Here is a 459,918-nt window from a genome sequence, read left to right on the forward strand (position 1 = left end):
CTTCTCCCAGTTGGTGATCTCGCGCAGTTCGATGATCTTGATGGCGAGGTCGTCGGGGCCGGTCCAGTCGGGGTGCCTGCACGCTGACCGCTGATCCACACCCATCGGGAGGGTGCGCATCCCGGCGACACGTTCGGTGATCTTCTGCCCCAGCAGCATTCCGCCGCCGCCGGGCTTGGCGCCCTGCCCGAGGACGATCTCGATGGCGTCGGCCTTGCGCAGATCGTCCGGGTTCATCCCGTACCGCGACGGCAGGTACTGGTAGACGAGGTTCTTCGACTGCCCCCGTTCCTCGGGCGTCATGCCGCCGTCACCGGTGGTGGTGGACGTGCCGACCTCGCTGGCGCCGCGGCCGAGCGCTTCCTTCGCCTGCCCGGACAGCGCACCGAAGCTCATGCCGGCGATGGTGATCGGGATGTCCAGGTGCAGCGGGAACTTGGCGTTGCGGTCGCCGAGCACGACGTCGGTGTCGCACTTCTCGCGGTAGCCCTCGAGCGGGTACCGCGACATCGACGCACCGAGGAACAGCAGATCGTCGAAGTGCGGCAGCTTGCGCTTGGCACCCCAGCCGCGGATGTCGTAGATGCCGGTCTCGGCGGCCCGCTGGATCTCGGAGATGACGCCGCGGTCGAACGTCGCCGATTCGCGCAGGGCCGGGTTCGGGGTAGTCATGACGGTTCTCCTAGTACGCGCTGGCGTTGTCGACGTGGAAGTTGTAGAGCTTGCGGGCGGAGCCGTAGCGGGTGAACTCGGACGGGTCGGCGTCGAAACCGGCCTGATCCAGCAGCTCCCGCAGTTCCGTCAGGTGCTCCTCGCGCATCTCCTTCTTGATGCAGTCGGCGCCGAGGGAGGCGACGGTGCCACGCACATAGATGCGGGCCTCGTACAGCGAGTCGCCGAGGGCCTCACCGGCGTCGCCCAGGACGACGAGCCGCCCCGCCTGACCCATGAACGCGGACATGTGGCCGATGTTGCCGCCGACGACGATGTCGACGCCCTTCATCGAGATTCCGCAGCGGGCGGCGGCATTGCCGTCGATCACGAGCAGGCCGCCGTGGGCGGTGGCGCCCGCGGACTGCGACGCGTCACCCTTGACGTGCACCGTCCCCGACATCATGTTCTCGGCGACCCCCACCCCGGAGTTGCCGGTGACGGTCACCGTCGCGTGCTGGTTCATGCCGGCGCAGTAGTAGCCGACGTGTCCGTCGATGGTGACGTCGATGTCGGAGTCGAGGCCGCAGGCCAGTGCGTGCGCGCCCTGCGGGCCGGTGACGGTGACCTTCTTCGGGGCCTCCGGCGAGGTGAGCCGCTCGTTGATGGCACGGGTACTCGACGTCTCGAGGTTCAGGACAGTCGCTTCGGTGGTGGCTACCGGTGCCATACGTACACCTCTTCCGGTTCGGGCTCGAAGATTCGGGCGTTGTCGACGCCGGGCAGGTTCGCCAGGGCGCGGTATTCGGACGCCATCGCGACCCACTGGTCGGTCTCGGCGATGACGGCGGGTTTGCAGGAGATGGCGTCCCGGACCACGGCGAACGAGTCGGCCGTCGAGACGAGCAGGGTGTAGAAACCGTCGAACGTCTCGTTCAGCATCAGCAGCGCCTTCTCCAAGTCGCCGCCCTCGGCGAGCTGCCTGGCGACGAACCGCGCCCCGACCTCGGTGTCGTTGGCGCTGTCGAACACGACGCCGTCACGTTCGAGCTGATGCTTGATGCTCATGTGGTTGGAGAACGAGCCGTTGTGGACGAGGCACTGGTCGGGGCCGACGGAGAACGGGTGCGACCCCTCGGCGGTCACCGCGGATTCGGTGGCCATGCGGGTGTGCGCGACACCCTGCCAGCCGCTCGCCGACGGCAGCCCGAACCGGTTCGCCAGGTCGATGGGGTTTCCGACCCCCTTGAGGACGGTCAGGTCGTCGCCGAAGCCGATGACCCGTGCCGACGGCACCACGCTGCGCACGGCCGCCGCGAGATCTGCCGCGCCGACGACGCCGTGCAGGATCGTCGTCGGGTCGAGGTCGATTCCGGTGACGGTGGTGTCGAGTGACGCCGACAGCGTTGCGGCGAGTTCCGTTGCGGGGACAGGGCAGTCGAGTAGCGAGACCGTGGACTCACCGACCGGCGACCAGGTCCGGTCGCCGTAAATCGCCATGCCTGCGGAATCGGGTCCGCGGTCGCACATCTGACCGAGCATGTCGGTGAGCAGGGCGCCGAGTTGTGGGTAGAGGGACGGCTCACGCAGGTGAAGTCCGACGATTCCACACATGGATGTCTCCTTTCGGGAGGTCGTTCAGAACGCTGTCAGGTAGTGGTCGAGTTCCCAGGGGGAGACGGTGTTGTGCCAGGCGAAGAACTCCTCGCGCTTGAGTTTCGCGAAGTACTCGGCGACCCCGGGGCCTGCGACGTCCAGGGCGCCCGTGACGACCGGATCCGATTCCAGGGCGTCCATCGCGTGCAGCAGCGTCATCGGCAGCATGTCGCTGGGACTGTCGCCGGAGCCGGGGGTGCCGGGGTCGAGATCCCGTTCGATGCCGTCGAGGCCGGCGGCGATGGCGGCGGCCGCGGCGAGGTAGGGGTTGGCCGAGCCGTCGCCGCCGCGCAGTTCCACCCGGTTCCTGTCCGGAACCCGGAGGTAGTGGGTGCGGTCGTTGCCGCCGTACGTGGCGTAGCGCGGCGACCAGGTGGCACCGCTGCTGGTGGACGTGGCCCCGGTGCGTTTGTACGAGTTGACGGTCGGCGCGATCACTCCCTGCAGCGCGCACGCGTGCTCGAGGATTCCCGCGATGAACGCGTACGCCGTCCTCGACAGTCCCAGCCCCTTGGGATCGTCGCCGTCCGGGAACACCGAACCGGCGTCGTTCCACAGCGACAGGTGCAGGTGCATGCCGGAACCGGTGCGATCGGAGAAGGGTTTGGGCATGAACGTGGCTTTCATGCCACGCTTCTCGGCGATCACCGACAGCAGGTACCGGGCGGTGATCACCCGGTCGGCGGTGGTCAGGGCGTCGGCGTAGTCGAAGTTCTGCTCGAACTGCCCGTTGCCGTCCTCGTGGTCGTTGGCATAGTTGCCCCACCCGAGCGCGTTCATGGCCGCGGACACCTCGGTCAGATGGTCGTACATCCGGGTGACGTCGCGGGCGTCGTAACACGGCTGACGGCTGACGTCGGCCGTGTCCGCGGTGGTGAGGGCGCCGTCCCCGGTGCGGTGGACGAGGAAGTACTCGATCTCCGCGCCGACGTTGACGGACAGGCCGAGATCGGACGCCTTCCTCAGCGTCTCCTTCAGGATCACCCGCGGCGCATACGGCCAGGGCTTTCCCTCCACGTGCGGGTCGCAGTGCACGATCGCCAGTCCGGGCTTCACGAACGGGATCGGCGTGAACGACGAGACATCGGGCACGGCAACGAGATCGGAGTCCTTGGGCTCCTGCCCCATGTGCCCGGCCGCGTACCCGGCGAAGCCCACGCCGTCGTCCTGAAGCTGCTCGACGGCCTCGATCGGGACCAGTTTGGCGCACGGCTTGCCGGACAGCGTCACGAACAGGGCGAGGATGAAGGTGGTTCCGGTGGCCCGGGCCACCTCGGACAAGGTCTGCGGTGGGGTTGTCACGATGTTCTGCGCGGTGAACGCGTCGGCAGTGTCGACAGCCATGGGTAGCTCCTGAACTGGTGGTCTACGGGGTGAGGGGGTCTGTGGGTCAGCGCATCTCGCCGGCACCCTCGTACGGGTGCAGGCTGAACAGGAGGTCGCCCTCCTCGAAGCGTGAGTAGCGGAAGTCGGACGGCTCGACGTTCGGGAGGCCGGTCTTGCCGTCGTCGAGCAGCATGTCGGCGACGAGGCGGCCGACCGCCGGCGAGATCTTGAAACCGTGACCGGAGAACCCGGTGGCCAAGAAGAGTCCGTCGACCGGTGCGGGCCCGATGATGGGGTTGTAGTCGGGTGTCACGTCGTACGCGCCGACGTAGCTCGAGGTGATCCGCGGGTCGGGCATGTCGGGCAGACGGTTCCCGAGCTTGCCGATGTTCTTCTCGATGGTGCTGTCGTCCGCGCGGTTGCTGTACTTGTCGGGGTCGATGTACTCGGGCGCGGCGTGGTCGCTGTTGCCGACCAGCAGTTCGCCGTTCGGCTCGCGGCAGATGTACTGCAGGCCGGCCAGGTCCGACAGCACCGGCACCTCCGGCGTCGGAACACCCTGATCGATCAGGACGAGTTGTGCCCGTTGGGCTTTGACCGGGATGTCGACACCGACGCCGGCGCCGAGTTCGGGGGCCCACGGACCGGTCGCGAGGATCACCTGCTCCGCGTGCACTTCGTCGCCGTTGGCGAGCGTCACCCCGTAGACGCGGCCGTCCGCGTTCTGCAGCAGCGATGCCACCGGCGTGCTCTGACGGATTCTGACGCCCAGCTTGCGGGCCGATGCACCGAACGCCATGCCCGCCATGTACGCCTCACCGCGGCCACCGAGGGGCTCGTACGCGAAGGCGGCGAAGTCGTCGAGGTGCAGCCCCGGCCACAGTTCGGCCATCGTGTCGTGGCCGATGTAGTCGACGTCGATACCGAGGCCCTGCATCATCGCGACGTTCGCCTTCAGCGGGTCGATGTTGTTCTCGCCGACGCCGACGACATACCCGCACTGCCGGAACGCCATGTCGTCGCCGAAGATCTCGGTGGCCCTGGTGAAGATGTCGACGCCGTACCACGACATCGCCGCCAGCGACGGCGTCCCGTAGTGGCACCGGACCACGCCACTGGACTTTCCGGTCATGCCCGAGCACAGGGTGTCACGCTCGAGGACCAGCACATCGGTCTCGCCGCGGTCCGCGAGCGACCAGGCGATGGCGAGACCTTCGAGTCCCCCACCGACGATCACGAACTTTACTGTCTGTGTCACGTTGCTTCCTTCATTCGGCCGGATGTTCGGGCGCTGCGGCTTGGGTAGCGGTTCGTTTCACCTCATGAATCGCTGTTGTTCATTATGAAACAGTTCTACTATGTCGATCGTGTTACAGCAACGTTGTTGGTGCATCACCAAATCCCGCCACTCATATGCGCTTTGAACATCGATCACTGTGCTGATCTGCATGTTTTCAGCAGCGCCGCATTGATTTACGTCATCGAAATATGCCTTGTGGTTTCCTGTTGCTACTCCTTGTTTCATACCGAGGAGGTTGCGAACCCAGTCCCCACGCCTTCAGGGAGATCCCATGACCACGACCGACAAGCCCACCGCCGTCCCGTTCCGCGTCACCGCCGGATTCCACGAGAACCTGCCTCAGATGCCGGTCTCGGAGTACCCGGGCACCAAGGGATACATCGACGACGTCTTCGCCAACCCGGACGGATCGGAGATGTCGGCCGGCTACTTCGAACTCCAGCGCACCGACGCCCCGCTCGACTACTACTACGCCTACGACGAGATGAAGGTCGTCCTCGAAGGGGAGTTCACCCTCGAGAACCTCGACACCGGCCAGGTCGAGGTGGCGAAGGCGAAGGACGCGATCTTCTTCCCCAAGGGTTCGCGTATCCGCTTCACCACCCCCGACCGCGCGCTGGCCTACTTCGTCGGCCACCGTTCCTTCGCTCCCTGATCCGCGATGGCGGTATCGATGAGGTCGACCAGCGTCCCCCGGTGGCGATCCGACTACTCGGCCGTCGACGACCTCGCAGCGGGCGCTCTCGTCACCCGCTACGTACTGGTCGCGGAGCGTTCGGTCAGCGCCCAGGTCCTCCGCGCGCTGTCCGAGCGCGTGGCGCCCGTTCCCACTCGCACGGTGATCGTCGACGACGCGGCCGGATCCGGGTTCGGCGGTCTCGGCGAACTGCTGTCCGAGGCGCGCATCGGGTGGCGGTTCGTCGTGGCGGGCCCCGAGCACATGGTGGGGGCGGTGCGTTCTCGGCTGATCTCCGCGGGCGCGTTGCCCGCCGAGATCGCCGCGATGCCCCACCCCGACGCCCCGGTGCGCGACGTGTTCTGCGCGCACTGCCACACCACGTCGTCCTCGGTGCCGGTAGCCATCGGCGGCCGCGCGCCGTGCGGCGGTTGTTCCGCCGAACTCACCGTCTACTACCACTACTCCCGGCGCCACAGCGCCTACCTGGGATATCGAGCCGACTCGGAGGAACTTCCATGACCACGGCACTCGAAACAGTTGCGGGCGAGAGCATCACCGGAGGGCTCACTCTGACAGTGCGCGAGGCACGGCTGCTGTGCCCGGGCATCCGGCACATCGTGCTCGCGGACCCGGCGGGCCGCACCCTGCCGTCGTTCACCCCGGGCAGCCACATCGCCGTCACCTGGGCCGAGGGTCGGCACAATTCCTACTCGCTCACCGGCCCCTCGATCGAGCCGGACCACTACGCGATCTCGGTCCGGCTCGACGAGAACGGCCACGGCGGTTCGCGCTGGCTCCACGACCTCCAGCCGGATCAGCGCATCCGCGTGAGCCTTCCGCGCAGCGCATTCGCTCCCGCGCTCACTGCGCGGCACCACCTCCTGATCGCGGGTGGAATCGGCGTCACGCCGATCCTGTCGCACGTCCGGGCGGCCCTCGAGTGGGGTCGTTCGTTCGAAGTGATCTACTCCTTTCGCGATCAACTGGGAGCGCACGCCGACGAGTTGGCGGCGCTGTGCGGCGACCGGTTGGTCACCGTCTCGGCGCCCGAAGAACTCGCGGACCGCCTCATTCCCACACTGGCGGACCAGCCACTCGGCACCCACATCTACACGTGCGGGCCTGCGCCGATGATCGCGGCGGTGGCCGAGTGGGCCCGCAATTGCGGCTGGCCGCCGGGGCGCGTGCACTCGGAGGCGTTCGGTGCGGGCCCGCTGCCCGAGGGTGCGCCCTTCGCCGCCACGCTCGGGCGCACCGGAATGATCGTTCCCGTGCCGTCGGGGACCACCCTCCTCGAGGCGTTGCTGGACAAGGGAATCAACGTCCCGAACCTCTGCCGGCAGGGGGTGTGCGGCGAATGCCGGCTGTCGGTCCGCGGCGGCGAGATCGAACACCGCGACCTGTTCCTCACCGACGAGGAGAAGGCCTGCGGAGATTCGATCATGCCGTGCGTATCACGTTCCGCAGGAGACCGATTGGAGCTGGATCTGTGACAACCACCGAATCGCGTGCCGACCACATCACCCGCTTTCCCTTCCCCTTTCCCCGCGACCAGTACCGCTACAGCACCAACGTCGAGCCGGCCGGACACTCGACCGACACCGTGGCCGGCAGCTGGGGTGACACCCGCATCGCCATCGACGCCCACTACCACCGGGAACTCGCCGAACGCGAGCGCATCCTGGCGGAGGATCCGTCGCGGCACCAATGCCTGCCCCACATGGTCCCCGCCGCCTGGGACGCGATGCTCACGCTGATGCGCACCCTCGCCGACGAATACCCCGACACCATGACCCTCGAGCGGCGCGAAGACGGGTGGTTGTGGAAGAACGACCTTCTCGGCATCGAGCACACCTTCGTGTTCGGCGACCTCGACACGTTGCCGGCGCCGCCACTGGTGTACATCTGCGGCCAGATCCAGGAAGACGTCGTGCTCCTCGACCAGCGCGAGGGCGCGTTGTGGGGCGACGCCGGACTGGTGACCTTCGCGGCCGACTGGTCATTCGGATTCGACGTGGGCATGAGCTTCCTCGAGATCCACGGCCCCGTCCCGCGTATTCACAGCGAGAAGATCATCACCCGCGCACACAACTTCCTGATGCGGCTCGAGCCCGGCCAGAGCTACCGGCGCACCAACTGGACATTGACCGTCGACGGCAAACTCGACACATCGACCGAGACCTACCCCGAGTGGGGGAAGGACCGGCGCACCCTCGCCGACGGCCCGCTCGACGAGGTCGGGGACCGCCTGTTCCTGAGAACCGAAGTGCAGCATCTCATCCGGCTCGCTCACTCGGGCGCCGTCATGTTCCTGATCCGGACGTATCTGCTTCCGTTCCGGGACGTCGCGACCGTTCCGGAATGGGGCGAACGACTGTACCGGGTGCTCGAGGACCTTCCGGTGGACATGGCGGAATACAAGGGCATCAGTCGTACCCGGGAACCCGGCATGAGATGGCTGCTGAACCACGGGAATGTCGAACTGTGACGCTCACCGACGGGCGGCGGCGGGCAGCGCCCCACAGCGATCAGGTGGCTCTCGATCTCGTTCTCGCGACGGTCTCCGTGATCGCCCGCGACGGCCTGCGTGGGCTGACGACGCAGGCCGTCGCCCGGGAGGCCGGCGTCTCGGACGAGGCCGTCCTGCGCAGCGCCGGGTCGACGGACACCCTCCTCGACGCCGCGCTCCGCTACGCGCTGGACAAGAGTGCGAGCGTCTTCGCCGACATCGCCGCCGGATCGTCGCTCGACCACTTCGTCGAGCACCTCACCGACCTCGTCGCCCGCGACCCCGACCTCCAGGTCTTCCAGTACGAGCTGATGCTCGAGTCCCGGCGGACCCCGCGCCTCGACCCGCACGTGAAACTGCTGTACGCCACGTACATCGAGGCGACGTCGCAGGCATTGACCCGGCTGGGCATCACCGCCGACGAAGACCTGACCCTGCTGGTGTACTCGGCGATCGAGGGATTCGTCATGCACCAGCTCGTCGCGAAGGATCGTCCCGCGACCGAGCGCGCGATCGAGCGGCTACGCCGAATCCTGTCGACCGCGAGGTAGTCCCCGCACGTGAGTGGCAAAGTGTGCCCCGGCACGCTTTGCCACTCACGTGCGGGCGAGGATCTTCGCCACCACGACCGACGCTTGCCCGGACAGCCGCACCGATCCCCGCTCGACGAGGAGGCAGTCGCCCGGATCGACGGGACCGAGGTCCGTCGTGAGCCGCCCACCGAGGACCAGGACGAGGACGGCCAGCCGCCCGTCGGCTGTCACGTCCTGCGCCGCTCCGATGTCGACGATGTCCACGGACGCCGCGGTGGTGGACCTGTGGACCATGACGTTGAACGCCTCGGTCGGACCTTCCGCCACGCAGTCGGGGCTGCGCTCACCGGCGAAGGCCGTCGGACTCAGGCGCGGAATCAGGGTGTGGACGCCGCCGAAGTCGAGTGACACGGGATGGTCGCCGATCACCGTGAATATCCGATCGATGTCGGGAAACGGCGAGAACGTCGAGCTCGCCTCGAGCGTCGCGACGCTGAAACGCCACCGCGACGCGGCACCGGCGGCGATCTCCGCAGTGGTGCCCGCGCCGTTGGCCCACGGGATGGTCCGGCGATCCGAGCGCCGGACGATGCGGGCCTCGCGACCTGTGGTCACTCTTTCTCCTTACCTAGCCAGTCCACTGTCACGACACTGTTTTTCGCAAACCGAAACGCAGGCGCATACCGAATTCCGTTACGCAGTTGTCACGCGGCGAACTATTTCCGCAATCTCCGCTTTGGTTCACTGTCACTAGACATTGATTCCCAAAGGCGGACACTACAGGTGTCACGCCATCTTCGATCAAGGTGGACGACTATGAACGAAGCAGTCGCTGCGGCCGATACCGCCTGGATTCTGGCGGCCTTCACGGCAGTGAGCCTCATGGTGCCCGGTCTGGCCATGTTCTACGGCGGAATGGTCAGCGTGCGCAACACCCTCAACATGGCCATGATGACGTTCGGCGCGTTCGCCGTCGTCGGCGTCCTGTGGATCGTGTTCGGCTACTCCGCCGTGCTGGGTAACTCCCTCGGCGGTCTCGGCGTCCTGGGCGACCCCCTCGAGTACTTCGGCTCCAGCTCGCTGCTGGAGGCCCCCGCCGAACCCGGACTGCCGCCCGCGCTGGTCTCCGGATTCCAGCTGTTGTTCGCCGGCATCACCGTCGCGCTCATCTCCGGAGCGCTGGCCGACCGGATGAAGTTCGGTGCCTGGATGGTGTTCGCCGGACTGTGGGCCACGTTCGTCTACTTCCCCGTCGCCCACTGGGTGTTCGCGTTCGACTCCGAGGACGGGTCGGTGATCGGTGGATGGATCGCAAACACGCTCGGCGCCGTCGACTTCGCCGGCGGCACGGCCGTGCATATCAATGCCGGCGTGGCCGCTCTCGCGGTCGTCCTGGTCCTCGGGGCCCGCAAGACGTTCCCCGTCTCGCCGCGCCCGCACAGCCTTCCCCTGACCATGCTCGGCGCGGGAATCCTGTTCTTCGGTTGGTTCGGGTTCAACGGTGGCTCGGCTCTGTCCGCCGGAAACAGTGCATCCGTCGTCATCCTCAACACGGTCGCCGCGTCGTGCGCCGGTATCTGCGCCTGGCTCGTCGTCGAGAAACTGCGCGAAGGCCACGCCACGTCGCTGGGCGCCGCGTCGGGTCTGATTGCGGCGCTGGTTGCCATCACGCCGGCCTGTGGCGCCGTCTCACCCCTCGGCGCGCTCGTCGTGGGAGGCGCGGCCGGCGCGGTCTGCTGCTTCGCGGTCTCCTGGAAGTACCGGCTCGGCTACGACGACGCACTCGACGTCGTCGGCGTGCACCTGGTCGGCGGCATCCTCGGTACCGTTCTGATCGGTTTCCTCGCAGATCCGGCTGCTCCCAGCGGCGCCGCGGGACTCTTCTACGGCGGTGGCGTCGACGTCCTGTGGCGCCAATGTGTCGCCGTGGCAGCCGTTCTCGCGTACTCCTTCGTCGTCACGCTCGTGATCGTCCTCGCACTGAAGAAATTCATGGGCATTCGCGCCGACCAGGACAGCGAATACGACGGCCTCGACGTGTCCGTCCACGGCGAGACGGCCTACGTACTCGATGCCGTCGGCCTCACCGGCGCCTCCAAGCACGGCGCCGACGCGGTTCTCGGCGCAGAAGCGATCACGACCAGGGCTGCGGACCCTGCCAAGGCCTGATTCCGCGCACGACACAGACAATGGCCCTGCCCCGCAGCACTCCACGGGGCAGGGCCACTGGTGTGCCCAGCTAGGTCAGGCTCTGAGCCAGACTCCGAAGCCTCGCGCTGTAATTGTTCGGCTGAGCGGACAGGAACTGACTCAGCACGATCGTGTCGAACTCCTCCATGGCGGCCGAATCTGCGGTAATCGCGGCATGATTCGCCACTTCGTGCTCCAGAAGTTCGACCGACTCACGCCACCCGCGGATCGCGGGTCTTCCGAGTTCCATCTGCGGCTCGAATCTCAGCGGTTCACCGAGTGGGCTCCCGAGAATTTCCTGCAAGTGCTCCTCGAGACTTCGGCGCGCAAGCCGGATGATCAGCTGAGATTGCCCTTCGTGCCACTGCATGGTGGCGGAGCGTCCCGGCTGCAGAATCGACGCGACCGACATGGTCGAATCGAACTCCTCTGCGCCAGAAGTAATTCGGGCCGTACCCGACAGCGGGATCTGAACGACGTAGAAGTCGCCGAGATCATCCGAGTTCATTCGCGCATCGGTGCCGTAGTCGAAATAGTAGACACCGATCGTGCCCGCGGTCGCCAGGTGAACCGGCTCGAGGCGGTCGAAGGGCAGCGCGGACTGGACGTCGGACGCTATCTGCACTGTCGCTATCACCGTAACCACGACCTTTCGAACCAACCGCCACTCTACGCCCGGTGTGGAGGCGGAGGAAGGTCGAAATCCCGATACCGCCGTCAGTCCTCGTGGTGATCGGGGTAGGCAGTGACGGCGAGAAAGCGGATGGGCAACCGCACGAGATCGTTGGGACCGTGCAGACCTTCACCGTCGAGAAGCAGCGAATCTCCTGGTCGCAGCGTGTACTCGGCCTCGCCGTGCCCGTAGACCATGACGCCTTCGAGCATGTAGAGCAGTTCGGTGCCGGCATGCTGGAACAGCGGAAACGTCTCGCTGGAGTCGGTGAGCGTGACCAGCACCGGCTCGAGTCGTTTGTGCTGCCCACGCAGTGCGCCGAGCAGTTCGTAGTGGTGGCCCACCCGGGTGCCTCGCCCGACGATGACCGCACCGTGGCCCGCCTCGACGTACACGGCGTCGCGGGCGGTGTCGGCGCCCCGGAACAGAGAGGTGACGGGCACGTCGAGTCCGGCCGCCAGACGCGCCAGCGTCGACAGACTGCAGGAGGTCTGCGAGTTCTCGATCTTGGACAGCATGGCCTTCGAGATTCCGACCTTGGCCGCCATGTCTCCGACGGAGAGTCCACTGGCTTTGCGGAGCGACCGCACCTGCCTGGCGATCACCTTTTCGAGATCGGGCCCGGTGGGCGTATCGGACGGCACCTCACGCTCGACGGGGGCGGGGTCTCCCGTGTCGCGGTGGACCTCGGTCTCGGGTCGAGTGGTCACGTCCGCATCGTAGCAGCGCCGTTTACTGTCAGGAAACCGCGACTCACTACGCCGGACGGCGAATCGGTGCGCATACGAGCAACAACCGTGCGCTTGCGTGCAAGACGGCGCCGCGCCCGCGCCCGCATGCTTGTGACAGCCATCACAACACCACCGGGAGAGTTGACGCTATGACCGCAGTACACGAGAACGTCAGTGCCACAGGGCTTCCTGATGGAGCCGCTACGCAGCTGTTCATCGGCGGACAGTGGCGCCCGGCGTCGGACGGCGGAACGTTCACGGATCTGAACCCGGCCACCGGCAAGCCGCTCGTCGACGTGTCCGCCGGAACCGCGCAGGACATCGACGACGCGGTCCGCGCCGCCCGCACCCAGCTGAACGGTGAATGGGGATCGCTGCCCGGTGCCGCCCGCGGACGGATCCTGAACAAGGTCGCCGATCTCATCGAACGCGACGGCGAGATCCTGGCCCGGCTCGAGGCCCTCGACGTCGGCAAGCCCGTCGGCCAGCCCACCATGCTCGACATCCCGATGGCCGCGGGCACGTTCCGGCACTTCGCCGGCTGGGCCGACAAGATCACCGGCCAGTCCATCCCCACCGCCGGCTACTTCGGCCAGCCCACCCACTCGTACACCGTCCGTGAACCGGTCGGCGTGATCGGCGCGATCGTCCCGTGGAACACCCCACTGATGATCTCCGCGTGGAAGATCGCCCCCGCCCTGGCCGCCGGGAACACCCTGGTGGTCAAGCCACCGGAGGACGCACCGCTGTCGATCCTGCACCTCGCGACGCTGCTGGAAGAGGCCGGACTGCCCGCCGGCACCGTCAACATCGTGCCCGGCCTCGGCGAGGTCGCCGGCGACGCGCTCGCCGGCCACCCCGGCGTCGACAAGATCAGCTTCACCGGCAGCCCCCGCGTCGGCCGGATCATCGCCAAGCGCGCCGCCGACACGTTCAAGCGCACCACCCTCGAACTCGGCGGCAAGTCCCCGCAGATCATCCTCCCCGACGCCGACCTCGAGGCCGCCGTGGGCGGCACGGCGATGGGACTGTTCTTCAACCAGGGCGAGGTGTGTGCCGCGGGCACCCGCATCCTGGTGCACCGGTCGCTGTACTCGCAGGTGGTCGACGGTCTCGCCGCCGCCGCGTCCGCGCAGGTCCTCGGCGACCCCTTCGACCCGGCCACCACGATGGGCGCCCTGGTCAACGCGAAGCAGCGCGACACCGTCCTCGGCTACATCGAGGCCGGACGCAGCGAGGGCGCCCGGGTCGTCGCCGGCGGTGGCCGCCCGGACGGGGACGGATTCTTCGTCCAGCCGACCATCTTCGCGGACGCGAACAACGACATGAAGATCGCCCGGGAAGAGATCTTCGGACCCGTCGGCACCGTCATCGCGTTCGACACCACCGACGAGGCGATCGCGATCGCCAACGCCACCGACTACGGGCTCGCCGCCTCCATCTGGACCCGCGACGTCTCCCACGCCCACACCCTCGCCGGCAAGGTCCGCGCCGGGGCGGTCGCGGTGAACGGCTGGGCACCCATCGACCCGGCCCTGCCTTGGGGCGGCATGAAGACCAGCGGCACCGGCCGCGAACTCGGCTGGGCCGGAATCGAAGCCAACACCGAGGAGAAGGTCGTCACGATCATCCTCTGATCGCCCACAGCATCGACGTCGTCGGACAGGAGCAGGACCTATGAAGACCCAGGCCGCAGTGTTGTGGGAGCCCGGTCAGCCGTGGCAGATCGAAGAACTGGAACTCGACCCGCCGAAGCACGGTGAAGTGCTTCTGCAGTTGGCGGCGTCGGGAATGTGCCACTCGGACGAACATGTCCGTGACGGCAGCCTGCCGCTCGAGTACTACCCGTTCATCGGTGGCCACGAGGGCGCCGGCGTCGTGCTCGAGGTCGGGCCCGGTGTCACCAGCGTCGAGAAGGGCGATCACGTCGCCCTCGGATTCATCCCCGCGTGCGGCCGATGTCGGCAGTGCGCGACCGGCCAGTCCAGCATCTGCGACCTGGGAGCCCACCTGCTCGAGGGCTGGCAGATCTCGGACGGCACGGCCCGGCACCACGTTCGCGGCAAGGACGCCGCCATCCAGTGCCTGATCGGGACGTTCTCGCCGTACACGGTGGTCAACGAGGCTTCGTGCGTCAAGATCACGAAGGACATCCCCCTCGACAAGGCGGCGCTGGTCGGCTGCGGCGTCACCACCGGCTGGGGGTCGTCGGTGTATGCGGCCGGCGTCCAGGCCGGTGAGACCGTCGTCGTGATCGGCATGGGCGGCGTCGGGTGCGGTGCGGTTCAGGGTGCTGCGCTCGCCGGGGCCCGGCACGTGGTGGTCGTCGACCCGGCGGAATTCAAGCGGGAGCAGGCCAAGATCTTCGGCGCGACCCACACCGCGGCGAGCATCGACGAGGCGCTCCCCCTCCTCCAGGATCTGACGTGGGGCCAGCTCGCCGACAAGGTGCTCATCACCGTCGCGAATGCGAGTGGCCGCATCATCGCCCCGGCGATGAGCCTGGTGGCCAAGGGCGGCACCTGCGTCCACGTGTCGGTCGGCGACGTCACGCAGAACGACGTCGATCTGAACCTGTTCGATCTGACGGCGATGCGCAAGACCCTCAAGGGGGCGTGGTTCGGCAACGCGAACATCCGGTTCGACATCCCTCATCTGCTGCGCCTGTATATGGAGGGTCAGCTGAAGCTAGACGAGATGATCACGAGGACATACACACTCGATCAGATAAACGACGGCTACGAGGCGATGCGGAAGGCCGAGAACGTCCGCGGCGTCATCATGTATTCGTAGATCGGCACAGTCGGGAGCGGTGGGGCGCTGCACGCCTCTCCGCTCCCGGCATGGTTCCCTGTCCCCATGCCGTACGTGTTCCTGATTGCCGCGATTGCCGCCGGTCTCGTCGTCTCGGGAGTGGTCGTTCTCAATCTCGGCGGAGCACATTGATACCGTGGTCGCATGATCGCTGGTGGGGCAGGTACGCGTCGTGCCTAAGCTCGTGGATCACGACGAGCGTCGGCGCAGCATCACCGCCGCCGCCTGGCGGTTGATCGCCGCTCGCGGTATCGAGGCTGCCAACATGCGCGACATCGCCACCGAGGCCGGATACACCAACGGCGCCCTGAGCCACTACTTCGCCGGCAAGGACGAGATCCTCCGTACCTCGTACGAGCACATCTCCGAGGCCACCGACCGCCGGATCGCCGAGGCGCTCGGCGACGCGACCGGCCTCGACGCACTGCGCATCCTCTGCCGCGAAGTGATGCCGATCAACGAGGAGCAACTCCTCGAGGCCCGGATCGCCGCCTCGCTGTGGCCGCGGGCCATGTACGACGAGCAGATGGCCGCGACCAACCGCCGCACCATGGACAATTGGCGTGAGCAGATGGCGATCTTCCTCGAGCAGGCGCGCGAGGAGGGCTCTGTCGGCGACATCGACGTCACTATCGTGGTCGAGCAACTCCTGAACATGATGATGGGCATGCAGATTCTGGGTGTCCTCACGCCGGGCGAAACGTCGTCGGAGCGTCAGCTGGAGATGCTCGAGCAGTTCGTCGCCGCACTCTGATCTTTCCGTCGCCCGGCCAAAGCCGTTGCCGCGGAATCCGATAGAACATCTTTTTTGACCGAACGGTCAGTATGTTCGGGCGTGAAACTCACTGTTTACACGAGGGCACCTCGGCTGTAACGTACGTCACTAAGCTTTTTATTCAACACCCGTAGAACCAAAGGATCGCGACATGCCCACCCTTTCCCCTGCGCGTATCGACCACCCGCTGTCGCTGCCGACCGTCGAAGAAATCGCCTCCCTCCGCGAGATCCTCGAGGCCGCCGACGCGCTGACCGAGCAGACGAGATTCGTCTACGTCGGCCTCGAGGAACCGGACAAGTCGGCGCTGTACACGGCGGAGACCCCCGAGACCGATCGCCGATTCCGCGTTCTGCTGCACGACATCTCGTCGCCGAACGCGGTGGACGTCGTGGTGTCCGTGACTCAGCGGTCGGTGATCAGCTCGGTGACCCTCGACGCCGCCCGCGACGGTCAGATGCCCGTCCTGGACGAGGAGTTCGAGCTCGTCGAACAGGTGCTGGCCGCCGACGAACGCTGGCTCGCCGCGCTCGCCGCCCGCGGACTCGACGTCGCCGACGTCCGGGTCGCTCCCCTCTCGGCCGGCGTCTTCGACTACCCCGGCGAGACGGGCACGCGGATCCTCCGGGGGCTCGCGTTCCGCCAGGACCACCCGAAGGACCACGCCTGGGCCCACCCGATCGACGGGCTCGTCGGATTCGTCGACGTGATGAACCGGACCGTCACCGACGTTCTCGACCTCGGCGCCGTCCCGATCCCCGAGGAGTCGGGCAACTTCGACGACGTCACCGTCACCGGCCCCCTGCGCACCACCCAGAAGCCCATCGAGATCACCCAGCCCGAGGGACCGAGCTTCGTCGTCGACGGCAACCACGTCGACTGGGAGAAGTGGTCGTTCCGCGTCGGCTTCGACGCCCGCGAAGGTCTCGTCCTCCACCAGCTCGGATTCGCCGACGGCGACCGGGTCCGCCCCATCATCCACCGCGCGTCCATCGCCGAGATGGTGGTGCCCTACGGCGACCCTTCGCCGGTCCGGTCGTGGCAGAACTACTTCGACACCGGCGAGTACATGGTGGGCCGGTACGCGAACGCCCTCGAACTCGGCTGCGACTGCGTCGGTGACATCACCTACTTCGACGCCGTCATCGCCGACGAGTTCGGCACCCCCAAGACGCTGAAGAACGCCGTGTGCATGCACGAGGAGGACTTCGGCGTGCTGTGGAAGCACACCGACCTGTGGGCCGGCTCCGCCGAGACCCGCCGCCAGCGCCGTCTCGTCATCTCCTTCTTCACCACGATCGGCAACTACGACTACGGGTTCTTCTGGTACCTCTACCTCGACGGCACCATCGAATTCGAGGTCAAGGCCACCGGCATCGTCTTCACGTCGGGTCACCCGGGCGGCGACTACCCGTACGCCTCGGAGATCGCTCCCGGCCTCGGCGCCCCGTACCACCAGCACCTGTTCAGCGCCCGCCTCGACATGATGATCGACGGCGACCGCAACTCCGTCGAGGAGGTGCAGACCAAGCGGGTGAAGATGGGCCCCGGGAACCTGCACGGCAACGCGTTCACCCTCGAGCGCACGCCGCTGACGAAGGAATCCGAGGCGCAGCGCCTCGCGGACAACAGCGTCGGGCGCGTGTGGCACATCAGCAACCCGAACAAGCTGAACCGTCTGGGCAAGCCGGTGGCGTACGCACTCCACCCGGATGGTCAGCCGATCCTGCTGGCCGACGACGACTCCTCGATCGCGGCGCGGGCGACGTTCGCCACCAAGCACCTGTGGGTCACCCGGTTCGACGAGAAGGAGCGTTACGCGGCAGGGGATTTCGTGAACCAGCACGCGGGTGGCGCCGGACTGCCGAGTTTCGTGGCCGGCGACCGTGATCTGGAGAACGAGGACGTCGTCGTCTGGCACACGTTCGGCCTCACTCACTTCCCGCGGCCGGAGGACTGGCCGATCATGCCCGTCGACTACACCGGATTCACGTTGAAGCCCAACGGCTTCTTCGACCGCAACCCCGCACTCGACGTTCCCCGCACCGTGTCGAAGCACTGCTCGACCGGTGGCGGCAGCTGCCACGCGGACGGGGGATCGGATGTCTGACACCACCACGGGTTCGGGAGCCGGCAAGTTACGCGGATCCATCGGCGTCGTCGGGATCGTCTTCCTCGTCATCGCCGCGGCGGCGCCGCTGACCGCGATCGGCGGCGCTCTGCCCGTCATGATCGCGATCGGCAACGGCGCGGGCGCCCCGACCGCCTACCTCATCGCCGCACTGGTCCTGCTCGTCTTCAGCGTCGGATATGCGGCGATGAGCAGCCACATGGTCGACACCGGCGCGTTCTACGCCTACGTCGCCAAGGGGCTGGGCGAATCGTGTGGGCTCGGCGCGGCCGGCCTCGCTCTGCTGACCTACACCGCCATCCAGGCCGCCGTATACGGTCTGGCCGCCGCTACGATTCAGGGCCTGGTGGTCCAGTACGGCGGACCCGACCTGCCGTGGTGGATGTGGGCGCTGGTACTCATCGCTCTCGTGGCCGTGCTCGGATACCGCAGCATCGACCTCGGCGCCAAGGTCCTGGGGGTGCTCCTCGTGCTCGAGATCGGCATCATCCTCGCGCTGTCCTTCGGCGTGCTGGTGCGGGGCGGGGCCGCGGGTATCGACTTCGCGTCGTTCACCCCGACGTCGTTCTTCAGCGGATCTCCCGGTGTCGCATTGATGTTCGCAATCGCGTCGTTCATCGGCTTCGAGGCGACCGCGATCTACGGCGAGGAGGCCCGCAACCCCCGGCGCACGATTCCGATCGCGACGTACGCCGCCGTGATCGTCATCGGACTGGTGTATGCGCTGGCGAGCTGGGCGGTGGTGCTCGCGTTCGGCAGCGACAACGTCTCGGCGGCGGCCGCCGCCGACCCTGCCGGGCTGACGTTCGCCGCTGCCGCGCAGTTCCTGGGCGGACCCGCGGCCGATGTCATGGCGATCATGCTTGTGACCAGCCTGTTCGCCGCGCTCCTGGCCTTCCACAACGCCATCTCCCGGTACGTGTTCGCCCTCGCCCGCAAGGGCGCGGCACCGCGCGCACTGTCCCGCACCCACGCCAAGCACGGTTCCCCGCATATCGGCTCGGTCGCCCAGACGATCTCCGCGACGGTGGTCGTGGGGGTGTTCGCGCTCGTCGGCGCGGACCCGGTGCTGGAACTGTTCACCTGGATGGCGGGTCTGGCCACCGTGAGCATCCTGGTGCTGATGGTGCTCACCAGCGTCGCGATCATCGCGTTCTTCGCCCGCACCCGGCTGGATACCCGGCTCTGGCACACTCGCATCGCTCCGGTGCTCGGATGCGTGGGCCTGGTGGCCGTCACCGGGTTGGTGCTCGACAACTTCACCACGCTGATCGGCGGGTCGGAACTGCTCGCAGACATCCTGCTGGCCGTGATCGCTCTGTTCTTCGTCGCCGGACTGGTCGTCGCCCGGGTCACCCGGCAGAGCCGGGCGGATGTCGGGCAGCGTCGCGAACTCACCCCCACGATCTGAGTCCGGCGATGTTCGAGATCCCTGCCGTGCACGCGGCGATGCTCGTCGGAGCGGTCGGCGCGATCGTGCCGATGTGGCGGGCACACGGCACGGACTGCCGGGTGCGCATCGCGCACGGCGCGATGGCGGTGTCCATGGTCGCGATGATGATCCCCGGCGTGCCGGCGGGGATTCACCTGCTGGGGGGTGCCGTCCTCATCGCCCTCGCCGTGTTCGTCACCGGTGAGACCATGCACCGCCGGACCGCCGTGCCCTGCGCGGTGGACCTCACCGCCATGGGGGTGCTGCTGCTCCTGGCCCCGACGTCCGCTCCCGCCCCGGCGGCGTCGGCGCCGGTGCCGTCGGGCCACCACCACGGTGGCGCTGGATTCTCGACGGGCTTGCTCCCACTCCTCGTGCTCGTGTGCTGGGCACTGTTGACACTGCATCTCTTTCGCTCCACCCCGCGCCGCGAGCGCCGGTCCGGCGTCAGGACCGCGGCGGCGGGATCCGCACTGATGATCCTGGGCATGGCCCCCATGGCCGTCTGACCGCTCTCGCAAAAAAGCAACCTGGAGGAACCGATGAGTTACGCCGATGCCGTCTACATCCACGGCAAGGTCTTCACCGTCGACGCGAATTTCACGATCACCACCGCCCTCGCGGTGCGTGACGGACTCGTCCACGCGGTGGGCAGCGATGCAGAGATCGAAACCCTGATCGGACCGGACACCGTGGTCACGGACCTCGGGGGGAAGACGATCCTCCCGGGTATCAACGACTCGCACCTGCACGCCATCGCCTACGGGCTCGACACCCCGCCGCTGTCGCTGGACGTGTCGTTTCCTGCTGTCCGGTCGATCGCGGACGTCCGTGAACTCGTGCGGGAGGCCGCCGCTGCGGCCGAGGACGGCGAGTGGATCATCGGAACCGGCTGGGACGACGGGTATCTCGACGAGTGCCTCGCCGAGGCCGGTCGGACGCCGAACCGTTGGGATCTCGACGAGGTGTCCCCGAACAATCCCGTGTTCCTGCAGGACTTCTCGCGGCACACGTCGTGGGTGAACAGCGCGGCGCTGGCGCTCGCCGGGGTGGACGAGACCACGCCGCTCCCGCCAGGCAGCCTCATGCCCGTCGGCGAGGACGGCCTGCTGACCGGCATCGTCATGGAGGGTGCGCAGGCCCTCGTGCAGCGTGTTCTCCCGGCCCTCACCCGGGAGCGCCGGGAGGAGGCACTCCGCTCGGCGATCTCGATCCTGCAGAGCGAGGGCATCACCAGCTTCACCGATCCCGCGATCGGCCCCGGCGGCGAGGCCCTCGCCGGTGGGGCGATGGGCGCCGAGGGTCTCGCGGTGTACGCCGATCTCGCCATCCGCGGAGAACTGGGCGCCCGCGTCAACCTTCTCCTCCTGCCCACCGGAATGTCCGGATCTGCAGAGGATTTCGGACAGAACCTCGCGAACATCGACGTTCCGGAATCGGTGGACCCGAAAATGTTCCGGGTTCTCGGGGTGAAGGTGTTCGCCGACGGCATCCCGCCGAGCAAGACCGCGTGGATGCACGAGGAGTACATCGGCGGCGGCTGCGGCTCCCTCTGCGTCGGCGGCGACACCGACGAGCGTCAGGTGTACGAGGTGACCGAGATGGTCCGCATCGGCCACGAGGCCGGCTACCAGATCGGTGTGCACGTCACCGGTGACCGTGCCATCGACACCGTCGCCGACGCGATCATCGCCGCGCAGAACGCGCACCCCCGCGAGGATGCCCGGCACTACCTGATCCACGGCGACTTCATCAGCGAAGCTACCCTGAAGCGACTGGCCGAGAACGGCATCGGCGTCAACATGAACCCTACGATCAAGTGGACGATCGCCGACCTGGAGGTCGGGGTGGTCGGGACCGAACGAGCCGCCTACGAATGGCCGTATCGCAGCGCCGTCGAATCCGGGGTGCACCTGATGAGCAGTTCCGATGCACCGGTCACACCGCCCGATTGGCGTCAGGGCATCTCGACGATGATCCTGCGCGAGAGCAAGGCCAGCGGTGCGGTGAGCGGGCCCGACCAGTGCATCGGCCTCGCCGACGCCGTCCGCACCTACACGATCAACGCGGCCTGGCAGGACTTCGCCGAGGACTGGAAGGGATCCCTCGAGGCCGGCAAGGTGGCCGACCTGTGCATCCTCGACGGCGACCTCGAGACCATCGACCCGCACGACATCCCGGCAATGCAGGTCGTCGCCACCGTGCTGGGTGGGGAGGTCGTGTTCCAGCGCGTCGCCGAAAGCGTCGCGTAAAGCCTCTATCGATACGTCAGAACTGCCGGTTCGCCGCTCGGTCGGCGAACCGGCAGTTCTGCGTCCTACCCCATCTGCCGGTTCACTGAGCCCATGCTGCCTCCGCGATCCAGTACTCGCTTCCGTCGGCGCTGATTCCGCGTTGCCAGTCGGTGGTCCGTCTCAGGTTCGGTTCGACGCGCGCGGTGGCCGCGTCGGCGCCGTCCGGTCCGTCCTCGCGGGTCTGCCAGTGGACCCAGTTCACTTCGTTGCCGTCCTCGTCGTGCACGAAGAGGTCGACGTGGTGCCACCCGTAGCGGTGGGTGTCGGCGTAACAGGTCAGGAATGTTCGGTGATGATGCGAATAGTCCACGAGGTACCTCCGGGGCCGCGGTGGTGTTTCCCACCACGCTAGAACCGGATCGCGCCCAACGGAATCCAAGAAACCTTTAGCTGCGTGAGGGTCGGTCGCTCAACGGTTCGGATCGGCGGGCAACGTAAACGTGAAGACCGCCCCGTGCGGATCGTTCTCGCGCGCGGTGAGTGTCCCGCCCTGGCGGGAGATGATGCGGTGGCTCAGCGCGAGCCCGATTCCGTGACCCGTGGACTTCGAGGTGAACGCGCCGTCGAAGATTCGGCCGTCCGGGATGTGCGAGAGACCCTTGCCGTGGTCCTCGACGCTCACGACGCCCTCCGTCTCGGTGATGTCGGTGCGTACCGTCACGATGCGGTCGGCTGCCGGCCATTCCGCCATCTCGTCGATGGCGTTGAAACACAGGTTCAGAATGACCTGCCCGGTGAGCACACGTTCGCACACGACGGCAACCGTGTCGTGCGCCCGGAGGTACTCGACGTGAACTCCCTTCTGCCGCGCCCGGATGTCGATGAAATACGCGCATTCGTCGACGATGTCGTTGAGATCGACGATCTGCTGGGACTCCTCGAGTTGTGTCACGTATTCACGCAGACTCCGGACGATCTGATTGGCCCGGTCGATCTGCTTGCGCGCCTCCCCGAGGCCCCAGCTCACCTCGTCGTGACCGCTCCGGCCGTCGTCGAGGCGGCTCTGCGTACCGGCGATGAAATTGGTGGCGGCCGCGAGCGGCTGGGCCAACTCGTGGGCGATGGCCATGGCCATGTCGCCCATCGCGTTGTAGCGGGCCAGGTAATTGAGGTACTGCGAGTCCCGTTCGTGCTCCTGCTCGGTGCGGACGTGTTCGGTGACGTCGTGGAAGAGCAGGAGGTGGCCGCTCAGATCGTTCTCGATACCGATGTGCTGGCAGCTCCCCGCATGCCACCGGCGCTCGCCGGGTGTCAGTTCCACCTCGTAGCGCAGGCTCTGGGAACCCCCGTCGGCGGTCGTCAGTTCCAGGGCGCGTCGCACGCTCTCCCGTGACTGACCCGCCCGGCAGAATTCCGTGAAGCGTTCGCCGACAAGCGATGCCACCGGAACCTTCAGGAGCTCCGACGCCGCCTCGCTCGCATACGTGATCCGGCTGTCGTCGTCCAGGACGAGGATTCCTTCGGCCATGTTCCGCAGGAACGCGGCCAGCCGGGCCTCGGTACGGGTGAGGTCGGCCTCGGTGCGAGTGAGGTCGCGGCGCATCGACGTTTCCTGCTCGATGTCGCGGAACTGCACCATCACCACGGTCCGGGCATTCAACTCGACCCGGATCGCGATCGCCTCCGTCAGGACTTCTCGCCCGCTCTTCGCGCGATACGCCCATTCGATGACCGCCGCCCCGTTGTCGACGGCCTCCTGCAGCCACCGCCGTCCCACCGACCTGCGGTACCGCTTCGCCGGGGAACTCATATCGGGCGCCTTGAGCGGTTTGAGCTCTTCGACCGTGAACTCGAGCAGTTCGGACGCCGCCCGGTTCGCCCAGAGGATGTCCTTGGTGGCCGCATCGTGGACCAGGACGCAGTAGCGAAGGGACTCGACGAGTCGTTCGTAGTCGGACGGCGCGAGATCGGACAATGCAGCCTCCTTCGGCTCATCTCGAGTCTACTGAGCGGTCGGACCGGGAGCGCGATAGGGAAATCCTTTACTCCGAGGCGACATCTCTGCACGTCCGCGGGAGGAAGCACCGATTGAGTGATGCCCGCCACCGCAATAGCGTCAATTCGACACGAAAAACGCCACACCCCTTCTACTTCGCGTCGATCGGAGTATTTGATGACCAACGCACCGACCCTCGACACGACAGATGCCGCCGCGAACGGGACGCTGTCATTCGAGGACGTCCTCGAGCACGTCGCATTGCGGCGGGAAGAGTTCGCTCGCCAGAAGTTCGTGCCTCGCGACATGATCGACGAGTTCAAGCAGATCGGCATCTACCGCGCGGCGACACCCCGCCAATTCGGCGGCGACGCGCTCCCCCCGAGCGAGTTTCTGCGGATGATCGAACGCATCTCCGCGGTGGACGCGTCGGCGGGCTGGGTTGCCAGCTTCGGCTCCGCGCTCGTCTACCTGGCGGCACTGCCGCTCGCGACGCAGGCGGAGTTGTACAAGGACAGCCCCGACCTCGTCTTCGCGGGCGGGCTGTTCCCGGTGCAACCCGCCGAACAGGTGCCCGGAGGTCTGAAGATTCACGGGCAGTGGAAATTCGCCAGCGGATGCAAGGGCGCCGACATTCTCGGCGTCGGGATTCGCGGCGGCGACTCCACGGCGGGGAAGCCTCGCACCGCCCTGCTGTGGCCGAAGGACGTCGAGATCGTCGAGAACTGGGACGTGGTCGGTCTGTCGGGTACCGGAAGCCACGAACTGAAGGTCCACGGCGTCGTCGTACCCGAGGACTGGACGTTCATCCGGGGCGGGACCCCCACCGTCGACGAACCCCTCTACCGCTACCCCTCCATCGCGTACGCCGCCCAGGTCCTGGCCGTCGTCAATCTCGGAGTGGGCCGTGCTGCGCTCGACTACGCGATCAAGGTCGGAGCGGGACGCACGGGAATCACCGGAGCGCCCAAGCTCGCCGATCGCGCCTACTATCGCATCGACCTGGCCAAGGCGGAAGCGACACTGAGGTCCGCCCGTGCCTTCTTCTACGAGGTCACCGACGAGGCGTACGCCACGGTGGTCGCCGGCGACCCCGTCCCGGACAAGCTTGCGGCACTTCTTCGCCTGTCCTCGACGCACGTGGCCAAGGCGGGCGCGTCCGCCGTGCACACCGCATTCCAGTTGTCGGGCACCGGCGCGATCTACGACGGCAACGCGATGCAGCGGTACATGCGCGAGGCCCTGGTCCCGCCGCAGCACGCCTTCCTCGGCGACGGCATCTACGACAGCGCCGGTGCGGTGCTCATGGACATCCCGCCGTTCCCCGGCTTCATCTGACCACCCCGTTCGAATCGAGGAGACCATCGTGAGTGACACCAAGACCGCACCGCTGCGAGTCCTGTTCTGCATCGGCATCAACCAGAACTTCTTCGACCTCCCGACCGGCCAGGGCGGGCTGGTGTGGAAGGCGTTCTCCGGGATGATGGACGCGGTGGCCGACACACCGGGCGTCCGGGTGATCGGGGACATCGACGACGACAGCCACATGGTCGGACCGTCGGACGGCTGGCCGTGGACCTGTTACATCCTCGCCGACGTCGACACCCAGGAGACCGTCAAGGCCGTCTGCAACCTCTTCCGCACCACCCCGGTCGGCGAGTACACGCTGTGGCGATACGCGAAGATCGAAGCCCGCATCGGCCGTGCACTCACCGTCCGCGAGGACGTCGACCTCGGCGCGTGAGCAGTATGCACTCTACGACCGCGGCCGAGCTCGTCGAGAGCCGTGCGGCCGTGCACCGCGTGATGTGCCGCTACATGGAACTGTGCGATGTTCCCTCCGTGGCGTTTTCGGTCGAGGAACTCGCCTCGCTGTTCACACCCGACGCGGTGTGGGAAGGCATCGGTACCGAGTACGCGCACAAGTTCGGCACGCGTCGGGGCCTGCCGGAGATCGTCGGAATGCTCACCGCGTACCTTCCACCGAACTCCCATTTCCGCGCAAATGTGCACTTGCTCGGCAATGAGCAGATCGAGGTGGACGGCCCCGAGGCCCAGGGGCGGTGGATCATGCAGCAGCTGTCGCGATACGAGGACGGATCGGCCGAACTGCTCGTCGCCCGCATCACCGCCGAGTGTGAGGTCCGGGGCGGTACCGCCCGAATCAAGCACTTCACGACCGAGAAGCTGTTCGTCACTCGCCTCGACGAGGCGACACGACTGCTCGAATCGAATGGAAAGAGAACGTGATGACCACTTCGCTGGATCCCACCAACTTCGCGGACCTCGCCACGGACGACCGCGTGGACGGATCGCTGTACACCGACCCCGATATGTTCGAGGTGGAACTCGAGCGGATCTTCTACCGCACCTGGGTATGGGTTGCCCACGAGAGCGAGATCCCCGAGGCCGGAAGCTACAAGATGGCGACCATCGGCCGGCAACCGGTGATCGTCAACCGCGACCGCAAGGGAAACTTCAACGTCCTGCTGAACCGGTGCCGCCACCGCGGGGCCAGCGTCTGCGAGGTCCCCAAGGGCAAAGCGAACGGGTTCACCTGCCCGTATCACAGCTGGTCGTATGCCCTCGACGGTCGTCTGCGCGGAATTCCGTACCCCGACGGTTACGACGAGAACCTCGACAAGAAGGACCTCCCCCTCCAGAGTCTGCGGGTGGAGTCGTACGCCGGCATGATCTTCGCCAGCTTCAACCCCGACGTCGAACCCCTCGACGACTTCCTCGGCGACGCGAAGGTGTGGATGGACCTGTTCATGAAGCAGGGCGCCGGATACCCCGTCAAGACGCAGGGCGAACATTGCTTCCGCTTCCGCGGGAACTGGAAGATCCAGTTGGAGAACACCACCGACGGATACCACTTCCCGATCGTGCACCGGTCCTGGATGTCCTCCGTCGACGCCGAGACCGCCGACATGCTCTCCTTCATGACCGACGACAACGCCGTCACCCACGCTCTCGGAAACGGCCACAGCGTCGCGATCATGGTCCCGGAGCACGTCGACCTGGACCACGACGACGGCACCGAGAAGATTCAGGCGCGTTTCGACCACATCGTCGAAGAACTGTCGAAGACGATGCCCGCCGACAAGGTCCGCCGCATCGTCCGCTCCATGCACGGCGCCGGGTTCAACCTGAACATCTTCCCCAACGTCGCGATGTCGATGTCGTTCTTCCGGGTGCTGCGACCGATCTCCGTCGACGAGACCGAGATCCGGCACATCGCCCTCGGCATGGACGGCGGACCGGAGATCGTCAACCGCGAACGCCTCCGCATCCACGAACATTTCCAGGGCCCGTTCGGGTTCGGCAGCCCCGACGATTCCGAGGCCTGGGACCGGGTCCAACGCGGGTCCCGCGGCGCACCCGGAATGCCGATCATGGTGAACCGCGGTCTGGGTCGTGAAGCGCTCGACAGCGACGGACACCGCACCTCGCACGTCACCGACGAAACCGGGATGCGCGAGGCCTACGCAATGTGGAAGAGGATGATGACCGATGAGCACTGACCTGATGACCGCCCAACTCGCCGACACCCGCGTACTGCAGGCGATCGAACTCATCTGGCACGAAGCGGCCCTCCTCGACGCCAAGGACTACCAGACCTGGGACGCCCTCTGGACCGACGAAGGCCGGTACGTCATCCCCATCGACCCGGACACCGACGACTTCGACGGATCGCTGAACATGGTCAACGACGACACTCGCATGCGGCGCATGCGTATCGAACGCCTGACCTCCGGCTACTCGATGTCCGCGCTCGCCGCCGCCCGGACGGTCCGCACCGTCTCGCGGTTCACGGTCGAGGAACGGACCGAGGACTCGATCACGGTGAGGTCTGCGCAGATCCTCGTGGGCTTCAAGCGCGACGACCAGCAGACCCTCGCCGCCGACGTCACGCACCGCGTTCGCTACACCGAGAGCGGGCCGCGGTTGGACCTCAAGGTCATCCGGCTCGTCAACTCCCAGGCAGCGGTCAACGCCTCCGGCTACCTACTCTGACCAGCACTTTCCGAACCTTATCGATCGAACAGGAGCTCGACGTGGATTCTGTCGCAGTAGTCACCGGCGGCGGACGCGGCCTCGGTGCCGCGATCGCACAGCAATTGCACGACCGCGGATACCGCGTCGCGGTCACGGACATCGACAGCGGTGCCGCGAAAGAGACTGCGGCGGAGCTGGATCCGGACGGCGACACGGCCATCGGCGTGGAACTGGACGTTCGGAAGAGGACGAGTTTCGAAGCCGTCCGTGACCGGGTGATCGCGGAGTGGGGCGGCATCGACGTCCTCGTCAACAATGCCGGCCGGTCGCAGACGGGCTCCTTGATGGACATCGCGCCGGAGGAATTCTCCGACATCGTCGAGATCAACCTCAACGGGGCCTTTCTCGGCTGCCAGGTGTTCGGAAGCTACTTCGCCGAGAAGCGATACGGCAGAATCGTCAACATCGCGTCGCTGGCGGGACAGAACGGTGGCACGGCGACCGGCGCGCACTACGCCGCGGCCAAGGGCGGCGTCGGCACACTGACCAAGGTCTTCGCACGCGAACTCGCCCCGTCGGGTGTCACGGTGAACGCGGTCTCCCCGGGACCGCTGGACCTGCCGGTCGTGCGCGAGACGGTGCCCGCGGAGAAGCTGGCCGCCATCCTCACAACGATTCCGGTGGGCACCCTGGGCTCGCCCGATTTCATTGCCGAGACCGTTGCCCTGCTCGCATCGCCGACGGCCGCGTCGGTCACGGGTGCCTGCTGGGACGTCAACGGCGGCCTGTACATGCGCTGACCCCCGCCCGCGGGCGACGGGTCGCAGCACCGGAGGAAGAATCACCATGAGCATGTTCACTGTCACTGTCACGGACATTGTCGAGGAAACGCCGGACATCAAGTCGTTCCGGGTTGTTCGGACGGACGGGTCACCGTTCGACCCGTACCCGGCCGGCGCCCACATCGACATTCTCGGTCCCACCGAGGTCCTCACCCAATACTCGCTGTGCAGCCCGCCGCACGAGTCCGAATCGTACGTTGTCGCCGTCAAACGCGAGACCGGCCCGCGCGGTGGCTCGGCCGCGCTGCACGATCGTGTGAGGATCGGCAGCGAGTTGCAGATCAGCCGGCCCCGCACACTGCTCACGCTCGCCGAAGACGCGGACCGGCACATCCTCGTCGCGGCGGGGATAGGGCTGACCCCGATGCTCAGTCTGGCGTTCGCGTTGCACCGGCGGAGACAGCAGTTCGACCTGCACTACTTCGCGCGGACGAGGGCGCAGGCCGCGTTCGTCGACCTGCTGGAGAGCGCGGATTTCCGCCGGGACGTGCACCTGCACTTCGGCCTGACGAGGGACGATCAGCTCTGCGCGCTCGAGAAGATCGTGGCGGACGCGTCGGCCGCCACCCACGTCTACACCTGCGGCCCCGAAGGTTTCATGGATCGGGTCCGCGGGCTGGCCGAACCCGCGGTCGGTGAAGACGCGGTCCACTTCGAACACTTCGAGGCGGCGACGCCTGTAGCGACCGGGTCGGACACGGCGTTCGAGGTGGAACTCGACACGGGCGAGGTGTTCGAAGTGCCTGCCGGAAAATCCATCGCCGACGTACTCGAAGAGAACGACATCGGGATCGACACGTCCTGCAGGGAGGGTATCTGCGGCACATGCGTCCTGGACGTGCTGGAGGGCGAACCCGACCACCGCGACAATTGCCTCACCAAGAGTGAGAGAAAGGCGGGAGACAGAATTGCCGCGTGTGTGTCGCGCGCGAAATCCGACCGGCTCGTCGTCGAACTTCCCTGAAAGTGCCGAATAATTTCAGGTCACGGCAATTCCGGCCTGCAGAATATCGCGGACGAGAACGGCGATGCTTTCTGCTCCGGTCTTTTCCTTGATACGGGTGCGATGCACGTCGACCGTCTTCACGCTGATACCCAGCTCCTTGGCGATGTTCTTGCTGGGCAATCCGTCGAGGACGAGTGCGAGAATTTCCCTTTCGCGCACCGTCAGCGTGTCGATCCGGCCCTGCAACTCTGTTCTGTTGCGTCGCTCGCCGAATCGTTGACGCGCGACCCGGAGCGCATCCTGAATCACGTCGAGCATGTGCTGCGGATCGTAGGGCTTTTCGATGAACGTCAGCGCACCCCGCTGCAGCGCCCGCACCGACATCTTGATGTCACCGTGTGCCGACACGAAGATGATCGGGATCGGGGATTCGTCGGCGAGGAGTGCCTCCTGGAGCTGGAATCCGCCGACTTCCGGCATCCGGACATCCAGAACGAGGCAGGCCGGGATGTCGCGACGGTACTCGTCCAGGAAGGACTGCACCGAGAAGTAGTACTCCGACGTGATGTTGACCGAATCGAGCAGCCACGCAAGCGATGCGCACAACTCCTGATCGTCGTCGACGATGTAAACCCGTGTTTCCTGCTGATCCATCGAATCCTGCCTCGCACAGATGACTTGCTTCCTCGTCCAGTGAACACCGACCGTAACGGAAGCGGTAGGCAACTGAAGGAATCCCCTACCCGGGTAGGCGACTTACTGCGAGAAAGTAGCGTCGCCGCCAATGTTCCCACCCAGGTGATTCGTCCTATTCTTCTCGGGGAACGCGGGCGCACCACGAAAGACACGACTTCCTGTTCCAACTCACGGAGGCTGAAAATGCCCGAACTCACTACCATGCAATTGAGCTTTCGCACCGCCATGGCGAACCTGCCCGCCGCGGTCAACATCGTGACGACCGACGGCCCTGCCGGGCGCTGCGGAATGACGGTGACCGCCGTCTGCTCGGTCACCGACTCCCCGCCCACTGCCCTGGTGTGCGTGAATCAGAACAGTGCGATGCACAACGTGTTCCGGAACAACGGCCGAGTCGGAATCAATGTTCTCTCCGGCGACGACGAAGAGCTGGCCATGCATTTCGCGGGCGCAACGAAAGTCGCGATGGCGGACCGCTTCCACTGGGACATCTGGGAGGAAGACACCGGCGACGGTGTTCCGATCCTGCGCGCCGCCCACGTGGTGCTCGCCGGCCGGATCGCGGACAGCAAGACCGTGGGTTCGCATTCGGTGCTGTTCGTCGAACTGGACCGCGTGCAGACGCGCGAACACGGCGACAGCCTCGTCTACTTCCAACGCAAGTTCCACCGTTTGTCGGTTCCGGTCGAGTCCCCCGACTGGCTGTTCTACGACGAATGGTCCGACCCGATCACCGTGACGCCCACCCTCGTTCCCGCCGCAGCCGGAGGTAAATAGCCATGGTCACCTCGTCACCGCCCGAACAAGTCCCACAGAACTCCGACCTGCAGGTGCTCGCAGACACGCGCGCCGCCTTGACCTTTCGTCTCAGCGCCCTGGTCCTCGCACTGTTCCTGCCCCTGCCGATCCTCGGTGGGTTCACCTCGCTGCTGGACGGCGTCGTCTTCAGCGGTGTCACCGTGGCGTGGCTCTACGCGGTCGCGCAGTTCGTCGTCGCCATCGTCGTGGCCCGGTATTACATGGCACGGGCAGCCGAACTCGACTCCCGGACCGCCTCGCGGGCGAAAGGATAACAGCCATGAACCTCGTGTCCGCATCGCTCTTCGCGGCCCTCGTCGCCGTCACTCTGATGATCACCGCGTGGGCTTCCAAGAGGAACAAGTCCGCCGCCGATCACTACGTCGCGGGCGGCAGCCTCACCGGCAGGCAGAACGGTGTCGCCATCGCCGGCGACTTCATCTCTGCCGCCTCGTTTCTCGGAGTCACCGGTGCGATCGCCCTGACCGGTTTCAACGGGTTCTATCTCGCGGTCTTCGTGCCCGTGGCGTTCGTCCTCGCGATGCTCCTGATCGCGGAACCCCTGCGCAACCTCGGCCGCTTCACGCTGGCGGACGTCCTCGCCACCCGGTTCCCCGGCAAGGACGTGCGGTCGATGATGGCCATCAGCACGGTGGTGATCAGCGTGGTCTATCTCGTGTCGCAGCTGGTCGGGGCCGCGCTTCTGGTGTCGCTGCTGTTCGACCTCGACTACGCCGTGGCCGTGTTGATCATCGGAACACTCACCACCGCATACACACTGGTGGGTGGAATGCTCGCCACCAGCTGGATCCAGATCATCAAGACCGGTCTTCTCATGGTCTGCGCCGTGGTGCTGTTCGTTCTCGTGCTGGTGCGGTTCGATTTCAACCCCTTCGGCCCGTTCAGCACCGCGCTCGCCGAGTTCGGGCAATCGTTCGTCGCGCCGCAGCGCACGTCCGGTGCCGCGTCGTTCGATCAGTTGTCGCAGACCGTCGGGCTCGTCCTCGGCGTGCTCGGCCTGCCGCACGTCATGATCCGATTCCTCACCGTTCCGGACGCGAAGCAGGCGAGAACGTCCGCCTACACGGCGATCTGGATCTTCTTCGCCTTCTACCTGCTGGTACCCGTGCTCGGCTACGGCGCCGCCAAGCTGGTCGGTGTCGAGGTGATCAAGTCCGAGAACAGGGGCGGCAACCTCGCGGTCGCCCAGCTCGCCGAGACGGTCGGCGGCGGCGTCCTGCTGGCGTTCGTCGCGGCCGTGGCGTTCGTGACCATTCTGGCCGCACTGTCCGGCCTGGTGATCGCAACCTCGGGTGCGATCGCACACGACCTGTACGGGCAGGTGATCAGGAACGGGTCGGTGTCGGCGAAGGCTCAGCACCGCGCAGCCCGGGTCGCGACGGTGGCCACCTGCGTCATCGGTGTCGCCATCGCGTTCGCGGCGCAGAAGCAGAACGTCGCGTTCCTCGCGTCACTGGGCATGTCCATCGCCGCGTGCGCGAACCTGCCGGCGCTGCTGCTGACCATGTACTGGAAGCGCATGACGGCGCGTGCCGTCATCTCCGGCATCGTGGTCGGGCTCGTCCTGTCGGTCACCGTCATCCTGCTCAGCCCGGTCGTGCAGGGACCGGACTCCATTCTCGGATTCTCGAACCCGGCACTCGCCGTGGCACCCCTCTCGCTGGCGGTGTCCATCATCGTCGCGCTGGTGTCGGCGCCGTCCGGGGAGACGAAAGCGCGAGCAGATCGACTCTTCTCGGTGATGCGCACCCGAGCGCTCACCGGGCAGACCGAGACGACGGACGACGACACGATGGTGGCGATGCAATGAAGACGGAACTACGGTCACCGAGCCCACTCCGGGACCTGGCGGAGCAGCTGGCGACGGGCGCGACGACGCCCATCGACGTGGCGGAGGCGGCACTCGCACGGATCGCGGACCTCGATCCGGAAATCCACGCCTGGGCCCACCTCGACGCCGACGCGGTGCGGTCCGCGGCCGCCCGGATCCAGGACAGCGGCCCGGACGGCGCACTCTGGGGCGTCCCTGTCGGCGTCAAGGATCTCATCGACGTCGCCGGGATGCCGACGCGCTGCGGTAGTGAGCTGCGGAGCACGGATCCGGTGACGACGGACGCCGACTGTGTGGCACGGTCGCGCGCACTCGGCGCGCTCCCGTTCGGCAAGACCGTCACCACCGAGTTCGGGTACTTCAAGCCCGGCCCGACCCGCAATCCCCGCGCCCTGGACTACACGCCCGGCGGGTCGTCGAGCGGCTCGGCGGCAGCGGTGGCCGCCGGCATGGTGCCGCTGGCGTTCGGCACGCAGACCGCGGGGTCGCTGACGAGGCCGGCGTCGTTCTGCGGAGTCGCAGGTTTCGTCACCGCCCACGGCGAACTCCCCACCGCGGGCATCACCGGGTTGAGTCCCAGTCTCGACACGGTGGGACTACTGGCACGGACCGTGCCCGATCTCCACTTCGCGTGGACAGCACTGCGCGACGGCACGCGGGCGCCCGTCCTCGTGCCTTCCGCGCCGCGCCGGCTTCGCCTGTGGAGTGGGTTCGAGCTCGGCGAGCTGTCCCGAGAGATGACGGCGGCGCTCAGGGCGACCGCCGATTCCGCAGAGTCGGCGGGGATCGAGTGCCGTGAGTTGGACGCCGCCGCAACGATCGTGGCACTGACGGAACATCACCACACGGTGATGGCGTACGAGGCGGCCGGGGAACGTGCCGCCGAGGCCGCGCAGACCGACAAGATCAGCACACCCCTCGCCGAATTGTTCGCCGTGGGGGCGGCGGCCACCGAGGCGGACTACCGTGCCGCCCTCGCCGGCATCCGCGAGACCCGACAGCTGCTGCTCGCGGCGTTGGACGAGGACGAAGCCATCCTCGGGCCCGCGGCTCTCGGCGCCGCTCCACCCGGGCACGGCGCAACCGGGACGCCCATCCTGAGCCGACCGTGGCAGGCCCTGGGACTGCCGGTGGTCACGATCCCCGGGAAGCGTGACGGCGCGGGCCTGCCCCTCGGATTGCAGCTGATCGGACGTCCCGGTGCCGAGCAACGCCTGTTCGAGACAGCCGCGTGGCTGGAATCCGTGCTCTGACAACGACAGGAAGGCGTCAGTCGACGAAGATCGACGGCTGGCGTTCCTTCCACGGCGCCGCCTGCTCCAATTGCGCGGCCACCTCCAGTAACAGATCTTCTCTGCCGGTGGCCGCGACGAGTTGGATCCCGATGGGGAGGCCCTCCGGGCTCAGCGCGAGCGGCAGGCTGATCGCGGGGTTTCCGGACACGTTGAACGGTGCGGTGAACGGCCCGAACTCGAAGATGCGGCGTAGCCACGAGCGCACGCTGTGCCGGGGGTCGTCGTAGTCGAGGGTGCCGTGCGGCACCGGCAGCCACGCAACGGTCGGTGTCACGAGCAGATCGAATCGGGTGAAGAACAGGTGACCCGGTGCTGCGCGTCGAGTGCAGCCGCGACGTCGAGTGCGGTGAACGCCTGGGCCTCCTGCAGCACCGTCCGCGAGACCGCCTCGAGCAGAGCGGGATCGGGCCTGCGTGGAGCCCGCAGGATCGCCGCGTCCGTGGCGATCGCAGTGAGTGTCGACGCTTCGACGACGTCCTCCGCGTCGAATTGCGGGCGCGTCTCGGTGACGGTGTGGCCGATCCATTCGAGGATCGTGCCGGCGACGACCGTGGCCTCCGATACCTGCGCGTCGACGGCACCGACACCCCACGGCTCGGTTGTCAGTGTCACCCGCAGGCGGCCGGGATCGGCGCGCACCGCGTCGGCGTAAAGACCGGACGGCGTGGGGGCGGTGTACTTTTCACCGACCGCCGGGGCGGCAACGGCGTCCAGCAGATGGGCCGTGTCGCGGACGATTCGGGTGAGGGCGAACTCGTAGATGTGCCCGAACCCGGCCTCGCCGACCAGTGGGCCGCACGGGATTCGGCCGCGGCTCGGTTTCAGGCCGATGAGCCCGCAGCACGAGGCAGGCACCCGTGGCGAACCGGCGCCGTCGTTGCCGTGCGCCAGCGGAACCGCCCCCGCGGCGACGAGCGCGGCGGATCCTCCGCTCGACCCGCCGGTTCCCCGATCGAGTGCCCACGGATTGCGCGTCGGCCCGTACCGCGGATGCTGCGGCTACCGAGTGTGAACGGCACGCCCTTCGCGAACGGGCCGCTGTCCTTGATGACGAACGGCACCCCGCCAGTGGACCGTCGGTCCGGTGGTCGAGGGCCGGATCGAACATGGGCAGGGTCAGTGCCCCGAGGTCGGCATCGGCCTGCGCGATCGCTTCGCGCGCAACGGATTCGACCTCCGTCGCCGTCACCTCACCGGCCCGGATCAGCTCACTCAGGCCGACGGCGTCGAACCTGGTGTACTCGTGCAGTTCCAGCGGTCCCACTCCTCAGGTCGCGACGACCGTTTCAGTCTGACCTGGAGGGGCGGTGCGGCGCGACCGAATTTCTGCCGCCGTCACGTCGGTGGTCGACAGCAGTTCCTGTTCGCGGAAGGCTCGCGGCGAGACCCCGTACGTCTCCTTGAACAGCCGCGAGAAGTGCGACGAGTTGACGAGACCGTACCGGGCACAGATGGTTCCGATGCTGTCGCCGCGGAATCGGATGTCCTTGAGATCGCGGCGGCACTTCTCGAGCCTGCGGTGGCGGATCCATCCGGCCACCGTGTGTCCGTCCGCCTCGAACATCTTCTGCAGATGCCGCGTCGACACGTGGTGGTGGGCCGCCACTGCGGCCGTGTCGAGTGTGGGGTCGTGCAGGTGCGCGTCGATGAACGACTTCACAGCGAGCAGCAACGACGCGCCGGGAGCGGTGGCGTCGGCGGGCGCCTCCGATTGCACCGCGGCACCGAGCAGGTCGAGCACCGCGTCCTCGACGAGGGGGGTTGTCGGCATGGTGCCGGTCACGACGGAGTGGTGGAGGTTCGTCAGGAAAGGCGAGACGAGCGCGCCCATCCCGGTGCTGCCGCGGATGCGGCGCGCCGAGACGGTGCCCAGTTCCCGCGAGGCGATGCGGAGCAGTTCGCGGGGAAACATCAGCACGAACATGCTGAAGTCGCCCGCGAAGTGCAGGTCGTACGGCTTGCTGGTGTCGTAGACGGCGAAGTCGCCGGGCCCGAGCACGGCCTCGCGGTCGTCCTGGACGATGACGCCGCTGCCCGACAGTTGCAGGCCCACCTTCACCAGGCCTGGATCGGACCGCTTGATCGACGTGCGGGTCCGGCGGACGTCGACCGCGTGTCCCCCGACCTCGCTGAGCTGCAACCCGCCGAGCGCGGTGGTGCGCAGGGTCCCGGTGAAGCGCCCCGGTCCGTCCTCCGCCGTGGACACCACGGCGAGCGGGACGAACGCCGTGGAGACGGCCTGACGCCAGTGCTCGAACTGCCCGTCGTCACGCGCGGGCCCACCACCGAGACGCACCTTCGATCACCTCACAGAGCGGAGCGGTTGTCGATCAGTCGACGTGCCTTACCGAGTGAGCGTTCGAGGTCGCCGGGAGCGACGACGTCGACCTTCACGCTCACGCCGATCCTATTCTTCACCAGCTTCTGCAGTTCACCCGCGGCCCGCGCGTGGTCGTCGGTCACGGCGTCCGGACGCGATTCCACCCGCACGGTCAGCTCGTCCATGCGGCCCGGGCGGTCGAGGATGCACTGGAACTGGGGGGCCAGCGCCGGCACCGCCAGGATCAGCTCCTCGATCTGGGTGGGGAAGAGGTTCACCCCGCGCAGGATGATCATGTCGTCGGTGCGCCCGGTGACCTTCTGCATCCGCCGCACCGACCGCGCCGTCCCCGGCAGCAGCCGGGTGAGGTCGCGGGTGCGGTACCGGATGATCGGCATCGCCTCCTTGGTCAGCGACGTGAAGACGAGTTCGCCCTCCTCACCGTCGGGCAGCACCTCCCCGGTGACCGGGTCGATGATCTCCGGGTAGAAGTGGTCTTCCCAGATGTGCAGGCCGTCCTTGGTGTCGACGCATTCCATCGCGACGCCCGGGCCCATCACCTCGGACAGTCCGTAGATGTCGACGGCGTCCATGTTCAGCTGCTTCTCGAGTTCGGTGCGCATCTCCTCGGTCCACGGCTCCGCCCCGAACACACCGGTCCGCAGCGACGTCTTCGACGGGTCGATGCCCTTCTTGATCATCGCGTCGACGATCGTGAGCATGTACGACGGCGTCACCATGATCGCGTCGGGTTCGAAGTCCTCGATCAGCTGGATCTGGCGGTCCGTCATGCCACCGGACATCGGGATCACCGTGCAGCCCAGCCGCTCGGCACCGTAGTGCGCCCCGAGGCCACCGGTGAACAGCCCGTACCCGTACGCGACGTGCACCTTGTCCGTCGGCTTCACGCCACCCGCCCGCAGGCTCCGGGCGACCAGATCGGCCCAGTTGTTCAGGTCGCCCGTGGTGTACCCGACGACCGTCGGGCGCCCGGTGGTCCCGGACGACGCGTGGATGCGCGAAACCTTCTCCTGCGGCACCGCGAACATCTTGAACGGGTAGTTCGCCCGCAGGTCCGCCTTCGCCGTGAACGGGAACTTCGCCAGATCGGACAGGTCCTTCAGGTCACTCGGGTGCACACCGGCGTCGTCGAACGCCTTCCGGTAATGCGGAACGTTGTTGTACGCGTGGAGAAGTGACCACTGCAGACGTTCGAGTTGCAGCGACGAGATCCGGTCGCGCGTGGCGAACTCGATGTCCTGCGAGGGGGTGGCGATACTGGTCATTCTAGTCTCCGGGGTGTGCGGGCTGGGTATGGTCAGGCGTCGAAATCGACAGTCACGTTGTCGCTGACCGGGAAGGTCTGGCACGTCAGCACGAAGCCGGAGTCGACCTCGTAGTCCTCGAGCGCGTAGTTGCGGCGCATGTCCACGTCACCGCACGTGATCTTGGCGCGGCACGTTCCGCAGACGCCGCCCTTGCAGGCGAACGGAAGGTCCGAGCGGTACTTCTCGGCGGCGTCGAGGATCGACTCGTCCCGCGGCAGCGTCGCGGTGGTCGAGCGACCGTCCAGGACGAGCGTCACCTCACTGCTCGGCCCGGTGACGCCGGGTTCGCGGTGGGTTTCCATGGGCGGGGGCACGTCGTCGACGAAGAACAGTTCGTGATGCACGCGGCTCTTGTCGATCTGCAGGTCGCCGAGAACGGTCTCGGCGTCGGTGACCATGCCGTACGGGCCGCAGAGCCAGAAGTGATCGATGTCGGCCACCGGGACCACGGCGTCGAAGATGGCCCGGAGCCGGTCGGCGTCGAGACGGCCGGTGAACAGTTCGACCTCGCGGGGCTCGCGGGACAGGACATGGATGATGTCGAAGCGCGACCCGTACGTGTCCTTGAGGTCGGCGATCTCCTCGGCGAACATCACCGAGCGGGTGCGCCGGTTGCCGTACAGGAGAACGACTTCGGCCTCCGGGTTGGCGAGCATCGACGCGGCGATCGACAGCATCGGCGTAATGCCCGATCCGGCGGCGATCAGTACGTGGCGACCGCCGGCCGCCGGGTCGGCGACGAACGTTCCGCTCGGACCCTGCACCTCGATCCGATCGCCGGGGCGGACGTCGCGCACGAGCCACGTCGAGAACAGACCGTCGGACACCTCGCGCACACCGACCCGCGGCGCGGAACCGGAAGGCGCGCAGATGGAGTACGAGCGGCGGTGTTCGACGCCGTCGATCGTCCGCCGCAGCGTGAGCGACTGTCCGGGACCGAACGCGAACTCGTCGGCGAGCTCGGCCGGAACGTCGAACGTGACCGCGACCGCGTCGTCGCACAGGGATTCGACGTCGGCGACGGTGAGGGTGTGAAACGCCCTGTTGCGCAACGCCGCACCGGGTTTCGGGGAGACCGCTGTGGTCATGGTCAGATTTCCTTCACGTGATCGAAGGGCTCGAGGCAGTCGAGGCACCGGTAGAGCGCCTTGCACAGCGTCGCCCCGAATTCCGAGTCGAGCCGGGTGTTCGCCGAGTGGCACTTGGGGCATGCCACGGGTCGCGGCTTGACGGTGAGCGTCAACGGCACCGGACCCGATGTGCGTCGCGGCGCGGGACCGGGTGTCGAGTAGCCGTTCTCGCGGAGCTTGCGCAGCCCGTTCTCACTGATCCAGTCCGTGCTCCACGGCGGCGACAGAACGGTCCTGACCTCGACGCTGCCGAACCCGGCGTCCTGCAGGGTGTGCTCGATGTCGTCCCGCATGGTGGCCATCGCGGGGCAACCGGAATAGGTGGGGGTGATGGTCACGACCACCGACCCGTCGGCGTATTCCTCGACGTCGCGCAGCACACCGAGATCGGCGAGCGTGAGCATCGGCATCTCGGGGTCGAGCACGGATTCGGCGAGGCGACGGGCGTCGCTGCGCACGGCGGTGGTCATGTCACCACACTCCTTCGGGGTGCGCCCGGGCCACGCTCTGCATCTCGGCGAGCAGCAGTCCGAGCGACTCGGTGTGCAATCCCTGCCGTCCTGCCCGGCCGCCGACGGTGCCGACGGTCCGGCCGGTCGGTGCGGTGAGCTCGGCGGCGCGCAGCACCTGTTCGAGCACGGAATCGAATTCCTCACGCACGTCCCGCGGGTCGACGCCCACCCCCACCGCCGCGAGCGCGAGCTCCTCGGTGGTCGGGACGAACAATTCCTCGACATACGGCCACACGTGGGTGAGCGCCGCTTCCATCCTGGTCTTCGACTCCTCCGTGCCGCAGCCGAGCGTCACAACCCAGCGGGCCGCGTAGTCGCGGTGGTAGGTGACTTCCTTGACGCCCTTCACCGCGACCGCCGCGAGGACCGGGTCCCGGGACGTGCGGAGACGATCGAACAGCGCGAGACGCCACGTCGAGAACACCAGCAGTCGCGTGATCGACTGAGCGAAGTCGCCGTTGTCGAGTTCGGCCAGCCGGGTGTTGCGGAACCGATTCTCGTCCCGGAAGAACGCGAGCGCGTCCTCGGCGGGAATGGGGCTCGTCTCCGAGATGTACGGCACCACCGACGCGTCCGCCGCGGCCGCCCGGGCGAGCAGCAGTCGCGCCTGACCGAGCAGGTCGAGCCCGACGTTCGCGAGCGCAACCTCTTCCTCGAGTTCCGGTGCGCGCGTGCTCCACTCGGCGAGACGCTGTGAGCTGATCAGTGCATCGTCACCGAGCATCAGGCAGTAGCCGGCCAGCGCGGAGAGGTCGACGTCCTCCGGAACCGTGGTGTCGACACCCGCGAGGGGGTCGTCGAAGCTGGTGCCGAACGCCCACTGGCCGTGGCTGTCTTCGTCGACGAGGCCTTCGTAAGCATTGTCGTGGTCGGTCATCGTCAGCCTCACATGTGGGGAACGTTGTCGGGGATCTCGTAGAACGTGGGGTGCCGGTACACCTTGTCGCCGCTGGGCGCGAAGTAGGGATCCTTCTCCGACGGGCTGGAGGCCACGATCGAACTGGACCGCACCACCCAGATGCTCACGCCCTCGTTGCGGCGGGTGTAGACGTCCCGGGCGTGCCGGACGGCCATCTCGTCGTCGGCGGCGTGCAGGGATCCGACGTGAACGTGGTTGAGTCCGCGCTTGCCGCGCAAGAACACCTCGTACAGGGGCCAGTCCGCGCGTACTGCGTTGTCGTCCGTGCTCATCGTGCGTTCTCCTTGCTGCTCTCGCGGCGGGCGAAGGCCGTCGCGGCCTCCCGCACCCACGCCCCGTTCTCGTGTGCTGCCCGCCGGTTGGCGACGCGCTCGACGCTCGATGCGCCGTTGCCCTTGATCACCTGCATGAACTCGCTCCAGTCGGGCTCACCGAAGTCGTGAGCGCCGCGCTCGGCGTTCCACTTCAGGTCCGGATCCGGGAACGTCACGCCGAGCACCTCGGCCTGCGGGATGGACATGTCGACGAACCGCTGACGGAGTTCGTCGTTGGTGTGCCGCTTGATGCGCCACTTCATGGACTGCTCGGAGTTGGGCGACTGATCGTCCGGCGGACCGAACATCATCAGCGCCGGCCACCACCAGCGGTTCACCGACTCCTGCACCATCTCGCGCTGGGCGTCGGTGCCGCGCATCATCGTCATCAGCAGTTCGAAGCCCTGACGCTGGTGGAACGACTCCTCCTTGCACACCCGGATCATCGCCCGCGCGTACGGCCCGAAGGAGCTGCGGCACAACGGGACCTGGTTGCAGATCGCGGCGCCGTCGACGAGCCAGCCGATCACGCCGACGTCGGCGTAGGTCAGCGTCGGGTAGTTGAAGATCGAGGAGTACTTCTGCTTGCCTTCGATCAGCTTCTCGGTGAGGTCGGCGCGATCGGCTCCGAGCGTCTCGGCGGCCGAGTACAGGTACAGGCCGTGCCCGGCCTCGTCCTGAACCTTCGCCATGAGGATCGCCTTGCGGCGCAGCGACGGCGCGCGGGTGAGCCAGTTGCCCTCCGGTTGCATGCCGATGATCTCCGAGTGCGCGTGCTGCGCGATCTGCCGGATCAGCGTCTTGCGGTAGCCGTCGGGCATCCAGTCCCTCGGCTCGACCCTCTGGTCGGCCGCGATGGTGTCATCGAAGAGCTCTTGCAGCTCATCGGAAGCGTTTGACGTGGTCATATGTCCTACCTCTATTACCGAATGATCGGTTGGTATCAAGTATGCATGTCAGCCCCCGCCCACACAAGGGCGGGAGCCGAATTACGTCAGTGGCCTTCGAAGGCGGGCGTGCGCTTCGCGAGGAACGCGTCGACCGCGCTGCGGTGATCCTTCGACCGGCCGAGTTGCTCCGCGGCCCCACGCTCCCGCTCGAGCGCCTCCGACAGCCCGGTCGACGCCGCCGAGACCAGCGCCTTGACCTGCGCATACGCCGCCGTGGGACCGTCGGCCAGCTTCCGCGCCAGCGCGGCGGCCGCGTCCCCGAGTTCGGCATCGGGCACCACCCGGTGCACCAGCCCCCAGTCCAGCGCCTGCGCCGCCGTGAACCGGTCGCCGAGCATCATCAGCCCGGTCGCCCGGCTCGGTCCGAGCGCCTGCACCAGGGTGTGACTCAGCCCGGAGTCACCGGCCAGCGCGATCCCCGTGAACGCCGTGGCGAACTTGGCTCCCTCCCCCGCGATCCGGATGTCGGCGGCCAGGGCGATGCCCAGCCCCGCCCCGACACAGGCGCCGCCGACCGCGACGACGACCGGGACGCGGACCGCGGCCAGCGCCCGGAGCAGCGGATTGTAGTGCTCGGCGACGGTGTCCATCGCGTGCGCTGGGTCCGCCTCCAGCCCGGCGACGTGCTCGGCCAGGTCCTGGCCGACACAGAAGTTCTTCCCCTCCGCCTGCAGCAGCAGGGCGCGCACGCTGTCGTCGGCGGCGACCTTTTCCACCGCCGCCAGCAACTGTTCCTTCACCGCGCGGTCCAGGGCGTTGGACGCGCCCGCACGGCGCAGGGTGATGGTGGCCAGTCCCGCGTCCACGGAAAGTCCGACCACGTCGTCAGTGCTCATGAGAATGTGCCTCCTGCTGGTTGTGGTGTGGGTGGCCCGTCAGGACCAGGTGAAGAACCCCTGGCCGGTCTTGCGGCCGAGTTCGCCCTTGGCGACCTTCTCGCGCAGCAGCGCGGGCGGCGCGAACCGGTCGCCGAGCGTCTTCGCCAGGTGCTCGGCGATCGCGAGCCGGACGTCCAGTCCGACCAGATCGGTGGACCGCAGCGGTCCCATCGGGTGGCGATAGCCGAGTTCCATGGCCCGGTCGATGGACTCGGCGTCGGCGACGCCTTCCTCGAGCATCCGGATCGCCTCGAGCCCGAGGCACACGCCGAGACGGCTGGTCGCGAAGCCGGGAGAATCGTTGACCAGCACCTCGGTCTTGCCGAGCTGGGCGACCCACTCCCGGACCTTCTCGACGACGCCGGCATCGGTGGCCGGGGCGCGGACGATCTCGACGAGCGACGACGCCGGAACCGGATTGAAGAAGTGCATGCCGATCAGCCGGGCCGGGTCGCCGAGGGCACTGCCGAGTTCGGCGATCGAGATCGAACTGGTGTTGCTGGCGATTACCGTCGTGGGCGACACCGTCTTCTCGACGAGCGAGAGCACGGATAGCTTGAGGTCGACCAGTTCGGGCACCGCCTCGACCACCAGATCCAGGGCCGGCGGGAGCGCATCGGGGGCGGCCACCGTGGAGACCCGTCCGAGGATCGTCGCGGGATCGACGTCGCCGAGCTTGCCGCGTTCGTGCGCGCGGTCGAGTCCGTCGGACACCCGCTTCACGGCCGCCTCCCGGTCGCCGCTCTCGGCGATGATGACGGTGGAGCCGAGGGTGGCGAAGACCTGTGCGATACCCGCGCCCATCCGGCCGCCGCCGACCACTCCGACGTTCTTCGGTGCTGTGCTCGTCATTTCTTCTTCTCCAGAAAGGCAGTCATGCGGTCGTGTTTGTCGCGGCTCTCGAACAGCACCGCCTGCGCGATGTCGTCGGCGAACGGGTGCGAGCCCGGTGCGTCGACGATCATCTTCGTGAGCTTGAGCGCCAGCGGCGCCGATCGGGTGATGCGGTCGATGACCTTGTGCGCTGCATCGATGTGCTCGCCGGGTGCGACGACACTCATCACGAGTCCGCTGCGCAGCGCGTCCTGCGCGTCGAGGTTCCGGCCGCCGAGCAGAACCTGCTTGGCGACGGACGTGCCGACCAATTCGGGCAACCGGTAACTGGCCCCGGCCGCGGCCATGATGCCCAGCCCCGGCTCCGGGTTCCCGAAGACCGCGGTCTCGGTGGCGATGCGGATGTCACAGGCGTAGGACAGTTCGGCGCCGCCGCCGAGCGCGTACCCGCTCACCGCGGCGACGGTGGGCATCGGCAGCTTCGCGATGCGGTCGAACAAGTTGCGGTTGATGCCGGCGAACGCCTCGTCGCGGCCGCGCTCACGCAGTTCGGCGATGTCTGCGCCGCCGGCGAAGTGATCGCCCTCGCCGGTCAGCAACATCGGCTTCGGCGTCGCCTCCAGCGACGCGCACACCTGGTGCAGTTCGCCGATCATCTCCGCGTTGATCGCGTTGCGCTGTGCGGGACGATGCAGCGTGACCACCATGCGGTCGTCGCGGTCCTCGATCTTCAGTGTGTTCACGGCGCCTCGATCAACATCGCGACGCCCTGGCCGACGCCCACGCACAGCGTGGCCAGTCCGCGGCGGGCGCCTTCGCGTTCCATCCGGCCGAGCAGCGTCAGCAGGATCCGCGCACCCGAGCAGCCCAGCGGGTGGCCGAGCGCGATGGCGCCGCCGTCCGCGTTGACGATCGACTCGTCGAGCTTCAACTGCCGGATCACCCCGAGCGACTGCGCCGCGAAGGCCTCGTTGAGTTCGGCGGCGCCGAGGTCGGAGATCGACCAGTTGGCGCGGGCAAGGGCCTTGCGGGTGGCCGGGACCGGCCCCAGACCCATGACGTTGGGGGCGATACCCGCGCTCGCACTGGTGACGATGCGGCCGCGGACGGTCAGGCCGTACTTCTCCACCGCCGCCTCGCTCGCGACGACCAGGGCCGCGGCGCCGTCCGAGAGGGACGACGACGAGCCGGCGGTCACGATGCCGCCGGTGCGGAACACCGGTTTCAGCGAACCCAGCTTCTCCAGAGTGGTTCCCCGCCTGGGGGTTTCGTCGGCGGCCAGTTCACCGTCGCGCACCGGCACGGGCACGATCTCGCGCTCGAACCGGCCGGCGTCCACCGCCGCGATCGCCCGCTCCTGGCTGCGCAGCGCGAAGGCGTCGCTCTCGGCGCGGGTGACGCCCTCGAGCGCGGCGACCTCCTCGGCCGTCTCGCCCATCGACAGCGTCACCTTGCGGACGTCCGGTCCGGCCCCGGCCGGAACGTCACGGTCTGCCGCGGTGAACCGCGGGTTCGTGAACCGCCAGCCGAGCGAGGTGTCGGCCACCTCCCCCGGACGTGCCCACGGGGTGCCGGGCTTGGCCATCACCCAGGGTGCGCGGGTCATCGATTCGACGCCGCCGGCGATCACGATGTCGGCCTCGCCGCTGCGGATGGTGTGCGCGGCGGACGCGACGGCGGTCAGACCGCTCGCGCACAGGCGGTTCACCGTGTAGCCGGGAACGCTGTCGGGCAGGCCCGCGAGCAGCACGGCCATGCGGGCGACGTCCCGGTTGTCCTCGCCGGCCTGGTTGGCGGCCCCGAGGATCACCTCGTCGACGGCGTCGCCCGGGATTCCGGCCCGGCGGGCGGCCTCGGCCACGACGAGACCGGCAAGGTCGTCGGGGCGCACTCCCGCGAGCGCTCCGCCGTATCGACCCTGCGGGGTACGGGCTCCGTCCACCAGAAACACTTCGGCCACAGTCTTCTCCTTCACGGGGGTGCCGTCTATTAATAACCGAATCTTCGGTCGGTACGCAAGGGGAGGTAGCGCACGAAAAGTTGCGATCCTCCCTTGACAACCAGCGGCGGAAGCGACGATTCTGTTAACCGACCGAACGTACGGTGAAATGGAGTTGTCGTGAGCAAGTTACTGGAAAGCTACGCCGCCGGACGCTGGTACACCGCGCCGGACGAGGGAACGCCGCTGCTGAGCGCGGTCGACGGCTCCGAGGTGGCGCGCATCTCCGCGACCGGACTCGACCTGGGCGAGATGGTGACCTACGCCCGCGAGGTGGGCGGAGCGGCGCTCGGGAAGCTGACCTTCCACGAGCGTGCCGCTGTCCTCAAGGCGCTCGCCCTCACCCTCATGGCGGGCAAGGAGGAGTTCTACGCCCTCTCCACCTCGACCGGCGCCACCAAGCGCGACTCCGGCGTCGACATCGACGGCGGCTTCGGCACCCTCCTCAGCTATGCCGGCAAGGCCAGGCGGGAACTGCCCAACGACACCGTCTACCTCGACGGCGCGTTCGAGCAGCTGGGCAAGAAGGGCACGTTCCTCGGCCAGCACGTCTACACCTCGCGCCGCGGCGTGGCCGTCCAGATCAACGCGTTCAACTTCCCGGTGTGGGGCTTCCTCGAGAAGCTCGCCCCCGCGTTCATCGCCGGCGTCCCGTCCATCGTCAAGCCTGCGAGCCAGTCGGCCTATCTCACCGAACTCGTGTTCCGTCGCATCATCGAGTCCGGGCTGCTGCCCGAGGGTTCGGTCCAGCTGCTGTCGGGCAGCGCCCGCGTGCTGCTCGACCACCTCGGTGGGCAGGACTCCGTGGCGTTCACCGGATCCGCCGACACCGCGGCCACCCTGCGAGCGCACCCGAACGTCGTCGGTGAGGGCGTCCACTTCAACGCCGAGGCCGATTCGCTCAACGCGTCGATCCTCGGCTCCGACGTCGAACCGGGCAGCGAGGAATTCGACCTCTACGTCAAGCAGCTCGTCACCGAGATGACGGTGAAGGCCGGCCAGAAGTGCACCGCCATCCGGCGCGCCTTCGTGCCGTCGGCGTTGATGGACGACGTCATCGCCGCTGCCGAGGCCCGGCTGTCGCGCGTCGTGGTCGGCGCCCCCGACGCCGAAGGCGTCACGATGGGTGCGCTCGCCAGCCTCGAACAGCGCGACGAGGTCCTGAAATCGCTCCGCGGCCTGACCAAGTCGGCGCAGATCGTGGTCGGCGACCCGGAGAACTTCGACGTCGTCGGCGCCGACAAGGCGACGGGCGCGTTCCTGCCGCCGATCCTGCTGCGCTCCGACGACAAGGACGCCACCGAACCCCACGACATCGAGGCCTTCGGTCCCGTCAGCACCGTCATCGGATACGACAGCACCGACGAGGTCATCGAACTCGCCGCCCGCGGCAAGGGCAGCCTCGTCGCCTCCCTCGTCACCCGTGATTCCGCACTCGCCCGCGACATCGTGCTGGGCCTCGCCCCGTTCCACGGCCGCGTCCTCGTCCTCAACCGCGACGACGCCAAGGAATCCACCGGCCACGGCTCACCCCTGCCCGTCCTCGTGCACGGCGGCCCCGGACGCGCGGGCGGGGGCGAGGAACTCGGCGGTATCCGCGGCATCCTGCACCACATGCAGCGCACCGCGGTCCAGGCCACCCCCGACATCCTGACCGCGGTCGGAAACAAGTGGGTCACCGGTTCGCAGCGCAACGACGACGGCGTCCACCCGTTCCGGAAGAACCTTGCGCAGTTGCGGATCGGCGACACCATCGTCGGCGGCCCCCGCCAGGTCACCCTCGCCGACATCGACCACTTCGCCGAGTTCACCGGCGACACGTTCTACGCCCACACCGACCCCGAGGCGGCGGCCGCGAACCCGCTGTTCGGCGGCATCGTCGCCCACGGATACCTCGTCGTCTCCCTCGCCGCCGGTCTGTTCGTCGAACCGAATCCCGGCCCCGTCCTCGCCAACTTCGGCGTCGACAACCTCCGGTTCCTCACCCCCGTCAAGGCCGACGACAGCCTCACCGTCACGCTCACCGCGAAGCTCATCACGCCGCGCAGCAGCGCCGACTACGGTGAAGTCCGTTGGGATGCAATCGTCGTCAACCAGGACGGCGATCCCGTCGCAACGTACGACGTACTCACCCTCGTCGCCAAAGGAGAAAACGCATGAGCTTCAAGGTCGCCGTCTGTTACGGCCAGCCCGATGACCCCGAGGCGTTCGACGCCTACTACCGCGACACCCACATGCCGCTGGCCCGCAAGATCCCCGGCCTGACCGACTTCACGTGGGGCAAGTGCAGTGCCCTCGACGGCGGGACGCCGCCGTACTACGCGGTCGCGAGCCTCGTCTTCCCCGACGCCGACACCATGAAGTCCGGGTTGCAGTCCGAGGAGATGAAGCAGGCAGGCAAGGACGTCCCCAACTTCGCCACCGGCGGCGTCACCATGTACGTCCAAGAAGAAGAATCCGTCTACAACCAGTAGGAGAACCATGACTGTCGACGCGTCCGCGGAATGCCGCATCGCGCGGAAGATGTTCGAAGCCGACAATGCGTCCCAGGCGCTCGGCATCGAGATCCTCGAGCTCAGCCCCGGCCACGCAGTCGCGTCGATGGTCGTGGGTGAGACCATGGTCAACGGCCACGGCATCACTCACGGCGGGTTCGTGTTCACCCTCGCCGACACCGCATTCGCGATGGCGTGCAACGGATACGACACGCCCGCCGTCGCCGCCCGCGCCGACATCCGGTTCCTCACCTCCACCCGCCTCGGCGACACGCTCGTCGCCGAGGCCGTGGAACGGGCCCGCTACGGGCGCAACGGCATCTACGACGTCACCGTCCGGCGCGGCGACGACGTCATCGCCGAGTTCCGCGGCGACAGTCGTGCGCAGCCGCGCCCGTGAGTACTTGTTAACCGCGGGACGTTAACAAGTACTCACGGGTGCGCAGCGCTTACGGGGGCCGCGTGCTTTCCGCGCTCGGACGCGGCGGCGTCGCGCGCTGCCCGCTCGGCGGCGGCCGCCTCGATGGCGATCGCGTGATCCACCGCGTGCGGCGCGATGCCCAGGTTGTCCAGCGTCTCCCACAGACTCGACAGGGCCGCCTTCGGGTCGAGGTAGTACTCCGACTCGCGGACGCGCCAGAATGTCCAGCCGCACCGTTTGAGTTCCTGCTCGCGTTCGAGGTCCGCGATCCGCTGTTCCGGGGTGGTCGAGAACGCGTCGCCGTCGCATTCGACGGCGAGTCTCATGGTGCCACCGGTGACGACGAGATCGATGCGCCGATTGTTCACCTCGACTTGCGAATTGACGTGGTAGCCGCGTTCGGCGATGTCGTTGAACACGCGCTGCTCGAGCAGATTGTCGAACGGCGGGATCCGGACGTCGCGGTCGACGTCCTGCGGCATGGGGTCGGCCGGCGCCGGCGACGTCGACATCATGTAGCTGAGCAGGGAGTTCCGCAGGTCGGCCCGCTTCAGTTCGTCGACGGTCACGGAGTGGAACAGCCACAGCTGGTCCTGCGCGCGTGACGCCGCGACGTTGAACCGTCGCTTGTACTGGTTCGCTGTCAGCGGTGCGAAGTTCTGCTCGGGTCCCACGACCATCGACAGGAAGACGACGCTTCGTTCGTCGCCCTGGAAGTCGGGCGGCGTCCCGACCCGCAGTCGCCGCTGCTCCCACTGTTCGATGCCGATGCGTTTGACGAGTTCGGTCCGGATGGCATCGACCTGGGACTGCCCCTGCAGCACGACGATTCCGAACGTCTTGCCGTCGTAACGGGGGTCGACGAGGCATTCGATGAGCTGGTCGACGAGAGCGGCGGCCTCGACGTGGTTGGTGAGCGTCGCATCCTTGCCCGACACGGTGGCGTCGGATACATACGTATGTTTCAGCGGCGGAAGCCGGTCCGCGCCGAACTGCCGCACCGGGACCAGCGGCAGTTCGCCGTAGAACTGGGTGCTCGACCAGTTGATGATCTCGGGCATCGAGCGGAAGTGCTCGCGGAGCCGGACCACCTGCCCGAAGCTGGTGCGCAGGATCGAGAACAGGCTCGACCGCGGCGTGAGCGTGGCCTGGACGTACTCCGGAAGGTCCGGCAGGTAGGCGTCGAGCCGGGTGAACACGTCGTCGAGGGTGCCGGTGGTGGGGATGTCGGCGGGTGCGCACTGCTTGTCGTCGCCGACGACGATCACCCGCGGCGCCAGCCACAGCAGGAACAGGTTGGTGATGTCGGCCTGGCTCGCCTCGTCGACGATGACCACGTCGAAGCTGCCCGGCACGGGCGGGATCGACGCGAGGACCTGTTGCAGCGGCATCACCCACGCGGGCACCGCGCCCTGCGCCTCACCCATCGCGGATCGTGCTGCGCTGCGGTACTTCTCGGCGTACTTACCGGCGCCGGCACCGATGCTGGAGATGTGCTCGCGGTACGTCTGCAGCGCCCGCACCTGATCTGCCGTCAGGTATTCGAGGCAGTCGCGCCAGGCGGTGGCCGCCGCGAGCCGCGCCGTCAGGTGCGCGAGATCCGCGTCGACGGCGTTGAGTTCGGCTTCCAGTTCCTGTTCACGACCGGCACGGTGCTGCTCGGTGACCCATTGGCGGGCACGGCGCCACGCCCAGGCCTCCGACATCTGCCAGCTCATCTCGTCCCACTCGGTGAGCGCCGCCGTCCTGCGCACCAGTTCGTACAGCGCCGGGGCGACGGGTGAGAGTTTGTCGGACAGTTCGTCGAACAGCCGCTGATCCTGCTGCTCGACGCGGGCGACCGCGTAACGGCTGAGGGCATCCGACAGGGCCTCGTTGTCGGCCTGATCGAGTGCCGCCACCAGGGCGGTGCCTTCCGGCGACGGTCCCGCGTCGACCTCCGTGGAGACGGCCGAGACGATGGCGTCGAGTTCCGCACGGGCACTGTCCACGTCGGCTCGGGTGGTGATCGCCTCTGCGGCCCCGGCCACCGCGACGGCGTCCGAGAGAGTGCGGATCCGCGGCGCGTTCGGGGACAGCGCGAACAGTTCGCGGGCCAGCGCGTCACGCGCGACGAGGAGGGCGCGCACGCGGGCCACCCGGCCGACGATCATGTTGAGGCTGTCGACCTGGACGGCACGGGAGCCGTTCATGTCCACCGGAATCCGAAGGTCCGCCAGCAGGGTGGCGGCGGTCTGCGCGGCGTCGTGGGCGCGCAGGTGCTCGGTCACGAGCCGCACGGTGGCGGCGGTCGTGGCGGATACACCGTCGACGGTGGCGTCGAGGCCGAGTTCTTCGACGGCCTTCTGCTCGTCGCTGCGACGGAAGCGCGTCTTCCATTCGACGGCGCCGGACTCCATCGCGACGGCGAGTGCACCGATCGCCTGCAGGGCGGGTCGGGTCATGACGGCGCACTGGACGTCGTGCGCGCCGATGTAGCGGTCGGCGGCCGCAGCCGCCTCGACGATCGCGGGCAGGGCGTCCAGACGACCCCACAGGTGCGTCACCCGGCCGGAGAGGACGGTGTCGGCGAGGCTCTGGAACTGGCCGTCGAGGTCGAGGACGTCGTATGCCCGCGCCTGCAGTTCCTTGCAGTGCCGGCGAACCGTGTACGCGGTCCCGGGGTCGACGCCCCCGAGGACCTCGAGCAGATGCGCCGTCTGCGGGGTGTCGATGGGGACACTGGTCGAGGCCCGCGAGCAAAGCCGTTCGAGTTCGGCCCGGTTGGGCAGCAGCGAGTCGAGCGCGGGAAGCGTCTGACGGGACCGCTGCGCCCGTTCGGGGGACGCCGTCACCGACAGCCGGCGCAGTGTCTCGACCTCGGTGCCGGTGAGGGGCGGCTGCTCGCTCAGCAGCGGACCGGGAAGCCACTCGAAGGCGTCCTGCAGGCCCATGACCTTGCGGACGATGGTGGCGGCGGTGCCCTCGTAGCCGTCCGCGACAGCGTCGTGGAGGTAGGTCTCGGACTCGCGCAGCGCCTTCACCTGCTCGAGCACGACGGCCCGCTTCTGCACGGCCTCGTCCCGCTGGGCACGGAGATCGGCGATCTTCTGGCCCTCGCTGTGCGGGTTGAACGACGACTTCCGTTCGGCGATCGTCGCGACACTGCGGGTGAGCTCGTCGGAGCCGCCGCGGGACAGGTCGGTGATGGAGACGCACAGTTCCTGCATCTCGGGCGGAAGCTTGTCCCTCAGCACCCGGAGCGCCTGCGCCTTCTCGCTCGTGACGAGCACCCGCTGGCCGCGCGCGAGCAGCGCCGACACCAGGTTGGCGATCGTGTGAGTCTTGCCCGTGCCGGGCGGGCCTTCGACCACAACTCCGCTGTCCCCGCCGAGCCGCTCGATGATCTGCGACTGCTCGGCGTTGGCCGGGAGCGGGAAAAGCGGGTCTTCGGCGAGCGTCGACGAGGTGGCGGCGCCGGTGCGCTCGAGCCACGACAGCCGGTCTGCCGGTTCGATCGCCTCGACCAGCTGCGCGAGCCCGAGCGGAACGGTCGCGCCGTCGCGTTCGAGGTGGGAGATCATATGCTCGTAGTACTCGACCAGCGCGAAGGCACTGCGTTTGCGCAGGACCAGGGCGGGCGACAGCGTGAGGGTGCCGTCGGCGTCGGCGTCGGCGTCGGCGTCGGGCGGCCGGACGGTCTCGCGCGTCGTGACCGTCGTCATCAGCGACTTCGGCGCCCACTCCGCGAGCAGTGCGCGAACGCCGTCGCCCAGGGGCGACGCGGCGGTGTCCTGCAGTTGCTTCTGCAGCGGCATCGCGTGCGCGCTGTCGTAGACGTCGAGTCCGGTGAACAGCTGGGAGTCTTCGAGCCGGGGCTGGGAGCCCGCGATCAGCCGCACCAGCAGGTCGCCGGTCCGGGGATCGCGGTGGATGCTCGCCGACTGGGTGACCAGGTGGGTCTGGACGCCGTCCGGGCCTGCGCCCGTCAGGGTCAGCAGACCGGACGCGACGACGAGTTCGATCGACTCGGGTCGGGCGTTCAGCTCCTGCAGCATCCGCTGCAGCGACTGGTACAGATCGGCGTGCGGGCGACGCTCACGGTCTGCCTTCGCCCACGTCTGCCAGCGCGGCACGTACGCGTCGAACGCCTGCCGGACGTCGTACGCGCGGCGCACGTCGTATTCCTCGTCGGAGTCCTCGGCGTAGGCGTCGGACGCGTTCAGTTCGAGGTCGGAACGCGAGCTGTCGGAGCGGGCCGCAGCGTCCACCCAGCCGGCCAGGACCGTGGGCAGTTCCGGCGGATCCTCGACGCCGATGAGGGGCACGCGCAGAACGATGTCGCCCTGCGCGGCGTCGGAATCGAGTTGGATCGTCCGACCCTCCTGATGCAGCCATTCGACCTGTTCGTGCTGGTCGACGCGGAGAACCGGCTTCGTGCGAGCCCTGACGATCTCGCGCAGGAACTGCAGCAGGCGCTGGACGCGGCCTGCGAGCTCGGCGTCGTTTTCGGGACTCGACAATGTAAACCTCTGCGAATTCTCGGTGATGACGTGCGCTTGCCCCCGCCGTGCACACTATCGGGTCGAGGGGGTGAAGTTCGAGGCGTCATCCCCTGGCAGAGGGACTGGACGGTCGCTCGAGGTGCCGGGACGGACCGCTGTTGGTACCGACCGGTCTCTACTATTCATCCAGGACGGGTTCCGCGGATCACGACCCTCGCCGCGGTGATCGCGACCGTCGCACTGACTGCGGGGTTCACCGGCGGCGGCCAGTGCGGAACCCGGGGCGACGAGTACCAATTCGTTTCGGCGTCACCGTATGTCGACGTCGCGCAGTATCACGACTACGGCGCCGACGGCGTTCCGCTGCCCGGCGATCAGTGGAACGGCCTCGCCCGGCGCCTCGAACAGGCTGCGGCACTGGGCGAACCGCTCCTGTGGGCGTTCGTGCCCGGCCCCCGGCCCGCCGACTGCACCTATGGTCTCCGCCCGCCGACAAGGGGCGTGGTGGGCCAGTTCGGGAGCTGGGGATCCGGCACCGCCCCCGACGACACGTAGACGTGGATCGTCAGGCCCAGGAGACGGATTCTTCCGGGTCGAGCCTGGGCAGCCGGTCGAACCAGGGGTTCTCGCCCGGGTGGCCGATGTTGACCACGAGGGTCGAATGCCACTGGCCGTCGGGGAAGAATTCCTTGTCGATACCGTCGGCGTCGAATCCGGCCATCGGGCCTGCCGCCAGACCCAGCGAGCGCACGGCGAGGATGAAGTAGCCGGCCTGGAGGGCGGCGTTGAAGTCCCCGGTCTGCTTGCGCATCGGTTCGTTCGCCTCGAACACGTCGCGGAGTTCGGGACGGAACGGCAACAGTGCCGGGATGTGGTCGTGGAAACGTGGGTCGACCGCGAGGACGGCGACGGCGGGCGCCGAGGCGGTCTTCGCCCTGTTGCCCTCGTTCATGTGCTCGACCAGACGAGCGCGGCCCTCGTCGGTGCGCACGAACAGGACCCGGAGCGGCTGCGTGTTGGCCGCCGTGGGCGCCCAGCGCGCGAGTTCCCAGATCTGCGCGAGTTCCTCGTCGCTCACCGGCGTCGGAGCGAAGCTGTTGGCGGTGCGCGCCTCCGTGTAGAGCAGCGCCCGTGCCGCCTCGTCGAGTCCTCTACCTGTAGAGATTGCGTGGCTCATCTACTCCCTTTCTGCTTGTTACTTCTAAAATACTAGTTGCAGGGCCGATGCTAGCACCATTGATAGGGTGGAGGTGTGGCTGACGACGGCGAAGTGACGCACGAACCCCGTGCCTGCGACGCGGCACTCGCTCGCGCCTTCACGTTCCTCGGCAAGCGCTGGAACGGTGTGATCCTCGGCGTGCTGATGGAGGGACCGTCCACGTTCTCCGAGTTACGCCGCGGAGTGGGCGGTATCAGCGATTCGGTGCTGTCCGACCGGCTCGCCGAATTGGCCGCGGCCGGACTCGTCCTGCGCTCGGTGGAGGAGGGCCCACCGGTCTCGGTCGCGTACGAACTCACGCCGGCGGGCCGAGCGCTCCTGCCGTCCCTGAACGCCCTGACGGCCTGGGCGCGCGAGAATCTGCCGGCATAGCCGGATTCAGACGAGGACGCGGACGGTCAGCGTCCGCCGCGTCGCAGGGTCACGCGATAGGTGTAGTGCTCGGGCAGGAAGTAACTGACCGCCAACTCGACGGTCCGCCCCTCCGAATCGGAGTAGAGACGGTCGACCCGCAGCATCGAATGGCCCTCGGGGCAGCCGAGTTCGCGGGCCACGTCCGCGGGGGCGGGCGCGACCGTGATCGATTGAGCCGCCTCGACGATGGGGCTGCGCAGGTGCGGCTCCAGCAGACCGATGATCGTGTACGCGCTGACGGCGCCCTCGGACATCTCGGGCGCGTCGACGACGAGCCGGGCGATCTCGTCGGGAAGGTACACGGTGGTCAGCACGAACGGGGTGTCGTCGTGGCGTCGCCGGAACACGACCGTGTGGACGAGGTCCGTGTCGAGGCGGAGCCTGCTCGCGGCCTCGATGTCGACCCGGCGGCGCAGCGGGGAGACCACCTCCATGGTCGTGTCCGTGGACAGATTCATCAGATCCTCGATCGACCCCAGCTGACGCAGGTATCGGCCGTCGGATTCCGCGGCGAACGTCCCGCGCCCCGGGACCCGGTAGACGATGCCCTCGGCTACCAGGTCCTGGAAGGCGCGTCGCACGGTCTGCCGGCTCACGCCGTGCTGTTCCGCGAGCTCGAATTCGGTAGGGAGCTTGAGGCCGCCGCGGTACTTGCCCGCGGCTATGTGCTCACGGAGCTGCTTCGACACCAGCTGGTACGCCGGCTCCGTCTCTCGTTCTCGTTCCCTACCGTTCATCGCGCACCGATCCTACGTGCAGGTTGCCGGACTACAGACCGCCCCGCGACACGAGTTGCGAGACGATGACGTTGCGTTGGATCTCGTTGGTGCCCTCGCCGACGATCATCAACGGGGCGTCCCGGAAGTACCGCTCGACGTCGTACTCGGTGGAATAGCCGTAGCCGCCGTGGATGCGCACCGCGTTCAGGGCGATGTCCATCGCCACCTCGGACGCGTACAGCTTCGCCATCCCGGCCTCCATGTCGCACCGGTCACCGCTGTCGTACTGCTCGGCCGCATGCCAGGTCAACTGCCGGGCCGCGGTCAGCTTGGTCGCCATGTCCGCCAGGTAGTTGCCGATCGACTGATGCTTCCAGATCGGCTTGCCGAAGCTCTCCCGCTGCTGCGCATACGCCAAAGAGTCCTCGAGCGCCGCCGTCGCCACACCCAGGGCCCGGCAGGCCACCTGGATGCGGCCGGTCTCGAGGCCCTTCATCATCTGCGCGAACCCCTTGCCCGCGGTGCCACCCAGGACCGCGTCCGACGAGATCCGGTAGTTGTCGAACGACAGCTCACACGTCTCGACGCCCTTGTAGCCGAGCTTGGGCAGATCCCGCGACACCGTCAGGCCGGGACCGTGCTCGACCAGGACGATCGAAATCCCCTTGTGCTTGGGGGACGCGGCCGGATCGGTCTTGCACAGCAGCGCGATCAGCCCGGACCGGCGGGCGTTGGAGATCCACGTCTTCGACCCGGAGATCACCAGATCGTCGCCGTCGGTCTTGGCGTTGGTGGACATCGCCTGCAGATCCGACCCGCCGCCGGGCTCGGTCAGCGCCATCGTGGCCCGGATCTCGCCGGTCGCCAACTTCGGCAGATACTGCCGCTTCTGCTCCTCGGTGCCGTACAGCGACAGCAGCTTCGCCACGACGGTGTGCCCACCCATCGCCCCGGCCAGGCTCATCCACCCGCGGGCCAGTTCCTGGGTCACCTGCGCGTAACAGGGCATCGACACCGGAGATCCGCCGTACTCCTCCGGGACCGCCAGACCGTAGATCCCGATCTGCTTCATCTGCTCGATCCACTTCTCGGGGTACTCGTTGGCGTGCTCCACCGCCTGCACCGTCGGCTTCACGTCGCGGTCGACGAAGGCGCGCACCGTCTCGACCAGGTACGCCTCTTCCTCGTTCAGCTTGCCCATCACTCCACCTCGCACTCGCACAACATTTGTACGGCCATAATCCGACAATGTCTGTTTAATGTCAACGATCGGTCTTGACATGACGGCTACGCCGCTGCCAGCATCAGCAGCGCAGCCCTACCGGGCTGGCCGTACATATCCAGCCCGAACCGGGCTCCCGGACCCTAGGAATGAAGCATCGTGCAGAACCTCACCCGCAGGCGCGCCGTTCTGGTGGCCCCCGGATCCGACGAACGCAAGGCCGTCAAGGCGCTCGCGTCGACCGCCGACGAGGTGGTCCTCGACCTCGAAGACGCCGTCGCCCCGGCCAGGAAGGCCGACGCCCGCGACCTCGTCCGCCGTCTCGTGCGCGAGTCCGCCGGTTCCCGCGCCGTCTCGGTCCGCATCAACGCGCTGACCACACCGTGGGCCGAGGACGACCTCGCCCTGTGTGCTTCCCTCGGCGCCGCCCTCACGAGCATCGTGGTTCCCAAGGCGGAGACGGCACAGGATCTGGCCCACGCCGATCAGGCTCTCTCCGGTACCGACATCGGGTTGCAGGCTCTCGTCGAAACTCCGGTCGGGGTGCAGAACATCGGCGACATCACCCGGTCCGTGGCCCGGCTCGAATCCGTCATCATCGGCTACGCCGATCTCGGGGCGGCCCTCGGCCGTTCCCGCTCCGCCCTCCCCGAACACTGGCTCGCGATCCAGGACGGCGTCCTCGTCGCCGCCCGCGCAGCCGGCATCCAGGCGATCGACGGACCGTTCCTCGGTATCGCCGACGACGACGCCTTCCGCCACTCGGCCGCATGGACCAGCGCGCTCGGGTTCGACGGGAAATGGGTCATCCACCCCGCCCAGGTCGAATCGGCCGCGTCGGCCTTCACCCCCACCGACACCGCAGTCGAGGACGCGCGCCGCGTGATCGACGCACTCGCCGCCGCCGAGGCCGCGGGCAGCGGGGCCGCGCAACTCGACGGGCAGATGCTCGACGAGGCCGTCGCGGTGGCCGCACGACGGGTCCTCGCCCAGGTAGGTGCGCAGTGACGATCACGCAGACGTACGTCGGTGGACCGTACTTCGACGAACTCGAGGTGGGGCAGGTGTTCGACACCGCCCCCGCCGTCACCCTGACCAGCGGCCTCGCCGCCGCGCATCAGGCCATCCTCGGCGACCGCCTGCGGCTGCCCCTCGACGCGCACCTGTCCCGGGCCGTCACCGGATCCGGGGACGCCGTGGCGAATCCCGGCCTCGTCTGCGACGTCGCCATCGGACAGTCCACGCTCGCCACGCACCACGTGAAGGCCAACCTGTTCTACCGCGGCCTCCGCTTCCACCACTTCCCGCACCTCGGCGACACCCTGTACACCCGCACCGAAGTAGTGGGCCTGCGCGAGAATTCGGCGAAGCCCGGACGCAAACCCACCGGGCTGGCGGCACTCCGGATGACGTCCACCGACCAGGACGGCCGCACCGTCCTCGACTTCTACCGCTGCGCCATGCTCCCGCTGAGCGAGAACCCCGACGAGGACCGCGTCCGCAAGTCCGACGACCTGTCCGCGATCGGTCCGCAGACGGAGCAGTCCTTCGCCGCACCCGAGGGCTGGGACCTCGACCGCTACCGCGACAAGGTTCCCGGACAGCACTTCTCGACCGACCTCGCCGGCACCGTCTTGCGGAGCAGCGGCGACGTGGTCTCGAGCGCCCCCGAACTGGCGCGCCTCACCCTCAACATCGCGGCCACCCATCACGACGAACGGGTCGGCGCGGACGGGCGGCTCGTCTATGGCGGGCACACCATCGGCATCGCGCTCGGGCAGGCCACGCGCGCGCTGCCCAACCTCGTCACGGTCCTGGGCTGGAAGTCCTGCGACCACACCGGTCCCGTCCACGAGGGCGACACCCTCACCAGCGAACTCGAAATCGAGAGCGCCGAGGCGTTGCCCGGCGGTGGCGGAGTTCTGCATCTGCGTTCACTCGTGTTCGCGCACAACGCCTCAGCGTCCGACGTTCCCGTCCTCGACTGGCGTTTCACCGCCCTCATGGCCTGACCTCCACCATCAAGGAGCTTCTCTCGTGACTGCCCACACTCCCCTTGCCGGACTTCGGATCGTCGAGGTCTCCAGCTTCATCGCGTCGCCCCTGTGCGGGCTGACGCTGTCTCAACTGGGGGCCGAGGTGATCCGGGTCGACCCCATCGGCGGCTCCGCCTGCTACAAGCGCTGGCCGGTCACGAGTGACGGTGAGAGCATCTACTGGACCGGTCTCAACCGCGGCAAGCGGTCCGTGGCCGTCGACATGCGCAGCCCCGAGGGGCAGCAGCTCGTCCAGCAACTGGTCGCGGCCCCCGGTGCGGGTGGCGGAATTCTCGTCACCAACTCCGGTGGTCGTGACTGGCTCGCCCACGACGCGCTCAGGGCCCTGCGCTCCGACATCATCACCCTCGAAGTCCTCGGTGGCACCGACGGTTCCCCCGCCGTCGACTACACCGTCAATGCGGGGCTCGGTTTCCCGTCCATCACCGGTCCCACCGATCATGCCGGCGTCGTCAACCACGTCCTGCCCGCGTGGGACGTGGTGTGTGGGCTGTATGCCGCGCTGGCCGTCGCGGCCGCCGTCCGGCACCGCGACGCCACCGGCGAGGGCACCCACATCCGCCTGCCGCTCGAGGACGTCGCGCTCGCCACCGCCGGCACGCTCGGTTACCTCACCGAAGTCCAGATCAACGGCACCGGCAGGCCGGCGACCGGAAACTCCGTCTACGGCACGTACGGAACGGATTTCACCACCAGCGACGGCGAACGGTTCATGATCGTCGCCCTCACCCCCCGCCACTTCCGTGACTTGGTCGCGGTCACCGGAACCACCGCCGCCGTGGAGGCACTCGCAACCGCACTCGACGTCGACTTCGCGCGCGACACCGATCGCTTCACCCACCGCGACGTCCTCACCGCCCTGTTCGCCCGCTGGTTCCGCGAACACACCGCAACCGAAGTGGCCGAGGCACTCTCGAAGACGTCCGTGCTCGCCAAGCGCTATCGCACCTTCGAGGAAGTCGTGAAGTCCGGTGAACTCGAGAAGAACCCGATGTTCGCCCCCCTCGACCAGCCGCGCATCGGCACCTACCTCGCCTCCGGGCACCCCGCGTCGTTCGACGGCCACTACGCCACCGTCGCACCCGCCTCCGCAGTCGGCGACGACACCGGCAGCGTGCTCCGGGACCTCCTCGGGAGCTCCGACTCCGACATCGCCAAACTCCTCGACAGCGGCATCGTCGGGGGGAAGTGACTCAGGGACGTTTGTCGTACCGGACACTCGCAGGCGGTCGCGCGTCCCGCGGTGTCTCGCGTTCGTTCGGATGTACCGGTCGGGGCTTGCCATCGGCCCGCGTCCGTACGGCCTAGCTCCGACCTCTACGAGCGTCCTTCACTTCTCGTGGCACCGGCCGCGGTCGGCGCCGGGCCCGGCGCGGTCGTGGCCCGGTGCGATCCGGACGAGCGCCGCGGGATCAGGGTGGGCATCGCGCGCCGGATCGGATCGTCGACGGGGGTGGTGGCGAGCATCAGATCGAGTGCGGTGGCTGCGATCTGGTCGAACGGGGTGCGCACCGAGGTGAGCGGGACCGGAAGACGTTGCGACAGTGGGATGTCGTTGTAGCCGACCAGGGCGACGTCGTCGCCGACGGTCAACGAGCTTCGGTGCGCGGCGGCCATGACTCCGAGCGCGAGGTTGTCGTTGGCGGCGAAGACGGCGGTCGGACGGGACGCGGAGCGGAAGAGCCGGTTCCCGGCCTCCTCGCCGTCCTCGATGCCGAACGTCGTTTCGACGATCCACTCGGGCACTTCCGCGATTCCCGCTTCCCGCAGCGCCTTTCGTGCCCCGGCCAGACGACCGACGGCGGTGGACGCGAACAACGGGCCCGACAGGACGGCGATGTCGGTGTGCCCGAGGTCGATCAGATGGCGGGTGGCGAGATAGCCGCCCGCCTCGTCGTCGCCGACCGAGGACGGACTGATCCCGTCGGTCCTGAGCACCAGCGCGTGCGGCACGCCGCGCTCCCGGAGCTCGCGCGGCAGGGGGTCGTCGCGCCGGCTCGAGGCGACGATCAGGCCGTCCACGTTCCGGGCGAGCAGCGTCCTCGCCGCGTCGGACTCGTCGGCGGGGTTGTCCCCCGTCGTCGCGACGACCGTGAAGTAGCCGAGGCGGGTCGCGGCCCGGCTGATCGCCTCGTACATCAAGGCCATGACGGTGTCGCTCAACCGTGGGACGAGGACGCCGATCGTCGCGGTCTGCCCGCGGCGCAGGCTCGACGCGAAGGTGTTGCGCCGATAGCCCAGCTGATCGGCCACCGCCCGCACTCGTTCGGCGGTCGCGGAGCGGGACGGCGGCACGCGATCGTCGAGCACTCGGCTGACGGTCGAGGTACTCACACCCGCTGCATCCGCCACTTCACGCAGCGTCACGACGTGCTTACCGTCCCGCGCCCGCTGGGGCGCGCTCCCATTGGCTTCCATGGTCTTCCTCTCTACCGCCTCGGCCCGGCCCTCCGCGCGTGAGGTAAGGCCTGATCACATCCGATTCGGAACGTGACCCTTGACACAGACACGATCGTATCGCACGATGAAATCGTTCACGGGAACGTTCCCGGGAACGTTTGCAAAAGTCTCCTTCGATGGAAAAGAGCGATCATGAGCACACTCGACCTCCGCGGCCTCACCCCGGCGCCGGTGACGCCCTTCACCCGTGACGGCGACGTCGACTACGACGCCATCCAGCGCCTCGGCTCGTGGCTCGGCAGTGTCGACGGCGTCAAGGGCCTCGTCGTTCTCGGCCACGCCGGCGAGGGCACCTTCCTCACCCAGGACGAGCAGGTTCGCGTCATCGCCGCTTTCAAGGACTCCGTCGACGGCCGGCTGCCGATCATCGCCGGCATCACCGGCGAAGGCACCGCCGTCTCCGTGGAGGAGGCCCGCCGCGCGGTCGACGCGGGCGCCTCGGCCGGCCTCGTGTACCCCTCCCACGGATGGCTGCGGTTCGGTTACCAGGACGGCGCCCCGCAGGATCGGTACAAGGCGATTCACGAAGGGTCCGGGCTGCCGCTGATCCTGTTCCAGTACCCCGACGCCACCAAGGCCACGTATAACCTGGACACCCAGCTCGAGATCGCCGCCCAGCCCGGTGTGTTCGCCACCAAGAACGGTGTGCGGAACATGCGCCGCTGGGACCGTGAGATCCCGGTCCTGCGCCGCGAGAACCCCGACCTGCAGATCCTGAGCTGCCACGACGAGTACCTTCTGCACACCATCTTCGACGTCGACGGCCTGCTGGTCGGCTACGGCGGACTCGCGCCCGAGCCGCTGGTCGAACTCATCGCGGCAGGCAAGGCCAAGGACTATCCCGCGGCCCGGGCCATCCACGACCGCCTCCTGCCGGTGACGGCGAACGTCTATCACCGCGGCTCGCACATGGAAGGCACCGTCGCCCTCAAGGAAGGCCTCGTCGCCCGCGGAATCCTCGAACACGCCACCGTGCGCTCACCGTTGTTGCCGCTCGCCGAGGGCGCTGGTGCCGAAATCGCCGCCGCGCTGCAGTCGGCCGAGCTGACCTCGGTCGCCGCCCACGCCTGACCCCGCTCGATATATCACCTCGGATTCACCGAATCCGCCGCACGCGGTGCCACCGCGCCGCGTGCCGGTTCTGCCGCCCGGCCCGGACACCCCGGGCCGGCCGGCACTGCCCGCAGCAGACCCGGCCCACTCCCGGCCGCAGGTTCGTCGCCCCTTCCGAGCCGGCAGCGTCGGATGCCCCATCGTCAGTTGCGCCACACTCCTCGTCTGCGGTTCGAACACCAGAAAGTAGGCTCATCGATGAGTACATCAGCCGATCCCGTCGGAGGCGGTTCAGTGGTCGCAGACACCCCTCCGCCGCCCGGAGGTCGCGTCCGGCCCCAGCGCCGGTACTGGGTTCGGACCCTGGCCATGGCCGGTCCTGCGTTCATCGCCGGAGCGTGGCAGTTCGGGCCCGGCAACCTTGCCAGTGCCGTCCAGGCCGGCAGCGAGTACAGCTACTCGCTGATCTGGGTGATCGCCGTCTCGACCATCTTCATGCTCGTCTACGCCGACATGAGCGTCCGCCTCGGCATCCGCACCCCCGCGTCCATGATCAGCTCGGTCAAGGACATTTTGGGCCGACGCGTGGGCGTCTCCGCCGGCGTCGGAGTCTTCATCATCACCCTGTGCTTCTCCGTGGGCAACGCCGTCGGATCCGGCCTGGGACTGTCGATGGTCTTCGGCGGGTCCCCGATAGTGTGGTCCGCTGTCTGCACAGTCTTCGTCGGACTGATCCTGTTGTTCCGCAACGTCTATCGAACCGTCGAACGCGTCCTGCTGGTGATCGTCGCCCTCCTCGCGGCCACCTTCGTCTTCAGCGCCGTCATCGCCCAGCCCGACTGGTTCCAGGCCGTGCACGGACTCGTCCCGAGCATCCCGCCGGGTGGACAACTGCTCGTCGTCGCCCTCGTAGGCACCAACTTCTCCCTCAACGCCGCTTTCTTCACGTCCTACGGCACCCACGAACGTAAGCGCACCGCAGCCGAATACCGGCAGACCACCATCGCCGACACCATCCCGGGCATCGTCGCACCCGGCATCATGACCTCGCTCGTGATCATCGTCGCCGCCGCCGTCCTCGGCCGCCAGAACACCGAAGCAACCACCCTCGCAGGCCTGGCGAAGATCTTCGAACCCATCGCCGGCCCGATCGGATCGACGATCTTCGCGCTCGGGCTGTCCGGGGCCGCGTTCTCCGCGATGGTCGCCAACGCCACCGCCGGAGGCACCATGCTCTCCGACGCGCTCGGCAAAGGACCGTCCCCCAGCACACCGACAGCCAAACGCACCAGCGCCGTGATCCTCGGCTTCGGACTCCTGATCACGATCCTGTTCACGAAATCCCCTGTCCAGCTGATCATCTTCGCCCAGGCACTGACCGTGCTGATCGCACCGTTCCTCGGACTACTGCTCTTCGTGATGAGCAACAACCGTCAGCTGATGGGCAACCTCCGCAACACCTGGTGGAAGAACATCATCGGCGCCCTCGGATTCCTCTCGATCCTGTCCCTGTCCGGCCTGCTGATCTATGAACTGCTCGGCTGACACCGACACTGGGCGGCACACTGCACACCGCAGTGTGCCGCTCGACTGCTGCATCCACCCCCTGACGCAACCCACGAGGAATCAGAACCCATGCCGCTCTTCGTCGTCGACTACACCTACTCAGCCGAGACCGCCGCAGGCCGTGACTCGCACCGATCCGAACACCGAGCATGGCTCTCCGAACTGGTCGACCGCCAGATCGTCATCGCCTGCGGTCCGTACGCCGATGACGGAGGTGCCTTCATCCTCGTCGAGTCCGATACGACCGACACGGTGGCACTGCTCTTCACGCACGATCCCTTCGTCATCCACGGACTCGTACCAGAACATCGAATTCTCGAATGGACGCCGGTGATGGGTCGCCTCTAAAACGACGATGGAGGAGGGAAGGATTCGGAATCGGGTCGGTCGATCATCCACGGAGAATTACCCCGGTATCCAGTCAGACGAATAGCTAACTCTGCGCGAGGAAGTCAGCGAGAGCCTGCGCCACGAGGGCGGGCTCGTCCTCGGTGAGGAAGTGCCCGGCGCCGGGAACGAGTGTCGCTCGCGCCCCGGGGATGCGGCGCGCGAGATCGTCGGCGAACGACCGGTCCAGCCATTCGTCGTCCGCACCCCACACGATCTGCACCAGCACCTTCACGGTGCCGAGTTTCTCGACGACGTCGGCGGTGTCGCGTTCGTCGAAATATTGGACCTGGTCGAGGTAACGCTGCTGCCCGCTCGCGCCCGCGAAAGGACCGAGGTAGGCCTCCGCGACGGACGCCGGCAGCCGACGACGGGTCGCGGTGTCGAGGTGTGCCTCGGTGATCCGCTGGAAGATGTGCGTCGGCATCGTGCGGTACACGTCGAGGTGGCGTTGCATGTGCTGCGCTACCGGCGTCACCCACGGAGAGAGCACCGCCGCGTCGAGGAGTGCGATGCGCCGGACCGGGACTCCCTCGACGAGGTGTGCGCGGAGCACCGTCGCCGCACCGATGTCGTGGCCGACCAGCACAGGCCGGTCGAGCCCCCAGTGTTCGACCAGCCGGGCCAGCACGCGAGCATGCGTGCGGATCGCCACCGGCTCGCCGGGAACCGATGGGGAGTCACCGTAGCCGGGGAGATCCCAGACGTACACCGTGTTCTGCTCGGCGAGCCGGGGAATCACCGCGCGCCACAGATACGACGACGAGGGCGTGCCGTGCACGAGAACGACGGGTGGTCCGTCGCCGAAGACTCCGGCCGCGATGGTGGCGCCGTCCACCGTCAGGCGGTCGGGCAGGTGCCACCGGTCGGTGTCGGCCGTGCTGGAGATCTGCTGTCGAGTCATGATCATCCTCCCGAGACGTAACGGTTAAACTGACTTGGTAACCATTACGCTAGGCGGAGGCTGTAAGTGATGCAACTGACTTTCACCGATTACACCTTCGGGGCATCGGTAGCGACGGCGCTCGTCCTCACTGCCCCGGAGGTGCTCGTCGCGACCGGTGACGCCCTCACCGACGGCGAGTCGCTGCACGCTTTCCTCACCGAGCACGGCATCGCCCGCGGAGACCGGCCCGCAACCGGCACCGATCTGGACGAGGTCCGTGCGCTGCGGACACGGGTGCGCGACGTCGTGGCCGCGCCGAACGAGGAGGCGATCGTCGACGGGGCCAACCAACTCCTACGCGTCGCCCACACCGTCCCCTTCCTCGGGCGCCACGACGGCACATGGATGTGGCACCTCGAGACCGCACCCGAGTCGACGCTCGCCGACGACCTGGCCGTCGTCATCGGAACGGGCCTGCTCGCAACAGTGGCTTCGCTGGGACCGAACCGGTTCCGGTCGTGCGAATCCCCCTCGTGCAACGGCATTTTCGTCGACACCAGCCGGGCTGGGCGGCGCCGGTTCTGCATGCCCCAGGTGTGCGGAAACCGTGTCAACGTGGCGAACTTTCGCGCCCGACGCCGTCGCGAACAGCAGGATCGCCCCGGTTCGGGCCCCACAGACGCCGGGTGAGGAGTCGATGACGATCCGGCGAAGGGTCCATTGGCTGACCTGGTCGTTCGGCCGACCGGTGGTGGCGGTCAGCAGCTGACTGCCACCACCGGCGCCCGATCATCGTGCGGGACAGCGAGGAGTTGCCTAGGCTCGGGCCGTCGCCGGTGACGCGGTGAATCCGGCGCTCGGCGCGAACCGTGCCAGCACGTCCTCGGCCGGTTCCCCGGCCGCGGCGGCGATGAACGCGAGAACGTCCTCCCGGGTGTCGAGACCGATCAACGTGTCGGGTTCGGAGAGGAACCCGAACAGGGCCGCGGCAACGGGTTCGCTCACGGTCGCCGCCGGGAACAGCAATTCGGCGTGGACCGCGTACTTCGGATCGCCGAGGAACAACCGGGTGACCTCGGCAGCAGCGTGACCCCTTGTGTGCCAGTGCTTCTCGAACTGCTCGGACAACCAGTCGGCGGTGAACTCGCCGTCGTGCGCACGTGCCGCGTCGACGAGCGCGGCCACCTGCACGGCGGTGTTCTGGGCCCCCTGTCCGGCGAGGGGATCGAACGCGATCGCGGTGTCACCGATCGCCGCGACCACGTGGCCGTTACTGGTCGTCCCGACCGCGCGGCGCACCGTCGGGGTGACCGCCCCTTTCAGCCACGAGTGCGGGTCGGACTCGATCACCTGCAACCGCTCGATCTCGGGGGCGTCGTGCGGGAAGTAGTCGCGGTAGAAGTCGACGACGGTCTGCCGCGCGGAGTGCACGTCGGTGACCGCTTCGAACCGGTCCTCCCAGGGGCTGCCCGGCTTCGCGAAGCCGAGGAAACTCCACGTCGCGCCGGCGTCCTTGTGCAGGTACGGGCCGAGCCAGGCCTCACCGAAGTCGGTGTGCAGGTTGAAGAGATTGTGCGCGCCGCCCGCCGCGGACCGGTAGCCGAAGGTGTCGGCGCCGTGTCCGAGGCCCTGCAACGTCACCAGCAGCAGTCGGCGCTGCGGTTCGCTGTACACGGTCCGTTCGGTGTCCACCGGGAACAGCGTGGACAGCCCGCCCTTTCCGGTCGCCACGAGCGTCAGGTCGTGGTCGGCGGCGATCGCGTCGAGGTCGTCGGGATTCACCGCCCGGACCTCGAAGCGGCCGCCGCGGTCCAGGAACCGGCCGAGCCGGTCGTCGGCCCGCAACCGCACGTCGACGCCCTGCGCGACGTACCGGAAGTCGGGGTCGAACTCGAGGACGTCGGCCCGGGTGTCGCCCTCCCCCGTGTGCAGGCGGGTACTCATCCCGGTCGAGTGCGGACCGTCGGCGTAGAGGTCCTCGATGATGCGGGCGTCGGCCTCACGGGACTTACCGAAGTAGACGGCGGTGCCGGTGGCCGGGACGTCGTTGCGCAAGGCGTCGCGGTCGCGGTCACTGTAGAGGGTGACGGTGAAACCGGCGTCGACGAGACCGAGCGCGGCGGTGGTGCCGGCCAGTCCGGCTCCGACGACGGCGGCGGTGCGGGGTGTACTCATGGGTCCTCCCGGTGGTTGTGGTGGTCGTTCAGTTGTTCGTGTACGCGCGGTAGCGGTCGGTCCGCGTCGAGAGGTCGCCGCCGAGGCGGTACCGCGCGCCCCGGTGGTCGGCGGGAAGCCGGTCGCCCTTGTCGAACAGCTTGTGGCGCAGGGTCCCGTCGGTGTAGCCCGTCGGGTAGGCACCCCGGGCCTGCAGCGCCGGCACGACGTGGGTGACGACGTCCTCGAACGAACCCGGCGTGATCGCGTACGCCAGGTTGAACCCGTCGACGTCGGTGTCGGCCACCCACTCCTGCAGCTGCGTCGCGACGGTCTCGCCGGAACCGACGAACCGCGGCCCGAGACCGCCGATGCTCGCCCACTCCGCGATATCGCGCACCGTCCACTCGCGACCGTCGTCGGAAGCCTCCTGGAATGCGGCGACGGCCGACTGGATCGCGTTGCTCTCGACGTTCCCGATCGGGTCGTCGAGGTCGTACCGCGACAGGTCGATCCCCATCCAGCCGGACGTGAAGACCAGTGCGCCCTCGAGGTCCGCGTATCGCCGGTACTCCTCCTGCTTCGCGGCCGCGGCCTCGTCGGTGCTGCCCGTGATGACGGTGGACAGCGCGTAGATCCGCGCCGAATAGGGGTCGCGGCCGGCGTCGACGAGGGCCTGGCGGATCCGTGCGACGGTGTCCTTCAGCACCCGCTTCGACGGCGGCCCCACGAAGATCGCCTCGGCGTTCTCGGCGGCGAACCGGACACCGCGCGGCGACGCCCCCGCCTGGTAGATCACCGGCGACCGCTGCGGCGACGGTTCCGACAGGTGGATGCCCGGGACCGTGAAATGCGTTCCGCGGTGGCCGATGTGGTGCACCTTCTCCGGATCGACGTATACGCCGCGCTCGGTGTCGCGCACGACGGCGTCGTCCTCCCACGAGCCTTCCCACAGCTTGTAGAGCACCTCGAGGTACTCGTCGGCGTGGTCGTACCGGGTGTCGTGGTCGAGTTGATCGGCGTCACCGAAGTTCCGGGCCGCGGACGGCAGGTAACCCGTCACGACGTTCCACCCGATCCGACCCCCGGTGAGATGGTCGAGGGTGGAGAGTCGGCGCGCGAACGGATACGGGTGCTCGAATCCCGTCCCCGTGGTGATGCCGAAACCGAGGTGTTCGGTGACCGCTGCCATGGCCGAGACGAGCAGCAACGGGTCCGCGACCGGGATCTGGGCGCCCTGCCGCAGCGCGGCCTCGTCCGTTCCGCCGTAGACGTCGTAGGTGCCGAGCACATCGGCGATGAACAGGCCGTCGAACAGCCCGCGTTCGAGGAGCCGGGCGAGGTCGGTCCAGTAGCCGAGGTCGGTGTAGCGGTGCGACTGGTCGTCCGGGTGCCGCCACAGCCCCGGCGACTGGTGGGCGACGCAGTTCATGTCGAAGGCGTTGAAACGGATCTGCCGGGTCATGCCGACGCGTCCGCATCGCGCACGCTCTGCCGCTGCCCGGCGCTCCAGGCGTACGGCAGCGGGTCACCGTTCAGGACGTACGCCCCCACCGACTGCTGCTTGTAGATCAGGGGGTTGTGGGCCGAAATGGTGCGTGCGTTTCGCCAGTGCCGGTCGAGCCCGAGTTCCGAGGAGGTGATCGACGCGCCACCCACCTCGAACAACTGCGCGGTCGCGTCGAGGACGAGGCCGATCACCACGGATTGCGCGCGGGCTGCGGCGGCCTCGGCGCCGTCCAGGAGTTCAGGGTCCTCACCACCGGCGTCGAGCAGGCGGTCGAGTTCGTCGGCGACGGCGAGCACGGTCGCGCGGGCGCCGTACGCGGCGGCGGACAGCTTGCCGATCACCTGCTGCACGAGCGGGTCGTGCCGGGGCAGGTCGGCGGCGGCGTGGGTGAACGTGCGGGTACGGGCACGAACCCATTCCGCCGTGTCCGTCTCCGCGCGGCGGGCGATCCCGGCAAGGACGGCCAATTGCACGAGTTGCAGGTAGGACGTCGCGTAGGTGCGGCCGGGCGCGCCGTATCCGGGCCCGAGGATTCGCTCCTCGGGCACGACGACACCCGAGAACGTGGTCGTGCCGCTTGTGGTGAGCCGCTGTCCGAAACCGTCCCAGTCGTCGGTCTGGGTCACGCCCGGAGCGTCGGCGTCCACCAGCACCGACACCCGCTCGCCGTCGCGGTCGGCCGCGACGAGGATGTGATCGGCGTAGAGACTGCCCGTGCTGTAGTACTTCACGCCGTCCAGAACCCAGGTGCCGTCGTCGCCGCGGCGCAGCGTCGTCTGGTACCGGTCTGCGGCTCCCACCCCGGGTTCGGTGATGGCGTTGCCGACCAGTGTTCCCTCCGCCGCCGCGCGCAGCCACTGCTCACGGTTGTCGGTGGGCGCGGCGAGGCGCTGGTCCTCGACGAAGCTCCAGTGCACCCGAAGCGCCTGGGGCAGATTGGATTCCGCGGCGGCCAGGTCGATCAGCAGACCGAACAGTTGCCGGACCGACGCACCGAACCCGCCGAACTCGACGGGGACGCGCAGGGCACCGAACCGCGCGTCGCGAAGCAGACCCACCTCGTCGAACGGCAACCGGCGATCCCGTTCCCGGCCCAGCGCCCCCTCGGCGATCCGGTCGAAGATCGGATGGAACCGGTCTTCGAGTTCGCTGTCGGTTACTGCCTCGGCCTCGATCGTTGAACTGCTCACGTGCGTGCTCCTCGGTGCGTCGACTATGTCGACACCACGATGGGCGAACGGGCCGCGTGGGGGCACTACTTACGATCGCGCAGAGTCGAACGCTCGCTCGCGAGTCTGAGGTGCCGCTCTGCCCGCACCGTGTACGTCGAGCCGACCGATCATCGACGGAGGAACCGACAGTCCCGGTGAAATCGGTTGGAACAGTATCAATATCCGCAGCATCGCTAGCTTCCCGGCCCGACGTCGATCGGCACACGAGGCGCCGAACGGTGATCACTGGCGATGGTTACCACGCATTCCACTCGCGTACCGAGAAGTGAACGAACGACGGTGGGCTCTTCGATGCTCTGCTCGTCGAGCGACTGCTCCTCGATGCTCTGCTCGTCGAGCGACCCGACCTCTTCGGAAACTTCGACGGGTGCCTTCGGTCCGCGCGTCGCCAACCAGCACAGGATTGCCCCGAGGCACACCACGGCAGTTCCCACCCAGAACGTGAGGCCGAGTGCCGTGGCCAACATCAACGACGAGAATGCGGCGGACAGTACGGGCGTGAAGTACGAGGCAGCGGCGAGCAAGGTCATGTTTCCGCGCAGGATTCCGACATTCCACAAGGCGTAGCCGAAGCCGATCGCGCAGGCCGCCACCACCGTCGCCGCGACCGCGGTGAAGCTCAGGTGCATCGGCTCGCGACCGGACAACAGGTACATGCACCAGAACGAGACGGCCGTCAGCACGAAGAACGGGGTGATGCCGTTGTTCCCGTTTGCGAACATCTTGGTGACGGTGCAGTAGCCCGACCAGATCATTGCGCCGGCGAACGCGAGCCCATAGCTCAGAGGATTCGAGCGCACGTTGTCGACAGTGCCTGCGACGTCCAGTCCGGCGTCACCGCCGAGAACGACGGCAATGCCGACTACCGACAGCACGATGCCGGGCAGTATCAGGCGCGAAGCCTTCTGTCCGGCGAACACGATCGCGAACACCACCGTCAGGCTCGGCCACAGATAATTCACGATTCCGACTTCGATTGCCTGCCTCGGAGTGTCCGCCAGTCCGATTGCGAGGGCAAAGCACACCTCGTACGCGGCAAACATCACGGCACCGGTGACGAGATACGTCCGACTGAAGTCTCTGAGCTTGGGCCATCCGACAGTCACCGACAACAGAATCGCGCAGCACGAGTAGATCATCGCGGCGCCGCCGATCGCCCCCAGGCTATCGGTGACCAGACGGATCATTCCGACCATCGAACTCCACAACACAATCGCCAACAGCCCCGCCGCGGTGGCACTTCCGCTCGACTTGGTCGCTCTCACAACAACACTCCTCCTTTACCGTGCTCGTGAACTCTCGGTGACACCGTCGCTCGTACCGATTCGACCGGAATGCAACGAGTTTCGTGCCCTGTCGCGCAGGGAGATGACTACCACTGCAGCCGAGGGTCTCGGCTGCAGACCGACAGTCGATGACACCGCCGCTTACATTGCGGTAATACGAATGTAATCTGTGATCACATATGCGACAAGTCGGTTGATGCGTGAGACACACCACTGTCGGGGCACGGGACGTTCAGACCGATTGAACTCGCACAGATTTCGGCGCTCGAGCGCCGGGTGAACACTGAATCCGGGCAGGACAGAGTGCTGAATGTTGTTGGCACGTCCGCGTAGCCGGCGGTAGGCGTCATCTGACAGGACACGCGTGTAGCCGGCGCGAACGGCCGGATCGGCGTCGCACGTCGACACTCACGAACAGTCGCGCCCCGACCATCGGCCGCAAGTGCTCGCGGTTGGACACGGTGACAAAGTCGTCCCCGAGGATGCGCGCGTCCCACCGAAAAATGAGGTCGTGAACTTGTCCGCGACCTTCCCGAAAATCGTCTACCGCACGGGGAGATCGCTGCCGTCGGGAGAGAACGAGCCGACGGCATGCACGATGCCCGAACGCTCCGGACAACTGCGCGTGAGCGTGCAGGTCTGGCGCATTTCATCTCCTCAGAGTGTTGATATATCAGTACAACACTACATGGCTATCAGCATCATGCAAGGTAGTGGGGTTGGGGAGGCGATACCGGGGCCGTCGTATCGACCCGCGTCCCGGGCACGAGAAATCACATTCAGGGTTGTGTGATCTGTGATCTCATCCTATTCTGTGTGACGAGACGCACATCACATCGACGTGAAGGTTCGAACCACGATCGCCGGCTCGGACGGTGATCGATCTTCATCGCGTCTCACGGTGCAGATACCGCTGCCCTTCAGTGCATCGGGATTCACCAGAGCGCCAGTGCAGGACCGTCGCGCTCGAGGCTCGACTCATCTCTTTTCACACCGACCACGACAGGCACCCCGAACACGTCTTACAGGGGTCCACGTCAAGCCAGACCAGAAACGTCAACGAGGAGCTCGATATGGTCACCAATCCGCTGGACGACGCGCCGCTGTCCAGGTTTCACAAGAAGCTTGCCGTGTTCTCGTCGGGAGGACCGTTCCTGGACGGATTCGTCTTGTCCATCATCGGTGTCGCGATGATCCAGATCGCGGATCAGTGGGGCCTGTCGTCCGTGGAGCAGGGACTGGTCGGCGCATCGTCGCTGATCGGTATTCTCCTCGGTGCATTCGCCGGCGGTTGGTTGACCGATCGTTTCGGGCGAGAAGTCTTGTTCACGGTCGATTTGATCGCGATCGCCGCATTTTCGGTCGCACAGTTCTTCGTCCAGGACGTGATCTGGCTGATCGTGCTCCGCCTGCTCATCGGCATGGCGGTCGGCGCCGACTACCCGATCGCCACGTCGCTACTGACGGAGTTCACCCCTCGCAAGTACCGCGGGCCGTTCCTCGGCGCATTCGTCGCCATGTGGTTCGTCGGCGCTGCAGCGGCGTACGTAGTGGGCCAGGTACTTGCCGAAACAGGAAACGACAACGCCTGGCGCTGGATGCTCGCCAGCGCCACGGTGCCTGCGGTGCTGATCGTCGTAGCCCGCGTCGGCACTCCCGAGTCGCCGCGTTGGTTGGTGGGCAAGGGCAGGATCGACGAAGCCAACAAGGTGCTGCGTAAGGTGTTCGGCCCCGGCGTCTCCGTCGCCGACCTCCCCGCGGAGGACGAGAACAGCGTCAGCGTCAAGGAGCTCCTCCGTTCCGGATACGGAAAGCGGATGGCGTTCATCACCCTGTTCTGGACCTGCTCGATCGTCCCCCTGTTTGCCGTCTACGCGTTTGCGCCTGCCATTCTCGGCGCCCTCAAACTGGAAGAGGATGCGGCACATATCGGTTCCGCTGTCATCACGATCCTGTTCCTGGTCGGATGCATCATCGCCCTGTTCCTCGTCAACCGCATGGGACGCCGCCCCCTCCTCATTCACAGCTTCCTGTGGGCCGGTCTGGCACTGCTGCTGATGGGAGCGTTTCCCGAGGCACCTACCACGATCATCATGGTTCTCTTCGCCGCATACGCCGTACTGATCGGCGGCACGCAGATCCTGCAGTGGGTCTACCCGAACGAGCTCTTCCCCACCGAGATTCGTGGCACCGCAGTAGGCATGGCCTCCTCTCTGAGCCGCATCGGTGCAGCAATCGGAACATTCCTCGTACCACTGTCCCTCAGCGGCCTCGGGATCGGAGCGACGATGCTCATCGCAGCGGTGATCACGTTGCTCGGAGCGGTTCTGTCCCACTTCTGGGCACCGGAAACCCGAGGACTGTCCTTGACCGAGAGCGCCTCGCTCGGGATCGCCAGCTCACCGGTATCGCCCGCACGAGCGTCCCGGTCGTAACATCTACGCCTGATCTCGGTGCTGCGCTTCGAGGAGAGCCCGGATTCGATCGGTCGCATCGACGAGCGAATCGTGATTGACGCTCGCTGCCGCGACGTCGTCGCCTCGAAGCGCAGCCTCGACGAGACGCTCTTGAAAGACCACCAACGACTCGACGTCTCCCGAGTCCAGCGTGCCCCGGGCACCGACGATCTTGTAGGCCCTGCAGTGGTGCCACAGATTGCGAATCATGTTGACGAGCAACGGGTTATCACTCGCACGGTAGAGAATCGACAGCAGTTCCTCGTCGTGTTCCAACAGTTCCACGACCCGGCCCTCGACGATCGCGACCCTCATCGCCTCGAATTCGGTCTTCATTCGCTCGGCGTCGGCGCGGGTGATTCGAGTGGCACCGAGCCGGGCAGCCTCGACCTCCAACAACAGTCGGACGTCGTAGACATGGACCAACTCTGCGAAGCTCAGTCCCTTCACGACAGCACCCCGGTGCGGGACCCGCTCCGCGAGACCTGCCTCCTCTAGTCGGCGAATTGCCTCTCGAACCGGCATGACACTCGTGCCGACCTGGGCCGCGAGGTCGCGGATGCGCAATCTCGTCCCGGCAGGCATATCGCCATTCATGATCGATTGATGGATCATCGAGTACACCTGATCCGTCAGGAGAGTCGGCTCGACTTTCTGCGGAACGGTCACCGGGGCGATCCCAGCGGGGCCTGAGCAGGACTCTCCCGGGCGTTTGGTCGCACGGCTCGCAGACCGTTCGCCCTCACGAGTCACCGGTTCCGTCGCAGTCATATGGCCCTCGCCCTTCGCCCTGATCTCGACGTAGCCCGAACCATCGCTGTCGGGCCTTCGCGCACGATGCGCCGCCGATCACATCATCCGCTTGTGTGATCTGTGATCACACTTTATCCTCAATGGAGCGGGTATGACCGGCATCACTGTTTTATCCCAGAGAACGACGCGTCCGGACTGCGTGCATCGCACGCAACCACTGCACGGCAGGTGCGCGCGTCCCGAATCACAACTTGCCACGAACACGCCACCACTCCCCGGCGAGCGACATGGCCCCAGTGAAGGAGATATCGAAGTGCGAGATGTAGTTGTAGTCGGTGCCGGCCTCGCCGGTCTGTCAGCGGGCTGGCGGTTGCGTCACTGGGACACACTTGTCTTGGAGTCCGAGGAGCGCGTCGGTGGACGCATCCGTTCCGAACGTCGCGGGTCGTATTGGCTGAACTGGGGTGGCCACGTCTTCGCCGGCCCCGGATCGTCCACGGAAGCCCTGCTCAACGAGGCCGGGGTGATGTCGGTCGACATCCCCGGGTCGCTGCAGGCCCTCTCGATGAACGGGAAGTTCCTCCGCAAGGGGCACATCGCCACCTATCCGTTCCGGATCCCGATGTCGCTCTCGGCTCGGGTGGCAACCATGCGCGCCGGCATGAAGATCGTTGCGGGCGTCGGAAAGTACACCGGAGTGGTACGCAAGCGCGCCGGTGAGTCCGGAGCGATGCGCCAGCAGCGGATCTACGACTTCGCGAACGACGAATCCTTCCTCGACTTCGTCGGGGACTTGCCGGAGGACGCGGCCGCGCTGTTCAAGACCACCGTCACCCGGTCCGCCGGAAACATGGACCAGATCTCGGCGGGCGCAGGCATCGGATACTTCAGCCTGGTGCTCGGGTTCGGGCAGGGCCTCAGCCGCGGCATCGTCGGCGGGCCGTCCACACTCACCGAAGCCCTCGCCGCGTCGCTGGGCGACCGCGTTCAGCTGGGTGCCGCCGTGCAGGAGGTCGTGCACAAGAAGGACTCGGTGATCGTTCGCTACCGCCAGGACGGACGCGACCACGAAGTCGAGGCGCGAACGGTCGTGCTGGCCACCACCGCGGACGTGTCCCACCGGGTCGGGGTCGACCTGCCGCAGGACCTGCGCGACGCGCTCTCTCAGATCAAGTACGGCCCCCACGTCAGCTCGGCGTTTCTCACCGACGAAACGACGGCGCGGCCGTGGGACGACATCTACGCCATCGCCGCCCCCAAGCGTTCGTTCGCCATCGCGCTCAACCAGGCAAGCATCGTCCGCGGCACCGAGTCCGTCCGGCAGCCCGGCGGCAGCTTCATGACGTTCTCGCCTGCGGCGTTGGGTAGCGCACTGCTCGACAAGAGCGACGACGAAGTGGTGAACACTCACCTCGCCGACCTCGAGCAGATCCTGGGGCCCGGATTCTCCGACACCGTCGTGGAAGCCAAGGCCGCACGGTGGAAGAACGCGTCGCCCTACAGCTTCCCCGGTCGCGCAAAGCTTCAGCCCACCTTGACGCGCGGTGCCGGCCGAGTCTTCCTGGCCGGCGACTATCTCGGAACGCTCTACACGGAAACGTCGATCACCTCGGGGTTCTCCGCTGCTCAAGAGGTCGCCAGCGTGCTCGCCACCCATCGCCAGACTCGTCAACCGAAGATGCTCACCGTTCAGCCCGCCAGCGCCTGACCTTCCCCACACCAAACACTCGTCAACGATCTAGGAGTCATTTCATGTCCAAGCAACTCAGCGGTGTCCTCACAGCATTGACCACCCCGTTCGACGCCGACGAACTCATCGACACGGACAAGCTGAAGCTCGTGGTGGACCGCTCGATCAAGGCAGGCGTCGACGGTGTCGTCGCGGCAGGATCGACCGGTGAGGTCGGGGCGCTGTCGTCGGACGAGCGCCTGCGTCTCGTCGACACGGTCATCGAGCACACCGACGGCCGGGTTCCCGTCATCGCCCAGACCGGTGCCACGACGACCGCAGAGGCCATCCAGCTCTCCCGCGCCGCCGAAAAGTCGGGCGCCGACGTGCTCATGCTGATCACACCGTTCTACGAGCCGCTCTCGACCGAAGAGACGGTGGCATACATCAAGGATGTCGCTTCCGCCGTGGAGCTGCCGGTCATGCTCTACAACATCCCCGCGGTCACGGGTGTGAACCTCGACCCGAGCACTGTTCGCTCCCTGGCCGAAGAGGTCGACAACATTCGGTACATCAAGGACTCGAGCGCGAACTGGGAACAGGCACTGCAGCTGATCCACCACCACAGCGACGTGATCGGCACCTTCATCGGCTGGGACTCCTACATCTACAGCGCGCTGGTCGAGGGCGCTGCCGGGGTCATGGCAGGTGCCGCAAACGTCGTTCCGGACGAGATCGTCGCCGTGAACCGGCTCATCGGCGAGGGCGACCTGCACGGCGCGCTCGCCAAATGGAAGAACCTGTACCCGGTGATCGACGCGATGATCTCCGTTCCCTTCATCTCCGCCGTCAAAGCCGGTCTCGCTCTGCAGGGAGAACCGGTAGGAGCGCCCCGCCGGCCCACCGCAGAACTCCCCGCAGAGCAGGTCGAAAAGATCGGACAGGCACTGAAGCGGCTCGCAGAGGGGACTGCGTAAATCATGGCAGGCCTGGACTGGGCCGAGATGCTCACGACCGTGGCGGACGCCATCTGGGGACCGATGGCCTACGTGGTCCTCGGCCTCGGGGTGGCGTACACCGTCGCCACCAGAGGCATTCAGTTCCGACGCATCCCGGACATGATCCGACAGCTGAAGGAATCCAGCGAAGGCGAAGGAGGACTGTCCTCCTTCCAGGCGCTTGTCCTTGCGCTCGCCAGCCGTGTGGGTGTCGGGAGCATCGCCGGTGTCGCAACAGCAGTCGGCGGTGGTGGACCGGGTGCCCTGCTGTGGATGGCCGTGACAGGACTGGTCGGCTGCACCGTCGGGTACGCCGAGGCAACCCTCGCGCAGGTGTTCAAACGTCAGGTCGAGGACGAGGACCGGAAGAAGGCCAACGAGGATATCGGCGGCATGCCGTACTACATCAAGTACGGACTGAAGCTTCCCAAGGTCGCGGGCCTCGTCGCGTTCCTCGGGCTGGTCGGCTACGGATTCATGTTCCCCGGATTCCAGGTCAGCACCATTGCCTCGAGTGCGGAGATGGCATTCGGAACACCGACCTGGGTGCCGGCAGTGCTCATCACCGTGCTGATCGCTCTGGTGATCTTCGGTGGCACTACTCGAATCGTCAAGGTCACGCAGACTCTCGTACCGATTCTCGCAATCGGATACCTGACGTTGGCGCTGGCGGTGATCGCGGCGAACATCGAAAATGTCCCGGAAGCGATCACGCTCATCGTGAACTCGGCGTTCGGTATCGACCCTGTGCTGGGCGGCATCGCGGGCGCTGCAGTTGCATGGGGAGTGCGCCGGGCAGTCTTCGCGTCGGCGAACGGAATCGGTGAGGCGACGTTCGCCGCGGCGGCGGCACGGACGTCCCACCCCGGCAAGCAGGGTCTCGTCCAGACGTTCAGCATCTACATCGACGTGCTGCTGATCTGCATGGCAACAGGGCTGATGATGGTGGTCTCCGGACAGTACAACGTCTCCGATGGTTCGGGTGGTTACCTTGTCCAGAACCTTCCGGGTGTGGAGGCCGGTCCGAACTGGGTCCAGAAGGCCATCGACACGTTGGTTCCCGGGTGGGGCGCGGCGTTCATCGCAGTAGCCGTGTTCCTGTTCGGCTTCACCTGCCTCATCGTGTACTTCTACGTGGCCAACTCGAACCTGTTGTTCCTGCTCAACGGGCGGAAGGGGCCGGTATCCAAGCTGGTCCTCAAACTCGGCACGCTCGCGATCGTATTCGTCGGCTCCGTCGTGAACGCAGGACTCGTCTGGGCGATCGGCGATATCGGGCTCGGGCTCATCGCCTGGGTCAACCTGATGTGCCTGGTACTGCTCTTCCCGCTCGTCTACCGGGTGTACCGCGATTACGAGCAACAGAAGAAGCGTGGACTCGACCCCGCGTTCGATCCCACAGCGCTCGGCATCGACGGAGCCGAGTTCTGGGAAGCGAACACCGTCACCGGACACAGCGTCTCCCGGTGAGGAGTTTGCCGCAACTGTCCGTCACGCCATAGCGGATCATCCAGCGCAACCCGTTGCGGGCCGGCGCTTCTCGCGCCGGCCCACATCATCCCAGTCGATCTTGGAGGTTCTTCCAGATGCCCAACACCACCCTCACCGGACATGTCGCCGTCAGCCGAGCACCCGGAGGTTCCTTGAACGTCCGGGACGACCTGCCTCCGACCCAGCACTACATCGCAGGAGCGTTCGACGCCGTCGACAACTCCGGTCCCCGCACCGACGTCGTCGACCCGAGTACCGAACAGGTCATCGCCGCGGTACCCCAGGGGACCGCGGCCGATGTCGACCGAGCGGTCGCAGCCGCGGTCGCGGCCAAGAACGACTGGGCCAGACTCGTTCCGAAGGAACGCTCCCTTCTGCTTCACCGCATCGCGGACAGAATCGAACAGAACTCCGAGGTACTGGCGCGGCTCGAATCCGCCAACACCGGAAAACCTTTCGAAGTCTCGAACGACGACGTCGCAGGCACTGTGGACACCTTCCGGTTCATGGCGGGCGCACTGCGTGCGACCACGTCGATGGCCGCCGGAGACTACGCCGAGAACCACCTGTCGGTCATCCTGCGTGAGCCGCTCGGTGTGGTCGGCGTCGTCACCCCGTGGAACTATCCGCTGCTGATGGCGGCGTGGAAGATCGCGCCGATCCTCGCAGCCGGAAACACGGTGGTGATCAAGCCGTCCGAGCAGACCCCCTTGACGACACTGAAATTCGCCGAACTCGTCGGTGACCTGCTTCCGGTGGGCGTGTTCAATGTGGTGTCCGGACTCGGGCCGACCGTGGGAGCGCGGCTGACCGAGCATCCCGACGTCGACATGCTCGCCCTGACCGGATCCGTGGGCAGCGGCAAAGCCGTCGCACGTGGGGCCGCAGACACGCTCAAGCGCGTCCATCTCGAACTGGGCGGCAAAGCACCAGTGGTGATCTTCGCCGACGCCGATCTCGACGACGCCGCGGTGTCATTGCGTGCGGCGAGCTACTGGAACTCGGGCCAGGAATGTGGCGCAGCATGCCGGATTCTCGTGCACGAGTCCGTCGCCGAGGAGTTCACCCGGAAGCTGGTCGAACAGGTGAGCACGTTCGTGGTCGGCGAGCCAGGAGCAGGTGACACCGTGGAAATCGGCCCTCTGGTGTCGAAGGCGCACTTCGAGCGGGTCACCGCATATCTGGAACGTGCGGCGCAACAGGGAATCACCGCCGCAATCGGTGGATCTGCACTGGACGGACCGGGGTACTTCGTCGCACCGACCGTGCTCGTCGGCGTACCCGACGGCGCCGAATGCGCTCGCGAGGAGATCTTCGGCCCGGTGGTCACCGTCGAGACGTTCACCGACGAGGACGAGGCGACCCGCCGCGCGAACGATGTTCCGTTCGGCCTCTCGGCATCGGTCTGGACCGAGAACGCCCGCCGCAGCCACGAAGTTGCCGCGCGGATCGACGCCGGAACGGTGTGGGTCAACTCCCACCTCGTGCTGGCCAACGAAGTTCCGTGGGGTGGGTTCAAGGGATCCGGCTACGGACGCGACCTGTCGATCTATGCCCTCGACGACTACTCACGCACCAAGCACGTCATGCACAACCACGGTCGATAGTTCATCCCGAGGTTCGTCCTGCCCGGCGTCGACCGTCGTGCGAAACGTGGCGCCCGCCCTGTTCTCTGCACAGGGCGGGCGCCGCAGTCCTCTGCCGGCGTCGTCCACACGGGAGGGGAACCCACCGTCGATATTGCTGCCGCTCACACCCTCTGGACAAGATCGGAGTAGTCATGAAGTCCACCGCCCTGACCACACACCTCTACGCGCCCTCGACCGAACTGTGGGATTGGCAGATGAACGCCACGTGCCGGAGCATGGGAACCGATCTGTTCTTCTCCCCCGAAGGTGAGACACGGGAGGCCCGGCGATACCGGGTAGACTTCGCCACCCGGATCTGCCAGACCTGCCCGGTCCTCGAGCAATGCCGCACTCACGCGCAGACGGTGCGCGAGCCGTTCGGGATCTGGGGTGGTACCACGGAGTCCGAGCGCCGGTACGGTGACGCCGGCAGGCCCGGATCGGTGAAGGCGGACGGCGCCGCGGGTGGGCGCACAACCCGTCCGGCCGCAGGGCGCCTGACAGTCTCCGGCCGGCACCCCGGGCCGGGAAGACGTCACCGGCAGACTTCGTCACCGTCGACGGTTCGATGACCATTCCGCGCGGACAGCCGTGTTCGTCGATTCCTTCGGTGCCACGATCTCGATGGTGTACTCGGTGAGCGCCGTCGCGCAGATCCGGCTCCGCTCGGGAATGGGACGGGAGCAATCCGGAAACTCCGCTTCAAAATGTGGCTGTCCCCGACGAGTCGGTCGTGCTCACTGTCATTGTGGCTGCTCCTGGACGGACTAGTTGATGCGTGGCCCCCGGGCGCGTTCGGCCTTGCGCGGCGGGAAAGGTTCGCCGTTGTTGTATGTGCGTTCGAGAACGGCGAGGTAGTGGGCGAGGGCTTCGTCGACGAGGGTGGACCAACTGTTGGGGGCGCCGGCGATATGGCCGATGGCGGCGACGGCATTCTTGCCGTTTTCGGCCTTGGCGCGGTTGATGTAGACGGATTCCTGCTTCTTGTCTGCGGGGACCCGTCTGGTGGTCTTCTTCTCCTCGCCGAGGGCCACCGGTTCGGCGATGGTGGCTGCTTCTTGTGCGACGTCCACGCCCTGTTCGACGAGATTCGGCAGTCGTCTCTTGCGGCGTTCGAAGGGGTTGTTGGCGAGCCCTGCGACGTCCACGCCCTGTTCGACGAGGTTCGGCAGTCGTGGCTTGCGGCGTTCGAGGGGGTTGTTCGCGAGTCCGGGCTTACGTGTCACGCTCGTCAGGAGGTCCGTGCGACGAGTGCTCGCGTGCGTCCCGTCCTGGTGCGCGCCAGTGCGGGGCTGGGGGCGGCGTTCGAGCGGGTTGTTGGCGAGTCCGGGCTTACGTGTCACGCTCATCGGATGTCCCTTTCGACGAGTTCTTGGGCGGCGTCGCGGTAGGCGCGCGCTGCGGCGGAGGACGGTGCCCACCTGACGACGGGTTCTTCGGCGCTGTAGCTTTCGCTGACGCGGACGGACTTCGGGATGATGGTGCGCATCGTCTGGTCGGGGTAGGTCTCGCGGAGCGCGGCGAGGACCTGCTGGTCGATGACCTGGCCGAGTTCGACGCGGCCGCACAGAATGTGATTGAGCCGCGCACTGGGATTGAGCAACTCGACCTGCTCGGTGATGTAGTTCTCGATCCGCATGAGCGCTTCGAGTTCCATGGCTCCCGTCATGACAGCGGCGAGCACTTCGGTGCAGGCGACGAGTGCGCTGATGGTCAGGTGGTCGAAGTCTCCGGGGCAGTCGAGGAGGTTGAAATCGACGTCGGGGGCGCCCGCGAGGGCTTTGCGCAGGACGCCGTGCGCACCGGGCTTCTTGAGGAAATAGGGCCCGACGGAATCGAGTTCCTTGGTGGCAGGAACGAGGTGGATCCCGGACGCGGTGATGGTGGTGGCATCTTCGATGCTCGCCACCATCATGAGCACCGACAGGACATCGTTGTCGACGGCTTCGGGCGTGGCGCCGAGCCAGGTGGTGGCGTTGCATTGCGGATCGAGGTCGACGACGCGGACGGTGTAACCGGCTTCGACGAGGGCTTGGGCGAGGTTGACCGCGCTCGTGGTTTTGGTGGAGCCACCTTTATGGTTGACCACTGCGATGGTGCGGGTCATATGGGCCTGTCCCTTCGTGTACATATAGTGACGTAGCTCAAGATACTGAACTTGGCCGAGGCACGCGGATGACCCGCCGATCTGAGCGCTGAACCCTCAACTTCTGTGACGGCGACTACACGCAGGGGAACTACAGCCGCGTTGGGCGGGAGTGCGGCCTGACGATTCGGCCCGCACCGCCGGCCCGCTCCCCTATAGACCGAGTACCAACGCGGCCAGTGTGAATATGCAGGGCTACCGATAGACCCGCATTTCATCGGATGCAGATGTCGGGAACTGCCGCACACAAGTCGAGTGGCGTGTTAGAACGAACGAGTGGCACTCGGCGAACAGATCGAGATCGATGTTCGGACACGCATGATTGTGGGTCAAGAGCTAGATATGGCCGCTCACCAGCCAGACGTGGGCAACGTGATCGTTCACCGAGCCGGAGATCTCCTGGTGCTCGTCGACAGCGGGGTGACAACCGTGGTCCGGGACGCGATCCGATCCGCTGCCGACGACCTCGCTCCGTGGTCGAAGATCCTGCTGCTCACCACCCACGGTCACCCCGACCATGTCGGGAACAACGACATCATCACAGACCTCGGCGACGGGCTCGACCCCTCGAACGTGCACCATTTCGTCAGCGCGCACGACGCGAGCCAGTACCACGATCACGGGCTCCCCTACTGGACAACGAGCCTTGAACGCGTGTCCGGCCTGGTACCAGGTTTCGAGGATCCGGCTGCGGCAGCTCGCCGTCTCCTCGCCATGTACCGGCCCTACGTTCCCATCACCAACATCACCCGAACCTACGAGGAACTCCCGCTCGAGCACCTCGTCATCGGCTCTCAACACATGTCGGGTTGGTCGTTCGACGACGGTGCCGTTCAGGTCATCCGCACCCACGGCCACTGCGCCGGCCAGGTCGTCGTCCACCTTCCCGAAGCGCGGTTGCTGCACCTGTCCGACGAACCGAACGGCCCGTGCGGCGCGATGCACGACGCCAACCAGATGAATATCTTCGCCGCGCTCGCCCAGGCACTGACGCTGGTCGAGACCGATGCTGTCGACATCGTCACCGAAGGCCATGCGTTCGAGGTGTTCGATCGCCCGACCGCAGCCGAGCGTCTGTCGACGCTGCTCGATCAGGCCTCGGCGCTCGACGGCGCCGCACAGGCACTGCTCAGCGGTGGCATCGACGACCTTCCGGCGTTCGTCGCCGCCTTCATTGCACGCTCCCAGGCGCTCGGCGTCTCGGGTGCGAACCCGAACCCCATGTTCAACACCATGATGACGGTCGCCAAGCTGCGCGAGCTGAGCCTCGTCGCGAAAGGCGAAGGTCCGCAACAGACATGGAGCCGACCCGTGCTCGACGACTCGATGGGCGCACCATCGTCACCGGTTGAATGACCCCTCGACCGATGTAGTTGCCGTGCCCCTTCCCATCCCACTTGCCTCGACGAATTTGCACGAGTCGAATACACAGGCTCACCAGTAACTGTTCGGAATTGCATCAGATAGCCGATTCGAGGTAACGGACTCTTCGTTTGGTGAAACTTCGGTAAGCGTGCAAGGGCCGTCGTTGGGTCTACCTGAGACGACAGATCTACCTTCGACGGTCGATCTGCATGCCGGTAAGGGGTGACGCGGCAGATGCGGGATCCGCACAGAACCGCAACCTTCGCTTCGATGGGCCAGTGGCGTACGACGGGGTTCCGTATTCGACCCGGACGATCCGCATTCCCTTCAGGTGTGACTGAGCGATCCCGGTCTACAGGTGGTCACCGAATTCGGAGCGCGGACCGTCCTACTCGCGATGTAAACAGGGCGACGCGCACAGGTCATCGAGTTGACGAAGGTTCGGACACTCCGTGACGTTGTCGCCCATGCACTGGTGTTCGCCTGTATGACCGTGAAGAACCGCGAAAGCACGTAGGGCGGACGACCAACGATCTGCGACGACATCCAGTAGAGGAACCTGGTCCGCCCGATCGGAGACCGACCGACGGAAAAGAGGTCGCCGGACGCGAGATCCAATTAGATTTGATGCAGACCGTGTGGGGTGCGATGTCAATCGCAGGGATGGCCAGATCATTCTTCCTCAACCTGACTGAAGAAAATTGCTCGCCCTCCGGGAGAAAGCACGGTGACCGGCGTGGGAAATGTTGCTGCTTTCGACGTCTTACTCACGTCGTGACGGACGGTGCGATGCCGTGGGGGCTGGCGAAGGCGTCGCGTTGGGCTCGGCGCCGCTGCCGAGCTGACTCGAATCGCTGTGTGTCGAGGTCGGTGTGTAGAGGGCGGGGTGCAATGGTCACGGGTTTGCCGTCGGAGTCGACGGCGACCATGGTGAAGTATGAGCTGTTGGTGTGGCGGCTGGTTCCTTCCTGGATGTTCTCGGTGTCGACCCGGATACCGATTTCCATCGAGGTGCGTCCGGTGTAGTTCACCGATGCGGAGAAGGTGACCAGTTCTCCGACATGGATGGTGTCGCGGAAGTGGACGCGGTCGACGGACAGGGTGACGACGTAGGTGCCGGCGTAGCGACTCGCGCAGCTGTAGGCGACCTGGTCGAGCAGTTTGAGCAGGCTGCCGCCGTGGACGTTGCCGGAGAAGTTGGCCATGTCCGGGGTCATCAGCACGGTCATCGACAGTGACGTCGGGCGGGTGATGGGGTCGTTCGCTGGCATGCGTTCTCCGTGGGTGTGGTGGTGGCAGGAGGGCGGTCCGTGGCCGAGCGCGGTGTTGTAGCGATACTGCGTTGTAGCGCTACAACACCGCGTGCCCTGGCTTCTTGGCTCCGTCCGCAGTGCACCGTTGCGGGCGTGGTGCGACACGGGTGAAAGTACCCGCAGCGCACTTTTCGTGCGGCTATTTCAGAGGGTCAGCTCCGCCCCCAGAGCTGCGATTGCCCGGCCGGCGAACGTTTTTGGGGAATGCTCCAGGGGTTGGCGTCCTGCAGTGGCTCGGGGAGCCAGGAGTCGAAGTAGTTCTGGAAGGCGACGGGCCGGAGGAATCGCTCGACGGCTGCGGTTCCGACCGCGGTGTGCAATGGTGATGTCGTCGAGGGGAAGGGTCCGCCGTGGTGCTGTGCGGGTGTGACCGATACTCCGGTCGGCCACTCGTTGAGGAGGATTCGCCCGGTTCGTGTTTCGGCCAGGCGGAGGAGGTCGGCGAGTGTGTCCGCGTCGGCTTCTTCTGCGTGCAGGGTGATGGTGAGCGAGCCGTGCAGGCGACTGGCGGCGTCGGTGAGCTGCTTGACGTCGGTGTACTCGACGATTATCGAGAACGGGCCGAAGGCCTCGGTGAGTACGTTGTCCGCGTGCTCGACGAAGGTGGGGTAGTCGATGGACAGGAGTGCAGGCTGATGGCAGCCGTCGACCGTTGTCGGTTCGACGAGCATCCGTCCGCCGATCTGGTCGCCGATCTCCTGGAGCCGGTCGGCAAAGCCGGAGGTGATGGAGTCGGTAAGTAGTGCGCCGGTGCGTTTTCCGCCGATCCGCTCGGTGAGGATATCCTCCAGGCCGTGGTCTGCGGGCAGGAATACGATGCCCGGCTTGGTGCAGAACTGGCCGTTGCCGAGGGTGAAGGAGTCCACGAAGCCCTCGGCGATCGCGTGTCCACGCTCGTCGATTGCGGCCTGGCTGACGAACACCGGGTTGATGCTTCCCAGTTCTCCGTAGAACGGGATGGGTCGCGGTCGGTCGGCCGCGATGCCGGCCAGGAACAATCCTCCGCGCACCGATCCGGTGAAGGTTGCCGCGTCGACGCGTTCGTCGCGGAGCGCGTCGATGCCGGCGTCACGGCCCTCGATGACGTGGAAGGCTCCGGCCGGGGCTCCGGCGGCGTCGAGTGCTGCGGAGACGAGTCTTCCGGTGAGCTCACTGAGTTTCGGGTGCCCTTCGTGGGCTTTCACGACCACCGGGCACCCGGCGGCCAGCGCCGACGCGGTATCGCCTCCCGCAACCGAGAAGGCGAATGGGAAGTTGCTCGCGGCGAAGTTGAGGACGACGCCGATCGGGATCCGCATGCGGCGGAGGTTCGGCCTGGGTCCGGAACCGAAGTCCGGATCGGGGTCGTCGATGCGGGCGTCGAGGAACTCGCCGGTCTGTGCTTGTTCGGCGAACAGGCGCAATTGCATCGTGGTCCGGGCGAGCTCTCCCCGCAGGCGGGGCTCCGGGAGGTGCGTTTCTTCCATCGCGACCGGTACCAGCTCGTCGGCTGCGGCGTCGAGACGGTCCGCGATTTCTACCAGTTGCGCGTACCGCTGCTGTGGGGTCTGACGGGCAAACTCGGCCGTGGCGGCTGCCGCCTGTCCCAGCACGTTGTCCAGGTCCATGTCTGTATCGGTTCCTCTCATTTGCGCCACTCCGGGATCCTGGCGGCATTCCGGTGCGGCAGTTCGATGAGTTTCGCCGCCCCGTCCGGGGAAGCGATGAGGATTTCGTGGGCGATTCCGGTGAACAGCCCGTTCTCCACGACGCCGGCGATCCAGTTGAGGTTCGTGTCGAGCAGGGCTTTGTCGGTGATCGCGACCATGTGGGCGTCGAGGATGAAGTTGCCGCTGTCGGTGACGACAGGCTGCCCGTTCCGGTGTCGCTGAATGATCTTGACATCGGTGTAACCGAGGTCGGTCAGCAGCGCGGAGATCGATCGCCGAGTCGCCTTCCACCCGAACGGGATGACCTCGATCGGAAGTGGGAAGGAGCCGAGTTGCTCGACCAGTTTGGTGTCGTCTGCGATGCACACCATCTTCGACGAGGCCTCGGCGACCATGCGCTCCCACAGCAGGCAGGCGCCGCCACCCTTGATCATGTCGCCGTCGTGGTCGACCTCGTCGGGTCCGTCCAGCGTCACATCGAGTGGGCGGTCGAGGTCGTTGAGATCGACGAGGGTGATACCGACCGACAGGGCCAGGTCGCGGGTTGCGGTGGAGGTGGGGACACCGACGACGTCGAGGCCGTCGGCGACCTTCTCGCCGAGGGCGCGCACGAACCACGCGGACGTCGTTCCGGAGCCGAGTCCGAGTTGGGCGCCGTCGTGCGCGTAGCGCTCCACCGCGGCCCGGCCGACGGCGTATTTCGCCGCGTCCTGGGGGGTTTCGGTCGTGTACATGTGGAGGAGTTCCTTTCGGGTGGGTCAGATGAGGGCGAGCAGGTCGTCGAACGAGTCGAGCCGGAAGTCGGCCTCGATATCGGGGTGTCCCCAGCTCACATGGGCATAGCGGATGCCTGCGGCCGCCGCGGTGTCGCGGTCGATGTCGGTGTCACCGACGTAGAGCACTGTCGAGGGGGCGCCGAGGGCGGCGATGGTGTCGGTGAGATGCCGGGGATCGGGCTTGGGCCCGTCGGTGGCGTCGGAACCTATGACCGCCCCGATGATCTTCCCGAGCCCCAGTGCATCGAGGACCGCGTGGGCGATCGGTGTCCGCTTGTTTGTGCATATTCCGAGCTGGATGCCCCGGGCGTCCAGCTCGGAGAGCACTGCGGCGGCGGTGTCGATCAGGCGGGTCTTTCTCGCCGGGTTCGCGCGGTAGCGCTCGGAGTAGGTCGCCAGGACGTCGTCGACGATCGGTGCGGTGACGGGCAGTCCGGCGACCCGCAGGCACTGTTCGACGAGTGCGCGGGGGCCGCCGCCGAGTGCGTCGGCGACCTGCCGGACGGTGACCCGGTGATCACCGTGAGAGGACAGTGCCTCGTTCATGGCCGCGGCGATGTCCTCGCTGCTGTCGACCAGGGTGCCGTCGAGATCGAAGACGACTGCCGTGAATTTCGTCTGCGTGGTGCTCATGTCTTCCTTGCGATGTCGATGTCGGAGAACACGTCGGTGAAGTGCCCGAACAGGTTTCGGTAACCCTCGAAGATCCGGGTGTAGCGGGTGGCTTCGGTGGGACCGGGGAGATGTCGCGAGGACACCTCCAGGTGCCCGTAGGCGTCGTCGAAGGATTCCCAGGTGCCTGCCCCGACCCCGGCGACGATCGCGGCACCGTACGCGCCGCCTTCGCTGCTGCCGGTCATGGTAACGACCTCGGTGTCGAACACGTCGGCCATCGTCTGCAGCCAGAAGCCGTCGCGGGTGGCGCCGCCGGAGGCGATGATCCGGTCGCACGGTATCCCCAGCTCGGTGAATGATTCGAGGATCTGACGCATGTTGAGCAGCGCGCCCTCGATCACGGCACGCACGAGATGCCCGAGCCCGTGCATGCGGGTCAGCCCGACCATGGCCCCGCTCGCGGAGGGGGCGTAGTGCGGGGATCGCTCGCCGGCCAGATACGGCAGGAACAGCAGGCCGTCGGCGCCGACGGGCACCTTTTTGGCCAGGTCGATGAGTTCGGTGAAGCTGACGTCCTGTGCTCCCGGTAGTTGGTGGACAACGTCGGCGAGCCATTGCAGTCCCCCGGCGGCGGACAGGGACACTCCCATGATGTGCCAGTAGCCGGGCTGGTTGTAGCAGGACACCTGCACGGCGCCGGTGACGTTGTCCGGGCACGATTGGGAGACCGCGGCGACGATGCCGGCTGTGCCGAGGGTGACTCCGATGTCGCCGGGCCGGGCGATGCCCATCGAGGCCGTTTGGACGACCGCGTCCCCGCCTCCGCCGTAGACCTGGACGTCCTCTCGCAGGTTCCAGGCGTGGGCGATGTCCGGGAGCAGGGTGCCGGTGGGTTCGGGGGACTCGACGACCTCGGGGAGCATCGACTCGCACACCCCGACCGCCGCGAGCATCGCCGGGGACCACGTGCGGTTGGCGACGTCGAACAGACCTGTTCCGGATGCCTCGGACACCTCGGTGACGAACTGTCCGTTCATCCGCCAGCGCAGGTAGTCCTTCGGGTTGAGGATCCGGTGGGTCCGCGCGAAGGACTCGGGTTCGTGGTCGCGTAGCCAGGCAACCTTGCCTGCGGTGAATCCGGTGATGAGCCGGTTGGCGGTGGCGTCGAGGACCGCGTGGGGGCCACCCACGGTGTCGGTGATCGCGACGCATTCGGCTTCGCACCGCTGGTCGTTCCAGAGGATGGCGCGCCGGATGACCGTGCCGGTGTCGTCGAGGGCTACCAGGCCGTGCATCTGCCCGCTCAATCCGATGGCGACGATCTCGTCACCGCGGCGGGGCAGCTGTGCGGTGACCTCTCGAATGCAGGCATCGGTGGCCGCCCACCAGTCGTGCGGGTCCTGTTCGGACCAGCCGTGACGGTCGGAGAACAGCGGGTACTCACGCACGGCGGTGGTCATCACCGCCCCGGTGTGGTCCACGGCGACGACCTTGCAGGACGAGGTCCCGATGTCGACGCCGAGGTGCACTCGCGCGGCGGTGGTCATTACCGTGTCCCGTACTGGATGCGGAGGTGCTTGTACTGCAGATACCCCTCCAACCCGGCCTTGCCGTGCTCGACGCCGAAGCCGCTGCCCTTGCGGCCGCCGTAGGGGGCGTTCATGATTCCGGCGTCGACATTGTTGACGGCGACATTGCCGAAATCGAGGAGCCGGCCGAGGTCGTGGGCCTGCGCGAGATCACCGGTGTAGACGTAGGCCGCGAGACCCGCCTCGGTGCCGTTGGCGAGGTCCACCGCGTTCCTCAGGTCGCTGAAGGGCATGACGCCGACGACGGGACCGAATGTCTCCTCGTGCATCACGAGCATGTCCGGGTTGCAGCCGGCGATGACCGTCGGCTGATAGAAGTTCCCGGGCGCGAGCGTCTCGATCCGCGTGCCGCCGGTGGTGACGGTGGCACCGCGGGCGATGGCGTCGCGCACGTGCTGGTCGACGACGTCGAGGCCGGCGCGAGTCGCCATCGGTCCGACGTCGACCGTGGGGTCCATGCCGTTGCCGACGGTCAGCTCGGACACCTTCGCGGTGAGTCGGTCGACGAACTCGGAGTACACCGTTTCGTGCACGTAGATGCGGTTGATGGCGATGCAGATCTGTCCGGCGTTGCGGAACCCGCGGCGCGCGGCGCCGGCGACGGCGGCGTCGATGTCCGCCCGGTCGGTGACGATCATCGGGCACGAGCCGCCCAATTCCATCGTCAGGGGTTTCGCGGCGGGCACGCCGCGGGCGATCTTGCCGCCTGTCGCCGTCGATCCGGTGAACGCCAACTTGTCGAATCCGGGATGGCCGGCCACGGCCGGGCCCGTCTCGCCGCCACCGAGGACCAGGTTCGCCACGCCGGCCGGCAGTCCTGCTTCGTCGATGCAGGCGAACAGCAGTGCCGGTGACAGCGAGGCGTACTGCGACGGCTTGATCACGATCGTGCAGCCGGCCGCGAGTGCGGCGCAGAGCTTCCACCCGACCAGTTCGAGCGGGTAGTTCCACGGGGTGATCGCCCCGATGACGCCGATCGGTTCCTGGACGACCATGCTGGCGAAGCCGTCGACGTCGTTGGGGATCACTTCCCCGTGGATCCGTGTGGCCTCCTCGGCGTAGAAGTGGAACGCCTTGGCGAGTTTGTCGACCTCGCCGGTCGCCTCACCGATGGTCTTGCCCATCTCGGTTGTGATCGCTTCGGCGAGTTCGCGTTCGCGGGTCTTGACGATGTCGCCGATGGTGTGAAGGTAGCGGGCTCGCACGGTCGGGTTGACGTGTCGCCAGTCGGCGAAGGCGCGGCGGGCCGCGGTGACGGCGGCGTCGACGTCGGTGGCGGTCGAGGCGGGGACCTCGGCGATGACCTTCTCGTCGGCCGGGTTGAGCGCCTTGAAGGTCGTCTCGCTCGGGACCCACCCGCCGTCGATGTAGTTGTGCAGTGTGGTGATCGTCATGGCATGCGCCTTTCGCTCGGGGGTGATCAGTTCAGCGGGCATCGCAGCGGCTCGCCCCGGATCGCCCGGGACGCCTCCTCGGCGGCGAGGCGCTGGAGATCGCGCAGCGACTGTTCGGAGTAGAACGCTGCGTGCGGGGTGAGGACGGCGTTCGGGTGCGCGCGCAGCCGGTGGTCGGGGGCCAGAGGTTCCGGATGGAAGACGTCGAGTCCGACCCCGGCCAGCGCGCCGGAATCGAGTGCGTCGAGCACGGCGTCCTGCTCGACCAGGGCACCACGTGAGGTGTTGACCAGGAACGACCCGAACGGCATCTTGGCGAGATTGTCGGCGTTGACGATTCCGCGGGTGTCCGCGGTGGCGGGGGCGTGCAGCGAGAGCGCGTGGGACCGTCGGAACAGCTCGTCGAGATCGACGAGGGTGATGCCGTGGTCGGCCGCGACGTCGGGGTTCGCGTACGGGTCGTGGGCGATCAGATCGAACCCGAAGGGCTGCAGTCTTTTTGCGACGGCAAGCGCGATACGTCCGGTGCCGAGCAAACCTACCGTCGTCTCACTGGTCGAGCGGATCGGGGCGAGTTCGGTCGCGGACGGCCAGCCGCCGGCGGCCAGTGCGCGGTCGAACTGGGCAACTTTGCGCAGGAGCATGAGCGTGAGGGTGACGGCATGATCGGCGACGGTGTCGGCGCCGTAGTCCGGCACATTGCACACCCGCACCCCCAGCCGGGTGGCGGCGTCGAGGTCGACGTTGTCGAAGCCGATTCCGTAGCGGACGACGACCCCGTTCGGGTTCATGGCGGCGAGCGCAGCGGCGGTCATGGGGGCGAAGTTGACCAGTGCTACGTCGGCGCCGCGGACTGCCTCGATCGCCTCGGTCTCGGTGGTGGCGGCGAAGGTGGCGAAGTCGGCGTCGAGTTCTTTCGCGGCGGCGCGTTCGAAATCCTCGCCGGCGAAGTTGTGGTCGGTGATCACCATCCGCATCTCAGGCACCGACCTTCCCGACCAGTCCGCGCCCGTGCAGGTTGGCGATGAACGACCGCAGCCCGAACTCCCAGCGCTGCGCCTTCTCGGAGTGGTTGACGCGGTTGACGAGAGTGCCGAGTTTCGGGCTCGAGATCCGCACCACGTCGCCGATGTGGTGGGTGAATCCCATGCCCTCGCCGCCGCGGTCGTGCGTCGGAGAGAACAGGGTGCCGGTGTAGAGGACGATCCCGTCGGGGTACTGGTGGGCGTCGCCCACGGTGTATTCGGCGAGGGTGCTGATGTCGCGGGAGATCTCGCGCATGTAGCTCACGTCGTCGAGAACGAAGCCGTCGTCCTCCCCCAGTACCTGCAGGCGCACCTCGGCGGCGCGGACGTCGTCGAGGGTGAACGATTCGTCGAGCAACCTGATGAACGGTCCGAGCGAGGCCGAGGCGTTGTTGTCCTTCGCCTTGGGCAGCAGCAGCGCCGAGCGGCCCTCGACGTCGCGGAGGTTGACGTCGTTGCCGAGCATCGCACCCACGATGCGTCCGGTGGAGGTGACCGCGAGGGCGACCTCCGGTTCCGGGTTGTTCCACGACGAGACCTGCGCGACACCGATTTCGGAGCCGCACCCGACCGCCGAGAGGACCGGCGCCTTGGTGAAGACCTCCGGGTCCGGTCCCAACCCCACCTCGAGGTACTGGGACCACTGGCCGCGAGCCTTGAGGTCTTCCTTGAGCCGGGCCGCGTCCTCGCTGCCGGGTTCGATGGAGGACAGGGTCGTGCCGATGAGCCGCTCGAAGTCGCCGCGGATGGCGTCGGCCTGTTCGGGGTCGCCGCCGGCGCGCTCCTCGATGAGCCGTTCGAGCAGCGACGTCGCGAACGTCACCCCGGCGGCCTTGAGCACCGACAGGTCGACCGGTGCGAGCAGATAAGGGGCGCTGGTGCGGGCGGCGAGGGAGCTGGCGAGGACGTCGGCGATGGGCCAGGAGCGGGTGCCGACCGCGCTGCGGACGGCCTTGACCGGGTCCGGTGATTCGAGGAGATCGGTCATGGTCGGGAAGGCGTCGGTGATGTCGACCACCGCACCCGAGCGCAGGGTGACGATGCACGGGCCGCCGATGGCGTCGTCGTGGACCCGGCCGACGAGGGTGGCATTCGCCGCGTCGGCGGGCAGGACCGCTGCGTGCTGATCGATGAGGTTCATGGTGTCGAGATCCGTTTCGTTTCTATTGTGGTGGAAGTGCGAGTGCCGTAGTTGGTCAGCGGAGGCTGTAGCCGCCGTCGGCGACGAGTTCGCTGCCGCAGAAGTAGCCCGACTCGTCGCTGAGCAGGAACGCCACCGCGGCCGCGATCTCCGAGGGTTCGGCCATCCGCTGCTGGGGGGTGGCATCGAGCCATTGCCGGAACTGGTGCGCCTTCCGGGCGAGCAGCGGTGTGGCGACGTAGCCCGGGGAGACGGCGTTGACGCGGACGCCGCGGTCGGCCCATTCGGAGGCCAACGACTTGGTCAGCGCGGTGACCGCCGCCTTCGAGGCGTTGTAGGCGCACTGTTTCTGGGGGACGTTGACCACGTGATTGCCGCTCATCGAGGAGATGTTGACGATGGCGCCGGACTTCTGCTCCAGCATCCGTCGACCGAAGGCCTGGTTCGTGATGAACAGTCCCCGCAGGTTCACCCCGAGGGTGCGATCCCACTCGTCGAGGGTCATCTCCTCGGCGGCGATGTCGTCTTCGACGACGCCGGCGGCGGCGACCAGTCCGTCGATGCGGCCTTCACGTTCGGCGATGCGGGTGGCGACTTGCGCCATCGCGTACGGATCGGTGATGTCGACGATCGTCGATTCGCCGAGCGGTGAAGCCGTTCGGTCCAGCGCATACACGCTCGCGCCTTCGTCGATCAACCGGGCGCACACGGCCTCGCCGATGCCGCCGGCCGATCCGGTCACTGCCACGACTTTCCCGTTCAATCCGCGCATGGTGTTTCCCTTCTCGGTTTCTAGTGCACGCCCACCGTGGCCACGGTGGGCGTGGGCGGGGCTGTGGGGGTGCGCGGGCGGGCTTTGCGTGCCCGGGTCTTGAGGACGCCGACCTTGGCCGCGAGGATCGCGCCGATCAGGACGACACCGTTGAAGACCGGCTGCACCCAGGTTTGAGCGCCGAGCATGAACAGTCCGGTGGTGCCGGCAGCGACGAGCACGACGGCGGTCATGGTTCCCCAGACGTTGTAGTAGCCGCGGCGGATCGACGTCTCACCGAGGAAGCAGGCGGCGATGGCGGGGAGCAGGAATTCCGAGCCGCTCGTCGGTGCTGCCGAACCGACCTGGGCGACCTGCAGTACACCTCCGATTGCCGCGAGGACCGCGCCGCCGACGAACGCGCCGACGGTGAGCTGGTCGACCTTGATGCCGGTCAACCGTGCGGCGTCCCGGCTGCCGCCGATGGCGTAGAGCCGTCGGCCCACCGGACGGAAGTACAGCACGTACCAGAGCACGATGCCGACGGCGACGGCGAAGATGAACGGCAGCGGGATACCCAGGGGGCGGCCCTGCCCCAGATCCTTGAACGCCTGCGGGATACCGCTGTAGATGACCGCGCCCTTCGAGTACCACAGGATCGCACCGAAGAGGACGGACTGCGTGCCGAGGGTGACGACAAGTGCGTTCAAGTTCAGGTAGGCGACGAGGAATCCGTTGATCAGCCCGACGACGACGGCCACGACGACGACGATCAGCACCGCCAGTGGCCACTGTGAGACGGTGCCGTTGGACATCAGCCCGGTGGCCAGGACGCCACCGAACCCGGCCATGGCGGCGACCGACAGGTCGAAGTGACCGACGATCAGCGGGAGCATCAGCCCGAATGCGATGAACATGATCGACGCATTGGCCTGCAGGATCGAGCCGAAGTTCGCGATGGTCGGGAAGGTATCGGGACGCATCACCGAGAAGAATCCGATGATCGCGATCAGGGCGATCACGATTCCGTAGTCGGTGAAAATCCTTTTGAACGCTCCCGCCGGGCGACCAGGCGCTCGTTGAACGGTCATGGTGTACTCCAAGATTCGATGATGGCCGCTAGGCCGTGGAAAGGTCCTGAACCGCGTAGCTCGCCGCGGCGATTCGTTCGGTGGTGATCTGTGCGCCGACGAGCTCGGTCGCGATACGCCCACGACGCATCACGAGCACCCGGTCGGCGTAGCGGGCGACCAAGTCGATGTCCGAGTCCAGCAGCAGCACCGACAATTCACGCCGGGCAACCTGTTCGAGGACGGCCTCGAGGATCGTCTTGCGGGCGCCGACATCGACGCCGTAGGTCGGTTCGTCCAGGATGAGGACATCGAGGTCGAGTTCGAGCCACTTGCCGAGGACGATCTTCTGCTGGTTTCCGCCGGACAGCTCACCGAGCAGACGTTCGGGGTCGGCCGGGCGTACGTCCAGGCGCTCGATCGCGCTCGCGGTTACCGTCCGCTCGCTGCTGCTCGACAACCGGCCGCCGCTCATGTGCTTGTCAAGGCTCGCCAGGCAGAGGTTGTCCGCCAATGTGAAGGACGGGATCGCGCTCTGCTTGCGGTCCTGGGGGACGTATCCGATGCCGCGTTCGATGCTGAGCTTCGGCGAGATCCGGTGCAGCTGCCTTCCGTGCAACCGGACCTCGCCGGCGGTGACGGCCTGGGACCCGAAGATCAGTCGGCCGAGTTCGCTGCGGCCGGAACCGACCAGACCCGTGACCGCCAGCACCTCCCCCGGCCGCAGGTCGAGATCGACATCCTGCACGAACGTTCCGCACACCCCTCGCAACGACAGTTTCGGCGCCGTTCCCGGTTCGACGGCCCGTCGGGCAGGTGCCGGGATGTCGGCGGTCTCGCTCGCGGCGGCCCCGCCGGTGATGATCTGCGTCAGATGCTGGTCGTCGGTGGCGGCGATGACGTCGTCGAAGACGAGTCGGCCATCGCGCAGCACCGAGACCCGGTCGGCCATCGCGAACACCTCGTCGAGGCGGTGTGAGACGTAGATCAGGGCGATGCCCTGATCGCGCAGCAACCGGCAGCGGCTGAGTAGTTCGTCGACCTGCGCGTTGGGCAGTCGTGCCGTGGGCTCGTCCAGGACGAGCACACCCTTCCCCGGTTGCAACCCTCGCAGGGCGCGGGCCATCGCGACGAGGGTTTGCTGGACGGGCCCGAGCGCACCGACCAGGGTGCGGGGGTCGAGGTCGTCGAGTCCGACCGCGGCCAGGTCGGCGATCGAGGTCGCGCGCTGGCGGCGCCAGTCGATGGTGGCGGCGCGCCTTTCGTAACCGAGGGCCAGTGCCAGGTTGTCGGCGATCGACATCGATTCGATCAGACCGAGGTCCTGGTGGACGAAGCGCACCCCGGCGTCGTGCAGCACCGTGGGGTCGGCGGGCAGTGCCAGTTCCTCCCCGTGCACACGGATACTTCCGGTTGTCGGGGTGTGGTATCCGGCGAGCAGCTTGATCAGGGTCGACTTCCCGGATCCGTTCGCGCCGAGCAGGGCGTGGATCGAGCCCGGCCGAAATTCCAGATTCACATCGTCCAGAACCCGATTTACTCCGAATTCCTTTGACAGTCCGATGATTTCGACACCCGGTGACGAGTCGTTCGATGTCATTGCGGTTCTCGTTTCTCGGTCGGTGACCATGTGTTATCCGATCCCCCACAGCTGCTCGAACTTCGCGCGGAAGTCGAAGTTGCCCTGCCATCCCTTGGTTTCGAGTTCGGCCGACCGGTCCGGCGGGAGCTGGGACAGCGAGTCCTTGTCGAACAAGGCGACCGGGATGGATTCGGTGAAGTCGAACGCGGGTAGGCCGTTGGTCATGCGGTTGACGTTGTCGATTGCCGCGTAGGCCAACCATTCTCGCGGGTCGGCGAAGCACACCTTCTGCACGCCGCCGGCGCGAATGATGTCCAGGTTCTCCGGGTTGCAATCGAAGCCGGCGCCGGAAACGGAGTCGGTGAACCCTGCGCGGTTGAGGCCGTTGCTGACGCGGAAGAGGCACGAGTCGAAGCAGGAGACCCAGTTGAGCTGGGGGTTCGCCAGTCTGGTGGCCACCGCTTGCGCGGCGGGACCGATCGTCGGATCTTCGAAGGTCGCCAGACTCCAGTCCTGGGTGACGACGTCGCATCCCGGGCAGTTCTCCGGGGTGTCGAGGTAGTCCTGCGAGCCTTTGTACTGGCCGTTGACCACGATGTACAGGTCGGCGTTGCGCATCTGCAGCATGCCGAGATCGCCGTCGCTCTTCCACACCGCGTACTGCGCGACGGACTCTCCGGCACGCACCCAGTCGAAGGACACATCCGGGACCGTGTCGGGGGTGTTCTTCAGTGATCCGAGGGTGACCACCTTGACGCCCGCCGCAAGGGCACGCTGGAGCGCGGACTGGACGCGGGTGGTGTCCACGAAGATGAGGATGACGGCATCGACCTTCTCGTCCACAGCCGTGTTCAACGCGTTGAGCTGGACCTCAGGCTTGCCCTGGCCGTCGGAGATCTTCGGCACCCAGCCGAGCTTCTTGACCTCCGATTCGATGGCCTTCGCCGGTCGACTCGACCCGGTCGAGGCCATTTGCTCCGGGATGAGGGTGATCCTGAGGCCTGGCCGGGGCGGCGGGCTGGTTTCCGGTCCCGTCCACTGGTTGTCCTGCATTCCTGCGTCGAGGAGTTCGGCCGCGCCACCGCGTGCTTTCTCCACCGCCGCCTCCCGTGCGGCCGGGTCGACTGCCGATCGATCCGAAGGTGCTGTCGAGCAGCCCGTCAGCAGGAGAATCACGCCAATGATGGCGACTACGACTCCGCGCCTTTGCGAAGCGGTCCGTGCGATTGCCATGTCGTTCCTTCTGCGTATACCACCCGTCGGCGTCACCGAGAATGGACGAGTTGAGTTGTGCTGCAGGCATATGCGGTCACTGCAGCGCCCCGGAAGGTGATTCGGGGCATGTTTGGCCGCCACGATCACTTCGCAGAGTGATCGAGTACGTGTAGGTAAGGCGGGAGGGGGCGATCCGCCCCGTCAGCGCGTGGTGTCGGTCATTCCCTCTGGCGCGAGGACGTCAGCGTGGCCCGGTGGCGCACGATTCGGCGGAGGTGGTTCTCCGCGGCGAACCGGGCCCGAGCTGGATCGCCTGCTGCGATCGCCTGGGCGATCTCGAGATGTTCCTGGACGGTGTGGCCGGCTTCGGACGGGTACCCGGCGCCGGCGCTGTACGAGTCACTGAGGTAGTCGTTGACCGGCCTCATGACCAGGAGGAAGAAGGGGTTTCCGCTTGCCTGCGCGATCTGCTCGTGAAAGGCCAGGTCCGCGTCCAGGAACTCGGATGTCGACGGGTCCGCCGCCTCCAACCGCTCATTCAGTCGCGTCAGCTCGGCCAGGTGGTCGTCGGTGCGCCGAGCGGCAGCAAGAGCGGCCATCTCGAGTTCCAGAACGAGCCTGAGCTCCATCAGCTGTTCGAAGGAGCCCTCACTGAGCCGGAGCAGAAGGCCGTACTGTTCGGCGATCACGCTGCCGTCCACCGCAGCCACGGCCATTCCCCGCCCCGGGCTCACCGTGACCAGACCACGCTGAACGAGCAGTCGCGTCGCCTCCCGGACTACCGTCCGGCTGACCTCGAACCGCTCGGCCAGTTCGGCCTCCGTCGGAAGCCGCTCGCCGACAGCAAGACCCAGGATTTCGTCCTGAAGTGTCTGAGCGACGACATCAGAGAGGCGTTGCTTCGAGCGAGTGGTTTCCGACATGAGAGAAATGTACGACAAAGTCTGCACTGTGGTCAAGCTCACGTCAGAAATCAATGGTCGATTTCGGAACAAAGCGCAGGTGAAGAGCAGCCGGTGGCAGAACCTTGCCATCTCAACAGGTGCTGGTGTCGATCTTTGTATGATGATTGAGGTCCACAGAGCGCCGCAGAATACGGTGAAGAAAAGATGCCCATCACGACGCCTCTTCGGGCTCCACCTCACGGACGCCGACAAGCGCCATGTCGACGCATCGGTGCGCCGGTCGCCATCGACGAGGGAGCGAACACGGCCTCGGCGATGCAGCCGCAGAAGTGGCTGAACTGAGTACGAACCGGACAGAACGGGTTCACACGATTACCCAGCCGCGCAGACCCTGCCGCTCGCCGCGCCAGCGGTGCCCTTGTGTCTACGACCTCACCGCTGCTGGGCGATATCGCCGGCAAGAATGGGGGTCCTGTGGTGGTGGGAGGCCGGCCACCTGCAGAAATGGCTATGAAGCACCGGGTTTGGACGACATCGGGGCGGCAGCAGCGGCATACTGCCCCAATCTGTACAGCTACTTCCCGAGGTAGGCGGATCTGCTGGAGGCGACACTCGAACGTGGCACCAGCGCTCTGTGGTTCCTGCTGCACGCCGTGTTGCGGGAGAACGACGACCCGCGACCGAACCTCCCGGCACCGGATGTCGATGGACGGAATCGAAGCCGTTGCACACCCTCAGGTGATCGAACGAAGATGGGACTGTGATCATCGAACGCAGTTCCGTCGTCGGCGCACCGATTGGACAGGTGTGGGCGAGGGTCGTCGACCCGGAGGGGATCAACGACGAAATGCGTCCGTGGATGACGATGAGCATCCCGCGGGGCCGGGAGTCGATCACCATCGACTCGGTCCCGGTCGGCGAACCGCTCGGTCGGGCGTGGCTGCGGCTGTTCGGGCTGGTCCCGTTCGACTACGACGATCTGACCATCGCCGAGCTCGAACCGTACCGGCGGTTCCACGAGAAGTCGACGATGCTGAGCATGCGCCGGTGGGAGCACGAACGGACGCTGCGGCCTTTCGATGACGGGAGCACCGGCGTCCACGACCGGATCACGTTCGAGCCGAGGCTGCCGCTGATGCCGCTGACGCCGGTGCTCGCCCGCGTCCTGGGCGCGTTCTTCGCCCACCGGCATCGCCGTCTGGTGCGGCATTTCGACTGACGGGCTCGCCCAATGTCACACCGGTGCAGTCGGACTGAACCAGTGTGACATTGGGCGCGGCAAACGAGTCAGTGCGCCGTGTACCCACCGTCGACGACGAGTTCGGTGCCGGTGGTGAAGCCGGACTCGTCCGAGGCGAGGTAGAGCACCCCGTACGCGATCTCGTCGGGCTCCCCCTGCCGCGGGAGGGGGTTGCCCGAGACGAGTTGACGGTAGTACTCCTCCGATCCGATCGCGCTGCCCTCGGCCGACCGCCGGCTCATCGCCGTCCGCATCGACCCGGGGTGGATCGAGTTGACGCGAATGCCGTGCGGCCCGTACGTGACGGCGTCGGCCTTGCTGAGCAGCCGCACGGCACCTTTCGACGCGTGGTACAGCGGGACGTTGGAGCCTCCGGTCAACCCGTGGATCGACGAGAAGTTCACAATGCTGCCCTTCTTCCGGCCAATCATGTGGGGCACCACGTGCTTGGTGGTCAACCAGACACCTTTGACGTTGACGTCGAAGATCTGGTCGAACTCGGCGACCGACGCCTCGTGCGACGGCGCGGGCCGCCCGATGATGCCGGCGCAGTTGACCAGGATGTCGGGAACACCCACCGTCTCCACCACCGCTGCGACGGTCTCGGCGACGCCGGCCTCGTCGGTAACGTCGACGGCGAACGACGTGATCGCCGTCGAATCCCACGGCGCATCCGGCACTTTGAGGTCGAGGGCCGCGACCAGGGCGCCCTCTCGTGCGAGCATCCGCGCGGTCGCGCCGCCCAGGTCGCCGTTCGCCCCGGTGACGACGGCGACCTTCCCTGCGACTCGACCCGTCATGACCTACCTCCCACTGCTGCGACGGCCCACGGGCCGATCATCGGAATCCATTCGGTGATGTCGTACGACGCGACGAACCCGTGCGTCCGGAACGGGTCGGCGTCGACGACGTCGACGACGTCCTGCTTGCCTGCGGCCTCGTAGATCATCGCCGCGCCGGGTTCTTCTCCGGCCGCGAACGGTCCGGACCCGAGGATCAGCCCGCGGTCGGCGGCGGCCTGCAGGTGGCTTTTGTGTTCGGGACGGTGCTCGTCCCGGCCGGCCGTGTCGCCGGTGTAGGTGTAGCGGACGAGGAAGAACGGCATGTCAGACCTCTTCCAGAACGGTCGGCGCGACGGATTCGCTCCGCAGCGACGCGAGGATCTCGGCGTCCCGGCCGATGGTGTATCCGAAGACGAGGGCGGGCCCGATGTTGGCGCCGTAGCCCGGGTAGCCGCCGCCGAAGATGCTGACGGCCGCGGAACCGGCGGCGAAGAGTCCGGGGATCGGCTGGTTGTCGTCGTCGAGGACCTGGCTGTGCCGGTCGACGGCCAGACCCGAGTAGGCGCCGAGGTCGCCCATCTCGATCTCGCGGCGTAGTACGGCCCCTTGTCGAGCGGCTCGAGGTTCGGGTTGGGCTGGTGCTCCATGTCGCCCTTGAAGTGGTGGAACCAGTTGGATCCGCGATTGAACTTCGGGTCCTCCCCCTTGGCGGCGCCCGCGTTGAACTCGGCGAGGGTCTTCTTCAACCCGGCGACGTCGACACCGATCTCGAGGGCGAGTTCCTCGACCGTGCCGGCCTTGTGGAGGAATCCGGTCTTCTTGAAATAGCCCTGTGGGATCGGCCACGGCTTGGCGTAACCGATCCCGTACTTGTTCATGGCTTTCGAGTCGGCGATGATGTAGCCGAACGTCTCGTTCTGGCCGACGTTGTCCTGAATCATCGCCATGCCGAAGTCGTGGTAGGAACTCGACTCGTTGGCGAAACGTTCGCCCTTGCGGTTCACGGCGATCAGACCGGGGAGCCCGAATGCCCGCAGGTGCGGGAAGATCCGCTGCTGCCCGCGCAGACCGGTGAACACCGTCACCGGGGCCCACGCGGCCGGCTCGTGGACGTCGGTGTCGACGTGCCCGCCGAGCGGCGCGGCCAGACGCACATTGTCGCCGTCGTGCCCGACCGTGGGAGTGAAGTGGTTGTCCCCGTGCGGATCATGACCCCAGTACTCGGCTCGCAGCGCCGGATCCGACGAGTAGCCGCCGGCTGCGATGACAACGCCGAGCCGCGCCTCGACCGTTCCCGCGTGCACTCCCCCGAGCACCGCCCCGGTGACGACCCCGTTCTCCGACTGCAGAATCTTCGTCACCGGCGTCTCGGTCCACATCCGGATGCCGAGCTTCGCGGCGGACGACACCATCCGCACCATCAGCGAATTGCCGTTGGTCCGGTCGAACGATCGGCGGCAGAGCACCGTCTCGGCCCACGTCTTGAGGAGCTTCTTCGACACGTAGGCAAACGATTTCCACGACTGGTTGGCGTGGAGGAACTGGGCGATGTCGGGTCCGACCTCCGGCATGTAACCGAACACGGTGTAGGTGTCGAGGTAGGGGCGCAACCGCAACCGGTTCTCGCCGAGCGTGCGCGCGTCGACCACCTTGCCCGAGATCGCGCGTCCCGACGGTTTCGCGCCCGGCGCGTCCATCTGGTAGTCCGGAGCCATTTCCGGATAGACGAATTCGACGTCGGTGTCGCGTTCGAGCCAGTCGATGGCCTCGGGCACCTCGTCGAGGAACGTGTCGACCATCTCGGCCTTGTAGCAGTCCTTGGCGAGGGCGCGGATGTAGGTTTCGATCTCCTGACGGGTGTCACCCTGCGCGACGCCCTGCTTGTTGCCGGGCACCCACGCCCAGCCGCCCGAGATCGCGGTGGTGCCGCCGAGCCACTGCGACTTCTCGGCGACGATGACGCTGTGCCCTTCGCTCGCCGCCTTGAGTGCGGCGGCCATGCCTGCGGCCCCGGATCCGATGACCAACAGGTCGCATTTGACGGTTTTCGAGCTCATACGTGGACCTTCCCTGGAGAGTCGGCACTCGATCAGGCGTCGGCGAAAGGGCTGGTGTGCAGTGCCTTTCGGCTCGCGATGCGCGATCGGTGGCGGTGTGTTCGCGACAACCACTCTGACCGACCCGAGACCCGAGTCACAGCGCGACTCCAATGGATGGAAAGAGTTTCTGTCAGTGCCGCGATCCGCGCGTCATCGCCCGGGTAATGCCGCGCGACGCCGTCGTCAGCGCCGCGACCACCGACTGCGGGTTGGCCTGATCGTGCGGAATGACGACGGACAAGGCGGCGATCACCCGGCCGCCGTCGGTGTCCCGCACGGGCACGGCGACTCCCGTGGCACCCGGGGTGATGAGACCGGCGGCCACCGCGAAATGCTGGTGCCGCACCTCGGCGAGGAGACGTCGCATCTGGTCGGGATCGGTGACGGTGGCGTCGGTGTAGCGCTCGAGCGGCTGCGACAGCAGTTCGTCCTGCACGTCGCGGGACGCGTTGGCCATCAGGACCAGACCGGACGAGCAGGCGTGCACCGGAAGACGTCCGGCGATCTTGGTGACGTTGACGACGGACCCGCGGGTGGAGAGCCGTTCGACGAACAGCACCTCGTTGCCGTCGAGGATGCCCAGCTGGGTGTGCTGCTTGATCGCGGCGTTCACGTCCTCCATGAACGGCATCGCGGCTTCACGCAGGCTCAGGGTGTGCGAGCCGCGGGAGCCCAGTTCCCACATCCGCACGCCGATGCTGATGCGGGTGTCGTTGCGTTCGAGGAGGCGGTACTTCACGAGTTCCCCGACGATGCGGTGCGCCGTCGCGACGGGGAGGTCGGATCGACGCGCGATGTCGGACACCGACAGGGACGGTGTGTCCGCGTCGAAGGAGGACAGAACCCTCACGACGCGGGCAGTGACCGATTCTCCTGTCGGTGTCCGTGACATCGCCCTATTGTCCTCCGGCTACTCCCGCGGGGGCGACGGACGCCCGAGGTCGGCCAGCGGCACCCGGTACGTCTCGCGGGCGGTGAAGGCGGCGACGGACGAGACCAGCATGCAGAGGGCAGTGAACACCGCGACGGGGACCCACGCGTTCACCCCGGTACCGAGCAGCGCCCAGCCGATCGCCGGGGCGAATCCGGCGATGAGGAAGCCGATCTGCGTGCCGACCGCGAAACCGGAGTAGCGCACCGGCGCCGCGAACATTTCGGTGAAGAAGCTGGGCCACAGGCCGTTCACCATCGAGTAGAACAGGGTCATCGTGAGCAGAGCGGCGAGGAAGATCAGTGGAATGGAGCCGACGGAGATGGCCCAGAAGTACCCGAAGATCGTCACGGCGCACCCGAGGGCACCGGTGATCCAGACGGGGCGACGTCCGACGCGGTCCGACAGCTTGGCGAGCAGCGGGATCGCGACGATGGACCCTGCGATCGACACCGACGACGCCCACAGCATCGTGGTGCGGTCGATGCCGACGTCGGGTCCGGTGGCGTAGGCGAGCCCGAAGACCGTGAACACCGTCTGCCCGACCGCGAACAGCGAGCACAGCGCGATCCGCAGGACGTCCCGCCACTGGGTGGTCACGACGGTGACGACGGGCAGCTTCTGCACTTCCGCGTGCTCGCGTGACTCCTCGAACACCGGGGTCTCGTCGAGCTTGGTGCGCACGAAGTAGGCCACCACGAGCATCACCGCGCTGCACCAGAACGGAATTCGCCAACCCCAGCTGTCGAGTTGATCCTTCGGCAGCGCGGCCACGGGGATGAAGACGAGGGTCGCGAGGACCATCCCGGCGGCATATCCGGTCATCGTGAAACTGGTGAAGAACGCCCGTCGCCCCTCGGGTGAGTGCTCGAGCGTGAGGGTGCTGGCGCCGGCGGCCTCACCGCCCGCGGAGAATCCCTGTGCGAGGCGGCACAGCACGAGGAGTATCGGGGCGGCGATGCCGATCTGCTCGTACGTGGGCAGGAACCCGATCGCGAGACTGGACAGACCCATGATGAGCAGCGTCAGCAGCAGAATCTTCTTGCGGCCCAGCTTGTCTCCGAAATGTCCCAGCACGATTCCGCCGACGGGCCGGGCCACGTAGCCCACCCCGAACGTCGCGAGCGCGGCGACCGTCCCGATCGCGTCGTTGCCCGCCGGGAAGAACGTGTGCCCGAAGACCAGGGCGGCGGCGGATCCGTAGATGAAGAAGTCGTAGTACTCGAGTGCACTGCCGAGGAACGACGCGAGTGCCGCCTTCTTCGGCGTCTTCGCGACCTCGGTGGGTGTCGCGGTCGTCGGGCTGTCGTGCGTGACGGCGGATACGTTCATCGACTCTCCTGCGATCGGGCCTGGCGTTGTGTGACACAACGTGCCAACAGGCCCACGCGTGCGCAACGTCACATCCATCCATTGGAAAGCCGGCCTCACGCCCCGGACGAACGGGACGAACGAGCGTCCCGTTCGTTCGACAACTGCTACTGGTGCGCCGGGGACAACTCCCAGCCGGTGCTCATGTCGCGGGCCAGGTCGGGCACCCGCCGCAGCACCCGCTGGCTCTCGACGAAGTCGCGGAACGGGATGGCCAGCAGGGCCCGCAACTCTCCCGGACGACCCTCGGCGAGCCGCTGGTAGGACGACGCGATGTCACTGACGATGTACTGCCAGCGCGGTTCGCGATCGGCCCAGTTGAAACCCGGCAGGGGCGTGCGGAGGCGATAGGCCGAGCCGTTCACGTCGCCGTCGACCGACATCGGCGCAACCTGTCCCGGTGCGCGCGAGCCGGGAACCGACGGTTGCGCCGCGAGGGTCGTGGCGTAGGTGAGCGCGCGGCCGACGCCGTCGCGGGCTGCCGCGGTGACGTCCCACTGATCGGCGATGATCTGATTCTGCTCGCGCGACGCCATCCGGAACAACGCGTCCGCGTAACCCACCGGAGTGCCGGAGAAGATTCCGTTCCACGCAATCTCGGCGTTCTCGTCGAGCAGTCCGGCATCGGCCATCTCCTCGACAGCGGCCCGGCCCTCGTTCAGGTACGCCTCGTGCATGGGCACCATGTCGAAGTAGATGTGCTTCTGCATCATCAGCAGGCGCTTCTGGTACCAGTCCATGTCGTCGGCGGTCATCGCCGGTCCGACGCCGGCGAGCGTTCTCGGGTCCGCAGGCAGGAGCGTCATCGCCTCGCCGGGTAACCCACGGACCGTGGACGCGACGGCGTTGCCGAGGGCGTGGACGGCGTCGACTCCGAGCACGGTGCGGCCGAGGTCGAGGTCCCAGAAGCCGGCGGCGAACGATCCTCCCGCCAGCCCGGCCATGCCTGACCAGTAGAGCTCGGTGCGCTGGAGTTGGTACCGGCCGTAGTTCTCGTAGACCCGGTCGACCACCGCGGCGTTGGCGATCAGCCCGGCGTTCGGATCCCACGCGGCCAGGTCGATGCCGGACGCCTCGGATCCACGAGCGAGCCAATACTGTTGCAGAAGAGCGGAATACCGCGTGGGAGCTATGCCGTCGGAGCGGGCGGCCGACAGCGCGGCGCCGAGAACGGCGGAATCGATGGGCAGCCGGGGGTCGAGTCCGCCGATCGACTCCGCCGCCGCGTTCGCCGGCGTGATGTCGAGCAGCCGCTCGTAACCGGTGGCGTGCGCGACGATCGGCGGCGGCGCCGCGAGCGCGACCACCCCGAGCAGCGTGACGAGCACCGCGCGGATCGTCGTGGTGCGGACCCACGGCGATTGGCAGTGCACAGCACCGGGCATGTCAGGTATTTCACAACATATATGTGATGCCGTCAGGGGTTTGCCCGAATTGCCGTCGGCGCAATGCATCCCAGGTCAGCGCACGTGAGTGACAAAGCGTGCCCCCGGACGCTGTGCCACTCACATGGGCTGGGGACCGAGCTGGCCCAGGACGGCCGAGAGGATGGTGTGCGCGCTGCCGATGACGGACTCGATCGGCTGCGGGTTCTCCGACAGCACCCATTGCTGGGCGATCATCAGCACGGCTCCGACCAGGCCGGTCGCGAGGGTGCGCAGGTGGAAGTCGGGGAATGCGGTCCGGTCGACTGCCGGACCGATGACGACGAGAACTGCATCCACGAACGACCGGGTGACGCGGCGGTAGGCGTTGTCGACCTCCGGCCCGACACCGAGGACTTCCTGGAATGCGATCCGCGGGATCCGCGGGTCGTCGGCGACGGATCGGAAGAACGCGGTCAGCGCACCGCGCACCCGCGCGTCGAGATCGGCGCCGCCGTCCCTCGCGCCGCGCAGGACGCTGTCGCGCAGGCGGTCGGTCACGCTCGCGTACGCGGCCAACAGCAGGGCCTCGCTGTCGTCGAAGGACTCGTAGAAGTAGCGCTTGGTGAGCCCGGCCGTCGAGCAGATCTTTTCCACCGTCGCGGAGCGGTATCCGCTGGTCCCGAACACTTCGACGGCCGCGTCGACGAGGCGCACGCGACGCTCTTCCTGACGCTGACGGGGACCCGCACCGCGGTACGTGCGGCCCGTTTCGTCGAGGTTGGGCGAACTCACGCCCCCATATTGACACCGCGCAGTTCCAGTTACAAACTGACACCGAACGGTGCCAGATCACACGCCAGGAGATCCCATGCCCACGCTGAGGAACAAAGTCGCACTCGTCACCGGGGCCGCGCGTGGTATCGGCGCGGAGACGTCACGCGCCCTCGCCCGCAAAGGCGTCAAACTGGTTCTGATCGATCTGGACGCCGAACCGCTGAACGCGCTCGCCGCCGAACTCGGCGACGACGTCGCGATCGCCGCGACCGCCGACGTGTGCGACCTGGCCGCCGTGCAGAAGGCCGTCGACGCCGGTATCGCAAAGTTCGGCGGCATCGACCTCGTCCTCGCGAACGCCGGCATCGCCAGCTTCGGCTCGGTCCTGCACGTCGATCCGGCGACGTTCAAGCGGGTCATCGACATCAACATTCTCGGCGTCTTCCACACCGTCCGCGCTGCACTGCCCTCCGTGATCGAACGCAAGGGCTACATCCTCGTCGTCTCGTCACTCGCCGCGTTCGCGCCCGTGGCCGGGTTGACTGCCTACAACGCCAGCAAGGCCGGCATCGAGCATTTCGCCAACGCCCTGCGTCTCGAAGTCGCACACCACGGCGTCACCGTGGGCTCGGCCCACATGTCGTGGATCGACACACCGCTCGTTCAGGACGCGAAAGCCGACCTCACCGCGTTCAACCAATTTCTCGCCTCCCTGCCGGGACCGCTCGGCAAGACGACGTCGGTGGGCTCGTGCGTCGACGCGTTCGTTGACGCCCTGGCCAAGCGGAAACGCCGGGTCTACGTGCCCCGGTGGGTCGGAATCTTCGCCTGGCTGAAGGCGGTGGTGACGTCGCGGATCGGGGACCGCACTCTGCTGCCGCCCGTCCCCCGGATCCTTCCGCTGATGGACGAGGAGGCCGCAAAGCTCGGCCGGTGCACCAGCGCACGTAATGTCGCTCTCGGCGACGTCGCCGTAGACCCGAAGTAAGCACCCTTCCCCGCCAGCGAGAGAGCGTTCATGTCACACACCGAGACCGCCGCCGAGACCACCGGGGCGAAGACGCCCGTCGAACACGTCGACGTGCTGATCATCGGAGCCGGACTGTCCGGGATCGGTGCCGCATACCACCTGCAGGACAACTTTCCCCGACGGACCTACGCGATCCTGGAGAGCCGCGAGTCGATCGGCGGCACGTGGGACCTGTTCCGCTACCCCGGCATTCGCTCCGACTCCGACATGTACACCCTGGGCTACCGGTTCAAACCGTGGTCGGGTGAGAAGTCCATCGCCGACGGGCCGTCGATCCTCGAGTACGTCAAGGACACGGCGGCCGAGCACGGTATCGACCGGAACATCCGGTTCCGGCACAAGGTCGTTCGTGCCGAGTGGTCTACCGCGGATTCGCACTGGACGGTCGACGCCGAGCGCACCGATACCGGCGAGACGGTCCGGCTCACAGCCGATTTCCTGATGTCCTGCAGCGGCTACTACCGCTACGACGAGGGCTACACCCCCGAGTTCCCCGGGCTCGACCGGTTCGGTGGTCGCGTCGTCCACCCGCAGCAGTGGCCCGAGGACCTCGACTATGAGGGCAAGCGGGTCGTCATCATCGGCAGCGGCGCCACCGCGGTGACGCTGGCGCCGTCCATGGCTGCCGACGCCGCCCACGTGACCATGCTGCAGCGGTCGCCCACGTACATCATCTCCATGCCGGCGAAGGACAAGCTGGCCAACAAGCTGCGACGCCACCTGCCCGCCAAGCTCGCCTACGGCCTCACCCGCCTGAAGAACGCATCGGTCGCCACCGCGATCTACCAACTGTGTCAGCGGTACCCGGAATTCATGAAGGGCCGCATCCGGCAACTCCAGGAGAAGTGGCTGCCGAAGGGGTACGACATCGACACCCACTTCACGCCCCGATACAACCCGTGGGATCAGCGACTGTGCCTGGTCCCCAACGGGGATCTGTTCCGCGCCATTCGGAACGACGAGGTGTCGATCGTGACCGATCACATCGACACCTTCACCGAAACCGGGATCACGCTGAAGTCCGGTGAAGAGTTGCACGCCGATGTGGTCGTCACCGCAACCGGTTTGAACCTGCTCGCGTTCGGCGGGATGACGCTCGCCGTCGACGGCCACGACATCGACCTCACCGAAACCATGGCCTACAAGGGAATGATGCTCAGCGGGGTCCCCAACTTCGCGTTCGTCATCGGGTACACCAACGCGTCCTGGACGCTCAAGGCCGACCTGGTGTGCGAGTACGTCTGCCGTCTGCTCGCGCACATGGACGCGAACGGGTTCACGCAATGCGCCCCTGAGCGCGACAGTTCGGTCGAGGAGGAGCCGTTCCTCGACTTCGCCGCCGGATACGTGCTGCGGTCGGTGGAATCGTTCCCGAAGCAGGGTTCGAAAGCGCCGTGGCGGCTGCGGATGAACTACTTCCGCGACCTGGTTGCATTGCGGCACGGCAAGATCCTGGACGACGCCATGACCTTCAGCCGCCCGTGAGTACTTATTAACCGCCCGCGGTTAACAAGTACTCACGGGCCCGCGGCCTCGCTCTCGCGTAGCGCCTTGCCCTCCTGCACGTACTGCTCGTACTTCTCGGCGTTCTTGTCGGAGACGCGCGTATCGCGGGGCGGCAATTGCAGTTCGTCCTCGGCCGGAATGCCGGCCTGCAATTCCCGTCCGCGTTCGAGTTCGGCATCCAGTTCGGCGCCGAAGAGCAACGCCAGGTTGGTGATCCAGAGCCAGAGCAGGAACACGATCACGCCGGCCAGGGAGCCGTACGTCTTGTTGTAGCTGCCGAAGTTGGCGACGTACAGACCGAACAGGACCGACGCCACGATCCACGTCACGATGGCGAGGAAGGCGCCGGCGCTGATCCAGCGGAACTTCGGTTGCTTCACGTTGGGCGTGACGTAGTAGAGGATGGCCACGGCTACCACGACGATGCCGAGGACGAACGGCCAGCGTGCGATGTTCCACACGGTCAGAGCGGTGTCGCCGAATCCGATCGTGTCACCCACCGAGCGTGCGACGGGGCCGCTCAGGGCGAGCATCGCCGCAGCGGCCGCGACCAGAACCAGGCCGACGATGGTGACGGCCAGCATCTGGGGGCGGAGTTTCCACACGGGACGCCCCTCCTCGACCTCGTACATGCGGTTCATCGCGCGTCCGAACGCCCCGATGTAGCCGGACGCCGACCACACCGCACCCAGCAGGCCGAGGACGAGGGCCATTCCCGCGGTCGGTGCTGCGACCAGTTGCGCGATGGGGTCGCGCAACGTGTCCACGGCGGAGGACGGCCCGAGGTCGTCGACCATCTGCAGGACCGCGTCGGTGGTGCGCTGCCCCTGACCGAACACTCCCAGCAACGAGACCAGCGCCAGCAGCGCAGGAAACAGCGAGAGGACCGCGTAGTACGTCAGCGCGGCGGCCAGGTCGGTGCACTGGTCGCGGGTGAACTCGTGCGCCGTCTTCCTGATGACGTACCACCAGGACGGTTTCGTCAGGTCCGCGGGCGAATCCGGCTTACGCGGATCGTCGGGTTCCGGTTCGGCGTGTTGATCGTCGTTCATCGGTCACGCCTACCCGGAACGCAGGTCGGGGAAACTGGGGCCTTATTCGCGGTCGGTGCCTGCGGTGAAGTTCGCGACGACCTCTGCCGCGATCTCCCGAAGTTTGACGTTGCGGTTCTGCGAATAGGAGGCGAGTTTGTAGTCGTCGGCGCCGTGGTTCAGTCCGTCGATGGTCGACTCCGTTCCCGCTCGGGCGGTGAGCAGAACGACCGGCAGCCGGGCCGTCGACTGCTCCGATCGCAGCTCGCGGAGGAAGTCGATGCCGTCGCGACCGGGAAGCATGACGTCGCTGAGCACGAGATGCGGCGTGCGGACGGCGACGCGCTTCAGTGCGGACTCCGCGTCGGCGACGGCGTCGACGTCCCAGCCCTGCTCCTGCAGCAATCGTGTCAGGTACGCCCGCAGGTCCGGATGGTCTTCGACGAGCAGGATGCGGCGGCGGTCCGCCCCGGGTTCGGTCGACGGCGCGACCTCGGCGGACGGTTCGCGCTGGTCGATGTCGCCGAAGGACGTCACCGCGCCGACGGGTCGGTCGTCTGCGCGCGGGGTCACGCCGTCCGGCGCCGGGACCCGCGGTACGCGGACGGTGAAGGTGCTGCCCCGGCCCGGTGCGCTGTCGAGTTCGACGGAACCGCCGAGCGCAGCGGCGAAATCGGCCACCAGGGAAAGCCCGATGCCGACGCCGCCCGACCCGCCGGCCTCGACGCGATAGAACCTGTCGAATACGCGTTCCCGTTCTTCGGCGGGAATGCCCACCCCCGTGTCGGTCACGCTCAACACCAGCCGGCCGGCGTCCTGGCGGAGCGCCACGGACACGGATCCGGACCGCGTGTACTTGACCGCGTTCGACACGAGGTTCAGCACGATCTTCACCCACATCTCGCGGTCCACTTCGACCGGACCGGCGCCTTCGTCGATATCGGCCCGGAGCGCGAGTCCGGCCTGCACGGCGGCGGAATCGAACATGCTCACGCATTCGGCGGTCAGCCTGCCGACATCGGTCGGCTCCGGGCGGGGCAGCAGCTGGCCGGCTTCCGCCTTGGACAGATCGAGGAGGTCGTCGACGAGCTGCTGCAGCCGGACCGCTGCCCGGTAGGCGGCCGCGATCGCGTCACGCTGATCTGCGGGCAACTCGTCCCCGGTCCGCTCACGCAGAGTCTCGAGGGGGCCCAGCAGCAAGGTCAACGGGGTACGGAACTCGTGACTGACGTTCTGGAAGAACCGCGTCTTCGCCGCGTCGAGTTCCGCCAGCGCGGCGGCGCGGTCCCGTTCGAACTCGTAGGCCAGAGCGTCCGAGATCAGCGTCGACACCTTCGCCGTGACCAACTCGGCGAAACCCCGATACGCGTCGTCGAACGCGCGATACGGACTGATCCCGAGCACGAGCACACCCACCGGCTCCGCGTGACCCGTCACGATCAACGGGCACAGCCGCACCTCCGTCACCGCCTTCGACCCGGCGGGCTCGAACGATTCGCCGGGCGCCTGGACGCGGCGGCTGGTGACGTCGGTCGCCGGAATTCGGGCGGGCCTGAACTCGCCGTCGTCGTCCACCCCGGCGGCACCGACGAGCACCAGGTCGTCGGCGGCGTCGTCGCCCGAGCCACCGGCGACCTCCCGACGGAGGTATATCGCGGCCAGCGGAACGTCTTGTCCGCTGGCGCCGAGCACGCGCACGACCGCACGGCAGGCATCGACGAGCGGGTCGTCGCCGCCCGCGGTGGATACCGTGCCCAGTTGCCGCAGCGTCTCCAATCGCCGCTCCCCGAGCACGGTCGCGGTCACGTCGGTCGTCGCGACGAAGACACCGGCGACCTTCCCGTCCTCGTCCTGTACCGGACTGTAGGAGAACGTCCAGTACGTCTCCTCGAGGTACCCGTGCCGCAGCAGGTACAGCGGCTGATTCTCCGTGTAGGTCGCCGCGCCGCCCGACATCACCTGCTCGGCGAGCGGTCCCACCTCGTCCCAGATCTCCGCCCAACACTGGGCCCCGGGTTCGCCGATCGCGGCGGGGTACTTGGCGCCGAGGACCCGGGTGTACGCGTCGTTGAAGATCTGCACGAGCTCAGGACCCCACCAGAGCAACATCGGGACCTCGGAGGGCAGCACGGTGCGTATTGCCGCCCGCAACTCGACAGACCAGGTCTCGACCGGCCCCAGCGGTGTGGCCGCCCAATCGATGCGGCGTAGCCGCTCCCGTGTCTCGCCCGGCCCGGCGAACAACCGATCCGCCGACCAGGAATTACCGAAACCCGAGCCAGTCACATCCATGGACCCTTCCGCCCACTGCCGGTCGCCCGGACATGTCCGTTGTCAACAGGGAAATCATGGCCCAGTACCGCGTGCAACCGCCACTTCTCGTCTTCCGACATTCGGAAGCGAAGTTGGATTCGAGTGACCCGTCCGCCACGGTAGGTGAGTCGTGAGCCACATCACAGCCCACCTCCGAGGAAGAGCAGGTCCCGCGCATGCAATTCGACCTACGCGAACGCATCGACAGCAGTCCGATGACGCGCTACCAATGGGGCGCCATCGCCATCTGCGGTCTACTCAACGTGCTCGACGGCTTCGACGTCCTCGTCATGGCGTTCACCGCCCAGTCGGTGTCGCAGGAGTGGGATCTGTCCGGCTCGGTCGTCGGCCTCCTGCTCAGCGCCGGACTGTTCGGGATGGCCGCGGGTTCGCTGTTCCTGGCGCCGTGGGCCGACACCATCGGCCGCCGCGCCATGATCCTGCTGTGCCTGGCACTCGCGTCGACGGGCATGCTGCTGTCGGCGGTCAGCCAGAGCGCGTTGCAACTCGGCCTGCTCCGCGCCCTCACCGGCGTCGGCATCGGCGGAATCCTCGCCAGCAGCAACGTCATCGCCAGTGAGTACGCGTCGAACCGCTGGCGCGGGCTCGCGGTGAGTCTCAACTCCACCGGTTACGCCGTCGGCGCCACCCTCGGCGGAATCATCGCCGTCGTGCTGCAGAACTCGCTCGGCTGGCGCTCGGTGTTCCTGTTCGGCGGGCTGTGCACGGCGGCCATCATCCCCGTCGTCTACGCCCGGCTCCCCGAATCCATCGACTTCCTGCTCGTCCGGCGACCGGCCAACGCCCTCGACCGGATCAATGCCTTCGCCCAGCGGGTCGGCCAGCCGCGACTCGACGGACTGCCCGCACCGCGCGCCGCCGCCACGGCCGACGCCGGATTCGCGATGCGCGTCCTGCTGTCTCCGCAGCGCCGCCGCAGCACACTCCTGGTGTGGTTCGCGTTCTTCATGGCGATGTTCGGCTTCTACTTCGTCACCAGCTGGACCCCGAAACTGCTGGTCGAGGCGGGCATGTCCGCGAACCAGGGCGTCACCGGCGGAGTGCTCCTCAACCTCGGCGGCATCTTCGGCGCCACCCTGCTCGGGGCGCTGTCCGCACGCTTCGCCCTCAAGCGCGTGCTCATCGCCTACATGGCGATCGCGGGCGTGCTGCTCGTCGTCTTCGTCCCCGCCACCGCGTCCATCGTCATCGCGTTCGGGCTCGGCGCCCTGATCGGCGTCTTCGCCAACGGCTGCATCGCCGGGCTGTACGCAATCACGCCGTCGGTCTACTCGCCCGCCGTCCGGGCCACCGGCGTCGGCTGGGGCATCGGCATCGGCCGCGTCGGCGCCATCGCGTCCCCGATCGTCGCGGGCGCCCTCCTCGACCGCGACTGGTCGCCCACCCAGCTGTACATCCTCGTGGCCGCGTCCTTCGTGCTCGCCGGACTCGCCGTGTCGCGACTGCGGTTCGAGAAGACCGGCGTGGACGCCGGGGACGCCACCGCGGACGCGCCGCTGACCACTCACTGAGGCGGCTCCGCCACCCGTGCGTGGTTGACGAGTGTAGAGACTCGTTAACCACTCACGGGCCCGGAAGGCCTAGATCCCGACCTTCGACAGGATCGCCGTCATCGCCGCCTGGACGCCGGTGGACAGGGTGGGCTCCGCGACGGGGGCGAAGAACGGTGAGTGGTTCACCGGCACAGGCTTTCCACTCTCGAGGGTTTCCGCGGTGTGGCCACCGAACATCCAGAACACCGACGGAACGCCGATCACCTCGGCGAGCAGGCCGAAGTCCTCCGAGCCCATCATCGGAGTCGACGGCCTGACGTTGTTCTCGCCCAGCACCTTCTGCAGCTCGGCGACGAGTTCGGCGGTGGCGTCGGGATCGTTGTAGTTGCGCGGGAACGTGTACAGCTCCTCGATCAGCGGCTTCGGCGCCCCGGACGCGTCGGCCTCGGCGTAGATGATGCGGCGCAGCGCGGCATTGACTTGCTCACGCACCTCGGGGTCGAGGGTGCGCACGTTGATCGTGAACTCGGCCCGGTCCGCGATGATGTTCTCCTTCAGCCCCGCATGGAACGTGGCGACCGTGACGACCGCCGGCTTCATGGGGTGAACTTCGCGGGACACGATGGTCTGGATGCGGTTGATCATGTTGACGCCCTGGATGATCGGGTCGATCGAATCCTGGGGCTGGGAGCCGTGTGAGCCCTGGCCGTAGACGGTGACCTTCAGTGAATCGGCCATGGCCATCGCGTCGCCACTCGTGACGTGCACGGTGCCGGCCAGCATCGGCCCGACGTGCTGCCCGAAGACGATCTCCGGCTTGGGTGCCCGGTCCCACAGGCCATCCTCGACCATGGCCTTCGCTCCGGCGGCCGTTTCCTCGCCCGGTTGGAAGAGGAACACGATCGTTCCGGCCCACGCCTCGCGCGCGCCTGCGAGCAGTTCGGCGACGGTGAGCAGGGTGGCGACGTGTGTGTCGTGGCCGCAGCCGTGCATCACGGGCACCTCGGTGCCGTCGTCGAGGTGTCCGGTGGCGGCGCTGGCGTAGTCGACGCCGGTGTCTTCCGCGATCGGCAGCCCATCGGAATCGGCGCGGAAGGCCACCGTGGGGCCCTCGCCGTTGGTCAGGACACCGACCACTCCGGTGCCGCCGCAGACGAACGTGTCGATCCCGAGGGCGACGAGGGAACTCTGGATCAACTCCGCGGTCTTGTGTTCCTGCATGGACAGTTCCGGGTTCGCATGCAGGTGGTAGTAGAGGTCGTGCATCTTCGCCCGCAGCTCGTCGGTGAGCGCGATCGGGAGGTCGGTCATGGAGTCTTCTTTCGAATCATGTGAAGGTGAGATGTCTCCGCGCATCGATTCTTACTCGATGGTCGCGAGCTCGGCCGGGCTCTGGTCGTTCTTGTTCCGCAGGAACCAGGCGAGGACCGCCGTCACGATCACCGGATGGCGGTGGACGACAGCGCGAGGCTCGGCATCGCCGGAACCACCACGAACGTGATGACCGCGGCCACCAGCAGCGCGACCACCGTGGCCCGGGGCTGCTTCATCGACACGATCGCCTGGACGAGGACCGCCCCCAGGACCGAGGGAAGGATGTAGGAACGGGTGACGGTCACGATGTCGGTGGGAATCACGCTGATCAGCCAGGTGCCGAGCAGCCCCACGAACACGGCCAGGGACACGAGGTGCACCATCGCGGCGCCGCAGATCGCCAGGACCGCAGCCAGTTCGGCCCGCTTGGTTCCCGGTTTGGCTCCGATGTTCGTCTGCGCGATGAGCGCGGCAGGCAACAGCTTGTTCGCGATGTTGCCGATCATGAACGCCTGGTACATCGCGGCCGGACCGAGGATGGGGAAATAGGTCAGCGGTTCGACCAGCCAGATGATGAAGAATGTCCCGGCCACCGCGGCGAACGCGGTCCACAACTGGCCTCCGGTGACGTCCACCTCACCCGAGAACACCAGGTACAGGGGCGCACCGATCGACAGAAGCAGCCCCACGATCATCGTGATCCGACCCCAGCGGGACGTCGTCTTGTCGAACTCGGCGAGTGCACGCGCACCGGTGGACACCGTTACGGCTTCGTCGGTAGTCATCGAAAAGTCCTTTCCGTGCGAGTCGTGAATCAGGAAGTGACCAGGTAGGTAACGGTGAGGGCGGCGAGGATCGAAATGCCCAGCCCCCATTCACGGAGCCAGCCCTTGCCGAACGTCCGGGCCACGAAGAGGCAGATCCCCATCGCAACCGCGGAGGCGGCGAACGCGACGATGTGATAGCTGGACTTCGTCAGTTCCTGGAAGCCCAGCGACGCGAACGCGCCGATCAGGGCGGCAGACGGGACGACGGCCATCAACGCCGGATTCACGGTGCGGATCTTCGCGTCGCCCCGCTTGAGCAGCGGAGTGAGGACGAGCGCGGACAGCATCCACATCACACCGCCGATACTCATCGCGAAGAAGGCGACCACGAACACATTCTGGGTGTAGGTGTCGGCACCGAGTTTCGCGCCCATGGAGTCGGCGGCGATGCTGGCCGCGGACACGTCGTACGCGGCGGAACCGATCAGGCCGATGCGGGCCAGGACGGCGGGCGTCCCGAAGAGGGCGAGCAGGGCGATCGCCACGAGGCAGACCGCCAGGGACGGTCCGATCGCCGAGACGGCGCCGGAGCGGAACGACACTTTCATGTCTTCCGGCGACATGTCCGCGACGGGTGCCACCTTGCGGACCGCGGTCATGTAGATCGCCGACTGCACGACGATGACGACGAAGATGCCGGCAACGGCCACCCAGAGAACAGGCGAGTTGGCGACAGCCATGATGTCCGTGGATGTCCCACTAGCAGTCACATTCATGGATCTCCCAGGGAGCGTGAGTAACCGGCGAACCGATCGCTCGAGCGATGTGAGGGTGATCCGGTGGATCGCCTCGGCTGACACCCGCTCTGTTCCGTAACCTGAGAGTTTGGAGACACACTCGTGGGAGTGGTCATCGTGCCCCGTCGGTGAACGTGCCGTTACAGCCGACACGCTGCTCTCCAGAGTTCCCGACCCTGACTGTCCTGGTGCCTGAGAGTTTGTGGGTACTTGCTCCTTCGGCGTCCGGGACTCGGTCCCGGAACTCTCCAGCCAGGTTCATAGGGAGAAACCACCGTGATGGTTCCGAATCGAACTGACTCGGGACGTACTGTTCCGCAGACGTATTACGAAGGCATGACTTCGCCGTTCCGGCGTGTTAACTCACACTCCTGGGCGGAAATCGCCAGTGCGCGTTCGCATGCCGAACACCCCATGTGAGTGGCAAAGCGTGCGCCAGCACCCTTTGCCACTCACATGGGGGTCAGCCGTGGACGTGGAGAGGCTTGCCGGCCACTGCCATCAGTGCCTCACCGAGCGCCTCGCCCTGGGTGGGGTGGGCGTGCACGAACTTCGCCGCCTGCGCGGCATCGACCTCGAAGTTGTAGAGCAGCTGCGCCTCACCGATCAGCTCCCCGACGCGGTCGCCGACCATGTGCACGCCGACGACGACCCCGGTCGGCGCCACCACGAGTTTGACCGCTCCCGACGTCTTGAGGATCTGGCTCCTGCCGTTGCCGGCGAGGTCGTAGGTGACGGTCTCGACGTTCTCGCCGAACTTCTCCCGGGCGGCGGTCTCGGTCAACCCGACCGACGCGACCTCGGGGTGGGAGTAGGTGACCCGCGGGATCCCGGTCTCGTCGACGACGTCCGGACGGAGCCCGGCGATCTCCTCCGCCACGAAGATCCCCTGCTGGAAACCGCGGTGGGCCAGCTGGAGCCCGGGGACGATGTCGCCGACCGCGAAGACGTTCGGGACCGTGGTGCGCAGTCGATCACTGGTCACCACGAAGCCCTTGTCGAGCATCACTCCGGTCTCCTCGTACCCCATCGACGCGGTGTTGGGTCCGCGCCCCACTGCGACCAGCACGACGTCGGCGTCGAGCACGTCGCCGGAGTCGAGGGTGACGGACACCGCATCCTCGTCTTGCGTCACCTCCGTCACCCGCACACCTGTCTTCGCGGCGATCTTGCGACGACGGAATGCCCGCTCGAGGTACTTGGAGGTCGTTTCGTCCTCGTTCGGCACCAGCCGCGGCATCGCCTCGACGATCGTCACCGACGCACCGAACGACGCCCAGACACTGGCGAATTCGACGCCGATGACGCCGCCGCCCAGGATGATCGCTTTCTTCGGGACGGACGGCAACACGAGCGCCTGTTCGCTGGTGACGATCCGGCCGCCGATGCTGATGCCGGGCAGCGTCTTCGGCGACGACCCCGTCGCCAGGACGACGGCGGCGCCCGTGATCAGCTCGTCGTCGACCTCCACTCCGTTGGGTCCGACCAACCGTCCGCGGCCGTTGACGACGGTGATGCCGTACGAGTCGACGAGGCCCTGCAATCCTTTGTGCAGTCGGGTGACGATGGTGTTCTGGTAGCTCAGGACCTTCTCGAGGTCGACACCGTCGAACGTGACGTCGATACCGAACTGCGAGGCGGTGCGGGCACTGTCGGCGACCTCGGCGGAGTGCAGCAGCGCCTTCGTCGGAATGCATCCCTGATGCAGGCACGTGCCGCCGAGTTCGTTCTCCTCGACGAGGATGACCGAACGGCCCAGTTCGGCCGAGCGGATGGCGGCCGCGTAGCCGCCGGAACCGCCGCCGAGGATGACGACATCTGCTGATCGGTGGGACATGGGAACTCCTTGCTGGAACGGAAGAGGATGGGGTTCAGTGAACTGCGGTCGCGGCGACGGCCTCCGCGTGGAGGCGGCCGGCCCGATAGGAGGAGCGCACGAGCGGACCGGACAGGACGCCGAGGAAGCCGATCTCGCGGGCGATCCCGTCGAGCATGACGAACTCGTCCGGTTTCGCCCACCGCGCCACCGGATGGTGCCGGGCGGACGGCCGCAGATACTGGGTGATCGTGATCAACTGGCAACCGGCGGTATGCAGATCCCGGAGGGCCTGAATCACCTCGTCCGCGGTCTCCCCCATCCCGAGGATGAGGTTCGACTTGGTGATCAGGCCGTCCTCCCGGGCCCGGGTGATCACCTCGAGGGAACGCTCGTACGTGAAGGCAGGGCGGATACGACGGAATATCCGGGGAACAGTCTCCACGTTGTGCGCAAGCACTTCCGGACGGGTGTCGAACACCTCGCGTAGTTGCGCGGCGTCGGCGTTGAAATCGGGGATCAGCAGTTCGACGCCGGTGCCCGGGCACAGTTCGTGAATCTGCCGCACCGTCTCCGCGTACAGCCAGGCGCCGCCGTCCGGCAGATCGTCGCGGGCAACCCCGGTGACGGTGGCGTACCGAAGGCCCATGGTCTGCACCGACTCCGCGACCCGTCTGGGCTCTCCCCGGTCGAGTGCGGCGGGCCGGCCGGTGTCGATCTGGCAGAAGTCGCACCGCCGGGTGCACTGGCTTCCGCCGATGAGGAACGTCGCCTCACGGTCCTCCCAGCATTCGAAGATGTTGGGACATCCCGCTTCCTGGCACACGGTGTGCAGGTTCTCGCGTTCGACGAGAGCGGCGAGGTCCCGGTATTCGGGGCCTGTCCGCATCTGCACCTTCATCCACGACGGTTTGCGTTCGACCGGAGTCTTGGCGTTGCGGACTTCGAGGCGGAGCAGTCGGCGGCCGTCAGGCTGTGCAGTCATGTGGGGAACTCCTAGGACCGGTCGAAACCGGTCGGTATGCGGCGTCGGGCCCGCGCGGTGGACAGCGCGGCACCAGGGAAGGGTGATCGGGGAGAGCGAGCACACATCGACAACCGTTGGGGCTGCGGGCATCTGGGCTCTGATCGCCCGGCGTGTGCGGTCACGTCCGAGCGAAGATGCATCGAGGATGCCAAACGACGAGGACTCTTGGCAACACCGTCGGTCCGAGGAGACAAACCCGCGGCGTCTGTGTACTGTTTGGCCAACCACAACTGAAGACGCCGTTGACGCGCAGCGGGAGAACCTCCGTTTCGGAGGCGCCGTAGGAGCAACTTCCTCCCCGGGAATCTCTCAGGCCCCAGTACCGCAGCGCAGAGGCAACTCTGGAGAAAGTATCGGCCGTACGGCCGGAACTTACCGAAGGTGAAGAGCACACCGCAGTGGCGGTGCGCCCAAACTCTCAGGTTTCAGGACAGAGCGGGGAGGTGCCCCTTGTCGATGTCCGGTGCGGTCCGGACTCAACGAAACCGGAGTCACCTCGTGCCAGCAGAACCCCGCACCGCCATCCGCGGCGTGCCCCTCACCAGCGACTTTCCGTCCCGCCACATCGGTCCTGATGCCGCCGCGTCACGGCGGATGCTCGACGCCCTCGGTTACGACAGTCTCGCGAACCTGATCGACAGCGCGGTGCCGGACCAGATCCGCAGCTCACAGCCCTTGAATCTGCCCGCGGCGAGGTCCGAGCAGCAGGTTCTCGCCGATCTGCGGGCGCTGTCGGAGCGCAACGAGACCCGCGTCCAGATGATCGGCCTCGGGTACTCCGACACCATCACTCCCGCGGTGTTGCGACGGAACATGCTCGAGTCCCCCGCCTGGTACACGGCCTACACCCCGTACCAACCGGAGATCTCCCAGGGCAGGCTGGAGGCGCTGCTGACGTTCCAGACCGTCATCGAGGATCTGACCGCCCTTCCCCTGGCCGGCGCGTCGCTGCTCGACGAGGCGACCGCCGTGATGGAGGCGGTACTGCTGATGCGGCGCGCGAACAAGTCGAAGTCCGCCACCAACCGCGTCGTCCTCGACGCGGACTGCCTGCCACAGACACTGGCCGTCGTCCGGGGACGGGCGAAAGCAGTGGGCATCGAGGTGGTGGTCGCGGAACTGTCCGGGGAACTGCCCGACGGTGACATGTTCGGGGTGGTCTTCCAGGCGCCCGGTGCGAGCGGCGCGGTGCGCGACCTGGCTCCGATGATCGCCGCGGCGAAGGCGCGCGGCGCCCTGACCACCGTCGCGGCGGACCTGCTGTCGCTGACGATTCTGACACCGCCCGGCGAGCAGGGCGCCGACATCGCCGTCGGGTCGGCGCAGCGATTCGGTGTGCCCCTGTTCTTCGGCGGACCGCACGCCGGCTACATGGCCGTGCGCAGCGGGCTCGAGCGCATGCTGCCCGGCCGTCTCGTCGGAGTGTCCGTCGACGTCGACGGGAAGACCGCCTACCGGCTGGCTCTGCAGACCCGCGAACAGCACATCCGGCGCGACAAGGCGACCAGCAACATCTGCACGGCGCAGGCGCTGCTCGCGAACGTCGCCGCGATGTACGCCGCCTACCACGGTCCGGAGGGGTTGCGCGCCATCGCGAATCGGGTGCACACCCACGCGACGACCATCGCAGGAAGCCTGCGCGCCGCCGGTCACACGATCGTGCACGACAGCTTCTTCGACACGGTTCTCGTGCGGGTCCCGGCGGGTGCCGGGGCGATCGTGGAGTCGGCCGATCGGGACGGCATCAACCTCCGTCTCGTCGACTCCGATCACGTCGCGATCGCCTGCGACGAGTGCACCACCGACGACATCGTCCGGCGGGTGGTCGCCGTGTTCGGTGCGCAGCCGACGACCGTCGCGGTGCCCGAACTGCCGTCGGCACTCGCCAGGACGTCGAACTACTTGCAGCACCCCGTGTTCCACGATCACCGCTCCGAAACCGCGATGCTCCGCTTCCTGCGCACGCTGTCGGACAAGGACCTCGCGCTCGACCGCACCATGATCCCGCTCGGATCGTGCACGATGAAATTGAACTCCGCCGTCGAGATGGAACCGATCAGCTGGCCCGGATTCGCGTCCATCCACCCGTACGCCCCGGTCGCGCAGACGGCGGGCTACCTCGAACTCGTCGCCGACCTGGAACGCTGGCTCGGCGAGATCACCGGCTACGATCGGGTGTCGTTGCAGCCCAATGCCGGATCCCAGGGCGAGCTGGCCGGCCTGCTCGCGATCCACGGCTATCACGAATCCCGCGGCGACTTCGAACGCAACGTCTGCCTCATCCCCCAGTCCGCGCACGGCACCAACGCCGCATCCGCGGTTCTCGCGGGCATGAAGGTCGTCGTCGTCGCGACCGCGGAGAACGGCAACATCGACGTGGGCGACCTGCGCGCGAAGATCGCGGCGCACGAGGGCGCGATCGCCGCGATCATGTTGACCTACCCGTCCACTCACGGCGTGTACGAGAACGACGTGCGGACGGTCTGCGATCTGGTGCACGAGGCCGGCGGGCAGGTGTACGTCGACGGCGCGAACCTCAATGCGTTGGTCGGCCTCGCACAGCCAGGCAAGTTCGGCGGCGACGTCTCACACCTGAACCTGCACAAGACGTTCTGCATCCCACACGGCGGCGGCGGTCCCGGTGTCGGGCCTGTCGCGGTGCGCAAGCATCTGGCGCCGTTCCTGCCCGGTAACCCGTTGGGCGGCGACGACCTCGGCACCCCGGTGTCGGCGGCCAACTACGGATCGGCCGGCATCCTGCCCATCACGTGGGCGTACATCGCGCTGATGGGTCCGGACGGGCTGACGAGCGCCACCGAAACCGCGGTGCTCGCAGCCAATTACGTCGCCCAGTCACTGGATCGGCATTTCCCGGTCCTCTACACCGGCCCGTCCGGTCTGGTGGCACACGAGTGCATCCTCGACCTCCGGCACGTCACCAAGGCGACCGGCGTCACCGCCGAGGATGTCGCGAAGCGGTTGATCGACTACGGCTTCCACGCGCCCACCCTGTCGTTCCCTGTCAACGGCACCCTGATGGTCGAACCGACCGAGTCCGAGGACCTGGCCGAACTCGACCGCTTCATCGAGGCGATGGTGTCCATCCGCCGCGAGATCGACCTGGTCGGCGACGGCGTGTGGCCGCTCGAGCGCAGCCCGCTGCGTCAGGCCCCGCACACCGCCGAACAGGTGACCGCGGACGAATGGGATCTGCCCTACCCGCGCCACCTCGCCGCCTACCCCGTCGCATCGCTTCGCGCCGCCAAATACTGGCCCCCGGTGCGTCGCATCGACGGCGTCCACGGCGACCGCAACCTCGTCTGCTCGTGCCCGGCACCCGAGGCCTTCGAGAACACCACCGACATCGACACTTCGGCCATCGCCGAGACCCCCGAGGAGGCCTTCGCATGACCCTCACCACGACGCCCGCGTCCCCGCTGCTCGGCGAGCACGGCGCACTGGGGGCCCATTTCACCGACTTCGCGGGCTGGCAGATGCCGCTGAAGTACGACAGCGAACTCGCCGAGCACCACGCCGTCCGCAAGACCGCCGGACTGTTCGACCTCTCACACATGGGCGAGATCGCGGTCACCGGCCCTGAATCCGGAGCGGTCCTGGATTACGCTCTGGCCGGCGAACTCTCGAAGATCGGCGTCGGCAGGGCCAAGTACTCCCTCTTGTGCAATGCGGGCGGCGGAGTCATCGACGATCTGGTCGTCTACCGTCTCGCCAACGAGCATTTCCTCGTCGTGGCCAACGCGGCCAACGCCCCGACGGTGCACCGCGAACTGGCGGCACGCGTCGAGGGCTTCTCCGCCAGGGTCGACGACCAATCCTCGGAGACCGCGCTGATCGCGGTGCAGGGACCGGCCGCGCAGGACGTCGTGCAGTCCCTCGTTCCCGCCGAGCAGGTCGAGACGGTGGCGGAGTTGAAGTACTACGCGGTCACGCGCGCGGTGGTCGCCGGCATCGACGTCCTCCTCGCCCGCACCGGATACACCGGGGAGGACGGGTTCGAGCTGTACGTGCCGAACGAACTGTCCGTGCAGTTGTGGCGCGCACTGCTCGACGCCACCACCGCCCGCGGCGGCGTCCCCGCCGGCCTCGCGTGCCGCGACACCCTCCGCCTCGAGGCCGGAATGGCCCTGTACGGCCACGAACTGACCCTCGACACGAATCCGTACGAAGCCGGGCTCGGCAAGGTGGTCCGGCTGAACAAGGACTTCGTCGGCCGCGATGCGCTGCAGACGTTGTCGGATCAGGCCCCGCAGCGGGTGCTCGTCGGCCTCGCCGGAGGCGGGCGCCGGGCCGCCCGCGCCGAGTACACCGTGTTGGACGCGGCCGGTGAGTCGGCGGTCGGCACCATCACGTCCGGGGCGTTGTCTCCGACACTCGGGCATCCGATCGCGCTCGCCTTCGTGGACGTCGCGTTCCGCGAACCGGGCACCGAACTGACGGTCGACATCCGCGGCAAGAAGGAACCGTTCGTGGTCACCCCATCGCCGTTCTACCGCCGCTCCTGAACCGTTCCCGCCCACTTCAGCCCCGAAAGGGTCACACCATGTCTTCGCACGCCTTCCCCGACGACCGCAGCTACACCGACGACCACGAGTGGGTCCTGATCGAGCCGGGCGCCGCCCTCCCCGACGAACCGGTCCGCGTCGGCATCACGTCCGTCGCCGTCAACTCGCTCGGCGAGCTGGTCTTCGTCGACCTGCCGGAGGTCGGCGCGACCATCGTCGCCGGCGAATCGTGCGGCGAGGTCGAGTCCACGAAGACCGTGTCCGAGCTGTACCCGCCGGTGAGCGGCCGGGTCACCCTGATCAACACCGCCGCCGTCGACGACCCCGGACTGGTCACCTCCGACCCCTACGGGGAGGGCTGGCTGTTCGCCGTCCAGCCGTCCGCCGCCGGCGAGCTGCTCACCGCGGCCGAGTATGCCGAGAAGAACGGGGTGCAGGCATGAGTGTCCTGAACCGCGACCTCGCGGATTTCGACCCGGACGTCGCCGCACTGATCGGCAAGGAGCTGGAGCGCCAGCGCACCGGCCTCGAGATGATCGCGTCGGAGAACCACGCCCCGCTTTCGGTGATGCAGGCGCAGGGTTCCGTGCTGACCAACAAATACGCCGAGGGCTACCCCGGGCGGCGCTACTACGGCGGCTGCGAGCACGTCGACACGATCGAGCAGCTCGCCATCGATCGCGTCAAGGCGCTGTTCGCCGCCGAATACGCCAACGTGCAACCGCATTCCGGCGCCACCGCGAACGCGTCGGTGATGCACGCGCTGATCGAGCCGGGCGACACGATCCTCGGAATGTCCCTCGCCGACGGCGGCCACCTCACGCACGGCATGCGCCTCAACTTCTCCGGCAAGCTCTACAACGTCGCCGCCTACGGGGTGTCCGAACAGGACTACCTCATCGACATGGACGAGGTGGCGAAGGCAGCACGCGAGCACCGGCCGCAGCTGATCATCGCCGGCTGGTCGGCCTACCCCCGGCACCTGGACTTCGCCCGCTTCCGGGAAATCGCCGACGAGGTCGGCGCGTACCTGATGGTCGACATGGCCCACTTCGCGGGTCTGGTCGCCACCGGATTCCACCCGTCTCCCGTCCCGCACGCACACGTCGTCACGTCGACGACGCACAAGACCCTCGGCGGACCCCGCGGCGGCATCATCCTGACGGGCGACGCCGCCATCGCGAAGAAGATCAACTCCGCGGTGTTCCCCGGCCAGCAGGGCGGCCCACTGGAACACGTGATCGCGGGCAAGGCAACGGCATTCAAGATGGCGGCCGAACCCGAATTCGCGGAGCGTCAGGAACGCTGCCTGGACGGCGCGAAGGTCCTCGCCGAACGGCTCAGCCGACCCGACGTCAAGGAAGCCGGAATCAGCGTCCTCACCGGCGGCACGGACGTGCACCTCGTCCTCGTCGACCTGCGGGATGCCGCCATCGACGGGCAGCAGGCCGAGGACCGCCTCGACGCAATCGGAATCACCGTCAACCGCAACGCCGTCCCGTTCGATCCACGGCCACCGATGGTGACGTCCGGTCTGCGCATCGGCACCCCGGCACTCGCCGCCCGCGGCTTCGGCCGGGACGACTTCGCGACCGTCGCCGACCTGATCGCCCAGGCCCTCGTCGCGCCCGCCGACGCGGACACGTCCGGGTTGGCCGCCCAGGTCCGGGCGCTCGCGGACAAGTACCCCCTCTATCCGGGGCTGTAAGTCGGTGACAATGTTTCCCGCATCGATCCTTCCATCCGCTCCTCACTCCGTTCCTCGCTGCGCTGCGGTACTCGTTGCGATGCTCCGGAAGGACCTCGCGTGACGATCAGTGTGTTCGACCTGTTCTCGGTCGGTATCGGACCCTCGAGTTCGCATACCGTCGGGCCGATGCGGGCGGCGGGCACGTTCGTCGACGACCTCGACGCACTCGGCCTCCTCGGGGACGTCGCCGGTGTCCGTGTCGATCTGTACGGATCGCTCGCGGCCACCGGCGCCGGCCACGGCACCATGTCGGCGATCCTCCTCGGCCTCGAGGGGTATCGGCCCGACACCATCGCCACGGAGGAGATGGAGAGGCGACTCGACGAGGTGCGGGCGAGTCGGCGGATCCGCCTCGGCGGGACGGTCGACATCCCGCTCGCCGAGGACGAGATGGTGCTGCACCCGTTGACGGTCCTGGATTTTCACCCCAACGGCATGACCCTCACCGCCACCGGCGTCACCGGTCGCCAACTGCACGCGCAGACGTACTTCTCGATCGGCGGCGGATTCGTCGTCACCGGCGCCGAACCGGAACTGCCCGTCGACGCAGGCACGAATTCGCTGTCGTTCGGGTCGGCGCGCGAACTGCTCGACCTCAGCGAGCACTACGGGCTCACGATCAGTGAGATCATGCTCGAGCACGAAAGCGCCCTCCGGCCCGAGCCGGAGGTCCGGGCGCGGCTCCTGCACATCCGGGACGTGATGGTCGAGTGTCAGCGACGCGGAATCAGCCGGGACGGGTACCTGCCCGGCAGTCTGCGGGTACGCCGCCGCGCCCGCGGCTGGTACGAGCGGCTGAACGTCGAGGATCCCGATCGTGATCCCGCGTTCGCCGAGGACTGGGTGAACCTGGTGGCCCTCGCCGTCAACGAGGAGAACGCGTCCGGCGGACGGATCGTCACCGCCCCCACCAACGGGGCGGCCGGCATCATCCCGGCGGTCCTGCACTACGCGCTGCACTACACCCCCGCCGGAAAGGCGGACCCGGACGGCACGGCGGTGCGATTCCTGTTGACGGCAGGCGCAATCGGATCCCTGTACAAGGAACGGGCCTCGATCTCCGGGGCCGAGGTGGGCTGCCAGGGCGAGGTGGGTTCCGCGGCGTCCATGGCCGCCGCCGGCCTCGCCGAGATCCTCGGTGGCAGCCCGGAGCAGGTGGAGAATTCGGCGGAGATCGCGATGGAACACAGTCTCGGTCTGACGTGTGATCCCATCGGGGGCCTGGTGCAGATCCCGTGCATCGAACGCAACGCCATCTCGGCGGGCAAGGCGATCAACGCCGCCCGGATGGCTCTGCGCGGCGACGGCACCCACCGGGTCAGTTTGGATCAGGTCATCGAGACGATGCGGGCCACCGGCGCCGACATGAGCTCGAAGTACAAGGAGACCTCCACCGGTGGTCTCGCCGTGAACGTGTCGGTGAACCTCGTCGAATGCTGACGTAAGTCAGGCGCGGACCACCGCGGTCATGCGTGTGCGGGCTGCAACAGACCGATCCGGTCGAATCGCTCCGCACGGTCGGAGAGTCGCTGGGTGGTGTCTGCCGAATCGAGGAGCGACAGTTCGCGGTGGAGTATCGCACCCACCCGGGTGCAGAACGCCGTGGATTCGTCTGCCGCATCCGGGAATTCGGGGATCACCTCGTCCACGATGCCGCTCGCGAGGAGATCGGACGACCGGATTCCCTGCCGGGCGGCCATGTCCGGAGCGTGCGCGATGTCGTGGTGCAGGATCGCGCTCGCACCTTCGGGCGGCAGGGGTGAGAGCCAGCCGTGCTGGGCCGCGAGCACCCGGTCGGCCGGGATCAACGCGAGCGCGCCGCCGCCGGTGCCCTGCCCGAGCAGCAGGGAGATGGTGGGGACGTCGAGCGAGACCATGTCGGCGATGCAGCGGGCGATCTCACCGGCGAGACCGCCTTCCTCCGCCTCCTTCGACAACGCCGCTCCGGCGGTGTCGATGACCGTCACCAACGGCAGGTTCAGTTCCGCCGCCAGCCGCATTCCGCGGCGCGCCTCCCGCAGGGCGCCCGGGCCGAGTGGCGACCGCGTGGTCTGCCCTCGACGGTCCTGGCCGAGCAGGACGCACGGCATGTCACCGAACCGGACCAGGGCGAGGATCAAGCCCGGATCGACCTCTCCCTGACCGGTTCCGTTGAGCGGAAGAACATCCGACGCCGAGTGGAACATCAACTCCCGCACCCCGGGCCGGTCCTCGCGGCGCGAGGCGACCACCGAATCCCACGCGGGGACATCCGGGAGACTCTCGGGCACCGAGGCGTCGGCGAGCGACGGCCGGCAGGCACGACTGGAGGTGATGATGCGCAGCGCACGGTCGACGATCTCGGCGAGCTGATCCGGCGGCCGCACGGCATCGATGAGTCCGTGCGCGTGCAGGTTCTCGGCGGTCTGGACGCCCGCCGGGAACGGCGACTCGTACAGCGCCTCGAACACGCGCGGTCCGAGGAAGCCGACGAGCGCTCCCGGTTCCGCGATGGTGACGTGCCCCAACGATCCCCAGGACGCGAACACCCCGCCGGTCGTGGGACTCCGGAGGTAGACGAGATACGGCAGGTGCGCCTCCTTGTGCTTGATCACCGCCGCCGTGATCTTGACCATCTGCAGGAACGCGGTCGTTCCCTCCTGCATTCGCGTGCCGCCCGACGTGGGCAGGGCGAGCAGCGGAAGGCGCTCGCGCGTAGCGCGCCGGATCGCGGCGACCAGACGCTCGCCTGCGGCCACTCCGATGGAGCCGCCGAGAAAGCCGAATTCGCAGACGAGGATTGCCGTTCGGCGGCCACGGATGGTGGCCACTCCGGTCAGCACCGCCTCGTCGAGGCCGGTCTTCTCCTGTGCGCGAAGAAGTTCGTCGGCGTACTCGGGGTCCGCCGCGACCTGGATCGGGGGCGTGTCCCACGACTCCCAGGTGCCGGCGTCGACCACGAGGTCGAGCAAATCGGGAGCGGTCAGGCGAGCCATCAGCTGCACTCTTTCAGCCACGACAGCACGGTGTCGTTGTCCGCGCCGAGGACCGGTGGTGCGGTGTGCCGGGTCTCGGTGACCTCGGTGCCGTCCGGTTCGAAGAACCGCAGGGGCGGGCCGGGCAGGGTGATGTTGCCGAGTGTGCGGTGGTCGACGTCGATGAGCAGTCCCTGCGACTTGGTCTGCTCCCATTCGTAGACTTCGGAGATCGTCCGGACGCGTCCCGCAGGCACTCCGATGCGGTCGAGTTCGACGAGAAGTTCGTCGCTGGTGTACGCGCCGAACGCGTCCTCGACCAGTTCCAGGACCTGCTTGTGGTTCTCGACGCGCTCGGGATTCGTGGCCATTCCGGGGGTTTCCGGATCGAGGTGGAAGCCCGCGCAGAACCTCTTCCACAGTCCTTCGCTGCCGACCGAGATCTGGACGGCTCCGTCGGCGGTGCGGAACAGCCCGTAGGGCGAGATCGACGGATGGTGGTTGCCCTGCGCCTCGCCGACCTCGCCGGCGACGGTCCACTTCGTTCCCTGGAAGGCGTGCACGCCGACGACGCTGGCCAGCAACGACGTTCGCACGACGCGGCCCCGTCCGGTGCGCTCTCGTTCCTGCAGGGCGGCGACGACGCCGAACGCCCCGTACATGCCGGCGAGCAGGTCCGCGATGGGGACGCCGACGCGCTGGACGTCGTCGGGATTGGGTCCGGTCAGCGACATCAGTCCGGCCTCGCCCTGCGCGATCTGGTCGTACCCCGCGCGTCCGCCTTCGGGTCCGTCGTGACCGAATCCGCTGATGGACAGGACGACCAGGCGCGGGTTCAGCTCCGCGAGGCGTTCGGTGGTGAATCCCAGGCGGTCGAGGACGCCGGTGCGGAAGTTCTCCATGAGGACGTCGGCGCGCCGGATGAGGGATTCGAGGGTGGTGCGTCCGTCTTCGGCCTTGAGGTCGAGGGTGATCGACTTCTTGTTCCGATTCGCGGACAGGAAGTACGTCGATTCCCGCTCGGCGTCGGCCGGCTCCACGAAGGGCGGCCCCCATCCGCGGGTGTCGTCGCCGCCGTGCGGGGTCTCGATCTTGATGACGTCGGCGCCGAGGTCGCCGAGCATCATCGCCGCGTGGGGGCCCGCGAGTGCGCGGGTCAGATCGACGACGACCACTCCTTGCAGCGGACCTGTGCGCTCCATCGTGTTCGTGGACATGTGAAACCACCCGTTACTTCCTGGCAAGAGCCGCGAGAGCTGGACTGTTGGTACAGTGACCTAGTGGACTAGCCAATTAAATGAAACACCTGATCCGACCGATGTCAAGAGGTGAAAATCGATGCAACGACGCGGGGAGGCGCGGCCGGTCGCCTACCCGCCGGCCGTCAGAGCCAGCCGGGCACCACGAAGATCGCCCAGGCCACGAGTGGCCCGATGGCCACGACGAGGGCGCTGTACTTCAGGATCTGCTTGTAGAAACGGTCTCGATCGACGTTCTGCGCGTTCGCGAGGACCAGCGCTCCGTTGGTCGAGAACGGGCTGACGTCCACGATGGTCGAGGAGATGGCGAGGGCGACGATCACGCCCACCGCGCCCACCTCGCCGGCGAGGAGGAAGGGGACGGCGAGCGGAATGGTCGCTCCCAGAATCGCCGTGGACGACGCGAATGCGGAGACGATGGCGCCGATGTAGCAGAGCAGAAGGGCGACGAGGAGAGGCATCCCCAGGCTGGCCACCGCGTTTCCGACGTACTCGACGGTGCCCGCCTCCTGCAGGACCCCCACGAAGGTGAGCACACCGCCGATGAGCAGAACCGTCGACCAGCTGATCTGAGCGATCGCACCCTTCTGCGCCTTCGGCGAAGCGAGCGCCAGGATGACGGCCACCGTCATCGAGATGAATCCCACGTCCAGGTCGAGGATCAGCGAGAACACGGCCAGCGCGGTGAGGCCGAGCAGGGTGAGAGCCTGATCGAACGTGACACCGGAGCGTGCGGGTGCGTCCGCGAGGGTTGACGTCGGGCGCACCTTGGTCGCGGTGGCCCCTCCCGACCCCGAGTCACCCCCGGTCGCGGGCACTCCTGCGCCCGAGCCACCGGCACCAGTTCCTTCGGTGTCCTCGGCGCCGTCGTCGTGCACGCTGCGCCCGATCAGGTCCCGACCTCCCAGGAAGACGAATAGGAGCACCCCGATAGCGGCGTTGAACAGGAGGCTTCCGAGGAACAAGGTGAGCGGGCTGTTGGTCAATCCCGCCTTGGACGCGATGTCGTTGACCGTGACGCCGTAGATGCTGATCGGCGAGAATCCGCCCGCCTGCGCTCCGTGGACGACCATCATGCCCATCAGGAGAGCGTTGATCTTGTAGCGGGCGGCGAAGCCGAGAGCGATCGGCGCGACGATCGCCACGGCGGCGGGGCCGAGCGCGCCGATAGAGGTGAGTACCGCCGTGATCCCGAACATCACCCAGGGGATCAGCGCGACACGGCCGCGGACCAGCCGGACCGCCCCGCGGACCATGAGGTCGACGGTCCCGTTGTTCTGGGCGATCGCGAAGAGGTAGGTGATGCCGACCAGCGTCAGGAACAGGCTGCTGGGGAATCCGGCGATGATGTCGTCGCTGCTCATGTGCAGCGACAGGGTTCCGACGAAGAAGGCGGCAACGAAGCCGAGTGCGCCCATGTTCACGGGCAGCACGGTCGCCGCCAGGAACATGACGGCGAGCGCAAGTATGGGGATCAACTCGGTCGACATGAAAAGTCTCCGGTTCTGTGGCAGTGGCAACTGGTCTCGACCGCCGCCGGCGAGCAAATTGACTCAGTGGCAGATTGGCCTAGCCACTTCATACAAGCAGTGTCGTGGATCACTGTCAACAGGAAGTGTGGGTGCGGTTACATTCCTGTGCGAGATACCGTGGAGTAGTTTCAGTGGAATGGAGAGTGGGTGGCCCAGTGGCTGAGCAACTGCGTCCGGTAGCACGACCGCGGCTGTACGAGGTGATCGTCGAACAGCTCTGCGCCCATATCGCCGACCACGAGATGACGCCGGGCGACCGCCTCCCCGCCGAGCGTGAACTCGCCGCTCAGCTGGGTGTGAGTCGCGCTTCGCTGAGTCAGGCGCTCGTCGCCCTCGAGGTACAGGGTGTGGTGTCGGTCCGGCACGGAGACGGTGCCGTGCTCGTCCGCCGCCCCATCGAGGAACGAGCGGTCAAGGCGCTGCGGGAGCACGCCGATCGCCTCCCCGAGGTGATCGAGGCCCGCGAGGCGCTCGAGGTGAAACTTGCCGGGCTCGCCGCCGAGCGCCGGACCGACGCAGAGATGGCGGCGATCGATTCCGCACTCGCGACGATGGAAGCCGAGATCGCCGCGGGCGATCGCGGCGTCGTCGGCGACGAGCAGTTCCACGAGGCCATCACCGTCGCGGCGCACTCGTCACTGCTGGCCAAGCTGATGCACGAGATTTCCGGGCTGATCCGGGAGACCCGGATCGAATCCCTGTCCCAAGCAGAACGCCCGCGGGCCTCGCTCGAGGGGCACCGCCGCATTGCGACGGCGATTCGAGACCAGGACTCCGCGGGCGCTTCCCGTGCGATGGCCGATCACATCCGGATGGTGTCCGACGTCGCGCTGCTGCGCGAGGGCGGATAACCGGGTCTACCCGCCGACCACCGACTGCGGCCGGTGAGCACCGAGGATCTCGTCGGTGTCGGCGCCGAGTACCGGCGGCGCGGACGTCAGATGCGGGCGCTCGCCTGCGAAACTGACCGGGAACGCGATCTGCTGCAGGCTGCCCAGCGTCGGGTGGTCGACCGTGCCGATCATCCCGAGCGCGGCAGTGTGCGGGTCCGCGTAGATCTCGTCGAGGTGCCGGATCGGTGACACGGGCACGGCGTGCGCGGCGAGTGTGTCGCACCATTGCTCCACGGTGCCCGACGCGAAGGCCGACGACAGTTCCCGCTCGAGATCGCCACGATTCGCCACGCGGTCACGGTTGCGCTCGAATCGCGGGTCGGTCGTCAGGTCTTCGCGTGCGATCGCGGAGCACAGGCTCCCCCACTGATTGTCGTTGCCCACCGCGACGACGAAGTATCCGTCGCTCGCGGGAAATGCTTGATACGGAGCGAGATTGGGATGACCGGAGCCCAGCGCGCCGGGACGCTCGCCGGTCGCGAAGTAGTTGGTCGCCCAGTTCACGTGCAGGGCGAGCTGGCATTCGAACAGCGACGTCGTCACGTACTGCCCTCGGCCGGTCCGCGACCGCTCCACCAGGGCAGCGAGCACGCCGATCAGACCGAAGAGCGCCGCCCCCAGATCACCCATCGCGAATCCTGCCTTCATCGGCGCCCCGCCCGGCTCACCGGTGAGCGACATCAGCCCGCCTGCGGCCTGCGCGATCATGTCGTAACCCGGTTCGTCGCGCAGCGGACCGTCCTCCCCGAACGCGGAGATGTGCAGCACGACCAGATGCGGGTACCGCTCGGACAGCGTCCGATAGTCGAAGATCCGCTGCAATCCGCTGCCGGGCTTGAAGTTCTCGACTACGACGTCGGTCTCCTCCAGGATGCGATGGATGACGTCCTGTCCCTCTTCCGATTTGAGGTCGACGGTCACCGACTTCTTGCCCCGGTTGATCGCGAGGTAGTACGTGGCGTCGGGGCCGACGAACGGCGGACCCCACGACCGTGTCGGGTCGCCGCCGTCGGGGTGTTCGACCTTCGTGACGTCGGCGCCGAGGTCCGCGAGCGACATGGTGGCGTACGGTCCGGCGAGGATCTTGGAGAGGTCCAGCACCCGCACACCCGCAAGGGGCGCCGGACCGGTGTGGGTGGTGTTCACAGGAAAACTCCTGTCGCAGAGTCGGATCGGGGTGCGGTGGCCTGGGCGGCATCCGCCGCGACATCGGTGCCGTCGACGACGGCCGCGAGGTGGTCGAGGGCAGCCCCCGGGAGGTTCCCGGTGTCGCCGGACAGGTAGGCGTTCGCGACGAGCAGCGACCGGTAGCCGCTGCCCGAGGTGATCGCGAAGTCGGCGAGGTCGTAGAGCAGGGTGGCCATCGCCGCGCGGGCCAGCTCGTTCGCGTAGCGCGCGCATCCGGCCTGCGCGGTGTCGTCGTCTCCGGCGACGAGCAGATCGCCTTCCTCGACCAGGTCGTCCCAGCGCCGGCGGAGAACATCGGCCCCGGTGCCACAGTCGGGTCCGAGTCCGGCGAGGATGCCGTGCATCGTCTCCGCCAGCCGGCGATGCGCACCGAGTTTGCGCATGCACCGCAGCACGTCCAGGGCGATGACGTTGCTCGAGCCTTCCCAGATCGACCCCAGGTGGGCGTCGCGGACCAGGCGGGCGTGGGCCCATTCCTCGATGTAGCCGTTGCCGCCCCGCACCTCCATGGCCTCGCCGGTGACGATGCGCGCCCGCTTGCAGATGTAGTGCTTCGCGAGCGGGGTGAGGACCCGGATCAGGGCATGTGCGGAGTCGTCGCCGGCGTCCGCCGCCTGCAGGCACTGCGCACTGTATGCCACCAGGGCGAGCGCCGCCTCGGCGTCGAGGGCGAGCGGCAGCAGGGTTGCCCGCATCAGGGGCTGGTCGAACAGGGCCTTGCCGAACACGACCCGCTCCCGGGTGTGGTCGACGGCGTCCCGCACGGCTCGTCGCATCAGCGCGCTCGACCGCATCGCGTTCGACAGCCGCGACGTGTTCACCATCTCGGCCATCTGCCGGAACCCGCGGTCGAGTTCGCCGACCTGTTGGGCGTACGCACCGGTCAGCGACACCTCGCCGCTGGGCATCGAGCGGGTGCCGAGCTTGTCCTTCAGCCTGTCGATCGTGTAGCTGTTGCGCTCGCCGTTCGCCAGAACCTTGGGCACCATGAACATTCCGACACCGCGGGTGGACTGGTCGTCGCCACCGGGGAACCGGGCGAGGGTCACGATGACGTCGGCGTCGGGATTGGACGCGAACCACTTCTTCCCGGTCAGCCGCCACGCGTCGCCGTCACGCACGGCCCGGGTCTCCGTGCGGGCGATGTCGGTGCCGGCCTGCGGTTCGGTCATGAACATCGCACCGGTCATCGCGCCGTCGGGGGCCGTCGACGTCAGTGCGTCGATCCACGGTCCGAACACGTCCGGGTCGCCGAACATGCGCAGCGTGCGGGCGGCGGCATCGGTCATCGACACCGGGCACGCCAGCCCGAATTCGGCCTGCACGAACACGTATGACGCGAGGTACTTCACCAGGTGCGGTGGGACGTCGTCCCAGCCGTGCAGGCCGCCGCGATGCGACAGTGCCGACAGTCCGTATTCGCTGTAGGCGGCTCGGCACAGTTCCTGGTAAGAGGGGTGGTACGCGATCCGGTCGATGCGTTCGCCGTCCCGGTCGAACTGCTGCAGCACCGGTGGATTCTTGTCGGCGGTGGCGGCGAGGGCGTCGAGCCGGTCGCCTGCGTCGGCGCCCAGCCGGTCGAGCAGGGTGTTCAGCTTGTCGCGGTCCGATGGTGCGGTCCACCGGTCGACGACGGCGCGCAGGGCGGGATCGGTGTGAGCGAAATTCATGAGTGGGCAGCATCTTTCCGGGTCGAGGTGTGTTCGGGACGGGGCTCGGCGTCGGTCCGGTCCGAGCGGGCTTTGCCGCGGCGGAGCAGCAGTGTCATGCAGGCGAGCGAGAGCACGACGTAGCCGAGCCCGAGGGCGACCACCGGCCAGATCGAGTCGGTGTGGGTGAGCAGGAACTGGCAGAGCATCGGGGCGGTTCCGGCGAAGATCGCCGTCGACAGCTGATACGACAGCGAAATTCCGGTGTAGCGGACGTTGGTCGGGAAGACCTGGGCGAGGATGCCGGCGAGGGCGGCGTAGTACATCGCGTGCGGCGCGGTGGCCAGCACCATGCCGAGCATGGCCAGGGGCACCGACCCGGTCTGGACGAGGAGGAACATCAACGGCAGCAACACGAGTTCGGGCAGCAGCATCCACCGGACCGCACGCGACGGATCGATTTTCGTGGCCAGCACGGCGCCGAACGGCTGCACGAGTACCTGCGCGACGAGCGCGATCGTGATCACGAGCAGGAAGTCCCCGCGGTCGAATCCGAGGTCGGCGGTGGCCCACGCGAGTGCGAACGTGGTCTTCACGTAGGTGATGGCGACACCCGCGACCACGGCCCCCACGCCGAGAACGAGTTCGACCGGGTGCGAGCGCAGCACCTCGACGAGCGGCATCCGGGTGCGCTCCTGGGCGACGACGGCCTTCTTCATCTCCGGCGTCTCCGAGATCCGCAGCCGGATGTACAGCGCGACGACGACGAGGGCGGCGGACGCGAGGAACGGAAGACGCCAGCCCCAGGACTCGAACACGCTGTCCGACAACAGCGTCAGCGCCAGGAACGCGAGGGTCGCGAGCAGATTGCCGACGGGCGAACCCTGCTGCGCGAATGCGCCGTACAGCACCTTCTTGTTCGGTGGCGCGAATTCGGTGGCGATGAGCACGGCACCACCCCACTCACCGCCCATCGCGATGCCCTGGACCACGCGGAGCGCGACGAGGAGTACGGGTGCCCAGATCCCGATCTGCGAGTAGGTGGGGAGGCAGCCGACGCCGACCGTTCCGATCCCCATCAGGATCAGCGTGATGATGACGGCGTTCTTGCGTCCGAACTTGTCGCCGAAGTGGCCGAACACGATCCCGCCGAGTGGGCGGGCCACGAAACCGATCGCGAACGTCGCGAATGCAGCGAGGGTGCCCACCGCGGGCGAGGCGTCGGGGAAGAACAACCGGCCCAGCACGAGTGCGGAGGCGGTGCCGTAGATGTAGAAGTCGAACCACTCGATGGTGGTGCCGACGAACGCGGTGACACCGGCCTTGCGGGCCTGCCGCGTGCTGTATTCGGGTGGTGCCGCGTCGCGGCCGGGATTCGGATTCACGGTTCTCCCTGACTTTCGTGGGGCGTCACGCCGACGCAGAGGTGGTGTGCATCACTATGGTCGGGATTCCGTGTAGAGTCCAAGACTTAATTCAGCTTATTTAGGTGATTCAGACACATAGTCCCGGGGAGGGGTCGTGGAACTCCGTCACCTGCACGCGTTTCTCGCGGTCGCGGAAGAACTGCATTTCGGGCGGGCCGCCGAGCGTCTCCACGTGGCGCAGTCCCCGCTCAGCCAGACCGTGCGGGCCCTCGAACGGGAACTGGGAACCGATCTGTTCGTCCGCACCACCCGCTCCGTGCGGCTCACGGCCGCGGGCGAAGCGCTGGTGGGTCCGGCCCGGACCATCGAGGCGCAGGTCGGGATCGTGAAGGGCATCGCGCAGGCGGCTGCCGCCGGGGAGACCGGCCGCGTCACCGTCGGCTTCGGCGGCGCGGGCGGCTACACGGTGCTGTCCGTTCTCGCCCGCTCCCTCGCCGACGCCTACCCCGGCATCGAACTGGACCTACGCCCGCAGATGTACTCCGGTGAGGTGCTCGACGCCCTCACCCGCGGAACCCTGGACATGGGCATCGTGGGGTTGCCGGTCCCGCGGGGCTTCGCCACCCACACCGTGCGCGTAGAGGCACTGATGGTGGCGGTCCCGGCCGGGCACCGCCTCGTCGACGCGGGTGCCGTCGTGCCGCAGGAACTGGCGAGCGAACGGTTCGTGATCTACCCCGCCGAACACGGTTCCGTGGTCCGCGACGCCACGCTCGCCCTTTGTGCGGCAGCAGGATTCGCCCCGGTCGTCGCACACGAGGCGCCCACCCCGTACAGCCTGCTCGCAATGGTCGGCGCCGGGGTCGGAGTCGCCGTCGTAGTGGATTCGACGGCACACCTCGCGATGGACGGTGTCGAATACCTGCCCATCGCCGGCGACGCCCCCACCCTCCCCATCGCCATGGCCTGGCAGGACGCCAATCCCTCACCTGCGGTGCAGACGGTCACCCGGGTACTGCGCGAGGTGATCGGGGAGGTCGGGTAACCGCTGCCCGGCGGGACGCTCAGGCCGACACCGAGAAGACGTCGGCCAGGTGGGTGATTCGCAGGGCACGCGCGAGCTTCGGGCGATCGCTGCCGTCGGCGATGTTCTCGCCCTGCGCGCCGAGGTGTGCGATGACCTCGGCAGCCCAGGCCACATCGCTCTGTAGCGGGGACAGTTCGCGGTTGACGATCGCGGTGTGGCCGACATGCATGCAGAGTTTGCCGGTCATGCCCATCGACCTGGTGACGGCCAATGCCTCGGACAGATCGGGTTCGCCGGTCAGGCACGGGCCGTCGATGGGACCGGGGAGGCCTGCCGCCCGACTGGCGACGACGAGCCGTCCCCGCGCGTAGGCCAGCGCGTCGGGGTCGGCGCCCGCATTGGTGTCCCGGCGGAAGTCGCCGGTGCCGAATGCAATTCGGGTCGTGGCGTCGGCCGAGGCGATGTCGAAGGCGAATTCGACGCCACGCGCCGATTCGACCAGGGCGAGGATCGGGATGTGGGGCAGCTCGGCAGCCGTGCGATCGATGTGGTCCGCGGATTCGGCCTTGGCGAGCATCACGCCGCTCAGTCCCGGGAGCCCCCGGATCGCGTCCAGATCAGCGGTCCAGTCCGCGGTGGTGACGTCGTTGATGCGCACCCACCCGGTGCCCCCACCGGCGAGGAAACGCGCAACGGCTTCGCGGGCTTGTGTTTTCGAGGACGGAACGACACCGTCCTCGAGGTCGAAGATCACCGCGTCTGCCGCCGAGTTCGTGGCTGCGGCGAACTCGTCCGGACGTGAGCCCGCGACCAGGAGCCAGGAGCGCGCATGTGTCGCGGGGACTATGGCGGCGTGTGCCGGCGATGTGAGGGTCATCCGATTCTCGTTTCCTCTCGATGTGAACTTCTACTCGGGCAAGGACTGCGCTGTCCTGTATTCGAGGTGCTGGGTGTGAAGCGTCGATCAGTGCGCGGCGACACCGGTGAGATGGTCGAGTGCGGAGAATTCGCTGTCCACGGTGGGCGCGGTGAGCAGACCGGCGAGTCGCCGGGGGGACAGGATGTCATCGACCTGCGCGCGAGTGAGCAGACCGTCGTCGACGGCGAGGTCGCCGACGTAAGCGCCGGTCGCCAGGGCCCTCTTGGCGATATCCGCGCTGGCCGCATAGCCGATGAACGGCGAGAGCGCGGTGACGATGCCGATCGAGCGCCGAACACCCCGCTCGAGATGGTCGCGGTTGGCGGTGATCCCGTCGACGCACTTCACCGCCAGGGTGTCCGATGCCGCGGCCAGGTGCGTCGTCGAGCGCAGCAGGCTGTAGACGATCACGGGTTCGAACGCGTTGAGCTGGAGTTGCCCACCCTCGGCGGCCATCGTGACCGTCAGATCGTTGCCGATCACCTCGAACGCGACCTGGTTCACCATTTCGGGGATGACCGGGTTGACCTTGCCGGGCATGATCGACGAACCGGCTTGGGCCGGAGGCAGATTGATCTCACCGAGCCCGGCGGTCGGCCCGGAGGAGGTGAGCCGCAGATCGTTGCACGTCTTGGACAGTTTCACGGCGACACGTTTGAGGATTCCGGAGACCTGCACGAATGCTCCGCAGTCCTGGGTTGCCTCGATCAGATTGCCGGCCGGGACGACCGGTTCACCGGTCAGCTCGCGCAAGTAGTCGCAGGCGAGCGCGGAGTACTCGGGATGTCCGTTGATCCCCGTGCCGATGGCGGTGCCGCCGAGGTTCGATTCCAGCAGCAGAAGCGCTCCCTCGGAGAGCCGGGCGCAGTCCTCGTTCAGCATGATCGAGTAGGCGGCGAACTCCTGCCCGAGGGTCATCGGTACCGCGTCCTGCAGCTGGGTGCGACCCATCTTGACGATGTCGTCGAATTCGATCGACTTGCGCTCGAACGACTCCGCGAGCCGACCGAGCGACGCGATCAACATTCGGAGGTGCTCGACCAGCGCGAGCTTGATCGCGGTCGGGTACACATCGTTGGTGGACTGCCCCAGGTTCACGTGAGCGAGAGGGTCGAGTTCGGTGTAGGCGCCGCGCCCGAACCCGAGGATCTCGAGTGCGCGGTTCGCGATGACCTCGTTGACGTTCATGTTCGACGAAGTGCCCGCTCCGCCCTGGATCGGATCGATCGGAAACTGGTCGAGCAGTGCCCCGGCGCGAATTTCCGTGCACGCGGCCACGATCGCTACGGCCCGCCGGTCGTCGAGGAGACCCAGGTCCCGGTTCGCCAGGCAGGCAGCCTGTTTCACGGTCGCCAACGCCGCGACCAGTGCCGGGTACTGACCGATGGCAGACCCGGTGATCGCGAAATTGTCCATCGCCCTGGCGGTGTGGACGCCGTAGTACGCCCCCGCCGGTACCGCCAGATCTCCGATCGAATCGTGCTCGATCCGCACATCGCTGTCGCTCAACTTATCCACCAACACCCAATTCGCCGTTCTACTTGACAGGGACTATGACGTCGATCACTGTTGTCGAACAGTACACCACATCCAATATATTGGAGCTGTTGAATGACGACAACCCGAGCCATCCCCGCTGACTCCGCGACAGCACCCGAGGACGCCGACGCGTCTCGCACACCACGCAGGTGGTGGAAGTTCTGGAAGCTGCCGATCGGCGTGCAGTCACTGATCGCCGTCGGCGTCGGCGCACTCATCGGCACGTTCGCCCCCGCCGTCGGCGAGCAACTCAAACTGGCCGGCGACGTGTTCCTCAACCTGGTTCAGATGATCGTCGTCCCCTTGGTCTTCCCGCTCATCGTGCTCGGCATCGCGCGCATGGATTCGGCGAAGAAGGTCGGGCGCATGGCCGCCAAGGCGATCCTGTATTTCGAGGTCGTCACCACGATCATCCTGCTGATGGCCGTCGCGCTGGCGAAGCTGCTCGACATCGGTTCCGGCGCCCCCGTCGCCGGCGCCGACGGTGCGTCCGTCGAGACCCTCGAGCAGGGCATCGACTTCCACGAACTACTCCTGCACGCTGTTCCCAAGAACGTCTTCGCCGCCTTCGCGGAGGGGAACCTGCTGGCAGTGATCGTGTTCGCCGGGTTCGTCGGCGTCGCACTCGCCGCGATCGGTGAGCAGTCGAAGCCGATGACGGCCGTGCTCGACTCACTCGCCAGCGCGATGTTCAAGGTGGTCGGGTACGTCATTCGCCTCGCGCCTCTCGGGGTCCTGGGCTTCATCAGCTACGACGTCGCGCACTACGGGTTCGGGAACCTGTCGAGCCTGCTCGGCTTCCTCGCCGTCGTCTACGTCGGTATGGCGATCATCCTCGGCGTCATCTTTCCGATCATCGCCGCGATCTTCCGCGTCGAGTACATCACCATGCTCAAGGCCATCGGAAATCTGGTCGGCCTCGCGTTCGTCACCCGCAGCTCCGAGGCAGTGCTCGCGCCACTGCTGCTCAAGCTCGAGGGGCTCGGCGTCAGCCGCTCGACGACCTCGTTCGTCGTCCCGCTCGGCTACTCGTTCAACACCGACGGCTCCGTTCTCTACCAGGCTGTCGCCCTGGTCTTTCTCGCCAACGCCTACGGCATCGACACCTCGATCCCCACCCTGCTGCTGATGGTCGGCGTCCTGGTCATCTTGTCCAAGGGCATGGCCGGCGTTGCCTCCGCCTCGATCGTGGTGCTCATCGCCGCAGGTAACACCATCGGCCTGCCGGCCGAAGCCGTCGCGCTCCTGCTGGGGGTGGACTTCATCGCCGACATGGCCCGCACCGCGGTCAACGTCGTCGGAAACTCCCTCGCCGCGTCGGTGATCGACAAGTCCGAGGAGAAAGCCGAGGCCAAGGCCGGTCGGTCCGCCGAAACGCCTGGCGACGACCTCGGCGACAAGGTCCTCGCCGGGCGACACAACGCGGATGGGTAGCGGGGGGCCCGGACGATGGACAGTCGACGAAGGCATTCTCGGTATCCTCGCGACAAGGCACCAGGCACTCACCCACGCGGCCCCTGGGAACGTGCGGCGTGCAGAGTACAGTATCCAGTATGTTGCGTGATAATCCGGTGGAGCGCCCCCGCATGAGCGACGTCGCGTTCGAGCGGATCTGCGACGCGATCGTCACCGGTGAGCTCGCGCCCGGATCCAAGGTCAAGGACAGCGAGCTGGCCGAACATCTGGGGCTGAGCCGCACCCCGGTGCGCGAGGCTCTGACACGGCTGATCGACACCGGACTCGTCGAGGCGAAACCCGCCGCCTTCACCCGGATCACACCGCTGAACCGGGCCGATGTCGAGGCAACGCTGGCGGTGATGGAGGTCCTGGATCAACTGGCCGTCAAAACGGGGGTGCCCAACCTCACCGACGACATGATCGACGTGATGCGCACCGCGAACGACGACCTCGCGCAGGCGATCAAGACCGACAACATCGGTGCCGCACTCGCCGCGGACGACACCTTCCACGGCGTCATCGTCGACGCCGCAGGCAACCCACTGCTCAAACGGCTCATGCACCAGGTGCACCCGCAGATCCACCGGATCTACTACCGCAAGTTCTCCAGTCTCCGCGGCTGGCAGGACGCCATCGAACACCACGACAACCTGATCACCCTGTGCGCGGCCCGGGACGAAGCAGCGGCCGCCGAAATATCGTCGCAACACCGACGGTTCCTCGGCGGCCTGATCGGCGAACTCTTCGACATCGACGAGTCCTCCTCGTAACCAGCCGCTACGAACGGCCGCCGCGGGCATGATCGGTCATCACCCGCGGCGGCCGTTCGGCGCGCCGGACCAAGGCATCCAACTGCTCGGTGCCGATCGGGCTGCCGGGGAATGCCGCGACGCGGTTCAGCGGCATCGACGCGGCCATGCGCAGCAGTGACGGGTCGTCGAACACGCCCGACCCGGCGGTCTGCGCCAGCGCCGCCCCGAGAATCTCACTCCCCACCGGATGCGCCAGCCATTCACCGATCGTGGACTCCGCCGTGAGCACCGGAAGGGGTGCGTCACCCTCGACCGTCACGACCACCTCCCCGCGCAGGTCCCGCGACGAGGCGCCGACCCACACCCGATAGTCGCCGCCTTCGACGACCCACCGCGACAGCGCCGCATCGAAGTACGCCAGGTCCTCGAACGGAATCGGGATCCGGACGCATTCGCTCGCACCGGCCGCGATGTCGACGTTCGCGAAACCTTTCAGCTCGCGAACCGGCCTGGCCACTGCCGAACCGGGGACACCGACGTACACCTGGACCACCTCACGTCCGTCCCGGGGCCCGGTGTTCGTGACCGTCAGCGCAACCTCGACTCCGGCGGCGGTCCGTGTCGCGGTGGGGGCGGAATAGTCGAAGCTCGTGTACGAAAGGCCATGCCCGAAAGGGAAACTCACCGCCACGTCTCGACTGTCGTAATACCGGTAGCCGACGAACAGGCCTTCCCCGTACCGCACGTGGCCCGCCTCGCCCGGGAAGTCGAGGTACGCCGGGGTGTCCTCGAGTCGAACGGGAATCGTCTCGGCCAGCCGGCCCGACGGGTTGACCACCCCGGAGAGCACGTCGGCGACGGCTCCCCCACCGGCCTGACCGAGGAGCCAGCCCTCCACGATCGCGGGGACTCGCCCGGCCCGACCCGACAGTCGCACGACGCTGCCGTTGGACAACACGACGACGACGCGCGGGTTGGCCGCGAGCACCGCGTCGAGCAGTTCGGTCTGCGCCGCGGGCAGTTCGATGTGTTCCCGGTCGAATCCCTCCGACTCGTCCTCCGCGGGGAGCCCGAGGAACACGACGGCGACATCGGCGGAGGCGGCCAGCGACACCGCCTCGTCGACCAGTAGACCTGTCGCGCTGCCGGATTCATCGAGTGAGTATCCGGGCGCGAACGTGATCTCGGGGCCGACGGCGATCGTCCGAATCTCGTCGAGAGCGTTGTCGAGGCGGGTCGGGACGACCTGCGAACTGCCCGCACCCTGATAGCGCGGAGTGCGTGCGAACTCGCCGATCACCGCGATCCTCGTGTTCGCTGCGGGATCGAGCGGAAGGATTCCGTCGTTCTTCAGCAGCACGACACTGCGGCCGGCGACGTCACGGGCGAGGGCGTGGTGGGCGTCGCGGTCGTAGTCGGCGGAGGGATCGAAGTTCGACCGCACCTTCTCGACCAGCGCGAGCACCCTTTCCGCCGCAGTGTCGAGTGCGGACTGCGCGAGGGCACCGGACTCGACCGCGGCGACGATCTGGGCGTCGGTGACCCCGTTCGTCGACGGCATCTCGAGATCGAGCCCGGCGGAGAGCGCGGCAACCCGATTCGACACGGCACCCCAGTCGGAGACGACGAGCCCGTCGAAACCCCATTCGCCGCGGAGGACGTCGGTGAGTAGCCACCGGTTCTCCGACGCGTAGACGCCGTTGATGCGGTTGTACGAGCACATCACCGTCCACGGAGCCGCGTGCTCGACCACGTGCCGGAACCCGCGCAGGTAGATCTCGCACAGGGGCCGCGCGTCGATGTCGGCGCTCACCCGGAGCCGGTCGGTCTCCTGGTTGTTGGCGGCGAAATGCTTCAGCGACGCACCGATCCCCCGTCCCTGCAGTCCGTCGACGAGGGCGGCACCGAGCCGGCCGCTCAGAATCGGGTCTTCGGACAGGTACTCGAAGTTGCGGCCGCAGAGCGGTGAACGCTTGATGTTGATACCCGGCCCCAGCAGGACCCCGACGCCCTCGGCTTTCGCCTCGTCACCGAGGGCCCGACCGACCGTCTCGAGCAGGTCCGGGTCCCAGGTCGAACCCAGCGCGACCGCCGGCGGGAAGCCCGTCGCGGGTACGCTGTCGCCGATGCCGAGGTGGTCGCCGCCGCCGGTCTGCTTCCGCACTCCGTGTGGGCCGTCGGTGATGTAGATCGAGGGGACACCCACCCGGTCGAGCGCCTTTGTCTCCCAGAAGTTCTCACCGCTGGTGAGCGAGGCCTTCTCCTCGGTGGTGAGCGCGGTGGATGCGGACGAACGAGTGTCCATGGTCCCTCTCTCCGTGGCGGCCGGGTCGGGAGCATCGTATCGGTGGGACCGTCGGATTCGTGCGACTTTCCGCCGTGCCAATACATACGTACGTATGGTTTTCGCGCCTAGGGCAGCCGCACCTTGACCGGCACGGATTCCCACGACCGCAGCGTGTTGTTGAGGTGCCGGTGAACCGGCCCGGCAATCTCCAGTGAGTGCACCCGCGAGGCCAGTGCCGTCAGGAGCGCCTCCGATTCGAGCCGGGCGACGTGCTGGCCGACGCACTGGTGAATTCCCATCCCGTACCCCACGTGCCCCGACGGGTTGCGGCCGAGATCGAATACTTCCGGGTTCTCCCACCGGCGGGGATCCCGGTTCGCGGCGCCGAGGAACATCAGGATCTTCTTGCCGTCCGGGATGGTCGCGCCGCCGATCTCGGTGTCGCGGGTGGCGGTGCGGAAGAACGTCTGGACCGGCGACTCCCACCGGACCGCCTCGTCGAACGCCGTCCGGGCCAGCGTGCGGTTCTCGCGCAGCCTCGCCCACTGGTCCGGATGCGTCGCGAACGCGTAGAGCACGGCCGCGAGTCCGTTGACCGTGGTGTCCACCCCCGCCGTCAGCAACGAGCGCACGACGAGCGGCGCCTGCTCGTACGTGATGTCGCCGCGGTCCGCCGCCGCCCAGATCTGCGCACCGAAACCGTCGCCGGTGAGCGCGTCGCGGGCGCACTGCGCGTTGACCCAGCCGGACAGTTCGGCCACCCGCGGCGCCCCTTTCTCCACCAGACCGTTGGCGGGACCGAACGCGTTGAATGCATGGTCCCCGTACGGCAGCAGGTTCTCCCGTCCGGCGTCGGGAATGCCGACGGCATCCGGAAAGACCCGCAGCGGGAACGCGGCGGCGAGGTCGGTGACCGCGTCGAATTCGGTTGTGTTCGCGAGCAACTGGTCGACGAGGGCCTCCGCATCCTGAATCCACGCTGCCCTGAGTTTCTGCAGCGCGCGGGGGCCCAGAATCTTGCTCAGCACCGCCCGCGGAGCGTCGTGATGCGGCGGGTCGGCCTCGAGCAGGATGCTCGGCGGACGCCACGGGGTCTCGTACCGGAAGTTGCTCAGGCCGACCCCGGCAGCGGATTGGAACGACTGCCAGTCGGTCAGCGCGGCATGGACCTGCTCGTAGCGGCCCAGCGCGAAGACGTCGTACCGCCGCAGGTACACGACGGGGCCGGCGTCCCGCAGATTTGCCTGGAACGGCAACGGGTCCTGCAGGACATCGAGGGCGAACGGGTCGGCGTCGCTGACGGGCAACGCGGGAGCGGGGGCGAACATCGTCACGGTGAGTCCCTTCGGGTGGGTGTGTCAGAGGTCGAGCACGAGGCGGTCGGAGCAGGACCGGGAGACGCAGATGAGCATGCAGTCGCCGGCGGACCGCTCCTCGTCGTCGAGGACCGAATCGCGGTGGTCGGGGGCGCCGGCGAGGACGGTGGTTTCGCAGGTCCCGCACGTGCCCTCGCGGCACGAGGACAGAACGTCGACCCCGGCCGCCTGCACGGCGTCGAGGACGCTGGCGCCGGGCGTCACCGTCACCGCGAGGCCGGAGCGCGCGAGTTCGACCTCGAACGGTTCGTCGCGCAGCGGTACGCCGTTGTCCTTCGGCACGAAGCGTTCGGTCCTCAGCGTGCCGACGGGCCAGTCCGTGCAACAGTTTTCGACGGCGGCGAGGAGTGGTCCGGGCCCGCACACGTAGACCTTCGCGTCGGCGGCCTCCGCGGCGAGATGCGCCGACAGGTCGAGGTGGCCCTGCTCGTCGCGAGGCACGACGGACACCCGGTCGCCGTAGGCGGCGAGTTCGTCCCGGAACGCCATGGACGTGCGGGTGCGGCCGCCGTACAGGAGTTGCCAGTCGATTCCCATCAGCTCCGCCTGACGGACCATCGGCAGCAGCGGGGTGATCCCGATACCGCCGGCGATGAACAGGTACCTCGGTGCGGGGACGAGCGGGAAGTTGTTGCGCGGACCGCCGACCCCGACGAGATCACCCTCCGCGAGTACGTCGTGGACGTACGCCGACCCGCCCCGGCCCGCCGGTTCCCGCAGCACCCCGACCCGGTAGCTGTACGCGTCCCACCGGTCGCCGCACAGCGAGTACTGCCGCGTCAGCCCGTTCGGGAGCAACAGGTCGATGTGGGCCCCCGGTGCCCAGTCGGGCAGGCGCCGTCCGTCGGGGTGACGCAAGGTCAGCGCGACAACACTTTCCGCGACAACCTCTTTGGCGACAACCTGTAGCGCCGCGTTCGCTGGCGCACCGGAAGAAACCGGGTTCTGTGGCATCTCGACTCCTCGTTCTGGCGTTTGTTCGAGGATCTTCCGAGCCGGGGGTGAGCCGCCAGATCATTTTCAATAGTTGAAAGTCGAGATGTAACCGGGGTCACTCAACTGGGCAGAGACGGTCCGCCTGCCCGCTCGAGTCCGTCGAGAATCAGGTCGAGTCCGTATTCGTACTCGTCACCGAAGTCGTATCCGGGTGCCATGGCGTGCTGCCTCACGAACTCGGTGAGGTGGGGGTACTCGTCGGCCGGGACGCTGCCGAGGATCGATTCCGCCACGTCGGTGAGCTCGTCGGAGGAGCCGAACGGCAGGCTCGTCTCCTGCATCGCGAAGCCGTAGATGTAGCTGTCCAGGGCCGAGAATGCATGCGCGGCAGACTCGATGGAGAATCCCGCTGCCCGCAGAATGCCCAGCACCGCGTCATGGTGCCGGAGCGTCGCGGGGCCGGGGGTTGTCCGCGATTCCATCAGGACGGTGGCCCAGCGGTGCCGTGCGAGCACGTCCCGTACGGAGATAGCGCGCCGGCGCATCGCGGACTTCCAGTCGCGACCGTTCGGCGGCAGGTCGATCTCGCCGAAGACGACGTCCACCATGCCGTCGAGGAGGTCGTCCTTGTTCTTCACGTGCCGGTACAACGACATCGCCTCCACCCCGAGCGTCTCCGCGATCCGGCGCATCGTGAGTGCCTCGACGCCGCTGTCGTCGGCGAGGGCGACGGCGGCGTTCAGGACGCGCTCCCTGGTCAGGGGGACGCGGGGTTCTGCCTTCGGGTCGGTCTCGGCCGTCATCGCACATTCTCCACCGGCATAGTTTACGTTGTAAGCACTAGTTTACATTGTAAGCGTACGCTCTAAGCAGACGGCCGATCCGCCATCCGAATGGAGTCCGACATGGAGTCACCGACCCACGCCGACAGCCGCATGAAGGCCGTCGCCCAGGACGTCTACGGCCCGCCCGAGGTCCTCGAGCTGCGGGACGTCGAAAGACCGGTTCCCGCCGACGACGAGGTGCTGGTCCGAGTGCACGCGGCGGGTGTCGATCGCGGTGTGGCACACCTCGTGACCGGTCTCCCATATCCGTTGCGCCTCGCGGGCTACGGCCTCCGCCGGCCCAAGGCCGCTGTTCCTGGGATGGATCTGGCCGGACGCGTCGAAGCGATCGGTCGCGACGTCACGGGATTCCGCCCCGGCGACGACGTGTTCGGCATCGGCGCCGGAACCTTCGCGGAGTACGCGTGCGCACCGGCGGCAAAGCTCGCGCACAAGCCCGCCGATCTGACGTTCGTGCAAGCCGCGGCGATCGCGATCTCCGGGCTGACGGCGCTGCAGGGTGTGCGCGACCACGGCAGGGTCACGGCGGGGCAGGCGGTGCTCATCATCGGCGCGTCCGGCGGCGTCGGCACGTTCGCCGTGCAGGTGGCCAAGGCGTACGGGGCGGAGGTCACGGGCGTGTGCAGCACCGCGAAAGTCGACCTGGTCCGGTCGATCGGAGCCGACCACGTCGTCGACTACACACGCGAAGACTTCACCCGACTCGGGCGGCGCTACGACGTCGTCCTCGACATCGGCGGCAACTCGTCCCTTTCCCGCCTGCGTCGTGTCCTCACCCCGCGCGGCCGACTCGTCATCGTCGGCGGCGAAACCGACGGACGGTGGCTGGGCGGCACCGATCGCCAGCTGCGCGCACTCGCGCTGTCCCCCTTCGTGAGTCAGACACTGTGCGTGTTCGTCTCGAAGGAGGACGGTAACGACCTGCTCGTGCTCCGCGACCTCGTCGAGTCCGGCGACGTCACACCCGTCATCGACCGGACGTACTCGTTGAGCGAGGCCGCCACCGCACTCCGGCGGCTCGTCGACGGTCAGGTTCGCGGGAAGCTCGTGGTCACCGTGTCCGCCGGCTGAGTTAGGCGGTGTGCGCCCTTCGGCTGATGTCTTTGTCGACGGCGGTGGCGATGTCGTGGACGAGCCGCGAGTGCCAGAGTTTATGTGCCTCGAGGTCCGCGGTGAGCGCGTGGCAGTCCGGGCATTCCCGGGGGCTGGGTTGCGAGGTGCTTTCCATGATGCTGCGCTTTCTGGGAGAAGTGGTTCCGTTTCCACCGTGGCACGGGCGGGGCGGATAGTCCACCGCGCACAGTGTCACAGACATTGGTCAGCCGCCCGCGCAATTGCGTCGGATTCCGGCAAATCCGTGGGAATCTGCCACCTGGGCTTGCCTCACGTCGACGCCGCCGCCATCACGCGGGTGATGCCCTTCGCGGCCGCCTGCAGCGCGGGGATCTGCGCGTACGCCTTCTCGTCGTTCGGCACGATGACCGACAGCGCGGCGACCACCTTGCCGTGGCCGTCCCGCACCGGGACCGCGACGCCCGTGGTGTCCGGGTAGAGGTGTCCGGCGCAGAGGATGTAGCCGTGCCGGCGGACGTCGGCGAGCACTCCTCGCAGCTGTCGTGCGGTGCGAATCGTGTTGTCGGTGTAGACCTTCAACGGCTCGCTCAGTATGCGCTCCTGCAGCTCCGCCGGTCCGTGCGCGAGCAGGACCAGCCCGGACGAGGACACGTGGAGCGGCATCCGACCCGCGATGCGCGTGTAGTTGACCACGGCGCCCGGTGCCGTGAGCCGCTCGATGAACAACACCTCGTCGCCCTCGAGGACACCGAGCTGAGTGTGCTGCCCGACGACGGCGTGCAGGTCCTCCATGAACGGCATCGCCGCTTCCCTGAGCCCGAGGGTCGGGGACGCCCGCGACACGACCTCCCACAGGCGGACCCCGATCCGCACCTTCCGGTCCTCACGCTCGAGCCAGCCGCACCCCACCAGTTCGTCGATCAACCGCGACGTCGTGGAGATGTGGAGACCGGACCGTCGCGCGATCTCGGACACCGTGAGCAGCGAATCGTCCGAACGGAACGATTCGACTATCCGCACCGTCCGGGCCAGGACGGACTCGCCGGTGTGCACACGTGCCATGCCTTCAGTGTGCACACCGACCGGCGCTCAGCGCAGGTCGCGCCGCCGGAACGCCGCCACGCCCACCACGATCAGCACCACCGTGATCAGGAGCAGCCACACGATCGGCGTCGCCTCGAACTGCCCACCCGGCAGCTTCGGGGCGTGGCTGAACGGCTCCAGATTCAGCACCGCCTGCGGGAACTGCGCGATCGACCCGACCATGAAGATCAAGAGGAACGCGACGAGCACACCCCAGGCCACCGGCGTGAACCGCGGGACCACACCGAACAGGAGGACCGTCACGCCGGCGAGCATCCAGATCGCGGGAAGTTGCACGAGCGCCGCCCCGATCACGTCGGGCAGGGCTCCCCCCACGTCGTCGATGGATGCACCGTACGTGAGTCCGGCGGCCACTCCGGCCACGATCATCGCGACCGCAGGTCCGAGCATGGCGAACAGGATGTGGCTCGATGCCCACCGGACGCGGCCGACGGAACCGGCCGTAACGGGTTCGAGACGCTGGGCGTTCTCCTCGGAATACAGCCGCAACGACGCGGAGATCGCGTAGGCCGCGGCGGCGACCGCGAGCATGGTGAACGCGTAACCGATGAACGATTCCTCCAGCGACTGCGAGCCGCCCATCCGGGTGATGATGTCCCGGATCGTCTGGCTGTCGCCGACCTGGCCACCGATCCCCTTCGCGGCGCTGCCGATGAGCAGGCCGTACAGACCGAGCCCGGCCGTCCAGGCCGCGAGTGTGCCGCGGTGCATCCGCCACGCCAGTCCCAGCGTGCCGGCGAGCGCCGGCGACGCGTCCGTGGGGCCGGGGCGTTCGGCGATCAGACCGGCGCCGACATCGCGTCGGCGCAGGAGAGCGTATGCCGCCCAGGTGAGTACGAGTGCCGTGACGAGGCTGGGGACGACCACCCACCAGCGTTCGTCGGCATACGGACGGATCTGCAGGCCCCAGCCGAGCGGTGAGAACCACGACAGGGTGCCGGACCCGGCATCACCGACCGCGCGCAACGCGAACGCGATCCCGAGCACCGTCAACGCGACGCCGCGCGCGACACGGGCGCCGGTACTCACCTGCGCCGCAACGGCGGCGACCGCCGTGAACACCAGACCGGAGCAGGCCAGCGACGTCCCGAACGCGACCGAACCGCCCACCGGAAGGTCCCGGGCGAGCAACGCTGCCGCACACAGGATCCCGGTGACGACGGAGGCGCCGCCGGCGAGGAGCAGCGCCGCGGTCAGGCCCGAGTACCGTCCGACGGAGGTCGAGTCGAGAAGCTCCGCCCGGCCGGTCTCCTCCTCCGCGCGGGTGTGCCGGATGACCGTCAGAATCACCACCAGCCCGATCAGCGTGTAGTAGATACCGGCCTTCCAGACACCCACCGAGCCGAGGCTGGAGTTGAAGATCGGCCCGTACATGGCGATCTGCGCGGGGCTGGCCGCCGTGGTGGCCGCGAACTCCGCCAACTGGGCGTCGGAGGTGTAGATGTCGGCGATGCTCGCGACGTACAGCGCGGGCGCGAACGCGAAGATCAGGATCCACAGCGGCAGCGCGATCCGATCCCGGCGCAGGAACAACCGCAGAAAGTGCAGTGTCCCCGTAAAATCCGAGGAAGACACCGGCGCCGGCTCCACGGGCCGGTACCGGGACACCGTTGCGGTACTCATGCCCGCACCTTCTCCACCGCGTCGGACGACGTGGTCGTGCCGTCGTCGATCTCGTAGTGCCGCAGGAAGAGTTCTTCGAGGGTCGGCGGCTGACTGACGAGGCTGCGTACCCCGGTGTCGCCGAGCACCCGGATGAGCTCGCCGAGATGTTCGCTGTCGACCTGGCAGTGCAGCGTAGCCCCGTCGAACTCGATGTCCGCCACGCCGTCGATGCGGCTCAGATCGCCGGGGTCACCGAGAAGTTCGGCGGTGATCGACGTACGGCTGAGATGCCGCATCGACGCCAGGGTTCCGGATTCGACCGTCCGTCCGGCCCGGATGATGGTGACCCGCTCGCACAGCGCCTCCACCTCCGACAGGATGTGACTGGACAGCAGCACCGTCACACCGCGGTCGCGGGCCTCGGCGACGCACTCACGGAAAACCTGTTCCATCAATGGATCCAGGCCCGACGTCGGTTCGTCGAGCAGCAGCAGGCGAGCGTCGGACGAGAACGCCGACACCAATGCCACCTTCTGACGGTTGCCCTTCGAATACGCCCGACCCTTCTTCCGCGGGTCGAGGTCGAAACGCTCGATCAGATCCTGCTTGCGGGTCTCGTCCAGTCCGCCGCGCATCCGGGCGAGGAGGTCGATGGTCTCGCCGCCGGACAACGACGGCCACAGGGTCACGTCGCCGGGGACGTACGCCATGTCGAGGTGCAGGGCGACGGCGTCGCGCCACGGGTCGCGGCCGAACACGGTGGCCTCACCGCTGTCGGAGTGCAGGCTGCCGAGGAGGACGCGGATGGTGGTGGATTTGCCGGCGCCGTTCGGCCCGAGGAACCCGTGCACCTCCCCTTCGCCGACCTCGAGGTCGAGTCCGTCCAACGCCCGGGTTCGTCCGAACGTCTTCACCAGGTTGCGCACTTCGATGATCGCACTCATAGCTGCTCCTAGTTCGGGGAGTCGGTATGTTCTGCGGGTGCAGCGCCCGCCTGCGCGGCACCGTCTTCGGTGGCCAGATACGCCTCGAGGGTCGACGAATCCGGCAACAGGCCCTCGGTGTACATCTCGAGGGCGGGCAGCGTGACGTCGGTGGCGAGGTCGCGGATGGCCGTGGCGTAATCGAGCGGAGTTTCCTTGTCGGCACGCATCTGCAGGTAGAGCAGCATGGCACCCACGTTGTAGAGGGTGAGGTAGCGCGCCCGCGCCTTCGGGTTGCGGCTGGGCCGGACAGTTCCGGCCGCCACGCCCATCGCGAGATACTGCTCGGTGTCTTCGACCATGTGCTCGAAGAGGGATTCGCCGAGTCCTCCACCTGCCTGGAAACTGCGCACGATGTACGCGACGAGCGGGGCGTACTGTTCGATCTCGGCGAGGGCGTGCATGGCGCCCGCCGGTCCGGGCGTCGAAATCGCCTCCGCCTTCTGCTCCCGAATGATCCGCAGGACATGCTCGTCGCATTCGGCGCGCAGGCCGTCCTTCGAGCCGAAATGGTGGATCACCAGACCGGGTGACACCCCGGCGGCGGTGGCGATCGCCCGCACTCCGGTACTGAAACCGTGATTGCCGAACACCGTGATGGCCGCGTCGCGCACTCGGGCACGCGTGGTCAGATCGGGTTGCGGGACCTCGGAACCGGCACTGGTTGAACGCATGTTTAATACGCTAAACGCGCGTTCAATCGGGCGCAAGGGGTGAGGGCGTCAAGATTTCGTCAAGGCGCGGAGTCCCGGCTCTGCCGCGTGCCCGGTGAACACGACGCTCGGGCGGGGATACCGATTGCGGGCGCACGCCTCGTCCAGGGCCTCGTCGACGACCTCCCGCAGATCGACACCGTCTGCGCCATGGAGGACCAGTTCCGTCAGGATCACCCCATAGTCGCGCCGGACCTGTTCCATCAGCCCGATCGCCTCGTCGACCGCCCCGGGGCCGAGTGTGCAGCGGAAACCGATCAGCCGCAGTTGTGGCTGTTCCATCACCTCACGCAGCGCGTCCTCGATGCCCGGGCCGAGCGCCGAGAGGTCGAGCACGATGTTCTGCCGCGGCTGCTCGTGCACGAACGGGTGGGGAAGATGAAGCGTCATCGGAACCTCCTCGGGGATTCAGTTCCAGATCTACCCCCGCCACGCGAGGACGCGGCCCTTCTTGACGGCACCATGACTCCGATGGCCGCAATCCTGACGCGGTGTTGGCGCCGCGAGGGTGGTGTCGCGCGTTCTTCCCTATGCCGTTGCCTTCTCGACCGCGTCGCGTGTGAGACCGGCCAGTTTCTCGACGTTCTCGGTGGTCGCCGGATAGCCGGCCGAGGTCACCCCGATCACGTACTCGCCGGCGAGCGCGCCGTACCCGATATGCGTGTCCTCTCCCTGGGTCACGGAGCCGGCGAATGCCTTGTCGCCGACGTCGGCCGGCGCCGGTAGCGCCACGAACCCCGGGACGACTTCGCTGTTGTCGATCGCTTGCTCGAATGCGGTCGCGGCTGCGTCGACGCTGGGATATCGATCGACGGAGACGGTCACCCTTCTACCGCCCCCTTCGTAGATCACCATTCGCGTCGCGTCGGGAGTACCGGAAGCAGTGGAGTTCTCACTCGTCGCCGTCTGTTGTTCTATCTCCGGGAAGTACGTCTGGACGACGTCCAACCCCACCAGAATCTCCTGAGGCAACAGGATCGCCTCGGATGTCGTCGCGTCCTGCTGCGATTCGGCATCGGACTGCGTGTCCTGCTGCCCACACCCACCCGCGAACAGGACGCCGGCCAGGATGATCGCGAGGATGGCGAGAGGCGCGCCACTGCCGACCCTTCGCACGCGGCACCGCTCCGTTGGATGCACCATGCTCGATACCCCCTGTCGCTCGGGACAATGCCTCGTCGTGTGGCCAGCTGGTAGTTAACCGACCGGAACTCGCACGGCACCAATTCTCGCCGATCCGGAGGCCGTGGACACTCACTTCGCTACGTTCCGCCGTTCCGCCTCACCGGGGTCGATGTCACAACGCGTTGTAGATCCAGACACCGCGGTAGTCCCACTCGGTCGACCGGGACTGTCAGTCACGCGTTCGGGTGCGTCTGCGGGATGGGTTGGGGTCACGGAGAGAAGCTGTAGTTTTCGTGGCTTTCGCTGCCGGGGATGGCGGTGTAGACGAGAAGGAGGTGTGACTGGTCTGGGTCGAGAAGTGTCTGGCAGGTCACCCGTCCCAGCCTCGGATCGACAGGCCCTGACAACCGTCGACCGAGGTGAGCACCTCGGATAGGTGCCGAATGCGTTGAGGGAGTTGCTATCCGGCGAGATGGTCGAGCCTCTGCTGCCGCCTACGCGGAGTTCGTCGACCTGCCCTGCACGTTGTATGCCCAGATCGGCATTCTCGTTGCGCCGGTAGCCGCCGTCGATGTTGGGCATCGGCGGATTACAGCCCGCCGCCTACTCCCCCTCCACTGCTGTCGAAACGTAGTCCTCCGTTCCGTTCGGGCAGCGTCAATTGCCGAATGAAGCAGCGTGAGTGGCGGTCCAGTTCGCACGATTTGTAACAGATCCTGTCCCGCTTCCGAAATGGAATGGGGGGCGACGGACGTCTCAATTCTCGTGGTAACGAAGGAATGGAGCGCTCATGAACAAGCAGCTGGGACGACGGGTCTGTGCTGCGGCACTCACCGCTGTCGGACTGGGAACCGCGGTGGCGACCGGAGGAGGCGCTGTTGCGAGTGCTCAGCCAGCACCACCGACATCGACGACCATGACGTGCTCGAGTGCGAATCCCCTCGTCTGGGCACCGCCGTTCACGTGGACCATCAACGCCGCGTCCGGGGAGTCGCTGCGACCGGGTGGGTCTGCGCTGGAGCCGGCAATTCTGCTGAGCGGCGGCAACGAACTGCCGACGCCGCCCGGCGGTCTCATCCCGAGCATCGGCGTCAACTGGTACGGCACGAGGGTGTCGGTCGACTGGCACAACACGACAACCGGTGCGACCGGACACAGCGTCAGCGACGAGGCGGCCTGGCAGCAGAAGCCCGGCATCCCGATCAACCGAACCTGGACGGGAACCGGGACAGTCTCGTTCACCGTGACCGTCCAGACCGGCGCGGGATGGTGGTTCGTCAACTCGCAGAACGCCGTCTGCCAGGGAACGATTTCCGTGGTGCCCGGACGGTGACGTCGGACGCCCCTCGCCTACAGGTCAGGCGAGGGGCCGTTCGCCTCGGCGAGTTCGGCAAGCCTGTCGACAGAGGCCAAAAGCCTGTCCGACGTGGTGGCCCGGGCCCGCTCGAGGCGTTTCTCGTCGGTCAATCGCGACCAGTCGTAGGTATGCGTGACGCGGACGTGCGCCTCGTCGAGTCGGTCGAGTTCCCAGCGCCACAGATGCCCCGGCGGCTGAAGACCCTGCACCGAGGGCAGCCAGGCAATCAGTTGCCCCTCCTCGAACTCCACCACGTGGTTGTCGCGGATGCCGCCGGTGGTGAGCGTCATGGTGAACACGTCGCCGACGGCGCGTACCCGCTGCCCGGCGGCGGCCTCGGCCAGGTTGTCGTTGCCATCCCAACGCGGCTGTTGTGCCGGGTCGGCAATCAGTTCGAAGACCGTCCGCGCCGGGGCCGCGATGATGCGGCCGACGGTCACGACGGTGGGAATCCCATTCTTCTCGGTCATAACTCGATCAAACCATGACGAGCCCGCAGATCTGGAGCACCATGTCTCTTCTTACGCTTGGCAAGTCGATCGCGGTCAGTGGACTGGTGCTGGCCGGATTGTTCGGTGCCGCCGCCCCGGCTGCGGCGGATCAGACTCGAGACCGATGGGTGAACATTCCAGACACCGCGACCGTCGCTCACGGAATTGCCTGTGGCGGCCGAATCGGAGGAGTCACCGTTGCTACGGACAGCCTGCCCGGGCTGGTCTACGTTCGACTGAACGCGACGTTCGTCGGTATCTCGACGACGCCTGGCGTGCTGTGCTCGGTGTCCGCAACGCTGCACTGGCGCAACCTGGAGACCGGCGCTGCAGGATCGTGGTCCGCCGAGGTCAGTGGAGGGGTGATCGACTTCCCGGCGGAGCCGTGGACACACCTCGCGACGGGATCCGGGCGCGTCGAGGTCACGCTCACCACCGATCGTCCGCACATCCCCAGCGACACGAAGATCAACGTGTATTGAGCCGGCTTCCCCTGGTCCGGTCCGCTACTTCGCCCAGCGAAAGATCCGCGGGAAGCGCAGTCGTGGGATAGCATTCGGCTCGACTGACCACAATCACGCCGATGATCGGTCACCAGGGGGTGAACCCGGTGGATCCCACCCTGCTCGGCATCTGCGTGGCCGAGGTCACCGGGCTGGCATTCAATTCGGTCGTGGCGCTCGAACTCCACGACGGCAGCCCGATGAATCCCATGGCCGATGCCGGTGCGGTCGCCACCACCGCACTCATTCCCGCGAGCCGGCTTCCGAACCACCGCAGAGACGAAATCCCCGACCCGTCCATCGAACAGAGGAGCCAATCATGATCGCCATCGGAGTCGTTCTGATTCTCGTGGGGTTCATCGTCAAGATTTCGGCGATGTGGATCGTCGGACTCGTCATCGCAGCGATCGGGCTGGGATTGCTGCTTCTCGGCGTCAGCGGACGAAGCATCGGCGGCCGACGCTACTGGTACTGAATCCGGCTGCGCTGAGAGTCACGGCACGACGGTGCGGGTGACCTGCAGTGGCGTACGGATCGGGGCAATCCACACGACCGAGGAAGGGCACACCCATGCGCAATTTTCGACGTACGGCAGTGGCGGGGATCATGATCGCGGGACTGATGACTGCGGGGGCGGCAACGGCGTCCGCCGCCCCGTTCGGCTCCCTCGGCGACGGACCCGACCTCGTGATCACGCAGGCGAACGCCGAGGGGGTCAACGCGTGCGCCGTGCGTGTCACGAACGAGGGCGACGGGACCGCCCCCGGGGTGACGGTCCACACGCCGCTCACCTACCCGAGCACGAACCTCGGCGCGCTCGCCCCCGGCGAATCGAAGATCGCCGAATACTTCGATTGCGGATTCTCGGAGCGAATCTTCTACTTCGCGACGACCAGCGGCGAGACGAATTGGGCCGACAACTTCCTGTACATCGAACTCTGAGCGCCGCCGACAGCCCCGGAACGAAAGAACTGTCGGCATTCGTCCTGTTGGACATCTGTGCATGTGGCGGAAAGCGTGACTGTGCTGTAGAACATAAACAGCGAGACCGGTTTGTGATATGAACCACATCTAAACGTTACTTTGCGACACCACTACACAGACATGAACAACAGTTCCGGGGGGAGCGGATCCGCGCAGGTGGATCCGGGTTCGGGAACGGTAAGGACACCACATGCTGTTGCCGATGGCACCGACCGATTCACTGTTTCTGCTCGGCGAGTCCCGCGAGCATCCGATGCACGTCGGCGGCCTGGCAGTGTTCACGCCACCCGAGGGGGCGTCCGCGGCCGATGTGCGCGCGATGTTCGATGCCGCGCTGGTCGGTGACCAGGTGGCGGCGCCGTTCCGCAAGCGGGCCCGCCGCTCGGTGACCTCGTTCGGCCAGTGGGGCTGGGACACCCTCCCGCACCACGAGGTCGACCTGGAACACCACGTGCGCCGCGACGCCCTGCCTCAGCCGGGTGGAATGACCGAACTGATGACCCTGGTGTCGAGGCTGCACGGCACCCTGCTCGACCGCAGCCGCCCCCTGTGGGAGATGCACCTGATCGAGGGACTCGCCGACGGCCGCTACGCGATCTACACCAAGATCCACCACGCCCTCGCCGACGGGGCATCCGCGATGAGGCTGCTCCGAGACAGCATGAGCGAGGACCCCCACCGTCGGAACATGCCCACACCGTGGCAACCCCGCAACCCGCTGGCGGCCGTGCCGGACGCGGGCGTCGCGGTTTCGGGCGGGCTCGGCTCCGCACTGCCCGCGATGGCGTGGGACGCCGCCCGCGCGGCGGTCGGCGAGATGGCCGGACTCCTGCCCGCGGCGGTCAACACCGTGGATCGTGCCCTGCACGGCAAGGGTGGTGCGGTGTCGCTGACCGCACCGCACACCCTGTTCAACGTGCCGATCAGCGGAGCCAGGCACGTCGCCGCCCGGTCCTTCCCCCTCGAACGGATCCGCCTGCTGGCCAAGCACGCCGACGCCACCATCAACGACATCGTGCTGACGATGTGCGCGGGCACCCTCCGGGCCTACCTGCACACCCGCGACGCGTTGCCGGACAACCCCCTGATCGCGATGGTCCCCGTCTCCCTCCGCGCGCCGAATACCGGGGCCGGCGGCAATCGGGTGGGAGTGCTCATGTGCAACCTGGCCACCCACCTCCCCGACCCCGCGCACCGCCTCGAGACCGTCCGCAACTGCATGAACGAGGGCAAGGCCGCCCTCCAGGCGATGAGTCCCGCCCAGGTGCTCGCAATGAGCGCCCTCGGCGCCGCCCCGCTCGGAGTCGAGATGTTCCTCGGCCGCCGCGGTCCGCTGCGGCCACCGTTCAACGTCGTCATCTCCAACGTCGCCGGCCCCCGAACCCCGTTGTACTGGAACGGGGCCCGACTCGAATCCCTCTACCCGCTCTCGATCCCCACCACCGGGCAGGCACTCAACATCACGTGCACCAGCAGCGACGACCAGATCGTATTCGGCCTCACCGGCTGCCGCCGCACCGTCCCGGATCTGCACCCCATGCTCGATCAACTCGACGCCGAACTCGATCTCCTCGAGACCGCCGTCGGACTGTGATCTCGGCGGAGCATCCGCGCGATCACACCGTCACCGTGTTCGCGGGGGCCACGCGCACCTGAAATTCGAGGCGTGACATGGCCTCCCGGGCGGCGTCGAGCGCCTGCTCGGCGGTGTCCCCGACCGCGCGTGCGTATGCGACACGCGAATCGGACGACTCCAGGACGCTGACCGCCCCGCCCGGGCGGACCAGGAGTTGCGCGTCGGTCACGCCGTCGACGTTCCGGGCGTCGTCGATGCCGCTGACGTCGGTGAGAACACCCGCGACGGGTGCGGCGGCGAACCAGATCGCGGAACAGTGCGCGGGCCGCTCCACCGCGAGGACGGCCCGGATCCCGGGAAGGACCTTCTCCCCGATGGTCTGCCGCACGACGCAGTCGGCGAGGTCCACGCCGGTGGCGTCGACGGCGAGGCCCGGTATCTCGTCGCCGCCCATCCGCACGTGGGTTTCGATCACCCGGGGACCGGTTGGGGTGAGCACGATCTCGGTGTGGGTTGCACCGAACTCCACGCCGACTGCGTCGAGCACACTCGTCACGTACGTATGGATCCGTTCTTCCTGTGTCGTGGAGAGGGCTGCCGGTGCCACGTGCCCGAGTTCGACGAAGGTCGCCGGGTCGGAGAACTTGCGGGTGACGGCGACGATCTGGTGTTCGCCGCACTCCGAGAAGGCCTCCACACTGAATTGCGGGCCCTCGTGGAACTGCTCCACGAGCACCCCGCTGGTGGTCAGGCCGTCGAAGTCGCCCCCTGCGCGCGCGTACGCCGCAGCCAGTGCGCCCTCCTCCCGAACCACGGCCACTCCGGCACTGCCCGCGCCGCGCACCGGTTTGACGACGCACGGGAACCCGTGCTCGAACGCGAAGGTGCGCAACGCCTCCACGTCGGCGACGACAGCGGAGGCGGTGGCGTCGACGCCGGATTCGCGGAGCGCGGCGCGCATGGCGTTCTTGTCGTGGACCGACGTCACGGTGCGGCGTGAGTGGGTGGACAGGCCGAGGGCCTCCCCGATCGCGGCGCAGCGATCCTGGTCGCGTTCACCGAACGTGGCGATCCGGGTGAACGGATGCTCCGCATGTGCGGCCGAGGCCAGGGCGATCCATTCCTCGTCCGGCGCATCGTGCCGCACGGCGATCACCCGCGAGTGCTCGGTCAGACGGCGAAGCTTGGCGACGAATTCCAGTCGGCAGATCACCGAGGTCTGTGTGCCGGGGAGGGCGTCACGGACCCTGCCCGGGAGGTCGCGGCCGCTGCCGACGACGAGGACGTGTTCAGTCATTTCTTCACCTCGAGTAGCGAGAAGGGAGACAGTGCAGGATGGTCGCCGGCCGGGAGTTCCTTCGTCCGTGCGCGTTCCGCGAGACTGCGACGCGCCGCCGTCCGGGAGACCAGAGCCGCGGCCCCGAACGTCCCGGCCAGGACGGGCCACGCCAGGAGACCGGCCGGCAACAGGACGACGACCAGAACGGTGGGGCCGAGCACCTTCTGGCCCGTCATGCCGAGGCTGAACGCGCCGAGATAGCGGGCCACGGCCGGCTGCGGGGACAACTCGGCCGACAGTTCCCAGGCGGCCACGGAGTGGATGTTCTCGGCGATCGACAGTGCCACCACCGCAACGACGACGGCGGCGATCGCCGGACCGGTGTCGGCCGTCTGGCCGACGGTGAGTGCACCGCAACAGAAGGCCATCAGCGCCCCGGTCCACGTCAGGAGTCGGGTCGCTGCGGACATGCCGTCGGCGAACCGGGCGACGTAGACCTGCAGGACCACGGTCAGCACGGTGTTGACCGCCATGAGCACCGGCACCCACGCGAGCGGCACCGACGTGTACCCGATGACCCAGATCGGGAGTAGGACGATCAGCACGGTGTCGTACAGCGACAGCACACCGTTGCCGACCGTGAAGACCATGAACCACCAGTCGTGGAACGGCGAGCGCACCGCCGTTCCGCCCGGCCCGGGATCAGCGGGGAGAGGCGTGCGTTGCACCACCGTTCCCGTCCTCCGGAGTACGAGCCGCACGGCGAACGCGATGACCACGAACGAGATTCCGTTGCCGAGGAACAGCGCCGTGAACGCGGCGGACGTGCCGGTCACGAAGACGACGCCCGCCAGCAGGAACCCCGCGGTGAGACCCACGTTCCGGATGGCGCGGATGGTGGCCATCGTCCGGGTCCGGTCGCGGCCGCCGATCACCGCCGTCACGACGGCCTGCTGGATCGGGCTGCTCGCCCGGTCGGCCGCGGTGAGCAGCACGGTGAGCACGAGGTAGCCGGTGAAGTCGGATACGAGCGCGAAGCATCCGTATCCGATGCCGCGTACCAGCAGGAGGGCCACGTAGAACCGGCCCGGCCCAACCCGGTCGGCCAGCCTGCCGAGGGGCACCGGGGCGAGCAGCGCGAGCGCACCCGCTGTCGTGGTGGCCAGGGCGATCTGGTTCGCGGTGAGACCGACGACGCCGATGAAGTACAGGGCGAAGGACGCGAAGAACATCCCGGTGCCCAGCGAGTCGATGCCGGCGCCGACGGCGAGCGTGCGACCGGCCGGGCTGTCGGGGAGCAGCGCATCGCCCAGCCGCCGCACGCGGGCGTTCACGGGACGCTCCCCGGCGTCAGGAAGGCGTGCACCAGGTCGGCCGACCGCTGCACGTGGGTGGGTGTCGCCGCCTCGGGCGCCGGACGCCGCAGGTGGTTCCAGGCGTACCGCCGGGCCGCGTTGACGAGTAGTTCGGCGTCCTGAGCCGACTCGGCTGCCTCGGACTGCGCGACCAGCGCCGCCGCGATGAGGAGCCGGCTCATCCGGTCGACCAGCACCCACCCGGCGGCGGCGACGGTCGCGGGGTCTGCCCCCACCCATTCGTGGCGAGTTCTGTCCAGGGCACCGAGCGCATCGTGCACCATCTGCCAGGCCGCGAGCAACCTGCCCTGGGGAGCCGGTCCGAGAAGCTCCCTGGACCGGTGGGCGGCCGCGTCGAAGTGTTCGCGAATCGTCAGCAGTTCCAACGCATGGGTGGTCAGGGCCCAGCAGTCGGCCCGGGCGGTGCCGCTCCCGTCGGCGCGGGCGGTGTCCGCGGCAAGCGAGTAGGCGATGCAGCGCCGGGCCACTCTCCGGGCGCGGCCGTGCGACTGCTCCGGGAGCGCCTTCCACGCCCGGACGGCCATCACGTCGACCACCCGGTCGGCGATCTCCTCGCGACGCGCATTCGCCCATGCGCTGCCGTCGAGCAGGTATGCGGCGCTGGCGAATCCGGTGACGGCACCTTCCAAAATGCCGAGTCCCTCGGCATCCCAGATCGCCGCGACCCGATCGGGTACGGCCGAAGACAGCAGACGCGTGCTCATGCGAACTCCAGCCAGTGCCGGTAGGTGGGCTCACGCCCGCGGACCACGTCGTGGAAGACGTCGCGCAGTTGCTTGGTGATCGGGCCGCACCCGCCTGCCGCCACCGGTCGGTCGTCGACCGACGCCACCGGGACCACCTCGGCGGCCGTGCCGGTGAGAAACGCCTCGTCGGCGACGTAGAGCTCGCTGCGGGTCACGCTCTGTTCCCTCACCGTGATCCCCAGGTCGCGGGCGAGCGTGATCACGGTGTCACGGGTGAGACCGGGCAGGATGTTGTCGCCGACCGGCGGGGTGACCAGCTCACCGTCGCGGACGGCGAAGATGTTCGCGGCGGACGCTTCGGCCACGTGCCCGGTAGAGGTGAGCATCAGCGCGTCGTCGTAACCGGCGCGCAGCGCCCCGACCTTGGCCAGAGCCGAATTGACATAGGCTCCCGTCGCTTTGGCGAGCGGCGGGACCGAGTGGACACCGTTGCGTTGCCAGCTGCTGACGACGAGTCGGCAGCCTTCCTGGTCCGCGGTTTCGCCGAGGTACGAACCCCACGGCCACGCCGCGATGGCCACCCGGGCAGTGTCCAGCGCGGGCGCGACACCCATCGAGCCGTAGCCGAGGTAGACGATCGGTCGCAGGTAGCCGGAGTCCAGGCCCGTCCGGCGCAGCAGTTCGAGCGAGATCTCGGTGAGCTCGTCCACCGACCACCCGGGGTCCATCAGGTACACCCGTGCCGAGTCGTGCAGCCGTCGCAGGTGGTCGCGCAGCCGGAACACGGCCGGACCGCGGTCGGTCGCGTAGGCCCGGATGCCCTCGTAAACACCCCATCCGTAGTGCAGACTCGGTGTCAGCACATGGACCTGGGCCTGGTCCCAGGCAACGAATTCACCGTCCATCCAGACGGTGCTGGTCGGGATCAGTTCCATTGTTCTGCTTTCGGTTCGGTGGCGGCGGGCCGCCGGGACGGGACAGGGACTGCCGGTGCGCCGACCAGGTCCAGCCGCCGTTCGATGCTGCGCGACTGCAGTGTCAGAGCCTCTCGATACTTGTCGGCGCCTTCACCGCGGAAGGCGAACCAGCCCCAGCGGGGTCGCAGGCTGCAGCCACGGGCGATCTTGGCCTCGTAGGCGGCGAGGCCGTAGTGGACGCGACGGATGCCGTGCTCCACCGCCCACCGCGCGGTCTCGTGGTAGGTCAGTGTCAGGTAGCAGCCACGAATCCCCGGGGTGAAGCCCGCGGTCCTGGCGAACAACGCGTCGGGGGTGCGGAGGTAGAGCACGAAACCCACGAGGCGACCGTCGACTTCGGCGCCGAGCACCACACAGGAGTCGCCCAATTCCGCACGGACGGCGTCGAAATCGCGTCGTACGCGGTCCTCGCCGCCGGGCAGTCCGTACTTGGCCCGGTGCGCGACCTGGAGGGCGACGACGTCCTCGTCGATCGCCTCGGGACCCCAGCGGACCACCGTGCGCAGGCCGGCGGCGGTGTAGTCCGCGACCTCCTTGCGGAGCCGGGCGCGACGGCGTTTGCTGAGGCTCGCGACGTACTCCGGCCAGCTGTGGCCGCTCAGGTCCTGCACACCCTCGGCGCCCAGCAACGCCGCCGTGTACCCGGCGCGGGTGGCGGACCCGTCCACATCGTCGGCGTCCGGCGCTCCGACGTACAGCAATGCCACACTGCGGCAGCCGAGTTCGTCACCGGCCTGGTCGAGCAGGCCGGGCAGGGCCGCCATGACCGCGCGGCGCTGATCGTGCGAACGGCCGGGCGCGTGCGCGACACCGTGGTGGTTTCCGAACGTGGCGAGCGCCACCGACGGGTACTGATCCTCGCGGGCACCGGACAGCGCCGCGGCCAGCTCGGCCCAGCGCAGCCGATCGGGGTGATCGAGCAACTCCGGTTCGGCCATCGGCCCTGCGGTTCCCGCCAGCCGGGGCGCGTCGTAGAAGAGCAGGCCCCCTGGCCGCGCCGTGATCAGCAGCGGCGCGACCGCGACGGTCCGGCCGTCCGCACGCACCTCGAGGTAACGCACCTCGTGCAGGTCGGTGCGTTCGGTGAACCGCCACCACCGCGCATCCTCCCAAATGATGTCCGGGTCCGCGATGCCCGCGAAGTCGGCGGCGGTCGGGCGGGCGCCGCGGGGCAGGACGTGGCCGGTGAACCCGTCGATGTCGGTGTGGGTGGAGGTCATGCTGCGTCCTCGCTTTCGGCGCGGTCCCAATCGAATCCGGCGCTGACCTGTTCGGCGGTCGCGATCAGCCGGTTTCCCAGCGCCGTGAAATCGGAGTCGGTCACCACCCAGTAGGCCAGGAAGTCCGCCGACTTGCGCTCGTTGTACCGGGCATGGGTCCAGTCGTCCCCGATGTGGGTGTTCAGTGTGAAGTCGTGCACGCCCGGCGGTGCGTCCGGCAGTCGCAGCACCCGGCCCCGGCGCGGCGGCACGCCGTAGAACGCTGCGTGCGGGGCGGCCGCAACCCGGTCCCGGACCGCGTCCAGGTCGATCGGCAGCCCGCATTCCACCCGCGCCCAGAGATGCCGGGGGTCGATGCCCAGGACGTGGCGGAGCATCGTCGGGATGGGCCCGCCGCCGATTCGCGCGGCCACTTCGCAGAGCACGATGTCGCCGCCGGCGGTGACGAAGAACTCGGCGTGCACGCAGACGGTGGGCGGCGAGACGAGTGCATCGACGAGCTGCCAGGTCTCGTCCACCAGGCGCGCGCAGACCGGGTCGGTGGTGTCGACCGACCGGGAGCCGAACGGGGCGTTGGTCCAGTGCTCGAGGCACCCCTGGCCGGTGTAGCGGGATGCGATGGCGGCCACCGGGTCTCCGGCTACGCGGAACGCGTCCACGTGGTGCACCGCGCCGTCGACGAATTCCTCGACTTCGTACGGTGTGGCCGTGACGATGTCGGCGAGTCCGGTTGCCTCCGCGGGCGAATCGAGCACGTACACGCCGGTGGAGCCGGAACCGCTGCGCGGTTTGACGACGACGCGGCCCGGGTTGTCGGCCATGAAGTCGACGATGTCCGCCGGGTGGAGCACGGGCGCGAAGGCCGGGACGAGAAGCCCTGCGGCCTGCGCCAATTCCTTCATCAGGATCTTGTCGCGGTAGGCGCCTGCCGTGGCGGTGTCCAGGCCGGGGAGGCCGAGTTCGCCGCGCAGTCCGGCGGCCCGCTCCACGTCCACCTCGGCCAGGGCGAAGACCGCGGTCGGCCGGTGCCGTCGGGCGAGTTCCCGAGCGGCGGCCAGCACGGCGTCGTCGTCGTGATAGTCGCTGACCGTGACGATCTCGGCGAATCCCTCACCCGGATCCGTTCCGGCGGCACAGACCGCCACCAGCCGTCCGCGCATCTCCGGCAGCCACTGGGCGAAGGGCAGCCCGGCGGCGCGCGGGCTGATCAGTGCGAGAATCATCGAGAAGCCTCCTTTCTTGTCACGGCCAATCCGTCGAAAGTTGTTTCCAGCGTGGCGAAAATCTCCGCCGTCCGGGGGTCGAGCGGTATTCCCCGCACCCGCCGTTCGCGCTCGTGGGCGCGTTGCGGATCGCCCGGGGCCACCACCGGTGTCCCGGTGGCGGGCGTCGATCCGCGGACGGTGTCGAGCAGGTCTGCCAACCCTGCCGCGAAGTGCGCATGCCCGCTGAACGCTCCGGGATCGAGGGCGAGGACGAAATGGCCGACCCCTCGGCTTCGGCCGGGCGTTCCCTCACCGACCTGCTCGAGCTGCCAGTCGGGCGGCGACCCGGTCAACACGGCCCCCAGCAGAGTGACCGCCATTGCCAGGCCCTGTCCCTTGTAGCCGCCGAGGGGCGACAGCGCGTACGCCTCGTCGGGTTCCGCGGTGGGCAGCCCACCGCGGTCGGTGGCCCAGCCGCTGCCCAGTGGTCGCCCCTCCGCCCGGCGGTGCTTCACCTCGCCGAAACATACCTGGCTGGTGGCCATGTCGAGGGCGAGCCCGTCGTCCCCCGTACCCGCGGCCACGCTGATCGGGTTGGTGCCGAACAGCGGCTCGACGCCGCCGTACGGAGCGACCCGGGAGGCGGCGGACGTGACTGCGATACCGATCATCCCCTGCCCGGCCAGGTGCCGGGTGTACACCGACGCCGCGCCGAAGTGGTTGGAGTTGCGCACACCCACCGCCGCGACGCCGAAGGCCTTGGCGCGGTCGGCTGCCAGGCGGGTGGCGGCGAGTCCGGCGAGCACGCCGAGTGCGCCGTCCGCGTCCAGCAGCAGTCCGGCTCCACGGTCCCGGACCACGGTCGGGCACGCGGCCGCATTCGCGACTCCGGTCGCAAGTTCGTCCAGGTATTGCGGCAGCAGCCGCAGACCGTGGGTGTCGATGCCGCGCAGGGAGGTGTCGACGAGCGCGGCGGCCACCAGATCGGCGTCGTCCTCCGGCACTCCCGCCTCGACGAGTGCGGTGGAGGCGAGCCAGCGGGCCTCCTGCTCGTCGATCAGCGAAGTGGTGTTCGGTATCTCGTGGATCATGAAGCACTCCAATGCATGAAGACGTGGGGCCCGATGCCCGGGATGTCGAACTCCGGGCCCAGAATCCGGAAGCCCTGCTTGACGTAGAAGCCGGCGGCGGTGGTGCGGGCGTTGCACCAGACCGCGTCGGCGCCGGCCAGCGCGGCGTTCGTGAGGACGGTGCGCAGAAGTGTTGCCCCTGCACCGGTGCCGCGGACCTCCTCCAGGGTGGCCATGCCGCGGAGGCGCCACCCCCGGCCGGGGAGAAGACCCGGCACGGCGTGCGTTTCGGGGGGATCCTCGTGGTACAGCGAGGCCACGCCGACCGGGCGCCCCGCGACTAGGGTGGCGAAGTGCCGGGTGCCGGCGTGCGCGTCCTCGGGGTAGACGCAGGTCTCGGCCGGTTGACCCGGTCGGAGCACGGTGTGGCGGATCGGTCGCACATCGGCAGCGGGCACCGGCCGCACCCGCCAGCCGTGGGCGACCGGATCGGGGAGGTAGCCGGAACCGGGACGATCCGGGAGGGTGACGCGGCCGGCCCGGTCGAGTGTCAGTCCACTGCCGGTGTTCACCGCCAGCAGGTCGATTGCATCGACATCCAGGTGGTCGGCCAGTCCCCCGAGGTGGGCCGTGGCCGACACCCCGGCCGCGGATTCGGGCATGCAGCCGAGCATGGTGATCAGACCCCGTTCACGGGCCCGGCGCAGCAGCGCGAGGGACGGGGTGATTCCTCCGGCCTTCATCGGCTTGACATTGATGCCGTCGAACGCGTCGGTGCAGGCGTCCAGGTCCTGCGGCGACGCGATGCTCTCGTCCGCGATCACCGGGATCTGGCTGCGCTCTTTCAGGATCCGGGCGTCGCGCCACGCCGAGCGCGGAAACGGCTGCTCGATCAACTGCACGCCGAGTTCCTGCAGGCCGGGAAGGACGGGGAGCAGTCGGGACAGCTCCCAGCCGCAGTTGCCGTCCACGTAGAACGGTGCGTTCGTATGGCAGCGAAGCTCCTTGACGACGGTGAGGTCTCCCGGATCGGCGAGCTTGATCTTGTACGCCGACCATCCGGGCCGCTCACGGAGTTTGCGGACCATCACCTCGGTCTCGTCGAGCCCGATACTGAAGCTGGAGCGCAACTCGCGCGGACGTTCCAGTCCGAGGGCCTGCCACAGCGGCACACCGACCAGGCGTGCCCGCAGATCGTGCACCGCGGTGTCGAGGGCGGCCAGGACGAACGGCGAATCGGGAAGCTCCGCGGACAGGGCTCGCCACACGGCGAAGGGGTCGTCGGGACCCAGGTCGATCAGTAACGGCGCAATCCGCCGCAGATCTGCGTGCATCCGGTCCAGGCCGGAGTTGTAGCGGTCGGTCATGAACGCGGATGCCTCACCGAACCCGGCGAGACCGTCCTGCTCCACCTCGACCACCAGGCCCCGCTGCACCGGAATCGCTTCTCTGGCAGAGCGCCACAGATGCCGTTGCGTCAAGCTGATCTCGTGCGCGGTGACCTTCACGCGGTCCCTCCGGTACCGAAGAATTCGCGGTCGCGCGGGCCGTGCGGGCGGAGGTCGTCCCACCACTGCGCGTGCTCGTCGTATTTCGCGAAGAACGGCTTGCCGACCAGGTCCGGCCGGCGTGCCTGCAGGAACCGCAGCGCAAACGCACGTCCGCCGTCGAGGTCGACGACGCCGTCGACCACGACCTTCCCCGGTGACGCCGACATCACCGGACCCCGCGCGGTCCGCCCGAGTCCGGAGACCCGTTGCAGCGCTTCGCGGTAGATGTCGACCGCTCGCGCCAGCGGCAGACCGAAATACGGTCGCGCACCGGTGTCCCGCTCGACGAACATGTAGTAGGGCACGACCCGGTTTCGGACCTGCGCCTGCCAGAGGTCGGCCCACGTTCGCGGGTCGTCGTTGACGTGACGCACCACCGGCGCCTGAGCGCGGAGCACCGCGCCGGTCGACGCCAACCGGGCCAGCGCTGTCCGGGCAGCATCGGTCTGCAGTTCCGCGACGTGCGACAGGTGCAGCATCATCGCGACGTGTTTGCCCGCGGCGGTCAACCGCTCGAGCAACCGCAACAGGTCGTCGGCTTCCGGCCCGGCCAACAGCCGGTACGGCCAGAACGAGACAGCCTTCGTGCCGATCCGAATCGTCTCGACGTGTTCCCGCTCAGGTTCGAGCAGCGGCTCCAGATACGAGGCCAGCAACTCCGTCCGCATGACCAGCGGATCGCCGCCGGTCAACAGCACGTCGGTGATACCGGGGTGCAGGTCGAGGTACCGGGTCATCGCCTCCGGCCCGGACATGGCCATCTTCAGGTCGGGGGTGTCCACGAACTGGGCCCAGCGGAAGCAGTAGCCGCAATAGCTGTGGCAGGTCTGCCCCTGGCGGGGGAACACCAGCAGCGTCTCGGCGTACTTGTGCTGCATGCCCGAACCGTCGATGTCGTCGTGCTGCGGAACATTCATGCTCAGCTGGTCGCCGGGATGCGGGTTCAGCGCGGCCCGGACCGTGTCGACCGCCTGCCGGACGGTGCCCCGATCTCCCTGCGCCACAGCCCGTTCGATCAGGTCGAAGTGCTCGATCTCGAGCATGTCGCGGTGTGGGAAGGTCAGGCGGTAGATCGGATCGTCGGGCGCACGGCCCCAGTCGATCAGCTCGTCGACGACGTAACTGCTGACCTTGAACGGCAGCACCTGGGACACCACGTGTGCCTCGTGCCCCAGGATCGGGTCGCCGGTTCGTTCGGCGACGAGCTTGCGGAGCCGGTCGCCGCTGATCGATCGCGGAGCGAGGGCTGTGCGGGTGTCGAGATCGAGCACGGTCATTTGCCCGTCACCGCCAGGCCCCAGTCGAAGTCGACATCGCCCAGGACATTCATGTCCGACATCAGCGAATACAGCCCGCTGTAGTCGCGCACGAGCCGCGCACCGGACTTCTCGGCCCGCACGTCGGCGAGCATCTTCTCCCATCCGGTGACCTTCTCGATCCGGAAGATCGCCTCCCACGTCGAGTAGTCCGTGGCGACGAACGCGTCCAGTCCGGCGACCAGCATGTCCAGGAAGAATCGGCGTTTGACGGGGTCCAGCACGTCGTACACCAGCTTCGCCATCTCGTCGGAAATGGATGCGTGGCAGTACTCGTCCCGGTTGTGCAGTTTTGCGGTGGTGGAATTGACCACCTGGATGTCGTGATCGTCGGCGAGCAGATCGAGATACGCGTTGATCGAGATCTCGGACACCGTGGCGAAGGCCAGCGTGGTCAGGCTGCGCTGCCAGCGTTCGGCGGCATGGGCCCGCAGCCGACGGTGCGTCCGTGAGGTGTGCGATTCGGGTAACGCGCTGTCGGGGAACGGGTTCCCCCGTTTACGTCTGGTCAGCGCACTCGCATTGATGTGCATCAGGGTGTGATACTGCTCGTCGACCATGGCCTGTGCGAGGGCGATATCCATGTCCTGGCCGCCGAGACCCGGGAACTCCCCGTCCATGACGAGCGCGAACGCCGGGTTGGCGACGCGTTGCTCGGCGATCACCGTGTGCCGGTTGTACGCGATCCAGGCCCAGCTCAGCAGCCGCGACCGCATCGCGTCGGGCATCGCCTGCCACGTCGGATGGTCGCGGAACGGCACGATTCCCTCGGGGTAATCGGCCCGGCCGGCGTCGAACAACTCATCGAGGTCGGGCTCGTCGCGCTTCACCGTCGACCGTCGGTGCCAATTGCCGGCGAGGCGGCTGATAACGGCGTTCTCGGCTTCGTCGGCGGGGTCGAACGACGGCAGTCCGGGGAGGTGCACCAGCCCGTCGGCGTCGGAGCACTGCAGGTCGTCGATGATCATGCGCGAGTCCGGTCGCCGGCCCAGAAACGGGTGAGGTGACGGGCGCGGTCGGCGTACTCCGAGCGCGCGTGCAGCATGCGCTGGTTGTCCCAGATGAGCAGCGCGTTCTCGGGGATCAACACGCGGGTGCGCAGCTCGTGGAACAGGTCGCTGACGCGATGCGCCAACCTGCGACCGGCCCGGCCGAGCGGCAGCCGGACGTCGTCGACGTCAGCGTCGTGATGCGGGTCGTAGTCGGACGCGGTGAGCAGGTTGTAGCTGAAGCGCAGGGCCGTGCGGCCGGTGTCGTCCGCGTCCAGCATCGTGGTGCGCACACCCCCGTCCGGGCCCGGGAAGGTCAGTTCGGCGTCCGTCATGAGGGCAACCTCGGCCGGTTCCAGGGCGTCGACGAGCCGCCGGATGTCGAGCAGATCGGTGTGGCCACCGCCGCAGCGCGCCTGCCGGTGACAGAACAGCGCCAGGTACGCCGGGCTCGGATCCCAGCCCGGCGCTTCGGTGTGCGCCAGAATCGTGTTCGCGCTCTGCGAGTACGCCCGATGATCGTTGCCGGGACGGTACGTCACCTCGTGGGTGAGGAGACCGTTGTATTGCGGAACCAGATCACCAAGGGAGCCAACCACTTCCGCCGCGGCGATGCGGTCGGGTACGTCGTGGACGACGACGTACCCGTCCTCCTCCAGCCGGGACCGGTCGACACGGCCTTCCACCGTTCTCCCACCTACAGGCGCAGAGACGACATGACAATTCGGCGACATCTATTCCTCCATTCCGAAAACCCGACCGGGATGCGTACCCGTGACTCCGGTCGTTCGAGACCGGGATCGTGATCGGTTTCAAGAATGTGGTCGTGCCGCCACGTATTCCAGGCACCCTAGGGGAGCCAAAACGTCACCCGGACAAAACCGCCGGGGCTGTAACAACCGGGTGCGGGTGGGGTTGCGCCGCCGGAACATGCGGTTGTCGCTGCAGGGTTCTGCGATCGTTCTCGATGGCGGACACCGTGCAGATCCCCAGAGGGCCGTCGCGATCGAACATGGTTGCCGAGCCCACGGCGACTCCGTCGCACGCGCGGTGACTGTCAGCTTCCAGTCCGAGTTCGATCCCCGCCGGCAGCCTGGTCAGCGCCAGAGTGACGTCACCGTTGATGTAGCCGATGCCCTCGGTGCCCATGTTGGTCACCAAGTTGGTCAAGTCGGCGACCATTGCCGCACGCACGAACGGGGTGGTCGCCTCTCCTTCGATCACCGACCAACCTGTCGTCCAGATCCGTTTCCGATCCGAGGTTCGCCAAGCCGGTCCGCCTTGCGGCAACGGCTCCCAGTCGGCATCCACCCCACTGGTGCCGATCAACCGCTCACCGGGATGTTCGGTCGGCGAGGGAGGCTGCGGGACGCGGGAGTCGACCCAGTGCGCTCCTGCTGCGTTCCTCGATCTTCGGTAGAAGGCAACCGTGGCCCTGGCCACCAATTCACCCGACTGAATCAGTTCGGCTTCGACAAGTCGAATTCGGTTTCCCCACCGGATGATCCGTGAGCGAACATCGATCCGACACATCCTCACCGGACGAAAGAGATCCGCGGTCACTCGGGTGGCGAAGAACTCATCCTGCTCGTACTCACCCTCGATGGCGTAGGCAAGCAAGCCCAGCACCGCCGGACCGGACACCATGTCCGCCGACCATCCGCTGACGGCGGCCGCCCTCGGCTCGTACCCCGAACCTGCACGAGCGAAGAACGGTTGAGCGGTGTGTGCCGATCTGGCTGTCGCCTGTTCCGCGTCGAGCTGCGCGCCGGCAGTCACTTCAGCTCCACGGTGTGGCGGCGTCGACCGCTTCGGTGGCCGGCGGGCCGGGTAGCCCGGGCTCGCTGCGGGAGAATCGCGGCGCGGGCCGGTGCTGGGTGACCCGGTCCAGTTCGACGAGGGATCCGCGGGCTGCGATGTGCGGGTTCTGCGGTGCCTCGGCGAAGGTCAGCACCGGGGTGGTGCAGGCGTCGGTGCCGTCGAAGATCGCCGCCCACTCGTCGCGGGTCTTGGTGAGGAACACCTCGGTGAACTGTTTCTGCAGTTGCGGCCAGCCGCTCCGGTCGTTCTGGGCCGGTAAGTCGGCCGGGTCGAGTCCCAGGCCCTCCACCAGCAGTGCGTAGAACTGTGGTTCGACCGCACCGACGGCCATGTATCGGCCGTCCGCGGTCTCGTAGGTGTCGTAGTACGGCGCGCCGGTGTCGAGCATGTTCACCCCACGCTCGTCCGACCACCGGCCCAATCCGCGGAAGCTCCAGATCATGTGCGACAACGCCAGGGTGCCGTCCACCATAGCCGCGTCGACGACCTGGCCCTTGCCCGACGTGTGACGCCTCGATCAGCGCGGCGAGGATGCCGAACACGAGGAACATCGAGCCGCCGCCGAAGTCGCCGACCATGTTCAGCGGCGGCACCGGGCGCTCGCCCTTCCTGCCGATCGCGTGCAGCACACCGGTCAGCGAGATGTAGTTGATGTCGTGGCCGGCCGTCTGCGCGAGTGGACCTTCCTGCCCCCAGCCGGTCATCCGGCCGTAGATCAGGCGCGGGTTGTGCGCCAGTGCGACGTCCGGGCCCAGTCCCAGGCGCTCGGTGACGCCGGGGCGGAAGCCTTCGATGAGCACGTCTGCCCGCTCGATGAGGCCGAGGACGAGTTCGATGTCGGCGGGGTCTTTGAGATTCGCTTCCACGACGCGGCGGCCGCGGTGGGTCTGGTCGCGGGGCTGCCCGGCTGTCGGGAGCAGGCCGGCGCGCTGTACGCGGACCACGTCGGCGCCGAGGTCGGCGAGCAACGTCGCAGCGTGCGGGCCGGGACCGATGCCGGCGAGTTCGACAATGCGGACACCGGTGAGCGGTCCGGTGCCGGTGGTGGTCGCCATGAATTCTCCCTCTACTTTGGGCGATGGAACGTGCTGTGACGCCGAATGTTCAGCCGATTCGAGCGGGTTGCGTGGTGGACAGCAGGGTGGGCAATGCCCGGGCGAGGTTGCGCTCGTGGATCTGCGAGGCACCCTCGTAGATGCGCAGCGCCCGCACGTCACGCTACATGCGCGGCACCGGGTGTTCGCCCACGATGCCGGCTCCGCCGAGCACCTGGACCGCCCGGTCGGTATGGGCGAGAGCGCAGTGTCGAATGCGGCGATTGCCGACGCGGCGGAACTGCTGACGCAGAAGGCGGACATGCTGCTCGAACGTCTGGCGGACCAGGTGATGGCCGCTCCCACGCCAGGTTCGAGGGCCTGGTACGCGCACCGGAACACCGCCGCGGACTCGGTGAAGGAACGGTTGCTGGTGCGGATCGCGATCGCGCACCAGGCGCATTTCGACCTCGCCGAGGACATTGCTCGCGCCCGTGCGGCCGGCGCCGGGTGGGCAGAAATCGGCGAAGCCACCAGCCTGACCGCCCACCAGTCCCGCAAGCGGTGGGACACCACCCCGGCCGCATCACGCCGGCAGGAATCCGGTCAGCTCGCCATCTGGTGACCCCTGATCGCCGTGCAGGCTGGTTACGTAAGCCGCTATCTCACGGGACATTCCAGGTGCCCGCGCCGGGCAGTGCCGTGACGGCAACGCCGGACCGGCCGTCGACCGTCATGGCGGCAACCAGGATTCCCGAGCCGGTTACGACGGGAGTCGGCTTGACCGCCGGGACCACGGTTCCCCCCACTCCGGTCGACAGGTTGCGCCAGTGCACGGTGCAGGAGCAGTAGCCGACGAACTCGGTGATACCCCGCCTCTCCGGGTCGGTGCGCACCGTCACCTGCGTGTAGACGAGGGTGGGCAATCCCGTGGGCAGAGTCGTGATCCCGACGACTGGCACCGGAAGGGCGGTGTCCGCGGGCGCTGCGGTCGCGACCGGTGCGGCGCTGAGGAAGAGGGCACCCAGTCCGACCAGGACAGTGGTGATCGACATCCGGCGTCCGGGTAGGGCGTGCGAGGTACGACGTCGCATCGGATCCTTCCTCCCATCAGAACCCTCATTCGTTCGCCCGCGGACACCATCGGCGGCGCGCGAGGGATCACCGATGCCGTCGTCACGCTCTCGTCATTCGTTACTTTCCGACCTCACCGGGGACAGACCCGTACTCCGCCGGGGTGAGTGGCCTGATAGGTGCGGGCGGCCCTCTTCTTCGCGGAATTCTTCGTCATCGCGGTCCAATTCACTACTCGAGGACGACGCCCCGCATCCGCCGCCACGGTCAGTGACGGATCGGCTGTCGCAGATCCAGCGGACCTTGCCCTCGGGTGCCACCGAAAATGATGATGCGGGCATCACGGCGGCTCGGGGTCAGCCGTGCAACAACCGGCTCTGACCGATGAACCTAGCAGCATCCGACGACATCACCTGCGAAGCGGTTCAGCATCCACCACCCACCTCGACCGACCGACGGACCGCCTCGGATCAGACGCGTGAATCACGCCGCCGTCAGTCGGGCGGTGATGGATCCGAATGCCCAGATCAGTAGCGCCTCGATGGCGATGAGTGCTGCCATCTCGCCGTGTGTCGCGACACGACCGTTCCCGGCGGTGTTGACCTGGCTCGGAAACCACTTGTCGGCGTCAGCGGTGAAGGATGCCGCTGATCAGGGCACCGACGGTGAGCAGCTGGTGGTCCTCGAAGAAGCGGCCCTCGAGGCAGAGGCCCACCGACAATCCCTCAGCGGTCGACCGGCCGGGGACGGTCAGCATCGGGACCCCGGCGACCGAACCCGGCGCTGAGTTGCGGGTGACCGTGGGGAAGACCGGCTGGGGTCGCCCGTTGACGTCGATGGTGTCGTCCTGTCCGATGAGGGGCGGGCGAACGTGAACGGTGGGGGCGATCAGCGCGTGCACTCCGGTGGCGGCAAATGTCTCCTCGTACAGACGCCGAAGTTGCCACCGTCTGCGGCGGGCCTGCTCGTATGCCGATGCGGTGACCCGCGTGGCTGCGATGGACTCGAAGATCGCCCGCACGTCCGGCGACCCGATCGCGTCGATCAGATCCGCGACATCGACGGGGCCCGTTTGTCCGCGACCATTGTTCACCCGCGCCGCCAGCAGGCGTTCAGCCTCGTAGAACACCAATTCGATACCAGGCTCCGCGGCCAGGGACAGATCGTCGGGCATGCACAATTCCACGATCTTCACACCGCTCGCGCGCAGGTCGTCGAGCGCGAGGTGCGTCGCCTCGGCGACCGCGGGTTCCATGTCGTCGTATCGGCTCGGGACGGTTCCCAGTACCAGATCGGTTCGGTCGGGCGTGTCGATCGCCGGACTCGTTCTGGTGATGACGCGGTCGACGAGGCGCACGTCCTCGACGGTCCGGGCGTGAATGCCGATCGTGTCTCGCGACGACGACAGGTTGACGACGCCGTCGCTCGGGTAGCGGCCGGTGGTGGGACGGAATCCGACGATCCCGCAGAACGCCGAGGGGATGGTGACCGATCCTCCGGTGTCGGTGCCGAGGCTGAAGGGCACCGTTCCCAGTGCCACCGCCGCAGCGCTGCCTCCGCTCGATCCGCCGGCCACGCGAGCGATATCCAGCGGGTTCCGGACCGGGCCGTAGGTGGCGTTGTTGCTCGTGATCCCGAACGCGAGTTCGTGCAGATTGGTCTTGCCGACGACCACCGCTCCGGCCTCACGCAACGCGCTGACCACCCCGGCGTCGCACTCGGGGACGTCGAGTGCGAACAGCGGGCTCCCGCCGGTGGTGGGCATGCCGGCTACGTCGATGTTGTCCTTCACCGCGAACGGCACACCCGCGAGCTCACCGTCGGCGACCGCTGGATCTGTGTGGTCCACCACCGAGATGTAGGCGTTGTGCGAGCTTCGCACGGCCGCCGCCGCGCGGTGGCAGTCACCCAGAAGCGTTCGGCGCCTGTGTGACTCGAATCCGATCCATAGGCTGAGCGTGAAAGTCATCGGCTAGAACCCACGGCCGGGATTGAGCAGCATCTTCGGATCGAGTGCCCGTTTGATGCTCGCCTGCACATCGAGCGAGACGTCGTCGAGTTGACGGGTGAGCCACTCCCGCTTGAGTTCTCCCACGCCGTGCTCACCGGTGACGGTTCCGTCGAGGGCGAGCGCTGCAGCGCAGATGCGGTCGGCGGTGACCATCGCCCGATTGCGGGCGTCCACACCGAGGTCGGGGAGCAGGAGCATCGGGTGGACGTTGCCGTCACCGGCGTGACCGACGGTAGCGATGCGGACCCCGGTGTCCTCCGAGATGTCGGCGATGGTGGACAGGAGTTCGGCCAGCCGTGTTCGCGGAACACCGACGTCTTCGATGATGGTCGGGAATTGCTCCATCGTGGCCCACCCCGCGAGCCGCCGGGCCTGGAGCAGCATCTCCGACTCCGCGGGATCCGACGTCGACACGGACAGGTCGGCCCCGGCCTCGTCGCAGCACGCAACCATCCGATCGACCTGGGCGAGCGCGTCGGCTCCGTCTGCCTGCCCGATCACGAGAAGTGCCGCCTCCCGGTCCAGATCCATTCGCTGATAGTTCTCGACCGCGTTGATCGTGGCGTTGTCCATGATCTCGAGCATGCTCGGGGTGACCCCGGCGGCGAAGATGGAGTTCAAAGCCCTGCCGCCGGCGTCCAGTGTCGGGAAGCTCGCCACGAACGTTGCGGTGGCGGCAGGCTTGGGTCGCAGTCGGAGAGTCGCCGAGGTGATGATTCCGAGGGCACCTTCGGAGCCGACGAAGAGCTGGGTCAGGTCGAGACCCGCGACGTTCTTGACCGTCTTTCCGCCCGTGCGGAGTACGCGTCCGTCGGCGAGAACGACTTCGAGTCCGAGAACGGAGTTGCGGGTGACCCCGTACTTCACGCATCGCATGCCGCCGGCGTTGGTCGCGAGATTGCCGCCGATCGTCGACACTTCGAAGCTTCCCGGGTCGGGTGGGTAGAACAATCCGGCGTCCGCGACCGCCCGGCCCACGTCTGCGTTGACGACTCCTGCCTCGACCACCACGGTGTGGTTCGTCGCGTCGAACTCGCGGATCGAGTTCATGCGTTCCATGCTCACCACCACGCAGTTGTCGAGGGCGGTTGCTCCGCCGGACAACCCGGTTCCTGCGCCGCGTGGCACGACGACGGTGTCGGTCTGCGTGGCCCACGCCATGATGCTCGACACCTGGGCGGTGGTCCGGGGACGCAGGACGGCGATCGGCTTGCCTGCGGCCACCAGGTCGGCGCTGTCGCGGCGGTAGCCTTCCATCGTGTCGGGGTCGGTGACGACGATGTCGGCGGGAACGAGTTCCTTCAGTGTCTCGATGAGATTCATGCGTAATCCTGGTTCGTCGTTCACGATTCGTCGAAGTTCGTGCGCACTTCGATCAGGGTCGGCGCGTCGGCGGCCAAGGCGGACTTGAACGCGGTGGTGAAGTCTTCGGCGGTCGCGACCGCCGTGCCGCGCACGCCGTACCCTTCGGCGAGGTGGACGAAGTCGATTCCCGGCACGTCGAGGCCGGGAGTCTCGCCGGTGTTCAGGATCTTCGAGAAGCCGCGCAGCGCACCGTACGTGCCGTTGTTCAGGATGATGATGACCACGGGGATCTTGTACTGCGCGGCGCTCCACAGAGCGGTGATGCCGTAGTTGGCGGAACCGTCGCCGATCAGGCCGATGACCTGACGGTCCGGGGAGGCGAGTTGCGCCCCGACAGCGGCGGGAAGCCCGAAACCCAGACCTCCGGACGCGGGGAAGTAATAGCTGCCCTGGTGCGAGAGATCCATCTGCGACCAGAACGCGTCGGATGTCGACGTCGACTCGTTCACGTAGATCGCGTCGTCCGGAGCGCCCGCCCGGACCAGGGCGAACAACTGCGCGGGATCGAGGCCGGCACCGACCGAGACAGCCTCCTCGAAGTCCCCGAGCGGGGGAAGTGGGGAGCGGTCGCTGGGTTTCACCATGTTCGCGAGGATTTCGAGCGTGCTGCCGACCGGGGCGACGTACGCCTCACCGATCGGGGCGCGCGCCGCTTCTCCGCCGTCGTCGGTGACGTGGATCAGCCGCGCGCCGCCCGGGAGGTAGTTGCCCGGAACGTACTGGTGGTAGCGGAACACGGGTGCGCCGACGACGAGGATGAGATCGTGCCCCTCCAAGGTCTTCGACAGGTCAGCGACGCCGGCGGGCAGCACGCCGCGGAAGCTCGGATGGCGCGTCGGGAAGGGGCAACGTGAGGGGGACGGGGCGATCCACACGGGTGCGCGGAGTTTCTCGGCCAGGAGCACCGCATCGGCGTTGGCACGATCGGCGTCGACCGCCGGTCCGAGCACGAGTACCGGGTTCGTGGCCGACTCCAGAGTCTCGATCAGGTCGTTGATCTGATCACCGGACAGGGAAGCGGCACTGTGCACCTCGCGCGCGAGGAGGCCAGCGGATTCCGGGGGAGCCTCCGCGGCCCAGTCGTCGTAGGGAACCGACACGTAGACCGGACCCTTCGCGGGCAGCAGCGCGGTGTGGATGGCCTGATTGATTGTGCGCGGCACGTCTTCCGCGCACGTGGGCTCGCTGCTCCACTTGACCAGCGGCTTCATCAGCGTGCCTGCGTCGACGTTGGACAACATGACTTCCTGCCCGATCGTCGAGCGAACTTGCTGGCCCGCGGTGACGACGAGGGGGCTGTGTGAGTAGACCGAATTGGTCAGCGCGCCCATGGCATTGCCGGAGCCGGAAGCTGCGTGCAGATTCACCAGAGTCGCCTCACCGGTAACCAGCGAGTACCCGTCCGCCATCGACAGGACGGCACCTTCGTGCAGACCGAGCACGTAGCGGAAGTCGTCGGGCATTCCGGAGAGAAAGGGGAGTTCGTTCGATCCCGGGTTGCCGAACACGGTGGTGAGCCCCCGGGCCCGCAGCAGTTCGTACGTCACTTCACTCACCGTTGCCATCGGTTCTCCCTCGTGTGATCGGCGACACCGACTGTGTCTCCGCGTCCACGCTAACGCTGCTGGGACAATAGCTCCAATGAATGTTTCCAATAGGGGCATAGATGCTATTCATGTATTCGGTGAACGCAGTCTGCCGGCCGACTGCGGTGTGTCGCGATCGGCCGGCAGATCAGTGGGGTGCGTGAGTGTCAGAACGGGAACTGTTGGGCCACAGAGCGGCTGGTGCGCCACTGCCATTGGGTGAATTCGTCCCAGCTGCTCTGCGTTCCGAATCGCGTGCCGTTGCCGGACGCTCCGGTACCGCCGAACGGCGCATACGCGTCGTTGTTCAGGGTCTGGTCGTTGATGTGGACCATGCCCGTGCGGAGCTGATCGGCCAGCCGCTCCCCGCGTTCGACCGAACCCGTCTGAATAGCGGCGACCAGGCCGTACTCGGTGTCGTTCGCGACGGCGATCGCTTCCGCCTCGTCCTTGACGACCACGACGGGAGCGACCGGACCGAAGATCTCTTCCTGGAATGCCGGCATCGCCGGGGTGACGCCCGCGAGAACGGTCGGCCGGTAGAAGAGTCCGTCGAACGTTCCGCCCGTGCGTATCTCGGCACCGGCGTCGCGGGTTGCCCGGACGATGCGATCGACGTTGGCGACCTGGTGTTCGTTGATGAGGGGGCCGAGCGCGACCTGTCCGGTGTTCGGGTCCCCGACCGGGAGGTTGGCGGCGCGCGCCGTCAGCTTCTCGAGGTACCGATCGGCCACCGATTCGAGGACGATGTGCCGGCCTGCCGTCATGCAGACCTGACCCTGGTGGAGGAAGGAGCCCCAGGCGCCGGCCGAACTCGCGGCATCGAGGTCGGCATCGTCCAGAACGATCAGGGCGTTGTTGCCGCCGAGCTCGAGGGAGACACGCTTGAGCGTCCGTCCGGCGGTCGCGCCGACCTGGCGTCCGACGGAGGTCGAGCCGGTGAACGAGATCAGGGAGACGGCAGGGTGCTCGGACAGCGCCTGCCCGGGCTCGGCGTCCCCGGCGAGTACGTGCAGTACTCCCTCCGGCAGCCCTGCCGCCGCGAACAGCTGAGCGATCACGACGCCGCCGCTGATCGCGGTCTGCACGTCGGGCTTGAGGACGACCGCGTTACCGAGAGCGAGGGCGGGTGCGACCGCTCGCATCGCCAGGACCAGCGGGAAGTTCCACGGGCTGATGACGCCGACGACACCCAACGGAACACGGCGTCCGATGCTGACGCGGCCTTCCTGGCTGGTGGGCAGGAGGTGACCCCACGGCTGGGTGGGCAGGGCCGATGCTTCCCACAGCTCGGAGAGAACCAGGTCGACCTCGAAAGCGGCCTTGCCCGGGACGGCGCCGCCCTCGCGGATCAGCCAGCGTTCGACCTCGGCGCGGTTCGCGTCGAGTGTCATTGCGGCCTTGCGTAATACGTCCGCGCGGGCGTGACCGGTGCGGGCGGCCCAGTCCGGCTGTGCGGCCGCGGCGCGGCGGGCGGCGCGGTCGATGTCGGATGCGTCCGCTGCGCCGATTTCACCGAGTACGGCGCCGGTGGCGGGCTCGGTCACCTTGATGCTGCCGCCCGAAGCGGTGACCCAGTTGCCGTCGAAGATCTTGCCGGACCAGGTCTCGCCGCCGAGAAGGTCAGTCATGTCAGCTCCCATTCATAGAGTCGATAACGTCGATCACTTCACGGGAACGAAGCGATGTGGAACACACTGTGCCCTTGACGTGGGGGCCCGTGTTGTCCCGGAGCGACAGGATTGTTGCCGTCAGGCGACAGTGTGGGGGAGCGCCTGGTGACGGGCGTCCGACGGCGTCATCCCGTACTCGGCGCGGAACGCGCGCGTGAAGGCGGGTGCGTCGTAGAAACCGTATCGCGACGCCAGCGACGAGATGGTGCGGTCGTGCAGATTCGGGTTGGTGAGGTCCCGGTGCACGCTCGCCAGCCGTTCACGGCGGATGACCGCACTGAGGGTGTGGCCGTAGTCGGCGAAGATGCGCTGCAGTGTGCGCGGCGACATGTGCAGTGCCGATGCGATCGAGCCGACGCTGAGGGCCGGGTCGGCGAGATTGCGGCGAACATGGCGGAGGATCTGGTCCCGAACCGCGGACGAGGGCGGGGCCGGGCGGGTCTCCGGTGCGGTGAGTACCGCCGACACGAGGCTCATGCCGGCGTCACCGAGCAGGGTGGCGGCGGAGGGGTCCACGTCGGCCCCCTCCGCGACCGCGGTGGTGACGAAGTGCTCGAGGAGCGCGCCGGATCCGGCTCGCACGTCGTAGGTGCGTTCCAGACACTCCCGGATCTCGTTCGGCGTGAGAACGAACGAGTGTCGTGGAAACGTGACGACGGAGCACGACCAGGTGTCCGTGAAGGACAGTTCGTACGGCAGCGCGACGTCGTACATCACCGCACGACCTCGGTCGACGACGAGTTCCCGGTCCCCTTGATGCAGGACTGCGCGACCCGTCTTCACCGCGCACAGCTTCAACGACTCGGACGGGTTCCGCCGAGCGGCCCGGGGGCTGCGGCTCAGCACCTGCGGTGTCCCCGAGATCGTGAAGGCCTCCACGTTGCCGAGCAGGACCGCCTGCATCGCCCCCGTGACCGGGGCGTCCGAGGCAAGCCGAGGTGCGAGTCCACCGAATTCGGTGGACATGATCTCGCTCCAGGAGTCCGTCACTCGATTCACGTCGGCATCACCACACCACATCTTCGCCTGCACGACCGTTCCGCTCGAACATTATGACGCTAGGTGGGCGGGGCGCCTCGGGGCACCGGGCCGAGATCCACCGAGTCGCCGCTGTTCGCCCCGAGAAAACGTACGTGCTCCGGGGTGAGTTCGCCGATCGTCCGGACACCCGTCAACTGGAGAGTTCGGACGATGTCGTCGCGCAGGATCTCGATGGCACGTTCGACTCCGCGCCGCCCGCCCGCCATCAGTCCGTACAGGTACGCCCTGCCGACGAACGTGAAGTCGGCCCCGAGCGCGAGCGCGGCCACGATATCGCCACCGGTGAGGATCCCGGTGTCGAGGTAGATCTCGGTGTCCGAACCGGTGAGTGCGTCCTTCACCCGTGGCAGCAGACGAAGGGGCACCGGTGCACGGTCGAGCTGCCGGCCCCCGTGATTCGACAGGACGACGGCGTCGGCGCCGTGCTCGGCGCATCGGCGGGCATCGTCGACCGTCTGCACGCCCTTGACGACGAGCCGTCCGCCCCACTCCCTGCGCAGCCAGTCGAGATCGTCGAAGGTCAGGGTCGGGTCGAACATCTCGTTGATGAGCTGGGCGACAGAACCCGGATAGGAGTCGAGGGACGCGAAACTGAGCGGCTCGGTGGTGAGGACGTCGACCCACCACCCGGGGTGGCGCGCGATGTCTGCGAACGTGCGCGCGCCCAGGGCCGGAGGGACGGTCATCCCGTTGCGCACGTCGCGCAGTCTGGCGCCTCCGACGGGGGTGTCGACGGTGACGACGAGAGTCCCGTATCCGGCGCGGTGGGCGCGGTCGACGAGTGCCATGGACTTGTCGCGGTCACGCCACAGATAGAGCTGGAACCACCGCTGCGCGTCCGGCGCCGCGGCGCCGACTTCCTCGATGGACGCGGTGCCCATCGTGGAGAGCACGAACGGCATGCCGTACTTCTCGGCGGCGCGGACACCGGCGATTTCACCCTCCGAGTTCATGAGTCGGGTGAACCCGGTCGGGGCGATTCCGAACGGCAATCCGCTGACGTGCCCGCCGACCGTGGTCGAGATGTCCGTCGACGAGACGTCACGCAGGATCCCGGGCTGGAATTCGATGTCCCGGAAGGTGCTACGTGCCCGCCCGAGCCCGATCTCCTGCTCTGCTGCGCCGTCGACGTAGTCGAACACCATCCGCGGTACGCGCCTGCGGGCAATCTTTCGCAGATCCCCTATGGTGCAGGCTTTGTCGAGTGCCACCTGCCGGCGGTCCAGGCTCGGGCGTTCGAATCGAACGTAGGGCTTGACGCCCGCCCAGGAGGGGGTCTTCACGTCGTTGCATCCTGCCGCGCGATTCCGGGCACCGCTGCGGCCTGTCCGACGGCCGCATTGTTCCTCTGCCGAGGGACCAGCAGTGCGGCGATCGCGCCGATGACGGCGATCAACGCGAACAGATAGAAGGCGGGTGCGACATTCGATCCGTTGGCGATCACCAGACCGGTCAGCGTCGGACCCGTCACGCCGCCGAGCCTGCCAACGGAGGCAACCCACGCTGTTCCGGCCGCCCGGCTCGATGCCGGGAAATACGAGGCGGCGAAACCATAGATCAGCACCTGAGCGCCGATTGTTCCGGCACCGGCGACGAAGGCGAGGGCGAACAACAACCACGAGGACACGTCCGTGCTGAGGACCAGGATCGCCACCGCGGCACTCGCTAGTGACGCGGCGGTGACAGCTTGCGGGCCGATCCGGTCCGACAGCCGGGACGCGAACAGCGGCACGATGATGGCCCCGGCATTGAGGACCAGCAGGAACGTCAGTGCGGAGCTGCTGCCGAATCCGGACGACTGCATCAACTTGGGCAGCCACGTGTTCAGCGCATAGGTCAGCAGCAGCCCGCATGCACTGAGCAGCCCGAACAGCAGGGTCGCGCGCCGCAACTCCCGGGTGAACAGGGCCCGCGGCCCCACCTTCTCACCCGGGCGCGGGGGCTCCGGACGATCGATTCCGGCGCGGTCGGCGATGCGGTTCGCCTCGTCGACCCTGCCGCGGGCGAGCAGGAAGCTCGGCGACTCGGGCAGCAACTTCAGCATGATCGGCACGAACACCAGGAGCGGTACGAGGCCGATCCAGTACATGGCCCGGACACCGAACGCGTCCACCACCACGAGCCCGAGCAGGGACGCCAGAACACCGCCGCCGGGGAAACCGGCCCACACGATAGCGCTGTAGGTGTGGTTCTTCCCCTTGGGTGAGAACTCGACCGCCATGGCGGCGGCCAGTGGAATGAGTGCGCCGACCCCCACACCGACGAAGAAGCGTGCCACTCCGAACAGTGTGGCGTCGGGGGCTATGGCGCACACGCCCATCCAGGCCGAGAACCACCCGGTGGCCGTGATCATCAACGTTCGGCGCCCGAGACGGTCGGCGATCCCGCCGACGAGGATCGAGCCAACCAACATTCCGACGAGCGCGTAGCTCCCGATCACTCCGGCTCGTGCCGGGGTCAGGTTCCACGCCGGGTCGGCGAGCATCGACGGGAGGGTGGTCCCGTAGGCCACCATGTCGTAGCCCTCGAACACGACGGCCAGCAGGCACAGCAGAAGCACGACGCGCGCCGATGTCCCGGCCCCTTCTCGTTGTCCCGTGGCTGATTGATCGCTCATGTCGGCTTCTCTCTCGCAATGGTGTGAGGGTTCATCGGGGCGACTGGCGAGTGGCCGTCGGGTCTGGCTGCGCCACACCGAACCGGGGACCTACGCCGACCATTCGCCGGCTGAGTTGCCCCCGGAGGCGGCCCTCGCTGTGCTGCACGTCACGGTATCCGCCGGTCGGGAATAGCTCCAATGAATGTTTGACATACCCCCATCGATGGTGTCTATTGCAGTTCATGACCGACTTCGACCTGAATCTCGTGCGGACGTTCCTGCTCCTGTACGAGACACGGAGCGTCACACGCACTGCCGAACGCCTCTCGCTCACCCAGCCGTCGGTCAGCCACGCCCTGAGCCGGATGCGGAAACAGTTCAACGACAGCCTCTTCAGCCGATCGCCGTCAGGTCTGCAGCCGACGGAACTGGCGAGTGCGATGTATCCGAGGCTTCGTCAGGCGTTCGAGGTCATCGACACCACGGTAAGCGGTGTCGGCCAGTTCGATCCCGCGACGTCGCGCCGCACCTTCCGACTGCACGCCACCGACCTCGGTGAAGTGAGTCTGCTGCCGCCGGTGCTCGGTCTCGTCGCGGAGACTGCTCCCGGGGTCGACGTCCACATCATTCCGCTCAACTTCGCCGTGGTCGAGACCGAACTCAGGCAAGGTCAAGCCGACGCCGTCATCTGCACCCCAAGGATCACCGCCCCCGACTTCGAACGCGACGTCCTGCTCCGTGACAGCTACTGCGGAATCTGCAGCGCATCGCATCCGCGTGTCGGAACCGATCCGACGCTCGACGAATTTCTGAGCGAGCGTCACGTTGCCGTCGATGTGAGCGCCGGCCACACGGACGTCGACCGGTCGCTGTCCCTGCTCGGCCACTCGCGCGACGTCGCGTTGCGTATCGCGCATTTCGCGGCGCTACCGCAGCTGATCGAGAAGACGCCCCATCTCTCGATCATCCCCCGGTCGGTCTCCGACAAGTTCCGCCGGATGGCCGACGTGAAAACGTTCGAACTGCCGTTTGCCGTTCCCGCTGTCGAGATTTCGCTCTACACCTACAAGAGGGTCCTCCCGGACCCCGGCACCGAATGGTTCCGCGCCACCGTGCGAAAAGCCCTGGGCTGACTGCTACTCGACGTCCCGCTCTGCTCCGCATTCGAGAATGGGGATACGGGACAGCTCCAGGCGCTAAATATGGTGGTAGGAAGCGCTTTTCAAAGTATCGATAACGGTTATTATGTCAACTAAACTGCACCGCACTGCATCCGATGAGTCAAACGCGCCCCCTAACTCCGCACCGAAAATGTCGCCGGCTCGGCTTTCGTCGCGCGCGAGGATTTCAAGCTCATCCGGAATACGCTACCGGTGACTAGCGGCACAGGCCGACTTCGACAACGTCGCCGAACACTGGCAATCACGATCGCCACGGTGGCAACCGCACTCGCGGTTCCCTACCAGCGCGTACGACGTCTGGAGATCGGGCAACGCCTCGACCCCGATCTCTCCGCCCACTACTCGCGGTGGCTCACCGACCGCGAGCAGCAGTCCATCTCCCTATCCCTCGTCGACACGGCTTGACAGCAATAGGGAGCATCCATCTTCATAGACGCAACCGCATCTTGGGTCCGCGGCATGCACCGCATCGCCGATAAGCGTGATTCGGCCCCGTGACCAGGTCGGTAGCGGAAACCGGAATGGGAACCGCACTTGCGCTCGAAGATGGGAGGGACGTCGCCATAATGCTGGGCGAGCACCACTACCTCGATGCTCACTATCTGCACGCCGATCGGCGGAGCAGGCCGACAGCCTCAGCGAAGAGATCGACCCAAATCGCACCGATACCGATACCGATATCGGTTCGACGTCGATGGGTCGGGACGGATGACACAGCGATGGTCGCAGCCTCGGAGCGCACGCGAACTGATCGAAGTGGCGATGCGGACATGCTCGGGCATTCCCGCACCACCACTTCTGGATGTTCCATTGCTCGCCCGGCTAGTGGGCGGATAACCGACGGAGACGGTCAGTCGGTGATGGCGACGGTCTTGCCAGTGGCAGCCGATTCCGCGGCCGCGTTGGCGAGGACGAGTGCGGCCACACCGTCGTCGAATCCGGGTGAGCATGGGTCGCCGGTGCGGATGGAGAGGGCGAACGCGTCGAGTTCGGCGCGGTAGGCCTGAGCGTAGCGTTCGAGGAAGAACGGGAAATATGCGGGGGCTTCCTCGGTGCCGTTGCTGCCGTACCGGCGTACTGTCGTCGGAGCGACATTGCCGGCAGTCAGCATGCCGGTGGATCCGAAGGCTTCGAGGCGCTGGTCGTATCCGAAAGCGCAATGGCGCGAGTTGGTGATGTTGACGATTTCGCCGTCGCGTCCGCGCAGAATGATTGTCGCAGCATCGAAGTCGCCGAGCGCTTTGGTGTCGTCGTGGAAAGAATTGGTGCCCATAGCCGACACTTCGACGATGTTCGGGAGGAAGAAGCGCGCCATGTCCAGGTCGTGAATGGTCATGTCGCGAAAGATTCCGCCCGACGCAGCGATGTAATCCCGCGGTGCGGGTGCGGGATCGCGACTGGTGATCAGGAGTTGTTCGAGTGCACCGATCGCTCCGGCGGCGACCTGCGTGCGGATCGAGGCGAAGTGAGGGTCGAAGCGCCGGTTGAAGCCGAGCATGATCGGGACGGCATGTTCTTTGATGCGTTCGCGACAGTCGAGGACGGTGTCGATGTCGAGGTCGATGGGCTTTTCACACAGCACGGCCAGACCGTGCGCTGCAGAAGCGGACATGAGATCGACGTGTGTGGGCGTCGGTGAGGCGATGACGACGCCGTCGAGGGTCGAGTCGGCGAAGACCTCGTCGGGGTCTTGGACGGCGCGCCCGGCGGTTCGTGAAGCCAGTGCACGAGCACCGTCGATGAACGGGTCGGCGATCATGACCAGCTCGAGTTCGGGGTGGTCCGCGATGTTACGGGCATGTACCTGCCCGATGCGGCCGGAGCCGAACAGGGCGAGACGTAGTTTGGTGGAAGACACGTCGGTCCTTTATAAGTGGGTTCGGTCGTCCGCGGTGCGACGACATTCGGAAAATGCGATCGGGACGTCAGGACAGTCTGGCGGCCGCTTCGAACGAGGCGAGCGCGGTGGCGCGTGCCTTGATCAGGCCCTCTTCGACGGGCGTGCGGCGGTGTTCTTCGGAGATGATCTCGACGCCCCACTTGCCGGTGTAGCCGGCGTCGAGCGTGCGACGGATGAACGTCGCTGTATCGAATGCGCCTTCACCGCAGTACTTGCGGTAGTTGGTCGAGTCGTCGAAGACAGCGGCCAAGCCGGTGCGCCGCTCATCCGTTCCGTCGTCGATTTCCACGTGCACGACGCGATCGATCGGCACCACTTTGTAGAGTTCGTCGTGCGACAGGCCCGCTTTGTAGGTGTGCCATATGTCGACCAGAAGTCCCGCCGAGGGGCTGTCGGAGCCGGTCACCACGTCGACGGCTTCATGGGTGGTGCGCAGATGGGAGAACGGTGTTGCCTCGAGGGCCAGCCGGACTCCCGCTTCTTCTGCTTCGTCGGCCAGGTCGGAAAACGCGCTGACCAGAGTGGCCAAAGGCAAGGGTTCGTCGGTCATTCCTGCACCGGCTTTGATGTGACTGGCGCCGAGCGCGGTGGCAGCTTCGAACAGGTCTGCGCGTACGCGGTCCGCGGCGGCGCGTTCGGAGCCTGTGGTCCACCAGTTGTCGAGGAATTCGACCTCGACTGTTCCAATGCCCGCGTCGCGGATCAGCTGTGCCAGGCGGTCGTAGCCGATGGTGTCGCGCGCATTGATCAGGTCGGTGTGTACCAGGCCGATGCCGGCCCATCCTGTCTTGGCGACCAAGGCAATGCGCTCTTCGATGGGCACGGGGCTGGTTTCGTCGGGGAGTCCGGGTGCTGTGTTTCCTGCGCTGACCCAACAGGTGGCGATGAGTTCCGGTGTCATGGTGTCCTCGTTCTGGTTGTTCATGCAGACTCCACGTCGATGGCGGCGCCGCGCGACTTCTCGGAGCGGTAGCAGGCATCTACGATGCGAGCGACGGACAATGCGTCCGACACCGGTGCGACGTTGGGTGCGCCGTCACGAATGCTGTCGACCCAGCCCTGCATTTCGATGTGGAAGTTACTGATGTTCTCGAGTTCAGGGAGCTCGGAGAATTTGTTCGCTTCGGTGCGGGCGAAGGGCGGGGTGAAGTGGCTCTGTGTCCATTCTGTCCACCCGGCTCTGTATCCGCCTCGGTCTGCGTCGACGTAGACCTTCAGTCTCTGCGGAAGGATACCGACCTCGATCACGCCGTGGGTGCCGTGGACGATGATTCGCGAACTCTCGAACCATTCGAGCCGGTCGTGACCGTCGAAGCTGAACGTCATCGACATGTCCGGGTAGTTGAGCAGTACGGCAGCTGAATCCTCGCGGCTCTTCTCGTCCGACAGGCGAGCGCTCTTGTGTACTCGAGCGTTGACCGATTCGGGTGCACCGAAAACCCGTACCAGCGCGTCGAGCATGTGGCATCCGAGGATCCAGAGCACACCGCCCATGTCGGCGGGTTGATTGAGGTGCTGGGTGAGGTGTTCCCCGGCCAGTGCGGCTCCGCGTGCGGAGACGGTGACGACCTCGCCGATGACGCCGGACTCGATCAGTTCCTTGGCGCGTGTCACCGACGGGGCGAGCCGCACGTTGTAGCCGATCTGCACGATCTGGCCGGGCTGGGCGGCAACCTCGGCGTCGCGCAACGTCACAAGATCGGCGACGGTCCCGCCGCCCGGCTTCTCCACGACGACCGACTTGCCCGCGTCCAGGGCTCGCAGCGCGTGGGGCACCATGTCGCGGCTCTTGGAGTGAACCATGATCGCGTTGATGCTCGGGTCGCCGAGCACTTCGTCGATGCTGCGGGCTTCGAGGTCGTATTTGTCGGCGAAGTACTTCAGGCGGGAGTCGTCGTCGGCGGCGGCGATCACGGAGACGCCGTTGATCTCGCGCAGTGCTCGCACTCGCGCGGACGCGTGCGGGTGGGTGATGCCGAGCAGGCCCACCACGATCGGATCGGACACATCGTCTCCTGTTGCTTTGGGACCGCTCCGGTGTGCGAGAACTTATTTGTGCGGGCGGTCGCGGGTGTTCGATGAGGTACATATGGCACCGGGGCAGAATGAATCCGATGGATTCGGTCTGCGGGTGCCGCAAGCCACTGTCACTGAGTGGACGAGTCGTCCATAGTGTTGCATGCTGCTTTGCAGGGGGTCAAGAAGGTAGTGCGTTCGCCGCCGAGGAGCGCGGGGCCTCGGATAGTCGTGCGACGTCGAAGCCCAGGTACCGAGAGAGTTCGGCTGCCCCCCAGAGCACCAGATCCGTCACGGATCGGCCGTGCGCTGGCTGTGCCAGTACGCCGTCGCGCAGGCCGCTGACCGACAAGGAGGCGGCAACATCACCGCGATGATCGAAGATCGGGGCGCCGACCGCGGCGATCCCGGGCGTGACGGTGTTGTCGCTGAGCGCGAAGCCGAGCGATCGGATCTCATCGAGTTCGGCGTAGAGCGTCGAGCGCGAACCCATGTGCAGCAGGTCCTCGCTGAGCGCCGCGGAGGCGTACTCGTCCCACGCCGCGCGGTCTTCGAACGCAAGCAGTGCCCGCGGCGCGGCGCCGACGTGCAAGGGCAACGACCGACCCAGCCGCAGAACGCGGCTGTTCACTCGTATCCCGTCGACGCGTTCGATGCACACCGCTCGCGTCCCGTGCCGAACGCACATGAAGGTGGTCTCGCCCGTAGCCTCGTGAATTGCACGCAGCACCGGCCCCGCGGCGCGTCGAATGTCGAGGCGACGGGTCAATTCGCCGGACAATGAGAGCAGCCGACCGCCGACGCGGTATGCGCCCCTGTGCCCGATCTGTTCGACCCAGCCGATCTCGGACAGGGTCGCGAGCATGCGATACACCGAGCTGACCGGCTCGTCGAGGATTTCCGTGAGGCGGGTCGAGGTGGCGATGCGTTCGCGCGCAAGCGCTTCCATCAGCGCGCCGGCCCTCACGATCAATGCAGGGGCGCGTGTCTCCGACGGCTGGGCCACCCCGTTGTGTGTCGCGTCGGACCGAGGGCCCGTCGCCTGCGCGCGAGCCATCGCAGCAGCCAGTGCTTCGGCCGCAACGGTGAGGACCCGCCCAGCTACGTCTTGTTGGGCCAACACACTTTCCCGCAGACCCGCCACGGCAATTGCGCCCGCTACACCTCCGTCGTCTCGACGCACCGGTACCGCCACCGATGCCACGCCTTCGACCACTTCGCTGTCGTCGACGCTCCATCCGCGCGCGATCGTGTTGTCGAGCAGCTCTCGCAGATCCTGCGCCGTCGTCGGAGTGCCGGACGCGAGCCGGCCGAAGGGCGCACCAGCGCATACGCTGTCCTGCACCTCCGGACTCTCGAACGCCAACAGGGCACGCGGCGCCGCACCGGCGAATCGTGGAAGCATCCGCCCCGGCCCCAGATCGAGCATGTCCACCACGGCGCCGTCGACCTGGTCCAAGCTGAGCACGCCATGTTCGTGAGGTACGCAGAAAAACACGTTCATCCCCAGCTGTTCGCGTACCCACCGCAGCTGGCGGCGGAGTTCACCCTTGTCGACGAATGCCTCCACCGCAGCATCGGACCACCGCAACAGCCCGATTCCTAGCTCCAATCGACCCTCGCCTGCCTGACGAACGACAGATATCTGCTCGAGCGCGGTCAAGATGCGGTAGACGCTCGGGCGCGGTTCGGCGACTACTTTGGCCAGCTCCGCAGGTGTTGACGGGCCGAGTCGCGCAAGTTCGTCGACGATCTGACCAGCCTTGGTGAGAAGTTGTATGGCATTCACTGGTCGACTCGTCCTCCATGTCAGGGCCTGCGTAGCTCGCGCCGATCTGCAGCGGCACCGGGCCACTGTTCACGACCGCCAAGATCATGCCGACACCGGTTGGCAGCCGGAACTGCGCCGCAGTTGCGTGGGTCACTCTCTCGGCTATGTTGATGATACTGTGTGAACATCTTGTCCACGACATGATACTAGTCGATTCGGGCGAGGTAGGCGGGAAGCCTCCGCGAAACCAGTCGACGTGTGCCCAGGAGAACCAGATGACCTATGACTTCTTGTACGACGCGAACCCCATGCGGGTGCGATTCGGGGCCGGAGCACTCACCTCGCTACCGGACGAGCTCGATCAGCTCGGACTCGAGCGCGTCCTTGTTCTCTGTTCACCAGGCCAGGAAGAGACTGCGGAGCAGGTGGCCTCCATCCTCGGCAACCGGTGCGTGGGCACCAGAGCAGATGCCGTGATGCATGTTCCTGCCGAGGTCGCCGCACGCACGAGCGCCGAAGCGGTGACTCTCGGCGCCGACGGCTGCGTCACTGTCGGCGGAGGCTCGGCCATCGGACTGGGCAAAGCCATCGCCCTCGAACACGGCCTGCCCATTGTCGCAGTTCCCACTACCTACGCAGGTTCCGAAATGACTCCTGTCTGGGGCATGACGACCAACGGACGCAAGGAGACCGGACGAGACCCGAAGGTGTTGCCGCGCAGCGTCGTCTACGATCCCGACCTGACCATCGGCCTTCCGGTCGAGATGTCCGTCACCAGCGGCATCAACGCCATGGCACACGCGGTCGAAGCTCTCTACGCGCCCGACATCAGTCCCATCATCGCTCTGATGGCCGAAGACGGCGTGCGGGCACTGGCCTCCGCGTTGCCGAAGATCTTTGCCGCGCCATCGGATTCGCAGGCCCGAAGCGACGCGCTCTACGGGGCGTGGCTGTGCGGCGCGACACTCGGCGCCACGACGATGTCGCTGCACCACAAGCTGTGCCACGCGCTCGGCGGCACCCTCAACCTTCCGCACGCCCCGACCCACTCCGTCGTGCTCCCGTACGTTATGGCGTTCAACCAACCCCACGCCGCCGACGCCGTCGCAGCACTCTCTCGGGCACTTCCCGGTACCGCAGACCCCGCCACGAGGCTGTGGGAACTCGCAGGCGATCTGAAAGCGCCGCGCTCTCTCGCCGAACTGGGAATGAAAGAAGACGACATCGATCGCATCGCCGAGGAGGCGACAAGCCGCTCCTACGGCAATCCTCGCCCGATCACACACGCAGCGGTCGCCGCCATCGTGCGCGCGGCATGGGCAGGTGAAGCACCCACCGACTTCGACGCCTAGACCGCGACCGTTCGTCGCCTGCAGAAACGTATCCGCACCAGACCAGCGAGAGCCGACATGACCGAACACACCTACATGGCCCCCGAAGCAGTACAGCCTCCGGACACCACCGAGTTCACCGAAGCCCAGATCGCCGTCGAAGAATCCCTGACGCGCACCGTGCTTCGCTCGTTCGACGACTGCACCGACCCGAGACTGACGCAACTGATGCAGTCGTTGGTCCGGCACCTGCACGCGTTCATTCGCGACGTCCGCCTGACCGAAGAGGAGTGGAACACCGCGATCTCGTTCCTCACCGAGGTCGGACACATCACCGACGACCGACGTCAAGAGTTCATCCTGCTCTCCGACGTACTCGGGGCGTCGATGCAAACAATCAACGTCAACAACGTCGCTCACGGTGATGCCACCGAAGCAACAGTGTTCGGGCCATTCTTCGTGGACGACGCACCGCTCATCGACAACGGCGGTGACGTCGCCGGAGGCGCCGCCGGTCAACCATGCTGGGTCGAAGGCACCGTCCGCGACACCGACGGCAATCCCGTCCCGAATGCCCGCATCGAGGTGTGGGAGGCCGACGAGGACGGCTTCTACGACGTCCAATACGACGATTCCCGGGTCTCGGGGAGAGCGCATCTGTTCAGCAACGAGGAAGGCCGTTACTGGTTCTGGGCGCTGACCCCCACCCCATATCCGATCCCGCACGACGGGCCCGTCGGCCGCATGTTGGCCGCGACCGGACGCTCTCCCATGCGCGCGTCACACCTGCATTTCATGGTCACCGCCCCAGGTCTGCGCACCCTGGTCACCCACATCTTCGTCCGAGGCGACGAACTACTCCGCCACGACACCGTATTCGGCGTCAAGGAGTCGTTGATCAAAGACTTCGTGGAGCAACCCGCAGGCACGCCGACTCCGGACTGCCGCGACATCGGCGAATCAAACTGGGCCAGAGCTAATTTCGACATCATCCTTGCGCCCGCCGTCGCCGGCAATCACCCCGTCGTCAACTGACCGGAGACGGTGGTGCACCGGCGAGGCAGGCGAGCAGCCGACCCGCACTCGCCGCTCGCGTTCCCCCGCCCGCTGCCCTGTTCCCTGAGAGGCCCAGACATGACTCACCCCGCATCGCCACCGTCCACCGTCGCCGCACATCTTCCGCCCAACGAACCAGGACCGCACTCGAAGCGGCTCGGCATGATCGCCGTGGTCGCAACCTTCGGCGGACTGCTGTTCGGATACGACACCGGAGTGGTCAACGGTGCCCTCAAGCCGATGAAGGAAGACCTCGGGCTCACACCCTTCACCGAAGGATTCGTCGTCAGTGCCTTGGTGATCGGTGCAGCGTTCGGCGCATTGATCGGTGGGCGACTCTCGGACAGGTTCGGCCGCCGCAACAACATCTTGATGTTGGCCGGGGTCTTCGCGTTCGGCACGCTCGGATGCGTCTTCTCCCCCACCTGGGAGGTCCTCGGCGCGTTCCGCTTCATCCTCGGCCTCGCCGTCGGCGGCGCCTCGGTCACCGTGCCGGTCTACCTCGCCGAAGTCGCCCCCTTCGAAAAGCGCGGCTCCCTGGTCACGCGCAACGAGGTCATGATCGTCTCGGGTCAGTTCGCTGCCTTCGTGATCAACGCAATCATCTTCAACGTCTGGGGCGAGCACTCCGCGGTGTGGCGGTTCATGCTCCTCATAGCGGTGCTCCCCGCATTCGCACTGTTCATCGGAATGCTTCGCATGCCCGAAAGCCCGCGTTGGCTCAGCTCCCAAGGCCGCGACGACGACGCACTCGCCGTTCTGCATCAAGTCCGTTCACCCAGGCGCGCAGAGGCCGAGATGGCCGAAGTCCACCAGCTCGCCGAAGAGGAAGAAAAGGCGCAGACCGGGGGATGGACCGACCTCGCTGTGCCGTGGATTCGGCGCCTGGTGTTCATCGGCATCGGCCTCGGAATTGTCCAGCAGGTCACCGGCATCAACTCGATCATGTACTACGGCACCCAACTGCTCGAGGACTCGGGATTCTCCGCAAACGGAGCCATCGTCGCCAACACACTCAACGGCCTGTTCAGCGTCCTCGGCATCACAGTGGGCATCATGCTCATCAACCGCGTCAACCGGCGCACCATGCTCCTCGTCGGATACGGGCTGATCACGACTTTCCACATCCTCATCGGATTGTCGGCTCTGCTCATTCCCGACGGATCCGTGATCAAGCCGTATCTCATTTTGGCGTTCGTGGTCTGTTTCGTGTTCTCCATGCAAGGAACTCTCGGGCCGCTGGCGTGGCTCATGCTCGCGGAAATCTTTCCCCTGAAGATTCGCAGCCTGGCAATGGGAGTGTGTGTCTTCGTATTGTGGATGACCAATGCCGGAGTCGCGTTCGGTTTCCCGCCGGTGGTGGCGTCGCTGGGAATTGCACCGACATTCTTCATTTTCGCCGGTCTCGGGGTCCTGTCGTGGATCTTCATCGTCAGATACGTCCCGGAAACCCGTGGGAAAACCCTCGAAGAATTCGAAGAAGAATACAGCGCCGCATATTCTGCTCGCCGTTGAACCGACAAACCGTCTAACTTGGAAAGGGGCGCCACGCATGGCAATTGTTGTCGCCGTATCGGACAACTCGGAGGGGACAGCAGCTCTGTATGCGGCAATCTCCGAAGCACGCCGGTTCGATACGAACCTCGTCGTCATCAACCTCGCGTTGCATGACCTCGACGTCGCAGAACTACCCACCGATGTGCCTATCGAGGTGATCGAACGTATCGGTCGCGACGATCGCGATCCGGTGCAGGCCGTGTTCGACGAGCTCGCCGCGCACGAGGTGAGCAGGCTCGTCCTGGGCATCAGGCACCGGTCACGGGTGGGCAAAGCACTGCTCGGGAGCGTCACGCAACGACTGATTCTCGACTCTCCTGTTCCTGTGCTCGCTGTTCAAGCCGAACATCGACAGCTGTAGGAACAACGCCCGAACCCAGGCGCGCAATGTCAGTTCCACCCTACAAATGACAAACGAACATACGAGCTCGGTAAGCGAGTTCGATTACCGAAATCGAGCCCATCCCATTCACCTGTACCGGTCGGCCGTAACAGCGCAATGGTGTTACGGCTACAGGCCGTTGTGCACCCAGGTGTTTGTCGACGCATTTCTCAGCAATGCGTCGGAAAGGCATGGCGGTCAATCACGCCGAGGTGCCCGGCATTCTCGTCGACCCCACAACATCCGCTGCACCCCAACTGGTAGCGGCGGATGCTGCCGCGCAGGTGTTGCCGACTGCCCGCCGCGAGGCCGTGCCGCTCGCCTTCTACGACCTCACCCGCGGCCGGCGGCCAGCGACGACGGGGCCATCGTGGCGATCGCCGCCAAACTGCGGACCGTCGCCTACGTCATCGTGCAGGAGCTGATGATCGCCACCAACGAGGCGGCGGCACTGGGGTGAGCCGAGCGGGGTTGCCGATCCTGTTCCGCAACCACCGGCCCAAACCGGTCGCGGCAACACCGACGAGCTGATGCACGAGATCGCCTCCGCGGCCGGGGATCCGGGCCTGTTCGCGAAATTGCGTGCGCGACTGCTCTCCACCCTGCGGGCCGAGACCTACGATCCGACGGTGCACGGCCTTAGCGACTGACTGTTGCCTGTTCTCGACGTTCGCGGTGTGTCATGGACTGCTATGTCGCGCACACGTGCTAGATGTGGTGTACGCGAAATGAGGAGCCGCCCGTGGAGAGCGATGGCCAGCGGTACCGCGTTCGGCAGGTTCGCCACCGGGGTGGGCAAATCTTCTACTGGATCTTTAGTTCGGATGGGGAGCTCCATCACGATTCGATGCGCGTGCTGGCTTCGTACGGCACTGCAAGCCAGCAGACTTATGCCTTCAGTCTGGTAGACCACCTGAATTGGTTGCACATCAACGGCATCCAGACGAAGTCGGTAACCTTTGACGACTTGCGTCGGTACATGAATGCGCTCACCAACGAGGGCGCGGAGATCTTTGTGCCGTGGAGACGTGCTGATCAGCGACCACTTGGTGCCTCGTCCGCGTGCAACGTGGCAACTGTCGTGAAGGCGTTCTACATGTCGCTGCTCAAATCGGGGACGGTGAACGAAGACCTGGTATGCAAGCTCAACGCACCAGCGTCCCGCACACAACTGGGCACCTTCGTGCAGAGGAATCCCCTAGCCCCGAAGCGAGCTTCGCGAAGACCGCGGGTAGTTACGGACGCCACTGTGCAGGCCCTGTTTGAACCGGGCATCCTGAGAAGCGCTCGCGATGTCATGATCGTGACCTGGCTGCACGACACCGGCATCCGGGTCGGAGGCCTTTGCGGACTGAGGTTTACCGACCTTCATCTCGTTGCGGATCATCCCTGCGGGCAACACCGATATCCACATATCCACGTGGTGGGGCGCGACGACAATCCGAACGGTGCTCGCGCCAAGATCCCAGGTGCGTTGAGCCGGGTTCAGCTGAATTCCGAAGGGTATGTCATTGATGGTGTCATTCGTGCGGTGAGTGACGACATGATCAGCACCTTCCACGCGTACCTCCTCGACGAATACAAGACCGTCCAGCACTTCATTGATCACCAGCAAGTACTCGTCCACACGGATGGTCGAACGCCGGGCGCTGCTCTCACGACAACTGCTGTTCGAGGCATGCTTCGGAGAGCGGGTGAACGAGCGGAGCTGCCGACCCGTGTCACTCCACACGCGTTTCGCCACAAGGCTGCCTCGGATTTCTATGCGGTCACGGACTTCAATGCCGAAGAAGTGGCGGAGGAATTCGGCTGGTCCAGACCGGAAATGGTCACGGAGCTCTACGGCAAGTCGGCTAGCTCATCGGTGCTTGTGCACCTCGATCAGTACTGGACAGCAACTGCACGTCCGAACGCAGAGCACGACCTCGTGCCGGACCGGAAGTGAGGGCTGGCGCAGTGGCAGCGACTACCAGCAGGTATCCGACACTTGCAGTAGTAGAGCATGATTCGGATATAGACAACCTCGGTATCGAGCGGCGATACACCATCGCCAGCGAGTTCTTCCCCGAGTGGATGAAGAACGAGCCGATCCAGTTTCCGCCCGATCACGACACGTTTGGGTGGGCGTGCCGGGTTCCAAACTGCGCGGCAATGATGTGCGGGAACTACACGCTCCGTCTCTGCGAGGCTCACGCGACCAAGTACCTTCAGGCGAAGGACAGATTGACGCTCGATGAGTTCGCCGAACAGGCTCAGCCACAACGGAGTCTACGATTCGGGTGGGCCCTCGAACGCGGTAGGGATTGCGAGGTGTGCGGGTCCCATCGTGAAGCAGTGACACGAGGACTCTGCGTGCAGCACAACAACGCGAGAATGAGGGCATCGGAGTGCGGCATACCGCGGCCCGACTGGCTGTCAACTGCAGTTCCACTTCCTCCTTTCGCCTGCTGCGAACTCGGGGTTTGTGTGCGTGACGCTACGATGACGATTGGGGTAGGCGCCGCCAGTCGGCGGGTTTGCCGCGGGCACCAGCTCGTGTGGTCACGCTGGCGCAAGTCATTGACGAAGCCTCCCACACGGCGGCAAGCCGAGGAATGGTTCTCCAGGGAGGACATCGGGGATTCAATGCAGCCACACGAGAGTCGCGGCCTGCTCTCACTCTCGGACCTTCCGGCCAACCTTCAAAGAGAGGTCCGGTACGGCATCTATAGACACGCCAAGGCCCCGAACCGGACACAGTGGCGTCCGCTCGACATCAGGGAAGCACTCAATCGACTCGCAGCCGAGGGCATTGAGACCTTGGCCGATCCACGTGTCGAGGCCATCGCGGCCGCAGCGAAACGCGGCAGCATGGCCAAACGAGTACTCACGGACCTGCCGATCGCGGCCCGGCCGCTACTCCTCGACGCCAAATCGGCGAAAGATGCTGGCGTGTTCGACCCGGTGTTTGTCGGTGGCGAGCCCTTCCAATCATCGTCGGTGCGACACCGCCGCTACCTGTTTGATCTTCGAAACGTGTCACAGCGATGGCTTCGAGATGTTCTGTGGGACTATCTTTCCGACCAGGCACTCGCAACCAACGGGAAGCGTGCCACGCTGCCAACCATCCAACTACGTATAACCAGCGTGATCGTCCTGTCCTTCATGCTCCGCCAAATCCGTCAGGACGGCGGCAACGTGGCAGAAATTCTCACCAGCGAGGATTCGGCAGCACTCGCCGGTCTCTGGAATATCTGGGTATCAGAAAATATTCACGTCCCGTGCATCAAGCCGCCCAATCGCCCAGTCAAGGACGAGCGCACCGCCTTGGTTCGCGCACGGTTCAACTTCACCACGAACGCACGAATCGTTCTCCTTCACGCGTTGAACCACAATACGATCGCGCGTAAGACGGAGAGCTTCATCCTCCGCTTTCCGGAGTACTCCAGGCCGAAATCCAGTCCTCGCCCACGACCGCTCAGCGACGAGGAGTTCATGCGTCTGGTATCGGACGAGAGCATCACGAAGCTCCAGGATTTGGACACAAACGACGTTGGGATCGCCGATATCTGGGTAACTCATGCATTCCAGGGCGGGCGAATCAATGAGACACTCACGCTACGCCTCGGATGTATCGGCTTTGTGGGCGCGATGCAGCCCTACCTGTGGCGGGACATATCGAAAGCAGGTCAACTTGACTACGGCATTCCGTGCCACCAACCCGTCTATCAGAGACTGCTGAAGCGGCAAGAGAAAACCCGGCAACTACTGCGCCAACGGTATGCAAAGGAATTGTCGAAGCTCGGAAAGCGCCAGGCGACGGCGTTGGAGACCAAATGGGACCGGGAGATGCCACTGTTTCCACGCCCGAGCAGCAACCCTGACCTGGTTATACCATTCTCCTTCAGCGGGTTTCAAGATTCGTGGATGACGTGGCTGGAACAGATCGGAGTCGCAGGTGTGACGTCGCACCGGACACGTGCGACGATGGCAACCACCCTCCTCGACAACGGGGCACCACCAAAGCTCGTTCAGCAGATTCTCGGGCACTTCTCCGATGCCGCTCTCGCCTTCTACGGAAGGTACAGCGACGAAACCACCGTCCGCCACCTCCAGATGTTCTGGGCGGGCGGGCCAGGCACCAGTAAGCCTGGCGCCATCGTGGCGCAACCCAGCGATTTTGCCGACAGCACGTCAACTGCCGCTCGAATAGACCTTGCGGTTGTGCCCGTGGAGCACGGTCTCTGCCGATACGGCCCGGTCGTTGGTGGCGCGCTCTGTCCAAAGCAGAAGAATTGCACCACCGGACCTGGCGGCGTGTGTGAGCACTTCGCCCTCACCGGTGCGGATCTCGCGTATTGGGAACGGAAACGAGACGCCGACTACCAGTTCGCGGAGGGAGCACCCACCGAGGAGGCGCGCGAGTACATCTTGAGCCAGTGGCGCGAGTGGGAACCAGTGATCGACGGCCTCAGGGAAGCGCTCGAGGACGCCGGCTGTTGGAGGCCGCAGAACAACTCGACTTGAGAAGTCCAGCCCAGGACTACTTCAGCCCGGTGTTCTCCATCGGCTGGACGGCAGGAGAATTGGATCAGAATTCCAACGAAGTGGGAGGCGGTGACGATGGCTGCGGAGCGACGGCCAGCTGAGGCAATTGCGCGGCGCACTGCCCAGTCGAAAGCTTGTGAAGATAGGGTGCGCCAGGCGCTTTCACGACTCGTGAAGGCGGGGGTTCCGTTCACCGCTGCTGATGTGTGCACTCTCGCCGGGGTTGGACGAACGTTCATCTACAGCCAGAAGCGGCCCGAGCTCACTCAGGCAGTCCTCGACGCACGGAAGCATTCAGTCCGGGCAGCGACCACAAGGGCCGAGGAGTCGCTCGATACGCAGACCGCATCCTGGCGCGAACGAGCACTCAACGCCGAGGCAGTTGTGACCTCGCTCAGGTCAGGGATTCAGCGGCGTGACGAGCAGGTCAGCGACCTCACCGGGATGCTCTATGACGCCGACGGCGTCCACCTTGTCCAGGAGAACACACGACTGCGCGAGCTGATCAGGAATCTCACCCGAAGCCTGGCGGAGTCGGAGAAGGAACGAACCAGACTCACGAGATCCCTCGACGGCGCACGGGCCAACGTGAAGCGCGAAAGGGAACGCAACGTCACGCAGCTCTTCGGCGACAACCCATAACGCAAAGGCGATGGTTTCGCTGTTCGAAACCGATTGCGAGGACAGTCGAGAGCATGTTCGCGATACCGTGACCTGCAAAAATAGTGGCAGTTGACTCCGGATCAGTCGCTAAGCACGGCCACTATGGGCTCCGGCTGAGCGCTTACCCTCGCCTACGCTGCGTACGAGTTCCGGGAGGCGCTGATTCCGCTGCAGGGCATCACCCCCAACCGCTGCGATGCCACAGCCACCGAGTTGCGGAACAGAGCACTCGTAGCCGACTTCCCGAGGCCTTGCCTCATGAACTGCCAGTTCTCAGGTCTGCGCAGCTTCACCGACTCGTGCAACCTCTCGACATCCTCCTCGTTGGTGAAGAACGCGCCGTGCGAGCAACAGCCGTCGTCGGTCGGCCCGCGATGATCCCCTGGCACGCCGGAGTACGAACACGCAAGTCCAATGCGAGAGCAGCCACGTCACGTCCGCGGCGATGAGGTGCTCGGAGTTGTCGGGATCGAGGAACTGTACCCACTCCCGAGGGAAAGTCGAGCCCCACCTCGGGGCTGGGCGCCATTCGATCAGAGAGGAGTCAGATGTGACTCGTAAGGTCCACGTCGCCGGGGTCGGGATGATCCCGTTCACCAAGCCCGGCAAGAGCGAGAACTACAACGTCATGGGTGAGACCGCTGCCCGCGCAGCATTGCGTGATGCCGGCATCGAGTACTCCCTCGTTCAGCAGGCCTACGTGGGGTACGTGTACGGCGACTCCACGGCCGGCCAGGCCGCCCTCTACGGACTCGGGCTGACCGGAATTCCCGTCTTCAACGTCAACAACAACTGCGCCACCGGCTCGTCGGCGCTGTACCTGGCCCGCCAGGCCGTCGCCAGCGGTGCCGTCGAGTGTGCTCTGGCGGTCGGGTTCGAGCAGATGAAACACGGTGCGCTCAAGCGGGTCTGGGACGACCGTCCGGCGCCGATGTTCCGCATGGACGACCTGATGACCGAGCTGCAGGGGTTCGACGACGAGGCCCCGCGCGCGGCCCAGCTGTTCGGCGGCGCGGGCGTTTCCCACATGCAGAAGTACGGCACGAAGCCGGAGACGTTCGCGAAGATCTCGGTCAAGGCCCGCAAGCACGCGGCCAACAACCCCAATGCCGTCTTCCGCGACCTGCTCACGGAGGAGCAGGTGCTCGAGTCGCCGCACATCTTCGGCCCCTTGACCAGATACCAGTGCTGCCCACCGACCTGCGGCGCCGCAGCGGCGGTGGTGTGCAGCGAAGAGTTCGCCCGCAAGCACGGGCTGGCGGCGGACGTGGTGATCGAGGCGCAGGCCCTGACGACCGACACCGCCAGCACGTTCGAGGACCGGGACATGATGAAGGTGGTCGGCTACGACATGACCGCAGCGGCCGCCGCCCAGGTGTACGAGGCTGCGGGCATCGGCCCCGAGGACGTACAGGTGGTCGAACTGCACGACTGCTTCTCCGCCAACGAGCTCATCACCTACGAGGGACTGGGTCTGACCCCCGAGGGCACCGCCGAGAAGTTCATCCTCGACGGCGACAACACCTACGGCGGCCGGGTGGTCACCAACCCGTCGGGTGGTCTGCTCTCCAAGGGGCACCCGCTCGGCGCCACCGGACTGGCCCAGTGCGCCGAACTCGTGTGGCAACTCCGCGGCCAGGCGGGGGCGCGCCAGGTGGAGGGCGCGCGGATCGCGTTGCAGCACAACCTGGGACTCGGTGGCGCGTGCGTGGTCAGTATCTTCAAGAAGGTGGGCTGACATGGCACTCGATCCGGCCGTCATCGGCAAGGTGATTCCCGGCCACCAAGTGAACGTCGAGCGTGGGCGTCTGCGTTTTTTCGCGCAGTCCATCGGCGAGACCAACCCGATTTACTTCGACGCCGAGGCCGCCAAGGCGGCCGGGCACCGCGACGTACTGGTGCCGCCGACCTTCTTGTTCTGTCTGGACATGGAGAAGCCGGACCCATTCGCCCTCATCCGCGAACTCGGGATCGACATGCGGTACGTGTTGCACGGCGAGCAGGCGTTCAAGTACCACTCGCCGGCCTACGCCGGCGACACGCTGGCCTACAACGGCACAGTTGCCGACGTGTACTCGAAGAAGAACGGCGCGTTGGACTTCCTCGTCCGGACGGTCGACGTCACCCGTGACGGCGAGCCGATCGCCCGCCTCACCAACACCCTCATCGTCCGAAACTCGAAGGCGCAACGATGAAAACAGGCGACTCTCTCCCCGAATTGCAACTTGCCGACATCAGCCGCACCACGCTGGCGCTCTATGCGGGCGCTTCCGGCGACCACAATCCGATGCACATCGATCTCGACGTCGCGCGCTCCGGCGGCATGGACGACGTGTTCGCCCACGGCATGCTGTCGATGGCATACCTAGGTCGACTGCTCACCAATTACGTTTCACAGGAACAAATCTGCTCTTACAGCGTGCGATTCGCCGCCATCACCCCGCTGCACGCGAAGCCGACCTGCAGCGGAACCGTGACCAAGGTCGAGGACGGCCTGGCACATCTGGACCTCACCGTCACCCTGGCCGACGGAACGGTCACCCTCCGCGGCGACGCCGTCGTCGCCGCCTGACCTGCACCGCACCACCGAAAGGACACCCGCTATGGGCAAGCTCGACAACAGGACAGCCATCGTCAGCGGATCGGGCCGCGGCATCGGCCGTGCCATCGCCATGAAGTTCGCGGCCGAGGGCGCGAGTGTCGTGGTCAACGACCTCGACCCGGGGCCGGCCAAGGAGACGGTCGAGGAGATCGTCGCGGCCGGCGGTAAGGCCGTCGCCTGCATCGGCTCCGTCACCGAGGAAGGCTTCGCGGACCGCTTCGTCGCCACCGCCGTCGACACCTTCGGCGGCCTCGACATCATCGTCAACAACGCCGGCTTCACCTGGGACAATGTCATCCAGAAGATGACCGACGAGCAGTGGGACACCATCCTCGACTTGCATCTGAAGGCTCCCTTCCGGATCCTGCGCGCGGCACAGCCGTACATCAAGGTGAACCCGACCGACCATCACCGCAAGGTCGTCAACATCTCGTCCAACGCCGGTGTGGTCGGCAACGCCGGCCAGTCGAATTACGCGGCGGCCAAGGCGGGCATCATCGGATTGACCAAGACCCTCGCCCGAGAGTGGGGCCGCTACAACGTCAACGTCAACGCAGTTGCCTACGGCCTGATCAACACCCGTCTGACGGAGGCGTCCGCCGACGGCAACTCCACCATCGACGTCGGGGGCCGGGAGATCAAGGTCGGCGTCAACCCGCAGCTGCTCGCCGCAGCCGAGCGGTCCATCCCGCTGGGCCGGGCAGGCCGTCCCGACGAGGCAGCCGGCGCAGTGTTCGCCCTGTGCCTGCCCGAGACCGACTACGTCAGCGGCCAGTGCCTGGTCTGCGACGGCGGCAGCCGCTAACTATCCCGACAGGAGTGGTCCCATGTACTTGACTCAGTCACTGCATCGCGCGGTGCAGCAACGCCCGAACCAGCTCATGACCGTGTGCGGGGACCGCGTCCACACCAGCGCCGAGACCGGAGACAGGGTCGCCCGTCTCGCGGGCGCTCTGCTCGGTCTCGGTCTGGGGGTCGGCGACCGCGTCGGCATGCTGTCGCTCAATTCCGACCGGTACCACGAGTACTTCTTCGCCACCTGGTGGATAGGCGGCGTGGTCAACCCGCTCAACACCCGCTGGAGCGCCGCCGAGATCGCGTTCGCCCTCGAAGACTCACAGACGACGGTACTGCTGGTCGACGACACCTTCGTACCGCTGCTGGACGAGATGCGCACACTCTTCCCGTCGCTGCGAGCAGTGGTGCACTGCGGCGACCGACCGACACCGGACGGGCTTCTCGGTTACGAAGACCTGATCGCCACCACCGAAGCCGTAGAGGACCTGCGCATGGGCGGGGACACACTGGCAGGGATCTTCTACACCGGAGGCACCAGCGGCCGGCCCAAGGGCGTCATGCTCACCCACGCCAACCTGATGACCGCGAGCCTCGGCTCGCTGGCCGCCAACCGCACCGCCGTCGCGGGCGGCCGCGCGCTGGTCTCGGCACCGATGTTCCACCTCGCTGCACTGGCCAGCTGGAATGGCCAGAACATCGCAGGCGGCATCCTGGTGACGTTGCCGTCGTTCGAACCGGCCGCGGCTCTTCGACTGATCGAGGAGCAGCGGATCAACTCGATGCTGTTGGTACCGACCATGATCCAGATGCTGCTGCGTCACCCTGACCGCGAGATCCGGGACCTGTCCAGCATCACCGGGATTCAGTACGGCGCGTCCCCGATCTCCGAGACCCTGTTGCGCGAGGCGCAGCGGACCTTCCCGAGAGCCGATTTCGTGCAGGGCTACGGGATGACCGAGGCCGGCCCCGGACTCACGTCGCTCAGCGCCGACGACCACCACGCGGCCACCCGGCTCAATTCGGCCGGCCGGCCGATGGGTCACGTCGAGGTACGGGTGGTCGACGACGGAGGCGTCGAACTCCCCCGCGGCGAGGTCGGCGAGATCATCGCCCGCGGCGGCAACATCATGGCCGGCTACTGGAATCGGCCGGAGGAGACCGCCACGGCGCTGCGCGACGGCTGGCTGTACACCGGCGACGGCGGCTACATGGACGAGGACGGTTACCTCCTCGTCGTGGATCGGCTCAAGGACATGATCATCTCCGGCGGAGAGAACGTGTATTCGACCGAGGTCGAGAATGCCCTCGCCTCCCACCCCGATGTCGTGCACTGCGCGGTGATCGGTGTTCCCGACGATCGGTTCGGCGAGCGCGTGCACGCGTTCCTGGTGATGAAACCCGGAACGTCACTGACCTGCGAGGACGTGCGCGCACACACCAAGAGACTGATCGCTGGATACAAGGCCCCACGGAGCGTCACGATCGTGGAACAGATGCCGGTCTCCCCGGCTGGCAAGATACTCGAGAGAGAACTCCGCCGGCAGTTCTCCGACCTGGCTGACCGCCCCGCGAACTGACACCCCGAGGCTGCAATGACGATCGACACATCGGACGACACACCTGCTGTCGAGCCGACCGCCAAGAAGACGCGGCGGCCGCGCAACCGAAAAGCGCAGATCATCACTGTGGCCCGGGAGCAGTTCGGGCGACGCGGCTATCACGGCGTGAACATGGAGGACATCGCTTCCGCGGTGGGCATCACCGCGGGAGCGCTGTACCGCCATTTCCCGAACAAGCAGGACCTCCTTGCTCAGGCGATACTCGACGCCGCCTCGTCGCTCACCGCCACGCTCGACGACATCGATCCCGAGGACTCGGCCTCGAACTTTCTGGCCATGTTCCGCTACTGCCTCGACAACGACTTCCGCGCCGTCCTGTTCGACCAGGAATCCCGCAACCTCGTCCCCGATCGGCGTGCCGAGGTGCAGACGGCCGTCCGGTCCGTCGTGGCACGCATCGCCGACGCCCTCCGCGCCGAACGCCCCGACCTCACCGCGGCGGACGCCGACATGCTGGCCTGGGCCATGTCGAGCGTCGCCCTTAGTCCCGCCCGGCACCGAACGACTCTGCCGCGCAAACGCTGGGAAAGCCTGCTGCTGGAGCTGTTCGACAGGCTGCGGGACGCACCGATCCTGCACACCGAGGAGATACCCGCCGAGGAGGCGCACGTCTCCGGCTTCGCTCACGCCTCCCGTCGAGAAACCCTGTTGACCGCCGCAATCTCCCTGTTCCGGCAGCGCGGCTACCAGTCGGTGACGATGGACGACATCGGCGCTGCGGCGGGAATGGCGAGTTCGAGCATCTACACCTACTTCGGCAGCAAGGTCGAGGTGCTCCAGGCGATCCTTTCCCGTGGCAACGAGACCCTGCGGATGGGGTTGGTCCGGGCACTTGCCGGGGCGCAATCCCGCGAAGACGCCCTCACTCGGGTGGTGCACTCGTACGCCACTGCGGTGGCGGCACCCGACAGTGCCATCGGCATCCTCATCGAGGAGTCGACCAATCTTCCCGAAGAGGCACAGTCGCAGAGCCGCACGGGACAACGCGAGTACATCGACGAGTGGGTGCATCTGCTCGGCACCGACACCCACGAGACCCGGACCACGGTGCTCGCCGCGATCGACCTGATCAACGGCCTTTTCCGGTTGCGGCACCTGCGGGCCCGACCGCAGCACCAGGACGAGATCGAGGACCTCGCACTTCGGGTACTGGGAGTCCGCACCGACTGATCATCCACCGCCGAGGCCGACCACTCCGATCATCAAGGGCAGGAAGACGATGATCAGAATTGCGCCGACGATGTCGAAGGTGATTCCGCTTCGGATCATGGTGGTGATCCGGACTGCTCCGGAGCCGTAGACCACGGCGTTCTGCGGCGTCGAGACCGGCAGCATGAAGCCGAACGATGCGGCGAACGTGGCGGCGAGTGCAGGCACGAAGGGGTTGACCCCGGCCGCCAACGCCACCGGGATCACGATCGGCACCACGACCGCCGCCGACGCCGTGTTGCTCGTCGTCTCCGATACGGCGATGGCCAGCAGCACCGCGAAGACGGTGATGGCGACGACGCTCGTCAGGCCCAGCGAGTCCGCGACGGAGGTGCCGATCGTCTCGGCGAGTCCGGTGTCGGCGAGCAGTGCGCCGAAGATGATGCCGCTGCCGAACAGCACGATCGTGCCCCAGTCGATCTTCGCTGCGTCCCGCCAGGTCAGCGTGAACTCGCGATTCTCCCAATCGGTCGGCAGAAGGTAGAGCAACGCCGCCCCGAAGACCGCGACCATGCCCTCGTCGAGTCGGTCGCTGATCGTGCCGTAGAGGTCCGAGTCGTTGCCGGCGACCACCGCGACGACACCGGGCAGAATCCACAGCGTCACCGTCACGCCGAACGCGATGAGCGTGTTCTTCTCGGCACGCGACAGCGGACCCATTTCTGCGCGCTGCTCCGCCAGGTAATCGGCGACGCCTTCGATCCGCCGGATCTCCGGCTTGTTGAGGCGCAGCAGGATGATGGCGAGCGCGATGAACATCAGCAGGCAGATCGGGATGGCCATCACCATCCACTGCCCGAAGCTGATCCGCTCCCCCGTGGCCTCCTCGATGAGCCCGCGTCCGATGAGGTTGGGTGGGCTCCCGACCGGTGTCAGCAGGCCGCCCACGCTTGCGCTGTACGCGAGCATCAGCATGATCGCGGCACCCACCCGGAGACGCAACGGGTCGAAGTCCTCTGCGACGACGCCGCGACGCTGCATGAGTTTTGCGACGACGCCGAGGATGCCCAGGGCGGTGGGCAGCAGCATGGCCACGGTCGCGGTGTTGGATACGAACGCCGAGAGCCCGCACGTGATCGCGCCGAACGCGACGATCACGCCGGTGGTGGACTGGCCGACACGCGGCAGGGTCAGGATCCGAAACGCGAACCGCCGTGCGACGCCGTGTTTGAGCATCGCCTGAGCGAGGATGAACGCTCCGATGAACGTGAAGATCGTCGACGACCCGAACGCGGCGAGGACCTCGTCGGCCGGTGCCACGCCCAGAAACACCACGACCGCCACCCCGAGCAGCCCGCCGATCGGGATCGGCACCGCCTCGGTCACCCACAGCACGATGACGCCGAGCAGCACGCCGGCCAACGTCTGCTGGTTGGGCGGTATGTCGATCGGTAGGGCGAGGAACGCGATCGTGATCAGTGGCGCGAGAAAGAGCCCGATCGTGCGGCGGCCCTTCTCGAATCGCTCCTCGGCGGGTGAGAGATGCTGTTCGCCGAGGCTGCGATAGGTGGTGTGCCCTAGCAACGCCTTGTCGACATCGGTGCGGTCGCCCCGGTTCTCGGCTGTCATGGTCCCTCCCCTGCGACACGGATTGGTACGAAAGTAATACCCGCCAACGAACGTCCTAGTCGTTGCAACGGCATGTTTTCTCCCAGGCGGGCACGAACGACGCCTAGGCCGTCACCTTGTTTCTGGGAACGATCAGTACGGGCACCGGAGCGTGACGCAGAATCTTCGAGGCGGCCGAGCCGAGGAATACGTGGGCCGCGGGTCCGGCTGCGCCCGACCCCAGCGCCAGCATGTCGCCGGCTTCCCAGGAGACGGCCTCCACCGCTTCGCGCCAGTCGTGGCCGCTGCCGACCACGACGTCCACGTCGGGAACCGGAATTCGTGCGCGAACTGCGTTGAGCTGCTTGATGATATCGGCGCGCGTCCGGCGTGCCCATTGTTGGACGACGAGGTCCTCCGTCGATCGCTCGATCGCGCCGCCGAACATCGTCATCGGCCGCACCGTGAACGACACGATCCGCAATTGCACCGGCCACTGCCTGGCCAGCTCGGCGGTGGCAGCAACGAGACCGTTGACATCGGCCTCGCCTCCATACGCGACGGTGATCCGGCGGATCGACTCCGGCACCGGCGGGTAGCCGCGCGGAGCGATCGCGACGGGCACCGCCGCGGTATGGACCAGCCGTTCGGTGACGCTGCCCAGCGTCACCCTGCCCAGCAACCCGGACGACGACGACCCGACAACGACGAGACGCGCGTCGTGGTCGGCGACGAGTTCGATCAAACCTGTTGGAATGGAATCGGATTGGTAGACGAGGCGGGGAATGTCCATGCCCCCGGGCAGCTGGCCGACCACCCGGTCCAGTGCGTGCGAAGCCTGCTCGGTGACGTAGCCCAGGTATTCGCGTTCGATGGGGTCGTCTTTCGCAGGCCACGGCCGTTCCACGATCGCCGCGGCCACAACCTTGTCACCGGTCCAGCGTGATATCTGCACCGCCAGGTTGAGGGGCGCGGTCCCCTGACGGCTCGAGCTGAAGCCGGCGATGATCGTCATCGGGGGGATCCCTCTGCGGCGACCGGGGTGACGACGACGTGCGTCACCGGCACGCTGTGCTCGGCGCGTGCGCGGTCCACGACGTCGAAGCGGTGCCACACCGACTCTTCGGGTGGCAGTGTCGAGATGACGATCTGATCCGGACGGAACGAGTCGACGGCGGCGGCCAGGGCCCGCAGCGGCCGGTAGTCGCCCAACTCGCCGTCGGCTTCGAGGTTCTCCGCGCGCAGTGTCGCCAGCGTGTCGTCCAACCGCCGCTGTGCGACCTCTCGGGTCGCTTCCGCGACGTCGAGTGGACCGTGGGTGGCGGCGGTTCCGGTCTCGATCGGGCTGGCAGGCACGACCACGAAGTAGGTGGCATCCCGATCAGCGTCGATGCGACGAAGCTCGTCGAGCATTTCCTTGGACTGGACGGTCTGGTTCGCCAGCACCAGCACGCGGTGCGGACGTGTCGTGGCCGCGACCCCTTCCACGACGGGCCGCCGGCCCACGAACCACTTGTTGGCGAGGAACAGCACGATGACGACGGCCCACGACAACAGGCTCAGCACCAGTTGCGACCGCACATCCTCTTGCAGATACATCTGCACCAGGATCGCCACGATCGCGGCCGCGGTGATGATCGACAACACCGGGAACAGCCACATCTTGACCCGAAGCTCCGAGTCCTTGGTGCGGTACCGAAGGACGATCTGGGAGACGGCGATGAGCAGGTAGACGAACAGGATGACCGCACCGCTGGAGTTCAGCAGGAAGACGAAGACGGTGTCCGGTGAGACTGCCGCGGCGATGACGCACAGAAAACCGACGACCGACGACGCGAGTATCGCGATGGCAGGCACCCCTCGACGGGTCACCCTGACCAGCTGTGCGGGTGCCTCCCGGCGCGCAGCGAGCACGAACAACATGCGGGAGGCGGTGTACATGCCCGAGTTGAGACAGCTCAACACCGCCGTCAACACCACGGCGTTCATGATGTGGTCGGCGTACGGGATCCCCATTTCGGTGAACGCGGCGACGAACGGGGACGCGGCCGCATCCTCGTCGTTCCACGGCAGGATCGTCGCCAGCAGGAACGTGGAGCCGACGAAGAACACGGCGATCCGCACGATCACCGAGTTGGCGGCCTTGGTCACCGCCCGCTCCGGGTCCGCCGATTCCGCAGCGGCGATCGTCGCGATTTCGGCGCCGACCATGGAGAAGATCACCGTGACCACACCGACGGTGATGGCCATGGCGCCGAACGGCAGGAACCCGTCATGGCTCCACAGGTTCGAGAAGTCGAGCGATTTGTTCGGCCACACCCCGAGAACGAACAGTGTGCCCAGCCCGATGAACACGACGATCGCGGCCACCTTGATCCCGGCGAACCAGAATTCGAACTCGCCGAACGACGACACCGAGAACAAATTCGTCGCGGTCATCAGAATCATCAGAACCAACGCCGACAACCACAGCGGGATGTCGATCCAATACTGGATGATCGTCGCGCCGGCGATCGCCTCGAAACCGACGACGATCACCCAGAAATACCAGTACAACCAGCCGACGGAGAAGCCGGCCCAGTTACCCAACGCGGCTCGGGCATAATCGGCGAACGATCCGGTCGACGGGTTGGCCACCGCCATCTCGGCCAGCATCCGCATGACCATGATGATCAGAACCCCAGCAAGCGCATAGGTGATGAAGGCCCCCGGCCCGGTGTCACCGATGACGACGCCCGAGCCGACGAACAGGCCTGCGCCGATCACCCCGCCGATCGCAATCATCGTCAGCTGCCGCTGGCTCAGCGCCTTCTTCAAAGTGGGTGTTGCACTCATTGCATCCCTCCGAACCTCGACGCACCGGCTTCTCGCTCTCTTGGCGAGACCGGCTGTCGGATTCCGTACTCGGCTGGGCACGCGACTAGAGGGAATGAGCCGCAGGGCTTGAATCTCAATCGTAAGCCGTATCGTCCTTCCACCGAGCGAGATCGGGCAGTTGGATCCGGTGCGCGCTGCGCGTGAGTGCACCGGAACTTTCCGCCCCAGGCAGCGACAGCGCCCTCAGAAGTGCGCACAATAGAAGGGCGCAAACGGCGCGCCGCTCACGAACGAGGTGGAGCAGCCGCAGAAGGAGTTCACGATGAATTCGAAGAAGACCGTGGCGGCAGCCGTGATCGCCGGTGCGCTGGGCTTCGGCGCACTGGGACTCGGCACCGGCACGGCGAATGCTGATCCAAAGCCACCGCCGATTCCCGGTCTCTCGGTACCCGACGTGGTTCCACCGCCCGGACAGCTGGGACAGCTGCCGTTCATCCCACCGCCGGGCCAGTTGGGACAGCTTCCGTTCGTGCCGCCACCCGGCCACTGGGACAAGCCGTGGAAATGGTTCCCCTGAGCGGGTCCGACGCGCTCGGGCATTGACCAACTCAGACCGGTTGCCACGTAGCCGATCAGCCGGAGAGCGCGTAATGACGCGTCGTGGTGCCGTCAGTGCGGTTCAGCCTGCCATGGAGCGTGAGTACGTCGAGGTGCGCGCTGATCTCCATGACGGCGGACAACTGGTGCTCGGGTGGCAGTTCGTCGAATTGTCGTCGGCGGCGGGTCCATCGCATCGCTTTCGCCACTTGGTAGGCCGTCCTCGCCCCGGCTGCGATGTGCTCACACACTTGACGATCCGCTCACGGTGGTGGTGGAAGTTCGTCGACACGATCGCGGTTGCTGGCCGTGCGCAGGCAGGAGTGCAGTGTCGGGAAGACCTCGAACGAGTTCGAGGGGACGGAGATAGGAACGCAACGGATACGGTTCCGGTGCCCATTCGAAACCGATCGACGGCGTGATACGAAGCAGAATATGATCACCCGAGAAGAGAATTCGGGCGTCGGTGTGTCGGAAGACGACGTGCCCTCGGGTGTGTCCCGGGGCGGCAATCACCTCGAGCGCCCCGTCTCGTAGCGGAATCACGTCACCGGAATCGAGCCAGCCGTCCGGTCGGCCGTGGGCGATGTCTGCCCCTTCCCCCGCTTCCTCATTTCGGGCGATACGCTCAGCGAGTCCCGTTGCCGGCGATTTCGGCGGCGTTCTCGATCTGGGCGGCGTGCCGCCCGGGACAGCGCACAGGCCGGCGGCAGCCATGGCGCGGGCGGTGCCGACCTCGCCTCCGCATCCGGCCTCGGCTCCGGAGATCGAGGCGTTTGCCTTGAGAAGAGAGCCGATCGCGGTCGCGGTGAGCACGAACGGCTCTTGGGAAAGTACTGGCGTAGCGGGCCGTTCGTGTTCTCGTTTGTACCGCGTTGCCACGGACTTCCCGGGTCGGCGAGGTAGATGCCGTCGCCAAAGAGGTTGCAAGCGGATCGTCGGTCGTTCTCCGACTACGCAGCGAAGCGGGGCCGGGCGGCTCCGGGCACTGCGACGTCGTAGGCGCATCCCTCGCCCGGTGCGCAGGTTCTTCGTCAATGTTCGCGATAGTCCACCATGTCCGCCGTAGTACAGGCCCTGATGAACCCTTTCGTGGCAGACGTGCCAGTCCGGCGTGCGGGCGGTCGTCAGTACCGCCGATTCGCCAGTACCGGCAGAGTCGCGCGAGCCTGTGTGACGAGGTCCGTGTCGATGTCGACGGTGAGTATTCCCGGGCTGGAATCGAGTTGTCCCAGAATGGCTCCCGTGGGCGAAGCCACGATGCTGTGGCCGACGCCGAGTGGCGTCGTGGGCCTTCTCGCCTGAGGTGGCTGGGTCGGCCTGGTCGCAGGCTGCCACGAAGGTGGTGGAGTCGAGTGCGCGCGCCCGAGCGAGGAGTGTCCATTGGTCGACCTTGCCGGGTCCGGCGCCCCAGGACGCGGCGACCACGGTCAGGGCCGCTCCGCGATCGGCAAGCGTCTGGAACAGTCCCGGAAAGCGGATGTCGCAACAGGCGGCGAGGCCGATACCGACTCCCTCAACGGTGACCACCAGCGGCTCGCCTCCCGGTGCCACGGTGTCCGACTCGGCGAAGCCGAAGGCGTCGAAGAGGTGAATCTTGTCGTAATGGGTGTCGACACCACCCCCGGTGACGAGGAGTGTGTTGCGCACCCTGCCGTCGTCGGCGGGTGTGAACATTCCGGCGACGACGGTGATCCCTGCTCGGGCTGCGCACTCGCGGACGGCGTCGGCCCACCGACCGTCGAGCGGCTGTGCGACGTGGGCGAGCGGTCCACCGAAGCGTTGCATGGTGGCCTCGGGGAACACCACCAGCCGGGACCCCGCGTCCACGGCCGCATTCACGTGCTTCTCCACCGTCGCCAGGTTGGCCGCGGGGTCCGACGAGCTGGTGATCTGGGCGAGACTGATACGTAGCGTCACTGTGCTACTCCTAAATGCGCATGCTGTGGTGTATACATATTGTATGCAGGAAATGGGTGGGATCGAGGGTTCGGCGACCGAGTTGTCGGGTCGCGAAAAGGCCTATCTGTACGTCAAGGACCAGGTGCTGACGGCGCCCGCGGCGTCGGGTTCGTTCCTCAGTGAGCAGGATCTCGCCACGCGGATCGGGGTGTCCCGCACTCCCGTCCGGGAGGCACTGCTGATGCTTCAGGCGGAAGGCCTCGTCGAGATGGTGCCCAAGCGCGGGGTGCACGTCCCGGCGATGTCGGGCCGGCAGATCGCGGAGTTGATGGAGTTGCGCGGCGTTCTCGAACGTCACGCCGCCAGCCGGGCGCTGGAGGCGGGGCGGGTGCCGATCGAGGCGATGCGTTCCGCACTGGCCGAGCAGGAACAGTTCGCGAGCGATCCGAGCGCCGAGGCGGCCCGTGCGTTCATCGACTGGGACGGGCGCTTCCATCAGTTCCTCATCGATTCGGCGGGCAGCGAGCTGCTCTCGCGCACCTACGCCGGGTTGCGCGCGCGCCAGCTCCGCGTCGGCATGACGGCCCTCTTCAGTGCGTCCGACCGGCAGCACAAGGTGTGCGCCGAGCACCAGGCCATCATCGACGCGCTCGAAGTCGGCGACGAGGGCCTGGTGCACCAGAAGATCAACGACCATCTCGAGGTTACGCTTCAGATTCTCTTGCGTGCCTAGCGTTCTCGATCGCCAGCAACGCATAGTGCTCATCCTCGGTGGGATCGGGGTTGCGTCCCAATGCGAGGCCGACCAGGGTCACTGCGCCGACGATCAGAACATAGACGGCGATCGGCACCCAGCTGTCCGTCTCGCTCAGCAGGTAGGTGAAGATCAGCGGGGCCATGGCGCCGCCGAAGACGCCGGCGATCGTGTAGGCCAGTGAGCTACCGGTCGAGCGCAGCGCGACCGTGAACTGTTCGGTCACGAACGCCGCCTGCGGCCCGTACATGAACGAGTGGAATGCCAACCCGACGACTACACCCACGATGAGCAGCGGAAACGAGCCACCGCCGATGACGACGAAGAAGATGGCGCTCCATGCGACACCGCCGACGGCGGCGACGGCATAGACCAGGCGCCGGTTGATGCGATCCGAGATGGCCCCGGCAAGGGGAATCAGGCCGAGCTGGAATGCGGAACCGATCAGGATCGCGGTCAGTATCTCGCCGCGTTCGAAGCCGAGTTTCCGAGTGCCGTACGTGATCGCGAAGACCGTGAACAGCGCGTAGATCACGTCCGGTGCGATGCGCGACAAGATCGCAGCAACCAGCGGACGGGTCTGCGTTGTGAACACCTCACGGATGGGGGCCTCGGCGCGGTCGCCGGATTCTTGTAGCGCCTTGAAGACAGGGGTGTCTTCGAGCTTCAGTCGAATCCACAGACCGAAGCCGACCAACAGGGCGGACAGGAGGAAGGCAATACGCCATCCCCAGGACTCGAACTGGGCCTCGGTCATGGAGACGGTGAGGATGGCAAGTGCGCCGTTGGCCATCAGATTTCCTGCGGGAGGACCGATTTGAGCTGCCGATGACCAGAAGCCGCGTTGGCGTGGGTTTCCGTACTCACTCGACAGCAGGACGGCACCACCCCACTCGCCACCGACCGCCACACCCTGCGCGAATCGCAAGATCACCAGGATGATCGGAGCCGCGACCCCGATCCGGTCATAGCCCGGAAGTAAACCGATCGCGAAGGTCGTCACCCCGATCAGCAGTAGCGTGATCACGAGCAGTTGCTTGCGTCCGATCACATCCCCAAGGCGTCCGAAGACGAAACCTCCGATCGGTCTCGCCACGTAGCCGACCGCGTAGGTGGAGAACGCGAGCAAGGTCCCCGTCAGCGGATCGCTGTCCGGGAAGAAGATCTGCGGAAAGATCAACGCGGCCGCGGCCGAGTAGACCGCGAAGTCGTACCACTCCAGCGCGGTACCCGTGAGACTGGCGGCGAACGCCTTCGCGAGACCTTTCTTGTCGACGGGTGCGGACCTGTCGGCATCGACGGAGGTGGACTCTCCGATCATGGCAACTCCTTGTGGGTTGAATTCTCGTCTCGCACGACTCGGCACGTGCTGTGGTTCAGCTCACCGAGACCGTTGTACTAGTCACATACTTGCTGTATACAAGACGCATGCGCAAGCCCTTGGCGCACAAAAAACAAAAAAGTAACAAATCCGCCCTGGTCCCGACAGGGAACCAGAGGCGCGAAGTCAGGAGCCTCGACCCATGTCTCAACTCACGTTCACCCTGCCCGACGGCACCGTCGAAACCGTCGAGGTCACGACCCTTCTCAACGCCGGTTACGCCGGCCGGAACCAGGAAGAAGTCGCGTCACACATCGCTGAACTCGCAGAACTGGGTGTACCGGCACCTACGAACATCCCCGCGATGTACCCCATCTCCCCCTACCTCGCGCAACAGACGACCGAGGTCTTCGTGCAACACGGCCGGACCTCGGGTGAAGCCGAGTGGGCCATGGTGATCACCGACGACGATGTTCTGCTGACCGTCGCCTGCGACCACACCGACCGTGACCTCGAGGTACACAGCGTGGCGTGGAGCAAGAACGCCGCACCCGATGTACTCGGTACCCGCGCATGGCGGCTGTCCGAAATTGCCGATCGCCTCGATGACATCACTCTGACGGCATGGGTCGGTCAAGGTGACGGTGAACCGTCCACCCTGATCCAAACCGGGACGCTGGCCGATCTCCTCGCTCCGAAGTACTGGCTCGACGTCCTTGGGGAGCAGGGGTTGTACAAGCCAGGAACCGTGCTGGTATCGGGCACGATCTCCATGCGCCACGGGGTGAACCAATTCGCCGACGCATGGAAGGTCGCACTACGGGATCCCGCCACAGCCGACGAATTGACCTGTAGCTACCGAACTGTGCCGATGCCTCAGCCGATCGGCTGATCCACACTCAGTGAGCGACTGAGCCGCAGGTCTCCTCGGGATCTCGGGGCGGATCGTCAACGCGCGAACTGCCCGAACGCGGCGAGGTACCGGCGGAAACGATATCGCTGTGCCCGTGATCGGGTGAGCGGTGCGCCGTTGTTGTGCCGTCTCAGGACTTGGCGGAAGTGATGGTGATTGGAATACAACTGATCGGGCGCGTGTGAGTTCGCTGGCAGGCATTGGCGTCGCCGACGATGACGGTGACGTCGTCGGCCTCGCCAGTCCAGCACCGCCGCCTGATCTCCACACCGTCCGCCCCGGGGAGATCGAGCGGCCGCCGAACTGTACCGCGTGATCCCCCCCCGAATATCCTGACATTGCTACCTTGTCTCTCAACCTGTCCACGATGAAATCTCCTTCTAGTTCGATTGCCACAGAGGAACATCCATGGCCGAAGGCTCGATGCAAATTGCGTGAGCATTCGGCGCGTACCGCGACGGCCTGGAAATCATTCGGCGCGCAGCATCCAAGGATAAGGAACTCGTTGTCGCCGAGGGCCTCTCCCACTACGACCTCTACGACAAGCCCGAGCCCGTCAAGATCGCCCTCGACAAGCTGATCCCCTTCTACAAGAAGCATCTCTGAGATCGCCGCGGGCGACCGGGAGCCTAGTCGTGCGCCCGCTCCACGACCCAGGCCGCGACCTGGGTCCGGGAGGTGAAGCCCAGTTTGGCCAGGATGTGCTCCACGTGCCCTTGTGCGGTGCGTGGTGAGATCACGAGGCGGTCGGCGATGGCCTGATTGGTCAGGCCTTCGGCGATCAGGTCGGCGACTTGGCGTTCCCTCTTGGTCAGTCGCGTCGACGCGTCGGCGGTGGGTGTGGAGGTGGCGGACGGTTGCTCGTGGAGGGCGTAGGCGATTGCCGCGTCGAAGCCGAGTTGTTCACCCTTGTGGTGTGCCGCTCCGAATGCTTTGTCCCCGACTTCCTTCCGGGCCTTCTCCGCAAATTCCTGTTGGTAGCGAATCAGATTGGAATGGATGATCGCCGTACTGCCGATCGACCGCGCCAGCCCGTCCGCGGCTCCCATCAGCACTGCGGCCCGGAGCGCATCGCGACCTTCGAAGCTGATCCAGGCCAGCGCCTCGAGGCAGCCTGCAGCGACGCGGGGGCTGCGCACCTGCTTGGTCAGCTTCAGTGATTGTTCGATGAGCTGCACCGAACGACGTGCATCACCCTGCTTCCACACCGCAATTCCCAAGGCCCACAGCGAATGCGATCGATACATCGTCTCGCCGTACGCTTCCGTGATCGCGAGCGCACGTTCGTGGCATTCGATCGCCTGGTCCGTCCGGCCGGACAGTCCATGGGCCAGACCTAACGGGTACAGGATTGCTACTTGGAGCATGTGATCTCCGCGTTCGGTGAACTCGGCGAGCGCGATCTCCAGTTTCGAGCACGCTCGCGCGAGATCACCGCTGTAGAGGGCCAGCATGCCGTCGGCGCAGTCGACGTAGGCCCGCAGTAGGGGGTCACTCGTGTGCGCGGTGAGAGTCCGCGCCTCCTCGACGAGCGCTGTCGCGGCCTGGAGGTCGCCTTGAGCGAAGGCCATTACGGTGTGGCTGTAGAGCCCCTTGATCGAATCCAAAGTGGGCGGGCCGCTCTGGCGGGCGAGCAGCTGGTCGTACCACCGTCGCCCCTCGTTGTAGAGGCCCTGGGAGCTCCAGAACAGGAACAGTGCCACGGCGATGCGCAGGCCGGCGGCGGGGTCGTCGTCGACGCTGAATTCGAGGGCCTCACGCAGATTCGCGTGTTCCCGTTTCAGCCGGCCGATCCACTCGAGTTGGCGAGCGCTGATCCACTCGGCCTCCGCATCCAGCGCCAACGCCTCGTACCAGTCCCGGTGCCGGCGACGCAACGCCACAGCCTCACCGGTCTGCTCGAGCTTCTCGTAACCGTACTCACGGAGCGTCTCGAGCATCCGAAACCGCACCACCGACCCGTGTTCCTCGCGGATCAGAATCGACTTCTCCACCAAGGACGTCAGCGTGTCCAGCAACTCACCCGGGTCGAGGCCCTCGCCGCACACCTGCTCCGCCGCATCGAGTTCGACGCTTCCCGCGAACACCGCCACCCGCCCCCACAACAGTTGCTCACCGGCGGTGCACAACTCGAAACTCCAGTCGATGCACAACCGCAGCGTCTGTTGCCGCGTCGGCGCACCCCGGCTGCCGCGGGTCAGCAGCGCGTAACGGTCGGTCAGCCGCCCCAGGATCTGCTCGGGCGACATCGCCCGCAACCGCGCCGCCGCCAGTTCGATCGGCAACGGCAACCCGTCGAGCCGGTGGCAAATCCCCGCCACGGTGGCCGCGTTCTCCTCGGTGAGCACGAACCCCGGAACGGCAGCGGCGCGTTCGGTAAACAACGTCACCGCATCGTATTTGGGCAACCCCCGCAACGAGGGCTTCCGTTCGGGATCCGGGAGGGCCAGCGGCGGGACCCGTAGTACCGCTTCCCCGCCGATGCCGAGGGGTTCGCGGCTGGTGGCCAGAATCCGCAGCCGTGGACTCACCCGCAGCAGGGGGCCGGCGAGTTCGGCGACCGCGTCCACCATGTGCTCACAGTTGTCGAGAACCAACAACACCTCCCGCGGGGCGAGGAACTCGATCAACACGTCCCGAAGTGGCCTCGTCGAGTGGTCCCGGACTCCCAGTGCGCCTGCGATGGAGTCGACCAGTGAAACCGCGTCGCGCAGTTCACCCAGTTCGACGAGGCGCACCCCGTCGGAGTACTCGCGCTGCACAGCGGACGCGATCCGTATCGCGAGCCGCGTCTTGCCGACCCCGCCGATCCCGGTCAACGTCACCAGCCGCGAGCCGGTCAGCAGGTTCTTCGCCTCGGTGAGCTCGTGCCGGCGACCGACGAAGCTGGTCAATTCCAGGGGGAGACTGCCCGTCGCGCCCAGCGTGGAGTGCGCCGGCGGGCCTTGTCCGCTGCGCGAGGTCGGTTGCTCCCCGTTCCCCCGCGCATCGGCCTCCGCACGAAGTGCCATCTCGTCGACCGGAAAGCCGTGGGCGCGTTGCAGCCCTCGCAGCTGTTCCCCGAAGTCGGCGGCGGTAGCCGGTCGCTGACCGGGCTCGCGGGACATCGCGTGGGCGATCACCGCGGACACGTCGTCCGGGAGCCCCCGCTCGCGCAGGTCGGGCACCTCCTGTGTGGTGATCCGCAGGAACTGGGCGACAACCTGCTCACCGCTGCGGCGTTCGAACGCGGCATGGCCGGTAAAGGCACTGAACAAGGTGGCGCCGAGCCCGTAGACATCGGCTGCCGGACTGGGCGGTTCACCCCCGAGCACCTCCGGCGCGGTATACGCCGGCGACCCGGTGACGGCACCGGTGGCGGTCTCGAAGCCGCCGCTGATGTGCGCGATACCGAAATCGGCCAACTCGGGCTCGCCGTAATCGGTGAGCAGGATGTTCGCGGGTTTGACGTCGCGATGCAGGATGCCGAGCCGGTGCGCCGACTCCACCGCTCCGGCCATCTTCACCCCCAGCCGAAGGACCTGATCCAACGGGAGCGGACCGCGCGTCCGGACTCTGGCCTCCAGCGAATCCTGCGGGTGATACGGCATCACGATGTAGGGAAGTCCGCTGTCGGTGGCACCGACCTGCAGAATGTTGACGATGTTCGGGTGCCCGGTCAGCCGCCCCATCGCCCGCTGTTCCCGGAAGAATCGGGCCCGGTTCTCCTCGTCGAGTTCGACGGTGAGCACCTTCACCGCGACCGTGCGATCCAGGTCCGCCTACGTGCAGCGGTAGACCACGCCGAAACCGCCGCGGCCGATCTCCTGAACGTCAGCGAAACCGGATCCACCGAGTTCGCCGGCCAGGGACGGCGGGTACCGCTGCGTGTCGAGCGGATCACCTTCACCCATCGGACGGTCTACTCACTCCGTCGGCTCGTGGTTCCGCGAACTGGTCCCGACGGCACGACCAGCGCGGATACAACCGTGGATTTACCTCTCGAAGGCGTCCTCCCGAGGATATCGCTGACGGTGATCGGTGCGGGCGATCCTGGCCGCTGCCGGTGTGAGCCTCCCCATTTAGTCAATTAAATTGATCAATTTGGTTGTACGCTTTGCTCATGATCACCGAACAGGCCACCGCGCAGGTCCTGCGGGAAGCGCTGCGCCCGATCTGGCGACAGCTCACCGCAGGCAGGTCGATCTCGGTCGGCAAGATCGGCGTGCTCGCCTACCTGTCGAAGCACGGACGAACGTCTGCGTCGACACTCGCGGCGGCCGAGAGGATCAGCCCCCAGGCGATCGCCACGGCCGTGCGCGAACTCGAGAGTCTCGGTCTGGTCGAGCGCACGCCCGATGAGCAGGATCGACGCCGGATCTGGATCGAGCTCACCGATGCCGGCCGGGAGAGGCTGGCGCAGGAGCGGTCGAAAGGCCTGGACTGGCTGGAACACGCCATCGCGGAGCGGCTGACGGACGAGGAAAAGAAGACTCTCGACTCCGTCGTCCCGATTCTGCGCAAGTTGGTGGACGATGCCCCCGGTTACTGAGTCCACAACGAGTCCCCGATTACTGCCGGCCCTGGCGTACGCCGCCCTGACGACCGCGATCGTCAGTTCACTCGGCATGCTCCTGGTGCCCACGATCTCCCACGACATGCACGTCGAGGTGAGCACCGGCCAATGGATGCTCACTGTCAACCTCCTGGTCGGCGCGGTCGCAACACCGATCATGGGCCGGCTGAGCGACGGCCCCCACAAGAAGCGCCTGCTCCTGTGCTCCCTGACCACGATCCTCGTCGGTTCGATCGTCGCGGCCGCCGCTCCCAACTTCACCGTCTTCCTCATCGGGCGCGCGTTGCAGGGACTCACCTACGGAATCGTTCCGGTGACGATCGCTCTGGCCCGCCGCTATCTCCCCGAGAACCAGGCCCGGCTCGGCATCTCGAGCCTGTCGGTGACGGTGACGACGGGCCTCGGACTCGGATACCCCCTGACCGGCATCCTCGCCGATCTGCTCGGGTTCCGTTTCGCCTTCTGGTTCGCGGCGCTGTTCCTGGTCACCACCATCCTCGTCGTCTGGCGTGTCGTTCCCGCAGGCCCCGACGAGCAGGCACCACGCAACACCCTCGACGTCCCGGGCGCACTGCTGGTCGGGACCGGACTCGCGTCGCTCCTCGTCGCCGTCAGCGAAGGCTCCCGGTGGGGCTGGGGCTCGCCGTGGACACTCGGATTCTTCGCCGGGGCGGCGACACTACTGACGGCGTGGTCCCTCGTCGAACTGCGCACCCCGTACCCGCTGATCAACCTGCGGGTACTGCGCAACGGTGACGTGCTGGTCGCGAACAGCACCGCGATCGGCCTCGGCGCCGCGATGTACATCGGACTCTCGATCGGCAGCCTCATCGCCCAGGCGCCCGCCTCCACCGGATACGGCATCGCGCTGCCCCTGTTCTGGGCCGGATTCGTGATGCTTCCCCTGTCGGTGGCAAGTTTCGGCGCGAACCGACTCGTCCGCGCGGTCTCGCACCGGATCCGCATGAGGACTCTGCTGCTCGTCGGTGCAGGCCTCGTGACGGCCTCGAGCGTGCTCCTCTGGGTCGCCCACAACGCGCTGTGGGAAATCCTGATCGGGATGTTGGGGTTCGGGGCCGGAATGGGCATGACGTACGCGGCGATGCCGGCCCTGATCGCCCGCAGCGTCGCCGACACCGAACTCGGCAGCGCCGTGAGCTTCAACCAGGTGCTGCGCACCGTCGGCGGTTCGTTCGGCAGCGCCCTCGCAGGTGCGGTGCTCGCGGCGAACCTGGCACCGGACCTACTTCCCACCGAAAACGGAATCAGGCTCGCTCTCGCCGTGGGTGCCATCGGGTGCGCGGTCGTCTTCGTCGCACTCCTCGTCAATCACGTGATGTCGCGTCCGCCGACCCCGCTGTCGGAGCCGGCGGACGCGCGCATCAGTGGGGGCTAGGCGCCCTCGACGATGGCGGCCATTCCCTGCCCGCCACCGATGCACATCGTGAGAAGCGCCTTGCCGCCGCCCCGTCGCCGCAATTCATGCAGCGCGGTGGTCGTCATTCGGGCGCCGGTCGCGCCGATGGGGTGTCCGAGCGAGATCCCGGACCCGTTGACGTTGAGGCGGTCTCGGTCCTCGAATCCCCATTCCTTCAGGACGCCGAGCACCTGGCACGCGAAGGCCTCGTTCAACTCGATCAGCGTGAAGTCGTCGAAGCTCGCGCCCGTCCTGCTGAACAGCTTGGACGTGGCCGCGACCGGCCCGAGCCCCATCAGCGCCGGTTCGCACCCGGCGGCGGACCACCCGGTGAGGAAACCCATCGGCTCGAGCCCGAGTTCGTCGAGTTGATCTTCGGCGACGACGAGCATCGACGACGCGGCGTCGTTCTGCTGACTCGCGTTGCCCGCGGTGACGACACCGTCCTTGAGAGCACTCCGCAGGCGCGCCAAGGTCTCGGGCGTGGTTTCCGGGCGGATACCCTCGTCCCGCGCCACGACGGTGACGTTTCCCTTCCGGTCGGTGATCTTGACCTCGATCACCTCGTCGTCGAACTTTCCTGCCTCCCAGGCGGCGTGGGCCTTGGCGTGGCTTTCGGCGGCGAACGCGTCCGACTCCTCACGGCCGATTCCGCATCGGGTCGCGACGTTCTCGGCGGTCTCGATCATGCCGCTGATCTTCCCGAACCGCCATTCCGGCTGGGAGCGTTCCCGCCCGCGGTCGAGGCGGTCGTACAGGTTCAGCGATCCGGCGCGGGTGCCCCAGCGGGCACCGGTGGTGTAGTGCTCGATGTTGCTCATCGACTCGACGCCGCCGGCGAGCACGACGTCGGCTGCACCGGTCTGCACCATCATCGACGCGGTCACGAGGGCCTGCAGGCCCGTGCCGCACCGGCGGTCGGTCTGCAGTCCGGCGACGCGGATCGGCAGTCCTGCCTCGAGGGCCGCCCACCGTCCGATGCACGGGGCCTCGGAGTTGGCGTACGACTGCCCCATCACGACGTCCTCGATGAGAATCGGGTCGATCCCGGACCGCGCCACGGTCTCCTTGATCACGGTCGCGGCCAACGTCTCTGCCGGGACGTCGCGCAGTGCGCCGCCGAAACGACCGACCGCGGTGCGGACCGGGGCGACCAGTGCTGCTCTTCGCATGTGTTCTTTCCTTGTGTCTCAGGCAACCAGGACGCGGACGGTTTCGGCGACGCACGCCGGCTTGTCCGCACCCTCGATCTCGATGGTGTATTTGACGACCACTTGCGCGCCCTGCTTCGTGTGCTCGAACGACACGATCTCGCCACCGGCCCGCACCTTCGCCCCGACCTTCACCGGCTGGGGGAAGCGAACCTTGTTGAGACCGTAGTTGATCACCAGCTTCACGCCGTCGACGCGCATGAGGTCGGCGCCGAGTTTCGGCAGCAGCGACAGCGTGAGGTAGCCGTGGGCGATGGGGGCGCCGAACGGGCCCTCGGCGGCACGCTCGGGATCGACGTGGATCCACTGGTGGTCGCCGGTGGCGTCGGCGAACACGTTCACGCGTTCCTGCGTGATCTCGAGCCAGTCGCTGTGGCCGAGATGTTCGCCGACTGCGGATTCGACGTCGTCGATTCCCTGGAATACGCGCATGACACTCTTTTCGGGTCGGCCCGGAACCGGGCGGAAGTGGAAACGGCTAGATGTTGACGTTCTCGAACACGGCCGCGATGCCCTGCCCACCGCCGATGCACATCGTCTCGATGCCGTAGCGGGCCTGGCGACGGTCCAGTTCACGGAGCAGATTGGCCAGGATGCGACCGCCGGTGGCGCCGACAGGGTGACCGAGGGAGATGCCGGATCCGTTGACGTTGAACCGGTCTCGCATGTCGGACTCGTCGAACTTCCACTCCCGCGCGCACGCCAGCACCTGCGCTGCGAACGCCTCGTTGATCTCGAGGAGATCGATGTCGTTCAGGGTGAGCTTCGCCCGGGTGAGGGCCTTGTCGACGGCCGGCACCGGGCCGATGCCCATCCGGTTCGGCTCCACTCCGGCGACACCCCAGCTCACAAGCCGGGCGAACGGGCGCAGGCCCAGACGTTCCGCGTTCTCGGGGGTGGTCACGATCGCGGCAGCGGCAGCGTCGTTCTGGCCGCACGCGTTCCCCGCGGTCACTGTCGCCTCCGGGTCGACGCGTGACCTGATGGGCCGCAACGCCGACAACGACTCGGCCGTGACATCGCGGCGCGGGTGCTCGTCGGTGGTGACGACGACGTCGGACTTACCGCGCTTGCCCGGCACCGTCACCGGGATCGTCTCGGCGTCGAACAAGCCGCCGTCCTTGGCGCGGATCGCACGCGCGTGGGATTCGGCGGCGTACGCGTCCTGCTCCTCACGGCTGATCGAATACTCACGGCGCAGGTTCTCCGCGGTCTCGATCATGCCGCCCTCGACGGGGAAGTTGACGCCGCCGGAATTGGTGCGGGGCTTGGCCAATCGATCGTGGAATTCCACCGACGCACCCTTGACGCCCCAGCGCATTCCGGTGCTGTAGAACTCGGTCTGGCTCATCGACTCGGCGCCGCCCGCGATCACCAGATCGCTCATCCCGGTCTGCACCTGCATGGCCGCGTAAATGACCGCCTGCAGCCCCGAGCCGCAGCGGCGGTCGAGCTGGATGCCGGGCACGGTGACGTCGAGGCCGGCGTCGAGCGCAGCGATCCGGCCGATGGCCGCAGCCTCGCCGTTGGCGTAGCCCTGACCGAAGATGACGTCGTCGATGTCGTCGGACGTGAGCGACGTCCGTTCGATCAGGCCCTTCAACACAGTCGATGCGAGGGTAGTGACGGGGATGTCGCGGTACATGCCGCCGAATCCCCCGACGGGGGTGCGGACTGGTTCACAGATCACTGCGTCGTGCATGGGCTCAGAGTGCTTTCTTCGCTTCGCGGACGAGGCCGCCGCCGATGATCAGGCGCTGGATCTCGCTGGTGCCCTCGTACAGGCGCAGCAGCCGGACCTCACGGTAGATCCGTTCCACCGGAACGTCTCTCATGTATCCGGTGCCGCCGTGGACCTGCACCGCGAGGTCGGCGACCTTGCCGGCCATCTCCGTGCAGTACAGCTTCGCCACCGACGGGGCGATCCGACGGTCCTCACCGCTGACGTACTTCTGCGCCGCGTCCCGCACCAGCGCGCGGCCCGCGGACACGCCCACCTGCTGGTCGGCGAGCATGGCCTGCACCAACTGGAAGTCACCGATCGGGGTGCCGCCCTGCTTCGTGACCGCCGCGAAGGCGACGGACTCGTCCAGCGCCCGCTGAGCGCTGCCGACGGCGAGGGCGGCGATGTGCACGCGACCCCGGGCGAGCGACGTCATGGCGGCGCGGTAGCCGGCCTCCTCACTGCCGCCGACCAGGGCGGATTCGGGGACGCTGACGTCGTCGAACGCGACCTCCGCGGTCCAGGCACCCTCCTGGCCCATCTTCTTGTCCTTCGGCCCGACCACGACACCGGCGGTGTCGGCGGGAACGAGGAACACCGCGATGCCGGTGCCGGTCTCGTCGGCGGGACGGGTGCGGGCGAAGACCACGAACAGATCGGCCAACGGTGCATTGGTGATGAACCGCTTGGTGCCGTTGATCGTCCACTTGCCGTCCTTCAGGACGGCGCGGGTGGTCAGGCCAGCCGGGTTCGACCCGGCCTCCGGCTCGGTCAGTGCAAACGACGCGACCACGTCACCGGACGCGATGCGCTCGAGCCATTCCGACTTCTGTTCGTCCGTACCGAAATTCACCAGCACCTGGCCGGCGATCCCGTTGTTGGTGCCGAACATCGACCGCAACGCCAGGCTCGTATACCCGAACTCCATGGCCAGTTCCACGTCCTGGGTGAGGTCGAGTCCGAGCCCGCCCCACTGCTGCGGGATGGCGTACCCGAACAGACCCATCTCCGCCGCCTTGCGGCGAATGCCGTCCGGAATCAGGTCCTTTTCCGCGATTTCATTTTCCCTGGGAATTACTTCCTTCTGAATAAAGGTTCTCGTCTGCGCGAGAATGTCCTTGAAGTCTTCGTCACTCACTTCGCGTTCAGCCATGAAGGTGAATATCCAGCAACCCGGCCTCGCTGTCAAGCGAGTGCCACGAACGAGAATCCGCAGCGCAGACGGCATTTACGACCCATAGGAAGAGGGAAACTGTCGGTTTCCTACAGCGTCTTTGACCACGGCGGTCCGAGGCACTTCAATAGGTGTCAGTGTCCGGAGGAATTGTCCGGGCATATTCACGAACAATGAAATTTCCCGGCGAGATGGAACTCGATATTCGACATGGTTGGCAGACCCGAGGACGCACTCCTCTACAAGGGCTACACCGTCGATCCGCACGAACTGGAACAGCTGTTGCTGTCACGACGAGGCATTCTCGACGTCGTGGTGGTCGGCCACTCCGTTCCCGGGGTCGGGGAGATGCCCGTCGCTTTCGTGGTGGCAGAAACCACGGCGCGCATCACCGCCGAGGAACTGATCGAGTTCGTGGCGGCCACGGTGCCGCCGTACAAGAAGGTGCGCGAGGTGGTCTTCGTCGACGAGTTGCCCCTGTCCCCACGGGGTGCGGTCCTGCGGTCCGCGTTGCGCGACCGTCTGAACGACGTGCACGCCGAGCAGAGTACGGAGAAATGATGAATACGGGACAGGTGGAACAATGACACGACTGGCGCAGACCGCCGGGCTCACGGACACCCAGGGCGAGATCGTCTCGGCGGTGCGGGAGTTCGTGGACAAGGCGATCATTCCGCAGGCGCAGGAGCTCGAACATTCCGACACGTACCCGACGGCGATCGTCGAGCAGACGAAGGAGATGGGCCTGTTCGGGCTCACCATCCCCGAGGAGTACGGCGGAATCGGGGAATCCCTCCTCACCTATGCACTGTGCGTCGAGGAGATCGCGCGGGGCTGGATGAGCGTGTCCGGGGTCATCAACACCCATTTCATCGTGGCACACATGATCGCCAATCACGGCACACCCGAACAGAAGGCCCACTACCTGCCGCGCATGGCGACGGGTGAACTGCGCGGCGCGTTCTCGATGTCCGAGCCCGAACTGGGTTCCGACGTCGCCGCCATCCGGACCAAGGCGGCCCGGGCGGCGGACGGCAACTACGTGATCGACGGCCAGAAGATGTGGCTGACCAACGGTGGGTCGTCGACGCTGGTGGCGGTGCTGGTCCGCACCGAGGAGGGTGCGGCGAAGCCCCACGACAACCTCACCGCGTTCCTCATCGAGAAGCCCGCCGGGTTCGGCGAGGTGCTGCCCGGGCTCACGATCCCCGGGAAGATCGACAAGATGGGCTACAAGGGCATCGACACCACCGAGATGGTGTTCAGCGGCTACCAGGCCGGCGCAGACACGATCCTCGGCGGCGACCCGGGCCGCGGCTTCCGGCAGATGATGGACGGCGTCGAGGTCGGCCGCGTCAACGTCGCCGCCCGCGCGTGCGGGATCGCACAGCGCGCGTTCGAACTCGGCGTGAAATATGCGAAGACTCGGGAGACTTTCGGCTCGCCGATCGCCGAACACCAGGCGATCGCCTTCCGGATTGCGGAGATGGCGACCAAGGTCGAGGCGGCACACCTGATGATGGTGAATGCGGCGCGGCTCAAGGACTCCGGGGAACGCAACGACGTCGCGGCCGGGATGGCCAAGTACCTGGCGAGCGAGTTCTGCTCGGAGGTGACGCAGGACAGCTTCCGGATCCACGGCGGCTACGGCTATTCCAAGGAATACGAGATCGAACGCCTCATGCGGGAGGCACCGTTCCTCCTCATCGGTGAGGGCACCAGCGACATTCAGAAGCAGATCATCAGCCGCGGGCTGCTGCGTTCGTACAACTGAGGAAGGAAGAATCAATGACACTTCTCGAGGGACGGGTCGCCGTCGTCACGGGCGCGGCCCAGGGCATCGGTTTCGAGATGGCCCGGAAGTTCGCGAGCGAGGGCGCGTCGGTGGTCCTCGGTGACATGCATGCCGAGAACGTCAAGGCCGCCGCCGGAAAGCTGGAGGCCGACGGCTTCCAGGCCGTCGCCGTCGCCTGCGACGTGACCGATCCGGATCAAATGCAGAACCTGGGAAAGACGGCGATCGACGCGTTCGGCGCGATGGACGTGTGGGTCAACAACGCCGGCATCACCCGCGACGCGACGCTGCGCAAGATGTCGCTCGCCGATTTCCGATCCGTCATCGACGTGCACCTGCAGGGCGCGTGGCTGGGCACCCAGATCGCGTCGATCGCGATGCGGGAGGCAGGCAAGGGTTCGATCGTGAACATGTCGTCGATCTCCGGCAAGGTCGGCATGGTCGGGCAGACCAACTACAGCGCCGCGAAGGCAGGCATGGTGGGCCTGACCAAGGCGGCCGCGAAGGAGGTCGCCCACCTCGGGGTGCGGGTCAACGCGATCCAGCCCGGCGTGGTGAACACCGACATGATCCGCGCCCTGCGCGCCGACATCATCGAGGCGAAGCTCAAGGAGGTCCCGATGGGCCGCGGTGCCGAGCCCGAAGAGATCGCGAACGTCGCACTGTTCCTCGCGTCCGATCTGTCCAGCTACATGACGGGCACCGTTCTCGAAGTCACCGGCGGACGTCACATCTGACATCCGGCGGATCGACGGGTCGTACGCAGTAGTCTGCTCTGGTGGAGTCGCGACACGTCGAGTACTTTCTCGCCACCGTCGACAACGACGGCCTCGCGCTCGCGGCCGAGGCCCTGGGCGTCACCAAGCCGTCGTTGTCGAAGGGGCTGCGCAATCTCGAGCGTGACCTCGGTGTCGAACTGTTCCACCGCGTGGGCCGCGGCCTGGTGCTCAGTGCGGCGGGAAAGGCATTCGTCGGTCCGGCGCGGAAGATCGTGCGAGACCTGGTGGCCGCCGAGAGCTCACTCGTCGATGTGTCGGGGCTGCCACGCGGCCGGCTCGACATCTGCGCGTCGGCGCACGTCGCGGAAGGCCCCGTCACGGAACTGATCGGGTCCTTCCGCAAGCAGTATCCCGGCGTGGTCGTCCGGCTCGCCGACCTGCGGCCGTTCGACGTCATCGCGTCGCTGATCCGAGACGGACACTGCGAGATCGCCTTCAGTCATTTCCCCTTCGCTGCAGCCGGATTGACGACCCGCGCCCTCGGAATTCACGAGTACTGGCTGGTGGTTCCGCACGACGCCGAGATCGCCTGGCGGGATCCGTTCCCCCTCGCCGACCTTCCGGATATTCCCGTGGTGGGGCTGCCCAAGGAATCGTCGTCGCGCACCGTCATCGAGAAGGCGCTGCAGGCCGCGGGGAGCCGGACGATCATGTCGGCCGTCGTCGAGCAACGGGAAGCCGTCGGCGCGTTCGTCGTCGAGGGCGTGGGAATGTCGTTCATGGAACGCACCCTCGCGGAACGGGCCGCGGTCGGCGGCGCGCGGATCTGCACCCTCGACCCGCCGATCACCGCCCCGTACGGGGTGATCTACGACGAAGCCCGGCTGTCTCCGGCCGGACGCGCGTTCCTCGACACGCTCGAGCCGTGATCCTCGTCGAGCGCGGCGATGAACGCCGCCGCGGCCGGCGGAAGCGGATCGGGTCGATGGACGAGGCCGATGGTGCGCACCTCCGGCGGTGCGAGCGTGCGCACCACGACCCCCGGCAGTTCCTGCTCGGCGACACGCCGCGGGAGCAGGGTCGCCCCCGCGCCCTGGACGACCAGTTCCCACATCGACTGACGATGCGCACACTCGACGGCGATGTTGTCCACCGGCAGTCGTGGACGCGACCCGATCTCGACGATCATCGGAATGTCGGCGAGCAGGCCGACGGGCACCGGATCGGGTAGCTCGATCGCCAGATCCGCGTGCAGCGCGAGCACGATCTCCTGTTCCCCCACCATCCGGAACTCGAGCCCCTGATGGTCGACGAGCAGTTCGGTGAGCCCGAGGTCGCACTCACCCGACCGGACCGCGCGACCCACCCCGTCGGGAACGTCCGCCGACACCGTGGCCAGGACCACGCGCGGGTACTGCCTGTGGAACCGGCCGACGATCCGTGGAAGCGGATCGGCAGCAAGAGAATTGAGAACCGCGATCGTGAGCGTGCCGGACCGCAGTTCGGCGACGTCGTGCACGACGGCCCGCGCCCGCTCGACATCGGCGAGGACCTGCCGCGCCGCATGCGCGAACGACGTGCCCGCCGGGGTGATCCGCAGCCTCCGTCCTCCACGATCGAACAGTTCGACACCCAGATCGCGTTCGAGAGTCCGGATCGCCTGCGACAGCGACGGCTGCGCGATGAACAGCGCCCGCGCGGCCTCGGTGATGCTGCCGTGATCGGCCACGGCGACGAGGTATTCGGCGTCCCGGATGTCCACCAGCCGAGTCTAGCGGCCACGCAGTTTACCGAAACCACGCCGGTCGACGAGGTGCGCAACCAAATTGAAGGTCTGCGACCGCCCCGTTTCACAAGCCCGCAACCACATTAGAGGTCGATGGTATATTATGTCTAGTCTCATATCCGGGAAGGTGCGTCCGCCGATGCCGCTGCATGACAAATCAAGGCGACAGCAACTTCCGGAGGAAGTTGCCTCGTATGTACGCGAGATGATCATTTCCGGCGACGTGCGTGCAGGCGATTTCCTCCGCATCGAGCGGATTGCCGAAGCCGTGGGAGTCAGCACGACGCCTGTCCGCGAGGGGCTTCTTACACTCCGGAGCGAAGGTTTCGTCGAGTTGATCCCCCGTCGAGGCTTCGTCGTGGCCCCGTTCACGAAGCAAGACGTGCGTGACCTCTTCTGGGCTCAGGCGCAACTGGCCGGTGAACTGGCTGCCAGGACCGCGAAGAACATCACCCCCCAGCAGGTCGCCGAACTCGAGGGAATCCTCCAGCAGCACCAGGACGCCATCGCCCGGGGCGACACGGAACGTATCGCCTCCCTCGGTCACGCGTTCCACCGCAAGATCAACCTGACCGCGGACTCTCCGCGCCTCGCCCGACTCCTGGGCTCCGTCGTCACGAATCTTCCGAACCGCTTCTACGCCACCATCGAGGGCCACATCACCACCACACAGCAGGAGCATCCCGTACTGCTCGAAGCCTTGCGCAAGCACGCGAGCAAGAGAGCAAAGACTCTCATGGAATCGCACATTCTGGACGGCGCAGATCACCTGATCGAAGGACTCGAGCAGCGCGGGCTGTGGGATGCCGACGATGCGGCGAACGCGGGCTGATGCGCGGCCTGTCGCCCGTCTCCGTTCTCAGCGCCGTGCGCGCTGCACCGCAAGCAAGTTCGCGATGAGCCCGGTCGAGCCGAACGCCACGCAGGTAGGCGGTGGGTGTCGGGGGGATTGACTTGCGGAAACGCGGCGCTGCCGGAAAATGGAGCCGCTGGCAGGGAAAGCCGTTCGATACGAACTGGTCTGCTCGGTAACTGCACCCACAGATGCCGTCGACGTTCTCGCGGTCGTACACGGCTTCGATGACGTCATCCGCGTCCCCGTCGCTCACTACCCCGTCGGTGTTGTGGCGGAACGAACGGTGTCGTTCGAGCCCGCTCACGATTCGCTAGGCCGACTCGGCGCTCTCGCGCTCGGCGGCCGCCAGCACGGCCTCGACCACCAGATCGTAGATCGTCCGACGATCGATACCGGTCAGCTCCGTGATGTGGGCGCGAGCCGTCGGATACTCGCCGTCGGGAAGATGCGCGTAGATGCGCGTCCACGACGCGGCGTCCTTCGCCTGGATCTCGGGATCCAGTGTGGCGAGTACGGCGACCTGCCCGGCCAGCCCGAGCGTGGCGTCGGCGAATGCCCGGTAGTACCGGACCGTGGCTTCGCGAGACAGGCCCGACCGCGCGAACGTCTCGAGGATCAGCTCGACCATTCGGCGCTCTGCCGGACCGCCCGTCGTACGGGCGAACGTCAGCGCCGCGATGGCAGGTGAGCGGACCGCGGTCGCCCAGATCCGATCGGCGATGCGCCGCAACGTGTCCTGCCAGTGCTCGCTGTCGGGCACGTCCCCGATCTCCTCGAGCTCGACGGCGGTCGCGTGGTCGTAGACGGCCAGCAGCAACTCGTCCTTGTCACGGAACAGCCGGTACAGAGTCGTCGCATCGACCTTCAGTTCCTCGCCGAGGCGACGCATCGTCAGCCCCGCGGCGCCGTCACGCCGAGCGAGTTCGAACGCAGCCTTCACCGCGGCTTCCTGCTGCAGCCCCTTGCGTTCACGCCGCGTCGTCCGCCCCGGCGTTGTGGCGCGCGCAGTGTCCTTCGCCATCGTGCTCCCTCGATTCCTCGACCGATCCACCGTAGCAATACAGCACCTGCACATCACGCTACCCACAAAGTTGTCAACAGCGTTGACAACATCGTTGCGGCGGAGTTTAGTGGTCGTCGCCACAGCACTACTTCAAGGAGTTCGCATGACGGAATCGCGGGTCGCGACAGCGACTGACGAACCACAGTTGACGCCGCGACCGTCACTTCCGTCAGTGGTGGCGTTCGGGTTGTCCTACATGGCACCGAGCCTGGTCATGATCATCTTCGGCGTCATCGCGGTCGTCAGTGCCGGCACCGCGCCCACGGCGTTCCTGGTCGCGACCGGGGCGATGCTGCTCACCGCGCTGAGCTACGCACGGCTGGCGCGCATCTACCCGGTCTCGGGTTCGGCCTACTTCTACGCCCGCCGCAACCTCGGCTCGGCGGCCGGGTTCCTGGTCGGTTGGGCGATCCTGTTGGACTACCTGTTCTTGCCGATGGTCGCGTGGCTGGCGCAGTCGATCCTGCTCAACGCACAGTTCCCGGCGGTCCCGATCTGGCTGTGGATGTTGATCAACGCCGGCTTGACGACGGCGATCAACGTCATCGGGATCGCGCTCGCCGATCGTCTCAACCGGATGCTCCTCGCCGTCTCCACCTTCTTGGTGCTGCTCTTCTTCGCGTACTGCATCAAGTTCCTCGCCGGCAATCCGGTCGCCTCCTACGGCGAGCCGTTCTGGAACTCCAGCAGCACGGTCGCCGGCATCTCCGCGGCAGCGGCGATCGCGGCGTACTCGTTTCTCGGTTTCGACGCGGTGACCACACTCGCCGAGGAGACCAAGGACGCCGCGCGAAACATCCCCCGGGCCATCATCTGGATCGTCTCGATCGGCGGCGTCATCTTCTTCGTCGTGGCATATGTCATGCAGCTCGTCCACCCCGGCGACATCTTCGACGACGCGCAGGCCGCGTCGTACGCGATGTCGGTGCAGGTCGGTGGTCAGTTCTTCGCCGATTGGACCAACCTCGCGGGAATCATCGCAGGATCGGCATCCTGCCTGGCCGTCCAGCTCAGCTCGAGCCGTCTACTGTTCATCATGGGCCGCGACGGCGTGCTACCCCGCCGAATGTTCGGAAAGCTCAACGGCCGTACCCGGACTCCCGTGTTCTGCGTGCTCGTCACGGGCGGCATGTGCTTCCTCGGTATGAACATGCCGCTCGAAACCGCGACGGGATTCATCAACTTCGGCGCGTTCACGGCCTTCACCGCAGTCAACCTCTGCGTCATCGTGTACTACCTGCGGAACTACGCCACACGGCAGTTGAGTGCAGTCCGCTTCGTGGTCATGCCGCTCGTCGGCGCCGCCGTGACGCTGTACATGATCACCCAGCTCAGCGAGCATGCACTGATCTCCGGACTCTCCTGGTTGGCAATCGGAATCGTCTACCTCGTCTGGCTCACACGCGGTTTCCGCCGGCCGACGCCCGAAATGAGCTTCACCCACGAGCAGGCGGTCATCGTCGCCGCCGGACGGAGCAGCGAGGCCGTGAAATGATTGATACCAAGAAGATTGTCAGCCTTGCGGATTGGCAGAGCCCACCGATCAACCGGTACACCTTCGGCCGAATGCGGCAAGTCGTGCCGACGGCACAGGTGGCTGCCGGATTGGCGCCACTGCTTCTCACCGACGGCGACCCGCTCGATATCGATCTCCCCGTCGGCACCGAAACGCTCCGTTCGGTACTGGACCGCACCTACACCGACGGATTCATGGTCCTCCACAACGGTAGCGTCCGCGCCGAGCTGTACCCCGGAGACCTTGAACCCGGCCGGACGCACATGCTGTTCTCGGTCAGCAAATCAATCGTCGGAACCGTCGCGGCAAACTTGATCGCAGCCGGTCTGCTGGACCCCGAAGCCGCACTCACCGAGTACATTCCGGAGCTTGCGAACTCGGGCTACGCGGGTGCCACTGTGCGCCACATCCTCGACATGCGTTCCGGCATCCGATTCTCCGAAGAATATCTGGAACCGGGCGCCGAGGTGCGCTACCTCGATCAGGCCGTGGGCTGGATTCCGCGCGTCGACGATTGGGTACCGCCGTCGCTCTACCAGTTCCTTCCGATGCTGAAAGCGGCTCGCCCCCACGGCGGCCCTTTCGAATACCGATCGTGCGAAACGGATGTACTCGGCTGGGTGTGCGAACGCGCCACCGCCGACCGTATGCCGGCGCTGCTGTCGCGGCTCGTGTGGTCGAAGTTCGCCGCCGACGACATGGACGCCGGGGTAGACCGTGCCGGAGCCGTTTTCGCGGACGGCGGCCTCGCCGCGACACTCCGGGACGTTGCGCGATTCGGTGAGATGCTCCGCCGCGGCGGACGCATCGGCGCCGAACAGGTCGTGCCGCTGCACTGGATCGACGATTCCCTACGTGGCGCGCCCGATTCGTGTGAGGCATATTCCCAATCGCCGACCGGAACACCGTTCCCGGGCGGAATGTACCGAAATCAGTTCTGGATTCCCCACCCCGATCGGCGTGTGCTGTCATGTCTGGGCATCTACGGTCAGTCCATCTACATCGACGTCGACCGGGGCGTCGTCGTCGTGAAACTGTCGTCCTGCCCGACACCGGTGAACGACGAACTGGACAACGCCGGATTCGCCGCGGCCGAGGCCGTCGCCGCAGCGTTGGACTGAACGGTCACAGCATCAGAGTGGATGCGTTCCGCCGTCAGCCGCCCGGACTGCCCGTTCGGCAGTGATGCGGGTAGGCGTTCGCCAACTTGCGTATCTCGTCTTGCCCACAGTTCGACGCCGGGAGGACTTGCCACAACCGCTCGATGAACCGGCGCTTCGTCATTCCGAAGTGCACAAGGATGTCCTCTTCGGTAGCACCCCCGAATGGGACCCACATACCGGCGAACGCGATGAGGTGCTCCGCCTCGGTGTCAGGATGGACGCGTTCGCGGTTGGCTTGGCTCCGAGCGGCGCGACGTCGCTGGCGAAATTGGCGATCGGAGATGGGCGGCAAGAACGCCGCCGTCGTCCTCGGCGACGCCGGCCTCCGCAAACGCGCCGACGCGATGAACGTCGGTAACCCGTTCAGGACGGTACCGAGATGGGGCCGGTGGTCGACGCCGCCGCCCGCGCCTCGATCCGGGCCGAAGGAGCAGGGCCGCTCGGCGCGGGAGTTCTTCACCCACACCACCACGGTGTACCTGCGGGGCGGGCAGGCGACAATGTGAGCACCGGCCTTCGCGGTGCCGATACCCACCCACGGAACCGATGGAATTACCCCCTCGAAGACCGCTGCCTCCTCGTTGCACGCCGCTACGAGTATCGGCAGCCTTTCCGTCCATGTGGTTGAGCATGCCAACACATGGATGACGGTGCTGCAGCGTCACATTCCGGACACGAGTTCGTGAGGGAGGGAACTCCTTCTCACTTCGTCGAACATTCAACGGAGCATGCTTCGACGAGTCCGGATATGCACCGCCGAATCGAAAGTCCGGCACAACCGGATCCCCCTGGTGGTCCGGGCGCGGCTCGATCAGCACGCCCGGACCACACGTGCTCTGTTCCAGCCGGTAACTGCCGAAATCCCGATCAGTCTTCTTCAGTCGCAGTGTTCTGGACCACCTCGAACCACGTGGAATCCATCTGGCCGGCTTCAAGTCCCACGAGCTCTTCACGAGTCGAGCGGAAGGCTTCGTCATGATGCCAGGCCGACCAGTCTTCTCTCGTTTCCCAGACGCCGACGATGGCGCGCTCGAGTGGCTCATCGACCCCTTTCAGAAGCTGCGCCGATATCCAGCCTGGCTTGTCACGCGCCGCAGCAACCCGCTCATGCATTGCACGGTCCCATTGCGCGGCACCCTCGTCGCGAAGCACAACTCTCGTGATGATTGTCATCATTCTGGCTCTCCTTTCCGGCCCTCCTCAGAATGAACCCGCGGGTCGACAAACTCCACGAATGCGGCAGCATGCCGTCGAGACGACGTGAAAGAGGCAGCACCGCGGGATCCCGCAGCGTCGATCAGTACCGCCCATCCGCCGGACTGTCGCCGTCGAGCACCACCCTCGCGGCGAGTTGCCGCCGGAGGAGGTTGAGCGCCGCGTGCTGGAGGAGGAGCACGGCCTCGACGTTCGTCCCGAGAATGCGCGCGACCTCGACGGCCGGGAGGCCGTGCGCGAGCCGGAGGCGCAGCACGGTCCGGTGGCGGTCGGGGAGGGTGTCCATCAGGGTGACGGCCCCGGCTGCCTCCTCGTCGTCGATGGTCACGACAGGCCTTTCTCTCGGGTCGCACCACTGTCGCCGACCCGATGTCCCAGGTGGAAGGGACCGGCGTCCCGAGCGTCCGGGATCCTGCCGACACGGCTCCGACGGCCCGCCCGACGCTTTACGCTGAACGGCATGGCCGCTCTTCGCGCGGAGTGGATCAGAATCTGGCGCAACCCGGCAGACACCCTGGCGACCATTGCGTTCAATGCCGTCCTGATGATCGGGGCCTGGTTCCTGCTGCCCCGGAACTGGTTGTTCGAGTGGACCGGACCGTCGGGTTTCGCTCTGGCCCTCGCCGGCTGGATGTATGCCGACGTCACCGCCACCAACGTGCTGGCACCGGACCGCGAGCGCGTTCTCGCCGCACTCGACGACGGGGACGCGCTGGGTGCGTTGCTCGCCGCGAAGGCGGTGGCGCTGTGGATGCTGATCGCGCCGATCTGCGCGACCATCGCGGTCGCCGTGGGTTTCGCCGAGCAGGATTGGCTGTTCACCGCGGTGGTGGTGGTCGCGGTGGCGCTGTGCCCGTTCGGTGCACTCGCCGGGTCGAGTCTCGTCGGGGTGTTCTTCCCCTACCACCAGCGGTCGCTGCAGTGGCGGTGGGAGCAACGCGACCGGTGGCGCACCGTCGTCGTCCGGTGGCTGATCCTGCTGGTGGTGCCGTACGGGGTGTTCCCGGCGTTCTCCGTCGCGATCGCCGTCGTCCCGGTCGTGCTGTGGCGCCTCGTGCGCCCGGCCGATGTGCACACCCGGATCGGCACCGCGGACTTCGCACTGTGCGTCGTCCTCGCCGTCGTCATCTCCGCGCTGATGTGGGTGGTGGCGCGTCGAATCGCCGTGTCACGCATACAACGCCACGAACCGTTGGCGGCCTATCTGCGCGATCGGGACAGGGGCTGAGCCGGATCCGTGCCCGCGTCCTCCACGACGGCGGCGCCGCGCGCCAGCGCCACCGCGGCCATGACGACTGCGATCAGGGCGACGACGAGGACGGCGGTCACCTTCCGGTCGGCGTCGAGGTATTCGCCGAGCACCACGAAACCGAGCAGCGACGCCACGAGTGGTTCCATCACCGTGGTCGCGGGCAGCGAGGCCTGCAGCGCTCCGACCTGAAAGGCCGACTGCTGCAGCGCGACCGCGGCGGCTCCCACCACGACGAGCGCGTACAACTCGAGCGAGCTGAACAGCGGCCTCGGCCCCTCACCGGCGAGGTGCACCACGCCCTTCGTCAGTACCGCTGCCACCCCGAACAACGCGCCGCCCGCCAACCCCAGCAGCAGCGCGCGCCGCGACCGGCTACCCGACCGCGCACCCAGCAGGCACGCGAGGACGAAGGGCAGCCCGATCAGGCAGATCACGATCCAGTGCCGGGTCTCCGCGCGCTCGACGCCCGGCCGTGGGTCGCCGACCACGACAAGGACCGCGATCGCCGCGGTGAGGGCGGACGCCCACAGCCAGTCGGCGCGCGTGACCGTGCGCCCGGAGAACCGGGCACCGAGCGGCAACGCGAACAGCAGCGACAGCACGAGCAGCGGCTGCACCAGCAGCAACGACCCCAGACCCAGGGCGGCCGCCTGCAGCGCATATCCGCCGATCCCGACGACGGTGCCCACCCACCACACCGGTTGACGCACCAGCGTCGTGATCGGCCCGAGTACCCCGACGTTCTCGTCCGGGATCTGCGCCGCACTCCGGTGACGGACCACCGTCCCGACGGCGATGCACAGCGCGGCACCCACTGCGAACACCACGGCGAGCACGGAGTCGGTCACAGTCATTCACTGTAAGTGCAGAATGTCCAGTTCGATGGCACTCACGTCAGGAGAGGTGCTTCGGCTGGGGGGTCGCCTTGTGGAATCGGTCCGATCCGACCTGGTCCTGGCTCGCCTCCGGTGGGTATTCGGCGCTGTATTTGCCGGCGTGTTCGACGGAGACGATGACGGACTTCGACGTGGGACAGTTGCTGCCGACCGCCGTGGAATCGAGTGGGACGAGCGGGTTGGTCTCCGGGTAGTAGGCGGCGGCCGAACCCCGGGGCGTGTCGTATTCGACGATCCGGAAGTCGTGGGCGCAGCGGACCCGGTCGTCGTCTGCCCAGTGGGTGAAGAGGTCGACCATGTCGCCGTCGTCGAATCCGAGGGCGGCGATGTCGTCGCGGTGCAGGAAGATCACGCGACGGCCGCCCTCGATTCCGCGGTAGCGGTCGCTGAGCCCGTAGATCGTGGTGTTGAACTGGTCGTGGCTGCGGATCGTCTGCAGGATCACGTGCCGCGGGGGCACCTGCAGCACCTCGATCGGGGACACCGCGAATTCGGCGCGCCCCGAGTGGGTGGGGAACGTCCGGGAATCGCGCGGCGGGTGCGGCAGGACGAATCCGCCCGGCCGGCGGACGTTCACCTCGTACCCCTCACAGCCGGGCACCACCCGCGAGATGTGCAGGCGGATGTTCGCGTAGTCGTCCCGCATCTTCTTCCACTCGAGACCGTAGCGGTCGCCGATCGTGGCCTCCGCGATGCGGGTGACGATCCCCACCTCCGAATCGAGGTGCGGACTAGCCGGTTTCAGCGGACCCCGGGATGCGTGGACCGAACACGTCGAGTCCTCGACCGAGATGAATTGCGGTCCGCCGGCCTGGACGTCCTGCTCGGTGCGGCCTTTCGTCGGCAGGATCAGGGCGGTGTCACCGCACACGAGATGCGAGCGGTTGATCTTCGTCGAGATGTGGACCGTCATCCGGGTCTTGCGCAGTGCGGCGGCGGTGACGTCGGTGTCCGGGGCGGCCTGGACGAAGTTGCCGCCCAGCCCGAGGAAGAAGTGTGCCTTGCCGTCACGCATTGCCCGGATGGAATCGACGGTGTCGTACCCGTTCTCGCGGGGCGGATCGAAGTCGAACTCCTTGGCGAGCGCGTCCAGGAAGTGTCGCGGCGGACGCTCCCAGATCCCCATCGTGCGGTCGCCCTGCACGTTCGAGTGCCCGCGCACCGGCAGTAGCCCGGCACCGGGTTTGCCGATGTTTCCCTGGGCGAGAGCGATATTGGTGACTTCCTTGATGATCGCCACCGAGTTGTGGTGCTGGGTGAGTCCCATCGCCCAGCAGAACACAGTGGCGTCGGAATCCCGCAGGAGCCGGGCCGCGTCGGTGATCTGCTCCCGCGACAGCCCGGTCGTGCGGGTGACGACGTCCCAGTCGATGTCGGTGACGTGCTGTTTCCACAGCTCGAATCCGATCGTGTGCTGGTCGATGAACTCCTGATCGAGGGCATCCCATTCGACGAGCAGTGAGCCGAACGCCTGGAGCAGGGCCAGGTCGCCGTTCAGTGCGATGGGCAGGTGCATGTCGGACAGGTCGGTGCCTGGGCCCACCATGCCGCGGGGCGTCTGCGGATTCTTGAAGTTGACCAGACCCGCCTCACGGAGCGGGTTGATCGACAGGATCTTCGCGCCGTTCTGCTTCGCCTTCTCCAGCGCCGACAACATCCGCGGATGGTTGGTCCCCGGGTTCTGCCCCTGCAGCACAATGAGTTTCGCCTGATAGACGTCGTCCATCGTGACGCTGGCCTTGCCGATGCCGATCGACTCCTGCAGCGCGATGCTGGTCGATTCGTGACACATGTTGGAACAGTCGGGCAGATTGTTCGTGCCGAACGCGCGGACGAACAGCTGGTACGCGAACGCCGCCTCGTTGGACGCCCGGCCGGACGTGTAGAAGATCGCCTCGTCCGGACTGTCCAGGGCGTTGAGCTGATTCCCGATCAGGGCGAATGCCTCGTCCCATTCGATGGGTTCGTAATGCGTTCCGCCGGGCCGCTTCACCATCGGATGCGTGATCCGGCCCTGCTGCCCCAGCCAGTGCTCGCTGTGGCAGTCGAGTTCGGCGATACTGTGGCGGGCGAAGAATTCGGGTGTCGCACGGTCGCGGGTGGCTTCTTCCGCCACCGCCTTGGCTCCGTTCTCACAGAACTCCGCGGCGTGGCGGTGGCCCGGCTCCGGATCGGGCCACGCGCAGCTCATGCAATCGAACCCCTCGGCCTGGTTCAGTTGCAGCAACGTCTCGGCCGTACGGACCACGCCCATGTGCTCGAGCGCGCGCTTCATCGACACCGCGACGGCAGTCGGGCCGGCCGCGTGGTCCTTCGGGGGCCCGACCTCGAGATCGGCCTCGTCGTAGTCCCGTTCCTCGTCCTTGTGTCGCATCGTTCAGCCTTTCGTCAGGACGACCTCCCCACCAGCCGACCGAGATAGTCGATGACGTCATCGGCCGCGGTGGCCGCGGCGGTGAGCGCAACGTAACCGTCGGGGCGCACCACCACCAGCGTGCCACCGTGTGCCCCGTATGCGCTGCGCGCCAAACCGCGGTCGTCGACGACGTCCACGCCGGGACCGCGGGAATCGCCCACCACCATGTACTTCACGTCGTCGGGCGCGTCCTCGGCCAGGGTCTGCAGGATGTGCCGGGAGCCGCCGCCGAACCCGAGAACAGTGAAGTGCGTCCCCCGGAAGACGTCGAACAGTCGCAGCGGCGTGCCGTCCGGGCTCAGACACGGCGCGTCGGGTGCCCGGTCTCCCGCGCGCAGACCCGTCGTCGCTTCCCCGTCCCAAGACAGTGAACTCCACGGGTAGCCCAGACCGAGTTGCTGACCGTCTTCGGTCACCGCGCCCGCGAACCCCTCGGAGTCCTCGCGTCCGAGGTTCGAGGCCACCTTCTGCAGCCCCGCGCTGCTCACCCCGAGCGTCCAGCGCGCGAGCGGCAACCGTTCCTCCTGGTACGTATCGAGGAGCGACGGGTCCGCGGAGCCGGCCAGGACGAGAGCGAGCTTCCACCCGAGGTTGTAGGCGTCCTGGATTCCCGTGTTCATCCCGAGCCCACCGGCAGGCGGATGAACGTGGGCCGCGTCCCCGGCCAGGAACACCCGACCGTCACGGAAGCAGTCCACCATCCGCACGTTCACATGCCAGGTGGACAGCCACGTCGGTTCGGACAATCGCACGCCCGGGCCGCAGGCGATGTCGTCGAGAACGCGCTGGAAGTACTCGAGCGACGGTTCGGGCAGGTTGCCCTCCTCGTCGAAGTCCGCGAACGGCACGCCCTGGAACTGCCAGGAGTTGATTCCGCGGAACGGGCACAACGCGACGAACCCCTGCTCGGGGTGCGTCCACTGATACCAGCGATCGGGGACCAGGCCGTCGACGGACACGTCGCCGAGGAGCATGCCCTCGATGCCGCCCGTCCCCTCGAACGACACCCCGAGCGCCTTGCGCACCGTGCTGCGCCCGCCGTCGCAGCCGACGAGGTAGCGCGCAATGACGGTCCCGCCGCCGGCGAGTCGGACGGTCACCTTGTCGGTGGTCTGCTCGAACCCGACCACCTCGACACCACGTTCCACGTCGATCCCGAACTCCGACAGCCTTTCTCGCAGGATCTGCTCAGTCCGCCACTGCGGGATCATCAGACCGCCGTCGTAGGGCCGATCGTGCGTGGGCCTCAGGTCCGCGTACGGGTCGCCGTCGCGCACCACCTGGCCGCGCACCGCGACCCGGCTGGGCAGGTGCCGGAACCCGGCCTCGACGATCTCGTCGACGACGCCGAGATCGTCCATCACTTCCTGGCTGCGCGCGGTCAATCCCTTTCCCCGCGAACCTGCGAACGGCTCGGGCGACTTGTCGAGGATCCGCACCTCCACACCACGTCGCGCCAGTTCCAACGCGAGCGTGAGCCCGGTCGGACCGGCACCGGCCACCACTGCCTCGGTAGGGCTCATGGCGTCATCGTATTCGGGACGGCACCGATCCGGCGGGAAAGTCGCTGCACAATCGTCGACGACATTCCCTGCTCACCGGACTCGCGGAGTGATCCTCTCGCTCAGAAGTTTCCGCGGGCGGCTTGTTCGCGTTCGATGGCCTCGAAGAGGGCTTTGAAGTTGCCGATGCCGAAGCCGAGGGAGCCGTGGCGTTCGATGAGTTCGAAGAACACGGTGGGCCGGTCGACGAGGGGTTTGGTGAAGATCTGCAGCAGGTAGCCGTCTTCGTCGCGGTCGACGAGGATGCCGCGTTTCTGCAGTTCGGCGATGGGGGCGCGGACGTTGCCGATCCGGGCCCGCAGTTCGGGGTCCTCGTAGTAGGAGTCGGGGGTGGCCAGGAACTCGACGCCCTCGGCGGTCAGCTGGTCGACGGCGGTGAGGATGTCATTGGTGGCCAGGGCCAGGTGCTGGGCGCCGGGGCCGCGGTAGAAGTCGAGGTATTCGTCGATCTGCGAGCGTTTCTTGGCGAGGGCGGGTTCGTTGAGGGGGAACTTGACCCGGTGGTTGCCGTTGGAGACGACCTTGCTCATCAGCGCGGAGTAGTCGGTGGCGATGTCCTCGCCGACGAACTCGGCCATGTTCGTAAAGCCCATGACCCGGTTGTAGAAGTCGACCCAGTGGTCCATCTTGCCGAGTTCGACGTTGCCGACGACGTGGTCGAGGGCCTGGAACAGGCGCTTGGGTGCCCCGTCCCGTTTGGTGTGGCCGGAGGTGCGGGCGGTGTAGCCGGGCAGGTAGGGGCCGGTGTAGTGGCTGCGGTCGACGAGGGTGTGGCGGGTGTCGCCGTAGGTGGCGATCGCGGCGAGGCGGACGGTGCCGTGGTCGTCGGTCACGTCGTGGGGTTCGTCGAGGACGGTGGCGCCCTGGGCGCGGGCGTGGGCGATGCACTTGTCGACGTCGGGGACGGCGAGGGCGATGTCGACGACGCCGTCGCCGTGGGTGCGGTGGTGGTCGATCAGGGGGCTGTCCGGGTTCACGGCGCCTTTGATGACGAAGCGGACGGCCCCGGATTCGAGGACGAAGCTGTGGTGGTCGCGGTTGCCGGTGGTGGGTCCGGAGTAGGCGACGAGGGTCATCCCGAACGCGGACTGGAAGTAGTGGGCGGTCTGGGTGGCGTTGCCGACCACCCAGACGACGGCATCCCAGCCGCTGACCGGGAACGGGTCGCGGGTGCCGTCGTACTCGACGAGCCCGACCAACTGCTCGAGCTGGCCGAGGTCGAGACCTGCCAGGCGTTCCTTGTCGGTGAGAGTCTGCTCGATCGTCATCGCTGTCTTCCTGGTTCGAGGGACGGGGTGTGGCCTGTTGCCTGGGTCACTACGAAAACCCACCCCGCCCACATAGGCAACCGAGCCAGCAGAAGGTAGCCGCAGTGCCACCTTCGGGGGCCCTGGAACCAATTTTCTTATACAGTCGGACTAGTTGAATCCGCCCGGAGAGGTCTGGCCATGAAGGACGCAGTGCAGTTGGACGAGCTCGACTTCGCCCTTCTCGACGCCATGCACGACGACCCGAAGGCCGGCGTGCTGGAGCTGTCGCGCCGGATCAAGGTCGCGCGGGCCACCGTTCAGGCGCGGGTGCGCAAACTCGAGGAGTCGGGAGTGATCGCCGGGTACGAGCCGCGTCTCGACATCGCGGCCGCGGGGTTCGACGTGCAGGCGTTCGTCACGCTGGAGACCGCGCAGGGCGCACTCGACTCCGTGACGTCGGAGCTGGAGTCGATTCCCGGGGTACTCGAGGCCTTCGCGACCACCGGCTCGGGCGACATCCTGTGCCGCATCGCTGCGGGGTCCCACCTCGGGCTGCAGCAGACACTGATCGATCTGAACAAGTCGAGTGTGGTCGCCCGGTCCACCAGCGTGATGGTGCTGTCGGTGATCGTCCCGTACCGGTCGATGCCCCTCCTGAGGACGCTCGACCGGCCGCGCTCGGCGAAGGCCCCGGCCTATCGCACGACCCCCGCCGAACCGGATTAGCAACACAATCATTGGTTCTGCTACACAAACTGAATAGAAAATCCTGGAACTTCTTTCTCGGTGATGTTCATCGTGGCTACGTGCCGCGCGGCCGGTTGCGGTGCACGAGTGGCGCCCGACACAGTGATCGCCGTAACAGCGCGGGCACCGGCCGAGTACACGGCCGGAGCGCCCCGAGCCCCGGCAGTCGAGAAACCGAGAGAAGCCATGAAGAATCTGCTCACCCGATTCGAAGAGAAGGCCCCCGAGATCGTCTTCGAGTGGCACGACACGGAGACCTCCGCACGCGGATGGACGGTGATCAACTCGCTGCGTGGCGGCGCTGCCGGCGGCGGCACCCGGATGCGTCGCGGTCTCGATCGGCGCGAGGTGGAGTCGCTCGCGAAGACCATGGAGGTCAAGTTCACCGTCTCGGGTCCGGCGATCGGTGGCGCGAAGTCGGGCATCGACTTCGACCCGACCGACCCGCGCAAGGACGAGGTGCTGCGCCGCTGGTTCAAGGCCGTGACCCCGCTTCTCAAGGCGTACTACGGCACCGGCGGCGACCTGAACGTCGACGAGATGGCCGAGGTCGTGCCGATCACCGAGAGCTACGGCCTGTGGCATCCGCAGGAAGGCGTCGTCAACGGGCACTTCGCGGCCAGCGATCGTGAGCGGGTCCAGCGGGTCGGACAGCTGCGGCTGGGCGTCGCGAAGGTCGTCGAGGATGCGCGGTTCACTCCCGATCCGCAGGCGAAGTACACGGTGTCCGACCTGATCACGGGCTGGGGTGTCGCCGAATCGGTGCGGCACTACTACCGGGTCTACGGCGGCGAACTGGCCGGCAAGCGCGTGATCATGCAGGGCTGGGGCAATGTCGGCGCCGCCGCCGCGTACTACCTGGCGCAGTCCGGGGCCCGGATCGTCGGCATCCTCGACCGCAACGGTGGGCTGTCGAACACCGACGGCTACGACTTCGAGCAGATCCGTGCGCTGTTCCTGGCCAAGGAGGGCAACGAACTGCGCGCAACAGGCACGGTGCCGTTCGAGGAGATCAACGAGACGATCTGGAGTTCCGGCGCCGAGATCTTCCTCCCCTGCGCCGCATCACGTCTCGTGACCCGCGACCAGGTGGACCGGCTGATCGCCGGTGGCCTCGAGGTGGTGGCGAGCGGCGCCAACGTGCCGTTCGCGGACGACGAGATCTTCTACGGCCCCACCTACGAGTACGCCGACAAGAGCGTCGCCGTCGTCCCCGACTTCATCGCCAACTGCGGCATGGCCCGGGCGTTCGCGCTGCTGATGGAGGGCGACATCGAGGTGTCGGACGAGGCGATCTTCGGTGACGTCTCCGCCACCGTCGCGACGGCGCTCGAGCGGTGCTTCGCGCGTTCGTCGCAGCCGACCGGAATCGCCGGTACCGCATTCGAGATCGCACTCGATCAGCTCGTCTGACGGCACGGGAGATCCCATGAACACAGTTCACGAGCCACCGAAATCCACTGGCCTTCAGCAGGCGATGAAACCACGCCAGCTGGTGATGATGAGTCTGGGCGGCGCGATCGGCGCCGGACTGTTCGTCGGCTCCGGTGCGGGCATCGCCGTCGCCGGGCCCGCCGTGCTCGTCTCCTTCCTCATCGCCGGATTCCTCGTCGTTCTCGTGATGCGGATGATGGGCGAAATGGTGGCCGCCGACCCCGACAGCGGCGCGTTCTCCGTCCACGCCGAGAACGCGATGGGCCCGGTCGCCGGCCGGACGATCGGCTGGCTGTACTGGGTGCAGGTCGTCATCGTGGTGGCCGCGGAAGCGACCGCGGCGGCGGCGATCACCGCCGCGTCCATACCCGCGGTGCCACAGTGGGCGGCGGCCCTGGCGTACATGAGCGTGCTGACCGCCGTGAACCTGGCGGGCGTCTCCCGCTTCGGTGAGTTCGAATTCTGGTTCGCCGCGCTGAAGATCGTCGCGATCGTCGCGTTCCTGGCGGTCGGTTCCGCGATGATCCTCGGCTGGATTCCCAGCTTCGACGCACCGGGCCTGTCGAACCTCACCGGCCACGGCGGGTTCGCCCCCAACGGTGTCACCGGCATCGCGGCCGGCCTGCTGATCGTGGTCTTCGCGTTCGGCGGCACCGAGGTGATGGCCATCGCGGCCGCCGAGACATCGGAACCGCGACGCAACGTGAGCCGGGCGGTGCGGTCCATCGTGTGGCGGATCCTGGTGTTCTACGTCGGTTCCGTCCTCATCATGGTGACCGTGCTGCCGTGGACCGCCGACGAACTCGCGACGGGACCGTTCGTCGCGGTCCTGAACGCCGCGCACGTGCCCGGTGCCGGTGCCGTCATGACCGTCGTCGTGGTCATCGCACTGCTGTCGTCGCTGAACGCCATGCTGTTCAGTGGTTCCCGGATGATCTACTCGCTGTCCGAGCGCGGGGCGGCGGCCAAGGTGTTCGGCCGGGTGTCGGGCAACGGCGTTCCCCGCGTGGCGGTGCTGGCGTCGGTGACGTTCGGGTTCGTCACCGTCGTCCTCAACTACCTCGCCCCGGATCGTGTTCTGCCGCTGCTGCTCAACGCGGTCGGCTCGACGATCCTGGTGTTGTGGACGTTCGTCACCGTCTCGCAGATCGTGTTGCGGCGGCGCGCCGAGAGGTCGGGCCGAACGGATCTGCCGCTGAAGATGTGGGGCTTCCCGTATCTGTCGTATGTCGCCCTCGCGCTGCTGGCCGCGGTCGCGGTGCTGGCGTTGTTCGACGACGCGGCAGGCAACCAGTTGTTCGCGACGCTCACCTTCACGTGTGCGATCACAGTGGCCTGCTGGGTGCTCGGACGCAGGCAACGCGGTGCGGCCGCCGACTCCACGCCGGAGAAGACGCCCGAGACCGTCGGCTGAGACGACACCGCGGTCTCACGGATGTCGAGGGGTCATCCGTGAGACCGCGGCGGTCTCCCGCTGAGCGGACACCTTCCGGTCGCCGCACGTCCCCGCGGCCTACCGTCGGCTGCACAGACGAAGGGCCGGGAATGACCACACATCCAGACGTTTTCGCTACAGCCACGCTGGGCCCCATCACGTTACGCAATCGCGTCATCAAGTCGGCCACGTTCGAGGGCCGCACTCCCGACGCGCTGGTCACCGACGAACTGATCGAGTTCCACCGCCGGCCCGCGGCGGGTGGGGTCGGGATGTCGACGGTGGCCTATTGCGCCGTGGCGCCGGAGGGTCGCACCGAGCGCGGGCAGTTGTGGATGCGGCCGGACGCCGTCCCCGGACTGCGCAGGCTCACCGACGCCATCCACGCGGAGGGCGCGGCCGCATCCGCCCAACTCGGGCACGCCGGACCCGTCGCGAACGAGAAGTCCACCGGACTGGCCGCGCTCGCACCGTCGCGGTCGTTCAACCCGCTCAGCATGCGGATGATCCGCAGGGCCACCACCGCCGACATCACCCGGATCACCGCCGCCCACGGAACCGCGGCACGGATCGCCGTCGAGTCCGGATTCGACGCCGTCGAGATCCACTTCGGCCACAACTACTTCGCCAGTTCGTTTCTCAGCCCGAAGCTGAACCGTCGCGCCGATATCTACGGCGGATCACTCGAGAACCGGGCCCGGGTGGTGCGGGACGTCGCCCGGACCGTGCGCGACGCCGTCGGCGGCCGGGTCGCGATCCTCGCCAAGCTGAACATGGACGACGGCGTCCCCGGTGGGTTCTGGCTCGACGAGGCCATCCAGGTGGCCGGACTGCTGGAGCAGGACGGCAGTGTCGACGCCCTCGAACTCACCATGGGCAGTTCACTTCTCAACCCGATGTACCTGTTCAAGGGCGACGCGCCGGTGCGGGAGTTCGCGGCCGCCATGCCGCAGCCGGTCCGGCTCGGCGTCCAGTTGGCCGGGAAGTCCATGATCCACGCCTACCCCTACCGCGACCTGTTCATGCTCGAGCACGCACGCCAGATCCGCGCGGCGGTGACGCTGCCGCTCGTCCTGCTCGGCGGAGTCACCGACCGTGCAGGCATGGACACCGCCATGGCCGAGGGCTTCGAATTCGTCGCCATGGCCCGGGCGCTGCTGCGCGAACCGGACCTGGTGAACCGCATCCGGTCCGAGCCCCACACCCAGTCGTTGTGCATCCACTGCAACAAATGCATGCCCACCATCTTCAGCGGAGCGCGCTGCGTGCTCGTCGAGTGATCACCAGCTCGTCTGCGCCAGAACCGCATCCAGCGCCGCGTAGCTCTCGTTCATGCCGCCTTCCATGCCGGACTGCAGCATGCCGTCGCGCTCCTCGGGGGTGTGGAACTGGCTGACGACGGACAGCTTGGTGCGCCCGTCCCCGAGGTCGGTGTAGGTGTTGTTCTCGACGATGACGTGGCCGGGCATGCCGTCCCACTCGAACGTGTACACCAGGCGCTCTTCCGGGGTGATCTCCCGGAATCTGCCCTCGAAGCCGTGGGTTTCGCCGTCCGAATGTTCGACGAAGCGCCAGTGCCCGCCGCGCTCGAATTCCCATCGTTCGACGTCGAGTTCGTTTCCGCGGCCCCACCACTGGGCGAGGAGTTCCGGTCTCGTGAATGCGGCCCACACGCGGTCGCGGGGAGCGTTGAACATGCGTTCGACGTGAATCTCCCGGTCCGTCGGCGTCGAGACGGTCGCGGTTGTGGGAGTCTGCGAGGTGCTCATGACGTGCCTTCCGTTCGATTGAGGAATTCGTCCAGACGGTCCAGGCGCCCGTCGAGCGACAGCTGGTAGTCGCGGATCCAGGCCACCTCCCGCTCGAGGGAATTGGTCCCCAGCATGCAGTACCGCACCCGGCCACGCTTCTCGGTCACGACCATCCCCGCCTCTTCGAGCAGTCGCACGTGTTTCTTGACGCCGGTGAGGGTCATCTCGAAGAGTTCGGCCAGGTCACTGATCGAGCAGGCGCCCTCGCCGAGCCGACGGAGGATCCCACGTCGCGTGGGGTCCGCCAATGCGGCGAACGTGGCATCGAGAGCCGAATACTGAACCATCGAGTTCAGTGTTGCACCGACCCTGGACTCCGTCAAGGCCCGGCCCCGGGGATCCACGAGGCGCGAACGCACTCGGATAAGCTTGGGCCGTGGTCCACCGATGACAGCGTCGCCCGACGAACACGAAGAGGCGATCCGCGATCGCCCGCACAGCCGCGTCTCGCCCGCGAGAACGCGCCGCAATCCGGCACTTGTCCAGGCCGACATCCTGGAAGTCGCGACCGCAGAGTTCGCCGAGAAGGGCCTGTCCGGCGCCAGCGTCAACGAGATCGCCGAGAAGACGCAGACCACCAAACGCATGATCTATTACTACTTCGGCGGCAAGGAAGGCCTGTACACCGCCGTTCTCGAGCGCAACTACAAACTCATTCGCGAACTCGAACACAAGGTAGACCTCGAACACGCCGAACCGGTCGATGCACTGAGATTGATCGCGCAGTTGACGTTCGACCACCACGACACCCATCGTGCCTACGTCCGCCTCGTCAGCGGAGAAAACATGATGAAAGGCAAGTACATTCGGCAGTCCGACGAGGTAGCCGGACTCGGGATGCCCGTACTGGCCGTGCTCGAGGACGTATTGCGCCGCGGTCAGGCGGCCGGCGTTTTCCGCCAGGACGTCGAGGCCATCGACGTCCACATGCTCATCAACAGCGTGTCCCTGTTCCGCATCTCCAACCAGTACACCTTCGATGCGCTGTTCCAGCGCGATCTCGCCGCGGACGAGCTCCGATCGCACTTGCGCACCGTCATCGGTGACGTCGCAGTCCGGTACGTCTGCATCTGACGGCACACAAGCCCCTCCACGCGCCTTCCGCTCCTGATAGGAGCGGTTTGTCGCGTGCTTTGTACCCACTGGACACTTTTTGGTCCGTGAGGTACAAAGCTATTGCGCCTGTCACATTCCGTGCGCTAGATTCAGGATCTGCGCAGGACGAACTTCCGTTCGCCATACGAACGCCAGTCGGGCGGTGCCATGCACGCACAGAGGAGAGACCGAATGACGACGACCATCGATGCCACGGGCACCGGTCCTCGGACAGACCTGCACAAAGTCAAACGAGCAGCCACTGCCGCCTTTCTCGGCAGCATGCTCGAGTACTACGAGTTCTACATCTACGCCTCCGCGGCCGCCCTGGTCTTCGGCAAGGTCTTCTTCCCCTCGTCCAGCGCCGCCACCGGAACTCTGCTGTCGCTGGCGACCTTCGGAGTCGCGTACATCGCCCGGCCCATCGGAGCGGTCCTGCTGGGACATCTCGGAGACCGCGTCGGACGTAAGAAGATCATGCTGTTCACGCTCGGATTGATGGGCACGGCAACGTTTCTCATCGGATGCCTGCCCGAGTACAAGCACATCGGAATCTGGGCGCCGATCCTCCTCGTCTGCCTCAGGGTGTGTCAGGGAATCTCGGCAGCCGGTGAGCAGTCCGGAGCCAATTCACTCACGCTCGAGCACTCCCCGGAACACCGGCGAGCCTTCTTCACCAGTTGGACCCTCACCGGCACGCAGGCCGGCTTCATCCTTGCCACGCTGGTGTTCCTCTCCGTAGCCACCCTGCCGGAAGACCAGCTTCTCAGCTGGGGATGGCGGATCCCCTTCCTCGCCAGCGCCATCGTCGTCTTCGCCGCATACATCGCGCGACGCAAGCTGGAGGAGCCGGAGGTTTTCACCGAGAATCGCGAAAACGGCGAACTCGAACGCTTTCCTGTCGCGACACTTCTGCGCACTCATGCGACCGATGTGCTGCGAGTGATTCTGTGCGCGTTCCAGTCGGTCGGCGGCACCATCTTCTCGGTCTTCGGACTCGCGTTCGCGACCAGTGCCGAGGTCGGCATCAGTCGTCCGACCATGCTCTGGGCGGCCGTCGTCGCCAACGTCGTCGCGTTGTTCATGCAACCGTCGTTGGCCGTCCTCGCCGACCGTATCGGCCGCAAGCCGGTGTTCATCAGCGGCGTCGTCGGTCTTGCTTTGTCGATCTTCTTCTACTTCTGGGCGATCGCCACCGCGAACGTGGTCCTCATCTACGTCGGCGCGATCATCTTCACCGGAATCTGCTACAGCGCACCGAACGCCATCTTCCCGTCGTTCTATGCCGAGATGTTCAACACGAAGGTGCGGTTCTCCGGAATGGCACTCGGCACCCAGATCGGTTTCGCCTTCGCCGGTTTCGCGCCCACCATCGCGTGGACGATCGTCGGCGACAGCCGCACGAACTGGATTCCCGTCGCCATCCTGGTGGCCGTCGCGTGCCTGATCTCGGCAGTGGCGGCCTCCACCGCACGCGAGACGTACAAGACACCGCTCGGTCAGCTCGGCAAACCCATCGCCTGACCCCTCACCCCCACCATTCGACGTTCTCGAGAGAAGGAACAACATGTCCCCCGCACGCCTGAAAGTCGGAATCGTCGGTTGCGGCAAGATCGCCATCAATCACGCAAAGGCTCTGCACGCCATGCCCGAGGTCGAACTGGTCGCCTGCAGCGACACCGACCAGGCCAGAGCCGACTCCTTTGCCGCCACACACGGAATCGCCCACGCCTACGACGACCTCGACGCACTGCTCGGCAGCGGTCTGGACGCCGTCACCATCTGCACACCGCACCCGACCCACGAAGCGATCGTCCTCGCGGCCGCCGAACACGGACTGCACGTTCTGTGCGAGAAGCCGATCGCGATCACGCTCGACGAAGCCGACCGCATGGTCGAGGCGACGGCCGCCGCGGGAGTGAAGTTCGGCGTACTGTTCCAGCGCCGGTTCTGGCCTGCCGCTCAGCGCATCCGCGCTGCGATCGATGCCGGCGCGCTCGGCGGCGCACCCATTGTCGCGACCTGCACCGTACGACTCGGCCGCGACCGCGACTACTACACGTCCGATCCGTGGCGCGGCCGCTGGGACACCGACGGCGGAGGTGTGCTGATGACTCAGGCCATCCATTACATCGACATGCTGCAGTGGTTCATGGGCGACGCCGTCGAGGTGAGTGGTCACGTGGACACCCTGGTGCACGGTGACTACATCGAGGTCGAGGACACGGTCGCGGCCACCGTGAAATTCTCGTCCGGCGGACTCGCCACTATCACGGCCGGCACAACTTTCACACCCGGCCTCGGTACTCAAATCGTGGTCGGTGGACGCAACGGGCACACCGTGAGCCTGACGGAATTTCCCGAGGGGATGCCCGCAGTCAACGACATTTGGACCGTCGAGGGCGAGGAGGCGTACCAGCAGATGCACTCGACGGACATCGAATCGGACCCTCCGCTCTCGCAGATTCATGTCGGTCTCGCCCCGTTCCATCAGATGCAGATCGAGGACTTCGTCCATGCCGTCGTCGAGGACCGTGCTCCCGCGGTTTCCGGACGCGATGCTCGCCGCGCTCTCGAGATCGTCCTCGCCATCTACGAGTCCTCCCGCACCGGGCAACCCATCGCACTCACCTCGGGCGCGCTCGCCGGCCTGCAGTAATTGCATCGCAACATTTTTCACACAGTCAGGTGAGGACCACACGATGAATTCACCGACCTTCATGGTCGTCAACGGACCGAACCTCAACATGCTCGGGGCGAGACAGCCCGAACACTACGGTCATCACACCCTCGACGACGTCCGCACACTGTGCGAGCGGACCGCCGAACCCCTGAATATCGAACTGGCTTTCTTCCAATCGAATCACGAAGGCGAGGTGATCGACCGCATCCACCGGGCACGAGGATCCGCACACGCCATCGTGATCAACCCCGGCGCGTGGACCCACACGTCCGTGGCCCTTCGCGACGCTCTGGTCGTTCCGGAGATCCCGATCGTGGAAGTTCACATCAGCAATATCCATGCGCGCGAAGAGTTCCGCCACCGCTCCCTCATCTCGCCGATCGCGAACACCGTGATCGCCGGGGCCGGGATCACCGGATACAAGTTCGCGATCGAACACCTCGCTGCCGTGCTGAACCCGGCAGAAGGGAGCGCGACCCGACCATGACCGACGGACCACTGTTGTCGCTCTCACCACTCACAGCCGTCGACGCCTCACCACCGGATCTGGTGACCGCGGCTGCGAGCGCCGGCTTCGACTTCGTAGGAATCCGAGCGAAAGCGGCAGCCACTGACACCCAATGGCCGATGCTCGACGACGGCCCGATGGTGCGGGAGACACGGCGCCGTGCCGACGACCTGGGCATCGAGATCCTGGACGTCGAAGTACTGCGCATCACCGGCGCGGACGATGTGGAGACTGCGCTGCGCCTCCTCGACGTGGCGTCCGCACTGCGTGCGAGCTATGTACTGGTGAACGGCAACGACCCGGAGCCCACCCGACAGGCTGATACATTCGCGCTCCTGTGCCGTGAAGCCGAGCAACGAGGTGTGTCTCTTGCGCTGGAGTTCATGGCATTCAGCCGGATCCGAACCATCGGTGACGCTGCCGCCGTGCTGAGACACGCCACCAGTCCCGTTGCGGTGCTGGTGGTGGACGCACTGCACCTGGCCCGCACCGGCAGCTCTGCCGAAGAGGTCCGGGCACTTCCCGACCACTGGCTCTCGTACGTTCAGCTGTGTGACGCCCCGAAGAAGGCACCACCCGATCACGCGGGTCTGATCACCGAGGCGCGCACCGACCGACTCCTCCCCGGCGCGGGTGAGCTCCCGTTGCACGAATTGATCGACGCATTTCCAGCCGGCGCCGTTTATTCCGTGGAGGCCCCGGTCCTCGCTCACACCGGGTGGGCAGTCGACGTCCGAGCCGACCACGCCTACCGAGCCCTTCGTGACACGGTTCATGCCATGTGATCCCCGGCGGGACGGGCGCCATTCCACGGCATCTCGGTGCCGGTACGGATCGGTAACGAATCCGGACACCCGCCTGTCGCAGCGGTGGACGCCGAAGATCGGGCTCTTCGCCGGCGGTGCCGACCTACATGTCTATCGGGACGGCGGCTGGCGCGTTCTGCACTGCCTGCCGCTCTACAGCGGTCCCGTCGCGCTCGGTTTGCCGGCGCATCCTCGGGTACCGGACCACCCCGTACCTGTTGCTGGTCACGGCGCTGACGACGGTGACGTGCACATTCGTCGAACCGGTGCGGACGACGCTGTTCCACGGCCAGATCAACCTGGTACTGATGCTGTGGGTGCTGTGGGATTTCTCCCGGCCGGAGCGCAGCATCCTGCGCGGGGTGGGGATCGGGCTGGGCGCCGCGATCAAACCGACCCCCGCCTTCTTCGTCGTCGTGCTCCTCGCGCTGCGGCACCCGGCCCGCCCAGAGTCGGCCGGCCCTGACATCGGTCGTGACGGACCCGCCGGCACCGGAACCGTCGGAAGTGTCGTTGCGGAGCGCGTGACGGCCTGCTGTTCCGTACCCTTCACGCACCGTCAGGAATACCCTGGCAAGTACACGCCCCCATGCACCTCCCGGAATCCGCACCGCCCGGAATCGGACCGCCATGAACGATCGCCCGCCGAGTGATTCGACGGTCGCGTCTGGGCCGCCCACCGAACTGGGTCAGGACACCCAGCTGCCGCCGTCGACGACGTCGGGCGCCGAATCGGTGTTCGTCGTGGAGAGCGGTGTCGAGCGCCTCGTCGCGGATTGGGAGTCGTCCGGTTCGCCGGCCGAGCTCACCGAGTATCTCCCCGACACGACCGCGATCAGGCGGGCCGCGTTGATCGAGCTGATCAAGGTGGACCTCGAATACCGGTGGCTGCGGTCGGGCCACCCGAAGCGCATCGCCGACTACTGCCTCGAATTCCCGGAGCTGCTCGCCGAACCTCTGCCACCGGAACTCGTCTACCTGGAGTACCGGGTCCGCCGTCAAAGCGGCGCCGACGTCGATCCCGCCGAGTACGTCACCGAATACCCGCAGCAGGCGGCCCGGTTCGAGACCCTCCTCGAACACGACCGCCGCATGGACCGGCGCACCATCACTGCGGAACTCGGCCCGGGCGACGACCTCGACGTCGGTGAACGCCTCGACGACTTCGACCTGATGATGGAACTGGGTCACGGCGCGTTCGCGCGGGTGTTCCTCGCCCGGCAGCGTTCGATGCAGCGTTGGGTGGCGCTGAAGATCTCCCGGAACATCGGCAACGAACCGCAGACACTCGCGCAGCTCGACCACCCGTACATCGTCCGCGTCTACGACCAGCGGGTGCTGGAGGACCGCCGGCTGCGGGTGCTGTTCATGGAATACGTGCCCGGCGGCACGCTCCTCGACGTGGTGCGGCTGGTCCGCAAGACCCCGCCGGAGCAGCGATCCGGACAGCTGCTGCTCGATTCGGTGGACCGCGTCCTCGCGGAGAGAGGCGAGATCCGGCCCGAGTACTCGAGCGTGCGGGACGAGATCGCCGCGCTGTCGTGGCCGGAGACGGTCGCGTGGATCGGGCTGCGGCTCGCCGACGCGCTCGACTACGCCGAGGAGCACGGCGTCCTGCACCGAGACATCAAACCGGCGAACGTGTTGCTGGGGCTAGAAGGCATCCCCAAGCTGGCCGACTTCAACGTCAGTTCGAGCGACAGCGTCGAGAATCGCGGCGCCGGAGGATTCATCGGCGGCTCCGTCGCCTACATGTCACCCGAACAACTCGAGGTGATCGACCCGAGCATCCACCGGACCGCCGCCGACCTCGACACCCGCAGCGACATCTTCGCGTTGGGCGTGATGCTGTGGGAACTGCTGACCGGGGCGCGGCCGTTCCCGGACGACGACGGGACCACGTCACCGCCGTCGCCTCGCGTCCTTCTCGAGTCGCGACGCCGAGGAGTGGACCCGGAACGATCCGCGCTCCCCGAAGACTGTCCCGCCGCGCTGCGGCGCATCCTGGTGAAGTCGCTCGCACCCGACCGGGACAATCGGTGGTCGAGTGGCCGGAAGCTGACACGGCAGTTCGCGCTGTGCCTCGACCCGCACGCCCGCGATCTCGTCGACCCCGCGCCGGGAAGCGTGCGGTCCACGATGTGGCGGTGGGCGCTTCCCATCGTGATCGCCGCCGTCGGCATCCCGAACCTGCTGGCAGCCGGATACAACTACTACTACAACAAGGTGCTGATCATCGCGACGCTGCCCGTCGAGGCGCAGGAGGATCTCGAATTCGTGCATCTGGTGATCGGCGGGATCGCGTTCCCGCTGGGCGCAGTGCTCATCGTCTACTGGTGTCGACTCGCGCTCACGGTGCCGCGCGGTCTCCGCAACGGCAGAACCTACAGTTCCGAGGTGCTGGAGAAGGCGCGCGCCACTACGCTCGGGCTCGGCCATCGCGCGGTCGTGGTCAGCTTCGGGCTGTGGGTCGTCGCCGGCGTCGCCTACCCGGTCGCCCTGGAGATCACCGCAGGCGGGATTCCGTTGCGCGCATACACGCAACTCCTCGCGTCCCTGGCCGTGTGCGGGGCGGTCGCGCTCGCCTACCCGTTCTTCATCCTCACGTTCTACGCAGTGCGGTGCCTCTGCCCGATCCTGCTGTCGCACGGCGAGTTGCGCGGAAACGACGGACGCAACATCCGGGCCCTCGGCCGGAGTATGCCGCGGTACCTCGCCGTCGCCGCGGCCGTCCCGTTGATCGGGGTCGCCGGGCTCAGCTTCGTCGGCGGAAGCACCGGCGACGCCGTGAACGCGACGGTGCGCGCGCTGTGTCTGGGCGGCATCTTCGCCTTCATCGCCGTGTACCAGTTGTTCCGGCGGATCGAGAGCGATCTGCGTGCGCTCGAGAGGGTCGTGTGGCTGGAGGTGCCGGGGTCGCCGACCAGGCGGCGGTAGGAGCGGCCGGCGCAGATAAAGAAGGCCCCTGACGCTGCCGGGTCGGGGTCCGACAGCGCCATGGGCTCACTGGGTATTTCTCTCGAAGCCCCCTCCGCGTTACACCCCGCGTGTCACGCGCCCGGCGAGACCGCCCATCGTCATGTCGTAGAGGACGGTGGCCAGCTCGTTTCGCCGGTCGCGGAGGTCGCGGCGGAGGTATTCGAGGCTCACCTCGCGGTAGCTGACGGTGAGCACCAGGAGCAGCGCTTCGAGATCGACACCCGGACCGATCGCCGACGGATTCAACGTCACATACGTACGCAACAGGTCGCGGCACCGTTCCTCGATGCGGACCGAACGGTGCGCGGTGAGAGCCAGGTGCGGCGCGTCGTTGAGCAGCGAACCGAGGATGTCGCAATACCTGTCCAGGACGGCGAGGAGCTGGGACTGCAGCGCCGCGTCCTTCAGGAACGTGCCCTTCGCGACGGCCTGCTCGAGCTGCGTCCCGAACGTGGCGGTGGTTTCCTCCATGATCTTGTCGATCAGGACCTCGATGATCTCGTCCTTGTTCGCGAAGTACTGGTACACCGACCCCTTCGAGATCCCGGCGGCCTCGGCGATGGCGTTCGTGCTGCAGCCGGTATACCCCTTGGCCCGCAAAACCTGACCAGTTGCCGACAAGATGCGCGCGACCGTCTCCTGCGACCGCTGCTGGGAGGGGTCTTTCCGCTGGCCAGTGCCCATTCGCTGAATCCTCCCGATCTGCCGCACAATGCGACTTGTACCCGTCCGATTCGGTGGGGTGAACTGTAACTCACAGCCCCTCGAGCGGGGGCCGAGGCACAAAGACGCCCCCTTCGACTACCGAATCGAGTGCACCGCAATGACAGAAACCCAGTCCCGGGAGTCGGCGGCCGGCTTCTCCGACTTCACGCCGCCGCGGCGGTTCGACATGGACTCGGAGTGGGGTCGGCGCTCGATGCGGACGCTGTCGCGGTTCGTGCACGGCGACCCGGCACCCACCGCGGCGGAGCGGGAACTCCACGCCCGGGCGGTGGTCGGTCAGGACGAGATCGGTGCCGCACTGGCGCGGGCCGTCCTCGTCGACAAGACCGTGACGATGGCCCAGTTCTCCCGGGCACTCTCCGACGGCATCGGCAGCGTGCCCGACGCCGCGCCGCCGCTGGTCGCGTTCTTCGATGCAGTGGACAGTCGGCCGTCGTGGGTCGACGACCGCCGCCTCGAGCACGGGGCCGCCGTCTGCCTGCGCAGCGGCATGACCGGACTCGACCTGCTCGCGACCGGTTCGCTGATGAACGGCTACCGCAGCGCGGCCACCTCCCGCCAGCTCGTGGCCACCGGCAGGCTCGTCGGGGACGGCGCCGGTCAGCGGGTCGCCGAGACCGTGCGGTGGTGGTACGAGTGCGTCCTGCCCGGCGGCATGGACCGCGACCGCCGGGGCTGGCAGTTGTCCGTGCACGTCCGGTTGATGCACTCGTTCGTGAACCTGACCCTGCTGCAGGACGAGAGTTGGGACGTGTCCGACTGGGGCATGCCGATCAACCAGTCGGATCAGGCCGGGACGCTCGCCCTCTTCTCGACGACGTTCCTCGTCGGACTCCGATCGCTGGGCGTGTGGGTCTCCGCCGACGAGGGCCGCGACGTCATGCACCTGTGGCGGTACATCGGCTGGCTGATGGGCATCGACGAACACTGGCTGGTCGACGACGAGAACACCGGACGCCGCAACATGTGCCAGATCGGGATGTTCGCGCCCGGTCCCGACGACAACTCCAGGGTGCTGGCCGACTCACTGCAGAAGTCGTGGGCCACCTTCCACTACCCGCATGCAGAGTCCCTGCGACGCCGGCTCAACCGCCAGCGCCTGCTCAGCATCCAGCGGTTGTTCTCGGGCAAGCGTGGCATGCAGGAACTCGGATTGCCGGTCGTGCCTGCCTGGTACGTTCCGCTGGCGCTGGCGGGGAACGGGACCCTGCACGGTGCAGCCAGAGTGAGTCCGGCCGTCCGGGACCGCGTCGGCCGCCGCTCCCGGCGGCGAGTCGAGGCGTGGCTCGCCGCCAACGAGACGACGTCGCGGGCTCAGCGGCGCTGGTAGATGCCGCGGACGTACGCCGCCTGCCCGGCATGCTGCAGATCGTCGGAGATGACGCTGATCAACCGGACACCGAGAGTGACTGGCGGATCCCAATTCTCGTCGACAATTCGGTCGAGGTCGTCCGGGCCGATCGACTGGACGTAATCGACGGTGCGGTCGTGCACGGCATCGTGATACCCCCGCAGGAGGTCGGCGCCGGTCCGCACCTTCGCCACCTCGTCCGCGGAGTGCCCGTAACCGATGTCGGCAACCGGGAACGGGAGGTCGAGGCGCTCCACCCACCCGCCGGACGTCCACACCTGCGCGGTGCCCGCGACACCGGCGACGTGGTCGTCCTGCACTCGCGTCAGATGCCAGATCAGCCAGGCGATGGTGTTCGCCTTCGCGTCCACCCGAAACGTGAGGGCGTCGGCGGGGAGATCGGCCAGAGTGGAATGCACGGTCTCCTGAATGCGATCGAAGGCGTCGGTCAACAGCGCGCTATGGTCCACGATCTTCCTTTCGTCGTGTTCACATCACGTTCCACTATGACCCCCCTCGGGCTCACAGAACCGGCACGACATGTCCCCAGTACCCCGGGCGGCCGCCGACCACCACGGCCGGGCTACGCCGGTGACGATCCGAACCGCCGAGCGTCACGGCTTCCGGAGATCGCGGTATGCGTGGGCTCGGGTACTGATCGTCTCAGTCAGGTCGGTGACCGTGGCGGTTCCGTTTTCATGACACGGACCTTGCGATCACGGCGTCGAGGTACCGGCTCGCGGCGTCCTCGACGCGGGCGCCCTCGGCGACCATCGGCCACGCACCGTCCATGCCGCCGACCATGGCCGCGCGGGAGAGGAACCTCTCCCAGAACGCCGGTGACCCGAACTCGCCGCGCCACTGCAGGGCGGGAAGGGTGACCCGGTGCAGGGTGTGCTCGTGGGTGGTCCCGATCGCGCCGTGCACCTGGTGGACGTTGCGCACCGCCACGGCCAGGGCCTGCGAAACGACGCTGCGCGCGACCGCAACGCGGAACTGGGACAGCTCGCCGTCGAGGTCGTCGGTGAGGGCGTCGGCGAGCGCGGTGTCCACGGCAGCGCGGGCCAGCACGGACTCGGCGGCGATGTCGACGACGAGGTTCTGCACGGACTGGAACTTCGCCAGGGCGCGACCGAACTGGCTGCGGGCGGTGGTGTGCTCAATCGCCGAGGCGAGCATGCCGTCCATCGCGCCGACGCACTGCAGTGCACGGGCGAGCGCGCCACGCAGGACGTACGCCTCGACGGCCGCGGTGGGTACGGGTGACCAGGAGATGCCCTCACCGACGGTGACAGAGCCGGTCGGCACTGCCGAGATGCCCTCAATGGTCGTGATCGTCAACCGGTCGGTTGGCACGTCCGCGAGCTCGTGGGTATCGCCGGCGGGGCGCACGCACACGACGGTGGCGGTGGCACCGGCCCACGGGACACCGTGCGCGGTCCCCGAGGAATCGAGCAGCGCGACGGTGGCGGTGGAGTCGGACGAGTCGTCGATCCCGGCGGCGCGCCGGAGCGGCCCGGCCAGCAGGTCGGTCTCGGCGTACGGGACGGCCACACCGGCGGCAGCCGCGGTGCGCAGGAGCGCGGCGGCTTCGGCCCAGCCGGCTCCGCTGCCCCCGGCGTCCTCGGGCGCGGTGAGCCGGGCGACGCCGACCTCCCGCAGAGTCGACCACACGGCGTCGGCGTCGGGCCGGACGTCGGGGCCGGAGAAACCGGAGACGACGTCGGAGAGCATCGCCTGCAGGTCCTCGTCGACGGAGAGGTCGACGGTCGTGGCGGTGGTCATCAGCGCATCCCCAGTCCCCGCGCGATGACGCCGCGCAGAATTTCGTTGGTGCCGCCGCGGAGCGTGAAGCCCGGGCGCTGGTGGAGGCCCGCGCGCAGCAGGCCGTGGATCTCGGCGACCGCGGCGGTGCCGTTCGTGCCGGCGAAACCGGGTGCCAGCTCGTCGCCGAGCCGGGTGGAGACGGTGTCGACGATGTCACCCTCGGTGGCGGTGCCGAGCAGCTTGACGAGGGCTGCCGGAGTGTCGGCGGGTTCACCGCGCTGCAGCGCGCCGGCGATGTTCTGGCTGAGGTTGTGCAGTCCGGCCATCCGGGCCACGGTCCGGCCGAGGTCGCTGCGCTCGGGCAGGGCTCCGGTGGAGATCGCACCGATCTCCGCGGCGAACAGGCGGAACGAGGAGAGGAACCGTTCAGGGCCGCTGCGCTCGAAGGCGAGCTCGGAGTTGACCTGTTCCCAACCGTTACCGAGTGTGCCGAAGACCATTGAGTCCGCCACGAAAACGTCCTCGAGGACGACCTCGTTGAAGTGGTGGTCCCCCGAGAGGGAGACGATCGGCCGGATGGTGACGCCCTCGCTGCGCAGGTCGACGATGAACTGACTCAGACCCGCGTGACGGTGCGAGGTGTCGAGCGGTTCGGTGCGGCACAGCGCGATGAAGGCCTCCGCGTGCTGGGCCCCGGAGGTCCACACCTTGGTCCCGGTGATCCGCCAGCCGCCGTCGACCTGAACGCCCTTGGTGCGGACACTGGCCAGGTCGGAGCCAGAGTCGGGTTCGGACATGCCGATGCCGAAGCAGCACTCGCCGGCGGCGATGCGGGGCAGGTAATCGTGCTTCTGCTCCTCGGTACCGTAGCGAAGCAGGGACGGGGCGATCTGTCGGTCGGCGACCCACTGCGCGGCGACGGGGGCGCCCACGGAGAGCAGTTCCTCGGTGACGACGAAGCGCTCGAGGTGGGTTCGGCCGCGGCCACCGAACTCCGTGGGGATCGTCATCCCGACCCAGCCGCGTTCGGCGAGGCGTCGGGTGAAGTCCTCGTCCCAGCGGGTGAGCCAGGTGTCGATCCAGGGTATGAACCGCCCGGCGTCGACCTCCTCGGCGAGAAACGCGCGTACCTCGGCACGCAGGGCGTTCATCTCATCGGTCGCCACCGTGGTCGGTGGCGCGAGAGTCGAACTCATGGGGCCTCCTGATGAGTCCTGCCCGGGCGGCGCCCGGGCGATCGGGGTCGACTGTGCCGCTGTTCGGGGAGTGCGCACAGTCAAATCAAGGGTTAGTCCAGACCGCGGGTCGCCCTGCCGCGGAGGATGCCCCGCATCACTTGGAAAGTGTCCCAGAAACGCCAGAGATACACAATAGCGAAGCAGACTACGTATATACGCTATCTGTTGAGCGCGAATGCATTGCTACGCTTTCGCAATGACGGAAACTTCTCCGGCCGCCGGTGCCGTACCTTTCGAGCAGGTTCCCGAGCGTCCCCGCCATCGCATGATCGACCGGGTCGCGGCAATCCTCGAACTCGTCGCCCGCTCCGGTGCCGGTCTCACCCTCACGGCCGTGGCAAAGGCTCTCAACGCCCCAGTGAGTTCGGTGCATGGGCTGCTCAACGGTCTCGTCGCCGTCGGCTACCTCGACGAACGCGACCGTGTCTACACCCTCGGTACAGCGCCCTACCTGCTCAACGTCATCGCGGGACGCCCCCCGGTCACGTCGATAAGTCACGAACAGCTCCAGCAAGTGCACGCCGAGGCCGGACTGACCATCGCGCTGTCCACCTCGGTGGGCGACGACCTGTTCTACGTTGACCACGTCTCCTCTGAACCGGAGTACGCGTACCTGGCGGAGAACCGCCTGCGGCGCTCCCTGCTGCGCACGTCCGCGGGGTGGCTGCTACTGGCCGACCGCGAGCAGCGCGACATCTGGGCCTACCTCAACTCCCGCCCGGTGGCCGACGCCGACTACATCGAGCAGTTCCTCTATGCCCTCGAGGCACTACGGGCCACCGGCGTGTGTGCAGCCCCGGGCGTGGCTGTCGAACACGGTGACGGCGTGTCGGTGGCTCTCCGGGAACGCGGCCGAACCATCGCCACACTCGGTGTGGTCGGCGTTCGCGAGACGATCATAGAGCGGCGCGACGAGCTCGCTAAGATCTGTCTCCGGCACGCCGAGGAGTGGGGCTTTCGCTGACCGCTAGGCGCGCGACTCCGTGCGAATGCCGAGTGCACGAACGTTCTCACAAGATGTAGGACGAACGCGATCTCTCGGGTCAACGCCCCTGATACTTGCCGGCGCGTTTGCCCGCGAACGCCGTCAGCGCCTCACGGTGGACCTCGGTGTGATGCGCGAGCGCCCACGGAGCGGCCGACTGCTCGAGAGCAGTGACTCCAACGGCTGGTGCTGAGACTCCCGCACCAGGAGAGCTTCGTGCCACTGGGGTCGTTCCCGTTAGTGGAGCACATCGGGTTCGCTCATACCGAGGGCGATCTCACGACGTTGATGGCGGTGACCAGGGGCAGGATCGACGCTGATCAGACGCGTCTCGAGCTGGAGCCGGAGTCGCAGGTCTGCGCGGGAGGGAATGCGGTGGTGCGCTCGCACTCCAGCGAGGTCTTGTGGGCCGACCTGGCCGGGACGTACTAGGCGCTGGGATTCGATGAGATCGGCGATGAGACATTCAAAGTCGCTAGTGCGCGCCCGACTGGTCGAGCCGAACAGCAAACTCGACACGACCGGGCGCTCGAAGACATCAGCGTCCAGGCACCCCCCCGGAACACGATCAACGCCAACCTGGGCTGTCGTTCATCGTCGCCTCCCGAACCTCCAAGGCCCCCAGGGAACTCGAGGATCACTTCGGCCGCCGCGGTGACACTATCGCCGAAGGTGACACCGCGGAGCTGACCCGCTCGATGGGCCACGGCCCTGACCGGCGCGACCGCAGGGTGGTGTGGCACTTTGAAGTGGCAGCGCGCCCAACGCGACCGGCGCACCACTAACGCGCAGATCGAGCGGGCCCAGCGCGTAGGCGACCTGGCAGAACCACTACGAAGGTAACGATCCGTCAAGGTCACCGGACAGAGCGTCATCCTGGATGAGGCATCAATCGAGCGGGCCCGCCAGTCCGCCGGCCACAAGGGCTACGTCACCGACATCGAGCCGACCGCGATGGTCGGAAATGCGGTCGTGGCCGCCTAACACACCCTGCGGAAAGTCGAGCAGTTCTTCCGCCTCGCCAAGTCCGAACTGAAGGCCCGACCGGTCTTCCACCGCACCCGCGAGTCGATCGAGGCGTACCCGACCATCGTGCTCGCCGCTCCAGCCATCGCCCGCCCGCGCCGCGCGGCCAACGCAGCAGAACACTACTGAAGCGGCCATGTTTTACGTAGTTATGAATTATTCTCTGTAGTTGCGGACTTGAAGCCTGAAGCCTATGGTGTACACCACATCCCAAGCGAGACTTGGTCGCAGTCACACAGGTTCCAGGTCTCGCACCCCTCCAGCTCGTTCGGCCCTCTAATCACCTCTGATCAAAGGGCTACAGCGAGCGGCAACCCTGCCCCATCTCAGTGTTCGAAAGGTCCAAATCGATGACCGCAATCCACGCTCCAAAGAACGACCTGGCACAGTCTGCGGAAACACCTACCTATGACGTCATCGTTGTCGGTGGCGGTTTCGGTGGCATCTATCAGCTACGCCATCTTCGGGACCGGGGATTCTCTGTGATCCTCCTTGAAGCCAGTGGCGGTTTCGGCGGGGCATGGAGCCTCAATCGCTATCCGGGGGCAAGGGTGGACAGCCACGCACCGGTATATCAGTTCACTGACGAATACCTCTGGAAGGATTGGGACTTCTCGCAGATGTACCCCGATCATGAGGAAATGCGTAGCTATTTCAATTATGTTGATTCCAAACTGGACCTGAGCAAGGACAGTCGATTCAACACTAAGGTCGTGGGCGCGACGTTCGACGAAGAGCAGCGGATGTGGAGCCTCGAAACACAGGACGGAGCCACTTTCCGGGCAAGGTTCGTGGTGTTCGCGACAGGGTCGACCACGGAACCCTACACACCATCCATCCCAGATATGGATGCGTACCAAGGAGAACTGGTTCATACCGCCCGATGGCGTTCCGATCTGGACATGACGGGAAAGCGCGTCGCGATTATCGGAACTGGCGCAAGCGCTGTTCAGGTAGTGCAGGAAGCAGGCCCAGTAGTCGAAAACCTCACGGTTTTCCAGCGCACTCCGAATATTTCGTTGCCTATGCAACAGAAGTACTTGGACGATGAGGAACAAGCCGCCCTCAAGAACAAAATGCCCGATGTTGCCGCGAAATGTCGCGAAACCCACGCAGCGATCGACTACGACTTTGACCCCCGGAGCGGTTTCGAAACCCCAGAGGACGAGCGCAATGCTGTCTTTGAGCGCCTCTGGAATCAGGGCGGATTCGCATTCTGGCTGGGAAATTTCTCGGACTATCTATTCAATGACAAAACAAATGCGCTGACATACGAGTTCTGGAAGAACAAGATCAAGCCCCAGATCAAAGACCCAGTCAAAGCAGAGCTGTTGGTCCCAGAAATCGCCCCTCATCCCTTCGGAGCCAAGCGGCCGGCCCTCCATCAAAACTATTATGAGGTGATGAATCAGACGAACGTCTCTCTTGTCTCCACCAAAGAGACCCCGATCGTCGGATTCACCGAAACCGGGATTCGCACAGCCGACGGAGTCGAGCACGGCGAGTTTGACATTATCGTTCTCGCCACAGGCTTCAACAACAACACCGGCGCACTAACCTCGATCGACGTTCAGAACGCGAATGGCGTCACTTTACGTGACAAATGGAGCCAGGGCGTAGACGCGTACCTCGGAGCAGTCACAGCCGGGTTCCCGAACGCCATTTTCGTCTACGGCCCCCAGAGTCCTGCTGCATTTGCGAACGGGTCCACGAACGCCGAGCTTCAGGGCGAGGTCATGGTCGACTTCTTCGAATTTCTTCGGTCAAACGGACTCACCCGTTTCGAATCGACAGTTGAAGCGGACAAAGCTTGGACCGCGCACATCAACGAGACCGACGACACGGCGCTATTCAATCGGGCGAAGTCTTGGTATAACGGGGGCAACATTCCGGGCAAGAAAATGCAGATGCTGCAGTATCTAAACGGCGTGCCGACATACTTGCAGTTCTGGCAGAAGGAAAAGGAGTCCGGATATACCGATGGGCTGACCGTGTCATGACTTTTCATCACGTGGTCGCTATATCATGGACCCGGTCGATCGATGACTCGAATATATCGGCTTTCGCAATTGCGCTTGATCAGCTGTCCGCCGAATGTACAGAACTGCTACATGCCTACGCTCATGGAAGAGACATCAGTTCGCGCGACGTGAGCAGCGACTACGGGATTTCCGCTGCGTTTCATGATCCAACAGGCTATGCCGAGTACGACGTGCATCCTGCTCATATTCGTGCAAAGGAGCTGCTCTCCAAGTTCGCGGCGAAATACACCGTAGTGCAATTTGAGGCGTGACTAGCACCTAGGATGCGTTAACTCGAAGCTGCAATCGCCATATCTACCACCGAAAGGGCAGGCAATGAAGAACCATTCACTGCAGACAATATCCAGTGGGCATGGCTACCTCGAAGCACCACGCTGGCACGATGGTCGACTATGGGCCAGCGACTTTTTTGGCAAGCACGTCCTTCATTTCGAAGAGGACGGCAGCCACACTGCATTCGCGACGCTCGAAGAGTCACCGTCTGGGCTCGGTTTCCTACAGGATGGATCGGTCTTAGTGGTCCTCTTGGATCCGTCGAAGAAGAAGGTTGTGCGCATCGCGTCCGACGGATCCGTCAGCGAGTACGCCGATATCGCGCATATCGCCCGCGGAATGGCAAACGACATGCTGGTATCGCCGTCCGGACATGCCTACATTGGTAACTTTGGCTTTGACCTCGGGGCTGAGGATCCGAAGGCAACAACTTTGGCCCACGTAACACCCGAGGGCAACGTAAGCAGAGTTGAAGGCGATGCGACATTCCCGAACGGAGCAGCTCTTAGTGCGGACGGTCGAACTTTGCTCCTCGCGGAGACTTTCGGTCACCGGATTGATGCTTTTGACGTAAACGCCGATGGTTCCTTGACTAATTTCCGAGTGTGGGCACAACTCGACGAGAGCATGCACCCTGACGGGATTGCACTGGACACCGAAGGTGGCGTCTGGTTCGGCAATGGCCTGACCAACGGTCCGGAGAGCGGCTTCTATCGCGTTGAGGAGGGCGGCGAGATCACCGATTCCGTTCTCGTGCCTGACGCCTGGGCTGTTGCGTGCACGTTCGGCGGATCGGACCTGGATGTGCTGTACATGTTTTGCAATGCGACCACTCTCGAGCAGTTCGGTGAAGGTAAGTCACAAGGCACCGTCCGCACCGCGCAGGTGAATCGACGTGGCGTCGCACAGTAGGCCGGCCTGAATCTCCCTAGAGGTGGGCCGTCCGTGCGGAGTTCGATCGGGCCCGAGACGGCCCGAGACGGCCCGATCGGTACTCCGTCCGTACGGAGTTCGATCGGGCCCGAGACGGACCGATCGGTACGGTGCCGAGCAGTCATCTAGTCATGCGCTTCAACTGTAGACGCTCCAGCGCTTTGCCCTTCGTTTGGCTGCGGCAGCGTATTGACCGTAATCGTCTTTCGTAAGCAACCTTGGAAGACAAGGTATATGACCACTTTAGAGAGGTTACATTATGCCCCCATCCGGTGGCGCCGACCGCAGACAGTTTTATATTAACGGTCAGTGGCGAGAGGCTGTCGACCCAGAATTATTTACTATTGCAGAAGCAGCAACCGAGCGGCCGCTGGGCGTTGCCGCAATGGGTGGTCCTTCGGAGATTGACGAAGCTGTTTTGGCCGCGCGGGCGGCACTCGACAACGGCCCCTGGGGGCGTTCCACCCCGCACGAACGGGCCGAGACTATGCGGCGGTTCGCCGATAGCCTCGAGCGCCGAGGAGAATCCACCGCGCGCTTGGTCAGTCAGCAGAATGGCATGATTAGGCCTTTATCGATTATCAGTAACGCTGCGGCCCCGGTAGCGGTACTGCGTTCAATGGCTGAGCTCGCCGAGGCACGGACTTTTGAGACTCGCCGCCCCAGCAAGAAGGGGCACACCATTGTGCGGCAAGAGCCAGTCGGTGTTGTTGGTGCAATCGTTGCGTGGAACTATCCTCAGTTGCTGGCTATGGCCAAGATCGCTCCTGCTCTCGCCGCTGGGTGCACTATCGTTTTGAAACCAGCCCCCGAAACTGCGCTTGACGCCTACGTGCTCGGGGAAGCAGCGGAAGATGCAGGTCTGCCGCCTGGAGTCCTCAACATTGTTGCTGGTGGCGTTCGCGCGGGCGAGGCCCTTGTGGCCCATCCGGGTGTGGACAAGATTGCATTTACCGGGTCAACGGCTGCAGGGCAGGCGATAGGCGAGGCGGCAGGCCGGTCCCTCAAGAGGGTATCGCTCGAGCTCGGTGGCAAGTCGGCGGCCGTTGTGCTCCCTGATGCGGATCTGGATGTCTTCGCTAGGAGCCTGGACGACGCTGTGTTCAAGAACGGGGGGCAGACGTGCACCACAAACTCCCGTATCTTGGTTCCCCATGGTCGTTCCCAGGAAGTTCTAGATGTCCTGGCTGCCTATGTGGATGATCTGGCGATGGGGGACCCGCTTGACGACGCGGTCACTTTGGGCCCGATGGTGAGCGATCGACACCGAGAGCGAGTTAGAAACTATATCCGGCTCGGGGAGTCTGAGGGATTCCAGCTTGTCCGTGGCGGCGCCGAGCCGCCTGATGGCCTAACGCAAGGGTGGTTTGTTTCGCCTACTATTTTTGGAGGCGTGGACAATAACAGTCGACTGGCGCAGGAGGAGATATTCGGTCCTGTCATCTCCGTTATCCCGTACGGGTCCGAGGATGAGGCCGTTCGTATCGCAAATGACACCGTCTTCGGTTTGGGCGGGGTCGTCTTTACTGAGGATCACGAGCATGGCCTAGATATCGCGTCACGTATCAGGTCTGGAACAATGGGGATCAATTATTTTTCGATGGACATGGGCTCCCCCTTCGGTGGCGTGAAGCACAGCGGAATTGGGCGAGAATTCGGCCCTGAGGCGCTGGATTACTATCTCGAATACAGGTCCATCTATGTCTAGTCGCCTCGGAGCCTTCCGACCCCACTCCCTGTTCAATTGGATGCCTAGAGGCTTCATGATTTACCTTCCCCCTCGGCCGGCCCGACCCTTCAATACCCACCAGAATGAGCAGCCATGACCAACTCGACAGTCAACGCCCTTTCGGCCGACGCCTGGGACGCCTCTTCCAATTCAGCCGCGCTGCCTCCGCGGACTGGCGCGCTCACAGACATTCGCGTCGTCGACCTGTCGCGGGTGCTCGCCGGACCGCTGTGCGGGCAGATGCTCGCTGACCACGGTGCGGACGTAACGAAAGTAGAGCCACCAGCCGGCGACGAAACCCGCGGTTGGGGCCCGCCGTTCGTCAGAGAAGACCACAGCACGTACTTCGACGGGCTCAACCGCAACAAGCGCAACATCAGCGTCGACCTACGAATCGAGGAAGGACAGCAACTCCTGCGCCGAATGCTCGCCGAGGCCGACGTGGTGATCGAGAATTTCAAGGCCGGGACGCTCGAGAAGTGGGGCCTGGGCGACGAAGTACTCGCCGCGGAGTTCCCGCGCCTCGTACACTGCCGGATCACCGGGTACGGTACCGACGGGCCGCTTGGTGGCGCGCCCGGGTACGACGCAGTGCTTCAGGCACTGTCCGGGCTGATGAGTATCAACGGCGAAGCTGACGGCACGGCGATGCGGATCGGGATCCCGCTGGTGGATATCATCACCGGCCTCAATGCGATGAACGGCATCCTCATGGCGCTGCACGTGCGGCGCGAGACCGGGCGCGGGCAGCTTGTCGACCTCGCGCTGCTCGACAGCGCGGTGTCGATCCTGCACCCACACGCCGGCAAATGGTTTGCTACCGGCGTCGCGCCGGAACGCACCGGCGTCGCCCATCCCACCATCTGTCCTTACGAGACGTTCATCTGCAGTGACGGACCGTTCTTCATTGGTGCCGGCAACGACCGGCAGTTCCGGTCGCTCGCCAACGCGTTGGACGCTCCCGGGCTCGCCGAGGACCCACGGTTCACGACGAATACCGATCGTATGGCGAACGCAGTACAGCTGCGCAAGGTCCTCGGCGGACTCATCGGCGGTTGGCAGCGCGAGGCCCTGGCCGCCGCACTTCGACTGGCCGGTGTTCCCTCGGGGGCCGTGAACAACGTCGGGGAGGCACTCAACCTTCCGCAGGTGCGGCACCGAAAGATGGTGATCGAATGCGACGGGTACCGAGGTGTCGGCGTACCAGTAAAGCTGTCCGAGTCCCCCGGTTCGGTGAGATTCGGCCCTCGCCACCGCGGCGCCGACACCGACGCTGTTCTCGCCGAGCTCGGATTTTCCGAGAACGAGGTTGCGTCTCTACGCGGCTCCGGGGTATTGCCGGAGTAGCGGGGCCGCAACACCCGTGAATTCCGTCATTCGGGGGCGTTCCGAGGACGGCATACCGATTGCAGCACAGTGGTTACGAACTCCGGTCCGTTGTCCATCCGCAACACCAGCGGCGGTCCACCCCACAGCGCGAACGCCTTGTCCAACTCGATCAAAGCGAGCCATAGCACCGGCCTGGAAGTAAGCGATCATCGAAACCTTCGTCGCCCCGCACTGCCCATTCGTCGTCCCCGTCGAAGACACCGAGCAGCACCGCATGCTCGGGAGGCTCGAAGTAGCGGTCGGAGTACGGTTCCAGCAGCACATGCTTCTCCGTGAGACGAACCTGCCCGAGCCCGTCGACTCGCAGAAGTCGCGCCGTCGGCCACCCCTCCCGCAGCGCCTCGGCGTCGTCGCGCAGTGCGGCGGGGCGGTCGAGGCCACCACGTGAAGCCGCGGCCAGTCGCGATCGAGTTCGATCATAGATTCACGCCCAATCTCGTAATGGTGCTTCACAATTGCTCGAAAAATCATGTTCGTACCGCGCGCTTTCGCCCATCAACTCTGAAAGCCCCGGAGGGCTCGCCTTCCAGGCACCGTACCTACCGACGCGTCATCAACGCGGTTATTCCACAGATGATCTTATCCACAATGAAGAACGGCTATCTGACACTTACTTGACTGCAAGCTAAGTGACACGACACACGAACCTTGTATCATCATATTCGTTGCACCCCAACCTTTTTAATCGATACTCAAGGCTGTTACCCTTGGCCGTGGCACGGTTCCCGCCGATCAACTGATCTCGATTAGCGAAGTGGTTTGTCGAGTGCCTTTCCCCAACAAAAACCCTCAAGGAGCACGCTATGCCGCTGTTGCATGTGACCCAGACCCCCGGCCAATCCGCCGAAGCGAAGCGTGAGCTATTGAAAAAGCTGACCGCTGCATACGTGGACGCCACAGGAGCGAAACCGGCAAGTGTCTGGGTGACGATCGAAGAAGTGTCGAAGGACGATTGGGCCATCGGCGGTGAGACTCTGACCGAACGAGCCTCGAAGCCGGCCTGACCGACTTTCGGCGAGCGACTCCGACTTCTCGTTCGGCCACCTCGGTCGCGCGAGAGGCCGGAACCCACCCTCGGTTCTCACTGAACGTCGGCGCCCCTGATCAACTGGAGTGGTGCCCTCCGCTCACCTGCTGAGCGGAGGGCACCACGTCGAGAAACTCGTCGATGCCATCAAATGTTGCGGAAACGGCGTAGTCGGCGTTGCCGTCCTTGATTCCGAGATCTCGGCCGTGCCGATACTGAACAATCTGCGGACTGCAGCCGAAGTCGGGACCGACAACTACAAGTCAGTCATCGTGACTGATTGACCCTCACACAAGGAGCAACTTTCATGGATGATCCCGTTCTCGTCCAGCGCGACGGTGTTATCGAGACCTGGACAATCAATCTGCCCGAAGAACGCAACCCGATCTCCGGCGAGGACGTGATCGACGCGCTCGTTGCGTGCGTGGCCGCTGTCAATGCCAGCCATGAGACCAGAGCAGTCATCGTGACGGGCGCCGGTTCCGCGTTCTCGGCCGGCGGTAACGTGAAGGACATGGCGGAAGGCCGCGGGCTCTTCGGAGGCAAGCCTCACCAGCAGCGCGAGGGGTATCGGAAGGGAATTCAACGTATACCTCGGGCGATGTACAACTGCGACGTCCCCCTGATTGCGGCGGTGAACGGACCCGCAGTGGGCGCCGGCTGCGATCTCGCGCTCATGTGTGACATGCGGATCGCCTCCGACACGGCCTTCTTCGCCGAAAGCTTCGTCAAGCTGGGCATTATCCCCGGGGACGGTGGAGCGTGGTTGCTGCCACGCGCGATCGGCGCGGCCCGCGCTGCCGAGATGACGTTGACCGGGGACCGCGTCGACGCGGCGACTGCACTGGAATGGGGGCTGGTCTCCCGGGTCGTCGCCCCGGAGCAGCTGCTCGACGAGGCGCGCGGGCTGGCGGAGCGCGTAGCGGTCAATCCGCCGAACTCGGTGCGGATGGCAAAGAAGCTTTTGCGTGAATCCCAGCATCTGAGTCTCGATAGTTTGCTCGAGTTGTCCGCTGCCATGCAAGCGCTGTCCCATCACACCGCCGACCACCGTGAGGCCGTCAGCGCGTTCATGGAGAAGCGTCCGGGTTCCTTCACAGGTGAGTAGCACCTGAATCGCTCGAGGCTGCGTCGGTATCACCGGAGAATGACCGCCCAGCCGCCCGCGAGCACAGTATGAGAACCACGAACGAGCAGATCTATCACCGCCTGACCCAATGACATGCGCTGGCCGTGGAGGCAGTCGTCACGGTTCTAGACTCGAGGTGCGATGGAGGTGCGCGATGGACAACGGATCCGTCCTGCAAGCCCATGACCTGCGGCCGCCGTGGGGGCTCACGGCGGCCGCAGCCGGCTGTGTGGCGGTGGTCCTGACCTCACGCTGCAGGTGCTGGTCGTCGCCGCCGTACTCGCCGGTGTGGCGATCCCGGCGTTCCATCGCACACGTTGTCGCCCGTTGTCGCCCGTTGGCGGCCCGGTGCGCCTCGATCCGCGCCGGGTTGTGCGTGCCCGCGATCCCGTTGTCGGTGCTCGTGCTCGTCGATTCGCTCTGACCGGCGCCGGAACCGCACACTCCTCCCATGCAGCAACTCCTCGCGGACAACGAACTCGCCCTCACCGTCGTGATGTGCGTGGTCGTGGTGGCGCTCGCCGCCGCCGCGGTGCCCTGCCCGCACAGCTTCCGGCTTTTCCTCCGCGCCTTGGCCCGCCGAGCGTCGATAGATTCCCGCCCGCATCCCGTCGAACCCTCAGGGGCGCTAGCCGGTCAGGTGGTTGGTGCGCGTTCGAGGAGTGCGGGACGCCCGTGGTCCCCGGACGGGATCGGGTAGAAGGTGTGGTGGGTGGTGGGGTCGACCACCACGACGTGCGCGCCATCGGCGAGGTGACCGGACCCGACCTCGGTAAGGTGTCCGCCCTCCTGGTCGAACACGCTGACGGTGCCGCTCTCGGCGGCAACGTAAAGGCGGTGCGCCCCTTGGTCGTAGGCGAGCACATCTGGTTGCCTGCCGACCCCGGCGGCACCGGCGGTCTTCCAGGTCGCCAGGTCGACGGTGAGCAGGGTGGCATTGTCCTCGCAGGCAACGAACGTGAGCCGTGCCGGTGGGTCGAGGGCGAGGCCGTGGCCGCCGCGGCATCCAGGTGTCGGAAGCCTGCGGATGACGGTAAGGGTTTCGGGGTCGATGGCGGCGAGATCGCCCGTGCCTTGGACCGCGACGAGCATCTGGTCGGCGACCGGGTCGTAGGCGACGTTGCCGACGTCGCCGCCGAGGTCGACTGTGCCGCGCACGCGTGCGGTGGCGGCGTCGATGACGGTCTCGGTGCCGCCGGATTCGTTGGTAGTCCACACCGCACCGCGTTTCGGGTCGTAGGCGATCCCGTCCGGGTAGTCACCGGTGGGGGCCTGTCCGAGCACGGCGGCGGTGTCTTCGTCGAGGAGGACCAGTCGATTGTCGCCGGTGGCGGTGACGTAGACCCGGCGCAGCTCGGGGACGACGAGGACGCCGTGTGCCTGCGGCAGGTTCAGGATCGTTCGGACGACCTGCTGGGTGTGGACGTCGACTTCGATGACCTCGCTGGCGCCGAGGTGTGCAATGAACAGCAGTCCCCGCTCGGAGTCGAGACTGCCGTAGTCGAAGCGTGAATTGTCGCCGGGAAGGGCGATCTCCGCGACCGGGCGCAACGGCAGCGGGCCACTCTCCGGTGGTGTCGACCGGGACGAGCACCCGCCGACCAGGATCGACGCCATAACGAGTGCGGGCAGCAGCCGGGCTGGTCTCGGTCTGCGCCGGTCACCGGTACGGGTGCCCATCCCAGCTCCTGTCTGCTTCCTGACTGGTCAGGTTCCGGGCGTGACGTGGGTGGCCGCCTCTTCGTCGTCGACGGCCTCGAACGCGACGGCCACTTTCACGGTAACCACGGTTACAGTCCAGTGTCCAGGTGCGCGCCCAAGTCGCCCCACCGGCCCGCGAACCCACGGATAGACATCGCAGTGAAACCGTGGTTACATCACGGTTGTGGAACCTGGACCGGCACCGGCCGAGCGACCCGACGAGTGGGTGATGCTGGCGTATCGCATCCCCCGCGAGCCGTCGACGCCGCGGATCGCGGTGTGGCGCAAGCTCCGCAAGTACGGGGTGTTCCAGCTCGCCGACGGGGTGGTGGTGCTGCCCGCCTCGGCCCGCACCCGCGAGCAGTTCGACTGGGTCGCCGAGGAGATCGTCGAGGCGCACGGGCAGGCGGAGGTGTGGACCGCCGCCCCCACCACCCAGAACCAACAGGACCGGATGCGGGCGAAGCTCTCGGCCGATCGGGCCGCCGAATACGACGAGATCACCGACGCCGCCGAAGCGGCACGCTCACTGCCCGACCCCGACGGATGGACCAAGAAACTCACCCAGCTGCGCCGCCGGATGCGGGAGATCGACAAACGCACCTTCTTCCCGACCGCCCAGCGGGACGGCGCGGAGGCCGCGTTAAAGGGGCTGGCGACCGGCCGGCCCGCGGAAACGCAGGTGCCGCAATGAGGTGGGCGACCCGCGCCGGGATCCACATCGACCGCGCCGCCTGCGCGTGGTTGATCCGCCGCAATATCGACCCGGACGCCAAATTCCTGTGGGTGACCGATCCGGCGGACGTCCCGGACGATGCGACCGCGTTCGACATGCGCGGCGTCGAACTCTCGCACCACCACGGTGATTGCAGTTTCGAGACGATCCTGCGCCGCTACGAACTCACCGACCCGGTGCTGTGGGTACTCGCCGAAATCGTGCACGAGGCCGACATCGACGACGGAAAGTTCGACGCCCCCGAAGCCCCCGGCCTGGACTCGGTGCTGCGCGGGCTGTCGTTGACCGGCACCGACGATCAGACCCTGGTGGTGGCGACCCGCATCTTCGACGGGCTCTACGAATTCCATCGCCAACGTGTCCTGTCCGGCCGCGAACCGTCCTGACCCCGATGCGACCCGACCATCCTGCCCCGCCCTGACTTTCATGTTTCGGAGACCGACGTGAGCAGTAACGAACCCACCACCCGCGCCACACCGGCCCCCACTTCCCGACGCCGCGACTTGATCCCGCTGCGGCAGGCGAGCTGGGCGTGGTTTCTGATCTCCCTGCAGACTTTCGGTGGTCCGGCCGGGCAGATCGCGGTCATGCAACGCACCCTCGTCGACGAGAAGCGGTGGATCGGGCAGAAACGGTTCCTGCACGCCCTGAACTACTGCATGCTGCTGCCCGGCCCGGAAGCCCAGCAGCTCGCCATCTACACCGGGTGGCTGCTCAACGGCACGATCGGCGGTCTGATCGCCGGGGTGTTGTTCGTGCTGCCCGGGATGATCGCGATGCTCGGACTGGCCGCGATCTACGTCGCGTTCGGGGCCACCACTATCGTGCTGGCCATCTTCGCCGGCATCGCCCCCGCCGTCCTCGCCGTGGTCGTGCAGGCTGTTACCCGGGTCTCGAAGCGGGCGTTGACCCGGCCCGCGCACGTGGTGATCGCGGTCTGCGCATTTTTCGCGTTGGCGCTGTTCGCGGTGCCGTTCCCGATCGTCATCGCGGTGGCCGGGTTTGCCGGCTGGCTCATCGGCCGCCGCACGCAGGGCGCCGACAACAGCGGCACAACCGAGAAGGACACTGACGAGACGCCGCCGCTGATCGCCGACGACGCTCTGCACGCCGACGCCCCCAGCCTGCGCCGGGCGGTCCTCGTGCTCGGTGTCGGTGTGATCGCGTGGGCCGTTCCGATGGTGGCTGTGGTGGTGTTCACCGGCCGGCACAGTGTGTTCACCGAACAGGGGATGTTCTTCTCCGGCACCGCTTTGGTCACTTTCGGTGGCGCCTACGCCGTCCTGGCCTACGTTGCCCAGAAGGCGGTGGAGACCTACGGCTGGCTCACCCCCGGCGAGATGGTCCGCGGTCTCGGGCTGGCCGAGACCACCCCCGGGCCGCTGATCATGGTGGTGCAGTTCGTCGCGTTCCTCGGCGCCTACCGCAACCCCGGCGACCTCGACCCCTGGGTCGCCGCGACCATCGGCGCGCTGCTGACCACGTGGGTGACGTTCGTGCCGTGCTTCGTGTTCATCTTCCTCGGCGCCCCCTACGTCGAGCGGCTCCGCAACAACACCCACCTGACCTCCGCGCTGAACGGCATCACCGCATCGGTGGTCGGAGTGATCGCGAACCTGGCCCTGTACTTCGCCGTCCACACCCTCTTCGCCGACGCCTCCCTGCTGCACTGGGGGCCGATCCACCTGCTGGTGCCCGACCTGAGCACGATCCGCCCGGTCGTCGCGGTCATCGCCGTCCTCGCCGGGGTGATGATCTACCGGCTGAACTGGTCCGTGCTGCGCACCCTCGGGGTCTGCGCCCTCCTCGGCCTCACCGCCGGCCTGGTCGGGCTCCCCGTCACCTGACCTGCGCCGCCTCCCTCACACACGTCGAATGCGCGACACCGCCCGCGCCAATGGCCAGGTAGAAGTTGATACCGCCCCGATCAGCGGCTCGTTTCCCTCGTCGATGGCCCCGCCGCAGGCTTTGTGGGCGCACCGACAGTTTCCGGCGAAAAACGGGCTGAGGTGGGGATTCCTCCACAGTGCCAACACAAGGGCTCGGACTCCTAGCTATAGCTAAAGGGTCCGCCAGACCACCCCAGTTCGCCTCAAGAAGTAGCGAGCAAACGCAGGTCGACAGGTTGTCCGTCTGAGGGGAACGGCAAGGACGTGAAGTTGAGTGGGGCGACGTAGTCGGCGTCGACGTGCCAGTCGAAGCGCAGGAGGAGGTGATGCATGATTGCTTTGATCTCGGCGCCGGCGAAGTGCATTCCGAGGCATTTGTGCACGCCACCACCGAAGGGCTCCCAGGCATATCGGTGCACCTTGTCTTCACGTCGATGCTCCGCGAAGCGTTCGGGATCGAAACGCTCGGGTTCGGGCCAGTACTGCGGCATGTGGTGGGTGAAATGTGGCACCACCGCCGCGTAGGTTCCCGCAGGCACGAAGTGCCCTTGCACCTGGGTGTCGCGAACCGCTCGGCGCGCCATGACCGGCACCGGAGAGACGATCCGGAGGCATTCCTTCATGACCAGATCGAGGCTGTCCAGTCCGTCGAGATCGGCATAACTCGGCGCCGGGGTCCCCAACGCGAGCGACTCCGCCCGGCATCTGTCCTGCCACTGCGGGTGTTGACCCAGATACTGCATCATCGTGGAGATGGTGATCGTGGAGGTGTCGTGCGCGGCCATCAGGAGGAAGATCATATGATCGACCACCTCGTCGTCGCTGAAGCGTTGTCCTGCTTCGGATTCGATGTGACAGAGCACGGAGAACAGGTCGTCCGTTTCGTGTGATCGACGCGCCGGTAGGTATTGCCGGAAGAAGTCTTCCAGGACTCGGCGTCCGTCTAGTCCTCGCTTCCACCTGGTCCCCGGGACCGGATAGCGGACCACCGAGGTTGCCGCCTGCACGCAATCGACGAAAGCCTTTTTCACCGAAGAAATCTCGCTCTCGGTAGACCCTTCCGCGCCACCCATGAAAATGTCGGTGGCGAGATCGAGAGTGAGCGCCTTGAGCGCCGTGTAGGCGCGGAATCCGTTGGTGGGAGTCCAGGCGTCGAGCGCCGAATCGATCGCCGGGTTGAGAACGTCGACGGTATTCTCGAGGCGCGATCGGGTGAAGGCTTGCTGCATGATTCGACGGTGTCGTAGATGTTCTTCCGAATCGAGAAGCATGAGGCCACCGTGAAAGAAGGGGCCGATCAGCACCGACCAGCCGTCACCGTTGACGAATGCCCGATCTTTGTTCTGCAGCACTTCCTGGCATGCGTCGGGTCCGAGGACTGCGACCCAACGCCGACCGACCATCGAGAACCAGGAGACCTCGCCGTAACGGTCCCAATGCTTTTGCATCAATGCGAGTGGATCTCGGATGTATTCGAGTACGTGCCCGACGCCGGGCAGCCCCGATCGCCCCGAGACCGGTTGCAACTGCGACTGTGCGGGTGGAACGGCCAGGATCTTGGACATGACGAACCTCAACTCCCGTCTCATCTGACAGCGCGTCCTGTCAGATGAGCGTAGTCTGCGCCATCGAGATCACGTCTGTCAATATCGATCCATGACTCCCCCTACGCCCCGTCGATACGCTGGCCTGAGCGGCGACCAACGTGCAGCACTGCGCCGCGACAGTCTGCTCGAGGCGGGATTGGACGTGTTTGCAGCCACAGGTAAGGGCGGCGCCACCATGACCGCCATCTGCGCGCACGCCAAGTTGACGGAGCGATACTTCTACGAAAGTTTCACCAGCAGAGACGAACTCCTGCAGAATGTCCTGGACGGCATCGCCGACGAGGTCCGTCAGGCCGGTCTGGATGCGCTTCGAGCGAGCACCGGGACGATCGAACAACGCGTACGAAATGCCATCGCATCGTTCGTCACTATCCTCACCGAAGATCCACGCAAGGGACGTGTTGCGATGATCGAATCCGCCGCGTCCGAACCTCTGCGCACCCACCGACGCGCAGCACTGCGGGGCTTCGCTCAGATGGTGGCGGACGAAGCCACGCGCATATACGGAGACCGAGCGTGGTCACCACCTCAAGGTGAAATCAACGGACTGCTGTTTGTGGGCGGCTTGGCCGAGCTGGTCACCGCGTGGTTGAACGACGAGATCTCCATCACGCCCGACGAGATCGTCGATGCGGCAACATATCAATTCACCTCCACCGCACACCGATGAGGGGCGCGGTGCTTGGGCTCGTAATGTTGGCCACGGGACACGGACGCGTTGTTCGAGATCGTCGTCAGATCCGGATCGAAGAAGGTTCCCGACTGGACTACGCCACCGATGGGTGACGGTACCCACATTGATGCCATGGGGGCAGTTCGTCGGCCAGAGCGAACGACAGATTGTGCAATCCGGCTTTACCCATCGAGGCAGACGCCTCGATGCACAGGAAAGTCAAGGTCCTGACGCTGCGACGAAATGCTGTTCACGCGGCTACCCAACACTTGCACTGTGCGGCATCGATCAGTGTGTAGGGCCAGTGCTTGGGGCGCACTCGCCGACGGAGGCGCCTTTTCACTCCTTCAGAACGACCGGACCGTAGGTGTCGGCGTATTCGAGCGCGAGTTCCAGCTTCAGCCTGTTCGGTCCGACGGGGCGGCCGAGCAACTCCTCGGCGCGCTGGATGCGGTAACGCACGGTGTTCTTATGCACGCCGAGCGCCCGAGCAGCCGCGTCCGGACTGCGGTTCACGGTCAGATAGCCGCGCAGCGTGCGACGCAGCATTGCGGAGGCTGCATCGGTACCGTCAAGGCCGCGCAGTTCACGGGAAACCAGCGCCCTCGCCGCGTCGGGATGGCCGTCGAGCAGGTGGACAATTTCGACGTCCGCATAGCAAATGAGCTGAGTCTCGGCCGGTCGAGATTCCGAGATGCGTTGAGCAGCAATAGCTTCAATGTGACTTTGCCGAAATCCCTGAATTCCCTTGCCCGGGTTACCAATCGCGATCCGGATCCCGGCCGGGATGCCCGGACCGATGTCCAATGCGGTGAGATCCGGCTCGACTTCCGCCGCCAGCCATGCCCAGAGCCCTCGCGATCCGGACGGCACAGTAAGCATTTGCCGAGCCCCGATCTTGGCCGCAACCGTACGGGCGGCGGAGTCCAGAACGCCGATCTCGTCCTCGGCCTGATTCGACTGTGTGTCCTCGAGCCACAGCACAAGTGCGGTGTTATGCACGAGCAAGGGGTAATTCAAACGATTCGAGGCTGCCACGGTATCGGCGATCTCGCCTCGGATGATCGCCTGCACCGTTTCTGCCTGCCGGGCGAACGCGCCGCTCAATCCCCGCTCTCGTTCCTCACTGTAGGTATCCGCGAGTACCTCCAATGAGACGTTGAGCCAGTGATTCGCCCGCTCCAGTAGCCGAATCAGGACTTTCGGTTCCAATACCGGGTCGGTGATGCGCTCACTTGCTGTTTCCGCGGCGAATCTCAGCAGAGCTTTCTGGCCGACCCGGTAGATCTGCATCAATACCCTCAGATGCAGGCCCCGTCGGGCGATTGTGCGCGCGAGACCATGTGCGGCGGGTGGGAGGTCCACCTCCGCGGACTCTCCGGTGAGCCAGACCAGCAGTGCGCGCCCTTGATCACGGGTGCTGGCTTCGAGGTCCCGTCGCAACTCTCGGTCCGCGGAAACCTCGGGAACCTCGGCCACTATCACGGCGTCGAACCTCGCGACGAGACCATCCAGGGTTCCGGGCACCAGCGCCTCCGCAGCGAACTCCCGGAGCCAGGCAAGCACCATGTCGTCAGCGGACACGTCGATACCTCCTTCTAATTGGACCCGGAGCACAAATGACGAGGGCCCAATTGGCTGATTTCGCTAAGAAACGTGCGGTTCGGTTGTGCAATTCTAATAGGAAGTGTCGTGCATCATAGGAGGCGGGGTTCACATGAGATCCGGAAGCAAGGCGCACACGAGGTGCGACGACATCGACGTGCACTGCCCCGCCGACGGCCGCCTGGTCGCGCGTGTACCGGACGAGAGTTCCGAGGCAGTGACCGATGCCGTCCGTCGACTGCGCGCCCACCAACCCGAGTGGGAAGCGCTGGGGCCGAAAGGAAGGGCCATGTGGCTGCGGAAGCTGCGGGACTGGCTTCTCGACAATGAGCGCCACCTCATCGACGTGCTGCGGTCCGAGACCGGGAAGCCACGCGCCGAAGCAGCCATCGAGCCTGCGCTCGCGTGCGACCTGATCAACTACTTCGCGGACAACGCCGGCAAGTTTCTCGCCGACGAGCGGGTGAAACCGCACGGGCCGCTGTCGGTGACAAAGCGACTGATCAAGACCGTCCGCCCCTACCCGGTGGTCGGTGTGATCACCCCGTGGAACTTCCCGCTCGCGATGCCGGCGATGGACATCATACCGGCGCTGCTCGCTGGTGCGGCGGTGCTGCTCAAGCCGTCTGAGGTAACGCCGTTGTCAGCCGTCGAACTAGCTCGGGGATGGTCGGAAATCGGTGCACCCCTGGTCTTCTCGGTACTCACTGGCCGCGGCGACACAGGTGCAGCGGTAGTGGATTCGGTGGACTTCGTGCAGTTCACCGGCTCCACCCCGACCGGTCGAGCGATCGCCGTGCGGGCCGCAGAGCGGCTGGTGCCATGCAGTCTCGAACTCGGCGGCAAAGATCCGGCCATCGTGCTGGCGGATGCGGACCTGGACCGCGCGGCAGCCGGAATCGCTTGGGGCGGACTGTTCAACGCCGGACAGGTGTGCGTGTCGATCGAACGCGTTTACGTCGAGGCGCCCGTGTACGACGAATTCGTCGCGCGACTGGTGGCACTCGTCGGCTCGCTCCGACAGGGTGACGACGGCGACGGGTATCGGATCGATGTCGGTGCGATGGCTACACAGGCCCAGCGTGACCTCGTTGCCCGACACGTCGCCGACGCTGTGGACGGCGGCGCCACGGCGCTGACCGGCGGCAAGGCCGGGAGCGCTGGCACCTTCTTCGAGCCGACGGTCCTCGTCGACGTGAACCATTCGATGGCCTGTATCCGGGAGGAGACGTTCGGGCCCACGATCCCGGTGGTCAAGGTCGCCGACGCCGACGAAGCCGTGCGCCTGGCCAACGATTCCGAGTACGGCCTGTCCGCGACGGTGTGGTGCGGAGATCGGGCCCGCGGCGAGGCGATCGCGCGCCGGCTCGAAGCCGGCGCGGTGAACATCAACGACGCCTTCTCCAACCTGTTCGCGCTGGGGTTACCGCACGGGGGATGGAAGCAGTCTGGTCTCGGCGCGCGATTCGGTGGTGAGTATGGAGTTCGGAAGTACACCCGGCAGCAGGCGATCACGGTGCCGCGCGGACCCGCAGTGAAGCGGGAGTTGCTCTGGTATCCGTACGCGCCCGGCCGCGGTCGTCTCGTCGGCCGGGTGCTGCGGGCCCTCGTCGCGCGCGACCCGCGCCGCCGCCTGTCCGTGACAAGCCGCTCGAACTCCCTGTAACGACGACAGAAGGACAGAAGGAAAATGACACAATCTCTGCACGGTCGCGTCATCGCGATCACCGGCGGTGCCCGCGGAATCGGGTTCGCGACCGCCACGGCCCTGACCAGGCTCGGCGCGAAGGTGGCGATCGGGGACATCGACGACGTCAAGCTGAAGGAGTCCGCGACCGAACTCGGCCTGGTCAGCTACCGGAAGCTCGACGTGACGGATGCCGAATCGTTCGGGGCCTTCCTCGACGACGTGGAAGCAACGCTCGGACCTATCGACGTGCTCGTAAACAACGCCGGCATCATGCCCGCCGGCCGAATCGCGGACGAGCCCGATGCGGTCACCCGCCGGATCCTCGATATCAATGTCCTCGGGGTGATCACCGGTTCCAAACTGGCTGTTCGGCGAATGCTGCCGCGCGGCCGTGGGCACGTGGTCAATATCGCCTCACTCGCAGGCGAAATCTACACACCAGGGCTGGCCACCTACTGCGCCAGCAAATATGCGGTCGTCGGCTTCACGGACGCGGCCCGGGTGGAGCACCGCGGAACGGGAATCGAGTTTTCCGCGGTGCTCCCGTCTTTCGTCAACACCGAGCTGACTGCCGGCACCAAGGGACTCCCTGGACTCAAGAACGCCGAGCCGGAGGACATTGCGCGCGCCATCGTGGCATTGATCGAATGCCCCAAACCGAAGGTGCGGGTGACCAAGCTCGTCGGTGCCCTCGCCGCGAGTCAGAAGTTCTTCCCTCGCCGGATCAGCGAAGCGCTCACCCGTGCGCTCCACACGGACAGAGTGTTTCTGGAAGACGTCGACATCACTGCCAGGCAGGCCTACGAAGAGCGGGCTCGTCACAGCTGAGCAGACTTTCGGATGCAGGTCACGAAGTCCCGGCCATGGGACGGCTACCCGTATGCGCGCCGACCTCGACCAGGCCAGACACCCGGTCGAGTCGGAAGCTGGCACGGGCAGCCATCCCAAGGCCCGCATGGACCGGGCCAGACGTGGTAAGTCTGCCGAGCGGACGATGACGGCCGGTAAGCATGAACCGACTGAGCTGACGCAGCTCACACCGACCCGAAGCGGGGGAACCCTGACGATCCATCCCCGCTTCTGCTCAATGGCGCCCGTTCCGACCTGTAACCGGCGGCCGCGAACGCCCGCTCCAGATCGTTCGGGGTGCGATTGACGACCGAAAGCAAAATCATCACCGGACGGGTCTCATGCCGAGCTGGCGGTTATGCAGAGAGGTCGGCGAGTTCCGGTCAGCGGCCGGCTTTCGAGACACGCCGGTGCGGGTTCGGCATTCGGGACGCCCGCCGAGGGAAAACCGGCAGTCCGAAGGCAGCCTCGGCAGCACCCGCATGAGCAGACGGGCCTCACGGATGCAGTACGACCTTGGTCCATCCGTCGTCGCGGGCATCGAAATGCTGGTAACCGGATTCGGCCTCGGCCAGTGGCAGTTCGTGGGAGACGATCCAGGACGGCTTGGCACGGCCCTGGTGGATCAGGTCGCGCAGCTGCCGGTTGTAGTGCTTGACGTTGGCCTGCCCGGTTCCGACCTTCTGCCCCTTGAACCAGAATTTGCCCATGTCGAAGGCGATCTTGCCGTGGCGTTCGAGTTCGTCGGGGCCGTTGCGGTCCTGGGGCAGGAAGATCCCGACCACCCCGATGTGGCCGGTGAAGCGCACCGAGTCGACGAGCCGGTTCATCGTCATCGCGGCGTCCTCGTGACCCTGCGGGTCGTGCGCCTGATAGCCGACGCACTCACAACCCTTGTCGGCACCCTGCCCGCGGGTCTGTTCCAGGACCTGCTCGACCGGGTCGCCCTTCGAATCGTCGATCGGAATGACGCCGATCTGCTCGGCGAGCTTGAGCCGGTCCGGATGCCGGTCGACGATCATCACCTTGCTCGCGCCCTGGATCATCGCCGAGTACGCCGCCATCAACCCGACCGGCCCGGCCCCGTACACCACCATCGAATCGCCGGGCTGCATGTCCGCGAGGCGGGTGCAGTGCCAGCCGGTGGGAAAGATGTCGGAGAGCATCACGTAGTCGGTTTCCTTGTCCTGGGCATCCTCGGGCAACCGCAGACAATTGAAGTCGCCGAACGGCACCCGCAGATATTCCGCCTGCCCGCCCCAGAACGGGCCCATCCCGGCGAACCCGTATGCGGCGCCGGCCATCTTCGGATCCGGGTGCACCGTCAGGCAGAACGCGGTCAACCCTTCCTCGCAGTTGCGGCAGAAACCGCAGCCGATGTTGAACGGCAGGCACACCCGATCCCCGGGTGAGACCTTGACCACCGCGTTGCCGACCTCGGCGACGATCCCCAGGTTTTCGTGACCGAGGACCATCCCGGGCTCGAGGTCGGTGCGGCCCTCGTACATGTGCAGATCCGACCCGCAAATATTGGTGCTGGTGATCTTTACCAGCACATCGGTCGGCTGCTCAATCCTGGCATCGGGCATATCCTTCACATGAACCTCACGTGGCCCGTCGTACACAAGCGCTTTCATCTCGACTCCCTGATGCTGCGTTTCCCGGTGGATCCCGGCCCGGCGGCCACAGGCGATGACATGTGAGCGACCGAATGAATCGTGCCGCTGGGGCAGACGCGACAGCGCACGGAACTGAAAACAACACCAAAACGTTGGCACACCACCACGTTTCGCGTCACAGCCGATAACAGCGGGCGCATTCCAGGCGTCGCATTCCATCCACCATGGAGTCTCCTCTTTCGGCTCCACGATTACTAGGGGTGAGATCGGTTTCCTTGATTCGTGGCCTCGGGGGCTCCTTCCCTTCACCGGTCGATGGTGTGATGCTGGACCATGTCCACCACCTCGAACAGGAGACCCGACATGGCCACCAAGGCGCTGCTGGTCCGACTCGAAGCCAAACCCGGCAAGGAAAGCGCGGTCGAGGAATTCCTCCGATCGGCGCTGCCACTCGTCGAACAGGAGCCCGGCACGAAGCCCTGGTTGGCGGTACGGTTCGGCCCCTCGACGTTCGGCATCATCGACGCATTCCCCGACGAGGCCGCCCGCGACACACATCTCAATGGGCCGGTCGGCAAGGCCCTCGGCGAACGCGCCGACGAACTCTTCGCTGCGCCGCCCGAAATCAGCTACCTCGACGTGCTCGCCGACAAGCTCTGAGCCGCCGAGTCCGCCGAACCTGTCGAATCGTGGTACACAACGACGAGACGAGCGCAGCCTGACACGTCGCCGGCCCCCCACCACACTCCCCGGACAGCCCGTTCCCGCAAAGGCCCGAGGTGAGGTCGCCGAGCGGATCGGGCGGCTTCCGCGGAATGGACCGGGGGGCGGCGGCGTGTCAGCCGGATGCGGGGCCTGGCTGATCCGACGTGGGGCGGGGGGTGTGCTGGAGTTCAGCGTTGATGCGTCGGGCCTCGGCGAGTTGGTCTTCCAGGATGATGATGCGGCACGCGGAATCGAGCGCGGTGCCCTGGTCGATCAGTTCGCGGGCTCGGGCGGCGAGACGCAGCTGGTACCGGGAGTAGCGGCGGTGGCCGCCCTCCGAGCGCCCGGGGGTGAGCAGCTTCGCGGCGTCGAGGCTGCGCAGGAATGCCTGTGTCACGCCGAGGATCTCGGCGGCGTGACCCATGCTGTACGCCGGGTAGTCCTCGTCGTCGAGCTTCCCGGCCGCGCGTCGGTCGGGCGAATCTTCCGGAATGGGGTGACACCTTTCCAACGGACAGGGCCCCCGGCGCCGTGAGGCACCGGGGGCCGGAGCGGGTTTCACTTCCTTGTTCACTGCACTTCTTCCGGCTGTCGGGCCTTCGTGCCGCCCGGCAGCCGCCGGATATGCCGGGGCCTTACACACTCATATCAACCCTTGACCGGCACATCCTGGTCTTGCGTTACTTCTCTGCGGGCAGTTCATTCTCTCCCGCACCTCGTGAACTCTTTCCTTGCGACGAGAGGAACTCTACAACGGCGACGCCTCAATGTCTACAGTCATCACTGCAGATATTCTGGAGCGGTTGACCGGGGATTTCACCTCCGGCAGCCGACTTTTCTGTCCCCGTCGGCGGCCGCTCGCTCGACGGACCGGCTCTCGTTGATCGATGACGGACGGCGAAGTGGCAGTCGCAGTAGGCGTCGAGATGTCCGCTTCCTCAGATCAGGTGTGGTCGTCCCCGTAGGTATGTCGCCGCGATCAGCAGAGCTGGGCCCCGAATCCGTCGTCGCTCAGCACGTCGCGGGTGCACTGGGCGTCGACCCACCCGGACAGCTCGCTCACCCGCGGGCGCCCTTGTCGACGAGGCTGTTGACCGGCCGAACGCGTTGAACAGGTGGTCGCCGTAGGACAGCAGGTTCTCCCGGCCCACCTCGGGGATGCCGACGGCGTCGGGGAAGACCCGTAGCGGGAACGCGGCCGCCAGCGCGGGAACCATGTCGAAGGTGGTTGCCGTCTCGAGCACCTGATCGACGAGGACCTCCGCATCCACCAGCCAGCATGCGCGCAACTTTCTGCAACGCCCGCGGGCAGAGGACCTAGTGCCACCAGTTCATGTACCTCGGGTCCGCGACGATGGCACCGGGATGATCACCACCACTGACGGTGAATCGCTGACCGGTCTGTTCTTCGGACCATCCTTCTTCGCTAGCCACATCCTCGCGTTCGAACGCAACGTCGTGAGGTCTCGACGGCTTCGGATCCCTGTCGGCGAGGGGCCGGCGGTGGGGTCGTCGATCACGTGGGGGCGCCGCGGCGATGATGACGATCCTCCGGGAGCTGCAGAGGGGGTCCGTCAGATCCTGGGTGAGGTCTGCCCTGGTGTGAACTCAGGCTCCTGTTGTGTACTGGAAGCAGCGGTGATGTGGATGTGATGCCGCTTCGAGCAGCCAGGCCCACCCAGCGAGTCCGGGGCGCGACCGGAACCAGCCATGCGGTCGCCGACCCAGGCCACCCACCGACCACTGATCCCGTTGGATAGGCGACCCGACGAATGGAGAACCGACATGTCCGCAGATAGAAGTGTGCCCCCGACCGGAAGGGACACCGACCGCGTGCGGATCGGTGCGGTCTACCCGCAAATCGAGCTCGGCGGGGACCCCCGTGCTGTGCGGCGATTCGGCACAGCAGTCGAGGATCTGGGTTTCGACTACCTACTCGCCTACGACCACGTCCTGGGGGCCGTGCACGCCGACCGGACACCGCCCCTGACAGGGCCCTACACCGAACACGACCCGTTTCACGACCCATTCGTCATGTTCGCCTTCCTGGCTGGAATCACCGAGCGGATCGGTTTCTCTACCGGCGTGCTGATCCTGCCGCAACGCCAAACCGCTCTGGTGGCGCGGCAAGCCGCCGACGTCGATCTACTCTCCGGCGGCCGGTTGCGGCTCGGTGTCGGTGTCGGCTGGAGCCCCGTCGAATACGAAGCCCTCGGCCAGGCCTTCCGCACCCGGGGAGCCAGGCAAGAAGAACAGATCCAGCTGCTGCGCCAGCTGTTCACCGAACCGGTCGTCGATTTCTCCGGCCGCTTCGACCGAGTCGATCGCGCCGCCCTCACACCCCAACCGAGCCGGGCCATCCCGATCTGGCTCGGCGGCGCCACAAAGGCAGCGTTCGAACGCGCCGTCCGCCTCGCAGACGGCTTCATCTTCTTCGGAGCGACCGGGATCGACACCGCTGTTGAATCCTGGCAAGAGCTGCGCGAACGCGTGCATGCAGCGGGCCGGCCGGTCGAGGATTTCGGCGCGGAATACGTCGTGCTCAGCCAGGGTGCCGACGCCGTCAGCACCGAGATCGCGGCCTGGCGCGAAGCGGGCGGCACCCACGCCGCCGTAGCGACGATGGGCTTTGGCCTCAACACCGTCGAAGCGCACATCGACTACCTCACCACGATCGCGGACACGTTGAACCTCACCTGACATCCGCAGACACATCACCCCGCCCCGCTGCGACATCGAACCAGCGACGAGACATCGCAGCTGGGACGTCGTCAGTGCATGTGGCTTCCACCGTTGATGTCGATGGTCGTCCGATCAGGTAGGCAGCATCGTCGGAAGACAGGAAGGTGATGACAGAGGCCACGTCGCGTGTGGTCGCGGTGCGTGCGAGCGGAATGCCCTGTGCAATAGCTTATTCCTGCTCGTCGGTGCTACCGACACGAATGTTGGTGTCCACCGCTCCCGGCGTGACAGCGTTGATCGTCACGCCGGAGTCTTCCAGTTGCGCGCAAGCGATTTGGTGAAGCCGAGGATCGCAGCCTTGGCCGACGAGTACGGCACCTTGCCGAACACTCCCCCGCCGCGCTGCGCGACACCGAAGACATCGTCACGATGCGACCCCAGCCCCAACGGGGCCACCGACCGCGCGCAGGCCCGACTCAGCGACCGGGTCCCATCAGCGTTCGACGCCGGCATCCGCGCCTATCCCGAAAGCGGATCGGTTACCGGAGCGGCCGGCGGAATCCATCCGTGGCCTCCGCTCCTACTCTGGACGTTGCCCCGGTCCCCGCTTATGCAGAAGTTCCGTATTCACAAGGTCGCTATCAACCGTGATCTGTTGCAGGGTCGCCGCCGGCCACGCTTCGAGCGAGTCAGTGTTCAGCACATCATCGATACATCGTGTGCTGCCGCCGAGATAGGCGCATGGAAAGTCGAAGTGTGTTGCCACGTACCAGGCTCGATCGTCTGGCCACCACAAGTGACCCTCGGGAATTGCATCAGACGGCATCGCCGTTAATGGCAGAAGAGCCTGCCGGGATCGCGATCACCGTGGGATTGGGAGAAATTGACCCTGGGGTGCGGTTCATCAGCCCTAGGGTTGGTGCTCGTCCCTGCAGATGCGGACAAGGGTTGTCGACATCCACGAGGGTGTTCCGCCAACCGAAGGGGTGCCCCGGACGATCGAAGAAGAATCCCATGTCCGATCCAGGAATACCCTGGGCAACAATCATCGAGAAACTACGGTGGGGGCAGATGACCGTGGCCGAAGCGGCCGCAGCAGCGAACACCACCGTCGCGACAGTCGAGGCGGAGCTCGAGACAGCGGCATTCCTCGGAAAGCACGGCCCCGAAGCTGCGCAGATGGCCGAGAAATTCATCGAGATGCGCAAGTTCGTAGACGCTAAGAACGCCGCCCAGGCCGCCAAGAGCGTCCAGAAACTCAGTCAGGGCGCCCGGGCCGTCAATAGAGCCGCCCAGGCGGCCCGACCCTTCGGTGCTGTGAAGAGAGCTCGGGAGGCCCGGCTGCTTCTCGGCCTCAGTGGGCCCGCTCTGGTCCTCCTCGTAGTCGGCATCGCCGCGATCGGCCTGATCGGTGCCGTCTACGTGAACTACGGGAACACCCCGGTCCAGCCCGGCCCGAAGATGCTGAACCGGCCCGCCGCGACACCGGTCGAGGAACCCGCTCCCGGGGATGAGGGCAGCGCTCCCGTCGAGCCCGCACCCGATCCTGGAGACCCCGGGCTCGTTCCGGCGGAGCCCGTGTCCGATCCGGTGACGCCCGAACCAGTTCCGGCTCCTGCGCCGCCCGCTCCACCCGCCCCGGCTCCCGCGGATCTTTCTCCCGAAGAACCCCATCCGGCCGCCCCGGCTCCCGCTGATCCCGTACCTGTGGGCGCTCCCGCTCCGGCGGCGCCTGCTCCCGCCGCGGCGGACCCCGTAGAGCCAGCTCCCGCGCCGGCCATGCCTGCTCCGCCGGTAGAGCCAGCGTCGCCGCCGTCGATACCCGACGCCCATGGCGGAACTGCACGCGCGCAATCCGCACCGGCAATGCCCGCACCCCAGGTCGAGGCTGCACCGGCGCCCCAAGCCCCTCCGATCGAAGCTGCGCCCGTGGCCCCGATGCCCGATTCTTCACATGGCGCTCCACCTGACATCGGCGGATACGGGGCGGATCCCGGAACCTACACGGACCCGGGGACGACGTACACCGATCCGGGGACGACGTACACCGATCCGGGGACGACGTACACGGACCCGGGGACGACGTACACCGATCCGGGGACGACGTACACCGATCCGGGGACGACATACACCGATCCGGGGACGACGTACACCGATCCGGGGACGACATACACGGGCCCGGGGACCTACACCGGAACCGACCAAGGCACATACAGATTGCCGCAAAACTGGTCGGCTGAAGACACTCCATGCGGCGCTTCGGAGTGCGCACCGGAGTACGGAGATAACCCAAAGGCAGCACAGAATTAGCTCTGCAACAGGCCCGATGTGCATATCTACCGGCCCCGCTCGGAGGGGCCGGTAGATCAGTTTCTGGTTCAGTCTGCGACAGCGCTCCTCTGCCTGCCTCCGTGAGTGGGTGACCTCCTCTGCGGATCTGGTCGTACTGTGCGAGCGTGGCACCCTCGAATTCCAGGACTGCTGCAATCTCGGGTCCCGGTAGTAATGGCGCAAAAAACAACGAAGTTCGCGTAGTGCCTGGTCGGCGGCGATTTCTCGGTTCGGGCTGCGAGCCGGGGTGGTTGGTGCTTGGCTTGGCTGCCGATGAGGTTGGTCGGCGTGTTGGAGGCTGGGGTTCGTGGCGACGCGGGTATTCGCGGACGAGGAGTTGCAGCGCCTGCGGGAGTTCCCGGAGATCAGTCGTGAGGAGTTGTTCCGGTACTTCACGCTGACCCCGGCGGATCTGGCGTTCGTTGCTCCGCAGGGCAGGGGCCCTGCGGTCCGTCTGGGCCTGGCGGTGGCGCTGTGCACCTTGCCGTGGCTGGGGTTCGTGCCGGACAAGGTGCCGTCGGCGCCGCCGGTGGCGGTGGCCCGGCTGGCGGATCAGCTGAATATCGATGCTGCGCAGATTCGTTCGTATGGCAAGCGGGCTCAGACACGGACCGAGCATGTGCGGCTGGTGGCCCAGTATCTGGGGTGGCGGCCTGCAGGGCGATGGAGTTGAAGGAGCTGGACGAGTTCCTGCTGGCGCGGGCGATGGAGCACGATTCGCCGACGCTGTTGTTCCGGCTGGCTTGTGAGTACCTGATCTCGGCGCGGGTGATCCGGCCGGGCCCGGAAACGGTGGTCCGCCGGGTCGCGCACGCCCGCATGCGGGCGCAGCGGGAGACCTACGACCGGTTGGCGCGCGAGTTCACGCCGCAGCGGTGTAAGGAACTGGATGCGTTGCTGGTCGTCGACCCGTCGATCGAGATGTCGCGGTTGCGGTGGTTGTCGACCGGCCCGGTGGAGGCGTCGGCGACCGCGGTAAAGGCCGAGGTCGAGAAGCTGGTGTTCCTGCGCAACCTGGGCGCGGATGAGCTGGATATGTCGGTGCTGCCGGCGGAGCGGCGGCGGTTCCTGGCGACGGTGGGCCGCCGCTTGACGGGCCAAGCCCTCGAACGCCGGGATCCGCAACGCCGCTACCCGTTCCTGCTCACGGGTTTGGCGCAGTCGGCCACCGATGTGCTCGACGAGGTGGTGCAGCTGTTCGATCAGGCGATCTCGGCCAGGTCGAGCAAGGCCGAACGCCGGATGCGCGACGAGCTGGCCGAGCGCGGTAAGGCGGGAGAGGATCGGCAGGGGTTGCTCGACGACCTGCTGGCGATCGTCTGTGACCTGCAGATCCCCGACGAGGAGATCGGCGGCCTGATCCGGGGCGATCGGATCGGATGGGAGCGGTTGCGGGCCGCGGTCGCGCAGGCCAAGCCTCGGCTGCCGCGCGATCACGGGCACCTGGCCGCGCTGGACAGCTCGTACTCCTACCTGCGGCAGTTCACCCCGCAGGTGCTGTCGACGGTCCGGTTCGCCGGCGGCACCGCGGCGACCGAGCTGCTGATCGGGGTGCACATGCTGCGGGAGCTGAACGCGACCGGTACCCGTAAGGTGCCCGACGACGCGCCGACAGGGTTCGTGCCGACGAAGTGGCGCGGCTACCTCGACGAGGCCCGCAAGACCGGCAGTACCACCGCCTATCGGCACTACTGGGAGCTGTGCGTGCTGCTGGGGCTGCGCGACGGGTTGCGTCAGCGGGGATGTGTTCGTGCCGGGGTCGCGCCGCTACGCCGACCCGGCCGCGTACCTGCTGACCCCGCAGGCGTGGGAGCCGCAGCGCGACGAGTTCTGTCGCCTGGTCGGCAAATCCGCTGATCCCGCTCGCGCGCTGGCGACCGCCACCGACGAGCTCGACGCCGCTATGGGCGAGTTGGAGAAGGTGCTCGCCGTCGGCGACGGGCCGGTCCGTCTCGATGAGGCCGGTGACCTGGTGATCTCACCGCTGTCGGCGGAGGACGTGCCCGCGGAGGCGACGGCGCTCAAGGCCGAGCTGACGGAGATGCTGCCGTTCGCGCCGATCGTGTCGCTGCTGATCGAGCTGGACAAACGCACCGGCTACCTGGACTGCTTCACCCATGCCGGAGGCAAGCAGGCCCGCAGCCCAGAGTTGAAACGCAACCTCATCGCCGTTCTGCTGGCCTACTCCACCAACCTCGGGCTGACCCGAATGGCCGAGGCGTCGGGCCTCTCCTACGGCATTCTGGCCTGGACCAGCGAATGGTATGTGCGGGAGGAGACACTGCGGGCGGCGAACCTGACGATCATCGACTACCACCAAAGGCTGCCGCTGACCCCGGTCTTCGGCGCCGGCACCCTGTCGTCGAGTGATGGGCAGCGGTTCCCGACCCGCGGGAAATCGGTCACCGCCAGAGCGTTGAGCCGCTATTTCGCGAACGAAGGACTGAGCACGTATACCCATGTCACCGATCAGCACGCCACCTACGGCACGAAGGTCATCGTCGCGACGAGACGTGAAGCTCACTACGTGCTGGACGAAATCCTCGGAAATGCAACGGATCTGCCGATCACCGAGCATGCGACCGACACGCACGGCGTCACCCTGGTGAACTTCGGGCTGTTCGACCTGCTCGGGTTGCAGCTCTCGCCCCGCATCCGGGACCTGGGCCGGATCACCCTGTACCGGGCGGCGCCGCGGGCCCAGGTCGAGTCCGCGTTCCCGCACGCCGGGCCGCTTTTGACCCGGAAGCTGAATCTGGATCTCATCGCCGAGCACTACGACGACCTGCTCCGGCTTGCCGGGTCGCTGAAGTTCGGGCACGCCACCGCGTCGCTGCTGGTCGGCAAGCTCCTCCGCGTCGGGCCGGCAGAACGCCCTCGCGGCGGCGCTCAAGGAATACGGGGCGCTGCGGCGCACGATCTACGCCGCCCGGTATCTATCCGACCCGGGCTATCGGCGCAAGATCTCCCGCCAGCTCAACAAGGGCGAATCCCCTGCACGCGCTCCGCCGCGACCTGCTCTACGCGCACGAAGGCGCCGTGCGCGCGAGGCACCTGGAGGGACAGACCGAACAGGCATGGTGCCTCACATTGGCGACCAACGCCGTCATCGCCTGGACCACAGAGTATTACGGGCTGGCGACCGAACAAATGCGGCGGGCCGGGCGGCGGATCGACGACGAGGTGCTGGCGCACATCTCCCCGGCCCACAGCGAGAACATCAACTTCTTCGGCGCCATCGAGGTCGACATCGACGCCGAACTCGCCCAGCTCGGCCCCACCGGGTACCGGCCGCTGCGCGTACGTGACACCCTGTTCTGACCGGGGGAAACCGAGTGATGCGATGGACCCGATGGCCCCGGCCGCGAGCCTGAGTCACCCCGTCGCGCCCGATTCCGAGCGCCTCGACACCTTCCGGATTCTCGCCGACCCCACCCGGATGCACTCGCCGCCCGCACCGCACACCCGCCCGACTGACACCGCCGGCGGCCCAGGGTCATTGGCCCGAGATTTGTGTCGGCGCCGTCCCTTAGCCTCACCGGTAACAGCACCGCCGAGCCGGGAGCGGAGGGAAACCATGGTCGCCGCCATGCTGATGCTGCCCGGGAAATCCTGGGCCGAGGGTTTCAATCAGGTCGAGGCCGGTTGTGGTGGTCAGGTATTCGCTCTGCTCCTACGGCGCAAAGAGGCGCTGTCGGGGTGCTCAACTGTCGCGAGTAATGATGCCGGCTTTTGCCGACTCGACGAGCGTTCGACCCGGGGACGACATTGTCCTCACCGCGCCTGCTGCTTGCCTGACACCGGGCCACTTGATCGCCCAACTCCTTTCTCTCACAAGGTCATCGCCAGCGGGGGTAGGGCGGAGCAGGATCGCCGTCCGATACAGGTTCGTGGCGTGGTCGCTTTCGGCGTGAGATTCAGGTGGGATCCGATGCTGTTTGCCGCTTCTGGCGGGCGGTGGTGTTCCACCAGCGGCGGGCGTACCTGCTGAGGGTTGCTTGGTTGTCCAGCCCTATGGTCGCGGCGATCTGTGTGAGTGGCAATCGGGTCTCGGTGAGGAGGGTCGCGGCGCGTTCGCGTCGGACGTCGTCGAGGATTGTGCCGTAGTTCGTGCCCTCGCTATGGAGGTGCCGTTGAAGTGAACGTGTCGACATGGCAAGGAGGTTCGCGGTCGCCTCGATGCTGAGGTGGCTGGTGCCGAGGGACTGACGCAGGAGGGTCTTGGCGCGCGTGGTGACGGTTAGGTCGGGAGGGCTGAGGTGCTGTTCGAGGTAGGTCAGTGCCAGGTGTCGGGTGGTGCGATCGCCACCGGCAATGGGTTGTCGGGACAGCGACTGGGGGACACGCAGCACGGCGGCGTCGCGGTTGAATGTGACGTGGGTGCCGAACAGCGACTCGTATCGGGCAAGGGGTGCGACCCCAGCATGGGGCAGTTCGACGCTGCGGAGTCCGTAGTTGCCGCCGTTGAGGTAGAGGAGCGTGCGGTGGAGGAAAAGGAGTCCCATGTCGATGCTCTGGGGTGGGGCGCTGACGCCGGGCGGGTATCCGTAGCGGCAGCCGACGACACCGCGGACGCCGCGCGGGTCGGGGACGAGTGCGACGCTGAGGCCGCGCGCGTGGACGAAGAGGTATTTGGCAGTGCAGTCGAGTGCTTCAGCGATCGATCGGGAATTGCGAACGGCGATTGCCAGGGGGCCGAGCAGGTCGAGATCTTGGCGCAGCGCTACCCGCAGTCCCATATCGGAGCAGTTCAGTTTCTGGGCCGCGAGTTCGAGCATCGCGGCCATGGCTGTGTCTCTGACCAGGAGTTCGTCGCTGTCCAGGGAGGCAAGGGGGAGTCCTGCACGGGTCGCGAGTTCATCCGCGTCGCCGCCAAGTTCCTCGATGACGTGGCGGACGCCACGCAGGCCTGCAGATCTCACCCACGCCATAGCGAAGAGTGTCGCGGCCGTTGGCGTGATCAGTCAAATTGTTGGCGCGATTCGTCAAGTTCGATGGACGGCGCGTCCATACGTTGGGGCCATGGATTTCACACCTTCGGCACGCGCCCAGGAGCTGACCGAGGCGGTCTCCGGGTTCATTGCCGAGCACATCGCCCCGATCGAGCACGAGTATCACCAGGAGGTCGCGCAGCTGCGGGCCGGCGGTGGCGACCCATGGATCCCGTTGCCGATTGTGGCGGAGTTGCGGTCGCGGGCCCGGGCGGCGGGATTGTGGAACTTGTTTCTTCCCGCGGGGCATGAGCGGGACTATGCCGAGCGGTACGGCACCTGCGGTGGAACCGGCCTGCGCAACGTCGACTACGCGCCGGTGGCCGAGACGATGGGCCGCTCGTTCCTGGCGCCGTACGTCTTCAACTCCAACGCGCCGGATACCGGCAACGCCGAGGTACTGCTCAAATACGGATCCACTGAGCAGCAAGCGCGGTGGCTCGATCCCCTGCTCGCGGGAGAGATCCGCAGTGCGTTCTGCATGACCGAGCCGGGTGTTGCCTCGTCGGATGCGACGAACATGGAGCTTTCGGCGGTCGTCGACGGCGACGAGGTCGTCTTGAACGGCCGTAAGTGGTGGTCGACGGGTGTCGGTCATCCGGACTGTCAGATCTTGCTGGTGATGGGGGTGACTGCGCCCGAAGCCGACCGCCACCGCCGCCACTCGATGGTCCTGGTGCCGGTCGCAACGCCCGGCGTGAAGGTGGAGCGCCTGTTGGACACCATGGGCTTTCAGGATGAGCCCTACGGACACGGGGAGGTCAGCTTCACCGACGTCCGGGTGCCGGTCGAGAACATCATCGCCGGGCCGGGGCGCGCTTTCGAGATCGCCCAGGGGCGACTGGGTCCGGGACGGGTGCATCACTGCATGCGCCTGATCGGTTTGGCTGAGCATGCACTCGAGCTCGCATGTCGCCGTGGATTGGAGCGCACCGCGTTCGGAAAGCCACTGGCGAGCTTGGGTGGCAACCGCGAGCGCATCGCCCAGGCCCGGATCGCGATCGACTCGGCACGCCTGCTGGTGCTGCACGCCGCGTGGAAACTCGACCGAGGCGGGGCACTGCACGCGCTGTCGGAGGTCTCCCAGATCAAGGTGGCGGTGCCGAACATGGCCCAGCAGGTCATCGACTTCGCCATTCAACTGCACGGCGGCGCCGGTCTGAGCAGCGACTTTCCGCTGGCTGGCGCCTGGACCGCCGCCCGAGCGGTCCGGCTCGCCGACGGCCCCGACGAGGTGCACCTGGGCATGGTGGCGCGAGTCGAGCTCGGCAAGTACGGGGCCCGCCGATGAGGGCGGGGCAGCAGCGGCGCGGTTCGATCGTCATCACCGGCGCCAGTTCAGGTTTGGGGGCGGAGATGGCCCGCCAGTTCGCCGCCCTCGGCTACGACCTCGGGTTGGCGGCGCGGCGGGTGGAACGACTCGCCGAACTTCGTCAGGAGATTCTCGCCGCCCATCCCGATCGTCGAGTCGAGGTTGCCGCGCTCGATGTCACCGATGGTGACGCGGTGCATACCGTCGTGGCCGAGCTCGATCGGCGCCTCGGCGGTATCGACCGACTGATCGCGAACGCCGGCAGCGGCACGGGGGCCGCGCTCGGCACCGGCGGCTGGAACGCCAACAAGATCACGGCCGAGACCAACTTCGTCGGAGTACTGGCTCAGGCCGACGCCGCTATGGAGGTCTTCCGGAGGCAAGGGCGTGGACACCTGGTACTGATCTCATCGATGTCGGCGGTTCGAGGTATGCGCCGGGCAATGACCACCTACGCCGCCAGTAAGGCTGGCGTCGCCGTGGCTGCCGAGGGGCTGCGCGCCGAAGGACTCAGCGGCATCGACATTTCGGTCATCTACCCCGGCTACATCGCCTCGGAGATGAACGCACATGTCCGCGACCGCACCCCGTTCCTGGTTGACACGGCCACCGGCGTCCAGGCGATGGTCACCGCGATCGAGAAGCGCCGCAAGAAGGCTTACGTACCGGTCTGGCCGTGGGTTCTCGTGGGTGCCGCGATGCGGTTCCTGCCGCTCGCGGTGGTCAGGAAACTGTCATGAGCAGGCGCGCCCGCGGGCACACGCAGCACCACCGCCGACCCGAGGCCGCCGGCGAGGTTCGCCGCGAGGATGCTTTCGACGTCGACGCCCTCGCCGGTTGGCTGCCCGAGCATGTCGGCCCGCAGTGGGCGCCGGAACTGTCGGGCACCCCGCGGGTCACGCAGTTCTCCGGGGGAGCCTCGAACCTCACGTATCTGCTGAGGTTTCCGTCAGGACGAGAGGTGATCCTGCGGCGCCCGCCTGCGGGAACTAAATCCGACGGGGCCCACGATATGGGGCGGGAGTACCGGCTGCAGACCGCACTGCGTCCACATTTCCCGCTCGCTCCGGAAACTATCGCTCTGTGCGAGGACTCGGGCGTGATCGGGAGCCCGTTCTACCTCATGGAGCGCGTCGATGGGCCGATTCCCCGCAGGCATCTTCCCCGAGAAAACGCGGAGGCACCGGAGCAGGTGAGCAGGCTGTGTCACCGGGTGGTCGACGTGCTCGTCGATCTGCACTGTGTTCCGATCGAGGGGACCGAACTCGCGGCACTGGGCAAGGGGGATGGCTATGTGAGTCGGCAGGTCGAGGGCTGGGCCAAGCGCTACACCGCGGCCCGCACCCGCAACGTCGGGTCCTTCGCCCGGGTCATCGACTGGCTGCGGGTGAACCAACCCGCCGACCGTGCCGCGGTACTGATCCACAACGACTTCCGACTCGACAACATCGTCCTCGACCCGGCGGACCCCACCGTCCCGGTCGCGTTGCTGGACTGGGAAATGGCCACCATTGGTGACCCACTTATGGACCTGGGAAGCGCGTTGGCGTACTGGGTCCAAGCCGACGACGGCTGGCTGTTCCGGCAGTTCCGCCGCCAACCCACCCATGTTCCCGGCATGCTCACCCGACGCGAGGTCGTCGCCCACTACGCCGAACGGACGCGAATCGACGTCACCGAGGAACAATGGGCGTTCTACGAGGTCTTCGGCCTATTTCGACTTGCCGGAATCTGTCAGCAGATCTACTACCGCTACTACCACCGTCAGACCACCAACGCCGCCTTCCGGACCTTCGGGATCGCCGTCGTCGCCCTCGAACTGCGCTGCCGCCGAATCATCCGCGAGATCGAACGCCGCCGTCGAGCCGGAACCGCTGCACGGCGCATCGGGTTGGAGCGGTCGTGAGCGCGCCGCGATCCCCCGGCCGAGTGCCTATCCCACACACAGATGGTCGTCGCAGTACCGCGGCCCGTCGGCCAGGTCGGCATCGCCGAGGCGTCCGACCGAATGCAAACAGATCAACGTCCGGTATGCCCTCACAGAGTTGACTGCCCCGACTGATCGTCGCCTCAATTCGGCAAATGAACAGGTGGTGTCAGGGCTGTGCGGCGGGCGGGGCTGCGAACGAGCCCGACGCCCCGAGGATCGCGTGGACCGCGGCGCGGACTCGCTCGGCGACGGCCCCGGTGGAGATGGCATCGAACTTGCCGTCGAGGTGCAAGAACGCCAGACCATGCACCAGCGCCCACACCGCATCAGCCATCGCATCCGGGGCGGCAGTGGGAAATGTCTGCTGCACAATAGATTTGACGTACTCGTGAATCGCCGTTGTCGCGGCTACCCGTTCAGGGTTGGTCGGGTCGCACGGTTCGGCGAACATGACACGGAACAGTCCGGGGCGTGCGAGCGCGAACTGGACGTAGGCGATGGCGATCGCGGCGAGGTCGTCTGCGGTGGTCGGGGCGGGATGGGCTGCGGTCAGCCGGCCGGCCAGGTCTTGGTAGCCCACCGCGGCGACGGCGGACAGCAGCGCATCGCGGTCGGAGAAATGCCGGTAGGGCGCGGCCGTGGACACGCCGGCGCGTCGAGCGGCGGCGCGGAGCGAGAGTTCGGCGGCTCCGTCTTCCTCGAGGAGTTCCACCGCCGCGCGCACCAGCGCGTTGCGCAGATCGCCGTGGTGATACGGCTGGGTCGTCGTTGCCATAATCTCAATTTAGCAAGTGTTGACAACGCTTACATACCCGCCTGGTGTTAGTGACGCAACGCATGGTGTGATCATCGTCAGCAGGGCGCTGGCAGGTAGCGTGTCCTCGAGGCGCGGCACAGGCACGCGGCGCCGTGATCGCGGTGGACGGTGTCGTGACCGCGGCGGCATCTGTCGGAGCGGGCGCGCCGGGCAGAATCCACCGATGAGCGGCCCCAGCGCTCACGCAGGATCCGGTGCCAAGGTCCGAAGCCGATGCCGGTGACCTGCATCCCTCTCTCCTGCGCCGCGTACTCAGCTTCGCGCGCCAAGTCCTTCCGGACGACAACATTGTCTATCTCGTATCGGCGAGTAGGGCCGAGGCCGTCCAGTCAGATGCGCGCGAGGCCGACCTCGGCGCAGGCGGCGGGGAACTCGTCAGCGCCGAGTCCGTCGATCGGGCCGACGACACCGGGGGTTCGTCCCAGACCTAGAGCCAGGCGGTGTGCTGCCATTGCCATGAGTTCGGCTGTGACCGTGTACGGGGATGGGCCTTCCACCTCCACTTCGGCCAGGACCTTCCCGGACGACGCACGGGCGACTGCGACCGCGAGTCCCCGGGTCTTGGCGCGCTCTGCCGCGTCTGGACCGCCGGCCGGGCCGGCCATCCGTGCAAAGGCACCGTCGAGCACGCGGCGTCCGAGGGCGGTGCGGGACAGGGTGGTCGCCAGGAGCGAGGCGGCCTGCATGGGTCGCGCGAGCTCGGGGAACCATCCGTTGAACACCCGCACCTGGCGAAGCCCCGGGTACCGGGCCGGCAGCTGCAGCACCTCGGTGCCGGATGCGAGGATTGCGTTCCGCGTGGCACCGCGCACCGTGAAGCGCCTGACGTCCTGGGCGGCGCGCCGGTCTGCCAGTGTCCCGTCCCGGTACATGGTGACCGGGAGGGTCATCCCCTCTGCGACCGTCTTCCGGGTTCCCTGGCTCAACCCCTTCCACAGAGGTCCGGTTGCGAAGTAGCCGATGTCGAGGGACCACGTTGCCGCGCCGCCTTGCTCGGCGGCGAGCGCACCGGCGAGCACCCCGGGAACGTAGTCGTAGCCGAACGCGGGAAGCATTACCGATCCGGTCTCGCGGGCACGGGCGTCGTGGCGGCGGTGGAGTTCGCGCACGAACCCGATCTCGCCGGTGGAGTCGACGTAATGCGCGCCGGATCGGGCGGCAGCTTCGGCCGCGACCCATCCCACCCGCTCGAACGGTCCGACACCGGTTACCAGCACCTCGCCCGGCTCGATCAGTGCCTGCACGCTGGCGGGGTCGGAGACGTCGGCGACCCGGTACTCGAGGCCGCCGTGCGCGGCCGCCAAGTGTGCGAGCTTGTGTTCCGATCTGGCGGCGAGCACCGGTCGCAGGCCTCGCCGCACGAGCGCCTCGACGGCCAGGCCACCGGCGTATCCGGTGGCCCCGAAGACGACGATCCGGGTTGGCGCGTTCTCTGTCATGGTGGAGTCTCCTTCGAGTTCGGGTCGGTGTGCCTGGCCGTGCTGGGGTTGGTACCTCGGGCGGCCCGGTGTTCGGTGTTCAGCTCAGCGAGCCGAATTCGGTCCGGTCCAGGCGTCCGCGGTGATCCGCAATCGTGCGGCCCCGGCGGCGGTACGGACGACCGCCAGTCGGCGCTCCCCGGGCGGCGGTCCCCTTTCCTACCGGCGCAGGTAATACCGGTGATTGCCGGCGGCTCTCAGGCGGTGAACTGGTGCACCTCTGTGCGCTGAGCCTTGTCGACGCTGCGAGACGCACCGTCGTCTGGAAGCCGGGTGAAGGCTGGGAAGCGGTCGAAGACGCGGGTCGCTATCAGCCCGGTCGCGATGCTGATCGCGGCAAGCACCAGTAGGTACCACCAGGCGGGCTCCATTCCTGAGCCAGGCGTCGAGTCGAAGTAGAGGATCGAGCGCAGTCCGTTGACTACTGCACGCATCGGCTCGAATGGGGCGATCGCACGGAAGAAGTCCGGGGTGGCTTGCAGTGGGATGGCCCCACCCGACGACGTCATCGCCAATGCCACGAAGAAGAAGGTGTTGACGAGCGGACCGAAGGATCCGAACAGAGCGAAAACGGTCAGCCCACCGACGCCGACCGCGGCGACGGTAGCGGTCGCGAAGAGCCATAGTGTGAGCGGTGAGACCAGCGGCATACCGAGCCACGGCCCGGCGACGAGGAGGATCGCGGCCGTCGTTGGTGGAGTGGCAGCCAGCATCACGAGCCACTTGAGGATCAAGGCGCGGGTACGGGAAAGATGGCGGTACGGGTTGCGACGGACACGGGGGCCTGTCTCCTGAGGGATGAACCCGATCACGGTGTCAATGAGTGGATGTACCGCGGAGGCGCCGATGAATGCCACGATGATCAGGACGATTGCCAGGTAGAAGACGCTGGTGCCTAGGCCGGTGTGGGAGGGCAGCGGATCGAGTGGTGCGATGGCAATGGCGAACGGAGTCGCCAGGGCGGTGGCGGTGGCGGTGTCAACAGGTGCTCCACCAGTGGCCATGAGCTGCCGGCCGAGTGCAGTGCGTACCCCCTCGACAACCGGGCCGACGTTACCGGTGAACAGGCCGGCGGTCATCGCACCGGACCGGGACGTGGTGTCCAAGTGGACAACCGGATGCGTCGGCGCACCCGGGCCGGGACGGGTCAGCGCGCCCACCTGGGCATTGAAGTCATTCGGGATTCGGATGATGCCGACGATGTGCCCGTTTCGCATCTGGTGGTCGGCTTCGTCGGTGGACATCGCCATCAGCGTGATCTTGTTGTCGTCGACGTGTTGCTCGATGCCGTCGGCCACAGCGTCGGCGGGGCTGGCGGCTCCGAGTTGCACGGTCTGCGGCTCCACGACCAGCGCTACGGGAAGGTCCTTCAGGTCACCCTGCGGGTCGATGGTGCCGCCGAGGTAGACGGCGGGGAGCGTGAGCCCGAGGAGGATCAGGATCGTTACGGACGCTATCCAGGTACGCGGGTGCCAAAGGAATCGCCGCGTGACGGGTTCGGCGACTACCGAGGGAGATACTTCGGGCACTGCGTGTTTCGTGGTCCGGGCTGCTGGGCTGGGTTCGCTCACTGCGCGACTCCTCGGTCATTCGTTGAGTAGGTGGTGACGCTGAATGGGATCGGACGCCGCGTTGCGCGCGCCGAAGCCGGTCGAAGTTGCGCATGGGGCGACTTCCGACGCCTACGAGGTATGCGGCTGACTGATCTGTGCCCGGATCGGGTCTTTCGAGGAGGACGGCGGCACTGAAGTCGAGCTGTGCGGTCGGTGGGTTTCCTTGCACGGTGGTGGTGGTGTGTCTGTGGCGCACATTCGACCGGTCGGGTGCGGCGTGACCGCGGAACCTCGCCTTGACGCCGTGTGCCGCGGACGGGTTATCCGGGCGAGCTGGGTACAGGGCCGCACGAGATTGTCCGGTGTGGCGGTCATTTCGGCCCCGGACGTACGAGGTGGACGCGGGACTCCGCGTGACTGTCGATGCGGATCGGTGAAACAGCGGATGCCGCGGTGCAGCGGTCCGGTGGTCGCTCGACAGGACGGCGAGCGACCACCGGTAACCGATCAGTGCAGGGCGGTTCGGAGAGTGTCCTGCGCCAGCTTGATGGCGGCGGCCGCACCCTGGGTCGAGCGAAGCGCGTTGAGCATCATGAAGTCGTGGATGACGCCACCGACACGAACGTGGGTGACGGGGACCTCGGCCTCGCGGAGCTTGGCGGCGTAGGCCTCACCTTCGTCGCGAAGCACGTCGGCCTCGGCGGTGATCACCAGGGCTGGGGGCAATCCGCGCAGTTGGTCGACGGTCGCGCGCAGCGGAGAGGCGTAGATTTCGGCACGCTGGGACTCGTTGCTGGTGTACTGGTCCCAGAACCACTGCATGCCTTCGCGAGCGAGGAAGTAGTGCTCGGCGAACTGGTGGTACGAGGGGGTGTCGAATGCACCGTTGGTCACCGGGTAGAGCAGCACCTGCTGCGTGATGTGCACATCGCCGCGATCCTTGGCCATCAGAGTCAGGACGGCGCTCATGTTGCCGCCCACCGAGTCGCCGGCGACCGCGAACCGGGTGGCATCGAGCCCCTTTTCGGCGCCGTGCGCGAACACCCACTGGGCGGCGGCGTAGTTCTGCTCGATCGCCGTCGGGTACTTCGCTTCCGGGGACAGGTCGTAGTCGGGGAACACCACCGCGGCGTCGGCGCCGACGGCGAGCTCACGGACCAGTCGGTCGTGGGTGTGCGCGTTGCCGAACACCCAACCGGCCCCGTGGATGAAGAACAGGACCGGAAGGGTGCCGGTGGCGCCTGCCGGTTTCACGATGCGCACCTTCACCGATCCGGTCGGACCGCCCTCGACGGTGATCCACTCTTCGTCGATCGCCGGTTTGTCGATCTCCCCGGACTGGACCTCGTCGACCGTTTTGCGCCCCTCGGCCGGTGGAAGCTGGAACAGGAACGGGGGCGTGTCGGTCGCCTTCGCGAATTCGGCGGCCTCGGGCTCGAGGACGGGCTTGATGTCGGTCATGTCACTCTCCTGTCGCGGGTTCCGGCGCTGCGGGGTGCACTGCCGGTATGCGAATCACCGTGGGGCACGGCCCCATCGTCGGTGCTACCTGTTTCGGCTCGACCAGTAAATTCTGGGCAAGCCGGGATGGTTCCTGCCTCCTTTCTTCGCGAGAAGTCCTGTGCCGTCGGTGGTCGGTGCATCCTGCCGTCGACGGCACCAGTTCGTGGGGGTCAGGATTGGGTGGGAAGCAGTAGCACCTTGCCGACCGAGTCCTTCGAATCGAGCATCGCCTGTCCTCGTTCGGCGTCGGCCAGTGGCAGCTTGGCCGAGATGACCGGCCGCACGAGCCCCTGGGTGACCAGTGGCCACTCCTTCTCGGCCACCGCGGCGATGATCTCGGCCTTGGAGCCGGGACCGGTCAGCGGCCGGTTCCGGACGTTGAGGCCGATCACCCGGGCGCGCTTGCCGATGAGTGCTCCGACGTTCAGTTCGCCGGTGAGGCCGCCCTGCATGCCGATGATCACCAGTCGTCCGCCGATCGCGAGCGCATCGACGTTGCCGGGTACGTACTGGCCGCCCATGATGTCGAGGATGACGTCGACCTGTCCGGCGAGCTCGGAGGCGAAGTTCTGCTCGCGGTAGTTGATCACGATGTCGGCTCCGAGCTCGCGGCAGCGCTGCGCTTTGGCCTCCGAGCCGACGGTCACCGCCACCGTGGCGCCGAGTGCCTTGCCGACTTGGATGGCGTGGGTGCCGATGCCGCTGCCGCCGCCGTGCACCAGCAATGTTTCCCCGGCCTTCAGGCCGGCGTCCATGACGATGGTCGACCACACGGTGCTCGCCACCTCGGGCAGCGCGGCCGCGTCGACGAGGGAGAGCCCGTCCGGGATCGGCAACAGCTGGGCCGCCGGGACGACGACGTACTCGGCGTATGCTCCGCCCGCGATGAGAGCGCACACCTCATCGCCCGGCCGAAACCCGTCGACTCCCGCGCCGACCGCGACGACGGTCCCGGAGGCCTCCATGCCCATGATGTCGGTGATTCCGGGCGGCGGCGGGTAAAGGCCCTGGCGCTGCATCAGGTCGGCGCGGTTGATGCCGGCCGCGGCGACCTCGAGCAGGACCTCGCCGGCGGCGGGGGTCGGTGTGGGGACCTGCTCGATGTTCATGTTCTTGTCATTGTCGACGACGATGGCCCGCATGGTGTCGGGAACGGTGTCGGGGGTGGTCATGTCAGTGCCTTCCGTGCAACCGCGGCGGCAAGGCCGGGGAGGCCGGGCGCGCTGCGACTGCGATGAATAGTTGGGTCGTCCGATGACCGGCGGATCCCGATGTGCGGCAACAGGATGCGTCTTGGTCCGGATCGCGGGTTCTGAGGGATGAGGGATGCGGAGAGCGGTCAGCGGGCGCCGATCAGCTTCCAGACGCGCAGTACCGCGCTCAGCGCCGGCGCCCATGTGGTCCACGGGATGCGTGCGGGCGGGGTGAAGCCGAGGGCGCGTTGATGGGCGACGGTCTGCGGTTCGGTGTATTTGAGGATGCCGTCCTTGCCGTGGCGGCGTCCCACGCCCGAGTCACCCATTCCGCCCATCGGAGAGTCGATGCTGCCCCACGCCGCCGCGAACGCCTCGTTGACGTTGACGGTGCCGGCGTGCACCCGGGCAGCCACCGCACGTCCGTGGGCGCCGTTGCGGCTCCACACGCTGGCGTTCAGCCCGTATGAGGTGGCGTTCGCCTGCGCGATGCCCTCCTCGACGTCGGCGAAGCCGTAGATCGAGACCACTGGACCGAAGGTTTCGTGCGCGTGGAGGGTCATCTCCGCGGTGACGTCGGTGAGGATGGTCGGCTCGTAGAACAGCGGACCGAGATCGGGGCGGGCGTGCCCGCCTGCCAGCACTGTGGCGCCCTTGCCGACGGCGTCGGCAACGTGCGTGGTGACGGTGTCCAGCTGGGACGCAGTGGTGAGGCTTCCGACGTCGGTGCTGTAGTCGTAGGCCGCGCCGAGCTTCAGTTTCTTCGTCCGCTCCACGAACTTGGTCACGAACTCCTCGCGCACCGATTCGGCGACGTAGATGCGCTCGATCGAGACGCACAGTTGCCCGGCCGACGGGAACGCGGCGGCGACGGCGCCGTCGGCGGCACGATCGAGGTCGGCATCGTCGAGCACCAGCATCGGGTTCTTGCCGCCCAGCTCCAACGAGGCTCCGATCAGACGTTCGCCGGCGTCGCGGGCGATCTGGCGGCCGGTGGCGGTGGACCCGGTGAACATCACGTAGTCGGCGTTGTTCATCAGCGGCTCGCCTATCGAGCTGCCACGGCCGACCACCATCTGCCACACGTCGGCGGGAAGCCCCGCCTCGTACATCAGATCCATGGCCCACAACGCGGTGAGCGCGGTCTGGGTGTCGGGCTTCTGTACCACGGCGTTACCGGCCAGCAGGGCGGGAATCGCATCGCCGGCGGCCATCGACAGGGGGTAGTTCCACGGCGAAATGATCGCGACCACGCCCTTGGGATGGTGCAGTTCGGTGGTATGGGTCAGGATCGGGATCGCTCCGCGCCGGCGCTGGGGGGCCAGCAGCTTTTCGGCGCTGCGCGCGTAGTACCGGGAGGTGATGGCGGTGTCGGTGATCTCCAGGAACGCGTCGCGACGGGTCTTGCCGTTCTCCGCCTGCATCAGGTCCAGGCCTTCGTTCTGGCGTGCGAGGACCAGGTCGTGGAACCGCAGCAGCACCTTGCGGCGCTCACCGATCGAGGTGGCTGCCCATGTGGCCTGGGCGCGACGAGCCCGGACGAACGCTTCCTCGACGTCGCCCGGGGTGGAGACCGGGAATTCGGCGAGTGGCCCGCCGGTGTAGGGGGCGGCGGTGGCGACGCGGGCGGCGTCAGCACTGGCGGCGACCCGACCGGTCAGACGCTCCCGCAGCTGGGCGGTCAGCGAGGACGGGAGGCCGGCGGTCGTCGTAGCTTTTTCGGGGGTGTAGATGGACATGGTGGGGACTCCGTTGAGGGTGTCGGATGTCGGCGTGGAGGCGTGGCCGATTACCGGCTGCGGACCGAGAACGGAACCGGCATGTGCAGCGCGGCCTGTGCTTCGGTGCTGACGTCGAACGCGATGGTGCGGATCGGCTTGAGTGCGCGCAGGTCGTCGGCCATGCGTCCCGCGCCGAGAGTGAGGTCTACCCCGCGCGGGAACATCGAGGTTCCGCTGGCCAGCACGTTGGTCTGGTTCAGGGTGGAGTACCAGGCGTCGTCGACCTTCGTGTAGGAGGTCAGGGTGGATACCTTCTCGCCGCTCCGGGTGCGCTTCTGAGTCGGTGTCGGGGCGGAGAAGGCGAGGTCGACGCCGCCGTCGGCGTTGGCGACGCGCGCGGCGGTCCGGCGGTCGTCGATGTTCACGTCCAGCTCGGTGACCCATTTCGGGAAGCCGTAGCCGTGGCGGCCACGCACCTGGGCGATGTCGGTGTTCACCGGCAGCGAGAGCACGTACGAGTGGAGGTGGTCGTTCGCCAGCGCGGACGCGACGTCTGCAACGGGAATTTTGCCGTGACGGGCGGGGCGCACCGCAACCCCCACCGCAGCCTCGGTGTAGAAGTCGATGTCGCAGACGTCGTAGCGGAAGAACATCACCGACACCAGGCCGAGACCGGGAGCGATCTCCAGTGGGGCGAGCTCACCCGGGATCCGGTTCCGGATCGCCTTGCTGGGCGCGATCATGGTCAGACGTGCCGACGACATCGCGTAGTAGAAGTTCGGAGTCAAGGTGGGCCCGATCCGGGACTCGACCCGGGTCTTGGGAAGGGTCCGGAAGAAGTCGACTCCACTGACCCGCGGATCGCGCGCCACCTCGTCCAGGTCGGTGTCCATCCGGAAGCGCTCGAACAGGCCGCCGGCGGGGACTGTGACGGTGTGTCCACCCAGGTCGACCTCGATGGTGTTCTGCTTTGTTGAAGTCATGTGTCGGTCCTTCGCCATCGGTATGTGTGCACTGCTTACATGATGCTAGACCGATGATGTAAGCAATGTCAACACCTCGTGGGCTGTTGAGGTTGGGGTGAGCGTTCTCGATGCGGGCCGAGCGTGGCGTGCACGACCCCACGAATCCGGGCCCTGAGATCGGGGGTCGAGCTACCGGCGTACTTGCCGTCCAGGTGCAGGAACGCCAGGCCGTGCACCAGCGCCCAGACTGCGGTGGCCATCGCCGCGGGGTCGGCGGACGGGATGGCGCGCTGCACCAGCGTCTGCAGGTAGCCCTCGATCTCGTCGGCGGCGCCCTGCCGCTCGGCGTCCGCCGGATGGCACGGTTCGGCGAACATCACCCGAAACAACGCCGGCCTGGCAAGCGCGAACTGCACATATGCCACCGCGATGTCGGCAAGGTCGCCCGGGTCCTCGGGCGCCGGGTGCGCCCCCTCCAGGGTGGTGACGAGTTCCCGGTAACCCACGGCGGCCACTGCGGATAGCAGTGAGGTGCGGTCGCTGAAGTGGCGGTACGGAGCCGCCGCCGAGACGCCTGCGCGGCGTGCGGCCGCGCGCAGCGACAGGCCCGACGCGCCACCGTCTTCATCGAGCAGTTCGATGGCGGCACGCACGAGCGCATCGGGTAGGTCGCCGCGGTGATAGGGCGTGACAGTCATGTACTCAACCTCCTCGGTTGTTGACGCCGCTTACATTCCAGCTTAGTGTAAGCGGCGCTTACTTGCTTTCGGGGTCGCCCGGAAGCCTTTGACCGAAAGGGTTCGAGGTGTCCAAGGAAATATTCGCCACCGACTTGTTCCAGCCGATCACGTTGCGGTCCGGGCAATTGCTGCCCAACCGGATTGCGAAGGCCGCGATGGAGGAGGGGATGGCCGCCATGGGGCAGCTGCCCACCGAGGGGCTGATCGAGTTGTATCGCCGGTGGGGCGCCGGCGGGGCCGGCGTGCTGATCACGGGGAACGTGATGGTGCACGCGGAGGCGCTCACCGGCCCCGGGGGGGTGGTGCTCGACGAGGGTTCGCCGCTGGGACCGTTTGCCGCCTGGGCGAAGGCGGGGAAGGCCGGCGGTGCCGCCATGTGGATGCAGATCAGCCACCCCGGTCGGCAGATCCAGGCGAACATGCCCGGTGTCATCTGGGGGCCGTCCGAAAAGGCGGTGGACGTCGGCAAGCACTCGAAGAACTTCGGTCGTCCTACCGCCATGACACCGCAGCAGATCCACGACACCGTGGCCCGCTTCGCGACCACCGCGCGGCGAGCGGAAGCGGCCGGATTCGACGGTGTCGAGATTCACGCCGCACACGGCTACCTGCTGTCGCAGTTTCTCTCGCCGCTGGTCAACACCCGCACCGACGAGTGGGGTGGTTCACTCGAGAATCGGGCGCGAATGCTCCTCGACATCGTGCGGGAGGTGCGCTCACAGGTCTCGCCCACCTTCGCGGTCGCGGTCAAACTCAACTCTGCCGATTTCCAACGCGGCGGGTTCGACGCCGCCGACGCCCGCACCGTGATCGCCATGCTGGCCCCACTCGGCGTCGACCTGGTCGAGATCTCCGGCGGTAGCTACGAAAGCCCGGCGATGTCCGGGCGCCCGGTGGACGGGCGCACCGCGGCCCGGGAAGCCTACTTCCTGGAACTGGCGGCCGAACTGGCCCAGAACAGCCCCGTACCGCTCATGCTGACCGGGGGAATCACCCGCCGCGAGACCGCGGAGCACGTACTCGCCAACAACGTCGCACTCGTCGGCATCGGCACCGCCCTCGCCGTCACCCCCGATCTGCCGGCGCGCTGGCGCGCGGGAACCGACGCCACGGCGTCGCTCAAGCCGGTCACGTGGAAGGACAAGCCGCTGGCGTCCCTCGCCGGCATGGGCATGGTGCGCTATCAGCTGCGCCGGTTGGCCCGCGGGAAGCAGCCCGCGGTCGGCGTCGGCCCGGCCCGCGCTCTCGTCGCCGATCAGCTGGTCAAACGCCGCGCGCTCCGGCAGTACTCGAAGTGGCTCGCTTCCCAGCCGCGCAGCGAGACCGGCGCCTCCCGCGTGTGATCCCGCGCTTACCTCTCCATCCAGCGCGGCGAACCTTCCACTACTCCGCGCCCTGCCCCTCGCGGCAAAGGCATCCACCTGTTGACGCGCGCACACCACCCGCATAATGTAAGCAGTGTGCACATTCGGCGGTGTGCCGAGACCGAAACCATCCCACGTGGCCCGTTGACGCCCCGTTCGAGAGGAACACATCATGACGAAGGTCCTATTCGTAGTAACCGCAGCCGACCGGTGGACCCTCAACGACGGCACCGTGCATCCCTCGGGGTACTGGGCCGAGGAGCTCGCGGTGCCCCACCGCATCTTCACCGAAGCCGGATGGGACATCACCGTGGCCACCCCCGGCGGCAAGGCACCGACGCTCGATCAGCTCAGCCTCGGCATTTCCGGGGGAATGCCGTGGAAACGCCGCGATGTGAAGAACTACCTCGACAGCATCGCCGACGTACTCTCCCACCCGGCGTCGCTGGATTCGGTGGATTCGGACGAATACGACCTGGTGTTCTACCCGGGCGGTCACGGCCCGATGGAGGATCTCGCCTACGACAAGACCTCCGGCGAATTGCTGTCCCACCGTCTGGCATCGGGTAAACCGCTGGCCCTGCTGTGCCACGCGCCGGCCGCGGTCCTGGCCGCAACCAACCCCGACGGCACCTCGGCCTTCGCCGGTTACCGAATGACCGGGCTGTCCAACCGCGAAGAACTGCTGAACCGATTCGCCAAGAAGGCGCCGTGGCTGTTGGAGGACAAACTGAAAGAAGTTGGCGCCGAGTACTCCAAAGGACTGATCCCGCTGCGCCCACATGTGGTCGTCGACCGCAACCTCTACACCGGTCAGAACCCGCAGTCCTCGGAGAAACTGGCCACCCAGCTCGTCGACGTTGTTGTCGGCGCCGCGAAAGGCTCCGCGACCGGGTAGGGCCGTCGTGCTCGCATCTCGGTGTCGGCCTGGTGCCGAGCATTTCCCGACTGCCGCGGAGCGATTGTGGGCACTGGCGTCATCGTGCATCCAGTCGCCGGTGTGTGCGCCGCCGATCTCGAGTACTGGGTTCTCCCCGTCACCACCAATGGGATCGGCTCGCCCGTGCACCGGCCGGGGGATCGGTGCGGCGCTGGTTGCAGCCGTCCCCGAGGCGTTCTTCACTCGTCGTCCATGGTTTCGCCCAGCGGCTCCTTGAGCGCAATCAGGCAGGCCGTGCTGAGGACGGCGAGGGCAGAGAGGAACCCGGCGATGCCCGCCTTGCCGAAGGCGTCGACCAACCGGTCGGCGAGGAGCAGGGGCACGGCACCGCCGAGGATGCCGGCCAGGTTGTATGCCATGCCGGCACCGCTGTAGCGGTAGCGGGCATGGAACAGCTCGGGCAGGTAGGCGGCGGCCGGACCGTAGGGGATGCCGAGGGTGATCATCAGCACCGCCATCGCGATGAAGAACGAGACCGCGTTGCCGGGCTGCATGACCGCGAAGGCGAGCGGTCCGGCGACGATGCCGAAGCAGGTGCCGGTGAGCAGGACTGCACGGCGCCCGAACCGGTCGGACAGGATCGCCGACGCGACGACGACAACGCACATGACAAGGGCAGCAAGGATATTGACCACGAGAATCGACCGCTGAGGCAGACCGAGGACGCCGACCTCCGGCGCGGCGCTGGCATAGCCGGTGAGGAAGACGATCGAGATATAGAAACAGCCGAATGTCATCGACAGCATGCCACCGCCGAGCAGAATCTGCCGCCACTGATCGCGGATCGCGTCGAGGAACGGGAGCTTGAGCTGCTGCCGACCCTCCACGACCTTGGTGAACGACGGCGTCTCGGCAATATTGAGTCGGACCCACAGGCCCACGCAGACGAGCACGGCACTGATCAGGAACGGAATCCGCCAACCCCACGCCGCAAACGCGGCACCGCTCATGGTCAAGGAGGTCAGCAGGAAGGTCGCACTCGACAGCGCGACGCCGATCCCGGGGCCGAGCTGCGGGAACATGCTGTACTTCCCGCGCTCGCCGGAGTCGGCGTATTCCGACGTCAGCAGCGCCGCTCCCGCCCACTCGCCGCCGAGCGCAAGGCCCTGCAGAACGCGCAGAAACACGAGCATCAACGGCGCGGCAACTCCGATGGCGTCCGCAGTCGGGACCAGACCGATCGCGAAGGTCGAGCCGCCCATGACAACCAGGCTGGTGACCAGCGTGCGCTTGCGGCCCAGCCGATCTCCGTAGTGTCCGAACACGATCGCGCCCAGCGGGCGCACCACGAACGCAATTCCGAAGGTCGCGATCGCGGCCACGGTCGCCGCGCCCGGACCGAGCGAAGGAAAGAACAGCGGGCCGAACACGAGAGCCGCTGCGGTGCCATAGATCAGGAAGTCGTAGAACTCGATCGTCGTACCGACCAACGAGGCCGCAGCGATGCGAGCCATCGGACGTCGGAGGGCGGAAGACTGCCCCGGGGCCGCGCCCCTGCTGGTTCTAGTCGTCATGAATGCCTCACTGGTCGAGCCGCTGCCGCGGCGTTCGGTAGTCGGCGGGCTCGGTCGAGGGCTCCCGCCGTCCCTCAGAACAGAACTGTCCTCGGACGTGACCCCGGACACACGATGGGCCAGTCACAGGATCTTCGAGGAGGGCTTGTGGTCGAACCACACAAAGAGAGAGTGAGTGTCGTGAACGTGCCAGCAACCTCCCCAGCCGACCCGCGGGTCGTACGAATCGCCGAGCGGGTGCATGGCTCACTCCAGGAGATCGTGGAATCGTCCGTGCAGCGCACCTGGGACGAAGTGGGGGCATATTCCGCAAGTCCCGACGCGAGTCTGCGGGACGACCTTCACCGCCACATCGACGCGGTCTTTCGGGTGGTGCTCGACACCCTGCGCGAAGGCCGCGCCGCGAGGCCCGAGGACTTCCCGATGACCGCCTCGCAGGCCACGCGGCGGGTGCGACAGGGCGTCGGCCTCGCCGACTTCCTCCGTGCCTACCGACTCAACCAGGAGAATCTGTGGCACGGCATCGTCACGGCCTGCGGCGGGGATCGGCAACTGCGCGACGCGGCGCTCGGTCAGGTCTCGCACGTGATGCAGGTAATCGAGGCCGGAGCCTCGGTCGCCGCCCAGACCTACCTGAAGGCCCAGCAGCTGGACGTCGCCGACGGCGACCGGGCACGCCGCGACCTGCTCGAGGATCTGCTGGCCGGACGGGAGCCGGCGGCGGGGCCCCGACGGGACCTGCTTCGCGAAGTCGGCCTCGAGACCTCGACACGCCTGGTCGTAGCCTCTGCCGTGCCGGCGCAGGCGCTGGCCCCGGGCCAGAGCTTGCGCGAGGCGCTGATTACGCTGCACAGCGCCTTCGGAACCGGAAACCGTGGACTCACCGTCGTCCGCCAAGACGAGTTGATCGGTGTCTCGCCCGTCGTCGGCTCGGTCGACGCGCTCATCGATCGGCTCACTCGCGCGCACGCGCAGCTGAAGCGTGCCGGCCTGCGCTTGTGCCTCGGTGTCTCGACCGAGCACACCGGCCACGGCTCGGTGTCCGAGGCATACGCCGAAGCGGGTGTCGCCCGCGACGGATTGGCCCGCGAGCCCGGGATCCGGGCCATGCCGCGGCTGTCGACCTTCGACTACCTGGTAAGCCGACCCGACCCGACAGTGCACCGCCTGATCCGCCCCAAGCTACGGACGTTCGTCGAGGACGACCTACGTCGTGGCGGTGTTCTGATCGCGACACTGCTCGCCTACATCGACGCGGACCTGAACGCAAAGATCGCGGCCGAACGCCTGCACACCCACGTGAACACCATGTACTACCGACTCGACCGTATCGCCGCGCGCACCGGATATGACCTGCGGCGAATTGTCGACGTCCAGGAACTGCTGATCGCGGTCCGACTGCTAAGCGGCGCCGACGGTGGCCATGCGGGCTCAACCGTGGCCTGACGCCCAAGGTTACAGTGCGATCACACTGCCGACTCCGCTCTCAAGCTGTCGAGAATCGATCGTTTTCCGACACCCGTTCTGACCCGCGGATTCGGCACGTCCAAAGCGTCGACAACCCGTGTCGAGAAACTATGTCGAAAAACCTTTGCGGGGGTATTGTCGACACATGCTGATCGGCTACGCGCGGGTGTCCAGCGCAGACCAGAACCCCGACCACCAGGTCGATGCTCTGCGCCGCGCCGGGGTGGCGGCCGAGGACATTCACGTCGATCACGCGGGCGGGGCGAAAGCCTCGCGGCCGCAACTCGATCTGGCGCTGCAGCGGCTCCGTGCCGACGACGTCCTGGTGATCACCCGGCTGGACCGGCTCGGTCGGTCGATGCTGCACCTGATCACGCTCGGCGCCGACCTGCGCGAGCGCGGCATCGGTCTGAAGGTGCTCGAGCAGGGGATCGACACCGCCACTGCCGAGGGCCGCGCGATGTTCGGCATGTTGTCGGTCCTGGCCGAGTTCCAGCGCGAGCTGATCGTGGCGAACACCCGCGACGGACTGGCCGCGGCCCGTGCCCGCGGCCGGAAGGGTGGCCGGCCGTCGAAACTGAGCTCGGATCAGATCGAACTGGCTCAACGCCTGTACGACGCAGGCGATCACACCGTCGCACAGATCGCCGGCATGCTGAAAGTGCCCCGTACCACGGTGTATGGGCATCTGAACAAACGTGTGGATATCGCACCGGTCATGCAGGACATCATCCTGGTCACCGATCCACCTGCACCCACGTCTCGCACGTGCCCGACCTGCGGGCATGAACCCACCTCTCGCGCCGAGGCCGCGCATCAACGTGCTGACCTCGCAGTGATGTGGCTCCACCCGGACCCCCAAAACCGCGGAACGCTGATCGGTCGACAGCACTGCCGTCATTGTGAACCCGGGCAGCCAGCATTCGACATCGCCTGCAGCGTCTGCGGCGACGGCCCCATCCTCGCCGGCAGACTCGCTGAGCTGGCCGAAAAGGGAGATCTGACCAGGCCGGTTCAGCGATGGCTCACCGCAGCCGGATGGACCGTCACGCCTGATCTTCTATGCCCGGACCACGCGTGAGGCGGGAACGGAGCCGATGCGGCGGGGAATGGAATTCGACGCCTTTCGAATACCGCACCCCACCAGTCTTCTGGGTCTCGCGCGGCGGTCGGCAGAAGGTGGTGCGCCCGCACCGGTACGCGCTGGCGATCGAACTCGGCCGTCCACTGACCGACGACGAGGTCGCGTTGCACGAAGTGTGCGACAACCCGATCTGCGTGCGGGCGTCGTCGGAAGCGTTAGGTCGTCCGCACGTCGTGCTCGGCACGCAAGCACAGAATCTCGCCGGGATGGGTGCGAAGGGGCGCGGCGGCGGCCGCGGGCAGACCTGGCATTGGTACGGGCCCGACCGCGCCGCAAGGGCAGCGCGCTCGCGGGCATTGCGTGAAGCGGTGCGCGGCGGGTGGGACGACGAAGCCGTACAAGCGGCGTTCCTGCACACCGACACACCGACCTTGTTCTGAAAGCAAAAGGATCGACAACACGATTCGCCCGGCCCGACGGGAAACGTTAGGCCGATGGAGGAGAGAGCATGAGCGAGAAGGCAACACCAGTGCACAGGTCGCATGTCGAAGCGACGTTGTATCACCTCACCAAGCACAGCTGGGAGGTGTCCGACGCGGACCTCGAGGCTGTCGTCGCGGGCGAACCCGTCACCCGAGGCCCGTCCAACGATGTGAGAGTTGATTTTGCGTTTCCGGATCCGCACGCATTGAAGGACTTCCTCTAGAACCGCCGGCCGCGCAACACGACGTGTGGTGCGCACGCAGACGCGCAGAGGGTGTTCGGGCTCGATGCCCGAACACCCTCTACGCTGACCGGGAGCGCATCCCCGGACGTAGCCTGTCCGGGGGGCGCGCTCCCTATTTTGCGTCAGTCGAACTCGACACCGAGCTGCTGTGCGCTCTCGATCCCGCTGGCGGTGAGTCCGGCGATCGTGTCCGGGTGCACTGCGCGTTGCAATGCAATGTCGAGCAGGTCGAGCATCCGGGTTTCCGCCTCGGGTGCATCCTCGGCGCTCGCGCGGGCGGCATCGATTGCAATGCCCGCTTCCGGGCCGGTTCCGGCGATGTAGGCGAAGTACGCGGTGATGGTGAGGGTTTGCACGCGGGCGTGGCCGCGTACCTGGGTAGCGACAAGGATCATTGCCGCGTGTGCCTCGGCCGCGCCGTAGTGGGCGAGTCCGAGAAACGCGTCGCGCTGCATCGGTCCGCTCGCGGCGACCAGTCCGACGCGGGCGGCGAGATCGCCGCTGGGAATCTCACCGTTGCGGATGACGGCGGCGAGCTCGGTGATGGTCGCGCGCGCGAAGTCGTCGCCCTGTTCGGCGGCGGCCCGGGCGGCGATGCGGGGATCCGCTTCGGCGGCGAGACCGTAGCGGGCGGCGATCGCGGCGCGTGAGGTGGCTACGTTGCGGCCGTCGAACACAGCGGCCGCGTGGACGGCGGAGGTGGTCGGGTCCGGAACTGCGCCGCGCTCGAGGGTGTCGAGGTTGACCCACATTGCGCCCTCGGTGAGTTCGGCGGTGTGCAACGACAGCATCGGGGCGACGCCCTCGGCCTCGAGACGGTCGCGCAGCGATGTCCTGTTGTCGAGGGCGGCGGCCGCGCCGGGTCCGCCCGCGATCACGGCGAGGATCACGCCGGTGGCGTTCTCGCGGGCGGCGATGCCGCACAACCGTTCGGCGGGAATCTCGGCGTCCTGGTCGGCGTCGTACCGGGACACGAGCACGAGGCGGGCTCCGGTCATGCCGTCGGCCTCGGACTCGCCGAGCAGAATCGCCACGATGGACTGCACCGGAGTGAATCCCAGTATCGCGGGAATCGCGGCGAGCACATCGGTGGCGGTGCGAAGGCGGATCATAAAACGCTCCTTGGGAGAAGTAGGTGAGCCGGACCGGAGTCCCGCCCGTTCTTTTGCCGTTCTGGCAAGGAAAAATTTGGGCCGGTATGAGGGGACCGGAGTGCAACCCCTGGGCCGGAGAAGTTTTCGCGGGGAGCTTGCGAGTCGCGAAAAGTTGTCCGGAGCCGAAGGCCGGCGCTCGCGCCGCCAGGGGTTGCGCGCAGGTCACCGCCGGCCAAAATTGGTTGCCAGAAGGGAAAAAGAGAAGAACGCTTTTGTGTGCGGAGCGCAGCGGAGCTCCGATCGGGGACACCGCAGGTGGCCTCCACTGACCGCCGGGGAGGTGCCACCCGGCGGCTACGTACACATCCCGTCCCTGCACATGAGATGGCCCCGAACCGTGGCGGTTCGGGGCCATCTGGCGCCGCGTCAGGCTGCGGCGGCCTCGCCCGCGTTGCTCATGGTCTGGGTTTCGAGAGCGGGGCAAGAGACCTAGCACTACCCGAAATTCGTTGTTTTCGGCGATTACTACCAGAACCCCCAGTGAGAGCACGACGGTGACACCTCGGAGTCCGGATCAGGCAAAGGACAGGTTCGTGATGGCCGATCCGGTGCGTTGATCGCTATCTGATGTGATTGGGTTCAAAGATGCGCGGAACGTTCCCTGAGTGGTATTCGCCCGACGACTCAACGCTCAAGACCGTTGTGGCCGGGGGTGTCATCGCCCTCGATGCGAATATTCTTCATCATCTCTACCGACTCGGCGGACAGCAACGCGACAAGGTGCTCAGCGTGCTAACCCATGACGAAGTCCGGTCACGGTTATGGCTGCCATATCAGGCAGGGTTGGAATACCACCGAAACCGGCTGAAATCTGCCTACGACCAGAGCGAGGTTTACAAGAAGCTCAACAAGGAGATCGCCAAGCACAAAGGGCAGATTCGAACGCTGATCGAGGGTCAGATATCCGATCCAGATGTGCGTTCGACCGCACTCGCAACGCTCGGCGAGGCGTTTACGACACTCTCCAACCGACTCACCGAACTCGGCAGCGAACACGTGATTGACTACCAAGAGGTCCGGCAGTCCGATCCGGTCCGCAACACACTCGACAACATCTTCCGCGACGAAGGGCAGATCGGCACGGAACCCACATCTGAAACTTTGGCCGCTCGGATCAACGACGCGACGAAGCGCTACCAGAAGAAGATTCCACCTGGCTACATGGATGCGTCCGGACCTGGAAAGAAGGACAACCCCGAGGGCGACTTCCTCATATGGGGCGAGCTTCTCGACCACGCCGAAACTGACAACCGCCCATTGCTGTTCGTGACCAACGACGAGAAGGAGGATTGGTACGCGCTCGACGCAGCCGGCCAGATCGTCGGCCCTCGGCCCGAACTTCTCGTAGAGATGCGCCAGCGCTCCGCGCATCCGTACCACCAAACAACCTTGACCGGGTTTCTGCGCCTGGCAAAGAAGTACCTCAACGTCCAGGTCGATGACGCCACGATCGACAGAGTGGACGCGACAATCGAAGTTCCCTCAATCCGCGTAGAAGCAAAATTCAGTGCCACAGGGAAACTTGAGTCGGTTGTTCAAGTTGACGGCGACGGCATACCGCAGCCGAATCTCTCGTCGCCACCGCCCGCTGCTGTCGTTCACGGAATGCTCACCGATGTGTTGCAGAAGTTAGAGCCGGGGACGCGGGCCTACGAGGAGATTTCGTCCAAAGTACGCAGTATTGAACTGGGCACGTTACCGGACACCCCTGACATGCAGCTGACCTGGGAGCTGATCCGCTACGTCGCGACACACTCGACTCCAGTGACTGAGGAGCTTGATCAGATCATTGATGTCGCTGGGTCGGCGAGGCGTCCTGATTAGGGATCGTCTACCGGGTAGTTGCCTCAGCAACGGAGCAGCATCTACCAATGGTTCGCCTTGTACTGACTCGGGGCTGGTAAGTGGACATTCGTGTGCGACCGACGAATCGATCCTTAACCGGTCACAGCGTGGGGGTCGGACCGATCGAGCGCTCGTCGCACCGACGACCTGCCGACGCCAACCGACTTGGCGATCGCATCCAAGCTTTTACCCTGTTCGCGCATGGTACGAGCGAGTTCGATTCGGTCGGTGTTCATGACGGTGGGTCGTCCGCCGTGTCGGCCTTGGCGTGCGGCGGCGTCGAGGCCTGCGCGGGTGCGTTCGATGATCATGCGGCGTTCCATCTGGGCGAGGGCGGCCATGATGTGGAACAGGAACTCTCCACCGGGGGTGGTGGTGTCGAACCCTTCGGTGAGGGACCGGAACTGGATACCGCGTTCGCCGAGGTTATGGACGGTTTCGATGACGTGTCGCATGGACCTGCCGAGACGGTCGAGTTTCCACACCACGAGCACGTCGCCGTCGTTGTCGCGCAGGTAGTTCAGGCATTTGTCGAGCTCGGGGCGGGCGGTCTTGGCGCCGGACTCGTAGTCGGTGAAGATCTTGATTGCGCCGGCCTCGCGAAGTGCGTGTTCTTGAAGTTCCGGGTTTTGCTCGAGGGTCGATACTCGTGCGTAGCCGATGATGCTCACAGTCTCGGTCCTTCCGGCCGCGATCCAGGATGGGACATGGTGTGGCTGGTCGTCATGGTGTGGCCGGTGTCCGGTGTCCAGTACGGCTGTTGCCAGCTCGATTCGTATTCCGGCAACTCACGATGTTCGGCAACGGCCGCCGGTGTCGGTTCGGGCTGATGATCGATGTCGGCCACTGTGTGTTGGGTCGACCACGTGTAGGGCTTGTCGAACCGGTTCTCCGCGTGCTCGATCATCGTGACCCAGTGCTCCTGCACGGTGGTCAGGGCGTCGCGGCTGGGCGCGGTGACCACGTCGACCGGGATGGAGTCTTTTTCGACGATCACCGGGCCGAGGATTTCGCCGAGGATCTTGCCCTGGTCGACGAACGAGAAGGTGCGTGCGGACTGCAAGGCGCCGACGTTGATTTCTCGCCAGTCGATCGCCCACCCGGCTTGGTGGGCGATCTGGTCGACGAACACCTTCTGCGTGCGGGAGTTTCCGTCGACGAAGGGGTGTAGCAAGGTCAGGTCGCCCCAGTACTCGGCGAGTGCGGTGGTGAACTCGGCTTGGTCGAGTCCGCGGAGGTAGTCGGCGGTCGCGAGGTTCGCGAAGTTCTCTGCGATGCCGGCCTCGATGGACTCCGGTGAATCGTGTTCGATGCCGGTGTTTCCTGCGAAGGAACGGACGGTGCGGATCTCGCCTGCCGACTCGTAGACGTCTTGGAGCAGGTAGTAGTGGATGTCTTGCAGATGGGTGAAGCCGAAGTCTCCGGCCACTGGTTCGATGGCGAGCTCTGCCAGCCGCCATGTGGTTGCGGCGGATTCGACCTCGGCGAGGAGCTGGGGATCGGTGTAGCCGAGGAGGTTGAACTGGTCAACCGATCATCCTCCGCCGGGATGGGTGTTGTCAGCGAGATGCGCGGGCCAGTCGGGGAATCTCCCCGGGTTCACCCAGGGACCGCTCAGTCACCTCACGCGCGAGGAGCCCGACGTCCGCGGCCCGGTCGAGTATGAGCTGGTCCGCCACCGGTCCCGAAGTCATCCTGGCCGTCCGTCGATCACGTCGCCGTCCGGGATCCGGGACGGACGGCCCGCACGGATGCGTGATTGACGTGGCCGATCGTGACCGAGCACGATTTCTCCTATGAATCCCACCGAAGAAGCCCGCCAGATCTCGCAGGTCATCGTTCGGCTGCTCACGAAATTCCAGACGGCGTCGTACGCCACGGTCGAGGCCGCGGTGGAGGACGCCCTCGCCCACTACGCGGAAACCCGGCCCCGGGACCTGGTTCCGTTGCTCGTCGAACACACCGCAACGGCGACACTCGCCTCGTCACCCCGAACCTGCATTCCGGGCAGCAGCGACCTGCCGGAACACCTGCATGCCAGATAGCAGGCGGCTGTTCGTTGGTGCCGGCTGAGGGGACTTCGCCGTCAGCGAACATCGCCTGCAACCACTGAAGGATCCGCCGCGCAGACTTGTTCGAGCGCCTCACATCACCGCGCTTCGGGCACGGCACGCTTCTACGACCGCGGCCGAACACCGGCTGATCTGGGGGCGAGTGGTACTGCTGCGTCCTCAGGTGTGTGGGGACGCGGCCTGACGGTGCCAGGCCAGTTCGCGGAGCCGGACCCAGTCGACGGTGGGTTCGGCGGGGCGGACCCCCGGGCGGTCGCGGGGGACCCGGATCCGGAGGGCGCCGGGCTCGATGGTGCAGCGCACCGGGGTGGGCATCAGCAGGGATTCGCCGTCGACGCCGACCGGGGTCTGGCGTGTGCGGGCGTCGACAATCACCTCGGCGGTGGTGTGCTGGGTCAGGCCCCGGACGTTCGCGCGGCGCAGCAGCCCGACGGCCTGGTGGGCGCTGGCGACCGATACGGTCACGACGCCGAGGACGCCGCGGTCGAGCCGGTCCCGTCGGTTCAGGCCGGCGAGATCGCCGGTCCCGTAAAGGTTGTTGCTCACCAGCACTGTTGCGGGTTCCGCACGGTGACGTCCCCGATTTCTGCGACGAGTGAGGCACCAGCCTGTCCGGCGAGCAGGTCCGGGAGCATCCCGAGCACGGTCCCGGCCTTGTCGTCGCGGTAGGCGGGGCTGCGGACCACCTCTGCGTAGACCCCGAAGGAGGCGTTGTTGACGAACGGGCGGCCGTTGATCCGGCCGAGGTCGACGGCGAGCTCGACGCCGTCGCGCAGGGCGTCGAGACACCGGCTCGGGTCGGTGCGGTCGAGTCCGAGGTCCATCGCGAAGTGGTTGCGGGTACCGGCGCTGATCACCAGGAACGGCAGGTTGTTTTCTGCCGCGACCCCGGCGACGAGGGCCTGGGTCCCGTCGCCGCCGGCCACGCCGAGCAGGTCGGCTCCGGCCTCGACCGCATGCCGGGCCAGGTTGGTGACGTCGACGGTGCCGGGTCCTTCGAGCAGGACCACTTCGGCGCCGAGTTCCTCGGCCTTGCGCCGGAGGTCGAATTTCGCGACCTTGCCGCCACCGGAGTGCGGGTTCATGATCAGCACCGGATGCCGTACCGGTGGGGCGGGCACCTCGCGGACGGCGGTGTCCGAGATTCGTCCGCGCAGGGCGGCGCGGGCGCAGGGCACCGTGAGGAGCGCGAGAACGATGGAGGCGACGACCTCGGCGAGCAGGTGGGCGCGGATGAACAGGACCAGGACGACGATCGGTGACAGCATCGCGATGGTCAGTGAGATCCAGCGCAGCACACCGCGACTGGCGAGGAACCAGTACAGGGCGGCGACCAGGACGGTGACGCCGCCGATTCCGACGAGGAGGCTCCCGACGGTGCTGAGCAGTCCGGCGGAGATCAGCGGCACCGCCACCGCGAGGATCGCCAGGGCGAACGCCGCCCGCGCCCACCAGCGGCGGGCTCCGGTCGCGGTGTCGGGGGCGGCGGACCGGTGGTCGCTCATCGTCATGTCCCCGGGTGTGCGGTGATCCGGCCGGCGTCGATCGCCTTCCGCAGCGCGGCGTGATCGCGTTCGTTCTGGTCGGCGTAGGTCTCGGCGAATGCGGTCAGCGCCTTGTCGAAGTCGTCGTCCGAACCGAGGTACCCGGCGATGGCGAACCGGTCACCGCCGCGGGCGTGCGCATACGCGAGGACCCGGGCACACAACCGCCCGTAGAGGGCCATGGCGTCGGGATTCATGGTCTCGACGACGGCGGAGCCCTTGCCGTCGCGGAGTTGGCGGACATAGAAGTCCCGGACCACGCCGTCGGCGTCGGGTCCGTGCTGCCAGCCGAGGAAGATGTCGCTCGCGGCCTGCATCAGCCGTTGCCCGGTCACGACGCGTTCGCCGTGATTGGTGAAGGCCGGGCCGTCGACGTACTTTTGGAGGACCGACGGCCCGGCCTCTTTGGCCTGCAGGAACAACGGGTCGCCGCCGGGGCCGCGGAGCAGGACGATCCAGGCCCGGGTGCCGACACTGCCCACCCCGACGACCTTCCGTGCCGTTTGCACGTACTCGAATCGATCCAACAGGAGACGGCGGGCGGGTTGCAGGGTGTCGCGGTAGTCGCGTAGTCGCCGGATCATCTCCTGGTCGATGTGGTCGGCTTCGGTGCCGGTGAAGATCTCCTCGATCGGCACGATCAGCGGCGGTGTGCTCACGATCCGCAGCTGTCCGTCCACCAGGGTGGTGAGTTTGGACAGTGCCTGCAGGCTGTCGCGGCCGCGGGATTTGTCGATCGTCTTGCGGACCCGTTTGCGGGTCGAGGAGTCCAGGACGTCGCGGAGCTCGTCCAGCTCGGTCGCGGCGTCGATGTGGGAGTACCAGACCGCGAGCTCGCCGCGGTCGGCCTGGTAGGTCATGGTTTCGCGGTATTCGGCCGCGCAGGCCCGGGTGATCCGTTTGCGCTGTTTCCGGCTGAACCCGTTGACGCGCCCGGCGACGGCGAGACTCGCGACGAGTCGTTTGACGTCCCATTCGAACGGTCCGGGATAGGTTTCGTCGAAGTCGTTGACATCGAACGCGAGCTTGCGCTCGGGGGTGGCGAAGAGTCCGAAGTTGCTCAGGTGGGCGTCCCCGCACAATTGGGTGTGCAGGCCGGTGGCCGCGACGTGGGAGAGGTCGTCGGCCATCACCAGGGCGGCGCCGCGGTAGAACGCGAAAGGTGACTCGGCCATCCGCCCGTACCGGATGGGGACGAGGTCGGGGACCCGGGTGGTCGCCTGGGACTCGAGCAGGCCGACCGGGTCACGGCCTGGGGCCGGTGCGTGTTCGGCGATGGCGTCGAACGGGATCCGGCGCCGAACCGTGTCGCCGTGCTCGGTGCGGGCCGCCCGGGTCGGATGGTCGCCCGCACCGGCGGGTGAGGGATCGGGGAATGGGTCTCGTTCTGTCATGGCGTGGTCCCTCGGGTGGCCGTCGTCCGCGGATCAGGGGTGGTCGGGATGACCACGGCCCACATCGAACCGCCCCCACCATCTTGCGCGGCCGGCGCGCCCGCTGCTGGCAATCGGTGGTCTCGGACCTCGCCCTGCACGAGCTGCAAGCGATGAAGGACCTGCATCCGTTGCAGCGAGGCCTTCGTACCAGCCCGAGACCTTCATCGATCTCGATCTCGATCTCGACCCCGACCGCATCTTGCCCATCGATCGTGGCCGACTGTTCGGGCCCGGCGTCGCGCCATCATCCGCATCGATGCTGATCTCGAGGGCGTCCAGATGGCCGGGCGCCGGCGATCAGGACTGAGCCCCCTCCTCGAGCGCCCACCGCCGGGCGGCAGGTGGCCGTTATCGGTGGCTGCGGTCGGGGCCGATGAGGCTGGTGATGCCGCGCATGGCTGCCGGTGAGGGTTTGAAGTAGCGGCGTAGGTTCTCGGGTTTGCGGTGGCGGGACTTTGCCATTATCTCCACCAGGCTGGCACCGGCCTCGCCGAGATGCGTCAGGCCGGAATGCCGAAGTTCATGCAGATCCCAACCGGTGCCGGGCCCATTCGTCGCGGTGGCGGCATCCAACACGGCGCGGGCCTGGCCGTAGGACAGCCGTGCCAGCCCGGTGTCGGGGCAGATGTCCCGGTCGGCGGCGGCCTTGCCGGGGCCCGGTCGGCGGTGGGTGACGAACAGCGGTCCGCGGGTGCGGCCCTTGGTGAGGCGTGGCAGGAGCCGGGCGGTGCCCGCGTCCCAGTACACGAGCTCGTGCGCGTACTCGTGGTAGGTGGCACCGCGGCGGCGGGTGCGGGGCTTGGCGCCCTTGGACTTCACCGGGCAACACCGCCCGGCCAGATCGAGGTCCTCGATGTTGACCTGGAGCAGTTCCTCGGTGCGGGCGCAGGTTTCGTAGAGCATCCGCCACAGCGTCTTCTCCCGGATTACGAACGAATCTGCTCCGCATCGATATTCAGCTGATCCGCCAGCCGGGCCACCGCCACCGGCGGCGCCGACGGTACCTTGTCCGGCACGAACCCCAGCCTCCAACACGCCGAAACCTCATCGGCAGACAAGCCGAGCACCAACCACCCCGGCCCGCAGCCCGAACCGAGAAATCGACGCCGACCAGGCACTACGTGAACTTCGTTGTTTTTTGCGCCATTACTACTGGAACCCCGAGCAGGCCGACGCTCGCCCTGCACGCTCAGGTCGGCGGACACTGGACCTTGACACAATCGCGAGGCTTCACTCTTGCAAAGGAGCACCGATGACTGACACCGCCGTCGACGCCGTGGCATCCGTCCAAGTGACCGAGTACTGGGTGGTCGAGGTGGACCGCCACGATGGGGCGTGTTGCTCATTCGGGCCGTTCTCCGCCGAGGCGGCCTGGGCCAGAATGGAACACCGGACCGCGCCCACCCGGTTCGCCGCCGTCGTAGGGAAGCGATGAGGATCAAGAGCGGCGCCGTGGGCATGATCCGTCTCCCGGGCGACGCGGACAGGATAGAACGGATCCGGGGTCGGGGCGGGTCAAGGAAAGTGACGTTGTGTCACGTGATCCTGGTTGTTGCGGCAGCGCTGGCAATGTTGCTCGCATATGTAGTAATTGCGATGTCCTGGGCCTCGTACCGACGCTGAAATCGTGCGTCTATTTGCCCCAGAATTCGAACGGCTGTCAGCGAAAACGGGCATTCACGCCGCCAGCGGCGGCGGCGGACGATGGCGTCGGCCGGGTGCGCACAAACCATGAGTGACCACGGACATCGAGACCCTGCACAGTCTGAATGCGAATTTCGCGTGCCAGAGCTCGCTTCCCCAGGTCCGTGCATGATGACAGCCGCGACCTACATGCCCGATTTTGGGCGGTTGCTCACTGAAGTTCGGTCAACAGTGCGGTGAGAGTCTGGTTCTCGGCCGCGGGGTCGGGTGTGCTCGCCCGCATGACTTTGAGGACGTTGTCGATCCGCCCGTCGAGGACGGTCCAGGCGGTGGCGTCCAGGGGGCGTAGGGTCGCCTCGTCGTCGTCCCACGCGGTTTCGAGGTCCTTGATCCGGGCGGTCGCGCCGGTCTGGTCGCCGGCCTGCACTTTCGCGAGCGTGTCCTGGGTGATGGTGCGGAATTTCGTGATCTCTGCCGCCGGAAAATGTGCTGTCACCTGCCCGGGGGTGAGTGTCGTGGTGACGGAGTCGGTGCCGGTTTCCTCCTCGCTCGCGATGGTTTCGTGCGGCTGCCCGGCGGCCCAGATGAGCAGGGCGCCGGTGGCGACGCCGATGACGGCGTAGTACCCGAGCATGAGCCGCTCGCGGCCCGGTGTGGTGGTCACGGTCGCGGTGAAGGTCCGTTCGTGCTCTTCGATGACGTCGCTGTGGGTGAGGGTGAGGTACACGACGGTGGCGAGGATCGCGATGAGGAAGACCACGCTGGTCAGCGCGGTACCCCAGCCGAGTCCGTGATCGGTGGACGGGGACGCGAGCCAGTCGCCGAGGTTCGCACCCAGCGGGCGAGTCAGGATGTACGCCAGCCAGAAGGAGAGCACGGCGTTCGCGCCGAGTCGCCAGCCGATCGCGATCAAGACGATCAACCCGGCCGGCAGGAGCACCGAGATGCCGGGTCCCCAGCCGGTGAGCTCGAGTACCCAGTCACCGATTGCTGTGCCCAGGGCGAAGGTGACCAGTACGGCGAGCCAGTAGAACACCTCACGCGGGGTGGTGACGATGCTGTGGATCGACAGGGTCCGCTCGCGGGCGAACCACACACCGAAGACGATGGCCAGGACCGCCGCGAAGGCGCTGGTGCTCACCGCGAGCGGGACGCCCAGGGAATCGGTGAGGATGTCGGTGTAGAGGGTGCCGGTCACGCTGAGCACGACGACCGCCAGCCAGTAGACGAACGGCACGTACCGGGTCAGGCGCAGCTGCCATCCCAGCACCGCGACGAGGACGACCGTGAAGATGAGCGCGGTGGTGTTCAGACCCAGTCCCAAGGTCATGTTGATCCAGTCGGCGAAGCTCTCACCCACGGTCGTGCACAGGATCTTGATGACCCAGAACCACACCGTGATCTCGGGCACCTTGCTCAGCATCACGCGCCGGGTCGTGGCGGAAGCAGACTTCGTTGACTCGGTCATGACCCCTGACCGTAGGGGGATCTTGCTGAAGGCACGCTGAGAGTCGGTGACGGCGACCGGACGAAAGGGGGACGAGCACGGCAACGCCGTCGTGCTGTCGGCGCAGGTTGACATGCCCGACACATCGCGCCTGGCGGGTTCCACAGCTGCTCAGCCTGCTGCCACTGGGTGGGACGTCGGCGGATGGTTCTCAGCGTGTCCACAGCATCGTCCGCGCACCCTGATGGGTGGATGCACCGCAGATGGGAGGCATCGATGATCAGCGCACGAGATCGTTGCGTGGCCACACTGTCGGTGGGTGCCGCCCTCTTTGTTGTCACGGCGACCCTGGTAACCGGCTGCTCGGGTGCGGGCGGCCCGGCCACTCCCGGACCGGATGTGGCTTCGCCGGGCGATATTCCGGACGATCAGGCCTTTGTCGAGGTGAACCCGTTTCCCGGGTTCGCGGTCAAGGTGCCCGAGGGGTGGGCGATGACGGCGGCGGGGCCGGCGGTGACGTTCACCGACAAATTGAACGCGATTACCGTCGATTCACGGTTCGCGGCGACGGCCCCGTCCGAGACCGCGGTGCACCAAGACGTCGATCAGCAGTTCGCTTCTGCCGCCGGATATGTGGCGGGCACCGTTACGTCGGTGACCCGGCCGGCCGGCACTGCGGTGGAGGCGACCTACCGGATCGCCGGGCCGAACAATCCCGTCTCGGGGAAGTCCGTCACGGACGAGGTGGAGCGGTACGAGTTCTTCCGCGACGGCCAGCTGGTGACCTTGACATTGTCGGCTCCGGTCGGGGCGGACAACGTCGATCCGTGGCGCACGGTCACCGATTCCTTCCGGTGGACCTCGTGAGCGCCGACCCCGGGGGTGGGGTGATCACCGCCGTGGAGCTCTACCGGTTCTACCGCGCCGCCGGCGAGGAAACCTTGGCGCTGCGCGGAGTGTCGCTGCGAGTCTGCGGGGGTGAGATGGTCGCCGTCGCGGGCCCCTCGGGATCTGGCAAGTCCACGCTGCTGGCGTGTCTGGCGGGCCTGGACGAGCCCGACGGCGGCATGGTGCGCGTGCACGGCGAGGCGCTCAGCCATCGACCCGAGACCGCCCGCGCCCGACTCCGCGCCGACCACATCGGGGTGCTGTTTCAGCAGGACAACCTGTTCGAGCACCTGACCGTAGCCCAGAACGTGCGCCTGGTACGCCGACTGATTGCTCCCGCCCGCCGGGTGCCGGTGCCTGATCTGCTGTCGCGGCTCGGGCTCGCAGCCGTGGCCGATTCGTATCCGTCCTCGCTGTCCGGGGGCGAGACGGCCCGCGCCGGGCTGGCGGTAGCCCTGGCGAACGATCCCGCCGTGGTCCTCGCCGACGAACCGACCGGGGAGCTCGATCCCGCTTCCGAACATGCGGTGCTCGAACTCCTGCGGGCGTGGTGCCGGCGCGGGGCGGCGGTGCTGGTCGCCAGTCACAGCCCGGCGGTGCGGGCGAGGGCGGACCGGGTGATCGAACTGGTCGACGGCCGGGTGCTGTGATGAGCACCCTGCCGGGCAGTGCCGCAGCCGGGCCGTTGCTGCGGTGCCGGGATCTGAGCCGGGTCTTCGGGTCCGGGCGCACCGCGCGGGTGGCGGTCGACTCGGTGAGCGCCGACATCGACCGCGGTGCCCGCATCGCCCTGACCGGCCCGTCCGGCTCGGGGAAATCGTCCCTGATCCACTTGTTCGCGGCCCTCGACGCCCCCAGCGCTGGGCACATTTCCTGGCCGGGGCTGGGCGCCGATCCCCGCCGCGACCGCACCCGCATCGGGGTGGTCTTTCAGGCCCCGAGCCTGATTCCGGCCCTCGATGTCACCGAAAACGTGGCGCTCCCTCAGGTTTTGGCCGGCCGCTCGGATACCGCGGCGCGGGCGCGGGCGAGGGCCGCGCTGGCTCGGCTGGGGCTCGAACCGCTGGCCGGGCGGCTTCCGGAGGAACTGTCCGGTGGGCAGGCGCACCGGGTTGCGCTCGCCCGCGTGCTGGCCGGCACCGCGCGACTCGTCCTCGCGGACGAGCTGACCGGGCAACTCGACCACGGCACCGGCGCCGAGGTCCTCGACGTGCTGTTCGAGACCGTCGACATGCTCGGCGCCGCCCTGGTCGTGAGCACCCATGACGACACGGTCGCCGGGCGCTGCCCGGTCCGGTGGTCGATGCGCGGCGGCCGCCTGCAGATCCGGTCACCGACCACCCCGGTCCCTCCCACGCCATGAGCACAAGTCCGGCCCCGGCGTGGATGTGGCTGACCGGCTTGCTGCGCCGCCGTCGCGGCCGACTCCTCGGCGCCGCTGCCTGTCTCGCGATCGCGGTCAGTCTCCTCGCCGCCCTCGGAGGGTTCCTCGCCGCGTCCAAGGCCACCATGACCGACCGGGCCACCCGGGCGGTCGCCGTCGACTGGCAGATCCAGGTGCAGCCTGGCGCCGATCCGGGCACCGTCCTCGATCAGATCCGGTCCTATCCGGGGGTTCGGGTGGCGGACCCGGTCCGCTTCGGTGACAGCGCCGGGCTCTTCGCCACCAGTGGGGGCGCCGCCGTGAGCACCGGGCCGGCGGTCATCGTCGGTATCCCGGATCAGTACCGGCAGCATTTTCCCGGCACGATCCGCACCCTCAGCGGAGCCGACTCCGGGGTGCTGCTGGCGCAGCAGACCGCATCGAATCTGCGGGCGACGGTGGGGTCGGTGATCACCGTCCGGTTGCCCGGCGGCGGCACTGCCGCCGAGACGGTGACCGGGGTCGTGGATCTGCCGCAGGCGGATTCACTGTTCCAGACCGTCGCCGCCCCGGCCGCCGCGCCGCCGCAGGCACCCCCGGACAATGTGCTGCTGCTGCCTATCGCGGAGTTCGACGCCCTCTTCGCCCCCGGGCAGCGGGACGATCCGGCGGTGGTGCGCGCGCAGGTGCACCTCGGCCGCGACCGGAATCTGCCCCCGGATCCGGCCGCCGCCTACGCTGCCGACATCGGCGGCGCCCGCAACCTCGAGGCAACCCTCGCCGGCGCCGCACTGGTGGGGGACAACCTCGGCGCCACCCTCGACGCGGCCCGCCAGGACGCCCTGTATTCGCAGGTGCTGTTTCTGTTCCTGGGTCTGCCCGGTGTCGCGTTGTCCGCGGTCCTTGCCGCGGTGATCACCGCCGGCGGGGCGCCGCGCCGTCGCCAGGAGTTGGGGTTGTTGCGCGCCCGCGGTGCCGGTGGCGGGCAGCTCGCCGCTGTGGCCGGGTCCGAGGCGGTGGCGGTGGGGCTGATCGGCGGTGTGGTCGGCGCCGGGGCCGGCATCGTCGTCGAGCGCGTGGTGGTGGGGTCGCCGGTGTCCCTGTCCTGGTTGCTCTCGGCCGCCGCGGCGGGTGTGGTCTTGACGGCGGTCACCGTTCTCACTCCCGCCCTGCGTGATCTGCGGTTCTCGACGGCGGCCGCTGCCCGCGCCGCGATCGGCCGCACCCGGCGTCCGCTGTGGCGGCTGGCCGGGGTCGACTTCCTCGCGCTGGCCGCGGCGTTCGCCGTCTACCGGGTCACCAGCCGCGCCGGGTACGCCCTGGTGCTCGCGCCGGAGGGGGTGACCGCGTTGTCGGTGAGCTATTGGACCTTCGCCGGACCGGCGCTGCTGTGGATCGGGACAGCCCTGCTGACACTGCGACTGGCCGATCTCACCCTCGGTAGGGGCCGCCGCTTCGGCGCAGCCCTGTTGCGGCCGTTGGCGGGCCCGCTGTCGAGCACGGTAGCGGCGATGCTCGCCCGCAATCGCCGCGCACTCGCCCGGTCGGTCGCGGTCGTGGCGTTGGCCGGGATGTTCGCCCTCTCGACCGCGGTGTTCAACAGCACCTACCGGCAACAGGCCGAGGTCGACGCCCGATTGACCAACGGCGCCGACGTCACCGTCACCGAACCTCCCACCGCCACCATCGGACCGGACCTCACAGGCGAATTGCGCCGGATTCCCGGCGTCCGAGATGTCGAACCGCTCCAACACCGCTTCGCCTATGTCGGCGCGGACCTGCAAGACCTGTACGGCGTCGACCCCACCACCATCACCGGAGCGGCGCTGCTGCAGGACAGCTACTTCGATGGCGGTACCGCCGCACAACTGATGGACCGCCTCGCTGCCCAACCGGACGGGGTTCTGGTCAGCGCCGAAACCGTGGCGGACTTCCAACTTTCCCCCGGCGACCCGGTGAAGCTGCGGATCCAAGACGCCGCCACGACGGCATTCGAGACCGTGCCGTTCCGCTTCCTCGGGGTGGTCAAGGAGTTCCCGACGGCACCGAAGGACAGCTTCCTCGTCGCCAACGCCGCCTACCTCGCCCAGGTGACCGCGAACCCGGCGGTCGGCGCGTTCCTCATCGACACCGGTGGGGCAGACGCCCCGGCGGTACGCCAGGCGGTGTCCGATGCACTCGGTACCGGGGCCACCGTCACCGATATCACCACGGTGCGCGGCACTGTCGGATCCACTCTCACCTCCGTCGATCTGCGCGGGTTGACCCGACTCGAACTGGGTTACGCCGCGGTCCTCGCCGCGGCCGGGTCGGCATTGATGCTCGCGTCGGGGTTCGCGGAGCGTCGGCGCACCTTCGCGATTGTCACCGCGCTCGGCGGCACCCGGCGTCATACCGCGTCGATCGTGCTCGCCGAGGCCGCCGTCGTCACCGCCGGCGGGGCAGCACTCGGGGTGATCGGCGGTGTCGTCCTGTCCCATCTGCTCGTCGCGGTGCTCTCCGGGGTCTTCGACCCACCCCCGGCGACACTCGCGGTGCCCTGGGCCTATCTGACCCTGGTGGCCGCGGCGACGGCCGCGGCCATCGCCGCCGTCACCGCCGCCGCCGCGCACACGGCCGCCCGGTATCCGATCAGCGTGCTCCGCGAATAGCCGACCCGACCGGCTGCGCGACAGGCTGCGATGTCTCAGGGTGTGCACGGTGCCGGACCGCCGCACCCGGTAACGAAGGTCGACCGGGGCTTTTCCCGCCCGCGCTTGATCGAGGCGTGTTCCACCGGACGCTCACCTGCCAGGGCGAGCCCCGGGTTCCGACCCCCGCTACCGGAGCCGAAGACTTCTCCACCGGCAGTTAATGGTTGATCCGCCGGACACCTGGGCTGCACCACACCCGAAGCCGCCGCCGTGGTCCGCATCGTCAGCACCATCACGATCCGCCTCCTCGACGGCTCCGCCGCTCATCCCGCCGGCATCGGCCACCGACCAACCCTGGTCCATGCCGGCATGTCGTGGCGCCACCGCCGCGTTCGTACCGGTTCCACCCACCACCATCGAGCCGAACTGACCGCAGCCCGTTCTTGTGCCGAATGAGGTCCGCGCCGCTGGTGACCGAGACTGTCGTTGACCGGATCCGGGCTATACACCGCACCAGCGGAATTGGCGTGCACCGCCACAGTACGGGGGGAGGCGCAAAACGGCCCCCGCCACCGATGGGGGCAGTGAACGGGGACCGACGTGCCGCCGTATCGGTTGCAGCGACCTGCAGCACACGCGCAATCCTACGCACGTCCAATGGGCGGACAGTCACGAATTCCCCTCTTCTCAGCCACATCTCAGTTCTCAGCATTCTCTCAGCGGGGTCGGATCATACTCCGCGCACAAGTGCTGATCTCGGATTCAGCATGCCGATGAAATCCGCGCTCTCGCAATCCCTTGTGCCATCGCGGGGGTTCACCGTCCCGCGCCGCGATCGGGCTGCCGAACATCCCCTTTCTGGGACATGGCCGGGCCACGCGGGCGGCCGGTCATGCCGCGCTTACCTGCCGGTACGTGATAGTCCGCAAGCCATTCGACCGAACCGACGCGATGTCTTCGCCCGGCCCGAAGCGATGCGCCGACCGTTGCGCCGTCGCTGCGGGTGTCGTGCAGTAACTGACCAGGGTTCTGTCGATCGTCGATGGTGAACAGCCCTGACGGGCTGTGCGGATCCGATTCATCTGCCGTCACAACGGACGAACAGGTGAAATGCGCCGTCGTTCCTATGCCTTACAGCGGACAATCGGCTCTTCTCTCAGCGATTTCACAGCACTCCCGTCATACGATTGCGCGGGATCGCCCCGTCGACGTAATCGTCATCAGGGAGCCGGGTAGAACACGAAAGGTTAAGCGCTGCAGCGGTGTAGGTTACCCGTCGCCCAACCAACCCTGCTCGGGCAAACTGTTAACGGAGATGCCGATGATCAATGTGCTGATGATGTTGCTTCTCTTGGTAGTGAGCGTCGGAGGAACGGCTGTCGTTCAACGCCGCTCCAACAACCGGTGAAATCAGCGCTCCCACTGGCGGCTCGACCCTTTTGAGTGATTTCACGCCCCGCTTGGGCCGCCCCACACACAAACGGGCCGACGCGACCTCAGTCGCGTCGGCCGGCTGTTTGTCGTTCTCGTGTTGTCGGACCTAATTGAGCTTCTGCGGCACACCGTACGTGGTGACGGTGTCACCACGTGAAGTCACGGCGGTGGCGTACGGCCGGATGGTGACCGCACCGAGCGCACCGGAAATGGAGCCGTGAACTCCCTGCATCCGCACCGACGCCGCCGGTCCGTCGAACGACTGGTTTTCGAGCAGTGGGACGGTGGTGATGCCGCCCGGTGCCAGGTCGATGTCGAGTTCCTGCGACGGGATGATGTCGCCGGCGAGTCCGACGTTGGTGCCCGCGTTCAGGCTCAGTGATGGATCGGGGAGGATCCCCAGGTTGATCCCGTTGCTCGAACCGATCACAAACCCCAGCCCGGGTGAATTGAGGACGATGGTCGCGCCGGACAATGCGATCGGGTAGCCGATTTGGTAGCCGACGGTCAGTTTGGTGCCCGTGAACTCTGCCGCGTTCGGGCCGGTGATATTCACCCCGGCGTAACCGTTGTGGAAGAACTCGACACTGGTGGGAACACCGTCCAGCGGCGGGACCACTTGATACTGGGTATCACCTTGCAGGACTTCGACCCGGTTGCCTCGCGCGTCGACGACGGAGCTGGAATTGTCGACGCCGGCCGAGGCGGTTCCGTTCCCCATGACTATGGCGAGCACGGCAATTCCTGCGACTGCGGCTGCGCGGGTGAAGGCTCTGTATCCAGAGCGAGATGTGCTGATGTCCGTCATACCGACCCCATTCAGAGTGCTTCAAAATCAGAGATGAAGAAGTGTGCGAAGCGTAACCACAGGGGCGCAGAGAATCTCAGTATTGATCAGAAGTTCACGACCTAGTTTCCTGCGCCCGATGGTGGCACGGTGTGCGGCTCGTTGGTCGAATAAGATGTTGATAGGCAACGGAATTCGGTCCTATCGGAGCAATGCCCGATATCGGACATCGGCGGCAACCGCCCCCGCAAGGGCGCAGTGTGCATGGTCCGGGCGCACGCGGATCCGACTCACCTCAACCGCTCGCACCCCAGGGTGCGGCGAAGGACAGCGCGGCTGGTGTAGGTGTCCACGCGAGCTGAAGAAGTGTAGGTCTTTGTTGCTGAAAGAACGCTGAGAATCGGGCTGGGGTGAAAATTGCATCTCAGCGTGAAAGGCGCCCGATGGGACTCGACTCTTGCGTGTTCCGCGGTAACCGATACGGCGGCACGCGCGGGACCCTCGGCGCCACTCGTGGCGCCCGCGCCGCACACCATCAACGGTTCATCGCACACCCCTACAATGCGGCCGTGGATCGACGCCAATTTCTCATTCTCGCCGCGGCAACCGTTGCCGGCGCGGCCGGGTGCAGCATCAGCAGCGCCGAAACCCCGGGTACCGCCGTGCCCGACCCCGACGTTCCGGGCGTTCCGGCGACGCCGGCAGCATCCGCGCCGCCGGCGGTGCTTCCGCCACCGCCCCCGGCGTCCCGCATCCAGCTGCCTGGCGGGGGCACCTTGACGGCGTTGCCCGGCACGGGTGATCTTCTCGCGCTCACCGTCGACGACGGCGTCAGCAGCGACGTGGTCCGGCTCTACACCCAGTTCGCGAAGGACACCGGGGTCCGCTTGACCTACTTCGTCAACGGCCAGTACGACTCGTGGACCGACAACGCCGCACTCCTGCGGCCCCTGGTCGAGAGCGGTCAGATCCAGCTGGGCAACCACACCTGGTCCCACCCGGACCTGACGACCGTGTCGAAGAGTCGGATCGCCGACGAACTCAGCAAGAACCACAAGTTCCTGAAAACGAGGTACGGCGTCGACGCCGCACCGTACTTCCGGCCGCCGTATGGCAAACACAATGCCGCCGTTGATTCCGTGGCCGCCGACCTCGGCTACACGGTGCCGACGCTGTGGTACGGCTCGTTGTCGGATTCCTCGCTGATCACCGAGGACTACATCGTGAAGATGGCCACCCAGTACTTCACCCAGCAGGCCATCGTCATCGGGCATCTCAACTATCTGCCGGTCACCCACGTCTACCCGCAACTCGTCGAGATCATCCGGAACCGGAACCTGCGCACTGTCACCCTCAACGACGTGTTCATCAAGCCGTAAGCCCGGGGATCCGGCCCCGTTCCGCGATCCAGGACCGGGATCCCGACACCGCGGCGGACACCGCTCTCCCCGCACCGGGGCCGGCGCCAACTCACCGGCACCTGCGCGTTGCAGTACTCGTCCGGGGTGCGCCCGGCGTCCGATGCGGGGACCGTCAAGACGGCGTGAGCCCTAGCCGGGTGGCCAGCCAGTTCATCTCGGTGGCGAGTGCGACGGACCAGACGGCGAAGGTGTGGCCGCCGCGAACCTCCACGTAGGTCACGTCCATCCCCGCCTGCCGGGCGGCGTCACAGGCTTTGCGGATCGACGGTTTGAGTTCGTCGTCGTGACTGCCGACGACGAAGACACCGGCCGAGTCGGGATAACGGTGTTCGGCGAGCAGGTCGAGGGGATTGACCCGAGTGAACGCGGCCTGGTTGCCGCCGAACGCGGCGTCCAGGGTGCGTTGATGATCACCGAGGGTGGGTTCGGGGTCTCCGGAGAGGTCCAGGAACGTCGGATACGTCTGGGGGTAGTTGGTGGCCATCTGCAGCGCGCAGGTTCCGCCCAGCGACAGGCCGCCGATCGCCCATCCGCCGGGATCGGGGTCGACCTGAAGATGCGCCTTGGTCCAGGTGGGCACGTCCTCGGCGAGGTAGGTTGCGGCATGGCCGAGTGGGGAATCGACGCAGAGCGGGTTGTCCCAGGTCGATCCGGTTGCGTCGGCGACCACGACGACGGGTCCGAGCCCGCCGTGGTGGTGAGCGAAGTTGTCCATGGTGGTACCGAGCCGGCCTCCGGTGAGCCAGTCTTTCGGTTGGCCGGGTTGACCGGCCAGCAGGACGAGGACCGGTAGCTGTGGTCGCGGGTCGGTGAAATAGGCGGGCGGAAGATAGATGTCGGCGCGGCGAGCGTGGAACCCGGAACGGTCCCCGGGGATGTTCACTGAGGTCACCGCGCCCGATCGTGGCATGTCCGCCGGTGGCGTCCAGATGGATTCGAGGGGTCGGCCCGTGATCGGTGTCGGTGTGGGAGGGGGAACTGACCGGAAGTCGATGCGGGTCACATGCTCGAACCCCAGGGCTGCGCCGACCGTGGGGTAGGCCGCGAAGAACAGGTTGACCTGTACTGCGCAGGCCGCGACCACTGCGGCGGCGGCCACCACCGACACCGCTGCCGCCCACGCACGGCGGGGAGCGATGAGAACGCGGGGGACCAGCAATGCCACCGCCCACAGGGCGAGGGCCGTCCACAGGTAGACGGTGAGGGGTATCGGGTCGGGAAGTGGACGCCACACGCGCTCCACCCAGAACCAGAGGCAACCGGTGAGAATTGCCGCTGTCGCGGCGCACAGTGGTATCGCCCGGCGCCGGAACCACCCCGCGTGCCCGGTCAGTAGCCACACACCGCCCGCCGCGCCGGTGGCGGCGACCAGGAGTGGGATCGGCCCCGACAGCAACGACAGATCGACCAATGTGTGCCCCTGCAGAATGTCTGAAATTCCTGAGATCTTGCTACCAACCGTTCTACTCGGGGGCGTAGACCGCACCGGCCCGGACCGCTTTTCCGCCAATAATGTGAGGACATCCGGGACGGTCGCGGGGGTGCCCCGTCGACCTGTGGCGTTCCTGAGAATTCGGATTCGGCTGTGAGGGCCCGGCCTACGATGAAGGTGGACCGAGCCTCGATCTGTCCTCGAACCGCCACAGCGGATCCCGGACATCCACGCGACGGTCACGATTACGCCAGGACGACATCGGTCGAGAGGTGTCCTCTGTGACGGTTTCATGGCCGTCCCGAAGTATGGGGACTGACCATCATGAACACGAACACGAACACGACCGTCAGGAGGGGCTCACGGCACCTCCTCGCAACACTCGTGGTGGCCGCCGCGCTTGCCGCGCTGGCAGCGGGAGCGGCATCGGCTGACGCGACGATGACCGCAGTCGGCGGACCGGGCAAGGTGACTGTGACCGCCAAGGGCGACAACACCGCGCGAGACTGTGATGTCGGGGTGCTGGATCAAGCGAAAAGGTCGATCGCTTCGCAAGAGGTCAGTCTGGCGCCGAATAGGACTCACACTGTGACGCTCACGAGCATTCCTGCAGGCAGCTCCTACACGGTTGTCATGCGCTGCGGTGGCCAGAAGGAGACGTGGGTCGAAGGCGTCGCAGTTCGCCCTGCGCCCGATCCGCATTGAACCGAGATACCGTCAGCGAGGTTGGGGCATGGATTTCTTCGCGGCGAGGGGTCGACCAAGAGCGGGTCGGGCGATATTGATCGGTTGATCGTTGAATAGGCCTTATTCGACGATATCGGAGCCAGCAAATCCTAGGCCAGGCGCGCAGCCGTGCAGGTATCGCAGTGAGAGAGCTGCACCGCCCGAGAAGCGCCCGCCCTTGTCCGACCACAGCCAGGCTCACCGCAACGCTGACGAACCACCTGCGGATCAAGAATCGGATACCGTTGCGGACGTGCACTATCGGACCCGCGGTCGCCCTGTTTGATGCTCTGGCGATTCCTAACCGGGTGGCCGAGGTGGGGATCGCCCTCTACGCGCTACTGATGCCGAAGTTCGTGATCGAGCCGGCGAGGACACCCGAGATGCCGATGCGTCGGACGTGATGATCGCTGCGGCCTCCGAGACGGGCGATCCGGTGCACACTGAGTCGATGGACATCGCCATCTCCTCACGCCTGCGATCCCTTCCGCGGGCAGCGTGGACGTACGTTCGGCGGGCACCCGGGACCTACATCTGGCTGGCGATACTGCTGGTGACATCGGTGGTGATGAAAAACCTGCTGCCGGACGACCTCGCCCGGGTGTTGGGCGATCGATCGACCAACTTGCATCATCTTGCCGAGGATCCCGTTCGGGTACTGATCTCGAGTGCCTTCTGGCTCGCCGGCGGCGGATGGATCACCTACTTCATTTCGTTCAACATCTTCCACGTCCCGGCGGAGCGTTGGCTGGGGACACTGCGGTGGTTGTGTGTGGTGGTGATCGCGCACGTCGGCGCGACCTACATCAGTGAGGGGGTGCTGTACTGGGCCATTCGCCACGGCCACGCCCCCGCGTCGGCGGTCGACACCCTCGATATCGGGGTCAGCTACGGATTGGCCGGGGTGATCGCGGTGCTGACCTACCGCATTGCCTCGCCCTGGCGTTACCTCTACGTCGCAGCTGTGCTGGCGTTCTTCGCCGTCCCGCTTTTCATAGACCTGAACTTCACGGCGATCGGACACTTCACCGCGGCACTTCTCGGTCTGGGGTGCTATCCGCTGGTCCGCTCACACAGGGGCACATGGTCCCCGGTCGAGGCGGTCCGCCGTGTCCGGAGAAGGAGGGCGGTCTCGTGAACCCGGATAAATCGCCGCGTCCGAGCGGATTGCCGTGTCGGCGCGGGCGCGCCCGGGCATCCGGTCGCCGACAACGGTGCCGTGGGTGTGTGCATCGCCGCGGTCCGTGTGTTCAGGGTATGCGTTGGTGGAGAACGAGTGCGGTGCCGGCCGCTGCCGCGATCAGGATGGATCCGAGGATCAGCCATGGTCGGCTGGCGTCGCCGAGGTGGGTTTCGTAGCCGATCTGCTGTTGCAGATTCTGGTAGCTGGCTTGCAGTTCGTCCGCGCTGGTCGCGGTGAAGAACGAGCCACCGGACAACTCCGCGATCCGTCGCAGTGACTCGTCGTCGACGGGGACGGGGATGTGGCTGCCGTTGAGGTCGATCGCACCGTGAGTGGTGCCGAAGGAGATGGTGGAGATGGGGACGCCTTGCTCCTTTGCCAGGCGGGCTGCGGTGAACGCGCCGCGCGGATCGTTCAGGTCGGCGGGCACGGTCTGTTTGCCGTCCGATTCGAGGACGATCCGGGCTGGCGGCGGCGTGCTGCCTCCGCCGAGTACACCGGCGAGGGTGTCGATCGCCTGGAGGGCGGTGAAGATCGCTTCTCCGGTCGCGGTCCGTTCGGCGAGTTGCAGATGGTCGAGGGCGTTGTCGGTTGCGGTGTGATCGGTGATCGGTGAGACCAGCATTGACGCCGTCCCCGCGAACGCCTCCAGTCCGAGGTTGATGCCGGGGGTGAGGTTGTCCGCGAACGTTTTGGCGCCGGCCTGGGCTGCGGCCAGGCGCGAGGGTGGCACGTCGGTTGCGCGCATCGACAGTGACACGTCGATCGCGAGGATCACTGTGGCACGGTTGCGTGGAACTCGGGTCTGCGCCAACGGTCCGGCCATGGCGACGGTCAGCAGTAGCAGCCCCGCCAGAAGCAATGCCGGTGGGATGTGCCGCGACCACTTGGGCCGGGTGGGAGCGACGGTCTCGAGTAGTTCCAGATTGGTGAACCGCAGTGTGTGTTTACGTCGCAGGCGCAGTACCCACAGGTAGCCGATCGACAGCGCGCCGACCACGGCGGCGAAGATCAGCCACCCCGGTGTGGCGAGGCCGGAGAACCTCATGTTTCACCTCCGGCATCTGACACCGCCCGGCGGATCCGGAGGCCGTCATCGGCTCGGAATCCCTCGCGAGCCGAGCGACGATCGGCATGGCACCATCATCACCTGCCCACAGTCGGTTGCCGCAACTCGGGCCGAGTGTGGTGAGCGCGAACCCCTTCCGGTGAATCATCCAGGCGCCGGTACGAACCCAGGCTCGGAAGCCGCTCCGCGAGGGCCGGGTGGCACCGAAGAGGCGAACGCCGCCAGCAGTGCGTGCCCCACGGTCACACAGGTCGCCGCGACCAGCACTCCCGCCACCACCTCGGTCAGGGGCATTCCGACATACAGTTGTGCACCGGCGAGGGCCACGACCGCGATCACCACGGCTGCGGCCAGCACCGCCCGGAGGGTGCGACTGCGGCCGATACCGGCAATCACCGCCGCCATACCCAGCACCGCGGCGGCCCCGGCGAGATTCGCCAGCACCGCGTTGTCGGTGTCGACCGGCTGCCACACCCCGGCAACTGCCCGGCCCGGCCCGAGCACGGTGCCGAGGGCCGCGCCCGCGAACACGGCGCCCATCACCGCACCCAGCATGATCGACGCCACCGGCACGGGCCAGCCGTGCCGGATCAGGACCATCCCGGCCACCGCGGCCACGGCGACCGCGCCCGCCGGGGCGCCGAGCGCGATGCCCACGGTCGCAAGGTGATCGAGTCCTGCACTGCGGTGTGCTGCCAGCACGGAGGTGATGGAACGGTCGGCGCCGGTCAGCCAACCACCGTCGCGGATGTGAACGCAGACAATGCCCAGCGCCAAGGCCAACCCCGCGGTGCGCAACCCGCTCGCCTGCCCGGACCCGGCGACGACCATACCGGCGACGAACACCGCCAAGGCGATCCCGAGGACCGTGAGAGCGATCTCCATCGTCGCGGCCTCGGTCACGACCTCGGTGACCATCTCCCGAACGAGGGGCACAGTGCCGGACACCCTTCCAGTCTGGTGCGCGAGTGCTGTGGAAACGCTGAGAGCGGGTAGCGCAGACGGACTTTCTGTGTTCTGCTCTGGTGTCGTCGGGGGAGCGTGGGCACCCTCGCTCCCTCGGCTCGAAGGATGCACGAAAGTCCATCGCTCACAGCAGAGTATTTCCCGGGGTCAGTCGCGCATGTGGTCGTGCCAGTCGCCTCCGTCGCCGCCGTGCGCGATCAGAACAATCGCGGCGATCGCGTAGAGGACGATAACCAGCAGCAGCAAGCCACCGAAGATCCACAGGGACAGTTGCCCGAGCTTGCGTACCCGGCGGGAGGCGTATTCGGCGCCGTCGATATCACCGTCCACCCATCTGGGGTAGACCTCGAACGCGTGGTGGAAGGCCGAGAATGCCAGCGGCCAGAAGAACAGCAATGACGCCACCGCCCAGCCGGCGTTGCTGGTGGGTCGCGACCGGACCGATGGGACCGCGGCTGCGTCGGCGGCGGGCCCGCTTCGGGTGGGCCGATCGTCCGGTGCGGGCTCGGATGCTGGATTGACCATGGTGACTCCGTATCCGTCATAAGGGCATCCGTCATAAGGAAACCCGCTTCGACGGTACGTCTGCCACGCTGAGGATTGGCTGAGAGCTGACCTGGACGAGTCCGCAGGCCGCAGTGCATGCGATCGGCACCGGACGCATATCTGATCCCGGCATCCGCGGCACCCTCGTGGCGACCCTCCGGATGAGGTAACGGCATGCTCAGAGGGAGACCTTGTGGAGACGGACCCCGCTGTCCCTGGGTCCGCCGGCCCGTCCGGCGGGACGACGATCGCGCGCTCAGTGGCGTCCGGCGTTGTCTTTCTGCGGCCGAGGAACGCCGGGGACCATGCGCCTCTCGTGGCCGAAAATTCACCCTCCCGGGCCGGCCGGGTGTGATCGCCGTCCCGCTCTCAGCGGCTCCACAGCAGCCGACACTGATACTGCGGGTGTGAGAGAAGCAGTACAACCCCCGGTGTCATTGGCATCGGTGCACGATGCACCGGTCCACACCAACCTGCTCGGGCGGGCCCACGAGGTGGTTGCGGACCTACATCAGGGCGGAGCCGCGACGCTCATGCTGGTCGTGGTGGCCGGGGGTGCGACGATCTTCCTGGGTGCGTCGGTCTGGCGGAGCCTACAACGTGATCGCCGGGGCCCGGCCGCGGCAGCGATCGCCATGGAGTGCACCGGATTGGCGGCGGCATTCGCCGCGCTGGCCTATCAGGTCAAGGCTGGGGGCTGGTTGACCGGTGCGGACCCGGCAGTCCTGGGCTGGTTCACCGGGCACCGATCGGACTGGGTGACCGGGCCGGCCATCGCGGTGACCGACGCCGGCGGGCCGGCGGGCACCATCATCCTCGCGGTCGCGATCGGCGCGGTGTGCTCCCGGCGGGCCCGCTCACCGATCCCCGCGCTGATTCTCATCGGGACCGTCGGTGCGGCGGCACTGGCCTCTACCGTGACGAAATCCGTTGTCGGGCGTGCTCGCCCCCCGATCGTGTCCCAGGTGTTGCTCGAGACGGACCATTCGTTTCCGTCCGGGCATGCCACCGGGGCGATGGCGTTGTTCACGATGGCCGCCGTGATGTTCGGGTACGCCCTGTCGCCGACCCGTCGTGCGCTGTTGCTGAGCTTGGCTGCGGCGGTGACCGTGGTGGTGTCGGTGACGCGCCTGTACCTCGGTGAACACTGGCTCAGTGATGTGGTCGGCGGTGTGCTCCTCGGTGGCCTCGCCGCGGTGATCGGCGGGGCGCTCTACACGACCTGGATGGACCGGACCCGCGCCCGGGGGGCCGCAGGTCCGGCCGAGAACTACACGCACTCGGGTCGCAGCGACCCGACGACGATGGGATATGCGGCATGAATGTGGCACTGGGACTGGGCTTACTGGACGCGTCGACGCTGCTCGGCACCCTGGGGTTGCTCGGCGTCCTCGGTGCCGTGGTCATCGAAACCGGTCTGCTCGTCGGGTTCTTTCTGCCGGGGGACTCGTTGCTGTTCACGGCCGGTGTCTTCGCCGCCCAGTCGCATCCGTTCGCGCCGTTGTGGGTGCTGCTGCTCACCGTCCCGGCCGCGGCGATCGTCGGTGACCAACTCGGGTTTCTGATCGGCAGGCGGGCCGGGGACACGGTGTTTCATCGGCCCGGCGCCAGCCGGATCGGCCCGAAACAACTCGAGCAGTCGCGGCGGTTCTTCGACCGCTACGGGCCGCGCACGATCCTGTTGGCCCGTTTCGTTCCCGTTGCCCGCACGATCGCGCCGGTGATGGCCGGCGCGTCCGGGATGCGGTACCGCACCTTCGCCGTCTACAACGTCATCGGCGGCGTTGCCTGGGGTGTCGGGGTGCCGGTCCTGGGCTATCTGCTCGGCGGAATCGCATTCGTACGCGGTCACATCGAGGTGATTCTGATCGCCGTCGTCCTGGTGTCGATTCTGCCGCTGGTGGTCAACGGACTGCGGGCCCGGCGTCAAGGACAGGGCGGGGACCTCCAACCGGACAGCATCCCGACGCCCACTGGCGATCCGGGCCAGTGCGCCCGTCCCGGCGCACCATTCACCCGATGACCTTGACCACCCGATGACCTTGACGGTCACAACGACATTCCCGACCACCTCGTTCCCCGCCGACCCGTCCTCGGCCTGCCCTGCCCTGCCCGGAGACAAGTGTCGGCGGGTGCGCTCCGCACGGATTGGAGACCTATGAAGAAGCTGCCACAGGTGACCGCGGTCTTCTGGATCATGAAGGTTGCCGCCACCACCCTGGGCGAGACCGGCGGCGACCTGCTCGCCCAAACCCTCAACGTCGGGTACGCCGTCTCCTCGGTGCTGTTCATCGCTCTGTTCTTCGTCAGCCTGATCACGCAGATGAAAGCGAAGAAATTCCATCCCGCGCTCTACTGGACCGTGATCGTCTCCACCAGCACTGCGGGCACCACCATGTCCGACTTCCTCAACCGGTCCGCCGGCCTCGGCTACGCCAAGGGCGCCCTCCTGCTGATCACCTGCTTGGCCTGTGTGTTCGTGATCTGGAGCCGGTGCGGAGAAACGTTCGACGTCGAACAGATCACCACCTTCCGCGGTGAGCTGCTCTACTGGATCGCGATCTTGTTCTCCAACACCCTCGGTACCTCGCTCGGGGATTTTCTCGCCGACAGTTCCGGTCTCGGCTTCGCCGGCGGGGCCGCACTGATCGGTGTGCTAATGGCCCTGATCCTGGTGGCGCACTACTTCACCCGGATCTCGGGCACCGTGTTGTTCTGGGCTGCGTTCGTGCTCACCCGCCCGCTGGGGGCCACAGTGGGAGACCTGTTCAGCAAGCCGCACGACAAGGGCGGTCTCGAGCTCGGCACCGTCGGATCGTCGGCGGTCCTGGCTGCGATCCTGCTGGCCCTGATCGTCTACACCCACCTGCGTCACCAGCAGACCGCAGCCGAGCGGGAACCCGTGCACCAACGTTCCTGACCGCCTGAGCGCCCATCCGAGTGTGAGGGGTTCCGCGATGTCGTCCACCTCACCGTCAACGGGGAACACCAGAGAACCCCGGCCGGAATGAGAATCCACCTCCGAGAACTCGCCTCGATCGGCGGTCGATCTCGGTGCACCGGCCGGACCGGGGAGCGGGAGGTGACAGCACGAGATGGAAGGTGACAACGTGAGCACTGCTCAATGGCCTGCCTACTCGGGGGATGCACCCCAGGCGGTGAGGACGCGGGCGGCGATCGCCCGCATTCCGGCGGTGGTGGGGTGCAACGACTCGGCGAAAGACTGCGGGAGCAGGCCTTCGAACCATCGCTGATCGGGTCCGGCGCAGGCATCGTGTCCGATGGCGGCGGTCGCAACGTCCACGAACCGGGCGCCGGTGGCAGTGGCCGCGGCGGCGAGAATTTGATTCATCCTCGCGAAGAAGCCCGAGATCCAGGCTGCGTCGGCGTCGCTGATGGGAATGTTCGGCCAGCAACCGTGGGCACCGAAGATACCGCCGTGACCGACGAGCAGCACCCGGGCCGTCGGCGCACGTTGCTCGATGGCGGCCAGTGCCGCGGACACCTTCGGCTCCAGCGCGGTGAGTGCGGAGTTCATTCGACTCAGGGTCTCCGGGTCGGTGCGACAGTGCGCATCGGTGCCCGGGACGGTGGTGTAACACGGGGCCACCAGGGACTGCCACGCGATGTCGTTGCCGCCGATACTGACCGTGACGAGCGTGGTGTCAGGTCGCAGGGCATCGATCTGCGGTCGTACCGCACCGGTGGCGGTGGATTGGGACGCGGTGGTGAGATTCTCGGTTGTCGCACCCGAACAGGCCACGTTGGTGAAAGAGGCGGCGTGCAGCGCCCCGGCCACAACCCCCGGATATCCCTCGACCGACCGGAAGCACCCGTCGTGCAGCAAGATCGGCGCCAGGTAGGGACCCGCGGCGCGGGAATCGCCCATGGCGACGTAGCGGATCGTCGAATCCGGCACCGGGTCGGCCATCGCCGGGTCGGACCACAGGACGGCGAGCGCGGCCATGCCCCCCACCAGAGCCGTCCGCATGGTCCGCTCGAAAATCAGCGTCCAATCCTGACGTGGCGGCTTTCCCACACCGTCAGTGTCTGCCCGCGCCGCCGTGAGAACGCTGAGAAGAGCGCCGACCCGTCCGGTGTCCGCCGCTGCGGCGGTTGTCCTCGGCGTCCCAGAGGATCGGATAGCGGATGATGACCCGTATGAGATCGGTACCCGAGTGGCTCAGACCGTCGCTGTGGGGGCTGGCGATCCGATCCGCGCTGGCCGCCGGCGTGGTCGTGACCATCGCCCTGGCGCTCGGGGCGACGGCGCTGCTGTTCGTACTGGACCGGTCCCTGCTCTCGGGACTCGATGACGCCGCGACCGCCCGGGCCCAGGACATCACCACCAGCCTGCGGTCGGACCCACCCGCCGACCTCGACGCTCAGCTCCTCGACACCAATCAACGCATCACGCTCGTTCAGGTCATCGACCGGGCCGGACAGGTGGTGCGGACATCGGACACCGACCCCGGCACCCCGGCGACCGATGTGCGGCCACCTGCCGGTGGTCCGCCGGTGCCGGGACTGATCGGGCGGACCGAACGTGGGGCGGATCTGCGGATCACCGCGCAGGGCGCCCGCGGCGTCGACGGCGAGTACACCGTCCTGGTCGGAGCGAGCGAGGAACCGGTGGAAGCCACCCTCGCCACGGTGGGTGGGCTTCTCGCCCTCGGTGGTCCGGTCATCGCCCTCGTCGCCGCGGTGGTGACCTACAAACTGGTTCGGCGCTCCCTGCGGTCGGTCGAACACATCCGCACCCAGGTCGCCACGATCTCGAGCACCGACCTCGGTGAACGGATTCCGGTGCCCGCACCCCGGGACGAGATCGCGGCGCTGACGCGGACGATGAACGACATGCTCGCCCGTCTCGAGGCCGGCCACACCGCGCAACGCCGATTCGTCGGCGACGCATCACACGAGCTGCGCAGCCCACTGGCCACCGTCACGATGGCCCTGGAGCTGGCCGACGCCCGGCCGGAGATGCTCGACCGCGAACTCGTCCGGGACACGTTGCTGCCCGAGGTCACCCGGATGCATCTGCTGGTCGACGATCTGCTGCTACTCGCCCGCGCGGACGAGCGCGGTCTGCCGCTGCGGCTCGGCGACGTGGATCTCGACGACGTGGTGGACACCGAAGTCCACCGCGCCCGAGGCGAAACCGGTAAGACGGTCACCGCATCACTGGCCGCCGTGCGGATCGGCGGCGACCGCACTCAACTCGAGCGTGTGATGCGCAACCTCATCGACAACGCCGTCCGGTTCGCCGCACATGCTGTGCACGTGGAGGTCTCGCTGCGCGGGAACACCGCGCAGATCACGGTGTCCGACGACGGGCCGGGCATCCCGCAGCCCGACCGGGCCCGGGTCTTCGAACGGTTCGTGCGACTGGACAACGCCCGTGAACGCGACCGCGGCGGTTCCGGCCTCGGCTTGGCCATCGTCGCGGAAATCGTGTCCGCCCACCGCGGTTCGGTGCGGATCGGTGAGAGTGCGCAGGGCGGGGTGCAGGTCGTGGTCACCCTTCCGGCGACTCCGGTGACTCCGGTGTCTCCGGCCGAGTCGTGAGCCGATATCCGACGCCGCGGACCGTGTCGATGGTGTGCGCGCCGAAGGGTGCGTCGATCTTCCGGCGGAGATACCCGACGTACACCTCGACGATATTTTCGTCGCCGTCGTAGTGCGCGTCCCACACGTTGCGCAGAATTTCGCCCTTCGTCAGGGCAGTGTCCGGATTCCGCAACAGGAACTCGAGGACCCCGAATTCGCGAGGAGTCAGGGCCAGCTCTTCGTTACCGCGCATGACGCGGCGCCGCGCCGGGTCGAGGCTCAGATCACCCGCGGTGAGCAACACCGGGCGCGCCGGCGCGGCGCGGCGCACCAATGCGCGCAAGCGGGCGACAAGGACCACGAAAGAGAACGGTTTGACCAGGTAGTCATCGGCACCGAGATCGAACGCGTCGGCCTGGTCGTACTCGCCGTCCTTGGCGGTCAGCATCAAAATCGGGGTCCAGATCTGCTTGGCGCGAAGTGCACGGACAATTTCGTATCCGTTGAGTCCGGGCAGCATGATGTTGAGGACGATCGCATCGAAGGTGTCCTCGGTGGCGTGCCAGAGACCGTCCTCACCGGTAGCGGCGGTGACCACCACGAACCCCTCGAGTTCGAGGCCGCGGCGAACCACATTCGCCAACCGAGCTTCGTCCTCGACGACCAGCACTCTCATCAGGCGCCTTCCGATCCAAGGGGTGACGTCTGCCGATGGCGCTACCAGTATGTGGCGGCCCGCCGTTCGGAGTTGTGATGTCATGTGTACGCCGGAGAGGAACAGCTCCCCGATTGGGAGTTTAACGTCATGTGCGACGCCTACGTCGGCGACGTGACGACGGGGGTGGGTTGAGGATGGCTCGCATCACCGCGGATGACCTGAGTGCGCGGCGAGGCCGTCGGTGCGCGCACTGACCACCGCACACCGTGTGCAGTCCTCACCCCGACCGTGGGTGTCGCCCAGAACTTACGCGGGGTATGCCACGGCCTTCCCGAGGACGCGGATGCCGACACGGTCGCCGGGTGTGAGTGTGGTGGCACCGAAGCGGCGCACGGTGACCCGTTCGGGGACCATGCCGTCTGCGGTGTTGAGGCGGATGCCGAGCAGCATCTCCGATCCGAGGTACTCGACGTCGACGACCGTCCCGGATACGCCGGCGCCGTCCGGGGTGAGTTCGATCTGCTCTGGCCGCACCATGACTCGGGCGTTTCCGTGGACGCCGTTCGCGGCGACGGCGACATCGCCGAGGGCGCAGCGGGCGCGGCTGCCGTCGACGTGTGCCGACAGCACGACGGCGTCGCCGATGAATTCCGCAGTGGGGACGTCGATGGGGGTGGAATAGATTTCGCGCGGGGTGCCGATCTGGGCGAGTCGGCCCGCGCGCATCACCGCGACCCGGTCGGCGAACGACAAGGCCTCGGGCTGGTCGTGGGTGACGAGGATGGTGGTGATCGCCGCCTTCGCGAGGACGTCGGCGACGATCCTGCGGGTGTTTGCCCGCAGCCCGGCGTCGAGTGCGGAGAACGGTTCGTCGAGCAGCATCAGTTCGGGTTCCCGGGCCAGCGCCCGCGCAAGTGCCACCCGCTGCTGCTGCCCACCTGAGAGCTGGTCGGGTCGCCGTGCCGCGTAGGACGGGTCGAGCGAGACCATCTCGAGTAGCTCGGCGATCCTCGCCGGGGTGCGGGCGCGGCGGGGCAGCCCGAACCCGACGTTCGCGCCGACCGTGGCGTGCGGGAACAGCGCACCGTCCTGGGCGACGTACCCCACCGACCGCCGGTGCGCGGGCGCCCATCCACCACCCGCAACGACCCGGCCGGCCAGTGCGATGGTGCCGGCGTCCGGCTTCTCGAAACCCGCGATCAGGCGGAGCAGGGTGGTCTTGCCGCAGCCGGACGGTCCGACGATCGCCGTGGTCGAACCCGACTCGACCGCGAACGCGACCCCGCGGAGGATCGTCGCCCCGCCGAACGACTTGTCGACGCCGTCCACTTCGAGTGCGTATGTCATAGTCCCGCTACCTTTTTCGACTGGGAGAAGAGCACGTACGTCATCGGCAGCGACAGCACGATCATGATGAACGCGTACGGTGCGGCACCGGCGTAGTCGATCTCGCTGCTGCGCGACCAGAACTGCATGGACAGGGTGCGGGTGCCGGTCGGGGCCAGCAGGAGGGTGGCGGTCAGTTCGTTCACGATCCCCAGGAACACCAGTGCCCCGCCCGCCGCCGTCGCCGGGGCGGCCAGTGGCAGCGTCACCCGGAAGAAGGCCGACAGCGGAGAGACCCCCAGCGACTGCGCCGCCTCCTCCAGCCCGACGGGCGCCTGCGCGAGCCCGGCCCGCAGATTGATCAGCGCGCGCGGCAGGAAGAGCAGCGCGTAGGCCGCGATCACGACGGTGACCGTCTGGTAGAGCGGATGCAGGTAGCGGATGGAGACGGTGACCAACGCCAGCGCCACGACGATGCCGGGCAGCGAACTCGAGACGTATGTGCCGCCCTCGAGGAACCGGCTGAATCGTCCGCGGTGGCGGATCGAGATCCAGGCGATCGGGAACGCGAGTACACACGTCACGACGGCGCCGGCGATGCCGAATCCGAGGGTCTGGACCAGCGCGGCGGCAACGGTATCCAGTTCCCAGACCGTGCTCCCGCCGATGACGAGCCAGCGCAGGACACTGATCACCGGGACACCGACGGACGCGGCGATCAGCACCCCGAGGAACAGCAGCACGATCGGCGAATACCGCCGGCCGAGTTCGGCGGGGACGGCGCGGCGGGCGGCACCCGATCCGATCCGGGCGTACCGGGCGCTGCCGCGGACGACCGATTCGGTCACCAGCAGGGTCAGGCAGAGCAGCACCAGGACCCCGGCGAGCATGGTCGCCGCGGCTCCGTTGAAGGTGGACTGGTACTGCTCGAAGATCGCCGTCGTGAACGTGTCGAACCGGATGAACACGAAGGCGCCGTATTCGGCGAGAAGGTGCAGCGAAACCAACAGCGCTCCACCGGCGATGGCGAGCCGCAGCTGCGGCACCACGACGCGGAAGAACACCGCCCACGGGCCCACGCCGAGGGCCCGCGCCGATTCCTCGACGGCCGGGTCCAGCCGGCGCAGCGTCGCCGCCGCGGGTATGTAGACGAGCGGGAAATACGACAGGGTCGCGATGAGGACACCGCCGTGCAGCCCGCCGAGGGAGGGAATCGCCGTCACCCACGAATAGCTGTTCACGAACGCCGGCACGGCCAGGGGCGCCGCGAGGAGCACCGCCCACACCTTCGCCCCGAACACCCGGGTGCGCTCGACGAGCCAGGCGGCCGTGACACCGACGACGACGCAGATCGGCACCGTGACCACGACCAGCATCACGGTGTTGGTGAGCAATTCGCGGACCCGGGGCCGGAACAGCAGTGCCGACGCGGTGTCCCAGCCCGTGTCGACGCTCGCGGCGATCACGTACCCGAGCGGGATGAACGATGCGGCGACCACGATCACCGCGGCAACGGCCAAGGGCAGTGGCATGCCAGGCCGGGCGGTCGGGCGACGCGTCGTGTCCGCGTCCCCCGACCGCACGCGGCCGATCAGTGCGAGATTCAGAGCAAACCGGCTTCCGTCATCAGTTCGGTGACCTGCGGGCTGTTGAGCTTCGCGGGGTCGACCTGCGGGGCCTGGAGTTCGGCCAGGGGAACGAGCTTCGGGTTCGCCGGCACGCCACTGCCGACGGTGTATTCGAACGACGTCCCGGTCTGCAGGACCTCCTGCCCCTTCTGGCCGGTGACGAACTTCAGGAACTGCTGCGCCGCGTCCTGTTTCGTGCTGGACTTCAGGACGCCGCCACCGGATACGCTGACGAACGCACCGGGGTCCTCGTTCTTGAAGTAGTGCAGCGCGACGTTGTTGCTGTTCTCACCGGTCTTGGCCTGATCGCCGAACCAGTAGTAGTGATAGATGACGCCGCCCGGGATCTCCCCGGCGTTGACGGCCTTCATCACCGCGCCGTTGCCCTTGTAGGTGCGGACGTTGTCCTTCATCCCGGCCAGCCACTCACCTGTGGCGTCCTCACCCTTCAGCTCGAGCAGTGCGCTGACGATGGCCTGGAAGTCGGCGCCCGACGGGGAGGCGGCCCAGCGGTCCTTCCAGGCGGGGTCCTGCAGGTCGAGCAGCGACTTCGGCAGCTGGTCCTGGGGCAACTTGTCCTTGTTGTATGCGAAGACGGTGGACCGGGCCGCGATGCCGGTCCACTTGCCGCTCGACGGCCGGTACTGGCTCGGAACCTGATCGAGGACGTCCTGGTTCACGTCGGCGAACAGCCCGGCGTTCTCGACCAGCGTCATCGCGGGGGAGTTCTCGGTGAGGAACACATCGGCCGGCGACTGGTCCCCCTCGGCCACGAGCTGGTTGCCGAGCTCGGTGTCGCTGCCGTTGCGCAGTTCCACCTCGATGCCGGTCTCCGCGGTGAAGGCGTCGGCCCATTCCTGGGTGAGCGACTCGTGCTGGGCGTTGTAGACGGTGATCTGGTTGGCTCCGCCGGAGTCCGTCCCACCATCCGAACCGGAGTTCGAGCATCCCGACACCGTCATCACCGCGGCGGTGGCCAGTGCCAGCCCCGACATCAGTCCGATCCGCATCCTCATCGATTGTCCGTCCTCTACCGCAGCGGGACCTGTCCCAGCCGTCTCCAGAAAATGATGCTACATACAGGATTGGCAAACCTAACCATCCGGATCTTGGTGGACCGGTTCACAGTCCCCACTCGGTCGGTCGAGAACTTCTGGGACTTCATGACGACCTTGAAGTCCCGCCATTTCACACTGAAGTTCAGATCGCCGCCAGTCACGGTGACAGTTCAGGACACCGGGTCGGTCATCGAAGCGTTCGACGAGCAGGGGCACGAAGTCCCGAACCTTTCGGCCGCGGAAACGGTCGTACACAGACATCACCACGGCGCTCACTTCACCCTTCACCTCCCGGGATGTCCGGGTGTCTGCGGGTCAGCCTCTCGATGAGCTGGCGTTCCTCGTCGGTGCCGTTCACCTTTCCAGCGTCCGATCCGTGCGCGGGTGGTCGATATTCAACGGAACGTATGGCGCCGCCCTTCGCTTCATAAAGACACGCCGAAGGGCATGGCATATTCGTCCGCCTGATAGGCGCTACCTGTTCATTTCCCATTCACCGAGGATTAGGGTTGCGGGTGGGGGTAATCGAGCCCATTGCGCAACTTCGTTGTGGGCGTGCGTTTCGCGAAATCGGGTGAATGTGATGAACATTCTGAAGAGCACTGCGCGGGTTGTCACCGGGGCGGGGGAGGCCGCCACAGCCGCGGTCGGTGCGGTGGGCGGCGCCGCGGTGGGAAGCTTCGGGGGAAGTATCCGAGGCGCCGTCGAGGGCGCCTATGACGGCGCCCAATATGGTCGCCGTTCGACACCGGTGGCGTTGGCGACTTTGGGCGCGGTCGGCGCGGCTGGGTTGGTGGAGTGGCCGATCGTCCTCGCCGCCGGCGGGACGGCGCTGGTGTTGCGCCAGTTCAAGCCCGAGCCCTCCGACCGGAGCGTGAAATCGAAACCGGAAGGTGTGTCCTCCCCGAGTGGACCGAAAGTCGTGTCGCCCCCGAATGGGCCCACCGCGGTATCCTCTCCGAGTCCCCGCGCCAAACGTACGGCTTCCGGAAAGACTTCCGGGGCAACGCCGTCGACCGTCCCGGCGCAGCCGCACCCGTGAGTGCCGGATGGGTGAAGGACCTCGTGTCCTTCCCCGGCCGGTGCGTGCGCACCGGAACGCACGCGGCCGCCGCCGGCGCCGCGGCAGCCCTCGACGCCACCCTGGTCGGTACGGCCACCGCGCTCGGGGTCGGGTCGGTGTTGCTCAAGGCCCCGGTCGCGGTGCCCACGCCGTCTCCGGGTGCCGTCGCAAGATCCGTTGCCGGCCTGGCCCGGGAGGCCACCGGGGGGACACCGGTACGGCGATTCGGCTCGGGTTCCGGGCGCACCTGGATCGAGGTGCGCGGTCTCGACGGCCCGCACGGCCCGGCGGTGGCGGAGCGGGCGCTGTCCGCGGTGCGCGCGGTGCCGGGTGTCGAGAGGGCGGAACTGCATCGTCCGTGGTCGCGGCTCGTGGTAACCGTCGGGCCGGACGGCCCCAGCTCGCAGACGCTGTGCCGGGTTGTCGACGAGGCCGAAACTGCAGTGGACACAGAGGCTTCGGGTAGATGCCCCATCGACCTGCCCGGCGACGACGCGGTCCTGGTCGCCCGGGTGGTCGGCGCCGCGGTATCGACCCTGGGATTGGGTGTCGCGTTGGTGGGGCGATTCCTGCGGCTGCCCCGGCTACCCGCAGCCCTGGCGTCCGGGGTGATCTCGGTCGACTATCAGCCCCGGCTGCGACGACTCGTGGAAAGTGCGGTGGGCCCCGACGCCACCGACCTGCTGTTCGCGGCCGCGACCGCGACCGCATACACGGTGACGCTGTCCCCGGATTCGCTGGCCATCGAGGCCGCCAGGCGCGGCGCGCTGGTCGCGGAGGCCTGGTCGGGACGGCGGGCGTGGCAGCGGATCGAGCCGACCCTGACCGCCGCCGTCGACGGCGAGCCGCAGGCCGGGTGGCGGCCCGACCGCACCACCGGTCCGGTCGAGCGCTATTGCGAGCGCGCCGGCCTGGTGGGACTGGCCGGCGACGTCGCGATCGGGGTAATGACCCGCAACCCGGCCGACATCGGCACCGCCACCCTGGTGTCCGCCCCCAAGGCCACCCGGACGGCGCGGGAGCTGTTCGCCGGCACCCTTGACCGGGGGCTGGCCGACCGACACGACGTACTGCCCCTACGCCCCGAGGCGCTGCGCCGCCTGGACCGGGTCGACGCGGTGGTGATCGATCCCCGCGTCCTCTACACCCCGATTTTGACCGTCAGCCGCGTCCGCGGCGTCCGGGACCGCGACCGGACCCGGGTGTGGGAGGCAGGCCGCGCCGCGGTCAATCAGGGCCGGCTCGCCGCGGGGTGGCATCCCGTGACCGCCGTGCCCGGCGTCGCGGACACCACCCCGGACGACCCTTCTGCCGACGATGATGCCCGGGTGCTGGTCAGCCCGGTCCACGACCCGTACGCCTCCGCGATCGTCGCCGAAGCCCGCCGCGCCCAAGCCCAGGTGATCTCGATCGACGACGACGGACTCCGCTCGCTGCGCAACGGATTCGATCGCCTCGACCCGATCACCGGGTCGATCGATGACACCCTGCGCGAAACCGTGGCACACCTTCAGCGAGACGGCACGACGGTCGCGGTGGTCACGGCGCAGGCGCCGCAGGCCCTCGCACTGGCCGACGTCGGCATCGGCGTCACCCGCGCGGGTAACCCACCGCCGTGGGGCGCGCACCTGTGGGCCGCCGACCTGACCGGGGTATGGCGCATCCTGCACGCGTTGCCCGCGGCGCGCACCGCCAGCCGCCGCGGTGTGCAGATCAGCGTGCAGGCGTCCGCGCTCGGCACCCTGCTGATGCTGCCCGGTATCCCCGGCAGCGGACCCGAGTCGGTCACCGCCGGCGCGGCCGCCGGACTGTGGATCGGACGCGCGCACGCCCGCGGAGTACTCACCGCGCCCCTGCCCGCACCGCGGCCGGGACACGAGTGGCACGCAATGCCCACCGAGGAAGTGCGCCGGCTCCTACCCCCACCGGCAGCAGACTCATCGGGGCAGGAACCCCAATCAGTCCCGAGCCGGTCGTGGAGCGCACCGCTCCTCCGAATGATCCAGCCCCTCACCGCGGGGTGGCGCTTTGTCCGCGCGGTGCGCGAGGAGCTGGACGATCCACTGACCCCGGTGCTGGCGACCTGTTCCGCGGCGAGTGCGGTGCTGGGCTCGCCGATCGACGCCGTCCTGGTCGGGTCCGTGGTCGTGCTCAACGCCGGCATCTCGGCAACCCAGCGACTGCGGGCGGAAGAGGTTTTGAATCGTCTTCTCGCGGTGCAGGATCCGACAGCACGGAAGATCCCCTATCGCGAGACAAACATCGGCGGTGACGTCGGCTACATCGAGGTCACCGCGGACCGGCTCCGGCCGGGCGAGGTGATCGAGGTCCGTCCCGGTGAGGTGGTCCCGGTGGACGGGCGGCTGCTGGGGGCCGCGGGCGTCGAGGTCGACGAGTCGGCGCTGACCGGGGAATCGCTGCCGGTGGCCAAACAAACACTCCCGACACCGGGTGTGCCGTTGGCCGAGCGGAGCTGCATGCTCTATGCCGGCACCACCGTGCTGACCGGAACCGCGGTCTTACTGGTGACCGCGACCGGCCGGGGCACCGAGACCCGGCGCGCCACCGCCCTCGCGCCCGCGAAGAGCCGGGAGGTCGGGTTGCAGGCCCAGCTGAGCCGGTTGACCCGGCGGGCGATGCCGATCAGTTTCGGGGGCGGCGCCGTCGTGACCGGGCTCGGTCTGCTCCGTGGTGCCGGGGTCCGGTCCGCGGTGACCAGCGGTGTCGCGGTGATCGTTGCGGCCGTCCCCGAGGGACTGCCGCTGGTGGCGACCCTCGCGCAGATGTCCGCCGCCCGCCGGCTCACCCGGTCCGCGGCGCTGGTCCGGGTCCCGCGATCGGTCGAGGCCCTCGGGCGGGTGGACGTGGTCTGTTTCGACAAGACCGGCACCCTCAGCGAGAACCGGCTACGTGTGTCCGCCGTGGAGCCGGCACCCGGCTGCTCCCGGCAGCAGGTGCTGTCCTTCGCCGCGCGGACCGGGTGGTCGTCGAACGGCGGGCCACCCGACCACGCCACCGACGTCGCGATCGTGGACGCCGCCCACACCGAATCCGCCGATGAGGACCGTACGCGACGGGCCGCGTACCTACCGTTCCGCTCGGGCCGCTCCTACGCCGCCGCGGTGTCCGGCACTCATCTGGCGGTGAAGGGCGCACCGGAAGTGATGCTCGAGGCGTTCGGCGACGCCGACTCCGCGCTCGAGGAGCGGGTGCAGTCGATGGCGGCGGCCGGGCTGCGGGTGATCGCCGTCGGAGGGCGCGAGCTCACTCCAACCGAAGTGGCTGGGGCCACCGACGATCCCGCGGTGCTCGAAAAGCTGTCCGCGGGGAAGCTGCACCCGGTCGGGCTCCTCGGACTGTCCGACACTCCCCGCGCCGACGCAACCAACTTGCTGCCGGCCCTGATCGAGCAGGATGTTGCCGTCCGGCTGATCACCGGGGACCACCCGGTCACCGCCGTCGCCATCGCCGACGAACTGGGCATGCCCGTCACCCCGGACCAGGTGATCAGCGGTACCGACTGGGATACGCTGCCGCACCGCGAGCAGGAGCTCGCCGTCGAGAACTGTCTGGTCTTCGCCCGGATGTCCCCGGAACACAAGGTGCAGATCGTGCAGACCCTGGAACGGATCGGCCGGGTGTGTGCCATGGTCGGCGACGGCGCCAACGACGCCGCCGCCATCCGCGCCGCCAGCGTCGGCATCGCCGTGGCCTCGCACGGCAGCGCTCCCGCCCGCGGCGCCGCCGACGTCGTCCTCCTCGACGGCAAGGTCGGGGCATTGCTCGACGCCTTGGACGAAGGGCGCCAACTGTGGCGGCGGGTGCAGGCCGCGGTCGCGGTCCTCGTCGGCGGCAACGCCGGAGAAGTGGCGTTCGCGCTGATCGGCAGCGCGGCCACCGGGCGCTCACCGTTGAACGCGCGCCAATTGTTATTGGTGAACATGCTGACCGACGCGCTTCCCGCCGCGGCCCTGGCGGTCAGCGCAACGAATCACAACGGGGCCGATGTCACCCACGGGCCGGACGAGGCGGCGCTGCTGCGCACCGTCGCCTTCCGCGGCGCCACCACCGCCGCCGGTGCCACCGCAGCCTGGGCCATGGCCAGCGTGACAGGCGGTCCCCGGCGTGCCTCCACCGTTGCCCTGGTCGCACTGATCGGAACCCAGCTCGGACAGATTCTGCTGGACTCCCGCAGCCCGCTGGTCGTCACCACCTCGGTCGGCTCGATCGCCGTCATGGTGGCACTGATCAGCACCCCGGGAGTGAGCCAATTCCTCGGCTGCGTGCCCCTCGGCCCGCTCGGCTGGGCCCAAGGGTTCGGATCCGCCGCCGCGGCGACCGCGGCCGCGGCGATCGCCCCCGACCTGCTCACCCGCACACCCGGGATCGGCTCCACGATCCGCGAACTACTCCACCCCGTCGGCAACCACGACCGCACCCTGTCCTACCCGGACAGTGCCGTCGACGTCCTCGAGAGGCGGAAGAATGGAGCCACTCCACAACCACTGGCACCGAGACAGTAACCAGCCGCGGATGATTCAGTCGATGATCTCGACCACACCCACCCGCGCCAGCAGCGCGTACAGCTCCCGCAACGGCGGCGTGAACACCCGCGCCACCACGGACACCACCGGATCTCCACCCACATCGACCACAGAATTCGCCACGCTGCCACCCTGCGCACCCGAAACGAACCCCCGGTAAACCCCACACAGTGCGGAGGCAAGCAATGACCGACAAGTCACCCACCACCCGGTCGCACCGGGACACCGTCGAACGTGTCCGGCACGCCGACAGCTTCGCGGTGAACCTGCCGATCGTCGGGAGCGTCGGCATCCCCCGACCCGAGCACCTCGCGTTCTACGCCGCCCTCGGCGCCCTCGCGGCGCTGGAAATCATCGAATGGCCCGTCGCCGCGATCATCGCCGCCGGGCACGTCATGGCCGCCGAGAAACACCACCGCGCCCTGCACGAGATCGGCGACGCCCTGGAATCTGCCTAACACTGCAGGAGGGGTCGGGCGCGGCGATGAGGGCGGCGCAATCACCATCGCGGCGGCGGTTCAACGAACGTCGTCACCATCGCGGGCCTACCTGACCTCCACCGGGTTCGCCGATACCCAGCCCCTGGCGAATTCCGCGGCCCGTGGTGGCAGCACCCGCGCCATCGCCACCGCCATCCGCACCGGCCAGTCGTGAGCGTGCCCGAAAAGCGGGTACTTGGTGGGGATGGACAGCACAGACGACCGGGACGACGCCGCTTGGAATCGCCAGGTTCGGCACGAAACCGAAACCCAGCGACTCGACCGCAACTGGAGCAATCTGCTGCAGGAGCTACGGGTGGTGCAGACCGGCGTCCAGCTGCTGACCGGCTTCCTGCTGACCCTGCCGTTCCAGCAACGTTTCCAGGATTTGTCCGACACACAGGAGGTGATTTACCTCGTCACCGTCACCTGCTCGGTCACCGCCACGATGATGCTGGTCGCCCCAGTCGGATTACACCGACTGCTGTTCCGCCAGCATGCTCTTCCCACCCTCGTCGCGACCGGACAGCGACTGGCGATCGGCGGCATCACCGTGTTGGGCTTCGCCCTCGTCGGTGTCGTCCTGCTGATCTTCAGCTTCGTTGTCAACATGCTCGCCGGGGTGATCGCGGCCGCAGTGGCCCTGCTGATGTTCTTCGGTTTCTGGATCCTTCCGGCACTGGTCGGCCGCCGCTCCACCGGCAACGCCCCGACACCACACGAGACGACGTGAGCCACGACGTTCGCCCCCCTCTCGAGTGGACAGATCGCGTCCGCCTGATGAAAGGCACGACGATGCGCCTGTGTCGGTACCACCGGGCGAGTCCGTCCGCGAGCCTTGCCCCGCGAAAGCCACTGGCGGTCTTGCTGTGGGGTGCAGACTGGACTCATGGTGTCCTCGCAGCGTGAGCGGGCCGTCAAATACGATCTGGGCCTCGATGTCCTGCTGCCGGATCTCGGTGGTCTGATCCCGGCCGGGGGACGCATCGAGAGCGCCGACGCGAACCCGTCGGCGGTCTATTACGACACCGCCGACCGCGACCTGCTCCGTCACCACATCACGCTGGCTCATCACACCGACGGCACCGACACCGGGTGGCAGTTGACGGTCCCCGCCGACAAGGCCCGCACCGACATCCGGATGCCGTCCGCCGACAGGGATGCGGTCCCCGACGAGTTGACCACCCTGGTTACCGGGATCGCACTGGGCGAACCCCTCCACCGGGTGGCAACGTTGTCCACCACTCGGCGCACCCACCGCCTCCTCGACCGCGACGAGCACCTCCTCGCGGAAGTCGCCGACGACCTGGTGCACGCCACCGTCGCCGGGGACGCCGCCCTGGTCAGCGAATGGCGGGAAATCGACGTCGAGCTCGGCGACGGCGTCGGACGGTCCCTGCTCACCACGGTCGGCACACGGTTCACCCGGGCCGGTGCCTCGCCGTCGACGCACACATCGACGCTCGACCACGCGTTCGCCGGCGACCACACCCCCACGGGCGTCGACTTCGATTCCCCGGCGCAGGAGGCACTCACCGTGTACCTCGACACCCAGGTCCAGGCGATCGTGGCCGGCGATGTGTGGCTGCGCCGCGGGCTGGACCCGATCCATTCCACCCGGGTGGGGATCCGACGGTTCCGCAGCACCCTGCGCGTGTTCAAGACATTGTTCGATGCCGAGGCCGCAACTCACCTCGACGCCGAATTGTCCTGGTACGCGGGGATACTCGGCGAGGTGCGGGACCGGCAGGTGCAACGGACACGGTTCGCGGACGCGGTCGCGGGCCTGCCGACCGAGCTGGTGATGGGGCCGGTCGCCGCCCGCATCGAAACTGATCTGCTCGCCGAGCAACACCGTTACCGCGGCCACGCGATGGACGCCCTCGGCAGTGACCGCTACCGGGACCTGATCGCCGCGGTGGGCCGGTGGCGCACCGCCCCACCCTGGGCTACCGCCGCCACCGATTCTGCGGTGACGAAGGCGACCCGCAAGGCCGGGCGGAAAGCGAACAAGAGGCTGACCGCCGCGGTCGCCGACCCCGACGACGCGGCGCTCCATCGGGCGCGCAAGGCCGCCAAGCGGGCCCGCTACGCCGCCGAACTCGCCGCCCCCATCCTCGGGAAGAAGAAGGCGACAAAGAAGGCCAAGAAATACAAGAAGATCCAGAAGATCCTCGGCGAGCACCAGGACAGCGTCGTGGCCGCGCAGACCCTCCGCACGCTCGGCGCCCGCGCCGGAGCCACGCCGGGCGAGAACGGATTCGCATTCGGGCTGCTGTACGCACTCGAACAACAGGCCGCCCAGCGGGCGCGGGCGGACGCCGCGCGTCTCGCTCACTGACCCCGCCCCGGAAGGGGCGGGCCTTCTTGGGGTGTCAATCATCGGCGTGGGCGCGGTCTACCCCAGACGCCCGCCCAAGACGACGCTAACGAGTACCGGCGACACGAGGCCGGCGGTCGGGCACCGGGGTGGACGCCACCTCTGGCAGCACGCCGTCAGCCCCTGTGGCTCAGTTGGTCCCTGCTCGCCGGGTCGACCCGGCGGGTCTGCGGGACGCGCGTCGCGGAGTCACGCGTTCTCCGGTGAGGGCCTCCACCACTCCGGCCATATCGTCCGAGGACAGGTCACCGTTCGACACGACCCCGCCGCCCTCATCTGATGCTTCCTCGCTGAACTTCTTCATCGGATACCACCTCCTCCTCCTCGAATCCTTTTGACAGGACAAACTATACAGTTGGAGGGCGGGGCGGGGCTCGACCAGGAGCGCCGTGAACCGCCGCGATACCCGGCAACCGAGTGTGTTTGCGGCCGCCGTGGTCGTCGGGCAACATCGGGTTCGTGCGCAGACTCCGCTGGCCCGTGACCGCAGCGCCACCGTGTGGCGGTGTCCAGGTGCACGGCCGCCGACTCCTGTCCGCGGACGCCCACCTGACCTTGGATTTGCTGCGGATCGTGGCGTATCCGTCCGGTCTCGCGGTGCACCTGACCCTGACCGCAACCGGCCAGCGGGCCGAACAAGCGCGGCATGAAACCCGCCCGCTCACCGACCCAGCGGACCCGTCGGCGCAATGGTCGTATCTGGAGGTGTGGGCCGGAACGGACGAACTTGCCGTCGCCGACCCATACCTGCACCGCCCCGATCGGCAGGAGTCGGCAGCGGGGACATGCCGGTACCGGACCCAGCCGATGTACTGGCTGCCGGCATCGCCACCGGTATCGATGGTGGCGCTGACCGCCGAGTGGCCACAGATCGGCCTCCCCGCGAGCGTGAGCACCGTGGCAACTGTTCCCAGCCGAACGCTCCTCAACACCCCGCCGCGGGTGACTTCCCGATGAGGCCTTGGGTCAGTTCCGTTCGACGCCCCAGACTCCGGATAGCGTGCGGTGAGTCGGGCGACCAGGTGGTGAGCCTCGGAAAGTCGCGCACGCAGGGTGTCCTCCTCCGGCCGTACGCGCGCACCCGGCCGGTCCGGGGCTCCGGGACGGCGTGCGTCGGCTTCGGTCTCCGCGATGCGGGCGGCCAGGACGTCGATCTCGGTGTTGAGCAGGTCCATGAAGACCTGCGCCTGGGCGATATCGGGGTCGTGCTCGATCGGTGTCATCCGGTGACCTCCTGCTCGACGCGACAGGATTCATGCCGCGGGATTCACACGAGACGGCAGCGCTGCGGCCTGGCGAAGATCGTGCAGCCCGCCGGTCGACACGTCAACCCGACGACGCAGACACTCGGCGGTGCCGGAGCCCGCGTTCCACCCTGAAGACCGTGAGAAAACAGCCCGACGCGGAATGTGCGGGAGGACAATTCTGGTCATGGACGTCACCGAAAAGCAGCATCTCGACGCGGTGCGCGCACAGCTGGTCCGCCGGTACCAGTTCGTCGATCCGGACCTGGTCGGCGAGATGGTCGACACCGCTCATCACCGGTTCGACGGATGCCGGATCCGGGACTTCGTCCCCCTGCTGGTCGAACGAGCCGCCATCAGGTCTCTCGACGCCGCCCTGGCCGCTGGGGCTGCAACACCCGCCACCGTGCCCGCTGCGGTCCCGGCCGAGCACCACACCATGCTCTAGGTGGCTCCGGTCGGCGATCACGAGGGGCGCAACGCGGCACCGATCAGCCGATACGTCGCCACCGCGACCAGACCGACGAGGCACCGGTGCGCCCCGCGGCAAGCAGCTGCGCCATCACGGCCCGCGTGGATTCGATCGGTTCGCGGTCTGTCTGCACCGACGGCGCCCGTGACCGGGCCGGTGACCGGGCCGGTGACCGACTCGGCGCGGTACACGTCGATCCAGAGGTCCCGTTCTCGGCCGCGATCGATGTTCATCGTGCCGTCGCCGACCACCTGGACGACTCCGAGCTGGCGGTCAGTGACGAACACCGAACCGTCCAGTTGCTTAGGTGCGGATCTAGCTTGGGGTCGTATCCGGACGATCTCGTCGAACACGTGCCCCTGGGCGATCATCGCGACGATGGACCCAAAAGGCTGGCTTAGTCAGGCGAATCGGATGATCGAGAGGACCCCGACGACCAGGCAGTAGACGGCGAACGGGGTCAACGTCCTGGTTGTGAAGTAGCGGGTGAGGAACTTCACCGACAGATACGCCGCGACACCCGCGACGAGCGCCCCGACCAGGATCTGCCCGTGCATGCCTTCGCCCTGCGGGCCGGCAAGGGTGGGCAGTTTGAGGACGCCGGCCGCGAGGATGACCGGGGTGGCCAGCAGGAAGGCGAACTTGGCGGCGTCCTCGTGGCTCAGGCCGCGGAGCAGGCCGCCGACCATCGTCACGCCCGACCGGCTGATCCCGGCGAGGAGGGCCAGACTCTGGATCACCCCGATGCCCGCCGCTTCCCGAGAGGTCAGGGCGGCCAGGGCCCGCTCGGGCGGTTCGTCCGACACCGCGTGTGCGTGTGCCCCGACTACGGCCGGCTCGACCGCCCTGGTCGACCGCCGTCGCAGGACCTCGCCGGCCGCGAGGACGAGGCCGTTGACCGTCAGAAAGATGGCGGCAGCAAGTGGTGTGGCGAACAGGGTGCGCAGCGGGTGTTCGAGGAGCAGGCCCAGGATCCCGACCGGGATGGTGGCCACGATGATCAGCCAGGCCAGCCGCTCGGTGGATGTCTCGATGCGGCGGGTTGCGCACGGTGGTGACGAACGCGCCGATGATCGCCACCCAGTCGCGGGCGTAGAAGATTAGCAGTGCGACGGCGGTCGCGACGTGCAGGGCGACGATGAAGGCGAGGAACGGGGTCCCGGAGTCGGAGTCGCCCTCGGTGACCAGGGTCTCCCACGAGCCGCCGAGCCACGCGGGCAGCAGGACCGAGTGGCCCAGGCTCGAGATCGGGAACAGCTCGGTCACGCCCTGGAGGGCGCCGAGGACGATCGACTGGGGGTAGGTCAGTGCAGACACCCGGACAGCATGGCCGCCGCGGTGGCCGTCGGCAACCCGGACGTCACCCGCCCGAGAATTCGCTGCGGTTCGGTTCCGACGCTGCGGGGCAAGGATTTTCGCGTGTACCCACGGAGATGGCGGGTCGACGGTACCCGATGGTCGTTGAGAATTCACTGAGAGTGTGAAACGAACCAAATAGTTTGTGCGACAAGGTATTTCGATGTCCGTTTTCGCATTGCTATGTTCGTGGTGGTCATGTACTCGACGCTCTCCGTTCATCGCGTGTTACCCGGGGGCCGTAACGCTGTCGCGGGATCGGAATACCGGTCCTGGCCCACGCCAGCCTCCTCACAGTTCCGCTCGGATGCGCCCCCGGCGCACCGCAGTGACCGTCCTCACGAGAGACACGACATGAACCAGGACAACATGGCATCCCGGCTGCGCCGGATCCTTTCCCCCGCCCGTACCGTCACCCTTCTCGGTCTGGCCGCGCTCACCCTCGGCCTGGGGACCGGCACCGCGAACGCCGCGGTGATCCCGATCGCCGACTCCTCGGCCACCAAGACCACCGTACTGGGCACGAACCTCGAGATCGTGCAGTCCGGGCAGTGGCTCAACGACGTGATCCCGCTCAACGGCACCCCGTTCGACAAGGACGTGTTCTTCGGCGGCAACACCGCGATCAAGTCCAGCGGCGGTACCCCGATCACCGCGGGCACCGTCGACGTCGGGGTCGAGGTCGGCTACATGCTCGACGTCTCCAACGGCTTCTCGCTCGGTGGGAAGGTCGGTATCACCCCGCAGGAGGGGCTCGGCCTCCCGGTCGGCGGCCTGCCCACCTTGACGATGTCCGTGCAGACACCGCTCGAGGGCAACTGGGTGGTCCCGATCCGTCCCGGGCAGATCGTGGCCGTCTCCCTCGACAAGAAGACGATGACCACGGGCAACGGCAACGTCAACCTCGACAACATCCACTTCCAGATCAACGGCGCCGGCGGCCCGGTGTCCCTGCGCACCTACTCGCAGTGGACCGCCTCCACCAAGGAAACCGACGACTCCTTCGCCGCCTACGGTCCCCCGATCACCCTCTAGGAACTTCGGCTCCGACCCGGTCCCCGAGCCGCCGACCCCGGCCCGGTCCCAACGAACACCAAGGAGATTCCCATGCTGCTCGATGCCCTGCACTTCGTCGTCAAGACCCCCACCACCAGCCTTCTCGACGCCATCATCCAGTCCATCCAGTGGTTCACCGGATCGTCCACCCAGACCGTCTGATACACCGCGGTTCGGCGCTCATCCTCCACCCAACTGAATGCGGCCGCGTCCCTCATCCGCGGCGCTCCTGTTCCCCACCTCCCGTCCACAGGAAGGTGGGGAACAGGAGCGCCCGGGCCCACCGTCGTCGTCTTCGTTCCTCTCCGGCCCCGTATCCCTGATCAGCTCGGGCGGATGCTTCGGAGTGGACAGGTGGTGCGGCCGGATGCGCCAAGCGACCTGACTGGTCTCGAATTGGCCGACTGTCTCGGCCCGCTATATGCCAGCGGCGGGAATGCTCGTCACAGCCGACGAGGCGGTCGTCGCCGACCGTATCGTCTACTGGGTCGAACCCTTCGACAGGCAGCTGTAGCTACGGTGAAGATCATCCGACCAGTTCACCCTGCCCGTGGCAGTCGACGATCTGGCTGCTCGTAAGGTTGCTGGCGTATCGCTTGACCTGGAACACAACCCGCGCATTCGGCACGTCTGTGTTCGGGACAAAGACATCGATGCCTCCGTCTCCTTGGCCCGGTCGCATCCGTACCGCCTCAGGGTTCTCCCGACACAGCAACATCGCGACAACGGCTTCGACTTCCTCGCCACTGCACCTAGTCCACTCGACACGCGCCACTTCTCAGCCCTTCCGCAGGGATTTCACTTTAGGTGCCGGTAGAGAGTCGTCCGACCTACCCCCAGGATCTCGGCGATGTCGACGAGGGGCATTCCGTTCTCGCGCATCTTGTGCGCTTGCCGAATCTTGTTCGCGGTCATCTTCGGTGGCCGGCCACCTATGCGCCCGCGGGCACGGGCGGCCGCGAGACCGACCTCGGTGCGCTCTCGAATGAGATTGCGTTCGAACTCGGCGAGGGCACCGAAGATCGAGAAGATCAGTTTGCCCCCGGAGGTGGTGGTGTCGATCGACTCGGTGAGTGACCGGAATCCAATGCCGCGCTCGTCGAGGTCCTCCACCGTCTGCAGCAAGTGTGGGAGCGATCGACCGAGTCGGTCGAGCCGCCACACGACGAGCGTGTCGCCTTCTCGCAGGTGGGAGAGCATGTCGTTGAGCTGGGGGCGTGATGTTGTCGCCCCGCTTGCGGTGTCTGTCCACACGCGCGAACAGCCGGCGGCGCTGAGAGCGTCCCTCTGCGAGTCTGCGGTCTGTTCGGCGGTCGAGACCCTCGCGTAGCCCAAAAGTTCGTTCACCTGACTTGCACAGTTTTAGTACCCCGGTCAACGTGTCGGTAGTTCCAGCGAGGTGAGGATGGCTGCGGCTTCGACGGTGAGCGGGTCGGCGGCGGTGTGGGGGTGGCCGGCGATGGTCAGGCTGATTTCTTGTAGCGGGCGCAGGGTTTTCACGATGTGCCCGATCGAGACTCCCGTCTCGGCCTGCAGATAGCGGGCGACCGCGAGCGCGGTGAACACGACCGTGAGGTGGGCTTCGATCGCGTCGCGGGTGTGGTGGAACATCGGCCGCGCCCGTAGGTCGGTTTTCGACATGCGGAACGACTGCTCGACATGCCAAAGGTCGTGATACTTGCCGATCACCTCGCCCGGGTCCATCAGTGTGGCGGGGATGTTGGCGACGTAGCCCTTCAACCCGACCAATGATCGGGCCCGATCGAGAGATGCGGTGTCGAGGGTGCGGCCTCCCGCGGTGGTCTTGACGAACCGCGTCGACTTCGGAGCTGTGCCGCCGTCGACGACCTCCCTGGCCCGGGCCTCCTGGGCGTTGAGTGTCTGATTGTCGCGGACCGCCCGTCGTTTCGAGTACTGCCAGACCGCCCGCCAGGACTTCGGATGTCCGGCCGCGTCCCAGACCGGTTCGGTGCGCTTGTTGACGTTGTTGACGGTGCTCTTCGCGTGCCGGGGAGTGACCGTATCGATTATCTGTCCGTCAGCAAAACTATTTCCGTTCCAATGGAAATGGTTTGCGAGATCGGCGGGGGCTTTGGTGACGCGGGACCCGACGATGAACTTGAGTCCGGCCTCGTCGAGGTCCTTGAGATTGCCGGCGGAGAGCATGCCTGCGTCGGCGGCGACAACCATCTCGACGCCCTCGATGTCGTGGCGGGCCTGGAACTGCCGGACGATCGGGACGATGGTATGGGTTTCTGCCTTGTTCCCTTCGAAGCAGCCGATCTCGAGGGGGAATCCGGTACGGTCGACGAGCAGGCCTACCACGATCTGCGGATCCACCCTGCGTTCCTTCGAATATCCGACCTTGCGCAGGTCGTCTTCCTTCTCTGCCTCGAAGTACAGCGTGGTGACGTCGTAGAGCACCAAGCTCAATCCGCCGGTCGCGGCGGCATGCTCGAAACATTTCTTCGCGACCCGGTCTCGGTAATCGTTTGTGGCGCAACGCTTCAATGCGTTGGCGTAGGTGTTGCGGTGGGCCGGGGTCAGGCCGATCTCGGCGACGACCCGGCTGGTGTCGCTCATCGATGTCGGCTCGACGAGCCGGCCGAGGACCAACTGGAAGAACGCGTCGTCGTCGACAGCGTCGAGACCCAGGCGTCGCCATCCGGTCTCGATCGCCTCGATCAGCCAGCGGGACCGTTTCGTCGCGATCACCGATCCGCGTTCCCCACCACCGCCGAGGTCGAGGTCGAGTTCCTGCTGGCCGGCCTGCAGCTTTTCCCGGGCCGCCTGCAACAGTGCCGCCAACTCGCCCTCGGTGTGGGCGGAACCGAGGTGCTCAAGGATCTTGTGGCGGCCCCCGTCCTTCGCGGCGATCTGCACCGCCGTCGCCCCCGACGCGGTCCGAACCTTGCGGATATAGGCAGCCACAACCGGCGATCCTACCGACCGATTAGTGCCCCATATCCCCGACCCGCGAATCCACTACCAGCACAAACGCCAGCCGAAGCGGGAAATCCCCATCGACCTGTGCAAGTCAGGTGAGAGCGTCCCTCTGCGAGTCTGCGGTCTGTTCGGCGGTCGAGACCCTCGCGTAGCCCAAAAGTTCGTTCACGAGCCTGGAGTGTTCCATAACTCACCGACAGGAGAACTTGTGAAACATCGGTTTGTGACACGGGTTTCGGAACATATCCGCCTGCTGGTCGGGCCGGGGAGTCGCGGATGTTTCAAAAACGTTCGATTTTGACACGCGCCCGATTCGAAGACCGCAATCGGTCGATTGCGGTCCGGCAAGTTTTCAGACCCGTAGGTCGTTCGCTGGACCGACAGTCCCCCACATGACGGATGTCGGACATGGGGCGCATAGTGAAAGCCATGCCTGACAACCGTCGCGTCACCGGATTGGACAAGTGGACTACGGAACGGCTCGAAGAATTCCTGGAGGACCTCGAGCGCGAGGCCGTGCCACATGCGGAACCGGGGAAACCGTTCCTCACCTATGACGCGGTACGCGCCGAGCTCGCTCGCCGGCGATCCGAACATCCCTAAAGGCTCAGGAACGGTCGATTTTGAAACGCTCGATCGGACAACCCTCATCCAGCTGACGATCGGGTGAGGTCGTGGCGACGATCGAACCGTTCGGCGCATCCAGGATCAAGCGTCACCTCGCGCGTGATGCGCTGCCCTGCGCCCTGAGTCACCGGCCGACGGCAAGCTTGAGTACGATTAATGGGAAGGCGTTTCTCTACGGAACTTGTACCGCCAAGTGAACGTTGACGATCTCGGCGGTAACCTTCGCCAACAGCTCCAAGTATTCCACATTTGACAATACTGCCGAATAATCGGGAAATGTTGTCGAAGCCGTGGGGTGAGCCACTTGATTCCTAAGTTCCATTAGCGAATTTAACGAGGCCTGCGCCTGAGCAGCGCACCGGCCTTCATCCTTCTCCGAATAGAACAACTTAATCGATGATTGTTTTCCGACTTCTTTCCAGAAATCTAAGAGTCCAACTCGCTTCAGGACATCGGCCATCACTGATGGCCTCATATTCGAATCTGTGATGGAGGCCATCTCGGCATTTATTGTGAAATTTCCACTAGTGTCCGAAGCTGCATCGACTAATTGCCTAAGTAAAAACATCGACTGAGCATCATCATACCCAAATTTCTTTGGACTCTGACAAACATTTAGCGTGTTCGCTCGCAAAGCTGATCGAAGATTGGTCGGCATCGCATCATACGTGCTAGCGCGAGAGGCCATTTCCTGCGCGGCCGCTTCCACTACTTGCCTAATAAAGAATTCGTACCGCCCTGCAAGATACAAGACCATAGACCCGGAAAGTATCGGCAAATCTGTCCTCACCGTGGTGGATCGCACCAAGAGTTGCGACGCTTCCGGCCACACGTCCTCTGGCTTGTTTCCAGAGATCGGGGAACTAGAACCGAACGATCGGAAATCACCAATAAGGCCGAGCAAATGGCGAGCGCGAGTCAGGTCAGCCAAGAAGTCGTCGAGCAAGGGCCGGGTTGTCGCTCCCGTCATATTGACCCTCCGAGGATCTGGGTGGCGAGAGCCACGCGATCCCGAACGGCTTGGATAGTATTTCCGCGACCGACTAGAATGTCGTATGACCTTTCGTCCCGAAGACTGTCAGCTAGTCTTTGGCGCACGCCTTGTGAATCGGCCTCTACATCAATGTCGGGATGAAGGCTGAGGGCTACCATCAAGGCGTCATACAACGGTCGACTTCGCTTTCCTGTTGATAATATAAACGGCCGACCTTCGAAAATCGTTGACAGCCGTTCAAGTGTAGAAGTAAACAATAAAGATAAGTCGTCAGATCCATCACTTGATATTTGAGAATTGTTGCTCATGTATTGGTCAAGAATTCGGCGTAGAGATCCTTTGTGGCCGTTCATTATCGCATCACGCAGGGCGAAGAATCGCAAAACCAATTCAGCGTCAGCGAGCGTTGAGTAAAGCGGATTTCGCAGCAGATCTTCCGGTGGATCCGACTCTTCATTGGCGGTTGGGCCGGGTATCCCCCATGCCTGGGTGAAAGCCTCAGTCCTAGCGAGTCGTATCAGCAGGGAGTTTAGCGGCCCGTTGTAGAGTGCGTTTCGGAGTTCCTGCGGATTTAGCTTAACCCCGCCTGTATTGAGGCGGTCGAAGAGGACTTGCCGTACATCGATCTCGTCTGCTGTCGGTTTACTAGTCTCGGCCAAGAGCACGACGGCTGGAAGGCTACGTCGAACTAGGCCCTTCTGGAGCACATTAGGCAGCGTAGTAAACCGCTTCCCGTTTAACTCCGGCCAATACTCCAGTCCGGTTAGCGCCATTTCGTTCGACAAAAATGTTCTAAGAGCTTCAAGTCGCTGACGCCCGTCGATCACTTCATATGCATTGTAATCATGTTCAAACAAGTATATAGGAGGAACTGGAATATTTAGAAGAAATGATTCAATAAGAAGTGATTTCTTTTTGTTATTCCAGCGAAGTCGCCGTTGATACTTAGGAGATGTATCAATCATCCCCTGTCCTGGTTGCAGGGCTACTCGAAGATAGTCCAACTGGTAGTCCTTGGTTTCTCGCACTACACGTAGCTGACTGGCGGCGTATTTCTCGGCTGGATCGCGCGAGACAGCGGATGGAAGCTCTTCGGCTTCTTCCTCGATTTCGAACCATTCTTCCACTTCTTGCTGGCTTGTGAGATCCGCTGGGCGTGACATGTAGTGGATCCTACCGACCTCAGGTAGGTTGACTCGAACCCGTGGCATTATTTGTTTCGATGAGCAATCAATAAACACAAGGGGCGGAGCCATGAGCTCCGCCCCTTGTGTTGGTGCGGAGCTGTGGCCTCCGCCCCCTGGTGTTGCCTACGCTCGTTTCGCGATCACAAGAAGAACCGCAAAGACGATGAGGACCAGTGCAACTGGTTCCATTTCCATACCCCCTATTCTCAGTCGATTGCGGGCACAACTCCGTTCACGACATGAGACAGTTCGGTCGGGGGTCAAGGAACGACCAACACCACTAGAATCATAAGCTTCCAAGGGCGCCCTTGGCGACGCTCTTTTGGCAGCTTTCCTAGACCCCATCCGAGGCGGCGATAGCTCTCCCGAGGGTGAGAGCGATTATCGACGCCTCCGTGCGGTTCAGTTCGGGGGCGGAGTTCGTCTTGAACCTAGTCGAGGAGGATGAAAGAGTTCGTCGCGATCGAGGGTGGTGTTCTGCCCGTGGATGCTAGTCGCGATTCGTCGCACACCACGTCTCGATGTCGACCGAGGCTGACTCTGCGGTGTGGTTGTGTTGTGGTGGTGGATAGTGCTGTGGGGGCTGTCAAAACAGGCTGATCTGGGCCTTGTTGGCGGCGGCGTCGGTGCGTTGTTGGTAGGCGGCGGCGAAGGCGCGTGCGGTTGATTCGGTGCAGCCGATCTCGTGGCCGACTTGCGCCCAGGACAGTCCACTCTCGCGCAGTTGCCAGGCGTCGTGTTCGTCGTCGGTGGTCAGGTGGGCGGCGTGGATGTTCACTGGGCTGCTCCTCGGAGGTTGTCGAGACGCTGGGTGGCGGTGCGTTGTTGGCGACCGAGAGCGACCATGTGCTCGAAGAGCTGGTATTCAGGAAGTTGTTCGGCGGCTTGGGCGAGGGATTCGGCGGCGGCGCGGAAGCTGCGCCGGTAGGCCTGCGAGATGACGGCGCGGGTGTAGTGGTCGAGGGCGATGTGGTCTGCTCCGCGGGTGGTGATGTTCGCGAGGTGGCGGGATCGTTGTCGTCCGTGGTGGCCGGCGAATTTGCCGGTGCGTTCGAGGTCGGCGGCGACCATGGTGGGATCGTGCGGAACACCGGAGCGGACCAGGCCGGCGATGACAGTGTAGAGCTCTCGGTGGACGGGCTGTTGGAAGTCGGCGGGGTCGAGTGCGGCGACAGCACGGTGGGCGGCGTCGGTGGGCGCCCACAGCAGTGCGCACAGGCACAGGACCTCGATGTCGGTGTGGGCGTCGATGCCGAGGTCGGTGGCGTCGATGGGCTCTGCGGGTCCGGCGTCGATGGGCTCTGCGGGTCCGGCGTCGATGGGCTCTGCGGGTCCGGCGTCGGTGGCCTGGGTGTGGACCAGTTCGAGTGCTGCGGTCATGGCGGGTCGGTCCCTTCTGGGTGACACGGGAGGGTGTTTCAGGCCGCGACTGGTAGAGGTGTCGTATTCGAAACGTGCAGTATTCGTTCCGACGATCCCGAGTTCGCCGATGCTTGAGGCGGAATCGCCATCGCTCTCATGTGTGGTCCGGACATAGCAGGTGGGGCGTCAGGATCCATCCGGCTGTAGTGAGCCATTTCTGAACCGGCTCGGACAGGGTGTCGTTCATGGCCTGGTCAGCGAGCGCGCCAGCGAGGATGGGCCCGTCTCCGCAGATGGTGCAGGCGATATCGAATGCAGGCTGCCCGGGTTCGCAATGGCGGCAGTGATTTCGAACGATCAACGTCTCGGGGCTATCCGGATCTTGGTGGAGCCAGTCGACGGCGAGGTCGGCACGTTGGCTTGCGGCTTCCGCGCGGGTTGTCGGTTCGTTCCCGCAGGTGGGGCATGAACGTGATGCCCTCGGGGCAGGATTGGCCGGCCCTGATGTCGTCGACTTGATGGCCTTCACACCAGGCCGTTTGTTCAGGTGCCCGTACACCGTGGTGCGCGGCACTTTCAGCATGTCGGCGATCTGCGCGACGGTGTGTTCCTTGGCGTCGTATAGCCGTTGAGCGAGTTCGATCTGGTCCGGGCTGAGCTTCGAGGGCCGGCCGCCCTTGCGTCCACGGGCGCGGGCGGCGGCGAGTCCGTCGCGGGTATTGGCCACGATCAGCTCGCGCTGGAACTCGGCCAGGACCGACAGCATGCCGAACATGGCGCGGCCTTCGGCGGTTGCGGTGTCGATTCCCTGCTCGAGGACCTTCAAACCGACACCGCGTTCGCGTAGCTCGGCACCGAGGGTGATCAGGTGCAGCACCGAGCGTCCGAGTCGATCGAGTCGCGTGATCACCAGGGTGTCGCCCTCGCGCAGCCGCTGAAGCACCAGATCCAGCTGGGGCCGTGATGCTTTGGCGCCGCCGGAATGTTCGATGTGAATGTTCTTGGCGTCGACGTCGGCCCTGCGCAGGGCGTCGACTTGGTGGTCTGTGTTCTGGTCTGCGCTGGAGACGCGCGCGTAGCCGATCAGCATGTGTCGAAAATACCCTGGCGTGAGGTTTTTCGACATAGATTTTCGACGCGGGTTACCGACGCTTTTCCAGGCGATTTCCGCAGTTCGTAGCAGGTGTCGCATAACCTTCGATTCTCGACAACCTTTGAGTGAAGCGGAGTGCGACTGCGTCCGACCTACAGACTTGCACCCGATCCGTTTGGCGCCCCGGCAATGGGAATGTCACCGGACGGGGCTATCGGGTTCGTGCTGGTCAGCGAGTTTCGGTCAGGGACCCGCTTTCGGGACGAGCCGGTGGGGGTTCGGCTTACGGACGGCAATGCGGATGAAATCATGACTCGAAATTTCGGCGCTCCGCCTCGACGCCGTGGGGTTCGCGGCGAATGTTCTTCCACCCACCAGCAACCTTTTCGGGGTCAGTCCGGGGTGTCGGTGAGGTGGTGGTGCAGTTTGAGTGCGATGTGGAGTGCGGTGGCGCGCCAGCCGTCGTCGAGGGCTTCTGCGCCGAGTAGTTCGCGGATTCGGTTGAGGCGGTAGTACAGGGTCGCGCGGTGGATCGAGAGTGCCTCGCAGGTGGTGTCGACGCGGCGTCCGGCGTCGAGGTAGGCGATGATCGTCTGCCAGTGTTCGGTACTGCCGGTGCGCAGTATCAGCGCGGCGTCCTCGCTGATCTCTTTCACGGTGTCCGCTCGTATGGGCCTGCCGTAGAGCAGACGCCAGGTTCCGAGTTCGTCCCAGCGCCGAAACCCTCTCCGCCCCTTATGCGGTGAGGAGAACGCGGCGGCGAATTCGGCGCGGCGGGTGGACTCTTCCACCTCGGTGGGGGTGTCGGCGGGGGCGGTGCCCGCCGCGGTGACCTCGTAGCCCGCGGAGCGGGCGGTGCGGATCAGGGTCGATTCGAACTCCCCGTTCTCACCGGGGGTGGCGATCTTGGTGACGGTGACCAGCTGGTCGTCGATGTAACGCGCCAGGAAGGGGCGGGTGAACTGGCGCCGGGCCAGCTCCAGCGGGAGGTCTCGCCCGTGACGGTCCGACGGGGTGCGGCTGCGGCGTGGCCGGAGGCTGGCGACGTGCACGACCAGCCCGCCCCGGGTGGTGAGGTAGTCGCGGTCGATCGCCTCCTGGACGGCGGCGTCCGCAGTTTCTCGGGTGAGCGCTGCGGTCAGGATCCGGGCGAGGTCGTCGGCGCGTTCACGGATCTCGGTGTCGTCGGACGCCAGTAGCGGCGCCAGCGCCATCACGGTGCGGTCGGCCTCGGCCATGGCCGCGTCGCTGACCGGTGGCTGGTCGAACAGCCAGAGGTAACCGAGCAGCAGGGCCTCGAACCGGATGGGGAAACAGACCCGCGGGAGCATGCCGTACTCGTCGTTGCGGGGGAGCCGCAGCGGTGTGGTGGAGGTGGCCACGCCGAGGCTGAGCATCCATGGCAGGGGTGGGCGTGGGGGTGCGCGGTCGATGATCGCGGTCACCCGGATCTGGTCGATCGGACCGGTCTGGGCGCTCGCGCACAGCAGCTCGAAGCGGGGGTTGTCGACGGCCACCGACCGGCCCAGCGTGTCGGCCAGGTCGTCGACGAACACCTGGATCTCGCTGAGTCGGCTCGGCGCCTGTCCCTCGACCCTAGACATATGTCGAAGGTACTCGAGACGGGCGGCTAGAGACAACGTGCAGGTCACGGCACCACGATGGGAACCACTGGGACTGCGACCCGGATCACATCGGAGATTTGCGGGTAGACGCAGCAGAGAAGGAGCGCATCGTGGATCAGAGCATTTTCATCCCACTGCAGGCCGCCGGCCTGACGTCGTTGAAGCTGCAGTACGACTGGCGGACCGACCGGCACCGCCTGTATGCGGCGAAGGAATGGGATGCCGATCTGGACTTCGCGGACTACAACCGCAGCTTCCACGCGGAGAGCCTGCTGACCGCGGACGCCGTCTACCTGGGTCATGAGCAGGTCCTCGCCCTCTTCGCCGAGCACGGCCTGACCGACTACCTGAACCAGGTCCTCGAATTGCTGCGTGGTGGCAAACATTTCGGCATCGAGGTCTACTACCACGCAGGCCGGAACATCCGGTTCATGTGTCATCAGCACAGTCGTCGGCAGGGCCTGCGGAACAAGCGGCACGCCACCCTGGCCGGCGGCATCCGCCGCCACCCGCTCGAGGAGCGGGAGCTGGACGTGATCATCGACGGCCTCAACCTCGGCCGGGCGATGAGCTTCAAGAACATCGCCGCCGACCTCAACTTCGGCGGCTGCAAGACCACCGTGCAGATGGACCCCCTCGACCTCGAGGACCTGGAGGCGTTGGGTTTTCTGTCCTTCGCACTCGACCGCTGCCGCACCATGACCGGCCCGGACATGAACTTTCCCACCGCGATGTCCGACGTCATCAACGAGCACTTCTCAATGTCGTTCACCAGCGGCCCCGCCTCCCCGCTCGGGGAGACCGGCAAACCGACCGCGTACGGCACCTACCTCGCCCTGCAGGAGGCCATCCGCTTCCAAGAGGGCACCGGCACGCTGACCGGCAAGACCGTAGCGGTGATGGGCCTCGGTGCGGTCGGCTGGTCGATGGCCGAATACCTGCTCGACGGCGGCGCACGGCTGATCGTCTCCGACATCGACCAGACCCGGGCGGCGGACTTCCTTGCCGCCCACCCCGGTCGCCCGGTCGAATCGGTGCCGGTCGGGGCCATCATCGACGTCGACGCGGACGTGTTCTGCCCGTGCGCGATCGGCGGCATCCTCGACGAGGACACCATCCGGCGGATCACCTTCCGGTACGTCTTCGGGCCGGCCAACAACCAACTCAAGGCCACCACCCAGGACGAGGAGATCCGGCTGGCGAACCTGCTGGCAGAACGGGGCATCCTCTTCCAGACCGAATGGTGGCACAACACCGCCGGCGTGTTGTGCGGCGCCGAGGAATACCTGCGCGGCGCCGACGCGAACACCACCGACCTGATGGCGAAGGTCGAACGCATCGTCCCGGCCAAGACCTGGGCGAACCTCACCCAGGCGAAGGCACTCGGTATCACCCCCACCGAGAACGCATACCGCACCTGCGTCGACACCATCTACCAGCGATAAGAGACCGACATGTCCGAAACCGCCACTCCTGTCCCCGCGCAGATGCACCGCGGGCTGCAGAACCGCCACATCCGGATGATCGGCCTCGGGTCGGCGATCGGCACCGGACTGTTCCTGGTGTCCGGGTCCACCATCCAGACCGCCGGCCCCGCCGTCCTGCTCGCCTATGTGCTCGCCGGTGCGGTGATCTTCCTGATCATGCGGATGCTCGGCGAGATGGCCGTGCACAGCCCGGTCGCCGGATCCTTCAGCGAATACGCCCGCGAGCACTGCGGACCCCTAGTCGGGTTCATCGCCGGCTGGAACTGGTGGATGACCTGCATCGTCGTCAGCATGCTCGAGCTGACCGCGGTCGGCACCTTCATGGACTTCTGGTTCCCCGGGATCCCGCACTGGGTGACCGCCGCCGTCGCCCTGGTCTTGATCACCGGCGTCAACCTCATCCACGTCAGCGCATTCGGGGAGTTCGAATTCTGGTTCACCCTGATCAAGGTCGCCGCTGTGGTCGCGATGATCGTCTTCGGTGTCGCCATCGTCTTCGGCGCCGGCCACTACGACACGGCCGCCCTGAGCAACCTGTGGAACAGCGGCGGATTCGCCCCACACGGAATCACCGGCATCCTGCTGTCCCTGGTCGCGGTCACCTTCACCTTCGGCGGCATCGAATCGCTCGGCACCACCGCCGGCGAGGCCAAGGACCCCGCCCGCAGCATCCCCAAGGCTGTCAACGGCGTCATCGTCCGCATCCTGATCTTCTACGTCGGCGCGATCGGCGTCATGCTGATGATCTGGCCCTGGGCCCGGGTCGGAGTCGACGGCAGCCCGTTCGTGCTGATGCTCGACGGACTCGGCGTCGGCGGCGCCGCGACCCTGCTCAACATCGTGGTGCTCGTCGCCGCCCTGTCGGTGTACAACACCATGGTCTACAGCAACGCCCGTGTCCTGCACGGGATGGCCGCGAAGAAGCAGGCACCGGCCCTGCTCGCCAAGACCAACCACCGCGGTGTGCCGGTCACCGGGATCGTCATCAACTCCGCCATCACCGCGATCGTGGTGCTGCTCAACTACCTCTTCCCCGGTCAGCTGCTGATGATCCTGGTGGCGATCATTCTCTCCGCGGAAATCATCACCTGGAGCACCATCGCGATCAGCCACCTGAGGTTCCGGCGGACCGTCGGAGCCGGCGTGTTCCGGTCCCCGCTGTACCCGTACACCAACTACCTCGTGCTGGCCTACCTCGCCGGTGTGGTGGTCCTGATGACCCAGCTACCGGACTTTCGGGCCGGCGCCATCGCCCTGCCCCTCTGGCTCGCCGGCCTACTCGCCGCCGCCCTGCTCTACCGGAGAATCCGCCGTAACAGGGACCACGCCTCCGCCGACACCGCCGCGGAGGCCGGACGGCCGCTGATCGACCACACCCCCACCTGACCGCTCCGCCGACCGGCGCGGACCGTCCCGACAGCCTCGCGGGACGGTCCGCGACCGGTCTCGCCCTGATCAGGCACGCAAACCACTGCACAGCAACAGAATCGGAGAACACCCATGCCCAACTACGCCCTCACCGCCCAGGAGACCGAGGCCGCGCTCGACCTCGACCAGCTCAAGCAGCTCGTCGGCCTGGTCGAGTACGACGAGAGCACCGATCCGTTCCCGGTCAGCGGCTGGGACGCCATCGTCTTCGTCGTCGGCAACGCCACCCAGACCGCGCACTACTACCAATCCGTGTGGGGCATGGAGCTTGTCGGCTACTCCGGACCGGAGAACGGCAACCGCGACCACAAGGCGTTCGTGCTCAAATCGGGGTCGATTCGCTTCGTCGTCAAGGGCGCCGTAGACCCCACCAGTTCGTTGGTGGCCCATCACGCCGCTCACGGTGACGGCGTGATCGACATCGCCCTCGAAGTCCCCGACGTCGACAAGTGCATCGCTCAGGCCAATCGGGCCGGCGCCACCATCGTCGACGAACCCCGCACGGTCGCGGACGAGCATGGGCAGGTGCGCATCGCCGCGATCGCCACCTACGGGCAGACTCGGCACACCCTCGTCCAACGGGTCGTCGACGGCCACCGCTACCAAGGGCCGTACCTGCCCGGGTACACCGCCGCGCAGAGCACCTACGTCAAACGCGACGGAGCACCCACGCGACTGTTCCAGGCGCTCGACCACATCGTCGGCAACGTCGAGCTCGGCAAGATGGACGAATGGGTCGGCTTCTACAACCGAGTCATGGGCTTTGTGAACATGGCCGAGTTCATCGGCGACGATATCGCCACCGACTACTCCGCCCTGATGTCGAAGGTCGTCGCCAACGGCAACCACCGGGTAAAGTTCCCCCTCAACGAGCCCGCGATCGCCAAGAAGCGCTCCCAGATCGACGAATACCTCGACTTCTACCAAGGCCCCGGCGCCCAGCACCTCGCCCTGGCCACCGGCGACATCCTGCGCACCGTCGACGAACTCCGCAAGGAAGGCGTCGAGTTCCTCTCCACCCCCGATGCCTACTACGAAGATCCGGAACTGCGGGCCCGGATCGGTGAGGTCCGTGTCCCCGTCGAGGAACTGCAGAAGCGGGGCATCCTCGTCGACCGTGACGAGGACGGGTACCTGCTGCAGATCTTCACCCGCCCCCTCGGTGACCGGCCGACGGTGTTCTTCGAGATCATCGAACGCCACGGCTCCCTCGGCTTCGGCAAGGGCAACTTCAAGGCCCTCTTCGAATCCATCGAACGCGAGCAGGACAAACGCGGCAATCTCTGACATCCACCACCGCCAATCCACCGAAAGTGCCGATCAGCTCGGACGATCGGCACCCGGTCATCCACCCGTAGGCGAGGCGGACCGCCTGCGGGTGGAATGCGGAATCCACGATGTCGACCGCACGTCCAGAAACCCATGCCGGAACGAGCTGGCCGGAGGTCCTGCCAGGTGAAGACGTCCGGATCGGGGCGATCAACGGGTATAACGGCCGATGCATGGTGGACTTGTCACCGGAAAGGGATCCGTCAATGGGACCCGGTCGCCTTGTCGAGGGACACTCGTCTGCCGTGTTTCACGGCGGTGATGGCGTCGATGAGGCTAACGTCCTGACCATGCCTATCCGGGTCGGTGTCGCGTCTCTGAGCTGGTTTTCGGGTATGTACCGCCGTCGAGCTACGTCCGCATCGGGAGAGCTATGTCGTGGCACATAGGGATGCTTCCGCCGGAAACACCCGACCTCGGCGCCATCGCGCACGGGCCTGCCATTCTGGCGCGCAGCCAAGGCTTGCAGGTCGGGCTTCGCACGATCATCGCCTACAAGGGTGGGCTCGAAATCGCCGTGATGGTCGTCGCGACCGGCGCGCATGCCGACGTCGCCGAACGCCAGTATAAGGGCGCCGGCCGAGATCGACCCGGTCACCGGACGCCCGAACCCCCACCCGGTCCTGGGGGTGGCCTTCCGGTTCAGTGCTGCCGACGACTCGACCGAGCAACCATTTCCCCGCCGCAGCACCGCCGCACGATCGAAACCCGGCATGTTCCGGCGCGAATTCTTGTACACCACGAGTGAACTTCCTCGCTCGACCCTCCTGCGGTACCTCGTCGCATGGCCGCAGGTCGGGCTTTCCGCCACCACAGTCGAACTCACGCTCCCTGACCCGGATGATCTGCGTCGCCACATCATCCCCATGCCGAACTAAGCGGGTCATCTGGTGTCGTCGGGCTCCGTCAGGACGAGCGTGCCCGGAGGTGACTGCAACTGCAGGTCGAGCAGTTCGGCGACGACCCGGTAGCGCCCAGCCGCAAGCTCCTCGATGTCCGATCCCAGGTTGACCTGGAGGGACATGCGGCCGCCCGGCTCGAGGTCGGGCAGCGGAGGTGCGTGGGCGAAGAGCGTCACGCCGGATCCCAGCCGTTCGCCGTCCGGTCCGAGCACCCACCCGCGGACGGTCATGTGATCGCCGACGTCGTTCCTCCAAACGTGGTCTGAGGTATTGAGTACATCGATCGACAATTCCGGCAGTGTGCCAACCGTGGCGGTCTGCTCGGCTGGCCACCGCAGTTCCAGACCCGCCCGCCGGGCCGCGCAGGGCCGCCGCAGCGGGACCGGGCCGGGATCGGTGCTGACGGTCCAGGCTTCTCCGATCCAGTGCAGGAACACCAGTACCCACCCATTTCGCTGGTGGGGGTGTGGCGCGGCGAAGACGTCTCGTGGGTTGTCGATGAACTCCCAGCTGGGGAAGATCGGTCGCCAACCCTGGCGGGGGAGATCGAGCAGGTCATCAGGAGAGCGAAGGGTGAGCTTGCGGCCACCGATCAGGTCCCACAGCGACGAACCGGGTCCTTCGAGCGCCGCCGGATCGACTTCGAGGGAGCCGAGCTGAACCAGCCCCGGGTCTGACCGGTTCTCTTCGGAATCCGACCTCCTCATCATCGAATTATCGCGCGCTGTCGAACCTTTTGTTCACATGATGCCCGACGAAAGCACGTCACCGGTCAGCGATCCGCTTCCGGTGGGCACCGGCCAGCTCCGAGCCGTGTTGGGTTCCGATTCGTCTCGCTGCAGGTTCCCCGCACCGGGCGCTCTGGCGTAATCGAACCAGATAGCGTGAACTACAAGTAGCCGCCGATCGCAAGGAGCGCCATGCGCAAGCCGCTGTTGTTTGCCGCTGGAACGGTCGTGGTCGCTGGCGTTGCGATAGGCGTGCTCATCAACACCACCTCGCCCGCTCCTGCCCCTCCCTCTGACAAGGACCACAGTTCCGTGACTGACGACCAGAGCGCACCGGAAGACGACTGGGACGAGATCGACCCGGAAGAACCGATTATCGACGGTGACCCGCCTCTGACAGCAGAGGACTACGTCCGCGACTCACAACCTGACTCGCAGACCGCCGATGACGGCATGACCCTGATCCCCGGTACCGCGGTCTCGGGTGAGGGTTGGACCGCGGAGGCGCCCGGATAAGGATCCGCTTACGGCTGCGACACCGTTCGAGTATGAACGGGCAGAACTCCATCGCGGGGAACTGCGTGCGACGGACAGCACGGGTTCGGTAGCGTTCATTGATGGACCTGGTCACTCTCGTTCTCGCGTCACCACGCGGACGATTTTTCTGCGCGAACGTCGCGTACATGTGCAGTACGGACGAGCGAGCCGCCGACCCGTACCGTCCACGAACGCCTGCGGACGTGCTCGAGGTGATCGAGGCAGTCGATGTTCAAGCCATCTCGGGGCTGTCCGAACGGGACCTACTCAACGCTCTCGCGTTCGCGACAGACTGGGCACGGTACTGGCAACCGCCGGACGAGGACGATCTCATGTTCGCCATGCAGGACACCGTGGCGGCTTTACATCCAGTAGCTGCCACCGTTCTGGACTCCCCGCTCACCCGGTGGTGGGCGGAGCCAGTCGACCTCGACAACCAGCGGATGATCGGCCAACTGCATTCGAACGACGAGGAGTGGCCGGAATCGACGCTGCCCTACCGCAGTACTGCTGTCGGCCTCGATCAATGGCGCGACCACGTCCTCGCGATGGAAGCGCGGTTTCGCACTTGGCGCGCAGAACGTCCAGACAACGCCATCAGTGGGGAATGGTGGTCGACACCGTTACCCAGTGCCGCCTTGGAAACCAGCCGGGCACGGGATGACGTGGGCGCACTGGAATTGCTCCTGGAGGAAGACTCGTTCGGCGGGGACGAAGCGCGGGTCTGGCCGGTCACTGTCCGCCGCACACCCCGGGTCTACGAGATCACGAATCCGACGGACTGGGCGCGTTTGGTCGACGCGTATCCCTTGGCCGTCGTCGAGTCCAAGCGCTCCGATTGGTTCCACACCACCGGTGAGTATCACGACTGGTTCATTCCCGACTGGACTGCGGTGGCCGACGACTACGACGCCGTGCACCTCACTTTGCATGGCTACCTGACCACACCCGGCCTCGCAATCCCATTGGCAGACAACAACGGTGCAACTGTCCTGGCCGGGTGGAACCCGGACGCGACGTGGTGGCTGAACAACGACGTCGCTCACGTCGACGACGAGCCCGCCTTGTGGCGATGGTGTGACGATCACTGGGTACGAGCCTGAGCCCCGGAGAAGGATCGTCATCCGGCACGTTCCGGCGTTCGTGGAATCACCACCGGCAGTGATCATCTGACGAGGCCCGACGTAGCACTCTCAACTCGAAGCGAGAAAGGCTAGCTGCCGATGGTGATCGAGATATCGTCCGGTTCGCTGCGGGCTGCGAGGTAGTGGGTCCAGTCGCGGCGGGTGTAGTCCGCCCATTGGGTGGTGGTGTTGATATGCATTCCGAGCAGGTCGGCCACCACGGGTGCGGGCAGCTCGGCGGTGAGGGTGAAGAGGGCGGTGTTTCGGCCGACCCTGGTGGGGATGCCGAGTTTGGTGAGGTAGATGCTGAGCGTGTGGGCGGTGAGGGGCACGCCCGGTGTGGTGGGGCTGGGAAACAGGTAGGGGGCGCGGCCTGGTGGTGCGGCGGTGGCGGTGTCCTGGGCCGACACGAGCAGGTCGGTGACGAGCGCGGCAATTGCCGGGGGTAGCTGTAGCGGATTCCGCGAGAAGGTGAGGAAGGTTGCGCCGCCGCGTTGGGTGACCGCGTCGGTGGTGAGCAGCCGGATGCGGGTGAGCGGAATGCCGTAGAGCAGCACGATCAGCCCTGCGACGCGGACTGTTACCGGGATGGTGGTGTCGGCGAGGAGGCGGCGGATGCGGTCGGTGTGGTTGGCGGTGTCGAGGACTTCGGTGGGAAGCGTGGCGGGTTTCGCGGGCAGGGTGATGTCGTCGTCGATGAGACCGCGTTGGCTCAGCCAGATGATGAAGCCGGTGATGGCGCAGGTTCTGTCGCGGCTGCCGGCGAGCCAGTGTTCGAGGTGGGGTTGATCGAGGTTGTCGATGGTGAGGTGTTGGTCGTCGAGCCAGCGCAGCAGCCGGATCGCGATTCGGATCTTGTTGCGGTCGGAGGCGGCGCTGTGGTCGGTGTATCGGCGGCGGATGGCGCGTCGGCGGGCCCGGCGCAGCACACTCCATTGTGCGTAGGGTCTGATCAGCAATACCTGATGCGGCGGCAGGGTTTCGAGCACCGTGTCGAGCCACGGTTCGAGCCGTCCGAGGGGTTCGAGCCGGTCGGGCAGAATTTCGAGGTGCACCAGGACGGCGCGGAGGTAGTGCAGGGCCGTGGATGGGGCTAGGTCGTCCAGATCGTTGTGGCTGATCGGCTTCGCCAGTGCGCCGAGGTGGCGCAGCAGCGCGGCGGGCTTGGCCCGGTCGAGCCAGCGCAGCGTGGAGTCCGCCCGTTCTTTCCCGGCGAGATGGTCGACCAGCGGTTGCAGTTGGGCCCGCACACCGCCGTGTTCGTCGGCCAGCAGTTCGGTGAGGCGCCGGCGTATCGCACACCGCCGGCAGGTGCGAACGTAGTGCTGGGGTCCTGCTTCTCCGCAGGTGGTGCAGAGATGGTCGACTGCTCGCCCGGCGCAGGGACTGCAGATGGCCAGGCCGGCTGAGTTGGTGCCGGTGAGGACTCGGGTGTTGCCGCAGTTGGCACAGTGCTTCGGTGCCGCCACCGCCTGGCGGTAACAGCGTGCACAGACCGGGCCTCGCGGCCACAACGCCTTCGCCGGCCGAAAGTGTGTGCAGTCGACGCAGTGGTGGTGGACTTCGGGTCGACATCGGCTGCACAGGTCGGCGGCGCCGTCGCGGCCGCGGAGCGCGATCGGTGTGATCCGGCCGCAGCCACCGCATTCGCGTCGGGGGCGTTGGTAGCAGTGCGCGCACAGTGGGCCGTTCGAGTCGTGGGCTTTCGCGGCGGCGTTGCGCCCGCAGGATCCGCAGGTATGAACCGGGCGCGCGCAGGTGCCGCACAGTGGGCGCCCTTCAGGGTCGCGGCGCGAGGGTATTCGCGAGCGTCCGCAGCGGGTGCAGGTTTCGACGCGCTCTGGATCGACCTGGTAGCACTGGCGGCAGATCGGGCCTTCGGGTCGAACGGCGGTGGGGTTGCCCCGGCGGCCGCAGCGGGCGCAGATGGCGGTCTTCTCGCGGGTGACGCACCACTCGCAGCAGCGTCCCTCCGGGGCGAGGCGGATCAGCCGGGGCCACTGTTTCCCGCAGCGGACGCAGCCGGGAAGGGTGACGCGATGTCCGGCCGCGTCCAGGGCGTAGGCGAGGCGGACCAAGCCGATCGGCGCGTGCGGGTCGGGGGCGGTGAGGGCGTCGGGGTGAGCGGCGAGGTGACGGTCGAGGGCGCGTGCCCCGCGCCCATTCCACGATCCGACGTCGGTGAGGATGTGTTGGGCGTGCTGGGCGGTGATGGCCGGGGCCACGGACATAATCGTGCTGACCAGTCGGTGGCGCACGTCGTCGATCGAGTCGTGGGGTGGTCGGGGCGATGTCACTGCTCGGTGGCCGGGCGTCGAATCGTGGTGCGCTGGACCGCCGGACGGTCGGAGGAGCCGGCGTTCGCCGCTTTGCGGACGGACTGGTTGACGATCGTCGGCTCGATCAGGTCGTTCGGGGTGCAGTCGAGGATGTCGCACAGGGCAACGAGGGTGTCCATGCTCAACCGCTGGGGCGGCTGGGTGACCAGGCGGTAGACCTGCTCACGGGAGAGGGTGATGCCGCGTTCGGCGAGCAGCGGAACCAGGTCGGAGGTGTGGAAGATGTCGTGCTCGGCCATCTTGTGACGCAGGTGCCACTCGTAGCCCATCTTTTTGATCATTGTTCGCTCCACAGTTCGCCGAGTCGGGTGCGCAGGGCGCGGGTCAGCAGTTGATTGCGGTACTCATTGGACACTCCGGTGTAGATCGCGGTCGTCGAGGCATGCGCGTGTCCGACCTGTTCCTGCACGAAGCGGACGGGATAGTCGAATTCGATGAGATGTGTGACGTAGGAGTGCCGCAGGCAGTGCAAGTCCAGCGCACTGTCGAGACCGCATTCGCGGCGGGCGCCGGCGAACGCGAGGTTCACCGAACGTGGGGAAATCCGGCCGGCCCGCTCGGTCACCCACAACGCTGGATGTGCGCCCGGTGCCAGCGCGGGACGCACCTCGGACAGGTACTGCTCGATCACTTCGACGATCCAATCGAACTCCGGCACGGTCAACACGGTCCGGCGCTTGGCGGGCCCGCCTTTCGAGGCCTTGCCGTACCGGACCGCGACCGAGCCGACCTGCCGATGTTGCGGGGCCTGGGGATTGCGGCGCAGGTCGACCAGGTCGATCCGGCAGACTTCCGCGCGTCGGAGCCCGAATGCGTAACAGAACTTCAGCAGGGCCGAGTCCCGCATCGCGGCCAGCGCCCCCTTTCGCCCGCTGGCTCGGATGGTATCGACGCGGCTGTCCAGTGTGTCGAACAGTGCCTGCACCTCGTCGTAACTCAGGGGCCTGCGACGCGGGGTGCCCTCGTAGTCCGCCACGTGGAGAACCGAATTTCCCTCGTGAAACACCAATTCCGGTGCGCGACCGAATCGGTCGAGGCACACCTGCGTCCACCCGTAACGACGGTCGGTGAGGTACTCGCAGAACAGCCGGATCGTGATCTCGTAGCTGCGCACGGTCGACAGCGCGAGCGGACGCTCACCGGACCGCAACTAACTGATCCACTCCTCGGCCTCCGCCGGGGACCACTGCCACGGATACTGGTTCGTGAACTCGGTGAACCGCCTGATCATCCGGACCCGTCCCGCGATCGTGGGCTCCTTCAAGAACCGACTCCGCTGCTGCCGTGTCCACCCCTCGATCATCGCCTCCGCCATGGCCGGGGCTGGGTCAAGATGCACCACATTGTCGGCGAGCATCAGCCGCGCCGCGCCGGGCGCCTCGTTGTCCACCTCAATGTTGTATCAGACACAACATTGATGCATCCACTTCAGCGCGTGAATGCCCGCGATGTTCTGGTTCGAGGATGGCTCTGTGTCGTCAGAACAGGCCGATCTGATTGCGCGCCGCGTCGGTGTCGGTGCGCTGCTGGTAGGCGGCGGCGAAGGCGCGTGCGGCGGATTCGGTGCAGCCGATCTCGCGGCCGACCTGACTCCAGGACAGTCCGCTCTCGTGCAGTTGCCAGGCGTCGCGTTCGTCGTCGGTGGTCGGGTGGGCGGCGTGGATGGTCACTGGCCTGCTCCTCGGAGGTGGTTGAGACGCTGGGTGGCGGCGCGTTGCCGACGGCCGAGGACGCACATGTGTTCGTAGAGTTGGTCTTCGGGCAGCTTCTCGGCGGCCTGAGCGAGGGATTCGGCGACGGCGCGGAAGCTGCGCCGGTAGGCCTGGCTGACGACTGTGCGGGCGTAGTGGTCAACGGCGATGTGGTCGGCACCCCGGGTGGTGATGTTCGCCAGGTACCGGGAACGCTCGGCACCGTGGTGGCCGGCGAGCTCGCCGGTGCGTTCGAGTTCGGCGGCGACCATGGTGGGATCGTGTGGGACTCCGGAACTTACGAGCCTGGCGATCACGGCGAACAGTTCGCGGTGGATAGGTCGTTCGAAGTCCGCGGTCTCGAGGGCGGCGACAGTCCGGGCCGCGGCTTCCGCTGGCGCCCACAGCAGTGCGCACAAGCACAGGACCTCGATGTCGGTGTGGGCGTCGATGCCGAGGTCGGAGGCCTCGATGGAGTCTGCTGGCGTGGCGTCGGCGGTCTCAGTGGTGGGTATCAGCTCGAGTGCTGCGGCCATGTCGGTCAGCCCTTTCGTGTCGGTAGGAACAAATGGCCTCAAGCGGCAGGGAGTCGAGCCGGCAATCGCACCGTTTTTCACGGGACGATTTGTTGTATCGGCTGCAATAATTCCCAGTTGGCGAGTGCCGCGATGCGGTCGGGGCGAAAGCCGGACCAGTGTTGGTCGCCGGCCACGACGACGGGCGCTTGGAGGTAGCCGAGTCCCATCACCCGGTCGCGGGCGGAGAGGTTCTCGGTGAGGTCGACGATCGAATAGTCGATCCCCTTTTTGTCGAGGGCGCGGTAGGTGGAATTGCACTGAACGCAGTCCGGTTTGGTGTATACGGTGACCGTCATAATTTCCCCCTCCGTTGCATTTCCGATTGTGTCCATTTTATCGAATAATTGCGCCATTTCCAAGCCTTTCCCAGTTATTCGACGAGTAATTTACGGGCAATACATAAATGGTTGACGTGCCATTCTTCCGCAATATGGCGTCCCGCGATCAACCCCCGCGAGCGGGCCACTTAAGCACTCCCACCTGCCCATACTTCCGCCTAACCCTTGCACTGGCGGAGGTTCTGGCGCGTCGCCGGAGCGTCAAGGTGAGCGGGAAAGTTTTCCGCGAAATAAGGGAGTGGACGACCGCGTGGAAAAGTTTCCGAGGAGCGGACTTGATGCGGAGGCGTGGCGATAGAAAACTGAAAGAGAAAAGGGAAAAGGTGCCCGATTTGTTTTTCTTTTCGCTTCTCGGCGCTTTTTCGTTTTATCGGGTCACCTGCCGTTGGTGCGCCGGGTCCGCGGGTCGGCCGCGGTAGCGAGTGGTCCGCCTTCGGCCGTAGCCCGCGCCGCGTGTGGGCTGGTGGGGTGGGGCTGGGTCTTCGGCGCTGCGGCCGACCGCGTGTTCGCGGTAACCCGGCTGGCCCCTGGCCGGGGCGAGGTGGGTTCTCGCCCCGGCCAGGGGGTTTGGTCAGTCGATCTCGACGTCGTCGGGGGTGCGGTGTCCTCCGATGACTTCCTCGACCGGGGTCAGGGTGTGGCCGTGCTCGGTCAGGAAGGTCAGGTAGCGGTCGGTGCTTCGGGGGCGCGAGCGCCACGCGTCGTTGACCATCCGGGCTTCCAGTGCGGCGGCGACCAGCGCGAGGGTGATCACCTGGGCGCGGTTGTCGGTGGCGGTGTCGAGCAGTTTGAGCAGGCCGCTGCCGATGTTGAAGTCGGTGAAGCCGAGCAGCTCGGGAACCAGGGTGCTGGCGTTGTACTCGGAGAGCAGTCCGGAGTCGGCGGCGAGGGTTGCCGCGATGAATGTGGCGGTGCCCTTCGGGGCGGTCTTGCGTGCCAGCAGTGTGGTGCGCAGGAAGTCGCGGCGGACGGTGGTGGCTGCGGCGGCCTGCTTGTTCAGCTCCCGCACCTGGCGGCGTTCCTTACGCTGGCGTTCCTTGGACTCGGCTTCCATCCGGAGGGCTGCGGCCGCGTCGTCCTCGGTGCCTTCACCCTCGGTTGCGGTTCGGGCGGCTGCGAGTACCGGTGAGAGCGCTACTCCGGCACCGTCGAGGTCGAGGCACACGTACTCCGGTGTCCAGACCTGGCGGGTTTGCACCGTGTTCGCGTGCCGGTGCCCCTCATACGGGGTGGCGTCGGGGTGGTTCTCGGTGGACCAGTCCACCTCCTCGCCGTCGACTTCCTCGCCGCTCTCGGTGTCGAAGTAGCGTTCGTCCTTGCTTAGCCACACCGCCCACCGGGCCGGGTCGGTCTCGGTGTGGGCGGTGGTGACCTCGCTGCCGTCGGCGGCGACCAGGTCGGCGAGCAGGATATCGGTTCCGTACTGGGGTTCTTCGGCGAGGATCGTGTATCCCTTGTCGAGGTAGGACTGGGCGGCGGCGGCGCGTTCGGCCCTCTCCGCACGGTCGTCGAGCAGCCGTTGCGCGATGTATCGGAACTGGTACCGGCCAGCGGTCATCAGCTTGTCGACGGCCTCGGTGTCTCCTTCCGCTTCGATTATGTGGACATTTCACGTTGGTCAATCTTCTGGACAAGCCCAGGACATGGACCTCTCGATCGTTCGGCTCGCATGCGGGAAGCAACCTGGCCCATGAGGGCGTTCCGGCCCGTAGATGAAGGTTGAAATGCCCGGATCATGCAGTCCCACTCCTGCGCCGTGAAGACCGCCGGAAAGAACCCAAATGGGGGTGCCGCGGCATAGCCGCGGCAGTGCTTGGAAACTATGGTCGGTCAGTCGTCGGATGCGACCGGGTCGGTTCGGCATTGGCAGGACCGGGGGTATTGCTCGACGAGAGAAGCCGGAGGTCCTTCCGCTGCCGGGGCAGGTGTTTCGGGACTCCCATGGGTGTGTCGCTCGGCGGACACCTGCTGCTCCCAGTACATGTGCCCTCGGGCCAAGCGTGGAAGGCTCACGCGACTCCCCTTCTCCGTGTCCGACGCGCAATCACACCGGGCTTGGGTCATAAAGGCCCGGCACCGTCCTCGCCCTAGCCGCACAACTGGCTTTGCTCAGGTCGACTATCCGCTACCGGCATTCACATCCAAGCTCGATCGTCCCACCGGACACCTGTGGCTGTCGATCCCTGTCAAGTTTCGGGAGGGAACGGGATGCCCTGCAGGGGGTGGGCTATCCGTCGGACCCCGTTGCCGCGGCCGAATCGTGGATCAGCTGGGAGCCGATCTCGTCGGGATGTTGCCGCCCGCGGCTCGACTGGTATGACGGTTATCCCGTGAGTCCGTCGGCGTCGAGGCCGGGCGTCTCGGGCATCTGGAACCCTCCACCGGTCTCACCCGACAGGCCGGGCGTCTCGGGCATCTCGAACCCTCCACCGGTCTCACCCGACAGGCCGGGCGTCTCGGGCATCTCGAACCCTCCACCGGTCTCACCCGACAGGCCGGGCGTCTCGGGCATCTCGAACCCTCCACCGGTCTCACCCGACAGGCCGGGCGTCTCGGGCATCTCGAACCCTCCACCGGTCTCACCCGACAGGCCGGGCGTCTCGGGCATCTCGAACCCTCCACCGGTCTCACCCGACAGGCCGGGCGTCTCGGGCATCTGGAACCCTCCACCGGCGCTGCTGGCGGCCTCGCTACCGAAATTGGGCACGGTGGGTTGCTCAGGGTCCCCACCGAGCCCACCAGCGACCGGGGCCTGCTCGGCCGGGAAGGTTCCCCGGTCGGCGGGATGTGGCGTCGGCGGCGTGAAGGACTCTGCCGCTTCGCATACCAGCTTCCCATCCTTTTCCCAGCACCTCGCGGTTGCAGGTTCGGATCGGGGTGTTTGTTTTGGCATCTCCACTGCACGGAGGCTTAGTGCAACTGACGCTGCAATCGCGAGAACGGCGATAGCAGCAATAGCAGCAATAGCAGCAAGAATGCTTAGTTTCGGCTTGGGTTTCGACTTCGGCGTCGACTCCGAGGGCGGCCTAGGGTAGGAGTGAGATTCCCTCAGAATATCTGTCGTTAGTCCACCTTCTAACGCGTTGTGCCAAGCCTCCTTGAGGGCGGTGCGAGTCACTTCCCACTCAGCAATGCGGTCTTGCCACTCCTGGTAGAGCCTTTCCTCCTCCTGTCGGAGTCTGTCTAGCTCTTCCCGGGAGGTGGTCTGCTCACGCGATGGATCCGCACCGGAACTCCACTGTTCAGCATAGTTTTTCTCGTACTCGTCGCGCCGGTCGCGAGCCTCCCTCCACCCTCTCTCAGCATCTTCCATGCGGTGATATGCGTCCCGCCAATCCCAAAGGGCCTCAACGTGTTTATCAAGAAGTTTCTGCTGGTTCGCACTAATTGATATGCATGTGTTGGTCGTGACGGCTACTTGTTCGCTCATGACGGGTACTTTCTCTTTCGGCGGGGATCAGCCTCGCCTCCTGCCCGATCGCGTCAGAAACGGTTCGGTTGGATATGTTGTCCAGCGATGCGGCGGTGTGTGCGGGTGCTCTGCTCTTCGGAAGCCCCCGAGGGATGCCATCGCTGCTGTCTTACCCGGTGCTCGAACAACTCAACGCCGAGATGGAGGATGTTTTCGCACCCTGCCTCTGAGGTGGCCATGACCGATCGGGCCGTGCCAGTGCTGGATGCCGGATGTTGCGCCTCGGGCGGTTCGGCACTCAGAGGGTGATTTGCGTCGAGGCCTGGGCGGGCTTTGCCGGGTTGCTGTTCTCCCACAGGAATGTGTATGCGCCGGGGACGGGTTCGTCCATGACGAAGACAATCCACTCGCCTTCGATCTTGTTTATCGAGGAGACGTTCTCAGAGATGAATCCGCCGCGCTTGTCGCCGCGGGCGGACTGGCCGTCCGGACCTGACAGTTCGAAGTCGCCGGGGTTGACATCAGAGAACCCACCGGTCGAGCAACGGCCGCAGTTTGCGTTGATCTTGACCCAGACCTCATGCTTGCCCTTCTCGCCGGGCTGGTAGCTCGGCCAGAGAAATGCCTCGTCCAGGGTGATCTCCATGTCCGTGCCGAATGTCATCCCGACCGGGAGGCCCCTCGGCTCGATGCTCTCGACGCTGTCTTGTTCGGCTAGCGGGATTCGTGTCTGGTTCTCGTCGGCCTGGCCGTAAACGAGGACGACGCTGTCGATGACGTCGGGTGCGTCCGACGAAGTCTTCACAGATGCCGTGGCCGTGCCGAACGCTTCCCCGCCGCCAGCGATCTCGGGACTGTCGAATGACAGCTTGACCACTGCGCCATCGACCTCGAGGTATGCCTTGTCGGTAGGAGTGTGGCTGACTCCGACCAGGTTCTTGTAGTTCAGGTCGAAATCGAGTGTCGTCGACGCATCGTCCGAGTTCGCGGTCACCTTGTCGACGGTGATCTCGAAGCCATCGTGCCAGCCGATCTTGTCGATCTCGCGCTCGAATGCCGACTGGCTACCTTCCGACGTGGGTTCAGCGGCCGAGGCTAGTGCGGGGAGCAGGAGAGCTGCGGGTACAACAGCACTGATCAGAAGAGTCGAGCGAAGGGACTTGGGCCACATAGCGAATCTTTCTTTGGCGGGGGGCAGCGTTTCCGTGCCGATCAACGCTTCCTAGCTTCTCGCGGACAGGCACGGGATATCTTCGACAGCGGGGTGGAAGTTCCTCACCCCCGATGCTGTTCGTGCACCCGCTCCCTGCGCATCCACGACCGAGCCCGACATCGACGAACGCCCCCGGTCGAACACGACCTTGAGCGAGGAGCAGTTCGACCTCTTCGAACAGGACGCTGATCTCTACCTCCGCTCAGCTCAGGGCCAGCGCCAGGTCCCTGTCGGCGCGGTCACCTGTCGAGCGCGTGCCGATCGATCTCCCTACCCGATTTTCCCTGCCGATCTCGCAGCAAGGCGGCGCACCCGACGTGCCTGCGGTGGGGCGTCTGCGCGCCGGATATCCCGAGCGATCACGTTTCCAGTGCCTTCGACTGAAATGCGCTCTACATCAATTCTCTGGAAGACCACCGCATGCCAGGAAAAATGTGGTGCGACACTGAGTTTGGCTACTCCAGACAACAGGGCGGAGAGCGCCGCATCAATTTGTCCCGACGATGCAGGGGTGAGGAACTTCAGACCTGCCGAGGATATCAATCCGCTTCATTTCGCGGGAATCTTGTCGGGACAGCTAAACCGACAAGCAACACAAGGAGTTTCACATGTCGAACATCAAGAAGCGCACTGTTACGGCGATTGCCATTGCAGCTTTCGCGCTGTCGGCAGGTGCGGGAATTGCGTCCGCCGAACCGGGGGCGCCCGGGGGCGCGGGGGGCAGCGCCCCAGGCGCACCCGGGGTCGGCGCACCGGGTTTCGGCGCCCCCGGTACGGGCGGTGACGCGCAGAGCAACGCCGAGACCGGCAACGCCAATGCCGGTGACGGCGGCGCCGGCGCCCCCGGAATTTCCTTCGGCGGCCCGACCATCGGACTGAACAACGGCGGCGGCAACGGCAACAGTGAGGTGGGCAGCGGCGGCGACGGCGGCAATGCACGTTCCGGCGACGCCACCACGGGCCCGACCACCGGCGGCGACGGCTTCGGCGGCTGGGGTGTCGGCGGCAGCGGCGCGGGTGGCAACGGTGGAGCGGCCCCTGGAGGTGACGGCGGCACCATCAAGCAGGCACCTGCACCCTCCAACCAGGGCGGCGGCGGCAAGATCTGCGGCATCGTCCCGATTCCGATCGTCTGCTGATTGCGATTTCCTGCTCATAGGATCGCGGATTCCCACAGGGCCGGCTCACCCACGGCGACACGGGGCCGGTCGGCCCTGTGGGGGTCCACATGCACGCCAGGGGACCTGCGGCGTGCCCTTCAGCCCGAGAACGCCAGGGCATCGAGCTATCGGGAGAATGGTGCGCTGGGCGGTCTGTCTCCGCCCCCGACGATCACCCCGAGCATGGCACGGCGGCGTACCCGCCCCTGAACACGCTGCTTCGAAGCTGCGCTTCCGGGGGCATCGACCACTCCTGCGGCAATCACCCAACCGGGGGTCCTTCGTCCTCATTCATCCAGCCCGCGTCAACGCGCACGATTCGCGACTGGACGGTAAGAGGCAGGCGGGTCACTACTGCTATCCGTCGCCGCAGACCACCGGTTTTCCCTTCGCGCCGGGGTGTCCAGTCGAAGCAATTCCTCGGGATCGGCGGTGAGTCCAAAGACCGTCAGCCGATCTCGGCGACATCCAACCGTTTCGGGGCGCCCTAGACCTCTCTCGACTTCATCACGCAAGGAGTTTGACCATGTCGAACACTATGAAATTTGCTGTTCCCCTGATCGCCTTCACCGCAGTTGCCCTGTCCGTCAGTGGGGGAATCGCCAGCGCGGAAACCAATGACAGCGGCTGGCCGGGGGACTACAGCTGGGAAGGGCCGCAAGACACTACCTCGCGCGATTCCTCGGCCGCGCCACCCGCACCGACCGTCTCCGTCCATATCCCCGGTGTTTCACTGCCCGGGATCACCGTCGGCGGTGTCGGTGTCGGCACCGACGGTATCGCCTTCCCGGGCCCCACCATCGGCCTGCCCGGGCCGGCTGCGCTGCCGTAACCGCTCTCTCCATCCGCTGTACGACAACTTCTTTCATCCTCAGCGGATACCGCGGTACGCGGCGGCAGTCCCTCTTTCCACCGTCGGCTCGGTGTTGCGGACGAAGACCCGATGGTGCGGCATCGGGCACTCGGTCTCCGGGCAGTATTGGGCTCGTGACTCGCGCCACGGCTGGGCCCGGCCCGCGGGGTCGGGGCGTTCCCGGGCGGCGCTGTCGCTCGAGGTACGAGTTTTACCGCTGGTCGGTGGTGGTGCTAGTGGATCTGGTGCTGCGGTGGGTTCGACGGTAGCGGCGTCGACGGCCGATGCGGGCGGCGCCGACGGCGGCGGCGGCCCCGGCCGCCGCCGCGACTGCCGCACAGGCCACCACGGTGGTGGTGGTGGGTAGACGAGCGGTGAGAATCCAGAGGGCGCCCACGACCGCGGCGCCGAGCACGCCGGCGGTGACGGTGGCGCCGGTGATTCCGGTGATCCGGCTCCGCCCCCGGCGCAGCGAGCGCAGGAACGATTCGAGGTAGGCAACGGCGAACAGGGTCAGAGCGGCGAGTCCGACGGCGGCGGCGGTGGTGGTCGCCGGCTGGGTGGTGCGGACCGGAAACGTCCACGTGTCGATCACCTGACCGGCCTGGAGCAGGGTCAGGGTTCCGGTGAGCGTTCCGGCCACGAAGTACTGTCCGCCGGGTGGGGGCAGTGTCGCGACCGCGGCACCACCCTGGTTGATCAGTGGCGCGGCGCCGGTGTTCTTGACCGGGATGTCGAGCACGTCGAGGGCCAGGGTCGCAGTGTCGGCGAGACCGGCACCGGCCACCGTCACCGACACCGGCACGGTCAGATCGAGGGGGACGGGCGCACCGCCGGCTGGGTCCACGCCGGCGACGGTGACAACGCCGACCGGCGGCACATCGACCGGAGGCGAACCGAGACCGAGCAAGGCCACCAGAACGGTGATGGCCGTCAGGGCGGCGGCGATGACCAGCGGAACACGAGGGGAGGGGAGATTGACGACGGTGCGGACGTTGACGAGGTCGGCGCCCGATACGTCGGCGAGGCGGGCGCCGGGGGCGTGGACGGTGATCGACGGGCGCACCGTCGGCGGCGGTTCGGTGGCACGGGACCCGGGCGCTGTCGCGGTGGGTGATGCGGTCGGGTCGATGGATCCGGTCGGTGCCGTCGGGTCAGTGGTTGCTGCCGGGTCGGCCCGGTGCGAGTCGGTGCCGGGAGGGCCCGGGATGGGTCGTCGGGGTGCGGCGTGTGGCCGGGTCAGCGGCAACGGTGGATGGTCGTCGCTGTCGGTCAGAGTCGGGGTGTGCGGGGGTCCGAGACCGGTGGCCGAGACGATGGTGTCGGCTCCCATCACCGGGATGCCCTCGGTGGTCAGCCACCCCGGGCCCCAGCGACCGGTGGAGGCGGCGGCCAGCGCGATCCCGAAGGCCTCTGCGGAGGGGTAACGCAGGGTGGGGTCGGTGGCCAATCCGCGCATGACCACGTCGGCGATCGAGTCGGGGACCGCGGGCGCGGTCTCCTGCAGCGGGGTGGGGTCGTCGAAGGCGTGCATGAACAGCAGGGCCATGGCGTCGTCAGCTGGCGGGAACGGCAGTTCCCCGGCGAGGAGTTCGTAGAGCATGGTGGCCAGCGCGTAGACGTCGGTGGCGGGAGTGAGTTCGCCGCCGCGGGCCTGTTCCGGTGCGATGTAGGACGGGGTGCCGAGGACGTCGCCAGCCTTGGTGGCCAGGGTTTGGTCGCCGCCGATGACTTTGGCGATGCCGAAGTCGGTCACCTTGATCGCCCCGGAGGCCGCGAACAGCAGATTTTCGGGTTTGATGTCGCGGTGCAGGATGGACCGGTTGTGGGCGGCGGTCAACCCGGCCGCGCAGGCCAGTGCCACCGCGACGGCGGAGTGGGCGTTGAATCCGGTGCAGGTGAACCTGTTCCACACCGTGCCGCCGGGCAGCAGTTCCATCACCAGCAGGCACAGGCCGTCGTGTTCGACGAAGTCGTAGACCGGCACCACGTGCGGGTGGTCGAGGGAGGCGAGTAGCTGGCCCTCGGCGGTGAATCGGCGCCGGATGCCCGGGTCGGTGGCGAAGGCGGGCGGGAGCTGTTTGATCGCGACCGGGCGACCGAGGGCGCGGTGACGGCCGGCGAGCACGATTCCCCATCCGCCATGGCCGAGTTCGCCGCCCACCTCGTACGCGGGGAGGGCGGCGGTCACACGATCGATGTCGGTATCCATGTGCCGGTCCGATCAACGGGGTCGGTTGGTGCCGAGGGGACGAGTGTGCGGTGGGCCGGTGTCCGACGGCCACCGGTCGGTGGGACCTTCACCGATCCGCCCGGTCCGGTCGTCGTCCACGCCGTCACCGTCTTCGAGTTCGTCATCGACCATGTCGTCCTCGTCCTCATCCTCGGCCGTGTCCGGGGTGGGGGTGAGGTAGCCGAGGATGAAGAAACCGACGGCGAATCCGCCGGCGAGAAGCAGCCACCGATCCAGGGTCGGCGCCCACACCCGGGTGGCGGACAGGGTGAACGCGAGCACCAGCCCGATCCCGACGCCCGGGGTGAGCATCCGCAGGCCGCGTCGCCACCGGTTCTCGTGCAGTCGGCGCCGGGCGATGCCGAGGACTGCGTCGAGCACCGCGAGTGCGGTGAGCAGCGCCAGCGCCAGCCCGAACAGCCCGTACACCGACATCAGTGAGCCGCGCACATCGGTCACGGTCGAGATGTCGGCCAGAACGGTCCCATCATCGCCGCGGACGGTAACCGTCCCATTGATCAGGCCGGTGGCCTGCCCGTCGAGCCCGGAGAGGTCGAGCTCGAAATCGAGAGACTGGGTCTGTCCCGGCGCGACGGTCAACCCGACCGCGGTGTGATAGGAGAAGAAGGTCAACCCGAGGACGTGCCCGGACAGGTCGACCGCAGCGACGGTGACCGGGGCCGCGGTGGCGTTGTCGAGATTCACCGTCACCTGCGCAGGGCTGTGCGGGTCGAGACGGACCGGATAGGTCGGGCTGGCGGTGGCGATGTCCTGACCGTTGACGGTCACCGTCATCCCCACCGACTCTGCTGCACCGGCGCCTGGAGCGCCGAGTAGCACTGTCCCGAGGGCAATTACGAGCGCAATCAACCACCGCATGATCATGATTCCTCCTCGCGACCCGGCTGTGGAGTGAGAAGGCGTCGACGATAGATCGACAAACCTACGAGCAGGAAGAACACGATCACCACGGCGGTGGCGGTGGACCCCGTCGCTTGGCTGACCAGCACGATATCCAGTGGCGCGGCGAACGTGGGACCACAGTCGGCTGAGACATCGTGACGTCCGACATCGGCGCCCACTGCGCGTAGCGGTGCTCGGAAGACGCCGGTGTCGTCGGCGCGAACTCCGCCGACTTGCGCACCATCGACCGAGAGCAGTACCTCGGCGTCAGGTGGGCATCCTGCTCCGGCCATGGTCACCGCTTCGCCAGGTTCCACGGCCGCCGCGGCGAATACCAGACCGGGCTCTTGTGGTGGTGGAACCGCGTCGGGGACGACATCAGCAGGAGCGATCAAGCTCGGCACCTCCGGTAGTAGCACAAAGGGCCCTGGAACCATCAACTCTTCTCCTGGCCCCGGCCTGGATAGCCCCGGAACCTCTCGCACCGGAGTACATCGCGCAGGGTCGGTGCATCCCTCCGGCCATCGAATCGTCGGCGGTGTACACGGCGGGATGATGCAGGGTCCCTCACCGGTCCGGGTCAGAGGCTCGCGGGGAATGTCGACGCCCTTGCAGGGGAACTCGGGCGGCTCGCAGACCTCGCCACCCTCCCGGGTCAGAGGCTCGCGGGGAATGTCGACGCCCTTGCAGGGGAACTCGGGCGGCTCGCAGATCTCGCCGCCGCGTATCGGTGGAATGTCGGTGTTGCGCTCGCAGTGTGTGCCAGCCGGATAGCAGCCACGCCCGATCTCACCCGGGAACTCCTCCGGAATGACCTCCTCGGGTGGCGTCCACGGCTGCTGTTCCGGTGGCGTCCACGGCTGCTGCTCGGGTGGCGTCCACGGCTGCTGTTCCGGTGGCGTCCACGGCTGCTGCTCGGGTGGCGTCCACGGCTGCTGCTCGGGTGGCGTCCACGGCTGCTGTTCCGGTGGCGTCCACGGCTGCTGCTCGGGTGGCGTCCACGGCTGCTGCTCGGGTGGCGTCCACGGCTGCTGTTCCGGTGGCGTCCACGGCTGCTGCTCGGGTGGCGTCCACGGCTGCTGCTCGGGTGGGACCCAGGGAGCGACACCGCCAGGATCCGGGGAACAGTCCGGTGGCACACAGATCGGTTGCTGATCGTCGGCGGCCGTGTACGGTGCCGGGTCGAGACCCTCTCCTGGGCCTGGGAGAGGAAGCTGGGGCATCGTCGGCCACGGCGCGACGGGTTGTTGCCGCACAACAACGGCGGCCACCGATTGTGGCGCAGCGACCGCGTGCGGGGATCCTGAGGGAAACCCGAAAAACCCGAGAGCGCCGACTGCCACCGGAGTGGACATCACCATGACCGACCGCCGCCAACGGGTTGGCCGGGGCATCTGCCCCACCCCCTCGGGTGCGCGTTCGGTACTTTCAGTCTGCGCCGGTGCCGAGCGCCGGGGCAATACCCGACGCGCACCGAGTTCCGGGCTACCGGGGCAAGTGTGATGACGGGTTCGAAGCATGGCATCTTCTCGGGTCGAAGTGATCGACCTCCAGTGTGATGTGTCGGCCACGGCTAAATCTTCACCCTCCGGGTGGACCCTTATCACCCTTCATCGAAACCGGCACGCCGATGCGGGACGGCCGCACACACGACCATGGTGCCGCGCCGACCTGCGGAATTAGACTGGCAAAAGCAAGGCGAAGCGTCCGACCGAAAGTCGTGTGCCCGAAATTGCCGGGGAGGACGACGATGAATGCTCTGAGCGAACCGAACCTCTGCTATCTCGATGGCGGAGACGGCACCCGCGAGTTCGTGTTGTCCGTGGACGTACCGCGGATCACCGTGGGCCGCTCGGAGAAGGCCGATATCGCGTTGCCGTCAGATCCGAACGTGTCGCGGCTGCACGCCACCATCGAATGGATCGGATCCTATTGGACGGTGACCGATGACGGACTCTCCCGGAACGGAACCTTCGTCAATGGTGATCGCCTCAGTGGGCGCCGCCGGCTCCACGCCGGTGACGTCATCCGGATCGGATCCTCGTCGCTGACCTTCCGCACGTTCATTGCGGCCAGCGGGGAGATGACCGGCACCGCCGACTCCCTGCCCACCCGAGCCGCCCTGACCACGGCACAGTTCGCGGTCCTGGTGGAGTTGTGCCGGCCGTACAAAGACAACGCACTCTTCGCCCACCCCGCCTCGAACCAGGAGATCGCCGACCGCCTATTCTTGACGGTCGACACAGTCAAATGCCATCTCCGCGTTCTCTTCTCGAAGTTCGGTCTCGAGGATTTACCGAACAACCAGAAACGCATGCAACTCGTCGTCCGAGCCCGACACAGCGGCATCATCGTCGACGCCGATCTGTGAATCCGAGGAAATCTCTCGACCCTCGGCGTCTCGATCGGCCAGGCCGTCGGGGTCCTACGGCTCTCCCTGCTCCGTGCGGCGCCGCCACAAGGCCGGTGCACCGGAAGCCGCACCTGCAACCCCACGAGATGCTGGGGTTGCAGTAGTACTGGCCGAATCGGGGTCTATACCTGAGTAGGTTGGGGTCTTCGGGGCTATTAATGGACGGTACTGATCAACGAGACCCGACTGCAGCCGGTCGGCTTATGGCCCAGGCGCCCATCCCTGGCCCTGCACACATAGGATCGGAATGCCTTCCGGCGTTTGTGAGGCCCTGTCGATCGAGGGGTCGCATGGTTCCCCAATGTTGTGGACACCGACGATCTCGGCGGGGACCCACTTGCCGTCCGGGTAGTAGTCACTGGAGTAGACGCAGACGATGTCCTCGCCGGTGTTCACGTCGACTCCGACCCGATTTCCTGAGCACCGCTGACCTGCTGCTCCGGGTATGGGCTCGGGCTGAACTGCATCGGTGACGTACGCGACCGTTACGCCGCCGCTGACGGTTGCCGGTGGAGCGGCTGAGGCGATGCCGAACCCGAAGGCAATCAGGGGCACGATCGCGGCCGATGCAACGGACGCCGCACGCAAGAATCTGTTATTCATTGTTTCACTTACTAGTTCGTGTACCCGGCCAGAGTGCCGAGTGCTGTGGTGGACTTGTTGCGATAACTGATTGCGGGTATCACATTTGGGAACGTCGGGATTCCCGCTCTCTGTACACAATTCTCATCTCTGACACCCCGCCGAAACCATCCTCACCAGGGTGGAAACGCATCACCCCCGATGATCATTCTGACGGGGTTCCGGCTCTGTTTCGCCACAACGTGTGGGCCACCGACAAGGGCCCGGGAGGCCTGACGGTGGCAAGGAAAACGTGGAGGATGATCGATCTGATGGAGTTGTTCCGGCATTGGCATACCGGAAGGTCTCAGGGTGCCGATCTCGACGGCCCTGAGAGATCGACCGCAAACCATCCGGAAATACCTGGCTCCGGCACTGATCATCCTGCCGAGGCCCGGCAACTGTCCGGACATGGTGCGGTGCGATGCGCAGCGTGGGAGCGGTCCCTGTCCCCGATCCCGCCCTGGCAGCGATGGCCGGATCCCTATTTCGACGCCGATGCTCACCGTCACGGCGTGTTCGCCGCCGTCGCCGGGCCAGCCGCACGACCCCTGGCCCTTGCAGAACTCGACGACAGGAAGTATTGAGCTACAAAAGTTTTCGGAGGGGTTTTGCGACACTCAACGATTCGATAACGACAGGTCGCCGGGGACTGTTCGTGTGAGTCCCGGAGTATCCGAGAAACGATCGTTTCTCGGACAGGCACAATATCTATTTGCGATCTATCTGCGAGAGGTGCGGTCTTCAGATTTCTCCCGCCCTGGATGAGACTGTGTCAACCTTGTCCTCACGACGCCACCGGCCTCGACGAGGGCATCAAGGACGAACCAGGTCGCGAGGAAGGCGAGTGCTTCGAGGGCAAAGCTCCCGAACTTGTAGAAGAAGCTTGCAATGAGGAACGAGATGACGAACACCGGTACCTGACGGACGACCACGTCCAGTGTCCGAAGCGTTCGCACGAGTTGGAACATTTCGTGTCCTCCATGTGTCCTGCGGAAGAAGGTGATTCCAGAACCGTTATCAGTTCCGTCGCAGCGGCCGTGCAAGTTGCGCCGTTTTGGCAGTCATCGCTGCCTGATGTCTCGCCGTGCCATTTTTGGCGCCATGGATCGTCAAGTAGGTTCGGCCCGAATCTCTCACCGCCGTCGCCGGTCACGCCGTCGCCGGTCACGCCATCGCCCGACTACCACCCAGAGACACAATGACCAGAGCAGCGTCAGTCCGGCCAGGGTGAGCAGGCAGGGCGGGCATTCCCGCAAGCGGTTTCCGTTCATACGATCGGCACCTCGGGTTTGATTTCACGCGGCAGACAACCATCGATATCCGGGTGGTATGCCCACTGGTTCTCCGGTCGCTGCTGGCGGATGTGAGTGTCCTGTTGCTCAGGTGTCATCGCGGTCAACGGCTGCCCGGGGAGTGGCACTTTCAAGACGAGCCGGCACCATTGTTTTACGAAGTTGTCGGCGTCCGCGGGTGGGATGTGTCCACCGGTGCGGGGGGGCAGCACGATCTTCTGCATTGTGTGCACCGGGTGGATTTCGTTCCAGCCTTGGTGCGAGCCGTCCCAGACCCATTCACCGGTGACGATCACCGGCTCATCCAGCTCGACCCACCGCTTGACAGGTCCGGTGCCGAGTTCCTCATCGAACTCTCGGGCATCTTCCCAGGCATTGGCGATCGCGGTCACCATGATCGGAAAGAGCGCCCACGCAACCACGGTCTCGATGATGTCGCAGATCACGTCGCCGATGAGGGGGATCCCACCGAGGGCCGCACGACATCCGTCACCGACTCCGGTGGCCAGGTCGAGAAACGGTGCGACCGCCCTACACACCATAAATATGCGCGCACCCTCGAACTCGCAGTGCAGTACCGGAACTTCACCGAATGAGTAGTTCGTGAGAATGTTTTCCTCGATGTTGCGTTCGATCTCGTCTTCCTTCTGTTCATATGGGCTGCCTTCATCCGTTGCCCCTCGGCGGATGTAGGTCGTGGAGTATGGCTTCGCGGATCCATCGGTGCGGGGGTCGTCCGGTACGGGCATCGTGTCCGGATCATGCAGGATTAGCGCACCCTGAATACCGTCGGAGGTCACTTTCTGCCAGTTCGACAGCCTGTTCTGTGGGGGGTACCGGTCCTCGCCGCGCGCAATCCGTGCGCGGACCTCGAAGTCCGACTCGATGAACTCGACGGTTTCGTGCGGGAACAACAGCAGATTCACGCAGAAATCGTTGTCGATGTTCTCGGGAAAGGACTTGTCCTTCTCGATGCCCGCAATGGTTCCGATCGCGCAGTGCACGCCTCCGAGACAGACGAGCTTACGGCCGAGCAGGTAGTCGCAGCCGTCTTCGGCGACCGCAGCCCAGCTCGTGCCCCATCCGAAAAGGGAAAAAACAAAGGCGACAACGCCGTCCGAGAACGCCGGATTGGAGTAAGTACTCTTTGCGACGCAGCGGGTGTAGCGGCCGTAGCCGACCACCACGTCGCCGGTCGGACCCTCGGTCATCACGCGACTCCCTCTGCAATCAGGGTGACCCCACCGATCAGGTGGCGGCTCTCGAACCCGTTGACGTTGATCGCCTGCCGTCCGACGAATCCGTCCGGAGAAGTCACCGTGACCTCCACGTCGTTGGCCTCACCGGCCCCCAGACGGAGCTGCTGGTCGTCGACGCCGCCGAAGCTCACTCGCCAGCCGGCGGGGACCGGGTGAGCGAGTGGCTCGTGCTCGGCCCGTGCACGACGGTCCCGCTCCTCCGCATTCGGCGTCTCGGGCGGGCACAGGCGGCGGGGCGGTAGTTCGTAGCCGTCGACGGCCAGCCGAATGGTGGCCGCACGGCGCAGTGTGTTGCGGACCGGCACGGTGAATCGCGCTGTGGGACTGTTGAGTGATTTCACGTCGACGTTGTGCTGGCCCAGGTTGTTGTCCGGGTTTGCATCGAAGGGCCACACGATAAGCGCCTGCAGGCAGTAGTGTCCGGGCCTCGGCGGGGTTCGCCAGTCGACCTTCGCCACGCCCGGCGAACCGGCCGCCCCCTTGACGGGCACGTCGACCTTGTCGACACCGATCGGAACCGATACTCCGCCTATCCCGAAGTCGAGATAGGACAGCCGAACCTCGACGTCCGCGGCGGGCCCGTCGGTGGAGCCGTTCCAGATCCGCGCGAACACCCGGTATTCCGTATCCGGCGACAACGCCGATGCGTCGACCGCGACGCCGGGGGCCGCAGCCAATTCCAAATGAATATCCGGATTGCGCCAAGTGACCGCCAAGCCCTGCTTTCGCAACCAGAACTGGCTGTAGATCAGCGGATCCGCCTCTCGGAACGCGAACTCGGGAATAACTCCTGACGGAGCCGAACCCGTAACCGACCCATCCGACCTGTTGACCCGACGCGACCGCGCTGGACGCCCACGAACGCAGGCACACAGAAACCTCACCAGCGTGAGGAACAGAACAACCACGGCGACGAGTAAATATCCCCCGACAAGCATCCAAAGGATGCGCTCGGCCATCCTGCGGGTCGGATTCAGCGAGATACCATCACAATCATCTATGCGCCCAACCTCTCGGAGGCTTGCGCTTCGCCCACACCCGCCGCCCTCGGCGGCTCTTGTCGTCCGGCAGGACCGAACTCTCGACCTTCTGTTCACCATTCGGTTTCCCAGGTCAGGCCGGTCGACATTTGCCCACCGACATCGTGTGGCTGCCCACACTTCTATTCCTCGTGGCGACCGATTCTCGGCGCCATGTCGCCCGTAGCAGGGGGCCAGATGTAATTCGGAAGATCCTGCCCTATCAATCGTCCGCCGTAAGACGACAAAAGGTCAAGACTGGTCAGTTCGCCGCAGCCGGCGGCAGCGACCGCATCACCGACCAGCTCGGCGAAGTGCATCCCGCTAAGGTCCGAGCTACGGGTACTCCCGCTTCGCGAACCTGACGAGGCGGACGATATCGGCCCCGCCTGAGCACCAATTCAGCTTGTAGTCGGGGATGAAGGGTATCGGGCCTTCTGAGGATACGACTGCCGTCACGAATGGCCAGGGTCGAGCTCCGGAACCGTCGTCGTAATTCCACCAGGCGAACATCGGCGAGCCGGACTGACCTGCTTTCACGTCGGCGTCGGTGGTCATGGCGCGGCCGGAGCCGTAGTCCCAGTCGTCCTCGTCCATGCTCTTGTTCCCGATGAAGATTGGATGGATCCCGCCAGCGACGTCACCTGGGTACCCGATCGAGGACCAGACGGCGTCGTCGTCCCAGTCGCTGTCGTATTCCTTGACCCCGAGCCAACCGAAGGCCTCGCCGAGCCGTTTGTCTAGCACGAGGCAGGCGTAGTCCTCGTCGACCTCTGTGGACAGGATGCTTCCCTTGACCTTGGTATACGCAATCGCGCGCGTGTCGTAGGCAGTCTCACGAGATGTCGCGCCTGCCAGGTGGACTTCGATCTTCTCCAGCCCGCCCGACGACCAGTCGACGCAATGACTCGCGGTGAGTACGTGACGTGGCCCGATCAACACGCCCGAGCCATACCCGAGGGCGTTGGTGATCTTGCAGACGGATCCCCACGGGTAGTTGTGGTCGTTGTAGACCACGCGGTCGTCGGGGGGATACACGGCGCACGGCTTGAGCGGTTGACCGTTGCGGAGCACCTTCGGTGGCCGCGGCAGGCGTGCCTTCGCAGGCCGGTAGGAGGTCGCGATCCACGGCGGGCAGTAACCCCCGAGGACGCCCGGCACATCCTGACGCTGCGCAGTCTCGTCCTGACGCTGCGCATCCGCGCGTTCGAGGAAATGACGCTCGCGCTGCGGCCGCGCTTCCCGATGGAACAGTCTCCGCAGCTCGGCTGGGACGTCCGCCGCGGCTGGCTCACCTTCCCGCCGCCTGAGTTCCACCCAGCTCAGCGCACGTTCGCTCATCTCACTCTCCCGTCGGTGCGGTCCGCTCATCGAATCCGTTGCCCAAGCAGGATCTACCTCTATGATCGCCCTCGGACCGTGCGAAGCGCACGAGTACCCGACTACTCAAATCTTGCGCGCATCCCACGTGGGTGCTGCGCTCACCCAGGCTCACCGGGCCTAGATCGACCTGACGAACATCTACGTGGACAAGAAGCCCGGGGCGCATTCGGTTGTGTTGACCGACATCAGACAGCCGAAAGCCCACGACAGCTAGAGCGCGAGGGATTTGTGGCGGGACTATCTGCCATCTCGGAGTCCGAGTACGAGAGCCTCGCAGAACAAGTGCGGTCTAGGTCCGATCAAGAACCTCAACTATGACCGATTGAATCTCCTGGGCGTGGCGACTGATCGGTTGACCGGTCAACGATCGCGGAGAGAAGACGGTCACCAAGGTGTGCTTGCGGTCTCGTCGTTGGAAATGAGACGTCACCCAGACCGTATCCGGATCCTGTAAAAACCCAGGTCGCGGCGTCTCATAAGTCAATTCCACAATTGCGTGTCACAACCTTCGTGCAGATCTGACTTTCGGTACGCCCCTGGAGACGGATTGGGGTACGCACGGATAACGACGCCCGAACTCGCGCGTTCGGCGCGCTCACCAAAGCTGGGATCGACCCCCCCGGCAAACGGTCCGCGGACAAGAAGTCCGGGGCCACCACCGAACGTCCCGAACTGCAGCTACGTTCGAACGGGCGATGTGATCGTGGTGCACATCCTCGACCGGGCGACCGCACCGTCCGCCCGCCCGCCCCCTGGGGAGGCTCTCGCACCGGGCGATCGGCGATCGCTACAACAGGTCGGAGTACTGCGAGCGAGCCCTCATGGCATGAATGAGCAGCTCGTTCCCACTGTCGAAGCGCAGGACAACCAGTTCCAGGAGCCGTCCATTCGGGTCGAAACCCAGCCGGAACTCGCGCGCGGGGTTGTCGTCGTCCAGACCAGCGGTATATACGTGATGTTCTGCCGCGTAGATGCCATCATTTTCACTGATCCCGTGTTTGAGCGCGGATTTATGCGCCTTCACGCGACCTGGGTCCAGGCACGCACCGCTTCTCGAATCGCCTCGGATCGGGAAACATGCTCCCGCTCGGCACGGGCGTTCAATGCCTCTAGCAATGCCTCGTCCATCCGCACCGGCACTACTGCGCCGGGGCCGTCCCCCACGGTCGGTCGGCCGCGTTTGCGCAGCTTTTCGACGTCGTAACCGGCCTCGGCCTCGTCTGCCCACTCCTGGATCATCCCGTCCGTGACGGGTGCTCCGTTGATCGTCTCCTCAGCCATATCATTATCGTAATACGAAAATGAGCTCTAGGCCACGTCCTCAATCAGGCCCTGGGGGCGGTAGGGGCAGTCGATCCGAGGCATACCTGCCGCTCCCGGTTCCGGTGGTCCATCGGACCACCCCGGAGACAGCAAAGGACTACGTAGCAGCCCGAAAATTGGTTTTACCTTCCGTGTCACAACATCGTACAGAACTAACTTTCGCTACTCTCGTCACATGGAGTTGGGGTACGCCCGGGTGTCGACGAGTAAGCAGGACCTGACGCGGCAGATCGACGCGCTCCGCAAGGCCGGGGTCGACCAGGCGAACATCTACGTGGACAAGAAGTCCGGGGCCACCACCGAACGTCCTGGATTGCAGGCGCTACTGAGTTACGCCCGCGGCGGCGATGTGATCGTGGTGCACACCCTCGACCGACTCGGCCGCACCGTCCGCGACACCCTCAACCTGATCCACGACCTGCACCAGCGTGGCATCGGATTCCGGAACCTGGCCGATCCGATCCGGATCGACTCGACGAACCCGGACGACCCGATGGGGCAGTTGGCGGTGGTACTGCTGGCGCTGTTCGGGCAGATGGAACGCACCTACGCGGTCGAGCGGGCCGCCCACGCCCGCACCGTCGCCACCGACAAGGGTCGCCGCACCGGCCGACCCAGCGTGGTCACCGACGCCCAACTCGCCTACGCCACCCAGCTCCGCAACGACGGCGCCACGATGGCCGAGATCACCGACAAGACCGGGCTGACCCGCTCGACCCTCTACCGGCACCTGCCGCCCCGACCGGCGCAGACGCTCACCGCCGACGCCGCGCCTGAGGAAAAGCCATCGCCGGCACTGGTTCCGGTGGCGCCCTCACCGGCGGCCGGACCCTCGGCCTGTCCGACCTGCGGATACCAACCCACCACCCGCCGGGATCTCGTCCCGCACCGCGCCGACCTCGCCACCATCTGGCTACACCTCGACGAGCGCGGCCGCCTGCGCGAGGCACGGCACTGCGCCCGCTGTCAGCCCCATGGTCACGTCCTGGTGATCAGCTGCCGCCGGTGCGGGGACGGTCCGCTGGTCACCGGGCCAGGTTCCGGCACCGACGAGATCCCTGCGCCGGTCCGGGACTGGCTCGCACACCACAACTGGTCGGTGGGGTTAGATCTGTTGTGTCCCAACCATTCCTGATCCTCAGTGGGTTTCGCCGTCGTCGAGGTCGTCGAGCAGGTGCTGCAGCCGCCGGCACGTCGCTTCGTGGCGTTCGACTTCCCGCTCCCAGCCGCGGGTGCGGGCGTCGTCGATCAGTACTTGCTCGGTCGCCAGGCGCGCCCTGATCCGGGGCGCGTACTCGCTGGTGGTGAGGAACTTCGGGCAGGTCAGGATCAGGTCGCATTCGCACGGACCCTCCGCAGGTAGCCGCAGGCAGTGTCCCAGTTCGAGTTCGGTCTTGAGGAAATTCGTCTTCAGCCAGTCCACGGTGTCGTCGTCGAGGGCATCGTGCAGCAGGGCATCGGCCGCCGGGCCGGCGATCCGGTGCCCGTCGGCGAGCGCCGTCTCGTATTGACGGCGGATCTCGGGATCGGAGATTCGGCTGTAAATCATGGACATGGTCGCGCTGCGATGGCCGAGTATTGCCATGATCGTCTGGATGCGGGCGCCGCCCTCGGCGAGTTGGGTGCCGAGGGTGTGTCGCAATCGGTGTGCGCTGACGGTGGGGGCTCCGCGGTCATCGACCAGTCCCGTAGCGGCGCAGACGGTCCGGAACGCCTCGTCGAAGAGGGTCTTGACCGAGAGCAGCTTGCCGCGGCGGATGAAGACGTAATCGACTCGGCGGCCGGTGACCTCGTCGATCCGGGCGATCGAGCGTTGGGCCCGGGCCAGGCCGATGGCATGGTCGAGGGCGGCGGCCGCGTCCGGGTGTAGGGGGACGATCCGTTCGCTGTGTCCCTTGCCGACCGGGATCCGCAGCCGTGGATGTCCGCCCGGATAGGTGTCGAGGCAATCCCAGGTCAGTCTGCGGATCTCGTCGCGGCGGGCCCCGGACCAGCGCAGCAGCAACAGTGCGGCTCGTTGCAGCGGATCGGACAGGTCGCCGATCGCGGTCATGATCGCATCGAGTTCGTGTTGAGGGAGGTAGCGGGGAATCGATTCCGGGCGCCGGGGTGTGTCGCGGGAGGTCAGCAATGGTCGGCCGGGGACCTCGGCCCACTCCCACACCGCGGTGTCGCGGCAGAACCCGGCGATCGCGTTGAGTTCGTGCTTGACCGTGGTCGTCGACAACGGCTGGCCGGTGTGTTGGCTCGGACAGGTGGGCAGCCACCGCATGTACTCCTCGATGGTGGCGCGATCGAGCTGGGCGAGGCTGGTGATCTCTGGCTGGTGGACGCCGAGCCAGTTGACGAACCTGCGCATTGCCTGCCGGACGTTGTGCACCGTCTGCGGCCGATCCAGCTTGGCGTCGAGGCGGAGTTGGAGGTATCGCTCGATGACCGCCCGAATCTTGGGCGGGCACGGTTCTGGGAGCAGGCGGTCGGTCCAGTTTGCGATCGTTCGCGTGCCGATGCGCGGCGCGGTGGTGACCTGGCCGACGTTGTACAGCAGCACATGGGTGCCGTGGAGATTCGCGAGGTGGTTGCGGAGGAACATGAGATTGGCGTCGGGAGCATCGAGGAACTGGCCGTTCGCGAACAATATCCGGCGCAGGACATTGAAATCTTCGCGTGCTGCGAAGGCGCGGATGGCCGACCCGAACGCAAACAGATCCGCGTCGGTGATCGCGGTCAGATCGGGGTCGCCGCGATGGAGCATGAGCCGGCCCAGGCACCAGATCAGGCTGTTGCGCGCCTTGACCGAGGAATGGCCCAGTTCGGTCAGCCGCGCGACCCACTGCTCGAGCAGCGCGAGATCGACGCCGAGGCCGGTGCCGCCACCCCGCCGGTCGAGCAAACGTGCGTACTTGCGGCCGAGAAGGAACTCGAAGTCCAGGCCGACCCCCTGCACCATGGACAGATACACCAGGTAGCCGCTGGCACGATGCGAGTCGGTCCGTCCGTTCGAGCGCATGCCCTCGCCGACGAATCCCAGCCGCACCGGCAGGGGTTCGGTGAACCAGGTTTCCAGGTCCGGCCACCGCTCGACGAACCGGCGATAGGCACCCATCCGCTCCCACCGGGCCGGAAGTTGGGGCACGTGGGTGTCTACCCACGCCTGGTATTCGCCTTCGTCGACGTGTCGTCGCGGGCGCGGGACCGGTGCCGGCCGCTCAATCGCCGGCCCGGTCATCGGCGATCTCGTAACGCGGTCGCGTACTCGTCCCGAACCTGTGTGTCGGACACTCGGGTGTAGATCCGGGTCGACTCCGGTGAGGCGTGTCCGAGGCGTCGCTGCAGCGCCAGCTCCCGCATCCCGGCCTCCCACATCGCCGTCGCGTGGGTATGCCGCAAGGCGTGGGGAGTTTTGTCGGCCGTACGAAATCCGAGCGTGTCGAGCCGCCGGGCGAACATCCGCACCAACGCGTCGTACGAGAGCGGCACGCAGCGGCGAGCACCCCGCCCACCGACCAGGAACACGAACGGACTCGGTGCATCGACCGGACGTTCATGGAGCACATACCGATTCACCGCATCCAGCGTGCGCGGCTCAAGCAGGTCGACGACCCGCTCCTGACGCGACTTCGCACGTACACCCCGCGGATGGTCGTTACGTTTGCGAATCGTGACTCGCCTTCGGCCATAAGCAATGTCGCCGAGTTGAAGCCCGAGAACCTCTCCTGGACGCAGGCCACCGTCGAGCATCAACAGCACCATCGCCAGATCCCGCAAACTGCGCATACTCTCCAACAACGCCGTCACCTCGCACTCACGCAGCGGCCGCGGCAAGCGGCGCGGCAACCGGACCCGTACCTCCCGGCTGACCGGCTGCTGCCGACTCGCGTTTCCGGTGAACGGGCGGTGTCGCTCGGCGACCATCGCCAACGCGACATCGCGACGGCGGCGCATCGGATTCTCGCCGATGACGAGTTCGGCGACGATCGCCCAGTCGTAGAAGCTCGATACCGCGGCCAGTACTCGCGCCACGCTAGCCGGCGCCAACAGACGTCCGCCGGACCCGACCGGTGCAAGACCCAGCCGCTGGGCAGGTCCGCGCACCGGACGGCGGCGCAGCCATCCCAGCAGTTCCAGGGCCAGCGCTGGCCGGAATTCGCGCCAGTCGATTCCGCATTCGGCGAAGAACTCGAACGCCAGGCGCAGGTCGTAGCCGTACGCCAACGCCGTGTTCGGGCTCCGGCCGGAATCGAGCACGTACCGCAGGAACCGGGTCACCGGCGGCACCGGCTCGCCATCGGCTCCGACCAGGACCACCGAGGACACGATCCCGCCCGTCTTCACGGTCTGCACGTGCACGACCCCAGCCCACCACTGATTGTCCTGCCCCGGGTGACGACCCGCCGTGAGATGTCCACATAAGAAAGAACCGGGCCACGATTTCGGCTTGCTCGAGATCGAGTTGACCGGAATCGAGGGCGGTGCGCGCGGTGGCCGACGTGCCGACGGCGGCGGCGGCCTTGACCTGGGTACGAGGCAGGTGCACCGCTTTGGAAATCTTGGTCACCGACGCGCCCAGATCGAGCATCTGAGCGATACCGGCGGCGCGCTGCCCGTCGGTCAGGTCGTTGCGGTGATCGTTCGCGACGACCTGCTGGGTGATCCGCTGGATACCGCGCTCGGCGTCACTGGTGGCGGTGTCCGGTGTGACCAGGGCGGGGAGGTTGGTCAGCCCGGCGTCGCGGGCGGCAAGGGTGCGTTCCCTCGAAGGTCTGGGCGTGTTGCAGACGAGTTCGGCCTTGACGGAGTTACGTTCGCAGGGTGCCCACTGCGGACGCGGTTTCCGGAGGGAATTCGGACTGGCCCGATGGCGGTGAGTGGATGTTGTACTGGACCACTCGTGGTGTCGAGGTGCCTGTCGGGTTCGACGATGCGCTGGACGGGTGGGGGGAGATCGATACCCGCGAGCGGGCGCTGGGCGTCGACGAGGCTACGCCGATCCTGATTGACCCGGTCGGTCGGATCGATCCGCGACTGGCGAGGTTCTTCCGTCGGTCGCGGATCGCGTTTCTCGCCGAGGGAACACGGCAGTCGTATGTGAAGGATTACCGACTGTTCTTCAGCTTTTTGTGGCGGCGCGGGAAGTACTGGGATCAGGCCGATTACGACGACATCGGCGACTACGAGGCGTGGCGACGCCGGTCGACGGACAACCCGCGGCGGGTCGGTGGAGCCAAGTGGGCTCGGGAGTTGGCCGCGTTCAAGTTGCTGTTCGACTGGGCGGTGGTCACCGGGTCGGTGCAGCGTAGCCCGGTGGCGACGCACACGGTGCGCCGGCGCGACGGCGCCGTGGTCGAGGTGGCCGACAGTCGACCGAAGGACGTGCGGGTCGCCAACGTCAAGTGGGTGACCCCGCGAACCTATCGGCTGTGGCGCGACATCGGGTTGCGCGGCTACTCGGGCGACGGTGTGCCGGAGCCGGGTTGGCGCGGCCGCAACGACGGCCGCAACACGGCCTTCGCGGATCTGTTGTTCGACAGCGGACTGCGCCTGCGGGAGGGCGGTTGCTTGCTCACTGTCGAGGTTCCGGTCCCGATGACCGGTCAGGTCTATTGCGAGGGCCCAGTGGCGGCCGCGACCGCGAAGCGTCGCGAACGCTGCTTCTACGTCCCGGTCGAGACACTGAGCGGGATCGCCGGTTACATCGCCACGACCCGGCGTGACGCGATTCGTCGTGCGCAGCGGGCGGGCCGATACGACCGGCTGGCGGGGAAGCTGATCGTCACCAAGACGTCGCCGGGTCAGCGCCGACTGGCCTGGGAAGACGGGTTGGGGCGCCGCGGTGAGTTCCCTGTCACGGCGATCGACGAGCGGCAGCGGCGTCGGTTGTTCGTCGAGGGAGAGGCGGGGCTCGAGCCGCTGCAGTTGTGGCTCACCGATGCCGGTCTGCCGATGGACTACCGCTCCTGGGAGGCGGTGTTCGCCGCGGCCAACGCCCGGTGCCTGCGGTTCGGGAAACCGATCGGCATCACTCCGCACAGCTGCCGACATTCCTTCGCGCTGAAGATGCTGGTCACCCTGCAGCGTGGGCTCGATGCCCGATTCGGCCTGGACAAGGCGGAGCGAGACCACCTGCGCAACGTCTACGGAAATGCGTTCACGCTGGTCAAAGACCTTCTTGGACACCGGAGCGAACAGACGACCCGAGAAATTTATCTCGAACCGCTCAACGGTCTGCGCCTCGGAATGATCCTGGACGGCAGCGACGACCTCAGTGCGGTCCTCGCGCAGGTCTCCGCGTCCACCGGCCGGGTCGTCGATATCGCACCCGATGAGGGAGCCTAGCGTGGCGGGCCGACATCGGAGCAGGGCGGTGTTGCCTGCCGCGGAGTATCGACGTCCAGCCCCGGTGGACAGCACCGGCCTGGTGGTGACCCTGTGGTCCGAAAACGGGATCGCCGAAGGCGTTTTCGACTTCACCTCACTGCCGGGCACCCTGGTGCTGCGGCAACAGTTCGCGGCGGCGTTCGATCGCCAGATCGGGCCGGACGGCCCGTGGCGTGCCTGGGACACCTGCTACTGCGGCTATCAAAGTGCTCGGTTGCTGCTGACCGGGTTGGCCACCGTGGAGCGGCCGCCGGAGACGATGGCGCAGATCACCCCCGCCATGTGGCTCTCTTGGCGCATGTCACTGCCGCCGACCGCCGGAACCCGCCACCATCTGGTCGCCCTCCGGACGCTGCTGGCCCAGGCGCCCGAGCTTCCGCCCGAGACACTCGAGGTCGTCGACCGGCGCGTCGATCCCGCTCCGGCGTCGACGGAGAGCGCCTACACCTACCAGGAGTTTCTGCGCATCCGCTCGGCCGCGGCGACCGTCTTCAACAGCGCCCTGATCCGGATCCGGGACAACCGCGAACATCTGCGCCGCTGGCGGACCGGCGAGTTCCGGGCGGCGAGCAGCGACTGGTTGCTCGGTGAGGCGCTGGACTGTGTGGCCCGCACGGGTGACGTGCCGTTGCTCGCCGCATGGCCGGGCGGCGGGCGACGGCCCTCGCGCCGGCATCTGGGCGCCCTCGGGGGGCGTGCACCGCAGCAGACCTGGGGCCGGCTGTTCCTCAGTCGCCGCGAAGTATTCGCGGCGGCGATCCTGCTGGTGGCCAGCGAATCGTGGAACAAGTCCGTGCTGCACCGGATGCGGATCCCGGAGCACGACCCGGCGCTCACCGACGACGTCGACGTCTTCACCGTGCACCTCGACAAGCCCCGCCGACCGGTGCGGCTGCGGCACACCAGCGCCAACCTCCTCGACAACGGCCCGAGCAGTGCGGGACGGCTGCTGCGCCACGTCATCGAGGCCACCGACCCGGCCCGCGAGACCCTGGCGGTGCTGGGCCGGCCCACCGACCGGCTGCTGGTCTACCGCACCGCGTGTCCGTCTCGCCGCGGGCAGGAATTCGCGTTCGGCATCGCCAAGAGCCTGACGGTCGGGACCGAATCGGTGAGCCTGCGCCGGCTGCGGCGCACCGTGCAGGTGCTGATCCGCAAGGAACCCGCCCAGAACACGCAGCAGGTCCACGACACCGTCTACATGCTGCGAGATCCCGCCGGCCGCGCCGCCGCCGGCGAGACGATCGCCCGAGGACTCACCGACGCCGCCGAGCACGCCCACCTCATCGGAGCGATGCGGCTGGTCCTCGGCGGCGACGCCGAGACGTTGGTCGAGTTGTCCGACGATCCCGAACTCGCCGCAGCCATCCAACGCGGCGACCTCGACACCGCCACCGCAGCCTGCACCGATTTCACCCACAGCCCACACAACGACCCGGGCCTGCCCTGCACCGCGTCGTTCCTGCTGTGTCTGGCCTGCCCGAACGCGGTCGCCACCCGACGGCACCTACCGCGGCTGGTCCACCTGCACGACGGGTTGACCGAACTGCACACCGTCCTGGACACCGCCGTCTGGGACCGGCAGTGGCAGCAGCACTTCGAGCGGATCTCAGCGCTGCTGGACACCCACACCACCGCGGCCGAACGATCCGACGCCCGCACCCGGATCACCGATGCGGACCGCACGACCATCGACCGGCTGCTCCGCAGAACCTTCGACGCATGACCACCGCGGACGCATCGAACCCCGGTGCCGACGGACACCGGCCGGTACACGACGACGACCCCTTCCTCGATCCGCACCGACTGCCCGACACCCTTCAGCCCGGGGCCGTGTCCCGGTTCGGTGACCTGCGGTGGGATCTGTCCCCACTCAACACCCAGGACCACCAGGGGCACGATTGCCTGAACTGGCAGCTGTTCCCACTGCCACTACGCGCGTCGTTCCGACGGGCCGGGTGGGCGTTGGTCAACCTCCCGACCCCCGACGCGCTGCTGGGGAGTCGAAATGCTCACCGACGCAAGTGGCTACACCCGGCCTCGATGCGCAACGTCGTCGGCCAATGGTGCCAACTCGCGCAGTGGATGCTCACCCGCAACATCACCGAACTCGGCGCGCTGACCGTCGACGACCTCTCCGACTACGCCATCGAGGTCAGTCGTCTCCAGATCTCCACGACGACAGCGAGGAACCGCCTCACCGCCGTCGGCCTGCTGTGGGGCTTCGCCCCGCACCTGCCGCCCGGCGACCGCATTCCGATGCCACCGTGGCACGCCGAATGCATCCGGGACTACCTGCCGCGGACCGACACCGCCAACGAAAACGGCACACCCCCGATCCACCCGGCGGTGATGTCGCCGCTGCTGATCTGGGCGATGCGGTTCGTCGACGACTTCGCCGACGACATCCTCGCCGCCTGGCAGGAACACCACACACTGACCGGCCGGATCCGGCCGCACGCCGACCCCGCGGCGACCGCGACCATGCGGGAGCTGGTCGAACAGTACGCCGCCGAGAATCGGCCGCTACCCGGTTGCATCCACAACGGGCGCCCGATGCTCGCGATCTCCTACCTCGCCGGCCGCGCCAATGCCAGCAAGGAACAGGCCAGCCACGCCGTCCGGGCCTACGGACCGCACCTGCCCGTGGCGGGGGAAGCACCGCTGAGCAGCCCCATTCGCGGGCGCCTGGACGGGCGAGCGTGGCTCGAGCACATCACCTTCCACGAAGCCCCGCAGCTCATGCACCGACTGTCCACCGCCTGCCTGATCGTCCTCTTGTACCTGACCGGGATGAGACCCGGCGAAGCGCTCGAACTGCGGGTCGGGTGTTGCCCGGAACCCGGACCCGACGACCCGCGCCCCCACGGCTACCAAATCCACGGCAACTACTTCAAGGGCGCCCGCGACGACGACGGCAAGCACGTGGTCGGTGGGCTTCCCCGGGACACGCCCTGGACCGCGATCGCGCCGGTGGTCCGCGCGGTACGCGTGCTCGAGCGAATGGCGGACGGGCCATTGTTGTTCCCCGTGAAAACTGCCTGGGCCTCGACCACGTCGGGCTCCCGGAAGCGGCGTGGAGAGGCACTGACCTGTCAGGGCGCCAACGGTCGGATCTCGGCCTTCACCACATGGCTGAACGACTACACGGCCCGCACCCGCCCCGACGAACGCATCCCCGACGACCCGCACGGCCCGGTTCACGTCAACCGCTTCCGGCGCACCCTCGCCTGGCACATCGCCCGCCTGCCCGGCGGCCGCATCGCCCTCGCGGTGCAGTACGGACACCTACGCGCGTCCACGATCACCGACGGCTACGCCGGACGAGCCCGCGACGGATTACGCCGGATCCTCGACATCGAAACCGCCCGCGCCATGGCCGACTACCTCGACACCGTCGCCGACCGCCTCCACCACGGCGAACACGTCTCCGGACCCGCCGCCCGCCGCCTGATCAGCGCCGCCACCGAAGCCCGGAACCGGTTCGAGGGCATGTTCCTGACCCCCACACAGGCCCGCGCCCTGCTCAAAGTTCCGCAGTTCCACGTTCACGACAACCCCGAGGCCTTCCTCACCTGCAACTACGACCCCGCCAAAGCGCTCTGCCACCCGGATCGCGCCCACCTGTCCGGCCGGTCGACATCCCCGGCGATCGACCGGTGCGATCCGGCCTGCGCGAACATCGCGCGCACCGACACCCACATCGCCGCACTGCGCACCGAGATCGCCCGACTCCGCGACGAAATCGTCGAGCCGGCCACCCCGATGCCGCTGCGTGAACGCCTCCGTCAACGAGCAGCCCACCTGAACAAGCTCGTCGAACAACACGAGAAGACCCGCACCACGAACCGCGAGGAGACCGACGTTGACCGATGAGAACGACCGGCGTGCCATCACCGCGGCCATGCAGCGATTGTTCGCGGGAACACCGCTGCGCTCCTCGGGCAAGCTGGATATCGTCACCCTCGCGCAAGAAGCCGGGGTGAAACGAAACAAGCTGACCCACAAGCACACCGACCTCAAGGATCTCTTCTACGCGCAGCGACGAACCCGCGACGGCGTCCCCGACAACGAGGCCAAGCTCCGCGAGCAGATCGTCACCTTGGAAAAGGCCAACCAGTCACTGCGAGAGGACCGAGACCGCTACCGCCTGACCAGCGAAATGTTCGCTCGCGCGTTGCACGTACTGACCATCGAGAACGACAACTTCCGCCGCGACGCACGCAACCGACCGCCACCCCCGCCGAGCCACTACGATCATCCGCGCCTAGCCGAACACCTCAAACCTGGAACCTCCACATCGAGGTAAGAAGTAACCCGGAGATCGTTGACGGTTGTTCTGGCCGGACCGGAATGTGACTGCGTTTCTCCTGCGTGGCTCTGCCCGAAGACGACGACCCCGGGGTGTTGCTCTTCGCCAGAAAAGGCGAAGAGCCGACGGTTCTGCACACCCGGGGTCGATAGCCAGGCGTTCGTCGACTGGCTTTAACTAAGCTAGCGCAGCTCTTAGTGCCCGCGGCATGCCGAAACAACATATCCCCGCGCGTCATTGAGCCTGATGAGGTTGTCGACGTACCCAGTCGGCTACGCCGAAAGCTCCCAGCTCTTTACGGTCGCCATGGGACTGAATACCGAGGGGTCGACGTCCGACTGGATCGGCTTGGCATCGAGGGCACGCTGTGGCCAGTCACGGTTCGCCAGTGCCGGCTTGCCTAGCGAGATCACCTGGGCGGAGCCGTTCTCGATCAGCGCGTCTGCTGCCGCGGGGTCACCGAGTTGCCCGTTGGCGATAACAGGCAAGCCCGAGTACTTCGTCGCGAAGGCTGCAAGCGTGGTGCCTGAGTCCGCGAAGGCAGGTGCGGTGGCATCGAACTCGGTGGTGTGGATGTAGTCGACGCCGGTTTCGGCCAGCCCCTGGAAGATCTCCGCCGCGTCGGACTCACCTCCGGCCCAACGGTGATTGTAATCGCTCACCTTGGATTGCGAAATCCGCACTCCCACAGTGACCTTGGAGCCAACCACCTGCCGAACTGCGGCGATGACCTCTCGGTAGATCTTCAGTCGGTTGGCGAGGGATCCGCCGTACTCGTCATCACGCTGGTTCATGTAATCGGTGAGGAACTGGTCGAGCAGATAACCGTTGGCGCCGTGGATCTCCACCCCGTCGAATCCGGCGGCTACCGCATGCTGGGCAGCCTGGGCGAATCCAGCGCACACGTCGTCGATGTCCCGCAGAGACAGGGCGCGCGGCGTCGCGTACGGGCCTGTACCTCCGTAGAAGCCCAGTTGCTCGCCGAGTGGAGGTGTCGTCGAGGGTGCGATCGTTTCGGTCACGTACCTGTTGCCCTGGGACTGCGCACCCGCGTGCATCAGCTGGGCGAAGATTCTTGCGCCAGCGGTGTGAACCCGCTCAACCACGGGCTTCCACGAGTCCGCGTGCTGGGCTGTCGCTAATCCGGGCTGGTTCAGATACCCCTGGCTGTACTTCGTGTCGGGATAGATGCCTTCGGTGATGAGAAGGCCGAACCCTCCCTTCGCGAAAACCTCGTAGTACGACGCGATCGACTCGTTCGCCGACCCGTCCTCGTCGCCGCTCACCCGTGTCATCGGTGCGAGTGCAACGCGATTGGCCAGCTCCGTCGATCCCAGCTTGAGCGGTGAGAACAGGGTGCTTGCCGTTGTAGACGTGTGTTGCATTTGGGGCCTTCCCGAACATAGTGATCGTGCATGTCGTTGATGACATCTGTTGCCCTGGCGCTTGGGGCATGCCCCTACGGCCTAAACAAACGATTGTGGCAAACGTTTGTGTAGTCGGCAAGTCCGTGTGCCCGAACCTCGGAGATGGGTCGATCTGAGCGTTCGCTGACCGCGTCGACGAGGTCGTCATACGTCCGGCACACCACGGATGCGCCGGTGGGGCTGCTAACCACCCAGCCAGCGGTGATGGCACGAACCGTGTCCCGTCGCAGTAGCCCCCCGATTCGACGGGCCACTGCGGTCCGCTGCCGTGGTCCGCTGACCAGCTCAGCGGCCCAGTCGAGTGGCGCGCCGCCGCATCCGCCGCACATCAGGGCATCACGTCGCCCGAGTTGGGGCCGAGGACCTGTCCGACGAACAGATTTCCCCCGGATCCGAGGCGAGCAGCACCGCTGTGGGAGCGATCTCCTCTGGCAGTCCGAACCGGCCGAGCGGCAACTGCGCACGTTTGGCGCGCTTCCAGTCATCGTCGAAGTCGTAGACAGCGATGGTCCAGGCGAAGAAAGCGATACCGGACGCACGGCGAGTCTCTTTACCGGTGACGCGCCGCAGTCCCGGGGGCGGGGCGACATGTGCGTGAGACATCAGTCTGCTCTCTTGCTAGAGGGTTCACTGGGGGATACAGGTGGGAGGACGGATAGGGGTGTGGCTCACCGGCGTGGTGAGCGCTTCTTGAAGTCCTCGGCGATGGTGTTGAAATTCGTCCAGGTGACGCCGTCGTGCGAGCTGATGTGCTCGATGAGCCGTTCGAGCATCAGGAGCACCTGAGGACGACCGGAGACATCGGGATGAATGGTGAAGGTGAAGACGGCGTAGTCGCTCTCCCGGTAGACCCAATCGAACTGATCCCGCCACATCTCCTCGATGTGCCGTGGGCTCACGAAGCCGTGACTGTTGGGGCTGCCCTTGATGAACATCATCGGCGGCAGGTCGTCGAGGTACCAGCTCGCGGGGATTTCGACCAGATCGGTCTCCTCGCCCCGGACGAGGGGTTTCATCCATTGCCCGGCGGGCTTGTCATAGTCGATCGGAGTCCACGAGTCGCCGACGCGCACGTAGTACGGCTCGAAATCGCGGTGCATGAGTGAGTGGTCGTAGGTAATGCCCCGCTCGACGAGGAGCTCGTTGGTGACTTTGCTGAACTCCCACCAGGGGGCGACGTAGCCGGTGGGACGGTTACCGGTGCGAGTGGTGATGAGATCGATGCAGTGGTCGAGGATCTCCGACTCCTGCTCACGTGTCATCGCGATGGGGTTCTCGTGGCTGTATCCGTGGAGACCGATCTCGTGTCCGCTTGCGACAACGGCGTCGAACTGTTCCGGGAAGGTCTCGATGGAATGCCCTGGCCAGAACCAGGTGGCAGGCAGGTCGTACTTGGCAAGCAAATTGTTGAGTCGGGGGACGCCGACTTCGCCGGCGAAGACGCCCCGGGAGATGTCGCCGGGTGAGTTCTCGCCTCCATACGAACCCAGCCAGCCACCGACCGCGTCGACGTCGATACCGAAGGCGACGAAAATCTCCTTGGCCATAGTTCAGTCCTCCTTGTTGTCTGCGTAGATATCGATCAGGGAGTTGACCTGCTCCGAGGCATCCACTCGCTGGGACAGCCAGAGGGCCAGGAGTATTCGGAGCTGCGTGGCCGGCAGGCCTGACGCCGCAGGAACGCCCGCGGCCACCAAGTCGGCCCCGCCACCATTTCCGTACACGCCGGCGACCGGACCTTCGGGGACTCGGGTGGACAGCACGAGGAATACTCCTCGCGGCAAGAGATCCCGCGCGGCTGCGACCACCGCCGGGTTGGCGTTGCCGATGCCGGTGCCGGCCACGATCACACCCTTCGCCCCGGCCGCGACGGCTGCATGGATCAACGCGGCGTCGCCGCCCGGATACATCTCGACCAGATCGACGCGGGTGTCGTCGAACGCGAGGGTGGGCCGCGGTAGCGGCTTGGGACGGCGGGGGGCGGAGATGATCGACACGGCGCCTCCGCTGACGTTGCCGACGCTGCCGCCGACCATCGAGTCGAACGCCGCCAGAGCGGTCGTGTGCATCTTGCGCGTTCCCCGAGCGGGGAGAATCCGCCCGGCGAAGGCGATCAGCACACCCAGCTCGCGGGCGTCGGGCGAGGCCGCAACCCGCACGGCGTCCGCAAGATTGCGGGGGCCGTCACCGGCGACAGCGTCACGGGGATGCTGTGCGCCGGTCAACACGAGGGGGCGGGGATCGTCGTGCACGAGATCGAGGAGGATCGCTGTCTCCTCCATCGTGTCGGTGCCGTGGGTGATGACGATTCCGTCGACACGCTCGTGCTCGCGAGCGAGCAGGTCGGCGACTTGGTCACTGATCTGGCGCAGGTGACCGAGCGTCATCTGGTACGAGCCGATGGTCATCAGGTCGATCGTTTCGATCTCGACGCCGGCTATGCCGGTGCCCTCGAGAAGAGTGGCCGCCGTCTGGTTCGCGACGACACCGCCCTCGGAGGTCGTGGAGGCGATTGTGCCTCCGGTAGCGATGATCGCTATTCGCAACGGCATGCCAAGAAGTGAAGCACAATACAAACGTTTGCCGCAATCGTTTGGGCTTACTTTTCACAAACGTTTGTGTGTTGATCGTTGTGGGGGTCTTCGTTCGGTAGTCTGAGGTCGAGAGATCGAGTTCGATGTCGATGACCAGGGAGGCGAGCCGTTGAAGGCGTCACAGAAAGGCCCGCTGACACTCCGCATGATCGCGACCGAGCTGGGGATAAGCCCGTCGACGATTTCGCGGGTCCTCAACACTGAAGGCGACGCCGCCCTGCGTTGGGGATCCCCCGAAACCGTGGCCCGAATCCGGGCATTCGCCGAGGAGCATGGGTATTCCCCCAATCCTCAAGCGTCGAGTCTGAGGACGCGGCGGTCCGGCCTCATCGGGGTGCTGGTGCCACGCCTGGAGGACTACGTGCTCGCGACCATCTACGGAGGCATTGAGGAAGCGGCGTGGGAATCTGGACTGTCCACCTTCGTCACCAACTCGCTGGACATCCCGGCCAATCAACGAGCGCGGACACAAATGATGATCGATCGCCGCGTCGACGGAATGATCTTCGGCGATGCCCACCTCGACCACCAATTCCTCGACGAAGTCCATGACCAGGGGCTCAAGTTCACCTTGGCCTCCCGGCGCGCGGGCCGCTACACCTCGGCAACCGTCGACGATGTCAAGGGCGGTCGCCTCGTCGGACAACACTTGGCTGATACCGGCCGCCGAAACGTTGCGGTTCTGGCGGGTCTCGAATTTGCGTCCACAGCACGCGATCGCGCACGGGGGGCGGTCGAAGCGTTGGCCGACAACGGAATCGAGGTACCGACTGATCGCATCGTGTACTCGGGCTTTGATCCCGCGGGTGGACGCGCGGCGGTCGAGAAGGTTCTGGCGACAGGACCGGTGCCCGATGCGATCTTCGCGACCAACGATTTCGCTGCACTGGGAGCCTTCGGAGCCCTCCGAGACAGGGGCATCCACGTACCCGACGACGTCGCGCTTGTCGGGTACAACGACACCCCCTTGGCCGAGGGAGGCGCCGTCCCACTGACAACTATCCGCTCTCCCATGCATGAGCTGGGTCGACACGCCCTCCGCCTGTTGCTCGAGGTCCTGGCCGGCAGGACACCGGAGTCTGTACTCCTCGAGCCCGAATTGATAGTGAGGCGGAGCAGCGACACTCGCGCGACAACGACCCCGGTGTAGGAGCGGAGAACCTCAAATCGGCGCGACCAGTCTCGCCGACTAGAGCGGTCTGAGATGACCCCAGGGTGAGGCCTCCTCGAGCGTCCCCGCGATTCGGAAGAGGTCGGCGTCGCGATTCGTTCCCGTGACAACTTGCAGGCCCACTGGCATCCCACTCGTGGTGAAGCCGCACGGTATGGAGGCTGCGGGGTTGCCGGTCAGGTTGAAGGGGTATGTGTAGTAGGCCCACGACACGAGGCCGCGGTCCGGCAGCTCCGGGGGGACATTGATGCCGGCGCCCAGTTCGGCGACGGGAAGAGTCGGGGTGACCAAAACGTCATACCGGCTGAAGAATTGACGTACGTGCTCCCTGAGTTCAAACCGTTGAAAGAATTTGGCGAAGTAGTCCGCGAGTGTCTCGCGGTACAGCGCTTGCGTAATCGCTTCGGCGACATCGGGATCGAGCAAGTGCCGGGAATGGTCCAGCTCCTCGCGCAACTTCAGTCCGACCCCGGCGTAGAACTCGGCCTCCCAGAGCCCGATGGGATCGTCAGGTAGCACCTCGTCGATCAGGTCGACATGACAACCCGCCTCTTCCAATCGCCCGACGGCGGATTCGCAGAGCTCTCGCACCTCGTCGCTGACGGACGCGTAACCGAGGGTCGGGCTCCACGCAACTCGCATGTTGGTCGTCCCGCGACCGCAGGCGCCGACAAGATCGGGGACATCCTGTGCCACGCTCGACGGGTCGCGCGCGTCGAACCCGGACATCACTTCGATCAACAGCGCGGCATCGCGGACCGACCGTGCAATCGCGCCGACGTGGCCGAGGGAGGGGGTGGCACTGGTCGGGAAGACGGGGACTCGACCGTACTGCGCCTTGACGCCGACCAACCCACAGAGGGCGGCCGGTATCCGGACGGATCCGCCGCCGTCGGTTCCGAGGGCGAAGGGCGTCACCCCGGCCGCCACGCTGGCCGCTGCGCCCGAGCTGGAGCCACCCGGCGATTTGTCGGTGTTCCACGGATTGCGGGTCACCCCGGTCAGAGGGCTGTCCCCGCCACCGGCCTTGGCGCCGAACTCCGTGGTCGTGGTCTTGCCCAGGATGCAGGATCCCGCTGACTTGATCCGCTCGACCGAGGGTGCATCGGCACGCGCGACGTTGTCGGCCCTGGTCTTGGACCCGAACGTCGTCCGGACGCCCTCGACGTCGATCAAGTCCTTCACCGAGAGCGGAATTCCGTGTAATTTTCCGAGCTGCCCGCCGGCGAGGACCTGGGCCTCTGCGGCGCGAGCGGCCTTCAGGGCCACATCAGGTGTTGCGGTCACAAAGGCGTTGAGTGTCGGTTCCAGGTCGTCCATCCGGGTCAAGGCCGCCTCGGTGACCTCGACCGGTGACACCTGCTTGGTGGATATCAGCTGCCTCAGCTCGAAGGCGGTGAGGTATGAAAAATCGATGCTCACTTGACGTTTCGCTCTTCCTACTTGGCCGTGCGGAGGGACGTCCCCATCGAATTACGTGTGACGGCACCACGCCGCAGTCAGGGCGGCCGAGTCGGCGCCCTGACTGCGGCTGGAGGTCGATACACCATGTATCGAAGCGGGCAGGAACAACTGCTGTTCAGCGATCGCGTCGAGAATGGCCGGATCCCGAGCTACTCGTCCAGGATGGCGAACGCACGAGTGGGCCCGCCGGTGCCATGCATGAGCGCGAGCGGCACTCCGAAGAACATGAACTCGCCCTTACCGACCAGTTCCTCGAGGTTGACCAGCCATTCGTAGTGGGTGATGCCGCGGTCTCGGCACACACGGTGGTTGTAGAAGTAGTTGTGATTCGGGGCATCCGTTGACGGCCCCTCCACCCCATGCACCTTCGAGCCGTGGTCGGCGAGCCAGTGCGTGGCGTCCGTACTGATGCCGGGGTTGCTGGTCACCACCGAATGGTTGGGATAGTGACGTTTGTGCAGACCTGTGTTGAGGAGCACGATATGGCCGTCCACCGTCACCCCGGATTGCTCCTGTCCCCTTTCCAGGTCTTCGACCTCGATCATCCCCAGGTCGGGGATGTGCGTCATGTCGAAACACACCGCCTTTCCGAAGAACATCTCCAGCGGCATCTCACCGACCTTGAGGCCGTCGGGGTTGACGTGGAAGAAGGAGTCGACGTGGGTGCCGATGTGGTCGAGGGTGCCGATGTACGACGTGGCCAGGGACATCGGATCGTCGTCGGTCCCGAGGTTGAGCTTGACCGAGTCTTCGTGCCGGGTATGCGGGACGTGAACGGGGCTCTGAAAGAACTTGTGGCTGGGCATGTTGTCGTCAATCGGAAGAGATAGGTCGATCACGCGCTGTGCCATGGTGTGACTCCTCACATCAGATCGTATGGAAATTGTGCGGCCGCTCGCGGCCCGTACCGACTGGCCGGGGTTGGACCGGGGGGATCAACGCTCACGGCATCACATCGCCACTGTTGGGCCCCAAGGTCTGCCCGACGTACAGGTTGCCTCCGGGGTCGCTGGCGAGCAGGACCGCGGTGGGCGCGATCTCGTGCGGCAACCCGAATCGGCCCAGCGGCAGTTCGGCCTCCTTCGCCTGTCGCCAGTCCTCGGTGATGCCGGCGAAGAGCGGGGTCCAGACCGGTCCGGGGGCAATCGCGTTGACCAAGACCCCACTGGGGGCCAATTCGCGGGCCAGCGCCCTCGTCAGTCCGATGACACCCGCCTTAGCGGCGCAGTAATGGACCAGGCCGACACCGCCTTTGATCCCCAGTTGGCTGCTGATGTTGATGATGCGACCGGACCCTTGTGCCAGCATGTGCGGTACCGCCCACCGGCAGCACAGGAACACGCTGCGCAGATCAACGGAGATCATTTCGTCCCAGGTGGCGACGTCCATCTCGGCCAACGGGACCTCTGTCAGCAGCCCGGCGCAGTTCACCAGGATGTCGAGTGCACCGAATTCCGCCAGGCATCGATCTACCATCATTTTGGTTTGGTCGGGATCGGTCACGTCGACGACGACACCCACCGCTTTTGCCTCGCCCTCCGAGTAACGGCTCACGGCGGCCGCGAGGCGCTCCTCGTCGCGATCGGCAAGCAGCAGGTGTGCGCCCTCGGCCGCGTAGGCGTCGGCGATGGCTGCTCCGATCCCGCTCGCGGCACCTGTCACGATCGCGGTACGCCCTTCGAGTATACCCATTATCTTCTGCCTTCCACTCGTTTACCCGGTCACTTCGGCCAGCGGACGGTCAGGCCGCCGTCGACGATGATCTGTTGCCCTGTAACGAATCCCGCGTCCTCGCTGGTGAGGAAGCGCACGACCCGTGCCACCTCGTCGGCGCACCCCACCCTGCCCCACGGAATGATCTTGCCGATATCGGCGAGTCCCTCGGGGCCGAGGGAGTTGACCCCGTCAAGGGACTGCGGGGTCTCGATGAGGCCCGGGATGACCGCGTTGACGCGAATACCGGATTCTGCCAGTTCCGTTGCGAGCGAACGGCACAGTCCCAGCACGCCGGCCTTCGCGGCCGCATAGTGTGCGTGATGATCCCAGCCGTAGACTCCGCCGGCAATGGAGGAGATGGCCACCATCGCGCCCGGCCCGGTCATTCGACTGGCCGCCGACCGGAAGGTGCGCAGTACACCCGTCAGGTCCACGGACAGCATGTCGTCCCAAGCGGCGTCGTCCAACTCGGCCAAAGACGCCTGCCGCAGGATCCCGGCGTTGGCGACGGCGATGTCAAGCCGCCCGTAGATGTCGATGGCGCTCTGTGCGAACGTCTCGACTTGGCCGCTGTCGCGCACGTCCACCGCAACCGCTGTGCACTGGCCGCCGATCGCCTCGACCTGCTTGACGGTGTCGTTGACGTCGTGCGGATCGCCGGTGTAGTAGCCGATGACGCTGGTGGCGCCGGCGCGGGCGTAGGCCACCGCCAGGGCCTGGCCGATGCCGCTGGATCCTCCGGTAATGAGCGCGACTTTGCCCTGCAGGCCGTCATCACGGGTGGGGGTACTGGTGTTGTGGGGCACGGAACTTACCTCTCACTGGTAGTTGGTTTATGCAGGCGTGGACCGCCCCGGGCTGGGTATAAAGGTCCACGCTGGTGGTGACGTGGCGGTTCTTTAGGCCGTGACCGCGTCCGTGTCGTCGACGTCGACGTCGACGTCGTCGTCGACGTCACCGTGGTGGTGGTTCTGATCGACCTTGCGGCATCCGAGCATCACCAGGCCGGATCCGAACATTCCCACGGCTCCCGCGATGAACGCGGCCATCGGGACGTCAACGCCGGTGGACAGGATGATCGTCAGCAGACCCGCGCCGAGGATGGCGCCGACCGGGCCCATGATGTGCGCGGCGTTGGGGCCCGTCCCGCGTACACGGGCGGGAAAGGACTCGCTCATGTAGAAGAGCATCGCAGCGTAGGGGCCGTTCAAGAAGAAGATTCCGAGGGCATACAGGGGGATGACGAAACCGGCGTTATTCGGACCGAAGAGCATCACTGTCATGACGGCGCCGCCGATGATCCAACCGACCATGATGGTGGTCCGCCGGTTGACACGATCACCGACATAGCCGTGGGCGAGGTAGCCGAGGAAGCCGGCCGCGTTGGACACGATGAGGATGAGCAATGCGTTGCCGAACGATACGCCCTTGCCGTCGGTGAGGATCGTGGTTCCGAGGACGGCGAAGACCTGAATGCCCATCCAATTCAACAGCCACGCCGCCGACAGGCAGATCGTGTGCCGACGGAGGTCCGGAGCGAAGATCTGGCGCAGCCCGGACTCTTGATCCCGGGTGATATCCAGGTCGTAGAGGGCGGCGAGGCGTTCCGCGTCGTTGGCCCGGCCTTCCTTACGCAATTCTCTCGTGCGCCGCAGCGCGATGAACGCCGGCGACTCCCGCAGACGGCGCGCGAGGAACACGACCACAATGGCGGGGAAGGTGGCGAGGACGAAGATCCAGCGCCACTCCACAAACGGAAGCAGGGCCGCGGCGAAGGCCGAGGCGAGTAGAGCGCCTACGGGCCAACCACTTTGGACGAAGCTGAACATGAATCCCCGACGACGACTCTTACCGTAGATCTCGTTGAGATAGACACTGTTCACGACCTCCTCCGAGTAGCCAAGACCCGAGATCGCACGAATTCCGATCAAGGCGAGCGCGCCGTTCGCCAGACCCGTCAGACCCGATGTCAGCGCGGCGCCCACGGTGCAGAAGACCAACGCTGGTTTGCGTCCCACGCGGTCGAGCAACGGGCCAACTGCCAGGGACACGAAGAAGGTGCCCAAGGTGACCCAGGTGGCGACTGCGGTGGCCGTACTCGTGGACCACTCGAAGGTCTTCGCTATCTCGGGTAGCAGGGTGCCGAAGAGGACGAAGTCATAGACCGAGAACACCCAGGCAAGGAAGCAGACGATCGACGTCGTCAGCAGGAACTTGCGGCTGTGCTCGGGCGGGCCCTTCAGAAGGACCTCGTCGGAGGGCTTGCCGGACGCCCATTCCTGGTCATCTGCATCGGGGAGCGGGCCGCTCCGGGATGACGTGGCAAGCGGGGAAGGATCGGTGGGGGACACGGGGTAGGCCTTTCGTTCGAGCCGACCGGTAGTACCGAGCAGCGAGGTCGAGGCGGTCGGGGCAACCAGTGGCACACGGTTGCCTCACCAACAGGTCGAGTCATCGTTCAGACCTGGAACCTCATCGAAATCGGGTCGCGGAGTGCGGAAGCGAAAGCAGTCCACGGGAGGGTGCACTTCTACGACCCGATCGTAATTTCCGTATTGCGAAAATATACTTTCGTTCTACGAATAGTGACAGGGGTCACCCGGGATGTCAATACCGTCTGTCGTCACCGAGATGGCTACCGGGGGAGCGGACGTCGACCGACTCTACGAAGACATCGTCGGCGCCGAGTACTCAATCGATCGGACCTCCGCGCTACGCAACGACATCGACGACGTCCGCGCAGCTCTCGAAGCCCAGGTCGCCTACCTCGACAGTCTCATCGGACCACACCGGCATGCATGAGTTAGTTCATGCAGGCATTTGCGTTAACTGATGCTGGCACACGCGCCCCGGTGTCACAGGCGTGTGTTTCACAATCGGACATGCCGACGCCCTGCGGTTCTAGTTTGATTCGGAGTGATCAACAGACGCTGGAATTTACCGGTGGGGCGTCGAGGGGTCGCCCCTCCCGGTGGTGCGAGGCCCCACGTTGGTGCGCCCACGGCGGCGGCCCTCCCGAGGTGATCAGAACCGATTTCAGGATGGACACCGCAGCGTTCTGTCGGGCACTGGTCGCGTATCTCGACGTCGCCGCGCCGGCACCGCTGCGGCCGCTTGGTCGAGCAAGTGATCACCGTCGCTCGTCGAAGGTTCTGGCTGGGCACCTGAACTTGAAGAGACCGTCCGGACTGATTGTGAAGGATGTTGTTTGCGAAAGGATTACCGCGGTGACAGGTCCGCAGCACAAATACCCGTGAGTGAGATGAGTGAGACCGATCCGATGACTTGTATATCCGCTCGTGCGCCGAGCACTGTGCCGGCTTCCCGCGGTGAAGGTACGCCACGGACCGGACCGCCCGCCGACCGTGATCGTGGAGATTGGCGCATCCTGGGGTCGTGCCGGAACGTCGAGTCGTCGTTGTTCTTCTCTCCAGAGGGGGAGCGTGGTCGGGACCGGGCGCGGCGCGAAGCGCACGCCAAACGCGTCTGCCAGGACTGCCCGGTGCTCACCGAATGCCGCGAGTACGCCCTGGCCGCTGCCGAACCGTACGGAACGTGGGGCGGGATGTCCGAGAACGACCGCAGACGGCACATCCGGCCCGCAGACAGAGGGGCGGGCCGCCGACCTTCCTGACGGGGAACCGGTGCGCTGACAGACGATGCGCGCGATTGCAGTGGTGATCTACTCGGCTGTTCGAACGTTCGCCGCGTCGCGGGTCGATGACGATGTGGTCGGGATGCCTCTCCACTACGCCCAGGGCGGTCCTCGCGCCCTTGACCGATGCGATCGCCCCGGTGAGCGTCGAGGTGGTGCTGGCTCCGACCGGGGCAGTGGCGGGGACGGCGATCTGACTTCTCGCCTGAGCTTCGGCAGACCGCTTCCTTGCTTGCTGGGGGCGCCCTCAGGGGGCGAGGTGGGTGAGCTCGGTTCTCGCGGGTTCAGCGCGCTTCGCCTACTCGCCTGCGCCGCGGACGAGGGACCGGGAATCTCCGCGATAGGGGATTCCTCGGGGTGCTGGTGTGCAGGTCGACTGCCGCGTTCCGAACGGTGAGAGTCAGGAGCTAGTGGTGGGCTCGTGGGCGCCGGCGCTTCCGTCCACGTACCGGAGGTCGAGCGAGCGCACCATAGCGATTTCGTAATTCGGAAATATTCTTCCGCAAAATGAGATAATATTGTGATCCGTGGTGCGGAGGATCTGCGATCGCGTCAGGCACAAGGGGGCCACGCTATCATCGCTCGAACCAAGCCTTCCGCTTCGTGGAATACGTTGATGGGCCGGTGACCGCAGAATGGAGATCAGGCATGACAACAGCAACTCGGGCCAGCGCCGGCGGTGGAGTTCAATCGGTCGAGCGGGTGTTCGACATCCTCGAGCTCATGGCGTCGGCCGGCGGCGCGATCGGGGTCAGTGAGCTGGCCGACCGGGCGGGGCTCCCCCTTCCGACCATTCACCGGCTGATTCGCACCCTCGTGGATCGGGGGTACGTGCGTCAGTTGCCGACCCGCCGATACGCGTTGGGGCCGAAGTTGATTCGACTGGGGGACAGTGCTACCCAGCTCATCGGGTCCTGGTCGCGACCTCACCTGTCGGATTTGGTCGAGCGCACCGGCGAGACCGCGAACATGGCGGTGCTCGACGGGAACATGGCGGTCTATGTGGCACAGGTTCCGTCCCCCCACTCGATGCGCATGTTCACCGAGGTCGGTCGGCGCGTGTTCCCGCACTGCACCGGAGTGGGAAAGGCGCTGCTTCTGCAGCTGTCCAACGAGACGGTTCGTTCGCTGGTGACCAGGACGGGTATGCCGTCGTACACCGAGAATTCCATCACCGATCCCGAGACGCTCATCGCCGATCTCGAGGTGAGTAGAAGACGCGGCTACGCCATCGACGAGGGTGAGCAGGAGATCGGTGTTCGCTGCTTCGCCGTGCCGGTCCCCAACGCGCCTACCCCGACTGCTGTGTCGATCTCGGGACCGGCGGCGCGCGTGACCGTCGAGTCCGCCGATGAGATCGCTCCCCTGCTCCAGCGGGTGGCGCTGGAGCTGGGGACCGAGTTCGACAAGGATGCCGCTCTGTAAAGCGGTGGGGGAGGCAGGCTCCGGTGTCGGGCCGGTGCTATTGGGGGCGTGCCGATTGATCAGTCCTTGCCCATCAGTGGTCCTCTTCGCCGATTCTGTGGACGTGGATCAGGTTGGTCGAGCCGACGGTGCCGGGCGGCGACCCGGCCACGATGACCACCAGTTCCCCCTTCTGGTACCGGCCCAACCCGAGCAGCGCGTGGTCGACCTGCCGCACCATCGCGTCGGTGCTCTCGACCGGATCGACGATGAACGTCTCGGTACCCCACGTCAGCGACAACTGGCTGCGCACCTCCGGCAGCGGGGTGAACGCCAGCAACGGCAACGGCGTGTGCAGCCGCGCCAACCGGCGCACCGTGTCCCCGGACTGGGTGAACGCGACCAGCGCCTTCGCATCCAGCCGCTCCCCGATGTCGCGGGCCGCATAGGAGATGACACCGCGCTTGGTCCGCGGCACGTGCGTGAGCGGCGGCACCTGAGTGGACTCGTTCTCCACCGCCTCGACGATCCGCGCCATCGTGCGCACCGTCTCCATCACGTACTTGCCCACCGACGTCTCACCCGACAGCATCACCGCGTCCGCACCGTCGAGGACCGCGTTCGCGACGTCGGACGCCTCGGCGCGGGTGGGCCGCGAGTTCTCGATCATCGACTCCAGCATCTGCGTCGCGACGATGACCGGCTTCGCGTTCTCCCGGGCGATCTGGATCGCCCGCTTCTGCACCAGCGGCACCTGTTCGAGCGGCAACTCCACCCCCAGGTCACCACGGGCGACCATCACCGCGTCGAACGCCAGCACGATCGCCTCGAGGTTGTCGATCGCCTCCGGCTTCTCGAGCTTCGCGATCACCGGGATCCGGCGACCGACCCGATCCATCACGGCGTGAACCAGTTCCACGTCGGCCGGCGACCGCACGAACGACAGGGCGATGAAGTCGACACCGAGACCGAGCGCGAACTCGAGGTCGGCGATGTCCTTCTCCGACAGCGCCGGGACCGACACGTTCATCCCCGGCAGGGACACACCCTTGTTGTTGCTGACCGGGCCGCCCTCGGTGACCCGGCAGATCACGTCGTTGCCGTCCACCCCGGAGACGACGAGACCGACCTTGCCGTCGTCGACCAGCAGGCGGTCACCGGCCTTGGCGTCCTCGGCGAGCTGCTTGTAGGTGGTCGACACCCGGTCGTGGGTGCCCTCGACCTCGTCGACGGTGATCCGCACTTCCTCACCGTTGGCCCACGTGGTGCGCCCCTCGGCGAACCGGCCGAGCCGGATCTTCGGGCCCTGCAGGTCGGCGAGGACACCGACCGCCTTCCCCGTCGCGTCCGAGGCCGCCCGGACGCGTTTGTAGTTCTCCTCGTGGTCGGCGTGTTCGCCGTGGCTGAAATTCAGCCGCGCCACGTCCATACCGCTTTCGACGAGTTCGCGAATACGGTCACCGGTGGCGGTAGCAGGTCCAAGTGTGCATACGATCTTCGTGTGGCGTAGTGGAGCAGTGTGGCTGTCGAAGTGGCGTGTGGTGCTCGCCGACTCGCTGACGACTTCACTGCGGTGCGGTGCGGTGCGCGTGACCGACTCGGTCATCGCGTACTCAGCCGGGTGTCATCGTGTGCAAGTGCGTTCTTGGTCGAGTGGCATGCGAGCCGGACCTGGCAGATCAGCTGGAGCTGAGCCGAGACCGTCGGGGTGATACCAAGACTGTGCAGGAAATGCTTCTTCATCAGGATCTGCTCCAATCGGCGGAAGTATTGGACGGGGGTGAGACCGAATTCGACAAAGATGTCGGCGTCGGATCTCCGCCGCCCCAGTGCCGCCACTTCTGTGCGAAGTGCACTATTGCAGTGGTGGTATCGATCATTTCTCCTCCTCGGATGGGGACGTATGTACCGCGTGGGAGCCGCCGAACCGCGGTCGGTAGCGTCCGAGGTGACCAGCCTGAAGAAGGGGTGTGGCGGGTATCGATTCCGCCGTCCGGCGGTTCCCCCATACCTGCGCGATCGATCGAGCCCGGGAGCCGAAACGGTGAGAGCCGGCTCCCGGACGCGTGGCACCGACATCCATGCTTATCTGCTGATCGAGTTGCTAATCAAGCAGGGCGTAGGACGACGGTGCATCGTCGGGGCTCTCGGCGAGTGCCTCGAATTCGTTCACATTGTCCAACTCGGTTCCCATGGCGATGTTGGTGATGCGTTCGAGGAACACCTCGACGATCACGGGGACTTTGTGCTCGCCCGCCAACGTCTTGGCCCGTTCGAGGGCCCCGGCAATCTCACCGGGTTCGGTCACTCGGATTGCCTTGCAGCCGAGCCCTTCCGCCACACGGAGATGGTCGACGCCGTACCCCTTCGGGACCGCGGGCAGCACGTCGTGTTCGGTGGCTTCCTGGGTGTTGATGTTGTCGAATCCGAGCGAGACACAGAAGTTCATGTCGAACTGGCGCTGGGCCTGCCGGATCAGTCCCAGGTAGGAGTTGTTCACCACCACGTGGATGTAGGGCAGGTTGAATTGCGCGCCGACCGCCAGTTCCTCGATCAGGAACTGGAAATCGTAGTCGCCGGAGAGCCCGACCACCGTGGCGGTCGGATCGGCGGTCACGACACCGAGGGCGGCCGGCAGAGTCCAGCCCAGCGGGCCGGCCTGCCCGCAGTTGATCCAGTTCCGCTCCTTGTACACGTGCAGGAACTGCCCACCCGCGATCTGCGAGAGCCCGATCGCGCTGACATACCGGACGTCGCGCCCGAAGACGCGGTTCATCTCCTCGTACACCCGCTGCGGCTTGACCGGGACGTCGTCGAAGTGGGTCTTGCGCTGCATGGTCCGCTTCCGGGTGGCACAGTCCTCGACCCAGGTGCTGCGGTCCGGCAGGGTTCCGGCGGCCTTGCGCTCCTTCGCGACGGCGACGAACAGTTCGAGCGCCGCCTTGGCGTCGGAGACGATCCCGTAGTCCGGTGCGAACACGCGCCCGATCTGGGTGGGTTCGATGTCGACGTGAACGAACTTGCGCCCCTTGCGGTAGGTGTCGAGGCCGCCCGTGTGCCGGTTGGCCCAGCGGTTGCCGATGCCCAGGACGAAGTCCGAGGCCAGCATGGTCGCGTTGCCGTACCGGTGGGCGGTCTGCAGACCGGCCATGCCCGCCGCGAGGCGGTGGTCGTCCGGGATGGTGCCCCAGCCCATCAGCGTCGGCACCACCGGAACGTCCAGCAGTTCCGCCAGTTCCACGAGCAGATCCGCGGCGTCGGCGTTGATGATGCCGCCGCCGGCGACGATCAGCGGGCGGTCGGCGGACCCCAGCATGTCGAGGGCCTTCTCCGCCTGCGCCCGGGTCGCCGCCGGCTTGTACACGGGCAGCGGCTGGTAGGTGTCCGGGTCGAACTCGATCTCCGCCAGTTGCACGTCGATCGGCAGGTCGAGGAGAACCGGTCCGGGCCTGCCGGACCGCATCAGGTGAAATGCCTGCGCGAACGCACCCGGAACCTGGGCGGGCTCGAGCACCGTCATGGCCATCTTCGTGACCGGACCCGCGATCGCGGCGATGTCGACGGCCTGGAAGTCTTCCTTGTGCAGGCGTGCGACCGGGGCCTGCCCGGTGATCGCGAGGATCGGGATCGAGTCCGCCATCGCCGAGTACAGGCCGGTGATCATGTCGGTCCCGGCCGGCCCGGACGTCCCGATGCAGATACCGATGTTTCCGGCCTTGGCGCGGGTGAATCCCTCGGCCATGTGGGATGCGGCCTCGACGTGGCGGGCGAGGACGTGCTTGATCCCACCGTGGTCGCGCATTGCTGCGTAGAACGGGTTGATCGCCGCACCGGGGAGGCCGAAGGCCTGGGTGGCACCTTCGAGTTCCAGAATCTTGACCGCTGCATCAGCGGCGCGCATACGAGGCATATCAGTTCTCCATCGAGGATTACGAGTTGAGGCGGGTCACTGGGAGGGGCGGCCGGACAGCCGCTCCACTCCGCGCAGCAGGCCCGAATGATCCAGGCCACCATCACCGTTCGCACGGGCGGAGGCCATCAGCTGGGCGAGGACGGCGCCGAGGGGTGTCACGACGCCTGCCTCACGGGCAGCGCTGGTGACGATGCCGAGGTCCTTGTGGTGCAGGTCGATGCGGAATCCGGGTTCGAACGACCGGTCCAGCATCTTCTGCGCCTTCTGGTTCAGGACGGCGGATCCGGCGAGCCCGCCGCCGAGTACCTCCACGGCGGCCGCGGTGTCGACACCGTAGGCCTCGAGGAAGATGATCGCCTCCGCGAGGAGCTGGATGTTGCCGGCGACGATCAGCTGGTTCGCTGCCTTCACCGTCTGTCCGGAGCCGTTCGGGCCCACGTGGACCACGGTCTTCCCGACGACGTCGAGGATCGGGCGGGCCGACTCGAAGTCTTCCGGGGCGCCGCCGACCATGATCGACAGTGCGGCGTTGACCGCCCCGGCCTCGCCACCCGATACCGGGGCGTCGATCAGCCGGAATCCACGCTCGGTCGCCTGCGCGGCGAGTGCGGTGGTGACGTCGGGCCGGATGCTGGAGAAGTCGATGATCAGCGCGCCTGACGGGGTGTGCTCGAAGACTCCGTCCTCACCGGTGAGTACGGCCTGTACGTCGGGGGAGTCGGGGACCATCACGGCCACGACGTCGGCGCCGGCAACGGCCTTGGCGATGGAGTCCGCTGCGGTGCCGCCGGCCTCGACGAGTGCCGCGGTGCGGTCCGGTATGAGGTTGTATCCGACCACCTGGTGGCCGGCCTTCGCCAGGTTGCAGGCCATGGGGCTGCCCATGATGCCGAGTCCGATGAATGCAATGGTGCTCATGAGGTCTCCTCGAAGTCGTTCGTTGGGGGAAGGTGTCAGGCCTCGACGCGGCGCGCGCCGCGCAGCTCACGGGTCAGCCAGTCGAAGGTGTCCGGCCGGGTGGCTTTGTACTCGAGCCCGACATAGCCGGCGTAGCCGTGTCCGGCGAGCCTCTTCAGGTAGCCGTCGATGTCGAGGGTTCCGGTGCCGGGTTCGCCGCGGCCGGGTGCGTCCGCGATCTGTACGTGCCCGATGCGGTCCGCGTAGGTGTCGATCGCGGCGCCGACGTCGTCGCCGTTGACCTCGAGGTGGTAGAGGTCCGCGAGGAGCCGCAGCGTTTCGACGCCGTGCTCGCTGCGTACGCGGTCGATGACCGCGACCGCGTCGGCGGCCGTTTTGAGCGGGTAGGCCGGCGCCCCGCTGACCGGCTCGATCAGTACGACCGCACCGATCTTCTCTGCCGCCTGCCCGGCGTACGCCAGGTTCTCGGCGGCGATCGCGTCTTGCCGGTCCACCTCGACCGTGTCGAGCCGGTTGCCGTAGAGAGCATTGAATGCTCTGGTGCCCAACGATTCTGCGATACCGATCGCGACGTCGACATTATCGCGGAAGGCGGAGACCTGTCCCGGGTCGGACAGGATTCCCCGGTCGCCGGCGGGCATGTCGCCTGCGGCGAAGTTCAGACCGGTCAGCTGCACGCCGGCGCCGCGGATCGCACGAACGAAGGAGTCGACCTCATCGTCGGCGGGGACGGGCGTGGCGAAGGGCCACCAGAACTCGACGGCGTCGAATCCGGCATCCCGGGCAGCCTGCGGTCGCTCGAGCAAGGGGATATCGGTCAGCAGAATCGAGCAATTGACAGTGTAAGCAGGGCTAACCATCCGGGAACGTTCCTTTCAGGGGGATGCGGGGTGAGGTTGTCGTGGTGATGGAAGTTCGGCGCGCTGGTCCGCCACTGCCCAGACAGCTGAGCGCTTCTCTGGCAAACCGAAGCCGGAAAACTGAAGATTCCTCTTCGTATATTCCGTAATGTGGAAGAAATTTTCCGTTGTGCGATTTGAGTCAACTTGGCTACCGGGCATCTGTCAAGCCCTCACGTCGGCCGCGGAGTGCCGCAGCCCGATTGGCGCATGCCGCAGGACGGGCTGTCCGCGATGCACGCCGACGGCGGCGGGGTGCGTCGAGAGTGCACTGTCGAGGCGCCTCGGCCGAATCCCGGAACGGCTGCGTTGCAGGCGAATCGTGGTCGGGGTGATCGACCTTCGAAGTCGCCCGGTGGGGCGGAGCGCGAGGTATTGACAATGGGGGTGATCCCTGCCACTCTCGTAATGCGAAAGTATATTCTCGAAGAACGGAAACTGGGCGGATGGCGGCAGGAATCTTTGCCGGCATTCTCAGAGATGGCTCTCGATGAGATCGAGGTTCGATTGATGGCACGCAAGCGCGTCGGTGCTCCCGAGCTCGTGCAGACCGAGCCGGTCTCGCTGCAGCACCGAACGCACGGCACACCTGCCGACTACCTGCCGGCGGTCTGTCACCGCCAGCCCCCTGAGACGGCGCTCCATTCCGGAAATGCCCCGCCCCGAAAGTAACCGGTCCAAGACGACATGCGCCCTCCGGGCCGACTGGCACCACATTGATCAAGGAGATCCGATGACTGTGATAGATGAGCGACTGGGTGACCTGCACGCTCGGATTCCCAACGCGTCCATCATCACCGACCCCGATGTGACCGAGAGCTACCGGCGGGACTGGGCACGCGACCCTGACGCCGGCCGGCCGCTGGCGGTCGTGCGTGCCACGTCCACCGAGGACGTCCAAGCGGTGATGCGGTGGGCGACGGTGCACAACATCCCCGTCGTTCCGCGCGGCGCAGGATCGGGTCTGTCCGGAGGGGCGACCGCCGTAGACGGCGGAATCGTCCTGACGACGGAACTGATGCGCAACATCGAGGTCAACCCGGTGACGCGGACCGCCGTTGTGCAGCCCGGTCTGATCAACGTCGAGGTCAAGCGGGCAGTAGCCGAGCACGGACTGTGGTACCCGCCGGACCCCTCGTCGTTCGAGATGTGCTCGATCGGTGGTAACGCGGCCACCAACGCCGGCGGATTGTGTTGCGTGAAGTACGGCGTGACCACCGACTACATCCTCGGCCTCCAGGTCGTCCTGGCCGACGGCACCGTCGTCCGACTCGGCGGCCCACGCCTGAAGGATTCGGCAGGTCTGTCGCTGACCAAGCTGTTCGTGGGCAGCGAAGGCACCCTCGGTATCATCACCGAGATCACCGTCCGCCTCATTCCCGCCCAGGCGCCGGCCAGCACCGTGGTCGGATCATTCGCCACCGTGCAGGACGCGACGAACGCGATCTTGGACATCACCCGGGTGATGCGCCCGGCCATGCTCGAATTCATGGACCGCGCCTCCATCGGCGCCGTCGAGGCTGGCATGAACATGGGCCTCGACCTGACCGCGCACGGCATGCTGATCGCCCAGTCCGACTCGCCCGGCGAGGACCGCGCCCGGGAAACCGAGTTCATGGCCAAGGTGTTCAGCGACAATAACGCCTCCGACGTGTTTACCACCGACGACCCGAAAGAGGGCGAAGCCTTTACCGCGGCACGACGGTTCGCCATCCCTGCCGTCGAACGTCTGGGCAACCTGCTCCTCGAAGACGTCGGGGTCCCGCTGCCCGCACTGCCCGCGCTGATTCAGGGCATCGAAGACATCTCAGCCCGGCGCGAGGTCCTCGTGGCGGTCATCGCCCATGCCGGCGACGGCAACACCCACCCGCTGATCGTGCACGACCCTGCCAACGAGGACGAGACCGCACGCGCGAACATCGCCTTCGGCGAGATCATGGACCTGGCGATCTCCCTCGGCGGCACCATCACCGGCGAGCACGGCGTCGGCCGGCTGAAGAAGGCGTGGCTGCCCAACCAGGTCGGCGAGGACGTCATGGAGTTGACCCGTCGCATCAAGTCCGCGCTGGACCCGCAGCACATCCTGAACCCGGGAGCTGTGATCTGATGTTTCGGCCCGACTATGCCCTGGTGAGGGGCGCGCTCACCTGCAGCTATGGCCGCTGCGGTCCGCCTGTCCGGGTTCCGGCCATTGGGCGGCCGGGGGTGAGGGGCACCGGATCGGACATATCCGTGCATTCACTGTTCGGTTCACTGCGGGCCAAGACTGCGCACGCCGCTGGGCCGGACGCGAATCTACTTGCCACGGCGAACTCCTCGGGTGGTGTGATCGGCGAGATGCTCTCCTCGCAATCCCTGGCGACCGCCGCGGCCGCGGCGGGCCTCCAGGGCAAGGAAGGTGGCCCCTTCCACAGTGCGCTCGGGTGGAGCCTGCTGCCGCTGCTGCTGATATGCATCCCGGTGTACCTACAGGCGACTCCGGTGCTGAGCTGGATGGTGGTCTGAGATGCCCCGTCATGTCGTCGTCGCTCCCGACAAGTTCAAGGGGTCGATCTCTGCGGCCGATGCCGCCGCGGAAATCAGCCGAGGACTCCAGCGGCGCGACCCGACGATCCGGACGATCGAGTGCCCGATCGCGGACGGCGGCGAGGGGACACTCGCCGCCGCTCTGGCGGCCGGCTTCGAGAGGATCCCCGTCGCTGCGCCCGGGCCGACCGGCGAGCGGACGCTGACTGCCTACGCACGGAAAGGGCAGCTCGCGGTGATCGAAATGGCGGACATCTCTGGCTTGCACCGACTGCCCGCCGGGGTACTGCGTCCGATGACCGCGTCGAGCCGTGGTCTCGGCACAGTCCTCGCCCGCGCCCTCGACGACGGATGCCGAGAGATCGTGCTCGGTATCGGTGGCAGCGCCTGCACCGACGGCGGGGCCGGGTTCCTGCGTGCGCTCGGCGCCGAGGTCGTCAACGCTCACGGGAGCCCGATCCGAGACGGAGGCGGCGCCCTGTCTCAGGCCACGATGCTCGATGTTTCCTGGTTGCACCCGGGACTCGGAGACGCGAAGATCACCCTCGCCAGCGATGTGGACAACCCACTGTACGGGCCCACTGGTGCCGCCGCGGTCTACGGACCCCAGAAAGGCGCCACTCCCACACAAGTCGCCGAACTCGATGCGGCACTGGCACATTGGGCCGACCGCGTCGCAGCGGCCACCGGTCGCGACGCCCGAGACAGCCCCGGGGCAGGGGCGGCCGGGGGAGTGGGATTCGCTGCGTTGACCGTTCTGCAAGCGGAGTTCCGCCCCGGAATCGACCTCATCTTGGAGCTGGTGGGCATCGATCAGCACCTCGACGGCGCGTGCGCGGTCATCACCGGTGAGGGCTCTCTCGATCACCAGTCCTTGCACGGCAAAGCCCCGATCGGGGTGCGCCTGCATGCCACCGCTCGCGACGTTCCGACATACGCCATTGTCGGGGTGTCGCGGCTTTCCCCGGAAGAGGAGGCGGCTTCTCAGTTCGCCGCCATCTATTCCCTACGGGAGCGTGAACCCGACGTCGCACGTTCGATGGCGGGGGCTGCCGATCTGATCGCTTCGGCCGCCGAAGAACTGGCCGCCGAACATCTGCTCGCGGTCGATCGAACCTGAGAAGAACGTGCGGGGCTCCTCACGAACCGATCTTCTGAGTAACCCCGCACATTCACCACACCAGATCTGAACCTCAGCCCCGGCACCTGATTCGGCGAGTTCCGGCAACCGCCCATCGCAGAATCCAGTGTCCCTGCACCCCTGTGTGGAGACTTGCCTCGAACCCAAGTCTCCACACAGGTTCCAAGTCAACGATCCTCGTATTCGTGGACTCCGCCCGCGACCCTGCGGTCGACCGCCGGACTACACAAGAGGAAGGTCATGCTTCGCGAACAAAACCCCACAGTTCCCGCGCTCTCACCCAACGAGTGGGAGTGGCGACAACACGCCAGATGCCGCTACTTCGACGCCAACCTCTTCTTCGACCCCGCCGACGACTCCACCGACGAACACGCCGCGAAAGCGATCTGCAACCACTGTCCCGTCCTCACCCACTGTCGTGACTACGCCGTAGATGCCAAAGAGCCCCACGGGATCTGGGGCGGACTCTCGCCCGCAGAGCGAAAGAGGCAGAGGTGGTTCAACAGATTCAAGACCACTCCAACGGTTCCGGAGCAACGTTGTTCCTGAACGCCCCAGCGCTTCACCTTGCATAACAGAAATAGTCTCGAACCAGGGGATGGGACGGGTAACCCACAGGGCTGGGGTACTGCTGGGTAAGCACTACGAGCGTCGCCGGCCCACCGAACTCGACGTATTCAGCGAACAGAAGACCGCCGTCGGTCCTGCGAGATCATCAGGTGACGCGATGGGGGAGACCAGCGCCAGTTCGTAGCCGCACCCGCGCACCGCCGCGGCAGCAACGGTGATCGGCGACCGGCTGGAATCCGGCGTCATGATTGTTGCGGTCCCGGAGTGGACCCCCCAATCCGGCGGGAAGCCACCTTACCGACTCCTGTACATGACTTGTCACCGCTCCCGATCTCGGAAGGCTCGGACCCATGCCGTCGTTCTCGCCCACACTGTCCGGAACGCGCACCCGGCGGTCGTCCGTCCTCGCGGTCGGGGCCACGTCGTTCGCGTTTCTCGTCACGATGATGGGCACGACACTGCCCACCCCGCTCTACTCCATCTATGCGCAGGAGCTGGCGTTCAGCGCGCTCACCGTCACGATCCTGTTCGCCGTGTACGCGGTGGGGGTCGTGGTCGCGCTCGCCCTGTTCGGCCGGCTGTCCGACGACGTCGGTCGGCGCCCGGTGCTGTTCGTCGCGGTCGCCCTCGCCGCGGTCAGTGCCGTGCTGTTCCTGCTGCCGTCGACGCTTCCGGTGTTCGTGGTGGCCCGGGTGATCTCCGGACTGTCCGCGGGTCTCATGACCGGCACGGGCACCGCCGCGGTGATCGACCTGTTCCCACCCGACCGCAAGGCGGTCGGCGGAATGCTCGCGGTCGCGGTGAACACCGGCGGTCTCGGATTGGGCACGCTCAGCGCGGGGGTGATCGCCGACGTCACCTCGAGTCCACTGACCATCCCCTACGTGGTGAACCTCGTGCTCGCCGTCCTCGCGGGAGTCGCGCTGTGGATCTTCGCGCCCGCGCCGGCCACCAGTCCGACGTGGCGGATCCGGCCCCGGCGACTGCAGGTTCCCGCCTCGATCCGCGGCGCCTTCGTCACCGCGGTGCTCGCCGCCGGAACAGCATTCGCGGTGACCGGCGTGCTCACCGCCGTGTCGGCGCTGTTCCTGACGAGGTACCTAGGGACGACCAGCCACTCGATGGCCGGGCTCGTCGTGTTCCTGACCTTCCTGTTCATGGCGGTCGGGCAGCTCCTGGCCCGTCGGCTGTCGACGGCCACCGCGATGCTCGTCGGGTGCCTCGCGTTGGTCCCCGCCGCCGCGCTGCTGGCACTCGCGCTGGCGTACACCGTCCTCGAGCCGCTGCTCGCGTCCGCGGTGGTGCTCGGCGTCGCCGGGGGCCTGTGCCTCAATGCGTCGCTCGCCACCACCGTCGAACGGGTCGAACAGCAGTTCCGCGGCGGAGTGTCCTCGGCGTTCTTCGCGGGGATCTACGTGATGCTGGCCGTCCCCGCGGTCGGTGTGGGTGTGCTCGCACGCGTCACCGACCTCCGCACGGCCGGGATCGTCTTCAGTGGCCTGGTCGCCGCGCTGGGGGCCGGGGTGGCCGTGGCCCAGTTGGTGGCGCGCAGGCGGACCTGAGCGGCGTCAGCCCCGCGGTCTGGTGGTGACGGGCGGGATGGTGATCACCGGACCGGCTCCGCGGGTGCCGCCGTCGGCGGGGCCGTGATCCGGGGCACGGTCTTCTCGGTCGTCGTGATGACGGGAGGCCGGGTGACGGGTGTGGTGACCGGGGCCAGGCTGATCGTCGGGGGCGGTCACCGCACCCCACAACTGAGGCGTTACGGGCTACTTCGATGCGCCGCGGTTTCGCTTCTTTCGGCGACCGGCAGAATCATGCTGAGGACACCGTTGTCGTAGCTCGCCGAAATGCGGTCGACGTCGATGTTCTCCGAGCGACACCTGGCTGGGACGCACACTCGATCTCAGGTAGCGGACTCGGGTAGTTGCCGGCGCACTATCGCCTCGCAGTCAGATGATGAACCTCACGCATATGGCTGCGAAGCAGGGTGTCGAACTCCTCGACATTCCCGTGCTCGACGAAACTCGCAAGTTGGGCATGATCGGCGATGATTCGGTCGATCTGCATCGGATCCCGGCCGACCGAACATGCCGTCATACGTCGCTGCCGATCTCGAAGACCCACGTAGAACGCCGCGAGCAAGGGGTTGGCGCCGTATCGCACCACCACCGAATGGAAATCGGCGTCCTCCGCGGTGAATGCTGCACTGCCGGCGGACGCGGCAAGGTCGCGCTGACGGTTCACGCTGGCGCGCATCTCCGCCGCGGCAGCCTCGCGACGCCCCGTATCGGATCTGAACGAGCACAGGCTGCCGGTCTCCACCAGCAGCCGGGCCGCAACGATGTGCTCGGCCTCGCCGTCCGCGATCGGAACGATCAATGCCCCGCGCTTCGGATACAACTTCATCCATCCCTCGGCTTCGAGCCGAAGAAATGCTTCACGAACCGGTGTCCGGCTCGTGCCCACTCGCGTGGCGATGTCGCCTTCGCTGATCAGCTCACCGCCGGGGAGTTCAGCCGACAGGATGAGTTCCTTGACTGTCGCGTAGACCAGGTCGGACGACGACGGAGTCTTAGACACAACTTGTATCTAAACAGGAGTTCGGCTTAGTGGCAAGAGAAGACGCGCCCCACTACTCGAGGGCGCCCGTGTTGGTGCTTCCCTTTTTCCGGAGGGTGAAGCCGGTGGTCGCGGCCTTCCGGATTCGGTGATAGAGCCCCGTGGGGTGGTGGGCTTTGAGGTCGAATCCTCGGTGCCTACTCGCCACGGTTGATCGCGGCGATGGTCCCCGTATCGCCGCTGGGATCCAGCAACGCCATCGACCCCTCGGAGAGGTAGCGGCGCTCGCCGGACTGCCACTCATCGTGCATGTCGGCCGGGACCGCACCGACGAGTCGGATCACGGCCGCCTCGTTCGGGAAGATGCCCACGACACGGGCTCTGCGCTTGATCTCCTTGTTTACCCGCTCCAACGGATTGGTCGACCAGATCTTCGACCAATGTGCCCGCGGAAATGTGCTGAACGCCAGTACCTCTGACTTCGCCTGGTCCATCAAGGGACCGACCTCGGGGAACCGGCCGGCCAACTGATCGCGGACCTCGTCCCACGTGAAGGCCGCGGTGGCGGGATCGGGCTGGGCGAAGATCGTGCGAAACACCGCGGCGACCATGTCGGAGTGCGACTTGGGGACGTACGCCCACAGGTTTCGCGCGAGAGCTACAGCCACGACTGGGACGTGCCGAGTCGTCGCGCCCGGACCCCGGCCACCGGGGGTGCGCTTACGGTTCGGTCAGCTCGGCCTCGGGGCCTGGAATGCCGCCGAGGGCCGCGGCCAGGCGTTCCCGCGCCCGGCTGAGATGGCTGGTGAGTATCTCCGCGGCCGCGTCCCCGTCGCCGGCTGCGATGGCATCGAGTATCTGCTGGTGTTCGGCGGCGATGCTCTGGTTGGTGAGCAGATGCTTGCCCTGGACCTGGACCATGCACAGCCGCACTTCGGACACCAGCGCCCGGAAGGCACGGCTGGTCCGTGGGCTGCCCATCGCTGTGACCAATGCCGAGTGGAACCGCATGTCGGGTTCGACGATCGAGAGCGGGGTGGCGTCGGTCATCGCCGAGATCTCCGCATTGGCGTCCACGGCATCGTCGGGAACGGTGCGAGACTTCGACAGTTCGCGCAGCACGGCGGCCTCGAGATGTTCGCGGGTCCGGTAGATGTCGCGGACGTCATCAGGCCCGAGATGCGGCACCCGCGCGGTCTTGTGGGTGCTGCGCTGCAGCAATCCCTCGCCCACCAACTTTTCGATGGCCGCTTTCGCGGTCGGCCGGGCCACTTCGTAGTTGCGGGCCACTTCGGCCTCGGTCAGCGCGTCGTCGTGGGTGAGTTCGCCGGAAAACAGTCGTTGACGCAGCTCGAAAGCCAGCGCGTCGACTATCGAGAGCGCCGCGACCCGTCCCGCCATGTCGATCTCCTCCACTCGTGGATGAACTACCCGATCTTCCCACAACGACGCACATGCATTCTTGACAGACCTGAGTACTTGTCTGACAATCAACCAGCGCCGTGGTGGCGGCAATCACAGAGGAGACCTCGATGTATCAACAGACACTGGACCCGATCGGAGGGTCGCTGGGGTGGTCGGCAGTCATCGCGGCGGTGCCGCTCCTGGCGATGTTCGTGATGCTGGGAGTGTTCCGGTGGAAAGCGCACCGGGCGGCCCTGATCGCACTCGCCCTCGCGGTCTGCGCGGCGATCGTCGGCTGGCGGATGCCCATCGCACAGGCGGCGAGCGCCACCGCGGAGGGCGCATTCTACGGGCTGTTTCCGATTCTCTGGATCCTCGTCAACGCCCTGTTCCTCTACAAGTTGACCGTCGTCAGCGGCTGGTTCCAGGAGCTGGGCCGGGTGATTCGGTCGATCTCCGATGACCAGCGCATCCTTGCCATCCTGATCGCGTTTTGCTTCGGCGCTCTCCTCGAGTCACTCGCCGGCTTCGGCGCTCCGGTCGCGATCTCGGCGGCGATGTTGCTGGCCGCGGGCATGAAGCCGCTCAAGGCCGCGTGCACCTCACTCCTCGCGAACACCGCGCCGGTGGCGTTCGGCGCGCTCGGTGCGCCGATCCTGGCGCTCGCCGGGGTGACCGGACTGCCGCTCGACGACCTCTCCGCCATGGCGGGCCGTCAGACCCCGTTCATCGCCGCCATCATCCCGCTGGTGATGGTGTTCCTGGTCGACGGCCGCCGCGGCGTGCGCCAGACCTGGCCGGTCGCGCTGGTCGCCGGACTCGTCTTCGGGTTCGCGCAATTCCTCACGGCCAACTACTTCACGGTCGAGCTGACGGACGTGGTCGCCGCGGTAGTGACGGTGATCGCCGTGCTCGGCATGCTGAAATTCTGGAGTCCCGCCGAGACCTTGGCGGCCACCCCCGACGTGCCAGCACATGCCGGCGGCCAGGCTCCCGTGGGTGCCGGTATCGGTGTCGGCATCACGTCCGCATCAGGGGCCGGCGCGACGACACCCACGTCACCCGGCCGATTCGACCACTACGGGCCCGGGCGCCGCGCCGTCTACGCGCTCGCCCCGTACGTGACGATCATCGCGATCTTCTCCCTCGCTCAGGTGCCGGTCGTGAAGGTCTGGCTCGCCGATATCGGCACGGTCGCCTTCGCGTGGCCAGGACTCGACATCGTCGATCCGGACGGAAACGCCGTCGGTGCACAGACATTCAAGCTCGACCATCTGCGCGCGACGGGCACCCTGCTGCTGTTGTCGGCGGTCGTGACCACCGCGATCTACGGCATCGGGATCCGGGAGGCGCTCCGCGCGTACCGGGACACTCTCGTGCAGCTACGGTGGACCATCGTCACCGTGACCGCGGTCCTGGCGCTGGCGTTCGTGATGAACCTGTCCGGTCAGACGGGCAGTCTCGGAATGGCGCTGGCCTCCACCGGAGGGTTGTTCGCGATCCTCTCTCCCGTGATCGGATGGATCGGCGTCGCCATCACCGGATCCGACACGTCGTCGAACTCGTTGTTCGGCGTCATGCAGATGACCGCGGCACAGCAGGCCGGACTCGACCCGGTGCTGATGGCGTCCGCCAACTCCTCGGCCGGCGTGCTCGGCAAGATGCTGTCACCGCAGAACCTGTCGGTGGCCGTCGCGGCGGTGGGACTGCCCGGCAGCGAGGGGGCCATGCTGCGCAAACTCATCGGGTGGAGCCTCGGGTTGCTCGCGTTCCTCACGATCATCGTTTACCTGCAGTCGACCCCGGTACTCGGATGGATGGTTCCATGAGTCTCGACGTCTTGACCCCTGTTTCCGAACTGACAGCAGCCCTCGGCGACGTCGTCGTCACCGAGCCCGACCTGATGCTCGCCTACCGCCGCGACCAATCGCTGCTCACCGCGGCGGGAATGCCGCTCGCGTTGGTCCGTGCACGCGACACCGACGATGTGGTGGAAACCCTGAAAATTGCTCACCGGCACGGTGTCCCGGTCGTCACCCGCGGCGCGGGCACCGGCCTCGCCGGAGCCGCGAATGCACTCGACGGGTGCATCGTGCTCAGCGTGGAGAAGATGAACGCCATCCTCGACATCGACCCGGCCGCACGGACCGCCACCGTGCAACCCGGTGTGATCAACGGCGACCTGGCGGCGGCGGCCGCCGAGTTGGGTCTCTGGTATGTGCCGGACCCGGGCAGCCGGGCGATCTCGAGCATCGGCGGCAACCTCGCAACCAACGCGGGAGGCACCTGCTGCGCCAAGTACGGCGTCACCGCCGACCACGTGGCCCGCATCAAGGCCGTGCTCGCGGACGGGCGGATCATCCACACCGGCGCGGCGACACGTAAGAACGTGGCCGGGCTGAACCTTACGCAACTGCTCGTCGGGTCCGAGGGAACCCTCGCGGTGATCGTGGAAGCGACCATGCGGTTGCGGCCGGCGCCCTCCGCCGCCGCCACGGTGGTCGCCAGCTTCCCCGAGACCGCGCAGGCCATCGACGCGGTGCTCGCGATCCGGCAGACCGCCGAACCGTGCCTGGCGGAACTGATGGACCGCACCACCATCGCCGCCGTCAACGACATGACCCACATGGGCCTCGACGAGTCCGCCGGTGCACTCCTGCTGATCCAATGCGACGGAAGGGATTCCACCGCCGAAGCCCGGATCTGCGCGCAGGCCTGCACCGAGGCCGGCGCCACCGAGGTGTACGACACCGACGATCCGGTAGAGGGCGAAGCGTTCATGCAGGCGCGCCGTGTTGCGCTGACCGCGTTGGAACGACAGGGCTCAACGCTGCTCGACGACCTGTCCGTCCCGGTTCATCGGCTACCCGAGATGCTGCACGCCATCGAGGGCATCGCGGCACGCTACGAGCTGACGATCGGCACGTTCGGCCATGCCGCGGACGGCAATCTGCACCCGACCATCGTGTTCGACGCGTCCGACAGCGAGCAGTCCACGCGGGCGATGCAGTCGTTCGACGAGATGGTGGCCGAGTGCCTGGCTCTGGGCGGATCGATCAGCGGTGAACACGGAATCGGAGTCCTCAAGGAGCCGTACATGGAGGCCATGGTCGGTGCCACCGAACGTGAGCTGATGGCCCGGGTCAAGGCAGCGTTCGACCCGAGGAACATCCTGAATCCAGGCAGGGGCATGTAATACGGGGCGGGGACGGCTCCGTATTTTTCCGCCGTGCGCGGGGCTGCGGGTGGCACTGCGGTGAGAGACCGAACCGCGCACGCACCCCGATTCACCGCAACCGTGCGCCTCGCCGGCCACACCGCAACCGCCGATGCGACCACGAAGACGGCAGCGAAGACCGCATCGGCGGCGGCGCTCATCGACACGCTCTTCACGCAGCACTGAACTACCGATGTTCGTTTTGTCCGTTGTTCACCGCAGTGAACAACGGACAAAACGGACATTCTTGGGGGTCTTGGATGCGGTGAGGCGCGAGGTGCGTCAGGCGCGTCGGTGGAATTGGTTATCGTCGAAGGTCTGCAGAACCAAGGGGGTACGGGGTCCATGACATCGGACGCTGCCAAATACGCTGGCAGACAAGCGTTCCCGCTTAGCCGATAACTTATATTATGTCAACTAATAGATATCGGATCGCGTAATCTGCGAACTCGAACCCCTCAGGGACACGCCCCGGCGCCCCGATCCATGCGCCCCTCAATCGGATAGATGCAGTCGAACTGGGGACCCCGCCATCTCCGATGCCACGGGGCGGTCCGATTACGACTGCTGTCCCTGTCTCTGCTCGATGATCCATGCCGCAATCTGGGCGCGGGAGGTGAATCCCAGTTTGGAGAGGATATGCTCCACGTGACCCTGCGCGGTACGTTGCGAAATGACAAGCTTGTCGGCGATCGCCTTGTTGGTGAGACCCTCGGCGACGAGTTCCGCTACCTGTTGTTCCCGCTGCGTAAGGCTCGTGAGTCCCGGCTGGGCGGTGGTCACGGCGGCGGTGCTTCCATGCTCGTTGAGGGCGAAGGCGGCGGCGTCTTCGAATCTCATCCCGCGACCGCGCCGGAACTCCGTTTCGAACGCGCGGCCCCCGATCGTCCGTCGAGCCTGTCGCTCGAACCGGTCATGTATGAGGTGGAGATTGGGGTAGATGGTGTTCGGGCCCGCAGCCGTTTGGGCGAGCGCATCGGTCGCGCCCATCAGTTTGGCAACACGCCGGGGAACTCCCGCTTCAGCTGCGATCCACGAGAGGATCTCCATGCATCCAGCGGCGCTGATACGGTCGTCCACCAATCGAGCACACTGTAGTCCCTGCGTGACAAGGTCTTTCGCATGGGAGTGCTCGCCCCGATTCCAGGCTCCCATCCCTAACCCCCACAGCGACCATCCGCGATAGACGGACTCGCCTCGCGACGCGGTGAGCGCGAGCACCTCCCGCCGACATTCTTCGCTCCGCGTCCGGTTGCCGGCCGCGTCACTGGCCAGTGCGAGTCCGAGCAGCGACCAGATCATGTACAGCGGGTTGCCGTCCTCGCGGAAGACGCCAAGCGAGGATTCGGAGTACTCGCACGCCGTTGAGGTATCCCGGGTGATCAGTGCGTGATGGCCGGCGGCATCGGCCGCGAGCGCCCTGCCGGTGCGGTCGCCGAGCTGCGCCGCCACGGTGGCTCCGCGTTCCGCGTAGAGTGCCGATGCCTCCAGGTCGCCGTGCAGCCCGGAGAGCACACTCAGCGCATGCAACGCCTTGATCCGCTCCATACTGGGTTCAGGGTCCTGCATGGTCAGAAGTTGCGCGAGCCACCGCATCCCCTCACGGAGCCTGCCCCGCACCAGCCAATACGGGTACAACGCCGCTGCCATGCGAAGTCCCGCATCCGCCTCTCTTGGGCTGGTCAGGCAGAACTGTAGCGAGGCAAGGATGTTGGGTTGTTCGGCGTCGAGACGCACGATCGAAGCCTCCTGCCTTGAACTGATCCAGTCGACCTCCGCCCGCAGCACCACGTGCTCGTACCAGTCCCGGTGTCGCCGCAATAGCGATCCGAATTCGCCGGTCTCCTGCAACCGTTCCGTCCCGTAGTCGCGCAGCGTCTCGAGCATCCGGTACCGCACCGCTCCGCCGATCTCTTCCCGGATCAGGATCGATTTGTCGATCAGCGAACCCACCACATCCACAACCTGGTCCCCCGCTGCGGGGTCGCTGCAGATGGCTTCGACGGCGTCGAGTTCGAAGCTGCCCGAGAAGATAGCCAGCCGCCCCCACATCTCCCGTTCAGCCCGAGTACACAACTCGTGGCTCCAGTCGATGCACCACTGCAGAGTTTGCTGCCGAGCCGGCGCCCCGCGACCGCCCGACGTCAACAGGCCATAGCGGTCGGTCAGCCGTTGCAGTATCTGCTCTACTGACATCGATCGGAGCCGTACAGCCGCCAGTTCGATCGCGAGCGGCAGGCCGTCGAGGCGTCGGCAGATCGTCGCGACTACATCCTGGTTGTTCTCGGTGACGGTGAAGCCGGGGACCACTGCGGCTGCGCGTTCGGCGAACAGGATCACCGCCTCGTAGTGGCTGAGCCCCCCACTGACCGCCGACTGTTGGTTCGGTTGCGGCATCGCCAAGGGCGGCACCCGAAACGTGGCGATAACCGGGACTCCTCCAGCGCACCCACACGGCGCCTTCGGCATGGGCCCAGTCAGTCAGCTCAGAGGTAAATGGTCAACCCTATCCATAACCCGGGCACCTACCCGTTCAACGTCCAGGTGACGTTTCTCGTGCCGGCCGCCTAGCGTCAGTACCCCTCGCCGGATTTACCTCATCGCTTCCTCTCGCGCTCTTGGATGATCCGATCGGCCAGCCGATACACCGCGCGCACGCCGGTGGGAAGTACGTCGGGTACGGCTCGGCCTGCGGTAGCAGTGTCGGAATCCCCAGGGACAATCCCCCTCCAGCACGACATACCAATCCCCAGCTATCACATCTGGCCTGCCCAGATGTAGCTACGCCGACCTTGTTCCACCGCTGGATCCCATACCGCGGATAGCACTCCCCGCCCGGGCAGCAGCGACTCGCAATGGGCCCAAGTCACTGAAGGTTTGGGACTGTATTCCGATGGCGGCCGGCCCAAATCGCCGGCCGTGGCGGGGCCACAGGACGTCAATCACTACGCAGGGCGTTCGCACGGGCACCGGAGTTCGAGTCAACAACCAGGTATGCGGACGAGTCGGGAAATGAACCGTAGTACTTGGCGTACACGATGGTGTCGTCCTCCGTCAGGTGCAGGCCCAGGTCTATAGCCAGCTCCGCGGCGGCCTTCTCGTCCGATCGTGCGACGTACCAGTGGTAGAGCCGAGGGCCACCGAACCAGAGAACCAGCGCTCCGATCACGACAACCGCAACAACGATGCCAGTCCGCATTCGCCGTGATGGCTTCGGGAAGACCGTCATCCCTTGATACGACCACAACCAACAACCGCCACCTCGTCAGGGATACCGACCATGGTGGCGCATTCGCGGGCCGAGATGATGCGGCGCCGTCATCCAGCGCGCGGTCCCCGGTACATGAAGCGGCGCCGTACGTCCGCGAGGCCCCTTCATTGGGCTCATTGGGCAGTTGTACCGATCCGCGGTCAAGCCCCAGGGAGTGGTGTACGACGGTCGACGCGTGACTCCTCGTGGGGTTATGCGGTCAGAGCCGCCGGCGTCACCTCCTCGGTAGGTTCGGGTGTGGCGTGGGTGCCGCGAGACCGGGCGAGCACGTCGAGGCCGAGGTAGCGGCGGCCTTCGATCCACTCCTCATGCTGCTCGGCGAGTACCGCGCCGACGAGCCGAATCAGGGCGGTGCGATCGGGGAAGATCCCGACGACATCAGTCCTCCAGCGGATCTCCTTGTTCAATCTCTCCTGGGGATTGTTCGACCAGATCTGACGCCAGATCTGCTTCGGGAAGCCGGTGAACGCGAGCAGATCCGGGCGAGCCGCGTCGAGATGGTCGGCGACCTTCGGAAGCTTCTCCGACAAGGCGTCGATCACCCGACCATATTGAGCATGAACGGAATCGGCGTCCGGCTGGTCGTAGACGGAGTGCAGGAGCGCACGCACCCAGGGCCACGAGTTCTTCGGTGTCTGGGACATGAGATTCGTCGAATAATGCGTCCGGCACCTCTGCCAAGCGGCTCCGGGCAAGGTGGCGCCGATCGCCGACACGAGGCCGGCGTGCGCGTGAAGAGGTCACCAACCGCACGCCGGACAGCCCGCGGGCGACCAACGACCGGAAGAACGCCAGCCAACCGGCCCCGTCCTCGGCGGAGGTCACCTCGATTCCCAGGATCTCGCGGTAACCCTCGGCGTTCACTCCGACCGCCACCAGAGCGTGCACGTTCACCACCCGGCCGTTCTCGCGGACCTTCAGGACGAGGGCGTCGGCGGCGACGAACGTATACGGGCCGGCGTCGAGCGGGCGGCTGCGGAACGCCTCCACCTGGGCGTCGAGGTCCTTCGCCATCACGGACACCTGGGATTTCGACAGGCTGGTGATGCCGAGCGAGTCGACGAGTTTCTCCATCCGGCGGGTCGAGACCCCGAGCAGGTAGCAGGTGGCCACCACCGACGTCAGGGCCCGCTCGGCACGCTTGCGGCGCTGCAGTAACCAATCAGGAAAGTACGAGCCCTGACGCAGCTTGGGGATCGCGATGTCAAGGGTTCCGGCGCGGGTGGGGGTACCGCCCTGCACGAAGTGCTTGGGGGAGCGAAGTCCCAGTGGCGGTAACCGTTCCGGCTGTTGGTGCGGTCCTCGGAGCTCACCAAAACCGGCGCCGCACAGGCTGTCGGCCTCGGCGCCCATCAGCGCGTCGATGAACGTGGACAGCAGGCTGCGCAGCAGGTCGGGGCTGGCGTCGGTGAGGCGATCGGTCAGGAACTGGTGCAGGTCGATATCGTGGGCAGTGGTCATCGCGTGCTCTTTCGTCGAGTCGAGTTGGTAGCTCTCTCGAAGAATCACGCGATGACCGCCTACTTTCCGGCTACGACACGCCGGTGACGTCCTGATCCGGCTCGTACACCATCGTCATGGACGCAACCCGATCCGCCTCCGGCGGTCGATACACAGCGCAGGAGGTTGTTGTCATGCTCGACTTGTCGTACTGGTTCCCCGACGTCATCAACGCTCTGACCGCAGCAACGAGGGGTGGCAGTCGCGTCCATTCAACTAACCCCGGAGGTGATGACAGTGATTTCGATCCCCCCATACGGGTTGGGCGACAGCTGGATGGTGTGGACACCTTGGCTGGTGCCCATCGTTCTCTGCTGGAACTCCCGGCACTGACCCAGTACCTACCGCGCGCAGCTGACATGACTATGGCGGACCATATCACCGCTGTTCCGGAATAAGCGGACCGTCTTTGGCCAGGTCACGGGCTTAATCGGGCGTATGCGTCTGATCGCGCCCATGCTGGCCACGGCCGGCACACTCCCGGACAACACGGACCGTCCGTGGAGTTTCGAGATGAAGTACGACGGGTGCCGGATGCTGGCCTCGGTGGGCAGCTGCGAGCCGGTGCTGTGGACCCGCGCCATGAACGTGGTGACACCTCAAATCCCGAGATCGCCGAAGCTTTGACAGCGGCATTCGGCGGCCGCGGACGCATCGTTCTCGACGGTTCGGCCTGCTCCAGCGGCGCATTGGGATTGCACACGCGACGAAGCCGTTACAACGACGAATCTCTATGACATTCTTACCCTTTGGCGTCCTGGCGTTCGACGACCTGGACCTCATGAGCGCGCCGCACCTGGATCGGCGGGCGGAGCTTGTTGAGCTGGATTCGGTCATCCAGGACGTCGGCGGCTTGCCCATCACCGTCGTCCGCACTGGGAAAATCAGAGCAGCAGAATCAGTTTGAATTCCGCGAAACGTGCTGGAATGGAGGGAATTTTGGCCAAACGGTCGCCATCGATCTACCTTCCGGGCCAGCGGAGTCGAGCCTGGATCAAGCACGCAATCCGGACTCGCAGTTCGGTTTTGGCGATCGGCTTTGTCGGCTCCAGTCGGTCGGTTGCCGTGCTGATCCTCGGAGCGTACGACGCTACTGGTAATGCGGGATATTCAAACCTGCGGAGTGCCGATCGATGATGGAGAGCAAACCGGGGAGTCGGTGTTGCACGCGCTTGTCACGTTGCGTCGACTTGGGGCGATACCTAGATCATGAGGGCGAGGAAGGCCGCGATAGGTACCAGCGCTCTTGTCGCGATCGCAACCATCGCCGGCGCCTACTCGGTTATTCATCACGCCGCCGACCCAATCGTGCCGATGGCATCGGGGTATTTAGAAGAGCATTCATCGAGCACGCAACAAGCTCGTCGGGGAACTCGGCGTGTCGTGAAAGGTGCGGAATACGGACAAGATCGTTGAGTGCTGTGCGAACCGCATTCACCAGCGCGAGTGCGTCTGCCTCGGTGACTTCTGAACGCGAGGTTCGTAGCCATTTGACCCATTCGGCGAGGTCGTCCTGGCGGATTCGCCGATCACGCTCGGCAGCACTAGCGGGGAGGTTGAGGGCTTCGGTAACTGACACCGCGAACAGATCCGTTGCTTCGGTTGCGATACGAACATAACCTCTCACGAGGCCTTCGATGACCTGTTCATCGGAGACGCTGTGATGCATGGTCCTGGAGCTCTCCAGGGCCATCCATTCCTGTACTCGGATGATCATGGCGGAAAGGATGTCGGCCTTGCTGTCGAAGTACCTGTAGACGGCAGGGCCTGCGATGCCGAACTCGTCGAGGCTGACTCCACCGAAACCGCGCTCCCGGAACGCGCGCGCCGCTGCTGCGATGATCTGTTCGCGACGTGATGTACCTGGTCGTTCATTTGCGACTGGAGCCTCCGCCGCTGGCGCATCGCGGGACTCGGGTGACGCTGACGCGAATTCGGGGGTATTGATGGCTGCCAACGCAGCAGACACCAGCAGTGGGGACAGGCGACGCTGCGACAGTAACCGGTCGCAGTGCCCTGGGCTGGTGATGATGCTCACCGCCATCCACGCGCGTACGTCGGCACCGAATCTGCTCTTGGAGGGATCGGCTTTTTCAATGGCCCTTCGCACCGCGCCTCCGATGCGACGAGTACCCTCGCGCACTCGCTCGAAGTCATCGGCGGTGAGGTGCCGTGCTTCTCGCTGCCATAGGGGGCCGAGTCGAAGGCTCTCCAGTGATGCCTCGACCATCCGCGTCAATAACTCCTCTAAGCTGCAGACGCCGGTTTCGGAGCGCTCGGCGGATTGGGCTGCCATGAGCAGTCGGTCCTGGTCTTCGAGGACCACCTGCGACAGTAGATCCTGCTTGTTGGCGAAGTGCCGGTAGATCGCCCGTGCGGTGACGTCGGTTGCCTCGGCGATGTCTTCCATCCGCACGGCGTGAAACCCGTATTTCGTGAACAATTCACTGGCGTTGTGGAGTATCTGCGCACGCCGGTCACGGGGTCGCCGGCGCGTGGCAGCGGACGCCTTCACAGTTTGCGATGCGGTCACGACGCCCCCTTTCCTCCTCGAGGCCCATATGGGATGCACACATGTCCGGACAGGCGGCGCAGCCGTTAGTACAGCCTTCTGACGATATACCGGCGGCGGACGGTCCCCCGCAGTATCCCGCACTGCCGCCGTTCGAGGGCCGATCGGACACAATGCCTCCTCCCACGCGAGGCGATGCAGGCGCACTGCGCCCGAGCGTGGGGGAAGTCTCCACTACGGCCGCAGTCCGAACAGTATGCACAATTGCGATAAGAGTCATGGACAACTTCCGTTACTTGATGCTACCTGCTTGATTCGTTGAAAGATACGTCCGCCTGACATTTTCGGCTCAAGGCCCAGGGACGCGCCACCGCGCACTGCCGCGGTTCACTCGCGGATCGGCAGCTCTTCCGACCTGGAATTTGCAGCCTCACCAGCTCATATGCTTCCGAATGAACGAAAAATCAACCATGCATCCTCTGAACTCTCCGGCTCTGAGCAGTTTCACATTCTCAGATACGAGCTATTGACATATCTACGGCGGGGGGCCTATTAATGTGAGTAGAAGCACACCCGGATCGTGAATCAGACCACTAGGGATCAAGGACATGCCTCCTCGCGGAGGCGACCATCCGCACCCGGCCGGTCACAGCTTCTGCTTACGCCCGTTCGAACAAAGGAACTTCGATGAAGGATCTGCAATTTCTGCAATGGAAGACCGATCAGAAGGTAGGCACGGTCTGGCTTACCCGCCCGCCGGTCAACGCGGTCACCCGGGAGATGTACGCAGAGATCAAGTGGTTCTTCACCCACACGGAGGAGTACCTCCCCGAGGCTCGGGCGATCGTCTTGACCGGCGCCGGCAAGCACTTCTGCGGCGGCAACGATCTCACCGAATTCCAGACGATGACGCCGGAAAACGCCGGTGAGCGCATGCTTGCGGTCCGTGAAGCGTTCTGGTCGATCTACGATTGCCCGTTGCCGGTGATCGCAGCTGTCCACGGAGTGGCCGTGGGCACCGGATTGGCCCTGGCAGCGTCGTGTGATCTGGTCGTGGCAGCCAAGGGCGCCACCTTCACGCTTCCCGAGGTCAACGTCGGTGTGATGGGCGGCGCCAAACATGCCTCACGCCTGGTACCGCAGCAGTTGGTCCGCTATTTGCACCTCACCGGCGAACCGCTGTCTGCCGAGGAACTCGCGCAGCAGGGCGGCGTCTTGAAAGTCGTCGATCCCGATCAGCTACTCGACGTAGCCTACGACGTGGCGGCCAAGATGGTCCGGCACTCGCCGGTCACGTTGCGGTTCGCCAAGCGCAGCCTCAATGCGATCGAATACCAGGACCTCAAGGGCGGCTACGAGTTCGAGCAGGGTCTTTCCGGCGAGTTGTCCGCCTACTCAGACGCCAAAGAGGCCGTGGCAGCATTCTTCGAGCATCGCGCGCCGGCCTACACGGGAGCATGAGATGAATGCTGTTTCACCTGTGCCGGTCGAGCAGATCACCGAGATCGCCGATCTGCGGCGCGAGGCTCGGAGGTGGCTTGCCGAAACAGAGATCCCCACCGTGCCGTTGGAGCTGGAGGAACGGTTCAACGTCCTTCGTCGATGGCAGCGCACACTATTCGATGGCGGATGGATGGGGCTGGGATGGTCACGTGAAGCCGGCGGACGTGGCCTCACCGCGCGGCACCAGCAAGTCTTCTCCGAGGAGCTGGCGCGCGCTCATGCACCCGCCCCGATCGGGTTGATCGGCCTCGATGTGGTCGGCCCCTCGATCCACCGGTACGGTTCGCCCGAGCAGCGCTCCCGTTTTCTGCCACCGCTGCTCGTCGGCGAAGACATCTGGTGTCAGGGGTTCTCCGAACCCTCTGCCGGCTCCGACCTCGCATCGCTGCGGACCCGCGCTCTTCGCCACGGGGACAAGTACGTCGTCAACGGACAGAAGGTCTGGACCAGTTGGGGCAATCAGGCCAGTTGGTGCGCATTGCTGTGCCGCACCGACCCCGACGCCGAACCCAAGCACGCCGGCATCTCCTACCTCATCGTCGACATGAGTTCCCCCGGAATCACCGTCCGTCCACTCGTCCAGATGACAGGCGATGCCGAATTCTGTGAGGTCTTCTTCGACAACGTCGAAGTCCCGGTCGGCAACCTGGTCGGCAAGGAAAACGACGGCTGGCGAATTGCCCTCGACACCCTGTCTCAGGAACGTGGCAACTATGCAATGCGCCGACAGGTGGAGATCGGCTGGGGTGTCGAGAAGACGATCGACGGACTACGAGGCGCCTCCCTGGAATCGACGACCAATCGTCGGATCAGCACCGCCATCGGAGAGTCACATGTGGCGCTGCGGGTGTTGGATGCTCAGATCCGCCGAACTGTGCAACGCCTGATCGACGAAGTGGGACCACATCCGCTCGACTCGATCGACAAGCTCGTCCTCAACGACGCAGAGCAGGTGGTCGGCCGCGCCCTCGTCGATCTCCTCGGACCGTTCCGCCTCGACGCCGAATCACAACCTCTCGGGCTGAACGCCGCGCAGTTGATTCACGATCATTACTTCTCGCGTGCCGCATCGATCTACGGCGGTACATCGCAGATCCAACGCAACATCGTTGCCGAGCGGCTGCTCGGCCTACCCAGGAGCCGATGATGAGTCTCACCGCAGCTGACGTGGACCTCGTCACCCCGATCCGCGAATTCTTTGACCGCCGTGTCACATCCGACTACCGCCATGCCCTGCTCAGTGGCGGCGGCTGGGACCCGGAGCTGATGGCCGAACTCGACGACCTCGGCTGGTCCGAGCTGACCCGCCCCGAAAACCGCGGTGGTCTAGGAATCGACCTGACCGCGGTCGCCGGTCTGATCGCCTTGGTCGGTGATCGGCTCGTACCCGGCCCCCTGGTCGAGCAACTGATCTTGCCGGCGTACCTCGACATTCCCGACGGTTCGCTCGTCGCCTTCGCCGACCCTGCCGTCACTCTCGACTGGGCATCCTCGATCGGTTCCGTGCACATGGAATCGGGGCAGATCCAGGGAACGATCGAACTCGTACGCTTCGGCGCCGAGGCCGACTCGCTGGTACTGGCAGTCGACGGCCCGGACGGACCGGCGCTGCTGCTCCTACCGGGCAGTGACCCGGCGCTGGCGCTCACGCCGATCAGCAGTTCCGATCCCACATCGCATTACGTGCGCCTGGAGATCGCATCGCGAACTGTCACCGACGCCGAGATCCTCGCCACCGGAATCGAAGCGGCCACACTCCTACGACAGATCCGGGCATGGTTCCGGCTTCTCACCGCGTGCGAAATCAGTGGTATCGCCCGCCGTATGCTCGAGAAGACTGTCGAGTACGTCGCGCAGCGCCAGCA

Annotated in this window: 404 protein-coding genes, 18 pseudogenes and 3 riboswitches (2 of these 425 cut by a window edge); of the genes and pseudogenes, 195 read left to right on the forward strand and 227 right to left on the reverse strand. The window is 66.5% G+C overall.

Annotation, left to right across the window (positions count from 1 at the left end):
* The 6 genes in view from RHA1_RS13715 to RHA1_RS49390 are tightly spaced (at most 57 nt apart) and all read right to left on the reverse strand, a layout consistent with a single transcriptional unit that may run on beyond the window.
* Positions 1 to 672, reverse strand: the 5' portion of a protein-coding gene (locus RHA1_RS13715; RefSeq protein WP_009475593.1) for an FMN-binding glutamate synthase family protein. It extends 645 nt beyond the left edge of the window; only the first 672 of its 1,317 coding nucleotides appear in the window; it begins with the start codon at positions 670 to 672; the stop codon falls past the left edge of the window.
* Positions 673 to 682: 10 nt separating this feature from the next.
* A complete protein-coding gene (locus tag RHA1_RS13720) occupies positions 683 to 1,381 on the reverse strand; it encodes a GltB/FmdC/FwdC-like GXGXG domain-containing protein (RefSeq protein WP_011595513.1) in 699 nt (232 codons plus the stop codon).
* On the reverse strand, positions 1,369 to 2,265 hold the full coding sequence (locus RHA1_RS13725) for a class II glutamine amidotransferase (protein ID WP_011595514.1): 897 nt from the start codon (positions 2,263 to 2,265) through the stop codon (positions 1,369 to 1,371). Before RHA1_RS13725 ends, RHA1_RS13720 begins: the two co-directional genes overlap by 13 nt.
* A 24-nt stretch (positions 2,266 to 2,289) precedes the next feature.
* Positions 2,290 to 3,651, reverse strand: a complete 1,362-nt coding sequence (gene glnT / locus RHA1_RS13730) for a type III glutamate--ammonia ligase (protein ID WP_011595515.1) — start codon at positions 3,649 to 3,651, stop codon at positions 2,290 to 2,292.
* Between the two features lie 46 nt (positions 3,652 to 3,697).
* Positions 3,698 to 4,891, reverse strand: a complete 1,194-nt coding sequence (locus RHA1_RS13735) for an NAD(P)/FAD-dependent oxidoreductase (protein WP_011595516.1) — start codon at positions 4,889 to 4,891, stop codon at positions 3,698 to 3,700.
* Between the two features lie 57 nt (positions 4,892 to 4,948).
* The gene (locus RHA1_RS49390) at positions 4,949 to 5,158 is read right to left on the reverse strand and encodes a hypothetical protein (RefSeq protein WP_148228385.1); all 210 of its coding nucleotides are present in this window, start codon (positions 5,156 to 5,158) and stop codon (positions 4,949 to 4,951) included.
* Between the two features lie 46 nt (positions 5,159 to 5,204).
* Between RHA1_RS49390 and RHA1_RS13740 the strand changes: the two genes are divergently transcribed.
* From RHA1_RS13740 to RHA1_RS13760, 5 genes are read left to right on the forward strand one after another with little or no spacing between them, the layout of a single operon-like run.
* Positions 5,205 to 5,588, forward strand: coding sequence for a cupin domain-containing protein (locus RHA1_RS13740; protein WP_009475598.1), 384 nt, complete (start codon positions 5,205 to 5,207; stop codon positions 5,586 to 5,588).
* A gap of 6 nt (positions 5,589 to 5,594) precedes the next feature.
* Positions 5,595 to 6,131: a dimethylamine monooxygenase subunit DmmA family protein gene (locus RHA1_RS13745; protein WP_011595517.1), complete on the forward strand. Its 537-nt coding sequence runs from the start codon at positions 5,595 to 5,597 to the stop codon at positions 6,129 to 6,131.
* Entirely contained in the window at positions 6,128 to 7,105 is a 978-nt protein-coding gene (locus tag RHA1_RS13750) for a PDR/VanB family oxidoreductase (protein WP_011595518.1), read from the forward strand. The genes RHA1_RS13745 and RHA1_RS13750 overlap by 4 nt, the downstream gene beginning before the upstream one ends.
* Positions 7,102 to 8,100 carry a heme-dependent oxidative N-demethylase family protein gene (locus RHA1_RS13755; protein ID WP_011595519.1) on the forward strand — a complete coding sequence of 333 codons (999 nt, stop codon included), beginning with the start codon at positions 7,102 to 7,104 and terminating at the stop codon, positions 8,098 to 8,100. The genes RHA1_RS13750 and RHA1_RS13755 overlap by 4 nt, the downstream gene beginning before the upstream one ends.
* Positions 8,097 to 8,672 carry a TetR/AcrR family transcriptional regulator gene (locus tag RHA1_RS13760; protein ID WP_041811428.1) on the forward strand — a complete coding sequence of 192 codons (576 nt, stop codon included), beginning with the start codon at positions 8,097 to 8,099 and terminating at the stop codon, positions 8,670 to 8,672. The genes RHA1_RS13755 and RHA1_RS13760 overlap by 4 nt, the downstream gene beginning before the upstream one ends.
* A 45-nt stretch (positions 8,673 to 8,717) precedes the next feature.
* On the opposite strand, the gene RHA1_RS13765 is transcribed toward RHA1_RS13760, so the two are convergent.
* Complete coding sequence (locus RHA1_RS13765; RefSeq protein ID WP_011595521.1) at positions 8,718 to 9,269, reverse strand: HutD/Ves family protein; 552 nt, start codon at positions 9,267 to 9,269, stop codon at positions 8,718 to 8,720.
* A gap of 201 nt (positions 9,270 to 9,470) precedes the next feature.
* Here RHA1_RS13765 and RHA1_RS13770 point away from each other — a divergent pair, with 201 nt between their 5' ends.
* Positions 9,471 to 10,823, forward strand: coding sequence for an ammonium transporter (locus RHA1_RS13770; RefSeq protein ID WP_011595522.1), 1,353 nt, complete (start codon positions 9,471 to 9,473; stop codon positions 10,821 to 10,823).
* Positions 10,824 to 10,893: 70 nt separating this feature from the next.
* Here RHA1_RS13770 and RHA1_RS13775 read toward each other — a convergent pair whose 3' ends face one another.
* Both RHA1_RS13775 and relB read right to left on the reverse strand, forming a co-directional pair.
* Positions 10,894 to 11,490 (reverse strand): cupin domain-containing protein, encoded by a 597-nt coding sequence (locus RHA1_RS13775; protein ID WP_337504219.1) that lies wholly within the window; start codon positions 11,488 to 11,490, stop codon positions 10,894 to 10,896.
* 71 nt (positions 11,491 to 11,561) lie between these two features.
* Positions 11,562 to 12,227 carry a type II toxin-antitoxin system RelB family anti-toxin gene (gene relB, locus RHA1_RS13780; RefSeq protein ID WP_005255983.1) on the reverse strand — a complete coding sequence of 222 codons (666 nt, stop codon included), beginning with the start codon at positions 12,225 to 12,227 and terminating at the stop codon, positions 11,562 to 11,564.
* 170 nt (positions 12,228 to 12,397) lie between these two features.
* Between relB and styD the strand changes: the two genes are divergently transcribed.
* From styD to RHA1_RS13815, 7 genes are all read left to right on the forward strand, one after another.
* Positions 12,398 to 13,885: a phenylacetaldehyde dehydrogenase StyD gene (gene styD, locus RHA1_RS13785; RefSeq protein ID WP_011595524.1), complete on the forward strand. Its 1,488-nt coding sequence runs from the start codon at positions 12,398 to 12,400 to the stop codon at positions 13,883 to 13,885.
* A 40-nt stretch (positions 13,886 to 13,925) separates the two neighbouring features.
* Complete coding sequence (locus tag RHA1_RS13790) at positions 13,926 to 15,041, forward strand: NDMA-dependent alcohol dehydrogenase (RefSeq protein ID WP_011595525.1); 1,116 nt, start codon at positions 13,926 to 13,928, stop codon at positions 15,039 to 15,041.
* A gap of 205 nt (positions 15,042 to 15,246) precedes the next feature.
* Positions 15,247 to 15,816, forward strand: coding sequence for a TetR/AcrR family transcriptional regulator (locus tag RHA1_RS13795; protein WP_029539077.1), 570 nt, complete (start codon positions 15,247 to 15,249; stop codon positions 15,814 to 15,816).
* 172 nt (positions 15,817 to 15,988) lie between these two features.
* On the forward strand, positions 15,989 to 17,947 hold the full coding sequence (locus RHA1_RS13800; RefSeq protein WP_011595527.1) for a primary-amine oxidase: 1,959 nt from the start codon (positions 15,989 to 15,991) through the stop codon (positions 17,945 to 17,947).
* Entirely contained in the window at positions 17,940 to 19,379 is a 1,440-nt protein-coding gene (locus RHA1_RS13805; RefSeq protein WP_009475612.1) for an APC family permease, read from the forward strand. Before RHA1_RS13800 ends, RHA1_RS13805 begins: the two co-directional genes overlap by 8 nt.
* An 8-nt stretch (positions 19,380 to 19,387) precedes the next feature.
* Positions 19,388 to 19,909 carry a DUF5134 domain-containing protein gene (locus tag RHA1_RS13810; RefSeq protein ID WP_016882272.1) on the forward strand — a complete coding sequence of 174 codons (522 nt, stop codon included), beginning with the start codon at positions 19,388 to 19,390 and terminating at the stop codon, positions 19,907 to 19,909.
* Positions 19,910 to 19,942: 33 nt separating this feature from the next.
* Positions 19,943 to 21,652, forward strand: coding sequence for an amidohydrolase (locus RHA1_RS13815; RefSeq protein ID WP_011595528.1), 1,710 nt, complete (start codon positions 19,943 to 19,945; stop codon positions 21,650 to 21,652).
* An 82-nt stretch (positions 21,653 to 21,734) separates the two neighbouring features.
* On the opposite strand, the gene RHA1_RS13820 is transcribed toward RHA1_RS13815, so the two are convergent.
* Both RHA1_RS13820 and RHA1_RS13825 read right to left on the reverse strand, forming a co-directional pair.
* Positions 21,735 to 22,004 carry a hypothetical protein gene (locus RHA1_RS13820; protein WP_005250812.1) on the reverse strand — a complete coding sequence of 90 codons (270 nt, stop codon included), beginning with the start codon at positions 22,002 to 22,004 and terminating at the stop codon, positions 21,735 to 21,737.
* 99 nt (positions 22,005 to 22,103) lie between these two features.
* Positions 22,104 to 23,609 (reverse strand): PAS domain-containing sensor histidine kinase, encoded by a 1,506-nt coding sequence (locus RHA1_RS13825; RefSeq protein ID WP_011595529.1) that lies wholly within the window; start codon positions 23,607 to 23,609, stop codon positions 22,104 to 22,106.
* A 198-nt stretch (positions 23,610 to 23,807) separates the two neighbouring features.
* Here RHA1_RS13825 and RHA1_RS13830 point away from each other — a divergent pair, with 198 nt between their 5' ends.
* Genes RHA1_RS13830 through RHA1_RS13860 form a run of 7 tightly spaced genes read left to right on the forward strand, consistent with a single transcriptional unit; the run spans position 23,808 to position 29,435 of the window.
* A complete protein-coding gene (locus tag RHA1_RS13830; protein WP_011595530.1) occupies positions 23,808 to 24,968 on the forward strand; it encodes an acyl-CoA dehydrogenase family protein in 1,161 nt (386 codons plus the stop codon).
* Between the two features lie 28 nt (positions 24,969 to 24,996).
* The gene (locus RHA1_RS13835; RefSeq protein WP_009475617.1) at positions 24,997 to 25,374 is read left to right on the forward strand and encodes a hypothetical protein; all 378 of its coding nucleotides are present in this window, start codon (positions 24,997 to 24,999) and stop codon (positions 25,372 to 25,374) included.
* Between the two features lie 5 nt (positions 25,375 to 25,379).
* On the forward strand, positions 25,380 to 25,880 hold the full coding sequence (locus tag RHA1_RS13840; protein WP_009475618.1) for a nuclear transport factor 2 family protein: 501 nt from the start codon (positions 25,380 to 25,382) through the stop codon (positions 25,878 to 25,880).
* Positions 25,880 to 27,154, forward strand: coding sequence for an aromatic ring-hydroxylating oxygenase subunit alpha (locus RHA1_RS13845; RefSeq protein ID WP_011595531.1), 1,275 nt, complete (start codon positions 25,880 to 25,882; stop codon positions 27,152 to 27,154). Before RHA1_RS13840 ends, RHA1_RS13845 begins: the two co-directional genes overlap by 1 nt.
* Positions 27,144 to 27,647, forward strand: coding sequence for an aromatic-ring-hydroxylating dioxygenase subunit beta (locus RHA1_RS13850; protein ID WP_011595532.1), 504 nt, complete (start codon positions 27,144 to 27,146; stop codon positions 27,645 to 27,647). The genes RHA1_RS13845 and RHA1_RS13850 overlap by 11 nt, the downstream gene beginning before the upstream one ends.
* A gap of 41 nt (positions 27,648 to 27,688) precedes the next feature.
* Positions 27,689 to 28,429: an SDR family NAD(P)-dependent oxidoreductase gene (locus RHA1_RS13855; RefSeq protein WP_011595533.1), complete on the forward strand. Its 741-nt coding sequence runs from the start codon at positions 27,689 to 27,691 to the stop codon at positions 28,427 to 28,429.
* Between the two features lie 46 nt (positions 28,430 to 28,475).
* Positions 28,476 to 29,435, forward strand: coding sequence for a PDR/VanB family oxidoreductase (locus RHA1_RS13860; RefSeq protein ID WP_011595534.1), 960 nt, complete (start codon positions 28,476 to 28,478; stop codon positions 29,433 to 29,435).
* 15 nt (positions 29,436 to 29,450) lie between these two features.
* Here the strand turns inward: RHA1_RS13860 and RHA1_RS13865 are convergent, their stop codons facing one another.
* Entirely contained in the window at positions 29,451 to 30,071 is a 621-nt protein-coding gene (locus RHA1_RS13865) for a response regulator transcription factor (protein ID WP_011595535.1), read from the reverse strand.
* A gap of 225 nt (positions 30,072 to 30,296) precedes the next feature.
* Between RHA1_RS13865 and RHA1_RS13870 the strand changes: the two genes are divergently transcribed.
* The 4 genes from RHA1_RS13870 to RHA1_RS13885 are packed head-to-tail and all read left to right on the forward strand — an operon-like array spanning position 30,297 to position 34,016.
* Positions 30,297 to 30,890 carry a flavin reductase gene (locus RHA1_RS13870; RefSeq protein WP_011595536.1) on the forward strand — a complete coding sequence of 198 codons (594 nt, stop codon included), beginning with the start codon at positions 30,297 to 30,299 and terminating at the stop codon, positions 30,888 to 30,890.
* A gap of 2 nt (positions 30,891 to 30,892) precedes the next feature.
* On the forward strand, positions 30,893 to 31,186 hold the full coding sequence (locus RHA1_RS13875) for a DUF485 domain-containing protein (RefSeq protein WP_005255961.1): 294 nt from the start codon (positions 30,893 to 30,895) through the stop codon (positions 31,184 to 31,186).
* Positions 31,187 to 31,191: 5 nt separating this feature from the next.
* Complete coding sequence (locus tag RHA1_RS13880; RefSeq protein WP_009475625.1) at positions 31,192 to 32,742, forward strand: solute symporter family protein; 1,551 nt, start codon at positions 31,192 to 31,194, stop codon at positions 32,740 to 32,742.
* Positions 32,739 to 34,016, forward strand: a complete 1,278-nt coding sequence (locus RHA1_RS13885) for an amidase (RefSeq protein WP_011595537.1) — start codon at positions 32,739 to 32,741, stop codon at positions 34,014 to 34,016. Before RHA1_RS13880 ends, RHA1_RS13885 begins: the two co-directional genes overlap by 4 nt.
* Before the next feature lie 16 nt (positions 34,017 to 34,032).
* Here RHA1_RS13885 and RHA1_RS51300 read toward each other — a convergent pair whose 3' ends face one another.
* The 13 genes and pseudogenes from RHA1_RS51300 to RHA1_RS13945 form a co-directional block, all read right to left on the reverse strand.
* On the reverse strand, positions 34,033 to 34,332 hold the full coding sequence (locus RHA1_RS51300; RefSeq protein ID WP_011595538.1) for an amidase family protein: 300 nt from the start codon (positions 34,330 to 34,332) through the stop codon (positions 34,033 to 34,035).
* Positions 34,329 to 34,994: pseudogene (locus RHA1_RS51790) on the reverse strand (amidase family protein); the annotation flags it as partial. The gene RHA1_RS51300 and the pseudogene RHA1_RS51790, both read right to left, overlap by 4 nt.
* Positions 34,995 to 35,325: 331 nt before the next feature.
* Complete coding sequence (locus RHA1_RS13895; RefSeq protein WP_011595540.1) at positions 35,326 to 36,354, reverse strand: AraC-like ligand-binding domain-containing protein; 1,029 nt, start codon at positions 36,352 to 36,354, stop codon at positions 35,326 to 35,328.
* 11 nt (positions 36,355 to 36,365) lie between these two features.
* Entirely contained in the window at positions 36,366 to 37,664 is a 1,299-nt protein-coding gene (gene paaK, locus RHA1_RS13900) for a phenylacetate--CoA ligase PaaK (protein ID WP_011595541.1), read from the reverse strand.
* Between the two features lie 32 nt (positions 37,665 to 37,696).
* Positions 37,697 to 38,794: a 1,2-phenylacetyl-CoA epoxidase subunit PaaE gene (gene paaE / locus RHA1_RS13905; protein WP_011595542.1), complete on the reverse strand. Its 1,098-nt coding sequence runs from the start codon at positions 38,792 to 38,794 to the stop codon at positions 37,697 to 37,699.
* A gap of 2 nt (positions 38,795 to 38,796) precedes the next feature.
* Positions 38,797 to 39,306 carry a 1,2-phenylacetyl-CoA epoxidase subunit PaaD gene (gene paaD, locus RHA1_RS13910; RefSeq protein WP_009475633.1) on the reverse strand — a complete coding sequence of 170 codons (510 nt, stop codon included), beginning with the start codon at positions 39,304 to 39,306 and terminating at the stop codon, positions 38,797 to 38,799.
* 1 nt (position 39,307) lies between these two features.
* Positions 39,308 to 40,225, reverse strand: a complete 918-nt coding sequence (gene paaC, locus RHA1_RS13915) for a 1,2-phenylacetyl-CoA epoxidase subunit PaaC (RefSeq protein ID WP_050787480.1) — start codon at positions 40,223 to 40,225, stop codon at positions 39,308 to 39,310.
* Between the two features lie 8 nt (positions 40,226 to 40,233).
* A complete protein-coding gene (gene paaB / locus RHA1_RS13920) occupies positions 40,234 to 40,539 on the reverse strand; it encodes a 1,2-phenylacetyl-CoA epoxidase subunit PaaB (protein ID WP_009475635.1) in 306 nt (101 codons plus the stop codon).
* Entirely contained in the window at positions 40,536 to 41,489 is a 954-nt protein-coding gene (gene paaA / locus RHA1_RS13925; RefSeq protein ID WP_011595544.1) for a 1,2-phenylacetyl-CoA epoxidase subunit PaaA, read from the reverse strand. Before paaA ends, paaB begins: the two co-directional genes overlap by 4 nt.
* Positions 41,490 to 41,575: 86 nt before the next feature.
* The gene (locus RHA1_RS13930) at positions 41,576 to 42,367 is read right to left on the reverse strand and encodes an enoyl-CoA hydratase-related protein (RefSeq protein WP_011595545.1); all 792 of its coding nucleotides are present in this window, start codon (positions 42,365 to 42,367) and stop codon (positions 41,576 to 41,578) included.
* A gap of 39 nt (positions 42,368 to 42,406) precedes the next feature.
* Positions 42,407 to 43,261 (reverse strand): 3-hydroxyacyl-CoA dehydrogenase family protein, encoded by an 855-nt coding sequence (locus tag RHA1_RS13935; protein WP_011595546.1) that lies wholly within the window; start codon positions 43,259 to 43,261, stop codon positions 42,407 to 42,409.
* A complete protein-coding gene (locus RHA1_RS13940; RefSeq protein WP_009475638.1) occupies positions 43,258 to 43,986 on the reverse strand; it encodes an enoyl-CoA hydratase/isomerase family protein in 729 nt (242 codons plus the stop codon). The genes RHA1_RS13935 and RHA1_RS13940 overlap by 4 nt, the downstream gene beginning before the upstream one ends.
* A complete protein-coding gene (locus RHA1_RS13945; RefSeq protein WP_011595547.1) occupies positions 43,983 to 45,203 on the reverse strand; it encodes a thiolase family protein in 1,221 nt (406 codons plus the stop codon). Before RHA1_RS13945 ends, RHA1_RS13940 begins: the two co-directional genes overlap by 4 nt.
* 159 nt (positions 45,204 to 45,362) lie before the next feature.
* Between RHA1_RS13945 and paaZ the strand changes: the two genes are divergently transcribed.
* Genes paaZ through paaI form a run of 3 tightly spaced genes read left to right on the forward strand, consistent with a single transcriptional unit; the run spans position 45,363 to position 48,137 of the window.
* On the forward strand, positions 45,363 to 47,402 hold the full coding sequence (gene paaZ, locus RHA1_RS13950) for a phenylacetic acid degradation bifunctional protein PaaZ (protein ID WP_011595548.1): 2,040 nt from the start codon (positions 45,363 to 45,365) through the stop codon (positions 47,400 to 47,402).
* Positions 47,399 to 47,716: an EthD family reductase gene (locus RHA1_RS13955; RefSeq protein ID WP_009475641.1), complete on the forward strand. Its 318-nt coding sequence runs from the start codon at positions 47,399 to 47,401 to the stop codon at positions 47,714 to 47,716. The genes paaZ and RHA1_RS13955 overlap by 4 nt, the downstream gene beginning before the upstream one ends.
* A gap of 7 nt (positions 47,717 to 47,723) precedes the next feature.
* Positions 47,724 to 48,137 carry a hydroxyphenylacetyl-CoA thioesterase PaaI gene (gene paaI, locus RHA1_RS13960; RefSeq protein WP_011595549.1) on the forward strand — a complete coding sequence of 138 codons (414 nt, stop codon included), beginning with the start codon at positions 47,724 to 47,726 and terminating at the stop codon, positions 48,135 to 48,137.
* 32 nt (positions 48,138 to 48,169) lie between these two features.
* Here the strand turns inward: paaI and RHA1_RS13965 are convergent, their stop codons facing one another.
* Positions 48,170 to 52,660, reverse strand: coding sequence for a PDDEXK-like endonuclease domain-containing protein (locus RHA1_RS13965; protein WP_011595550.1), 4,491 nt, complete (start codon positions 52,658 to 52,660; stop codon positions 48,170 to 48,172).
* A gap of 201 nt (positions 52,661 to 52,861) precedes the next feature.
* On the opposite strand from RHA1_RS13965, the pseudogene RHA1_RS13970 reads away from it, so the two are divergent.
* Positions 52,862 to 53,197 (forward strand): annotated as a pseudogene (locus tag RHA1_RS13970) (beta-mannosidase); the annotation flags it as partial.
* Between the two features lie 10 nt (positions 53,198 to 53,207).
* Here the strand turns inward: RHA1_RS13970 and RHA1_RS13975 are convergent.
* Positions 53,208 to 53,819, reverse strand: a complete 612-nt coding sequence (locus RHA1_RS13975) for a malonic semialdehyde reductase (RefSeq protein ID WP_011595551.1) — start codon at positions 53,817 to 53,819, stop codon at positions 53,208 to 53,210.
* Positions 53,820 to 53,894: 75 nt separating this feature from the next.
* On the opposite strand from RHA1_RS13975, the gene RHA1_RS13980 reads away from it, so the two are divergent.
* Positions 53,895 to 54,233: a winged helix-turn-helix transcriptional regulator gene (locus RHA1_RS13980; RefSeq protein WP_009475646.1), complete on the forward strand. Its 339-nt coding sequence runs from the start codon at positions 53,895 to 53,897 to the stop codon at positions 54,231 to 54,233.
* A 26-nt stretch (positions 54,234 to 54,259) separates the two neighbouring features.
* Here the strand turns inward: RHA1_RS13980 and RHA1_RS13985 are convergent, their stop codons facing one another.
* Positions 54,260 to 55,012, reverse strand: a complete 753-nt coding sequence (locus RHA1_RS13985; protein WP_007301678.1) for a GntR family transcriptional regulator — start codon at positions 55,010 to 55,012, stop codon at positions 54,260 to 54,262.
* 31 nt (positions 55,013 to 55,043) lie between these two features.
* A complete protein-coding gene (locus RHA1_RS13990; protein ID WP_011595552.1) occupies positions 55,044 to 56,195 on the reverse strand; it encodes an acyl-CoA dehydrogenase family protein in 1,152 nt (383 codons plus the stop codon).
* Between the two features lie 180 nt (positions 56,196 to 56,375).
* Between RHA1_RS13990 and RHA1_RS13995 the strand changes: the two genes are divergently transcribed.
* Genes RHA1_RS13995 through RHA1_RS14005 form a run of 3 tightly spaced genes read left to right on the forward strand, consistent with a single transcriptional unit; the run spans position 56,376 to position 59,465 of the window.
* The gene (locus tag RHA1_RS13995; protein WP_011595553.1) at positions 56,376 to 57,224 is read left to right on the forward strand and encodes an HpcH/HpaI aldolase/citrate lyase family protein; all 849 of its coding nucleotides are present in this window, start codon (positions 56,376 to 56,378) and stop codon (positions 57,222 to 57,224) included.
* Positions 57,221 to 58,228, forward strand: coding sequence for a MaoC family dehydratase (locus tag RHA1_RS14000; protein WP_011595554.1), 1,008 nt, complete (start codon positions 57,221 to 57,223; stop codon positions 58,226 to 58,228). Before RHA1_RS13995 ends, RHA1_RS14000 begins: the two co-directional genes overlap by 4 nt.
* Before the next feature lie 25 nt (positions 58,229 to 58,253).
* Positions 58,254 to 59,465, forward strand: a complete 1,212-nt coding sequence (locus RHA1_RS14005; protein WP_011595555.1) for a CoA transferase — start codon at positions 58,254 to 58,256, stop codon at positions 59,463 to 59,465.
* A gap of 125 nt (positions 59,466 to 59,590) precedes the next feature.
* Here the strand turns inward: RHA1_RS14005 and RHA1_RS14010 are convergent, their stop codons facing one another.
* On the reverse strand, positions 59,591 to 60,691 hold the full coding sequence (locus RHA1_RS14010; RefSeq protein WP_011595556.1) for a LacI family DNA-binding transcriptional regulator: 1,101 nt from the start codon (positions 60,689 to 60,691) through the stop codon (positions 59,591 to 59,593).
* Positions 60,692 to 60,865: 174 nt separating this feature from the next.
* Between RHA1_RS14010 and RHA1_RS14015 the strand changes: the two genes are divergently transcribed.
* From RHA1_RS14015 to RHA1_RS14025, 3 genes are all read left to right on the forward strand, one after another.
* On the forward strand, positions 60,866 to 61,804 hold the full coding sequence (locus RHA1_RS14015) for a dihydrodipicolinate synthase family protein (RefSeq protein WP_011595557.1): 939 nt from the start codon (positions 60,866 to 60,868) through the stop codon (positions 61,802 to 61,804).
* 351 nt (positions 61,805 to 62,155) lie between these two features.
* Positions 62,156 to 63,331: an Nramp family divalent metal transporter gene (locus RHA1_RS14020; RefSeq protein WP_009475651.1), complete on the forward strand. Its 1,176-nt coding sequence runs from the start codon at positions 62,156 to 62,158 to the stop codon at positions 63,329 to 63,331.
* A gap of 90 nt (positions 63,332 to 63,421) precedes the next feature.
* Positions 63,422 to 63,700, forward strand: a complete 279-nt coding sequence (locus RHA1_RS14025) for a YciI family protein (protein ID WP_011595559.1) — start codon at positions 63,422 to 63,424, stop codon at positions 63,698 to 63,700.
* Positions 63,701 to 63,785: 85 nt separating this feature from the next.
* On the opposite strand, the gene RHA1_RS14030 is transcribed toward RHA1_RS14025, so the two are convergent.
* Positions 63,786 to 64,643, reverse strand: coding sequence for an alpha/beta fold hydrolase (locus RHA1_RS14030; RefSeq protein ID WP_011595560.1), 858 nt, complete (start codon positions 64,641 to 64,643; stop codon positions 63,786 to 63,788).
* Between the two features lie 69 nt (positions 64,644 to 64,712).
* On the opposite strand from RHA1_RS14030, the gene RHA1_RS14035 reads away from it, so the two are divergent.
* Positions 64,713 to 65,315 carry a CGNR zinc finger domain-containing protein gene (locus tag RHA1_RS14035; protein ID WP_011595561.1) on the forward strand — a complete coding sequence of 201 codons (603 nt, stop codon included), beginning with the start codon at positions 64,713 to 64,715 and terminating at the stop codon, positions 65,313 to 65,315.
* Positions 65,316 to 65,441: 126 nt separating this feature from the next.
* On the opposite strand, the gene RHA1_RS14040 is transcribed toward RHA1_RS14035, so the two are convergent.
* From RHA1_RS14040 to yddG, 4 genes are all read right to left on the reverse strand, one after another.
* Complete coding sequence (locus RHA1_RS14040; protein ID WP_011595562.1) at positions 65,442 to 66,800, reverse strand: styrene monooxygenase/indole monooxygenase family protein; 1,359 nt, start codon at positions 66,798 to 66,800, stop codon at positions 65,442 to 65,444.
* Between the two features lie 28 nt (positions 66,801 to 66,828).
* Positions 66,829 to 68,244: an LLM class flavin-dependent oxidoreductase gene (locus RHA1_RS14045; protein WP_011595563.1), complete on the reverse strand. Its 1,416-nt coding sequence runs from the start codon at positions 68,242 to 68,244 to the stop codon at positions 66,829 to 66,831.
* Positions 68,241 to 69,479, reverse strand: coding sequence for an acyl-CoA dehydrogenase family protein (locus tag RHA1_RS14050; protein WP_011595564.1), 1,239 nt, complete (start codon positions 69,477 to 69,479; stop codon positions 68,241 to 68,243). Before RHA1_RS14050 ends, RHA1_RS14045 begins: the two co-directional genes overlap by 4 nt.
* A 215-nt stretch (positions 69,480 to 69,694) precedes the next feature.
* Complete coding sequence (gene yddG, locus RHA1_RS14055) at positions 69,695 to 70,786, reverse strand: aromatic amino acid DMT transporter YddG (protein ID WP_011595565.1); 1,092 nt, start codon at positions 70,784 to 70,786, stop codon at positions 69,695 to 69,697.
* Between the two features lie 1,094 nt (positions 70,787 to 71,880).
* Here yddG and RHA1_RS14060 point away from each other — a divergent pair.
* Positions 71,881 to 73,242, forward strand: a complete 1,362-nt coding sequence (locus tag RHA1_RS14060; protein WP_011595568.1) for an MFS transporter — start codon at positions 71,881 to 71,883, stop codon at positions 73,240 to 73,242.
* 3 nt (positions 73,243 to 73,245) lie between these two features.
* On the opposite strand, the gene RHA1_RS14065 is transcribed toward RHA1_RS14060, so the two are convergent.
* Positions 73,246 to 74,034 carry a GntR family transcriptional regulator gene (locus tag RHA1_RS14065; RefSeq protein WP_011595569.1) on the reverse strand — a complete coding sequence of 263 codons (789 nt, stop codon included), beginning with the start codon at positions 74,032 to 74,034 and terminating at the stop codon, positions 73,246 to 73,248.
* 295 nt (positions 74,035 to 74,329) lie between these two features.
* On the opposite strand from RHA1_RS14065, the gene RHA1_RS14070 reads away from it, so the two are divergent.
* The 5 genes from RHA1_RS14070 (at position 74,330) to RHA1_RS14090 (ending at position 80,374) form a co-directional block, all read left to right on the forward strand.
* A complete protein-coding gene (locus RHA1_RS14070) occupies positions 74,330 to 75,724 on the forward strand; it encodes a flavin monoamine oxidase family protein (protein ID WP_050787300.1) in 1,395 nt (464 codons plus the stop codon).
* 44 nt (positions 75,725 to 75,768) lie between these two features.
* Positions 75,769 to 76,662, forward strand: a complete 894-nt coding sequence (gene dapA, locus RHA1_RS14075) for a 4-hydroxy-tetrahydrodipicolinate synthase (protein WP_011595571.1) — start codon at positions 75,769 to 75,771, stop codon at positions 76,660 to 76,662.
* 3 nt (positions 76,663 to 76,665) lie between these two features.
* Positions 76,666 to 78,153, forward strand: coding sequence for an alanine/glycine:cation symporter family protein (locus RHA1_RS14080; protein WP_011595572.1), 1,488 nt, complete (start codon positions 76,666 to 76,668; stop codon positions 78,151 to 78,153).
* Positions 78,154 to 78,269: 116 nt separating this feature from the next.
* Entirely contained in the window at positions 78,270 to 79,781 is a 1,512-nt protein-coding gene (locus RHA1_RS14085; RefSeq protein WP_011595573.1) for an aldehyde dehydrogenase family protein, read from the forward strand.
* A gap of 173 nt (positions 79,782 to 79,954) precedes the next feature.
* Positions 79,955 to 80,374, forward strand: a complete 420-nt coding sequence (locus tag RHA1_RS14090; RefSeq protein WP_011595574.1) for a WhiB family transcriptional regulator — start codon at positions 79,955 to 79,957, stop codon at positions 80,372 to 80,374.
* A 195-nt stretch (positions 80,375 to 80,569) separates the two neighbouring features.
* Here the strand turns inward: RHA1_RS14090 and RHA1_RS14095 are convergent, their stop codons facing one another.
* Together RHA1_RS14095 and RHA1_RS14100 are read right to left on the reverse strand one after the other, a co-directional pair.
* The gene (locus RHA1_RS14095) at positions 80,570 to 81,151 is read right to left on the reverse strand and encodes a hypothetical protein (protein WP_011595575.1); all 582 of its coding nucleotides are present in this window, start codon (positions 81,149 to 81,151) and stop codon (positions 80,570 to 80,572) included.
* Complete coding sequence (locus RHA1_RS14100) at positions 81,148 to 81,909, reverse strand: ParA family protein (protein ID WP_009475665.1); 762 nt, start codon at positions 81,907 to 81,909, stop codon at positions 81,148 to 81,150. Before RHA1_RS14100 ends, RHA1_RS14095 begins: the two co-directional genes overlap by 4 nt.
* A gap of 381 nt (positions 81,910 to 82,290) precedes the next feature.
* Here RHA1_RS14100 and RHA1_RS14105 point away from each other — a divergent pair, with 381 nt between their 5' ends.
* The gene (locus RHA1_RS14105) at positions 82,291 to 83,304 is read left to right on the forward strand and encodes an MBL fold metallo-hydrolase (RefSeq protein ID WP_237726882.1); all 1,014 of its coding nucleotides are present in this window, start codon (positions 82,291 to 82,293) and stop codon (positions 83,302 to 83,304) included.
* 776 nt (positions 83,305 to 84,080) lie between these two features.
* On the opposite strand, the gene RHA1_RS14110 is transcribed toward RHA1_RS14105, so the two are convergent.
* From RHA1_RS14110 to RHA1_RS14170, 13 genes are all read right to left on the reverse strand, one after another.
* Complete coding sequence (locus RHA1_RS14110; RefSeq protein ID WP_011595577.1) at positions 84,081 to 84,584, reverse strand: acyl-CoA thioesterase; 504 nt, start codon at positions 84,582 to 84,584, stop codon at positions 84,081 to 84,083.
* A 194-nt stretch (positions 84,585 to 84,778) separates the two neighbouring features.
* Positions 84,779 to 86,233: an aldehyde dehydrogenase (NADP(+)) gene (locus RHA1_RS14115; RefSeq protein WP_148228386.1), complete on the reverse strand. Its 1,455-nt coding sequence runs from the start codon at positions 86,231 to 86,233 to the stop codon at positions 84,779 to 84,781.
* Between the two features lie 17 nt (positions 86,234 to 86,250).
* Complete coding sequence (rpiA, locus tag RHA1_RS14120) at positions 86,251 to 87,009, reverse strand: ribose-5-phosphate isomerase RpiA (RefSeq protein ID WP_011595579.1); 759 nt, start codon at positions 87,007 to 87,009, stop codon at positions 86,251 to 86,253.
* Between the two features lie 24 nt (positions 87,010 to 87,033).
* A complete protein-coding gene (locus tag RHA1_RS14125; protein WP_011595580.1) occupies positions 87,034 to 87,684 on the reverse strand; it encodes an HAD family hydrolase in 651 nt (216 codons plus the stop codon).
* A complete protein-coding gene (xylB, locus tag RHA1_RS14130; protein ID WP_011595581.1) occupies positions 87,681 to 89,213 on the reverse strand; it encodes a xylulokinase in 1,533 nt (510 codons plus the stop codon). Before xylB ends, RHA1_RS14125 begins: the two co-directional genes overlap by 4 nt.
* Positions 89,213 to 90,649: an aldehyde dehydrogenase family protein gene (locus tag RHA1_RS14135; RefSeq protein ID WP_237726883.1), complete on the reverse strand. Its 1,437-nt coding sequence runs from the start codon at positions 90,647 to 90,649 to the stop codon at positions 89,213 to 89,215. The genes xylB and RHA1_RS14135 overlap by 1 nt, the downstream gene beginning before the upstream one ends.
* A 26-nt stretch (positions 90,650 to 90,675) precedes the next feature.
* The gene (locus tag RHA1_RS14140; protein WP_011595583.1) at positions 90,676 to 91,626 is read right to left on the reverse strand and encodes a C-terminal binding protein; all 951 of its coding nucleotides are present in this window, start codon (positions 91,624 to 91,626) and stop codon (positions 90,676 to 90,678) included.
* Position 91,627: 1 nt separating this feature from the next.
* Complete coding sequence (locus RHA1_RS14145; RefSeq protein WP_005243473.1) at positions 91,628 to 92,815, reverse strand: fumarylacetoacetate hydrolase family protein; 1,188 nt, start codon at positions 92,813 to 92,815, stop codon at positions 91,628 to 91,630.
* A 55-nt stretch (positions 92,816 to 92,870) separates the two neighbouring features.
* Positions 92,871 to 93,587 (reverse strand): SDR family NAD(P)-dependent oxidoreductase, encoded by a 717-nt coding sequence (locus RHA1_RS14150; protein ID WP_011595584.1) that lies wholly within the window; start codon positions 93,585 to 93,587, stop codon positions 92,871 to 92,873.
* 20 nt (positions 93,588 to 93,607) lie between these two features.
* On the reverse strand, positions 93,608 to 94,657 hold the full coding sequence (locus RHA1_RS14155; protein WP_011595585.1) for an ABC transporter permease: 1,050 nt from the start codon (positions 94,655 to 94,657) through the stop codon (positions 93,608 to 93,610).
* Positions 94,658 to 94,685: 28 nt separating this feature from the next.
* The gene (locus RHA1_RS14160) at positions 94,686 to 96,236 is read right to left on the reverse strand and encodes a sugar ABC transporter ATP-binding protein (RefSeq protein ID WP_237726884.1); all 1,551 of its coding nucleotides are present in this window, start codon (positions 96,234 to 96,236) and stop codon (positions 94,686 to 94,688) included.
* A gap of 33 nt (positions 96,237 to 96,269) precedes the next feature.
* The gene (locus RHA1_RS14165) at positions 96,270 to 97,316 is read right to left on the reverse strand and encodes a sugar ABC transporter substrate-binding protein (protein ID WP_237726885.1); all 1,047 of its coding nucleotides are present in this window, start codon (positions 97,314 to 97,316) and stop codon (positions 96,270 to 96,272) included.
* Between the two features lie 335 nt (positions 97,317 to 97,651).
* Positions 97,652 to 98,356: a FadR/GntR family transcriptional regulator gene (locus RHA1_RS14170; RefSeq protein ID WP_050787482.1), complete on the reverse strand. Its 705-nt coding sequence runs from the start codon at positions 98,354 to 98,356 to the stop codon at positions 97,652 to 97,654.
* A gap of 742 nt (positions 98,357 to 99,098) precedes the next feature.
* On the opposite strand from RHA1_RS14170, the gene RHA1_RS14175 reads away from it, so the two are divergent.
* A complete protein-coding gene (locus RHA1_RS14175; RefSeq protein WP_011595590.1) occupies positions 99,099 to 99,557 on the forward strand; it encodes an Rv1443c family protein in 459 nt (152 codons plus the stop codon).
* A 68-nt stretch (positions 99,558 to 99,625) separates the two neighbouring features.
* Here the strand turns inward: RHA1_RS14175 and RHA1_RS14180 are convergent, their stop codons facing one another.
* The 7 genes and pseudogenes from RHA1_RS14180 to RHA1_RS14210 all read right to left on the reverse strand — a co-directional run bounded on the left by RHA1_RS14180 (position 99,626) and on the right by RHA1_RS14210 (position 106,920).
* Positions 99,626 to 100,378, reverse strand: coding sequence for an SDR family NAD(P)-dependent oxidoreductase (locus RHA1_RS14180; RefSeq protein ID WP_011595591.1), 753 nt, complete (start codon positions 100,376 to 100,378; stop codon positions 99,626 to 99,628).
* Positions 100,375 to 100,683, reverse strand: a complete 309-nt coding sequence (locus RHA1_RS14185) for a YciI family protein (protein ID WP_029539057.1) — start codon at positions 100,681 to 100,683, stop codon at positions 100,375 to 100,377. Before RHA1_RS14185 ends, RHA1_RS14180 begins: the two co-directional genes overlap by 4 nt.
* Before the next feature lies 1 nt (position 100,684).
* A pseudogene (chcC2, locus tag RHA1_RS14190) lies at positions 100,685 to 102,417 on the reverse strand (4-oxocyclohex-2-ene-1-carboxylate 5-dehydrogenase).
* Positions 102,418 to 102,589: 172 nt separating this feature from the next.
* Entirely contained in the window at positions 102,590 to 103,351 is a 762-nt protein-coding gene (locus tag RHA1_RS14195) for an IclR family transcriptional regulator (protein ID WP_011595593.1), read from the reverse strand.
* 18 nt (positions 103,352 to 103,369) lie between these two features.
* The gene (locus tag RHA1_RS14200; RefSeq protein ID WP_011595594.1) at positions 103,370 to 104,722 is read right to left on the reverse strand and encodes an MFS transporter; all 1,353 of its coding nucleotides are present in this window, start codon (positions 104,720 to 104,722) and stop codon (positions 103,370 to 103,372) included.
* A 146-nt stretch (positions 104,723 to 104,868) separates the two neighbouring features.
* Positions 104,869 to 106,146, reverse strand: a complete 1,278-nt coding sequence (locus tag RHA1_RS14205) for a hypothetical protein (RefSeq protein ID WP_011595595.1) — start codon at positions 106,144 to 106,146, stop codon at positions 104,869 to 104,871.
* A gap of 120 nt (positions 106,147 to 106,266) precedes the next feature.
* Complete coding sequence (locus RHA1_RS14210; protein ID WP_011595596.1) at positions 106,267 to 106,920, reverse strand: TetR/AcrR family transcriptional regulator; 654 nt, start codon at positions 106,918 to 106,920, stop codon at positions 106,267 to 106,269.
* Between the two features lie 76 nt (positions 106,921 to 106,996).
* On the opposite strand from RHA1_RS14210, the gene RHA1_RS14215 reads away from it, so the two are divergent.
* The gene (locus RHA1_RS14215; protein ID WP_011595597.1) at positions 106,997 to 107,890 is read left to right on the forward strand and encodes an SDR family oxidoreductase; all 894 of its coding nucleotides are present in this window, start codon (positions 106,997 to 106,999) and stop codon (positions 107,888 to 107,890) included.
* A gap of 30 nt (positions 107,891 to 107,920) precedes the next feature.
* Entirely contained in the window at positions 107,921 to 109,417 is a 1,497-nt protein-coding gene (locus RHA1_RS14220; protein ID WP_011595598.1) for a flavin-containing monooxygenase, read from the forward strand.
* A gap of 32 nt (positions 109,418 to 109,449) precedes the next feature.
* Here RHA1_RS14220 and RHA1_RS14225 read toward each other — a convergent pair whose 3' ends face one another.
* Both RHA1_RS14225 and RHA1_RS14230 read right to left on the reverse strand, forming a co-directional pair.
* A complete protein-coding gene (locus RHA1_RS14225) occupies positions 109,450 to 110,490 on the reverse strand; it encodes a YihY/virulence factor BrkB family protein (RefSeq protein ID WP_011595599.1) in 1,041 nt (346 codons plus the stop codon).
* Between the two features lie 42 nt (positions 110,491 to 110,532).
* A complete protein-coding gene (locus tag RHA1_RS14230) occupies positions 110,533 to 112,761 on the reverse strand; it encodes an ATP-binding protein (RefSeq protein WP_050787301.1) in 2,229 nt (742 codons plus the stop codon).
* Positions 112,762 to 112,958: 197 nt separating this feature from the next.
* On the opposite strand from RHA1_RS14230, the gene RHA1_RS14235 reads away from it, so the two are divergent.
* Positions 112,959 to 114,314 (forward strand): MFS transporter, encoded by a 1,356-nt coding sequence (locus tag RHA1_RS14235; RefSeq protein ID WP_011595602.1) that lies wholly within the window; start codon positions 112,959 to 112,961, stop codon positions 114,312 to 114,314.
* A 69-nt stretch (positions 114,315 to 114,383) separates the two neighbouring features.
* Here RHA1_RS14235 and RHA1_RS14240 read toward each other — a convergent pair whose 3' ends face one another.
* From RHA1_RS14240 to lipA, 5 genes are all read right to left on the reverse strand, one after another.
* Entirely contained in the window at positions 114,384 to 115,607 is a 1,224-nt protein-coding gene (locus tag RHA1_RS14240) for an amidohydrolase (protein ID WP_041811440.1), read from the reverse strand.
* A gap of 128 nt (positions 115,608 to 115,735) precedes the next feature.
* Positions 115,736 to 116,395, reverse strand: a complete 660-nt coding sequence (locus RHA1_RS14245) for a hypothetical protein (protein ID WP_237726886.1) — start codon at positions 116,393 to 116,395, stop codon at positions 115,736 to 115,738.
* Between the two features lie 29 nt (positions 116,396 to 116,424).
* Positions 116,425 to 117,117, reverse strand: a complete 693-nt coding sequence (locus tag RHA1_RS14250; protein ID WP_237726887.1) for a DUF5058 family protein — start codon at positions 117,115 to 117,117, stop codon at positions 116,425 to 116,427.
* A gap of 123 nt (positions 117,118 to 117,240) precedes the next feature.
* A riboswitch (glycine riboswitch) is annotated at positions 117,241 to 117,341 on the reverse strand.
* Positions 117,342 to 117,344: 3 nt separating this feature from the next.
* Positions 117,345 to 117,436, reverse strand: a riboswitch (glycine riboswitch).
* A gap of 201 nt (positions 117,437 to 117,637) precedes the next feature.
* Positions 117,638 to 119,011 carry a dihydrolipoyl dehydrogenase gene (lpdA, locus tag RHA1_RS14255; RefSeq protein ID WP_011595606.1) on the reverse strand — a complete coding sequence of 458 codons (1,374 nt, stop codon included), beginning with the start codon at positions 119,009 to 119,011 and terminating at the stop codon, positions 117,638 to 117,640.
* 34 nt (positions 119,012 to 119,045) lie between these two features.
* Positions 119,046 to 119,975 carry a lipoyl synthase gene (gene lipA, locus RHA1_RS14260; protein WP_011595607.1) on the reverse strand — a complete coding sequence of 310 codons (930 nt, stop codon included), beginning with the start codon at positions 119,973 to 119,975 and terminating at the stop codon, positions 119,046 to 119,048.
* Positions 119,976 to 120,260: 285 nt separating this feature from the next.
* A riboswitch (glycine riboswitch) is annotated at positions 120,261 to 120,352 on the forward strand.
* Between the two features lie 121 nt (positions 120,353 to 120,473).
* Between lipA and gcvP the strand changes: the two genes are divergently transcribed.
* The 5 genes from gcvP (at position 120,474) to RHA1_RS14285 (ending at position 127,730) form a co-directional block, all read left to right on the forward strand.
* Positions 120,474 to 123,428, forward strand: coding sequence for an aminomethyl-transferring glycine dehydrogenase (gene gcvP, locus RHA1_RS14265; protein ID WP_011595609.1), 2,955 nt, complete (start codon positions 120,474 to 120,476; stop codon positions 123,426 to 123,428).
* Positions 123,425 to 124,540: a glycine cleavage system aminomethyltransferase GcvT gene (gcvT, locus tag RHA1_RS14270; RefSeq protein ID WP_011595610.1), complete on the forward strand. Its 1,116-nt coding sequence runs from the start codon at positions 123,425 to 123,427 to the stop codon at positions 124,538 to 124,540. Before gcvP ends, gcvT begins: the two co-directional genes overlap by 4 nt.
* 38 nt (positions 124,541 to 124,578) lie before the next feature.
* Positions 124,579 to 124,983 carry a glycine cleavage system protein GcvH gene (gene gcvH, locus RHA1_RS14275; protein ID WP_009475688.1) on the forward strand — a complete coding sequence of 135 codons (405 nt, stop codon included), beginning with the start codon at positions 124,579 to 124,581 and terminating at the stop codon, positions 124,981 to 124,983.
* Positions 124,980 to 126,248, forward strand: a complete 1,269-nt coding sequence (gene glyA, locus RHA1_RS14280) for a serine hydroxymethyltransferase (RefSeq protein ID WP_011595611.1) — start codon at positions 124,980 to 124,982, stop codon at positions 126,246 to 126,248. The genes gcvH and glyA overlap by 4 nt, the downstream gene beginning before the upstream one ends.
* 99 nt (positions 126,249 to 126,347) lie before the next feature.
* A complete protein-coding gene (locus tag RHA1_RS14285) occupies positions 126,348 to 127,730 on the forward strand; it encodes an L-serine ammonia-lyase (RefSeq protein WP_011595612.1) in 1,383 nt (460 codons plus the stop codon).
* 26 nt (positions 127,731 to 127,756) lie between these two features.
* Here RHA1_RS14285 and RHA1_RS14290 read toward each other — a convergent pair whose 3' ends face one another.
* The 3 genes from RHA1_RS14290 to RHA1_RS14300 form a co-directional block, all read right to left on the reverse strand.
* Positions 127,757 to 129,265, reverse strand: coding sequence for a carboxyl transferase domain-containing protein (locus RHA1_RS14290; RefSeq protein WP_011595613.1), 1,509 nt, complete (start codon positions 129,263 to 129,265; stop codon positions 127,757 to 127,759).
* Positions 129,265 to 130,461, reverse strand: coding sequence for a CaiB/BaiF CoA transferase family protein (locus RHA1_RS14295; protein WP_011595614.1), 1,197 nt, complete (start codon positions 130,459 to 130,461; stop codon positions 129,265 to 129,267). Before RHA1_RS14295 ends, RHA1_RS14290 begins: the two co-directional genes overlap by 1 nt.
* A 167-nt stretch (positions 130,462 to 130,628) precedes the next feature.
* The gene (locus RHA1_RS14300) at positions 130,629 to 131,993 is read right to left on the reverse strand and encodes an SLC13 family permease (RefSeq protein ID WP_011595615.1); all 1,365 of its coding nucleotides are present in this window, start codon (positions 131,991 to 131,993) and stop codon (positions 130,629 to 130,631) included.
* Positions 131,994 to 132,190: 197 nt separating this feature from the next.
* Between RHA1_RS14300 and RHA1_RS14305 the strand changes: the two genes are divergently transcribed.
* A complete protein-coding gene (locus RHA1_RS14305) occupies positions 132,191 to 132,886 on the forward strand; it encodes a FadR/GntR family transcriptional regulator (protein ID WP_005256585.1) in 696 nt (231 codons plus the stop codon).
* Positions 132,887 to 132,892: 6 nt separating this feature from the next.
* Here RHA1_RS14305 and RHA1_RS14310 read toward each other — a convergent pair whose 3' ends face one another.
* Genes RHA1_RS14310 through RHA1_RS14320 form a run of 3 tightly spaced genes read right to left on the reverse strand, consistent with a single transcriptional unit; the run spans position 132,893 to position 137,150 of the window.
* Positions 132,893 to 134,074 (reverse strand): CaiB/BaiF CoA transferase family protein, encoded by a 1,182-nt coding sequence (locus RHA1_RS14310; protein WP_011595617.1) that lies wholly within the window; start codon positions 134,072 to 134,074, stop codon positions 132,893 to 132,895.
* Positions 134,071 to 135,786, reverse strand: coding sequence for an acyl-CoA dehydrogenase family protein (locus tag RHA1_RS14315; protein WP_011595618.1), 1,716 nt, complete (start codon positions 135,784 to 135,786; stop codon positions 134,071 to 134,073). The genes RHA1_RS14310 and RHA1_RS14315 overlap by 4 nt, the downstream gene beginning before the upstream one ends.
* On the reverse strand, positions 135,783 to 137,150 hold the full coding sequence (locus RHA1_RS14320) for an MFS transporter (protein WP_011595619.1): 1,368 nt from the start codon (positions 137,148 to 137,150) through the stop codon (positions 135,783 to 135,785). The genes RHA1_RS14315 and RHA1_RS14320 overlap by 4 nt, the downstream gene beginning before the upstream one ends.
* 136 nt (positions 137,151 to 137,286) lie before the next feature.
* Between RHA1_RS14320 and RHA1_RS14325 the strand changes: the two genes are divergently transcribed.
* On the forward strand, positions 137,287 to 138,177 hold the full coding sequence (locus tag RHA1_RS14325; protein WP_011595620.1) for a LysR family transcriptional regulator: 891 nt from the start codon (positions 137,287 to 137,289) through the stop codon (positions 138,175 to 138,177).
* A gap of 19 nt (positions 138,178 to 138,196) precedes the next feature.
* On the opposite strand, the gene RHA1_RS14330 is transcribed toward RHA1_RS14325, so the two are convergent.
* Positions 138,197 to 139,036, reverse strand: coding sequence for an HpcH/HpaI aldolase/citrate lyase family protein (locus RHA1_RS14330; RefSeq protein ID WP_011595621.1), 840 nt, complete (start codon positions 139,034 to 139,036; stop codon positions 138,197 to 138,199).
* A gap of 87 nt (positions 139,037 to 139,123) precedes the next feature.
* On the reverse strand, positions 139,124 to 140,572 hold the full coding sequence (locus tag RHA1_RS14335) for an aspartate ammonia-lyase (protein ID WP_050787483.1): 1,449 nt from the start codon (positions 140,570 to 140,572) through the stop codon (positions 139,124 to 139,126).
* Between the two features lie 117 nt (positions 140,573 to 140,689).
* On the opposite strand from RHA1_RS14335, the gene RHA1_RS14340 reads away from it, so the two are divergent.
* Complete coding sequence (locus RHA1_RS14340) at positions 140,690 to 142,051, forward strand: dicarboxylate/amino acid:cation symporter (RefSeq protein WP_011595623.1); 1,362 nt, start codon at positions 140,690 to 140,692, stop codon at positions 142,049 to 142,051.
* A gap of 152 nt (positions 142,052 to 142,203) precedes the next feature.
* On the forward strand, positions 142,204 to 142,845 hold the full coding sequence (locus RHA1_RS14345; RefSeq protein WP_009475704.1) for a GntR family transcriptional regulator: 642 nt from the start codon (positions 142,204 to 142,206) through the stop codon (positions 142,843 to 142,845).
* A 7-nt stretch (positions 142,846 to 142,852) separates the two neighbouring features.
* Here RHA1_RS14345 and RHA1_RS14350 read toward each other — a convergent pair whose 3' ends face one another.
* The 4 genes from RHA1_RS14350 to RHA1_RS14365 form a co-directional block, all read right to left on the reverse strand.
* Complete coding sequence (locus RHA1_RS14350) at positions 142,853 to 145,132, reverse strand: glycoside hydrolase family 3 C-terminal domain-containing protein (RefSeq protein WP_011595625.1); 2,280 nt, start codon at positions 145,130 to 145,132, stop codon at positions 142,853 to 142,855.
* 107 nt (positions 145,133 to 145,239) lie between these two features.
* Complete coding sequence (locus tag RHA1_RS14355; protein ID WP_011595626.1) at positions 145,240 to 146,442, reverse strand: cytochrome P450; 1,203 nt, start codon at positions 146,440 to 146,442, stop codon at positions 145,240 to 145,242.
* A 30-nt stretch (positions 146,443 to 146,472) separates the two neighbouring features.
* Positions 146,473 to 147,444, reverse strand: coding sequence for a PDR/VanB family oxidoreductase (locus RHA1_RS14360; RefSeq protein ID WP_011595627.1), 972 nt, complete (start codon positions 147,442 to 147,444; stop codon positions 146,473 to 146,475).
* Positions 147,445 to 147,545: 101 nt separating this feature from the next.
* Positions 147,546 to 148,229, reverse strand: a complete 684-nt coding sequence (locus RHA1_RS14365) for a TetR/AcrR family transcriptional regulator C-terminal domain-containing protein (protein ID WP_011595628.1) — start codon at positions 148,227 to 148,229, stop codon at positions 147,546 to 147,548.
* A gap of 102 nt (positions 148,230 to 148,331) precedes the next feature.
* On the opposite strand from RHA1_RS14365, the gene RHA1_RS14370 reads away from it, so the two are divergent.
* Positions 148,332 to 149,342: an NAD(P)-dependent alcohol dehydrogenase gene (locus RHA1_RS14370; RefSeq protein WP_011595629.1), complete on the forward strand. Its 1,011-nt coding sequence runs from the start codon at positions 148,332 to 148,334 to the stop codon at positions 149,340 to 149,342.
* A gap of 312 nt (positions 149,343 to 149,654) precedes the next feature.
* On the opposite strand, the gene RHA1_RS14375 is transcribed toward RHA1_RS14370, so the two are convergent.
* The 6 genes from RHA1_RS14375 to RHA1_RS14400 all read right to left on the reverse strand — a co-directional run bounded on the left by RHA1_RS14375 (position 149,655) and on the right by RHA1_RS14400 (position 154,893).
* Positions 149,655 to 150,407: an IclR family transcriptional regulator gene (locus RHA1_RS14375; protein ID WP_011595631.1), complete on the reverse strand. Its 753-nt coding sequence runs from the start codon at positions 150,405 to 150,407 to the stop codon at positions 149,655 to 149,657.
* A gap of 27 nt (positions 150,408 to 150,434) precedes the next feature.
* Positions 150,435 to 152,072, reverse strand: coding sequence for an ABC transporter permease (locus RHA1_RS14380; protein ID WP_011595632.1), 1,638 nt, complete (start codon positions 152,070 to 152,072; stop codon positions 150,435 to 150,437).
* Positions 152,069 to 152,998, reverse strand: a complete 930-nt coding sequence (locus RHA1_RS14385) for an ABC transporter ATP-binding protein (protein ID WP_009475713.1) — start codon at positions 152,996 to 152,998, stop codon at positions 152,069 to 152,071. The genes RHA1_RS14380 and RHA1_RS14385 overlap by 4 nt, the downstream gene beginning before the upstream one ends.
* 8 nt (positions 152,999 to 153,006) lie before the next feature.
* Complete coding sequence (locus RHA1_RS14390; protein ID WP_009475714.1) at positions 153,007 to 153,711, reverse strand: TetR/AcrR family transcriptional regulator; 705 nt, start codon at positions 153,709 to 153,711, stop codon at positions 153,007 to 153,009.
* A gap of 48 nt (positions 153,712 to 153,759) precedes the next feature.
* Positions 153,760 to 154,140, reverse strand: a complete 381-nt coding sequence (locus tag RHA1_RS14395) for a hypothetical protein (RefSeq protein ID WP_011595633.1) — start codon at positions 154,138 to 154,140, stop codon at positions 153,760 to 153,762.
* Between the two features lie 138 nt (positions 154,141 to 154,278).
* Complete coding sequence (locus tag RHA1_RS14400; RefSeq protein ID WP_011595634.1) at positions 154,279 to 154,893, reverse strand: hypothetical protein; 615 nt, start codon at positions 154,891 to 154,893, stop codon at positions 154,279 to 154,281.
* A gap of 772 nt (positions 154,894 to 155,665) precedes the next feature.
* Here RHA1_RS14400 and RHA1_RS14405 point away from each other — a divergent pair.
* Complete coding sequence (locus tag RHA1_RS14405; RefSeq protein ID WP_011595636.1) at positions 155,666 to 156,208, forward strand: hypothetical protein; 543 nt, start codon at positions 155,666 to 155,668, stop codon at positions 156,206 to 156,208.
* A gap of 17 nt (positions 156,209 to 156,225) precedes the next feature.
* On the opposite strand, the gene RHA1_RS14410 is transcribed toward RHA1_RS14405, so the two are convergent.
* Positions 156,226 to 156,702, reverse strand: a complete 477-nt coding sequence (locus tag RHA1_RS14410; protein WP_011595637.1) for an SRPBCC family protein — start codon at positions 156,700 to 156,702, stop codon at positions 156,226 to 156,228.
* Positions 156,703 to 156,743: 41 nt separating this feature from the next.
* Here RHA1_RS14410 and RHA1_RS14415 point away from each other — a divergent pair, with 41 nt between their 5' ends.
* The 5 genes from RHA1_RS14415 (at position 156,744) to RHA1_RS14430 (ending at position 159,804) form a co-directional block, all read left to right on the forward strand.
* Complete coding sequence (locus RHA1_RS14415) at positions 156,744 to 157,205, forward strand: hypothetical protein (RefSeq protein WP_237724053.1); 462 nt, start codon at positions 156,744 to 156,746, stop codon at positions 157,203 to 157,205.
* A 101-nt stretch (positions 157,206 to 157,306) separates the two neighbouring features.
* The gene (locus RHA1_RS14420; protein ID WP_050787302.1) at positions 157,307 to 157,549 is read left to right on the forward strand and encodes a glutaminase; all 243 of its coding nucleotides are present in this window, start codon (positions 157,307 to 157,309) and stop codon (positions 157,547 to 157,549) included.
* Positions 157,546 to 157,701: a hypothetical protein gene (locus tag RHA1_RS50465; RefSeq protein ID WP_011595640.1), complete on the forward strand. Its 156-nt coding sequence runs from the start codon at positions 157,546 to 157,548 to the stop codon at positions 157,699 to 157,701. Before RHA1_RS14420 ends, RHA1_RS50465 begins: the two co-directional genes overlap by 4 nt.
* A gap of 95 nt (positions 157,702 to 157,796) precedes the next feature.
* A complete protein-coding gene (locus RHA1_RS14425) occupies positions 157,797 to 158,168 on the forward strand; it encodes a hypothetical protein (RefSeq protein ID WP_011595641.1) in 372 nt (123 codons plus the stop codon).
* Positions 158,169 to 158,400: 232 nt separating this feature from the next.
* Positions 158,401 to 159,804 (forward strand): WS/DGAT/MGAT family O-acyltransferase, encoded by a 1,404-nt coding sequence (locus RHA1_RS14430; protein ID WP_011595642.1) that lies wholly within the window; start codon positions 158,401 to 158,403, stop codon positions 159,802 to 159,804.
* Between the two features lie 22 nt (positions 159,805 to 159,826).
* Here the strand turns inward: RHA1_RS14430 and RHA1_RS14435 are convergent, their stop codons facing one another.
* The 13 genes and pseudogenes from RHA1_RS14435 to RHA1_RS14495 form a co-directional block, all read right to left on the reverse strand.
* Positions 159,827 to 161,083, reverse strand: a complete 1,257-nt coding sequence (locus RHA1_RS14435) for an ATP-grasp domain-containing protein (RefSeq protein WP_011595643.1) — start codon at positions 161,081 to 161,083, stop codon at positions 159,827 to 159,829.
* On the reverse strand, positions 161,080 to 162,399 hold the full coding sequence (locus RHA1_RS14440) for an MFS transporter (protein ID WP_011595644.1): 1,320 nt from the start codon (positions 162,397 to 162,399) through the stop codon (positions 161,080 to 161,082). The genes RHA1_RS14435 and RHA1_RS14440 overlap by 4 nt, the downstream gene beginning before the upstream one ends.
* On the reverse strand, positions 162,396 to 163,145 hold the full coding sequence (locus RHA1_RS14445) for a hypothetical protein (protein WP_011595645.1): 750 nt from the start codon (positions 163,143 to 163,145) through the stop codon (positions 162,396 to 162,398). Before RHA1_RS14445 ends, RHA1_RS14440 begins: the two co-directional genes overlap by 4 nt.
* A complete protein-coding gene (locus RHA1_RS14450; protein WP_009475751.1) occupies positions 163,142 to 164,062 on the reverse strand; it encodes a branched-chain amino acid transaminase in 921 nt (306 codons plus the stop codon). The genes RHA1_RS14445 and RHA1_RS14450 overlap by 4 nt, the downstream gene beginning before the upstream one ends.
* Entirely contained in the window at positions 164,053 to 165,324 is a 1,272-nt protein-coding gene (locus tag RHA1_RS14455) for a GNAT family N-acetyltransferase (protein WP_011595646.1), read from the reverse strand. Before RHA1_RS14455 ends, RHA1_RS14450 begins: the two co-directional genes overlap by 10 nt.
* The gene (locus RHA1_RS14460) at positions 165,321 to 166,547 is read right to left on the reverse strand and encodes an ATP-grasp domain-containing protein (protein WP_011595647.1); all 1,227 of its coding nucleotides are present in this window, start codon (positions 166,545 to 166,547) and stop codon (positions 165,321 to 165,323) included. The genes RHA1_RS14455 and RHA1_RS14460 overlap by 4 nt, the downstream gene beginning before the upstream one ends.
* Positions 166,544 to 167,620, reverse strand: a complete 1,077-nt coding sequence (locus RHA1_RS14465; protein ID WP_011595648.1) for an Ldh family oxidoreductase — start codon at positions 167,618 to 167,620, stop codon at positions 166,544 to 166,546. The genes RHA1_RS14460 and RHA1_RS14465 overlap by 4 nt, the downstream gene beginning before the upstream one ends.
* The gene (locus tag RHA1_RS14470; RefSeq protein ID WP_011595649.1) at positions 167,617 to 169,107 is read right to left on the reverse strand and encodes a GNAT family N-acetyltransferase; all 1,491 of its coding nucleotides are present in this window, start codon (positions 169,105 to 169,107) and stop codon (positions 167,617 to 167,619) included. The genes RHA1_RS14465 and RHA1_RS14470 overlap by 4 nt, the downstream gene beginning before the upstream one ends.
* Positions 169,104 to 170,426 carry a KamA family radical SAM protein gene (locus tag RHA1_RS14475; RefSeq protein ID WP_011595650.1) on the reverse strand — a complete coding sequence of 441 codons (1,323 nt, stop codon included), beginning with the start codon at positions 170,424 to 170,426 and terminating at the stop codon, positions 169,104 to 169,106. The genes RHA1_RS14470 and RHA1_RS14475 overlap by 4 nt, the downstream gene beginning before the upstream one ends.
* Positions 170,423 to 171,433, reverse strand: coding sequence for an AurF N-oxygenase family protein (locus RHA1_RS14480; RefSeq protein ID WP_011595651.1), 1,011 nt, complete (start codon positions 171,431 to 171,433; stop codon positions 170,423 to 170,425). The genes RHA1_RS14475 and RHA1_RS14480 overlap by 4 nt, the downstream gene beginning before the upstream one ends.
* Positions 171,430 to 172,188, reverse strand: coding sequence for a TauD/TfdA family dioxygenase (locus tag RHA1_RS14485; RefSeq protein WP_011595652.1), 759 nt, complete (start codon positions 172,186 to 172,188; stop codon positions 171,430 to 171,432). The genes RHA1_RS14480 and RHA1_RS14485 overlap by 4 nt, the downstream gene beginning before the upstream one ends.
* Before the next feature lie 133 nt (positions 172,189 to 172,321).
* Entirely contained in the window at positions 172,322 to 173,233 is a 912-nt protein-coding gene (locus RHA1_RS14490) for an acyl-CoA thioesterase domain-containing protein (RefSeq protein WP_011595653.1), read from the reverse strand.
* Position 173,234: 1 nt separating this feature from the next.
* Positions 173,235 to 174,330 (reverse strand): annotated as a pseudogene (locus tag RHA1_RS14495) (CaiB/BaiF CoA transferase family protein).
* A 115-nt stretch (positions 174,331 to 174,445) separates the two neighbouring features.
* Here RHA1_RS14495 and RHA1_RS14500 point away from each other — a divergent pair.
* Positions 174,446 to 174,934: a hypothetical protein gene (locus RHA1_RS14500; RefSeq protein WP_237726889.1), complete on the forward strand. Its 489-nt coding sequence runs from the start codon at positions 174,446 to 174,448 to the stop codon at positions 174,932 to 174,934.
* A 40-nt stretch (positions 174,935 to 174,974) separates the two neighbouring features.
* Here the strand turns inward: RHA1_RS14500 and RHA1_RS14505 are convergent, their stop codons facing one another.
* The 8 genes from RHA1_RS14505 to RHA1_RS14540 form a co-directional block, all read right to left on the reverse strand.
* Positions 174,975 to 175,403, reverse strand: coding sequence for a hypothetical protein (locus RHA1_RS14505; protein WP_011595655.1), 429 nt, complete (start codon positions 175,401 to 175,403; stop codon positions 174,975 to 174,977).
* A gap of 608 nt (positions 175,404 to 176,011) precedes the next feature.
* Positions 176,012 to 177,265, reverse strand: coding sequence for an amidase family protein (locus tag RHA1_RS14510; protein WP_237726890.1), 1,254 nt, complete (start codon positions 177,263 to 177,265; stop codon positions 176,012 to 176,014).
* A gap of 90 nt (positions 177,266 to 177,355) precedes the next feature.
* Positions 177,356 to 178,717 carry an FAD-binding oxidoreductase gene (locus RHA1_RS14515; protein ID WP_011595657.1) on the reverse strand — a complete coding sequence of 454 codons (1,362 nt, stop codon included), beginning with the start codon at positions 178,715 to 178,717 and terminating at the stop codon, positions 177,356 to 177,358.
* Positions 178,718 to 178,737: 20 nt separating this feature from the next.
* Positions 178,738 to 180,324, reverse strand: coding sequence for a benzoylformate decarboxylase (mdlC, locus tag RHA1_RS14520; protein WP_011595658.1), 1,587 nt, complete (start codon positions 180,322 to 180,324; stop codon positions 178,738 to 178,740).
* 188 nt (positions 180,325 to 180,512) lie between these two features.
* On the reverse strand, positions 180,513 to 181,976 hold the full coding sequence (locus RHA1_RS14525) for a benzaldehyde dehydrogenase (protein ID WP_011595659.1): 1,464 nt from the start codon (positions 181,974 to 181,976) through the stop codon (positions 180,513 to 180,515).
* A 120-nt stretch (positions 181,977 to 182,096) separates the two neighbouring features.
* Complete coding sequence (locus tag RHA1_RS14530) at positions 182,097 to 182,984, reverse strand: AraC family transcriptional regulator (protein WP_148228388.1); 888 nt, start codon at positions 182,982 to 182,984, stop codon at positions 182,097 to 182,099.
* Between the two features lie 92 nt (positions 182,985 to 183,076).
* Positions 183,077 to 184,342 carry an alpha-hydroxy acid oxidase gene (locus tag RHA1_RS14535; RefSeq protein WP_011595661.1) on the reverse strand — a complete coding sequence of 422 codons (1,266 nt, stop codon included), beginning with the start codon at positions 184,340 to 184,342 and terminating at the stop codon, positions 183,077 to 183,079.
* Positions 184,339 to 185,676 carry an MFS transporter gene (locus RHA1_RS14540; protein ID WP_148228389.1) on the reverse strand — a complete coding sequence of 446 codons (1,338 nt, stop codon included), beginning with the start codon at positions 185,674 to 185,676 and terminating at the stop codon, positions 184,339 to 184,341. The genes RHA1_RS14535 and RHA1_RS14540 overlap by 4 nt, the downstream gene beginning before the upstream one ends.
* 224 nt (positions 185,677 to 185,900) lie before the next feature.
* Between RHA1_RS14540 and RHA1_RS14545 the strand changes: the two genes are divergently transcribed.
* Together RHA1_RS14545 and RHA1_RS45980 are read left to right on the forward strand one after the other, a co-directional pair.
* Complete coding sequence (locus RHA1_RS14545) at positions 185,901 to 186,791, forward strand: LysR family transcriptional regulator (protein WP_011595663.1); 891 nt, start codon at positions 185,901 to 185,903, stop codon at positions 186,789 to 186,791.
* 303 nt (positions 186,792 to 187,094) lie between these two features.
* Positions 187,095 to 187,244: a hypothetical protein gene (locus RHA1_RS45980; protein ID WP_016882160.1), complete on the forward strand. Its 150-nt coding sequence runs from the start codon at positions 187,095 to 187,097 to the stop codon at positions 187,242 to 187,244.
* Positions 187,245 to 187,689: 445 nt separating this feature from the next.
* On the opposite strand, the gene iolG is transcribed toward RHA1_RS45980, so the two are convergent.
* The 4 genes from iolG to RHA1_RS14565 form a co-directional block, all read right to left on the reverse strand.
* Complete coding sequence (gene iolG / locus RHA1_RS14550; protein WP_011595665.1) at positions 187,690 to 188,697, reverse strand: inositol 2-dehydrogenase; 1,008 nt, start codon at positions 188,695 to 188,697, stop codon at positions 187,690 to 187,692.
* A gap of 67 nt (positions 188,698 to 188,764) precedes the next feature.
* Complete coding sequence (locus RHA1_RS14555; RefSeq protein WP_011595666.1) at positions 188,765 to 189,664, reverse strand: sugar phosphate isomerase/epimerase family protein; 900 nt, start codon at positions 189,662 to 189,664, stop codon at positions 188,765 to 188,767.
* Positions 189,661 to 190,746, reverse strand: a complete 1,086-nt coding sequence (locus RHA1_RS14560; RefSeq protein WP_011595667.1) for a Gfo/Idh/MocA family protein — start codon at positions 190,744 to 190,746, stop codon at positions 189,661 to 189,663. Before RHA1_RS14560 ends, RHA1_RS14555 begins: the two co-directional genes overlap by 4 nt.
* 190 nt (positions 190,747 to 190,936) lie before the next feature.
* Positions 190,937 to 192,544, reverse strand: a complete 1,608-nt coding sequence (locus tag RHA1_RS14565; protein ID WP_011595668.1) for an IclR family transcriptional regulator — start codon at positions 192,542 to 192,544, stop codon at positions 190,937 to 190,939.
* 257 nt (positions 192,545 to 192,801) lie between these two features.
* On the opposite strand from RHA1_RS14565, the gene RHA1_RS14570 reads away from it, so the two are divergent.
* The 8 genes and pseudogenes from RHA1_RS14570 to RHA1_RS14605 all read left to right on the forward strand — a co-directional run bounded on the left by RHA1_RS14570 (position 192,802) and on the right by RHA1_RS14605 (position 202,021).
* On the forward strand, positions 192,802 to 193,878 hold the full coding sequence (locus RHA1_RS14570; protein WP_011595669.1) for a maleylacetate reductase: 1,077 nt from the start codon (positions 192,802 to 192,804) through the stop codon (positions 193,876 to 193,878).
* Between the two features lie 57 nt (positions 193,879 to 193,935).
* A complete protein-coding gene (locus RHA1_RS14575; RefSeq protein WP_011595670.1) occupies positions 193,936 to 194,892 on the forward strand; it encodes a hydroxyquinol 1,2-dioxygenase in 957 nt (318 codons plus the stop codon).
* 99 nt (positions 194,893 to 194,991) lie between these two features.
* A complete protein-coding gene (locus RHA1_RS14580; RefSeq protein WP_011595671.1) occupies positions 194,992 to 196,428 on the forward strand; it encodes a sugar porter family MFS transporter in 1,437 nt (478 codons plus the stop codon).
* 37 nt (positions 196,429 to 196,465) lie between these two features.
* Positions 196,466 to 196,831 carry a universal stress protein gene (locus tag RHA1_RS14585; RefSeq protein WP_011595672.1) on the forward strand — a complete coding sequence of 122 codons (366 nt, stop codon included), beginning with the start codon at positions 196,466 to 196,468 and terminating at the stop codon, positions 196,829 to 196,831.
* Between the two features lie 212 nt (positions 196,832 to 197,043).
* A pseudogene (locus RHA1_RS45985) lies at positions 197,044 to 197,490 on the forward strand (RNB domain-containing ribonuclease); the annotation flags it as partial.
* Positions 197,491 to 197,594: 104 nt separating this feature from the next.
* A complete protein-coding gene (locus RHA1_RS14595; protein ID WP_041811446.1) occupies positions 197,595 to 198,797 on the forward strand; it encodes a tyrosine-type recombinase/integrase in 1,203 nt (400 codons plus the stop codon).
* A 680-nt stretch (positions 198,798 to 199,477) separates the two neighbouring features.
* Positions 199,478 to 201,358 (forward strand): tyrosine-type recombinase/integrase, encoded by a 1,881-nt coding sequence (locus tag RHA1_RS14600; protein ID WP_011595675.1) that lies wholly within the window; start codon positions 199,478 to 199,480, stop codon positions 201,356 to 201,358.
* 168 nt (positions 201,359 to 201,526) lie between these two features.
* On the forward strand, positions 201,527 to 202,021 hold the full coding sequence (locus RHA1_RS14605) for a maltose acetyltransferase domain-containing protein (RefSeq protein ID WP_237726891.1): 495 nt from the start codon (positions 201,527 to 201,529) through the stop codon (positions 202,019 to 202,021).
* 260 nt (positions 202,022 to 202,281) lie between these two features.
* On the opposite strand, the pseudogene RHA1_RS51800 reads toward RHA1_RS14605, so the two are convergent.
* Positions 202,282 to 202,571, reverse strand: a pseudogene (locus tag RHA1_RS51800) (DUF3109 family protein); the annotation flags it as partial.
* A gap of 21 nt (positions 202,572 to 202,592) precedes the next feature.
* Here RHA1_RS51800 and RHA1_RS14615 point away from each other — a divergent pair.
* The 6 genes from RHA1_RS14615 to RHA1_RS14640 are packed head-to-tail and all read left to right on the forward strand — an operon-like array spanning position 202,593 to position 208,231.
* Positions 202,593 to 203,780, forward strand: coding sequence for a lipid-transfer protein (locus RHA1_RS14615; RefSeq protein ID WP_011595678.1), 1,188 nt, complete (start codon positions 202,593 to 202,595; stop codon positions 203,778 to 203,780).
* Position 203,781: 1 nt separating this feature from the next.
* Complete coding sequence (locus RHA1_RS14620) at positions 203,782 to 204,237, forward strand: MaoC family dehydratase N-terminal domain-containing protein (protein WP_011595679.1); 456 nt, start codon at positions 203,782 to 203,784, stop codon at positions 204,235 to 204,237.
* Entirely contained in the window at positions 204,234 to 204,614 is a 381-nt protein-coding gene (locus RHA1_RS14625; RefSeq protein WP_011595680.1) for a MaoC/PaaZ C-terminal domain-containing protein, read from the forward strand. Before RHA1_RS14620 ends, RHA1_RS14625 begins: the two co-directional genes overlap by 4 nt.
* A gap of 31 nt (positions 204,615 to 204,645) precedes the next feature.
* Positions 204,646 to 205,449, forward strand: a complete 804-nt coding sequence (locus tag RHA1_RS14630; protein ID WP_011595681.1) for an SDR family NAD(P)-dependent oxidoreductase — start codon at positions 204,646 to 204,648, stop codon at positions 205,447 to 205,449.
* Between the two features lie 22 nt (positions 205,450 to 205,471).
* Entirely contained in the window at positions 205,472 to 207,019 is a 1,548-nt protein-coding gene (locus tag RHA1_RS14635) for an acyl-CoA synthetase (protein ID WP_011595682.1), read from the forward strand.
* Positions 207,020 to 207,034: 15 nt separating this feature from the next.
* Complete coding sequence (locus RHA1_RS14640) at positions 207,035 to 208,231, forward strand: TetR/AcrR family transcriptional regulator (RefSeq protein ID WP_011595683.1); 1,197 nt, start codon at positions 207,035 to 207,037, stop codon at positions 208,229 to 208,231.
* Here the strand turns inward: RHA1_RS14640 and RHA1_RS14645 are convergent, their stop codons facing one another.
* From RHA1_RS14645 to RHA1_RS14655, 3 genes are all read right to left on the reverse strand, one after another.
* The gene (locus tag RHA1_RS14645) at positions 208,232 to 209,839 is read right to left on the reverse strand and encodes an SLC13 family permease (protein WP_011595684.1); all 1,608 of its coding nucleotides are present in this window, start codon (positions 209,837 to 209,839) and stop codon (positions 208,232 to 208,234) included.
* Positions 209,840 to 209,942: 103 nt separating this feature from the next.
* A complete protein-coding gene (locus RHA1_RS14650) occupies positions 209,943 to 210,833 on the reverse strand; it encodes a universal stress protein (RefSeq protein WP_011595685.1) in 891 nt (296 codons plus the stop codon).
* Positions 210,830 to 212,653, reverse strand: a complete 1,824-nt coding sequence (locus tag RHA1_RS14655; RefSeq protein WP_009475761.1) for an amino acid permease — start codon at positions 212,651 to 212,653, stop codon at positions 210,830 to 210,832. The genes RHA1_RS14650 and RHA1_RS14655 overlap by 4 nt, the downstream gene beginning before the upstream one ends.
* A 304-nt stretch (positions 212,654 to 212,957) precedes the next feature.
* Between RHA1_RS14655 and RHA1_RS14660 the strand changes: the two genes are divergently transcribed.
* Positions 212,958 to 213,212 (forward strand): hypothetical protein, encoded by a 255-nt coding sequence (locus RHA1_RS14660; RefSeq protein WP_011595686.1) that lies wholly within the window; start codon positions 212,958 to 212,960, stop codon positions 213,210 to 213,212.
* A 55-nt stretch (positions 213,213 to 213,267) separates the two neighbouring features.
* On the opposite strand, the gene RHA1_RS44555 is transcribed toward RHA1_RS14660, so the two are convergent.
* The 3 genes and pseudogenes from RHA1_RS44555 to RHA1_RS14670 form a co-directional block, all read right to left on the reverse strand.
* Positions 213,268 to 213,483, reverse strand: coding sequence for a hypothetical protein (locus tag RHA1_RS44555; RefSeq protein WP_050787303.1), 216 nt, complete (start codon positions 213,481 to 213,483; stop codon positions 213,268 to 213,270).
* Positions 213,476 to 214,048: an MBL fold metallo-hydrolase gene (locus RHA1_RS52900; RefSeq protein ID WP_050787304.1), complete on the reverse strand. Its 573-nt coding sequence runs from the start codon at positions 214,046 to 214,048 to the stop codon at positions 213,476 to 213,478. Before RHA1_RS52900 ends, RHA1_RS44555 begins: the two co-directional genes overlap by 8 nt.
* Positions 214,049 to 214,359: 311 nt before the next feature.
* Positions 214,360 to 215,152: pseudogene (locus tag RHA1_RS14670) on the reverse strand (carbon-nitrogen hydrolase family protein).
* A 43-nt stretch (positions 215,153 to 215,195) separates the two neighbouring features.
* On the opposite strand from RHA1_RS14670, the gene RHA1_RS14675 reads away from it, so the two are divergent.
* Positions 215,196 to 215,867, forward strand: coding sequence for a GntR family transcriptional regulator (locus RHA1_RS14675; protein WP_009475766.1), 672 nt, complete (start codon positions 215,196 to 215,198; stop codon positions 215,865 to 215,867).
* On the opposite strand, the gene RHA1_RS14680 is transcribed toward RHA1_RS14675, so the two are convergent.
* Positions 215,839 to 217,209, reverse strand: a complete 1,371-nt coding sequence (locus RHA1_RS14680) for an MFS transporter (RefSeq protein ID WP_011595688.1) — start codon at positions 217,207 to 217,209, stop codon at positions 215,839 to 215,841. The genes RHA1_RS14675 and RHA1_RS14680 overlap by 29 nt on opposite strands.
* 202 nt (positions 217,210 to 217,411) lie before the next feature.
* Here RHA1_RS14680 and RHA1_RS14685 point away from each other — a divergent pair, with 202 nt between their 5' ends.
* Entirely contained in the window at positions 217,412 to 218,101 is a 690-nt protein-coding gene (locus RHA1_RS14685) for a DUF2848 domain-containing protein (protein WP_011595689.1), read from the forward strand.
* Positions 218,102 to 218,751: 650 nt separating this feature from the next.
* Here the strand turns inward: RHA1_RS14685 and RHA1_RS14690 are convergent.
* Positions 218,752 to 222,015 (reverse strand): annotated as a pseudogene (locus tag RHA1_RS14690) (protein kinase domain-containing protein).
* Positions 222,016 to 222,224: 209 nt separating this feature from the next.
* Here RHA1_RS14690 and RHA1_RS14695 point away from each other — a divergent pair.
* On the forward strand, positions 222,225 to 222,653 hold the full coding sequence (locus RHA1_RS14695) for a MarR family winged helix-turn-helix transcriptional regulator (RefSeq protein ID WP_011595691.1): 429 nt from the start codon (positions 222,225 to 222,227) through the stop codon (positions 222,651 to 222,653).
* On the forward strand, positions 222,637 to 224,073 hold the full coding sequence (locus RHA1_RS14700) for an MFS transporter (protein WP_011595692.1): 1,437 nt from the start codon (positions 222,637 to 222,639) through the stop codon (positions 224,071 to 224,073). Before RHA1_RS14695 ends, RHA1_RS14700 begins: the two co-directional genes overlap by 17 nt.
* Here RHA1_RS14700 and RHA1_RS14705 read toward each other — a convergent pair.
* From RHA1_RS14705 to RHA1_RS14720, 4 genes are read right to left on the reverse strand one after another with little or no spacing between them, the layout of a single operon-like run.
* On the reverse strand, positions 224,070 to 225,266 hold the full coding sequence (locus RHA1_RS14705) for an acetyl-CoA C-acetyltransferase (protein ID WP_005250396.1): 1,197 nt from the start codon (positions 225,264 to 225,266) through the stop codon (positions 224,070 to 224,072). The genes RHA1_RS14700 and RHA1_RS14705 overlap by 4 nt on opposite strands.
* 18 nt (positions 225,267 to 225,284) lie before the next feature.
* The gene (locus RHA1_RS14710) at positions 225,285 to 225,737 is read right to left on the reverse strand and encodes a MaoC family dehydratase (protein ID WP_009475776.1); all 453 of its coding nucleotides are present in this window, start codon (positions 225,735 to 225,737) and stop codon (positions 225,285 to 225,287) included.
* 46 nt (positions 225,738 to 225,783) lie between these two features.
* Positions 225,784 to 227,007: an acetyl-CoA C-acetyltransferase gene (locus tag RHA1_RS14715; RefSeq protein ID WP_011595693.1), complete on the reverse strand. Its 1,224-nt coding sequence runs from the start codon at positions 227,005 to 227,007 to the stop codon at positions 225,784 to 225,786.
* A 4-nt stretch (positions 227,008 to 227,011) separates the two neighbouring features.
* On the reverse strand, positions 227,012 to 228,181 hold the full coding sequence (locus RHA1_RS14720; RefSeq protein ID WP_050787305.1) for an acyl-CoA dehydrogenase family protein: 1,170 nt from the start codon (positions 228,179 to 228,181) through the stop codon (positions 227,012 to 227,014).
* 231 nt (positions 228,182 to 228,412) lie between these two features.
* On the opposite strand from RHA1_RS14720, the gene RHA1_RS14725 reads away from it, so the two are divergent.
* From RHA1_RS14725 to RHA1_RS14740, 4 genes are read left to right on the forward strand one after another with little or no spacing between them, the layout of a single operon-like run.
* Positions 228,413 to 228,763 carry an AMP-binding enzyme gene (locus RHA1_RS14725; RefSeq protein WP_011595695.1) on the forward strand — a complete coding sequence of 117 codons (351 nt, stop codon included), beginning with the start codon at positions 228,413 to 228,415 and terminating at the stop codon, positions 228,761 to 228,763.
* 22 nt (positions 228,764 to 228,785) lie between these two features.
* Positions 228,786 to 229,976 carry an acyl-CoA dehydrogenase family protein gene (locus tag RHA1_RS14730; protein WP_011595696.1) on the forward strand — a complete coding sequence of 397 codons (1,191 nt, stop codon included), beginning with the start codon at positions 228,786 to 228,788 and terminating at the stop codon, positions 229,974 to 229,976.
* A 14-nt stretch (positions 229,977 to 229,990) separates the two neighbouring features.
* Positions 229,991 to 230,734, forward strand: coding sequence for a 3-oxoacyl-ACP reductase FabG (gene fabG / locus RHA1_RS14735; RefSeq protein ID WP_011595697.1), 744 nt, complete (start codon positions 229,991 to 229,993; stop codon positions 230,732 to 230,734).
* A 41-nt stretch (positions 230,735 to 230,775) separates the two neighbouring features.
* The gene (locus RHA1_RS14740; protein WP_011595698.1) at positions 230,776 to 231,645 is read left to right on the forward strand and encodes a LysR family transcriptional regulator; all 870 of its coding nucleotides are present in this window, start codon (positions 230,776 to 230,778) and stop codon (positions 231,643 to 231,645) included.
* Here RHA1_RS14740 and RHA1_RS14745 read toward each other — a convergent pair.
* Positions 231,585 to 232,478, reverse strand: coding sequence for a LysR family transcriptional regulator (locus tag RHA1_RS14745; RefSeq protein ID WP_011595699.1), 894 nt, complete (start codon positions 232,476 to 232,478; stop codon positions 231,585 to 231,587). The two genes, RHA1_RS14740 and RHA1_RS14745, sit on opposite strands and share 61 nt — an antisense overlap.
* Before the next feature lie 163 nt (positions 232,479 to 232,641).
* Between RHA1_RS14745 and RHA1_RS14750 the strand changes: the two genes are divergently transcribed.
* The gene (locus tag RHA1_RS14750) at positions 232,642 to 233,334 is read left to right on the forward strand and encodes a GntR family transcriptional regulator (protein WP_237724050.1); all 693 of its coding nucleotides are present in this window, start codon (positions 232,642 to 232,644) and stop codon (positions 233,332 to 233,334) included.
* A 334-nt stretch (positions 233,335 to 233,668) separates the two neighbouring features.
* Here RHA1_RS14750 and RHA1_RS14755 read toward each other — a convergent pair whose 3' ends face one another.
* Positions 233,669 to 234,379, reverse strand: a complete 711-nt coding sequence (locus RHA1_RS14755; protein WP_011595701.1) for a TetR/AcrR family transcriptional regulator — start codon at positions 234,377 to 234,379, stop codon at positions 233,669 to 233,671.
* Between the two features lie 145 nt (positions 234,380 to 234,524).
* On the opposite strand from RHA1_RS14755, the gene RHA1_RS14760 reads away from it, so the two are divergent.
* The 3 genes from RHA1_RS14760 (at position 234,525) to RHA1_RS50470 (ending at position 237,606) form a co-directional block, all read left to right on the forward strand.
* The gene (locus RHA1_RS14760) at positions 234,525 to 235,916 is read left to right on the forward strand and encodes an APC family permease (protein WP_011595702.1); all 1,392 of its coding nucleotides are present in this window, start codon (positions 234,525 to 234,527) and stop codon (positions 235,914 to 235,916) included.
* Positions 235,913 to 237,058: a serine hydrolase domain-containing protein gene (locus RHA1_RS14765; protein WP_011595703.1), complete on the forward strand. Its 1,146-nt coding sequence runs from the start codon at positions 235,913 to 235,915 to the stop codon at positions 237,056 to 237,058. Before RHA1_RS14760 ends, RHA1_RS14765 begins: the two co-directional genes overlap by 4 nt.
* 323 nt (positions 237,059 to 237,381) lie before the next feature.
* Positions 237,382 to 237,606: a hypothetical protein gene (locus tag RHA1_RS50470; RefSeq protein ID WP_167540911.1), complete on the forward strand. Its 225-nt coding sequence runs from the start codon at positions 237,382 to 237,384 to the stop codon at positions 237,604 to 237,606.
* 361 nt (positions 237,607 to 237,967) lie between these two features.
* Here the strand turns inward: RHA1_RS50470 and RHA1_RS14775 are convergent, their stop codons facing one another.
* On the reverse strand, positions 237,968 to 238,276 hold the full coding sequence (locus RHA1_RS14775) for an antibiotic biosynthesis monooxygenase family protein (RefSeq protein ID WP_009475807.1): 309 nt from the start codon (positions 238,274 to 238,276) through the stop codon (positions 237,968 to 237,970).
* 121 nt (positions 238,277 to 238,397) lie between these two features.
* A complete protein-coding gene (locus tag RHA1_RS44565) occupies positions 238,398 to 238,643 on the reverse strand; it encodes a sigma factor-like helix-turn-helix DNA-binding protein (protein ID WP_029539030.1) in 246 nt (81 codons plus the stop codon).
* Between the two features lie 132 nt (positions 238,644 to 238,775).
* Here RHA1_RS44565 and RHA1_RS14780 point away from each other — a divergent pair, with 132 nt between their 5' ends.
* Entirely contained in the window at positions 238,776 to 239,543 is a 768-nt protein-coding gene (locus RHA1_RS14780; RefSeq protein WP_029539029.1) for a hypothetical protein, read from the forward strand.
* Here the strand turns inward: RHA1_RS14780 and RHA1_RS14785 are convergent.
* From RHA1_RS14785 to hppD (RHA1_RS14800), 4 genes are all read right to left on the reverse strand, one after another.
* Complete coding sequence (locus RHA1_RS14785; protein ID WP_011595706.1) at positions 239,516 to 240,421, reverse strand: DMT family transporter; 906 nt, start codon at positions 240,419 to 240,421, stop codon at positions 239,516 to 239,518. The genes RHA1_RS14780 and RHA1_RS14785 overlap by 28 nt on opposite strands.
* Before the next feature lie 40 nt (positions 240,422 to 240,461).
* Positions 240,462 to 242,837 carry an FdhF/YdeP family oxidoreductase gene (locus RHA1_RS14790; protein ID WP_011595707.1) on the reverse strand — a complete coding sequence of 792 codons (2,376 nt, stop codon included), beginning with the start codon at positions 242,835 to 242,837 and terminating at the stop codon, positions 240,462 to 240,464.
* A 14-nt stretch (positions 242,838 to 242,851) separates the two neighbouring features.
* Positions 242,852 to 244,402, reverse strand: coding sequence for an FAD-dependent oxidoreductase (locus RHA1_RS14795; RefSeq protein ID WP_050787306.1), 1,551 nt, complete (start codon positions 244,400 to 244,402; stop codon positions 242,852 to 242,854).
* Positions 244,403 to 244,503: 101 nt separating this feature from the next.
* Entirely contained in the window at positions 244,504 to 245,709 is a 1,206-nt protein-coding gene (gene hppD, locus RHA1_RS14800) for a 4-hydroxyphenylpyruvate dioxygenase (protein WP_011595709.1), read from the reverse strand.
* Positions 245,710 to 245,889: 180 nt separating this feature from the next.
* On the opposite strand from hppD (RHA1_RS14800), the gene RHA1_RS14805 reads away from it, so the two are divergent.
* The 4 genes from RHA1_RS14805 (at position 245,890) to RHA1_RS14820 (ending at position 250,587) form a co-directional block, all read left to right on the forward strand.
* Positions 245,890 to 246,417 carry an Lrp/AsnC family transcriptional regulator gene (locus RHA1_RS14805; protein WP_011595710.1) on the forward strand — a complete coding sequence of 176 codons (528 nt, stop codon included), beginning with the start codon at positions 245,890 to 245,892 and terminating at the stop codon, positions 246,415 to 246,417.
* A 207-nt stretch (positions 246,418 to 246,624) separates the two neighbouring features.
* Positions 246,625 to 247,851: a Glu/Leu/Phe/Val dehydrogenase dimerization domain-containing protein gene (locus tag RHA1_RS14810; protein ID WP_050787307.1), complete on the forward strand. Its 1,227-nt coding sequence runs from the start codon at positions 246,625 to 246,627 to the stop codon at positions 247,849 to 247,851.
* A gap of 16 nt (positions 247,852 to 247,867) precedes the next feature.
* Positions 247,868 to 249,286 (forward strand): amino acid permease, encoded by a 1,419-nt coding sequence (locus RHA1_RS14815; RefSeq protein WP_011595712.1) that lies wholly within the window; start codon positions 247,868 to 247,870, stop codon positions 249,284 to 249,286.
* Positions 249,287 to 249,417: 131 nt separating this feature from the next.
* Positions 249,418 to 250,587 (forward strand): NADH:flavin oxidoreductase, encoded by a 1,170-nt coding sequence (locus RHA1_RS14820; protein WP_011595713.1) that lies wholly within the window; start codon positions 249,418 to 249,420, stop codon positions 250,585 to 250,587.
* On the opposite strand, the gene RHA1_RS14825 is transcribed toward RHA1_RS14820, so the two are convergent.
* Together RHA1_RS14825 and RHA1_RS14830 are read right to left on the reverse strand one after the other, a co-directional pair.
* Entirely contained in the window at positions 250,588 to 251,076 is a 489-nt protein-coding gene (locus tag RHA1_RS14825; protein ID WP_011595714.1) for an SRPBCC family protein, read from the reverse strand.
* Positions 251,073 to 251,405: an ArsR/SmtB family transcription factor gene (locus RHA1_RS14830; protein WP_009475820.1), complete on the reverse strand. Its 333-nt coding sequence runs from the start codon at positions 251,403 to 251,405 to the stop codon at positions 251,073 to 251,075. Before RHA1_RS14830 ends, RHA1_RS14825 begins: the two co-directional genes overlap by 4 nt.
* 100 nt (positions 251,406 to 251,505) lie before the next feature.
* Here RHA1_RS14830 and RHA1_RS14835 point away from each other — a divergent pair, with 100 nt between their 5' ends.
* From RHA1_RS14835 to RHA1_RS14865, 7 genes are all read left to right on the forward strand, one after another.
* Positions 251,506 to 252,192: a TetR/AcrR family transcriptional regulator gene (locus RHA1_RS14835; protein WP_011595716.1), complete on the forward strand. Its 687-nt coding sequence runs from the start codon at positions 251,506 to 251,508 to the stop codon at positions 252,190 to 252,192.
* Positions 252,193 to 252,405: 213 nt separating this feature from the next.
* Positions 252,406 to 253,737, forward strand: coding sequence for an MFS transporter (locus RHA1_RS14840; RefSeq protein WP_011595717.1), 1,332 nt, complete (start codon positions 252,406 to 252,408; stop codon positions 253,735 to 253,737).
* A gap of 43 nt (positions 253,738 to 253,780) precedes the next feature.
* Positions 253,781 to 254,872, forward strand: a complete 1,092-nt coding sequence (locus RHA1_RS14845) for a Gfo/Idh/MocA family protein (protein WP_011595718.1) — start codon at positions 253,781 to 253,783, stop codon at positions 254,870 to 254,872.
* A gap of 43 nt (positions 254,873 to 254,915) precedes the next feature.
* Positions 254,916 to 255,383 (forward strand): type II 3-dehydroquinate dehydratase, encoded by a 468-nt coding sequence (gene aroQ, locus RHA1_RS14850; RefSeq protein WP_011595719.1) that lies wholly within the window; start codon positions 254,916 to 254,918, stop codon positions 255,381 to 255,383.
* Complete coding sequence (locus tag RHA1_RS14855) at positions 255,380 to 256,189, forward strand: sugar phosphate isomerase/epimerase family protein (RefSeq protein ID WP_011595720.1); 810 nt, start codon at positions 255,380 to 255,382, stop codon at positions 256,187 to 256,189. The genes aroQ and RHA1_RS14855 overlap by 4 nt, the downstream gene beginning before the upstream one ends.
* 128 nt (positions 256,190 to 256,317) lie before the next feature.
* Entirely contained in the window at positions 256,318 to 256,863 is a 546-nt protein-coding gene (locus RHA1_RS51820; RefSeq protein ID WP_011595721.1) for a glycosyltransferase family 87 protein, read from the forward strand.
* Positions 256,841 to 259,147: a serine/threonine-protein kinase gene (locus RHA1_RS14865; RefSeq protein ID WP_011595722.1), complete on the forward strand. Its 2,307-nt coding sequence runs from the start codon at positions 256,841 to 256,843 to the stop codon at positions 259,145 to 259,147. Before RHA1_RS51820 ends, RHA1_RS14865 begins: the two co-directional genes overlap by 23 nt.
* A 99-nt stretch (positions 259,148 to 259,246) precedes the next feature.
* Here the strand turns inward: RHA1_RS14865 and RHA1_RS14870 are convergent, their stop codons facing one another.
* Positions 259,247 to 259,873, reverse strand: coding sequence for a TetR/AcrR family transcriptional regulator (locus tag RHA1_RS14870; RefSeq protein WP_011595723.1), 627 nt, complete (start codon positions 259,871 to 259,873; stop codon positions 259,247 to 259,249).
* A 139-nt stretch (positions 259,874 to 260,012) separates the two neighbouring features.
* Here RHA1_RS14870 and RHA1_RS14875 point away from each other — a divergent pair, with 139 nt between their 5' ends.
* Positions 260,013 to 261,245 carry an oxygenase MpaB family protein gene (locus tag RHA1_RS14875; protein WP_041811452.1) on the forward strand — a complete coding sequence of 411 codons (1,233 nt, stop codon included), beginning with the start codon at positions 260,013 to 260,015 and terminating at the stop codon, positions 261,243 to 261,245.
* Here RHA1_RS14875 and RHA1_RS14880 read toward each other — a convergent pair.
* The 3 genes from RHA1_RS14880 to RHA1_RS14890 form a co-directional block, all read right to left on the reverse strand.
* Positions 261,230 to 261,736, reverse strand: coding sequence for a mycothiol transferase (locus RHA1_RS14880; RefSeq protein ID WP_009475824.1), 507 nt, complete (start codon positions 261,734 to 261,736; stop codon positions 261,230 to 261,232). The two genes, RHA1_RS14875 and RHA1_RS14880, sit on opposite strands and share 16 nt — an antisense overlap.
* Positions 261,737 to 261,962: 226 nt before the next feature.
* Positions 261,963 to 263,051: an acyl-CoA dehydrogenase family protein gene (locus tag RHA1_RS14885; protein ID WP_009475826.1), complete on the reverse strand. Its 1,089-nt coding sequence runs from the start codon at positions 263,049 to 263,051 to the stop codon at positions 261,963 to 261,965.
* Positions 263,051 to 264,229: an acyl-CoA dehydrogenase family protein gene (locus tag RHA1_RS14890; RefSeq protein WP_009475827.1), complete on the reverse strand. Its 1,179-nt coding sequence runs from the start codon at positions 264,227 to 264,229 to the stop codon at positions 263,051 to 263,053. Before RHA1_RS14890 ends, RHA1_RS14885 begins: the two co-directional genes overlap by 1 nt.
* A 238-nt stretch (positions 264,230 to 264,467) precedes the next feature.
* Here RHA1_RS14890 and RHA1_RS14895 point away from each other — a divergent pair, with 238 nt between their 5' ends.
* From RHA1_RS14895 to RHA1_RS14945, 11 genes and pseudogenes are all read left to right on the forward strand, one after another.
* The gene (locus tag RHA1_RS14895) at positions 264,468 to 265,235 is read left to right on the forward strand and encodes an IclR family transcriptional regulator (RefSeq protein ID WP_172651884.1); all 768 of its coding nucleotides are present in this window, start codon (positions 264,468 to 264,470) and stop codon (positions 265,233 to 265,235) included.
* A 246-nt stretch (positions 265,236 to 265,481) separates the two neighbouring features.
* Positions 265,482 to 266,375, forward strand: a pseudogene (locus tag RHA1_RS53590) (hypothetical protein); the annotation flags it as partial.
* 257 nt (positions 266,376 to 266,632) lie between these two features.
* Entirely contained in the window at positions 266,633 to 268,282 is a 1,650-nt protein-coding gene (locus RHA1_RS14905; RefSeq protein ID WP_011595728.1) for a flavin-containing monooxygenase, read from the forward strand.
* Positions 268,279 to 268,575: a Dabb family protein gene (locus tag RHA1_RS46020; RefSeq protein ID WP_011595729.1), complete on the forward strand. Its 297-nt coding sequence runs from the start codon at positions 268,279 to 268,281 to the stop codon at positions 268,573 to 268,575. Before RHA1_RS14905 ends, RHA1_RS46020 begins: the two co-directional genes overlap by 4 nt.
* A gap of 64 nt (positions 268,576 to 268,639) precedes the next feature.
* Positions 268,640 to 269,509 carry an SMP-30/gluconolactonase/LRE family protein gene (locus RHA1_RS14910; RefSeq protein ID WP_011595730.1) on the forward strand — a complete coding sequence of 290 codons (870 nt, stop codon included), beginning with the start codon at positions 268,640 to 268,642 and terminating at the stop codon, positions 269,507 to 269,509.
* A gap of 280 nt (positions 269,510 to 269,789) precedes the next feature.
* On the forward strand, positions 269,790 to 271,238 hold the full coding sequence (locus RHA1_RS14915) for an aldehyde dehydrogenase (protein ID WP_011595731.1): 1,449 nt from the start codon (positions 269,790 to 269,792) through the stop codon (positions 271,236 to 271,238).
* A 114-nt stretch (positions 271,239 to 271,352) separates the two neighbouring features.
* On the forward strand, positions 271,353 to 272,606 hold the full coding sequence (locus RHA1_RS14920) for a CaiB/BaiF CoA transferase family protein (protein ID WP_011595732.1): 1,254 nt from the start codon (positions 271,353 to 271,355) through the stop codon (positions 272,604 to 272,606).
* A 256-nt stretch (positions 272,607 to 272,862) separates the two neighbouring features.
* Entirely contained in the window at positions 272,863 to 273,036 is a 174-nt protein-coding gene (locus RHA1_RS50475; protein ID WP_167540912.1) for a hypothetical protein, read from the forward strand.
* 415 nt (positions 273,037 to 273,451) lie between these two features.
* Entirely contained in the window at positions 273,452 to 273,652 is a 201-nt protein-coding gene (locus RHA1_RS14930) for a tautomerase family protein (RefSeq protein WP_005264727.1), read from the forward strand.
* Between the two features lie 330 nt (positions 273,653 to 273,982).
* A complete protein-coding gene (locus RHA1_RS14940; RefSeq protein WP_011595734.1) occupies positions 273,983 to 274,783 on the forward strand; it encodes a crotonase/enoyl-CoA hydratase family protein in 801 nt (266 codons plus the stop codon).
* A gap of 175 nt (positions 274,784 to 274,958) precedes the next feature.
* Positions 274,959 to 275,228 carry a hypothetical protein gene (locus tag RHA1_RS14945; protein WP_041811456.1) on the forward strand — a complete coding sequence of 90 codons (270 nt, stop codon included), beginning with the start codon at positions 274,959 to 274,961 and terminating at the stop codon, positions 275,226 to 275,228.
* A 212-nt stretch (positions 275,229 to 275,440) separates the two neighbouring features.
* Here RHA1_RS14945 and RHA1_RS14950 read toward each other — a convergent pair whose 3' ends face one another.
* Positions 275,441 to 276,484, reverse strand: coding sequence for a YncE family protein (locus RHA1_RS14950; protein WP_011595736.1), 1,044 nt, complete (start codon positions 276,482 to 276,484; stop codon positions 275,441 to 275,443).
* A 205-nt stretch (positions 276,485 to 276,689) separates the two neighbouring features.
* Here RHA1_RS14950 and RHA1_RS14955 point away from each other — a divergent pair, with 205 nt between their 5' ends.
* The 3 genes from RHA1_RS14955 to chrA are packed head-to-tail and all read left to right on the forward strand — an operon-like array spanning position 276,690 to position 279,088.
* Entirely contained in the window at positions 276,690 to 277,199 is a 510-nt protein-coding gene (locus tag RHA1_RS14955; RefSeq protein WP_011595737.1) for a Chromate resistance protein ChrB, read from the forward strand.
* A complete protein-coding gene (locus RHA1_RS14960) occupies positions 277,196 to 277,627 on the forward strand; it encodes a chromate resistance protein ChrB domain-containing protein (protein ID WP_011595738.1) in 432 nt (143 codons plus the stop codon). Before RHA1_RS14955 ends, RHA1_RS14960 begins: the two co-directional genes overlap by 4 nt.
* 57 nt (positions 277,628 to 277,684) lie before the next feature.
* Positions 277,685 to 279,088 (forward strand): chromate efflux transporter, encoded by a 1,404-nt coding sequence (gene chrA, locus RHA1_RS14965; RefSeq protein ID WP_011595739.1) that lies wholly within the window; start codon positions 277,685 to 277,687, stop codon positions 279,086 to 279,088.
* Between the two features lie 245 nt (positions 279,089 to 279,333).
* Here chrA and RHA1_RS14970 read toward each other — a convergent pair whose 3' ends face one another.
* The gene (locus RHA1_RS14970; RefSeq protein WP_081437439.1) at positions 279,334 to 280,695 is read right to left on the reverse strand and encodes a cytochrome P450; all 1,362 of its coding nucleotides are present in this window, start codon (positions 280,693 to 280,695) and stop codon (positions 279,334 to 279,336) included.
* A 91-nt stretch (positions 280,696 to 280,786) separates the two neighbouring features.
* Here RHA1_RS14970 and RHA1_RS14975 point away from each other — a divergent pair, with 91 nt between their 5' ends.
* Positions 280,787 to 281,407, forward strand: a complete 621-nt coding sequence (locus RHA1_RS14975; protein WP_011595741.1) for a TetR/AcrR family transcriptional regulator — start codon at positions 280,787 to 280,789, stop codon at positions 281,405 to 281,407.
* Between the two features lie 342 nt (positions 281,408 to 281,749).
* Here RHA1_RS14975 and RHA1_RS14980 read toward each other — a convergent pair whose 3' ends face one another.
* The gene (locus RHA1_RS14980; protein WP_011595742.1) at positions 281,750 to 282,994 is read right to left on the reverse strand and encodes a PucR family transcriptional regulator; all 1,245 of its coding nucleotides are present in this window, start codon (positions 282,992 to 282,994) and stop codon (positions 281,750 to 281,752) included.
* Between the two features lie 133 nt (positions 282,995 to 283,127).
* On the opposite strand from RHA1_RS14980, the gene RHA1_RS14985 reads away from it, so the two are divergent.
* The gene (locus RHA1_RS14985; RefSeq protein WP_011595743.1) at positions 283,128 to 284,681 is read left to right on the forward strand and encodes an aldehyde dehydrogenase family protein; all 1,554 of its coding nucleotides are present in this window, start codon (positions 283,128 to 283,130) and stop codon (positions 284,679 to 284,681) included.
* Positions 284,682 to 284,705: 24 nt separating this feature from the next.
* On the forward strand, positions 284,706 to 285,533 hold the full coding sequence (locus tag RHA1_RS14990; protein WP_009475854.1) for an SDR family oxidoreductase: 828 nt from the start codon (positions 284,706 to 284,708) through the stop codon (positions 285,531 to 285,533).
* Between the two features lie 518 nt (positions 285,534 to 286,051).
* Here the strand turns inward: RHA1_RS14990 and RHA1_RS14995 are convergent.
* Positions 286,052 to 287,143, reverse strand: a complete 1,092-nt coding sequence (locus tag RHA1_RS14995; RefSeq protein WP_237726894.1) for a glutathione-independent formaldehyde dehydrogenase — start codon at positions 287,141 to 287,143, stop codon at positions 286,052 to 286,054.
* A 393-nt stretch (positions 287,144 to 287,536) separates the two neighbouring features.
* Between RHA1_RS14995 and RHA1_RS15000 the strand changes: the two genes are divergently transcribed.
* On the forward strand, positions 287,537 to 287,833 hold the full coding sequence (locus RHA1_RS15000) for a putative quinol monooxygenase (protein WP_009480791.1): 297 nt from the start codon (positions 287,537 to 287,539) through the stop codon (positions 287,831 to 287,833).
* Positions 287,834 to 288,011: 178 nt separating this feature from the next.
* Here RHA1_RS15000 and RHA1_RS15005 read toward each other — a convergent pair whose 3' ends face one another.
* Positions 288,012 to 288,452, reverse strand: coding sequence for a MerR family transcriptional regulator (locus RHA1_RS15005; protein ID WP_237726895.1), 441 nt, complete (start codon positions 288,450 to 288,452; stop codon positions 288,012 to 288,014).
* Between the two features lie 411 nt (positions 288,453 to 288,863).
* Positions 288,864 to 289,195: pseudogene (locus tag RHA1_RS49415) on the reverse strand (cytochrome P450); the annotation flags it as partial.
* Positions 289,196 to 289,663: 468 nt separating this feature from the next.
* On the opposite strand from RHA1_RS49415, the gene RHA1_RS15015 reads away from it, so the two are divergent.
* Positions 289,664 to 290,578: an LLM class F420-dependent oxidoreductase gene (locus RHA1_RS15015; protein ID WP_011595749.1), complete on the forward strand. Its 915-nt coding sequence runs from the start codon at positions 289,664 to 289,666 to the stop codon at positions 290,576 to 290,578.
* A gap of 71 nt (positions 290,579 to 290,649) precedes the next feature.
* On the opposite strand, the pseudogene RHA1_RS53595 reads toward RHA1_RS15015, so the two are convergent.
* A pseudogene (locus RHA1_RS53595) lies at positions 290,650 to 291,003 on the reverse strand (SDR family oxidoreductase); the annotation flags it as partial.
* 571 nt (positions 291,004 to 291,574) lie between these two features.
* Here RHA1_RS53595 and RHA1_RS46030 point away from each other — a divergent pair.
* The 4 genes and pseudogenes from RHA1_RS46030 to RHA1_RS52910 all read left to right on the forward strand — a co-directional run bounded on the left by RHA1_RS46030 (position 291,575) and on the right by RHA1_RS52910 (position 296,212).
* Positions 291,575 to 292,870, forward strand: coding sequence for a hypothetical protein (locus tag RHA1_RS46030; protein ID WP_193384932.1), 1,296 nt, complete (start codon positions 291,575 to 291,577; stop codon positions 292,868 to 292,870).
* A 328-nt stretch (positions 292,871 to 293,198) separates the two neighbouring features.
* Positions 293,199 to 294,748: pseudogene (locus RHA1_RS51830) on the forward strand (DUF4158 domain-containing protein).
* Between the two features lie 184 nt (positions 294,749 to 294,932).
* A pseudogene (locus RHA1_RS52905) lies at positions 294,933 to 295,685 on the forward strand (Tn3 family transposase); the annotation flags it as partial.
* A 245-nt stretch (positions 295,686 to 295,930) separates the two neighbouring features.
* Entirely contained in the window at positions 295,931 to 296,212 is a 282-nt protein-coding gene (locus tag RHA1_RS52910; RefSeq protein ID WP_272942777.1) for a Tn3 family transposase, read from the forward strand.
* A 596-nt stretch (positions 296,213 to 296,808) separates the two neighbouring features.
* Here the strand turns inward: RHA1_RS52910 and RHA1_RS15035 are convergent.
* The gene (locus RHA1_RS15035) at positions 296,809 to 297,822 is read right to left on the reverse strand and encodes an AraC family transcriptional regulator (RefSeq protein ID WP_011595755.1); all 1,014 of its coding nucleotides are present in this window, start codon (positions 297,820 to 297,822) and stop codon (positions 296,809 to 296,811) included.
* A 91-nt stretch (positions 297,823 to 297,913) separates the two neighbouring features.
* Here RHA1_RS15035 and RHA1_RS15040 point away from each other — a divergent pair, with 91 nt between their 5' ends.
* From RHA1_RS15040 to RHA1_RS15050, 3 genes are read left to right on the forward strand one after another with little or no spacing between them, the layout of a single operon-like run.
* Positions 297,914 to 299,173 carry an acyl-CoA dehydrogenase family protein gene (locus RHA1_RS15040; protein ID WP_011595756.1) on the forward strand — a complete coding sequence of 420 codons (1,260 nt, stop codon included), beginning with the start codon at positions 297,914 to 297,916 and terminating at the stop codon, positions 299,171 to 299,173.
* Entirely contained in the window at positions 299,170 to 299,934 is a 765-nt protein-coding gene (locus tag RHA1_RS15045; RefSeq protein WP_011595757.1) for an SDR family oxidoreductase, read from the forward strand. Before RHA1_RS15040 ends, RHA1_RS15045 begins: the two co-directional genes overlap by 4 nt.
* Positions 299,931 to 301,100, forward strand: a complete 1,170-nt coding sequence (locus tag RHA1_RS15050; RefSeq protein WP_011595758.1) for a phosphotransferase family protein — start codon at positions 299,931 to 299,933, stop codon at positions 301,098 to 301,100. The genes RHA1_RS15045 and RHA1_RS15050 overlap by 4 nt, the downstream gene beginning before the upstream one ends.
* A 190-nt stretch (positions 301,101 to 301,290) precedes the next feature.
* Here RHA1_RS15050 and RHA1_RS15055 read toward each other — a convergent pair whose 3' ends face one another.
* From RHA1_RS15055 to RHA1_RS15090, 8 genes are all read right to left on the reverse strand, one after another.
* Positions 301,291 to 301,899, reverse strand: coding sequence for a TetR/AcrR family transcriptional regulator (locus RHA1_RS15055; RefSeq protein ID WP_011595759.1), 609 nt, complete (start codon positions 301,897 to 301,899; stop codon positions 301,291 to 301,293).
* Positions 301,900 to 302,270: 371 nt separating this feature from the next.
* Positions 302,271 to 303,380, reverse strand: coding sequence for a saccharopine dehydrogenase family protein (locus tag RHA1_RS15060; RefSeq protein ID WP_011595760.1), 1,110 nt, complete (start codon positions 303,378 to 303,380; stop codon positions 302,271 to 302,273).
* Positions 303,381 to 303,616: 236 nt separating this feature from the next.
* Positions 303,617 to 304,990: a YhgE/Pip domain-containing protein gene (locus RHA1_RS15065; protein ID WP_011595761.1), complete on the reverse strand. Its 1,374-nt coding sequence runs from the start codon at positions 304,988 to 304,990 to the stop codon at positions 303,617 to 303,619.
* A gap of 489 nt (positions 304,991 to 305,479) precedes the next feature.
* Positions 305,480 to 306,433, reverse strand: a complete 954-nt coding sequence (locus RHA1_RS15070) for an alpha/beta hydrolase (protein WP_011595762.1) — start codon at positions 306,431 to 306,433, stop codon at positions 305,480 to 305,482.
* A 212-nt stretch (positions 306,434 to 306,645) separates the two neighbouring features.
* Positions 306,646 to 307,617: an NAD(P)H-quinone oxidoreductase gene (locus RHA1_RS15075; RefSeq protein WP_041812408.1), complete on the reverse strand. Its 972-nt coding sequence runs from the start codon at positions 307,615 to 307,617 to the stop codon at positions 306,646 to 306,648.
* A gap of 197 nt (positions 307,618 to 307,814) precedes the next feature.
* A complete protein-coding gene (locus RHA1_RS15080; RefSeq protein ID WP_011595764.1) occupies positions 307,815 to 309,407 on the reverse strand; it encodes a succinic semialdehyde dehydrogenase in 1,593 nt (530 codons plus the stop codon).
* A 50-nt stretch (positions 309,408 to 309,457) separates the two neighbouring features.
* Positions 309,458 to 310,372, reverse strand: coding sequence for an acetoacetate decarboxylase family protein (locus RHA1_RS15085; protein WP_016882071.1), 915 nt, complete (start codon positions 310,370 to 310,372; stop codon positions 309,458 to 309,460).
* Between the two features lie 68 nt (positions 310,373 to 310,440).
* Positions 310,441 to 311,052, reverse strand: coding sequence for a TetR/AcrR family transcriptional regulator (locus tag RHA1_RS15090; RefSeq protein ID WP_011595766.1), 612 nt, complete (start codon positions 311,050 to 311,052; stop codon positions 310,441 to 310,443).
* A 107-nt stretch (positions 311,053 to 311,159) separates the two neighbouring features.
* Here RHA1_RS15090 and RHA1_RS15095 point away from each other — a divergent pair, with 107 nt between their 5' ends.
* Both RHA1_RS15095 and RHA1_RS15100 read left to right on the forward strand, forming a co-directional pair.
* Positions 311,160 to 312,437 carry an NADH:flavin oxidoreductase/NADH oxidase family protein gene (locus RHA1_RS15095; protein ID WP_011595767.1) on the forward strand — a complete coding sequence of 426 codons (1,278 nt, stop codon included), beginning with the start codon at positions 311,160 to 311,162 and terminating at the stop codon, positions 312,435 to 312,437.
* A gap of 193 nt (positions 312,438 to 312,630) precedes the next feature.
* A complete protein-coding gene (locus RHA1_RS15100; RefSeq protein WP_011595768.1) occupies positions 312,631 to 313,356 on the forward strand; it encodes a type 1 glutamine amidotransferase domain-containing protein in 726 nt (241 codons plus the stop codon).
* Between the two features lie 221 nt (positions 313,357 to 313,577).
* Here RHA1_RS15100 and RHA1_RS15105 read toward each other — a convergent pair whose 3' ends face one another.
* The gene (locus RHA1_RS15105) at positions 313,578 to 314,912 is read right to left on the reverse strand and encodes an MFS transporter (RefSeq protein WP_011595769.1); all 1,335 of its coding nucleotides are present in this window, start codon (positions 314,910 to 314,912) and stop codon (positions 313,578 to 313,580) included.
* A gap of 180 nt (positions 314,913 to 315,092) precedes the next feature.
* On the opposite strand from RHA1_RS15105, the gene RHA1_RS15110 reads away from it, so the two are divergent.
* From RHA1_RS15110 to RHA1_RS15125, 4 genes are all read left to right on the forward strand, one after another.
* Positions 315,093 to 316,358, forward strand: coding sequence for a PucR family transcriptional regulator (locus RHA1_RS15110; protein WP_237726897.1), 1,266 nt, complete (start codon positions 315,093 to 315,095; stop codon positions 316,356 to 316,358).
* A gap of 166 nt (positions 316,359 to 316,524) precedes the next feature.
* Positions 316,525 to 317,460, forward strand: a complete 936-nt coding sequence (locus RHA1_RS15115; protein ID WP_011595771.1) for a recombinase family protein — start codon at positions 316,525 to 316,527, stop codon at positions 317,458 to 317,460.
* A gap of 98 nt (positions 317,461 to 317,558) precedes the next feature.
* Complete coding sequence (locus RHA1_RS15120) at positions 317,559 to 317,903, forward strand: hypothetical protein (protein WP_050787486.1); 345 nt, start codon at positions 317,559 to 317,561, stop codon at positions 317,901 to 317,903.
* A gap of 68 nt (positions 317,904 to 317,971) precedes the next feature.
* The gene (locus tag RHA1_RS15125; RefSeq protein WP_041811460.1) at positions 317,972 to 318,169 is read left to right on the forward strand and encodes a hypothetical protein; all 198 of its coding nucleotides are present in this window, start codon (positions 317,972 to 317,974) and stop codon (positions 318,167 to 318,169) included.
* Between the two features lie 143 nt (positions 318,170 to 318,312).
* Here the strand turns inward: RHA1_RS15125 and RHA1_RS15130 are convergent, their stop codons facing one another.
* The gene (locus RHA1_RS15130; RefSeq protein ID WP_011595773.1) at positions 318,313 to 319,302 is read right to left on the reverse strand and encodes a DUF4192 domain-containing protein; all 990 of its coding nucleotides are present in this window, start codon (positions 319,300 to 319,302) and stop codon (positions 318,313 to 318,315) included.
* Between the two features lie 627 nt (positions 319,303 to 319,929).
* On the opposite strand from RHA1_RS15130, the gene RHA1_RS15135 reads away from it, so the two are divergent.
* Positions 319,930 to 321,168 (forward strand): PIN-like domain-containing protein, encoded by a 1,239-nt coding sequence (locus RHA1_RS15135; RefSeq protein ID WP_011595774.1) that lies wholly within the window; start codon positions 319,930 to 319,932, stop codon positions 321,166 to 321,168.
* Positions 321,169 to 321,281: 113 nt separating this feature from the next.
* Here the strand turns inward: RHA1_RS15135 and RHA1_RS15140 are convergent, their stop codons facing one another.
* The 3 genes from RHA1_RS15140 to RHA1_RS52915 form a co-directional block, all read right to left on the reverse strand.
* Entirely contained in the window at positions 321,282 to 321,860 is a 579-nt protein-coding gene (locus RHA1_RS15140; protein WP_011595775.1) for a recombinase family protein, read from the reverse strand.
* Positions 321,857 to 322,618: a Fic/DOC family protein gene (locus RHA1_RS44580; protein WP_011595776.1), complete on the reverse strand. Its 762-nt coding sequence runs from the start codon at positions 322,616 to 322,618 to the stop codon at positions 321,857 to 321,859. Before RHA1_RS44580 ends, RHA1_RS15140 begins: the two co-directional genes overlap by 4 nt.
* Positions 322,619 to 322,748: 130 nt before the next feature.
* Positions 322,749 to 322,883 carry a hypothetical protein gene (locus tag RHA1_RS52915; RefSeq protein ID WP_272942757.1) on the reverse strand — a complete coding sequence of 45 codons (135 nt, stop codon included), beginning with the start codon at positions 322,881 to 322,883 and terminating at the stop codon, positions 322,749 to 322,751.
* A 102-nt stretch (positions 322,884 to 322,985) separates the two neighbouring features.
* Here RHA1_RS52915 and RHA1_RS15150 point away from each other — a divergent pair, with 102 nt between their 5' ends.
* Positions 322,986 to 323,234: a three-helix bundle dimerization domain-containing protein gene (locus RHA1_RS15150; protein ID WP_011595777.1), complete on the forward strand. Its 249-nt coding sequence runs from the start codon at positions 322,986 to 322,988 to the stop codon at positions 323,232 to 323,234.
* Positions 323,235 to 323,420: 186 nt separating this feature from the next.
* Here the strand turns inward: RHA1_RS15150 and RHA1_RS15155 are convergent.
* The 3 genes and pseudogenes from RHA1_RS15155 to RHA1_RS15165 form a co-directional block, all read right to left on the reverse strand.
* Positions 323,421 to 324,766 (reverse strand): annotated as a pseudogene (locus RHA1_RS15155) (diacylglycerol/lipid kinase family protein).
* A gap of 2 nt (positions 324,767 to 324,768) precedes the next feature.
* The gene (locus tag RHA1_RS15160; protein WP_011595779.1) at positions 324,769 to 326,199 is read right to left on the reverse strand and encodes a DUF2252 domain-containing protein; all 1,431 of its coding nucleotides are present in this window, start codon (positions 326,197 to 326,199) and stop codon (positions 324,769 to 324,771) included.
* A gap of 390 nt (positions 326,200 to 326,589) precedes the next feature.
* Positions 326,590 to 327,144, reverse strand: a complete 555-nt coding sequence (locus RHA1_RS15165) for a site-specific integrase (RefSeq protein ID WP_237726898.1) — start codon at positions 327,142 to 327,144, stop codon at positions 326,590 to 326,592.
* A gap of 349 nt (positions 327,145 to 327,493) precedes the next feature.
* Between RHA1_RS15165 and RHA1_RS15170 the strand changes: the two genes are divergently transcribed.
* Positions 327,494 to 327,676, forward strand: coding sequence for a hypothetical protein (locus tag RHA1_RS15170; RefSeq protein WP_041811461.1), 183 nt, complete (start codon positions 327,494 to 327,496; stop codon positions 327,674 to 327,676).
* 420 nt (positions 327,677 to 328,096) lie between these two features.
* Here RHA1_RS15170 and RHA1_RS15180 read toward each other — a convergent pair whose 3' ends face one another.
* On the reverse strand, positions 328,097 to 329,353 hold the full coding sequence (locus RHA1_RS15180) for a COG4705 family protein (RefSeq protein ID WP_041812414.1): 1,257 nt from the start codon (positions 329,351 to 329,353) through the stop codon (positions 328,097 to 328,099).
* A gap of 255 nt (positions 329,354 to 329,608) precedes the next feature.
* On the opposite strand from RHA1_RS15180, the gene RHA1_RS15185 reads away from it, so the two are divergent.
* The 4 genes from RHA1_RS15185 to RHA1_RS15200 are packed head-to-tail and all read left to right on the forward strand — an operon-like array spanning position 329,609 to position 334,234.
* A complete protein-coding gene (locus RHA1_RS15185; protein ID WP_011595783.1) occupies positions 329,609 to 330,199 on the forward strand; it encodes a hypothetical protein in 591 nt (196 codons plus the stop codon).
* The gene (locus tag RHA1_RS15190) at positions 330,196 to 330,870 is read left to right on the forward strand and encodes an ABC transporter ATP-binding protein (protein ID WP_050787488.1); all 675 of its coding nucleotides are present in this window, start codon (positions 330,196 to 330,198) and stop codon (positions 330,868 to 330,870) included. Before RHA1_RS15185 ends, RHA1_RS15190 begins: the two co-directional genes overlap by 4 nt.
* Positions 330,870 to 331,583, forward strand: coding sequence for an ABC transporter ATP-binding protein (locus RHA1_RS15195; protein WP_011595785.1), 714 nt, complete (start codon positions 330,870 to 330,872; stop codon positions 331,581 to 331,583). Before RHA1_RS15190 ends, RHA1_RS15195 begins: the two co-directional genes overlap by 1 nt.
* Complete coding sequence (locus RHA1_RS15200; RefSeq protein ID WP_011595786.1) at positions 331,580 to 334,234, forward strand: FtsX-like permease family protein; 2,655 nt, start codon at positions 331,580 to 331,582, stop codon at positions 334,232 to 334,234. The genes RHA1_RS15195 and RHA1_RS15200 overlap by 4 nt, the downstream gene beginning before the upstream one ends.
* Before the next feature lie 1,522 nt (positions 334,235 to 335,756).
* Here the strand turns inward: RHA1_RS15200 and RHA1_RS15220 are convergent.
* On the reverse strand, positions 335,757 to 336,458 hold the full coding sequence (locus RHA1_RS15220) for an MspA family porin (RefSeq protein ID WP_011595790.1): 702 nt from the start codon (positions 336,456 to 336,458) through the stop codon (positions 335,757 to 335,759).
* A gap of 548 nt (positions 336,459 to 337,006) precedes the next feature.
* Between RHA1_RS15220 and RHA1_RS15225 the strand changes: the two genes are divergently transcribed.
* Positions 337,007 to 337,816 carry a polysaccharide deacetylase family protein gene (locus tag RHA1_RS15225; RefSeq protein WP_050787489.1) on the forward strand — a complete coding sequence of 270 codons (810 nt, stop codon included), beginning with the start codon at positions 337,007 to 337,009 and terminating at the stop codon, positions 337,814 to 337,816.
* A gap of 154 nt (positions 337,817 to 337,970) precedes the next feature.
* Here RHA1_RS15225 and RHA1_RS15230 read toward each other — a convergent pair whose 3' ends face one another.
* Complete coding sequence (locus tag RHA1_RS15230) at positions 337,971 to 339,269, reverse strand: alpha/beta hydrolase (RefSeq protein ID WP_050787309.1); 1,299 nt, start codon at positions 339,267 to 339,269, stop codon at positions 337,971 to 337,973.
* 345 nt (positions 339,270 to 339,614) lie between these two features.
* Here RHA1_RS15230 and RHA1_RS50485 point away from each other — a divergent pair, with 345 nt between their 5' ends.
* Together RHA1_RS50485 and RHA1_RS15240 are read left to right on the forward strand one after the other, a co-directional pair.
* Positions 339,615 to 339,995, forward strand: coding sequence for a hypothetical protein (locus tag RHA1_RS50485; protein ID WP_011595793.1), 381 nt, complete (start codon positions 339,615 to 339,617; stop codon positions 339,993 to 339,995).
* Between the two features lie 472 nt (positions 339,996 to 340,467).
* Positions 340,468 to 341,154, forward strand: a complete 687-nt coding sequence (locus RHA1_RS15240; protein ID WP_011595795.1) for a rhomboid-like protein — start codon at positions 340,468 to 340,470, stop codon at positions 341,152 to 341,154.
* Positions 341,155 to 341,266: 112 nt separating this feature from the next.
* On the opposite strand, the gene RHA1_RS15245 is transcribed toward RHA1_RS15240, so the two are convergent.
* The 3 genes from RHA1_RS15245 to RHA1_RS15255 form a co-directional block, all read right to left on the reverse strand.
* Positions 341,267 to 342,247, reverse strand: a complete 981-nt coding sequence (locus RHA1_RS15245; RefSeq protein WP_011595796.1) for a VWA domain-containing protein — start codon at positions 342,245 to 342,247, stop codon at positions 341,267 to 341,269.
* A gap of 165 nt (positions 342,248 to 342,412) precedes the next feature.
* Positions 342,413 to 343,216 (reverse strand): hypothetical protein, encoded by an 804-nt coding sequence (locus RHA1_RS15250; protein ID WP_148228392.1) that lies wholly within the window; start codon positions 343,214 to 343,216, stop codon positions 342,413 to 342,415.
* Between the two features lie 165 nt (positions 343,217 to 343,381).
* Complete coding sequence (locus RHA1_RS15255) at positions 343,382 to 343,759, reverse strand: CD225/dispanin family protein (protein WP_011595798.1); 378 nt, start codon at positions 343,757 to 343,759, stop codon at positions 343,382 to 343,384.
* Between the two features lie 428 nt (positions 343,760 to 344,187).
* Between RHA1_RS15255 and RHA1_RS15260 the strand changes: the two genes are divergently transcribed.
* The 3 genes from RHA1_RS15260 (at position 344,188) to RHA1_RS15270 (ending at position 346,700) form a co-directional block, all read left to right on the forward strand.
* Positions 344,188 to 345,102, forward strand: coding sequence for a phosphatase PAP2 family protein (locus tag RHA1_RS15260; protein ID WP_237726899.1), 915 nt, complete (start codon positions 344,188 to 344,190; stop codon positions 345,100 to 345,102).
* Positions 345,099 to 345,803, forward strand: coding sequence for a DedA family protein (locus RHA1_RS15265; protein ID WP_011595800.1), 705 nt, complete (start codon positions 345,099 to 345,101; stop codon positions 345,801 to 345,803). Before RHA1_RS15260 ends, RHA1_RS15265 begins: the two co-directional genes overlap by 4 nt.
* A 135-nt stretch (positions 345,804 to 345,938) precedes the next feature.
* Positions 345,939 to 346,700, forward strand: a complete 762-nt coding sequence (locus RHA1_RS15270; protein ID WP_041811469.1) for a COG4705 family protein — start codon at positions 345,939 to 345,941, stop codon at positions 346,698 to 346,700.
* 213 nt (positions 346,701 to 346,913) lie between these two features.
* Here the strand turns inward: RHA1_RS15270 and RHA1_RS15275 are convergent, their stop codons facing one another.
* Positions 346,914 to 347,747 (reverse strand): SGNH/GDSL hydrolase family protein, encoded by an 834-nt coding sequence (locus RHA1_RS15275; RefSeq protein ID WP_050787310.1) that lies wholly within the window; start codon positions 347,745 to 347,747, stop codon positions 346,914 to 346,916.
* A 194-nt stretch (positions 347,748 to 347,941) separates the two neighbouring features.
* Here RHA1_RS15275 and RHA1_RS15280 point away from each other — a divergent pair, with 194 nt between their 5' ends.
* The gene (locus RHA1_RS15280) at positions 347,942 to 349,348 is read left to right on the forward strand and encodes a sensor histidine kinase (protein ID WP_041812417.1); all 1,407 of its coding nucleotides are present in this window, start codon (positions 347,942 to 347,944) and stop codon (positions 349,346 to 349,348) included.
* On the opposite strand, the gene RHA1_RS15285 is transcribed toward RHA1_RS15280, so the two are convergent.
* From RHA1_RS15285 to RHA1_RS15300, 4 genes are all read right to left on the reverse strand, one after another.
* Positions 349,299 to 350,006 (reverse strand): response regulator transcription factor, encoded by a 708-nt coding sequence (locus tag RHA1_RS15285; protein ID WP_011595804.1) that lies wholly within the window; start codon positions 350,004 to 350,006, stop codon positions 349,299 to 349,301. The genes RHA1_RS15280 and RHA1_RS15285 overlap by 50 nt on opposite strands.
* A 288-nt stretch (positions 350,007 to 350,294) precedes the next feature.
* Positions 350,295 to 351,335: an ABC transporter ATP-binding protein gene (locus RHA1_RS15290; protein WP_011595805.1), complete on the reverse strand. Its 1,041-nt coding sequence runs from the start codon at positions 351,333 to 351,335 to the stop codon at positions 350,295 to 350,297.
* Entirely contained in the window at positions 351,332 to 352,846 is a 1,515-nt protein-coding gene (locus RHA1_RS15295; protein ID WP_237726900.1) for an ABC transporter permease, read from the reverse strand. The genes RHA1_RS15290 and RHA1_RS15295 overlap by 4 nt, the downstream gene beginning before the upstream one ends.
* Positions 352,847 to 352,917: 71 nt before the next feature.
* On the reverse strand, positions 352,918 to 353,958 hold the full coding sequence (locus RHA1_RS15300; RefSeq protein ID WP_011595807.1) for an iron ABC transporter substrate-binding protein: 1,041 nt from the start codon (positions 353,956 to 353,958) through the stop codon (positions 352,918 to 352,920).
* 3 nt (positions 353,959 to 353,961) lie between these two features.
* On the opposite strand from RHA1_RS15300, the gene RHA1_RS50490 reads away from it, so the two are divergent.
* The 3 genes from RHA1_RS50490 to RHA1_RS15310 all read left to right on the forward strand — a co-directional run bounded on the left by RHA1_RS50490 (position 353,962) and on the right by RHA1_RS15310 (position 359,586).
* Positions 353,962 to 354,330 (forward strand): hypothetical protein, encoded by a 369-nt coding sequence (locus tag RHA1_RS50490; protein ID WP_167540940.1) that lies wholly within the window; start codon positions 353,962 to 353,964, stop codon positions 354,328 to 354,330.
* Between the two features lie 253 nt (positions 354,331 to 354,583).
* Positions 354,584 to 355,042: a hypothetical protein gene (locus RHA1_RS51840; protein WP_237726901.1), complete on the forward strand. Its 459-nt coding sequence runs from the start codon at positions 354,584 to 354,586 to the stop codon at positions 355,040 to 355,042.
* A 23-nt stretch (positions 355,043 to 355,065) separates the two neighbouring features.
* Positions 355,066 to 359,586: a cation-translocating P-type ATPase gene (locus RHA1_RS15310; protein ID WP_011595809.1), complete on the forward strand. Its 4,521-nt coding sequence runs from the start codon at positions 355,066 to 355,068 to the stop codon at positions 359,584 to 359,586.
* A gap of 15 nt (positions 359,587 to 359,601) precedes the next feature.
* Here the strand turns inward: RHA1_RS15310 and RHA1_RS51845 are convergent, their stop codons facing one another.
* Complete coding sequence (locus RHA1_RS51845) at positions 359,602 to 359,730, reverse strand: Rv1535 domain-containing protein (protein ID WP_237726902.1); 129 nt, start codon at positions 359,728 to 359,730, stop codon at positions 359,602 to 359,604.
* 62 nt (positions 359,731 to 359,792) lie between these two features.
* On the opposite strand from RHA1_RS51845, the gene RHA1_RS15315 reads away from it, so the two are divergent.
* From RHA1_RS15315 to RHA1_RS15325, 3 genes are all read left to right on the forward strand, one after another.
* Positions 359,793 to 360,065: a hypothetical protein gene (locus tag RHA1_RS15315; protein WP_011595810.1), complete on the forward strand. Its 273-nt coding sequence runs from the start codon at positions 359,793 to 359,795 to the stop codon at positions 360,063 to 360,065.
* Positions 360,066 to 360,291: 226 nt separating this feature from the next.
* Positions 360,292 to 360,819, forward strand: a complete 528-nt coding sequence (locus tag RHA1_RS15320; protein ID WP_011595811.1) for a DUF6328 family protein — start codon at positions 360,292 to 360,294, stop codon at positions 360,817 to 360,819.
* Positions 360,820 to 360,975: 156 nt separating this feature from the next.
* Complete coding sequence (locus tag RHA1_RS15325; protein ID WP_011595812.1) at positions 360,976 to 362,427, forward strand: CYTH and CHAD domain-containing protein; 1,452 nt, start codon at positions 360,976 to 360,978, stop codon at positions 362,425 to 362,427.
* 169 nt (positions 362,428 to 362,596) lie between these two features.
* Here RHA1_RS15325 and RHA1_RS50495 read toward each other — a convergent pair whose 3' ends face one another.
* Positions 362,597 to 362,770: a hypothetical protein gene (locus tag RHA1_RS50495; protein WP_167540941.1), complete on the reverse strand. Its 174-nt coding sequence runs from the start codon at positions 362,768 to 362,770 to the stop codon at positions 362,597 to 362,599.
* Between the two features lie 176 nt (positions 362,771 to 362,946).
* Here RHA1_RS50495 and RHA1_RS15330 point away from each other — a divergent pair, with 176 nt between their 5' ends.
* The 3 genes from RHA1_RS15330 (at position 362,947) to RHA1_RS15340 (ending at position 364,158) form a co-directional block, all read left to right on the forward strand.
* Positions 362,947 to 363,423, forward strand: a complete 477-nt coding sequence (locus tag RHA1_RS15330) for a serine/threonine protein kinase (protein WP_237726903.1) — start codon at positions 362,947 to 362,949, stop codon at positions 363,421 to 363,423.
* Between the two features lie 68 nt (positions 363,424 to 363,491).
* On the forward strand, positions 363,492 to 363,845 hold the full coding sequence (locus tag RHA1_RS51185) for a hypothetical protein (protein ID WP_193384933.1): 354 nt from the start codon (positions 363,492 to 363,494) through the stop codon (positions 363,843 to 363,845).
* A 52-nt stretch (positions 363,846 to 363,897) separates the two neighbouring features.
* Entirely contained in the window at positions 363,898 to 364,158 is a 261-nt protein-coding gene (locus tag RHA1_RS15340; RefSeq protein WP_011595815.1) for a three-helix bundle dimerization domain-containing protein, read from the forward strand.
* Between the two features lie 17 nt (positions 364,159 to 364,175).
* Here the strand turns inward: RHA1_RS15340 and RHA1_RS15345 are convergent, their stop codons facing one another.
* Positions 364,176 to 364,469 carry a hypothetical protein gene (locus RHA1_RS15345; protein WP_148228393.1) on the reverse strand — a complete coding sequence of 98 codons (294 nt, stop codon included), beginning with the start codon at positions 364,467 to 364,469 and terminating at the stop codon, positions 364,176 to 364,178.
* 114 nt (positions 364,470 to 364,583) lie between these two features.
* Positions 364,584 to 365,499 (reverse strand): annotated as a pseudogene (locus tag RHA1_RS15350) (undecaprenyl-diphosphate phosphatase).
* 393 nt (positions 365,500 to 365,892) lie between these two features.
* Here RHA1_RS15350 and RHA1_RS15355 point away from each other — a divergent pair.
* The gene (locus tag RHA1_RS15355; RefSeq protein WP_041811475.1) at positions 365,893 to 366,573 is read left to right on the forward strand and encodes an MspA family porin; all 681 of its coding nucleotides are present in this window, start codon (positions 365,893 to 365,895) and stop codon (positions 366,571 to 366,573) included.
* Positions 366,574 to 367,120: 547 nt separating this feature from the next.
* Here RHA1_RS15355 and RHA1_RS53600 read toward each other — a convergent pair.
* From RHA1_RS53600 to RHA1_RS15370, 3 genes are read right to left on the reverse strand one after another with little or no spacing between them, the layout of a single operon-like run.
* Positions 367,121 to 367,369, reverse strand: a complete 249-nt coding sequence (locus RHA1_RS53600; protein ID WP_148228394.1) for a restriction endonuclease — start codon at positions 367,367 to 367,369, stop codon at positions 367,121 to 367,123.
* Positions 367,370 to 367,392: 23 nt separating this feature from the next.
* On the reverse strand, positions 367,393 to 367,941 hold the full coding sequence (locus RHA1_RS15365; RefSeq protein ID WP_041811479.1) for a recombinase family protein: 549 nt from the start codon (positions 367,939 to 367,941) through the stop codon (positions 367,393 to 367,395).
* A 27-nt stretch (positions 367,942 to 367,968) separates the two neighbouring features.
* The gene (locus RHA1_RS15370; protein WP_011595823.1) at positions 367,969 to 369,525 is read right to left on the reverse strand and encodes an IS1634 family transposase; all 1,557 of its coding nucleotides are present in this window, start codon (positions 369,523 to 369,525) and stop codon (positions 367,969 to 367,971) included.
* A gap of 444 nt (positions 369,526 to 369,969) precedes the next feature.
* Here RHA1_RS15370 and RHA1_RS50500 point away from each other — a divergent pair, with 444 nt between their 5' ends.
* On the forward strand, positions 369,970 to 370,143 hold the full coding sequence (locus tag RHA1_RS50500) for a hypothetical protein (protein WP_167540942.1): 174 nt from the start codon (positions 369,970 to 369,972) through the stop codon (positions 370,141 to 370,143).
* A gap of 196 nt (positions 370,144 to 370,339) precedes the next feature.
* Here RHA1_RS50500 and RHA1_RS49430 read toward each other — a convergent pair whose 3' ends face one another.
* The 6 genes from RHA1_RS49430 to RHA1_RS15395 form a co-directional block, all read right to left on the reverse strand.
* Positions 370,340 to 371,113 (reverse strand): HEPN domain-containing protein, encoded by a 774-nt coding sequence (locus tag RHA1_RS49430; protein WP_148228395.1) that lies wholly within the window; start codon positions 371,111 to 371,113, stop codon positions 370,340 to 370,342.
* Positions 371,114 to 371,133: 20 nt separating this feature from the next.
* Positions 371,134 to 372,324, reverse strand: coding sequence for a DUF262 domain-containing protein (locus tag RHA1_RS46050; protein ID WP_148228396.1), 1,191 nt, complete (start codon positions 372,322 to 372,324; stop codon positions 371,134 to 371,136).
* A 610-nt stretch (positions 372,325 to 372,934) separates the two neighbouring features.
* The gene (locus RHA1_RS15380; RefSeq protein ID WP_011595827.1) at positions 372,935 to 373,126 is read right to left on the reverse strand and encodes a hypothetical protein; all 192 of its coding nucleotides are present in this window, start codon (positions 373,124 to 373,126) and stop codon (positions 372,935 to 372,937) included.
* Positions 373,123 to 373,728: a DnaB-like helicase N-terminal domain-containing protein gene (locus RHA1_RS15385; protein WP_011595828.1), complete on the reverse strand. Its 606-nt coding sequence runs from the start codon at positions 373,726 to 373,728 to the stop codon at positions 373,123 to 373,125. The genes RHA1_RS15380 and RHA1_RS15385 overlap by 4 nt, the downstream gene beginning before the upstream one ends.
* A gap of 136 nt (positions 373,729 to 373,864) precedes the next feature.
* Positions 373,865 to 374,800: a recombinase family protein gene (locus tag RHA1_RS15390; RefSeq protein WP_011595829.1), complete on the reverse strand. Its 936-nt coding sequence runs from the start codon at positions 374,798 to 374,800 to the stop codon at positions 373,865 to 373,867.
* Between the two features lie 395 nt (positions 374,801 to 375,195).
* Positions 375,196 to 376,407 (reverse strand): PucR family transcriptional regulator, encoded by a 1,212-nt coding sequence (locus tag RHA1_RS15395; protein WP_011595830.1) that lies wholly within the window; start codon positions 376,405 to 376,407, stop codon positions 375,196 to 375,198.
* 131 nt (positions 376,408 to 376,538) lie between these two features.
* Here RHA1_RS15395 and RHA1_RS15400 point away from each other — a divergent pair, with 131 nt between their 5' ends.
* The 4 genes from RHA1_RS15400 (at position 376,539) to RHA1_RS49435 (ending at position 381,420) form a co-directional block, all read left to right on the forward strand.
* Positions 376,539 to 377,873, forward strand: coding sequence for a Glu/Leu/Phe/Val dehydrogenase family protein (locus RHA1_RS15400; RefSeq protein WP_041811482.1), 1,335 nt, complete (start codon positions 376,539 to 376,541; stop codon positions 377,871 to 377,873).
* Positions 377,874 to 377,882: 9 nt separating this feature from the next.
* Positions 377,883 to 379,301: an amino acid permease gene (locus RHA1_RS15405; protein ID WP_011595832.1), complete on the forward strand. Its 1,419-nt coding sequence runs from the start codon at positions 377,883 to 377,885 to the stop codon at positions 379,299 to 379,301.
* Between the two features lie 114 nt (positions 379,302 to 379,415).
* Positions 379,416 to 380,630, forward strand: coding sequence for a 4-hydroxyphenylpyruvate dioxygenase (gene hppD, locus RHA1_RS15410; protein ID WP_011595833.1), 1,215 nt, complete (start codon positions 379,416 to 379,418; stop codon positions 380,628 to 380,630).
* A gap of 415 nt (positions 380,631 to 381,045) precedes the next feature.
* On the forward strand, positions 381,046 to 381,420 hold the full coding sequence (locus RHA1_RS49435; RefSeq protein WP_011595834.1) for a hypothetical protein: 375 nt from the start codon (positions 381,046 to 381,048) through the stop codon (positions 381,418 to 381,420).
* Between the two features lie 135 nt (positions 381,421 to 381,555).
* Here the strand turns inward: RHA1_RS49435 and RHA1_RS15420 are convergent, their stop codons facing one another.
* Positions 381,556 to 382,281, reverse strand: coding sequence for a hypothetical protein (locus RHA1_RS15420; RefSeq protein ID WP_148228397.1), 726 nt, complete (start codon positions 382,279 to 382,281; stop codon positions 381,556 to 381,558).
* 213 nt (positions 382,282 to 382,494) lie between these two features.
* Between RHA1_RS15420 and RHA1_RS15425 the strand changes: the two genes are divergently transcribed.
* Together RHA1_RS15425 and RHA1_RS15430 are read left to right on the forward strand one after the other, a co-directional pair.
* The gene (locus RHA1_RS15425; RefSeq protein WP_011595836.1) at positions 382,495 to 382,818 is read left to right on the forward strand and encodes a hypothetical protein; all 324 of its coding nucleotides are present in this window, start codon (positions 382,495 to 382,497) and stop codon (positions 382,816 to 382,818) included.
* A 101-nt stretch (positions 382,819 to 382,919) separates the two neighbouring features.
* Positions 382,920 to 383,942 carry a hypothetical protein gene (locus RHA1_RS15430; RefSeq protein WP_011595837.1) on the forward strand — a complete coding sequence of 341 codons (1,023 nt, stop codon included), beginning with the start codon at positions 382,920 to 382,922 and terminating at the stop codon, positions 383,940 to 383,942.
* A 110-nt stretch (positions 383,943 to 384,052) separates the two neighbouring features.
* Here the strand turns inward: RHA1_RS15430 and RHA1_RS15435 are convergent, their stop codons facing one another.
* From RHA1_RS15435 to RHA1_RS15475, 9 genes and pseudogenes are all read right to left on the reverse strand, one after another.
* Positions 384,053 to 386,188, reverse strand: coding sequence for a site-specific integrase (locus tag RHA1_RS15435; RefSeq protein WP_148228398.1), 2,136 nt, complete (start codon positions 386,186 to 386,188; stop codon positions 384,053 to 384,055).
* A gap of 68 nt (positions 386,189 to 386,256) precedes the next feature.
* The gene (locus RHA1_RS15440) at positions 386,257 to 386,583 is read right to left on the reverse strand and encodes a helix-turn-helix domain-containing protein (RefSeq protein ID WP_011595839.1); all 327 of its coding nucleotides are present in this window, start codon (positions 386,581 to 386,583) and stop codon (positions 386,257 to 386,259) included.
* A pseudogene (locus RHA1_RS15445) lies at positions 386,580 to 387,659 on the reverse strand (tyrosine-type recombinase/integrase). Before RHA1_RS15445 ends, RHA1_RS15440 begins: the two are co-directional and overlap by 4 nt.
* Before the next feature lie 121 nt (positions 387,660 to 387,780).
* Positions 387,781 to 387,972 carry a hypothetical protein gene (locus RHA1_RS15450; protein ID WP_011595842.1) on the reverse strand — a complete coding sequence of 64 codons (192 nt, stop codon included), beginning with the start codon at positions 387,970 to 387,972 and terminating at the stop codon, positions 387,781 to 387,783.
* Complete coding sequence (locus tag RHA1_RS15455; RefSeq protein WP_011595843.1) at positions 387,969 to 388,529, reverse strand: DnaB-like helicase N-terminal domain-containing protein; 561 nt, start codon at positions 388,527 to 388,529, stop codon at positions 387,969 to 387,971. The genes RHA1_RS15450 and RHA1_RS15455 overlap by 4 nt, the downstream gene beginning before the upstream one ends.
* A gap of 77 nt (positions 388,530 to 388,606) precedes the next feature.
* Positions 388,607 to 388,867 carry a glutaredoxin-like protein NrdH gene (gene nrdH, locus RHA1_RS15460; RefSeq protein ID WP_011595844.1) on the reverse strand — a complete coding sequence of 87 codons (261 nt, stop codon included), beginning with the start codon at positions 388,865 to 388,867 and terminating at the stop codon, positions 388,607 to 388,609.
* Positions 388,868 to 389,480: 613 nt separating this feature from the next.
* A complete protein-coding gene (locus tag RHA1_RS15465; RefSeq protein WP_011595845.1) occupies positions 389,481 to 390,467 on the reverse strand; it encodes a hypothetical protein in 987 nt (328 codons plus the stop codon).
* Positions 390,468 to 391,232: 765 nt separating this feature from the next.
* Positions 391,233 to 392,339 carry a hypothetical protein gene (locus tag RHA1_RS49440; RefSeq protein ID WP_011595846.1) on the reverse strand — a complete coding sequence of 369 codons (1,107 nt, stop codon included), beginning with the start codon at positions 392,337 to 392,339 and terminating at the stop codon, positions 391,233 to 391,235.
* Positions 392,340 to 392,619: 280 nt separating this feature from the next.
* A complete protein-coding gene (locus tag RHA1_RS15475) occupies positions 392,620 to 393,537 on the reverse strand; it encodes a hypothetical protein (RefSeq protein WP_011595847.1) in 918 nt (305 codons plus the stop codon).
* A 605-nt stretch (positions 393,538 to 394,142) separates the two neighbouring features.
* On the opposite strand from RHA1_RS15475, the gene RHA1_RS15480 reads away from it, so the two are divergent.
* Entirely contained in the window at positions 394,143 to 394,673 is a 531-nt protein-coding gene (locus tag RHA1_RS15480; RefSeq protein WP_011595849.1) for a hypothetical protein, read from the forward strand.
* A 547-nt stretch (positions 394,674 to 395,220) separates the two neighbouring features.
* Complete coding sequence (locus RHA1_RS15485) at positions 395,221 to 395,526, forward strand: hypothetical protein (protein WP_041811488.1); 306 nt, start codon at positions 395,221 to 395,223, stop codon at positions 395,524 to 395,526.
* Between the two features lie 232 nt (positions 395,527 to 395,758).
* On the opposite strand, the gene RHA1_RS15490 is transcribed toward RHA1_RS15485, so the two are convergent.
* The 4 genes from RHA1_RS15490 to RHA1_RS51855 form a co-directional block, all read right to left on the reverse strand.
* Positions 395,759 to 397,759, reverse strand: a complete 2,001-nt coding sequence (locus tag RHA1_RS15490) for a serine/threonine-protein kinase (protein WP_011595851.1) — start codon at positions 397,757 to 397,759, stop codon at positions 395,759 to 395,761.
* Positions 397,760 to 397,771: 12 nt separating this feature from the next.
* Entirely contained in the window at positions 397,772 to 398,665 is an 894-nt protein-coding gene (locus RHA1_RS15495) for a COG1361 family protein (protein ID WP_050787311.1), read from the reverse strand.
* Entirely contained in the window at positions 398,662 to 399,078 is a 417-nt protein-coding gene (locus RHA1_RS51850; protein ID WP_237726905.1) for a hypothetical protein, read from the reverse strand. Before RHA1_RS51850 ends, RHA1_RS15495 begins: the two co-directional genes overlap by 4 nt.
* A gap of 394 nt (positions 399,079 to 399,472) precedes the next feature.
* Entirely contained in the window at positions 399,473 to 399,757 is a 285-nt protein-coding gene (locus tag RHA1_RS51855) for a hypothetical protein (protein WP_237726906.1), read from the reverse strand.
* A 676-nt stretch (positions 399,758 to 400,433) separates the two neighbouring features.
* On the opposite strand from RHA1_RS51855, the gene RHA1_RS15505 reads away from it, so the two are divergent.
* Together RHA1_RS15505 and RHA1_RS49445 are read left to right on the forward strand one after the other, a co-directional pair.
* Positions 400,434 to 401,054, forward strand: coding sequence for an FHA domain-containing protein (locus RHA1_RS15505; RefSeq protein ID WP_011595854.1), 621 nt, complete (start codon positions 400,434 to 400,436; stop codon positions 401,052 to 401,054).
* Positions 401,055 to 401,977: 923 nt separating this feature from the next.
* Positions 401,978 to 402,304, forward strand: coding sequence for a hypothetical protein (locus RHA1_RS49445; protein ID WP_148228400.1), 327 nt, complete (start codon positions 401,978 to 401,980; stop codon positions 402,302 to 402,304).
* 135 nt (positions 402,305 to 402,439) lie between these two features.
* Here RHA1_RS49445 and RHA1_RS15515 read toward each other — a convergent pair whose 3' ends face one another.
* The 6 genes from RHA1_RS15515 to RHA1_RS15540 all read right to left on the reverse strand — a co-directional run bounded on the left by RHA1_RS15515 (position 402,440) and on the right by RHA1_RS15540 (position 407,954).
* Entirely contained in the window at positions 402,440 to 402,688 is a 249-nt protein-coding gene (locus RHA1_RS15515) for a hypothetical protein (RefSeq protein ID WP_011595857.1), read from the reverse strand.
* A gap of 299 nt (positions 402,689 to 402,987) precedes the next feature.
* Positions 402,988 to 404,223 (reverse strand): hypothetical protein, encoded by a 1,236-nt coding sequence (locus tag RHA1_RS15520; RefSeq protein ID WP_011595858.1) that lies wholly within the window; start codon positions 404,221 to 404,223, stop codon positions 402,988 to 402,990.
* Positions 404,223 to 404,948 carry a hypothetical protein gene (locus RHA1_RS44585; protein ID WP_050787312.1) on the reverse strand — a complete coding sequence of 242 codons (726 nt, stop codon included), beginning with the start codon at positions 404,946 to 404,948 and terminating at the stop codon, positions 404,223 to 404,225. The genes RHA1_RS15520 and RHA1_RS44585 overlap by 1 nt, the downstream gene beginning before the upstream one ends.
* Positions 404,949 to 405,626: 678 nt before the next feature.
* Positions 405,627 to 406,631 (reverse strand): trypsin-like serine peptidase, encoded by a 1,005-nt coding sequence (locus tag RHA1_RS15530; protein WP_011595860.1) that lies wholly within the window; start codon positions 406,629 to 406,631, stop codon positions 405,627 to 405,629.
* A gap of 829 nt (positions 406,632 to 407,460) precedes the next feature.
* Positions 407,461 to 407,697 carry a hypothetical protein gene (locus RHA1_RS15535; protein ID WP_041811489.1) on the reverse strand — a complete coding sequence of 79 codons (237 nt, stop codon included), beginning with the start codon at positions 407,695 to 407,697 and terminating at the stop codon, positions 407,461 to 407,463.
* Entirely contained in the window at positions 407,694 to 407,954 is a 261-nt protein-coding gene (locus RHA1_RS15540) for a ribbon-helix-helix domain-containing protein (RefSeq protein ID WP_011595861.1), read from the reverse strand. Before RHA1_RS15540 ends, RHA1_RS15535 begins: the two co-directional genes overlap by 4 nt.
* Before the next feature lie 217 nt (positions 407,955 to 408,171).
* Between RHA1_RS15540 and RHA1_RS15545 the strand changes: the two genes are divergently transcribed.
* Complete coding sequence (locus RHA1_RS15545; RefSeq protein ID WP_041811491.1) at positions 408,172 to 409,131, forward strand: recombinase family protein; 960 nt, start codon at positions 408,172 to 408,174, stop codon at positions 409,129 to 409,131.
* Between the two features lie 3 nt (positions 409,132 to 409,134).
* Here the strand turns inward: RHA1_RS15545 and RHA1_RS46060 are convergent, their stop codons facing one another.
* A complete protein-coding gene (locus RHA1_RS46060; RefSeq protein ID WP_011595863.1) occupies positions 409,135 to 411,225 on the reverse strand; it encodes a tyrosine-type recombinase/integrase in 2,091 nt (696 codons plus the stop codon).
* Positions 411,222 to 412,346, reverse strand: a complete 1,125-nt coding sequence (locus tag RHA1_RS15555) for a tyrosine-type recombinase/integrase (protein WP_011595864.1) — start codon at positions 412,344 to 412,346, stop codon at positions 411,222 to 411,224. Before RHA1_RS15555 ends, RHA1_RS46060 begins: the two co-directional genes overlap by 4 nt.
* Before the next feature lie 522 nt (positions 412,347 to 412,868).
* Between RHA1_RS15555 and RHA1_RS15560 the strand changes: the two genes are divergently transcribed.
* Genes RHA1_RS15560 through RHA1_RS15575 form a run of 4 tightly spaced genes read left to right on the forward strand, consistent with a single transcriptional unit; the run spans position 412,869 to position 418,683 of the window.
* Positions 412,869 to 414,332 carry a site-specific integrase gene (locus tag RHA1_RS15560; RefSeq protein ID WP_011595865.1) on the forward strand — a complete coding sequence of 488 codons (1,464 nt, stop codon included), beginning with the start codon at positions 412,869 to 412,871 and terminating at the stop codon, positions 414,330 to 414,332.
* Between the two features lies 1 nt (position 414,333).
* Complete coding sequence (locus RHA1_RS15565; RefSeq protein ID WP_011595866.1) at positions 414,334 to 416,100, forward strand: hypothetical protein; 1,767 nt, start codon at positions 414,334 to 414,336, stop codon at positions 416,098 to 416,100.
* Positions 416,097 to 418,250, forward strand: coding sequence for a site-specific integrase (locus RHA1_RS15570; protein ID WP_011595867.1), 2,154 nt, complete (start codon positions 416,097 to 416,099; stop codon positions 418,248 to 418,250). Before RHA1_RS15565 ends, RHA1_RS15570 begins: the two co-directional genes overlap by 4 nt.
* A complete protein-coding gene (locus tag RHA1_RS15575; RefSeq protein WP_011595868.1) occupies positions 418,240 to 418,683 on the forward strand; it encodes a hypothetical protein in 444 nt (147 codons plus the stop codon). The genes RHA1_RS15570 and RHA1_RS15575 overlap by 11 nt, the downstream gene beginning before the upstream one ends.
* 275 nt (positions 418,684 to 418,958) lie before the next feature.
* Here RHA1_RS15575 and RHA1_RS15580 read toward each other — a convergent pair whose 3' ends face one another.
* The 4 genes from RHA1_RS15580 to RHA1_RS15590 form a co-directional block, all read right to left on the reverse strand.
* Positions 418,959 to 420,071 carry an NADH:flavin oxidoreductase gene (locus RHA1_RS15580; RefSeq protein ID WP_011595869.1) on the reverse strand — a complete coding sequence of 371 codons (1,113 nt, stop codon included), beginning with the start codon at positions 420,069 to 420,071 and terminating at the stop codon, positions 418,959 to 418,961.
* 378 nt (positions 420,072 to 420,449) lie between these two features.
* A complete protein-coding gene (locus RHA1_RS46070; protein WP_011595870.1) occupies positions 420,450 to 420,716 on the reverse strand; it encodes a hypothetical protein in 267 nt (88 codons plus the stop codon).
* Between the two features lie 65 nt (positions 420,717 to 420,781).
* Entirely contained in the window at positions 420,782 to 421,660 is an 879-nt protein-coding gene (locus tag RHA1_RS15585) for a polysaccharide deacetylase family protein (RefSeq protein WP_007298639.1), read from the reverse strand.
* 3 nt (positions 421,661 to 421,663) lie between these two features.
* Complete coding sequence (locus RHA1_RS15590) at positions 421,664 to 422,665, reverse strand: asparaginase (protein ID WP_011595871.1); 1,002 nt, start codon at positions 422,663 to 422,665, stop codon at positions 421,664 to 421,666.
* A gap of 187 nt (positions 422,666 to 422,852) precedes the next feature.
* Between RHA1_RS15590 and RHA1_RS15595 the strand changes: the two genes are divergently transcribed.
* Positions 422,853 to 423,857: a LacI family DNA-binding transcriptional regulator gene (locus RHA1_RS15595; RefSeq protein ID WP_016881998.1), complete on the forward strand. Its 1,005-nt coding sequence runs from the start codon at positions 422,853 to 422,855 to the stop codon at positions 423,855 to 423,857.
* 39 nt (positions 423,858 to 423,896) lie between these two features.
* Here RHA1_RS15595 and RHA1_RS15600 read toward each other — a convergent pair whose 3' ends face one another.
* The 5 genes from RHA1_RS15600 to RHA1_RS15620 all read right to left on the reverse strand — a co-directional run bounded on the left by RHA1_RS15600 (position 423,897) and on the right by RHA1_RS15620 (position 429,409).
* The gene (locus RHA1_RS15600; RefSeq protein ID WP_011595873.1) at positions 423,897 to 425,300 is read right to left on the reverse strand and encodes an amidase; all 1,404 of its coding nucleotides are present in this window, start codon (positions 425,298 to 425,300) and stop codon (positions 423,897 to 423,899) included.
* 191 nt (positions 425,301 to 425,491) lie between these two features.
* A complete protein-coding gene (locus RHA1_RS15605; protein WP_007298643.1) occupies positions 425,492 to 426,193 on the reverse strand; it encodes a cyclase family protein in 702 nt (233 codons plus the stop codon).
* 91 nt (positions 426,194 to 426,284) lie between these two features.
* The gene (locus RHA1_RS15610) at positions 426,285 to 427,034 is read right to left on the reverse strand and encodes an SDR family NAD(P)-dependent oxidoreductase (protein WP_007298644.1); all 750 of its coding nucleotides are present in this window, start codon (positions 427,032 to 427,034) and stop codon (positions 426,285 to 426,287) included.
* A 29-nt stretch (positions 427,035 to 427,063) separates the two neighbouring features.
* Positions 427,064 to 427,864 carry an SDR family NAD(P)-dependent oxidoreductase gene (locus tag RHA1_RS15615; protein WP_007298645.1) on the reverse strand — a complete coding sequence of 267 codons (801 nt, stop codon included), beginning with the start codon at positions 427,862 to 427,864 and terminating at the stop codon, positions 427,064 to 427,066.
* A gap of 93 nt (positions 427,865 to 427,957) precedes the next feature.
* On the reverse strand, positions 427,958 to 429,409 hold the full coding sequence (locus tag RHA1_RS15620; RefSeq protein ID WP_148228401.1) for an MFS transporter: 1,452 nt from the start codon (positions 429,407 to 429,409) through the stop codon (positions 427,958 to 427,960).
* 253 nt (positions 429,410 to 429,662) lie between these two features.
* Between RHA1_RS15620 and RHA1_RS15625 the strand changes: the two genes are divergently transcribed.
* The 3 genes from RHA1_RS15625 to RHA1_RS15630 all read left to right on the forward strand — a co-directional run bounded on the left by RHA1_RS15625 (position 429,663) and on the right by RHA1_RS15630 (position 432,138).
* Positions 429,663 to 429,860, forward strand: coding sequence for a hypothetical protein (locus tag RHA1_RS15625; protein ID WP_011595875.1), 198 nt, complete (start codon positions 429,663 to 429,665; stop codon positions 429,858 to 429,860).
* Between the two features lie 460 nt (positions 429,861 to 430,320).
* Positions 430,321 to 430,692 carry a WhiB family transcriptional regulator gene (locus tag RHA1_RS46080; protein WP_011595877.1) on the forward strand — a complete coding sequence of 124 codons (372 nt, stop codon included), beginning with the start codon at positions 430,321 to 430,323 and terminating at the stop codon, positions 430,690 to 430,692.
* 669 nt (positions 430,693 to 431,361) lie between these two features.
* Positions 431,362 to 432,138 (forward strand): IclR family transcriptional regulator, encoded by a 777-nt coding sequence (locus RHA1_RS15630; RefSeq protein WP_011595879.1) that lies wholly within the window; start codon positions 431,362 to 431,364, stop codon positions 432,136 to 432,138.
* A gap of 73 nt (positions 432,139 to 432,211) precedes the next feature.
* Here the strand turns inward: RHA1_RS15630 and pyk are convergent, their stop codons facing one another.
* The 4 genes from pyk to RHA1_RS15655 all read right to left on the reverse strand — a co-directional run bounded on the left by pyk (position 432,212) and on the right by RHA1_RS15655 (position 437,808).
* Entirely contained in the window at positions 432,212 to 433,723 is a 1,512-nt protein-coding gene (pyk, locus tag RHA1_RS15635) for a pyruvate kinase (protein WP_011595880.1), read from the reverse strand.
* A gap of 498 nt (positions 433,724 to 434,221) precedes the next feature.
* Positions 434,222 to 436,027 (reverse strand): glyoxylate carboligase, encoded by a 1,806-nt coding sequence (gene gcl, locus RHA1_RS15645; protein ID WP_011595882.1) that lies wholly within the window; start codon positions 436,025 to 436,027, stop codon positions 434,222 to 434,224.
* Between the two features lie 36 nt (positions 436,028 to 436,063).
* Entirely contained in the window at positions 436,064 to 436,948 is an 885-nt protein-coding gene (locus RHA1_RS15650) for a 2-hydroxy-3-oxopropionate reductase (RefSeq protein WP_011595883.1), read from the reverse strand.
* 35 nt (positions 436,949 to 436,983) lie between these two features.
* A complete protein-coding gene (locus RHA1_RS15655; protein ID WP_011595884.1) occupies positions 436,984 to 437,808 on the reverse strand; it encodes a hydroxypyruvate isomerase family protein in 825 nt (274 codons plus the stop codon).
* Between the two features lie 772 nt (positions 437,809 to 438,580).
* Between RHA1_RS15655 and RHA1_RS15665 the strand changes: the two genes are divergently transcribed.
* From RHA1_RS15665 to RHA1_RS46085, 4 genes are all read left to right on the forward strand, one after another.
* Entirely contained in the window at positions 438,581 to 439,954 is a 1,374-nt protein-coding gene (locus RHA1_RS15665; protein ID WP_007300029.1) for an FAD-binding oxidoreductase, read from the forward strand.
* Positions 439,954 to 440,352, forward strand: a complete 399-nt coding sequence (locus RHA1_RS15670; protein ID WP_011595886.1) for an L-lactate permease — start codon at positions 439,954 to 439,956, stop codon at positions 440,350 to 440,352. Before RHA1_RS15665 ends, RHA1_RS15670 begins: the two co-directional genes overlap by 1 nt.
* Before the next feature lies 1 nt (position 440,353).
* Complete coding sequence (locus RHA1_RS15675; protein WP_011595887.1) at positions 440,354 to 441,493, forward strand: glycerate kinase; 1,140 nt, start codon at positions 440,354 to 440,356, stop codon at positions 441,491 to 441,493.
* A 261-nt stretch (positions 441,494 to 441,754) separates the two neighbouring features.
* Positions 441,755 to 442,063 carry a WhiB family transcriptional regulator gene (locus RHA1_RS46085; protein ID WP_272942758.1) on the forward strand — a complete coding sequence of 103 codons (309 nt, stop codon included), beginning with the start codon at positions 441,755 to 441,757 and terminating at the stop codon, positions 442,061 to 442,063.
* Positions 442,064 to 442,156: 93 nt separating this feature from the next.
* Here RHA1_RS46085 and RHA1_RS50510 read toward each other — a convergent pair whose 3' ends face one another.
* Positions 442,157 to 442,330, reverse strand: coding sequence for a hypothetical protein (locus RHA1_RS50510; RefSeq protein WP_167540943.1), 174 nt, complete (start codon positions 442,328 to 442,330; stop codon positions 442,157 to 442,159).
* A 104-nt stretch (positions 442,331 to 442,434) separates the two neighbouring features.
* On the opposite strand from RHA1_RS50510, the gene RHA1_RS15680 reads away from it, so the two are divergent.
* Entirely contained in the window at positions 442,435 to 443,646 is a 1,212-nt protein-coding gene (locus RHA1_RS15680; RefSeq protein WP_011595889.1) for an MFS transporter, read from the forward strand.
* Positions 443,647 to 444,022: 376 nt separating this feature from the next.
* On the opposite strand, the gene RHA1_RS15685 is transcribed toward RHA1_RS15680, so the two are convergent.
* The 3 genes and pseudogenes from RHA1_RS15685 to RHA1_RS15695 form a co-directional block, all read right to left on the reverse strand.
* Positions 444,023 to 444,667, reverse strand: coding sequence for a GntR family transcriptional regulator (locus RHA1_RS15685; protein WP_011595890.1), 645 nt, complete (start codon positions 444,665 to 444,667; stop codon positions 444,023 to 444,025).
* Between the two features lie 176 nt (positions 444,668 to 444,843).
* A pseudogene (locus tag RHA1_RS15690) lies at positions 444,844 to 445,308 on the reverse strand (transposase); the annotation flags it as partial.
* A 58-nt stretch (positions 445,309 to 445,366) separates the two neighbouring features.
* Positions 445,367 to 446,047 carry a GntR family transcriptional regulator gene (locus tag RHA1_RS15695; protein ID WP_029538972.1) on the reverse strand — a complete coding sequence of 227 codons (681 nt, stop codon included), beginning with the start codon at positions 446,045 to 446,047 and terminating at the stop codon, positions 445,367 to 445,369.
* Between the two features lie 131 nt (positions 446,048 to 446,178).
* Here RHA1_RS15695 and RHA1_RS15700 point away from each other — a divergent pair, with 131 nt between their 5' ends.
* The 3 genes from RHA1_RS15700 to RHA1_RS50515 are packed head-to-tail and all read left to right on the forward strand — an operon-like array spanning position 446,179 to position 449,453.
* Positions 446,179 to 447,879: an L-lactate permease gene (locus tag RHA1_RS15700; RefSeq protein WP_011595893.1), complete on the forward strand. Its 1,701-nt coding sequence runs from the start codon at positions 446,179 to 446,181 to the stop codon at positions 447,877 to 447,879.
* Positions 447,876 to 449,246 carry an FAD-binding oxidoreductase gene (locus RHA1_RS15705; protein ID WP_011595894.1) on the forward strand — a complete coding sequence of 457 codons (1,371 nt, stop codon included), beginning with the start codon at positions 447,876 to 447,878 and terminating at the stop codon, positions 449,244 to 449,246. The genes RHA1_RS15700 and RHA1_RS15705 overlap by 4 nt, the downstream gene beginning before the upstream one ends.
* A gap of 60 nt (positions 449,247 to 449,306) precedes the next feature.
* Positions 449,307 to 449,453, forward strand: coding sequence for a hypothetical protein (locus RHA1_RS50515; RefSeq protein WP_167540913.1), 147 nt, complete (start codon positions 449,307 to 449,309; stop codon positions 449,451 to 449,453).
* Positions 449,454 to 449,825: 372 nt separating this feature from the next.
* On the opposite strand, the gene RHA1_RS15710 is transcribed toward RHA1_RS50515, so the two are convergent.
* The 3 genes and pseudogenes from RHA1_RS15710 to RHA1_RS15720 form a co-directional block, all read right to left on the reverse strand.
* Positions 449,826 to 451,664, reverse strand: coding sequence for an ATP-binding protein (locus RHA1_RS15710; protein WP_011595895.1), 1,839 nt, complete (start codon positions 451,662 to 451,664; stop codon positions 449,826 to 449,828).
* A 541-nt stretch (positions 451,665 to 452,205) separates the two neighbouring features.
* Complete coding sequence (locus RHA1_RS51865) at positions 452,206 to 452,436, reverse strand: hypothetical protein (RefSeq protein WP_237726909.1); 231 nt, start codon at positions 452,434 to 452,436, stop codon at positions 452,206 to 452,208.
* Positions 452,437 to 452,729: 293 nt separating this feature from the next.
* A pseudogene (locus RHA1_RS15720) lies at positions 452,730 to 453,999 on the reverse strand (IS256 family transposase).
* Positions 454,000 to 454,494: 495 nt separating this feature from the next.
* Between RHA1_RS15720 and RHA1_RS51870 the strand changes: the two are divergent.
* A complete protein-coding gene (locus RHA1_RS51870) occupies positions 454,495 to 454,665 on the forward strand; it encodes a DNA ligase-like domain-containing protein (protein WP_237726910.1) in 171 nt (56 codons plus the stop codon).
* Positions 454,666 to 454,771: 106 nt separating this feature from the next.
* On the forward strand, positions 454,772 to 454,945 hold the full coding sequence (locus tag RHA1_RS51875) for a hypothetical protein (protein WP_237724038.1): 174 nt from the start codon (positions 454,772 to 454,774) through the stop codon (positions 454,943 to 454,945).
* Between the two features lie 375 nt (positions 454,946 to 455,320).
* Here RHA1_RS51875 and RHA1_RS15730 read toward each other — a convergent pair whose 3' ends face one another.
* Positions 455,321 to 456,571 carry a TetR/AcrR family transcriptional regulator gene (locus tag RHA1_RS15730; RefSeq protein ID WP_011595900.1) on the reverse strand — a complete coding sequence of 417 codons (1,251 nt, stop codon included), beginning with the start codon at positions 456,569 to 456,571 and terminating at the stop codon, positions 455,321 to 455,323.
* 666 nt (positions 456,572 to 457,237) lie between these two features.
* On the opposite strand from RHA1_RS15730, the gene RHA1_RS15735 reads away from it, so the two are divergent.
* The 3 genes in view from RHA1_RS15735 to RHA1_RS15745 are tightly spaced (at most 19 nt apart) and all read left to right on the forward strand, a layout consistent with a single transcriptional unit that may run on beyond the window.
* Positions 457,238 to 458,011 carry an enoyl-CoA hydratase-related protein gene (locus RHA1_RS15735; protein ID WP_005264718.1) on the forward strand — a complete coding sequence of 258 codons (774 nt, stop codon included), beginning with the start codon at positions 457,238 to 457,240 and terminating at the stop codon, positions 458,009 to 458,011.
* Between the two features lie 19 nt (positions 458,012 to 458,030).
* Complete coding sequence (locus RHA1_RS15740; RefSeq protein WP_041812435.1) at positions 458,031 to 459,200, forward strand: acyl-CoA dehydrogenase family protein; 1,170 nt, start codon at positions 458,031 to 458,033, stop codon at positions 459,198 to 459,200.
* Positions 459,200 to 459,918, forward strand: the 5' portion of a protein-coding gene (locus RHA1_RS15745) for an acyl-CoA dehydrogenase family protein (RefSeq protein WP_011595902.1). 355 nt of this gene lie beyond the right edge of the window; only the first 719 of its 1,074 coding nucleotides appear in the window; its start codon is at positions 459,200 to 459,202; its stop codon lies beyond the right edge, outside the window. The genes RHA1_RS15740 and RHA1_RS15745 overlap by 1 nt, the downstream gene beginning before the upstream one ends.

The sequence above is a fragment of the Rhodococcus jostii RHA1 genome, assembly GCF_000014565.1.
GTDB lineage: Bacteria > Actinomycetota > Actinomycetes > Mycobacteriales > Mycobacteriaceae > Rhodococcus_F > Rhodococcus_F jostii_A.

Excerpts from the sequence above, each read along its gene's own strand:
- RHA1_RS13720 (WP_011595513.1), bottom strand. The coding sequence starts at position 1,381 with ATGGCACCGGTAGCCACCACCGAAGCGACTGTCCTGAACCTCGAGACG.
- RHA1_RS13725 (WP_011595514.1), bottom strand. The coding sequence starts at position 2,265 with ATGTGTGGAATCGTCGGACTTCACCTGCGTGAGCCGTCCCTCTACCCA.
- glnT (WP_011595515.1), bottom strand. The coding sequence starts at position 3,651 with ATGGCTGTCGACACTGCCGACGCGTTCACCGCGCAGAACATCGTGACA.
- RHA1_RS49390 (WP_148228385.1), bottom strand. The coding sequence starts at position 5,158 with ATGAAACAAGGAGTAGCAACAGGAAACCACAAGGCATATTTCGATGAC.
- RHA1_RS13740 (WP_009475598.1), top strand. The coding sequence starts at position 5,205 with ATGACCACGACCGACAAGCCCACCGCCGTCCCGTTCCGCGTCACCGCC.
- RHA1_RS13745 (WP_011595517.1), top strand. The coding sequence starts at position 5,595 with ATGGCGGTATCGATGAGGTCGACCAGCGTCCCCCGGTGGCGATCCGAC.
- RHA1_RS13750 (WP_011595518.1), top strand. The coding sequence starts at position 6,128 with ATGACCACGGCACTCGAAACAGTTGCGGGCGAGAGCATCACCGGAGGG.
- RHA1_RS13770 (WP_011595522.1), top strand. The coding sequence starts at position 9,471 with ATGAACGAAGCAGTCGCTGCGGCCGATACCGCCTGGATTCTGGCGGCC.
- styD (WP_011595524.1), top strand. The coding sequence starts at position 12,398 with ATGACCGCAGTACACGAGAACGTCAGTGCCACAGGGCTTCCTGATGGA.
- RHA1_RS13790 (WP_011595525.1), top strand. The coding sequence starts at position 13,926 with ATGAAGACCCAGGCCGCAGTGTTGTGGGAGCCCGGTCAGCCGTGGCAG.
- RHA1_RS13800 (WP_011595527.1), top strand. The coding sequence starts at position 15,989 with ATGCCCACCCTTTCCCCTGCGCGTATCGACCACCCGCTGTCGCTGCCG.
- RHA1_RS13805 (WP_009475612.1), top strand. The coding sequence starts at position 17,940 with ATGTCTGACACCACCACGGGTTCGGGAGCCGGCAAGTTACGCGGATCC.
- RHA1_RS13810 (WP_016882272.1), top strand. The coding sequence starts at position 19,388 with ATGTTCGAGATCCCTGCCGTGCACGCGGCGATGCTCGTCGGAGCGGTC.
- RHA1_RS13815 (WP_011595528.1), top strand. The coding sequence starts at position 19,943 with ATGAGTTACGCCGATGCCGTCTACATCCACGGCAAGGTCTTCACCGTC.
- RHA1_RS13830 (WP_011595530.1), top strand. The coding sequence starts at position 23,808 with ATGACCAACGCACCGACCCTCGACACGACAGATGCCGCCGCGAACGGG.
- RHA1_RS13840 (WP_009475618.1), top strand. The coding sequence starts at position 25,380 with ATGCACTCTACGACCGCGGCCGAGCTCGTCGAGAGCCGTGCGGCCGTG.
- RHA1_RS13845 (WP_011595531.1), top strand. The coding sequence starts at position 25,880 with ATGACCACTTCGCTGGATCCCACCAACTTCGCGGACCTCGCCACGGAC.
- RHA1_RS13850 (WP_011595532.1), top strand. The coding sequence starts at position 27,144 with ATGAGCACTGACCTGATGACCGCCCAACTCGCCGACACCCGCGTACTG.
- RHA1_RS13860 (WP_011595534.1), top strand. The coding sequence starts at position 28,476 with ATGAGCATGTTCACTGTCACTGTCACGGACATTGTCGAGGAAACGCCG.
- RHA1_RS13865 (WP_011595535.1), bottom strand. The coding sequence starts at position 30,071 with ATGGATCAGCAGGAAACACGGGTTTACATCGTCGACGACGATCAGGAG.
- RHA1_RS13870 (WP_011595536.1), top strand. The coding sequence starts at position 30,297 with ATGCCCGAACTCACTACCATGCAATTGAGCTTTCGCACCGCCATGGCG.
- RHA1_RS13875 (WP_005255961.1), top strand. The coding sequence starts at position 30,893 with ATGGTCACCTCGTCACCGCCCGAACAAGTCCCACAGAACTCCGACCTG.
- RHA1_RS13880 (WP_009475625.1), top strand. The coding sequence starts at position 31,192 with ATGAACCTCGTGTCCGCATCGCTCTTCGCGGCCCTCGTCGCCGTCACT.
- RHA1_RS13885 (WP_011595537.1), top strand. The coding sequence starts at position 32,739 with ATGAAGACGGAACTACGGTCACCGAGCCCACTCCGGGACCTGGCGGAG.
- paaK (WP_011595541.1), bottom strand. The coding sequence starts at position 37,664 with ATGACCAGTATCGCCACCCCCTCGCAGGACATCGAGTTCGCCACGCGC.
- paaE (WP_011595542.1), bottom strand. The coding sequence starts at position 38,794 with ATGACCACAGCGGTCTCCCCGAAACCCGGTGCGGCGTTGCGCAACAGG.
- paaD (WP_009475633.1), bottom strand. The coding sequence starts at position 39,306 with ATGACCACCGCCGTGCGCAGCGACGCCCGTCGCCTCGCCGAATCCGTG.
- paaC (WP_050787480.1), bottom strand. The coding sequence starts at position 40,225 with ATGACCGACCACGACAATGCTTACGAAGGCCTCGTCGACGAAGACAGC.
- paaB (WP_009475635.1), bottom strand. The coding sequence starts at position 40,539 with ATGAGCACGGACGACAACGCAGTACGCGCGGACTGGCCCCTGTACGAG.
- paaA (WP_011595544.1), bottom strand. The coding sequence starts at position 41,489 with ATGACCACGTCAAACGCTTCCGATGAGCTGCAAGAGCTCTTCGATGAC.
- RHA1_RS13930 (WP_011595545.1), bottom strand. The coding sequence starts at position 42,367 with ATGAGCACTGACGACGTGGTCGGACTTTCCGTGGACGCGGGACTGGCC.
- RHA1_RS13935 (WP_011595546.1), bottom strand. The coding sequence starts at position 43,261 with ATGACGAGCACAGCACCGAAGAACGTCGGAGTGGTCGGCGGCGGCCGG.
- RHA1_RS13955 (WP_009475641.1), top strand. The coding sequence starts at position 47,399 with ATGAGCTTCAAGGTCGCCGTCTGTTACGGCCAGCCCGATGACCCCGAG.
- paaI (WP_011595549.1), top strand. The coding sequence starts at position 47,724 with ATGACTGTCGACGCGTCCGCGGAATGCCGCATCGCGCGGAAGATGTTC.
- RHA1_RS13975 (WP_011595551.1), bottom strand. The coding sequence starts at position 53,819 with ATGAGCCACGCAATCTCTACAGGTAGAGGACTCGACGAGGCGGCACGG.
- RHA1_RS13985 (WP_007301678.1), bottom strand. The coding sequence starts at position 55,012 with ATGAACGGTAGGGAACGAGAACGAGAGACGGAGCCGGCGTACCAGCTG.
- RHA1_RS13990 (WP_011595552.1), bottom strand. The coding sequence starts at position 56,195 with ATGGGCAAGCTGAACGAGGAAGAGGCGTACCTGGTCGAGACGGTGCGC.
- RHA1_RS14010 (WP_011595556.1), bottom strand. The coding sequence starts at position 60,691 with ATGGAAGCCAATGGGAGCGCGCCCCAGCGGGCGCGGGACGGTAAGCAC.
- RHA1_RS14015 (WP_011595557.1), top strand. The coding sequence starts at position 60,866 with ATGAGCACACTCGACCTCCGCGGCCTCACCCCGGCGCCGGTGACGCCC.
- RHA1_RS14020 (WP_009475651.1), top strand. The coding sequence starts at position 62,156 with ATGGCCGGTCCTGCGTTCATCGCCGGAGCGTGGCAGTTCGGGCCCGGC.
- RHA1_RS14025 (WP_011595559.1), top strand. The coding sequence starts at position 63,422 with ATGCCGCTCTTCGTCGTCGACTACACCTACTCAGCCGAGACCGCCGCA.
- RHA1_RS14030 (WP_011595560.1), bottom strand. The coding sequence starts at position 64,643 with ATGACTCGACAGCAGATCTCCAGCACGGCCGACACCGACCGGTGGCAC.
- RHA1_RS14035 (WP_011595561.1), top strand. The coding sequence starts at position 64,713 with ATGCAACTGACTTTCACCGATTACACCTTCGGGGCATCGGTAGCGACG.
- RHA1_RS14040 (WP_011595562.1), bottom strand. The coding sequence starts at position 66,800 with ATGAGTACACCCCGCACCGCCGCCGTCGTCGGAGCCGGACTGGCCGGC.
- RHA1_RS14045 (WP_011595563.1), bottom strand. The coding sequence starts at position 68,244 with ATGACCCGGCAGATCCGTTTCAACGCCTTCGACATGAACTGCGTCGCC.
- RHA1_RS14060 (WP_011595568.1), top strand. The coding sequence starts at position 71,881 with ATGGTCACCAATCCGCTGGACGACGCGCCGCTGTCCAGGTTTCACAAG.
- RHA1_RS14065 (WP_011595569.1), bottom strand. The coding sequence starts at position 74,034 with ATGACTGCGACGGAACCGGTGACTCGTGAGGGCGAACGGTCTGCGAGC.
- dapA (WP_011595571.1), top strand. The coding sequence starts at position 75,769 with ATGTCCAAGCAACTCAGCGGTGTCCTCACAGCATTGACCACCCCGTTC.
- RHA1_RS14080 (WP_011595572.1), top strand. The coding sequence starts at position 76,666 with ATGGCAGGCCTGGACTGGGCCGAGATGCTCACGACCGTGGCGGACGCC.
- RHA1_RS14085 (WP_011595573.1), top strand. The coding sequence starts at position 78,270 with ATGCCCAACACCACCCTCACCGGACATGTCGCCGTCAGCCGAGCACCC.
- RHA1_RS14090 (WP_011595574.1), top strand. The coding sequence starts at position 79,955 with ATGAAGTCCACCGCCCTGACCACACACCTCTACGCGCCCTCGACCGAA.
- RHA1_RS14095 (WP_011595575.1), bottom strand. The coding sequence starts at position 81,151 with ATGAGCGTGACACGTAAGCCCGGACTCGCCAACAACCCGCTCGAACGC.
- RHA1_RS14100 (WP_009475665.1), bottom strand. The coding sequence starts at position 81,909 with ATGACCCGCACCATCGCAGTGGTCAACCATAAAGGTGGCTCCACCAAA.
- RHA1_RS14105 (WP_237726882.1), top strand. The coding sequence starts at position 82,291 with ATGGCCGCTCACCAGCCAGACGTGGGCAACGTGATCGTTCACCGAGCC.
- RHA1_RS14110 (WP_011595577.1), bottom strand. The coding sequence starts at position 84,584 with ATGCCAGCGAACGACCCCATCACCCGCCCGACGTCACTGTCGATGACC.
- RHA1_RS14115 (WP_148228386.1), bottom strand. The coding sequence starts at position 86,233 with ATGGACCTGGACAACGTGCTGGGACAGGCGGCAGCCGCCACGGCCGAG.
- rpiA (WP_011595579.1), bottom strand. The coding sequence starts at position 87,009 with ATGTACACGACCGAAACCCCCCAGGACGCGGCGAAATACGCCGTCGGC.
- RHA1_RS14125 (WP_011595580.1), bottom strand. The coding sequence starts at position 87,684 with ATGAGCACCACGCAGACGAAATTCACGGCAGTCGTCTTCGATCTCGAC.
- xylB (WP_011595581.1), bottom strand. The coding sequence starts at position 89,213 with ATGACCACCGCCGCGCGAGTGCACCTCGGCGTCGACATCGGGACCTCG.
- RHA1_RS14135 (WP_237726883.1), bottom strand. The coding sequence starts at position 90,649 with ATGACGATCACCACACTGCACAACTACATCGACGGCGGGTGGGTCCCG.
- RHA1_RS14140 (WP_011595583.1), bottom strand. The coding sequence starts at position 91,626 with ATGCGGATGGTGATCACCGACCACAACTTCGCCGGCGAGGATTTCGAA.
- RHA1_RS14145 (WP_005243473.1), bottom strand. The coding sequence starts at position 92,815 with ATGAACCTCATCGATCAGCACGCAGCGGTCCTGCCCGCCGACGCGGCG.
- RHA1_RS14150 (WP_011595584.1), bottom strand. The coding sequence starts at position 93,587 with ATGCGCGGATTGAACGGGAAAGTCGTGGCAGTGACCGGATCGGCCGGC.
- RHA1_RS14155 (WP_011595585.1), bottom strand. The coding sequence starts at position 94,657 with ATGACCGTTCAACGAGCGCCTGGTCGCCCGGCGGGAGCGTTCAAAAGG.
- RHA1_RS14160 (WP_237726884.1), bottom strand. The coding sequence starts at position 96,236 with ATGACATCGAACGACTCGTCACCGGGTGTCGAAATCATCGGACTGTCA.
- RHA1_RS14170 (WP_050787482.1), bottom strand. The coding sequence starts at position 98,356 with ATGTCGGAAACCACTCGCTCGAAGCAACGCCTCTCTGATGTCGTCGCT.
- RHA1_RS14180 (WP_011595591.1), bottom strand. The coding sequence starts at position 100,378 with ATGACGGGTCGAGTCGCAGGGAAGGTCGCCGTCGTCACCGGGGCGAAC.
- RHA1_RS14185 (WP_029539057.1), bottom strand. The coding sequence starts at position 100,683 with ATGCCGTTCTTCCTCGTCCGCTACACCTACACCGGCGACACGGCCGGC.
- RHA1_RS14195 (WP_011595593.1), bottom strand. The coding sequence starts at position 103,351 with ATGTCACGGACACCGACAGGAGAATCGGTCACTGCCCGCGTCGTGAGG.
- RHA1_RS14200 (WP_011595594.1), bottom strand. The coding sequence starts at position 104,722 with ATGAACGTATCCGCCGTCACGCACGACAGCCCGACGACCGCGACACCC.
- RHA1_RS14205 (WP_011595595.1), bottom strand. The coding sequence starts at position 106,146 with ATGCCCGGTGCTGTGCACTGCCAATCGCCGTGGGTCCGCACCACGACG.
- RHA1_RS14215 (WP_011595597.1), top strand. The coding sequence starts at position 106,997 with ATGCCCACGCTGAGGAACAAAGTCGCACTCGTCACCGGGGCCGCGCGT.
- RHA1_RS14220 (WP_011595598.1), top strand. The coding sequence starts at position 107,921 with ATGTCACACACCGAGACCGCCGCCGAGACCACCGGGGCGAAGACGCCC.
- RHA1_RS14225 (WP_011595599.1), bottom strand. The coding sequence starts at position 110,490 with ATGAACGACGATCAACACGCCGAACCGGAACCCGACGATCCGCGTAAG.
- RHA1_RS14230 (WP_050787301.1), bottom strand. The coding sequence starts at position 112,761 with ATGGATGTGACTGGCTCGGGTTTCGGTAATTCCTGGTCGGCGGATCGG.
- RHA1_RS14235 (WP_011595602.1), top strand. The coding sequence starts at position 112,959 with ATGCAATTCGACCTACGCGAACGCATCGACAGCAGTCCGATGACGCGC.
- RHA1_RS14240 (WP_041811440.1), bottom strand. The coding sequence starts at position 115,607 with ATGACCGACCTCCCGATCGCGCTCACCGACGAGCTGCGGGCGAAGATG.
- RHA1_RS14245 (WP_237726886.1), bottom strand. The coding sequence starts at position 116,395 with ATGACTACCGACGAAGCCGTAACGGTGTCCACCGGTGCGCGTGCACTC.
- RHA1_RS14250 (WP_237726887.1), bottom strand. The coding sequence starts at position 117,117 with ATGGCTGTCGCCAACTCGCCTGTTCTCTGGGTGGCCGTTGCCGGCATC.
- lpdA (WP_011595606.1), bottom strand. The coding sequence starts at position 119,011 with ATGTCCCACCGATCAGCAGATGTCGTCATCCTCGGCGGCGGTTCCGGC.
- lipA (WP_011595607.1), bottom strand. The coding sequence starts at position 119,975 with ATGACTGCACAGCCTGACGGCCGCCGACTGCTCCGCCTCGAAGTCCGC.
- gcvP (WP_011595609.1), top strand. The coding sequence starts at position 120,474 with ATGTCCGGTGCGGTCCGGACTCAACGAAACCGGAGTCACCTCGTGCCA.
- gcvT (WP_011595610.1), top strand. The coding sequence starts at position 123,425 with ATGACCCTCACCACGACGCCCGCGTCCCCGCTGCTCGGCGAGCACGGC.
- gcvH (WP_009475688.1), top strand. The coding sequence starts at position 124,579 with ATGTCTTCGCACGCCTTCCCCGACGACCGCAGCTACACCGACGACCAC.
- glyA (WP_011595611.1), top strand. The coding sequence starts at position 124,980 with ATGAGTGTCCTGAACCGCGACCTCGCGGATTTCGACCCGGACGTCGCC.
- RHA1_RS14290 (WP_011595613.1), bottom strand. The coding sequence starts at position 129,265 with ATGGCTCGCCTGACCGCTCCCGATTTGCTCGACCTCGTGGTCGACGCC.
- RHA1_RS14295 (WP_011595614.1), bottom strand. The coding sequence starts at position 130,461 with ATGTCCACGAACACGATGGAGCGCACAGGTCCGCTGCAAGGAGTGGTC.
- RHA1_RS14300 (WP_011595615.1), bottom strand. The coding sequence starts at position 131,993 with ATGTCGACCGAGTTGATCCCCATACTTGCGCTCGCCGTCATGTTCCTG.
- RHA1_RS14315 (WP_011595618.1), bottom strand. The coding sequence starts at position 135,786 with ATGAATTTCGCTCACACCGATCCCGCCCTGCGCGCCGTCGTCGACCGG.
- RHA1_RS14330 (WP_011595621.1), bottom strand. The coding sequence starts at position 139,036 with ATGACCCTCACATCGCCGGCACACGCCGCCATAGTCCCCGCGACACAT.
- RHA1_RS14340 (WP_011595623.1), top strand. The coding sequence starts at position 140,690 with ATGACGACAACCCGAGCCATCCCCGCTGACTCCGCGACAGCACCCGAG.
- RHA1_RS14345 (WP_009475704.1), top strand. The coding sequence starts at position 142,204 with ATGAGCGACGTCGCGTTCGAGCGGATCTGCGACGCGATCGTCACCGGT.
- RHA1_RS14350 (WP_011595625.1), bottom strand. The coding sequence starts at position 145,132 with ATGGACACTCGTTCGTCCGCATCCACCGCGCTCACCACCGAGGAGAAG.
- RHA1_RS14355 (WP_011595626.1), bottom strand. The coding sequence starts at position 146,442 with ATGTTCGCCCCCGCTCCCGCGTTGCCCGTCAGCGACGCCGACCCGTTC.
- RHA1_RS14360 (WP_011595627.1), bottom strand. The coding sequence starts at position 147,444 with ATGCCACAGAACCCGGTTTCTTCCGGTGCGCCAGCGAACGCGGCGCTA.
- RHA1_RS14365 (WP_011595628.1), bottom strand. The coding sequence starts at position 148,229 with ATGACGGCCGAGACCGACCCGAAGGCAGAACCCCGCGTCCCCCTGACC.
- RHA1_RS14370 (WP_011595629.1), top strand. The coding sequence starts at position 148,332 with ATGGAGTCACCGACCCACGCCGACAGCCGCATGAAGGCCGTCGCCCAG.
- RHA1_RS14375 (WP_011595631.1), bottom strand. The coding sequence starts at position 150,407 with ATGGCACGTGTGCACACCGGCGAGTCCGTCCTGGCCCGGACGGTGCGG.
- RHA1_RS14380 (WP_011595632.1), bottom strand. The coding sequence starts at position 152,072 with ATGAGTACCGCAACGGTGTCCCGGTACCGGCCCGTGGAGCCGGCGCCG.
- RHA1_RS14385 (WP_009475713.1), bottom strand. The coding sequence starts at position 152,998 with ATGAGTGCGATCATCGAAGTGCGCAACCTGGTGAAGACGTTCGGACGA.
- RHA1_RS14390 (WP_009475714.1), bottom strand. The coding sequence starts at position 153,711 with ATGCGTTCAACCAGTGCCGGTTCCGAGGTCCCGCAACCCGATCTGACC.
- RHA1_RS14395 (WP_011595633.1), bottom strand. The coding sequence starts at position 154,140 with ATGACGCTTCATCTTCCCCACCCGTTCGTGCACGAGCAGCCGCGGCAG.
- RHA1_RS14400 (WP_011595634.1), bottom strand. The coding sequence starts at position 154,893 with ATGGTGCATCCAACGGAGCGGTGCCGCGTGCGAAGGGTCGGCAGTGGC.
- RHA1_RS14405 (WP_011595636.1), top strand. The coding sequence starts at position 155,666 with ATGAACAAGCAGCTGGGACGACGGGTCTGTGCTGCGGCACTCACCGCT.
- RHA1_RS14410 (WP_011595637.1), bottom strand. The coding sequence starts at position 156,702 with ATGACCGAGAAGAATGGGATTCCCACCGTCGTGACCGTCGGCCGCATC.
- RHA1_RS14415 (WP_237724053.1), top strand. The coding sequence starts at position 156,744 with ATGTCTCTTCTTACGCTTGGCAAGTCGATCGCGGTCAGTGGACTGGTG.
- RHA1_RS14420 (WP_050787302.1), top strand. The coding sequence starts at position 157,307 with ATGATCGGTCACCAGGGGGTGAACCCGGTGGATCCCACCCTGCTCGGC.
- RHA1_RS50465 (WP_011595640.1), top strand. The coding sequence starts at position 157,546 with ATGATCGCCATCGGAGTCGTTCTGATTCTCGTGGGGTTCATCGTCAAG.
- RHA1_RS14425 (WP_011595641.1), top strand. The coding sequence starts at position 157,797 with ATGCGCAATTTTCGACGTACGGCAGTGGCGGGGATCATGATCGCGGGA.
- RHA1_RS14430 (WP_011595642.1), top strand. The coding sequence starts at position 158,401 with ATGCTGTTGCCGATGGCACCGACCGATTCACTGTTTCTGCTCGGCGAG.
- RHA1_RS14435 (WP_011595643.1), bottom strand. The coding sequence starts at position 161,083 with ATGACTGAACACGTCCTCGTCGTCGGCAGCGGCCGCGACCTCCCGGGC.
- RHA1_RS14445 (WP_011595645.1), bottom strand. The coding sequence starts at position 163,145 with ATGAGCACGCGTCTGCTGTCTTCGGCCGTACCCGATCGGGTCGCGGCG.
- RHA1_RS14450 (WP_009475751.1), bottom strand. The coding sequence starts at position 164,062 with ATGGAACTGATCCCGACCAGCACCGTCTGGATGGACGGTGAATTCGTT.
- RHA1_RS14455 (WP_011595646.1), bottom strand. The coding sequence starts at position 165,324 with ATGACCTCCACCCACACCGACATCGACGGGTTCACCGGCCACGTCCTG.
- RHA1_RS14460 (WP_011595647.1), bottom strand. The coding sequence starts at position 166,547 with ATGATTCTCGCACTGATCAGCCCGCGCGCCGCCGGGCTGCCCTTCGCC.
- RHA1_RS14465 (WP_011595648.1), bottom strand. The coding sequence starts at position 167,620 with ATGATCCACGAGATACCGAACACCACTTCGCTGATCGACGAGCAGGAG.
- RHA1_RS14475 (WP_011595650.1), bottom strand. The coding sequence starts at position 170,426 with ATGACCGTGCTCGATCTCGACACCCGCACAGCCCTCGCTCCGCGATCG.
- RHA1_RS14480 (WP_011595651.1), bottom strand. The coding sequence starts at position 171,433 with ATGATCATCGACGACCTGCAGTGCTCCGACGCCGACGGGCTGGTGCAC.
- RHA1_RS14485 (WP_011595652.1), bottom strand. The coding sequence starts at position 172,188 with ATGTCGCCGAATTGTCATGTCGTCTCTGCGCCTGTAGGTGGGAGAACG.
- RHA1_RS14505 (WP_011595655.1), bottom strand. The coding sequence starts at position 175,403 with ATGCGACGTCGTACCTCGCACGCCCTACCCGGACGCCGGATGTCGATC.
- RHA1_RS14515 (WP_011595657.1), bottom strand. The coding sequence starts at position 178,717 with ATGAATCTCATCGAGACACTGAAGGAACTCGTTCCCGCCGACATCGTC.
- mdlC (WP_011595658.1), bottom strand. The coding sequence starts at position 180,324 with ATGGCAACGGTGAGTGAAGTGACGTACGAACTGCTGCGGGCCCGGGGG.
- RHA1_RS14525 (WP_011595659.1), bottom strand. The coding sequence starts at position 181,976 with ATGACTGACCTTCTCGGCGGCGAGACCTGGTCCGGCAAGATCTTCGAC.
- RHA1_RS14530 (WP_148228388.1), bottom strand. The coding sequence starts at position 182,984 with ATGTCCACCGAATTCGGTGGACTCGCACCTCGGCTTGCCTCGGACGCC.
- RHA1_RS14540 (WP_148228389.1), bottom strand. The coding sequence starts at position 185,676 with ATGAGCGATCAATCAGCCACGGGACAACGAGAAGGGGCCGGGACATCG.
- RHA1_RS14545 (WP_011595663.1), top strand. The coding sequence starts at position 185,901 with ATGACCGACTTCGACCTGAATCTCGTGCGGACGTTCCTGCTCCTGTAC.
- RHA1_RS14555 (WP_011595666.1), bottom strand. The coding sequence starts at position 189,664 with ATGAACAACCAGAACGAGGACACCATGACACCGGAACTCATCGCCACC.
- RHA1_RS14570 (WP_011595669.1), top strand. The coding sequence starts at position 192,802 with ATGACCTATGACTTCTTGTACGACGCGAACCCCATGCGGGTGCGATTC.
- RHA1_RS14575 (WP_011595670.1), top strand. The coding sequence starts at position 193,936 with ATGACCGAACACACCTACATGGCCCCCGAAGCAGTACAGCCTCCGGAC.
- RHA1_RS14580 (WP_011595671.1), top strand. The coding sequence starts at position 194,992 with ATGACTCACCCCGCATCGCCACCGTCCACCGTCGCCGCACATCTTCCG.
- RHA1_RS14585 (WP_011595672.1), top strand. The coding sequence starts at position 196,466 with ATGGCAATTGTTGTCGCCGTATCGGACAACTCGGAGGGGACAGCAGCT.
- RHA1_RS14600 (WP_011595675.1), top strand. The coding sequence starts at position 199,478 with ATGCAGCCACACGAGAGTCGCGGCCTGCTCTCACTCTCGGACCTTCCG.
- RHA1_RS14620 (WP_011595679.1), top strand. The coding sequence starts at position 203,782 with ATGGCACTCGATCCGGCCGTCATCGGCAAGGTGATTCCCGGCCACCAA.
- RHA1_RS14625 (WP_011595680.1), top strand. The coding sequence starts at position 204,234 with ATGAAAACAGGCGACTCTCTCCCCGAATTGCAACTTGCCGACATCAGC.
- RHA1_RS14630 (WP_011595681.1), top strand. The coding sequence starts at position 204,646 with ATGGGCAAGCTCGACAACAGGACAGCCATCGTCAGCGGATCGGGCCGC.
- RHA1_RS14635 (WP_011595682.1), top strand. The coding sequence starts at position 205,472 with ATGTACTTGACTCAGTCACTGCATCGCGCGGTGCAGCAACGCCCGAAC.
- RHA1_RS14640 (WP_011595683.1), top strand. The coding sequence starts at position 207,035 with ATGACGATCGACACATCGGACGACACACCTGCTGTCGAGCCGACCGCC.
- RHA1_RS14645 (WP_011595684.1), bottom strand. The coding sequence starts at position 209,839 with ATGACAGCCGAGAACCGGGGCGACCGCACCGATGTCGACAAGGCGTTG.
- RHA1_RS14650 (WP_011595685.1), bottom strand. The coding sequence starts at position 210,833 with ATGACGATCATCGCCGGCTTCAGCTCGAGCCGTCAGGGGACCGCGCCC.
- RHA1_RS14655 (WP_009475761.1), bottom strand. The coding sequence starts at position 212,653 with ATGAGTGCAACACCCACTTTGAAGAAGGCGCTGAGCCAGCGGCAGCTG.
- RHA1_RS14660 (WP_011595686.1), top strand. The coding sequence starts at position 212,958 with ATGAATTCGAAGAAGACCGTGGCGGCAGCCGTGATCGCCGGTGCGCTG.
- RHA1_RS14675 (WP_009475766.1), top strand. The coding sequence starts at position 215,196 with ATGCAGGAAATGGGTGGGATCGAGGGTTCGGCGACCGAGTTGTCGGGT.
- RHA1_RS14680 (WP_011595688.1), bottom strand. The coding sequence starts at position 217,209 with ATGATCGGAGAGTCCACCTCCGTCGATGCCGACAGGTCCGCACCCGTC.
- RHA1_RS14685 (WP_011595689.1), top strand. The coding sequence starts at position 217,412 with ATGTCTCAACTCACGTTCACCCTGCCCGACGGCACCGTCGAAACCGTC.
- RHA1_RS14695 (WP_011595691.1), top strand. The coding sequence starts at position 222,225 with ATGATCACCGAACAGGCCACCGCGCAGGTCCTGCGGGAAGCGCTGCGC.
- RHA1_RS14700 (WP_011595692.1), top strand. The coding sequence starts at position 222,637 with ATGCCCCCGGTTACTGAGTCCACAACGAGTCCCCGATTACTGCCGGCC.
- RHA1_RS14705 (WP_005250396.1), bottom strand. The coding sequence starts at position 225,266 with ATGCGAAGAGCAGCACTGGTCGCCCCGGTCCGCACCGCGGTCGGTCGT.
- RHA1_RS14710 (WP_009475776.1), bottom strand. The coding sequence starts at position 225,737 with ATGCGCGTATTCCAGGGAATCGACGACGTCGAATCCGCAGTCGGCGAA.
- RHA1_RS14715 (WP_011595693.1), bottom strand. The coding sequence starts at position 227,007 with ATGCACGACGCAGTGATCTGTGAACCAGTCCGCACCCCCGTCGGGGGA.
- RHA1_RS14720 (WP_050787305.1), bottom strand. The coding sequence starts at position 228,181 with ATGGCTGAACGCGAAGTGAGTGACGAAGACTTCAAGGACATTCTCGCG.
- RHA1_RS14725 (WP_011595695.1), top strand. The coding sequence starts at position 228,413 with ATGGTTGGCAGACCCGAGGACGCACTCCTCTACAAGGGCTACACCGTC.
- RHA1_RS14730 (WP_011595696.1), top strand. The coding sequence starts at position 228,786 with ATGACACGACTGGCGCAGACCGCCGGGCTCACGGACACCCAGGGCGAG.
- fabG (WP_011595697.1), top strand. The coding sequence starts at position 229,991 with ATGACACTTCTCGAGGGACGGGTCGCCGTCGTCACGGGCGCGGCCCAG.
- RHA1_RS14750 (WP_237724050.1), top strand. The coding sequence starts at position 232,642 with ATGCCGCTGCATGACAAATCAAGGCGACAGCAACTTCCGGAGGAAGTT.
- RHA1_RS14755 (WP_011595701.1), bottom strand. The coding sequence starts at position 234,379 with ATGGCGAAGGACACTGCGCGCGCCACAACGCCGGGGCGGACGACGCGG.
- RHA1_RS14760 (WP_011595702.1), top strand. The coding sequence starts at position 234,525 with ATGACGGAATCGCGGGTCGCGACAGCGACTGACGAACCACAGTTGACG.
- RHA1_RS14765 (WP_011595703.1), top strand. The coding sequence starts at position 235,913 with ATGATTGATACCAAGAAGATTGTCAGCCTTGCGGATTGGCAGAGCCCA.
- RHA1_RS50470 (WP_167540911.1), top strand. The coding sequence starts at position 237,382 with ATGGGCGGCAAGAACGCCGCCGTCGTCCTCGGCGACGCCGGCCTCCGC.
- RHA1_RS14775 (WP_009475807.1), bottom strand. The coding sequence starts at position 238,276 with ATGATGACAATCATCACGAGAGTTGTGCTTCGCGACGAGGGTGCCGCG.
- RHA1_RS14780 (WP_029539029.1), top strand. The coding sequence starts at position 238,776 with ATGGCCGCTCTTCGCGCGGAGTGGATCAGAATCTGGCGCAACCCGGCA.
- RHA1_RS14785 (WP_011595706.1), bottom strand. The coding sequence starts at position 240,421 with ATGACTGTGACCGACTCCGTGCTCGCCGTGGTGTTCGCAGTGGGTGCC.
- RHA1_RS14790 (WP_011595707.1), bottom strand. The coding sequence starts at position 242,837 with ATGCGACACAAGGACGAGGAACGGGACTACGACGAGGCCGATCTCGAG.
- RHA1_RS14795 (WP_050787306.1), bottom strand. The coding sequence starts at position 244,402 with ATGAGCCCTACCGAGGCAGTGGTGGCCGGTGCCGGTCCGACCGGGCTC.
- hppD (WP_011595709.1), bottom strand. The coding sequence starts at position 245,709 with ATGACGATCGAGCAGACTCTCACCGACAAGGAACGCCTGGCAGGTCTC.
- RHA1_RS14805 (WP_011595710.1), top strand. The coding sequence starts at position 245,890 with ATGAAGGACGCAGTGCAGTTGGACGAGCTCGACTTCGCCCTTCTCGAC.
- RHA1_RS14810 (WP_050787307.1), top strand. The coding sequence starts at position 246,625 with ATGAAGAATCTGCTCACCCGATTCGAAGAGAAGGCCCCCGAGATCGTC.
- RHA1_RS14815 (WP_011595712.1), top strand. The coding sequence starts at position 247,868 with ATGAACACAGTTCACGAGCCACCGAAATCCACTGGCCTTCAGCAGGCG.
- RHA1_RS14820 (WP_011595713.1), top strand. The coding sequence starts at position 249,418 with ATGACCACACATCCAGACGTTTTCGCTACAGCCACGCTGGGCCCCATC.
- RHA1_RS14825 (WP_011595714.1), bottom strand. The coding sequence starts at position 251,076 with ATGAGCACCTCGCAGACTCCCACAACCGCGACCGTCTCGACGCCGACG.
- RHA1_RS14830 (WP_009475820.1), bottom strand. The coding sequence starts at position 251,405 with ATGGTTCAGTATTCGGCTCTCGATGCCACGTTCGCCGCATTGGCGGAC.
- RHA1_RS14835 (WP_011595716.1), top strand. The coding sequence starts at position 251,506 with ATGACAGCGTCGCCCGACGAACACGAAGAGGCGATCCGCGATCGCCCG.
- RHA1_RS14840 (WP_011595717.1), top strand. The coding sequence starts at position 252,406 with ATGACGACGACCATCGATGCCACGGGCACCGGTCCTCGGACAGACCTG.
- RHA1_RS14845 (WP_011595718.1), top strand. The coding sequence starts at position 253,781 with ATGTCCCCCGCACGCCTGAAAGTCGGAATCGTCGGTTGCGGCAAGATC.
- aroQ (WP_011595719.1), top strand. The coding sequence starts at position 254,916 with ATGAATTCACCGACCTTCATGGTCGTCAACGGACCGAACCTCAACATG.
- RHA1_RS14855 (WP_011595720.1), top strand. The coding sequence starts at position 255,380 with ATGACCGACGGACCACTGTTGTCGCTCTCACCACTCACAGCCGTCGAC.
- RHA1_RS51820 (WP_011595721.1), top strand. The coding sequence starts at position 256,318 with ATGTCTATCGGGACGGCGGCTGGCGCGTTCTGCACTGCCTGCCGCTCT.
- RHA1_RS14865 (WP_011595722.1), top strand. The coding sequence starts at position 256,841 with ATGAACGATCGCCCGCCGAGTGATTCGACGGTCGCGTCTGGGCCGCCC.
- RHA1_RS14870 (WP_011595723.1), bottom strand. The coding sequence starts at position 259,873 with ATGGGCACTGGCCAGCGGAAAGACCCCTCCCAGCAGCGGTCGCAGGAG.
- RHA1_RS14875 (WP_041811452.1), top strand. The coding sequence starts at position 260,013 with ATGACAGAAACCCAGTCCCGGGAGTCGGCGGCCGGCTTCTCCGACTTC.
- RHA1_RS14885 (WP_009475826.1), bottom strand. The coding sequence starts at position 263,051 with ATGACCACCGCCACGACCGTCGACCTCTCCGTCGACGAGGACCTGCAG.
- RHA1_RS14890 (WP_009475827.1), bottom strand. The coding sequence starts at position 264,229 with ATGAGTTCGACTCTCGCGCCACCGACCACGGTGGCGACCGATGAGATG.
- RHA1_RS14895 (WP_172651884.1), top strand. The coding sequence starts at position 264,468 with ATGACGGAAACTTCTCCGGCCGCCGGTGCCGTACCTTTCGAGCAGGTT.
- RHA1_RS14905 (WP_011595728.1), top strand. The coding sequence starts at position 266,633 with ATGACCGCAATCCACGCTCCAAAGAACGACCTGGCACAGTCTGCGGAA.
- RHA1_RS46020 (WP_011595729.1), top strand. The coding sequence starts at position 268,279 with ATGACTTTTCATCACGTGGTCGCTATATCATGGACCCGGTCGATCGAT.
- RHA1_RS14910 (WP_011595730.1), top strand. The coding sequence starts at position 268,640 with ATGAAGAACCATTCACTGCAGACAATATCCAGTGGGCATGGCTACCTC.
- RHA1_RS14915 (WP_011595731.1), top strand. The coding sequence starts at position 269,790 with ATGCCCCCATCCGGTGGCGCCGACCGCAGACAGTTTTATATTAACGGT.
- RHA1_RS14920 (WP_011595732.1), top strand. The coding sequence starts at position 271,353 with ATGACCAACTCGACAGTCAACGCCCTTTCGGCCGACGCCTGGGACGCC.
- RHA1_RS50475 (WP_167540912.1), top strand. The coding sequence starts at position 272,863 with ATGCTCGGGAGGCTCGAAGTAGCGGTCGGAGTACGGTTCCAGCAGCAC.
- RHA1_RS14930 (WP_005264727.1), top strand. The coding sequence starts at position 273,452 with ATGCCGCTGTTGCATGTGACCCAGACCCCCGGCCAATCCGCCGAAGCG.
- RHA1_RS14940 (WP_011595734.1), top strand. The coding sequence starts at position 273,983 with ATGGATGATCCCGTTCTCGTCCAGCGCGACGGTGTTATCGAGACCTGG.
- RHA1_RS14945 (WP_041811456.1), top strand. The coding sequence starts at position 274,959 with ATGGACAACGGATCCGTCCTGCAAGCCCATGACCTGCGGCCGCCGTGG.
- RHA1_RS14950 (WP_011595736.1), bottom strand. The coding sequence starts at position 276,484 with ATGGGCACCCGTACCGGTGACCGGCGCAGACCGAGACCAGCCCGGCTG.
- RHA1_RS14960 (WP_011595738.1), top strand. The coding sequence starts at position 277,196 with ATGAGGTGGGCGACCCGCGCCGGGATCCACATCGACCGCGCCGCCTGC.
- RHA1_RS14970 (WP_081437439.1), bottom strand. The coding sequence starts at position 280,695 with ATGTCCAAGATCCTGGCCGTTCCACCCGCACAGTCGCAGTTGCAACCG.
- RHA1_RS14975 (WP_011595741.1), top strand. The coding sequence starts at position 280,787 with ATGACTCCCCCTACGCCCCGTCGATACGCTGGCCTGAGCGGCGACCAA.
- RHA1_RS14985 (WP_011595743.1), top strand. The coding sequence starts at position 283,128 with ATGAGATCCGGAAGCAAGGCGCACACGAGGTGCGACGACATCGACGTG.
- RHA1_RS14990 (WP_009475854.1), top strand. The coding sequence starts at position 284,706 with ATGACACAATCTCTGCACGGTCGCGTCATCGCGATCACCGGCGGTGCC.
- RHA1_RS14995 (WP_237726894.1), bottom strand. The coding sequence starts at position 287,143 with ATGCCCGATGCCAGGATTGAGCAGCCGACCGATGTGCTGGTAAAGATC.
- RHA1_RS15000 (WP_009480791.1), top strand. The coding sequence starts at position 287,537 with ATGGCCACCAAGGCGCTGCTGGTCCGACTCGAAGCCAAACCCGGCAAG.
- RHA1_RS15015 (WP_011595749.1), top strand. The coding sequence starts at position 289,664 with ATGTCCGCAGATAGAAGTGTGCCCCCGACCGGAAGGGACACCGACCGC.
- RHA1_RS46030 (WP_193384932.1), top strand. The coding sequence starts at position 291,575 with ATGTCCGATCCAGGAATACCCTGGGCAACAATCATCGAGAAACTACGG.
- RHA1_RS15035 (WP_011595755.1), bottom strand. The coding sequence starts at position 297,822 with ATGGCGTGGGTGAGATCTGCAGGCCTGCGTGGCGTCCGCCACGTCATC.
- RHA1_RS15040 (WP_011595756.1), top strand. The coding sequence starts at position 297,914 with ATGGATTTCACACCTTCGGCACGCGCCCAGGAGCTGACCGAGGCGGTC.
- RHA1_RS15045 (WP_011595757.1), top strand. The coding sequence starts at position 299,170 with ATGAGGGCGGGGCAGCAGCGGCGCGGTTCGATCGTCATCACCGGCGCC.
- RHA1_RS15050 (WP_011595758.1), top strand. The coding sequence starts at position 299,931 with ATGAGCAGGCGCGCCCGCGGGCACACGCAGCACCACCGCCGACCCGAG.
- RHA1_RS15055 (WP_011595759.1), bottom strand. The coding sequence starts at position 301,899 with ATGGCAACGACGACCCAGCCGTATCACCACGGCGATCTGCGCAACGCG.
- RHA1_RS15060 (WP_011595760.1), bottom strand. The coding sequence starts at position 303,380 with ATGACAGAGAACGCGCCAACCCGGATCGTCGTCTTCGGGGCCACCGGA.
- RHA1_RS15070 (WP_011595762.1), bottom strand. The coding sequence starts at position 306,433 with ATGACCGACATCAAGCCCGTCCTCGAGCCCGAGGCCGCCGAATTCGCG.
- RHA1_RS15075 (WP_041812408.1), bottom strand. The coding sequence starts at position 307,617 with ATGCGGGCCATCGTCGTCGACAATGACAAGAACATGAACATCGAGCAG.
- RHA1_RS15080 (WP_011595764.1), bottom strand. The coding sequence starts at position 309,407 with ATGTCCATCTACACCCCCGAAAAAGCTACGACGACCGCCGGCCTCCCG.
- RHA1_RS15085 (WP_016882071.1), bottom strand. The coding sequence starts at position 310,372 with ATGACTTCAACAAAGCAGAACACCATCGAGGTCGACCTGGGTGGACAC.
- RHA1_RS15090 (WP_011595766.1), bottom strand. The coding sequence starts at position 311,052 with ATGACTGTCACGCCCTATCACCGCGGCGACCTACCCGATGCGCTCGTG.
- RHA1_RS15100 (WP_011595768.1), top strand. The coding sequence starts at position 312,631 with ATGACGAAGGTCCTATTCGTAGTAACCGCAGCCGACCGGTGGACCCTC.
- RHA1_RS15105 (WP_011595769.1), bottom strand. The coding sequence starts at position 314,912 with ATGACGACTAGAACCAGCAGGGGCGCGGCCCCGGGGCAGTCTTCCGCC.
- RHA1_RS15115 (WP_011595771.1), top strand. The coding sequence starts at position 316,525 with ATGCTGATCGGCTACGCGCGGGTGTCCAGCGCAGACCAGAACCCCGAC.
- RHA1_RS15125 (WP_041811460.1), top strand. The coding sequence starts at position 317,972 with ATGAGCGAGAAGGCAACACCAGTGCACAGGTCGCATGTCGAAGCGACG.
- RHA1_RS15130 (WP_011595773.1), bottom strand. The coding sequence starts at position 319,302 with ATGATCCGCCTTCGCACCGCCACCGATGTGCTCGCCGCGATTCCCGCG.
- RHA1_RS15135 (WP_011595774.1), top strand. The coding sequence starts at position 319,930 with ATGCGCGGAACGTTCCCTGAGTGGTATTCGCCCGACGACTCAACGCTC.
- RHA1_RS52915 (WP_272942757.1), bottom strand. The coding sequence starts at position 322,883 with ATGACTTCGGGACCGGTGGCGGACCAGCTCATACTCGACCGGGCCGCG.
- RHA1_RS15150 (WP_011595777.1), top strand. The coding sequence starts at position 322,986 with ATGAATCCCACCGAAGAAGCCCGCCAGATCTCGCAGGTCATCGTTCGG.
- RHA1_RS15160 (WP_011595779.1), bottom strand. The coding sequence starts at position 326,199 with ATGACAGAACGAGACCCATTCCCCGATCCCTCACCCGCCGGTGCGGGC.
- RHA1_RS15165 (WP_237726898.1), bottom strand. The coding sequence starts at position 327,144 with ATGCTCTACGAAACCTGCGCCCGCACCGAGGAACTGCTCCAGGTCAAC.
- RHA1_RS15170 (WP_041811461.1), top strand. The coding sequence starts at position 327,494 with ATGACTGACACCGCCGTCGACGCCGTGGCATCCGTCCAAGTGACCGAG.
- RHA1_RS15180 (WP_041812414.1), bottom strand. The coding sequence starts at position 329,353 with ATGACCGAGTCAACGAAGTCTGCTTCCGCCACGACCCGGCGCGTGATG.
- RHA1_RS15185 (WP_011595783.1), top strand. The coding sequence starts at position 329,609 with ATGATCAGCGCACGAGATCGTTGCGTGGCCACACTGTCGGTGGGTGCC.
- RHA1_RS15195 (WP_011595785.1), top strand. The coding sequence starts at position 330,870 with ATGAGCACCCTGCCGGGCAGTGCCGCAGCCGGGCCGTTGCTGCGGTGC.
- RHA1_RS15200 (WP_011595786.1), top strand. The coding sequence starts at position 331,580 with ATGAGCACAAGTCCGGCCCCGGCGTGGATGTGGCTGACCGGCTTGCTG.
- RHA1_RS15220 (WP_011595790.1), bottom strand. The coding sequence starts at position 336,458 with ATGACGGACATCAGCACATCTCGCTCTGGATACAGAGCCTTCACCCGC.
- RHA1_RS50485 (WP_011595793.1), top strand. The coding sequence starts at position 339,615 with ATGAACACGAACACGAACACGACCGTCAGGAGGGGCTCACGGCACCTC.
- RHA1_RS15240 (WP_011595795.1), top strand. The coding sequence starts at position 340,468 with ATGGACATCGCCATCTCCTCACGCCTGCGATCCCTTCCGCGGGCAGCG.
- RHA1_RS15245 (WP_011595796.1), bottom strand. The coding sequence starts at position 342,247 with ATGAGGTTCTCCGGCCTCGCCACACCGGGGTGGCTGATCTTCGCCGCC.
- RHA1_RS15255 (WP_011595798.1), bottom strand. The coding sequence starts at position 343,759 with ATGGTCAATCCAGCATCCGAGCCCGCACCGGACGATCGGCCCACCCGA.
- RHA1_RS15265 (WP_011595800.1), top strand. The coding sequence starts at position 345,099 with ATGAATGTGGCACTGGGACTGGGCTTACTGGACGCGTCGACGCTGCTC.
- RHA1_RS15270 (WP_041811469.1), top strand. The coding sequence starts at position 345,939 with ATGAAGAAGCTGCCACAGGTGACCGCGGTCTTCTGGATCATGAAGGTT.
- RHA1_RS15275 (WP_050787310.1), bottom strand. The coding sequence starts at position 347,747 with ATGGCCGCGCTCGCCGTCCTGTGGTCCGACCCGGCGATGGCCGACCCG.
- RHA1_RS15280 (WP_041812417.1), top strand. The coding sequence starts at position 347,942 with ATGAGATCGGTACCCGAGTGGCTCAGACCGTCGCTGTGGGGGCTGGCG.
- RHA1_RS15285 (WP_011595804.1), bottom strand. The coding sequence starts at position 350,006 with ATGAGAGTGCTGGTCGTCGAGGACGAAGCTCGGTTGGCGAATGTGGTT.
- RHA1_RS15290 (WP_011595805.1), bottom strand. The coding sequence starts at position 351,335 with ATGACATACGCACTCGAAGTGGACGGCGTCGACAAGTCGTTCGGCGGG.
- RHA1_RS15295 (WP_237726900.1), bottom strand. The coding sequence starts at position 352,846 with ATGCCACTGCCCTTGGCCGTTGCCGCGGTGATCGTGGTCGCCGCATCG.
- RHA1_RS15300 (WP_011595807.1), bottom strand. The coding sequence starts at position 353,958 with ATGAGGATGCGGATCGGACTGATGTCGGGGCTGGCACTGGCCACCGCC.
- RHA1_RS51840 (WP_237726901.1), top strand. The coding sequence starts at position 354,584 with ATGAACATTCTGAAGAGCACTGCGCGGGTTGTCACCGGGGCGGGGGAG.
- RHA1_RS15315 (WP_011595810.1), top strand. The coding sequence starts at position 359,793 with ATGACCGACAAGTCACCCACCACCCGGTCGCACCGGGACACCGTCGAA.
- RHA1_RS15320 (WP_011595811.1), top strand. The coding sequence starts at position 360,292 with ATGGACAGCACAGACGACCGGGACGACGCCGCTTGGAATCGCCAGGTT.
- RHA1_RS15325 (WP_011595812.1), top strand. The coding sequence starts at position 360,976 with ATGGTGTCCTCGCAGCGTGAGCGGGCCGTCAAATACGATCTGGGCCTC.
- RHA1_RS50495 (WP_167540941.1), bottom strand. The coding sequence starts at position 362,770 with ATGAAGAAGTTCAGCGAGGAAGCATCAGATGAGGGCGGCGGGGTCGTG.
- RHA1_RS15340 (WP_011595815.1), top strand. The coding sequence starts at position 363,898 with ATGGACGTCACCGAAAAGCAGCATCTCGACGCGGTGCGCGCACAGCTG.
- RHA1_RS15355 (WP_041811475.1), top strand. The coding sequence starts at position 365,893 with ATGAACCAGGACAACATGGCATCCCGGCTGCGCCGGATCCTTTCCCCC.
- RHA1_RS50500 (WP_167540942.1), top strand. The coding sequence starts at position 369,970 with ATGCCTGACAACCGTCGCGTCACCGGATTGGACAAGTGGACTACGGAA.
- RHA1_RS46050 (WP_148228396.1), bottom strand. The coding sequence starts at position 372,324 with ATGTCACGCCCAGCGGATCTCACAAGCCAGCAAGAAGTGGAAGAATGG.
- RHA1_RS15385 (WP_011595828.1), bottom strand. The coding sequence starts at position 373,728 with ATGACCGCAGCACTCGAACTGGTCCACACCCAGGCCACCGACGCCGGA.
- RHA1_RS15390 (WP_011595829.1), bottom strand. The coding sequence starts at position 374,800 with ATGCTGATCGGCTACGCGCGCGTCTCCAGCGCAGACCAGAACACAGAC.
- RHA1_RS15395 (WP_011595830.1), bottom strand. The coding sequence starts at position 376,407 with ATGTCTAGGGTCGAGGGACAGGCGCCGAGCCGACTCAGCGAGATCCAG.
- RHA1_RS15405 (WP_011595832.1), top strand. The coding sequence starts at position 377,883 with ATGTCCGAAACCGCCACTCCTGTCCCCGCGCAGATGCACCGCGGGCTG.
- hppD (WP_011595833.1), top strand. The coding sequence starts at position 379,416 with ATGCCCAACTACGCCCTCACCGCCCAGGAGACCGAGGCCGCGCTCGAC.
- RHA1_RS49435 (WP_011595834.1), top strand. The coding sequence starts at position 381,046 with ATGTCGTGGCACATAGGGATGCTTCCGCCGGAAACACCCGACCTCGGC.
- RHA1_RS15420 (WP_148228397.1), bottom strand. The coding sequence starts at position 382,281 with ATGAGGAGGTCGGATTCCGAAGAGAACCGGTCAGACCCGGGGCTGGTT.
- RHA1_RS15425 (WP_011595836.1), top strand. The coding sequence starts at position 382,495 with ATGCGCAAGCCGCTGTTGTTTGCCGCTGGAACGGTCGTGGTCGCTGGC.
- RHA1_RS15430 (WP_011595837.1), top strand. The coding sequence starts at position 382,920 with ATGGACCTGGTCACTCTCGTTCTCGCGTCACCACGCGGACGATTTTTC.
- RHA1_RS15440 (WP_011595839.1), bottom strand. The coding sequence starts at position 386,583 with ATGATCAAAAAGATGGGCTACGAGTGGCACCTGCGTCACAAGATGGCC.
- RHA1_RS15455 (WP_011595843.1), bottom strand. The coding sequence starts at position 388,529 with ATGGCCGCAGCACTCGAGCTGATACCCACCACTGAGACCGCCGACGCC.
- nrdH (WP_011595844.1), bottom strand. The coding sequence starts at position 388,867 with ATGACGGTCACCGTATACACCAAACCGGACTGCGTTCAGTGCAATTCC.
- RHA1_RS15465 (WP_011595845.1), bottom strand. The coding sequence starts at position 390,467 with ATGACCGCTGGCCGGTACCAGTTCCGATACATCGCGCAACGGCTGCTC.
- RHA1_RS49440 (WP_011595846.1), bottom strand. The coding sequence starts at position 392,339 with ATGAGCGAACAAGTAGCCGTCACGACCAACACATGCATATCAATTAGT.
- RHA1_RS15480 (WP_011595849.1), top strand. The coding sequence starts at position 394,143 with ATGTCGAACATCAAGAAGCGCACTGTTACGGCGATTGCCATTGCAGCT.
- RHA1_RS15485 (WP_041811488.1), top strand. The coding sequence starts at position 395,221 with ATGTCGAACACTATGAAATTTGCTGTTCCCCTGATCGCCTTCACCGCA.
- RHA1_RS15490 (WP_011595851.1), bottom strand. The coding sequence starts at position 397,759 with ATGGATACCGACATCGATCGTGTGACCGCCGCCCTCCCCGCGTACGAG.
- RHA1_RS15495 (WP_050787311.1), bottom strand. The coding sequence starts at position 398,665 with ATGATCATGCGGTGGTTGATTGCGCTCGTAATTGCCCTCGGGACAGTG.
- RHA1_RS15505 (WP_011595854.1), top strand. The coding sequence starts at position 400,434 with ATGAATGCTCTGAGCGAACCGAACCTCTGCTATCTCGATGGCGGAGAC.
- RHA1_RS49445 (WP_148228400.1), top strand. The coding sequence starts at position 401,978 with ATGATCGATCTGATGGAGTTGTTCCGGCATTGGCATACCGGAAGGTCT.
- RHA1_RS15515 (WP_011595857.1), bottom strand. The coding sequence starts at position 402,688 with ATGTTCCAACTCGTGCGAACGCTTCGGACACTGGACGTGGTCGTCCGT.
- RHA1_RS15520 (WP_011595858.1), bottom strand. The coding sequence starts at position 404,223 with ATGACCGAGGGTCCGACCGGCGACGTGGTGGTCGGCTACGGCCGCTAC.
- RHA1_RS15530 (WP_011595860.1), bottom strand. The coding sequence starts at position 406,631 with ATGAGCGAACGTGCGCTGAGCTGGGTGGAACTCAGGCGGCGGGAAGGT.
- RHA1_RS15540 (WP_011595861.1), bottom strand. The coding sequence starts at position 407,954 with ATGGCTGAGGAGACGATCAACGGAGCACCCGTCACGGACGGGATGATC.
- RHA1_RS15545 (WP_041811491.1), top strand. The coding sequence starts at position 408,172 with ATGGAGTTGGGGTACGCCCGGGTGTCGACGAGTAAGCAGGACCTGACG.
- RHA1_RS46060 (WP_011595863.1), bottom strand. The coding sequence starts at position 411,225 with ATGACCGGGCCGGCGATTGAGCGGCCGGCACCGGTCCCGCGCCCGCGA.
- RHA1_RS15560 (WP_011595865.1), top strand. The coding sequence starts at position 412,869 with ATGTTGTACTGGACCACTCGTGGTGTCGAGGTGCCTGTCGGGTTCGAC.
- RHA1_RS15570 (WP_011595867.1), top strand. The coding sequence starts at position 416,097 with ATGACCACCGCGGACGCATCGAACCCCGGTGCCGACGGACACCGGCCG.
- RHA1_RS15580 (WP_011595869.1), bottom strand. The coding sequence starts at position 420,071 with ATGCAACACACGTCTACAACGGCAAGCACCCTGTTCTCACCGCTCAAG.
- RHA1_RS46070 (WP_011595870.1), bottom strand. The coding sequence starts at position 420,716 with ATGTCTCACGCACATGTCGCCCCGCCCCCGGGACTGCGGCGCGTCACC.
- RHA1_RS15585 (WP_007298639.1), bottom strand. The coding sequence starts at position 421,660 with ATGGCCAAGGAGATTTTCGTCGCCTTCGGTATCGACGTCGACGCGGTC.
- RHA1_RS15590 (WP_011595871.1), bottom strand. The coding sequence starts at position 422,665 with ATGCCGTTGCGAATAGCGATCATCGCTACCGGAGGCACAATCGCCTCC.
- RHA1_RS15595 (WP_016881998.1), top strand. The coding sequence starts at position 422,853 with ATGATCGCGACCGAGCTGGGGATAAGCCCGTCGACGATTTCGCGGGTC.
- RHA1_RS15605 (WP_007298643.1), bottom strand. The coding sequence starts at position 426,193 with ATGGCACAGCGCGTGATCGACCTATCTCTTCCGATTGACGACAACATG.
- RHA1_RS15610 (WP_007298644.1), bottom strand. The coding sequence starts at position 427,034 with ATGGGTATACTCGAAGGGCGTACCGCGATCGTGACAGGTGCCGCGAGC.
- RHA1_RS15625 (WP_011595875.1), top strand. The coding sequence starts at position 429,663 with ATGTCAATACCGTCTGTCGTCACCGAGATGGCTACCGGGGGAGCGGAC.
- RHA1_RS46080 (WP_011595877.1), top strand. The coding sequence starts at position 430,321 with ATGAGTGAGACCGATCCGATGACTTGTATATCCGCTCGTGCGCCGAGC.
- RHA1_RS15630 (WP_011595879.1), top strand. The coding sequence starts at position 431,362 with ATGACAACAGCAACTCGGGCCAGCGCCGGCGGTGGAGTTCAATCGGTC.
- pyk (WP_011595880.1), bottom strand. The coding sequence starts at position 433,723 with ATGACCGAGTCGGTCACGCGCACCGCACCGCACCGCAGTGAAGTCGTC.
- gcl (WP_011595882.1), bottom strand. The coding sequence starts at position 436,027 with ATGCCTCGTATGCGCGCCGCTGATGCAGCGGTCAAGATTCTGGAACTC.
- RHA1_RS15650 (WP_011595883.1), bottom strand. The coding sequence starts at position 436,948 with ATGAGCACCATTGCATTCATCGGACTCGGCATCATGGGCAGCCCCATG.
- RHA1_RS15655 (WP_011595884.1), bottom strand. The coding sequence starts at position 437,808 with ATGGTTAGCCCTGCTTACACTGTCAATTGCTCGATTCTGCTGACCGAT.
- RHA1_RS15665 (WP_007300029.1), top strand. The coding sequence starts at position 438,581 with ATGACTGTGATAGATGAGCGACTGGGTGACCTGCACGCTCGGATTCCC.
- RHA1_RS15670 (WP_011595886.1), top strand. The coding sequence starts at position 439,954 with ATGTTTCGGCCCGACTATGCCCTGGTGAGGGGCGCGCTCACCTGCAGC.
- RHA1_RS15675 (WP_011595887.1), top strand. The coding sequence starts at position 440,354 with ATGCCCCGTCATGTCGTCGTCGCTCCCGACAAGTTCAAGGGGTCGATC.
- RHA1_RS46085 (WP_272942758.1), top strand. The coding sequence starts at position 441,755 with ATGCTTCGCGAACAAAACCCCACAGTTCCCGCGCTCTCACCCAACGAG.
- RHA1_RS50510 (WP_167540943.1), bottom strand. The coding sequence starts at position 442,330 with ATGACGCCGGATTCCAGCCGGTCGCCGATCACCGTTGCTGCCGCGGCG.
- RHA1_RS15680 (WP_011595889.1), top strand. The coding sequence starts at position 442,435 with ATGCCGTCGTTCTCGCCCACACTGTCCGGAACGCGCACCCGGCGGTCG.
- RHA1_RS15695 (WP_029538972.1), bottom strand. The coding sequence starts at position 446,047 with ATGGCGGGACGGGTCGCGGCGCTCTCGATAGTCGACGCGCTGGCTTTC.
- RHA1_RS15700 (WP_011595893.1), top strand. The coding sequence starts at position 446,179 with ATGTATCAACAGACACTGGACCCGATCGGAGGGTCGCTGGGGTGGTCG.
- RHA1_RS15705 (WP_011595894.1), top strand. The coding sequence starts at position 447,876 with ATGAGTCTCGACGTCTTGACCCCTGTTTCCGAACTGACAGCAGCCCTC.
- RHA1_RS15710 (WP_011595895.1), bottom strand. The coding sequence starts at position 451,664 with ATGCCGCAACCGAACCAACAGTCGGCGGTCAGTGGGGGGCTCAGCCAC.
- RHA1_RS51870 (WP_237726910.1), top strand. The coding sequence starts at position 454,495 with ATGCTGGCCACGGCCGGCACACTCCCGGACAACACGGACCGTCCGTGG.
- RHA1_RS51875 (WP_237724038.1), top strand. The coding sequence starts at position 454,772 with ATGACATTCTTACCCTTTGGCGTCCTGGCGTTCGACGACCTGGACCTC.
- RHA1_RS15735 (WP_005264718.1), top strand. The coding sequence starts at position 457,238 with ATGAAGGATCTGCAATTTCTGCAATGGAAGACCGATCAGAAGGTAGGC.